We start from the raw sequence: 460,064 nt of genomic DNA, 5'->3' as shown, positions 1-460,064 counted from the left end.
GCGCCGTTTTTTGCCGTTGAAGATGCCGCCACCACGACCGGGACGCATATGCTGATCCGTCTGGCAAATCCCAGTGTTGTCCCCTTTCTGGCCCGCCGCCTGCCACATGGCCGTGGCTACGAACTAAAAATCATGCCGGATATCCGTGACAAATTTTCACTGGAAAGCGAACTCGACACTGCAATTTGCATGAATAAAGTGGTTGAGGAGAGCGTATTGCTGGCCCCGGAGCAGTACATGTGGCTGCATCGTCGTTTCAAAACCCAGCCAGAAGGCCAACCCTCGCGTTATTAATGTGATGTGGGACACAGGGAGTGTCCCTCTGCATCAAAACTGAAATTTGCCTTAATTCATGACATTATCCGTCAGTTTTTTGTTAAAACTGTACCAGACTTAATTGAAGCTGGCGTATTTTCTCAGACCATATATTTATAGAGCTTTCTCAGAATAAAATCAGACAATGGTGATCATTACTTAAGCCCGTGCTGGTTACGATGCGACATCTTATGCGCATGTCGTTGATTTACACCTGAAAGATTAAATAAAATTTATTGATCGCAATATGGTTGTATGGACCTGTTTTTTTCCAATTCCAGGCATATTCCTATTTAATATTACTAAATTCTTTGAAATCGCTAATCAATGCAGGAAAATTAACTTAATTTACAAGGAATTATCCTGGTGGCCGCAACGCTTATTCCGTTTCTAAAAAAGACACACCCTCTTTATACCTTTCTGGAATTTGTTAGTGAATTCGATTCCAGTTAGTTTCGTTAATGACAGTTAGTTCAATAACTGTTCAAAAAAAATAATAAAGATTACACACAGCAAATATACAGCAGGAACTCATAATATGAATAAAGGCATCTATTATTATGTGACGGTCAGTACCGATCAGGACAATTACCATTTACTGCATCGGAAAGAGTGTAAGCGTCTGCCCGAAAAGGAGGATATGGTCTTTATTGGTACGCTCTATAATTTAAATCAGGCCTTATCGATTGCGCGCATTAATTTTAAAAAGGTGAAACCCTGTATTAAATGTTGCATTCGTTATTCTGCGCCAGTTATCCGCGAATCTGTGCGGCCTGTACTGCATTTTCCACAAAAAATGCTCTGACACATTCGGGCGGATGTGGCACCTCATTCGCCCGAATGTTATTCCCTCCTGCGCATGGTGATTTTTCGTCTATTCTTCTCTGGAAGCCCTATTCAACAGGCAAGGAGATTGCGATGAGCATGTATAGCACCTTAGTCGAAGCCATCGAGGCGGCGCGTGAAGAGTTTCTCGCCAGTCAACCTGAGTTGGATGAGGACGATGCCGTCGTCAACCAATTCGCTCTGCAAAAATATGTCATGCAGGATGGCGACATCATGTGGCAGGCTGAGTTTTTCGCTGATGAGGATGGACAAGGTGAATGTCTGCCTGTTCGCAGCGGCGAAGCAGCTCAGGCCATTTTTGATGATGACTATGACGAAATTGAGCTTCGTCAGGAGTGGCAATCTGAAAATACGCTACATGAATGGGATGAGGGAGAGTTTCAGCTCGAACCGCCGATGGATACTGAAGAAGGTGAAGCCGCAGCAGCCGAATGGGACGACGATAACAGTGATTCTGACCGCTGGGCGTAAAGCTTATTCGTAAGGTCCGTGATGGGCATCCACCGGTAATAGCAGCGTGTCCATCACCAATGACAACGGTAAATCGAGGATGGTAAGCATCCGCCATGCGCCGTCACGCACATCCCACTGCACTCCTGGGTAATATTGATTACCGTGCCCCTGCCCCGGCACGGTACGACTGATAATGCTGCCACATCCGCTCAGTAACAGAATGGCTGCACTTACAACGATGAATTTCATGAAACGATTCACAACAAATTCTCACAATGGCCTGGCGCTATTTTAGCCGTCAGTGTGGGTGAATAACCACACCCGACAGCGTAAAGATTGCGTTAGTCGGAACAGTCTTGCTGTCGTAACAGATAAAAAAAGCCGCTATCGTGTTGCGATAGCGGCTTTTTTACTGGGTTACTGACCCGATATCATGACTGCTGAGGCAGTGCCTGCGGGTTTAGCTTCAGCTTTTGATAGCTCTCAACCCACTCATGATATTTATCTCCATCCTCCCACAGGCGCGTATGCACGCGCGCCAGCACCACCGGATCGCTAATCAGCTGTAAACGCTGCTCACGGTTCAGTTTTTCCGGCGAATCGCTCAATGCCTGATCCACACGCCGATCGCGCGAATGATCCAGTATCTTGCTGTGCAGGTGACGTGAAGTCGCCATTGCCGTCGCCAGAGCGTTAAATGCCGGGTTGAACAGCGCATGCATAAAGCCATTCTTCAGCGCACGTTCGCGGTTCAGTTGCAGATAGTTGTCCGTGTCGACCAACTCTTGCGGCGGATCGTACTCTTCCGGGATCAGGAACAGCTTCGCGCGCTTACTCTTCAGACCAATGGTGGCACGGCTCGACATAACTGAGACGAACGGTGACAGAATCAGTGAGAAGACAATCGGCGACAGCCACCACAGGAAGTTCAAATCCAGCACGCCCATGCCGACAGCCCAGACAATCCCGAGCAGCATCTGCGAACCGTGGCGGCGGAATGCTTCACTCCAGGGCGTCGCATCATCGTCACGCTGCGGTGAATTCCACACCACTTCCCAGCCGAGGAATGCGCTGACCACAAACACGGTATGGAACAGCATACGCACCGGTGCCAGCAGAACCGAAAACAGCATTTCCAGCAGCAACGAGAAGAACAAGCGCACTGCCCCACCGTAAGGTTTTGCGCCTTTGAACCAAATCAGCACCACGCTGAGCAGTTTCGGCAGGAACAGTAACACCAGGGTGGTTGAGAATAGCGCAATCGCCAGATCGGGACGCCACTGCGGCCACACCGGGAACAACTGACGTGGTTGCAGGAAGTAGGTGGGTTCCATCAGCGTATGGACCACCTGTAGGGCGGTGGAGAGCGCGAGGAACATAAACCACAACGGCGCTGACAGGTATGACATCACGCCCGTCAGGAACACCGCGCGGTGTACCGGGTGCATCCCTTTTACCAGGAACAGGCGGAAGTTCATCAGGTTACCGTGACACCAGCGACGGTCACGCTTCAGCTCATCCAGCAGGTTAGGCGGCAACTCCTCGTAGGAACCCGGCAGGTCGTATGCAATCCACACGCCCCATCCGGCACGACGCATCAATGCAGCTTCGACAAAGTCATGCGACAGAATCGAACCGGCAAAAGAGCCTTCGCCCGGCAGCGGTGCCAGCGCACAGTGCTCGATAAACGGCTTCACACGAATAATGGCGTTATGACCCCAATAGTGGGATTCGCCCAACTGCCAGAAGTGCAACCCGGCAGTAAACAGCGGACCGTATACGCGGGTAGCAAATTGCTGACAACGTGCGTACAGCGTATCCATGCCTGACGCTTTTGGTGACGACTGGATAATACCGGCATTCGGGTTGGCTTCCATCATGCGTACCAGACCGGTGAGACACTCACCGCTCATCACGCTGTCGGCGTCCAGTACCACCATGTAGCTGTAGTTGCTACCCCAGCGACGGCAGAAGTCATCAATGTTGCCACTTTTACGTTTCACACGGCGACGACGGCGACGATAGAAAATCTTGCCCGCACCACCGACATCGCGCACCAGCTCCATCCAGGCTTTCTGCTCGGCAATCGCGATATCCGCATCGTAGCTGTCACTCAGAATGTAGACGTCAAAGTGTTCTGCGTTCCCGGTGCGTTTGACCGATTCCCAGGTTGCACGTAAGCCCGCGAATACGCGTTCCACATCTTCGTTACAGATCGGCATGATCAGTGCAGTACGATGCTCCGGGTTGAGGGCTTCATCCCCCACCGTGGAGTACGAGATGCTGTACTTATCACGACCAATCAGCAGTTGCAGGAAGCCCATCAATGCGGTCCAGAAACCGGCAGACACCCAACAGAACAGAATGGCGAACAGGAACAGAATGCCGGTTTGCAGAATATACGGCAGGATCAACTCCACCGATTGCAACCAGTTCTGGTTAAACAGTTCCATCGGATCGAGCAGCGTCCAGCCCTGATACGGCAGAATGGTTTTCATGTACCAGGTAGCAACCACGGTCTGAAACAGCGTCAGAATCAGCAGAACATAGCGGCGCATCGAACCAACGTGACGCCACTTATCTTCCGCTTTTTGTTCTTCCGCCGTTTTGTAACGTGGCGTCGATTTATGCCCGCGTAACGAATCCCAGGCACGAGCCAACGGGTTGGTACGCCAGGCTTCCGGGAACATCAGCGAACGCGTAACCTTTGGCATCGCCTTCAGGATAGTACGGCCGAGATAATCTTTACCCAGTTGCTGACCCTCAGCCAGTGAATCTGGCCAGGCCAACTGCACACGGGACGACACCGATTTTAGCGGCGCATCATCCGGGCGCTCGCTGGCGGCATCATCGTGTCCCAGCGACGCATGAATAGCGTGGAACGCCTGCGCATTCTGTAACGAAACGCTCAGACGCGCGCGACCTGCCGCATCGAGCGGCAGGGCTTCCACGTAAGATTGAGGTGTAAAAGTCGAGTTATTCATTGGCAGGTAGCTGATAGCTCCAGGTTTCCGTCAATGTCTTGTCGCCACTAACCAGCGCCGCACGCATCTCGGTCGGCTGCTTGTTATCTTTCACGCGCAAACGTAGCACCAGGCGCCAGCCTTTAGTGACCGGGTTGTAGCGTACGCTCTGCTCCACCACTTCAGCGTTATTACCCACACTGACCTGCGGTGCAACCTGCGTATTTTCCGGCAGTTTGCTCATCGCTCTGCCAACAAAATCGACGGTGAAGGCGATGCTGCCATCCGGCTGACGTACGAGATTTGATTGCTTCACATCTCCGGCGGAACGCAGGGTATCTTTCACCCAGGCAACGTCATCGGAGTGCAGCAGATTTTCGTCACGGGTAAAGTGCAGACGATACTGGAAACTCATCTCTTTGCCCGGCTCAGCCAATTTTTCCGGCGTCCAGAACGCCACAATGTTGTCGTTGGTTTCATCAGCCGTCGGGATTTCCACCAGCTCAACCCGGCCTTTGCCCCAATCGCCTAACGGTTCAACCCAGCCACTCGGGCGCAGATCATAACGATCGTCGAGATCCTGATAATGGCTGAAATCACGCCCACGTTGCAGCAAGCCAAAGCCTTTCGGGCTTTCGATGGTAAAGGTGCTGACCGCCAGATGTTTCGGATTATTCAGCGGACGCCAAATCCACTCACCGTTACCGGCATGGATAGACAGACCGTTGGAGTCGTGCAGCTCCTGACGGAAGTTGCTGACCGGCGACGGCTGGTTAGCCCCGAACAGGAACATACTGGTTAACGGCGCGACACCCAGTTTACCAACGTTGTCACGCAGATAGACTTTCGCCTGCACATCGACAGTAGATTCTTTACCCGGACGTACGATAAAGCGATAGGCACCCGTGGCACGCGGTGAATCGAGCAACGCATAGATCACCAGTTGCTTGTCCTGCGGTTTTGGCCGCTCGATCCAGAACTCTTTAAAGCGTGGGAACTCTTCGCCTGAAGGTAACGCCGTATCGATGGCCAGACCGCGCGCTGACAGACCATAAACCTGGCCTGCACCAATAACGCGGAAGTAGCTGGCTCCGAGGAAGCTGGTGATTTCGTCGTCTTTACCCTTTTCATTAAGCGGATAAAGTACTTTGAATCCGGCAAAACCCAGGTTTTTCACCGAGTCTGCGTCATGCTTGACGTTGCCGAAGTTGAAATAGTCCGGATTGTACTTGATTTCACGCACCGTACTGGCGGTGACTTCGTTAATTTTCACCGGCGTATCGAAGTACATACCCTGGTGATAGAACTCAAGTCTAAATGGCGTGCGCAGTTTGCCCCAGTAGGCTTTATCGTGGTTAAACTGGATCTGCTGATAGTCAGCAAATTTCATTTCACGAAACTGAGAGGGTAAATTGCTCTTCGGCGCTTCGAAGCTTTTGCCTGCCATCGCCTGAGCCTGTTTTGCTACATCATCGAGGTTGAACGCCCAGCTATTATTCGCGTACAACGCCAGCAGAACTGCCGCGCCTAACCAGCGCATCTTCTTCAGTCCGGCCATATTTTTTTCTAAAGTCAGCACATCCCCCCCTTTCGCGTGTGCTTAGATCAAACCCGCATATCTTAAAGGATTATTCTTTTTTCCGACAGCGTATGTAACCGATTGTTCCCCTTATTTGTAAGTGGAAAATGCGCTTTTAGGATAATTAGACGATACAGAATCAGCCTATAGTATACCTCGTTTACAGCCGGTAGAATTTTCGTCCGGCATAATCCGGTTTCAGGGCGAAACCGGCCAGGACACAAAACTATTGGATGCTTATGACTGCAGCAAAATCCGAACGCGAATATTTTCTCGATTCGATTCGAGCTTATTTAATGCTATTGGGCGTACCCTTTCACGTCTCCCTGATTTACTCGACACAAAAATGGGCAGTAAATAGCCAGGATGCCTCGATGTGGCTGACGGTGTTTAATGACTTCATTCACGCATTTCGCATGCAGGTGTTTTTCGTCATTTCCGGCTATTTTTCCTACATGCTATATCTGCGCTATAAGCCACAACGTTGGTTGAAGGTGCGTCTGGAGCGCGTGGGTATCCCGCTGCTGACCGCCGTGCCGTTGATCACCCTGCCGCAGTTTTTTCTGCTAAAAAATCTGACAGATAAAGTCGGAGATTGGGACAGTTTCTCCCTGTATCAAAAGTACAATGCGGTGGCGTGGGATCTGATTTCTCACCTGTGGTTTTTGGTGGTGCTGGTCATTCTCACCAGCCTCGGCATGATCACCTTCCGCTGGCTGCGCTCCCAGCATCGACAGATTGATTACACCCGTGTGGGCTGGGGCAAACTGACGCTGGCGTTACTGGCGTGGTCGCTGGCGTGGTGCGTCTTCCGCCGCGCAATCTTTTATTTCCAGCCCGCATGGTTAATGGATGGCCTGTTCAGCACCGCCGTGATGCAAAGCCTGTTCTTCCTGCCCTTCTTTATGTTGGGAGCATTGAGCTGGAAACATCCGCCACTGAAGGCGTTGTTTGTGCGTTTTAATCCGGTGATGTGTTTTGGTGCCATTGCGGTGTTTGTCGCCTACAGCCTCAATCAACGCTTCAGCAGCGGCGATGGTTGGCTGTATGAAATCGACAACGTGATTTCAACCCTGATGGGCCTGTGCATGCTGAACGTCTGTTTCTGCTTCGGACATAAACTGCTGAACAGCCATTCGCCCCGCATCATGTATCTGGTGAATGCCTCGCTGTTTATTTATCTGGTGCACCATCCGCTCACCCTGCTGTACGGCATTTTTATCACCCCACTGATCAGCAATAACACGCTGGGTTTTTTCCTCGGCCTGCTGATGGTGTTTGGCGTGTCATTTACCCTGTATGAAATCCATCTGCGTATTCCACTGCTGCGCTTTCTGTTCTCCGGCAAACCACAGCGTGCATAACCCACGGGCCAGCTAAGCTGGCCCGCTGCTTTCACAACAACCATTCAATCGGCAAATGCCACACCAGTCGCACCATCAGCCGCTGAAACCAGGTACATTGCGGCTCGTGAATATGCACCACCTCACCGGCCTCACCCGGATATTCCACCCAATTCACCCGGCCCCATCCATCAAGCCGTAACATCCAGGCACGGTCCCGCATCCCCTGAATAAAGCGTTGATGAGTACGCTGCGCCAGGGTGTCGCTCTCAATCACCAGTCCCATTTCGGTGTTAAGCACCGCTGAACGAGGATCGAAATTAAACGATCCAATAAACACTTTACGATTATCCACGGTAAAGGTTTTGGCATGCAGACTGGAACCGGAGTTCCCGGTTAGCCCGCGATCGTGGGGCGCGTCGCTGGCATTGGCCTGTGGTTTCAGTTCGTATAACGCGATGCCGTGACGGAGCAACTTTTTGCGCCAGCGCGCATAACCCGCGTGCACCACGCTGACGTCATTAGCGGCCAGTGAATTAGTCAGAACCGCGATTTTGACCCCACGCCGTTTCAACGCCAGCAGCTGTGCCACACCAGCCCGCGTCGGGACAAAGTAGGCCGAGATAATGTCGAACTGCTGTTGTGGCGTTCCAATCACCTCCAGCATTCGCTGTGGCAGCAAAGAGGAACGCTTCGCTTTGCCCAGCCCTTTGCGCGGATCATCGCTTAACAAGCGCGTCGCAGCCCAGGTCATACTCAGCGTCCCCTCTGCCATCTGACCAACAAATGGGGAGTGATCCAGCCGCGCCAGATAACGCTGTACCGCCTCACTATCTTGCCAGGCTTCCGGCAGTCGCACGGCCTGGTGCTCGCCGCGCACCTCCACCACGCTGCGTAATGGCAACACGGCTTTGCTGCGCCAGTAGCGCTCAAAATCCTGCGCCACTTCCGGTACCACCGGGCCGATGACCATCACGTCGAGATCGGTGAACAACGGCTCATCACCGGTGCCAAAATATTCATCGCCAATATTTCGCCCCCCCACCAGGGTGATGGCACCGTCCACCGTCAGGCTTTTATTATGCATACGGCGATTGAGGCGGGCGAAATCGGTCAGATAGCCCAGCATACGCAAGGTGCGAAACGAGAAAGGATTAAACAATCGCACCGCGATATTGGGATGGCGGTCCAGTTCGGCGAGGGTTTCATCGAGGCCGGGCGTGTTGTTGTCATCCAACAGCAGCCGCACCTTAACGCCGCGTTCCGCTGCATCGAGCAGCGCGCTGAACAGCAGGCGGCCTGACATGTCGTTTTGCCAGATGTAGTACTGCACATCGATGGTGTTTCGGGCCATGCCCATCAACAGATAACGTGCAGCAAACGCATCCAGCCCATCATTGAGAGGATGGACGCCACTCATCCCCGGATGGCGCGCGCAGCGTGCATCCACAATTTCGTTAAGCCAGTTTCGCTGATTTTCCTCAGAATGGCGTGGTACGGCTTCGCTCATACAGGTTCCCTGCAACACATAATCTTCTTATTGTTGGTGGCAGCACAGCGCATCGCAATCAGAGGCTTCCGGTTGCAGCGGCTGGCCTGCGCTTAATTTAGTCTAGACTTAGCGGGACGATCTGCATTCGGCGTTCCCCGTGAGGAGAGGAAAAATGGCGCAACACCCCCTTGATCCCCCATCCCCGCGCTATCAGCCCCGGCTGTTTCGCAGTTTTTTTCAGGGTAGTTTTCCCTGTTCGACTTCCCGTCGTGCCGGAGGGCGGCGACTGGATATGGTGATCAGTAGCGGTCATGACATGCTGCTGGAGAAGGATTATGCCGCGCTGGCGCAGGAAGGGTTGCGCACCGCGCGCGATGGCGCACGCTGGTATCTGATTGAGTCCACGCCCGGCGAATATGACTGGCACTCTTTTCTGCCAATGGTGCACGCCGCGGCGCGCCATGATCTGCAAATCATCTGGGAACTGGCGCATTTTGGCTATCCCGACCATCTCGACATCTGGAGTGCCGCCTTTGTCCAGCATTTTGAACGCTTCGCCCGCGCGATGGCGCAGTTGATGCGTGATGAAGGGGTGCAGCAACCGTTTTTTACGCCGATCAATCAAATCTCCTTCTGGTCGTGGGCTGGCGCCGATGTCGCCTGGCTCGATCCCTATTCCAGTCAGCGCGGCAAAGAGCTGAAGCGTCAGCTGGTACGCGCATCGCTGGCAGCGATGCATGCCATTCGCGAGATCTATCCGCAGGCGCGTTTTGTACTGACCGATCCACTGGTACAGGTTGCCACCGACCCCGCGAATCCCGACAGCAAACCCTATGCCGACGCGCAACATCAGGCGCAATTTGAAGCCTGGGATTGGCTGGCCGGACGCGACGCCCCGGAACTGGGCGGCAGCGAAGATTTCCTCGATATCCTTGGACTGAATTACTACCCGGATAATCACTGGTTTTTCCCCGGTGAACCATTGCCGGTAGATCACCCTGCACGATTGCCCTTACATCGTCTGCTGTGGCAATGCTGGCAGCGTTATCAGCGCCCGATGCTGCTGGCCGAGACCGGTGCCGAAGGCGATGCCCGTGCGTCCTGGTTCCATCAGGTGAGTGAAGAGGCAATGCTGGCGCTGGATGAAGGGGTGGCGCTGGAAGGGATTTCGCTTTATCCGGTGGTGGAGTATCCGGCGTGGGCCGATGACCGGCGTTCGCCCGGTGCGTTATTTGGTTTGGGTGATCCCAACGGCAATCGCACGTTGCATGAGGGTTTAGCGCTGGAGTTGCGCAGTCAGCAAATTAAGTGGCAAAAACGTCAGCAAAGTTAAGATTGTTGCGAGTTGGGATGTTTAGGACCGCAGGTTTGTACATCAAGGGATTGATCGGCAGGATGGCGCACATCGGTGAGCCAGGTCATGGTAAACAGGAACACCACACCAATCAGACAGGCAGAAAGCAGGCCTATTATGGCAATCAGTTTGTCATCTCGGGATTCCATCGACATCTCCTTACAGGCTTCCGATACCCGTTGCAGCAAGCCTTAGCTCATCCATAACGTCATCATCAGGACAAAGATTATAAGGGTAACCGAGGTCACTGCAAGTACCACAATGGCAAACTGCGCATCGTCCAGCGGCTGCCGCAGGGGTTCGTCATGATCGTCAGGTGGCGCAGGTGAACTCATGTTAACTCAGCAAAAAATAAAGGGATCGACCGACTGGATTACCGTTCCGAGTGTAATAGAAAGCCAGCAAAATGAAAACGGGGCGCAATCGCGCCCCGCTGATGGGATTAGAAATCGTAGGTGAGTGAGACTTTGACGGTACGTGGCTCCCCTTGCGTCAGGTAAGTGCCACTGTCGTCGACGTTCGCCCAATATTTCTCGTTGGTGACATTATCCACTCCAACACGCCATACCATGTCGTTTTGGTTGACCTTCATCCGGTAGCGCAGCCCCAGATCCAACGTGGTGTAATCGTCCATTTTCATGGTATTGGCGAGGTCAGCATACTGTGAACCGGTATAGTTCAGCAGAGCGGTTGCCGTCAGGCCATCAACTGGTTTGATATCATATTCAGCGCCCAGTGCCGCAGTGAAACGGGGTACGCCAATCGCGTTTTTACCATTTTCGTTGCTGTCACCGGTTTTGGTCATATCCGGATCGATCCAGGTTGCACTGCCGTTCAGACGCAGACCCAGGAGCGGTTCACCAAATACGTTCAGTTCCACACCACGGTTGCGCTGTTCGCCATTCAGTTTGTAGACGCCGTCGTTCAGCACACCGACCGGTTGCTTGATTTCGAACAGCGCCAGCGTGCCACCAATACGCCCGTAGTCTGCTTTCACTCCAACTTCGTTCTGTTTGGCATGCACAATACCCGTCACGCTGCCGTAGTTAGAGGCAGTGAACGGCGCAGCCGTACCCGGCGTGAGTGATTCAGTATGGTTGGCATACAGCGAGATATTGCTGGTCGCTTTGTACAGTAAGCCATATGCCGGTAACCAGCGGCTGCTGTCAAAGCGTGTTCCGGTATCTTCCACACCATCATAGCCGTAGTTACGCACCACCACTTTCTGATGGCGTGCACCTAAAGTCAGCAGCAGCGAATCATCAAAGAAGCCCAGCGTATCACTCAGCAGATACCCCTGCGAACGTGAACGATAAGTCGTTAGCGGATCGCTGAATTTGGTGCCCCCAGCGAAGACGGTATCCGGTTCCGCCACATCATGCGGATTATAGATGTTGATATCCGCATCGTTACCCGAAGACATGCGATAGGTATTTTTCGCATTCGAGGTCATTGCCGAGTAACCGATGTTGACTTTGTGCGTCACAAAACCGGTGGTGAAATCACCACGGATGCCCACGCTGCCACTCATGGTGTCCTGAATACGGTTAGTATCGAAACGGCCGATAGTGGCGTTGCCAGCGCGATCCAACACTTTCGGCGTGCCGTAGTTACCAATTTCGTGCGTGTGCTGCGCACCCAGCGCACTATAGACAGTCCATTGATCATTGAGATCGTATTCAGCTTTTGCCAGGCCGAATTCAGATTCGATATCACTGAATATCCAGTTCTGGCTGTAGTTGGTGCTATTAGAAGGTACGTCTGGAATAAAGTCGATACCGCCAATATTGATACCGTTGCGGGCATCATGGAAGGTTTTCTTCTGATACCCCACATCCAGCGAGGTACGCAGACGATCGCCACGGTAATCAAGACCCAATGAAGCAGCGGTGGTGCGTTTCTTTTCACCGTCAACACCGGTTTCACCTTCACGGTGAACAGCATTCAGGCGCACGCCGAACTGGTTATTATCACCAAAACGACGGCCAATATCTGCGGTGGTGCCTAATTGCGAATCTGAGGTGTAATCCACACCCACGCGCGTCAGTGGTGTGTCTTCAGCATGTTTTGGTTCCAGGTTGATCATGCCACCGACACCCGTCTCGGCAGATCCGTTCAGCAGCGCGTTAGCCCCTTTGAAAATTTCCACCCGGTCAATCAGTGAGGCATCCATCACCTGACGCGGCACGATGCCTGCCAGACCACCGTAAGTCATGGCATCACCATCCAGGCGAAAACCACGAATACGATAGCTTTCAGCAAAGTTGCCGTAACCCTTCACATTCTGCACGGTGGCATCGTTACGAATCACATCGGCAATGGTTTTTGCCTGCTGATCCTGAATCGCTTTGGAAGTAAAACCGATCACGTTGAACGGCACATCCATGGCATTTTGTTCGCCCAGCATGCCGAGACGGCCACCGTGCGCCACCTGACCATCCAGGTAAGCGGGAACCAGATCGTTACCGCCAGGTTTGAAATCAGTCTGCGGTGTCGCTGTCACCGTCAGTGTCTGCTGTTCTTTTTTTGCCGCATCTGCGGTGGTGTTGGTGGTAGCAGCCATCACTGGCAAACAACCGGCACTGACCATTACAGCCAGCAGTGTCGGTTTCAGTCCGGGATTGAAAGGCGTAGTGCGCATGGATATCCCCTGATACAAATTTAATTGATAATCATTTTTATTGCGGTTTGCGATTATGCTGAGGACTGCGCCGAATGCAAGAAAAATCCAGGCATTTTCTTAACGAATTCCAGACAGGGCATGACAGAAAATTGATGTTGAAACGTAGCGGCGCGATTTATCGCGCGCCTTTGACTTTAATGCTACAGACAAATAACGCGCGATAAATCGCACCGCTATGGGAATGGTGGCGTTACATCCCTCGCCAACGGCGGAACACCAGAGACGTATTAATGCCGCCAAAAGCAAAGTTATTTGACTGGATATAATCCGTTTCGAGCTGACGAACTTCGCCCATGATGTAATCCAGCTTTCCGCATTCCGCGGCGGGCTGTGTCAGGTTCAGCGTCGGCACAAACCAGCCTTCACGCATCATCTCAATACTCATCCAGGCTTCCAGTGCCCCACATGCCCCCAGCGTATGGCCGAAGTAGCTTTTCAGGGAGGAAATCGGCGTATTTTCGCCAAACACCGCAGCGGTGGCCTGACTTTCGGCAATATCACCGCGATCGGTAGCGGTGCCGTGGGCATTAATGTAGCCAATTTGCTCCGGGGTCACTCCCGCCATTTGCAAGGCACGCTCGATGCAAATTTGCATGGTTTCCCGCTGCGGCTGTGTGATATGCGCCGCATCGCAGTTGGTATAAAACCCGACCAGTTCGGCATAGATCGTCGCCCCGCGCGCCTGCGCATGTTCCAGCGACTCAAGAATCAGGGTGCCGGCCCCTTCACCAATCACCAGCCCATCGCGCTGCTGATCGAACGGGGCTGGCGTCAGTCCAGGCGTCGCGTTTTGCTGGCTGGTGGCAAATAAGGTGTCAAACACCGCCGCTTCCGAAGGGCAGAGTTCTTCGGCTCCCCCGGCGACCATCACCGTCTGATAGCCGTGACGAATCGCTTCCCAGGCATAGCCGATGGCCTGGCTGCCCGAGGTACAGGCGCTGGATGTCGGGATGACACGACCACGCAAGCCAAAAAACAACCCGGCGTTCACCGCCGTGGTGTGCGGCATCATCTGCACGTAAGTGGTACCGGTAATATTGTTGGTGTGTTTTTCGGTCAGCATGGTGGCGAACTCACTCACCGGCCCGGTACTGCCGGTCGAGGAGCCGTAGGCGATACCGGTTTCCCCGCTGGTCAGTACCGGATGATCAATCAACCCCGCCTGCTCCAGCGCCAGTTCCGTGGCGCGGGTCGCCAGCAGCGACACCCGCCCCATGGCACGAATGCGTTTGCGGGTGTAGTGATCCGGGAGCGTAAAATCGTCCACTGGCGCGCCCAGTTGCGTATGCAGACCATCGTAGATCTGCCATTCCGGCATGTTACGCACCGCGTTTTTACCCTGTTTCAGGCGCTCAGCCACCGCAGACCAACTTTCACCAAACGCCGTGACACCGCCCATTCCGGTGACTACCACACGTTGCATCACAGCATACCCCCATTGATTGAAATCACCTGACGCGTGACATAACCCGCGATATCCGACATCAGATAGCTGGCCAGGCCTGCCACCTCCTCGGCTCCCCCCATACGTTTCATCGGGATCAGCTTCAGTGCTTCGTCGATGACCTGCGGTTCCAAATCGGTCATACCGGTATCAATCAATCCCGGCGCGATACAGTTGACGGTAATTTTACGTTTAGCCAGTTCAATGGCCAGCGCCTTGCTGGCACCGATAATGCCAGCTTTGGCAGCGCTGTAGTTCACCTGCCCGCGATTGCCCATGATGCCCGAGACTGACGATAAGGTGACAATCCGCCCCCCCTGGCGCAGGCCGATCATCGGCATCACACAAGGCTGAATCACGTTATAAAAACTATCGAGATTGGTGTGGATCACGCTGTCCCATTCTTCATCGCTCAATGCCGGGAAAGCCGCATCACGGGTAATACCGGCATTGCTCACCACGCCATACCAGGCACCAAAGCGGGCGATATCCTGCTCCAGCGCTGCGCGCGTTGCCTCCCGCTGCCCGACATCAAATTGTATGGTGCGACCGCTACCGCCCGCCGCGATAATCTGCTCCAGCGTTTGCGTTGCGCCGGCGGCGTCACGGTGATAATGCACCGTCACATGGAAACCATCCTGCGCCAGCCGCAGGGCAATGGCACGCCCGATTCCTTTACTTGCGCCGGTTACTAAAACGCTACGTGTCATGGCTGATGTCCTTGTAATAGTCGTTGTAATTCATCGTCATCGGGTTGATAAGTGTTAAGGCGGCCAGTCGCCAGACACTCAGACTGATGACTAATTTTCCCTTCAAAACTGCCAAGCCGGTCATCACGCATCAGCAAATGCATCTCCACCTGCAAATGCGCTCCGGCTGGAAAAGTGGCTGCTATCGGGCGATACCCCCGCCCGCCGAGCAACATGCCGGGGCGGATCTGAGTTTCCCCCTGCTGCCGGGCATGAAAACCCGACCAGACGCCCACGGTCTGCGCCATGATCTCCACACCGAACCAGGCGGGCAGCTCCCCTTGCGGCGTCAGAAACGGTGCCAGTACGCCCTGCCCGTCAATGGTCACTGCGCAGATGACATGGTCAGCACTGACTGCGATAACACGATCCAGCAGCAACATCGGCGCACGGTGCGGTAAATATTCACTTACCGGCAGAAAATCAACCATCGACGCGTCCTGTAATCAGGCAGGTATTGTTCCCGCCAAAAGCAAATGAATTAGACGCGATAACCGGACGCCCCAGCGGCACTGGTGCGGTAATCAGGCCACAATCCGCTAAGGTGGTGTCACGTTCCGCGTGAGAAAAATCCTGTGGAGGCAGCGGTAAATGTTGCTCCAGCAGCAGCAACGACAACGCGGCTTCGGTGGCACCGGCTGCGCCTAGCGTATGTCCCGTGAGGTGTTTGGTGGAGCTACAGGGTACGCGATCACCAAACAGCCGCTGCACCACGGCGGCTTCCACCTGATCGTTCAACGGTGTCGCGGTGCCGTGCAAATTGATATAACCAACCTGCTCTGGTGCTAAACCTGCCTGCTGCAACGCCATTGTCATTGCCCGTTCTGCTCCCACACCTTCCGGGTGCGGTGCCGACATATGCCAGGCATCCGACGACTCGCCAACACCCAGCAGCGCCAGGGGCTGAGGCTCGCGCGTTAACAACAACAACGCTGCCGCTTCACCAATCGAGATCCCGTCACGATCGCGGCTGAAGGGCGCACAATGGTGTTCAGAAAGTGATTCCAGACTGGCAAAGCCGTTGATCGGCATACGGCTGAGCGAATCCGCCCCGCCCACCAACGCCACATCCGCCAGGCCTGCCGCAATCAGGCGCTCGCCGCTAATAATGGCGCGCGCGCTGGAAGAACAGGCCGTGGATAGGGTATAAGCCGGGCCATCCAGTTGCAGATAATGCGCCAGGAAGCGTGAAGGATCGCCCAACTCCTGCATCCGGTAGTCATAGCCGCTTAAGCCGGCACTAACCTGACGATCCCCCTCATCAACCCCCGAGGTGCTGGTGCCAAGGATCACTGCCACACGATCGCGACCGTACTGCGCTACCGCTGCCTCCACCGCCGGGCGAATCTGCGCCAGCGCAGCCAGCAGCAGTTGGTTGTTACGGGTGTTATGCGCGGCCAGTTCGGTGGGGATGGTGGGAAGCTCGCCCAGAACTTCGCCAACCCAACAGCGTTTCCCCGCCAGCAACCAGCTCTCGCGCGGCTGCATCCCCGGTGCTTCGCCCTGTTGCAATTGGGCAGCGATCTGCTCGAGGCTGTTGCCAAGTGCATTAACCATGCCGTAAGCCGAGATGTAAATCATGATGCGTCCAGGTGTTGAATCTGAATTTGATAACCAAAAGCGCGCTGATCAATGCTGATCGGCTCACGTTGCGTGCCACGTTGCATATAACGGATCAACGTCACCACCGTACCGGATGGATCACGCAGCTCGCGCCGATCGCCAATATCCTGCAACTGCCAGCCTTGAGGTAATTGTGGCTGCCAGGCGCTGATCGGCCAGTGGCTCAGCATAATATCTGCCAACACCTGGCTGGCGGGCGGCATCTCCGGCAGCGCCATCATCTGTTGGGTATGAATGCCGGTCGCATCATACGTGACGCGGAACAGACGAATGCCGAGCGACGATAACCCGGCAAGGCTGATATGTTGCTCATCCGCCGCCAACAGCACCAGCAACGATTGCGTTTTCCCTTTAACGTGACCGGTTAACAGCTGCTGCTGTTCGAAAGCCGGTGTAATCCCCGGAGCCGGTAACGTGACGCGTACCCCCGGTTTGAGCCACGCCGTTGGCCGATGAGTGGGCTCTGTCTGACGGGCGCAGCCACCCAGCAGCAGTGCGATCAGCAGAAAAATCAGGCCCTTGTTCATGATTGCTTCCTTTTCCGGGGGGCCAGCGCCAGTGGCGCCAGTAAGAATGCGCAGAAGATGCCACTGCACAGCACCACGCCAAAGCTACTGATGGCGCTGGTACTGCTGAACACCAACATGCCCAGCGTCAGCAACGTCGTCATCATTGCCAGCGTCACTGCCAGCATTGAAGTCAGCGGTGTGCCGCGCGGGTTACTGAAGAACAGCGTGTAATTGATGCCGATACCCAGCACCAGAATCAGAGCCAGCAAGGCAAAAAGATTGAGACTGGCCCCAATCCAGCCAAGCGTCGCCAGTGCCGCCGCCAGCGAAAGCCAGGAGGGTAACGCGCTACGCAAGCCAGCTTTCAACCCCAGCCGTATCACATAACTCAGGGTGATCAATAGCAACGCTAACGCCAACAGTCCGCTCAATAATGTGCGCCAGAAACCAAACAGCTGGTCATAGCTGGCTTTGCGATCAACCCAGCTGACACCAGGTTGTTGCGCCGCCAGTTGTGCCAGTGCCGCACTGTCACGCACACCATTCACCGGCACCAGCACGCTGCTGCGTCCATCCGGCAGCGACAGCCACAATAAACGCCAGCCTTCACTCAACGGACTTGCCAGCCAGTTTTCCGGCGTCACTGGCATGGCGTGCAGATCGGCTTCTGCCAGCGTCACGCCCGCTTGCTTCAGCCGTGCCGTAATGGTGGGGGCTGCTTGTGCCAGCAAGGTCAAATCCTGCTGCTGTCGTGCCAGCGAGTTAAGTGGCAGGATACGATACCCTTCCAGCCATCGATGCTGCCGGGCCTGCTGTAACGCAGGAGCCAGCTCGCTCACCCGTTGCAGCGTTTGCTGCGGGTTATCCCCCCACACCACAAACCAGGTTTGATCGGCCTGCTGCCCGGTAAGCTGCGCCAGTTGCCGATCCTGGGCCAGTAGCTGCTGTGGTGCGCTTTGCAGATGGGCAATATCATCATCCACCCGCAGTTGCAGGATACCGAGCAGTGCATACATGGCGACCAGTGCCGGTAATCCCCACATCAGCACCTGCTGGCGTCGCCAGGCTGCGAGCCAGCGGGCCAGCCACACCATGCCGGGGATCGGGCGCACCGGCAGCCCCCGCACCAGCCAGGGGTAGAAGCAGATCACCGTCAGACAGGAAGCACTCAGGCCACTGGCGGCGAATACCGCCAACTGGCGCAGTCCGGGAAAGGGAGCCAGCAGCATCAGCAGCCAGGCGATGGCGGTGGTGGCCAGCGCCAGCAGCAGGGTGGCACGCACCTTCTGCAAACTTTGCCAGGGCGATGCCTCATTGCCGTGCACCATGCGCTCGGTCAGGTAGTACAGGGTGTAATCCGCCGAAATGCCAACAATACTCAGGCTCATCACCAGCGTGGTGAGATGCAACTCGCCAAAACACAGCAAGGTCGCTACCGTCCCCGCCATCGCGCCAATCGCCACCGACAATGCGCACAACGCGAGCGGTCGCAGCGATCGGAACACCAGCCAGATCAGCAGCAACAATCCCGCCAGCGTCGCACTCCCCAACGTCTCGACATCATGCTGCGCGCGCTGGCTGGCATCATCGCTAAATAACACCGTGCCCCGCGTCAACAGCCGGGCATCCGGCCAGCGCGTTTTCAGTTGCTGCTCCAGTTGGTTCAGCGCCGTCACCAGTTGATGACTTTGCCGGATACTGAAGGCATTGCTGTCCAGCTCGCCGTGCAAAAAATACCAGCGCCGCTGCTGTGGGTCATTCACCGTCAACCAGCCATTGTGCAGCACCATTTTGCTGGCATTTTGCTGTAAGGCCAGCTGCGCCCCACGCACCAGCAGTAGCGGATCGTGCTGTAACTCCTGGCTGCTCACGCCGGCGAAAGCGGAAAACAGTTGTGCCAAAATCCAGTCTGCCTGGTCTGCCCCGCCGCTTTGCAGCCGCGCACGCGTGGCGTCGTCAATCAGACCATTGCGATTCTGCCAGGCGAAGGAACCCCAGCGCTGCATTTGCTTATCGTCCATTGCGCCACTGACTTGCTTCAGTTCCGGTAAAGCCTTGAGCTGCGCCTGCCACCAGGCCGCCACGGCATCACCGTCATCGGCGTTACTGCTCACCAGCCAGACCAGCTGACGATCCAGACGTTGCATAAAAGCCTGCTGAATCTCGGCAGGAGCCTGGCCGAGATTCTGCTGCGGCAACAGCGCCAGCACGCTGCTGTTTAGCTGGCTACGCGGTAACAGGCAGGCCAATGCGATAGCCAGCGCCATGCAGACCGTCAACCACACCAGCGCCAGATTTTTTTCACGGTGTCGGAGCAAAACGCGCGCGCTCCTCATCGGTCAGATGGCCGGGTTCGGTCCGGGTATCGCTCAGGGTGATATCGGTTTTATCTCCCTGCTTATCGTCCAGCTGGATGCGGTTAAGATACGCGTCCCCCTGCAACTCGATACGGTTGAAAATTTTATTCAGTGGTGCCGCTTTCGGCGTCAGTCCCAGTTGCCAGTTTTCATTGCCCTTATCCTGAAAATCGAGGGTGAAATTCTCTTTCAACACTTTTTCATCAGCCTGGAACAGGGCGCGTAGCAGATGATTAAACTGGAACATTTGTGGGTTGCTTTCAGCCGTGATCACCTGTGGTGGTTGACCGCTCATGCTTTGCACCATGCGTTTATCATCCAGAATCAGCGTCATCGGGAAAGGCGTATTCTGTTGCCACCACAGCCCTTGCTGTTGGGCAATCAGCAGCTGTCCGCGTGAGACCAACGGCTGCGCCATTCCGGCGATGGTGCGTACCTGCACGAAGTTGGCACGAATAACCGGCTGACTGGCAAAACGTTGTTGCAGTTGCTCAAGGGTCACCGCATGCGCGGCGACGTTCCACAACAACAGCAACGTCAGCAAAAATCGTTTCACGGTTGTACCCCCAGACGTTCAAACAATATGGCGGGCGAGACAAAACACATTTCCTGCGTGGCCTGATCCACCGCCACCTGAATGGTGTGGGCTTTGGTGGTCAGTTGTCCGGCGGCATTGTGGATGTGGTAATCAATCCGCAAACGGTTTTCATATTCCACGATGGTCGCGCTGACCCGAATGCGCTCTTCGCAGCGCAGTGGCTGACGGTATTTCACCCGCGTATCTACCACTGGCCAGACGTAACCACTGGCGGCCATCTCGTGGTAGCTGTAATTCACGCTGCGCAACAACGCCTCGCGTGCCGCTTCAAAAAAGCGGAAATAATGGCCGTGCCATACCACTCCCATTGGGTCGCAGTCGTTAAACGAAACCACAATTTCCACCTCGGCACGGTGGTTCGGCTCACTCATCGCGACTCTCCTCTCCCGGTAAGCTCCAGAAATCATAAAAATTAAACCAGTCCAGCGGAGCCAGAAAGGCGTGATGCTCCAGACGTTGCGCATAGCGATCCACCGCCTGCTGCAATGCCTGCTGACGAGTGGCACGGGGCAGCGATAAAGGGGAGGCAAAGTTTTCGCAATACACCCGTAATTTGCCGTGCTGCTGCAAGGCAAACATCAGCAAAACCGGACAACGTAGCGCGGCTGCCAGTAAAAACGGTCCCTGTGGAAACGGTGCTGGCTGGCCGAGAAATTCACTCCAGATCACGCGTCGCTCACCGCCACGCTGGCGATTGACCGCTGTGCGATCGCCAACAATCGCCACCCACTCCCCGGCGTCCAGTTTTTGTTGCAGCAGGATCGCTGTATCCGGACCCATATCGGTGACCGGCATCAGATTAACCCCTGCCTGCGGCGCGATACTTTCCAGCACTTCGCGAAAGCGTTGCGCGTTATCGGTAAACACCAATGCGTTGATCACCAGGCCGCTGACCTGCTTCGCCATGGCGCGGCACGCTTCGATATCGCCCAGATGTGAAGCCAGGATCAGATGCCCTTTGCCATCGGCGGCACGAATGACCTCTTCCGCCCCTGGTGCGAAATCAATATCACGTCCCCACTGCACATCACCGCGCCAGCTCGCCACCTTATCCAGCATGCTGTAACCGAAGCGCAGAAAATGGCGGTAACTATTGAGGGGTGCAGGCAACCTGAGATGTTGCTGTTGCGCACAGCGCTGAATCTTTGCCAGCCACTGCTGTGACGCCGCGCGCGCATGACGTCCGCTGAGCCAGTACACCGCAACCACCGGCCACAGCAGCAGCACAAAAGGTCCCCGCCCGGCATGTTGATACAACCACAACATAAACCGCAGCCCCCATTGACCCCGACGTTCCGGGGTTGCCGACCAATGGCGGTCACTGCCCCGCTGACGGAGCAACTGTGGGATGCGCGGCAGCATGCCGAAGAATAAACGGGTGTGCATCCACGAGATGCGCAGATTGTCGTGCAACGCATCAAAATGCGACACACCGGTTACCGGATAGGTCACGCGCGTGGACAGAAAGCGGCTCGGCGTACCCTGCCAGTAAAGGCGCACCATGATTTCGGTATCAAAATCCATCCGCTGCCCAATCGGCTGGCGATCGCATAACGCCAGCGATGGCACCAGCGGATAGACGCGGAAGCCACACATGCTGTCTTTTAACGAAAACGAGAGCGTCTCTATCCAGACCCAAAAATGGGTGATGTAGCGGCCATATAAACGTGACTTAGGAATCGAGGCATCATACAGCGGCTGACCGGAAATCAGGCTGTGCGGATAGCGCCGTGCCTCCTCCAGCATACGAGGCGTGTCTTCCACCTGATGTTGACCGTCCGCATCCAGTTGTAATGCATGGCTGTATCCTCTGGCTGCGGCAACGCGCATTCCGGCGATCACCGCGGCACCCTTACCTTGATTGGCTGACAACCGATGGACATGCAGATCGGGCGCGTTGAGATCATCAATTAGCTGGCGGGTTTGAGCATTGCTGCCATCATCCACGATGATAATTGGCAAATTAAACGGTGCCAGACGTTGCAACACCGACGCCAGCATCGCGCCGTGGTTATAGCAGGGGATCAGCACACAGGGAGAAAAAGGTTCACTCAGCACAGGCGAATCTTCCCACTGCTGGCGATAGGTTGGGCGCCGTCAGACAGTAACCGATATTGAAAACTGAGCAGGGATTTCTCTGCCAGCCAGTTGAGCTGGAGTTCCAGTTCAGCGTCCGGTGGCACTGGCTGCTGAAACTTGATGTTCTCAATCGACGAGAAGGCTTTGCCTGGCACCAGACGCGTCAGCCCGTAATAGAGCACCCAATCGAGTTGCGCCACACCGGGTAAAATAGGGAGCGTCGGAAAATGGCCCTGAAACCATAGCAGGTCGCCAGGTACACGCAATCGCAGCGTCAGGGCTGTCTCCTGTTGCTGCACATCAAGTTCAATCGGCAACATGAAAAAGCTCCTCAATTTGCGGCCAGGCGCGCTTACTTTGCGCGGTAACCGGGATGGTCGTCACCACACGCCAGTAGCGAGGCATCGCCACCGGCTCCAGCCAGGGTTGCAGCGCCTGTCTCCAACGCTGTTTGCAGTGTGACAGCGCAGCGGGTTCAGGAAGCTGTGCGATTGCCAGCACCACGCCAATCGCCTGGCGACCATGACGCTGAATCGCCAGCGCTGCCGCATCGTTCACACCCGGCAAATCCAACAGACGTCGTTCGATTTCGCTCAGTGAGACGCGCTTATCTTCGATTTTTACCACCCGATCCTGGCGGCCAGCCAGTTGAAATCGCCCCTCCGACTGCGGCAGGATACGGTCGTCCAGCGCACAACCTGCGGGTGTTTCCAGCAACGGGGAGAAAACACGCCAGTGCGCATTTTCCTGACGACATAGTTCTACTGCCGGGAAACATTGCCACGGCGTCTGCTCAGCACTGAGATAACGCCAGGCAATCACGCCGGTTTCAGTGCTGCCATAAATTTCATCGACGCTACAACCCAACCATTGCTGCGTGCGCTGTGCATCGGGCCAGGGTAACGCCCCGCCGGCGGAAACGATTAACGCACAGCGCGGCAGATGCAGTGACGCGTCCAGTCGACGTAAAAATGCCGGGCTGCTGATAAACGCATAACGGCGTGTAGGGGTCTGATCAGCGAGCTGTTCACTGTAAAACAACTGCTGCGCGGCAAAGGGTAAACCCAGTGCCATTGGCAACACGATTCGGAAACTCAGGCCATAGAGATGCTGATGGCTGACGGAGGCAATGACATGGCTGTGTTGCAGGCGCTCTCCCCACAACGTGGCCAGCCATTGCGCTTCAAGGTCCAGAGCGCGAACGGATTTCACCACCGGACGTGGCGTTCCTGTTGAGCCAGAAGTAAACAACACCAGGGTTGCGTCAGCTGCAATCGCAGTCAGCTCCCCTTCCGCCTGCGCGCCATCCCAAAGCAGATGCGGCAACGAAATGGTCAGCGGCATATCGCTGATCACCCCATCGATATTGGCCGCCATCTCTTCCAGTTGTGCTGCCCGGCAATGACCCGGGATCACCGGGGTTTTTCCCAGATGCCATAACGCCAGCAGGGCGACGGTGAAGTGATAACTGTTGTCGAAGCACAACGCCCAATGTTGTCCCGGCTGCGTCTTGATACGTGCAGATAACGCAATCACCTGTTGGCGCAGCGTGGATAAGCGATATTCCTGCTGGCCTTGCCAGGCCACCAGGCGATCCTCTGCGTTGAGCCAGTTGGCGATGGGCTGTACGTTCATGCCTGTTTCCTCATCCGCTGACGCAGCAGCCATTCGCCGCCCATCAGCATTCCCATCAGCAGATAACTGATGCATCCATTCCAGAGTGTCCATAGCGCGAGATCCGCCCGCAGGCAGGTCATTAACGCCACGCTGCCGTTAAAAACAAAAAAAAGGCACCACATCTGAGTCACATGTCGGGTGTAGCGCACAGCACGAGGCGGTAGCTGCGGTTCACGTAACCGGGCGATGCGTTCCACCAGCGGCATGCCTCGCCATAATGACGTGCCAAACAGCAGCAACATCAGGGCATTGACTACCACCGGATACCACAGCAACAGATGTTGCTGGCGCAGCACCAGGCTGGCAAGACACAGCAGGCTTCCCACCAGCGCCAGCAGCAACCCACCTCGCGCCAGGGCACCGTGAGACTTACGTAAGCTCCAGCCGCGCAGCACAAACAGCACCGCAAGCACCAACAACAAGGCGCGCCAGTGCGGATACGTCAGCGCCAGCCAGACCAGCAACGGCCATGCGAGCAGGGCGATGCCATTCAGCAGACGCAGTGCCGCACGCATTTTGTTCTCAGGCTTCACGCATCAAATGGTCAACGGCATCCACCACATCCTGCACGGTACGCACCGAGCGGAAAATTTCCGGTTTGATCTTGCGACCAGTACGTTTTTGCAGGTGCACCACCATATCGACGGCATCAATGCTGTCGAGTTCGAGGTCCTCATACAGACGCGCATCCGGACGAATGTCGTCAGCATCAATTTCAAACAATGAGGTCAGCAGCGCCGCAACTTCCTGGTAAATCTCGTCTTTATTCATCATATTTACCGCTCTCAGGCTTGCTGTTGTTCAATAAACGCAGCCAGCGTGGCCACGGAAAAAAAGTGCGCGCGCAACGTTTCACTTTCAGCGGAGAGCTGAACGCTAAAACGATTCTTTACCGCCAGTCCCAGCTCCAGAGCATCGATGGAGTCCAGCCCCAATCCCTCGCCGAACAGGGGGGCATCGGTGTCAATATCATCAACGCTGATATCTTCCAGATTCAGCGTGTCGATAATCATTTGTTTTATTTCGTTGTTCAGTGATTGCATAACTTACTTTATCTCGTCAGGGACCAGTGCCTGTTGCAGGTGGCGCGTCAGGCGACGCGCTGCCAGCGGCTGCGCATCTTCATTGGCTTCGCTAAAGCTCTGGCTATCAATACGCGATTGTACGCGTACAGTAAAAAGGGGTTTAACCGGCGGAATCTGATACCAGCGACTTTGTTTATCCAGCATACGCTGGGTGCAGCTGATATGAACCACGCGCAGATCGCATCCGGCGCGGACCGCTATATTCGCCGCGCCGCGTTGCAGTTTCAGGGGTTCGCCATAACGGGTGCGGGTACCTTCAGGAAAAATCAGAATGGTATCGCCGCGCGCCAGGCGTTGCTGACTATCCGGCAACAGCGTTTCTGCTTCGCTGTTGATCAGGTAATCGGCAGCACGAATAACGCCGCGTAAAAAGAAGCTGTGCTGCAACTCGGCTTTGACCAGGCAATCCATCTCCGGTAACACCGAGGCAATCATCACGTAGTCGATGAGTGAGGGGTGATTGGCCACAATCAGGCAGCCGCGATCCTGTTGCAGTAACTCCGCCCCTTCAATGCGGTAGTCGTATACCCCAACCCATCGGCAGAAGCGTAAAAAACAGCGGAAACTGCACGCGATGCTGCGACGCGCAAGCTGCCGCCGTCGCGTCGCGTCGCGTTGCACCAGCAGTAGCACATTGAACCAGATCAGGGACAGCAGTAAGCCTCCCACACTGAACAAGGTAAAACTTACGGCGGTCATCACCAGCCGCCAGTAATAATTGAAGCCTGAACGTTGCAGTGACAATGTGTTATCAGCCATGTTCACGCTCCCACTGCCAGCGATGGCGTTCACCCTGAATGCTAAACGCTACCTGCTGGCTTAACAGACCATGCAGGCACAGCAGGCTCTGTGGCAGAGTATCGGCCTGGTCAGTGTGTCCGGGTTGGGCCTGACAGCGCCACATGGTACCCGTTCCCAGCAACAACGCGACCGCATAAGGTGCATTGAATGGCATCTGCGCCAGCCAGGGACGATAATAGTCCGGGACCTGCCCGTCAAAATCCACCAGCAAAACCTGCTGATAACCCGCCTGATGTAAGGCGGCCACTTCAATCAGCCCTTGCTGGAAACTGTCCATGCCTGCCGCAACGGACGTCGCAACCAATGGCTGACGTGCGGCAATGGTCAAACTGCCAACCGCCGAGTTGTGAACCGACATGGCGAAATCGGTAGGCGATAGCGCTTGCTGATGTGCCAGCGCCGTGAGGATGCGCAGATTACGCTCCAGCTCCCCATGACGGCTGGTAAAGACCACCGCATCGACCTGCTGACGGGACAACAACGCCAATCCACACTCCACCGCCGCACGGCTGCCATTGCTCAGGCGACGGGCAGTCATCATCGGCAGAAATTGTGATTTTGCGAGAGGTTGCGTGGCATCAATCAATGGGGGCTGTTGCGCCCACTGGTACCAGTCGCTGACCAGGTCAAGCCCGGGCGCCATAGCGTGCCAGTCAATTAGCGTGTAAGCGAGTTTCATACCTGCATTCTTTCATGAGCTATAGGGACGGTGAAATTGTCACTGTGTGGCATCCCTTCCTTGCCTGACTCCCGTCATCCGGCAAATCTCTGCCAACATCAGTTGGGCCAACGGCCCAGCTGATCATATGTCGGCAGTATACTGATTAACTTTATCTACGTATGGTCGAGGCGACTATTTTGCAGCCTGTGCCGCAAGGCGCAGTTGGATATCCTGGTCAAGGTTGTGAACCCAGCGGTTGTAATTACGGTGAATCTGACCACCACTGGCCAACAGGTTCTGGCTGCCTACATATTGAATGCTGTAGCTCTGAGGGGTGTAAGTCACGCGAATGTCAGCTGAGTGACCGCGCTGTGCCAGGCGGCCATTGATCACGCCAGGTCCGGCAGGTGTCATTACCCACTGGCGACTGATGCCCGCCTCAATAATGGCGCTTTTCATTTGGCTATCGCTGTAATGCTGGCTCAGCGACTGGTTGATATTATCGATTGGCTGGGTGCGTGATACGCATCCGGTTAACAGCACTGCCGCAATAACCAAAGCACTACCCAATGTTTTCTTCATCATTTCCTTTTTTTCCCTTGTCATGGCAACCCACTAAAGCGGCCGCGCGTGTAAAAAAACCTACACTCTTCCGTAAAGACAGCGTGAAATGGCGCGGATAATACCATTTATTGTAAAGACAAGTAAAAAAAAGCATGAATGACTCAAAGACCCGAAGCAAGCCTTTAAAAGTCAGATAAATCGCTGATGGTGCAGACATCCCTGCCAGAAAATGCAGTTATCGGGCAATGATTAACCTTTCCATCCTCCTCCCAATGCCCGATAAAGTTCGATTTGCGCCAATAAGAGGGTGTTTTTCACACTGACGACGCTGAGTTGGGTGTTGAACAGGGTACGCTGGGCGTCCAGTTCATCAAGGTAGGAGGCGTAACCATTTTGATAGCGGTTACGGGCGATGCGCAGCGCTTCGCTGACGTAGTTTTGCTGTTTCTCCAGTTCCGTCAACTGTTCCTGATTGCGACGAATCGCATCCAGTGCGGTATCCACTTCGGCAAAGGCATTTCTCACCACTTTTTCATAGCCATACAGCGCCTGATTGCGTGTCGCCATCGCCACATCAACTTGTGCCGTCAGGGCTTCGCGGTTGAGAATCGGTGCCAGCACGCTGCCGCCAATGCTCCACAGACGGAATGGATTCGCCAGCAATTCATGCAGATGATAACTTTCCAGGCCACCGCTGGCCGTGAGATTCAGGGTGGGCAGCAATTGCGCTTGCGCCGAAGCGAGCGAGGCATCGGAAGCCAATAACTGACGCTGCGCCTGAACGATATCCGGACGGCGGTTGAGCAGTTGCGACGGTAACAGGTTCGGCAGCGTCTGCGGCATCACCTGGTTGAAATGATCGGCGCGGGCAATCTCTCGCGGGTTCATCCCTACCAGTACGCTGAGGGCATTTTCCTGCTGGGTAATTTGGTGCTGCAACTGCGGCACCTGCGCTTTGGCCGTTTGATACTCTGACGACGCCTGCATCCACTCCAGCCGTGACGAGTAGCCGGTTTCAAACTGACGCTGCGCCAGCCTGAGCGAATTGGCGCGTGAGGTCAGCGTATCCTCGGTGACGCGCAACTGTTCATCCAGGGCACACAGGCTGAGATAACCCGATGCTACCGAACTGGCAACGGTTAATTCCGCCGCTGAAGCCGCCGCACGTTGGGCTTCCAGTGAAGCCTCAGCCGCGCTGATGCTATTGCTGCGGCTGCCCCACAAATCCACCTCGTAATTGGCCTGTAATGATGCCTGAAACACCGCATTCTCATAAGGCAAACCGGTAGCCGCAGAGATGGCGCGCTGATGCGTGGCGCCTGCCCCTACCGTCAGACTCGGGTAGTCATCGCCCTGTGCGGCGCGCAGTTGCGCACGATATTGATCGACACGGGCACGGGCGGTGAGAATATCGCTGTTGTGCTGCAACGCCTGACTGACCAGGCGGTTGAGGTTGTCATCACCAAAGGCACGCCACCACTGCGCTTCTGGTGCAGCGCCCGACCCCACCTGCTGACGCCAGCTTTCCGGAATCGGCAAGGAGGTCGGCGCTTTGTCCACTTCGGTGGCACAACCGCTCAGCCATAAGGCGGCGAGCGTTGTCAGCAGCAACCGACTCATAGTTTGTCCTCGCGCGGCTCTGCCGCCGTGTCGATATCCACCTCAACCGACATCCCGGGACGCAGTTGCTGTAAATCACCATGTACCTTGATTCGCACCGGAATGCGCTGCGCAATTTTGACGAAATTGCCGGTGGCGTTATCCGGCGAAATCGCGCTGAACTCAGAGCCTGCAGCAGGAGAGATGAACTCCACCGTGCCGTCGTAACGCTTGCCATCCAGCGCATCCACACGAATGGTCACCGGCAACCCTGGCCGGATACGTGCCAGCTGCGTCTCTTTCAGGTTGGCGATCACCCATTTATTGTCCGGCACGACTGACGTCAGGCGCGTGCCTGCCGTGACATAGGTGCCTTTGCGCACCGACAACTGGCCGAGTTGGCCATTATCCGGGGCAATGATGCGAGTATTGGCGAGATCGATCTCCGCCAGCTCCAGCGCCGCCTGTGCATTGGCGACATCCCCCTCGAGCGAAGCGCGATTCACAATCACCGTTTGCAGATTCTGCTGCGCAACCGCCAATTGCGCCTCGGCCTGACGCACCTGCGCCTGCGCCTGGGCATCCGCTGCGCGTGCCGCATCGCGCTCCCGTACCGATAAGGAGCCGTCGGCGGTAAGATTTTCCACACGTTTCAGGTCAAAACCACTTTTCAACGCCTGCGCTTTGGCATTGTCCAGAGACGCCTGGTTACTGACGATGGTGGCTTGCGCGCTTTTTCGCTGCTGCTGATTGTTATTCAATGCCGCTTGTTTCATCGCCAGTTGCGCCTGTGCCTGATGCACCCGCTGGCGATAGATACGATCATCAATGGTCATCAGCAACTGCCCTTTTTCCACCGGCTGCAAATCCACCACGTTGACTGACGTCAGATAACCGCTGACTTGCGGGCTGATAAACGTCACCTGCCCCCGGACGTAAGCGTTCTCCGTTGACTGGATGGTGCTGGTGAATGGCCACAACTGCCAGGCATACAGGATCACCAACACCCCAACCAGCACGATGCCGCTGCCTGCGGCAATTGAGAGGATACGTCGACGGTTGATGCGCTCACGCTCTGCGGCCTGAAGATCGTCCTGTTGACTCATGATGTCTCCGTTCGGTTAGCTGCTAATGCCTGCTGGCGCTGTTCCGCCAGATTGCGCCGTGCCTGACGCCAGTTGAGATAACGCAGGCGCGTCAGACGCCATAACACCCACATCAGGGTCATCAGCGCCAGGCCCGCTGTCAGGTAATAGGTATCGTTGTAAGCCAGGATATTGGCCTGCAAAGTAGAAACGGTTTGCAGCTGACTGCCGCTTTGCGCACTGAGTAGCGAGCCATCAGGGAACTGACCGCTGAATAGCGCGCTGTACTGGCTTAAACGCTCAGTCACGTTGGGATTGAGTTGCGACAGTTGATCACCGAGCAGGCTGGAGTGATATTTTTCGCGCCACGTCTGGAAAGTGCCGAGGATCGCCGCACCAATCAGCCCCCCCAGGTTCTGGCTCATACCGAACAACACCACAAAGCTCACCAGGTTTTTCGGCTGCGTCACCACGCTGCCGATGCCAAACAGCATGGCAGGCGTCATAAAGAAAACGCTGCTGAAGCCCAATAAAAATTGGCTGAAATACATGTTATCGCCGCGTGTCAGCGGGCTGGATTGCGCGTCCATCAGTGAAGCGATGATCATCACCACCAGCGAGAAGACAATTGGCCAGCTGAGATGGCTGGGCCTGATGGTCAGCGCACTCAGCGCCATGCCAGCCATCACGCCACAGATAATTGCCAGTGCCATACCGCGCATCTGGTCATTAAGCAAACCCAGTTGCTGCAAGAAACCCACCGCACCCGTGTTTTGCTCCGCCAGTACGATGCGCATCATAATCATCACAATTCCCAGCCGGATCATCATGCCGTTACTGAGCCAGCGGGTGTTAATCAGCGGATTTTGCCGGTTATGCTCCAGCACCACGGCGGTGACAATCAACACCAACGCAATGGCCAGCGCGATGCCCAGCCACGGCGTGGTAAACCACCATTCAATGCGTCCCAGCGACAGCACCGCGCAGATCAGCGCCATGCCAGGCGCCAGCAAAATAAAGGTGAGAAAATCGAGTTTTTCGAAAGCTTTAATACGATCACCCGGCGGCAGTTTCACTACCAGCACGCACCCCAGCGCGATCATTGCCAGACCCAGTTCAAACAGATACAACCCCCGCCATTCATCCAGCTGCAACAGCTCAGTGGAGAACAACCGCGCCAGCGGAATTGCCAGCTGCGAGGCAGTCAGACCGATGACCAGCGCTTTCAGGCGGTGCTTCGCGGGCCACGCCTGGATTTGGTAGTAGATACCCAATGAACTGAGCGCCGCGCCAACCATGCCATGAGCGGTACGTACGATTATCGCCGAGCTGAGATCGTTAGCCAGCAGATGGAAGAACGCCACCAGCACGTACAGCACCAGAAAGGCCTCGGTAAACAGTCGCAGGCCAAACTGTTGACGAAACTTCACTAGCAACAAATTGATGGAAATATTGCCCATCACATAAACCGCCGGTAGCCAGGCGATTTCGTTGGAGTACGCACCGAAGGTGCCTTGCAGATTGGTGAGATTCGCCGTGACCAGCGCATTGCTGAGTGCGCCGGTGAGGGAGATCAGCATACCTATCAGACCGAAGGCAATGCGTTTCGCCGGTGAATGGAGAGGCGTAGAGGGTGACCCCGGTAGCATCGGCTTTTCATGCGGTAACCATTCACGCTGGGCATAGGGGTTACGCTTTGCCATAGCTACAAGGTTCCCAGCCGCGCCAGAAGTTGTTGCAACACCTGTTCGGTTATTGCCAGCGCCTGGGGATCAATATCCGCCAGCAACTGAGCGCGCAGCGCATCTGCCTGGGTTTTCACTTCTGCATAAGCGACGCCGCCCTGCTCCGTCAGCACCAGCAGGCGCTTACGCCGGTCCTCTGGTGGCTGAACTCGCGCCAGCAATTGTTGCTTCACCAGCCGATCCACTAACGGCACTACGCTGGCTTCTTCCAGACCAAGCAGCAGCGCCAGCGCTTTTTGTGTTGGCGGTTCACTGGCGGTCGCCACGGTGGCAATCGCCATCCAGCTACTCATGCTCATGCCACTCTCTTTCAGACGGCGATCAACAGCCAGTCGCCACGCATGAGCGGTGAGATGTAACAGACGGGAGAAGGGTTGGGGATATTGGCTCAAAGAGTAGCAACCTAATGGTTAGATATCTAACTAAATTTTCCACTATTATACGCAGACCCGGTTGCGAATGAAAAGTGCCCTAAATTAGTGTCCATACGCGCCGATAATTGTAGTGCAAATCTGTCACCAGCAAGGAATCTGTACAGCTTCCTTGTATAAGTTCCATCACACAAAAGTCGCTATATCTGGTTGTAAGTTAATTAATAGCACAAAATGATCAGGTTTTTACTTGTACACATTCAATCTCATTGTATAAGTTTATCCCCCATAGACCTTTTAACGGTCTGGTAACGAATGATGCATATTGCATCGCCTCTGCAAGTGTTAGTGGATTTCCACCTGCAGAGGTGTTTTTTTGTCAGTTTGGTGAATTGGGGTCTTTCACGCCTGTCCGCGCGAAAGTTTTATCATCAGCAGGTTTACATCTTAGGGCTGTACACATGCAAAACACCGTAACCAGCAACGACCAGGATATAACCGAATTTTTAAAACCTGCGGCTTATAACGCAGAGGTCTTTGCTCAAATCATTGGCGAAATCCTGCAAACAGGTATGCCGGTGACCAATAAAGCCATTATCTCCGTACTGATCACCCGACTGGAGCAGGAAAGTGATGTGGCACAACTGAATATTTATCGTCAGTTGTTGGAGAAAGTGGTGAATAAAACACCTGACGATTTAGCCATTTAAGCTCGTAACCGCGCGATTCATCGCGCGGGTTTTGCGAGACTGCGCGACAAATCGCGCCGCTTCGCGTTGATAGTCTGGTATCCCGCCACATTGACCGGTAACATCCCTTCCCTTATCTGTTTCGCATCTGGTTACTGCCTTACCCTCGCGGTAAGCGCAACATAATAAAAGAGCCTGCAAAATTTATGAGCCAACCAACTGAAGACCTCACGGTGAGCCGTGTCTTACGCTCGCCTGTTTTACTCACCCGGGAATGTCTGGCTGGCGTGATTACCGCACTGGCCCTGATCCCTGAAGTGATCTCCTTTTCGGTGATCGCCGGAGTGGACCCTAAAGTCAGCCTTGTTGCGTCCGTGGTGCTGTGCCTGACCCTTTCCCTGCTGGGCGGCCGCCCTGCGATGGTGACAGCAGCGGCAGGATCGGTGGCGCTGGTGATTGGCCCGATGGTACATGCGCACGGCGTAGAATATATTCTGCCAGCGGTGATATTGGGTGGCGTGATCCAGATTCTGTTTGGTCTCGCCGGGATGGCACGCATGATGCGTTATATCCCGCGTTCGGTGATGATCGGTTTCGTCAACGCGCTGGGGATTTTGATCTTTTTTGCCCAGGTACCGCATGTATGGGGGCAGTCCGGCCTGGTGTGGGTGTTATTTGCGGTGACGCTGGCGATTGTGCTGCTGCTGCCTAAAGTGCTGAAAAGCGTCCCTTCGCCGTTGATAGCGATTGTGGTAGTGACCGTAATTGCGCTGCTGATGGGCTATCGGGTACCAAACGTGGGTGATGAAGGCCCGATGAGCGCCGGATTACCGGGCTTTACCCAGTTGCTGGTGCCACTGAATGTGCAAACGTTGCAAATTGTCTGGCCCACCGCGTTAAGTATTGCCTTTGTCGGCCTGATGGAATCGCTGCTGACGGCGAAACTGGTGGATGACATCACCGATACCCCATCCAGTAAACGCCGTGAATCATGGGGTCTTGGCATTGCTAATATTCTTGCCGGATTTTATGGTGGCATCGCCGGGTGCGCCATGATTGGTCAAACCATTGTGAACGTAGAGCTGGGTAAAGCGCGCACCCGAGTCTCGACGGTAGCCGCTGGCGTGGTGCTGTTACTGTTGGTGACCGGCCTGAGTAAGTTAATGGCGCAGATTCCAATGGTGGTGCTGGCGGGCATTATGATGGTCGTCGCGGTGAAAACCCTCAACTGGCATAGCCTGCAACCCGCCACGCTAAAACGTATGCCGTGGTCGGAAACGCTGGTGATGCTGCTGACCGTCGCCGTTACCGTGTGGACCGGTAATCTGGCGATCGGGGTGTTAATGGGTGTAATCCTCGCCATGATGCTGTTCGCGCGCCGCATTGCCCATGTGATCCAGGCCGAACGTCAACTCAGTGAGGACGAAGAACAGGTTCATTATACCGTGCGCGGACCGCTATTTTTTGCCAGCAGCAATGACCTGTTTGAACATTTTGATTACGCCCACGATCCGGCATTGGTGACGATTGATTTGACCCATGCACAGATTTGGGATGCTTCCAGCGTTGCGGCGTTAGATGCGATTGAGTACCGCTATCAGCGTCATGGTGCGAAGGTGACCTTTATCGGGTTGGATCATCGCAGCAGCGATTTTCATCGGCGTCTGACAGGTACGCTGGGATAAGAAGCAAAAAAGCCAGGCGTGTCACCACGCCTGGCCGTTTTTCCTTTCTTTAATGATTACAGGATGTTGACGTGAATCCTGTCTTCAATCAGTACTTCCGCCATACCGCTGCTCTGGTACTCCGTATAAACCTTACCATCGACGGTCACGGTGCCGTTGCTGTGCCAGTTCTCAATGCCACCGGTCAACTGCACCAGACCATTCTCACCGCTGACAATCAGCGCATCACCATCAGCGCCTTCCCAGCTATCCAGCGTCTGGTTATTCACCTTCAGCGTGTTGTTGCCGTCAGTCATATCGATGCTGTGCGTATCCTTCAGGGACTCCGTCAGGGCCGCCAGATCAACGTTCTGGTGTTCACCATCCAGCAACAGCGGGACACCGCCATCGTCATGGTTTTGCTCATCAGCCGGCAAGCTGTAGCTGCGAGAACTCGGAGCGGCATCCTCAGCCGGGGCTGAATGGGTGTTGTAAACCACGTACACCTGGCCGTTGTACTGCGGGTTAGTCGCTTCACCTTCAGTGTTGGTGGCGCCCGTTCCCAACTGCGAAGGAGCACCTACCAACATATCCGGTGCACCATCGTTGTTCATATCAACGACTTCAACCGACCAACCAAACCTCTGATTATCAACACTTCCGTAGTGGACCTCGCCCCAACCGTTATTCAGGATGACCTGTATATCAATCTCACCCGTCGCATCCGTACCCAACGAAGCCAGGTATTGCATATAGTCCGCTTGATGACCGCCGTAGACGATATAGACGGCACCGACACATTTACCATCCTTCATTGCCAACGGATCGCTGATGATAAGATCCTGAGTACCATCGCGATTCATGTCATAACCGCCAATGACATTCAGACCAAAGCCTTCTCCTTTATCACCTCGGCCAGCCTGGACTTTACTGACAATGGCATAACCTACATCGGTGTTAAACTTCGGATTATCAGCATTGACACCGAACGTCATGTCATCAGTGATTTTGTCACTATGGAGTATCCATACCTTACCGTTAGACCCACCCTGGGAATCACCAGCAGACGCAATGGCAATATCCGTGTGCTCACCACTACCGAAATGACCGAGCATGGCAATGTTATGACTAATCGGCTTGTACTCATCGCTACCAAAGTCTCCGAGTACATCATTCGCGATGAGGTTCAAATACCCCGCACCAATGTTATCAATAACAATTAAATCTTCGTCGGCCACATCACCGATGCTGAAGTCATTCGGCAAACCGGTATCTGGAATCTTATAGAAATACCAGGAACCCCGGTAAGATGCACCGGCATGAGCAGATGCCGTATCCATAAAGGCAACATAGTTAGAACCATTGCCAAAAACATCCCCCATGTACACGATATCCGTACCAAAGTTATAGCTTTGGGTTGAACCGACTGTGCCATTCGTATTTTCATGGCCGATTTTACCAATCACCATACCAGCTGGAAGCGTCTCGCTCGGAACCCAGGCAGCATTGTCCGTCGTGTCATTCGGATCTCGGATCAGATGCATGTTTGTCCAGTTGCCATCCGGGTTGGTGCCATTCGGATTAAAGGTGACAGTAGTGATGTTACCTGTCTGCTCACGAGCCCCATGAATGTCACCGATCAGGAACGTTAACGTTCCGTCCTCATTCTCCATGGAATTGACATTGAAACCGAACCAGCTGTCAAGGCCATTGGCAAGGGTCATCATGAACCCATACTGACTCTTTCCATTCTCTGCGTTAGAAATCAGACTGAGATCGAAATTATTATCAGTAAGTGACGATTCCTTCACAAAGTAGACAGTGTCCATTACGTGCATGTAAATCGCCACCCAGCCGCCGTCCAGCGCTTTCATGCCATAACCCTGGAAGCTGTTCACATCAGGTTGGCCATCCCCCTTAGCATCACCATTATTCGAAATAATCGTTCCCATGCCTGGGTTCGCGGCGAATAACTTCTCGATACTGGTGCTGCCATCTAACAGGGAAGAAAATTCTTTTTTGACGGCGTAAATGATCCCCTGGTTGGTTGGCTGACCGGCTGCGTTTGTGCCGCCATTTGGTGCACTGATGTAAATATATTCACCGCTAACCACCATGGCATAGCCGAACATATCCCCTTCACCGCCCCCTGCGTCGGAGTAGAGCACCGCGGGAATCGTCCAGCCTCCGTCCTCAGTACCATTCAGATAGCCCGGTTGTGATTCGTTGTTAGCGGCATCAACCACCACTGCCGAGATATTATGCGCGCCAGATCCGAGTGCTTCGTCGTCCGGTACGGTATATTCCCAGCTACCATCCGCATTAACCGGAATACCTGTGGCAATCACAAGGCCATTGTGATCGTAAATGGTGATGGTCATATTGGCGAAATCGGTATCTTCTGTACCTAACTCAACCTGACCTTTAAAGGTTGGTGTCGATTCAGCCGCTTCCGCATCAGTCTCAATCGTGGTTTTATTGGTGTTAAGGGTATCCACCGTAAAGTCAGGCACCGGCGTCGAAGTTGACGCGTTACCCGCTTGATCCACGACCTGAACTGTCATTTCGTTGTACAGCCCATCGGTTAACACCGTTGGCAGTTGGATACGCCAGTTGCCATCCGCCTCAGTGACGACAGAAGCAATCGCTTTACCATCTTTGTCGTAAATGTAGACCGTGCAACCTGCTTCAGCCTTGCCGCTCAATGTTGGCGTGTTGTCGTTAGTCAGACCACCCGCTACAACATCCGTATCGGTTTGGTCATTGGTCACTTTGACATCAGTGGCCGGTTCTGGGTTGGTGTTATCCTGGTCATAGTTCACCGGAGCGGTAGTGGTCCCCTCATTGCTTGCCGCATCGGTGATGGTGGCAGTGATGGAGTGATCCTTTTCAGCCAGTTCCTTCCCTGCCGGTACCGTGAACTCCCAGGTGCCGTCGTCGTTCGCCACAACTGAACCCAGCACGGTTTCACCGTCTTTTATGATGACAATAGCGCCCTTCTCAGGAGGCGTGAGCTGACCTTTGAAGGTCGGCGTGTTGTCTTTAGTCGGGTGCTCGGCGTCAATCACATTGCCATCATTGTCTTCGATGGTCAGCGTGGTGGTGCTGGTCGGTGGTACGGTGTCCTGAGTGTACTCCAGCGCAGTGGACGGTTGCCCTTCGTTGCTCGCCTTGTCGGTGACAGTGGCGGTAATGGAGTGACCATCGTCTTGCAGCTCCTCACCTTCCGGCACCGTGAACTCCCAGCTACCGTCTGCATTTATCGTTGCCGTGCCCAGTACTTTGTCACCGTCTTTGATGACCACGTAATCGTCTGCCTGGGCACCCGTCACCTGACCTTTGAAAGTCGGTGTGCTGTCTTTGGTCGGGTTCTCAGCGTTGATCACATTACCATCGTTGTCTTCGGCCGCAATGGTGGTGGTAGCGGTTGGCGGGACGGTGTCCTGAGTGTAATCCAGCGCAGCGGACGGTTGCCCTTCGTTACCCGCTTTGTCGGTGACAGTGGCGGTAATGGAGTGACCATCGTCTTGCAACGCCTCACCTTCCGGTACCGTGAACTCCCAGCTACCGTCTGCATTTATCGTCGCCGTTCCCAGGACTTTGTCGCCGTCTTTGATGACCACGTAATCGTCTGCCTGGGCACCCGTCACCTGACCTTTGAAAGTCGGTGTGCTGTCTTTGGTCGGGCTCTCGGCGTTGATCACCTTGCCATCGTCGTCTTCAGCCGCAATGGTGGTGGTACCGGTTGGCGGTACGGTGTCCTGAGTATATTCCAGCGCAGCAGATGGTTGTCCTTCGTTCCCATCCTTATCGGTGACAGTGGCGGTAATAGAATGAGCATCGTCTTGCAGTGTCTCACCTTCCGGCACCGTGAACTCCCAGCTACCGTCTGCATTTATGGTCGCCGTTCCCAGGACTTTGTCGCCGTCTTTGATGACCACGTAATCGTCTGCCTGGGCACCCGTCACCTGACCTTTGAAAGTCGGTGTACTGTCTTTAGTCGGGTTCTCGGTGTTAATCACCTTGCCATCGTCGTCTTCAGCAGTAATGGTGGTGGTACCGGTCGGCTCTTCAGTGCCACCGCCAGACGAACCGCCACCACCAACGTTCATCGGCAAATCTGTCGATGGGCTGCTGTTACCTGCGGGATCTTTCTCGGTAACGACCAGGCCGATGTTGCCATCGCCCAACGGCTGGTCCGGGGTGAGTTCCCAGTCACCATTTTCGTCAACAACAGCAGAACCAATCAGTTTACCTTCTTTATCGGTAATGATAATGGTGTTGCCCGGCTCACCGCTTCCGCCAATGGTGGGCGTATTGCCTTCGGTGATGTTTTCACCGTCGTTAGGTTTACCATCGATAGTGATATTACCTGGCGCTTCCGGCGGAGTGGTATCGATGTTCAGACCAACATCCTGAGCTTCTCCGGTATTGCCTGCAGCATCCTGCAATTCAGCGGTGATCTGGTGTTGGCCTTCGCCCAACGGTTTCTGCGGGGTAAATGACCAGTTCCCCTCTGCATCGATTTCTGCATAACCCAGCAGCGTACCGCCATCTTTAATAGCTACGCGATCGCCTTTTTCAGCCCCATCGACCTTGCCAGTAATCAGCGGCGTAGTGTCGTTGGTGGAACCATTGGTGATGGCTGTTGGGTGAGCCGGATCGTTATCATTAATAAACTGGATATCGCTCAGCGTCCCGGTTGGTGGGATGGTGTCGACGTTGATTGGCAACTCAGAAGAATTGTTGTTACCAGCGGGGTCGGTCACATCGATGGTAAGATCTTGATTACCATCACCAATTGGTTGATTAGGAGTAATTTCCCAGTGGCCGTCTTCATCTGCCACAGCAGAACCGATAACATTTCCTTCGCCATCAGTGATGGTAATATTGCTGCCCGGTTCGGCGTCACCACCAATGGTTGGCGTGTTGTTTCCGGTGATGTTCTCGCTATCTGCGGGTTTACCATCTACGGTGATATTGCCTGGCGCTTCCGGCGCGGTGGTATCAATGATCAAATCAACCTGCTGAGAGTGACCTGCATTTCCGTCTGCGTCCTGCAATTCAGCAGTAATCTGGTGTGAGCCTTCGCCCAAGTTGGTAATCGGGGTAAATGACCAGTCGCCGTTTTTATCCACTATCGCATAACCCAAGACCGTATCACCGTCCTTTATCGCGACGCGATCGCCCTCTTTTGCACCCGCAACCTTACCGGTAATTGTTGGTGTGCTGTCGTTGGTCATACCATTCGTGATGACTGCCGGATTATTGGGGTCATTGTCATTAATGAACTGAATGTTGCTCAGCGTACCGGTCGGCCCTGTGGTGCCGCCACCGTTGCCACCATCACCGTTGCCACCATTACCGTTGTTACCGCTATTGCTGTTGCCATCGTCTTTGCCACCGCCGGTAGCGGCGATCACACCACCGGCAATTGCTGCCGCTGCCAGACCCGCTGCCGCTGCCGTCCAGCCAGGAGAAAGGCCGAACAGACCTGCCGCACCTTTGTCGTCATCTTCCTGCTTCTCTTCAGCTCCCTCGGCAGTGACCTCCATTGCTGGAGTTGCTTCCTGCACACTGCTTTCGCCGTCGGTCAATGCAGCAACCATTGAGGTGGCACCGATGGAAGACCAGGTGTAGCGATTACCTTGCTCGTCAATACCGTAGATGTCCGCTGGGATTTCCTGAGCGTAATAACCTTCAATAATCACCGCGGCGCGTGCGCCATCTGCGGTAAAAATTTCCAGGTTGTCGCCGTGACGAACAAATTTGAGACTTTGAATTGAGGCGATATCTTCGCCTGCCTGAATTTCAATCTGACCTTGTGGTGGAGACTGAATTGTTAATTGGGTTAAGGGTTCAACCTTAATAACAACGTTATTTTCTTTAATAACGCCGTTCGCTGCTTTGTTCAGCGTTCCGCCTGTTGACGTTGAGGATGTCATAGTCATTTCCTGGTGTCTTAATTCAATAATTCAATTCATCTCGTGGTGTCACACGTTGAGAAGAAACTCTTTCCATGCATTACCTCCTCCTGGAAGTAAGCACAGAAAATAATAAAGGCACGCTTATCAAAAAGGTATATTTATAAGCAGCTTTATATCTGAAATTATTGTGAGTAAAGTATTTTATCAAAGGTAAATGTTTGCACAAAAAACAAGAATAACATCATGATATTTATAGCTATTAATAATGACAAAACAACTCTAATCAGATGTCACAAATTAATCACAGGCATCAGATTCCTTACCTAACTATCATGCCGGGTCGTTCTTAAAGGACGATGCGATTGATATGGACTTTGTAAAAAAAAGAAAATTAACATTGAATTATAACAATAAAAAATTAAGATAATTCTTATTACGCAAAAGAGAATTCGCGTAATAGGAATAATATATTAGTGATAGGGTTTTTATATTCGCGCCTGACACCAGACCGATTAACGCCCCTGACATGCTGACTAATAAAACCAGGAAATGAATTATTACTATCCAGGATTGGAACTTACCCATTATGAAAGAAAATCTAAGTCCCCCTCCGGCAGAAAAGACGGAGATTGATACTTTACTTCATGCCGTCACATGGTTGGTGAAACACCACGGGAAATCCGCCAGTGAAGACGTGCTCTATGCTGGGCTGCCGCGCGGCGAACGACTCACACCCGATATTGCTGTACGCATGCTGGAGCAGGCCGGAATTCAGGCCGGTTGGGTTGAGCGCGATATTCTGATGCTGTCAGAATCGCTCTACCCACTGATTATCACCAACAAACGCGGTGAATATTGCATCCTCCAGGAAAAGCAGGACAAACAGTATACGCTGCTGTCGCCCGCTGACGGCCAGATACGCCATCTTTCTGCGGAGACGATGGCAGAGGAAGTAGCCGGGTATGCTTTGCTGTCGAAAGTGAAGATCCAGCCGACTGCACGCGGAGAAAAAGATATCCTGCCGGAGATCGACCAAACTGGTCACTGGCTATTTTCCAATCTATGGCGTTACCGCCAGTATTTCTATAGCGCCGCGCTGGCAGCACTGCTCGCCAACATCCTGACCTTGTCCACCACCTTCTTCACCATGAACGTTTATGACCGCGTTGTGCCAACCGGTGCTTACGCCACCTTATGGTCATTAGCGATTGGCGTGCTGATCGCCATTAGCTTTGAGTTCACCGCGAAGCAAATCCGTTCGTGGTTGGTGGATTCCGCCGGGAAAAAAGCGGATTTGGTGGTGGGTTCACTGCTATTTCGCAAGACACTGGCGATCCGTATGGAGTGCAAACCACGGTCGGCCGGTTCTTTTGCTAACCAACTGCGTGAATTTGAGTCAGTGAGGGATTTTCTCTCCTCTGCAACCCTGGCGACATTGTCCGATCTTCCCTTCTGTTTACTGTTTATCGCCATTATGTTTGCCATCGGTGGACCACTGGCGTTTATACCGATGATGGCGATCCCGGTCATTATCATCGCTGCCGTGGCGATCCAGTGGCCACTGTCTCGTTATATGAAAGAGAACATCAGTGAAATTTCGCAGAAACAAGGGCTGGTGATCGAAACTATCGTGGGGCTGGAAACCCTCAAAGCGGCCAAAGGTGAAGGCGTGATGCAAAAACGCTGGAACGACTTCAGCGCGCTGGCTGCCGCCTCTTCAATGAAAACCCGTTACCTCTCAACCCTGACCAGTAACTTTGTCAGTTACGTGCAACAGGTTTGTACCGTGTTGATCGTTCTGTGGGGTGTGTATCTGATTCATGCCGGTGACCTGACTATGGGTTCATTGGTGGGGATGGTGATTCTTTCCGGACGTTCTTTATCGCCGCTGGCGGCTGTGGTCGGGTTAGCCATTCGCTATCAGCAGGCAAAAACCGCCCTGATTTCCCTGAACCAGTTAATGGCGATGCCGACAGAGCGTGACCAGCAGGCGCATTTCTTACCCTCACCACCGCTGAAAGGCGAGATCGCATTGCGTCAGGTGGGCTTCCATTACCCGAAAACCGGGATCCAGGAGCCAGAGAAAATTCTGCACCCGTTGAATCTCAATATCCGCCCCGGCGAACGAGTAGCCATTTTAGGCACCATTGGTAGTGGAAAATCGACGCTGTTAAAACTCCTCGCCCGCCTCTACCTCCCCACCGCAGGAAAGATGACGATGGATGGTCTTGACGTGAACCAGATTGATCCCGCCGACTGGCGTTCCGCCTGTGGCTATGTTTGTCAGGACAATCGCCTGTTCCAGGGAACGCTGCGGGAAAACATCATCATAGGTAATCCCGCCGTGAGCACGGAACGCTTTTTACAAGTCGCAGCACTTGCCGGTATCGACGCTATCGCCCGCCGCCATCCCGCAGGATATGACATGCCGATCGGCGAAATGGGACAAGGACTTTCCGGTGGGCAAAAACAACAAGTTTCGCTTGCCCGATGCTTACTGCTCGATCCGGCCATCATGTTAATGGACGAACCTACCAGCTCCATGGATAGCAACTCAGAAGCGCAGTTTATTGCACGTCTGAGGGAGGTTATTCAACAGAAAACATTGGTCGTTGTGACCCATCGAATCCCGGTGTTGAGCCTGGTCGATCGCATTATCGTGTTGGAAGACGGGAGAATTCTGGCCGACGGACCTAAGGCGCAAATTATGGCCAAACTCTCACAGGCTTCAGTAGCTAAAAATTCATCACGCACCGCACCGCCACGTAAGGAGACGACGAATGCGTAACACTAAAGAGTCGAAAACGCGTCTTCAGGCGGAAGATATGTCCTTCCTGGACGATTTGCAAAACGCCATCATTATGCAGAAGACGCCAAAAAGTATGCTGGTGCTCTGGCTGCTGGTGATTGTGGTCGTAACATCACTGGGGTGGGCGCATTTTGCTGTGGTTGAAGAGGTTACCAAAGGCGAAGCTAAGGTGATCCCTGCCAGCCATGAGCAAACCATTGAGAGTTTTGAGGATGGCACACTACAGGAGCTGTACGTAAAAGAAGGCCAACTGGTCGAAAAAGGACAGCCGCTGCTGAGACTCGACTCAACACGCTCAGAAGCCAACTATCAGGAGGAGTTATCCAAGTCCTACGGTCTTCAGGGTTCCATCGCCCGTGCCCGTGCTGAAGCCTATGACTTGCCACTGGATTTCCCGGACGAGATCAAAGATTTCCATACTATTGTTCAGGACGAAACCAAGGCGTATCAAACCCGACGCAAGCTGCTGGACGATAGCATCAGCTCCCTCTCACATAACCTCGAGCTGTCGGAAAAAGAGGTGAGCCTGTCCGAACCGCTGGCGAAGCGTGGACTGATCTCTGACATGGAAATCCTGCGTTTGCGCCGTCAGGCGAATGATCTCCGGGTGCAAATCGCCGACCGTACCAACAAATATCGTTCTGATGCCAATAGCGAGTTAACGCGACTGGAGTCCGAGTTTGCGCAGGTCGAAGCCCGTCTGGTAGGACGTAAGGACGTCATTAACCATGCGCTGATTACGGCACCGGTTAAAGGGACCATTAACAGTATCAAAACCACCACCATCGACAGCGTTATTTCTCGTGGGGAGCAGATCATGTCGCTGATCCCTTCTGAGGATAATCTGCTGCTGGAAACGCGTATCAAACCCGCTGAAGTGGCATTTCTACGTCCGGGTCTACCCGCCACGGTAAAAATCTCGGCGTATGACTTCGCCATTTATGGTGGGCTCGACGGTGTTATCGAGAGTATCAGCCCCGACACCATTATTGATGAAACCAAAATGCGCTCTGGCCGCGAAGATGCGACTTACTATCGTGTTTATGTCCGCACGCACGGCACGGATTTACATGTAGGAGAGAAAAGTTTTCCCATTATTCCAGGGATGACAGCCAGCGTAGAGATTAAAACAGGTGAAAAAACCATCCTGTCTTACCTGCTCAAGCCGGTTTTAAAAGCGCGCGAAGCTTTCAGGGAGAGATAAAGATATGCGCAATACATTGATTACGCTGGCCCTACTTGCCAGCAGCACCGGGGTGATGGCCTCACAGGATATCGTGCAGTCCGGTGCCTTCGATACCGTGATGAACAAAGACACGCGTACTTTGTTGGCGAAGATGGTTAATCAGGCATTGAGTTACAGCCCGGAAATTCAGGTTGCCGGAGCGGATAAAACGGCGGCCAATTACGACATCGATCAGGTAAAAGGTGCGCGCTGGCCGCAGATTCAGCTGGGCAGCACGGCACCGATGGCCTCTTTTGGCGGTGGCAGTGAAACGAACAATAATCGTCTTAAAGACAGTAGCTTTTCAGTCAATGTCACCACCACAATTTTTGACTGGGGGAAAAATCGCGAAAATATTGGCAGCGCGACGCAGCAATCCCATGCCGCAGCACACCAATATGAATTTGAGAAACAACAGATTGCCTTCAACACCCTGAGTCAGTTGATTGAGTTGAGCCGTTATCAGCAAAATCAAAAAATTACGCAGGGTTACGTCAAGCGTATGCGTGAGCTGGTTAATATGCTGGGTGAAATTACCCAGACTGATGCAGGCCGCTACAGTGAGCTGGTGCAGGCCAGAGCCAAACTGCTCTCCGCTGAAACGTCCCTGGAGCGAATTAACGATCAGCGTCGGCAATCAGAGATCATGTTGCAACGCCTGACTGGCGATGCTGTCACGTTACCTGAAAAACTCGACTGGACAATGCAGCCCATTTCGACCGCCCTGGTAATGAGCCGGGTGAGTAAGCATCCCTCCCTGTTAAAAGCCGAGGCCGAAGCGCAATCTGCTCAGCACTTGACTGCCGCAACCAAAGCGAGCAGCCTGCCGCAGCTCAACTGGGTGGTGTCAAAAAGCACGGCAAAAGATGGCAATGGCAAAGCCGGACAGTGGTACACCGGCCTGAATGTTCAGTGGAATGCCTTTACCGGCGGCTCAGAAAAAGCGGCTGCTCAGGCGTCTGCCGCCCGTGCTTCAGCCAAAAAATCGCAGTATGCCCAGACCAAAATGGATATGGAGTATCAGGTGCATAACCTGACCCAAAGCCGCGATGCCGCCGAAGCACAAAGCCGGGAATATCAGAAGCTGAGTAAAGAAACCGATCAGGTGAGCAAAATTTACTATGAGCAATGGTTACGCCTGGGTAAAAGAACCCTGCTGGATGTGCTGACGGCAGAAAACGATCGCTATAACAACCAGGTTGCAACGGTCAATGCCCAACATGACATATACAGCAATAACGTTAAGTTGGTGGCAACTGCGAGTATGATCTTTGAATGGTTTGATCTTCGCCCTGAAACATAACAAGAGAGAAACATTCGCATCTTGAGGGGGGACTGACTTCTCTCCCCCCTCTGCCTCCGGGGTACATGATTTCGGAGTTTTTAAGTCGTGCACGTAATTGAAAAAAACTTTTCTAAACAAAGAGTAAAACACGAAATCAGCTACAATTAACTCGATGTTCCAGACGCTTTACGGGATCACGCAAGTGCTCAGGATGAGAAGGGAACTTTTAGCCGTTCATGTCCCTGATACCAAGGGGTTAATCATGATTCAATCAGCCAGTGATATTCAGAAACGTAGCGATGAAAAGCGCGGCATCAAACCCAAAACCTATAAGCTTCCTTTGGACACTATTGCGCGGATTGAGTTACTCGCCAGCCAGGGTGGTATGTCCCAGGGAGCGATTATAACGGCAGCCATCGATATCTATGAGCGGTCGCTTAATCAATAACAACAAGCCAGGTATATTGTCGCGGCGAGCGTAATTACGCCGCGACGTTTCAATGCAAACAAACGTTTGCACAGGTTGCGTCCATTAAGTCAGTTCTCTTACCAATCTCTCACCCGCCTCCGTCAGCCTGACTTCATAGTACCGTGTGATATCAGTTGGCAAATAGGCAAACTCAACCAGACCATCGCGCAGCAGTGGTGCCAGACTGCGGCAATTAACTTCCTTTAGCTTGCGAGTTTTGTCATCACGTCTGACTTCCAGCCCTATTGCTTTGTCACCGCGGAGTAAATATTTCGCTCCTTTCAGCATGCGTTGCAGGGCGTTACTTTTCTCCAGTGAAATAATCATTAAGTTCTCCCGGCAAAAGTTGCTAACGGTAGTCACTCATATTTCCCCAACGTTCCCCGCATCTGTGACAGGTGACTAACTCCCCGATACGCCGCGGATCATGACCCGGTTGTGATTTGTGAAGATACTGTTGCGATAGTTTTAACAATATAACCGGTATATATCCGACTAATAAGCCGAAAAATCATTAGGCATTCTCCTGGATCTCCAGGATATCTGTACGTGGGAAGCGATGAAATATTAGCCTGACAGATATTACATGAGGGTTTGGCTTGCGTGGTATTGAGACCGCACAGTCACTCACAGCCAGAACAAAAACAAAAAAACCGCCCTTGGGCGGTCACGACATCACTGCTTATTGCTTTGATTTTATTCGGTTTGAATCGGTATTCAATATGGTGCCCGGGGCGGGACTTGAACCCGCACGACCTTACGATCGAGGGATTTTAAATCGCGCTTTATTAGCATTGAATTCAATGTCTTATGAGAATTTTTCATAATATGAAGGCAAAAGCACCATCAAATAAAACATGGACTTACGAGGTAGGTAGCGTTCTAATTATGAAAGATTAATCCATAAAACTTCCAAGGAGTACCTCCCCATAGGCTTAGCTACATACAACAAGAAAATCTGGCTTTACAGCTTAAAAGGAGAAGACTTAGGGGAGTTCAAAGCTGACTTTCATGAGGGCGTTATTCATGTAACAAGTACCATGAAATTAGAAGGTAAACTGAAAGTTAAACTCAAAGATGGCCGGGAGTTTGATCCTAGCAGGCAACCTGATAGGTACTGCTCTGGACGCGCTGGCATCTAATTATATGCCGATTTTCGACTATGCCACGCGTCAGGGATTTACCGTAATCAGTGAAAAAGTGATGGCGAATCCACCGGGCGAGATGTTCGCCAATGCGGAGATTTCCGGCTGGATCATAGCCACCATGGTGTGGATGTTACCTTATGCAGGTGCAGCGAAAATCGTGGTGATTGTGATGATGACCTGGTTGGTCGCACTGGGCGATTTAGCGCATATCGTGGTTGTTCCGTGAAAGTAATGTATCTGGTGTTTGCGGGGAAATATCACCTGGCATGAATTTTTCTGGCCGTTTGCCGTCCCGACGCAGCTCGGTAACATCACTGGCGGCACGCTGATTTTTGCCTTAATCAGCCACGCTCAGATTCGTAATGACATGAGTGAAGCGGCAAAAGCGAAGGCTCGTGCGGAACAAAAACGCAAGGGATAGTGAGATCACCCTAGATTTGTAGAGATATTGAGCAAACGGCGGCAGCACGGTTAAATCGCTCTGCCGGTACGCTATACAACACGCCGACGTTCCCTTAGTTAAAGGTTTAAAGCGATAGCTTAAGGTAACATATTGATTTATTTTAAATAAATTAAATGCAATCAGGAATAATGTACATGCATATGTACGCAAATTTAAATCGGATTAAAATTCACCCTTTTATATTCCAAAATGAAATAAAAAACCTTCGCAGGACCAAGTGCCGAGATAGTTCATGGAAGTAACTATATGAAATTCTTAGTTTGATTACCCTAAAGTTGTTCAATGACTTGCCGATACGTATAAAAAACATCCGAAAAGATATATGCAAGACCCCATTGAAATTATTATTCTTGACATCATATAACTTCATGATAGTTAAGAAAAATAACAATTAGCACATTGTGGCTCGATAGGGTTTTTACCTTGATTCCTCGCTAAATGTGTTGCTAAACTTCAAAGAAAAAAGAAGTGAAGTAGTAAGTACTGTACACAACCACAGTTTCCGCCACTGTCATCGTTAAAATGAGGAGAATTCATGAAAAACACTTTTCTGAGCGGTTTTGGTGAAGGTTAACATCTCATAACACCACCGACGAGGCCTTCCTATTGGGAGGCCTTTCTATTTTGGGAGAAGGAAATGTCAAAATATTTTACTGGTGTCTTTACGTCCGCATTTGTTATTTTTTCGTTAACAAGAGCCTTGATTGCTTACACCGCAATAAGCCTGCCATTTGATGTAAGGATAATAAATTGGCTAATCGTTATTTTTGCTGATGCAACTATTCTTACCATTCTAAGCTCATTCATTAAAAAGAAATATCCAGACACGGCAGAATTTCTACCTATATTTTCAGGTATATGCTTTACAATAATATTGGCTGCATACGCTGTACTTGTATACATACCTGAATACCAAGCATCACTTTCAGTAATGGTTACCGGCTCATTGGTTGGCATGGGGTGGTGGATTCAATGTATAACTTCAGCCGCAAACACTAGGCGATCACATACTTTAAACACAATAATAAACACAAGAACCAGTGCGGAATACCAGTCGCAACTTAGAAATTGCACTATTATATATAGAGGGATGCGTTATATCCCACAGGAGTTCGCCGAATGGAGATGCAACCCAGACAAGGATGAATATAAAAACGCCCAAATGACCTCGGAGTATAAAGACGCTATTAATGGGTTGTTGTATGTATTGAATTATTTTGAGTTTCTAGCAAAAGGCATTCAATATAAAGACTTAGATGATGTTTTACTGAGAGAGTGCTTTTGTTCCTTCCTTAAAGGGATCGAGAGAAGGGGATTTCATTTGATCTTAGAATCTCAAAAACTGGACCCGCTATCTTTCGATGGGATAATCTATCTGTCGAAAAGATGGAATGGTGAATCGTTTGTTGAAAAACATCGTTCAAACCCTAACACTCCAGAACTAGGCATTCAATATCCATCAAACGAAATTGTACAGAACATTATAGAAGGTAAGCCATTGATCTCTGGTGTTGAGTTTACCCCTGATGAGGCGACGGTTAATAATATTAGCTCACAGCCCTAACCTTAATAACGCAAGAAGTACTGTAATGGGGGTGTCAGGGGTCGGAGGTCCAAACCCTCTCGTACCGACAAAAATCCCAAAAGAAAGCAGCCACTTATGGCTGCTTTTTATTGCCTAAATTTCACAATGGTGAAATGATTGAAAAACTTTCCTTCTCGCATGAGGCAAATCCAAGCTGCGGCCAAAGGTTCCGGGGATGAACTATGCTTAAGTGGCAACATTGAGTTGCATGAAAGGGAATGCCATATATGAGACGTTCGTTAAGTTGGCTGATGATTATCTTTGTGAGCCTGCTTGCTTTGGTGGGATGTTATCACTCTGATCGACCGATTGGCCCTGATGGCCGCCCGAATGTACCAAATGAACAATCAACTCCTGGGGGGCCGATGAGCAAGGGGCCGGTCGGACAACCTCAAGCATAGGAATCTTAATTACACCCTCTTCTGAGAAGGTTTGCTGCATCCTTTGCAATGGCCCTTACGGGCAATTCTTTCGATGCAGCTGCGATACGCTCTAGTTCGTACAAAATATTGGCCCGGTTCAGTGGGATACCTTTCGCACTCAACTCAATCACTGCTGTTCCTATTGCACAACCTATCATCCCTGCTCTCTGAGACTTCAGTTCTTTCATGTATACGTTACGACCATTAATTTGACTTAGTAATAAGCATAGAACGTATCTATGAACTTTTCCCTAGAATGAACTCCTTAAAAATCATATAGATTAATCAATATGAGGATTTCTGTTCCTGCTAAAACAACATTTATTCACTTAGCAAGGACAGGTTGTACCAGTTTCAAAATATTTATGTATAATGCTTGTTCATACATTGTATGGGCAAGCTACACACAGCATGCGTAGCGAACATGAGAGATTTGCAATTTGAATTATTATACCTGCTCTGAGCGGGTATTTTTTTGCGCGTCATTGGCATTCTGCTAAAGTTAAAAGGTGACATGTTGAACCACCATGACACGTTCAATTCAAGTATCGTATCCATGATAAATATTGCCCGCTCCTGCACTCCACCCGCAGCGCGGGCTTTTTTATATTTATCCTCTAAATCGTTGGCCGCTCGTCGCTCCATGCTCTAATAATTCCCCACGTAACCACACCAATCACCGTCACCTCCTCCAGCGGTTCACCCTCGATAGTTTCTCCGTCTTCGCAGATGATAGCGTTCCGGGCAAGCCGCCCAAGTTGCAGTTTGTCCCAGGCTGCAAAATAAATCGTGTCTCCTTGTCTGGGCTTAAGTGATTTGTCCACCACAGCCAAGCCATCAGCGGTATCTACCATAATGGTACTGGCGGGACTGGAAACCATTAACTCGTTCAGGTCGAGTCGGCGCTCGGCATAGTCTTTCGCCGGTGAAGGAAAGCCCATCAGAAGTTACCGTTTGGATTGAACAGGTGGAATATCCGGTCTTCACTGAAGTCCGGCGTGATGTCACGGAAGTAGCTTTGCTGATTCTCAATCCAGTCATTGGCTTCTTTCTTACTCCAGTGCCAGTTATTACGCCCCAGTTCTGCAATGAAGTCGCCCGTAGTAACGGTCTTGCGCCCTTTCACGTCCATTTTAATGCTCTGCCTGAATGCAGCCTGTATGTCCCGGTAACGTGGCATGGTGTTTAACTCCGATTGATTACTGTATATAAACACAGCATTATCCTTGTTGAGGATAGAGCAAGTAAATTATTGGAGCTTCATGGAAAGGGATTGTTGGGAAAGGAAATTTAATCTGAGGATGGTGAGGACGTATGATTAAAGAAGAATCTAATGTCAGGCGGATGCCCGAGTTGGTGGACTTCGGTTCAACATTCAGTGTCAGAGCAAAGCAGATAATCCTGAACACCCAATACCGAGATACGCTTGCTGAGTTCGGTTTCGATGCAAAGGATTTTCCCGATGTAACAATGACATTAACACTTAAGATGGCAAAGGCCCTGATAGCCCATTTACAGGAAGATGTAGATGCTATTGAAGCTGGCCGGGAGAATCCATCCTCCGATATCATGCTTAGTCCAGCTCACCTAATAAAAGCCTGGAGTGCTGTCTTTTTATGAGCCAGCACCTTCCAGAGCAGCAATGCGGTTTTGCAATGAACTTATGGCATCATTCTGACCGGCAATCACCTGTTGCTGCTCCTGAATCGCTAATACCATCTTTACGATAATAGCCATCTGGTCGAGATAGTAAGCATTGGTGTTGTTCGGGTCTTTCTCAATATCATAATCATCCGGGAGTCCGCTTCCACGAACGCACTCAGGGCTTATCTGTACAAGGTCATTAGCAATAAAACCATATTGCGTGTCTGACTCTTCGACAATTCCTCTGGCCTTATACTTAAATGTTGCTGGTCTCCATTGGCTAATTTCTTCAGATGCTTTTGCTTCAGTAATGTACTCAATATCTTTTTTCAGTTCTTTATCAGAAGAAGTATCAAACGCTATGGAGCCAACTCTTGTCCCCCCAATGAATAAGCCCATCCTTGTGTTGCCTGCGTCATTCCAGTACATCGTCCAGGGGTAGTTGTTGCTTACAGTGCCGTTTGTTCCTTGTCTGGATGAAAATCCAGAAGTCGAGTCAAGCATTCCCGATAACTGTAAGACTCCAGAGGCTGAGTTTATAAGCCTGACATTGTAGTCAGCAGAACTGTTTCCGAAATGGAAATCAATGAATGGAGTATTGCCATACAGCTCCATACTTCCAAAGGTAACAGAATCAGTAAATCCCAGGCTGAGATCACTTCGTGCCACTGTTATTGTTCTGGCATCTAACAGCGCCTTCCAGGCTGCTGAGCCTGTTTTAGCTCCGGTTCCACCTTGATCAATACTCAAGGCTGTACTCAGCCCGGATAATGATGTGATGTCGCTGTTTGCCCCTTTTCCAGCCTTACCAGCAAGCGTAGTTGTAATTCCGTTCCAGGCTGGACCAGTAAAACTGGTGCCATCTGGAAGCTTAACCGTAACATTCCCTGTGCCAGTATAAATCTGCTGCCAGTTTGCCTTCTCCTGAATCATCCCTCGCGCAACCATTGCGAAGTCATTCAGGACTTTCTGCGTGATGGCAACTCTAAGTGATGCGGGGACGGCATTCCATGCAAGGGCACTTGTTGTAGGGCCGTCAAATGCCAAAGACAGATTAAGACTGGTATCTGTAGCTATTGACGCAACCACCAGCGTGTAGGGTGCGCCTCCTACAGTGACGTATACGAAATCACCAGCAGATAGCTCTGTGGTGAAGTTGGTTCCCGTACCGTTAACAGCTGTAGAGCCATTGGTTAATGCAAGAGTACCTGCCGACATGATTTTCTCCGTGCAATAAAAAAACCCGGCGCGATGGCCGGGTCTGTTTATGTTTTTAGCTTTGATTAAATAATTCGATCAAAATGATCTTTTTTATTCGCTTAATAAGTTCCAGGTCACATGCTCTGATAATCATCACCTTATCAAAAGCAGGAATTGTGATGAAAAAGTTAATTATTACCGCTGCTATTATTATTCTATCTGGATGCGCGGCTTCAACTCCCCCGATATGTAGCAACAAAGCAAAAATTTCAAACCATGTTTATGACGTTCTTGTTTTCAGGAAAGAAAATGGACGATACCTTGCTGGATATCCCTTTTACACATGGACAGATAAATCACAGTTCGTTGATACAACTGAGTGTGACAAGCTAAACCCCTAATGCCTGATGGTAGTACGTATCGTAGATATTTGTTTCTATATAGGCGGGCGGGCTGCATGCATATTGATAGGGAGCCTGTTGATTATCATAGGCAACCTGGTTGTAAGTATTGCCGCCCTGAGCCTCGTACTTGCTTGTACCGGATATATTAAATCCGGCGCTATAGCAGTTGTACCGTATATATCCTGAATTACCAGTTGTGGGTATCGCAACCACCACTGATACTCCACTTGTTATTGCGACCGGCACATCAGACGTTGTGGTTGATCCAACAGTCAACCTGAGAGGCAGGCAGTTCTGATGCCAGACTATCTGCCCGTTGTCGTACATGAAAAATCCTGCTGTCGGGGTGTTGACCATCATCTTTGAGAATACATAGATGCGGGTCGCAGACATTGCAGCACCAAAATTTCCTCTGAACTGCAAAGCCCAATATCCATTCTGCGTTATTTCAGTCCACCAGACATTGTTAAATCCTGTTGCATCTGTCGAACGATGGAATGCTATGAACGGCATCGATGCAGGCACATTGGTTTGAAGTATTTGCCCCCCTGTTGGTGTCAGGTCAATAACCTGCGCCAGATTGAACGGAGTAAACGGTGGAGCGATTTTAAAAACAGGTGGATTCACACTGTAGTCATTCAGAACAAATCCCGCATAACTGGCGATTGAATTGGCCGTAGCGACCACGACTACCTTCGATACCGTATCGACACCTGACCAGCTCACAGTCTGGTCTGACACCGATGTGCCATACGTAATCTGACTGCTACCATAAGTTGTGCGACCACCTAATATCGCTGCTGTAATTGTGAAGCCCGGCAGGCTATACGTTTTGCTGCCAGCACCTGAGACGGACAGAATATCTATGACAAAGTTGTACGACATCGAGTTAATGGCATCGAATGTCGTTCCGTTGATATATGCTGTGAAACCGGCTGGCATTATCGTGCAGCCCCCATTGAGCAGACAAGTTGACCGCTGGCGTTATACCAGGCTACACCTTTGTTATCGATAATCACACGTCCCTGCCCGGTAACAGTGCCGTTAATTTCCAGAGTTCCTGCTTTGTTCAATCGCCATCCAGTTGTTCCAGCAACATAGTCGGTAGACTGGATATAGCTTGATATTTTGGCGCTATCGATGGTCCCATCCTGAATAAAAGCACTATTCATGAATACCTGACCTCCAATAACGGCAAACGGTGAAAAAGCATTGCCTCCATCGCCGCTCATGATCACAAATTTATTAGCATTAATAGCAACGCGAGTATCTACCTGTGATCCGTTAATGGTTACCGCAACAGACAAGCCCGCATCATAGTTGATGCCACCATAAGCGATTCCCGCCTTTAATGTGTAGATGGCTGAACCACCTGATGCGTCAGCATAGGCTGTCATCTTCTGCTGTATGGCGGCTTGTTGAGTGGCAAATTGCGCGACAACATCCGTCTCAAGCTGTGCAACAGAACTTTGCGCATCAGTCGCCACTTTCTGCGCCTGAATAACGCCGGCACGATTTTCACCGAACTGAGACCATTGCTGATTAACCGTGTCGTAATTCGCGAGAATGCTTTCAGCAAGTGCCTGTGGGTCAGTAATAAGTGGTTCCAGAAGAGCCTGGCCGTCTTCAGACTTAAAGAAGTCTTCAGCAATATCCTCCAGATAATCCGAAGCCTGGTCGTTAGCCATCCCTCGAATCCAGTCGGTATAGCCTGACTCATTGCCTGTTTTGTCCACCAGCTGTGCGCGGTACCAAAACGACTGGCCTGCCTTTAACCCAAGTTGAGAGTATGTCGCCTGCGGATACGGGACATCAGAAAGCAGCAGAGGATCAGATTGGTCATCATTTGGCGTGTACTGAATTTCCGTTTTCAACGTGTCGGACGTATTCTCCGGGAACCCCCACGTCAGCGTAATGCCCCAGTTGATTCCCTGAGCTGCAAACCCAACAGGTTTTGGAGGATTTCCTACTTTGCCGGTTAACGTTTTCTCATCTGAATACCCCCAACCGGAAGAAATCTCAGCGGCGTTAATAGCGCGAACACGGACCAGATAGCGGCCAGTGTAAATGCTCGGAACCTCAAAAGATGTCGTTGAGCTGCGAGCCACGCTAACCCAGTTACCATCATTGCGCCGCCATTGCGCTTCATAACTGATGGCGTTGGGAGTTTCATCCCAGTGAACGCGCATTGTCTCCAGGCTGATGCCCTGATTCACAACTGAATATGATTCGATTGTGATGTTAGCTGGAGCAGACTGGCTACCCGGTGGAATAACGCTGATAGGTCGCTGGTCGATAACCGCCCCTGTATCGATGCGGGCGTATTTATCCGGGTCATGAGCTGCGGCGGTGATAGTAAAGGTACCATCATCGTTTTCAGCCACCGCAGTAACGCGGTATTGCTGCGCATAAAGCTCCGTTGACTCAACAACCCAGACACTTTCCGGTTCTGGTGTCTCTGTGAAAGCCGTGGTGACAGTAACGTTGTTACCGCTCAGACTCTGGATAGTTCTGGCCTGAGATATTCCGCTTGGCAGGTTAACCTGCAAGCGATCGCCAGCATTAGCATCGGGAGTGCGATCAAGCGTGACAACCCGACCATTTACCGAGCTGATGCGACCGCCCGCTACACGCCCGGACAGATATTCATCGGCAACCGCGATGATGTAACCTGGAATGGGTATGTCACCATCAAGGCCAACTGAGAATACAACTACCCGGTCTTTGTTATTGGTCAGAATTCCCCAGCGTCCTTTCCTGTTCGCTTCTGACTGACGGGTACAACCAATTGCTGTGACTTCCAGCTGATTATAAGTTTTGTAGCGCGACACCAGGTCTTTTTCAAATACCGGCTCCATAGCATCGGCATAGCCGTTGTCAGGGTCGGAATAAGAAACCAATGCTGAGGTATAGCGGGTTTTGGTCGTGCTGCTTGAATAAGCAAATTCACCGTCTACGACATTGGCGTTGGTGAAGTTGTAATCCACATCGCGGGGCATATCAGCCAGGGCAACAATCTGATCACCGCCCCAGTAAGTCATGCCACGAAAGATCGCCGCAAAGTCACGCATAACCGTATAAGCATCGTTGCGGGTCTGCACGTAAACGTCACACTTATAGCGCGGCTCAGTGCCACTACCGCCCTTCCCATCAGGGACCATCTGATCGCAGTACTGCGCAACCTGGTACAGAGTCCATTTATCGATGTTAGCAACGGTCAGGCGGTCGCCAAGCCCAAAGCGATCAGAAACCACGATGTCATAAAAAATCCATGCCGGGTTATCCGTCCACGCCCATTTAAACGTTCCCAGCCATGTCCCGCTGTAGCTTCGGGTGTCCGGGTCGTAATTATCCGGCACGCGTATAATGCGGCCTTTTGGCTCACAGGTGATTTGCGGAATGCTGCCACTAAACTGACTGGAGTCGAATTCGATATAAAGAAGCGCAGTGTTCGGATAGCGTAGCTTGGCGTCAATCACCTCGGTATAGCTCTGCAACGTCATTGTGTCGCCAATCTTGGCGCTGTTAGCTTCGGGTGTGATCTTGCGAACGCGAATCGTCCACGTACTGCCTGCCTGCGGCAAATCTATGCGATGACTGCGCTCATAACCGGTGGTGGTTTTACCTGTCACCGCTGTATCCAGTACGGTGACCCATGATCCGCCATCGGTTTGTAGGTCTATGGCATAACTGATGCTGTACCCCACCAAATCGCCGTCATCTTCCTGTTTGAAAAGCGCAGGCCATTTCAGGCGCACACGGATAGCTGATAGCTGAGTATTGGTAAGGGTATGAACCCATGCAGTGCTACTGGTGACATCAGTCCCTACAGAAATCTCATTCTCGGTGCCGGGTATACCCTGGATGTAACTCTGCGCCTGAGTACCGGAACGGAACTCCCATGCAACACCGCTGAAATTCTGAGAACCGTCATCGTTCTCGATAGCGGTACCATCCAGGAAAATCTGTTTAGCTGTCAGATCACCAAAGAACTCTCCTTCACCGAGTGCCAGAACGATTTTAGCTTTTGCTACCGACTGAAGGTCATCTGGCTGTTCAGTAGGCGTGCGGGATTCTGAAGAGCCGCCTTTGCGTCCCTTATAAACGGTAGCTTTAGCCATATTGCGCCCATAAAAAAAGAGCGCCTGGGCGCTCTTAAAAGTGATGAGAATTAAATGCGGTTACTGCTGATCTTCAACGTAGATGCCAGCGGAGATGATTGCGCCACCAATCCGGCGCTGACCATAGAGAAGTGGGACCGGATACCCCTGAGCAGCGGTATTAGTCGGACTACCAAAGGCATAAGAGGCCTGATTATCGGCATCTTGCTTGCTGGCTAAACCTGCTGTTTGTGGTGAAAGCATCTGAATAACACCACCCAGCATCATAACCCCGCCCACTTTCATCATCCCGTACCCAAGAGGAGCGGCAACGGGGAAAAAATAGGAAATTACAGCGCCAACAACTACCAGGACAGCACCCAGTATTGTCTGAAAGGCTCCCGCCCTTTTACTGCCGATTATCATCGGCGCTATGCGGATTTCGCTTTTGCTGTGGTCTGCTTCAAGATCATCAGCAGCCAGGTTTCTCTGCCCGCTGAAAACAGCGTATGTAAGGCCGCGTTTCCGACTATTGTTAAGGAAGCGTTCAAATCCTGGAACCACAACAGAGAGGGCGCGTACAGCTTCGCGGGGTGTTTCAACTGCCAGGTGATGAACGCGGCCAAATGTCGCACCCAATACTCCATACAGGCGTATGGTTCTGATAACTTGTGCCATATTAGCCCCAAGAAAAAACCCGCCGAAGCGGGTTGTTTTTGTAAACCTAAAAGTCATATCCATAGTTATGACACATATCTATCATAACCCTTAGCCCATACCTTGATGCATCAGGCATCATAGGAAAAGATGCTGTTACCTCACCGTTAGGGCGAGACAAAGTCGCAAGGAATGGTTTATAACCTGTGTAACCACCGTAACTATTTTTCGCATTAACCAAGCCACAGTATGTATCTGGTTTGCCGTCCTCATTAACCTTCGGCAATTTAAACATTGCACTATCTGGGTCTTTTAATCTGTCTTTAACGGAATTTTCAATAATTTGTTTCTCAGGGTCTGTTAAATCACGCTTCTTAGTAACGATTACACGTTCTTGCACAGGTTGAGAGACACATCCAGCCAAAGTTGATACCAGTACTAAAGCAGAAAAAACCTTTTTCATTCTTTATAATCCAATAGTAACAAGGTAGGAATTATCCTAATTGCAAATTTTGAATTATAAAAGAATTTTAAGTGTCAATTTGCCGGGAATTATACTTCAGGACTATCTACTGCTGACTTTTATGTCTGACAATTTTCATTGTCCGTTCCAGCCAGTAGCCACCGTAGGGTGTGCGATTGCTGACGCGCCCAAAGAGATGATGCAGCATCATATTCCCGTCAAGCATCACCCCGGCATGATTCCACTTATTGGCCTGGACCTGCATTATGATCACATCACCCGGCTGTGGTGCGCCCTGCACCTCAACAAACCCGGCTGAATGCCAGTTATCCTGATACAGATTTTCCGGATATTGATCTTCCCACCAGGGGTAATCAACACGGAAATCAGGCAACTCTATGCCGTGTTCCTGTCGGAAGTAGCTCATCACCAGCCCCCAGCAGTCAGAATGTCCCAACACAAACGGGCGACCAACTAACGGCAACTCATCACGGGGCTGAATGGTGCGCAGGTCACCTTCGGGCCAGCTCACGATGTGCCACGGCACGCCGCTGGCATCACACATAGCCTCATCAAGTGGGCTTGGCCTTGTCGTTGCATCCGGGTGGCTGTGAGCAATGGCGATCACCGTACCCCACTCTTCCACAGCGGCATAATCTTCCGGTGACAGATGAAACTGTTCCGTTGGTTCGGCTGAGAGGTTGCGACAGGGGAAATAACGTTCAACGCGACTTTTCTGCGCTACCACCCCGCAGCACTCGCGCGGATATTCCGCTTCTGCATGAACAAGTAGTGCATCAATCGTTTTCTGGCGCATGTCAGCTCCGAATCAGCGAGGTGCCGGGGAACCCGCCGAAAGATACCTCTTCATCTTCACCAAAGCGCAATTTACAACCTGTAAGGGTGCCACTGCACTCATCAAGAGACGGGTCATCAACCGGGTTGTTAAATTTGTCGAAGTAGAGCGTGCCGGAATAGTCGCAACCATCTCCTGATCGATATTGACCACGAATGCACCAGGTGCAGAGGGAGTGTAGCTGACGAGTAGGAATCATCAGGCCTTGCAGGTCCATAGGACTACTGAGTGTGAATTCCACCTGTGTTTTGGTTTCAGTACTTTTGCTGTCGATGTAGAACACCTTCAGCTTTTCCTGTGTCGGATCGGCTGATGCGTTTCCGTCAGCAAAGTTAACCGCGTCGAGATACTGCGCCAGCGTGTCGTGAATGGAAACTTTTGCCTGCAACATATCATCATAGGCCAGACAGAGTGCGGTTATTGAACCATCCAGATTGGCGACCGTCAGTTTTGGCTGAGCGCTGCTACCCGTTGTTGACGCTTCAATGCCCGTGATCTGACACGGCCATGCTTTGTATTCCTGGCCCTGCCACCAGACAGATTTGGCTGGCAGCTTGGTTTCATCACCACCAGCAGCAACGATCTCCGCCTCAGTGTGTGGAATGTTATATGCATGGAAGCGCAGAACGTCAGGCAGGTCGAACGCCGAGCCATCCACCTCAAAGAGCCTGACCAAATTGCCGGGCTCCAGCTTCTGATAATCACTGTTCAGACTCATGGTTTAAACGCCTGTTCAAAAGTAGCCGTCAGGTCAAACATGCCAGCGCCCAATGCTACTGGCTTGTATGTGTCACATCGATAAAGACCGATCGGCTCAAGTGGTGGCTGCCACTGAAATGAGCGGGTGCCCTGATGGCTATCAAGAAACTGCTTGATAGCGCCGATCATCAACTCATTGCCAGTAAAGGTAAGGTCCCAGCTTTGTACGCGGTTATTGATGCCGTTCCCCGCCACCTGCGTATATCCATCACCGAACTGTACCTTTCGCGTGCTGAACTTGGCCTCGCCTGCCGCGTTGATTCTGGCGCACCAGGTAAACTCTTCGATTGCCATACTTAACGCCCCTTCATCGCGTTCCAGATATCGCCGCCAGGGCGAATATCACGCATCATGTTTTGCTTGTAGCGCTGATCAACAAAAGTGCCGATTTCCGAGCCAAACTGCTCCCAGCCGGAAGATGATTGCGTGGTCGCATTTCCATTGCTGTCGATGGTGATATAAACCTGCGGTGCACCAGATGTGGCACCTGAACTGTCACCACCAATCGCACGCACGCCAAGGGAGCCATCAGCAGCGCGGGTCAGAGGCATAATAGCTTCCGGACCTGCTTCACCCATCAGACCGGCACCTTTAGCGAATGCAAACATAGTTGGGGAGCTGACGATTGAGCCACTGTACTGGCTGAGGTCGTGGGAGTCGTAAACCCCGCCTTTAGCGTTGAAAGTAAGGTTGCTGAAATCGGTACCGCTGTTGAAGGCGGTGCTGGTACTGCTGGCAGCACTTGCAGTCGAACCACCAAAGTAACCGGTGATGCCTGATACAAGTGAGCCAAATATGCCAGACCCGGCACTCATAGTGCTGACAACAGCCATCTGCAATGCCACCTTCTCGATGATTTGCAGGACTGATATCCCCCATGACTTCCAGCTGACCTTGTTGCCCTCAAGCATCGACGTAACGTTACTGAATACGCCATCAAGAGACGACTTAACGCCATCTGACACCGTTCCTGACACATCGCTGATTTCATCAAACCAGTCTGCGAAACCATCTTTCGCACCCGCGACCCAGTCAGCCTGAAGGGAATCAAGTTGCTTGTAATAATCTTCCTGAATTCGCAGGCGCTCAGTCTGTGCATCACGCAGTGCCTGAGTTTCGCGATCATAAACTGATTTTGTGATATCGCCGGACTGGTATTGAGCTTGCAAATCACGCAGCTGATCGAGGTATTCACGCTCAATGTTCAGACGCTCTTTCATCCGCTCGCGCTCTTTGTCTCCAAGCCCAGCGCCCTGCACGTCTATATTCAGGGATGATTCTGCATTACTGTTCTGCGCCTGAAGGTTAGCCACGAACGCAGCCACCTTGGCATTTTCCTCATTGGCTTTTTTGACGGCGTTAAGGCGGTCAACTTCCTGCGCCAGATATTCAAGCCGCTTTTTCTGTGTTTCGTTAAGCCCCTGTAGTTTGCCGTCAGCGATATCAAATTGAAGTTTTTGCTGCTCGGTCACCACAGTCGTTTTTTTGCCTGTGGTGTCGATAAGCTCAATCTGGCGCATGTAGCTGCGCTCAGTGGCTTTAAAGGCTGATTCTATTTTGGCGGCTGAAGTGTCCGTCTTCGGCTTGGTGGGTTTACCGTTGGTTTCACCCGGCGCAAGACCAAAATCGAGCAGTGAGTCAGCAGTACTGCTGTTGACCGTACTGGGTACGATTAAATTCTGTTTCTGCTTATTAAGTTCGGCAAGGCGACCGGTTAACCCTGCAATTTCATCGGAAACTGCTTTAACACTGTCATCTTTTCCCATGACCCAGCCAAGAAATGTCTGACTGCCGTCATACATGCCATTGCCACGATCTTTGATAGTGCTGTTGAGGTAGTCAATACGCGCCTGAATCTGGTCAGGGTTGTTCATATCGACATTGTTACCGAGAGCGGCCATTCTGTTGCCAGAAGATGCCGCCAACTTCCCGGCACCGGCTGCGGCCTTAATTAACCACCCCGCCAGTTGCGCAACCTGGCTGACAAGATCAGCGATACCCTGTAAAACCTCCGGGTCAGTCAGTACTGTACGGATTTCAGAAAGAGAGTTATTCAACGGACTGAGATCAACATGCGCCAGCCCCGCTGCGATCTCCATCTTCAGGCCTTTTACCTGCGCCTCCATGTCCTGAAACAGGTTATTCACCTTCACCAGGTCATCAATGGATTGCGGGTCTGGCGCTACACCGTAATCCTTGGCTAGCTGAATAAACTGGCTGAGTTTGGCATTGTTGTTATCGAACAATGGCAGCAGTTTAGAAAGGTCATTACCAAGGCTTTCAAGGATGTTTACCTTAGCGGCATTGGTGCTTATTTTCCCCAGAGCCTCACCGATAGCTAACATTTGCTTGTCAGGGGAAACCTTTGAAAGTTTGTCAGCAGACAGACCCAGAGCGTTCAACGCATCAACCGCTTCGCCGGATTTGTTCAGTACCGCATCGCCAATTTTATCGCTCAGGTCCTTAAAGATGTCGGCCATGTTGTCACCGGCGACACCCGCCTTTTCTGCGGCAAACTGCCATGCAAGCAATTCCTGCGTGGACATTTTTAGCGATTTGGCCCACTGATCGGTGGCGTTGACCTGTTCAGCTGTAGATTTCAAAAGAGCGAATCCAGCCGTTCCCGCTGTCAGCGCCGCCGCCTGAGCGGCCGCGCCCACAGCCAGAAGACCTGCGGCGCTGGCTGCTGCATCTTTTTGAACCTGTTTCGCCCAGGTTGCTGAAGCGCGCTGCGCTTTATCCATACCCGAAACAAAGCCGCCCACTTTGGCGACCAGGTCGATCGTCAGTGTGCCCAGTGATTTGGAAGCCATAAACTCTCCGTTGGCGGCGTTACGTCCAGCTGGCTCTGGCCTCCTCTAATGAAATAGGCTCATTTGCCGCTTTGACTTTGGTGAAATGCTTTGTGAAATCAGTCGGGCTGAAGGGTGGCTGTTTGGGGTCTCTGTTGACGTTAGCAATCATGCTTGTCACCAGGCCAGCACCCCATTCAACCCGCATCATTGGGTTCAGGCTTCCATAGCGTTCCCGGTACTTCGCCCAGAGCTGCGACTCTTTGAAGGAGATCGTCTCACGCGCTTCGGCGATGGTCTTGCCGCCGATGCCGTTGAGGACGAGCTCGCACCAGAATTCATCTTCGGCGCTGAGTTCGAAGTCTTTCCCAGGTCGTTTACTTCCTGAATGGCCACCAGCAGTGCCACAGTTAATGAGCCATCCAGCGCACCTCTGTCAGGGTCTGCTTCACCGGTGATATCTGCCGGGGTAAATACTGGCTTGCCGCTTTCATCGCAGATTGATGCAGCGATGCGCCCGGCAACACCGTCCACCTTGCCACCCATTGCCAGAACATCAGACGTAGCCGTGTGATAACCCATCGGACGAACAAACACGGTTGCGGTTAATTCCTTATCACCCTGCTTCCAGGTGATTTCTTTCTCAACCGGGCGCCCGGTAAACGCGCCAGACTCTTTCAGTGACTCAAGTGTTAATTTCATTTCTCACCCGAACGTTTGGGGCCGAAGCCCCGTTGAATTAAGAACCAGCTTCAGCTTTAGGAATCCACGCACCCGCGCCAGAACGCTGGATGGTTGCAGTGGTCTGAACAACCGTATTGGCCTGAAAATCAAAAGGAAAGTCAGCCACATAACCTTTGAAGACATACCAGGTGCGATCATCAGGCAGGTTAAGACCATCAACCGCATCTGTATCACCTGATGCGGCCACGGTTGGGATTGATTCACCGTCTGACCAGCCGATTGCAAAGACCAGATCGGTCTGGTCTGAAGTTTCAGCCAGGTTGCTCAGCATCAGGTGGCTGGCGTTTTTTGGGTCAGCATTCAACGTTGCAGAAGCCTGAGCCGGGGTACGCAAACCCTTTTTATAGGTTCGCGTGCTTTTCTCACTCAGACAGGTGTCTTCAATCTGGTCTGCCGGACTGCTGCCCGGATTGAATGCGGTAATGCATTCGATTTCACTCACCGTGTTATTTGCAAACACATAGAGCTGCGTGCCCTGCGTCAATACAGACATGGTTATCTCCGGACGTAAAAAAACCGGCTCAGGGCCGGTTGGTTAGTTGGTGAGGTGATTAGCGAAGGACTATCCAGTCCACATCAAATGAGTATCGGTAGCGCTTCGTTTCGCTGTCGCGGGTCTGATCACCCCATCGCGTGATGTGTGCGTGAGGTTCAATAGCGTCACGGAGTGCAGCGGCAACAGAAATCGCCTGATCCGGGGTGTCAGCATAAACATCCACCTGCAATGTGAACGCATCGGCATCAGGGCGCTGGCCGAGGTAGTTTTCCGGCTCACCGGTGATGTTCTGCCAGACCGCATACGGGTAAACGACATTGTCATCCTGCATGCCGAATGGATACAGGCGCAGCCGATCACCGCCAATCAGCGCATTAACAGCAGGGCTTGCGGCGCAGACAGGAAAAATTGGCGCTATCATGGCGGTACCCCTTTCTTTTTGGCTCTGGCAATGGCTCTGTCGAGCGCAGTGCCATATCCGCTAATGAACGCGTTAACGACCGCATCAATGCTTGCATCAGCGGCTGGCCTGAGAAATGGATGGGCCTTCATTTTCTCCGTACCAAGCTCCAGAAGTCGCCAGTGAGGAGTTGGAGAGTTTGCCGCCTTATCAGGATGTTTACTCAGCTTTGCCCCATACTGAACGCCTACTCTGAAACCAAGGTCGCCAGTGCTTTTGAACAAGCGCCCATTCCAGCGCATAGTAACGTTATCGGCGATACTGCGCCCTGTTTCCGGGTCATCCAGCCTCTTAGCATTAGACTTAGCGCGATCAACAATGATGTTACCCGCCCTCCTGAGCGCTGAACGCCCCCCTTTTCTCCGAAGGTCATCGCTAACTTCGTCCAGTTTACCCAGCAGGCTATCAAGTCCTGTAAGTGAAAACTCTACGCCATCAGCCATCATTAACGCCCTCTGAGCATGGAAGTGTAAGATATTCTCGACCGCTAACAGGGTCGGGTAACACCCCTTCAATGTTGTATATCTTCCCTCGATAAACGATGCGGTTTTTACCCGAAATGCCATCCCTGTAACGTATGGTAATGCGGGTTGTGATTTGGCTTTGCACTGCCATCGCTGCTACAAATTCCCGCGCGGATGAAGGAACAACTTCCGCCCAGAGTTCAGCAACTTTTTCCCAGCCATTTGTTACGCTGCCTGTCTCAGGGTTCTGGGTTTTCACTGGCTGCTGAAGGGCCACGCGATGGCGAAGTTTTCCGGCCTGCATACTGATTATCCTTTCGGTTTTCCGCTCAGATAAGTTGCCTGCGGCAAGTCTTCTTCAAGCTCATCCGCAATAGACTGGTAAAGAATTGCGGCCAGCGTCTCATTCGATTCAGCCAACCGGTTTATTGCTGCTGTCTGCTCCTGCTGTGCTCTGGTCTGTTCGGCCATCGCTGCCAGCAGATTGTTTACCTGTTGCTCGCTCATAGGCTATTCGTGTCCACTTTTTCAACCACTCGCGCCGGGCCAGGCAACCTTTACATGGCATACAGTTGTCCTCTAAGTACCCGGCTGAAGCCGGTAATTCCTGATGCCGTTAAAGAAAAAATCGGGAACTACTTCAGGTTGATCCCGATTGTCATACCAGAAGTTCACCAGTTGCATGACCCGGAGTTTAATTGACGAGGTGATCACAATCCCCGTGGTGTCATCATCAGGAACCGAGTCATCGTAAAGCCGACGATTCAGAAACTGCTCGGCTTCTTCGCGTGCCGCAGAGACATAAAGTTCAAGGAGCGAATCTTCATCGGTATTGTCACTATCTATCCGGCACTGAATGCGCAGTTCTTCCAGTGAGGGGATCATTGCTTTCTCCGCATTAACTTTCAGGCCGGTTATTTTTTAGCTTTTTTATCCGCAGTTTCTTCCGGCTGCTCTGGCTGCTCTGGCTGCTCTGGCTGCTCTGGCTGCTCTGGCTGCTCTGGCTGCTCTGGCTGCTCATCAGCATCCGGGTTCTGTTCTTCAGCCGCAAGAAAGCCCATCTGCGCGGCCACTTCCAGCGCTCGTTCAGGCAGTTCACCATCCTGGTATTCGCCCGCACTGAAGGTTTTTACCTGACATCCATCCGGGGACCACTTAAGGGGTTTGAGAAGTTTTGGCATCTTTTACTCCAGAAAAAAGGGGCCGAAGCCCCGGAGAGGATTAACCGGCATCGACACCGATTTGCATCAGCTTGATGGCCTGTGAATCAGCCAGCATGCCGCCAGTGCGTTTGGTGGTGTAGAAACCCACAAACGGTTTGTTGGTGTAGGGGTCACGCAGAATGCGCGTGCCGATACGGTCAACGATGGTGTAACCACGCTTGAAGTTGCCAAATGCGATGGCTTTCGCATCAGCTACGATATCAGGCATCTGCTCATTCTCAGCCACGCCATAACCTGCCAGAGAGGACGGCTGGCCCAGCTCAAGCCCCGGACGCCACAGATAGTTGCCCTCCGAATCCTTCAGGATACGAACGGCAAACAGGCTGTTATTGTTCATCATGAACTTCGCGCCGTTACGGTGGACTTTGCGGAGCGTATACACCAGTTTGATGATCGCGTCAGCGGTTACTGCACCGGCAGCACCGGACAGCATATGTTGCAACGTGCCGAACGCGCGGGCTTTGTCATCTTCCAGGCTGGAGGTGTAGGCCAGAAAGCCTTTCGGCTTTTTGTTGCCATCACCGCTGGTGAAGGCGATTTCTTCCTGTTCAGCAAACTCGATCGCCAGCTCGCTGTTAATCCAGTCTTCAACATTGAAGAAGGCGTCATCCAGCATGGTCTGCGTTGCCTGCGGGTTGCCGTAGATTTCACCCATAAACGGTTCAATCTGTCCAAGCTTCGACGCGGCGGTTTCCGGACGAGTGTCGGTTTCCCCCACCCAACCGGAAGCCGTACCACCGAGATTCACCAGCTTTTTATAGTTCGCCCCACCCACGGTGATGGTGGTAGCCTCCTGGCGCATCACCACTTCATCTTTCAGAAGATCAAGGATGGTGCGGTCCAGCTCTTCCGGGACTGCATAGCCACCGTCTTCATCCACGCCGACCTGCAACGCCTTACGCTCCAGATCGCGCAAGCCGTCTTCTTTGCCTTTACGCATGAAGTCGATGAAAGCGGTTTTATGTTCACCCGCCGCTTTACTCTGTGTACCGCCACCGGGACGTTTGACCTGCTTCAGTTCCTCTTCAAGGGCTGATTTCAGCTGATCAAGCTCGGTCAGCTTTCCGTTAAGCGTCTCAACTTCCCCGGCCAACTTCCCCTTTTCCTGCTCAATCGCATCAATGCGCTTGTCATTTTTTGCGCGGAAATCGTCAAATTTCTGCTGAAGTTCCTGCGCGACCAGCTCAACGTCTTTAATTTCTACTGACATGATTCACTCCTGACTAAAAATTGATGTTTTTCAATGCATCCAGTGCGGCATTCACGCCACCAGCATCACGCTGAGACAGTGCGCCATAGCCCCCGGCCATGAATGCTTTGGCCTGGGTGCGGGAAAGTCCGACATCGCGCAGGACTCTTTCAATACTCTTCTGTGACGGGGTTTCACCCCGTGCAAAAGCGCTTTTTACATCACTGATACGCGCCTCATCATTTGACGGGAACGTGACCGGGCTGACCTCCCAGAGGTCGATTTCTTTCAGGAGAAAAACCTCTTTGGTCCGGTCGTATTCCCAGTCTTTAAGCATGTAGCCAATAGAAAGGCCGGTTAAAGAACCGGCCTTCATATGTGCATGTGCGCGTCTGGCGAGAGGGTCATCATCGATTAGAAGTCGCCCTTTTACATACAGGCCAACTTCGTCCTCTTTCATTTCCGTATAAATACCGATTGGCTCATCCATCTGATGTTGCCAGAGCATGGCAGGCATCGAATTTTTTTCCTTCCACATCTGGAGTGAAGCGGCGAAAGCACCAGGCACAACGACATCGTCATAGCTGTCTTTAACGCCAAAAACTGAGCCATACCCCTCAAACTCTCCGCCATCACTGACAGATTTCAGTTTCAGCGGGATATCCATCCGCTGTTTATTCATCGCCATTGCCCGGTTCCTCCTGTTTTGCTGATGAACCGCCATCAGATGGTTTCGTTGTCATGTTCATGGGGGTGAGATAAACATCACCGCCCTGCCGTGGGTTTAAATCTTCCAGCTCACGACAGTCATTCGGTGAATAGATGCCCCAGTTAATGCCCGTCGAATAGGCTTCAAATCGGGATTTCATATCCCCGCGCAACAGCGCACCGGCATTAAATTTGGCGTAAAAGGTTCCCTGTTTACTCTCTCTGACCAGACCGATGTTAATTCGCTGCTCAATTCGGGTGAGATAAGGGACGAGAGAATAATTAATAAAGCCAATACCGAGACTTTCGATATTGCTGAAGGTCGCTCTGTCCGTGTTCTGTACCAGATGCATCGGGACGCGAAATAAACGACAGATTTCTTCAAGCTGAAACTTTCGCGTTTCGAGAAACTGACTGTCCTCGTTATCAAGCCCCATTGATTTCCAGTCGAGGCCCATTTCAAGGATCATCGGCCTGTGTGCGTTGCTTAAGCCCAGATGCCGGTCTTCAAAATCTTTTTTCAACCTGCCATAAGCAGCATCTGTCAGTGTCTGGTCCGTCCTCAATACCCCGGAAGTCACAGCGCCATTACTGAAAAGACGCGCACCATGTTCTTCAGTCGCCAGCCCCAGTGAAATTGCCTCTCTCGCATAGGCTATGGGGTTCAGTCCAACAAGACCGTCGAGCGTCAGCGTTCGGACATGCCAGATATCTTCCTGCCCCAACACATCCGTCGAGCCATCAGGAAAAGTCACCTGATAAACCGGTTGCCACTGGCTGTTTAATTTCGGCGCTACACATCCGGGGTCGATTGGAAGAAGCTCAACGACCTCGCCGAGCGCCTTCACCTTGTATGCGTAGAAATTTCCACGCAGACAGAGGCAGACGATCACCAGCTCCCAGAACTCCTGGGGGGTCATGTAATCATTGGGTTTCATCGAAAGCACTTTAGACAGGCGCTCAGATGCTGCTTTTTGCTTGGCATTGCCGGTTATTTTGTAAAGGTTGCAGGGGAGCATACCAACCGACTCAGCCAGCACCCTGACACAGCCAAAAACAGCCGTCAGCCGCATGGCTTTCTGGCTACTGACCCGTTTGCCGGTATAGGTGTCATAAGACATACCCACAGCCTCAGCCAGTTCAGCAGGGGTTGTTACCGGAGCGTTGTTTTTTCTGAACATGCCGGGAAAAAACATTAATCATCACCCCCACCAGCATTTTTTCGCGGTATTGAAAGGTATTTAGATACCGCCCATGACCAGAACAGGCAAAGAGCGCCAGCAGTAATAAACCCCGCTGGTTCATATATCTGCCAGGCACCGAATGCGATCAGGGCAGCCCCCAGCAATCCGATGACCGGAGCAAGGATAATCAGTACCATAATAGATGCCTCTTATAATGATCGGACGCCGTAGCTTTCCAGACGTTCAGACAGGCTTTCCGGTTGTTCGCCGCCATTAACCAACAGGCGACTTTTCGCGGTAAATAACGCAACCGGGCCATCGATTTTGTTTTCGGGTGTGGATTTATTCGGGAAAATATTGTTGTTTTTGTCAGGTTTAACCGTGACGTTTGACATCATCCACCGCATAACGGGGTTGCCGTCATGGTGGAATTTATTCCCGTATATTTCTGCCTCGACCGACTTCATAGATTCAGAAAGGTTTTTAACCGTCTGGGGGACTTCCACCAGTGGCAACCCTTCTTCCGCCAACGCCAGGCTGAATTGCGTTGCACTCCAGGGGTCGAACGCGATTTCCCGGAGTTGTTCGCCCTTGACCCATGCCTCTATCTCGGCCTTGATATAGGCATGGTCGATCACATCTCCGTCTGTCAGTTCAAGATGTCCTGCGTCAGACCATTTCTGATAAAGCTCCGCAATGTGCTTTGGCGCTGTTATCAGTCGGCCTTCAGGTATCCAGAATTTGTATTTCGAATGTGTGTGACCGTCCGGGGCAATCCAGGTTTTCGCTGCTGCACAGATATCAATTTTGTTCGCAAGATCGATACCGACCCACAATGGCCATCTTTTCAGTTCATCATCCGATGCCAGCCCTTCACATTTTTCCCAGCGGTCCATATCCATCCAGGCACTTTCAGCAGTGACCCAGATATTCAGGTGCTTTGTAAAAAAGTTAGGGCGGGCGGCAATCTGCTCTTTCGCCTTTTTGGCAAGGCGGCGCATGTCATCCCAGCGCTTACAGACTCCTAATCCGGGGTTCGCTTTCGGCCAGTTCGCCTCATCAAAGGGATCATCATCTTCATCAAGTGTGTAAATGACGGCGAAATAGGTGTCATCATCCACCACACCGCGAAGCACCTTTATGGCGTAATCGCGCTGCTCGTAGCAAATCCCCTCTTTATTGGTTCCTGCTGTTGTGATGGCAAACAGCAGAGACTGGAGGCGGGCACCGGTTGCCGTTTCAAGCACGTCCCACACATCACGGGTGCGATGCGCATGTAACTCATCAACGATCCCACAGTGAATGTTGAGGCCGTCAAGATTATTCGCATCACTGGAAAGTGGCTCAAATTTTGATGCCGTTCTCTCCTGGTGAATGTTCAGCTTTACGTGACCAAAGAGACGTCCCAGAGTCCGGGGCGCTTTCTTAATCATGTTTTTGGCGTCATCAAAGACGATTCTCGCCTGGTCACGGGTTGTTGCTGCGGAATAGACCTCCGACCCACCTTCACCATCAGCGCCAGTCATATAAAGACCAATGCCTGATGAAACCGTTGATTTGGCGTTTTTACGCGCCACTTCGTTATAAGCGGTACGAAAACGGCGAACCATAACCGGATCGCCATCATCATCCAGAACCTGTTCGCCGCTCATCTCATCAATCAACGGGATGATGAAACCGAAAAGGTTTATCAGGATGAAGATGTGCCAGGGCATCAGATCGATAGGCTTACCAGCAAGTGCCCCTTTCACATGAGGAACAAAGTTATAAAAGTCGAGAATATGCTGAGCGCGGTCCTCACTGAAGTAGATACCGCGTTCCGGTCCGTGCTCTAAATCATTGAGGAATCTCTGACACGCCAGGCGCACCAGTTCGCCAGCAACGATCTCGCCAGCCAGCACGCTTTCTGCGTACTGAATACCAGCCTGAACAGTTGCCATTCATCATTTGCGCTTTTTGAGAAATTCATCCAGAGGATCGACTTCGGCAGCGCCTTTGGCACCAACCTTCGTGCGGCTGGCAGGCGTCATGCCAAACTCACCAAGCATTGCCCTGATGCGTTTCCACGCATCCGCCTTCATCACTGCGGCAGGGTGAGGCTTGATCATCCTGATCTCTCTTTCCTTGCCTTCATCCGGCTCTTCTTCACTGAAAACTGCATAGGTATATCCCTCGCGGTCCAGTGTGTCGCAGTGATTTCGGTACTCAGTGTAAGCTTCAACCAGCAACTCTAGCGCTCGCGCATCAAGTTGTGTGATCACCCCAATTGCATCCAGTTCGTCAGCGATGCGCTTAAACCAGTACTTACCCTGCTTATCAAAATGCTTGGGAATTGGGGGGACCCCTGAAGGGGGTTTTGGCTCATTTTTATTTAAGGCGCGTTTTGATGGGTTCCCCTTCACCAAAGCCAGGCGTGTCGGGGTTTTCGGTGGTCCTGGCATAATCGAAAACTCCTATTAATGCTTGGTGGGGTAACCCCAAAAAAAAGTTTTCTAACCTGCGGCGGTGTGAAAAAAAGCTAGGCGGCGGTCCTGAGCGCGAAAAGCTCCAGAGATTTAACCCGCCCCTCCCCGCCACAGATACAATTTAGAATCGATATCATTTGAGCCGTTCGCGTGACGTTTTGCCGCGATGGCAGGGCCAGCACAGGCTTTCGAGGTTTGAATCATCATCGGTTCCCCCATGTGCTTTGGCTAAGATGTGATCGACGGTCTTAGCTTCAGCAGCGCGGCCATTCCGCAGGCAGCTCTGACATAGTTGATTATCACGCTTCAGAATGCGAGCGCGTCTGATGTCCCACTGACTGCCATAGCCACGCTCATGGCGGCTCTTGCCCTGCTGATGCTGTTGCCAGCCTTCGTGCCGGTGCTTCTCACAATAACCCGAACGGTCAGTCGTTGTAGCGGGACAGCCGCGCTTGCGGCAGGCACGAGGAATCAGCGCAGGCATTGCAGCCTCCAATAAAAAAACCACCCCGAAGAGTGGTTATTGTTTGTGAAGCAATCCGCCAGGACGTATCTCATTCTTGATTTTCTCAGTGATGAGATCATTCACTGCTCTGTATAGAGAATTGCATTTGGTGGTGTCCTTACTCTCTTCTGAGACTGGATTTATGGGACCACTAACGCTTAACAACACCGGGAAATATTCGGGAATACCATGAACTTCACCGCGACACCCCCAGCTATCATAAAATGCTGTCCCGGCTGCATTGTGCAACTCAAACCCACCATCGACGATGACGATTTGAAGTTGCTGCATGACATCTTTAAGCGGCGTATGTTTCATTTCAGTATTTCCTGCTGGTCAGATGAATGTAACCCTCGGCAATGGTGAGAATACCAGCCGATGATTCATTATGTTTATGCTGAAAAGTGAACTCAGTGAATGCAGTTTTCAGCACAAAATAAAACCGCCACTTGGGCGGTTAGTACGCTGGTATGTATATTTGAGTGGAGATGCACTAATCAGTGAATTGTTGATTTTTAACAAACCGCCTTCTACTGAACTCCGCACTTCTTCTGCGACTTTTTATCCTCCTAACTGCATGCGATATCACTATGCTCCAGGCTGGGTCAGCTCTGCTATTCCGGTACCCCTCTAACGCGTCGAGCAGAAATGACCATTTCTCAATCTGGACTTCCTTATCAGGGCCAATAATTTCTCTGATTGACTGGATTAATCCATCCACATCTGCTTTCACTTCTTTAAGAGCTTTGCCCGATTGATGCTCAGCGGCTAATTTTTTGATTTCAATGGCGAAAAAATTTATATCAATATTCTTCAAAATCAGCTCATAAGCTTTCTGTTGGGTTTAATAAAAAGCATAGCTGATTAATTTGTACTTAGCTGACCGAGCAATCCAGTTATGAGAGTACCCTCAAGTGTTTTCTCCAGCTTCGCAGAATGGCTAACCGTTATCCCTTGCCGGTAGATTCTTCTTAATACACTGAATCAGTTTGCTCTCAACTCATATGACCACACACAATGATCAAAAAAAATTGTACAAAAATTTATTTATTGCATAAGTTTTTCAGGTGTTAATGAGTTCCTTGAACGAATGGTGCTTTGCATCGCCTCTGCAGGTGTTACGGATTTTCACCTTCAGAGGCTATTTTTAGAGCAACTAACAGATACACAGCTAAACTTACTATTCCCACAGCCCGGTATGCTTCTTTAAGCAGCCACTCACTTGAGGCTTAAGATGGAACAGATAATACCAACGGAATCTCAACTCTCCGTTTACTTAGAAAGTATGGATTCACACTTCGTGAGCGAGAAAGCAGTTTTGGTTGAGATTTACCAGGATTTATCATCCCGTAAGGCGGTTGTTGGCAACAAAGACATCATCCATTCCTTACTTGAAATGCTTGAATCTGAAACTGATGTGATAAAGCTCGATGTTTATCGTCAAGCTCTTGAGATGGTCGTCCAACTAACACCGGATGACACCATCAACTGAGTTCCTGTGTACTATAATCAATCTGTAAATAAAAAACGGAATTTCGATCCCTTCCCTCAATTGGTTAGCCCCCTTCTGTCCAGGGGGCTTTTTTTCTTTCAAAATGGTTATATTCATTGAGCTTTTTATCACATGTATGGTTCCTTTTTGACCTGCGATAAAAAACCGCCCCTAAAGGCGGTTATATGGCATCAGGGTTTCGGGACTTCTTCATCTGGAAACTCTTCTTCATCTGGCACATCAGTATCTGGGACCTCAGTACCAGGAACCTGACCATCATCTGGCAGTGGATCAACATTATCGGGATAATCTGGCATAGTAACCTCCACTAAAACCCTTCGTGGGCCTATTCAGTTTAGGTTCTGCCATCCTTTCTCTTTCTTAACTTTCTCGCGTCTGTGAGTTAAGCGTAGAAAAGAAGTTTTAATTCTGTAACGTCTTTAAAAAAATCATGGATGCGCTACGTAAGCGTAGCATAGTAAAATCAAATAAAAACCGCCTATATTTAGGCGGTTAGTTGTTTGGTTATTTACTTGTCTTTCTGCTTGTTAACATCCTTATCTTTTCCTTCCTTTTTGTTACCAGCTGGAAGCTTACCGTGTTCGCTCCCCTTACCATCTTTCGGGTTCTTGCTATCGCGATCAGTCATACTTACCTCGGATACTTTTAATTGGCATTTACTTATAGTGGGCATGGTTAAGTTTAGCTGCCATTAGTTTCGTAACTTTATTATTTTCCCAAGGTGTGACTAAAGCGTAAAGGAAAGTAATGGGGTATTAATTTTATGGAAATAACATAAATACCTGCTAGGGGTAAATCATCATCAGGCGCACTCGTCAGAATGCGCCTTGTGATGATTACGCCAGCTTTTTAGCCAGTGCGATCAGATCATCAATAACCGCATGTGCCTGGGCACCAGCAGCGGCCACCAGCTCTTTCAGTTTTGCCAGGACCACATCGGTGTTGTCAGTTACTGCCGGTTGCTCTGTTTGTACTACTTCATTTTCATCAGGCATTTCGCTTTTCTCTTCTTTGGGTTTGGTGAACAGGCTTTTCAGCCATTCAAGGATTTTCATTTTTGCCCTGCCTCTATCTTGCGGATACCTGCCCGGTCGATGTTGCATTGCTTCACTACCCCATAAAGCAACGCGTTTAGTTCAACGCTGTCGCCATACAAAAGGCCAGGCTTTGGCTCGGGAGCCTCAATCGGGCTTGTCAGTTCCGCTGGCAGGTTTAGCCGGGGCTGACTGATTGTCCGGTACTCCACCACTGGCTGACTTCGCTGCGTCCCGCAACCGCTTAACAGCGCGACTGTCAACAGGAGCAGCAGCGCACTTATCCGCTGCGAGATAGCGATTGATTTCATTCTGTAGTTTCCTGTTTTGCTCTGCGGTAACGGCGCGTTGTTCAGTCACCTCACTCATCACGGCGTTCTGCTGGTTCACTGCTTTCACCAGGTCATTAACGCTTGATGCGAGGTCGTCATTCTTGGAGCGGAGATCGTTAATCTGGCTGTCTTTGCTGTCTGTCAGTTTTTCCAGACGGTCATTAGTTGCTGACAGCTGTGAATTACGGGCGTTAAGCCCCCACAGGCAAACACATACCAGGCCAATGATGATGATGTGCGAATAATTTCGGATGAAGCTGATTACGTTGAGCATAGAATCCCCTTAACTTTGATTAAGCGGGATTTCCTGTCGTCCAGTCCGTTCGTGCCGCCGTTAATGATTCTGGTGATGCGGTCAACATCATCAGAATCAGCAAGCTCATTTAAACCGTGATTCTTCCACCATGCCGCCGCAGATGCTGCCGCCATCTGATAGCCGGTCAGCAAATCAGGATTAGCCACAATGTCAGCGCCAAGCTGTTTAACCAGGTCGGCATAGTTTGCCTTGCCGGTGATCTGAATCAGCCCCCTTCCGCGATATCGATAGCCATCGCCGGAATTAACATCACCATTGCCGTTGCGACTGGCGTAGATGATGTTGGCGATCATCTTCTGATTAGCGGCGTGCATAGCATTTCTGCCATATAGCCGGGCCTGCTCAGCGGTGATGCGCTTGCGGAACATTGCCGTTAGCGCGTTCTCGCTGTAATTCAGACCCTCTTCAACCTTTGTGAAGCCGGTAGACTCATGCCCTGTTTGAGCCAGAAAGTGCGCCTGACGTAACGGGGTGTTGATCTGGAAATCAGTCATTGCCCCGGCAATATGCGGGAACCATGAAGCAGCAGCGCCAAGGGATACACCTGTCGCCATCTGAAATTTATTGGCTGTCAGCATTGCTATCCCCTAATCGCTTATCAATCAACCGGCGCAGCTTTGATGAAAGCCAGTCAACACCGAGGAACCCAAGGAACACAGCCGCAACCTGTGTCGTACCCTCGCTGAAGTTCCAATTAAATACTGAGCCGATCACCTGGAGTGTCGGCTGGAGGAAAAAAGCAAAGACGCTGCACATAGCGGCATCGAGTAATCGCCGGGGCCATGTGTCCTTGCCAATGTAAGTTGCTCTCAGAATCGCCATAACACCCGCCAGACCTGCATAGCCTGATTCGTTTTTGTGGGCAATTAACCAGGCAATCAGGCTGGCCCAAAACCCAACGTCTTTTTCCGGCATGCGCTTCATCTCCACCTCCCGCTTGTTGGGGTGGCTGTCTGTAGTCAGAAAATAAAAAAGCCAGCTCAATGGCTGGCATCTGAAAAGGTGCGGGCGCTACCCCGCTGCATTAACGTGTTATTAATACCCTGCCGCGCATCGGCGTTGATAACCTGGCTCGTCAGCCGCAGGGATAATGCTGTTGTGGATTCGCCACAATATGAAAGGCGCTGGGTATTTGCAGTTACCGGCATGGGTTGGGGTATGGACCCGTCATGCCTTAGCGCCTTTGGTATTGTGTGGAACTGGAGTAGCACAAAACAAAAACGCCCCGAAAACGTTAATTTCCGAGGCGTCTTACAGATATGGTAACTTATCAAATATGCGTTAAATATGCATCAGTTTATTGACTTTTGCAAGCATCATGTCGCGAAATTCTTCGAAAATGCTTCAGATCGCTTTTTCATCACTGATTGAAGTGCGTCTCTGTCCAGCTGATGGCTTAACTCAAGAAGCTTTTCCCAGTGACGCTTATAGTGCTTGTTCCAGTTATCGGGTTTTACACCCGCCATTTCAGCCAGTTTAGCCTGGGTGTATTTTTCTTCTGTTTCCCCGCGAAGCTCATACACCACCACCTGAAAAGATAAATGCTCAAAGTGCCCCAGGAAGCATTTAGCGACCTTCTTGCTTACTCCCGCAGCTTTCATGTATTCCCCAAAAACGTTGGTTATGAAGCTGCATATCTCCAACTGAAAATCATAGTTAAGGTCGTACCCGTAGCAATAGCTAATCCATGCGTGATGCACCGGGCTTAATTCACCAATGGCGCGCCGCCATGATGCAGACATAAAAGTCATTTCATGAATTGGGGGGAATGGTTTTTTGCTGACTCTGGTCTGCGTTGATTTTACAGGGTCAGTATCTGCACATACCGTGCGCTTCTCCAGCTCTACAGTACGCAATCTTTTACGCGTATAGACAGTGGTTCGCGCCATAGTGGATTCGCTAAATGCCTCTAACTGGCCTTTAGTGCTGCCACCGATTTCAGCCAGTGCAACGTTCACACTTTCGCGAATGTACGAATAGTTGATCATGACGCTTTCTCCATACCGTTTTATTTTTTCGCTATTCCAATCACGCCAACTGCAATCGAGTGATCAAGGAATCTGAACAGCAGTTCGATCTGGCTCCCGTATTTGTTTTCAAATTCACCAGGGTTGCGGTGGAGTTCGTCGTGATGCGCCCTGCAAAGCGGTATCACAAACAAATCGTGTGCCTTTGTTCCCATTCCTCCCTGTCCGTGTCCGATGATGTGGTGTGGGTCATCTGCCGGGTTATTACAGCAGGCGCAACGTTGCGCTTTTACCCACCGCGTGTACTTCTCGTTCTCCAGTCGGCGGCGCTTTGGCCGCTTCATGAATGATTCTGGTGAATCAGGGTCGATAGTCAGGTTGATGACGGCTTTAACCACTTCTGCCGCTTCCTGTATCACTTCCCGGGCGGCCCGTTCCGGCTGGATGCGTGATTCCTTCAGTTCACCTGTTGCTGGCTTCTCTGCTGGCATACGCAGCACCCGGCGCGCTGGTGCTTCAGGTATCAGGTCCGTTACGTCATTGAGGCAGGCCCACCAGCACAGCTCTGGTAATGTCATCCGATGGTCCGAACCTAACCCCATCTGGACGCATGCAGACTCAATAATCCAGCGGGCCATGTTGCCAGTTGCGACCTCTTCGAGTTGCACCGGCAAGCCATTCAAACGGGCAGAATTATCATCGTGATAGCACAGGCAAACCGTTCCCGATTCGGTGCGCAAGGTAGTGTAATGCGGATGATGATAGGAATCCTTTTTCTGAAGCTGACATGCATTAATTTTTTGCACCCACGCATCATGCGCTTCCCATCCACCAGCGGCTTTAATCACCCGGTCATCGTTAAAGAATCCTGCCAGTGATTTTTCGTCCAGTAATGGCTGACTGCTGTCGTTGATTAAGCCTGATGGAAGGTGTGACATGTCACGGGGCATCGTACAGACCAAGACACGCTCGCGGAACATCGGCATCAGGTCGCGACCAGGCTTTAACAGAACAATCCCTGTGTTGATGGCAACATCAGGTGTGAGAATTGCCCTCATGCAGCCACCGCCTGATAATCACTGATCGTCACTTCAGCTTTGCCGCCTTTGATGACCGGCCCCCACTCAATGATGATTCGTTTAATCTGGCTGTCGTCTTTCCAGACACCGGCATGCGTCAGGCTGTCGAATAGCGCTTTCTGGTAGTTGTCCAGGTCGCGCCTTAATCGGGTTGGCGGGTACAGGATCACATTCACCTGAACGTCAGTGATCATCGGTTTAGGGCGGCGCTTTAACTGCTTCCAGACCGACGCAATGGACTCGTTACGGAAGGAGCGCCCGGAGGCGCTGATTAATACTCCCTTTGGCGTGTAACGCCAGTAGGTGTTTACTGTTGGAGGAAATGGCAGGGTTAATTTCATTATGAATTATCCTTTAGAACCGTTTCTCCATCCTCAGTAATCCTGACCCTGTAATAACGAGACATATCTGTTGCAATAGAAACAAAATCAATGAGCCCACTACGCATCAATGGGGGAAGACTTCTACAATTTACCTCCTTCCGTATCCTCGTTTTTATATCGCGGCGAACTTCAAGCCCCACCCCCTTATCACCACGCAATATATATTCATATTCCTTACAGTTTTTTATACGATACAAGGTATTGAGCATATTTTTCGATGCGCTCATTTTTTCAATTCCTTGTTCTAAGTACTCAGGACCTGTAATAGTAAAAATGTTTCCATTTATTAATAATGCTAATGATTTCGATAACAATAAGCAAAATCTTATTAATAGAATGTTAAATGATGTGTATGCATTTTGGGGCCTGTAGTTTCGCCACCCACCCTCGTAATGCGCTTCCGCTCTTATCATTCAACCCTCCCGCCTATCAGTTGCACACTGCTGTCACACTGGTTGCCCCAGCAATCCCAGCCCTCAGCGGCAGTACGTGCGAATAATTCAATGCGTGACACGTCACCATAAAGTTGCTCCAGACGGTTGCGCACTTCCCACGGCTTCGCACTGTGTTCGCCCAGGCATGAATACACAACCTGCTTTACCGATGCGCTGGCGCGTTCCAGACCGGTCCCGCGCGTGGCTATCAAGACATCCTCGGTATTGCTGCGGGTGTGATTGCCGCCGTTCATGCGGGTTTCAGCGTTGAGCATGTCCAGCAGGTCGGTAAAGTCGTGAATGGTCTGATCCACCAGCGCGCGGTTAAAACGTTGCTCGGCCAGTTGATTCAGCTTCACCCAGGTGAACCCCTTCATGGTTCGGACGCGATATCCCCATGATTCAGCCAGCTCTCGCGCTTCCTGGTTGTGGGTGCCGGTGTACCACATAGCTAAGACTGAGTTTTCAGCCCCCAGCGCCCACACGGGCAGGCGCTTAAGGTCAGCCATAGACATGGTGTTGTAGTGGTCAGTAGCAGCGCCATTGCTGGCGTTGTTGTTGTATTGCCACGGGGGATCGGCGTAGATGAGTTGGTAAGGCATTATTCGCCCTCCCAGTTCCGCTCATTGGCTGCGCAGTATTCAGCGAGGATGGACCGGACTTCAGCAGTATATTTATCATCGTGATACAGCACTGCTTCACCATCAACAACACCCATGTAGCGGGCATCACACAGCAGCTCAACGAGGCGGCGTGCTTTGGTTGCGCTGAACTGGGGCATGGCAGCGGAACGGGTCAGTTTCTTCTTGCCGCTGGCTTTGGCCTTCTCCAGTTGGGTTTTGGCTACTGTCTCGGCTTTGGCTCCATGCTCCCGGACCATAGCGACTGCGGTCGTCGCCGCAACTTCGCCAGTTTTGACCATTGCGATCAGGCCATCACCCACAGTCACTAACTGGAGGTGATGATCAACATCTGCCAATGAGCGCTTGACCTTCTTCGCAATTTCAGCTGGTTCCCAACCCTGATTGATCATGCGCTGGTATGCGGCAGCACGTTCCAGTGGTTCTAGTGCCCTGCCCTGGCTGCTTGTGACCATGAAGGCGATACGGTCGGCTTCACTGCCTACAAAGTCTTTGCACTCCAGGCGGATGTCATGGCCTGCTGCCTGTGCCAGCTTCGCGCCATGCCAGCGGTGATGGCCGTCGATAATCTTAACGCCGTGCTCTGTTACCTGGACGGTCAGCGGCGGAACGTGTTCACCGGCGATAAACGCATCGCGGAATTCTTCAACGTGCGTCTGGTCAATCTCGCGCACGTTGTAGCCCGGCTCAATGTAGAGTTCATCAACGCCCAACAGGTAAGTTTTGCGGGTGGTGATGTTGGTTTCGGTTTTTGCTTTGTTGTCGTAAATGCGTGCCAGTGTAGTCATTTGGTTGCCAACTCCCATGCCAGGGCGATAGTCAGAACGGTTATCATCAGGACCGCTAAACGGGTTCCACAGTAGAAATCTTCATTGCGCCGCCAGTGGCGCTGTAGGACTGCTTTCATCGGTTCTTGCTCCGTTTCTCCGTGTACTCTGGTTCAGGCTTCGGCCTTGTGAAATTCGCCATCTCAATGCAGTGCTTACGGAGAGCACAGGCTTTTTCCCTCAGTCCGTCTTTGGCTGTGCTGTGCATCGCATCAAGCCAGACCTTTGCTGCCCTGTTCCACCGGCCCCGGTCCTGAAGGGCATACGCCTGATCGCTGAGTCTTGAAAATTTGCTGTCCTCAACCCCGTCGGGTTCTGTTGTGAAGTACCGGCAATACTCATCACGCCAGATATCACCACGGCTAATCATGTCCGGCAGTGCCGTGTAAACCGTCTTGATGGCCCGATCAATCGCTCTGGAGAGCTGAGACGGCGTCTGGCCCGGATAGGCTTTTAGGTGAGTCAGAATCAACGTTTCTGTGTTCATCATGCCCCCCGCCAGCCATCGGGAATGGTGTAATCAACATTCGCGGTTTGGTTAACATCACGCTGCCATTTGCCATTCACGCATGGCGGTCTGCCTGACTTATCCCACTTCGTTGCCGACTGGAGATAGCCAGCGAAGTTTTTCGGGATGAACAGCGTTGCCGGGCGTAGGTACTGCTCCTGCTCAGTGTTTCGCCAGTGCTCATTCTTGTAATCAACAACCAGCTTCAACTCATCGGGTTCGTAGCCCTCGGCAAGACGAGCGCGGATATTTTCCAGTGACGAACGACTGACTTGGAATTTTGAGCCGGTGGTTTGGTTCAGGTGGGTTAAAACCTGTTTAGCAAGGTCGGTAATCACAACATCCCGGTCGGGTTGCGAGGCAACCTGACAAGAGGTGTTTTTATCTGATGGATCAGTAGTTGAATTTACTGACGGATCGTCGCCAGATTCTGGCGGGTGAAAACCTGTGTTTTTGTCGGATTCTGGTGCATCAGTTTCTGACGCATCAAAATCTGATGCACCGGATTTTGACGCGTCAGATTTTGATGTGTCAGATTCTGACGCATCAGATTCTGACAGGTGAAGCGCAGCAGCCTCGCGCAGCTTCTTCACATTCAACTGGTACATGTTGGAGTTATTACGGTTGCCCTTACGGCGCGGCGTGGTGGTAAGCCAGCCTTCGCTTTCCAGCTTTCTCAGAGACGTGCGGACAGTGCTCGGGCCTGCGCCAATTTGACGGGCAATAGTGGCGATAGAAGGCCAGCAAAGCCCCTCATCGCTGGAGAAATCAGCCAGACGCGCCATGATGGCTACACTGGTGATCTTCATTCCCGCTGCGGCGCATCCGTCCCAGACGTATGCAGATAATTTAACGCTCATCCCTGACCCCTATTTCCCTGAAATAACGCTGGAACTGGTCAAGAGGGCTGAAGCACTCGCCATGTTCGTAGTTTTCGCGAAGGTAGATAACCCGGTTTGATTCAGGCTCCCAGCGGATGACTTTGACGGGAACACCGCGCTTGTCGGTAAATCGTCGGTCGAGGATTCGCAATGCTCTGTCTCCGGCTTACGATAAAAATCATTCCACTCGGTCTGAACTACCATCAGGCTCACTTCCTGGTAGTTGCCGGGTCCACCAGCAGCGGGTAATCTCTGTTCAAACACCAGCGCACCAGCTACCAAACGGCAGCGAAATTGCACTGATGGCTTGTTTCTGCTTAAAATGCTCATGCGATTAACTCTCCATACCAGTTGATTTACTCGCGAATCGACGCCCAGGGCTGCAACCTTGGGCGTCAACCTTTCTTAGCCTTGCAACGACTAAATGCCGTAATAATTGAACGAACCTCATCGTCACGAGCGGCAAGGTGTTTACGGTGGTAATGCATAATTTCCCGCGCCTCATCTTCATCAATCACTCCGTCTTCAACTGCCTGCTCAATGATTTGATCTACATGGCCGCGCTGTGCCGCCGTTCTTACTGATTTGTTAAAGAGTTCAACTCTGTCCAGGTCATCAAATTTCGGTATATCCACCAGCATTGCACCGCGGCGGGCGGCGAAATATTCAGCCAGTAAATTCGTGCCGGACAGGTCTTCCATTGCTTCAAGTTCGTGGTGTTCGAAGAAGCGGCACCCGTTTTTTTCATACAGGTTGTTGTTGAATTGAGTCAGCGACATGCCAAGCGCGCCAGCCATTGCTGACCGTCCTCCGTGAATTGCTTTGCACATCGCCTTAACTGTCTCTTTTATGTCCGTCATACCTACCCCTTTTGCGTGAGACGTGTAGTTAATGCCCCGGTTTTTTCTCTGCTACTGTTTCAGTAACAGCAAACCGTTTTGGATAAAGAATCTGCATTTCAGTAATTTGGCCTTTAAAGAAGACCGATAGTCGTTCTGCAACTTCCAGAGAAGCGATCTGAATGCCTCTCTCAATTCGGCTAAGGTTTCCGACATCTAACTGAATTGCATTTGCTACCTGGTACAACGTTAAGCCTTTTGCCTGCCTTACGGCTCGCAATGGCGTTTGCGGATTTTGCATTTTCACCCCCTTAATTGCGTAACTCGCATATTATTTCACAACAGAAATTTGCGCAAGATGATTTGCGTATTGTGCAAATGAAACTTGTAATAGACGCATGAATATAGGAATGAAGATAAGAGAGCTGCGCAAAGCGCGTGGTCTCAAGATTGAAGAACTAGCAGAAGCCGTTGGAATAGACGGTGCTAATATTTCACGTCTTGAGACTGGTAAGCAGAAATCATTTACTGAACAATCGATTAAGAAGATAGCAGATGCACTATCTGTCAATGTAAGTGATCTATTTACTACTGGCCCTAGCGAAATTACTGTATATAATCACAGTAAAGAAAGTGTAAAGCAGGAGGCCGGTATTGTGTATCGCGTGGATGTGTTGGATGTAAGTGCTAGCGCTGGTCCGGGTTCTATAAAGTCGGGAGATGTTATTGATATCATCCGATCCATAGAGTACGAGAATGAGCATGCAAGGTCGTTGTTTAATGGTATGCCAGCAACATCAATTAAGATGATTAATGTCCGTGGCGATAGCATGGCTGGTACAATCGACCCCGGCGATCTGATATTCGTTGATATCTCTGTACATACAGTTGATGGCGATGGAATTTATGTGTTTGGTTTTGATGAAAAAATACACGTAAAAAGGCTCCAGATAATTCCTGACCAAATCTTAGTTCTGTCCGACAACGTCAAGTACAGAGAATGGCACATTGATAGTAAAAATGAACATCGCTTCTATGTTTACGGCAAAGTTATGATGAGCCAAACCCAAGCCTACAAACGCCACGGCTAACCCACTTCCCCCCCTTCAGACATACCGCCTTCATCAGGCGGTATTTTTTTGCCTGCTGTAAATATTTGCACATTGCGCAATTTAAATATTGCGAATATCGCAAGTCGTGTTTATGATGATTTCAACGACAGCAATCGGGGCACTCAAATTGAAGATGGTTAAGAACATGGCGAACACCAGCCTGGCCGACTTACTCACCTTCCTGAGACTGTTCCCCGAGGCTGAGCTGATTTGTGATGGTGATCTGTGTGTAGTGACGGTGGAGTGTTAGGCGCTTTGAGCAAGTAGTTGTTTGGCGGTTTCTCTGGTGATTGCTCTGGTTTAACCGCCCTTTTTTTCACAACGACAAGGGCATTTGCAAAACGGGTGTTTTCGAACGCTTTAGAGACGTGGAGTAAGTGCCCTTGATTTTTGTGGTAATTGAGTTCGTTTATAAATCAAAGAGGAATTTTCATGAAATTAAAGGCTTTGTTTCTCCTCGGTTTGCTGTCATTTGGTAGCCAGGCTGAAACGTTTAATGTCAGTGCTATCAGCAACTGCATTTACCCACCGCTCAGTAATACCCAGATTCAAAAAGGTAACCCTATTCTGTTCAGTCTGAGTCAGGGTATTTACACCTTTTCTTTGTCATCTAACACCATGAACTGCCAGGGCGGCACTGGTTGCCCTATTGATCGTGTGTTTTTGCAAGGTGGTATGGGTAATGCGCGCTGGGGTGCAACAGTCAGCAGCTCACCGACTACCGTCACGGTTACACAGCCTACTGCAACATTCCAGGCTTTCATTAGTGACGATTCGTGTAGCAACAATGTGGGTAGCGCCACTATTCAGGCGACAAAAGTCAATTAAGCAGCAATCTCAGTATTTGAATTAACTCGCCGCAAGGCGGGTTATTCAACAAAGGTAAGTCGCCGTGAAACATTCCGGCACACAACAGGCAAGAGCATTGGCCGAAGGCGGGTATAGCGCCTGAAGCACCCTGACAGTGCTCTTACCGTTGTGGTGAATGCGGCTATGCGCTCGCGGTAAAACTGACAAATCACCTTAGTATCCGGTGCGTCAATACTATCAGTTACCGCCCTGCACTTTGTCAGCTTACACAGGGCACCGGGAGGCACCCGGCACCACACATCCTTTCAGGTATGGAGTAACGGCGGTGAGTGTTGCAGTGCTCACCAGCCAATTTGAATGAATCCCTTTTTGCTTTATTGCCAATACCGGCAAGGGATTCGTGCAACCAAAAAACGGTATGGAGATTTATATGCAAGAGCCATCAAGCGACATCACCGTTGGTGAAGTCACCCTGGAATATAACCACCAGCTACGCGGCTGGGATTGTGGTGGTCGGGTAATCAAAAACCCACTGACCGTACAGCGCATTGCCGAACGTCTTCACACCCGCAATACCAACCTTGAGGGCCAGCAGGATGAACAACGCTAAATCTAATAGAGAGCTGGTGAAGGTCGGTCATGAGTTCGCCAAGTCACTGAGCGCTGAAACACTGGTTAGCGACATAAATCAAACGTTCAGAGACCTGTCTACCCGTCTCGATGTTGCTAACACACTCGCTAACGTCATGGCCGGTGAAGTCCTGCGCCTTAATGCTCTGATTCCTGGCGTGATCAAAGCGCTCCAGTCTGCCGGTGATCATGACAGCCTCATCGCTGACCTTAACGAAGCGATGATCACCCCTACTTCCGACCAGTGGATTAAAGAGTTGAACGCTCAGGCGGTCGGGCAAACGCATAAATACGTCCAGCTCCGGGCAAACCACCAGCGGCCAGGCGTATCGGACTGCCTGAATATCATCTCTCAACTGGAGATGGACCTGTTACGCGATAAGCAAGCAAATATCGGGAGTGCAGCATGAGTACACTGATCCGCTTCATTCGCGATGTGAGCCGCCATGAGATGAGTGTAATCCGTGATGATGGCTTATACCGTCACTTGCGCTTCCAGCGTCCGGGTAGCAGTGCCTATTACTTTGATCTGGTCACTTGGCCGGGTTATCTCGCAGTAACCGGCGATATGGGTACTTGGACGTTCAGCCGTGTCACTGACATGTTCGATTTCTTCACCGATAAGCACTTTGGCACGCGTGAAAGCTTCCTGATCAATCCCGGCTACTGGTCGGAGAAATTCCAGTCTGGTGCTGCCGGCAGCCGCCGGGATGGCCCCTGCTATGAGTTCGACCCGGATGATTTCGATAAGCGTCTTCAGCTCTGGCTTGATAACTATCTGGAAGATTGTACGGATGAGGACGATCGCGAATCAGTGTCCGATAACATCAGGCAGTTGAAAGGCAACGACTTCAGAACTGATTCAGAAGCTTACTACGAGGTGAAAGACTGTTTCTGGCCTAACAGCGTTGATACATACGATCTGATGGAAAACATCGGAAGCTGCCAACGGCACCCGTTCCATTACCTTTGGGCCTGCTATGCAATCGTATGGGGTATTGAGCGTTACCGTAATAACAAGCTGGCTAATCATGCGGTAGATACATTCCTCGCTTTCCAGTCTGTGCGTGACCTCCTTCATTCTAAGAAGGAGAAAAGTCATGCGTGAACGCGGAATGATTTTCAACGCCGACATGGTTCGGGCAGTTCTTAACGGCAGCAAGACGCAGACGCGCCGCATTGTAAGGCATCAGCCATGCCGCTCTGATTTGCTGAAAGATCAGATGGTGTTTCCCAGAAACAAGAAGGACTACGAACGCCTCTACCCTACTGGTCTGCTATACCCGAACGCTGAAGAAGATGTGCTGAAGTTAAATCCATTCGGTGCAGTAGGTGATCGCCTGTGGGTGCGTGAGACATTCCAGGGGCCGCTCTTTGATTATGACAGCATGGATGAGTATCAGAAGGACTCTAGCCGATTCGAAAAACCAGAGTTCTGTGTTTATGCGGCTGATGGGAATCGTGCGCCAGAGTTTTATAACGCCGATGACGAACTCTGCTGCCGCTGGCGTCCATCCATCCACATGCCGCGCTGGGCTTCCCGCATAACGCTGGAGATTACCGGCGTTCGTGTGGAGCGGTTGAATAGTATCAGCGAGCAAGACGCTGCCGCTGAAGGCGTTGGTTCTGCCATTTGGTTTGATGCTAAAGGCGTGCCAGAGGATGAATGGTCATCACTTGGGGAACATGGAGCGGAGAAGGCCTCTCACATTAACTGTTTTGCAAGCCTGTGGGAATCCATCTACGGAGAGGAAAGTTGGCAGGCTAACCCGTGGGTGTGGGTCATTGAGTTTAAGCGCGTGGAGGGTGGAAGCCATGATTAAGGGGGATTTGATCAGTTGCCAGCGTTACATCAATAAGGCAAAGGTCTTAGACAAGGCTTCCCGATTTAAGCGCTTCATTGTGGCTGTATATCCGATTGTGCTGCGCGGAAAGCAATACACCGTCTTGATGGACGGCCATCACAACTATGCTGCTGCGAAACTCGTTGGGGCTAAACCCTATTACCGGCCTGTAGGCAAGAAAGTATTGCGGATTCTTAATGCGATGCCTGAGAAAGAGCGGGAAGCCCACTTCATCAACAACATCACGGACAGCCATTACTATTTTGTTGAAACCGGGGAAGTGGTTGAGGATTTAGTGTTACCGGATACCTCTCATCCCATTGCGGTGCATGTAAATAATCAGTGGGTGCTCGGTCATGGCTAAGTCACCCGCAGAACGCAAAAAGGAACAGCGAGCACGTCAGGCCGCTGCCGGTGATAAGAAACTTGAGCTTGTGCTCGATAATCAGGAACTCGAAATGCTGGCGCAGAATTGCGCCGGTCGTCGCCCTGGTCGTGAACCATATGAGCTGAATGAGTACATCACCACGCTTATTCGTATCGATAACGCCCAACTTAAACGACAGGTGGCAGAACTGAATAAACGCAACTGTGGCCGCTGTGGTGATCAGTTGCCGGTTACTGAATGTTGCTTTAGTGGTGAAAATGCTTGCTGGTTAACTCGCGGCTGGCATGACCTGAAACTTAAAATTATTCCGTGACATGTCACGAAGGGAATTTATGAATAACTTAATGATTGATGTCGAAAGCATGAGCCGCAAATCTGATGCAGCGATCGTATCTATTGGCGCGGCTTTCTTTGAACCTGAAACCGGTAATATCGGCCCTACCTTTTACCGTTGTATCGACCTCAAGTCTGCTGTTGATAATGGCGGTCACATGGAGCCGGAAACCGTTATTTGGTGGCTGGAACAGTCATCTGAAGCTCGGTCAGCCATTATTGCTGATGCAGTTCAAATCAGCCTTGCGTTAAGCCAGTTGAGTGAGTTTATTGCTGATGAATGCGCATTCAAATGGGTCAAGGTTTGGGGCAATGGCTCTAACTTCGATAACGTGATTGTTCGCTCTGCTTTCGATCGTTGTGGCATCGAGTGCCCGTGGCAGTTCTGGAATGACCGTGATGTGCGCACAATCGTTGATATGGGTCGTGCAACCGGCTTTGACCCGAAACGCGATATGCCATTTACCGGAGAAGTACACAACGCATTGGATGATGCAATTCACCAGGCTAAGTATGTTTCAGCAATCTGGCAGCGCCTTATCCCGGCCACCAGCGAAATTTAAACACTCCCTGTTGCAGCAGGTCAGGTATGGAGAGATGGATATGCAGACCAACGATATAATTTCTGATGCTGACATTGAACAAATCACCGGGTACAAAATCCCGTCAAAACAATGCCAGTGCCTAAAGCAAGCCGGGGTTTTCTTCGTGGTTCGTCGCGATGGCCGTCCTCGTACAACCTGGCAGCATTTCAACGATCCTATCACTCACCGTAAGGCAGCAGTGCCGGATGCATTCGAACCTAACTTTGGGGCACTCGACTAATGGCCCGGACCAGAAAAAATAAAGAAGATAGTTGGATGCCGCCCCGGGTTTACCGAGGCAAGTCTGCGTTTGAGTTTCACCCGAAAAATGGTGGAGCAATCAGGCTTTGCAGCTTTGATGCCCCTCAGTCTCAGGTGTGGGCTGCATATGAAGCTCTTCTAAACGAATTGCCAGATGACAGCCTTGTTGCTGCTCTCGCTGATCGTTTCTTCAAGTCAGCCGATTTCTTTGAGCTGGCACCAGAGACACAGAAGGATTACAGAAAATATTCTAAAAGTGTCTTAGCTGTTTTCGGCGCGATGCCTTCTGATGCGGTTAAACCTGAGCACATCCGTAAATACATGGATAAGCGCGGCCTGAAAAGCCGCACCCAGGCTAACAGGGAAAAGGCTTTCATGTCGCGTATTTATCGCTGGGGTTATGAGCGGGGCATAGTTAAGCGCAACCCTACGAAAGGTGTGAAGCAGTTCAAAGAGAAGGCCCGTGATCGCTATGTGACAGATGCTGAATATTCCGCACTGTTTAGTGTTGCACCTGACGTTGTTCAGATTGCTATGGAGTTGGCTTATCTGTGCTGTGCTCGCCAGGGTGATGTTCTCGAAATGAAGAAAAGCCAATTGATTGACGAAGGGATATTAATCAAGCAGAGCAAAACTTCAGTGTCTCAGATTAAGGGCTGGTCTCCGCGGCTTGAGAAAATTATCAAAGATGCTTCATGCCTGCCGTTAAAAACCGGAATGAGTAGCATTTATGTGATCCACCAGCCATCAGGTGCAAAATATACCCGTGATGGCTTTAACAGCCGCTGGCTGAAAGCGAAGAAGGAAGCAAAAGAGAAGTTTCCAGAGATAACCTTCGATTTCACTTTCCACGATCTGAAGGCCAAGGGCATTTCGGATTTGGATGGGAATTTATATGAGAAGCAGGCGATATCGGGGCATAAAAATGTTGAGCAAACTGCTCGCTACAATCGCAAGATTGCAGTTGTCCCTGTGGTCGGTGGTCAAAAATAGAACGGAGAATATTAGGAAAGGATATTAGGAAAGCGAGGTGGAGAAACAAAAAAACCGCCCTTGGGCGGTCACGACATCACTGCTTATTGCTTTGATTTTATTCGGTTTGAATCGGTATTCAATATGGTGCCCGGGGCGGGACTTGAACCCGCACGACCTTACGATCGAGGGATTTTAAATCCCTTGTGTCTACCGATTTCACCACCCGGGCAGGGTGTAAAGTGGAGGCGCGTCCCGGAGTCGAACCGAGGTGGACGGATTTGCAATCCGCTGCATGGCCACTCTGCCAACGCGCCTTTTAATCTGATGTGCATTCCGTTACTGAAACAGAGTGCTAAATCTGGAGCGGGAAACGAGACTCGAACTCGCGACCCCGACCTTGGCAAGGTCGTGCTCTACCAACTGAGCTATTCCCGCATAACCTTATTACTATCAAACTTACTGATTTTATTCAGCTTTTAGCAAACTCGCTGCCGTTCGATGCGATGCATTCTACTGAACTGGCGCAATGAGTCAATAGAATTATCCTCACAGTGCGTCCGTTTGCTGCTTTTTAAATCGCATCGATCATCGTTCGAACAAATCGCCACGCGCTGCGTTCAAATATTGATACATTGACCAGAATGTCAGCACCGCTGCGATATACAACGCGACCACACCAACGCCAATCACCGTGGCATCATGTCGCCACAACAACGCGACCAGAGACAGCATCTGTGCGGTGGTTTTGACTTTGCCGATCCAGGAGACGGCCACGCTGCTGCGCTTGCCAATTTCCGCCATCCACTCACGTAATGCAGAAATAATGATCTCACGGGCAATCATGGTGGCTGCGGGTAAGGTTATCCACCACGAGTGGAAATGCTCCGCCACTAACACCAGCGCGATTGCCACCATAACTTTGTCTGCCACAGGATCGAGAAATGCACCAAAACGTGTGGTTTGCTTCCAACGACGTGCCAGGAAACCATCAAACCAGTCAGTGACCGCAGCGACCACAAAAATAAGCGCGGTGACGAACGGCGCCCAGTGAAATGGCAGATAAAACGCCAGCACAAAGAAAGGAATCAGGACAACTCGAAACAGGGTCAGATATGTCGGAATGTTAAATTGCATATGCCAGTAACTGTCTGGTATGGGTAGAATTTAACGTATGTTCCTACATTGCCCCCCCTGTTTCAATGTTAGTGTTTAAGGGAATAGTAGATTTTTTCTGCCAGGGCAAAAGAAATGCCCGGCACCCTGGCAATCTCTTCGACACTGGCATTCATCAGCGGCTGTAGGCCCCCCATGTACTTAAGCAACTGCTGACGCCGTTTTGGCCCAACACCTTCGATGCTTTCCAGTGCGCTGGTGTTCTTAACTTTGGCTCTTTTTTTACGGTGACCCGAGATCGCATGATTGTGAGCATCATCACGAATATGTTGAATCACATGCAGCGCGGGTGAGTCCGGCGGCAGCGATACCCCCTCTCCTTCGGCTTCGAAAAACAGCGTTTCCAGGCCCGCTTTACGATCGCTGCCTTTTGCCACACCGAGCAGAATCGGACGATCTTTATCCCAGGGCACATCCAGCTCGGCGAACACCTGTTTCGCCTGCGCCAGTTGTCCTTTACCACCATCAATCAGGATCACATCCGGTATTTTCTCTTCTTCTAGCGCCTTACCGTAGCGGCGGCGCAATACCTGATTCATTGCGGCGTAATCGTCGCCCGGCGTAATGCCTTCAATGTTGTAACGCCGATAATCGCTGCGTAACGGGCCGTTGCGATCGAACACGACACAAGAGGCAATGGTTTGCTCACCCATCGTGTGACTGATATCGAAGCATTCCATGCGGTTGATCTGATCCAGTTCCAGGAACGCCGCCAGAGCCGCCAGACGCTGCTGAATCGTTGAATGCTGTGATAAGCGAGTGGTTAGCGCGGTCGCCGCGTTAGTACGCGCCAGTTTGAGATAGCGAGCCCGGTCGCCACGCGGTTTGCTCTGGATATTGACTTTGCGTCCCGCCATTTCACTGAGCGATTCCGCCAGTAATTCGCGATCCGGAAGACTGAAATCCAGCAAAATGTCTGCCGGTAAGGTTCGTGCCTCACTGCCTTGCAAATAGAACTGACCCAGAAACGTTTGCACGACTTCCGCCAGTTCAGTATCAGCCGGGACTTTGGGAAAGTAACTGCGGCTTCCCAGCACTTTACCCTGACGAATAAACAATACGTGCAGACAGGCCATACCCGCATCGTAAGCAACGCCCATCACATCCAGGTCATCTCCCTGATTGGAAACAAATTGCTTCTCCGTGATACGACGTACCGCCAGAATTTGATCACGTAAACGTGCCGCTTCCTCAAAACGCAGCGCCTGACTGGCAGCCTCCATCCTTTTTACCAGTTGATTTAATACCTGGTCATCTTTGCCCGCCAGGAATAGCCGCACATAATCGGTCTGCTGGGCATACTCTTCCTCACTGACCAAACCGGCGACACAGGGGCCGAGGCAACGACCAATCTGATATTGCAGGCAAGGTCGCGAGCGATTGCGGTAGACGCTGTTTTCACACTGACGAATCGGGAACACTTTCTGCAACAGCGCCAGGGTTTCACGCACAGCATAGCCATTGGGAAACGGGCCAAAGTATTCGCCTTTGGCATGTTTCGCCCCACGATGCATCGCCAGTCGCGGATGGCTATCGCCGCTGAGAAAGATGTAAGGATAAGATTTGTCATCACGCAACAGCACGTTGTAACGCGGCTGGTAAAGCTTGATGTAGTTATGCTCCAGCAACAGCGCTTCCGTCTCGGTGTGCGTCACAGTGACATCGATTTGCTGAATGTTACTGACCAGCGCTTCGGTTTTGCGACTCCCCACCTGGGTACGGAAATAGCTGCTAAGGCGTTTTTTGAGGTCTTTGGCTTTACCAACATAGATCACCGTGCCTGTCGCGTCATACATACGATAGACGCCGGGCTGACTGGTCACGGTGCTGAGAAAGGCTTTTGAATTAAAAACGTCACTCACTACTGATTAACGGCTCCGCATTAAACAGGCCATGTCGTATGGCCAGATGCGTTAACTCCACATCGCCACTGATGTTCAGCTTGCTGAACATACGATAACGGTAGCTGTTAACGGTTTTCGGGCTGAGGCTAAGCTGTTCGGAAATCTCCGTCACTTTCTGCCCACGCGTGATCATCAGCATAATCTGCAATTCCCTTTCAGACAAACAGCTGAAGGGCGATTCGGCTTTCTGCGGCTCAATCTGGCTGAGCGCCATCTGCTGAGCAATATCAGAAGCAATATAGCGCTGCCCTGCATGTACTGAACGAATAGCGCTGACAACTTCCTGTGGCGCGGCTCCCTTACTCAGGTAACCCGCAGCACCGGCCTGCATGACTTTCGCTGGCAGCGGATTCTCCGTATGGATGGTCAGCATGATAATGCGGATATCCGGGTTGTAACGCATGATCTTACGCGTAGCTTCCAGACCGCCAATGCCAGGCATGTTCATATCCATCAGCACGACGTCCACCGGATTGTTACGGCACCACTTCACCGCATCCTCACCACAAGCCACTTCCCCGGCAATTACCAATCCCTTCATATCTTCCAGTATGCGACGAATACCAACGCGTACCAGTTCATGGTCATCAACAAGAAGCAAGCTGATCAACGGGACGTACTCCGCAGGTTAGTGATGGGGGAATATATTTCAGGAGGCTTATCTTACCGGGTTTTCCGGTGAAAAAACATCGTCTGGGCAGATAAATCCTGGTTGAAATGACACACATCAAATAGATGTTAAGGACCACGTATTTTTAGTCATCAGCGATATCATGCGAGAATAAAAAAGTAAAATAATGACTAATATCATTATGTTATAATTTATGCGTCGCTTCGCTTTTTCCACGCCCTGCTTTAAATAAATAATCGCTTCCGTCATTATTTATTGACGATAAATACAGCAATTTCTCATTCCATTTCTGACATGAATTTCTGATTTCAGTGCTAATAAATTCTTTTGACAACCCTATGATATACTCTGTTTTTCGTGCACAGGAAGAATGTGTCAAGACCATGCAACACAACCAGGGAGTCAATTATGAGTGATGAAGACTTTGCAACTTCGCAGGAAACGCAGAAGCTGGCGGATGAAGTCGCCTGTCTGAAAATGATGGTGACACTGATTCTGAAAGGGATGGGCCAGGCTGATGCCGGAAAAGTGATCATCAATATGGAACGTTATGTGCAAACGTTAGGGGAAAAACCGCAGGCTGAAGTGTTCAGCAACACCATTCGCCAAATCAAAACCGCCTACCGCCAGTAAGCGGTCTGCCCCGCGCCTGATGCGCGGGGAGATTTAACCGTGCGACTGCCAGTTAACGGAAACGCCTAATGTTGGCAGCACCTCTTCAGGGCTGAAGCGACGTGTACCTCGGTACTTTTCAGCCAGCGCCGGTTGCTGAACCGGAATACGAATGGCGAACAGGTTGTCCTCAGACTGAATCAGACCCGGCGACAACGGTTCATAGACTACCCGATGTTGCTCAAACATTTTCTCCAACATCGGCGTAGCGGAACTGATAAGAAACTCGATCCCGCTCAATTCAGCGAGCTGAACCGAATGCCAGAGGATGTTCAGGGGCAACTCTGCATCCACTTCCAGTCGGGCGGAAAAACGCGACATCTCCCAAACTTTTTCATGACTAAAAGGCAAAACTAACCCCTCGGTCATTTCGGGTTCTTGCCACGGCATTAAACGCGCACAACCACAAATGCCCTGCCGCGCGTTCCAGGCAATCATCCAGGTCACGTCTGAGCGATCGAAACGATCATACTCCTGGCCCGGGGTGCTCAAGCGGGGTGGAATTGACCAGCCTTCACCGCGGGCAAATACGCTGTAGCGATAGGTTCCCAATTCGGCCAGCAGAGAGGACGGCATATCCTTTAACTGGGTTTGAATTATTTTCATCATGCGCCCCTGACATCCCCATGTTTGCAATGATTTTTATGTGCGCCAGCCTGGCAAAGTTCCGGCGCAGGGTAGACAACTGGCTTCAGGCTGGGAACTACTAAAATTAGTAGTTGCCTTTTTGCTATATCAGTCCAATTGCTGCGGCATAACAGGCAATTTGCGTTTTATTGGAAACATTAAAGCGCTTTTGCATATTCTTTTGGTGGAAGTTCACCGTGTGTTCTGAAATCGCTAAAATAAGTGAAATTTCCGCAGAGGTTTTCCCTTCTGCCGTCCATTTCAAAATTTCCAGCTCCCTCTGACTGAAATCATTAGATAAAATCACCATAGCGTTATCGTTGAGGCGTTCCAGGACACGCAGGCTCAGTTCCGCCAGAAAGTGTAGTTTCACTTCCAGCTCAACACGTAAGTGCTGGGTCTTACTCTGTTGCTTAGATGCAATAGATAATATACCAATGGCACGATTTGATGCCATTGCCGAGCAGGAAAATCCACTCAAGAGGCCGTAAGCGTTCGCTTCTGCCCATAAATTACCCGCACCGGTAAACAAATCGCGCGTCCACTCCACCCCACGTCCTGGCTGCTGACAAAGTAGCAGCACCGGATCGACGGCAAAATAGTTCTCACTTTCGTAGTGTTTAACCCAGTTTTCCGGATACGTGCTGAACAAAAAAAGTCGTGGCCGGGTAAAGGGCACCGGATGCTGGATCAGAAAAGCAAAGTGATCAAAACCCAAGTTTTCAACGTGTTTCTGTAAAAGCGGTTTCAATTGCATCACGGCCGTCACCGCCTGAAATTGAATTTCGGTCTCGCCTCGCCAGACGAAATAATTATCGGTCGTCATTATTGCCTCAGCGTCTTGCAACGCTCTTGCGCCTTGTTATTCGGTCCGGTTAACACAAAAATTAAATTAACTAGAGAAAAAATATTGATTGAAAGAGATCCAACCACCCGCCGCAATCTTAAACATCCGGCGCTCAATGTGTTACCACAATGGAATGGATTGAGCTTTCAAATCTTTGTTAACACCATCACAACTTTTAATGCGACGGATGTTTAGAATAGGATTTTTCTGATGTTGTTTCAATCTCCCCATTCATTGAAAATTTTCAATACTGTGATAAGCGTTGAGCATCGTCATTAACTGAAATCGATTGTTTACAGTGTTTTAACCTTAATCTCTCGGTTATTTTATGCCACATTTCCCCATCACTTTATTCTTAATCCCATTTATTTCTGCCATGTGGTGGCTTTTTCACCCCTCGCAGTGATTCCCGTCAGGCACGTTTCCGGCTACTCTTTAGCTGTGAGCGGCGTAGCACGCAACGGTGATTTGCAGGGGAAGACAATGCCGCAGCCGGGCTGACCGCATTGTCGCGCGTATTCGAGAAGCTAAGCGGGACTGACTATGTTGAACCAGTTGGCATTACCTTTCCTTGTTCTGGGTGGCTGCACCGCCCTGATGATTTTAAAAGACCTCTTCCGCCACCCTCACCCGGTCGCGGTGATGAATATCATTTGGCCATTAACCGGGCTATATATGCCTTTCGTTGGTTGGCTGGCCTGGTGGTATCTGGGAAGAAAACCTTCCCGCCAGGTAAAACTTGCCCTGCTGGTTCCTCAAAAATTACATCGCAACGCAGGCTGGCAAACCATCTTTATTTCGACTTCCTTGTCAGCCGCAGCCTGTATATTTGGCAATATAATGACAATCCCGATAATCACCTTACTAAATCAGTTCGCCATTAATCCGGCATTGTGGCTTGAGGCAATTATTTGCGTTGGGATTTCGTTATTGATGGGCTTATTTTTTCAATTTCTGGCAATTCGACAACGTGAAAAACGTTCATTTGGCCGTGCGTTATTATTAGCCCTGAAAACTGAAGTCTTTCCCTTGTTGATTTATCAATTAGGTATCTTTCTCTTTATGGGATTGGCGCTGAAATTTGTGCTAAATCAGCAAATCAATCCACTGTTGGTCGGCTTCTGGTTTATGTTGCAACTGGCCATGATGATTGGCTTTCTGTTTTCCTGGCCGGCTAACCACTTCCTGATTAAACGTGGATTGAATCCCGCGGTGTAAACTCAGCGACAATAGCCGCTTCCGCGCATGCCGAAATGAAAATGGCTGGCATGTGCGGCATTGTAATCAGGGCCAAGCGCAGTACCGAAGTTGGCACAACCGTTCTGCCATAACGCATGCAATGCGGCCGAGGCGTCCTCCGGCTGTTGCCAGTGATTCTTCACCCGTAACCAACGTCCGTTCGCCAGTTGAAATCCCGTAATATCCCAGGCATCTGCCGTCGCATGCTCGCTTAAACGTCCCTCCTGACGATGATAAATATTGCGACAGGCATAACTGCCAACATGCGCAATACGCTGCAATGGACTGTTGATCCCTGCCTGTTGTAACTCTGCCTGGCTTTGCAATACATACATCGTACTTGCCACTGCCAGTGGGCAGCTGGCGAGAAAACTGCTGCTGAGCATCACCGCACCAAAACTGTTAACACGCAGTGGCTGCGTCAGCGGGCATGCCCCTTGCCGTGTGGGTTCCTCACTGAACTGCACCTTGCCACTCCGCTGCGCATGGCGCATCACATCCAGACAAGCAGCAGGATCACCTGCCAGTCGTTTGATTTTGTAACGCGTCAACCAACCCGGTGGATCGGTCACGGCTAGCGGGGTAAAGGGATTCCAGCCCGGCGGCAGATGCTGTTGCAACCACGGCAGACTCCACCAGCCAGCAAGCACCAACAGAATAATCATTAGCAATATGCGCATAACACCCCTCTGGTCATACCGCGAGTATCACAAAGGTAGCTGCTCATGGCAGGAGGAATGGAGGATACGCACTGAAACTGCTGACTTTTTACCCATACTGACGGAAGATTGTACTGTGTAAATATTTACTGACAGAGCAAAGCGCGTAAAAGGTCACAGTTGTTAAAAAACAATTACCGAAAGTTGCTGCTGTTCCACTATCTTATGCCATCTCACAACGTGCAACAGCACGTTATCTAACAGCCAGCAGAGCTGACACGACATCAAGACAGGAAAGAAATCTTTATGGTTGACCAATCTAAAGAGGCGCTGCTTAGCGCTGAACAGCCCGACAAGCTGCAACGAAATCTGCACAATCGCCATATTCAGTTGATCGCCATTGGCGGAGCCATCGGTACCGGATTATTTATGGGCTCCGGTAAAACCATCAGCCTCGCCGGCCCCTCGATCATTTTCGTCTATATGATCATCGGATTTATGCTGTTCTTTGTGATGCGTGCAATGGGTGAGCTACTGCTCTCCAACCTGGAATATAAATCCTTCAGTGATTTTGCCGCCGACCTGCTTGGCCCCTGGGCCGGGTATTTCACCGGCTGGACCTACTGGTTCTGTTGGGTGGTTACCGGCATCGCCGATGTGGTCGCCATCAGTGCCTATTTTCAGCTCTGGTTCCCTGACTTCTCGATCTGGATGAGCGCCCTGCTCTGCGTCTTCGTTTTTCTGACGCTGAATATCGCCACCGTGAAACTGTTTGGTGAAATGGAGTTCTGGTTCGCCATCATCAAAATTGTCGCTATCGTTGCGTTGATCATCACCGGTGTGGTGCTGGTCGCCATGCACTATCCCTCCCCCGGTGGCGGCACTGCCTCACTGAGCAATATCTGGGATCATGGCGGCATGTTTCCAAAAGGCTTGAGCGGCTTCTTTGCCGGTTTCCAGATTGCGGTTTTTGCCTTTGTCGGCATCGAACTGGTAGGTACGGCTGCGGCGGAAACCCATGATCCCCACAAAGTATTGCCCCGCGCCATCAATGCGATTCCGCTGCGCGTGATTATGTTTTACGTGTTGGCGCTGATGGTGATTATGGCGGTAACACCGTGGAACCAGGTACTGGCCGACCGCAGCCCGTTCGTCGAAATGTTTGTTCTGATCGGCCTGCCTGCCGCCGCCAGCATCGTCAACTTTGTGGTGCTGACGTCTGCTGCCTCCTCCGCTAACAGCGGCATCTTCTCCACCAGCCGGATGCTGTTTGGCCTGGCAGAACAGGGGGTTGCGCATAAGGCATTTGGACGTTTATCCGCTCGCGCCGTACCGACCACCGGCCTGTTCTTTTCCTGCCTGTGCCTGCTCGGTGGCGTCGCGTTGATTTATCTGATTCCGGATGTGATGACGGTGTTCACACTGGTGACTACGGTGTCTGCGATTCTGTTTATGTTTGTCTGGACCATCATTCTGTGTAGCTATCTGGCTTACCGTAAACAACATCCACAACGTCACGCTGAATCTGCCTTTAAAATGCCGCTGGGCAAATTCATGTGTTGGGTGTGTATGGCATTCTTCGCCTTTGTACTGGTGTTGCTGACCCTCCAGGAGGATACCCGTCAGGCGTTGATGGTAACGCCGTTGTGGTTTGTCATTCTGACCATGGGCTGGTTACTGCGTCGTCGTAAAGCCTGATATCCCTGAAAAAATTAAGGCCCGATCATCGGGCCTTAATTTTAATCATCTTTCCTGCAACGTCCTCGTTGCCCTCTCCGGTTTAACGCACGCGGATACCTTCTATGATCATGCGCTGCACGTTATCGACGGTCTGCTCAAAGAACGCGGGATCATTCAGCGTCTGCCCGGTGATAGCCTCAACCTGCGAGGCGAAATCGGCGTAATGCTGGGTGGTTGCCCACAGCAGAAAAAACAGATGCTGTGGCCGTACGCCCGCCAACCGTCCTTCCGCGATCCACTGTTCAATGATCGCCGCCTTTTCATCCACCAGCGTTTTCAAATCGCCCGCCAGTTCACCTTTCAGCAGAGGAGCACCTTGTAACATCTCCAGGCAGAACAGGCGTGACGCCTGAGGGTGATCGCGTGAGACTTCCAGTTTCAGACGGATATAGCGGCGGATCGCGGTCAGAGGCTCCTGATCGTGGCGCAATGCGCGCAACGGAGCCAGCCAGACATCCAGAATCTCTTTCAGTACCGCAATATAGAGGGCTTCTTTCGAGGGATAGTAATAAAGCAGATTGGTTTTTGACACATCGGCACGCTCGGCCACTTTATCGAGACTGGTGCCATGAATACCGTATTGCGAAAAGAAGGTCAGCGCCGCTTCAAGAATCGCCGCCCGTTTTGCCGCAACCGCGCGTGACCGACGCGTGGGCTTTTTTTCATCGCTTTTCACACTGTTACCTCATCCATCCTGCGTAGAGGCATCATAACAAAGGCCTCCGCTCCTGCCTAATAATGACCCTGCACCTTTTTTGACCACTCACGCATGAAAAATGTGCAGATTGTTTTGACCAGATGGTCCAAAACGGACCACCCAATCCAATTTATCTTAAGCGTTATTTTTAACACATTGTTATCTATGGCATTTGAAAATGTGGCACAGGCTTTGCAAATTTGTGAACGAGCGCCGCCGGCAAGGAGCAAGCAGGACGCAACGCAGCGCGTGAAACAACCCCCGTTCTTTGCTGAGAGGTTTCACATGAAAATTGGCGTCTTTATCCCGATTGGTAACAATGGCTGGTTAATCTCCACCCATGCCCCCCAGTACAAGCCGACTTTTGAGCTGAACAAAGCGATTGTGCAGAAAGCGGAGCACTACCATTTCGACTTCGCGCTTTCGATGATCAAACTGCGCGGCTTCGGCGGTAAAACCGAGTTCTGGGACCATAACCTCGAATCCTTCACCCTGATGGCCGGACTGGCGGCGGTGACTTCGCGTATTGAAATCTATGCCACCGCCGCCACCCTGACGTTGCCACCGGCGATTGTGGCGCGCATGGCCTCGACCATCGACTCAATCTCCAATGGCCGCTTTGGCGTCAACCTCGTGACCGGCTGGCAAAAGCCAGAGTATGAGCAAATGGGCCTGTGGCCCGGTGATGACTACTTCGCCAGTCGCTACCAATACCTCACCGAATACGTCACCGTGCTGAGAGATTTATGGGGCAATGGCCAGAGTGATTTTAAAGGTGAGTTTTTCACCATGAATGACTGCCGCCTCAGCCCGCAGCCGCAAAAACCGATGAAGGTGATTTGCGCGGGACAAAGCGATGCCGGGATGGCGTTTTCTGCCCAGCATGCTGACTACAACTTCTGCTTCGGCAAAGGTGTTAACACGCCAACTGCCTTCGCACCGACGGCCGCACGCATGAAACAGGCTGCCGACCAGGCAGGTCGCGATGTCGGTTCCTATGTACTGTTTATGATCATCGCCGCAGAAACGGATGAAGCCGCACGCGCCAAATGGGAGCACTACAAAGCCGGGGCAGATGAAGAGGCCCTCGCCTGGCTGACCACGCAAAGCCAGCAGGACACGAAATCCGGCAGCGACACCAACGTGCGTCAGATGGCCGATCCCACCTCTGCGGTGAATATCAATATGGGCACGCTGGTCGGTTCTTATGCCAACGTGGCACGAATGTTGGATGAAGTTGCAGAGGTAGAAGGAACTCAGGGTGTGCTGCTGACTTTTGACGATTTCCTGCAAGGGATCGAAGAGTTTGGTCAATTTATTCAGCCCTTGATGCAGTGCCGTCATGCTTTGATTGAATCGCAGAAGGAGGTTGCCTGATGAATACCGTTGTTTGCGCCCATACCTCGACTTTACCGCAGGTCACCTTGCCAGCCCGCCCGGAAGCGATCGCCTTCCCCCCTGCGCAGAGCGCGTTGATTGTGGTGGATATGCAGAACGCCTATGCCACCGAAGGCGGCTACCTCGATTTGGCGGGTTTTGATGTCTCCGCCACTAAACCGGTGATCGCCAAAATTCACCAGGCGGTGACCGCTGCCCGAGCAGCAGGCATCCAGATCATCTGGTTTCAGAATGGCTGGGATAACCAATATGTCGAAGCGGGCGATGCCGGCTCACCCAACTTTCACAAATCCAATGCGTTAAAAACCATGCGTAAACGCCCTGAATTGCAGGGCACGTTGTTGGCGAAAGGCGGCTGGGATTATGCACTGGTGGATGAACTGGTGCCGCAACCCGGTGATATCGTGCTGCCTAAACCGCGCTACAGCGGCTTTTTCAATACCCCACTCGACAGCATGCTGCGCAGCCGTGGCATTCGCCATCTGGTGTTTACCGGCATCGCCACCAATGTCTGCGTGGAATCGACGCTGCGAGATGGCTTCTTCCTGGAATATTTTGGCGTCGTGCTGGAGGACGCCACCTATCAGGCTGGCCCGCCCTTCGCCCAGCAGGCAGCCATCTTTAATATCGAAACGTTTTTCGGTTGGGTCAGTGATACCGAGACGTTCTGTGAAGCATTAAAAGCCTGATATCCCAATAATTTTCACCTGCAAAAACAACGATAAGGAAGACTTCGCCATGCCAAAAAGTGTCATTATTCCGCCCGGAACCTCCACGCCAATTGCCCCGTTTGTCCCTGGTACGCTCGCCGATGGTGTGGTGTATGTCTCCGGCACCCTGCCATTTGATGCGCAAAATAACGTCGTCCACGTCGGTGATGCCGCGGCCCAGGCGCGCCACGTCCTTGAGACCATCAAAAAAGTGATTGAAACCGCAGGGGGTACTATGGACGACGTTACCTTCAACTCGATTTTCCTCACCGACTGGAGTAACTACGCCGCGATTAATCAGGTGTATGCCGAATATTTCCCCGGTGATAAACCGGCGCGCTACTGCATTCAATGTGGCCTGGTGAAACCTGATGCGCTGATCGAGATCGCCACCGTGGCGCACATCGGCAAACAGGAGGCGTGATGCATCTGGAAATTCAGGGATTGCAGACAGCAGATGCACCAACCCTGGTGCTCTCTTCTGGTCTTGGTGGCGTTGCAGGTTTCTGGCGGCCCCAACTTGCGGCACTGGAGCAGCATTATCGCGTTGTCACCTACGATCAACGCGGCACCGGTCGCAGTGCTGATACCTTACCGGAAGGCTACAACATGGCGATGATGGCTGCCGAATTGGCCGAAGCGCTGGAACAACAGGGTATCGAGCGCTTTGATCTGATCGGTCACGCGCTTGGCGGTTTGATTGGTCTGCAACTGGCGTTGGATTATCCGCAACGCGTTGGACGCGTGGTGGTCATTAACGGCTGGTTATCGCTGAATGCCCACACCCGCCGTTGCTTCCAGGTTCGCCAGGATCTGCTGCTGAATGTTGGTGTGGAAGCCTTTGTCCGCGCCCAGCCGTTGTTTCTCTATCCGGCGGAGTGGATGGCGCGCAACCAGGCTCGTCTGGAGCAAGAGGACACGCATCATGTGCAACATTTTCAGGGCATGGAAAACCTGTTACGCCGTCTGCATGCACTGAAAAGTGCCGATTTTCGTTCTCATGCAGCAAACATCACCCAGCCGGTGTTAGCCATCTACAGCCAGGATGACCTGCTGGTACCGTGGAGCTGCTCACCCGAATTGGCCGCCGCCTTGCCGAATGCCAGTCTGATCGAAATGGCCTGGGGAGGACATGCCATGAGCGTCACCGATGCTGAAAACTTCAATGCGTTATTGCTGCAATGGCTAACCCGTAAGGAGGCCAAAGATGAGTACGCATGAACTCTCCCCTGATTTACCGTTGGTCGAGCGCCAGGTGTTTCGTGATGCGATGTCACGCCTCGGTGCCGCCGTCAATATCATTACCACCGACGGCCCCGCCGGACGTGCCGGTTTCACCGCCTCCGCGGTGTGCAGCGTTACCGACACGCCGCCAACGCTGTTGGTTTGCCTCAATCGTTCCGCTTCGGTCTGGCCGGTGTTCCGCGATAACGGTTATCTGTGCGTTAACACGCTGGCCGCCGGGCACGAAGATCTCTCCACCCTGTTTGGCGGCAAAACATCAATGGCGGATCGCTTTCTCGCCGCCCGCTGGCATACGCTCAGCAGCGGTTCACCGCTGCTGGATGGCGCGCTGGTATCGTTTGATTGCAAAGTCTCCCAGGTGGTGAGCGTAGGAACGCACGACATTTTGTTTTGTGAGGTCATGGCGTTGGTGCGCAATGATGAGCCGCACGGCCTGGCCTGGTTCGACCGTGGATATCAGCATCTTTTACGGCAGGAAGCCCGCTAACACCGCCCTGTGCGGCCCGGTTCCACAGACACTCTGGAGAAGACGATGGCGAGTTCCTGGTTTCCCCGCTGGCAGAAAAAGTCAGCCTTAACTGAAAATGGGTTGATTGCACCGGACGAAACACTGCCGCTCGGGCAGACGTTAATTCTGGGCCTGCAACATGCTGTGGCGATGTTTGGTGCAACGGTGCTGATGCCGTTGTTAATGGGGCTGGATCCAAACCTGGCTATTCTGGTTTCCGGTATCGGCACCCTGCTGTTCTTTGTGGTCACCGGCGGGCGCGTACCCAGCTATCTTGGTTCCAGCGCCGCTTTTGTTGGGGTAATTATCGCCATCACCGGTTTCAACGGTCAGGGACTGAACCCCAACCTGGCGCTGGCGCTCGGTGGCGTGATCGCCTGTGGTGCGCTGTACACGCTGATCGGTTTTGTGGTGATGAAGGCGGGTACGGGCTGGATTGAACGGCTGATGCCGCCGGTGGTGACGGGCGCAGTGGTTATGGCAATCGGCCTGAACCTCGCACCGATTGCGGTACACAGCGTATCATCATCCATGTTCGATAGCTGGATGGCGGTGATGACGGTGCTGTGCATCGGTCTGGTGGCGGTATTTACCCGCGGCATGGTGCAACGTTTGCTGATTCTGGTCGGGTTGATTGTCGCCTGGGCAATCTACGCGCTGCTCACCAATGGTCTCGGGCTGGGCAAACCGGTCGATTTTAGCGGGGTAGCCAATGCCGCCTGGTTTGGCTTGCCGCATACCACCTCACCGGTTTTCGATATGCAGGCGATTGTCATGATAGCGCCAGTGGCGATCATTCTGGTGGCGGAAAACCTCGGACATATCAAGGCGGTAGCAGGTATGACCGGACGCAATCTCGATCCCTGGATGGGACGCGCCTTTGTCGGTGATGGCCTCGCCACCATGCTTTCCGGATCGATCGGCGGCAGCGGCGTCACCACCTATGCGGAAAATATCGGCGTGATGGCCGTTACCAAAGTCTATTCAACGCTGGCGTTTGTCGCGGCGGCCCTGATTGCGCTGGTACTGGGTTTCTCACCGAAATTTGGCGCGCTAATCCATACCATTCCCGGCCCGGTGATTGGCGGTGCATCGATTGTGGTGTTTGGTTTGATTGCCGTGGCTGGCGCCCGTATCTGGGTGCAAAACCATGTGGATTTCAGCCAGAACAGCAACCTGATTATGGTGGCGACCACGCTGGTGCTGGGTGCCGGGGATTTCGCGCTGAAAATTGGCAACTTCACCCTCGGGGGCATCGGCACCGCCACCTTTGGCGCGATCATTCTCAACGCCATTCTGCGCCGTCGTGGAACCGGTGTGGGTGAGAACCAGACGGCACGGCAAAACAGTTAAGGTTCCTGTATCTCCTGCGGTGCCACATCCGGCACCGCTTTTTTGCGCCGGATACGCAACTCACTGACGATCACCCCGCAGACAATCAACGCACCGCCGAGTAGCGCTGCCGCAGGCAGGCGTTCGCCCGCAATGCGCCCCACCACCCCTGCCCATACCGGTTCACCGGCATAAATCACGGTGGCTCGTGTCGGCGAGACGCTACGCTGTGCCCAGTTCATGGTGACCTGAATCAATGCGCTGGCCGCCCCCAGACCCAGCGCACTCAACAGCAGCGGTATGCTCAGGGTTGGCAGCGACTCCCCGTTCGGAATCATAAAGATAAAGGCACACGCCGAGGCCACCGCCAGTTGGATCAGGGTGACACGACGCACGTCAACCCGCCCGGCAAAGCGACTGATCAGGATGATTTCCGCTGCAATCGCCAGGGTGCTAAGCAATGTCGCCATTTCACCCGCGTTCAGCGCCAGTTCTCCATTCTGTGGACCGGCCACCAGCAGCAAGCCGATAAACGCCAGCAGGATGCCCAGCCAGGCCATCATCCCTGGAGGACGGCGTAAAAACAGCCACTGCAACAAGGGAACCACCGGCACATATAACGCCGTCAGGAACGCAGACTGGCTGCTGGAAATGGTTTGCATACCCCAGGTTTGTAAGCCATAGCCGCCCGCAATCGCCAGGCCAATCAACGCGCCAGCTTTACACTCCAGCCAGGTGGTTTGTCGGAGGTAGCGACGGAAGAAAAAAGCCAGCAGCAACGCCGCGGTGGCAAAGCGCAAACCGACAAAGAAGAACGGACCGGAGTGCGCCATCGCGCGGTGCACCACCAAAAAGGTGCCACCCCAGACCATCGTAATGAAGATCAGAACAAGTTCCTGACGCGACAGGCGCAGGAAAAGGCGAGAAGCAGGAACAGACATAAAGCACCATCGTGAGGATTCGGGCGCCATTTTCGCAGAGTCGGAAGGAATTGCAATGATTGTCACCGCCGGGCGTACCCGGCGGCGGAGGGCGTTATGTCGCAGCCGGGTTATTTTTTATTGCGGCTGCGTCCCCCTTTTTCACCTGCTTCGGAAGCGCGCTGCGGGTCATTTCTGAAATTCCCGCCGCTATTTTTACCGCCTTTACGGCCTGCTTCCGCGGCTCTTTCGCGATCTTCGGCGAAATTACCTGATCCTCCACGATGTTGTGCCATCATTTCCTCCGATAGAGTTTTCTCATCAGTGGTCAGGACTTTTCACATGCACGGGGTGAAAAGCAAGGTGGCACGCTTTCCGTACCACCCGTACAAAGAATAGCCAATAGCGTTACGTTTATGGTGAATATTTATACTTTGAAACACATATTCCTCTCATTTTTTAACCTAAGTTGGCATTTTACGCCATTCAACAAACGCTTAGCGGAGGATTAAGCGAAGCCGTAGTTTTCCCTCGCAAATTGCTGAGCAGCAGGTCACGCAGGCTCTTCTATACTTCAGATCGTGTGTTCAAACCCACAGGAAGGAAGAAGATGGCGAAAATTCTGGTGCTTTATTACTCCATGTATGGACATATTGAAACTATGGCGCAGGCAGTTGCGGAGGGTGCGCGTCGGGTTAGCGGCGCAGAGGTCACCATCCTGCGCGTACCGGAAACCATGGATGCCGAGCGCTTTGCGCAGGTCGGCGGAAAAGTACATCAGGCCGCGCCTGAAGCAACCCCCGAAGATTTACCGCAATATGATGCCATTATTCTCGGCACGCCCACGCGCTTCGGGAATATGGCGGGGCAAATGCGTAACTTTCTCGACCGTACCGGCGGATTGTGGGCGTCAGGGGCGCTGTACGGCAAGATCGCCAGCGTCTTTGCCTCTACCGGCACCGGCGGCGGTCAGGAGCAAACCATCACCTCAGTCTGGACCACCCTCGCCCACCACGGCATGGTGATTGTCCCCATCGGCTATGGCACCAAAGAACTTTTCGATATCTCCCATGTGCGCGGCGGCACGCCTTACGGTGCCACCACCATTGCAGGGGGCGACGGATCGCGCCAGCCTTCTGCGGAGGAGCTCGATATCGCCCGTTTTCAGGGCGAACATGTCGCCGGTCTGGCGGTAAAACTGAAAGGATAAATTCACAACAGGAGACCTTTATGGCAACAGAACAGTCTAAAGCTCACCATGTGGGCGAATGGGCCACCTTGCGCCACACCTCGACCGAAATCGCCGAAGCGATATTTGAGGTCGCTAACTATGACGAGCGTCTGGCAGAAGAAATCTGGCGTCAGCAGGGCAGCGATGAAGTGCTATTTCGCGCCTTTGATAAGACCGATCAAGACGTTCTGACGTGGGACGATAAGACGGTCGAGCGTAAAAACATTTGAATCTCAGGCGGGCCAGTCCCGCCTTTGTCATTTTAATTGACCAAGGAGCGTTGTATGTCTTCCTATCAAAGTATCAATCCAGCCAATAACCAACTGCTGAAAACCTGGCCCTCGCATGACGACGCCTGGATGCAGCAGGCACTGGAAACCGCCGATCGTCTTTACCATTCCGACTGGTGCAAAGGAGATATGCAACCGCGATTACAGGTACTAACTCGTCTGGCGCAGCTGATTGATGCCAACGTTGAGCAACTGGCGACCATTGCCAGCCAGGAGATGGGTAAGCTGATTGGTCAGAGTCGGGGTGAAGTAAAAATTTGTGCGCAAATCGCCCGCTATTACGCAGAACACGCCGCCACCCTGCTCCAGCCGCGAGCCTATCCCAGCGACGTGGGGGATGCGTGGCTGGAATACCATCCTATCGGCGTGATCGTGGCAGTAGAACCGTGGAATTTCCCTTATTACCAGTTGATGCGCGTACTGGCACCGAATCTGGCACTCGGTAACCCGGTGCTGGCTAAACACGCCCCCATCGTGCCGCACTGCGCGGATGCGTTCGAAAAACTGGTAATGGAGGCGGGCGCTCCCCAGGGGGCATGGACCAATTTGTTCATATCCAATGAACAGGTTGCCGAGTTGATCGCTGATCATCGGGTACAGGGGATTGCGCTCACCGGTTCAGAGCGCGCGGGCAGTGCCGTCGCGCAACAGGCGGGAAAATATCTGAAGAAATCGACGCTGGAACTGGGCGGTAACGATGTGTTTGTGGTGCTGGATGATGCCGACCTCGATGAGGCGGTGCGCCAGGGCGCGCAGGCCCGTCTGAGCAACTGCGGTCAGGTGTGTACTGCCGCGAAACGTTTTATCGTGCATGAAAAGGTGGCCGGGCAGTTTATGGCGAAGTTCAGCGCCGCATTGCAATCCGCAGTCGCGGGTGATCCGCTGGATGAGAAAACCACGCTTGGTCCCCTATCATCGCGTGATGCGCGCGAGCGGCTGATTAAGCAGGTTGAGGATGCAGTACAGCATGGCGCGCGCGTGGAGTGCGGCGGACGACCGATTGACGGCGTGGGATGTTACTTTCAGCCAACCATTCTCACCGGTCTGACACCTGACAACCCGGCCTATTATCAGGAATTTTTTGGCCCGGTAGCCCAAGTCTATGTAGTGGCGAGCGACAGTGCTGCCGTCGCGCTGGCAAACGACTCGCACTATGGTCTGGGCGGCTCGGTGTGGACACGGGATATCGCACGCGGACGTAAAATGGCGTCGCAAATTGAAACCGGCATGGTATTTATCAATTCACAAAGCGACACGGCCGCAGAATTGCCGTTCGGTGGGGTAAAACGTTCAGGCTATGGACGTGAGCTGTCCGACCTCGGGCTGAAAGAGTTTGCCAATCAGAAACTGGTGGTGGTGGCAAGTTGAGGGCATAAAAAACCCCGCTGCGGGAGCGGGGTGTTGGTTTTATCGCATTGTTAGTTACTGGCCGGTGCTGTAGCTGCGTTGCTCTTGTCCGTTTTGGCCGGGACATCAGCTTTCGCCTTTTCTGCCGCCGCTGCATCGGCTTTCGCTTTCTCTTCCGCCGCTTTCTGCGCAGTGGCTTTCTCGGCTTTCGCCTTTGCTTCAGCCGCTTTGTCAGCTTTCACTTTGTCTTCTGCTGCTTTCGCATCAGCCGCTTTCTGCGCAGCGGCTTTGTCTGCTGCCGCTTTATCCGCTGCTGCCTGATCGGCCGCCGCCTGATCCGCTTGTACCTGCGCATCATCGTTAGTCGTAGCCGGTTCCGGTTGCGCTGGCTGAGCAGCAGGCTCAGGTGCGGCTGGCTGCAACGGCGTGCCCTGCAAAGCATTGTTCAGCACACTGGCGAACTGATCCCAGCTGCAATAACCGTTGGCATCAGCATCACAACCCGCCAGTTGCAGCGTGACACGTTTCGGTGGATTCTTCAGGCTCAGTACGTCGGCATTGCGCAACTGATCGCTGGTCTGATAAACGTATTCGACCTTCAGCAAATCTTTGTTGTTTTTCGCATCGTGCCAGCGCTCAAACACCACCTGGCCTCCAATCGGTGTTTTCTCATCATTGCCCGGCAGTTCATAGGGTTTGACCTGTAGCGCACTGAGTAGCGAAGCGATATTCGAATCATGCCCCACCATCAGCGTTACTTTTGGCGCGTTGGCTTTGTCCTGATCGATCAACTGGCTTCGGATGTAATCCACCAGTGGAGCTGCCACTTCACGCGCCACTTCAGGTGAGGCGAATAACGCATCCTGGTAACCGTTTTTAATGGCTGCCAGCGCTTTCCACTGTTCAGGGGTTTTGATTTGGCCCCAGGCCACCTGGTCCAGCGGGAAGCCTTCATAGTATTGCAGCGTGAAGGCATCAACCAACGAGTTGCCCACTTTCAGCGGACCACTGACGTTCGGTTCTTTACCGTTATCGGCGCTAAAGGTGTTCTGCCCGCTGCTCAAATCACACTGTTTCTTGCCGTTGCAGGCCGGTGCCGATTTGTAATCGACAATTTTTTCCAACTGCTGGTATGCCGGTTTCAACGCCAGCTTCTCGTTGGCTGCGGTCATCGCCGCCAGCGCTTTCTTGTTGAAATCATCGCTACCATCGGTCACGACCGGGTTAAACACCGGGTCCATGGTGCCCATCGCGTCCTGATGCGTCACCGCGATATCACATCCTGGGAAGGCACCATTAACAAAGAATTGGGCGGTCGCCACGGTACGTTGCAGGCTGTTAGCGTAGACAAAGACATTGTTGCTGTCCGGGCAGGTGCCGTTTTCAACCAGACCCTGCTGTGCCAGCCACTGACGGGTGTAATTACCCATGTAGACTTCCAGCACACCACCTTTAGTGGTGAGCTGCCCACCAGGTACATCCCATTGTGGCCAGCTTTTCTTGGTTGATTGCTCCAGAACGCTGCCATTGTTCGCCAGCGGGGCGCGCAGATTGTGACGGCTCAGCATCAGTACCTGCTGGAGCTGCATGTCCCCTTCTGCAGCCTGCGCTGCCATGCACATCGGTAACGCAGCGATGACTGACAACGCGCAAAGACTCAGTTTCTTGATCATTGTGCCTATTCCATAATTCATCAGTGAAACACTCTGGCATTCAAACGATTAGCTCGGCCACAGAGCGAAATGCCCCACAGTGTAACCCAGCTTGCCTGGGAAAATCGCCAGATGTTTGCAAAAACCGTGAATGGACTATAGCAGACATGGGGGCTGCCGGTGGACTGAGGCAGCAGATTGAAAAGCAACGGGATGTTTTTCGGAATCTCTGAAGCAGAAAAGCAAAAAGCCCGCATCGCTGCGGGCTTCTTTAATTTGGCGGAGGAAGAGAGATTCGAACTCTCGGATGGTTTCCCATCGGCGGTTTTCAAGACCGCTGCCTTAAGCCACTCGGCCATCCCTCCGGATAAAACAGTTACCTAACTCTGAGTGAGTTAAGTGGCGGAGGAGGAGAGATTCGAACTCTCGGATGGTTTCCCATCGGCGGTTTTCAAGACCGCTGCCTTAAGCCGCTCGGCCACCCCTCCGCAATGACGCGCACTATAAACATCCCCCTGAAAGATGTAAAGCCTGGAGTGATTCATTCGCCTGAAAAACAGCCAAAAACTATTTAATCGGCGTCATAATCGCCATTCCGCTCAGGGAAACAGCAATTTATCGCGTAAAGAAGGGTAAAACGCCTTTTCTGCCCCGGTAGCGCTGCGTATTCTTCTTGGCATATTTAGTGTTCTTTCAATTAAAGGAGCGCATGATGGATAGAATTATTGCCTCGTCGCAGCGGCAGTCGCTAATCAGCACACATAAAGTGCTGCGTAATACTTACTTCTTACTTGGCCTGACGTTGGCGTTTTCCGCGCTGACCGCCACGCTGAGCACCGTCTTTGCCCTGCCCTCTCCGGGGCTGATTCTGATGCTGGTCGGCTTTTATGGTTTGATGTTTCTGACCTATCGCCTGGCGAACAGCCCAACCGGTATTCTGGCCGCTTTTGCCTTTACCGGCTTCCTCGGCTACTGCCTTGGCCCAATCCTTAACTCGTTCCTGTCGGCAGGAATGGGCGACGTGATTGGTATGGCGCTGGGAGGAACTGCGCTGGTGTTCTTCTGCTGCTCAGCTTATGTGTTGACTACCCGTCGCGATATGTCTTTCCTCGGCGGCATGATGATGGCTGGCTTTGTGGTGCTGCTGGTCGCGGTTGTGGCTAATATTTTCCTGCAATTACCGGCTCTGCACCTGGCCATCAGTGCATTGTTTATTCTGTTCTCTGCCGGAGCCATCTTGTGGGAGACCAGTAACATCATCCACGGCGGCGAAACGAACTACATCCGTGCCACCGTCAGCCTGTATGTCTCGCTGTATAACATCTTTGTCAGCCTGCTCAGTTTGCTGGGCTTTGCCAGCCGCGACTAATCTCAGGCCGGCCGTAAATGAAAACCCCGCTTCGGCGGGGTTTTGCTTTTTCTGGCTACGCCGCCCTACAATATGCGCAAACTGAATCTGAGGAGTCACCGTGATTTTTGCCGGTAAAGAGATTGCCACCGATACGGAAGGCTATCTGAAAAACAGCGCCGACTGGAGCGAACCCCTGGCGGAAGCCATTGCCGCTACCGAAGCCATCACCTTAAGTGAGGCGCACTGGGAAGTGGTCCATTTTGTCCGGGCGTTTTATCTGGAGTTTAATACCTCGCCAGCGATCCGTATGTTGGTCAAAGCGATGGCGCAGAAATATGGCGAGGAGAAAGGCAACAGCCGTTATCTGTTTCGTTTGTTCCCGGAAGGCCCGGCTAAACAGGCAACGAAAATTGCCGGATTACCAAAACCAGCGAAGTGTTTGTAATCACCCGGTGGTAAAGCGGCTGGGGGCTTCTGTCGGTTGATGTGGTTCCACCAGCACTTTTTCCACGCGCGCGCTGCGCGGGCCACCGGCCTTTAACCACGTAATCAATGCGTTCACCTGGGGTTCCTCCCCCCATGCCAGTACCTCTACGCTGCCATCGTTCAGGTTACGTGCATAACCTTTTACATCCAACTCTCTGGCCTGTGCCTGGGTGCTATAACGAAAACCAACCCCCTGTACCAGACCATGAACCCAGATTTTGAAGCAGGTTGTGGCCATTTTCCTCTCCCCTCACTGTTCATTGCATTTTGCCGCCATCCACCGGAAAATGACGCCTCATTTTTTCAGGTAAGCATAGCAAACTATGACTGTTCGATTGATTCTCACTAAGGGACGTGAAAAATCCCTGCTCCGCCGTCATCCCTGGGTTTTTTCTGGTGCTGTTGCCCGTATGGAAGGCAAAGCCCAATCAGGGGAAACCATTGATGTCTGCGACAGCAATGGCAAATGGCTGGCTCGTGCCGCTTATTCTCCGCAATCACAAATTCGGGCGCGCGTCTGGAGCTGGCAACAGGATGAGTCAATCGACATTGCCTTCTTTGTTCGCCGTCTCACCCAAGCGCAGCAATGGCGTGCCTGGCTGGCGCAACGTGACGGGCTGGATAGCTACCGCCTGATTGCAGGTGAGTCTGATGGTATGCCTGGCGTCACCATTGACCGTTTCGGCAATTTCCTGGTGCTTCAATTGCTGTCTGCCGGTGCTGAATATCAGCGCCCGGCGCTCATCTCCGCCCTGCAACAATGTTTCCCGCAGTGTGCGATTTACGATCGTTCCGATGTGGCGGTACGTAAAAAAGAAGGTCTGGAGCTGACACAGGGTCCGGTCACTGGCGAGTTGCCACCGCCACTGCTGCCGATTACTGAACATGGCATGAAGTTGTTGGTGGATATCCAGGGCGGCCACAAAACCGGTTATTACCTTGACCAACGTGACAGCCGCTTTGCTACGCGCCGCTATGCCGAAAATGCCCGCGTGCTGAACTGTTTCTCCTATACCGGCGGCTTTGCCGTCTCGGCACTGATGGGCGGTTGCCGTGAGGTAATCAGCGTAGATACCTCTCAGGACGCGCTGGATGTTGCCAAACAGAATGTGGAACTTAACGGTCTGGATGTATCCCGTGCACAATTCTTACGTGATGACGTGTTCAAATTGCTGCGTCGCTACCGTGACAGCGGTGAAAAGTTTGATGTTATCGTGATGGATCCACCGAAATTTGTTGAGAACAAGAATCAGCTGGCGGGTGCCTGCCGTGGTTATAAAGATATCAATATGCTGGCGATGCAGCTGTTGAATCCCAACGGGATTCTGATGACGTTCTCCTGCTCCGGCCTGATGGCAACCGATCTGTTCCAGAAGATTATCGCCGATGCCGCTGTCGATGCGGGGCGTGATGTACAATTTGTAGAACAGTTCCGTCAGGCAGCCGATCATCCCGTGATTGCCAGCTATCCTGAAGGGCTTTATCTGAAAGGTTTCGCTTGCCGCGTACTGTGACTTGAAAATTCTGCCCCTGCCTCCATATCTGACGCAGGGCAGTATTTTGGGAGGTCACTATGATTGCCAGTAAGTTTGGAATTGGACAGCAGGTCCGGCATCGTCTCTCCGGGGTGCTTGGCGTAATTGTGGATGTTGATCCGGAGTATTCGCTGGAAGAACCTAAGCTCGAAGAAGTCGGGGCTGCCGAGAAGTTACGCGCTGCACCCTGGTATCATGTGGTGATGGAAGATGAGGACGGTGAACAGGTCCACACTTACGTTGCCGAAATTCAGCTGTCCGGTGAAACATCTTTCGAACATCCAGAACAACCCTCGATGGATGAGCTGGCTGCGTCAATCCGACAGCAGCTTCAGGCACCACGCCTGCGTCATTGATCAAAAACGGCGACCCTCGGTCGCCGTTTGTTTTAGTGCACCGGCTGCGATAGCCCGAGCCGTGGTATCTCAATCTTCGGGCATCGATCCATGACCACCGTCAACCCAGCATCCTGCGCCAGTACCGCCGCCTGTTCATTGATCACGCCCAGTTGTAGCCACAACGTTTTCGCGCCGATGGCGATGGCTTCCTGCGCGACCCCCCATGCCGCTTCGGCATTACGAAACACATCCACCATATCCACCGGACCCGGGATGTCAGCGAGAGTCGCGTAGGCAGTTTGTCCCAACAGTTGTTGCCCGGCCAGCTTCGGACTCACCGGCACCACCTCATAACCCTGATCGAGCAAAAACTTCATCACGCCATAGCTGGGACGATCGGGACGATCGCTGGCGCCAACCAGCGCAATACGTTTGGTGCGCGTCAAAACATCACGAATGGTTTGATCGTTCATGCCTCTCTCCTTTTTCACTCGCCTGAGTGTAGATGGCATCAGGTTACACCACGCAACCCCCGTGTCAGAAAACTTTGCGCGGCAGCACGAATAAATATGTTAAAATGTAAATTTACTGCCATAATGTAATAATTTGCTACACATCACTGATTTGCGCCCAGCTTACGGGAGTTGAAATGAAGCTGTTTTTGGCTGCGACGAGTCTGATTATCTTGCTCGTCTCAGCATCCTGCCATGCCATAACCTTGAAACTTGATCCGGAGATCGATCTTCTGGTGCTGGATGGGCGCAAAATTTCGGGTTCTCTGCTGAAAGGAGCCGATGGTCTGGAGCTGGATCGCGGTCAACATCAATTCCTGTTTCGGGTTGATAAAGCACCGGCCTCTGCCTCAAACAATGGCCCACATTATCAATCTGTCCCGATGATTGTGACCTTTACCGCCAGTGGCAAAACCGTGGCTATCCGCCTGCCTGCCCTGGACAGCCGCCGCGAACGCCATGCATTCGATAAATCTCTCAATTTTCAGCTAATTGATGAGCAGGGCAAAGAGATTGCCAGCATCCGTGACCACCTGCCCATGCCGTCGGGAGGCGATCTTGAGCAGGCCATGTTGAATTATAATCGCAATGGTCAGGCCGCATCCGTCCCCCGTTTTGCCGTGCAAACCAGCAGTACGCCAGATGTCCAGTTGAACGCCGATTTCGCCTGGCAGGAAGCCAGCGATCTGCCCTCACTACAACGATGGTTTGAACGTTTCGATGCGGCCACCCGTCTGCGTTTTCTTAGTTGGATGAAAACCTTACGCGCAAGTTGATAGGAACGAAACGCCAGGGGTAAACTCGAGCATCACTTAACCTAGCCCGAGAAGAGTCAGGAAGCCCTATGGAGCAGACCGTTCGTACCCTCAATATTCAGAAACACATTGCCCTCGTCGCCCACGATCATTGCAAAGCCTCGCTGTTGGACTGGGTCCAGAAGAACCAAAGCGCACTACAGTCGCATGTATTATATGCCACCGGCACCACTGGTAATCTGATCAATCGCCACACCGGCCTTGAGGTGAACGCAATGCTGAGCGGCCCAATGGGCGGCGACCAGCAGGTAGGCGCATTGATTTCCGAAGGGAAAATTGATGTGCTGTTCTTCTTCTGGGATCCGCTCAATGCCGTGCCGCACGACCCGGATGTCAAAGCACTGCTGCGTCTGGCAACGGTATGGAACATTCCGGTTGCCACCAACCGCTCCACCGCAGATTTCCTGATCCAGTCACCGCTGTTTGCCAGCGAAGTCGAGATTCAGATCCCTGATTATCCGCGTTACCTGGCTGAACGCCTGAAGTCGTAATGCCTCAGGCCTTCCTGCTCTGCGGTACGCCTAAATCGCGGAAATGATCGACAAACACGGAAGGCCGTTCCTTATCGAACAATAACCAAACTTGCTGACGTGCACGCGTCAGCGCCACATACGCCAGGCGGCGTTCTTCCGCGTCCGGGAACGCTTCTGGTTGCGGTAACAATCCCTGTTCCATGATCGACTCGCGAGCGGCAGCCGGGAAACCATCACGGCCTTCATGCAGGCCCAGCACAATAACAAAATCCGCCTGCTGCCCCTTGCTGGCATGGATGGTCATGAAATCCAGATGCAGCTTCGGCCAACGGGTTTTGGCTTTATCCAGCACCTCAGGCCGCAGGTGATGGTAGCGTGCCAGCAGCAGCACCCGCTCATCGGGTTTCACATAACCACTCAATTTATCGAGTAACGCTTCTAGTTGTTCCTGCGCCAGCAATATCACCGATTTTTTATTGCCTTTAGTCAGGCTATTCAGTGGCTTGTTCAGCTGATGTGGATTTTGTTGCACGAATCGGTTGGCGATCTCACCGATGCGATCATTGAATCGGTAGGTGGTATCCAACACACAGCGATCACCTTCGCCGAAATAGTGATGGAAGGCGGTAGTCAGACTCATCTCTGCACCGCTAAAACGATAGATGGCTTGCCAATCGTCACCGACAGCAAACAGTGAGGTTCGCTTATTTTGTTGGCGCAGTGCCGTCAGCAAGGCGGCACGCTGCGGTGAGATATCCTGAAACTCATCCACCAGAATATGCTTCCACGGACTGATAAAGCGTCCCTTATCCAGAATAGCGATTGCCTGATGAATCAGGCCGGAAAAATCGACCGCGCCCTCGTCTTTTAACGCACTTTTCCAGGCTTTCAGGATCGGTGCCATCAACTTAACGCGTTTGCTAAATTGATCGCGTTGCTCCTCAGGTACATCGGCGATCATAGCGGCCTGTGCACCGCCATGCATACGCATCAACCCCAGCCAGCGCTCCAGACGGGATGCCAAACGCTGTGCCAGTTTATCATCCTGCCAAAATGGCCCTTCGGCAACGTCCCACTCCAGTTCTTCCTGCAACCACTGACGCCAACCACTGGCCTGCGCCTTTTTGCTGCTGCATTGTTCACGCCAGCTCTCAATTAACAACTGACGACGGGCTTTGCTGTCGCTTTCCAGTTTGCTGATGACAGGCTGTTTATTGCTGCCTTCACGAATAATGTGCAGCGCCAGCGCGTGAAAAGTGCGCGCCTGAATCGCGCTTTCACCCAGCCGCGACTGGATGCGATCGTTCATCTCGTCTGCCGCCTGACGCCCAAATGCCAGCAGCAGAATCTGCTCCGGCTGCGCCAGTTTACGCTGCAACAACCAGCCAGCACGCGCCACCAGCACCGACGTTTTTCCACTTCCCGCCCCGGCTAGCACCAGTAACGCGTCTTCACCATTCACCACCGCCTCACACTGCGAAGGATTGAGCGGCGTCGTTTCAACCGTGGAGAAAAAGGTCTGGTACTCCTGCAAGATTTTTGCTGTCCACTCACGGTTGCGCTGGCGAATCGCCGTTTCACCCTGATTCAGCCATTGCTGACAGAACTGCCACAATTCGCGACAATTCTCGAACTTGTCCAGCCGTGATAGCGGTAACGGTAAGGCAGAAAACTGCCGGGCAATGTTTTCTTTTACCGTCTGGAGTTCGCTTCGCTTTAGCCAACGGTCCTGGCTGGTAAACGCGAAAATCTCCTGCTGTAACCCGGTCAGCACCCCGACACAAACCTCGCTCATCTCCTGGCTCCATTGCTGCCAGGCTTGTTGCAGGTAATGAAAAAAGCGCTGCGTTTCCTGCCATTCCGTACCGTGCAACCGCACCACTTTCTCGTCTGGCAGCAAAAATTCCAGCTCGCCCCACACCAACCCACGCTTACAGGCGATATCCAATAATTGATTGAAAGGGATCAGGTATTCGTGACGATCGCCGCTGACTTCCACTCCGGCTTCCAGCAGACGTACGCGATTATAAGGGTGCTGAGCCAGACGTTTACCCATTGATGTTGCTTTCAGTTCCATGTCCGCACCGTGTTCAGCAAGAGGATTATCGCGCAGTTTACCTGTCAGACCCTTGACGCTCCAGCCTTAAAACAGGCTAAACTGGGCAACACATATTGCGGATTGCAAAAGGAAAATCGTGTTATGCGCACCTTGCTCAACATTCTCAACTTTGTGCTGGGTGGCGTTTTCACCACCCTGAGCTGGTTACTGGCTACGCTGGTCAGCATTGTTCTCATCTTCACATTGCCATTGACGCGTTCCTGCTGGGAGATCACTAAACTCTCGCTGCTGCCATTTGGCAATGAAGCGGTTCATGTCGATGTACTGCGACCAGACAGTAAAAATCAGGTGATGAACGCCGGAGGCACTTTTCTTAACCTCTTCTGGCTGGTGTTTTTCGGCTGGTGGCTGTGCCTGATGCACATCTCTGCGGGTATCGTGCAGTGCCTGACTATCATCGGGATTCCTGTTGGCATTGCTAATTTCAAGATTGCCGCCATTGCCCTGTGGCCCGTGGGACGACGCGTTGTTTCAGTTGAAGAAGCGCAGGCGGCACGGGAAGCCAACGCTCGTCGCCGTTACTGAGACTATGCCATGATGCCTGAAGCCTTACCCGGCTGGCGCCGTTATCTGTTTAACAGCAGCTTGCGCTATTTGTTGCGCATTTTTTTCGCCCTTGCCGGTTGTGCCGCCGTTCCGTGGTGGTTACAGCAAATTGAGTGGACGATCCCCCTCACCCTCGGCGTGGTTGCCGCTGCATTGGCCGATCTTGACGATCGCCTGGCAGGCCGCCTGCGCAATCTATTGATTACGCTGATCTGCTTTTGTATCGCATCGGTATCCGTCGAATTACTGTTTCCCCACCCCTGGGCATTCGTCCTCGGCCTGGCGCTCTCAACCTGGGGATTTATTCTGTTGGGTGCCCTGGGGCAGCGTTATGCCACTATCGCCTTTGGTGCATTGCTTATCGCGGTGTATACCATGCTCGGCGTAGGTTTGTTTCCACAGTGGTGGATGCAACCAACGCTGCTACTGGTGGGGGCCTTGTGGTACAACCTGCTGACCCTGGTGGGGCATGTGATGTTTCCGGTGCGTCCGGTTCAGGAGCAGTTGGCGGCCAGCTTTTCTCAGTTAGCGCGTTATCTGGATGCCAAAGCCAACTTGTTCGATCCCGATGGCGGTGAGCAGGATGATGCCAACCTGATTGCCACCGCAATGGTTAATAGCCAGTTAGTCGCCCAACTTAATCTGACGAAAAGCACTATCCAAAGCCGGTTACGCGGCGACCGGGGTTCACGCAGCACTCGCCGCAGCCTGCATTACTATTTTGTGGCGCAGGATATTCATGAGCGGGCCAGTTCCTCCCACCTGCAATATCATCAACTGCGCGATGACTGGCGCTATAACGAGGTGCTTTTTCGCTTCCAGCGACTGCTGAATATGCAGGCACAGGCATGCCGACAGTTAGCGGAGGCCATTTTTTTGCGTCAGCCCTGGCATCATGACACCCATGTCGAACGCGCCTTTGAGCGGCTGGAAACCGCACTGGAACGCTTGCAACAAAATGCCCCGGACGACGCCCATATTCGTGCGTTATTCTGGCTGCTGCGTAATTTGCGCGCCATAGATGCCCAACTGACATCGATCGAATCGGAACAAAAACTGGCACAACCTGCCCCATCCAGCGACGATAATCTTTCCAATGATGGGCCAGGCGGTTGGGCGGATATTCGGCTGCGCATTAGCCGGCATCTCACGCCAACCTCCGCCCTGTTCCGCCATGCCGTAAGAATGTCGTTGGTGTTGTGTATCGGCTACGGATTTATCCAGATCACCGGTGTACATCGCGGCTATTGGATTTTGCTTACCAGCCTGTTTGTCTGTCAGCCGAATTATAATGCCACCCGACGGCGACTGGCGTTGCGTATTGGCGGGACGCTGGCAGGGATTGCCATCGGTTTACCGGTGCTCTGGCTGGTGCCTTCCATCGAAGGACAGCTGGTATTGATTGTGCTCAGTGGTGTGCTGTTCTTCGCGTTTCGCCAGATACAATATGCTCAGGCAACGCTCTTCATTACCCTGCTGGTGCTCCTCTGCTTCAATCTGTTGGGAGAGGGCTTTGAAGTCGCCCTGCCGCGTGTGGTGGATACGTTGCTGGGGTGCGGCTTAGCCTGGCTTGCTGTCGCTTTCGTCTGGCCAGACTGGCGCTTCCGCCAGTTGCCTGCGGTAGCCGAGCGTACGCTCAATGCTAACTGCCGATACCTTGATGCCATTATGGAGCAATATCATCAGGGCAAGGATAATCGTCTGGCTTATCGTGTTGCGCGGCGAGATGCGCACAATGCCGATGCCGAACTGGCCTCGGTGGTGTCAAATATGAGCAATGAAGCCCGTCATCAGCAATCATTACGTGAAAACGCCTTTCGGTTACTTTGTCTGAATCACTCCTTTCTCAGCTATATATCCGCGCTGGGCGCTCATCGGGTCAGGTTAAATGACACCCGACTATTAACGTTGCTGGATGATGCGGTGTGCTTTGTTGATGATGTTTTGCAAATTGAACGCGTCAGCGATGCTGAGGCAACGCAGATGCAGCAGACCCTGCTGCATCGACTGGCGGAAATGAAATCCAGCCCGGAGACGCAAGCTCCGTTAGTTTTGCAGCAGTTGGGATTATTAATCGCGCTGTTACCTGAAATTGCGCGCCTACGCCGCACCCTCGCAGCAGATTGAACCGCTGTTAGCGGAGCGTTTTTTGATACCACGCGCATAACTCCTCCCGGACCTCACGAGGCAATGCCGCCTCGTGATGGCCCGAAATCGCTCCCTCGAGAGCCAGCAGCGTCTTCAGGCCGATATGCTTATTGATGGTGCGAAGTTTCAGCCAACTTTTCTTGGCACCTGTTTCACACAGATGTTTGACCGAGCAGATGCCGACCTTATGTAGCATCATTTCCATACGCAGGCTGAGATTGGGCAAATCCTTCAGCCGCAGTGAGACATAACGGGTTTGCAACTCCTCACGCGCAGCGTGTAGCGCCCCAGAGGATAGCCGCATTAACTGTTCCGGTTCCTGCCAAAGACGCTTGTCGACTTTGTAATAACTCAGTGTCACCGGTATACCGCGTTTACTGTATATCAGCGGCTCCATCGGGCATTGCGTCGCATAGGTCGTCACCGCTTCACAGGCACGTAGATAAAGCGCATCTTCATTGATAAACGCAAAGACAACCTTTTCCACTGAGAGCGTATAACCACCAAACTGCGTGCGGGATTCAATTTCGCCTAGCGCGGCTAATTGTGCTTTCGATTGTTCGACGATTGGGTGAGATTTTTTCATCCTGATACCTTCCTGAATTCCTTTTACCAGAACTGTCCTAATAAATACTTCATGTATTCATCAGGTTAGAAGATATTGAAAACGTTCCAGCTGTTCAATGAATAAATGCATTCGAGGTGAAAATTTGTCCGATTTTGCGAGACGTTTTCAGAAATTGAGGTTGATCTTTATCCAGGAACTCATTACTGTATATTCATACAGTTCATTACTGAGTGATTAAATTATGCGTACTCAATTCTCTGGCACCGCTGATCGTTCTCACCGTTTTGCGACTTCAGACGTAGCGCAACCTTCTTTGGGTGGCATTACAGAACTTCGCTACAGCGAGCAACCTGGCATGATGCAATTACTGCTGCTGCCGGTGCTAAAACAATTGAGCTTACAATCACGCTGGCAGCTGTGGTTAACGCCTGCACATAAGCTGAATCGCCATTGGATGCAACAATCTGGTTTGCCGCTGGAAAAGAGCATGCACATCACTGAATCTGAACGCTACAGTACGGTTGAAAGCATGGTTAAAGCTCTGCGCACCGGTAACTATAGCGTCGTGCTGGCGTGGATCCCTTATGAGCTGAATGATGATGAACGTCGTGAACTCAAACAGGCTGCTGCTGAAGGGGAAGCTTTGGGTTTGGTGATGCGTCCTCAGGGACACGATGGGGTTTTGTGCAGACAACCATCTGCGTCAAAAATTCCCTCAGATTTGTTTCATTAAGTAAAATTAGGATTTTTCTCACGCTGTTTTTTGCGGAAGTTGACGCTAAGCCACTGATTCTTGTCCCGCCAGCTTAGACAATGGCTTAGCCGATTTTTTCATTTCTGATCACGAAGATTATGCCGTGTCAATTGTTAAAATGTGTGTATAAATCCCTGTTTTTTTATCGCCTGGCGTCACATCATACTTGTAACTTTCCAATCTCGTTGTAGACTTTACCTCGCCAGGGTGCTCAATAACCTCCGTTTTTTCGGTAGAGTCATAAGCGAGCGTTTTGACCCGGCGAAGGATTAAACCAAGAGCAAACTATTTTTGCTCATTGCCTATTTGGATGATAACGAGGCGCAAAATGAAAAAGACAGCTATCGCAATTGCAGTGGCACTGGCTGGCTTCGCTACCGTAGCGCAGGCCGCTCCTAAAGATGACACCTGGTATACCGGTGCTAAACTGGGCTGGTCTCAGTATCACGATACTGGTTACTACGGTAACGGTTATGAGAACAACAACGGTCCGACTCACGAAAGTCAACTGGGCGCAGGTGCATTCCTGGGCTACCAGGCTAACCCGTACCTGGGCTTCGAGCTGGGCTACGACTGGCTGGGCCGTATGCCGAACAAAGGCAGCGTGACTAACGGCGCGTTCAAAGCACAAGGCGTTCAGCTGGCTGCTAAACTGAGCTACCCGATCACTGACGACCTGGACGTGTACACCCGTCTGGGCGGCATGGTATGGCGTGCTGACTCAACTCAGACCAACCCGACTACTGGCCGCATCAGCGACCACGACACCGGCGTTTCTCCGCTGGCTGCTGTTGGTGTTGAATACGCACTGACCAAAAACTGGGCTACTCGTCTGGACTACCAGTGGGTTAACAACATCGGCGACGCAGGCACCGTTGGCGCACGCCCTGACAACAGCATGCTGAGCGTCGGTGTTTCTTACCGTTTCGGTCAGGACGAAGCTGCTGCACCGGTTGTTGCTCCGACTCCGGCCCCAGCTCCGGTTGTTGAAACCAAGCGTTTCACCCTGAAGTCTGACGTTCTGTTCAACTTCAACAAAGCAACCCTGAAGCCGGAAGGTCAGCAGGCTCTGGATCAGCTGTACAGCCAGCTGAGCTCACTGGACCCGAAAGACGGTTCAGTCGTGGTTCTGGGCTTCACCGACCGTATCGGTTCAGAGCAGTACAACCAGAAACTGTCTGAGAAACGTGCTCAGTCTGTTGTCGACTACCTGGTATCTAAAGGTATCCCGTCCAACAAAATCTCTGCACGTGGCATGGGCAAATCTAACCCGGTTACTGGCAACACCTGTGACAGCGTGAAAGGCCGCAACGCCCTGATCGACTGCCTGGCGCCGGACCGTCGCGTTGAAATCGACGTGAAAGGTATCAAAGACGTGGTAACTCAGCCGCAGGCTTAAGTTTTCGCGTAATAAAAACCCCGCTTCGGCGGGGTTTTTTTATACCTGGCAGACGGCAACCAATAGATTACTCGCTACCTGCATCACCTTTACCCAGAATAGCCTGTAAGTCCTGCTTCAGTGTCGACATCTGGCTGGCATACTTCTCTTTGCGTTCCGCATCTTCAATCAACTGCACAATCGTTTCAGAAAGCGTGCTGCTGCGACGCTGCGCCAGTCCTGCCAGCCGTTGCCACACCAGATATTCCAAATCGATTGATTTCTTCCTGGTATGCTGGTGCTCCGCATTAAAGTGGCGCTTACGACGAGCACGGATCGTCTGCTTAAGACGGTTTTCCAAATCCGGATGAATATGCTGGTCAATCCATGCGTTGACTTCGACAGGGCTATTCTCCATCGTCAACAGCAGGTCTACCGCGGCCTGAGCAGCACTCAGCTCCAGATGACGGGTGATCAGCTCACCTTCCCGATGCTTTTTCACCAGGTATTTCCACTTCCATCCACTTTCAAGATTTTCGAGCTGCTGGTATTTCATCGGAATCTCATCGTGATCACGTAACAAACTAAGAATAACAGCTTTTTTCCTGGATGCAGCAAGGAAAAACATGTTGCGGTCATCACAATTCGGGCCGGAACTCCGCAGTGCTTAACCTGGTTGATTCCTGTATAATCGCGCTTTTCCCGAATTCGACGAATGGAATATTTTGACCAGCTCTCAACTTACGTGGCAAGCCCTGCAGCCGGATAGCACCCGCTACCAATCCATTTTCTCCAATGTTTCACTGGAAGATAGCGATAGTCTAGCCGCGGTCCAGCCGCGTCTGCTGAATGCCCTGGCGCATTTACATCATCAACAACAGGGTTTTCCACTGCTGCTGTTACGCAGTCAGGAAAATAACGACTACCTCGCCTGGATTGCCTCGGCTGCACAGCGCTTTCAGCCTGATGAAACCGCCCTGTTTGGTGGTGATTATCTGGTGATGGGTGACAATGTCAGCCTGTTGCCAGCGACAGAAAACCGCCCTTTCACCAGCCAGGGTGGCGTGCACTATGCAGACTGGATCGAATTTGAACAACTGTTTGGCTGCGTCCGTCAATATAAAGATCGGGTCCAGCTCGAGCCAGGCTTAATTCATCGCGCCAATGGCGGCACCCTGATCCTCAGCGTCAATACATTGCTGGCTCAGCCGCTGATGTGGTTACGACTGAAAAAATGTATCGAGCAGGGCCGTTTTGAATGGTATTCATCAGATGAACGTCAGCCATTACCGGTCACGATTCCAGCGTTACCGTTTCAGCTGCGCCTGATCCTGTGCGGCGAACGTGATGCATTGGCTGATTTTCAGGCTTTGGACGCCGAAGCGCACGAAATGGCGCTTTACAGCGAGTTTGAAGAAAGCTTGCAGTTGGTCGATGAAGACGATATGACCGCCTGGTGTCAGTGGACACTCACCCAGGCCGGTCTGGCCGGTTTACCGAATCCTGAAACAGATTTCTGGCCTGTGCTAATCAATGAGGCGGTACGGAACACTGGCGATCAGGACACCTTACCGCTGTGCCCACGCTGGTTGCGCCGCCAGATGCAGGAAGCCGCGCTGCACGGCGACGTCCTTAATGCCGAAGCCCTAAAGGATGCACTGGAGGCGCGGCAGTGGCGCGAAAGTTTCCTTGCCGATCGCATGCGTGATGAAATTCTGCTAAACCAGATCATGATCGAAACGGAAGGAGAAGTGGTTGGTCAGATCAATGGCCTGTCTGTTATTGAGTTTCCAGGCCATCCACGTCCCTGGGGCGAACCGTCGCGTATTACTTGCGTAGTGCATCCGGGTGATGGCGAGTTCACTGACGTCGAACGCAAAGCGGAACTGGGCGGCAATATCCATGCGAAAGGCATGATGATTATGCAGGCTTACCTGATTGCCGAGCTGGAGCTGGAGCAGCAACTCCCCTTCTCTGCTTCACTGGTGTTTGAACAATCCTATTCTGAAGTCGATGGTGACAGCGCATCACTGGCCGAGCTTTGCGCGCTAATCAGTGCACTGGCTAATCAACCGCTCAATCAGCAAATCGCCGTCACCGGTTCGGTTGATCAGTTTGGCAATGTACAGCCAGTGGGTGGCCTCAATGAAAAAATTGAGGGCTTCTTCAGTATTTGTCACGAACGTGGTCTTACCGGCCAGCAGGGCGTCATTTTGCCCGCCAGTAATGTCCGCCATCTGAGTCTCAACGCTGCGGTGATTGAAGCGGTCCAGCAGGGCCAGTTCCATATCTGGGCGATTGAGAGCGTCGATGAGGCATTACCACTGCTAACCGGTGTGGTGTGGCAAAGTGAAAGCGGGGACTCCCTGCTGAGCACTATCCAGGAACGTATCGCGCAGCTGAATCAGCAGGAGACGCGTCAGCGTCCGTGGCCCTTACGTTGGCTTAACTGGTTCAACCACAGCTGATAGCATTGCCCGGCGTACAACTGTTCGCTAATATTCGGGCTTCACTAAATAAGGCTTATTGAGAACATGGTAGATAAACGCGAATCCTATAGCAAAGAAGACCTGGTTGCCTCAGGTCGCGGAGAACTGTTTGGCGAAAACGGACCGCCGCTTCCATCAGGCAATATGTTGATGATGGACCGCGTGGTCAAAATGACTGAAGACGGCGGCAAATACGACAAAGGCTTTGTCGAAGCCGAGCTGGATATCCGTCCTGACCTGTGGTTCTTTGATTGCCACTTCATCGGCGACCCCGTTATGCCGGGTTGTCTGGGCCTGGATGCCATGTGGCAGCTGGTTGGCTTCTATCTGGGTTGGTTGGGTGCCGAAGGCAAAGGCCGCGCGTTGGGCGTGGGCGAAGTGAAATTCACCGGTCAGGTGCTGCCAACAGCGAAGAAAGTGACGTATAAAATTCACTTCAAACGTGTCATCAACCGCAAACTGGTGATGGGCGTTGCTGATGGCGAGGTATTTGTCGACGGTAATCTGATTTACTCGGCAACTGACCTGAAAGTGGGTCTGTTCAAAGACACCACCGCTTTCTAATCTCCCTATACCCGAAATGACTCGAGGTATCTCAGGTTATGACGGGTATAAATGACAACCTCCGCATTACGCGGAGGTTTGTTCCTTATTGATAGACATCCGGCAGTGCTAAGCCACCGCCGACCTGTCCTCCATGGCTTGTCGCCAACCTCCCAACCAGTGAGACCGTGCGTCGATCATTTGATACGGGCAAATCTCTTTTGAGCGTCCCGTAATACCGGCCTGATAGCCTCGTGAATGTGCTCGTTCCAGGCGGTCTCGTTTCTGTCTCTTCATACCTCGTTTCCCTCATTTCAGGTCTGGTGGAATCTGGTGGAAAGATAGAGTGGCGGAAAAATGTTCAACCACTCTAACGTTCTAACGCCATGCGCCGAAAAGATCAATGCGCAAATTTCACGCCAATGTCATAAATATGACCTGAAACCGACATCACAGAATGAGGTAAATTTTCGGAAAAATCTCTTATCTGGCTGATTAGACAATAAAAAAGTCCCTGATATTTTTGCCACTCGTTAATGACAAATCAAGGACTTAGATAAGCTTCGAACAATTCTTAATTTAACGCGATCGCATTATTCGCTATCTGCTGAGCAACTTGTTGCCAACCAAGCGCCAGGGTACGCACCAGGGCATCGTAACCGTCTTCAGTCTGTGGCAGCGTCAGATTAAAGCCATGTTTGATAAGACGCCCTTCATGTTGCAGCACCCACTCCCCACTCACAATGGCTTTACCGTCAAAGCGCCCCTGAAAACCGGTCACATTGACGGTCAGGGTATCGTGCGTCTCAGCCAACGGCGAGCCTGATACCAGGCGGCCCGGCAACGCACGGCTCAGATTATTCACCAGCGTTTGCTGCAATTGCTGGTCAAGCGGACTGGCCCAAAGATTATTAGCGGCAATGACGTATTTCACGTCGCTGGTCTGGTACACCAAACCATTGCCTGCCAGATAATCCGGCACGCTGACCTGCTGAACCCAAAGCATCGGCTGCTTACTGCTGGCATCGCTGCTGACAGGTGCCATAGCGGCACCTGTCGGGAGTTGATAGTACATCGTTTCAACGGTGCTGCTGCAACCCGCCAGCAGCAGCATCGCCCCAATCATCAACCCTTTTTTCACTGTTTCGCCCTCTTTGGCTGTGGGTCCTCACCCGGCTTGGCTTCAAACACCAGCGCGTTGCTTTTGCTGTTCAGTGTCTTCAACACCGGCTGCAATTCACGCAGCGTCTTATCGAGTTGCTGCATACCGCCCACCAGCTTGTTATAAGCAGGCGATCCCGGTTGCAACCCTTTCATGCTGCGGTTCAGCTCACGCAATGTCTGCTGCATATCAGCCGGTAACGTCTTCATCGCCGGGCTGGCAGTGATCTGATTCAGGTTATTCAGCGTTTTTTGCAACTGCTGCAACGTTTTCTGACTCTCTTTCAGCGTACCGGTTGCCTCATTAATCATCGGATTCAACGGTAGATTGTTAATCTTATCCAATGCCGCCATCAGTTTTTGTTGAATCTGACTGAGGCCGCCGCTGACCGTCGGAATCACTTCGAAACCGGCAACTTTATTCGGCCCTTTATACGCCGCCACGTTGTCATAGAAGTCCAGATCAACGTAGAGTGCGCCGGAAAGCAGATTCCCTGTTTTCAACGTGGCACGCAGGCCGCGCTTTTTACCATCTTGCAGATGTTGCTCAAGGTTAAAATCTCCGCCCAGACGGGTAATGAAGCGATCAGGCTCAATACGAATCAATACCGGCACACGATAATCATTGTCCAGCGCCTGATCCAGGCCCGGGATCATGTAAGGTGCTTTCGCCACCGTGCCAAGCCGGATACCGCGAAACTCCACCGGTGCTCCCGCCTGTAGACCTCGAATGGAGTCAGAGAAGAACATCAGGAAATCGATATGCTTGGTATACAACGAATCCTGAATACTGCGTTGATCGTCAAACAGATGGTATTCCGCCTTGTTCTGCGCCACTTCGCCCAGCTCCCAGCCAGTTGGCACATCAAAGCTCACACCGCCACTGAACAGCGTGGTCAATGATCCCATCTCGACACGCATACCTGAGGAAGACATATCCACGGCGATACCGCTGTCCTTCCAGAAACGCACATTGGTGGTCACCAGTCGGTCATAAGGCGCTGAGATAAACAGCTGATACGTCATCATACGTTTGTCGGTATCAAAACTGCTGGTTTCTACCGATCCCACCCGGTAGCCACGGAACAACACCGGATCACCCGGATTCAATTGCCCCGCTTTGTTACTATCAAGCGTGACGCGAATACCTTTGGCATCGGGCGGTGCCAGCGGCGGCGCGTCCAGCAGTTGGTAACTCGTCGGCTTGTCGCCCTTGGTGCCCGGCTGCAATTCGATGTAAGCACCAGACAGCAAGGTACCGAGGCCAGTAATTCCTTCACGGCCAATCTGCGGTTTGACCACCCAAAACACGCTATCGCTATGAAGCAGTTTATCCATACCGGAATTCAGGCGCGCGGTGATTTCTACATGATGCAAATCGTCAGTCAACACCGCACTTTCCACCACGCCGACATCCACACTACGGCTTTTAATCGTGGTTTTACCTGCTTCAATACCTTCGGCATTTTCGGTGATCAGCGTGACTTGCGGCCCCTGATGGCTGAAGTGATAAAAAAGAATCCATCCGCCGATCAACAGCGTAACGATGGGTACAATCCAGACCGGCGACCAGCGTTTAATCTGGTCGACGTTAGCAATGCCCTGATGATTGTCCGTCAAGACGCGGCTCCTTACGTTCGGTTTTCCGTACACGATCCCAGGTCAGGCGCGGATCAAAAGCCAACGCTGCAAACATGGTGAGAATCACCACCAGCGCAAACAGTAGCGCGCCTGGCGCCGGGTAAACACTCATCAGCCGCCCCATCCGAACCAATGCGGAAAGGACAGCAATCACAAACACATCAATCATTGACCAGCGGCCAACAAACTCCACCACCTCATAAACCAGATGCATCTTTTCGCTATCATGCTGACCGCGTCCACTGGCATCCCAGCATAACCAACCAATCGCCAACATTTTCAACGACGGCACCATGATGCTGGCAATAAAAATCACCAGCGCCACCGGCCAGGAGCCATCACTCCATAGCAAAATCACCCCTGCCATAATGTTAGAGGGATATTGCGTGCCTAACGTCTCCGTCACCATGATCGGCATAATATTCGAAGGGAGGTAAAGCAGCAGTGAAGTCACCAGCAACGCCAGCGTCCATTGCAGGCTGTGCGGTCGGCGCGCATGCACCACCACACCACAGCGGCTACAGTGATTCTGCGCAACAGGCAAAATGGCGGTGCAGCACGAACAACGTTTCATCCCATGTTGTAAACCACTGATGCCTGCTTTCGGTGCGTGTGGCAGCGCTGGCAAGGGTGCGATCTGCTGCCACACCCAGCGGCGATCCACCACCTGAAACGCACGCAGTTGCAACACGCAAAACAGGCACCAGGCCCAGAAACTGATCCCCAGACCCAGTTCACCGTAAGCCATCAGTTTGACAAAGCTGACCAGCACCCCGGCCATGAAGATTTCCGCCATGCCCCAGTTACGCAACTGGAACAAAATGCGTGCCAGCACCAGCCGCAGGTGGTGAGGCATTCTGATGCGGTTGACCAACAGGATAATGGTCACCATACAGAATGCGGGAATGCCCTGCACAAATAGCAGGAACAGGGTGGCGAGGCTGCTGTAATCCTCACGCACCATCACATTGGGGATTTCCGGCAGCGAGATTTCACTACTCAAACCGGCGACATGCATGTTGACGAAAGGGAACAGATTCGCCAGCACCAGCATAAACAGCGCGGCAAATGCATAGCCGGTCGGCCGCTTTTGCGGTTCGTGCCAGTTTGCTGTCAGCGTAGTATGGCAGCGCGGGCAACGCGCCCGGCTGCCGATCGGCACAGCAGGCAATTTAACCGTTAAATCGCATTGTGGGCATAGCACCCACGATTGCGGATTATCCGCTGCACACATACCGGTTTCCTTCTGTATTAAGCGCCGTTTTTCAGTGCTTCCAGCTCTTCCCAGCGTTCAAACGCTGTTTCCAGTTCCTGCTCGGTCTGCGCCAGCGCATCAAGCACCGGCTGCGTTTTATCGTGCGGCTGACTGAAGAAATCCGGATGACTCATTTGCGCCTGCAACTCGCCAATACGCGTTTCGAGCTGTTCCAGTTTTTGCGGCAGCTGCTCCAGCTCACGCGTCAGGTTGTAACTTAACTTGGTTGCGTTACGTTTACCGGCATCACTTTTTTCCGCAGGTTTTGCTGTGACGGAAGATTTCGCCACCGGCGCGGTCTTCAGCTGCTTATACGCGGCACGCTGCTGCTGCGCATCATGATAACCGCCGACAAAGGTCCCAATCTCGCCGTTACCTTCGAAAATCCAGCATTCAGTGACGGTGTTATCGACAAACTGACGATCGTGGCTCACCAGCAGCACGGTACCCTGATAGCCATCAATCAACTCTTCCAGCAGCTCCAGCGTTTCCACATCGAGGTCGTTGGTCGGTTCATCGAGAATCATCAGGTTACTGGGTTTGAGGAACAAGCGTGCCAGCAGCAGACGATTACGTTCACCGCCGGAAAGCGCACGCACCGGCGTCATGGCGCGTTTCGGATGGAACAAAAAGTCCTGCAAATAACCCAGTACATGGCGCGGCTTACCGTTCACCATTACTTCCTGCTTGCCTTCCGCCAGGTTATCCATCACGGTGCGATCAGGATCAAGTTCTGCACGATGCTGGTCAAAGTACGCCACTTCCAGCTTCGTTCCGGAGTGCACGCGACCACTATCCGCCTTCAGTTGTTGCAACATCAGACGTAACAGCGTGGTTTTGCCACAGCCGTTGGGGCCAATCAGCGCAATTTTGTCACCACGCTGCACCTGTGATGAGAAATCCTGCACCAGCACCTTGCCATCTACAGCGTAGTTGACATTCTCCAGCTCAAACACAATCTTGCCGGAGCGTGAGGCTTCACCCACCTGCATATTGGCTTTGCCCATCACTTCACGACGCTCAGAACGTTCACGGCGCAACGCTTTCAGGGCACGAACACGACCTTCGTTACGGGTACGACGCGCCTTGATGCCCTGACGGATCCACACCTCTTCCTGCGCCAGCTTGCGGTCAAATTCGGCGTTTTGCATCTCTTCCACGCGCAGCGCTTCTTCTTTACCCAGCAGATACTGGTCGTAGTCGCCCGGCCAGGAGACCAGCTTGCCGCGATCCAAATCGACAATGCGCGTCGCCATATTGCGGATAAATGAACGGTCGTGCGAAATAAACACGATGCTGCCAGTGAAGGTTTTCAGGAAGGTTTCCAGCCAGTCGATGGTTTCGATATCGAGGTGGTTGGTGGGCTCATCCAGCATCAGCACGCGTGGATTGCTGACCAGCGCACGTCCCAGCGCCGCTTTACGTAACCAGCCACCGGACAATGACGACAGTTCGGTATCCGCCTGTAAACCGATTTTTTCCAGCACATCATTGATGCGGCTTTCCAGCTGCCACAGGTTGTGGTGATCCAGGATGCCCTGCAAACGCGCCATTTCATTGAGGTTTTTCTCGCTGGGATCCTCCATCACCACATGGGAGATAGCGTGGTACGCCTTCAGGTGTTCCGCCTGTTCTTCCACCCCTTCGGCGACGAAATCATACACCGAGCCAGTGATGTTGCGCGGCGGATCCTGTTGCAGACGTGCCACCACCAGGTCGGTTTCATAAATGATGCGACCATCATCAAGCGGCTGTTCACCGTTGATGATTTTCATCAGCGTGGATTTACCGGCCCCGTTGCGCCCCACCAGACAGACGCGCTCACCCTCTTCAATGTGCAGCTCGGTGTTATCCAGCAACGGCGCATCGCTGAAGGAGAGATAAGCGCCGTGGATACTGATCAATGACATAAAACTTATTCCTTACCGGCGTGGCTGACCAGCCAGCAGTTGTGAATGTGATTACGGGCAAAATCCTGCGACTGGGTCTTCTGGGTGATTTCCTGCGCCTGCAAGCCCAGACGCTGCAAACCATCAAGATCCATTTTGAAGCCGCGTTTATTGTTGGAAAACATAATGGTACCGCCACGACGCAGCAGACGCTTCAGGTTTTGCATCAGCATCAGGTGATCGCGCTGCACGTCAAAATCGTCTTCCATACGCTTCGAGTTGGAGAAGGTCGGCGGGTCGATGAAGATCAAGTCAAACTGTTCGTTGCTGTCACGCAACCAGCTCAGACAATCGGCCTGCATCAGGCGATGCTGGCGGCCCGTCAGCCCGTTGAGGCGCAAGTTGCGCTCAGCCCATTCCAGATAGGTACGCGACATATCCACCGTGGTGGTGGATTTCGCCCCACCCAGACCAGCATGGACACTGGCGCTGCCGGTGTACGAGAACAGGTTCAGGAAATCTTTGCCCTGGCTCATTTTACCCAGCATCTGACGCGCGATGCGGTGATCGAGGAACAGGCCGGTATCGAGATAATCGGTGAGGTTAACCAGGAAACGGGCATCAAATTCCTGCACTTCAAAGAAGTTGCCCTTCTCCGCCAGCTTCTGATACTGGTTTTTGCCTTTCTGACGCTCACGGGTTTTCAGCACCAGACGGTTCGCCGGGATCTCCAGCACGCTAAGCGTGGCGCTGATCACGTCGAACAGGCGTTGACGCGCCTTGTTGGCATCCACGGTTTTCGGCGCTGCGTATTCCTGAATCACCACCCAATCGGCATAGCGATCCACCGCCACGTTATATTCCGGCAGATCGGCATCGTAAAGACGATAACAATCGATGTTCGACTGGCGCGCCCACTTCTCCAGTTTTTTCAGGTTCTTGCGCAGGCGGTTAGCGTAATCTTCCGCGATCTGCGCGGTACCTTCACCACTGCTGGCCGCCAGCTGATAATTTTTCTGCACGCACTCAAGCGGGCCGTTTTTCGCTTTAAATTGACGGTCGGCACGCAGCGACAGGCAGCTCAGCAGCTCGGGTGAGGCGCTGAATAACGACAGGTTCCAGCCACCAAACTTCTGCTTCATGATGCGGCCTAACTGGCTGTGCAACGCAATCAGAGCCGGTTCGCTCTCCAGACGCTCACCATACGGTGGGTTACTCAACACCGTACCGGTCACCTCCGGCGGTAACGGATTGCTCAGCTTCAGGACATCCTGTTGCGCAAAGGTGAAGAGATCGGCCACACCGGCACGACGCGCGTTGGCGCGCGCCCACTCCAGCACACGACCATCATTGTCATAACCAAAGAAACGCGCACGGGTCGCTGCCGTACCCGTGCGTGCGCGCTGTTGTGCTTCGCTACGCAACTCCTGCCACAGCGGTTGATTATGTTTTTTCCAGTCAGTAAAGCCCCAGCGCGAACGCAACAGGCCAGGCGCGCGATCGCAGGCAAGCAACGCTGCTTCAATCAACAGGGTGCCGGAACCACACATTGGATCGACCAGTGGCGTATCCTTTTGCCAACCTGAACGCATCACAATCGCCGCCGCCAGATTCTCTTTTAACGGTGCCTGTCCGGTTTGCTGGCGATAACCACGCTGATGTAGCGCATCACCGCTCAGATCCAGCGCAATGCTGACGCGATCTTTATTCAGCCAGGCATTAATACGAATGCCGGGCTGTTCACGATCCACATTCGGGCGCGGCAGATTCTGTCGCGTAAAGCTGTCAACAATGGCGTCTTTGATACGCAGCGCACCAAACTGGCTGTTGCGGATCACCTCGTTGGTGCCACTAAAGTGGATGGCGAAGCTGGTGTTGCTGTCGAAGATGTCACACCACGGAATACTCTGGGCGCCGACATACAGATCGAGATCGCTCCAGACGCCGAATTCTCCCAGCGGCAGTAAAATACGCGAAGCCAGACGGCTCCACAGCAGGCTTTGGTACATCACGCGGTCATCGGCCTCAAAATGCACCCCGCCCTGCACCACCTGCAAATCCTGCGCACCCAGCGCGTCCAGCTCAGTTTTCAACAGCTCTTCGAGCCCACGCGCCGTACTGGCAAACAGAGAATTCATATCGTCACTTATACCCTTGATAAAATTGTTGCGCATTATAGCGAATCAGCGTCCTATGTCCTAAAGTTAGCTTCTTTTTGTCCTGCATGACGGCTTTCAGGGAGTGGTGATGATTACGTTGTCCCGTCTATATATCCATCCGGTTAAATCGATGCGCGGTCTTCAGTTGTCGCATGCCCAGGTGCTGGATAGCGGCCTGGGATTTGATCGCATCTTTATGGTCACCGAAACCGATGGCACCTTTATCACAGCTCGCCAATACCCGGAGATGGTGCGCTTCACCCCGGCGCTATTGCCGGACGGCCTGTTTTTACAGGCACCCGATGGCAGCCAGGCGCTGATTCGCTTCACCGATTTTGCCGCCGATGATGCGCCCACCGAAGTATGGGGTAATCACTTTACTTCTCGTGTTGCCCCGGATGCGATCAACCAATGGCTGAGCGGCTTTTTTCCACGCCCGGTGCAGCTACGCTGGACCGGTTCCCAACCGACCCGGCGCGTTAAACGCTTTGACCAGGTGCCACTCAGCTTCGCCGATGGTTTTCCTTATCTGCTGGTAAACATGGCGTCATTGCAGGATCTGCAACAACGCTGCCCCGCCAGCGTGCGCGTGGAACAGTTCCGCCCTAACCTGGTGATCAGCGGCGCGCAGGCATGGGAAGAAGATAGCTGGAAGACCCTGAAAATTGGCGATATCACCTTTGAGATGCCGAAGCCCTGTAGTCGCTGTGTCTTCACCACGGTGGGAACAGAAAGTGGCCAGAAACATCCGCAGGGTGAACCACTGGCAACCCTGCAACGTTTCCGCAGCGCGCAGGATGGCAGTGGCGACATCGATTTCGGTCTGAATTTAATTGCGCTGAACAGCGGTGTGATCCGGGTGGGTGATCCCGTCACCATTGTGGAGAAGCAACTGGCTCGCGCCTATGGTGCTGGTCAGGTCGTGGAGACACTGGCAACCACCGCCAGCCCGACCAGCCCTGTCACCATTGGTTATCAGGGCAGTGCCTTTACCGGCGACAATCAGCAAGTCTTACTGGAGCAGCTGGAGATGCAGGGCTTTCGTATCCCCTACTCCTGCCGTGCCGGGATATGCGGCAGCTGCAAAATGACACTGGTATCGGGGGAAGTGAAAGCATTGAAGAAAAGTGCCGTACGTCAGGATGGCACCATTCTGAGTTGTAGTTGTATTCCCGCTGGCGATATTGAACTGGCGTAACGCGTTATACCGCCCTGGCAAACGGGGCGGATGATTCCTGCTGACAAGGTTGCAGGCGATCGTTCATCACTTTAATCGCATCACCCAACACCATACCTTTACCCGCCACGGTTAGCGCATGTTGTGCCAGCAAACACAGCGCCGCATTCTCACCACTCTCCACCACCAGCAATTGTGCCTGCTCACCGCTATCGGCCAATGTCACCGCCACCATATCACCCGCAGCAGGCTGCCAGCTGTGAGCATGGCTGGTAAAGTGCCAACTTTTTGGCATCAGCGGTTTTAGAAAACGGCTAGCAACCAGCGCATTTAATACCAGCTCGGCACGTTGATCGCCTTTTAATCCGCTCAGACGACAACGTTCTTCAAAGGTAAAATAAAGCGCGGCATCATCCACGCAAAAACCGCTTTCATTAAAGGCATCTGGCGTCAGCATTTTGCGTGAGAAGCGCGAGCGAAATAACATGCCATCAGCCAGATCAAGCATCATCCGGTCATGCTCCGCGTCAAAATACCAACGCCAGTTGTCATCGGGTTTGATTTTCATGATGTGCCCTGTGGTTTATCGCTGCGCAAAATTGCGGTTCACAGCAAAGAAAAATAACGCTAAGGAAAAGCTGAAAAATGCACCAGCAGAACAAAATATAAACGAGCCAGAGGGATAAATAAACCCCCTGGCGCGGGAATGTGGGAAATGTCTTAGAGGTGGGTCACGATATCTTTAATTAAACCAGGTCCTTTATAAATGAATCCGGAGTATATCTGGACCAGCGTGGCACCGGCGGCGATTTTTTCACGCGCGGCCACCAGCGAATCAATACCACCCACCCCAATAATAGGCAGACGGCCTTGCAGTTCCTGCGACAGGCGGCGAATGATTTCGGTGCTGCGTGTTTGTACCGGACGGCCACTTAAACCACCGGCTTCTTCACTGTATTTCAGCCCGGCCACCAGTGAGCGGTCCAGCGTGGTATTGGTGGCAATCACACCATCAATTTCATGACGCACTAAACTGTCTGCCACCTGGATCAATTCCTCTTCAGAAAGATCCGGCGCGATCTTCACCGCGACGGGGACATATTTAAGGTGCCGTTCCTGCAACTCTTTTTGCTTTAATTTGATCGCTGACAGCAGATCATCCAGCGCTTCACCATATTGCAGTGTGCGTAATCCTGGCGTATTAGGTGACGAAATATTGATGGCAATATAACCGGCATGGGCATACACCTTTTCCATGCAGATCAGGTAATCGTCTTTACCTTGTTCAACTGGCGTATCTTTATTTTTACCAATATTGATACCAAGGATTCCTTTAAAACGCGCCTTTTTAACGTTCTCAACCAGGTGATCGACACCCAGATTATTAAATCCCATGCGGTTAATTATGCCTTCCGCTTCCACCAGGCGGAACATACGCGGTTTGTCATTACCGGGTTGCGCGCGGGGTGTCACGGTGCCCACTTCGACAAAGCCAAAGCCCATAGCACCAAAGGCATCAATACATTCGGCATTTTTATCAAGACCGGCTGCCAGCCCCAAAGCATTAGGAAAGGTCAGCCCCATGCAGTTCACCGGACGCGCAGGTAACGACTGGCGGATAAACCCTTCCAGCGGGGTGCCGCTGATAAAACGCAATTGTTGAAAGGTAAGTTCGTGCGCACGCTCTGGATCGAGCTTAAACAGCGCCGGCCGGATGATAGGATATAACATGCACTCTCCTGAATGGCGGAAGCTTCGTGAAAGTCGGGGTGCACGGGAAAATGTGCGCCAGAATGGTAAAGGCCTCTGGCACAAAAGTAAATTGCAGCGCGAGGAAACGCAGGTCAGATTGACCTGCATCATCATTCACTTGCGGTATCTTTAATCGCTGTGCGGGTAGACGGTGAATTATGCAGGTATTCGCGCAAAATACCGTGCCGCGCCATCACCCAGAAAATCCCCACGCAGACGAGGAATTCAGCAATCACCATCGACCAGGCTGCACCAATCGCCCCATATTTCCAGGCAAGAAACGCACAAACCGGGATATTAATAATTCCCGGTCCCAACATCACCAGCATACGCTGACGAGCCAGACCGTGGGGGATCAACACCTGCAACCCCGCCGGATAAGCAATGTTGCCAAACAGGAAACACAGCACAAACACGCGCAGCACGTCAGCCGAGGCCACAAACTCCTGACCCAGTAGAATGCGCACCACGTCATCGGCGAAGAACCAGGTAAAGATCACAATACCGAGGCTGAGCAGGAACGAGATCAGCAAACTTTTGCGCGTCGCCGCAATCGCCGCCGCTTTATCGCGGGCAAACAGATAACTGACCCGGGGGAAAAATGCATTGCCAATCTGCTCCGGCACCGAATTTGCTGCCTTACGCAGACGATCAGCCCCGTTATAGATACCAATCGCATAATGCGAGGTGAATGCCGCCAGGATCACCACGTTGACGCTGTTAAACAGGTTGGCACCCGCGATAGCAATAAAAACGTGCACGCTATCTTTCAGGCGTTGCTTGATTTCGCTGGGTTCGAAACGATAGCGACCAATCACCTTCATCATCAATACAAATCGAAGGGTAATCAATGCGCTGATCATTGACACCACACCCGGGATCAACGCTGCCAGCCAGGTATCGTCCGGGGTTTTCACCAACAGGAAGGTCAGTGGGATGGCGCAGAAGTTACCAAAGGTGGCGATCACCGCTGTTTTACCCAGTTTTTCGAACCCCTGCATCAACCAACCAAAGGAGAACAGTGAACCGAGCAGCGTGGTGCAATTCGCCAACACTACCCAGAACAGATAATGCCAGCCTGGATTGAGCCAGGTCGTCAGCAGCAGCACGCCACTGGTGGACAGCATTAACAGTAATTTGGCGTTGAAGGTTGACCAGAAGATTTGCGTCACCCGCGTTTTATCTTCACGATGGTGGGCAATATCCTTGGTGGTATAAACGTTAAAACCCCAGTCTGAAATGGTGCTGCAATACATCACGCAGGCAATCGCCAGCGCCAGTACCCCCATTTGGTTGACGCCCAAAATACGCGCCAGATAGGGCAAGGTGACTAATGGGAAGAGAAAGGACGCTCCCCGATAGGCCAGTAAAGATAAAATATTAATCACTAAACTCTTATCGAGTGTTTTCGCCATGACGCAACAACCTTAATGCTCAGACCTGCAATGACTTTCGCACTTATTTCTGGTGCAATCAAACCACCGGAACACTTTTCGGAATAAGGCTGATTTTCTTCATCTCCTTTACCACTTTGTAATTCTGAAGACGAATAAACAGCTCAGGTTGATTCAATAAAAGCCACTCTTTAAACCCGGTAGCTTTGATTTCCCGGCCGAGAAAACGGATAGCATTAATCACGTAATGCGGCACCGGAGTACGGTTATATAACGAGAGATAAATCATCAAGCGGAAGGAATGTAACAAATATTCTTTTTGTAGCCGATCGCGCCAGGTATTTTTTTCCAGCGTGGTCATTAAATCGTGATACGCCTGCATAAAGGCATGGTAGCGTTGCAGAAAATAATCGCTATTTTTGCTGCCGTTGGTTAATGAACCCACGCGTACGCGTTGTTGATAATAGCTTTTCTCGCTCACCCATGCCTGACGGCTTTTCAGGAAAGCGCCAAGACTGAAACAGTGATCTTCATGCACCCGTTGTTCAAAGCGTAGCTGATGATTATCGACAACCGTGCGTTTCAGGATGTAGTTCCAGGCAGCCGAGGTATAGGTACCATTACGTAATAAAGAGGAAAGGACCTGCTGCGCCGGTTGCAAGCCAGCCAGGTCATGCTTCACTTTAGAGGCACAACGCTGCGGCTGTTCGTGGTCAAAGGTGGTCGAGCTGAAGCAGAACAGCTCCACATCGGGATGCCTCTGCGCCACCTGTTGCAACTCCTGCACCAGGCCCAGTGCCACACGGTCATCCGGGTCGCAGAAGAACAGAAACTCCCCTTGTGCCAGCTCAATCCCTTTGTCGCGCGCCAGTCCGGCGCCACCGTTAGGGACAGTAACAATCTGGATCTGAGGTTGACTGGCATAATGTTGATTGAGGAGTGCCAGGGTACCATCGGTTGAACCGTCATTCACAATAATGATTTCATTGGGCGTGGATATTTGCGCTAACAGAGAATCCACACATTCAACAATATATTTCTCTACGTTATAAGTAGGAATGATAACGGACAGTTGTTTCTCTGACATAAGCACTCTCTTTTTGAACTTTGTAAAAAGAAAAATAGCAACCACATCCCTGTACGCCACAACGCACAGAATGCATTATCACAAGAGTCATTTAGGGCTAGCTTAATCAGTGGCCGCAGGTTTTGACAGTTCCGTTTCTCAACCAGACCCAGGGCTAATCAGAAATAATGTTTATCAGCCATGATGTATTTATTTATTATTTTTGCACCGTTGAGTTGTGGTTTATTTTTCTCACCCGGATGACATTTTTCCATTTGTAATTTAGAACAAAAAATTATTTAAAATCGCCTTGTTTGTTATTGGTATCGATTTTGACAGAGTTGATTAAATTGATACCGGGAGATACAACCAGACATAACTGATGCCCTCGCGGTTAACCGCATCATCGTTGTTTTTACGAGAAGTTGCCGTGTCTCCGGAAATATAGCGGCGTGGTAACCTGGTATGGTGCTGACATCACTTATAATGGGTAGCGATACATTTGTTATCCTTTTGCACACTAATAAATCGACTCAACGGCATGTCATTGCTTAAAGAGAGTGAATCATTTCAATTTTGTGACTCAGCAGTTTTCGGAATTGTCGTATCGATTCCCCACCACCTGATATTGATGCCCACCGTTTATTTGCAGATTCCGGCTTATCATTGCCGGATAAATCATTTAAGCCCTGCCCCCCGCTCTGTCAGGATTACCACATCAGTTCTCAATATCAGATAATCAATAACTTTCAGTTATAAGGAGTGACTATGCGGGTTATTACGCTGGCAGGCAGCCCACGATTTCCGTCCCGTTCCACGGCGTTACTAAGCCTGTGCCAGCAGGCGCTGGAAGCTCGCGGCGTAGAAGTCATTCCCTGGAATATTCACAACTTCCAACCGGAAGATTTGTTGTATGCGCGTTTTGATTCCCCGGCCTTGCAGGCCCTGAAAGAGGATCTGGCGCAGGCAGATGGTGTGATTGTCGCCACCCCCATTTATAAAGCTTCATTTTCTGGCGCCCTGAAAACGCTGCTGGACCTGTTACCGGAGCGCGCCCTGGAACATAAAGTTGTGCTGCCACTGGCAAGCGGCGGCAGCGTGGCACATATGCTGGCAGTGGATTACGCCTTGAAACCGGTACTCAATGCGCTGAAAGCGCAGGAAGTCCTGCACGGTGTGTTCGCCGATGACAGCCAGATTCAACACTATGACCGCCAGCCGGAACTGGATCAGTTGCTGGCCGCGCGCATTGATGAAGCACTGGATACCTTCTGGCATGCGCTGCATCGCCGCCACCAACCCTTTGCTAAAGCTGTATAAAGGAAGATGTATGAAAAGGATGCTATCCGGTCTGCTGCTCGCAACCTTTACCGCGCTGCTGAGCCTGAGTACCTGTGCCGCTGACGCACCCGCGCAGTTTCGTATTGGCTATCAAAAAGGGTCAGTCAGCATGGTGCTGGCTAAATCGCATCGGCTGCTGGAGCAACGTTTCCCGCATACGCAGATTCAGTGGATTGAGTTCCCCGCCGGACCACAGATGTTGGAAGCGTTGAATGTCGGCAGTATCGACCTCGGCAGCACCGGCGATATCCCGCCCATTTTTGCCCAGGCTGCGGGGGCGGATTTGCTGTATGTCGGCTCGGAACCTCCTAAACCAAAGGCAGAAGTGATTCTGGTTCCCAAAGATAGCCCGATTCACAGCGTGGCCGAGTTGAAAGGCCACAAAGTGGCATTTCAGAAAGGCTCCAGTTCCCACAACCTGTTATTACGCGCACTGGCGCAGGCCGGTCTGAGCTTTAAAGATATTCAACCCACTTACCTGACGCCTGCCGATGCTCGCGCCGCTTTTCAGCAGGGTGATGTGGATGCCTGGGCGATCTGGGATCCCTACTACTCCGCCGCCTTGTTACAGGGCAATGTGCGGGTGTTGGCCGATGGCAGCAAACTGAATCAAACCGGTTCCTTCTATCTCGCCACCCGTAAATTCACCGCCGCCAATGGCAACTTTGTGCAGCAGGTGTTGCAAACCTTCAGTGAGGCCGATGCGTTAACGCGTAGTCAGCGTGACCAGAGCATCGACCTGTTGGCGCAGGCGATGGGTCTGCCCAAGCCGGTGATAGCAAGCTATCTCGACCATCGACCACCCACCACCATTACGCCGGTCAGCGCCCATACCGCGCAGGCCCAACAGCAAACAGCCGACCTGTTCTATGCCAACCATTTGATGCCGGTAAAAGTGACGATCGCCGATCGCATCTGGCAACCACTGTCGGCTCAGCCTTAAGGAGTGAATAATGAGCGTATCCGTATTCTGGTTTCTCCCGACCCACGGTGATGGCCACTATCTTGGCACCGATCAAGGTGCGCGCCCGGTAGACCATGCCTACCTGCAACAAGTGGCGCAGGCCGCCGATCGGCTCGGTTTTGGTGGCGTGCTGATCCCAACCGGTCGCTCCTGTGAAGATGCCTGGCTGGTGGCGGCATCGCTGATTCCGGTGACACAACGTCTGCGTTTTCTGGTCGCGCTACGCCCCGGCGTGATTTCCCCAACGCAGGCCGCGCGCCAGGCCGCCACGCTCGATCGCCTGTCGAATGGCCGCGCGCTGTTTAACCTGGTAACCGGGGGTGACCCGGAAGAACTGGCGGGGGATGGCGTGTTCCTCGATCACCGCGAACGCTATGCTGAATCGGCTGAATTCACCCGTATCTGGCGGCGCGTGCTGGAAGGGGAAACCGTTGATTATGAAGGAAAACACGTCAAGGTGCGCGGTGCGCGGCTGATGTTTAAACCGGTGCAGCAGCCCCGTCCCCCGTTGTGGTTCGGTGGATCCTCTGATGCAGCTCAGGACTTAGCGGCCGAGCAGGTCGATGTTTATCTCACCTGGGGTGAACCGCCCGCCCAGGTTAAGGAGAAGATCGCCCAGGTTCGCGCGAAAGCAGAAGCCCAGGGGCGCAAGGTACGTTTTGGCATCCGTTTACATGTGATTGTACGTGAAACCAATGAAGAGGCATGGCGTGCCGCAGACCGGCTGATCGCCCATCTGGATGATGCCACCATCGCCAAAGCGCAGGCTGCGTTAGCCCGTACCGATTCCGTCGGTCAGCAGCGCATGGCCGCGTTGCACGGTGGACGCCGTGACAAACTGGAGATCAGCCCTAATTTGTGGGCCGGTGTCGGTCTGGTACGCGGTGGTGCTGGTACAGCCTTAGTCGGCGATGGACCGACCATCGCGGCACGTATGCAGGAATACACCGACCTCGGTATCGAAACCTTTATTCTTTCCGGCTATCCCCATCTGGAAGAGGCGTATCGCGTCGGCGAGTTGCTGTTCCCGCATCTTGACCTGGCCGTGCCGCAGATCCCGCAGCCGTCGACGATTAAAGCGCGTGGTGAGGCTGTCGCCCATGACTTCGCGCCGCAAAAAGTGTCGCAGAGTTGAGGAGGCAATCATGACAAAGAAACACCTGAGTAATGCCTTGCTGCCCTGGGCGCTGCCGGTCCTGTTAGTCGCGGTATGGCAACTGGCTTCCCAAACCGGGCTGTTATCGACGCGCATTCTGCCGTCGCCGGAGAATATCCTGATCACCTTCTGGAATCTCTCGGCCAGCGGCGAATTGTGGCAGCACCTCGCCATCAGCGGCTGGCGCGCCGCGATTGGTTTCAGTATCGGCGGCTCGATCGGGCTGATACTGGGCCTGATTACCGGCACCTCACGTCTGGGTGAGCGCCTGCTCGATACCTCGGTGCAGATGCTGCGAAATGTGCCGCATCTGGCGCTGATTCCGCTGGTGATCCTGTGGTTCGGCATTGATGAGGCGGCGAAAATTTTCCTCGTCGCGCTCGGCACGCTGTTTCCGATCTATCTCAACACCTACCACGGCATCCGCAATATTGATCGGGGACTGGTGGAGATGGCGCGCAGTTATGGCCTTTCCGGCTGGAGCCTGTTTATTCAGGTGATTCTACCCGGTGCCCTCCCCTCTATTATGGTGGGGGTACGTTTTGCCCTGGGCCTGATGTGGCTGACATTGATCGTTGCCGAAACCATTTCTGCCAACTCGGGCATTGGTTATCTGGCGATGAACGCGCGTGAATTTCTGCAAACCGACGTGGTGGTGGTCGCCATCATTCTTTATGCCCTGCTCGGCAAACTGGCCGATGTCGCGGCCCAACTGCTGGAGCGCGTCTGGCTACGCTGGCATCCGGCTTATCAACTGAAGGAGGCTAACGCATGAGTACTGCAACCCTCACTCCGGCGCGGCTTAACAGCGGAACACCGGTGGGCGTTAACGGCGTAGTCAAACGCTATGGTAACCGCACCATCCTGAACCATATTGATCTGCATATTCCCGCCGGACAATTCGTCGCGGTGGTGGGCCGCAGCGGATGCGGCAAAAGCACCCTGCTGCGCCTGTTGGCCGGACTGGAATCCACCACGCAAGGCGAATTACTGGCCGGCAATGCCCCGCTGGCGTCGGCACGCGATGATACGCGTTTGATGTTTCAGGATGCGCGTCTGCTGCCGTGGAAAAAGGTGATTGATAACGTCGGGCTTGGGCTAAAAGGTCGAGCCTGGCGGGACAATGCGCTGGAAGCGCTGGCAGCCGTGGGCCTGGCGGAGCGTGCCAACGAATGGCCCGCCGCGCTGTCCGGCGGGCAGAAACAGCGTGTCGCACTGGCGCGTGCGTTGATCCACCGTCCCGGTCTGCTGCTGCTGGATGAACCGCTCGGTGCGCTGGACGCCTTAACGCGTATTGAGATGCAGGGATTAATTGAATCGCTGTGGCAACAGCATAACTTTACCGTGTTGCTGGTGACGCACGACGTCAGCGAAGCGGTGGCGATGGCAGATCGGGTATTGCTGATTGAAGAAGGACAAATCGGGTTGGATTTAACGGTTGATCTGCCGCGTCCACGCCGTCGCGGTTCTGCCCGACTGGCCGAACTGGAAGCGGAAGTGCTGGATCGGGTGATGAAGCGTAGCACCAGCGAACAGCCGCTACGCTTTGCACAACAGCGATAATCGCCCCGTAGCGGCGCAATAAATTGCGCCGCTACGGTTAATTACGCATTCAACGCTTTGGTGATCTTCTCATACAGGTCGCCAGACAGCTTATCCAATCCTTTCAACGTCTCCAGCGCCTGACGCATCAACGCCTGGCGCCCGGCATCGTAACGCTTCAGACGAATCAGCGGCTCGATCATGCGCGCAGCAACCTGCGGGTTCCGCGTGTTGAGATCGGTCAGCATCTCCACCAGGAATTGATAACCGCTGCCATCTTTGGCATGGAAGGCCGACGGATTAGCCGAGGCAAAAGCGCCAATCAACGAACGAATGCGGTTGGGGTTACCCATGGTGAAAGAGCGATGATGCAGCAGTTCACGCACCTTGCTCAGCACGTCAGACGCCGGACTGGTGGCCTGTAGCACAAACCATTTGTCCATCACCAGACCATCCTGATGCCAACGCTCGTCATAGGCCGCCATTAAGCTATCGCGACACGGCAGTTGTGCAGCAACCGCCGCCGACATTGCCGCCAGCGCATCAGTCATGTTGGTGGCGTGCTGATATTGCGCCTGTACCAGCTTGTCAGCCTGTTCGACGTCAGCAAAGGCCAGGTAGCTCAGGCAGACGTTCTTCAGCGCGCGTTTACCGATTTCCGCATGCTCAACCTGGTACTCATGGCTCTGATTGGCACGATAAACCGCCAGGAACTCATCACTCAGTTCTTTCGCCAGGGTGCGCACCAGCGCCTCACGCACTTCAGCAATGGCCTGCGGGTCAATCACCTCAAACAACTCAGCGATTTCATTCTCCGAAGGCAGCGTCAGAATCAGCGCCATCAGCGCCGGATCGCCCTGCTCATCCAGCAACACCGCACGGAAGGCATCAGCCACATGCAGCGGCAGCGACAGCGGTTGTCCCTGTTGATGACGCGCGACATTCAGGCGGATATAGGTTGCCAGCAGGCTTTGCGCTGCATCCCAGCGGGAAAAGTCGTTACGGGCATGACGCATCAGGAACGTCAGTTGTGCATCGCTCCATTTATAGTCGAGCTTCACCGGCGCAGAGAATTCACGCAGCAATGAGGGCACTGGCTGGAAATAAACCTTATCGAATACGAAACTCTGGAACTCTTCGGTGACGTTCAGCACATGGTGCACCGGATGACCATTGTGTTGCAGCGGGATCACCTTGCCTTCACCGTCATACAGTTCAATATCCAGCGGGATATGTAACGGCAGCTTCTCTTTCTGCTCGGCGGTCGGTGGCGTGTGCTGGGTAACGTGCAGCGTATATTGCTCCAGCTCCGGGTTGTAATCATCGCGCACCGTCAGCACCGGCGTACCGGACTGGCTGTACCAGCGACGGAACTGTGACAGGTCAACATTAGACGCATCTTCCATCGCCTGCACGAAATCGTCGCAGGTCGCCGCGCTACCATCATGGCGCTCAAAATAGAGCTGCATCCCTTTCTGGAAATTCTCTTCGCCCAGCAGGGTGTGCATCATGCGAATCACTTCTGAACCCTTTTCATACACCGTCAGGGTGTAGAAGTTGTTCATCTCAATGACCTGATCCGGGCGAATCGGGTGTGCCATCGGGCTGGCATCTTCAGCGAACTGCGCGCCGCGCATCACGCGCACATTATCGATGCGATTCACCGCGCGGGAACCGAGATCTGAGCTGAACTCCTGATCGCGGAACACTGTCAGCCCCTCTTTCAGGCTGAGCTGGAACCAGTCACGGCAGGTGACGCGGTTGCCGGTCCAGTTGTGGAAATATTCGTGACCAATCACCGCTTCAATACCGAGGTAATCTTTGTCGGTGGCGGTTTCCGCTTTCGCCAGCACGTATTTAGAGTTAAAGACATTCAGCCCTTTATTCTCCATCGCGCCCATATTGAAGAAATCCACCGCGACGATCATAAAGATATCGAGGTCATATTCGAGGTCAAAACGCTCCTCATCCCACTTCATGCTGTTTTTCAGCGAGGTCATTGCCCAGTCGGCACGGTCAAGGTTGCCGCGATCGACAAAGATCTCCAGCGCCACATCACGGCCTGAGCGGGTGGTAAAGCTGTCGCGCAGCACATCAAAATCACCAGCGACCAGCGCAAACAGATAACAGGGTTTCGGGAACGGGTCCTGCCATTTGACCCAGTGGCGACCATCTTCATGACGACCACTCTCCAGCTTGTTGCCATTGGAGAGCAGGTACGGATAGCGCGCGGCATCGGCGATAATGGTGGTGGTAAAACGCGCCAGCACATCCGGGCGGTCCAGATACCAGGTGATATGGCGGAAACCTTCGGCTTCACATTGCGTGCACAGCGCCTCACCTGACTTATACAAACCTTCCAGCGCGGTGTTTTGGTCCGGGTGGATATCATTGATGATGGTCAGGGTGAAGGTGTCTGGCACCTGGCTCAACACCAGCGCGCCCTCTTCTTCGCGATAATGCGTCCACGGGGTGCCGTCCACCGCCAGTGATACCAGGGTCAAATCTTCCCCATCCAGACGCAGCTCTGCCTGGCTGTTGCCTAAACGCTTCACCTGGCTGATCGCGGTGACGCGCGTGGTGGCCGCATCAAGGTCAAACGTCAAATCGATATCAGTGATGGTGAAATCGGGTGCACGGTAGTCGTGACGATATTTTATTTGCGGCTGTTGCGTCATAAATCCTTCTCGCATCGTTAAAAGGTATACCCGTCAAAGTCTAAGCGGGTTGGGCCTCACTTGCCACGCACAATGCGTGCCTTAGCAGAAAATGCTACAATTTATTAACAATGGCACAAATGACCATCGACCTGCCCCCTGCAAATATGGTGTGATCGCGGTCTATTACTGTTTTATACTCCTGCGTCTTTATGACTTTGTTGAACACCGGGCTATGCTCCGCGGAAGAGGATGCTGAAACGCACCATGACAGGACACGCTTCCCCGATTTTGACCACGCTGCTTGATACCGATGCCTACAAGCTTCATATGCAGCAGGCCGTATATCATCGTTACTACGATGTCCCGGTCACGGCGGAATTTCGCTGCCGCGGCACCGAGTTACTCGGCGTCTACACGGATGAACTCCGCACCCATATTGATGCGATGCATTCTCTCGCCCTGAGTGAAGAGGAATATCGTTATCTTTCTGCCCTTCCCTTTTTTGACGCTGACTATCTCAGCTGGCTGCGCGGTTTCCGCTTCGATCCCAGCCAGGTCGTGGTGCGTAATGATCACGGTAAGCTGGCGATCCAGATTAGCGGTCCATGGCGTGAGGTGATTCTGTGGGAAGTGCCATTGCTGGCACTGATTAGTGAGCTGGTGCACCGTCACCGTACCCCGCAGACCGGTGTCGCGCAGGCAGTCGATCACCTGCAACAAAAGTTGACGGACTTTCGCCAGCAGGTCAGCGACCTGGATATGTCCCGCTTCCATTTGATGGACTTCGGTACGCGTCGCCGCTATTCCCAGCCAGTGCAGGAAGCCATCGTCAGCACCCTGAAGCAGGATTTCCCGTGGCTGGTGGGTACCAGCAACTATGATCTGGCGCGTCGTCTGCAACTTAACCCGGTCGGCACCCAGGCGCATGAGTGGTTCCAGGCACATCAGCAGATCAGCCCGGTGTTGGCCAATAGCCAGCGTGCTGCGCTGCAATCTTGGCTGGATGAGTACGACGAGCAGCTCGGCATCGCACTGACCGATTGCATCACTATGGATGCCTTCCTGCGCGATTTCGGTCCCGGCTTTGCCAACCGCTATCAGGGATTGCGCCATGATTCCGGCGATCCGGTGGAATGGGGGGAGAAAGCCATCGCCCACTATCAGCGACTGGATATCGATCCGAAAAGCAAAACGCTGGTGTTCTCCGACAATCTCGATCTGGACAAAGCGCTGGCGCTGTATCGCCACTTTGGTCAGCGCGCCAATGTGGTGTTTGGTATCGGCACGCGCCTGACCTGCGATATTCCGGGCGTAACCCCCCTGAATATCGTGATCAAACTGGTGAGCTGCAACGGCAAGCCGGTGGCTAAACTTTCCGACAGCCCCGGTAAAACTATCTGCCAGGATAAAGCCTTCGTTCGCGCTCTGCGTAAAGCCTTCGACCTGCCGCTGGTGAAAAGAGCCAGCTAACCACCCGACAGCAGGGTACCTGTACCCTGCTGTGCTGCAACAAATCTCCCCGTATCCCGGCAATTTTGCTTGTTTCCTGATGGCTCGTAAGTAACATAGCAAAACCCCGGTATGGGGAATGTATAAATTGACTTCATCCTAATATATAGAGAGATATTTATGAGCGTAGTGCCTGTAGCGGATGTACTGCACGGCCGTGTCGCGGTTGACAGTGAAGTCACCGTACGTGGTTGGGTGCGTACCCGAAGAGATTCCAAAGCCGGTCTTTCCTTTATCGCCGTTTATGACGGTTCCTGCTTTAATCCCGTTCAGGCTGTCGTCAATAATTCTCTGAATAATTATCAGGACGAAGTGCTGCGTCTGACCACGGGCTGCTCGGTGATTGTGACCGGCAAAGTGGTGGAATCGCCGGGTGAAGGTCAGGCGTTTGAACTGCAAGCCACTCAGGTTGAAGTAGTGGGCTGGGTGGACGATCCGGACACCTATCCGATGGCTGCCAAACGTCACAGCATCGAATACCTGCGTGAAGTGGCGCACCTGCGCCCGCGCACTAACCTGATTGGCGCGGTGGCACGTACTCGTCACACCCTGGCGCAGGCGTTGCATCGCTTCTTCCATGAAAACGGTTATTTCTGGGTTTCCACCCCGCTGATCACCGCTTCCGATACCGAAGGCGCTGGCGAAATGTTCCGTGTCTCTACGCTGGATATGGAAAACCTGCCGCGTGACCCGCAGGGCAAAGTCGATTACGACAAAGACTTCTTTGGTAAAGAAGCCTTCCTGACGGTGTCCGGCCAGTTGAACGGCGAAACTTATGCCTGTGCGCTGTCCAAAATCTACACCTTCGGCCCAACCTTCCGTGCTGAAAACTCCAACACCAGCCGTCACCTGGCTGAATTCTGGATGCTGGAACCGGAAGTGGCCTTCGCCACACTTGATGATGCTGCGGCCCTGGCGGAAGCCATGCTGAAGTATGTATTCAAGGCAGTGTTGGAAGAGCGTGCTGACGATCTGGCGTTCTTTGCGGAGCGCGTAGACAAAGATGCGATTTCTCGCCTGGAACGTTTTGTTAGTGCAGATTTCGCCCAGGTGGACTACACCGATGCCATCGAGATTTTGCTGAAAAGCGGCCAGAGCTTCGAAAACCCGGTCTCATGGGGCGTCGATCTGTCGTCAGAACACGAGCGTTACCTCGCTGAGAAACACTTCAAAGCCCCAGTGGTGGTGAAAAACTATCCGAAGGATATCAAAGCGTTCTACATGCGTATGAATGACGATGGTAAAACCGTGGCAGCGATGGATGTCCTGGCGCCTGGCATCGGTGAAATCATCGGTGGTTCGCAGCGTGAAGAACGTCTGGATGTCCTGGATGCACGCCTGGCTGAGATGGGTCTGAACAAAGAAGATTACTGGTGGTACCGTGACTTACGTCGTTACGGCACCGTGCCACACTCTGGCTTCGGCTTAGGTTTCGAACGATTAATCGCGTATGTCACTGGTGTACAAAATGTAAGGGATGTTATCCCCTTCCCACGTACGCCGCGCAACGCCAATTTCTAAAATTCGCGATTAATTATAAGTAATTCATATATATAACGAGGTCGGCTATGCCGGCCTTTTTTTATTTTTGTAAATTTAGAGTTCTCTCACAAAGTTCCCGAAAATTTACATCTTGCAATACAATTTTTCTTTTTGATACCTAATTGCGAGATTAGTAGCATTTTCGGGGTAGAATTACCAACCCCGGGATGGAAAGATGCGTGCAGACACAGGAGACACCAAACTTCTTTCAAGGTTCCCGTAAAGGTTTCTTGACGGCAGTGGCAGGTGTCCAAATAACTCCAATGAGGGTAATAAAAAATGATGAAGCGCAACATTCTTGCAGTGGTTATCCCTGCTCTGTTAGCTGCTGGTGCAGCAAACGCAGCAGAAATCTACAACAAAGATGGCAACAAATTAGACCTGTACGGTAAAGTTGATGGTCTGCATTACTTCTCTGACGACTCTGGCAACGATGGCGACCAGTCTTACGTGCGCTTCGGCTTCAAAGGTGAAACTCAGATCACCGACCAGCTGACCGGTTACGGCCAGTGGGAATACAACATCCAGGCTAACAACTCTGAAGGCGGCGACGACGCACAAGCAGGCAACAAAACCCGTCTGGGCTTTGCTGGTCTGAAATTCGCAGACGCAGGTTCTTTCGACTACGGTCGTAACTACGGCGTTGTTTACGACGCAATCGGCTGGACCGACATGCTGCCGGAATACGGCGGTGACTCAGGTTACTCTGACAACTTCATGGCGGGCCGTTCTACCGGTCTGGCTACCTACCGCAACACCAACTTCTTCGGTCTGGTTGATGGTCTGAACTTTGCTCTGCAATATCAGGGCAAAAACGAACGTTCTGACGATCCGCGTCGTGCAAATGGCGACGGCTGGGGTACTTCAATCTCCTATACCTCTCCGATCGGTGTTGGCATCGTAGGTGCTTATGCTTCAAGCGACCGCACCACTGAGCAGAACCAGATGACCTTTGGTAATGGTGACAAAGCTCAGCAGTGGGCAACTGCTCTGAAATATGACGCGAACAACGTGTACCTGGCAGCAATGTACAGCGAAACCCGTAACGCAACCTACATCAGCCAGAGCGATGCTGCTGGTAATACTCTGGGAACTGGTTTCGCTAACAAATCTCAGGTTATCGAATTCGTTGCTCAGTACCAGTTCGACTTCGGCCTGCGTCCGTCTGTTGCCTACGTACAGTCTAAAGGCAAAGACATCGAAGGTATCGGCGATGCTGACCTGTACAAATATGTTGAAGTGGGCGCAACCTACTACTTCAACAAAAACATGTCTACCTATGTTGATTACAAAATCAACCAACTGGACGACAACAACCCGCTGGGCCTGGCTACCGACGACGTAGTTGCAGTGGGTCTGGTTTACCAGTTCTAATCTACCGATTAGTACCGTGTAATACCTTAAAAACGGAGCCTTCTGGCTCCGTTTTGCTTTTCAGTGATCCACTTCGCAATAAGCGGTATTAATCGCAGCCGCAGCATTATTTCTTTTTCGTCTCAACGGTTGGCAACGGTGCCGACTGACGCTAACCTGATAGCTCATTTCGCTAAAGTTCACGCAACTGGACCTGACTCATGTTTGAATCGATCTCTGCCGCACCCGCCGATCCTATCCTTGGTTTGGCCGACCTGTTTCGCGCCGACGACCGCCCGAATAAAATCAACCTTGGCATTGGTGTTTATAAAGATGAAACCGGAAAAACGCCGGTGCTCACCAGTGTGAAAAAAGCTGAGCAATACTTGCTGGAAAATGAGACCACCAAGAATTACCTCAGCATTGATGGCCTGGCTGATTTTGCTCGTTGCACGCAGGAACTGCTGTTTGGTAAAGAGAGCGCGCTGATTGCCGCTGGGCGTGCCTGCACCGCTCAAACGCCGGGTGGTACAGGCGCACTGCGCGTTGCTGCCGATTTCCTCGCCAATCAGACCAGCGTGAAACGTGTCTGGGTGAGCAATCCAAGCTGGCCGAACCACAAAAACGTCTTCAACGCTGCGGGTCTTGAGGTCTGCGATTATCAGTATTACGATGCCGCCAACCATACGTTGGATTTTGACGGCATGGTTGCGTCACTGCGTGAGGCGAAAGCCGGTGATGTGGTGCTGTTCCACGGTTGCTGTCACAACCCAACCGGTATTGATCCGACCACCGAGCAATGGCAACAACTGGCCGCTCTGTCTCAGGCAAATGGCTGGCTGCCGCTGTTTGATTTCGCCTATCAGGGCTTTGCCCGTGGTCTGGATGAAGATGCAGAAGGCCTGCGCATTTTTGCCGCTTCGCATCAGGAGTTGATTGTTGCCAGCTCATACTCAAAAAACTTCGGTTTGTATAACGAACGTGTGGGTGCCCTGACGGTGGTTGCCGCCAATAGCGATGTGGCAAAAACTGCGTTCAGCCAGGTGAAGTACAGCATTCGCGCTAACTACTCTAACCCACCGGCCCACGGTGCGGCGGTGGTGGCGACCATTCTGGGTAATGATGCACTGCGTACCATTTGGGAGCAGGAACTGACCGATATGCGCCAGCGTATTCAGCGTATGCGTCAGCTGTTCGTTAACACGCTGGCCTCAAGCGGCGCAGAGCAGGATTTCAGCTTTATCATCAAGCAGAACGGCATGTTCTCGTTCAGCGGCCTGACCAAAGATCAGGTGGTGCGTCTGCGTGAAGAGTTTGGGGTTTACGCGGTGAATTCAGGACGTGTTAACGTCGCGGGAATGACGCCAGACAATATGTCGGCGCTGTGCGAAGCGATTGTGGCAGTGCTGTAAGGATTAACCCGTAGCGGCGCGATTTATCACGCATTGCGAAAAAGACGCGTGATAAATTACGCCGCTACGGTTTATGCAGTTTTATTGCAGAAATGGATTACTGATACGTTCGCGGCCCAGCGTGGAAATCGGGCCATGTCCTGGTACAAAAGTCACATCATCGCCCAGCGGCAGCAGTTTGGTTTTGATAGCCGCGATTAAATCGCTGTGGCTGCCCTGCGGAAAATCGGTTCGACCGACACCACCGTTAAAAATCACATCACCTGAGATCAACAGACGACCGGCGCGGTCAAAGAACACGATATGGCCTGGAGTATGTCCCGGACAGTGCAGCACTTCCAGTGTCACTTCACCGACCTGCACCGTTTCACCCTCTTCCAGCCAGCGGTCTGGCGTTAACGGTGCACATTCCGGCAGACCAAACATGCGACTCTGAGTCGGCAATGCCTCCAGCCAGAAAGCATCCAGTAACTGTGGTCCGACAATCGGCGCCTGAAAATGTGCTGCCAGTTCAGCCGCAGCACCCACATGATCGAGATGCCCATGCGTCAGCAGAATCTGCGTCGGCGTGATACCACGCTCTGAAAGTACGGCGATAATGGTTGCAGCATCGCCGCCCGGATCCACCAGCGCAGCCTGCTGAGTATCGTCACCCCAAATGACAGAACAATTCTGAGAAAATGCGGTGACCGGAATGATGAGGTAGTTCATAGCGCTCCATGACCGACACACGCAGCGCTGTCGGTTTTTACGACCAGTGCCTTACAGGACCGGTGTCAATGTGAACAAAGTTGCTGCGCGGGTAATATCCTACACCACCTGCACGCAGAGATAACGCCGCTTTGCGAACATTGCTCAGGGAAATGCCTTCGATATGGAAGTCCATCGCCTGACCTTTGGTGTGATAACTGTGTTTCGCCACGCCAGGACCGGACTCACGCAACATATTGTTGGTAGCAATGGTGCGATAGCCTGAAACCAGTTGAATCGGTTTACGTGTTCCCAGCGCGGCCTGGAGGCGATAAATCTGATCAAACAAATGTGGATCGATGGTTTTGATCTGATTGGCGCGATAATCACGGAAGAAGTGATTTAAACGAGCTAACTCATCCTTGTCATAACTCTTGCCGTTAAAAAACTCTGTTTTGAGGGTTTCACCGGTGTGAAGGTTATTAAGCGTCAAAATACGCGGCCGGGAGGTGGACATCGAGGCCAGTGCGGAGCCAGGAAGAAGTGCCAGACCTGCCGTTGCGCCTCCGATCAGGAGCAATTTGCGACGCTGAGAATCAAAATTAGCCATGAAACGGGGTTACCTGAGATTAAAGCGATAAAAAAATGTGTAAAAAGCACACAAGGCGGAACATTAACGTTAGCCTCAGACTCAGTCAACCCAGAATAAGGGAAAGAAAATGCAGAACCGGCGCAAAATCGCAATTTTGCTGCCGGTTGTATGAAAGTTAACCAGAAAGGAGATGAATTAAATCAATCACTAGAGTAGCAATTGACCAGCTTTGGTCAGCACCTGACTCCCCGAACGGGCCGGATTATCATAATTGTAAATATCTGTACGATATTGCGGTTGACCATCTTCCGCCACCCAGGCCGTCAGATAATAGAGGTTAACCGGGATACGATGACGAATCGGGATGTAGCGCGTGCTACCCTCTTTCAGGGTGTCAGAGATACGGCTGTCATTCCACCCCGCATCCTGAAGCAACAAATCCGCCAGTTCAGACGCCTTATTCACCCGGACACAGCCAGAGCTGAGCGCACGAATATCACGCTGAAACAGGTTGTGGTTCGGCGTATCGTGCAGATAAATCGCATCCGAGCTGGGCATATTGAATTTATAACGCCCCAGCGAATTCATTGCACCAGGAGCCTGACGGATACGGTAAGGGAAGCTGGCGGCTGAAACCATATTCCAGTCGAGCGTGGAGGGATCGATGACTTGCGCATCAGCGCTCCAGCCTGACAACAGGGTATAACCGTGTTTATACAGATAACCCGGGTCCTGTTTGACCTTCGGCACAATGTCCTGGCGCACCAGCGAAGTCGGCACATTCCACGGCGGATTGAGCACCACATTATTCAATGCGCTGCGCATCAGCGGCGTTTTGCGATCCGGACGTCCGACGATCACGCGTGACGACAGGATGGTGGCACCATTGTTGTAGTAGGTCAGTGAATAGTTAGGGATATTGACCATGATACCGTTATGCATATCATCCGGCAGCAAACGCAGCCGTTGGATATTGAGTGCCAGCAAAGCGGCGCGCATTTGCGGCGAGACATTCAACCATTCGCGAGTGCGCGGACCAATCGCGCCATCATCGGCCAGGCCTTGCCAATGCTGAAAGCGTTTTACGCCGTCCACCAGCGCAGCATCATAGACATTGTTGGCCGCTTGCACAGGATTCGCTGCGACATTGCCCGGCGCTTGTGGTGCCTGAGCGGAGAGATCATTCACGCTGGCTGCCGAGGGGCTGACCGCAACGGGCTGCGCACTCTGACTGACCGGCACCGGTGCCACAGGCACAGCATCGTCTGCGGGCGTCGGTGTCGCGCTATGCCCGGTCAACATGCCGGTACGTTGTAAAATCTCACGCAGGGCAGGCACATCATTACTGATTTGGCCGGGCCGCAGCGTACCGCTATCACGTAATTGCGGCCACGGGCGGTTGTCGGTCAACAGGGTTTTCAGCGCTGCGTGCATGGGAGCGTATTGCGGATGTTGCGGCTCAAGCGAGATGACAAAGGCATGGCTTCCGCCACCATTTACCGCGTTTTGCCACTGGTTAATCGCCGCAATGGTGGGCATCGCCATCTTGTACGGCACGTTGCTGTATAACCAGGTTTCGCCCTGCGTCGGCACGCCGGAGACAAATTGCAGATAGCCCAACATGGCATCACTCAGCACGATATCGCGCGCCAGCCCTTTTATCGCTGGGTTGGTCAGTAACCCTACCCAGCGCGTAAACTGCGGCTGTACCCCGGATAATGCCACTTCCGCCAGTTGCTGCTGAAACGCCTGCACCGCCGTGCGGTCCTGCCACAACGGCGCCATATTACGGGCGGCATAAATACCTGCCAGCCCGGGAAGATAGAACGGTTGTTCGCTGGGGCTGAAAACCTGCTGAATCTGACGCTGGCTATCCGCGACCGACAGAGTATGGTGCGTCGTACCCGGTAACGCTGCGATAATTGCCGCATGGCTGGCCGCCAGTGGCGACAATACCAGTGACAAACTGAGTGCTATGACAGCACGATTAAATCTGCTCTTATTATTCAGCAACATCCCTGGCCCCCTTCTCGCCTAAGACACAGCCGACTCGCTATGCTGTGTACTACCTTATACATATTTTTGAGTATACAAATAAAAACGGCATTTGCCTCTGGTAGCAAATGCCGTTTACACATTAACTGTAGCGATGAATTTTAACCACAATTCCCGCTACGAATTTTCTGTTTCCAGGTCCGGCGCGTTATTTTCTCGCTTCACCGGTGCCGGATCCGCTGAGAAGCCACGCAGGCCCACCACATGAACGTGTTCGGTGTTGTTAAATACCTTACGCACCAGTTTATAAGTGGTCCCTTTTTCCGGACTGATATTTTCCGGGGCGGCAATCACCAACTGCATTTCCAGACGCTCGCACAACTCAAACAAAGTGGCGATGGAACGCGCATCAAGACGCGCGGCTTCATCGAGGAACAGCAGACGGCATGGGGAAATATCTTTGCCACGCAAACGGCGTGACTCCTCTTCCCAGCTCTGCACCACCATCACCAGAATCGACATACCGGTACCGATCGCTTCACCGGTTGAGAGCGCACCACTTTCCGCGCGTAGCCAGCCATCGGAGCCACGGTTAACCTCAACCTCCATCTCCAGGTAGTTGCGGTAATCGAGCAGCTCTTCACCAATGGTCTGTGGCGTACGCTGGCCCATATCGATTTGTGGATTCAGGCGCTGATACAACTTCGCCAGCGCTTCAGAGAAGGTCAGGCGATTGCTGTTAAACAGATCCTGATGCTGTTCGTGTTCCTCTGACAGCGTTTCCAGCAGCATTGAGTGCGTTTCACGCACGTTCACGTTCAGCCGCACGCTGCGCACCTGACCAAAGCTGACCGCTTGCAAGCCCTGGTTAAGCTGACGAATACGGTTCTGCTCACGCTGAATGGTTTTACGAATGATGTTGGCGACGCTGCGCGAACTGATCGCCAGCGTCTGCTCGCGCGCCGTCAGCTCCTCCGTCAGGCGGTTCAGCTCAATCTCCATCTGTTCAATCGCTTCCACCGGATCATCGGTACGAATGATGTCCTGACGAATACGTTCACGCAGATGCTGGTAGACCGCGATAAAGAACTGAATTTTACGCTCCGGACGTTTCGGATCTTCCGACATCCGCAATACATCGCGGAGATGTTCGTTATCCGCCACCGCCAGACGCAGGGCGCCCAACGCCTTATCCGACATTGAACGCAATTCATCGCCGCTCAGATAAGCCAGTTCACGACGATGCAGGCGTCGCTCGACACCATTTTCTTTCACCAGGCGCAGCACCGCGCACCAGCCCGCTTTCGCCGTGACAACCTGCTCGCGTATCTGGTGATAATCACGCTCCAGCTTGCGCAATTTCTTCTGTAGGCTGTCCATTTCTGCTTCGCAGAAAGTGAGCTGTTTTTCCAACTGGTTACGGCGCGCACGGTTATGGCTTAACGCGGTATAGAGTTCATCGCGGCGGGCGCGTGCACGCTCCTCGGCGCTGGCATCGGCATGCACACCGATGTCCTGCATCTCCTGCTGCAACTCTTTCAACATGTCGCGTTTAGCGTCATACGAACTTTTCAGGGAAGCCAGCACCTGGGAATATTGCGTCAACTGAGCCTGATGTTCACGCAGACGTTCGCGGGCGCGACTGCGCTCACCCTCTGCCTGCTCAAGACGCTGACGTAACTTCTCGTTGAGGTCGCTGTTACCGGTCAGCATGCCAGCCGAGTCTTCGTAGCTGAAATGTGCGCGACGCTGAACCACTTCGGTAAGCGCAAACGCCTGCTGACGCGCCTCACGCTGCAACTGCTGCGCCTGCTGATAATCACGCTCCAGCTGATCATGCTGCTGCGGATCGCTCTGTAGCACCGGCAACAACGGCTCCAGTTTGCCGAGTTTGTTACTGTGCTGATGCAGGAAACGCGCCGCTTCCTGTGCTTCTTCGACGCGCTCACGGATCTCTTCACAGCGATCCGCCAGCGTATCATCCAGCAGCAGCGTCACGCGCGGCAGCAGGCGGTTCAGTTGGGCCACGCCCTCTTTCGCCTGTTCGTACTGCATGCGCTGCTGTTGGTTATCGTTTTCATGCTGACTCAGCGCGCGTTCCAGTTCGCCGCGACGGCTGTTGAGCTGGCGAATCAAGGCTTCCGGGTCTTCGTCAAACGCTACCGCTAAATGACTGCCGATAAAGCGGCTGAATGACTGATGCAGGCGCTGGGTTTTCTGCACATCAAAGGAGAGCGTTGCATAACGTTCCGCCAGTTGATCGCGTTCGTTGTTTAACAGCTCCAGCTGATTCTCACGCGCGGCACGGCCAAATAGCGGCACCTTCGGGAAGCGGGAGTAGCGCCACTGACGCTCGGCCACCTTCACCACTACCGCGTTTTCCAGCTCATCAACGCCGAAAACGCTGTCATCAAATGACTGCGGATCCCCTTCAATCAGATACAGATCTTCCGGGCAATCTTCCAGGCCATTCAGCAGCTCACGCACCAGTGAGAGATCCGGCACCACAATCGCATGGCGCGATGGACCATAGAGCGCGGAGAAGTACGGCGCATCGTCCAGCGTGACATCATCATAAATTTCAGACAGCAATACGCCGCCAAAACGCTCAGCAAGCTGTGTCAGACGTGCATCTTCTGCACCACCCGGCTGGCTGAGACGTTCGATTTGCTTCTCAACGTCACGTTTACGTGTCGCCACCTCATCACGTTCGACGGTGGTTTCGCGCTCGCGCTCCAGCAACTGCTGCATAAATTCGGTGATTTGCTGGCTGCTTGTCAGCTGCTGTCCGGTTTGCTCGCTCAGCTGCGTCAGGATCTCCTGCGCAGCCAGCCAGTGCGGCGCGCGCGCGGTCAGCGCGGTGATACGCTCACGCAGTTGCTCCAGCTCCTGGCGCATCAGCATACGGCGTTCACCGGCATCGGCAACGCTGCTGCTCAGCTGCTCAATCTGCGCTTCCAGCTCACGCTGTAAGCCTTCCAGCGCATCGGCATCATATTGCTGCCCCTGACGCTTACAGAAATCTGCCAGCAGACGCTCGGCTTCGTTCTGCTCGCGCAGACGCTGTTCCAGCTCGTTCAGACGCAGACGCAGCGAGGAGAGTTGTTCGGCATGATGGCGCTGATTGGCCGCATCACGCAGCAATTCACGCCCGACCTGCCAGGCATCCTGACGGTTAACGTCACCTGCAATGCTGATAACCAGCGCCAGTGCCTGTTCAAATTGGCTGTGCGCCGCTTCAGCAACGCTGAGTTTCTGTTCCAGACGCAACAGTTTTTCGGTCGCTTCTTCTTCGCGAGCCTGAAAAGTTTCCTGCCACTCCGCAGCGTTATCGATGGACAGATCCGGCAATTGACACTGCGCACGGGCTTTATCCAGTGCCTGCAATGCCTGTTGATACTGAATGGCGCGGGTTTGCTGCACATCCAGCGCCTGCTGGAAGTCGGCCAGTTGGCTTTTCAGCTCATCCACTTCCACTTCTGCCGCTTCGGCGCGTGCTTCATTTTCTTCATGCACTTCACGCGCTTCAGCCACCACCTCGTTCTGCTCTTCGAGACGGTAAGTCAGCTCTTCCAGATCGGCATCGTAACGCTCGATCTTCTCCTGCTGACGCATCGCCGTCTGCACCAGATTCAGGTGATCGCTGGCTGCCTGATAATCGGTTTCCAGATCGTTTTCCGCGCCGCTGTGCTCAGACAGCTCTCGCGCCATTTCGATGTGGCGATACTGTTCCGACGCCAGTTGGTTACGGCTGGTAAACAGCTCATTACGCAGTTGCAATGCGCCATCCAGGTGGATGCGGCGTTCATTGGCGTGACGCATGTAATCCGCCGAAACGTAGCTGGTCGCTTCGGAGATCAAATGCTTAAACAAATCGCGGTCTGACTGGGTAACGCGAATCGCTTCCAGCGTCATGCGGTTTTCACGCAGTGCCGCTTCCATATCCTGGAAGGCTTTACGCACGCCGCTGTTTTCCGGCAGCAGGTAATCACGTAACGATCGGGTAATGGCGCTGGAGATACCGCCGTATAACGACGCTTCAATCAGACGATAGAATTTGCTGCGATCGCCCGCGGTACGCAGGCGGCGCGGCACCACGCCAAGTTCGAACAACGTGGCATGATAATCCGTTACCGAGCTGTACTGGCGGAACTGCACGCCTTCCTGCGCCTCGACACGATCTTTCACTTCGGTCAGCGGCAACACACGCGCCTGGCGACTGCCGAGGATCTCAGTCAGGATATCGGTAGGTTGTGTATCGGTGGGCAGGCCGTGAATGCTGAACGGCTTGATATCCACCTTCTTATCACGCCCGGCGACCTGTTGCAGACGCACGCCCACCACTACGCGCTGATGACGTGAGTTGACCACATCCAGCACCGCATAGCAGACGCCCGCACGCAATTTACCGTGCAAACCTTTGTCGCGCGAACCGGAGGTCGCCCCGGCTTCGGTGGTGTTACGGAAATGCAGCAGCGTCAGATCCGGAATCAACGCCGTGACAAAGGCCGCCATAGTGGTGGATTTACCCGCACCGTTGCCGCCTGACAGCGTGGTCACCAATTCATCAAGATCAAAGGTACGGGCAAAGAAGCCGTTCCAGTTGATCAGCGTTAGCGAACGAAATTTACCGCGTTCAATCATGCCTGTTCATCCTCCGCGTTATCACTCGCTTCACTCTCGACGTCGTTGTCATTGTCGCTTTCTTCGGTGGCCGGAGCAGTTGTAATCAGCATGGCTTCACCATCGCGAATCAGACGCAGCTGCGCTTCGCGGGCATCATCACCGCTGCGCACATCCGCCCCGAACCGGAACACCGATTCGGTGATACGGAATTTGCTGCTGTCATTGCCCATAAACCACACCATGCCGAGACGACGCAGGCGGTTCAGTGAAGCACGCATCTTCTCCTGCAACTTGGCACGATCGAGGTCAGAACCGGTGGAGCGCTGGTTCACCAGCTTGAGCAGTTTGCTCTCATCCGCCAGCGACAGCAGCTCATCGTACAGCTCCTGCTGGGTGAAAATGCCTTCGTTGGCAAGACGTTCCGGGCTGAGATAGAGGTAACACAGGATTTTGCCGACCATCATATCCAGCTCGGACAGTACCGAGCGCGGGATCAGCGTGGTTGAACGCGGGCGCAAATAGAAAAAACCTTCCGGCGCGCGGATCAGTTCCACGTTGTAACGCGCATAAAACTCTTCCAGATACTCCTGGTAATCCATCAGGAAAGCATGATTATCCAGCTCTTCGATGCCAATATGGCGTCCTGCGCGTAACTGGCTATCGAGCGCAGGAAAAAGGGGATTTGCCAGTGCCAGCGCCAGTTTGACTGGCATCACTTGTTCAATATTTGTCGATGACATGTGCCTGCACCTTGGCTCCGTATTCATTAATGGTCTGCCATTCCGCAGGCAGACCGGCTAAATCAGCCTCGGCGACGCCAAGACGAACCGCCTGATCGATGACAATGCGCGCCAGATCAAAATGACGCGCGCGCGGATATTGCGCCAGATAGTCACGCATCACCGTCGCGAGGTTAAGGGGTTTGTGTTCCTGCTTATACACCTGTAAGGCTTCTTCAATCATCGCCGCCAGCTGCTCACGAATCTCGTTAAACTCTTCGTACTCCAGCTCCGCCGGCAGCTCGCCCATCACCTCGTCGTTACGCAGCGTCATCTCTTCGTCGCGCATATCAAACAGGCGGTCGGCATTGGCGTAAGTCAGCGCCCAGGGTTGGTCGAAATAGTTTTGTACCGACAAACGTAAACGCTGGGCGAACACGCGGTTCTTGTCCATGTCGATGGCGGTACGAATGAATTTGTGAACATGGCGGTCATAACCGATCCACAGGTCAATAGCCTGCTGGCCCCAGCTGATAATGCGGTCCAGCTTGTTTTGCAGATCAAACACCAGCTTGTCGACAAAACCGAGATCCGGGCTGCTCAGGGTAGCGTCCTGGATACGCAGCAGATTGGCCTGCAACTTATCGCCCGCCGCCTCCAGCGTATCCTGCAACTCACGCAGGGTGCCGGAGGTTTCTGACAGCAGCATTTCACAACTGGAGATCGCCGCGCGCCAGTCTTTGTTCAGCAGATCGGCGATATCGGTCTTCACCGCCTGCTGCTGTTCATCCATCAGGCGTTGCGTCATGTCGATACTGTCGAAGATCTCCGCCACCGAATATTTCAGCGGCGCAAACACGTTGCGATGCCAGTGAAATTCATCACCGTCTTCTTCCGCAGCATCCGCCGCACGTTTCAGCTCTTGCGCCACGATCGACAACTGCATCGACAGACGCAGGGTGGAAAACTCACGCTGGCGAATATAGTAGTCAGTGATACCGATAGCCAACGGTGTCAGGCGGTAAATCGCATGGCCTTCCGTCAGTTCGCTGGTAAAACGGTTGAGCAGACGCTGCCGCACCATATCGTTGATGGCGTTATTGGCACGCACCTGAACGGTTTCGTGGGTTTGTTCGAACGCTTTACTGACATGACGAAATGCGTCAATCAACTCGCCTTCACTCATCTCACCGTCCATCCGCTCACCGTTCAGGGTGGCGATAGCCAGCAAAAACGCCAGACGTTCAACCGGCAGCGCAAGCGAAAAATCGTTCTTGCGCGCCCATGCCACCAGTTCGGGCACCGTCTGGGAAAAATCGCTCATAGTTGGTCCTTCTACCTGGGTTTGCGCGCGGTCACATGGATATAACGCCCTAAACTTAAAAAGGGCTCCTGGCGACAGTAGCGCCGTTCCATCTCAATAATGGACTCAACGTCTTTCACGGCGGCAGACTGTTCTTTCATGTAGTCACAAAAGACACGAATGCCAGCGCGCTGTTCAATCTCAAATCCACAATCTGTCAGCCAGCGATACACCTCTTCGGGATCGCGTGGGTAATCGGGCGACAGCGTGCGCTTCTTGCGCTTGGACATATTGGCCTGTAGATAGCCGAAATTGCCAAGGGTCAGCAGGCGCATGGTTAAGGCATGGCGATTAAAAAACATCAGCGACAACACGCCACCGGGCTTCAGGGTGTGCCATAACGCCTGCAATACCACCTCGGGTTGCGCGACCCATTCCAGCACAGCGTGAAACAATACCAGATCAACTGGCTTATCCAAATGTTCGCCGACCTGTTGCGCGCTAATTTGTTTGAATTGCATGTTGTGGCTCACACCCTCGGCAAGGGCATGCGCTTCCGCCAGCTTCAACATCTCCGCAGACAGATCACACAACAACACCTGATGGCCGCGCGCCGCCAGACCGCTGGAGATTTGCCCTACTCCGCCACCGGCATCCAGCACCGACAGCGGCCCGGCGGGCAGCGTCGGCAACAACGTATCCAGCTCATCCCACAGGATCGCCTGACGCACCATGCCTTTTTTGGTGCCATATATGTTCTTTGAAAATCTCTCCGCGAGATCGTCAAAGTTACGATCCTGCATGCTGGTCGCTCCGTTCTGCTGCCTTCAACTTGTGCTATTTTGTCACAGGCGCAATAAGAATGAACCTTTCATCCCGTGGTTAGTGTCTGGCTGCTGTTTTTTCGGCCAAAAGGAGCAATTTTCGATGTTTTTCACGTTAAAAAAAGTGATCGGGGGAATGTTACTGCCCTTGCCACTGCTGCTGTCGTTGATGGCAGCCGGACTTTTATTGCTCTGGTTCAGCCGCTGGCAGAAAAGCGGCAAAATCCTGATATCAATCAGTTGGCTGTTGCTGCTGTTACTCAGCCTGCAACCGGTAGCCGATCGCCTGTTGCTGCCACTGGAAAAGGCCTATCCGACCTGGAACCGTTCTGTCAGCGTCGATTATATCGTGGTGTTGGGTGGCGGATACACCTTTAATCCGGAATGGGCACCCAGTTCGAACCTGATTGGGAATAGTCTGCCTCGGGTGGCTGAAGGGGTGCGTCAATGGCGACGTTATCCGCAGGCGAAGATGATTTTTACCGGCGCGGCAGCAGGGAATAACCCCATGAGCAATGGCCGCGTGGCGGCGATGGTGGCGGAGAGCCTCGGCGTCCCCGACAGCGCAATTATCGTGCTGGACCAGCCTAAAGATACCCGGGAAGAAGCGCAGGCCGTAAAAATCGCCGTGGGGCAACATCCCTTCCTGCTGGTGACATCCGCCAATCATCTGCCGCGGGCGATGCAGTTCTTCCAGCGTGCCGGACTTAATCCACTGGCCGCCCCGGCCAATCAACTGGCCATCACCTCGCCATTAAACGGCTGGGAGCGCGCGATCCCTTCACCGTTGTGGCTCAGCCATAGCGAGCGAGCAATTTATGAAACCCTGGGGCAGGCGTGGCAGTCGCTACGCGGTGATGACCTCACCTCATCCCAGCCAGGGGAGTAACTGTTCACGCGCGTTATCAAAGCGTGGACGGTCGAACTGGCCGGTGCTGACCAGGGTATCAATACAATCCCAGAGTTGATACAGCCAGCGCCGCCAGAGAAATCCTTCTGCGACCGGTGCACGCTGCAAATAGTGCTGCAACAGCGAGGCTTCTGCCCCGTTGTCACCCAGCCGCATCAGTTCAAATTCGCGTGGCGCCCACAACACATTGCCGGGTTGTGTCATTGCCACCAGTTGATCACTGCGCACATCCTTCATGATGCTCGCCAGCCGCACATTGCCGTGGATCAGCACGCAGGGATCGTCAAACCCCTGAAATAATCGGGTCAGTTGCTGACGGCTACGAAACAGAATTTGCCGATCGTCGAGGGTGAAATCGGGGGGCGACAGGTAGCCTAACGTTGACCACAACACCTCGACCCGCTGCTGATACCAGGCAGGCCAGTTGTTTTCCTGAATGCTGTCGATGCTGCCGACCAGTCCATGACTGTCAATGCGATGCCACGCCAGTAAGCCTTCAACCACCTGCTCGCAAAGCTGCTCCCAACGTGCAGCCGTTCGCGCGGGCGCTTCGGCAGACACACCATTGAGACGTGCCATCAGCAACATTTCGTGTACCGGTTTCTGCTGGCTGAGTACCAGGCCAAACACCGCCGGTACTGCAATTAATCCATCGCGGCCCAGCATCGCCAGCTTTTTGGCTTCCAACGCTGCGCGCCCCTGATGACGGAAATATTTCGCGACAACCGGCATCGGTTTATCGGCGGCGTCATATAACGCGTAAAGCCGCGATTGGGATTGTTCACTGATGGTTTCAAGACGGCCGACGCTTTCACCAAGCACCAGCGTGAGTTCTGAGCGAAGCTGTTCCATGCGTCATCCTCCTGAGAAAGTGACTTAAATATCCTGGAGGTCACGGTAGCGCAGAGCGATGCGCCAGATCAAAGAACAGCAGGGCCAGCCGCAAAAGCTGGCCGCTGCGGGATTAAGCCTGCATGGCAGCGCGAACGCGCAACAGGTCTTCCGGGGTGTCAACACCAACGCTGGGCACCGTTTCTGCTACGGCGACATGGATCTTCTCGCCATACCACAAGACACGCAACTGCTCGAGCAACTCAATCTGCTCCAGCGGGCAGGGTTGCCACGAGATATAACGACGGACAAAGCCAGCGCGATAAGCATAGATACCAATATGACGCAGCAGCGTATCGCCAGCCTGCTCGCGCGATTTCGCGTAACGCTCGCGATCCCACGGAATGGTGGCGCGCGAGAAGTAAAGTGCATAACCCTGCGCATCAGTAACCACTTTTACCGCATTTGGGTTGAACGCTTCTTCCGCATCACGGATGGGCACCGCAAGGGTCGCCATACCTGCATCAGCCTCAGCCAGGTTTGCCGCCACCTGGCGCACAATCGCTGGCGGGATCATCGGCTCGTCACCCTGCACATTGACAATGATGGTGTCATCCGGGAACTGATATTTTTCAATCACTTCCGCCAGGCGCTCGGTACCGGAATGATGGTCAGCACGCGTCATGCAGACTTCACCACCTGCCGCTTCTACCGCCGCCGCAACATCAGGATGATCCGTGGCAACAATCACCCGATCGGCACCGGATTCACGCGCACGTTCCATCACATGCACCACCATCGGTTTGCCAAGAATATCCACCAATGGCTTGCCCGGCAGACGCGTCGAAGCGTAGCGCGCCGGAATAATGGCGACGAAACTCATGGATGGATCTCTTCAACAGACAAGGTTCGCGCTTCGTTTTCCAGTAACACCGGAATACCATCGCGCACCGGGAATGCCAGCCCATCGGGTTTGCAGATTAACTCCTGCTGTTCTTTGTTGTAGTACAGTTTTCCATTGCAAACCGGGCAGGCCACAATTTCAAGCAAACGGTGATCCATAATCTCCTCCATACCGGATCGATTCGTCAGGTAATAAGCATACCATAGCGTAGCGCGAGACAACGTGCCGGAATCCACTACGCAGTTATTGTCCAGCGATCTGACCAGGCTGCACGCAATGCCGATGGTGCCTGCTCAATCAACACTTCACTTGCCCCCTGCCATTGGGCAAATCGCGTGATGGCACGCTGAACGTCATTGACAAAGCTGGCCGTCACACGCACCCCCTCCTCCAGCCAGAAAGCGCGGATCACCAATTGCTGCGCCTGGCGATCCATCTTCGCATCGAGCCGACCTTTCAGTACGCCACGATGCAAAACCGGCAGCACAAAGTAGCCGAACTTACGCTTCTCCGCTGGCGTATAGCATTCGATGCGGTAGTCAAAATTGAACAGTTCCAGCGCCCGACGTCGATCCCATACCACCGGGTCAAAGGGAGAAAGCAGTGCGGTATGGGTGGCTGCCGACGATTTTTCCAGTTGCGGGAGTAACTCATGATGCAGCCACATCTCGCCCAGTTGCTCAACCTGCACCGGAATAATCTCGCCTCGCTCCTGCGCGGCCTCAAGCCAGGGTTTCAATGCAACCCGCTTCAGCCGATAGTAATCAGCCAACCAGGTGGGGCGGAAAATACCCAGACTACGCGCGCTGTGGTTGAGCATACTGACCACCGCGTCCTCTTCACTGAGCGCGTGTTGCTCATCATCCCAGTCCGGCATCACCCGTTGCTGTAGGTCATACACTCGATGGAAATTGCGGCGTTCTACCACCATCAACTCCCCTGCACTAAACAAGTTTTCCAGATGGCGTTTATGCGGCTTCCACGCCCACCAGCCCGGTTTACTGTGCTTTTCCGTGGCAAAATCAGCGGCACGCACCGGACCGTTAGCGTTGATATGCTCCAGCAGGTCGGCAATCTCCTGCTGATGCTCTTCAACCCACTGCGCGTTATATTTCCAGCCAAGGCGCGAAGGATCGAGCATGCGATGGCGCAGCAACGGGTAGTCTTCACGCGGGATAAAACAGGCTTCATGCGCCCAGTACTCAAATAACTCGCCCGATGCCAGCGACTCATCCAGCCAGGTTATCGGGTAGTCACCAAGACGGCTGAATAACACCAGATAGGGGCTGCGCGCCACCACATTGATGGTGTCAATTTGCAGCAATGACATCTGACGGATAGTGGCATGAATATCAGCGAAACGGGCCCGCCGCCCGGCAGGCCGAAGCAGCCCCTGAGCGGAAAGATGGAGATTGCGAGCGGTCTGTAAAGAGAGGGAATCAGCGCGGGTCATTACTCAGTTTCCCTGTCAGTTTTAGCGCGATTTTGCGTCGCGGGCGTTGAGACAAAGTTGCGTGATGTCATCTAACAGCACAGGCAAGGACGCCCCTGCAAGATGCGCATCGACGGGTAAATACCACCAGTTTTCACGCGCAAACGCGCGGCATTTCACTGCATCTTTTTCCGTCATCAGCAGACACTGCCCTTGTTGCGTCAGGCTGCTTAATTCGGCTTCGCTATAAGCGTGATGGTCAGCAAAAGCGATTTCCGCAACAGGCTGTAACCCTTGCTGCTTCAGGGTAGTGAAGAAACGAGGCGGATGCCCAATACCGGCCATGGCGATCACCGGTGGCAACTGTGCCAGGCTGGCGCTTTGCCCGGTAACGAGATTTATCGCCTGGCCTGGTTGTAATGTCATAGCGATTTCACGACCACTGGCTTCACCACCGTTCACGATAATGGCATCAACCTGATCAAGACGGGAAGCACGTTCGCGCATTGGCCCGGCGGGCAACCACCAGCCATTGCCGAAACGACGTACGCCATCCACCACGACCCACTCGCGGTCACGTTGCAGAGCGTAATGCTGCAATCCATCATCGGTGATAATCACATCCAGCTGCTGCCGGGACAATAAGGCCTCGACGGCAACACGACGTTGCGGGGCCACCGCGACCGGCGCACCGGTACGTTGAGCTATCAACACCGGCTCATCACCTGCCAACTCGGTGGACGTTTCGGCATCGACTAACAGTGGATAACGCTCAGCTTTACCACCATAGCCGCGCGACACTACCCCAGGACGCAGACCTCGTTGTTGCAACGCCTGCACCAGCCAGATAACCACAGGCGTTTTGCCGTTACCGCCAGCAGTGAGATTACCCACCACAATCACCGGACAGGGCGCACGCCAGCTTTTACGCCAGCCACGCTGGAAACTGAGGCGAATCAGCCAGCTGACTGCCCCATACAGCAGGCTGAGCGGCCATAACAGCAGCCACAGCGGCGAACGCCCACTCCAGATGCGTTCAATCATTGGCCAAACTGCAATTTGTGAAGTTGTGCATAAGCTCCTTTTTCGGCCAGCAGAACCTCATGCGTACCACGCTCAACAATACGACCATCTTCAACCACCACGATTTCATCCGCTTTTTCGATGGTTGAAAGACGGTGCGCAATCACTACCGAGGTGCGGTTTTTCTGCAATTCATCCAACGCCGACTGAATCGCACGTTCAGACTCGGTATCCAGAGCAGAAGTCGCTTCATCAAGGATCAGGATTGGGCAATCACGCAATAAAGCACGGGCAATGGCGATACGCTGACGTTGGCCGCCGGAGAGCAGCACACCATTTTCGCCGATGACGGTATCAAGCCCGTTATCCATTTTTTTGATGAAATCCATCGCATGTGCCATAGTCGCAGCCCGCTCAACCTCTTCGCGGCTGTACTGTTCATTGCGTGCATAAGCGATGTTATTCGCGATGGTGTCGTTGAACAGATGCACATTCTGCGACACTAACGCCACTTGGTTACGTAACGAACCCAGGGTGTATTCGCGTAAATCGTGTCCGTCCAGCAGGATTTCACCCTGTTGAATATCGTAAAAGCGGGTCAGCAGACTCGCCATGGTAGATTTACCTGAACCTGAACGACCCACCAGTGCCACGGTTTTTCCGGCCGGTAAGCTCAGATTGATATCGCGCAACGCCGGAGTATCACGGCCAGGGTAAGTGAAGGTTACATGACGGAATTCCACATCACCTTTAGCGCGTTCCAGCTGACGCGTACCGCTGTCATTCTCCTGCTCGCTATCCAGAATGCTGAACAGCGTCTGACAAGCCGCCATACCACGCTGGAACTGCGCATTAACGTTAGTCAGCGACTTAAGCGGGCGCATCAGGGCGATCATCGAGGAGAACACCACCGTGATGGTACCGGCGGTCAATGTATCCATTACGCTTGGGAAGCTGGCAGCATACAGCACAAAAGCCAGCGCCAGAGAAGCGATCAGCTGAATAACCGGGTCAGAGATAGACGAGGCAGAAACCAGTTTCATGCCCTGTTGACGCATCTGATTGCTGACGCGTGCAAATCGCTGGGACTCTACTTCCTGGCCGCCAAAAATCAGCACCTCTTTGTGCCCTTTCAGCATTTGCTCGGCGCTGGTTGTCACCTGTCCCATGGTGTTCTGCATGGTTTTGCTGATATTACGGAAGCGTTTTGAAACGTTGCGAATCGCAAAGGAAACGATCGGTGCCAGAACAATCAGGATCAATGACAGCTGCCAGCTGTAGTAAAACATCATGATGAACAGGCCGATGATCGATGCACCTTCACGCACCACCGTAACCAGCGCGCTGGAAGACGATGAAGCGACCTGCTCGGAGTCATAAGTGATACGAGACAGCAACGTACCTGTCGACTGCTGGTCAAAGAAGGCCACCGGCATACCCATCATGTGACTGAACAGGCGACGACGCATATTCATCACTACGTTGCCGGAAACCCACGAAATGCAATAGCTAGAAATATAACTGGTTATTCCGCGCATCAGCATCAAACCGATTACCGCCAGCGGCATCCACAACAGCACGGATTTGTCAGCTTTACCGAAGCCGTCATCCAGTAAAGGTTTCAACAGGGAGAGCATTAAGGTGTCGCCTGCCGCATTGAGTATCAGCGCCACAGCAGACACGAATAAGCCAGCTTTGTGGGGCGCAATCATCGGCCAGAGTCGGCGAAATGTCTGCCACGTTGAGAGATCTTTGTCTTGTTGCATTATTTAGTCACGCTGTTTGAAATAGCCGCTCATTCTACCTGGATTCACGTTTGACGCCAAACCACTGATGATACCAGCGGGGCATTATTTGCTCTCTTAACCCCTTTATTTGCCAATGACCTGCACGGATCCCTATCTGTATCTGGCCGGATTGGGCGGTGTCATGCCAATGATAACCCTGCTGCTGATAGGTGCTAATCACCGTCTTCGCTGGCATCCGCCAGGCGTTATAACGTGCCACAGAGGCAATCGCGACCTCCCCGGAGACATTACGCAACAACAACGCGCTGGAAGAGGTTCGACTACCATGATGAGGCACCTGTAAAATGGTTGAGGCCAGTGCCTGCTTTTGCTGCGCGACCAGCATCCTTTCAGCCTCCCGCTCAATATCCCCCGTCAACAGCAAACTCACTTTGCCATCATCGATCCGTACCACACAGGAGTCGTTATTTTCGCCTCTGGAGGAGCCACGAGGCGGCCAGAGTACACTAAAACGAAGTTTCCCCCAGTGCCACTCCTCCCCTTGATAACAGGCGAGATGGTTGGGTTCAGCCAATGCGCTACGTACCGGTGTGCCAGGGTGAGCGGCGATAATTGATGCCAGCCCACCACGATGGTCCAGATGCTTATGGCTCAAAATTATTGACTGTAAGACTCTGTTTTTACGCTGCAACCAGGGAAGGATGACCCGGCTCCCTGCATCACCGTATGTCCAGCGAGGGCCTGTATCGTATAACACTGCCTCATCCCCCTGAGAAATGACGATCGCCAGGCCATGCCCAACATCGATCATATCGATTTGCCAGTCATCTCGTGGCTCACTGACGCGCCACAGCAGCAAAGTGATGGCAATACTGCAACATTGCAGAGGGGCGCGAAAAACAATGCCACTACGCCAGGCAAACATCCCGCCCCACAGCAACAGCATCGCTGGCAATGCATCATTCCATGGCAACCAACCCGCGGGAAGCCATGCCAGCCCAGACATCACTTGGTGGACCGACTGATCCGCCAGCCACCATAATCCACTGGCAAACGAAGTCACAGGCATCACCATCGCCAGCAATATCAGCGGCACCGTGATAAATGAGATTATCGGTACTGCCAGCAGATTAGCCAGCAACGCACTGAGGCTAATGCCCTGAAACAGCCATATTTGCAGTGGCGCCATCAGCAACATCATCCCCAATTGCAAATGCAGCAATTGCAAACCCCACCAGCGACGCCCGTTACGAAACCTTGCAGGTAATGCAAACCATTGATACCAGATTAGCAGCGCCGCTACAGCCAGGGCTGATAACCAAAAACTCTCTGACAAAACAGTGAGCGGATCCAGCGCCAGCAACAAGCCAACACATAATGTCCAGACCTGCCAGCCACTCAGTTGCCAGCCCGCAATGCGTAGGCCTATCCATAGCGTCAGGGCGAGCAAGGCACGCTGTGCCGGTGGATGGCTGCCAGATATCCAGCAATAAATCGCGGCAGTGCACCCACTGGCTATCAAAGGAAACAGATAATTAATCCGTCTGGCGGGGAGCATCCATTGCAGCATCCGCATAAATAGCCAACCAACACTGGCTGCCAGTGCGATATGCATACCCGAAATTGCCATCAGATGCGCTGTTCCCGTTTCGCGTAGAATGCGACGCTGATCTTCTGTCATCGATTCCCGCATACCAAAAGCCAGCGCCTGGACAATTGCCGGGGCTTGCATCACCGCAAATGCCGGAAGGTGATAATTGATCAGTCGGGCGCGCCAGCTACACGTTGGATTCAACACCAGGCGTGTTGCAATAACGCCCTGCAAAGGTTTGTGTTGTGCCAGAGCAAAACGCTGTGCATCAAACTCGCCCTCGTTGAGGCGCGCATGCACGGCACGTAAACGTAATTGCATACGCCAGCGCTGTCCGCTGCAAAAGGGTTCCCCTTCCCCGCTGTGGTTTAGCGTGGCAAAGAGCGGTGGAAACTGATATCGCCCATTGATTTGCAGCAGTTGAACCATCAGTTGTTTATTGTCCTGACGCACATCCGTTACCCGTACGATAGCGTCTACCGGTGCCTGCGTCAGTTGGTCAATAGTGCTGACCATTTGCCGGGCCTCAGCCAATGCCCAGGTCATCAGGAGTAAAGTCACGCCGACGAGGCGTAACCAGGGAAGAGGTTGCAGACTCAGTAACAGTGCGCTGCCCCCCATCGCCCACAGGATGTCATTACCGGGTAAGTCAGGTATCAATCCTAATGGCAATGCAGCAAGCATCATCAATCGCGCCAGCACTATCCATGTTATCTGCATCTTTCTTCTCCGTGAAAGGAGAACAGAGTGTGCCAGAGGTGATCGCGTTATTCGCGCCAGGCGTTAACGATTCTGGAGGCAGCTCCAGAGATAATCAGGCTTTTGCAGTGGTATTACATTAATTCTGGAGCTCGATTGTCATCAGGCAAAAAAAAAACGACACCAGATGGTGTCGTTTTCACTGTTCGGTAACGGCTTAGCCGTAAATATTCGCACGGTCACGCAATTCTTTGCCCGGTTTGAAGTGGGGAACGTATTTACCTTCCAGATCCACTTTGTCACCCGTTTTCGGGTTACGTCCGGTACGCGGTGCGCGGTAGTGCAAAGAAAAGCTGCCGAATCCCCGGATTTCAATGCGCTCGCCTTGTGCCAACGTTGTGGCCATATGCTCGAGCATCTCTTTAACCGCATCCTCAACGACTTTCGCCGGAATATGAGTCTGCTGGCCAGCAAGTCTTTCAATCAGTTCTGACTTGGTCATGTAACCTCCGGTTAATCCCTGTTTGGAAAGGTATGACAGCTTTTACCGAAACCGGGCAGCTTACGCCGCCCGGTGCTTCGGGTCGATTACTCGCCTTTAGCCGCTTTGAACGCTTCAGCCATAGCGTTAGAGAAGTTGCCTTCTTCCTGTTTGGTGTTAACAGTGTTGATAGCTTCTTTCTCGTCAGCCTGGTCTTTCGCACGTACAGACAGACTTACAACGCGGTTCTTACGGTCAACGCCAGTGAATTTAGCTTCAACGTCGTCACCAACACTCAGAACCAGAGTTGCGTCTTCGATACGGTCCAGTGAAGCTTCAGAAGCGCGCAGGTAACCCTCTACGCCATCAGCTAATTCTACTGTAGCACCTTTCGCGTCAACTGCAGTGACTTTACCAGTCACGATAGCGCCTTTCTTGTTCAGGGTGATGTAGTTGTTGAACGGATCTTCAGCCAACTGTTTCACACCCAGAGAGATGCGCTCACGCTCTGCATCAACCTGCAGTACAACGGCAGCGATTTCGTCGCCTTTTTTGTACTCACGAACGGCTTCTTCGCCAGTCGCGTTCCAGGAGATGTCAGACAGGTGAACCAGACCGTCGATGCCACCGTCCAGGCCGATGAAGATACCGAAGTCAGTGATTGACTTGATTTTACCTTCAACGCGATCGCCTTTGTTGTGGGTCTCTGCGAACTGCTGCCATGGGTTAGATTTGCACTGCTTCAGACCCAGGGAGATACGACGACGTTCTTCGTCGATGTCCAGAACCATAACTTCAACCACGTCGCCCACGTTAACAACTTTAGACGGGTGGATGTTTTTGTTGGTCCAGTCCATTTCAGAAACGTGTACCAGACCTTCAACGCCTTCTTCGATTTCTACGAAACAGCCGTAATCAGTCAGGTTGGTTACACGACCGGTCAGCTTGGTGCCTTCCGGATAGCGTTTAGCGATAGCTACCCACGGATCTTCGCCCAGCTGTTTCAGGCCCAGAGATACACGGGTACGCTCGCGGTCGAACTTCAGCACTTTAACAGTGATTTCGTCGCCCACGTTGACGATTTCGCTCGGATGCTTAACGCGTTTCCAGGCCATGTCAGTGATGTGCAGCAGGCCGTCAACGCCGCCCAGGTCCACGAATGCGCCGTAGTCAGTGAGGTTTTTAACGATACCTTTGACTTCCATGCCTTCCTGCAGGTTTTCCAGCAGCTGATCACGTTCAGCGCTGTTTTCAGATTCGATAACTGCGCGGCGAGAAACAACCACGTTGTTACGTTTCTGATCAAGCTTGATTACTTTGAATTCAAGCTCTTTGCCTTCCAGGTGCAGGGTGTCGCGAACTGGACGCACGTCTACCAGTGAACCCGGCAGGAACGCACGAATACCATTCAGCTCAACTGTGAAGCCACCTTTAACTTTGCCGTTGATAACACCGGTAACAGTTTCAGCATCTTCGTAAGCTTTTTCCAGCGTGATCCAAGCTTCATGACGTTTAGCTTTTTCACGGGACAGCAGGGTTTCACCGAAGCCGTCTTCTACTGCGTCCAGAGCAACGTCAACTTCGTCGCCCACCTGGATTTCCAGTTCGCCAGCTGCGTTCTTGAACTGCTCTGCAGGGATTGCAGATTCAGATTTCAGACCCGCATCAACCAGAACTACGTCTTTGTCGATAGCAACAACGACGCCACGAACGATGGAACCCGGACGGGTTTCGATTTCTTTCAGGGACTCTTCAAAGAGTTGAGCAAAAGATTCAGTCATATTGATAATCTTCAGGATTCTTCAATTTAACGTCCACCTGACGTCATTGTCGGATGGGGTTGTTTCACATGCCCGGCACCGGATCCGTGGTACAGGGTTACAGCAATTCGGTTACCGAAAATATTAAATGCCCAGCTTCTGGCGGGCATAATCAAGTGCCATTTCAATGACTTGCTCAATTGACATGCTGGTTGAATCCAGCACCAGAGCATCGGCAGCAGGCACCAAAGGGGCGATTGCGCGGTTACGGTCGCGGTCGTCGCGTTCCTTTATCTCGGCTAAAAGGCGATCAAAGTTAACACTAAAGCCCTTCTCCTGCAACTGTAGCATACGGCGATGAGCACGCTCTTCTGAACTGGCATCAAGGAAGATTTTTACCGGTGCATCGGGGAAAACGACTGTCCCCATGTCACGACCATCAGCAATTAAACCCGGCTCCTCACGGAAAGCCCGCTGACGACGTAACAGCGCTTCACGTACCCGTGGGAAGGCGGCAACGCGTGACGCGGTGTTGCTCACTTCCTGAGTACGGATTTCACCGGTCACGTCTTCACCTTCCAGAATGACCTGCATCTCACCATCAACGGAAAGAAAACGCACGTCGAGGTGAGCCGCCATCGGAACTAAGGCCTCTTCAGACTCGATATCCACCTGATGATGGATCGCAGCCAAAGCCAGGACGCGATATATCGCGCCCGAATCCAGCAAGTGCCACTGCAATGACTCCGCCATCGCTTTACACAAGGTTCCCTTCCCTGCACCACTAGGCCCATCGATGGTAATAACCGGGGCGATTGCCGTCATTGTTTTCTCCTGTTGCTGAATGCGTATTTTCAGCCGGCATGGCTGTGCGGATTGCGCAGCATTATACGCTGACCGCGTCAGGTTCGTTACCCCTTAGCGCAGACAGCGTTATAAATTTGGGCAGAATCGGAGGAATTTCCGGTACTAAGGCCAGGAGAAAGTAAAGTCACCCGGTAGGGAAAGCCACCGGGTGTCAGTATCAGGACGTGTGGCTGATTTTCGCCAACTGCTGAAAATAGTCAGGGAAGGTTTTTGCGGTACAACCTGGATCAAGGATTGTCACAGGCGTATCTGACAGAGCGACCAGCGAGAAACACATTGCCATGCGGTGGTCGTTGTAGGTGCCGATATCGGCATGCTGCAACTGCGCAGGCGGGGTGATACGAATGAAATCGTGCCCTTCTTCAACTTCAGCACCGACTTTACGCAGTTCAGTCGCCATCGCGGCCAGACGGTCAGTCTCTTTAACGCGCCAGTTATAGATGTTGCGCATCAGGGTGGTACCGTTAGCAAACAATGCCGTGGTCGCAATGGTCATCGCGGCATCAGGAATATGGTTCATATCCATATCGATTGCGTTCAGAGAACCGCGAGTACAGGCAATGTAATCCTCACCCCATTCAACGGTGGCACCCATTTTTTCCAGCACATCTGCAAAACGGATATCACCCTGCACGCTGTTACGTCCAATACCCGTAACACGAACGGTCCCGCCTTTAATTGCCGCAGCAGCGAGGAAATAGGAAGCTGAAGAGGCATCACCTTCGACCAGATAATCGCCCGGTGATTGGTACTGCTGCTGCCCTTTAACGACAAAGCGTTGGTAATTCTGGTTATCAACTTCAACACCGAAACAACGCATCAGATGCAATGTGATATCAATGTAGGGTTTTGATACCAGATCACCTTTGATCGTGATGGTGGTGTCCTGCTCTGCTAAAGGCGCCGTCATTAATAACGCCGTCAAAAACTGGCTGGAAACACTACCGTCGACACTCACTTCACCGCCGTTAAAACCCCCTTTGAGCAGTAACGGTGGATAGTCGGTCTGCTCCAGATAATCGATTTTAGCTCCGCCCTGACGCAGTGCATCAACCAGGTGACCAATCGGGCGCTCTTTCATCCGCGGCTCACCGGTCAGCACGATAGATTGCTGGCCAAGGCACAATGCGGCAGCCAGTGGACGCATCGCTGTACCGGCATTACCCAGAAAAAGTTCCAGCGGTTGATCTGCGTGCAGTGGACCAGCATTACCGGTCACCTCACAAACAGTGCGATCCGCAGAGAGCGTATAGCTCACACCCAGCGCTTTCAGCGCGTTAAGCATATGCTTAACATCATCACTATCCAGCAGGTTGGTCAGGCGTGTGGTACCTTTTGCCAGCGCTGCCAGCAGCAGTGCACGGTTAGATACGCTCTTGGAACCCGGTAGGTTTACCGTGCCATCAACACGAGCAATGGGTTGTAGTGTCAGGGAGTCCTGCATGTGAAACTCAATCTCCAGAAAAGAAGAAACCCCGTCTGAAAACAACGGGGTCTGGTACCAGTCAAACTGGCATATATGAATAATTAACCGTGGCGACGCTCAAAATCGACCATGAAATCGGTCAGGGCTTTTACACCTTCCAGCGGCATCGCATTGTAAATCGAGGCACGCATACCACCAACCACGCGATGACCTTTCAGCGCATGCAGGCCAGCTTTGAGCGATTCTTCGAGGAATACTTTGTCCAGCGCAGCATCTGCCAACTGGAAAGGCACGTTCATACGTGAACGGTTTTCCGCCGCAACATCGTTACGGTAGAAGTCGCTGCGATCAATCACACCGTAAAGTAGATCAGCTTTAGCCTGATTCTGCTTGTCCATATCGGCCACACCGCCTTTCTCTTTCAGCCATTTGAAGACCAGGCCAGAGAGATACCAGGCAAATGTCGGTGGGGTGTTGAACATGGAATCGTTCTCCGCCAGCACCTTGTAATCGAGAATGGACGGCACATAGCTGTGTGCTTTGCCCAGCAAATCTTCACGTACGATAACCAACGTCAGGCCTGCCGGACCGATATTTTTCTGCGCACCCGCATAGATCACACCATAACGGCTGACATCAATCGGGCGTGACAGGATGGTTGATGAATAGTCGGCCACCACCACTTTGTCGCCAAAGTCTGGCTGTTCATCAATCGCGATACCATCGATAGTTTCATTTGGGCAAAAATGCACATAGGCCGCATCATTGCTCAGTTGCCATTCGCGCATCGGCAGAATCGCACGCTTACCATCACGGGTGGTTTTTACATCAATGGTATTTGGCGAGCAGTATTTTTCCGCTTCTTTGATTGCACTGTGCGCCCAATAGCCGCCATCAATGTAGTCAGCAGATTTAGCAGCACCCAGCAGGTTACCAGGGATAGCCGCAAACTGCGCACGCGCACCGCCATGACAGAATAAAACTTTGTAGTTGGCGGGGATTTTCAGCAGATCGCGAAAGTCTTTCTCAGCCTCTTCCGCCACCTGAATAAATTCTTTACTACGGTGACTGATTTCCATCACCGAGGTGCCTAACCCGTGCCAGTTTGTCAATTCTTGTTCTGCACGACGGAGCACTTCAACCGGCAGCATCGCTGGACCGGAGCTAAAATTATAAACCTGCGTCATTTCCCCTCACCACTGTCATATCGAACGGTTATGAATACCCTACCGGTTTTATCATTGCCTCTGGATGGCTGCAATCATTTATCCAACCGCGATCACATTTCCAGAGCCAGCTCCACCGCAGCTTATGTCATAAATGTAATCGACAATGGAATTTTGTGAGGTTTATCTGCGAAGTAAAATCAGAATGCCGCCAGGCGGATAAAAACCCGTAACATAAGCGAGAGAGAAACTTAGCCAACCGAATAGCGAATTGCGTGCAAAACCCGTATTATTGCGCGCTTTACGCCCACCCCATTGACTTAGAGAGCGCCATCATGACGCAAACTTTTATTCCAGGTAAAGACGCTGCACTGGAAGACTCCATTTCACGCTTCCAGCAAAAATTGCAGGATTTGGGTTTTAACATTGAAGAAGCCTCCTGGCTGAACCCTGTCCCTCATGTGTGGTCAGTCCATATTCGCGATCGTGACTGCCCGCTGTGCTTTACCAACGGTAAAGGTGCCAGCAAAAAGGCCGCGCTGGCTTCTGCGCTGGGCGAATACTTTGAGCGCCTCTCAACCAACTACTTCTTTGCTGACTTCTGGCTGGGTGAGTCCATCGCCAACGGCGAGTTTGTCCACTATCCCAACGAGAAGTGGTTCCCCTTACCTGAAGATGGCAGCCTGCCAGCAGGGATCCTCGATACTCGCCTGCGTAAATTCTATGATCCTGAAGATAGCCTGAGCGCGAGTGATCTGATCGACCTGCAATCCGGCAATGCTGAGCGTGGCATTTGCGGCCTGCCCTTTACACGTCAGTCAGACCAGCAGACCGTCTATATTCCGATGAATATTATCGGCAACCTGTATGTGTCCAACGGAATGTCAGCAGGTAACACCGCTAACGAAGCGCGTGTACAGGGACTGTCCGAGGTGTTCGAGCGCCATATTAAAAACCGCATCATTGCTGAATCCATCAGCCTGCCAGAAATTCCTGAAGCCGTTATGCAGCGCTATCCTGGCGTGGTTGAGGCCATCGCACGTCTGGAAGCTGAAGGCTTCCCGATTTTTGCCTATGACGCCTCCCTCGGCGGTAAATACCCGGTGATCTGTGTGGTGCTGTTCAACCCGGCGAACGGCACCTGTTTCGCTTCATTTGGTGCACATCCTGATTTTGGTGTGGCGCTGGAGCGTACCGTTACCGAGCTGCTGCAAGGTCGTGGCCTGAAAGATCTCGACGTGTTCACGCCGCCAACCTTCGATGATGAAGAAGTTGCCGAGCATGCCAACCTGGAAACCCACTTTATTGATTCAAGCGGTCTGATTTCCTGGGATATGTTCAAAGACGATGCCGACTATCCGTTTGTTGACTGGAGCTTTGCTGGCAGCACACACGAAGAGTTTGACACGCTGATGGCTATTTTCCGCGCTGAAGATAAAGAAGTGTACATCGCCGATTACGAGCATTTGAGCGTGTATGCCTGCCGCATCATTGTACCGGGCATGTCTGATATTTACCCGGCGGAAGACTTGCTGCTGGCAAACAACAACATGGGCGCACCGCTGCGTGAAACCCTGCTGGCCCTGCCGGCGAGCCAATGGGAGCCGGAAGCCTATCTGGATCTGATCACCCAACTGGATGAAGAAGGTCACGATGACTTCACCCGTGTCCGCGAATTGCTGGGTCTGGCATCGGGTAAAGACAATGGCTGGTTTACGCTGCGTATTGGCGAGCTGAAAGCCATGCTGGCACTGGCTGGTGGTGACCTCGATCAGGCACTGATCTGGACTGAATGGACGATGGAATTTAACCAGTCAATCTTCAGTGCTGAGCGTGCTAACTACTACCGCTGCCTGCAAACCCTGCTGCTGCTGGCTATGGAAGAGGAACGCGATCCGGTTCAATACCACCGCGCCTTTATCCGTATGTACGGTGAAGCAGCCGTTGACGCGGCATCAGCCGCTATCAGCGGTGAAGCGCCGTTCTACGGCCTGCAAGCCGTGGATTTAGATTTGAAAGCCTTCCCGGCTCATCAGTCGTTGCTGGCAGCTTATGAAAAGTTACAGGCGGCCAAACGTCGTTATTGGTTAGCGAAATAAATAGCCTTATTTTGCTGTAAAAGGGCAGATAATGCCCCAAAAGGCGCTGAATAACTTCAGCGCCTTTTTTTATTCTCAAAGGCTTTACCTTTCTCAGGAAAATTTCAGATAACATTTTAGACTCAAGCAATAATATTCGTTAACAATTCAACTTTTCCATCGTTGCGTTTCTCAACAATATTCGCAAATATTAAAAAAAATTTATTTGATAATATTCAATTGGTTAATGCGATTTCGCTTGTCCAAAAGCCCCTGACACCCCCACCCCACCGGCCAAATATGATCCATATCAAATCCTGTCCTATACTCCTTTGTTAGTATTAATCCCAGATAATTCCTGGAGAGCGTTAGTGTGAAAACTGACAACCCGTTTAATTCATTATTACCGGCGGCAATGGCAAAGGTTGCTGAAGATGCCGGGGTTTATAAAGCCACTAAACACCCCTTAACCACCTTCTTTCTTGCCATAACCGCTGGCGTATTCATTTCTATCGCTTTTGTGTTCTATATCACCGCCACCACCGGTAGCGGCGCGATGCCTTACGGCATGGCAAAACTGATTGGCGGCATCTGCTTCTCTCTGGGATTAATGCTGGTGGTGGTGTGCGGTGCTGACCTTTTCACCTCCACCGTGCTGATTGTGGTGGCTAAAGCCAGCGGTCGCATCACCTGGGCACAGCTGGGGCGTAACTGGTTAAATGTTTATATCGGTAACCTGATTGGCGCACTGTTTTTTGTCGCGCTAATTTGGCTCTCTGGCGAACATATGGTGGCAAATGGCGCGTGGGGCTTAAACGTTCTGCAAACTGCTGACCATAAAATGCATCATAGCTTTATTGAAGCCGTTAGCCTTGGCACCCTTGCCAACCTGATGGTGTGCCTGGCGGTATGGATGAGTTACTCCGGCCGCAGCCTGCTCGACAAAATGGTGGCGATGATTCTGCCTGTCGCTATGTTTGTTGCCAGCGGCTTTGAGCACAGTATCGCTAACATGTTTTTGATTCCGATGGCGATCATGATTCGCGACTTCGCCAGCCCGGAGTTCTGGCAAATGGCCGGAGCCAGTGCCTCACAATTCCAGGCGCTCAGTGTCGGTAACTTTATTGTCGACAACCTTATTCCTGTCACCATCGGCAACATCATTGGTGGTGGCCTGTTAGTCGGATTGACCTACTGGGTTATCTACCTGCGCGGTGATGACCCGGTACATTAATTAAGTATTGAGTACGGGCACGCCTGATCGCGTGCCAAACGTGAAAGTTTCCCTAAATAAAGGCAGGTATATCATGACCGAACTGAATGAAAAATTGGCGGCAGCCTGGGAAGGATTTAACGCGGGCGAATGGCAGAACGGTGTCAACGTACGCGATTTCATCCAGAAAAATTACACCCCTTATGAAGGCGACGAGTCATTCCTCGCGGGTGCCACCCCGGCAACCACTAAACTGTGGGATAACGTGCTGGAAGGCATCAAGATTGAAAACCGTACTCACGCTCCGGTTGACTTCGATACCGATCTTGCTTCAACCATCACTTCACACGATGCCGGTTACATCAACAAGTCACTGGAAAAAATCGTTGGTCTGCAAACTGAAGCCCCGTTGAAACGCGCCATCATCCCGTTTGGCGGTATCAAAATGGTGGAAGGCTCCTGTAAGGTTTATGGCCGTGAGCTGGATGCCTCACTGAAAAAAGTTTTCACTGATTACCGTAAAACCCATAACCAGGGCGTGTTTGATGTCTATACCCCTGACATCCTGCGTTGCCGTAAATCTGGTGTACTGACCGGTCTGCCAGATGCTTATGGTCGTGGTCGTATCATTGGTGACTATCGTCGCGTTGCGCTGTATGGCATCGACTACCTGATGAAAGACAAAGTTGCGCAGTTCAATTCACTGCAAAGCGACATGGAAAACGGCGTCAATCTGGAAGCCACCATCCGTCTGCGTGAAGAGATTTCTGAACAGCACCGTGCGCTGGGCCAGATCAAAGAGATGGCGGCTAAATATGGTCACGATATCTCTCTGCCTGCCACCACGGCGCAGGAAGCGGTGCAGTGGACTTACTACGGCTACCTGGCTGCGGTTAAATCACAGAATGGTGCGGCGATGTCGTTTGGTCGCGTGTCTACCTTCCTAGATGTTTACATCGAACGTGATATCAAAGCAGGCAAGCTGAATGAAGCCGAAGCGCAAGAACTGATTGACCACCTGGTCATGAAACTGCGTATGGTGCGCTTCCTGCGTACGCCGGAATATGATGAGCTGTTCTCTGGCGACCCGATCTGGGCAACTGAGTCCCTGGCAGGTATGGGCGTCGACGGTCGTACTCTGGTCACCAAAAGCACCTTCCGTTTCCTGAACACGCTGTACACCATGGGTCCATCACCGGAACCAAACATGACCATCCTGTGGTCAGAAAAACTGCCGATTAACTTTAAAAAATATGCGGCAAAAGTCTCCATCGATACTTCATCACTGCAATATGAAAACGATGACCTGATGCGTCCTGACTTCAACAACGATGACTATGCCATCGCCTGTTGTGTTAGCCCGATGGTGATCGGTAAACAAATGCAGTTCTTCGGTGCCCGCGCTAACCTGGCGAAAACCCTGCTGTACGCAATCAACGGCGGCGTTGACGAAAAACTGAAAATGCAGGTTGGCCCGAAAGAAGCGCCGATCACTGATGACGTACTGAACTTCGAAACCGTCATGGCGCGTATGGACCACTTCATGGACTGGCTGGCAAAACAGTATGTCACCGCCCTGAACGTTATCCACTACATGCATGATAAATACAGCTATGAAGCGTCGCTGATGGCTCTGCATGACCGTGACGTTTACCGTACTATGGCTTGTGGTATCGCCGGTCTGTCTGTAGCTGCTGACTCACTCTCGGCTATCAAGTACGCCAAAGTGAAACCGGTGCGCGATGCGGATGGCCTGGCGATTGATTTCGAGATCGAAGGTGAATACCCGCAGTTTGGTAACAATGACGCTCGCGTCGATGATATGGCCTGTGACCTGGTTGAACGTTTCATGAAAAAAATTCAGAAACTGGCGACCTATCGCAATGCTGTTCCGACTCAGTCAGTGCTGACCATTACCTCTAACGTGGTTTATGGTAAGAAAACCGGTAATACCCCGGATGGCCGTCGCGCAGGTGCACCGTTCGGACCGGGTGCTAACCCGATGCACGGACGTGACCAGAAAGGTGCGGTTGCCTCACTGACCTCGGTCGCTAAACTGCCGTTCGCCTACGCCAAAGATGGTATCTCTTATACCTTCTCTATCGTACCGAACGCGCTGGGTAAAGATGATAACGTACGTAAAACCAACCTCGCGGGCCTGATGGATGGCTACTTCCACCATGAAGCCAACAATATCGAGGGCGGTCAGCATCTGAACGTTAACGTGATGAACCGTGAAATGCTGTTGGATGCGATGGATCACCCGGAAAAATATCCGCAGTTGACCATCCGTGTTTCCGGTTACGCCGTGCGTTTTAACTCGCTGACTAAAGAGCAGCAACAGGATGTGATTACCCGTACTTTCACCAAGTCCCTGTAATTCGTCCCGCTAAAAAAAGGCTCCTGCGGGAGCCTTTTCTCCAGGTCGTTTTGCCAGAAGGCTAACCGAGGCTTTCTGGCAAAACTGACTTAAACCTCAGAGCACGACACAGATTGTGCCGCCTGATACCAGGCCAAATTGGAGAACTCATCGCAATGTCAACCATCGGTCGTATTCACTCCTTCGAATCCTGCGGCACTGTTGACGGCCCGGGTATCCGCTTTATCACCTTCTTCCAGGGCTGCCTGATGCGCTGCCTCTATTGTCACAACCGTGATACCTGGGATACCCACGGCGGCAAAGAGGTGACGGTAGAAGATTTAATGAAAGATGTACTGTCGTACCGCCATTTTATGAATGCCTCTGGCGGTGGTGTGACAGCTTCCGGCGGCGAAGCGATTCTCCAGGCTGAGTTCGTACGCGACTGGTTCCGCGCCTGCCGCGCCGAGGGTATCCATACTTGCCTCGATACCAATGGTTTTGTGCGACGTTACGATCCGGTTATTGATGAACTGCTTGAAGTCACTGACCTGGTGATGCTCGATCTCAAACAAATCAATGATGATATCCACCAGATTCTGGTCGGTGTCTCGAACCACCGTACCATGGACTTTGCCCGCTATTTGCAGAAGAAAGGTGTTCGCACCTGGATTCGCTATGTCGTGGTGCCCGGCTATTCCGACGATGATGATTCGGTACATCGCCTGGGTGAATTCACCCAGGACATGGACAACATCGAGAAGATTGAATTATTGCCTTACCACGAATTAGGTAAGCATAAATGGATTGCGATGGGTGAAGAGTACAAGCTGGAAGGTGTGAAGCCACCTACGAAAGAAACGATGGAACGGGTGAAGAACATTCTGGCTGGATATGGTCATCAGGTAATGTATTAACCCTGCCGGGCCAACACACCTCCATAGCGGCGCGATTTATCGCGCGGGTACGGAGGTGTGCAGACACGCTCTACGCGTGCGCCACAGGTGTGGCGTGATGGTCGGCTTTGCGCAGCAGCATCACCAGATAAACCAGCGCCACACCCGCAATCATCACAAACAACAGACGATCTGAGTAGCTCTGCATCAACATCGCCGTGGTGCCCGGTCCAACCAGACTGCCCAGGGTGTAGCTGAACAGCAGTGCCTGATTCATCGCCACCAGTTCGTGATGTGCCACCGCTTCACATGCCCAGGACATCGCCACCGGATAGAGCGTAAACCCAGCCAGTCCCAGTACGAATAAGGCCGGGGCCATTGCCGCATCACTCAACATCGCAATCGCTCCGAGGATGATGACAAACACCTGGACACGCAGCACCAACAAACGGCCAAAGCGATCGGCCAGACGCCCCACCGGCCACTGCCCAACGATACCGGAACTGACCAGCAGCGCCATCCAGTAACCTACCGTGGCATCGCTCATACCCTGATGCGCCAGATAAAGCGGCATTAAGCCATACAGTGAACCCAACAGAATCCCGGAGATAATGCAGCCGTTAATACCCAGACGGGAACTGCGACGGCGCATCATCGGCCAGATACGTCCTGGTGACGCATCTTCGCTGGCATGTCCGGCATTCACGCGAACAAACACCACTGGTAACACCGCACAGAGCACCAGGGCCGTTACCCACGGAATAACATGCAACAATTCGGTTGAAACACGGCTGACCAACAGTTGCCCGGCCACGGTGCCGAGATAATAAATAATCATGTAAGCAGCAAGTAACTGGCCGCGATTGCGCACGGTGCCGCTACAAAGCAAAGCGCTTTCCACCACTACCCACATCAGTGCGCAACCGACACCGGCGATAAAACGCAGCAGTGTCCAGCTGTAAAATCCACCCAGCAGCGCCATCCCCACGGTTGCCACGGCAAACAGGATCGTCGCCAGATAGTAGCAACGATTAAAACCGTAGTGGGTAATCAACCAGCCTGCCAGCAAAGTGCCTGCAAGGTTACCGGTATAATATGATGAACTGACCATACCCACCTGCCAGGTTGGCAGTTGATCATGCGTCAGCCATAACGGCACCAGCGTATTAAGCACAGCGATAGACACCGTCAGGAGCAGCAAACCGCAAAGCAGCAGCAGGACGGGGCGCGACCAGGTTGACATAGGGAAAAAACCAAAGGAATAGAGAGAATTGCGCGCAGTTTGCCAGTTGCTATTTTAAAGTCAATGTGCAAAAAAACACCGCCGCATTTTTTGCTGCTAGCCAATTTAATTTTTTTATCTTCAGTTAGTTAGAGTACGAAAGAACTTTCTTTACCGTCTCGCTATCTCTATGAATTTGTGGATTTTTAGACGATCAGGCTTCTCAGATGACGATAACGTTTATTTCTGATTAATTCCGGGTAAAGATTAAATCAGTTTTTTATTTGGGAAATAAAAAACCCGGCATTGCCGGGTTTTTAAAAACAGCGGGAGATTAACCTATAAATTCAATACCGCCCATATACGGACGCAGAACTTCAGGCACTTCAATACGACCATCTGCCTGCTGATAGTTTTCCAGCACGGCAACCAGCGTACGGCCAACCGCCAGGCCAGAACCATTTAGCGTATGGACCAGACGTGGTTTCTTCTCAGTCTTGCTACGGCAGCGTGCCTGCATGCGACGCGCCTGGAAATCCCACATGTTGGAGCAAGAGGAGATTTCACGGTAGGTATTTTGCGCCGGTAACCAGACCTCAAGGTCATAGGTCTTGGTTGAGCCAAAGCCCATATCGCCGGTGCACAGCAGCACTTTACGGTACGGCAGGTTAAGCAGTTGCAGCACCTTCTCCGCGTGACTAACCAACTCTTCCAGTGCCTGCATGGAGGTTTCCGGTGCGACAATCTGCACCATCTCCACTTTGTCGAACTGATGCATACGGATTAAACCGCGCGTATCACGACCGTAAGAGCCCGCTTCTGAACGGAAGCATGGTGTGTGTGCCGTGAGTTTGATCGGCAGGTTTTCTTCTTCGACGATCTCATCGCGCACCAGGTTAGTCAGCGGCACTTCTGCGGTCGGAATCAGCGCATAGTTGCTGGTGCCCGCTTCTTCATCCAGCGGCTTGGTGTGGAAAAGATCTTCACCAAATTTAGGCAACTGGCCGGTACCATACAGCGTGTCATGGTTCACCAGATAAGGCACGTAGGTTTCAAGATAACCGTGTTGCTGGCTGTGCAGGTCAATCATGAACTGGCTCAGGGCGCGATGCAGGCGAGCAATTTGCCCCTGCATTACCACAAAACGGGAACCGGTCAGTTTTACCGCAGAAGCGAAATCTAAACCTTTCGCCTGCTCACCCAATTCAACATGGTCTTTCACCTGGAAATCGAACTGACGAGGTTCACCCCAGCGCGCAACTTCGAGGTTTTCCGTGTCATCTTTACCCAGCGGAACTTCATCGGCGGGCAGATTGGGCAGTGCCAGAGCAAAATCACGAATTTCGTTCTGCAGGGCATCCAGTTCTGCTTTCGCGGCATCCAGGCGTTCGCCCAGCGCGTTCACTTCCAGACGCAGCGGCTCGATATCTTCCCCACGGGCTTTAGCCTGACCGATGGATTTGGATCGGGAGTTACGCTCAGCCTGCAGATTTTCGGTTTCTACCTGCAATACTTTACGACGCTCTTCATGGGAGCGCAGCGTTTCCACATCCAGTTTAAATCCCCGGCGTGCCAGTTTTTCTGCGACTGCGTCTGGCTCGTTACGCAGCAGATTGGGATCGAGCATGCTTATCCTGTGTAATTAAGGTTGATTGAACGAATGAAGTGATGCATCCCTCTGGAATGCATTGAATTCCTGGATCACCTTACCGTAACGCCTTTAGGAGCGGTAGCGTTTTATCGGGCTATTTTGATCCTGTTCAGCCAGCCAGGCGAGTTTTTCGCCAATTTTCCCTTCAAGACCACGATTGGTGGGATGATAGTAGCGTGTTTGTGCCATTTCTGGCGGAAAGTAGACTTCACCGGCGGCAAATGCATTCGGCTCGTCATGCGCGTAACGATACTCCTTGCCCAGCCCCATCTCTTTCATCAATTTGGTCGGCGCGTTGCGCAGATGTTCGGGGACGTCATAATCCGGAAATTCGCGTGCGTCACGCATTGCCGCTTTGAAAGCGGTGTAAACGGCATTACTTTTCGGCGCACTGGCGAGATACACAATCGCCTGAGCAATGGCGCGTTCCCCTTCGGCTGGCCCGACGCGTGTAAAGCAATCCCAGGCCGCAATAGCCACCTGCATACCACGCGGGTCGGCATTGCCAACGTCTTCCGAGGCGATGGCCAACAGACGACGCGCCACATACAGTGGATCGCCACCGGCAGTGATAATACGCGCATACCAGTAAAGGGCGGCATCCGGTGCCGACCCCCTTACCGACTTATGCAAGGCTGAAATCAGGTCATAGAAGCGATCGCCTTTGTTATCAAAACGCGCGGCGCGCTCCCCGGAAACCTCATTCAGCAACTGCGGCGTCAACTCACGCTGGCCAGCGCCGTTGGTTTCCGCCATATCTGCCATCATTTCCAGCGTATTCAGCGCGCGGCGAGCGTCACCGTTCACCAACTCAGCAATCATGCGGCGCGTATTATCAGGCAATAAAATGTCGCTATTACCGTAACCGCGCGCGCTGTCCTGCATCGCCTGCTGTAAAACCTGCTCAATATCCGCAGTGGTTAATGATTTCAGCAGGTAGACGCGCGCCCGTGACAACAACGCTGAATTCAGTTCAAACGAGGGGTTTTCGGTGGTAGCACCTATAAAGGTGATGGTGCCATCCTCAATATGCGGCAAAAACGCATCTTGCTGGCTTTTGTTAAAGCGGTGCACCTCATCAACAAATAAAATGGTGCGACGCCCAACCTGGCGATTTTGCCGGGCGCGTTCAATCGCTTCACGGATCTCTTTCACGCCGGATGTCACAGCGGAGATGCGCTCAACATCGGCTTTGCCATAATGGGCGATGATCTCGGCCAGGGTGGTTTTCCCTGTCCCTGGCGGCCCCCACAAAATCATCGAATGCAGATGCCCCGCCTCAATCGCGCGGGGCAACGGTTTACCTGCTGCCAGCAGATGTTGCTGACCGATGTATTGTGCCAGCGTCACTGGCCGCATACGTGCGGCCAGTGGCTGAAACTCATTGCTGGAGGAGAAATCCAGGGAAAGATTACTCACCGTGACCTCACTGACGTTGATCGTCTACCGTTACCCCTTTCGGCGGCGTAAAGGTGAATTTATCCGGGCTAATTGCCCCATTGGTCTGACTTTTCAGCTGATAGCTGCTGCGTTGTCCATCCTGTTCAATCGCACTGAATTGATTGATGGTGCCAGATGGCGTGACAGTGATGGTGAACTGCTTGAGATTGCCGTCGCTACTTTTCGGCGTCAGCTCAAAATTATCGCCCTGCTGTTTGATGTTGTACTGCTTCCAGTCGCTCGGCTGGTTACGGGCGATCAACATAAACGGGGTGTTGCTGGTGGCATTTTTCAGCCAACTGGCGCTAACCTGCTCGACAAACGGATTGTAAAACCACAGGGTTTTACCATCGGAAATGATCACGCTTTCGTCCGGTGCCGTCATATGCCAGTTAAACAAGCTGGGACGTTTTACCCACAACTCACCTTCACCATCTTGCACGTTCGCTCCGCTACCGTCGGTCACTTTCTGGCTAAAGCTGGCATGGAAGCTATTCACTTTATTCAGACGCTGCTGCAAATCGCTGGAAGCATCAGCCAGCACGGAAGCGGAAAGAAAAGAGGCCAGCAGACCGCAGGCAATCACGCGTAATTTCATCTGATTCGATTCCTTATTCATTGTTTCCCGACACTTACTGCATTAAACGTAGTTGCCGCACTGTCTCTTCGACAGGAGAAAAAGCCGAAAGCTCCCGTTGATATGGGGATCGACTGCCAGATAAACAATGGGCCAGTATATACTGGCCCGGGATTAACTGTTGGAGAGTAAGCAGTTACATCTCATGCGGCGGTGGCGACAGCACCTCACGGTTACCATTATGTCCAGGTTCAGACACAATCCCCTGCGCTTCCATCTGTTCAATGATGCGCGCGGCGCGGTTATAACCGATACGGAACTGGCGTTGCACACCAGAAATCGATGCACGACGCTTATCCACCACAAAAGCCACCGCCTGGTCGAACAGCGGATCCAGCTCTTCATCGCCTTCCAGACCGGCGGCACCGCCTTCGTTCTCCTCGCCTGCCGTGATGCTATCGATATACTGTGGGCGACCACGCGCTTTCCAGTCCTGCACCACCGCATGAACCTCCTGATCGCGAACAAATGCGCCATGTACACGCATTGGCATCGACGAGTTGGGCGGCATATACAACATATCACCCATGCCGAGCAGCGATTCCGCACCGCCCTGGTCCAGGATGGTACGCGAGTCGATTTTACTCGATACCGTAAAGGCGATACGTGTCGGGATGTTAGCTTTGATTAACCCGGTAATCACATCCACTGACGGACGCTGGGTCGCCAGCACCAGATGGATACCTGCCGCACGCGCCTTCTGCGCCAGACGGGCAATCAGTTCTTCCACTTTCTTGCCTACCGCCATCATCAGGTCGGCAAATTCATCTACCATCACCACGATGTAAGGCAGTTTTTCCAGCACTGGTGGCGTGGTGTCCATACTGTCACCAGGCTTCCAGAATGGATCAGGAATCGGACGGCCCATCGCCTCAGCCTGTTCCACTTTTTCGTTGTAACCGGCAAGGTTACGCACGCCAAGCGCAGACATCAGCTTATAACGACGCTCCATCTCACCCACACTCCAGCGCAGCGCATTCGCCGCATCTTTCATGTCGGTCACCACTTCTGTCAGCAGGTGTGGAATGCCTTCATACACCGAAAGCTCCAGCATTTTCGGGTCGATCATGATAAAGCGCACTTCTTCCGGCGTGGCTTTGTACAGCATGCTGATGATCATGGCGTTCACGCCGACCGATTTACCCGAGCCGGTAGTACCCGCCACCAGTAAGTGCGGCATTTTTGCCAGGTCGGCTACCACCGGCTGACCGGCAATATCTTTACCCAGCACCACTGCAAGTGGGGAAGGATTGTCGCGGAATTTGGCGCAATCCAGCACTTCACGCAGGTAGACCGTCTGACGATGCTTGTTTGGCAGTTCCAGACCAACATAAGGTTTGCCCGGAATTACCTCTACCACACGTACCGCCACCGCCGACAACGAGCGGGCCAGGTCACGCGACAGGTTGGAAATCCGCGCGGCTTTGACGCCAGGCGCGAGGTCCAACTCAAAGCGGGTGATGACCGGTCCCGGCGAGATACCGACGACCTCCGCCTTCACGCGGTAGTCAGCAAGGCGCGCTTCTACCAATCGCGCCGTTTGCTCCAGCGCGAACATATCTACTGGCTCTTCTTCCGAGGGTGGTGGCGTCAGCAGATCCAGCGTTGGCAAAGGCGTGGATGGACGCTCCAGCGGCTGTTCATGGCGCACCAGGAAGGGATGGAACAGGCTATCGTGTACCGATTTAGCCGGTTTCTCTTCCTCAACCGGTTCCGCTTCTTCAGCGGCTGACCACGGGCTGCTCTCTTCATTGAAGGAGGGCATCACCTCCGGCTGCGGCGCAACCGGCTGCTGCCACTGCGCAGGCGCAGGAGCTTCAGGTTCTGGCGTGGCCGCAATAGTGAATAACGGTTCACTCGGGCTGTCATCCACCAGATCTTTCATCGGTGAGAAATCAAAGGCCGACGATGTGTCGAGATTAAATACCGGCCCTTCATCCGCTTCAGCTTCTCTTTCTGCACGGTAACGCTGTTGCTGCTGCTCAGCAAACTGACGCGCCAGTTGTGCCTGCTGCAACGCATCTTCGTCTTCCGCATCCGTGTGCCAACTTTCGCCATAACGCTGCTGCTGTTGAGACTGAAAAGCGTCACGCAATTGCGCTTCCTGTAACGCCGCAGCATCTTCAGCCGCGACAGGATCCAGCGCGGCGGTAGCCTGCTGTTCTGACTCTTTAGCTTTCTCTTCAGCCATCCGCTGTGACGGAAGCTTGATGCCATAAGAAGCCAGCTCACGGCGCGTGGGTAATTTCACTGGGTTCGGACGAGGCAGCTCCGGGCCAATACCCTGTTTAACCTGCGGATTGTAATCACGCTCCGGCACCACATCGAAAGCTGGCGTATAAGGCGCACTGGAAGCAGCAACTTTTGCCGCTCCGGCGGCCAGCGCCACACTGGCGGTGGTATTGAGCGCGGAGGGTGCCTGCGCAGCATCCTGCCAGTTCCCCATCCTCGGGCCATCGTCCTCATCGACCGGTGAGAACGGCGAGGTTTCCGCCGGCACTTCAAAACGGTACAACGGCGGCGCGGCGGGAGTTTCAGCCACCACCGGTGTTGTCAGAGCAGGAGGAACCGTAGCCGCAGGCTGGACCGATTGCACCACCGGCTGCGGCGCAGCGGGCACAACCGCTGGCGACGTTGTCGGTTGTACTACGGGTTCCTGGCGAGCCGCTTCACTGCTCACCGCAATCGCTGCTGCCGTAGCGGCACTGGCTTTCGCCAACAGGGGATCATCCCCGGCAGCATCAAGCGGTGCCTCATTCACCTTACGCGGTTTTGCCAGCAGCACATCATCGTCATCAGATGTAGCCGCACGCAACGCGGGTACAGCCTCATCGACCGGCTGCTGCTCGTCCTCGTATTCATCTTCTTCCTGCCAGGGTTCATCCTGGCGGGAGCGATTGCTGGCAAATGTCAGCACGCCCATCACGACACCGCCGATTCTTTCGGCAATCGTTAACCATGACCAACCGGTGTAGAGGGTAATCCCCGCCGCCCAGACGCACAGCAGCGTTAAAGTGCCACCTGCGGAGCTGAACCAGGGTGCCATCGCGTTGCTGATCAGGCTGCCGATCACACCACCGGAGGCGAAATACCAGATGTCGTCAGCGTTAAGCGCCGCAAGACCACAGGTGGTTACCACCAGCGCCAGCACGCCAATCAGGCGCAGCCCCACCGCAAAGTAATCGATGTAGTCGTGACGATCGCGCTGACGGAAAGTAATCCAGCACAAGCCAATAATGACCGGAGGAATGGCATAGGCCATCACGCCGAAGATAAATAGCAAGGTGTCGGCTAGCCATGCACCGACGCTGCCACCCAGATTGTGGATAGGCTCGTGCCAGGCCGTTTGCGACCAACTGGGATCGGAAGGGTTAAAACTGACCAAAGAAACCATCAGATAGATGGCAAACAGGGCCACAAGGATAAGCAACGCTTCAAGCAGCCGACGTCCGCTGCTCAGCGGTTGTAATGAAACGTCTTTGTCTTCTGTATATTCCTGGCTCAAGAGAACTCTCCAGGTGCCTGTAAATTAAGAAGGCAACAGCGTCGGGCTGGCCCGACGCTGGTCCTGTATGAATTCACAGGAGTGTACCGAAATCCTGCACGCTTTGCACCTGCCCTGCGTTAACGGGTTTTGATCACCAGGCGATTGCTCTGTTTGACCTCTTCCATTACCACATAGGTGCGGGTGTCGTTTACGCCCGGCAGGCGTAGCAAGGTCTCACCCAACAGCTTGCGATATGCTGACATATCCGGCACACGGGTTTTCAGCAGATAGTCAAAGTCACCGGAAACGAGGTGACACTCTTGAGTTTCCTCAAGTTTTTGCACGGCGGCGTTAAATTGCTCAAACACATCTGGCGCGCCACGATTCAGAGTAATCTCAACAAATACCAGCAGCGAAGCATCGAGATAGTGCGGGTTGAGCTGTGCGGTATAGCCAAGAATGAAACCCTGACGTTCCAGGCGACGAACACGCTCAAGGCATGGCGTCGGCGATAATCCAACACGTTTCGAAAGCTCGACATTGGAAATACGACCGTCTTTCTGCAATTCATTCAGAATGTTTCTGTCGATACGATCCAGATCTTTTCCGGGGCGCTTCTTATTGTCTACCATTATTATTGTCTCTCTTAATTCCTTCCCTTAACCTGCCACACCCTGAAAACATTCATTGCTCAGGGCCTTACTCGAAGTGAAGACGATAAGCCTGAGCAGTAATGCGACCATCCGTATGACGCATGTTGTCTGTCCACATCATGCGTCATTACCAATGTCAGACTGTTTAAATCTGGCGAAACAAACCAAAACAGGTATGAAATTCTGTTTTGTATCGCTAAATCTTCTTTGCTTCTGACAATGTTTTCGCAAATGCGCAGGCGATTGTCAAAGTAAAACATCCAAATTCAGTACAAGATGCCAGACAGAGTGCTGGGTTCCTGTTTTCTAATGAGATTTTTTATACAGCTGCACCACTAATTACCGAGCATTGCCCCCTTTTGGCGCAATCCGCGTGCAGAATTCCTTCTCATCGTCTACGCCGCTCGCAGCGATTGTTAACAAAATTGCTGAAGACTTTTTTTGCGGCGGCAATTTCCCTACAATCGCTAGCTATGTTGTCAGAAAAAAAACTGAGGAACACATGAGTACGGCCAAACACAGTAAGCTGCTCATTCTGGGCTCCGGCCCTGCCGGTTACACCGCTGCAGTCTATGCCGCGCGCGCCAACCTTAATCCGGTATTGATTACCGGTCTGGAAAAAGGCGGTCAGCTCACCACCACCACCGAAGTGGAGAACTGGCCAGGCGACCCGCACGATCTGACAGGTCCATCGCTGATGGAACGCATGCACGAACATGCCGAAAAGTTTAATACCGAAATCATTTTCGACCATATTCACACGGTCGATTTGCAGAACCGTCCTTTCCGCCTGACCGGTGACAGCGGCGAGTACACCGCCGATGCGCTGATCATCGCGACCGGTGCTTCCGCCCGTTATCTCGGCTTGCCGTCAGAAGAAGCGTTTAAAGGTAAAGGCGTATCGGCCTGTGCAACCTGCGACGGTTTTTTCTATCGCAATCAGAAAGTCGCGGTCATCGGTGGCGGCAACACCGCCGTGGAAGAAGCGCTGTACCTGGCGAATATCGCTGCTGAGGTGCATCTGATTCACCGTCGTGACAGCTTCCGTGCCGAAAAAATCCTTATCGACCGCCTGATGGAAAAGGTACGCAACGGCAATATCGTGTTGCATACCGACCGTACGCTGGACGAAGTCGTGGGAGATCAGATGGGCGTTACCGGTCTGAAACTGTTGTCGACCAAAGGTGACGCTGCTGAATCGTTGGAAGTGGCCGGCCTGTTTGTCGCTATCGGCCACAGCCCCAACACCGCCATCTTTGAAGGCCAGTTAGCCCTGGAGAATGGTTACATCAAAGTTCAGTCTGGTCTGCATGGCAATGCGACCCAGACCAGCATCCCTGGCGTGTTTGCCGCAGGCGATGTGATGGACCATATCTATCGCCAGGCAATCACCTCAGCAGGCACCGGCTGTATGGCGGCGCTGGATGCAGAGCGTTACCTGGATGGTTTGGTTAAAAACGATAAGTAACTTGTTAATAACCTGATCATATTTGCTGAAGGCGACCTGTTTTGGTCGCCTTTTTTATTACCTGCGTGCTACAGTTCATGCGCCTGACGTTGTTGGGGTTTTTGCTTCGCAACGACTTCTCTTCTGAGTAATTGAACGGCTTCGTATGAACAAATCGCGGCAACAGGAACTTCTCCGCTGGCTCCGCCAGCAACGTCATCACGGTGCGCGTAGTTTGCGTCTGGTTTCTCTATTGGGATTTGCCAGCGCCCTGGTGATTATCGCCCAGGCCTGGCTGCTCGCCACGCTACTTCAAGCCCTGATCATCGCCCATCAACCTCGCACGGAACTGTTGGGCCAGTTTGCCCTGTTGCTGCTGTGTTTTGTGCTGCGTGCCGCGCTGAATTATGGCCGCGAAATGGCAGGCCAGCGCGCCGGAATGGCGATTCGCCGCGCCTTGCGTCAGCAGGTTCTGGACCGTCTGAATACGTTGGGTCCGGCATGGATTCAGGGCAAGCCCGCCGGTAGCTGGGCCACCCTGCTGCTGGAGCAAATTGAGGAGATGCAGGAATATTACGCGCGCTATCTGCCACAGATGTCGCTGGCGGTGTTTATTCCCTGCGCCATTCTGGTGGCGATCTTCCCGATTAACTGGGCGGCTGGCCTGATTTTACTGGTTACAGCACCCTTGATTCCGCTGTTTATGGCAATGGTCGGTATGGGCGCGGCCGATGCCAACCGCCGCAATTTCCTTGCTCTGGCGCGTCTGAGCGGTGATTTCTACGATCGTCTGCGTGGCCGTGAAACATTGCGCCTGTTTGATCGCGCCAGTGCAGAACAACAGGCCATCACCCGCAGCACCACCGATTTTCGTCAGCGCACTATGGAAGTTCTGCGTCTGGCCTTCCTCTCTTCGGCGGTGCTGGAGTTTTTTGCCTCCCTGGCAATTGCCGTGGTCGCGGTGTACTTCGGCTTTTCCTATCTTGGAGAGCTGAATTTTGGTCATTACCACGGCGGCGTTACGCTGTTTGCCGGTTTCCTGGCCTTAATCCTCGCGCCCGAATTCTTCCAGCCGCTACGCGATTTAGGCACTTTTTATCATGCTAAAGCCCAGGCGGTGGGCGGTGCCGATGCACTGGATCGTTTCCTGCAAGAAAGCCCGGAAGTGCAATCTGACGAATCAGGCGAGCCGTTCACCTTCTCCGCCCCGCTTCAACTAACAGCCCAGGATCTGGTGGTAATGACGGCCAAAGGAGAGTCACTGTCCCAGCCGTTGAGCTTTAACCTGAGCGCAGGTAAACGGGTCGCGCTGGTAGGGCAAAGCGGTGCCGGTAAAACCGCGCTGATGAATGTCCTGCTCGGCTTTCTCCCCTATCAGGGATCCCTGAAAATTAATGGTCGCGAGTTGCGTGATATGCCACGTTCAGACTGGCAACACCATCTCGCCTGGGTCGGCCAAAACCCGCACCTTCCGGCTGCCACCTTGCGCGACAATGTGCTGATGGGACGTACCGTGAGTGAGGCTGAACTGGAAAACGCCCTCAATCAAGCCGGGGTCACTGAATTTCTGCCGCGTTTACCTCAGGGGCTGGATACAACGCTCGGCGATGGCGCAACCGGCTTATCCGTCGGCCAGGCACAGCGCATTGCCGTTGCGCGTGCCCTGCTGAAACCGGCACAACTGCTGCTGCTCGATGAGCCCGGTTCTGGCCTGGATAGCCAAAGCGAGCAGCGCGTGATGAGCGCCCTGAAACAGGCCGCTATGCGGCAAACCACCCTGATGATTACACACCAACTCAGCGATCTCGCCAGTTGGGATGAGATCTGGGTGATGCAAAACGGCCAACTGGTGCAACAGGGTGACTGGCAGCAGTTGCATCAGCAGGAAGGTCCGTTGCGTGAGATGGTGCAACACCGCCAGAGGGAGATTGCCTGATGCATAGCCTGATGCCTTTTTTACGTCTGTGGCGACGCCATCCGTGGCGTCTTGGTCTGGGGATCGTGCTGGCCATCGCCACGCTGTTAGCCAGCATCGGCCTGCTGACACTCTCCGGCTGGTTCCTCGCCGCCTCTTCGGTGGCAGGCGTGGCCGGTTTGTACAGCTTCAACTACATGTTGCCCGCCGCTGGCGTGCGTGGTGCAGCCATTATTCGTACTGCCGCCCGCTATTTTGAGCGTCTGGTCAGCCACGACGCGACCTTCCGCGTATTGCAGCATTTGCGTGTCTTTACTTTCAGTAAATTAATTGCGCTGGCACCGCAACAACTGGCGCAATTCCGTCAGGGTGATTTGCTCAACCGTTTTGTCAGCGATGTCGATACGCTTGACCACCTTTATCTGCGTGTGATCTCCCCGCTGATTGGCGCGGCGGCGGTGATTCTCGCCGTGACGCTGGGATTATCCTGGCTGGATGTGCCACTGGCGCTGCTGCTGGGTGGCATCATGTTAGCAACCTTATTGCTGATGCCACCGCTGTTTTGGCGCGTTGGCGCAGCGGCAGGTCAGCGTATTGCACGCCATCAGGCCAACTGGCGGTTACAGCTGACGCTGTGGCTTACTGGTCTGGCCGAGTTGCAAATTTATGGCACGGCTGTACGCTGGCGCGCGCAACTGGATCAGGAAGAAACCGACTGGCAGCAGGCACAACGTAAACAACACCGTTTACAGGCGCTGGCGCAAAGTTTGTTGCTACTTATCACCGGTGTGACGGTCACGCTGTTGCTGTGGATCTCTGCGGCAGGCGTCGGTAACGATAGCGCGCCTGGCGCGTTGATTGCGTTGTTCGTCTTCTGCGGATTGGCGGCCTTTGAAGCACTGGCACCGGTCGCAGGTGCGTTCCTGCCTCTGGCGCAGGTCACCAGCGCGGCGCAGCGGGTACAGGAGATTATCGATCAGCCTCCGGCTATTCGTTTCCCGAGCGCCAAAATCCACTCCACACCCGGCATCAGCCTGACACTGGATAATATTCAGTTCAGCTATCCACAACGCTCTGAAGCGGTTTTGAATCATTTTTCCCTGCATTTGCAGCCAGGCGAACATCTGGCGCTGCTTGGGCCAACCGGTTGTGGCAAATCCAGCCTGCTGGCATTGATTACCCGTGGTTGGGAAGCGCAACAGGGCAGCATCACGCTGAACGGCCAGCCTCTCGCCAACTGGGATGAAGCCTCGTTGCGTCAGCGCATTAGCGTGGTAACACAACGGGTGCATCTGTTTAGCCAGACCCTGCGTGACAATTTGTTGTTGGCAGCACCGACGGCAAGCGATGAACAACTCATCGAAGCCCTGCATCAGGTCGGCCTCGGCCATCTGGCGGATCACAGCGAAGGTTTGAATGCCTGGATGGGGGAAGGTGGTCGCCCTCTTTCCGGTGGCGAACTGCGTCGTCTGGCGATTGCGCGCGCGGTGCTGCATGGTGGCGATTTATGGTTGCTGGATGAACCAACCGAAGGTCTGGATGCTACCACTGAGCAACAAATCCTGACGCTATTGCAGCAGGTCAGCCACGGCAAAACCCTGATTATGGTGACGCATCGTCTTAGCGGCCTGACGCACATGGATCGTATTTGTGTGATGGACCAGGGACAAATCATTGAATCGGGTACCCATGACGAATTAATCTCAAAAGCAGGACGCTACTGGCGTTTCCATCAACGGTTTGCGCTATAGTCTTAGCGAACTGCCGTAAGGGTGATTAACGCAATGAGATTGGTTCAACTGTCACGCGATTCGCTGCATTTCCCGCCTCCGGAAATGGCGCTACGCGAGCCAAATGGCTTGCTGGCGATGGGGGGTGATCTCTCCCCTGCTCGTCTGATGAATGCGTACCAGCGTGGTATTTTTCCGTGGTTTTCGCCCGGCGACCCGATTCTCTGGTGGTCGCCCGATCCGCGCGCGGTGATGTTGCCGGAATCATTCCACCTCAGCCGCAGTATGGCGCGTTTTCACCGTCAATCTCCCTATCGGGTCACCATGAACCAGGCGTTCGCGCAGGTACTGGAAGGCTGCGCCAGTAATCGTCAGGAAGGCACCTGGATCACCTTCGAGGTCAAACGCGCCTGGCTACGGTTGTATGAACTGGGCCATGCGCATTCGGTTGAAGTGTGGCATGAACAACGTCTGGTCGGGGGGTTGTACGGGCTGGCACTGGGACAGATTTTTTGTGGCGAGTCGATGTTCAGTCGCCAGGAAAATGCCTCCAAAACCGCGTTGTGGGTTTTCAGTCAGCATTTTCTGCAACATCATGGCCGACTGATTGATTGCCAGGTACTGAATCCCCATACCGCCTCGCTAGGTGCCGTAGAGATTCCGCGCGTGGATTATTTGCAGTATGTACAAACCCTGGCATGGCAGCCTGTTTTAGCGGGTTGCTGGCAAACACAAACCCTTTTTTGAGCGCTGGCGCAGATGTTTTGCACACAATACGCAGTGAAAGTGATATAATAGTCGAGTTTGGTATGTCGTCCGCGCTTCGCTGTGGCGAGCCGGAATTGCCAGGCTGGGAAAGTGACTGTTTTCCCGAAGCTGTTTCAGTTGCGCATCAGAGGCCAATTGCTACAGATTCTTAGCCCGCTAATCCCCCGCAGACGTCAAAAACACCCGAATTTATCCGTAATGCACGCGCAATTGGCGCGACGCACGGCGAAGTGTTGGCAAAATCACCAACGTTTCTTTACATAAATCATGGAATTCGGCATTATCTTGCCGGTTCAACAGTTTGGTAGTTCACCCAGAGGATTCGATGGCCAAAGAAGACAATATTGAAATGCAAGGTACCGTATTGGATACGTTACCTAACACCATGTTCCGCGTAGAGCTTGAAAACGGGCACGTGGTTACCGCTCATATCTCCGGTAAAATGCGCAAAAACTACATCCGCATCCTGACGGGCGACAAAGTGACTGTCGAGTTGACCCCGTACGACCTGAGCAAAGGCCGCATTGTCTTCCGTAGTCGCTGATTTGTTGTTCACGTCACGCGTTTTCTGAACGCGAAAAAAGGCCGGATTTGCATCCGGCCTTTTTCATGCGCAATCCGTAGCGGCGCGATAAATCGCGCCACTACGAGTCAATGCAGGCATATAAAAAGCCCCCCTGATGCAATGCACCAGAGGGGCTTTTGACCTGTAAGGCTTTTAATTAATGCACGGTACCTTCGGTTTTGCGTTTTTCCGCACTCAGGAAGTGATACGTCAGCTGGTTTTTCTCTTTATCCAGCGCGACGGAGACTGAGCCACCATCTACCAGTGAACCGAACAACAGTTCGTTGGCGAGCGGTTTTTTCAGGTTTTCCTGCACGGTACGCGCCATTGGACGTGCACCCATTGCTTTGTCGTAACCTTTTTCAGCCAGCCAGTCACGCGCATCATCGCTAACTTCCAGCGACACGCCTTTCGCATCCAGCTGAGCCTGAAGCTCAACAATAAATTTATCCACCACCTGATGAATCACCTCAGTCGACAGGTGACGGAACCAGATAATGTTGTCGAGACGGTTACGGAACTCCGGCGTAAAGATCTTTTTGATCTCTTCCATCGCGTCAGTGCTGTTGTCCTGCTGAATCAGACCAATCGATTTACGCTCGGTTTCACGAACCCCGGCGTTGGTGGTCATCACCAGCACCACGTTACGGAAATCGGCTTTGCGACCGTTGTTATCCGTCAACATGCCGTTGTCCATCACCTGCAACAACAGGTTGAACACATCCGGATGCGCTTTCTCGATTTCATCCAGCAACACCACGGCGTGTGGATGTTTGATCACCGCATCGGTAAGCAAGCCACCCTGGTCAAAACCGACATAGCCCGGAGGCGCACCAATCAGACGGCTGACGGTATGACGCTCCATATATTCCGACATATCGAAACGCAGCAGCTCAATGCCCAGCGCTTTCGCCAGCTGCACCGTCACCTCGGTTTTACCTACCCCGGTCGGACCGGCAAACAGGAAGGAACCCACCGGTTTACGTTCCTGGCCAAGACCCGCACGGCTCATCTTGATGGCTTCAGTCAGTGCCTCGATGGCATTATCCTGACCAAATACCAGCATTTTCAGACGATCGCCGAGGTTTTTCAGCGTATCGCGATCGGTTGCCGAGACGCTTTGTTCCGGAATACGCGCAATACGCGCAACCACCGTCTCAATATCCGAGACATTGACTGTTTTTTTACGTTTGCTGGCTGGCACCAGGCGCGCACGCGCACCCGCTTCATCGATCACGTCGATTGCCTTATCAGGCAGATGACGATCGTTGATGTATTTCACCGCCAGCTCCACCGCCGCACGGACCGCTTTGGCGGTATAGCGAACATCGTGGTGCGCTTCGTATTTCGGTTTCAGACCGTTAAGGATTTGCACCGTTTCTTCAACCGACGGTTCAGTGATGTCGATTTTCTGGAAACGACGCGCCAACGCCCGATCTTTCTCAAAAATGTTACTGAATTCCTGATAGGTGGTTGAACCCATCACGCGAATTTTACCGCTGGAAAGCAACGGCTTGATCAGGTTCGCTGCATCCACCTGACCACCCGATGCTGCTCCCGCACCAATGATGGTGTGGATTTCATCGATGAACAGAATGCTGCTGTTGTCCTGCTCCAGCTGCTTCAGCAGCGCTTTGAAACGTTTTTCAAAGTCACCACGATACTTGGTGCCCGCCAGCAGCGAACCGATGTCCAGTGAATAGATGGTGCAATCTTTCATCACTTCCGGCACATCACCCTGCACAATCCGCCAGGCAAGGCCTTCCGCAATCGCGGTTTTACCGACACCGGATTCCCCCACCAGTAGCGGGTTGTTTTTACGGCGACGGCACAATACCTGAATAGCCCGTTCCAGCTCTTTCTCGCGGCCGATCAGCGGGTCTATCCCACCGACTCGAGCAAGCTGATTAAGATTGGTGGTGAAGTTTTCCATACGTTCCTCCCCGCCTGCTTGCTCTTCATTAACCGGATTTTCCGCATTCTGTGCCTGGCCAGGCTCGTCTTTACGCGTACCGTGGGAGATAAAGTTCACCACATCGAGGCGGCTCACTTCGTGTTTACGCAGCAGATAAGCCGCTTGCGACTCCTGCTCGCTGAAAATGGCGACCAGCACATTGGCACCCGATACTTCGCTGCGCCCGGATGACTGGACATGGAAAACCGCACGTTGCAGCACGCGCTGGAAGCTGAGCGTCGGTTGCGTATCGCGCTCTTCTTCACTGGCAGGCAACACCGGTGTGGTTTGTTCGATGAAGGCTTCGAGTTCCTGTCGCAGAGCCACGATATCCACCGTACAGGCTTCCAGTGCCTCTCTGGCCGACGGGTTGCTGAGCAGAGCCAGCAACAGATGCTCGACGGTCATAAACTCATGACGGTGCTCACGCGCTCTGGCGAAAGCCATGTTTAAACTGAGTTCCAGTTCTTGATTGAGCATTAGGCACCTCCCCCAATTATCGCTCTGACGACCTTTCCCCTATATGGAGACGGTTTCAGGCTTTTTCCAGCGTACACAGCAACGGATGTTCATTATCTCGTGCGTAATTGTTCACCTGGGCAACTTTGGTTTCCGCCACTTCCGCAGTAAATACACCACAGATCGCCTTTCCCTGGTAGTGAACTTTCAACATCAGCTGCGTTGCACGTTCAACATCATAAGAAAAGAACTTTTGCAGAACGTCAATAACAAATTCCATAGGTGTATAATCGTCATTATTCAGAATGACTTTATACATTGAAGGCGGCTTTAACCCTTCGCGTACTTTGTCTTCGGCCAGATGTTCAAAATTAAGCCAGTCGTTTGTGTTTGCCATAATGTTCCGTCGAAATTCTGCGTTACGGTTGTGCGCATTTCTGCGCTCACACCTAAAGTTTAACATGTCTGTCAAGCCATTTTCCCATTACTAAAAAATGGTCCTGAAAGCACATGCGCGACCTGTATCACAAAATTTGCAATAGCGTTAACTGCCTCAAATTTTGATGAATTTCCCCCTGCGCGCCCGGGTCGTTTGCTTGACGATAAGGACCGTTTCTCTACATTCTACTTACACAAGCTGAGTGAGTTTTGAACAAGCTCGACTCACAGCTTCAATGACCTCACCTACTTATCAAAATGTCTTGCGAGGGAAGTAAAAGCATGGAGACGGGTACTGTTAAATGGTTCAACAACGCCAAAGGCTTCGGCTTTATCTGTCCGATTGGCGGCGGCGACGATATCTTCGCACACTACTCCACGATCCAGATGGAGGGATACAGAACGCTGAAAGCCGGCCAGCAGGTTCAGTTTGATGTCCATGAAGGGCCAAAAGGCAATCACGCCAGCCTGATTGTGCCGGTGGAGACATCGGTGCCGGTATAAACCTGCGCCACTTCATCCATTCTGACCACTCCCGAAAAAAAATGCCAGCCAGTGATGCTGGCATTTTTCTTTTGAGAATTTTACGTCCTCTTCCGACAAGATTTCGCCGTGAAATCAATCGGCCTTGCCATGTGCCAACCAAATTACCCGTGAAAACAAGTTATCCAGCAGGGACGGAATCGACGCCGGTCCACGTTCGGCAGCAGCCATTGCGACAGCAATCGCCAGCTCCGGCTTAGAACTATGATGAATCGCTTTAGTGATAATACGCCGGGCGTTCATCGGGACGTTTAACGGCAGGTGCGCTGTTTGATGATAAATGTCACTAAACCCATGCTTGTAAAAGAAGTTCTCGATATCCAGCGCCGGTAGCATCGTCAGGTGATCGGCATCATGTTCATGCGCTTGTAACTGGCTGCGCGTGGTCGCCGCATATTTCTTCCCGGCATCATCGCCGTCGGTCAACACATGCCAGGCTATCCCCATACGGCGGGCAAATTTCAGCAATGGTTTCAGGCCGGACTGGGCAAACTCAATCACCTTCACCCCTTCCGCGGCAAAGTGATAACCGCTCTGGCGTGCCAGTTCATTAATAATCCACACCTCCGTCTCTCCCTCCACCAGCAGCCAGCAGCGCGCAAACAGGGCGGATGGGCGATTGACGCGAATATGGAAACCAATCCGACGACTCTCCTCGGCGCTCAGCCCCTCAGGGCCGATGCGCCAGGCCGCAACCCGTGTCGGTTCACGTACCAGACGACAAACACTCTCCAGCGGTACCTGAGACAACAATTCACCTGAATTGGTGGTAGCGATTTTTTGCACTGGCATCAGATCCAGCAGGTTCCACGCCACCGCCAACATAATGGGATGGAGGCGGGTTTCCGGGTCCTCAACCAGTAACATGGGGCGAGCGCCGACCGGTAGCGCAGCGTTGCCGTGCGCCTGGATCAACAGCGAAAACATGCGTAACAGAATGACCTGGCGGCTACGCAATTCAGTACCCGCAATCAGATGATTGAGCTTATCCAGAGAACGCCAACCCTCCCCCCCGTTTCGGGCTTCCGGCGATACCCTGGCCATGTTGCCCCCCGGATGCTGGACCAAAAAGTAATGCTCCAGCAATTGCTGCATCGTATGCAGCCCCTGGCGCAGCAGTTCATCGCTCAGCATTTGTGGTCGCGAAACCAGATCACGCGTCAGTTTATCAACTTCCAGCGCCAACTCGCTCAGGGTACTGGCACGTTGCACCGGATCAGTCTCCACCTGACGTGCCCGACGGCTAAAGCGGGCATCGCGCACGCGCAACACCGGGTAAAAGTGTCTTAAGTGGACCAACGCCTGCGCCGTCCCGTCCAGCGGTAATACATCGCCGCGCGCATCAATAAAGCGATGGGTGGTTTTCACCTGATGCTCCTGCCGCTTACCGCGTGCGCTGAAGCAGAGGTAACGTCCGTCACCATCACGTTGCCAAAACGGCTCCAGTACCGGCTCTTCATCGTGGCTTTCGCCGCGAAAACGGAATACCAGCTGTAACTGGTGAGTGCGCGCCTCAAGATCGCCTGGCGGGAAGTGGAAGTCGTTTTCGGTGAAGAGATAGGATTCGGTAGCGGGAGCCAGCAACAGCGTCAACGCATCCAGCAGACTCGATTTCCCCCAGGCATTTTCGCCAATCAACAGATTGGTCGCAGTCAACGACAATGAGAGTCGGTTTATCCCGCGAAAACCATATATATCGATATGTTCCAGAATCATCGCAGCATCCATCCTGTTCTTTGCCTGAGCATGGTCTGCCTTGTGGCGTTGGTCAAGCCGTCTCACCGGGAAAAGGTTTACACTTCAGATATTTTTCGTTAGCGTGACGCCTCATTTTTTCAGGGACGAATCACATGATGTATACCGGATTGATCATTATCCTGCTGCCACTGATCCTCGGCTGGTTGTTGCCACAGCAAAGCCCACGTCTGTTGAAAATCGCCAACCGCTCGTTGGGACACATTGTTTACCTGATCCTGTTTTTTATGGGCATCAGCCTGGCGTTTCTCGACAATCTTGGTAGCAATCTGCTGACGATCTTCCATACCGCGCTCATCAGCATGTTGTGTATCCTTGCCTGCTCGCTGGGCGCGCTGTGGTTACTGGAAAAACGTTATCCGTGGCAGCATAACCATCGCCCGCAAACATTGCCCTCACGCTGGCATATGGCGCTGGAATCGGTGAAATTGTGTGCCACTGTTGCCGCGGGATTTCTGCTGGGATTGACCCATGCGTCCCCTCTGCGTCACGCTGCCACCGCCAGCGAATACGCGTTGATCCTGATGCTTTTCCTGGTCGGCATTCAGTTGCGCGGCAGCGGCATGACATTACGGCAGATTATGTTGAATCGCCGTGGCCTGTTGGTGGCGGGGGTATCGCTGGTCAGCGCCCTGTGTGGCGGTGCTCTGGCTGCTACGTTACTGGGTTTGCCGCTAAAAACCGGGTTGGCACTGGCGAGCGGATTTGGCTGGTACTCCCTCTCCGGCATTCTGATGACCGAAGCCTTCGGCCCGGTGATGGGCAGTGCAGCGTTCTTCAATGACCTGCTACGCGAATTATTCGCCATCATGCTAATTCCCCTGCTGGTCACACGCCATCGCTGCACGGCGTTGGGGTTGAGCGGTGCCACCTCAATGGATTTCACCCTCCCCATCTTGCAGCGCGCAGGGGGGATGGAGATTGTCCCGGCGGCCATTGTGCACGGCTTTATCATGAGCCTGCTGGCGCCGATTCTGATCGCCCTGTTCTCCGCCTGACCCGATTACGCGCAGCGCATTTTTTCACGGCTGCGCGGTTATCCCATCGTCTACGCTTCAGACTGACCTCATTTTCCCGGAAAGGAGTGTTTGATGAAGCAAACTGTTGCAGCGCTGCTGGCGAAAACCTTGGAAAACGCAGGTGTGAAACGCATCTGGGGCGTAACTGGCGATTCATTGAATGGGCTAAATGACAGCCTCAACCGCATGGGCACCATCCAGTGGATGCCCACCCGACATGAGGAAGTCGCTGCTTTTGCCGCCGGTGCCGAAGCGCAAATCAGTGGGCAACTGGCGGTGTGTGCCGGTTCCTGCGGGCCGGGCAATCTTCACCTGATCAATGGCCTGTTTGATTGCCATCGCAATCATGTCCCGGTGCTGGCCATTGCCGCGCACATCCCATCCAGTGAAATCGGCAGTGGCTATTTTCAGGAAACCCACCCCCAGGAGTTGTTCCGCGAATGCAGCCACTATTGCGAGCTGGTGTCCAACCCGGAGCAGCTGCCGCAGGTGCTGGGCATCGCGATGCGTAAAGCCATCCTCAATCGTGGCGTTTCGGTGGTGGTATTACCCGGTGATGTGGCACTGAAAGCAGCCCCAGAAGGCGCACGCGCCGATTGGTATCCGCCACAATTGCCGCAGGTGGTGCCGTCCGCCAGTGAAATCGCCCGACTGGCGTTGACGCTGAATGGCGCAAAAAATATTACCCTGCTGTGCGGCAGCGGTTGCGCCGGTGCGCATGCTGAAGTGGTAAAGCTGGCGGAGACGCTGAAAGCACCGGTGGTACACGCGATGCGTGGCAAAGAACATATCGAGTACGACAATCCTTTTGATGTTGGCATGACCGGTCTGATCGGTTTTTCTTCCGGTTTTCACGCCATGATGAACGCCGACACGTTGGTGCTGCTGGGTACGCAATTCCCCTACCGTCCCTTCTACCCGGCAGAAGCCAACATTATTCAGATTGATATCAATCCCGCCAGTCTCGGCGCGCATAGCCATGTGGATATGGCGTTGGTGGGCGATATCAAAGCCACCCTGCTGGCATTGCAGCCACAGCTCACCAGCAAAAGCGATCGTCAGCACCTTGACAACGCATTGGAACACTATGCCGATGCCCGCAAAGGGCTGGACGAGCTGGCAACCGCCAATGATAAACAGGCAATCCATCCTCAATATCTGGCGCAGCAAATCAGCCATTTTGCCGCTGATGATGCCATCTTTACCTGCGATGTCGGCACCCCCACGGTTTGGGCTGCACGTTATCTGAAAATGAACGGTAAGCGGCGGCTGCTCGGCTCGTTTAATCACGGTTCGATGGCTAACGCGATGCCCCAGGCATTAGGCGCACAGGCGCTCAACCGCGACCGTCAGGTGGTGGCGCTGTGTGGCGATGGCGGATTCAGCATGCTTATGGGCGATTTTATTTCCGTGGCACAACTGAAGCTGCCGGTAAAGCTGGTGATCTTCAACAATAGCGTGCTGGGGTTTGTGGCGATGGAGATGAAAGCCGGAGGCTATCTCACTGATGGCACCGAACTGGAAAATCCTGACTTTGCGGCCATCGCCACCGCCTGTGGCATCAAAGGGATTCGGGTAGAGCAAGCCTCGGCGCTCGACAGCGCGCTGGAGGAAGCATTCGCCCATGATGGTCCGGTGCTGCTGGATGTGATTACCGCCAAAGAAGAGTTGGCTATCCCACCACAAATCAAACTGGAACAGGCCAAAGGCTTCAGTTTGTATATGCTGCGCGCGATTCTGAATGGTCGTGGCGATGAAGTTGTGGAGCTGGCGAAAACCAACTGGCTGAGGTAAAACGGTTTCAGCAAACCAAAAAATCGTATGCGGGCGCTCAGCCCGCTTTTTCTTTCAGGAGAGCGACGTGATCGATTTACGCAGTGATACCGTAACCCGCCCGAGTTCCGCCATGTTGGACGCCATGATGGCGGCTGAAACCGGCGATGATGTTTATCGTGACGATCCTACCGTCAATGCACTGGAAGCCGAAGCTGCATGTCTGAGCGGCAAAGAAGCCGCGTTATTTTTTCCTACCGGTACACAAGCGAATCTCGTGGCGCTATTGAGCCACTGCCAGCGCGGTGAAGAGTATATCGTTGGACAGCAGGCGCATAACTACAAATACGAAGCCGGTGGTGCGGCAGTGCTGGGCAGCATTCAGCCTCAACCGATTCTGGCGGCTGAAGACGGTACCTTGCCGCTGGCCGATGTCGCCGCCGCTATTAAGCCGGACGATATCCACTTTGCCCGCACCCGGCTGCTTAGCCTGGAAAACACCCATCACGGCAAAGTGCTACCACTCGCGTATCTGGAGCAAGCGTGGCAATTCACCCGTGAACATAAGCTGGCGTTGCATATTGACGGCGCGCGTATCTTCAACGCGGTGGTGGCGCAAAACACCACGCTGGAAAAGATAGCCCGTTACTGCGACACCCTGACCATCTGCCTGTCCAAAGGGCTTGGCACCCCAGTGGGATCGCTGCTGTGCGGTGATGCTGCGTATATTGAACAGGCTCGCCGCTGGCGCAAAATGACCGGCGGCGGGATGCGTCAGGCCGGAATTCTGGCGGCCGCAGGCCTGTATGCGCTGCAACATAACGTGGCGCGTTTGCAGGACGACCATGACAACGCGGCCTGGCTGGGCGAGCAGTTGCAAGCGCTGGGCGTGACGGTGGTAAGCCAGCAAACCAATATGTTATTTGTACAGGTCCCACCGCAGCAGGTTGAAGGGTTAAAAGCGTGGCTGAAGGCGCATGACGTGTTGATTAGCGTCGGCCCGGTAACGCGTATTGTTACCCATCTGGATGTCAGCCGTGACGATCTGGCACAACTGGTCTCTCACTGGCAGGCCTTCCTGCAACAGGCATAACCTCAGGCAGCACCATATTTCGCCAGTAACGCGCGGACAATTGCCAGCGTCTCTGCATCCGCCAGGCCACGGTAATCCCGTGGCCTGAAATGCATCTGAAATGCCGCAATCACCTTACGCTGCATCGCAGGCGTGGTGGCAGCCGTGACGTCATAACCGTAGCGCTGTAACACATCCAATAATGCTTGTTGATCAACCAACGCATCGGCGGCCTGATCGCCAAGGTAACGCTGTACCGTGGCTGTATCGGGCCAGGCCCCAATCCCCTGCTGCGCCAGTTGCTGCCACGGAAACAGTGGACCAGGATCCTGTTTGCGCTGCGGCGCGATATCGCTGTGCCCCACCACATTTTCCGGCGAAATACCGTAACGCTTGGTGATGTCTTTGACTAAGGCTTCCAGCGCCGCGATTTGTGCCGGGCTGAACGGCTGCCAACGCAATCCGACCAGCGTGCGTTGATAGCCGCTGTTTACCAGTTCAATGCCAATCGAGGTGTCGTTGATACGCGTCGCGCCGCGCCAGAAACTCGGTCCGGCGTGCCAGGCCAATTGACTTTCGGGCACCAGTTGCCAGATCACCCCTTTTCCTCTGCGCTGTTCGGGTTGCGCCGGAATCAGGTAATGCGCGCTGACTTCACGATCGGTCAAGGTCGCCAGCGAGGAGGGAAGATCTTCGGCGGTGTAGTGGATCACCACCACCTTAATACGTGGCCGCGCGCCTTGCGCCGGGTGGGAGGTATCAACCCAATAGCCGTGGCGTGCTTCAATCGCCGACTGACACCCGCTCAGGATCAGCATCGCCAGCAGCAACCCACCACGCATCAGCCACATCAACATTCTCTCCCCCGTCTGGCACCGAAACCAACGCTATACTTTATGCTAATTATGCCGCTTTGCCAGTGAACAATAAGGAAATCGAGATGAGAAACAATGCTTTTGCGCTAGTTGTTCCCGTAGCGGTGCTGCTCAGCGCCTGTACCACCGTTGAGCCCGTGATAAAGGATAATGGTCCACGTATGGCGTCGTGTGTCGAAGGCGGCCCGGATAGCGTGGCGCAGCAATTCTACGATTTACGTGTCAGCCAACCAACCCAGGGCCTGCCGGATAATGCGCTGCTAGCGAAATATCGTCCCTACCTGAGCGACCGGTTGTATCAGAAGCTGGTGCAGTCAAACGGGTTGAGCAATAAACCTGCCGACTGGCGCAGTGGTGACCTGTTCTCCAGCCTGGCGCAAGGCCCCACCTCTGCTGAGGTAGCCAGCGCCTCCTCCATCCCCAACCGGGATGCCCGCAATATCCCGCTGCGTGTTGACCTGACGCGGGGCGATAAGAAGTGGCAGGACGAAGTACTGATGATCCACGAAGGCAGTTGTTGGGTAGTGGATGATGTGCGTTACGTTGGCAACTGGCCGCATCCGGGTGGTGGCTCGCTGAGCCAGTTGCTGGAGGAGCGTTAATTACCTGAATCACGCCGCGACCATATCCACCCTGAGCGTAGCGGCGCGATTTATCGCGCTTTTTGTCTGCCATACCGCGATGTCGAGATATTGTGCTACGCTTTTTACCTTTAACTGCTGTTTAATAAATTTTAACCCACCTCAATTGCATAACTATTCTGGTGACGTTAAGATTCGCGGCATCAATTGCTATTCATTTATTGCGCATGAGTATTCAACTAACCGGCATTAACTGTTTTTACGGTGCCCATCAGGCGCTGTTCGATATCAACCTGGCCTGCCCACAGGGCGAGACGCTGGTGTTGCTCGGTCCGAGCGGCGCGGGGAAAAGTTCACTCCTGCGCGTGCTGAATCTGCTGGAGCAGCCGCGTTCTGGCAGTTTGCAGATCGCCGGTAATCATTTCGACTTCAGTAAGACTCCGTCTGACAGCGCGATTCGTGAATTGCGTCAGAACGTGGGTATGGTGTTCCAACAATACAACTTGTGGCCGCATCTGACGGTGCTGCAAAACCTGATCGAAGCGCCCTGCCGCGTGCTGGGTTTAAGCAAGGATCAGGCCCGTGCGCGCGCCGAAAAACTGCTGGATCGTCTGCGTCTGACCCCTTATGCCGAGCGTTTTCCCTTGCACCTTTCCGGTGGCCAGCAACAACGCGTGGCGATTGCACGCGCGCTGATGATGGAACCCCAGGTGTTATTGTTCGATGAGCCGACCGCCGCACTCGACCCGGAAATCACCGCGCAGATCGTCAGCATTATCAATGAGCTGGCGCAGACCAGGATTACCCAGGTGATCGTCACCCATGAAGTGGAATTCGCACGTAAGACCGCCAGTCGTGTGGTGTACATGGAAAATGGCCACATTGTGGAACAGGGCGACGCCAGCCACTTTATACAGCCGCAAACCGACGCGTTTGCTCACTATCTTTCGCACTAAGTCAGGATGTCTCTAATGAAAAAAGTCGTACTTGCTGCACTGCTTGCTGGTTTGAGTCTGAGCGCTTCCGCTGCGCAGACCCTGCGTTTCGCGACCGAGGCCTCTTATCCTCCGTTTGAATTCGTCGATTCTGACAATAAAATTCAGGGCTTTGATGTCGATTTGGCCAATGCCTTGTGTAAAGAGATTGATGCCACCTGTACCTTCACCAATCAGGCCTTTGACAGCCTGATCCCGAGCCTGAAATTCCGCCGTTTCGACGCGGTGATGGCTGGTATGGACATCACGCCAGAGCGTGAAAAGCAGGTGCTGTTCACTAAACCTTACTACGACAACTCGGCGCTGTTTATCGCGCAGAAAGGCAAAGTGGCGGACGTCGCGGCGCTGAAAGGCAAGCGTGTCGGCGTGCAGAACGGCACTACCCATCAGAAATACCTGTCTGATAAGCACAGCGACATCACCGTGGTACCGTATGACAGCTACCAGAACGCCATCCTCGACCTGAAAAATGGCCGCATCGATGCCGTCTTCGGTGACACTGCGGTGGTCAACGAGTGGCTGAAGCAAAACCCGAACCTGGCCGCGCTGGGTGATAAAGTGACCGACAAAGCCTACTTCGGCACCGGTCTTGGCATCGCGGTGCGCATGGGTAACACCGAGTTGCAGGAAAAATTCAACGCCGCGCTGGATAAAGTCAAAGCCGACGGTACTTACAAAACCATCTACAACAAATGGTTTCAGCAGTAATTTCTGATGAATGAAATGATTCCACTCGCAAGCGCCGCCGGTATGACCGTCGGCCTTGCCGTTTGTGCATTGATCGCCGGCCTTGTGCTGGCGATGATTTTTGCTGGCTGGGAATCGGTGCGCTGGCAGCCGTTGGCCTGGGTTGGCACCGGTTTGGTGACGCTGATTCGCGGTCTGCCGGAAATCCTCGTGGTGCTGTTTATCTACTTCGGTGCCTCGCAATTGTTGCTGACACTGTCGGATGGCTTCCATATCAACCTTGGCCTGTTCAGCATTCCGGTGCAGGTACAGATTGAAAACTTCGATGTCAGCCCATTCCTGTGCGGCGTGATTGCGCTGGCGATGCTTTACTCGGCTTACGCATCACAAACCCTGCGCGGCGCGTTAAAAGCGGTGCCAGTGGGTCAGTGGGAATCCGGTCAGGCGCTGGGGATGAAGAAGTCAGCGATTTTCTTCCGCCTGATCATGCCGCAGATGTGGCGTCACGCATTACCCGGCCTGGGTAACCAGTGGCTGGTGCTGCTGAAGGATACCGCGCTGGTGTCGCTGATTAGCGTTAACGATCTGATGTTGCAGACCAAAAGCATCGCTACCCGTACGCAGGAGCCCTTTACCTGGTATCTGGTGGCCGCTGCCATCTATCTGATTATCACGCTGTTCAGTCAGGCGGTGCTGCGCCGTATTGAATCGCGCACCACGCGTTTTGAGCGGGGAGCCTGATATGCTGCAATATTTACCCGAACTGCTGAAAGGTCTGCATACCAGCCTGACGTTGACCGTCGCTTCACTGATCGCCGCGCTGGTGTTGTCGCTGCTGTTCACCGTGGTGCTGGCGCTGAAAGTGCCGGTGCTGAATGCCCTCGTTAAAGGCTACATCACGGTGTTCACCGGTACGCCGCTGCTGGTGCAGATCTTCCTGATTTACTACGGCCCCGGCCAGTTCCCCAGCATCCAGAACACTCCCTGGCTGTGGCATTTGCTGTCGCAGCCGTGGCTGTGCGCCCTGCTGGCGCTGTCGCTCAACAGCGCAGCCTACACTACGCAATTGTTTTACGGCGCGGTACGTGCCATTCCTTCCGGTCAGTGGCAATCCTGTGCTGCCCTCGGGATGAATCGTAAAGACACGCTGCGAATTCTGCTGCCGTATGCGTTTAAACGTGCGCTGTCGTCTTACTCCAATGAGGTGGTGCTGGTGTTCAAAAGTACCTCTCTGGCCTACACCATCACGCTGATGGAGGTAATGGGCCACGGTCAATTGCTGTATGGCCGCACCTATGATGTCACGGTGTTCGCCGCCGCCGGTTTAGTGTATCTGTGCGTCAATGGTTTGCTGACATTGATGATGCGCCTGATTGAACGACGCGCGCTGGCATTTGAGCGTAGAAATTAATATCCAGGCGGGTTTTCCCGCCTTTTTTCATTATTTATACAACATTCTTGCATAATGATGCATTCGATGGCATCTTGTAACGCGTTCGCCTCCGGGCGTAAATGATCTACAGGAGCCTCAAAAATGAAAAAATGGATCGTTGCTGCTGCACTGGCAACTCTGGCAATGAATGCCTTTGCGGCGGAGAAAATCCGCTTCGCCTCTTCCGCGACTTATCCTCCATTTGAATCTCTGGACCGTGAAAATCAAATCGTTGGCTTTGATATCGATCTGGCAAAAGCGTTATGCCAACAAATGAAGGCCGAATGTACCTTCACCAACAACGCATTTGACAGCTTGATCCCCTCTCTGAAATTCCGCCGCTATGACGCCATCATCTCCGGTATGGATATCACCGCCGATCGCAGCAAACAGGTGGATTTCACCCAACCCTATTATGCCAACTCAGCTGTCGTCATTGCGCGTAAAGGCCAGTTCAGTGATTTCGCCCAGTTGAAGGGCAAACGGATTGGTATGGAAAACGGCACCACCCATCAGAAGTACCTGCTGGAGCAGCATCCGGAAGTGGTCGCGGTGGCGTATGACAGTTACCAGAACGCCATTCTCGACCTGAAAAATGGCCGTCTGGATGGCGTATTCGGTGATACCGCCGTGGTAAATCAGTGGCTGAAAACTAATGCTGATCTGGCCCCGGTTGGCGCGCATGTGACGGATGCCAGTTATTTTGGCACCGGGCTGGGCATTGCGGTACGTAAAGGTAATACCGAACTACGCGATCAGCTGAATGGCGCGCTGGCGGCAATCAAAGCCAACGGTACGTATCAGCAACTCAATCAGAAGTGGTTCCCCGAATAATAGCTATGGGGTCGGCGCGGTGTGATGCCTGACAGGTTCTGCACTGTCCTCGGTTCAGGATGAGCACGGCGTCGCCCCACCCTTCAGCATTTAGTCAGTAACGTCAGCACTTCGAAATGGGCGGTGTGGGGAAACATATCGAACAGCTGCACGCGGCTGACGCTATAGGCACTCAGACGCGCGATATCCTGCGCCATGCTATGCGGATTGCAGCTGGAATAGAGAATGTATTCCGGTGCCATCTGGCTAAGGTAGGCGCATAACTCAGCCCCAATGCCACGGCGTGGCGGATTGACCAGCACCAACTCCGGTACCTGATCCCGCGAGGTGGCGAACTGGGTGGAATCCAGCGCGGCAAAACTGACTTTCTCCAGTCCCAGTTGCTGAGCTGACTGGCGAGCACAGGCGATAGCTTCCGCGTTGATCTCAATCCCGGTTAACTGCATCTCTGCGCTGGCACAGTGCAGACCAAAACCGCCTACGCCACAAAACAGATCCCACATGCTGCTCACCGCCAACTGCGCCACCCAGTCGCGTGCGGTAGCATACAAACTGGCTGCCACCCGTGGGTTGGTCTGGAAGAAACTTTGTGGGCGAATATACAGCGGTACGTGATTAAACTTCTCGGCCAGCGCCTGATCAGGCGTCAGCGCAATCTCTTCCTCGCCTTCGAGGATCGCCATATGCACCGGCTGAATATTGGCAGAGATCACCGTCAGCTGTGGCAGTTGCTGTTGCAGCCACGGCAGCGCGGCGCGTAACTGTTCCAGTTTGCTGGTAGAGCGCAGCACGAAACGCAGCATCATGCCGCCCTGGGTGCTCTCCGTCAGCAACAGGAACTTCAACTCACCACGTTTGCGCGCCACGTTATACGGTGTTAAACCGGCACGGGCGATAAAGGGTTTGAGTACGGCAAACACCGGAGCAAAACTGGCGGGATAGAGTGGGCAGGCGCACAGATCAACCGGCTCGCCATCACGCGACATCATGCCAAACACCGGACGCTCGACACTGCCGCTCACCACCATCTTGGCTTTATTACGGAACCCCTGTTCAACCGAAGTGACCGGCGCGCACCACTCCCCTACCGCCTGCTGCGCCAGCAGTTGCTCCAGCAGCGACTGTTTCGCAGAAATCTGCTGCGGGTAAGGTTTTTCCAGCCACTGGCAGGAACGGCAGCGGTCGGCATCATAAAGCGCGCAATGCATGGTGGGGCCTGTATTCTGAATCGGGAGAAAAAAACGGGGGGCGATTGTATCACCGACGCCGGAAAAAAGCGCGGCTGCTGGCCGGGACAAACAACAGTAGCAGAACCATCACATCCGGCAGTTTCTGCGACAGAGTATGGTGAATGATCTGCGCGTTAGTTTCGCCATCGATACTGAAGATCTCCGGGTAAATCCAGCCCATCGACGCCATCAGCATATATCCCAGCACGATAATCTGGGTCGCCACATAACCCCAGCGTCCTCGGTTACTGCCGCGCATCAGGGTGAAAGCACAGCGCAGCTCAAACAAAAAGATCAGCTGGCTGGCAATGAAAATGACGGTGGAATCCCAGGCCTGAGCGCTACGGTGGACAAAATTGACTAACTCTTCGTAACCCAGTTCATTCGCCAGCATCACCACGCTGATGCAGCGTGTCGCAATAATGGCGATACCGGCAACCAACACCGGCGCAGGCGTGAACAAAGGCACTTTTTTCAGGGTTTCCGACATCGACCGACTCCATAACAAAAGGCTGGCTGCGCCATCATGTTGATCAGGTTTGCACGAATCAGTAGCGGCGCGATTTATCGCGCTGTCGCAGGTGTAAAACCCCGCGCGATAAATCGCGCCGCTACGAGATGTATCCTACCTGAGCAACATTACGTCAGCTCCAGCCTCTCCTATAGTGGCAAATGTTACGGATTTCAGCCACGTCTTGCTTTCTGAATATCGCGCAAACGTTGCTTTTCTTCGTGCGCCATAAAGCGCCAGGCGATAAAACCGACCAGACCGACGACAAACAGAATCAGCGATGCCAGGGCGTTGATCTCCGGGTTCACGCCACGACGCACGGTGGCAAAGATCGCCATTGGCAAGGTGGTCGCACCCGGACCGGTCACAAAGCTGGCAATCACCAGGTCATCGAGCGACAGGGTAAACGCCAGCAGCCAGCCCGTAATGATGGCCGGGGCGATCATGGGTACGGTAATCACGAAGAACACCTTAAGGGGCGTTGCGCCGAGATCCATTGCCGCTTCTTCAATCGAACGGTCCAACTCACGCAGGCGCGAGTTGATTACCACCGCCACATAAGCGGTACAGAAGGTGACGTGTGCCAACCAGATAGTCAGCATGCCACGATCGCTCGGCCAGCCAAGGGTATTGCCCATCGCCACAAACAGCAGCAACAGCGACAACCCGGTGATCACGTCCGGCATCACCAGCGGCGCGGTAAGCATAAACGCAAAGCCGTTGTGCCCTTTAAAACGGCCAAAACGCACGATAATCACCGCTGCGATAGTGCCCAACACCACCGCCATACTGGCAGACATCGCGGCGATGCTCAGGCTGAGCAGCACCGCATCGATCATCGCATCGTCCTGGAACAGCACATGGTACCAGTGGAACGAGAAGCTCTCCCACACCGTTACCAGTTGTGAACTGTTAAACGAATAGGCCACCAGCAGCAGCATCGGTGCATACAGGAACAGAAAGCCGAGCACCAGAATCGTGGTACGCCAGGGGGAGCGGATAGCCGGTAACTGATTCATCCCTTCTCTCCCATTTCACGGTTTTGATGTTTGTGGAACCAGACAATCGGCAGGATCAGAATCAACAGAATGATCACCGCCAGCGCTGACGCCACCGGCCAGTCACGGTTGTTGAAGAACTCCTGCCACAGGATACGTCCAATCATGATGCTGTCCGGGCCGCCCAACAATTCAGGGATGACGTACTCACCCACCGCCGGGATAAACACCAGCATCGAACCGGCGATAATCCCACCTTTGGTCAGCGGCACAATGACACTGAAAAAGGTCTTCAACGGACGCGCACCCAGATCCAGTGAGGCTTCCACCAGCGAATAATCAATACGCGTCAGCGCGGTATAAATGGGCAGCACCATAAACGGCAGATAGCAGTAGACAATACCGATATACACTGCGGTGTTGGTGTAGAGGATCACCAGCGGATGATCGATAACGCCCAGCCACATCAGGAAACGGTTGAGGATACCGTTATTGTTCAGCAGCCCCATCCAGGCATACACACGTACCAGGAACGACGTCCATGACGGCAGGATCACCAGCAACAGTAGGATGGTACGCATGGAAGGCTTACTGTGCGCCACCGCCCACGCCAGTGGATAACCAATCACCAGGCAGATAATGGTGGAGATAGCCGCCACTTTCAGCGATTGCAGATAGGCATCGGCGTATAACGGATCATCCGTCAGTTGCAGATAGTTACCGAGATTAAGCACCAGATTGAGCTGATCATCAGCCCAGGTGACCAAATCGGTATAAGGCGGGATCGCGCGCGCGATATCGGCAAAACTGATTTTCAGCACAATCAGGAACGGCAGCAGGAAAAACAGCACCAGCCACAGGTACGGCAGTGCGATCACCAGCTTACGGCCATGTTGCATTTTGATGCGCGTGGCCCAGCGCTGTAGCGGGGTGCCCGGCTGTTCAGCCTGCGTGGCACCGGGTTGAGAAATCTGGCTCATTCCGCCTCCTTAAACCGTCAAAACCACACAGCTGTCTGCATCCCAGCACAGGCGCACTTCATCGCCCCAGGTGGGCGCGCCTTTGCGGTAACGATGGGCGTTCTGCAACTGGGCGCTAATCATCTGACCGCTCTGCAAACGCACATGGTAGATCGACAAATCGCCAAGATAGGCGATGTGTACCACTTCCCCCACCGCGAAGTTACAACCATCGGCAGGCACTTCGTCGCACAGCATCACTTTTTCCGGGCGCAGCGCCACATGCACCGGAACGTTATCGACGATGGAGACATCCGTCTCCACTTTCAGCGGATGCACCAGACCCGGGCTTTCCAGCACCAGACCATCTTCACGGCGCTCACGCAGCAATCCTTCAAACACATTTACCGAGCCGATAAATTCGGCGCTGAAGCGGTTGGTTGGGTGTTCGTAAATCTCTTCTGGCTCACCGATCTGGGCGAATTTACCACGGTTCATAATGGCGATACGTCCCGCCATGGTCATCGCTTCTTCCTGGTCGTGGGTCACCATGACGCAGGTCACGCCGACGCGCTCCAGAATATCCACCACTTCCAGTTGCATACGGTCGCGCAGCTTTTTATCCAGCGCCCCCATCGGTTCATCCAGCAGCAGCAGCTTCGGACGCTTAGCCAGACTACGTGCCAGCGCCACACGCTGACGTTGACCGCCAGAAAGTTGATGCGGTTTACGTTTGGCGTACTCCTGCATGTGCACCAGCGCCAGCATTTCTTCAACGCGGCTGGCGATTTCGCCTTTCGGCAGTTTGTCCTGCTTGAGGCCAAACGCGATATTTTGCTCCACCGTCATGTGCGGGAACAACGCATAGGACTGGAACATCATGTTGATCGGCCGCTGATACGGCGGCACATGGGAGAGATCCTGCCCATCCAACACAATCTGACCGCTACTCGGCACCTCGAATCCTGCCAGCATACGCAGCAGGGTCGATTTGCCGCAGCCCGAAGGACCGAGCAGAGCAAAAATTTCACCTTTGTAAATGGTCAGGCTGACATCATCCACGGCGTGCTGGCCGTCAAAGGATTTGGTCAGGTTGCGGATTTCCAGCAGCGGCGTTAATGCCTTTGCGGTTTTGTTATGGGGGCGGGGAATCGCGTCGCTCACTAACTTATCTCCAACGCTTAGCGACTGTTAACATCAGCCGCTAAAAATGGCACAACAGAGGCCATCACCGCGCCTCTGTTGTCGTCCTAATACAAGTGAATCCGTTCAGAACGAATTACTTACCACTTTTAACTTTAGTCCATGCACGGGTACGTACACGATCCAGTTTCGGATCCTGGACTTTCAACACGAACAGCTTGGACATAATCTCGGCTGGCGGGAAGATGCCTGGATTGTTACGTACATCGGCATTGATCAGCGGCAGTGACGCCTTGTTGCCGTTGGCATAGTTCATCTTGTTAGAGATGTCGGCGATCACTTTCGGATCCATGATGTAGTTCAGCCACTGATAGGCTTCGTCGAGATTCTTGGCATCTTTCGGAATCGCCATCATGTCGAAGAACGCCAGTGCGCCCTGCTTCGGAACGCTGTAGGCCAGGTTCACGCCATTTTTCGCCTGAGCAGCACGGTCCTTCGCTTGCAGGATGTCACCCGACCAACCGATCGCCACACAAATGTTGCCGTTCGCCAGGTCGTTGATGTACTGCGACGAGTGGAAATAACGAATGCTCGGACGCAGTTTCAGCAGCAGATCGGTCGCTGCACCGGAGTAATCTTTCGGGTCAGAGCTGTTCGGATCTTTACCGAGGTAGTTCAGCACGGTGGCAAAAATCTCTTCCGGCGCATCGAGGAAGGAAACACCACAGCTTTTCAGTTTTTCCAGGTTTTCCGGTTTCAACACCAGATCCCAGCTATCAACCGGCGCGTCTTTACCCAGAATAGCTTTCACTTTATCGACGTTATAGCCGATACCGGTGGTGCCCCACAGGTAAGGAATCGCGTATTTGTTGCCTGGATCGTGCTGAGCCACTTTCGCCATCAGATCCGGGTCGAGATTTTTGTAGTTCGGCAGTTTGCTCTTATCCAGCTCCTGGAACACACCAGATTGCAGCTGTCGCGCGAGGAAGCTCGACGACGGCACGACCACGTCGTAACCGGTGCTACCGGCCATCAGTTTGCCTTCCAGTACTTCATTGGAATCAAACACGTCATAGACGACTTTAATGCCCGTCTCTTTTTCGAAATTCGGAACCGTGTCCGCCGAAATATAATCAGACCAGTTATAAACGTGCAGCGTTTTATCTGCGGCCAGTGAACCAGCTGACGCTGTCATCAGTACACCAGCAACCACACCTGACAACCATTTTTTACGTTGGTTGAACATGTTTTCCTTCCTCCTGAGCGGGTCATCACAACGCTGCATACACGCGATCCGGACGTTGCGTTTTCTGTTTATTTACAGGCACACAATGAATCAATATTCAGCGGGAGTTTAATAGTAAAAACCTATACCTGCGCTGAGGTTGCACGTCTCAAGCAGCCCCGCAAGAATAGCCGCCCCGCCTCACCTGTACCAGATCCCAGCGTAAAAAACGCCTTTTTGCGATAAGTTATGCATGTTTCTGCTATGGGGTTCGGCATGCGCGGCATAAAGCACGACAAATATCTGGCGATTTAGGGCAAAATGCAGAATAAAAAGTGGTGGGGATAAAATGAAAACTGCCGCAAAAAGCGGCAGTTAATCAGACAGGAAAATCAGTGCAGCATCGCACGGCCGAGTGAGCTGGGTTGTCGCTCCTCTTCCTCGCCCATCATCAGCAAATTATTGGCGAAGGCTTCCATAATCACCATAGAAACCTGCTCCTCGCTTTGCTTCATAAAGTGCGAGAACTGACCAAAGGTTAATCCGGCGGTGGTACTGAGCGACTGGCAGACAATCAGCTTCGGCAGATTATCATCCTGAATGTCGATAAAGGCTTTCACCGTCAGGGAGCTGGCATTGATTTGCGACAGATCGCCCACCAGCGGAATCAACGCCGTCGGTTTGACTTCAGCCAGCGCTGAGAACAGGATTACACCATCCACAAGGTCGATTTTTGCATCAAACACCCCGTCAAAATTCTGCATATGCGGCAGATGCAAAGCCTGGCAGGCATCGCATTCGAACCAGGTGATATTTTGTTGATCCAGCCAGCGACGCAGCACGTCGATGTCAGGAACGACCAGTGAATCCATCGTCATGTCCCGTGGGGTGAAGAAATAAGCGCCTTAGCTTACGGAAAAAATGAAATCGATGCCACGAAAAACGCTGAAAAGCGCGTCTCAGCCACCAGTTTTAAGACGGAAACCGGGCAGCGCGTGCTGTTCAATCCAGTCTATCATCATGGCAGCGATGTTCATCCCGGTGGTGCATTCAATGCCCTCAAGACCAGGAGACGCATTCACCTCCATCACCAGTGGCCCTCGGTTGGCACGTAAAATGTCAACACCAGCCACTTCCAGCCCCAGGGTGCTGGCCGCCTTGACCGCAATCTCACGTTCCTGATCGGTGATGCGCACCGGGTAAGCCTTGCCGCCGCGATGCAGATTGGAACGAAAATCGCCCTCTTTGGCGGCGCGTTCAATCGCCGCGACCACCTCATCGCCAATCACCAGGCAGCGAATATCCCGCCCCTGCGCTTCTTTGATGAACTCCTGCACCAGAATATGCGCGTTAAGACCACGAAACGCATCGATCACGCTCTCCGCCGCCTGACGGGTTTCCGCCAGCACCACGCCAATGCCCTGCGTCCCTTCCACCAGCTTCACCACCAAAGGCGCGCCGCCCACCATGGTGATCAGATCATCGGTATCATCCGGTGACGAAGCAAAGCCAGTGACCGGCATATCGATCCCTTCGCGCGCCAGCAGTTGCAGCGAACGCAGTTTGTCACGCGCCCGGGTAATCGCCACCGACTCATTCAATGGATAGCTGCCGCACAACTCAAACTGGCGCAGCACCGCCGTGCCGTAAAAGGTAATGGCGGATCCGATGCGCGGGATCACCGCATCAAAATGCCCGAGCGGTTCACCGCGATAATGCACCGCAGGCGACGCCGGGTTGATATTCATATAACAGGAAAGCGGATCGATAATTTGCACCTGATGACCACGCGCTTCCGCTGCTTCACGCAGACGCTTACACGAATAAAGCTGTCCATCACGGGAGAGAATGGCCATTTTCATCGCAGAATTCCTTGTGCTTAACGGGTTGCCCAGCCCTGCTGGTGCAGGTAATCCAGCATAAACGGACGCGTTTCTTTTATGATCAGGCGTTGAATCAGCTCGCTCCAGGTTTCCGCACGTTGATTGCTGTCACGCTGTTGATAATAGATGCTGGTGCGGCTGTCGTATTCCGCCAGCACCGCCGCATCGAAAGGTTGATAGGTGTTTTCATGCACCAGCATCGCCTGCGGGATACGGGGTTTGATATCCGGCACCGCGGCAGGATGGCCGATGCAGAAACCAAATAATGGCAGCACAAACTTGGGCAGGCCGAGCAGCGTGGTGACATCCGCGATGTTGTTGCGGATACCGCCGATAAACACACCACCCAGACCGAGCGATTCCGCTGCTATCATCGCATTCTGCGCCATCAGCGCGGTATCCACGCAACCCAGCAATAACTGCTCGGCTCGCCCCAGTTGCGCTTCGGGGCAAATTTGCAGATGACGATTAAAATCGGCGCAGAACACCCAAAACTCCGCAGCGGCACTCACCCACGGCTGCCCGCCAGTCAGTGTCACCAGTTGCTCACGCTTCTGCCGATCGGTGATACGAATAATCGAGGAACACTGCAAAAAACTGGAGGTTGAAGCCGCTTGTGCCGCTGCAATAATGGCGTCGCGCTGCGCCTGATCAATATCCTGATCGGTAAAAGCACGAATGGAACGGTGGCTGCACAGTAAATCAATGGTCGGCGTCATAATCCTCTCCGGTTACTTCTTTTTGTCATGTTGATTGAACAACTGGGGGGCCATCGCTTTGGCGGTACGCCACATCATCAACCAGGCGGCAGGCAGCATCAGCACGATGCCGACAATGAACAACACCGTCGCCAGCGTCTTTTCACTGATAGCGGCAGGCGTCGCGATCCAGTCATTAATTAACGCCAGTGCGCCAATCACGGCGATCACGCCGATGGCTTCCAGTAACAGCACCGGCTTTGGTAATCGGGCCAGGTTGCTCATGAGATGACTCTCCCACAGTTCAATCCGTTAAGCCGTCTGTTATAGCACAATTGCCTGGTGGTAATCCGGTGGCTTAATGTGACCCTTTTCCATCGAAGGATGGCATTGTGCCGACTCACTGCCAGCAAGGGGAATTTTTATACTGACAGCTCAATATTGTCGGAGAAATAAAACATGAAACTGACCCAGGTTCGTAACGCAACCTTAAAACTCGAGTATGCCGGTGTGCGCTTCCTGATCGATCCCATGTTCGCTGATAAAGACGCATGGCCCGGCTTCCCGGGTTCGGCCCGCGCCCATCTGCGTAACCCGCTGGTTCCGTTGCCGTTGAGCATCGATGAGCTACTTGATGTCGATATCATTATTGTCACCCATACCCATCAGGATCACTGGGATGAGGCCGCGCAGCAGCGGATTTCCAAAGACCGCCTCATCTACACCCAAAATGAACAGGATGCCACCCTACTGCGTTCACAGGGCTTTAGCCAGGTGCAGGCACTGGCCGCGGAAAACAATATTGCGGGTATCATTATCAGTAAAACCGATGGGCAGCACGGTAGCGATGAGGCTTATGCGATCCCCGCCGTGGCGGAACGTCTCGGCGATGCCTGCGGCCTGGTTTTCCGTCATGAAAACGAACAAACGCTGTATATTGCGGGTGATACCGTCTGGGTAAAACCCTATGTCGATAGCCTGAACACCTTTACACCGGAAGTCATTGTATTGAATATCGGTTGCGCTACGCTGGACGGTCTCGGCGCGATCATCATGGGCAAAGAGGATGCGTTGCGCACCCATCAGCGACTGCCTACCGCCATGATTGTGGCCTCCCATATGGAAGCGGTGAATCATTGTCTGCTGAGTCGCAAGGAACTGCGTGAATTTGCTGCCGGGCAGGGACTTGAACATCAGATCCTGGTGCCAGACGATGGTGAAACCCTGAGCTTTTAATCTGGAGTGGGAACGATGCCTGCATTGCGTGTGGTGGTGGTGGCCAGTCGGGGATTTAGCCCGTTCCACTTTTCTGTACCGTTGATGGTATTTGGTAAAGCCATGCCTCAGGAAGGTTTGTTTAAAGTGGATATTGCCGCTGAGCAGCCTGGGGTGATCGCCTCTGAAAACGGCCTCTCCATCCATGTCGGGCAAGGCCTGGAGTCCCTTGCCAATGCTGATATCGTGATTGTCCCGTTTTGAACGCGTGGTGCCCGATTCCACACGAGACAGTCAGATCAACGAGCTGATCGATTTTTTGCGCCACAACCTTGATAAGCCGCATGATATCGCTGCACTGGCACGCTTTGTCAGCATGAGCAGACGCACGCTGACTCGCCATTTCTCAAGAGCCACCGGCATGACGCCCGGCGAGTGGCTGCATATGGAGCGATTGCGACGCAGCCAGGAATTGCTGGAAACCACCGATCACAGCATTGAGACTGTCGCCTCACTGGCGGGTTATCAGTCGCCCATTTCATTTCGCCAGCGCTTTAAAGCGCGTTTTAACGTCAGCCCCAGCGAATGGCGGCGTACTTTTCGTGGGCCAGATGCGCAGTTTTAAAGACCCTGCGCATCACAACAACAGGCAATTCCTTCTTTCTTTCACCCTTCTTAGCGGGCATCATGTCTGCCATTATTCACGCTGTGATGTGACTTTCATCACAAAACAGCAGCGGAAGGAGAGAAGCAATGTTTGCAGTGATTTTTGGTCGTCCCGGCTGTCCTTACTGCGTACGCGCCCAGGAACTGGCCGCCAAACTGACCACCGAACGTGACGATTTTAATTATCAGTACGTCGACATTCAGGTGGAAGGCATCACCAAAGCCGATCTGGAAGCCCGTGCGGGTAAACCGGTCACTACGGTGCCGCAGATTTTCCTCGACCAGCAGCATATCGGTGGCTATACCGATTTCGCCGCATGGACGAAAGAGAATCTGGATTTCGCGGTATAACAGATCTTAGCGGTGCGATTTATCGCGCGGGTTTTGCCAGCAGAAAACCGCGCGATAAATCGCGCCGCTACACCTGCCTCATGAACGCATCGCCAGCATGATGCGCAGCAAACGTACCAATAGCGCGCCACAGCCCGCCCAAAACAGCGCACTCAATCCCCAGATGACCATCCAGCCGCTATGGCTCAGATTCAGCACCAGCAACACCCACAGCGTACCCAGCACTGTCCCCGCCAGTGCCACCCACAGCGTACTTTTTAACGGACTTTCCGGCTGCATCAGCGCCACCACAATGCCCGGCAGCAGAAACAGCAGCAACTCTGGCTGACCACCTATCGACCTTTCACCCGGTGAGACCCAAAAATGATGGGCAAAAATAAACACCAGCGTATATAGCGTTACGCCCAGCACCGATGCAGGCCAGCGATTATTACGCTGCAACATAACCAACCTCAACTTCAGTGTTAACAATATTGAAACTTTTAACTGCCCTGGCACACGAGTGGAAATAAAAAGAAACAGCTGAATGCGGAAGGAATGAAAACTGCCGATAGCTGAGGGTGTTAATTATGATTAGAATGACGCCGCTTCAAAATTCGGTCCCTGCCCTCTCGGCAAAACGGGCACCTGCGGTCGCCACAAGATAGCGAAAAACGACCTTTTCATCAACATGTTACAGGTAAATAAGAAGTTAAAGCGTGAATATTAACGTCGCAGATTTGTTAAGCGGAAATGACGTCCTGTTATTATTTGTGGTTTTAGCCCTCGGCCTCTGTCTGGGTAAATTACGCCTTGGCTCTGTCCAGCTCGGAAATTCCATTGGCGTATTAGTAGTATCGCTTATTTTAGGTGAACAACATTTCGCCATAAATACCGCTGCATTGAGCCTCGGATTTATGCTGTTTATTTTTTGTGTCGGCGTCGAAGCGGGACCCAACTTTTTTTCGATCTTTTTCCGTGACGGTAAAAACTATTTTATTCTCGCCATCGTGATGGTGGGCAGCGCCCTGCTGCTGGCGCTGCTGTTGGGTAAAGTGTTCGGCTGGGATATTGGCCTGACCGCTGGCATGCTGGCAGGAGCCATGACCTCCACACCGGTGCTGGTGGGTGCCGGGGACACGCTCCGGCATAGTATCAGTGACAATCAGCAACTGAACCTGATGCAGGATCATCTCAGTCTCGGCTATGCCATTACCTACCTGGTCGGTCTGGTCAGCCTGATCTTCGGCGCACGCTACCTGCCACGTCTGCAACATCAGGACCTGCCGACCTGCGCCCAGCAAATTGCCCGTGAGCGCGGTCTGGATGCTGACAGTCAGCGTAAAGTTTTCCTTCCGGTGATCCGCGCCTACCGCGTTGGGCCAGAGTTGGTGGCATGGAGTGGCGGCAAAAATCTGCGTGAACTGGGCATTCATCGTCAGACCGGCTGTTATATCGAGCGTCTGCGCCGCAACGGTATCCTTGCCAGCCCGGATGGGGATGCTCAGTTGCAACTTGGCGATGAGATTTCGCTGGTGGGTTATCCCGATGCCCATGCCCGTCTCGATCCCAGCTTCCGTAACGGCAAAGAAGTGTTCGACCGTGACCTGCTGGATATGCGCATCGTGACCGAAGAGATTGTGGTGAAGAACCATAATGCGGTGAATAAACGTCTCAATCATCTGAAGCTGACCGATCATGGCTGTTTCCTCAACCGCGTTATCCGCAGCCAGATTGAAATGCCGATCGATGACAGCATCATGCTGAACAAAGGTGATGTGTTGCAGGTCAGCGGTGAGGCTAAGCGCGTGAAAAGTCTTGCCGATCGCATCGGCTTTATCGCCATCCATAGTCAGATGACCGATCTGCTGGCATTTTGCGCCTTCTTTATTATTGGTTTGATGATCGGCATGATCACTTTCCAGTTCAGCAATTTCAGTTTTGGTATCGGTAACGCGGCCGGGCTCCTGTTTTCCGGAATCATGTTGGGCTTTCTGCGTGCCAACCATCCGACCTTTGGTTACATCCCTCAGGGCGCGTTGACGATGGTAAAAGAGTTCGGCCTGATGGTGTTTATGGCGGGCGTTGGCCTTAGCGCAGGCAGCGGCCTGCAACACGGGCTGGGCAGTGAAGGTGCGCTGATGTTACTGAGTGGCCTGCTGGTCAGTCTGGTGCCGGTGGTGATTTGTTACCTGTTTGGTGCTTATGTACTGCGAATGAACCGCGCACTGCTGTTCGGGGCGATTATGGGGGCACGCACCTGCGCCCCGGCGATGGAGATTATCAGCGACACCGCACGCAGCAATATTCCGGCGCTGGGCTATGCCGGAACCTATGCGATTGCCAACGTGCTGCTGACGCTGGCCGGTACGCTAATCGTCATTATTTGGCCAATTTTGCCCTTATAAAAATTTTTCGACTGAGTCCAGAACTTTTTTTCCGGGGTGCAGTCTGAATTAATGCCACTGCTTTTCTTTGAAATCCCCAAGTTGAGGAGCCCGCCAGTCACTGACTGACGGGTTTTTTTATGCCCGTCGTAAGTGGCTTAAGGTTCTCTTAAGCGCGAATTGCGACCCTGTACACCTGGTTTCACTATCCGCAAACATTCATGTCGCTGTCATCAAAACTAAACAATTCAACAACCCGTATCAGGATTCAGAACCCGGCTATTTACCCGCTGTCACGTCGCTTTTACGCTATCAACTTTATTTTGCTGGCATTTTTAGCATCGGTTTTCCTGTTGTGGTCACGCCATGAAAGCCTTGATATCGCCATCAGTCAGTTTTGGTTTGATCCGCTAACCCAGCGTTTCCCGTGGCAACACAACCGCTGGCTGGATCTGATCAACCATCGCTTGCTGAAGGATGCAATCATCATTGGCGGTGTCGTGATGCTGTTGCGTGGCATTCAGATACGTGATGGCAGGCGGGTTCTGGTCGCGTTGCTGCTGGGCTTGGGACCCTTGGTGATCGGCATTCTGAAGGCACACAGCGCGCACTCCTGTCCCTGGGATCTGGCGATGTTCGGTGGTAAAGCCGCGAACTTTACCCTGCTGAGCGCAGTGCCTGAGAACAGCGGTCCCGGTCAATGCTTCCCGGGTGGTCATGCGTCGAGCGGGTTTGCGGTAATGGGGTTATTTTTCCTGTGGTGGCCAGAGAAGCCACTCCGTGCCCTGCTGGCGTTGCTGGCCGGTATTGCCCTCGGATTATTGATGGGATACGGCCAGGTAATGCGTGGCGCGCACTTCTTCTCCCACAATCTGTGGGCGGGATGGTGGGTATGGCTGACCCAGATGCTGATTTTTGCTGGCGTTTCTTTTTGGGTAAACAAGACGAGGAACAGAAGAGCGTAATGGAAGAGATCAACCGCACGCTGTTTTTATGGATTAACGCCACGCCGAATTCACCGGAATGGTTACTGAGCCTGGCCACTTTTATCGCACGCGACTTGATCGCCATTGTCCCGCTGCTGATCGTGATGCTGTGGCTATGGGGACCGCGTGAACAGGTGGCCTCACAGCGCACCCTGGTATTAAAAACCGGTATGGCGCTGATTTATGCCCTGAGTATCTCCTGGTGCATCAGTCAGTTGTTGCCGCATCCGCGCCCGTTTGTGATCGGACTGGGCCATCAGTTTCTGTCGCATGCCGCCGATGACTCCTACCCCAGCGATCATGGCACCACCATTTTCACTTTCGCGCTGGCGTTCATTTGCTGGCACCGTTTATGGTCGGGTGTGATTTTGTTGCTCACCGGCATCGCCATCGCCTGGTCACGCGTTTATCTTGGCGTGCACTGGCCGTTGGATATGCTGGGAGGATTTCTGGTGGGCATACTCGGCTGCCTGGCATCGCATCTCGCATGGCAGCTCTACGGTTCGCGTATGTTAGCGCTGACACATCAGATCTACCGCGCGCTGTTCGCGCTGCCGATTCGTAAGGGATGGATTCGCGGATAAGGAGTCCCGTCGCGGTGTGATAAATCGCACCGCGACGGGATGACGGTTAGTTAAACCATTTACCAAACAAGCTATCGAATTTCATCACAATGAAATCCCAGATACGGCTGATAAAGCCCCCTTCCTGCACATCTTCCATCACCACCAACGGACGTTGATCAACCGTTTTGCCATCCAGTTGAAAATCGATGGTACCCACCACCTGATTTTTCTTCAGCGGCGCTTCCAGTTGTGGCGACGTCAGGGTGTAACTGGCTTTAAGGTTTTTCATTTGCCCTTTTGGCACGGTAATGGAAGCATCTTTTTCCACACCGAGATTCACCTCCTGGCGATCGCCAAACCAGACACGCTGTTGAGCAAAGGGTTTATCCACTTTAATCGGTGTCACCGTGTCAAAAAAGCGGAAGCCCCAGGTAAGAAGTTTTTCACTTTCACGGAAGCGAATCGCATCGGTTTCAGCCCCAAGGACCACGGAAATCAGACGCATATCGCCATCAGTCGCTGACGAAACCAGATTGTTGCCCGCGCCCGAGGTATGGCCGGTTTTAATACCGTCAACGTTAAGATTGCTGCTCCACAGCAAACGGTTACGATTCCTCTGCTTAATATGATTAAAGGTGAATTCTTTCTCTTTATTCAACGCATACTCTTCCGGTACATCGCGGATCAGCCGCTGACCGATAATCGCCATATCGCGCGCAGTACTGTACTGCCCATCCGCATCGAGGCCGTGCACCGTCATAAAATGGGTGTTTTGCAGGCCGAAGGATTTCGCGTAGTTGTTCATCAGGCCAATAAACGAATCCTGGCTCCCCGCGACGTAGTCGGCCATCGCGATACAGGCATCGTTACCAGACTGGATGACAATCCCCTTGTTCAGCTCAGAAACCGGGATGCGGTCACCGGGTTTAAGGAACATCAGCGACGATCCTTTCAGCTTCGGGTTACCCGTAGCCCAGGCATCCTGACCGATTGTCACCATGTCGTCGTTGTGAATTTTGCCTGATTTCAACGCCTGACCAATGACATAGCTGGTCATCATTTTGGTTAAACTGGCGGGATCAAGACGCTGATCGGCGTTCGATTCGGTGAGCACCTTGCCGCTGTTGTAATCCATTAACACCCAGGCTTTAGCATCAATCTGTGGCGCTGCGGGTGCCTCTTCAGCCGAGACTACCACCGGCGTGAGGAACAATAATAAAGAAGTTGCAGCCAGAGGCCGCAGGACAGAAATGATTGAGATTTTTCTCATAATGCAACCAGAAATTCCTTGTTAAACAGTGATTTTTATGCATTGCGCGCACATGGCAAAACGCTACCCTTTAGCAACAGCAAATAAAACCGTCTGACCGTAAAGTTTTTTAGAAATTATTACAGTAACCCTGGCACCATCACCGTTGCGCTGCCACCTTTGTTCTGTCGCCATCTGTGAAAAATTGCGAGAAATTCCGATTTTTCGCAGATCAGTTAAGCCAGTCACAAATTTCCGCTAACCTGATTTCAGTCAGCCTGAGGAGAATCATGATGGACTTAGCCGTGTTCGATCTCGACGAAACCCTGATTTGTGAAGACAGCACCAGCCTGTGGCTGCGCTGGTTGGTTTCACAGGGTTTTGCCCCCGCCGAACTGATTAGCGCCGAACAGTCGCTAATGACCCAATATCACGCCGGAACGCTCTCAATTGAAGAATATATGAACACCACACTTGCCCCCCTGGCCGGAATGGCAACCATGACGGTATCTGGCTGGGTGCGGCGTTTTATCCACCGCGATATCCTGCCGCGTGTCTTTCCCGCCGCACGCGAACGCATCAACTGGCATCAACAACGTGGCGACACCGTAATGATTATCACCGCCAGCGGTGAACACCTGGCTGTACCGATTGCCGAGCGCCTTGGCGTGCATGGTGCGCTGGCCATTGGTGTGGAGATTGTCGATGACCGCTACAGCGGCCTGACCTACGGCACCATGACCTACAAAGAGGGCAAAGTGGCGCGATTGAGCGACTGGAAAGCGTTGCAACAGGAGAGACGTTTTGAGCGCACCTGGGCCTACAGTGACTCGATGAACGACCTGCCGTTGTTGGCCCACGCCGATCATGCCTGGGTCATTAACCCGGATCAGCTGCTGCATCAGGAAGCGCAGCAGCGTGGCTGGGAAGTGTGTAACTGGGTACGCTAACTACCCGCGTGGGGCACTGGCGTTCGCGGCCAGCCCCACTTTCAATAATTTACCGTTACGCTCGTCGGTCAGCACATACAGGAAACCGTCCGGCCCCTGACGAACATCGCGAATACGTTCTCCCCGTTCCGTCAGCAGGCGCTGCTCCTCTACCACCTTCTCGCCATTGACCATCAGGCGAATCAGACTTTTTTCCTTCAGCGCGCCGATAAACAACGAGTTTTTCCACTGCGGGAAACGTGCGCTGTTATAAAACGCCATCCCGCTGATGGCCGGGGAAACCTTCCAGTAAAATACCGGCTGCTCCATGCCCGCAACTTCGCCGCCCCTGGATTCCGGCACTTTCTGCCCGCTGTAATCAATGCCCCAGGTCGCCAACGGCCAGCCATAATTTTTGCCTTTTTCCGGGATATTGACTTCATCGCCTCCGCGAGGTCCGTGCTCACTTTCCCACATCTGCTGCGTCCACGGATTCAACGCCAGCCCCTGTGGATTACGCATGCCATATGACCAGATTTCACCACGCGCCCCCTGATGATGCACAAAGGGGTTGTCTGCCGGGATCTTACCGTCAGCCGTAAGGCGCACGATCTTGCCGGAGAGCTTGTCCAGATCCTGTGCGCTGCTGCTGGCAAAATTGTCACCGAAGGCAATCCATAAAAATCCTGCCTTGTCGAACGCCAGCCGTGTGCCCAAATTGGCCCCGCTGGAGAGTTTTGGCGTTTGCTCCAGCACCACCCGGAAGTCGTTCAACTGACGATTGTCATCACTCAGGCGACCATAGCCGACTACGCCACCCGCACGCCCCGCCGCGTCAGCCGTGGTATAGCTGAGCCATACACGGCGGCTTTGTGCGAAATCCGGTGCCAGCACCACATCCAGCAACCCACCCTGCCGTTGCACCCACACTTTTGGCATGCCGCTAATTGGCGCGGATAAGCCTTTGTCAGGCTGCCAACTGCGTAACTGACCCGAACGTTCAGTGATAAGCAAGGTGTGATTGTCGGGCAGAAATGCCACCGACCAGGGGTGATCCAGATGGTCCTGCAAAACCTGAACCTGAACATCCGCTGCCAGCGCTGGCAGGGAACCACTCAACACGCTGCCAAACAGCAACGCGGCACGCATCAATCGCATGGGTGTCTCCTTTTTAACCGTCTGACGTTAAGGGTAGTCAGCCGGTAAAAAAGGATGTGCAGGATTTACAAAACATTAAGCCCGGTGGCCCGGGCATGGACATTTCAGGGCGCGCTGAAAGAAACCGCATCACGGACCATTTCATCAATGCCTGGACGCAGATCATTCAGGGTGATGGGCGAGCTATTGTTAGGGAGCGTCTTACCGAAGGCCTTACGCACCACTTTAATCAACGGTTTGCCGGTTTGCGCATCGCTGGCTTCAACTTCGAGGTACAGCGTACTGTTCTGGGTACGATGTCCGGTCGCGGCCATAGTTCCGGCGATCACCGCCGCAACGGGGACCACTTCATAGAATTGCACCCCCTCATTTTCGCTACCCACGGCGGTGATTGCCGCCCTCACCACCATCGTATTCGGTCCCTTCTGGGTCACGAGATTTTTATGCACCGCGATGCCGTCTTTCAGTTTTTGGTCGGCATATTGTCGTATCGCGTCCAGCGTCTGCTGGCTGATACGCTGCGTCGGATGCGCCGCCGGGTAATAAACTATTGGGGTATAAATGACGTTGGGATACTTCGCCGCATGATAATCGGGCGATATCCAGCGCATCGTCGGTTTGCCACTCGCCGATTCCGCCATTTTTAACTGGCTGTAATCACCGAGAAAGCCTGAATATTGTTTGGTATCAGCAACATGGGAGGTACACCCTGCGGTGAGGAAAGCCAGCGTCACCAGGGGAACAACGAGATGTGATCGCATACGAAAGCCCTTATGAGGAGAAATGGCTTTTCAAGCTTAGTTTGAGCAGTAACGAGCAGTAAGAAAAATTGAAGAAATGTGAATAGCAACCGCCTGGGTTACTGACGCAACACAGGCGGTCTGGGGCTTATTCGAAGCAGGTTTCCGGGTTATCGGACAGGGAAACAAACTCATCGCCGCCTTTAGTCAGCGCCATGATTTTGCCGCTCTCAATATCATAAACCCACCCGTGCAGACGCAGCGAACCTTTACGCAGCGCTACCGCGACAGAAGGATGTGTTTTGATATTGTGGAGCTGGGCGATAACGTTCTCTTTCACCATCTCAGTAAGCTTGGTTTCCGGCGTGTCGTACTTTTTGTTCTCTACGACGGCGCGCGCAGCATCTGCATAACGCAGCCAGTGTTCCACCGCAGGCATGGTATCCATGCAGGAGCACTCGGCAATGGCTTTCATCGCGCCACAGTTGGAGTGGCCGCAAATGATGATTTCGCTCACGCCCAGTGCCACCACGGCATATTCGATGGTGGCGGATACACCGCCTGGCTCAGGTCCGAATGATGGCACAATATTGCCCGCATTACGGATAACGAACAGTTGACCCGGCTCCTGCTGTGTCACCAGTTCCGGCACCAGACGGCTGTCTGAGCAGGAGATGAACAGGGCTTTAGGATTTTGGTTGGACGCCAGGCTTTTGAAAAGATCCTTCCTTTCAGGAAACACATTCTGTTGAAAACTCAGAAAACCTTTGATGATCTCTTTCATTTCTCTGCTCTCACATTATCCACTTCTGCCCTGGCAGTGAGCAATTTCACCGTCAGCGCTGCATAATTTTTTCTTGTATCGATAATAGCTTACAGGCACCAACCGGGCATTTAAGCAAAATCACCCGGTGAAGACAACCCTGAGCATGTTGCGGCTTTAAAACAGACTATACAATTTCCCCGCGGACACCTGTACAATCGCCCCCCTATCCACACTAATTATGATGAATTTTTATTCTTATGAGCCATGTCACCAATCCTCCACGCGTGGGCTTTGTCTCACTCGGCTGCCCAAAAAACCTCGTTGACTCGGAACGTATCCTGACGGAACTGCGTACCGAAGGTTATGACGTGGTACCACGCTATGATGACGCGGAGATCGTCATTGTTAACACCTGTGGATTTATCGACAGCGCCGTGCAGGAATCCCTGGAAGCGATTGGTGAAGCGTTGAACGAGAACGGGAAAGTGATCGTCACCGGCTGCCTTGGTGCCAAAGTGGATCAAATCCGCGAAGTGCACCCGAAGGTGTTGGAAATCACCGGTCCCCACAGCTACGAGCAGGTGCTGTCACACGTTCATCACTATGTGCCGAAGCCAGAGCACAACCCGTTCCTCAGCCTGGTGCCGCAGCAGGGTGTGAAGCTGACGCCGCGCCACTATGCCTACCTGAAGATTTCGGAAGGCTGCAACCATCGCTGTACCTTCTGCATCATCCCGTCAATGCGTGGCGATCTTGATAGCCGCCCGATTGGCGAGGTACTGGACGAAGCCAAACGTCTGGTGGAAGCCGGTGTGAAAGAGCTGCTGGTCATTTCTCAGGACACCTCCGCCTACGGCGTCGATGTCAAGCATCGTACCGGATTCTGGAACGGTTCCCCGGTGAAGACCAGCATGGTCAGCCTGTGTGAACAACTGGCAAAACTTGGCGTCTGGGTGCGCCTGCACTACGTCTACCCTTACCCACATGTGGATGATGTCATTCCGCTGATGGCCGAAGGTAAGATCCTGCCGTACCTCGACATTCCGCTGCAACACGCCAGCCCGCGTATTCTGAAGCTGATGAAGCGTCCGGGTGCGGTAGAACGTACGCTGGAGCGTATTAAGCGCTGGCGGGAAATTTGCCCGGAACTGACGCTGCGTTCCACCTTTATCGTCGGCTTCCCGGGAGAAACCGAGGAAGATTTCCAGATGCTGCTCGACTTCCTGAAAGAAGCGCGTCTGGATCGTGTCGGCTGCTTCCAGTACAGCCCGGTTGAAGGCGCGACCGCCAACCAGCTGCCGGATCAGGTGCCGGAAGAGGTGAAGCAGGAACGTTTCGAACGCTTTATGCAGCTGCAACAGCAGATCTCGGCTGAACGTCTGCAAGAGAAAATTGGCCGCGAAATTCTGGTGATCATCGATGAAGTCGATGAAGAAGGAGCGGTCGGTCGCAGCATGGCCGATGCGCCAGAAATCGATGGTGCGGTCTACCTGAACGGCGATCGTCAGGTGAAAGTCGGTGACGTGGTACGCGTCAAAGTGGAACACGCCGACGAATACGATCTTTGGGGTTCACGCGTTTAATCCCTCCTCCCCCATGCCAGTCATGGGGGATATCATTTTCCGCCGAAATTATTTTTCCCCGACAGTAAAGCGCCTTTCTTTTACACCGATAACCTCTGTACACGCCCCTTTTGCCCAGAGAGTTCAGGATGCTTAAAAGAATGAAAGTCGTGACCGCCATTATTGTGATTCTGGTGGTCTTTACAGCCATGCAAGTCGTTTCCGGCTCGCTGTTTCTGACCTCGCTCATGGCGGGTCAGCGTAACTTCACCACCAGCGATCAATTATCCCACCAGCAGCGCGAACTGGCCGATGGCTGGCAAACGCTGGTAAAAACCCGCGTCACCATTAACCGCGTCGCCATACGTATCCTGAAAAAGCAGACCGATGCAGCCTCACTGGCGGCGATTGACAAATTGATCACGGCGGCGGGCGTCTCGCTGAATGAAGCGCAGCAGCACTTTGCCCAGTACAAAAGTCTGCCACGCATCAAAGGCCAGAGTGATGCTGCCGCCGCCCTTGTTGAGGCAAAATTCACCGCCATGACGGATTTGCTGCAACAATCCGCCACCTTTCTGAAAGCCAATGATTACCCTTCGTATGGCAATCTTGATGCCCAGCAAGCGCAGGATGACCTCGAAGAGGCTTACAAGCAGTGGCGTGCGCAGAACGTCGAGTTGCTGGCACAAGGCAGCGCGGAAAACGAAAGCGCCTGGCAACGTGTGCTGGCTATGGTTGCAGTGATGGCCGTGGTGGTGGTGCTGATGCTGGCAGCAGTCTGGGTGTTGGTACGCCGTATTCTGCTCACCCCCATGAAGCAACTGCAAAAACAGATGGAACGATTTGCTGAAGGGGATCTTTCCGGCAGTCTGCACGTAGAAGGCCGCAGTGAAATGGCGGCGCTGGCTGCCAGCCTGAATCATATGCAACAGGCGCTACTCAGTACCGTCAGCAATGTCCGTGACAGCGCTGATGCGATCTTCAGCAGCGTCAGTGAAATCGCTACCGGTAATAACGATCTCTCCTCACGTACCGAACAACAGGCCGCATCACTGGAGGAGACCGCCGCCAGTATGGAGCAGCTCACCGCCACCGTGAAACAAAACGCCGATAACGCGCGCCAGGCCACGCAGTTGGCAAGAACCGCTTCCGATACCGCCGATAAGGGTGGCAACGTGGTGGCTGGCGTGGTGAAAACCATGCACGATATCGCCGACAGTTCGAAAAAGATCGCGGATATTACCAGCGTGATTGATGGCATTGCCTTCCAGACCAATATCCTCGCCCTTAACGCGGCAGTCGAAGCGGCTCGCGCCGGAGAACAGGGACGCGGTTTTGCGGTGGTGGCAGGTGAAGTACGTAATCTGGCCCAACGCAGTGCACAGGCAGCGAAAGAGATCAAGCTGTTGATTGAGAACTCGGTTCAGCGTGTCAATCTCGGCTCACAACAGGTTGGCAGCGCGGGCGACACTATGCAGGAAATCGTCAGCGCCGTCACCCGCGTGACCGATATTATGGGGGAGATTGCCTCCGCATCGGATGAGCAGAGCCGTGGTATCGACCAGATCGGCCAGGCGGTGAACGAGATGGATCGCGTTACGCAACAGAACGCCACCCTGGTGCAGGAATCGGCGAATGCGTCGGCATCGCTGGAACAACAGGCCAGCCGTTTGTCTGCGGCGGTAGCGCGTTTTAACACCGGCACACGTCAGGCGGTGGCGGCGCTGGTGCGTCCGTCAGCGCCAACTGTAGCTCCGCGCGCGTTGAAGGCGCCTGCAGCCTCCGGCAATGACAATTGGGAAACGTTTTAAGGTAAAACGGCGCGATAGATCGCGCCGTTGCTCACCTGGTTCAGGTTTTCAATTTCGGATCCAATGCATCACGCAGCCCATCGCCCAGCAAATTAAACGCCAGCACCGTCAGAAAAATGGCGAGGCTGGGGAAAATCGCCACATGGGGGGCAATCACCATATCGGCGCGTGCTTCATTGAGCATCGCGCCCCACTCTGGCGTGGGCGGCTGCGCACCGAGGCCAAGAAACGACAGGCTGGCGGCCGTGATAATCGAGGTGCCGATACGCATGGTGAAGTAGACCACAATCGATGAAACCGTACCCGGCAGGATATGCCGCATAATGATGGTCCAGTCCGATGCGCCAATGCTCCGCGCCGATTCGATGTAAGTCTGATGTTTCAGCACCAGGGTGTTACCCCGCACCAAACGCGCAAACGCCGGGATACTGAAAATCGCCACCGCGACAATCACGTTACTCATGCCGCTGCCCATAATCGCCACCACGGCAATCGCCAGCAGAATGCCCGGAAAGGCAAACAACACGTCGCAGACGCGCATGGTGATACGATCCCACCAACCTTCGTAGTAGCCTGCCAGCAAACCTAATAAGGTGCCGATCACCGTCCCTATCGCTACCGAAAAGAAACCGGCAATTAAGGAAATGCGCGTGCCGACCAACACACGGCTAAAAATATCGCGTCCGAGCGAGTCAACCCCAAACCAGTGCATCAGCGACGGGCCTTCATTCAGGCGGTCATAATCAAAATAGTTTTCGGCATCAAAGGGCGCGATCCAGGGGGCGATAAAGGCCACCACGATCAGCAACAACACAAACGCCCCCGCCAGCAGCGCCACATGCTGGCGACGAAAGCGTCGCCAGAACTCGCGCCAGGGGGTGCGCACCCGGTTTTCCGTCATCGTCGGCATGATTTTCAGTGCCGCCTCGCGTCGCCAGTTTTTCATTGCGACTCCTTACCTGTAGCGAATAGCCGGGTTGATCGCCGCGTACAACATATCGACAATCAGGTTAATCAGAATGAACTCCAGCGAGAACAGCAGCACCTCGGCCTGAATCACCGGGTAATCACGCATCTCCACCGAATCCACCAGCAGACGGCCCAGACCGGGCCAGTTAAACACCACTTCAACTACGATCGAACCGCCGAGCAAAAAGCCAAATTGCAGCCCCATCATGGTGACCACTGGAATCATGGCATTGCGTAGCCCGTGTTTGACCACCACCAGCGTTTCCCGCACCCCTTTGGCCCGCGCGGTGCGCATATAATCCTCCTGCATCACCTCCACGAACGATGCACGGGTAAAGCGTGCCATCACCGCCGCAACCGCCGCGCCGAGGGTGATGGAGGGCAGAATGTAATGCTGCCAGCTGTCGGCACCCACGGTCGGCAACCAGCCTAAATCCACGGAAAAAATTTGCATCAGTAGCATACCGAGGGCAAACGCCGGAAAAGAGATCCCCGACACCGCCAGCGTCATACCCAGTCGATCCGGCCAGCGGTTACGCCATACCGCAGAGACGATGCCAATCACCATGCCAAACAGCACCGCCCAGATCATGCTGCTTAATGTCAGCCACAGTGTCGGAAAAAAACGCGTGGCGATCTCTTCGGAAACCGGACGTTTCGACACCATCGACTGACCAAAATCCCCCTGCACCGCATTCCAGATGAAATGCCAGAACTGCTGGATCAATGGCTGATCCAGGCCCAATTCCTGACGCACCAGCGCGACTACCTGCGCATCGGCATCGGACCCGGCAATCAAGCGTGCCGGATCGCCCGGCAACAGATGTACAAACAGGAACACCAACACCGCCACAATCAGCAGCGTGGGAATCAGTCCCAGTAATCGTTTGAGAAAATAATTCAGCATGCGAAGTCCTGCACGGTGAGGGGCAGCCACGCGGGCTGCCCCTCAGGGTTACTTCAGGTCGGCCTCATCAAAATTAAATGAGGTATCAGGCATGACGTAAAAACCGCTCAGGTTTTTGTTACTGGCAGACAGCAGTTGCTCCACCACCAGCGGGATCCACGGATGGTCGTTCCAGATGCGATCCTGTGCATCTTTATACAGTTTGGCTTTCTGGTCGCGATCGGTGGTTTTCAGCGCATCGGCCAGATCTTTATCAACCTGGGGATTGCTGTAAAACGCGGTATTGAAGATCGCTGGCGGCCATGAGCTGGTGGCAAACAGCGGCGTCAGCGCCCAGTCGGCTTCACCGGTCGAGGCTGACCAGCCGGTATAGAACATGCGCACGCCGCTCTCTTTCTGGCCTTTGCTTTCCACTTCCGCCGCACGCTGGCCGGCATCCATCGCCAACACCTTCACTTTAACTCCAACCTGCGCCAACTGTTGCTGGGTGAACTGCAACACTTTCTGCGCGGTGCTGTGGTTATGTGATGACCACAACGTGGTTTCAAAACCATTCGGGTAACCCGCCTCTTTCAGCAGTTCACGCGCTTTGGCCGGATTGTAAGCAATGGCGGGATACTTCTGCGCAAAATCGATGGCTGGCGGCACAATGCCCGTGGCAGGCGTGGCATATCCGGCAAACGCCACTTTCGCCAACGCCTGGCGGTTGATGGCATACTCCAGCGCCTCACGCACCTTCGGATTGTCGAACGGCTTTTGTGTCACGTTCAGGCTGATATAGCGCTGCATAATCGACGGGGTCGTGACCACATCGAGCTTGCTGTTTTTCTCCAGCAATTTGGCCTGTTCAAACGGCACCGGGAAAGCAAAAGTGGCTTCGCCGGTCTGCAACATCGCCGCGCGGGTGTTGTTATCCACCACCGGACGCCAGGTAATGCTGTCGAGCTTTGGATAGCCCTTTTTCCAGTAGCCATCCCACTTCTTCACTTTGACGAAGTCAGTCTGGTTCCAGGTGACAAATTCAAACGGCCCGGTTCCCACCGGATGGAAACCAATATCCTTGCCATATTTTTTCAGCGCCGCTGGGGAGATCATCACCGCCGCCGGATGAGCCAGGTTATTGATAAATGCCGAGAACGGCTGCTTCAGGGTGATTTTGACCGTCAACGGATCGACCACCTCAGTGCTGGCGACGTATTTAAACAGGTTGTAACGCTTGAGGTGATTATCCGGGTTGCTGGCGCGATCGAGGTTGACCTTCACCGCCTCCGCATTGAAGTCGGTGCCATCCTGAAACTTCACATTGGGACGCAGTTTGATGGTGTAAGTCAGGCCATCGCTGCTGGTTTGATAGCTTTCAGCCAACACGTTGGTCAGCTTCATATCTTTGTCGAAGCCGAACAATCCCTGATAGAAGGACTTCGCCACCGCCTGCGACAAGGTGTCGTTAGCATCGTAAGGATCGAGGGTGGTAAATGTTGAAGCCACGGCAATCACCGCATCTTTCGCCGCCCAGGCCGGTAGCGCCAACGCCGAACTTAACAACCCGGCAGTGATAACCCCTTTACGCATAATATGGTGCATCGTTATCGTTCTCCTGTAGTCCCTGTCTTTGCGCACACCAGCCGGTGACGCGGATGAGTTGCTGCTGTTCAGGTGCCGCTGATGGCATGGCGGGCGACAAAATGCCCTGGTGCCACCTCAATCAATGGCGCGACTTCCGGCTCATCGCCCAACGGATGTATCGGGCTGGGGATTTCGTCAACCAGCAACGCCCGTTCACGACGCCGGTGCGTCGGATCGGCCACCGGCACTGCCGCCATCAGTTTTTTGGTATAGGGATGGCGCGGTTGCTCAAACACCGCCTGACGTGGCCCCATCTCCACGATCTGTCCAAGATACATCACCGCCACACGATGGCTGATGCGTTCCACTACCGCCATATCGTGCGAGATAAACAGAAACGCGATGCCAAATTCGCGCTGCAAATCGAGCATCAGATTGATGATTTGCGCCTGAATCGACACATCCAGCGCCGAGACCGACTCATCAGCAATCACCACTTTGGGGTTCAGCGCCAGCGCGCGCGCAATGCAGATACGCTGACGCTGACCACCGGAAAATTCATGCGGGTAACGTTGGGCATGTTCCGGCAACAACCCGACACGCTCCAGCAGCCAGGCGACACGTTGCTCGGCCTGGCGGCGGTTCATCGTCTGATGCACCAACAGCGGCTCCATGATGGAGAAACCCACCGTCAAACGCGGGTCGAGCGAGGCGTAAGGGTCCTGAAAGATAAACTGAATATCACGACGCAAGGCCGCCAGTGCCCGTCCCTCGAGCGCATCAATGCGTTGCCCGTCAAAAGTAATGGTGCCGCCCTGACTGGCGACTAAGCGTAGCAGAGAACGACCGGTGGTCGACTTACCGCAGCCGGACTCCCCCACCAGGGCGAGCGTTTCACCGGCATAAAGATCAAAACTGACCTTCTCCACCGCGTGGACGCGACGTTTTACCCGATTGAGCAAACCACTGCGAATATCGAAACGCGTAACCAGATCGCGTACCTGTAGCACCGGCGGGCGGTCAACACGCACCGTATCCTGCGGCGTCTGGGCTTCTTCGCGACCATCACGGTGGATAAGCGGAAATTTTGCCGGAAGCGGTTGTCCATTCATCGCCCCCAGTTTAGGCACGGCGGAGAGCAGTGCCCGGGTGTAGGGTTGCTGTGGCTGATTAAACAGTTGCTGCACTGGCGCACGTTCAACCACATCGCCGCGATACATTACCTGCACCCGGTCGGCCATTTCCGCCACCACGCCCATATCGTGGGTGATAAAAATCACCCCCATCTGCATCTCTTTTTGCAGCACGCGGATCAATTGCAGGATTTGTGCCTGAATGGTGACATCCAGCGCGGTCGTGGGTTCGTCGGCGATCAGCAGCGCGGGTTTACAGGAGAGCGCCATAGCGATCATTACGCGCTGACGCATGCCTCCGGAAAGTTGATGCGGATAGCGCGACAAGACATTTTGCGCTTCGGGGATGCGCACCAGATCGAGCATATGGCGCGCTTCAGCCAACGCCTGTTGATGGCTTTTGCCCTGATGCAGACGGATCGATTCGGCGATCTGCTCACCGACGGTGAACACCGGATTCAGCGAGGTCATCGGCTCCTGGAAGATCATCGCCATATCTGCACCGCGTACGCGCCGCATCTGGCTGGCAGGAGCCCGCATCACATCCAGCAACTCGCCATTACGCCGTCGCAGGGTGATTTCACCGCTGACTTCCCCACCCGCCTGCTGGATCAGCCGCATCAACGCCAGCGAAGTGACCGATTTACCCGAACCGGACTCCCCCACCAGCGCCAGGGTTTCACCACGATGCAGATCAAGCGAGAGCTGGCGCACCGCTTCGGTAATACGTCCTTCATGCTGGAAACGTACGTTCAGATCCCGTACCGCCAGAACCTGGTCTGGCGTTAATTGCCGTTGCCGATCCGTCATGCCTGCTCCTTTAGCTATCGCGGTAAATGGCTACCTCAACTTCGCCGCCCACATAAGCGAATCCGCGGTACATTCCTTCACTGTTAAACGGCAGCGCCACATTGCCATCACGGTCAACGGCAATCAGCCCACCGCTGCCATCCAGTTCCTGGACTTTATCGTGAATCACACTGGCGCTGGCCTGTTGCAGCGTGCGACCGGCATAACGCATTTGTGCCGCCACGTCGTAAGCGGCGAGAGTGCGGATAAACACCTCGCCAGTGCCGGTACAGGAAACCGCGACCGAATCGTTGTTGGCGTAGCACCCGGCACCGACCAACGGTGAATCGCCCACGCGTCCCGCCTGCTTGTTGGTCATGCCGCCGGTTGAGGTGGCAGCGGCCAGATTGCCATGTAAATCCAGTGCCACTGCACCGACCGTACCAAATTTACGATCGGGATCGAGTGGGTCATCACTGTGGCTTTGCGCGGCACCGTCATGATCCAGCACCGCCTGATCGCTGCCGAGCGCGCGTTGCAGCTGCTCCCAGCGTTCAGGGGTGGAGAAAAAGTCTGCCTCAACCATCTCCAGCCCCTGCTGGGTGGCAAAGGCTTCCGCACCGGCACCGATAAACAGCACATGCGGGCTGACCTCCAGCACTGTGCGCGCCGCCAGTACCGGGTTACGGATATGGTTAACCCCGGCGACCGCGCCCACTTCCAGCGTACGGCCATCCATAATGCTGGCGTCCAGTTCATGCGTACCCTGATGGGTAAACACCGCCCCTTTACCGGCGTTAAACAACGGACACTCCTCCAGCAAGCGCACGGCCTCGGTCACCGCGTCCATCGCGCTGCCGCCATCGGCCAGAATTTGCTGACCCGCGGCAACAATCGCCGCCAGTTGCTGACGATAATATTGCTCTTTTTCGGCGCTCATCGCCGCGCGAGTGATAGCACCCGCGCCGCCGTGAATGGCGATAACTGCTTTAGTCATACCCGTTACCCTGTCAAGGAATCAGAACCAAAAACACTGATTTAGAATGGTTTTCATTATTTTTTGGCAACTTTCGAATATAGAAAGGCCATCTCGCCTTGTAAAGCAGAAACTGTGCTGCCGGGTCATAACCTTTTATTGTGGTTTATGCCTTTAAGTTTGACAAAAGCGTGAGCAGTGCCCGGTTTAGCAGGGGCGAAACACTATACTCACAGCAAAGATCATGCCGGAGCAAGCCATGAACAGTTATAACCATGCCCTGGTGCTGGTTCAGGGAAATCAGGATGGCGCATTGCTGTTGAACCACGCCGTGACGCTGGCTGAAGAACTGGCGATGACAGTCACCCTCGCCCATATCAGCGCTGATTACCGGGAAATGAATTATGTGTCGGACAGCCTGATGAACAATGTGGTGTCGGAGGATGTAATTCGGGCGAAGGCGCTGATGAGCAAGCTCTCCGCCAGCGTAAGTCTGCCGGTTAAATGTCATGAGCTGGTTACGTTGCGCCGCTTTAAAGACGTCGAAAAATGCATTGCCGAAAAACATATCGATTTAGTGATTGTCGGACACCATAACCGCTTTATGGGTGTCCTCACCTCCAATTCCATGGAATACATCAACCGGTTAAACATTGATGTGCTGATAAAACATTTGCCGTAATAATGCGGCGGCAGGCATTTGCCTGCCATAATAGGCAGCATCTGACATAACCAGGCTGATATGGACATGGAACCTTTTACTGCGGGCTTAATCTCCCTCGAAGACGCTCAGCAAAAAATGCTGGCGCAACTCACCCCGATTACCGATTCATTACAGGTATCGTTATTCGAAGCCGCCGGGCGTATCACCGCCCAGCCGGTGTTATCACCGCTGGATGTCCCCCCCTTCGATAATGCCGCGATGGACGGTTATGCGGTACGCCTCGCCGATGTTGCACCGGATCGCGTGTTGCCTGTCGCGGGCAAAGCCTTTGCCGGTGGACCTTTCAACGGCGAATGGCCGCTGGGAACGGTTATCCGCATCATGACCGGCGCGCCGGTCCCCGCAGGCTGTGAAGCGGTGGTGATGCAGGAAGAAACCGAACAACGTGACGGTGGGATTGTCATCACCGCACCGGTCAACGCCGGGCAGCATATCCGCCGCAGTGGTGAAGATATTCAGGCGGGCAAACAGGTACTGGACGCCGGTGTGCGTCTCGGTGCCGCTGAGCTGCCGCTATTGGCCTCTTTGGGCATCGCCCAGGTCAGCGTGCTACGTAAATTGCGGGTGGCGATTTTCTCCACCGGCGATGAATTACAGGCGGTGGGACAACCACTGGCAGCAGGACAGATCTACGATACCAATCGCTTCACCGTGTCGTTGATGCTAAACCGCCTTGGTTGCGAAGTGATCGACCTTGGCGTGATTGGCGACGATCCTGTGGCATTGCGTCAGGCATTCAGTGAAGCAGATCGCCAGGCCGATGTGGTGATCAGCACGGGCGGTGTATCGGTCGGTGAAGCCGACTTTACCAAAGCCATGCTGGAGGAGTTGGGGGCCATCACCTTCTGGAAACTGGCGATCAAGCCCGGTAAACCTTTTGCCTTTGGTCGACTCGCCAACAGTTGGTTCTGCGGCCTGCCGGGCAACCCGGTATCGGCGGCAGTGACCTTCTATCAACTGGTTCAGCCGTTGCTCGGTAACCTCACCGGCCAGCAAGCACCGTTGATACCGGCACGATTGCGCGCCAAAGCCACCCAGCGTCTGAAAAAATCACCGGGACGCCTCGATTTCCAACGCGGTATCTTCAGCCGTGGCGCAGACGGGATGCTGGAAGTTCGCAGCACCGGGCCGCAGGGTTCACATGTGTTCAGTTCCTTTGCGCTGGCAAACTGTTTTATCGTGCTGGAGCGTGAACGCGGTAACGTGGAAGCCGGTGAATGGGTCGACGTTGAACCCTTCAACAGCCTGCTGGAGGGATAAATGCACGCGGAGTTAAGCGATGAAGAGATGCTGCGCTACAACCGGCAAATCGTGTTGCGTGGCTTCGATTTTGACGGGCAGGAAAAACTAAAAGCCGCGCGTGTTCTGGTCGTTGGGCTTGGCGGGCTGGGTTGTGCCGCCGCACCTTATCTGGCCGCAGCGGGCGTGGGGCAACTGACCTTGCTGGATTTCGATACCGTCGCGCTCAGTAACCTGCAACGGCAAATTCTGCATCGTGACAGTACGATTGGTATGGCGAAAGTGGATTCTGCTGCACAGCAGCTGGCAGCGATCAATCCCCATTGCCAGTTAGAAACCCTCAATGCGCAGCTTGAGGATACGGCACTGGGCACCCTGATTGCCCGTCATGATGCGGTACTGGATTGCACGGATAACGTCCATACGCGTGAACAGATCAACCGCTGGTGCTGGCAACACAAGGTACCGTTGATTTCTGCTGCCGCGATTCGCATGGAAGGCCAGCTCAGCGTATTTACCTGGCAGCCGGATACGCCCTGTTATCGTTGCATCAGCCGTTTGTTTGGCGAGCAGGCGCTGAGCTGCGTTGAAGCCGGTGTGATGGCTCCGTTAGTTGGGGTTATGGGGGCCATGCAGGCGATGGAAACCCTTAAAGTTTTGACGGCCTTTGGCACTCCAGCCAGCTCACGGTTGCTGATGTACGATGCCTTGAGCGCCGAGTTTCGCACGATGAAAGTGGCGCAGGATGCGCATTGTGAGGTGTGCGGGGGGAAATAAAAAACCGTACCAGCTCATTGCGGCGCGATAAATCGCGCCGCTACGCTGCTTTTACACAATCCCCTGGCTACGCAGATAATCTTCGTAGTTGCCGGTGAAGTCCACCACGCGATCGCCTTTGATTTCCAGCACACGGGTTGCCAGCGAGCTGACAAACTCACGGTCATGCGAGACGAAAATCAGCGTGCCTTCGTACATCTCCAGCGCCATGTTCAGCGATTCGATGGATTCCATATCGAGGTGGTTGGTCGGTTCGTCCATAATCAGGATGTTCGGTTTCTGCATCATCAGCTTACCAAACAACATACGGCCCTTCTCACCACCGGACAGAACTTTAGCTGGCTTCTTGATATCGTCCTGGCTGAACAGCAGACGACCAAGAATGCTACGCACTGCCTGCTCGTCGTCCCCTTCCTGTTTCCACTGGCTCATCCAGTCGAACACCGTCAGGTCGTCGGCAAAATCTGTCGCGTGATCCTGCGCGTAATAACCAATGCGCGCATTCTCGGACCATTTAACCGTACCATTTTCCGGTGTCAGCTCGCCTACCAGCGTTTTCAGCAAGGTGGTTTTACCAATACCGTTGGCACCCAACACCGCCATTTTTTCTCCGACTTCCAACAGCAAGTTCAGATTTTTAAATAACGGGCCGTTATCGAAACCTTTGGTGATGGCTTCAACTTCCAGCGCATTGCGGAACAGTTTCTTATCCTGTTCAAAACGAATAAAGGGGTTCTGACGGCTGGAGGCTTTCACTTCATCCAGTTTGATTTTCTCAATCTGTTTAGCACGCGAGGTTGCCTGACGCGATTTTGAGGCGTTAGCGCTAAAACGGCTGACAAAAGATTGCAGGTCGGCAATTTGCGCTTTCTTTTTCGCATTATCTGCTAATAACCGCTCACGCGCCTGGGTGGCTGCGGTCATATATTCGTCATAGTTACCCGGATAAACGCGCAGCTCGCCGTAATCCAAATCCGCCATATGCGTGCAAACCATATTCAGGAAATGACGGTCATGCGAAATGATGATCATGGTGCTGTTACGTTCGTTCAGTACCTGCTCCAGCCAGCGAATGGTGTCAATATCCAGGTTGTTGGTCGGTTCATCGAGTAACAGAATATCCGGGTTGGCAAATAATGCCTGCGCCAGCAACACACGTAATTTCCAGCCGGGCGCAATTTCGCTCATCGGTCCGTAATGTTGTTCTACCGGGATACCTACACCCAGTAATAATTCCCCTGCGCGGGATTCAGCACTGTAACCATCCATTTCACCGTATTGGACTTCGAGGTCAGCAACTTTATAGCCTTCCTCTTCGCTCATTTCCGGCAAGGCATATATGCGGTCACGTTCCTGCTTGACGGCCCATAATTCATGGTGCCCCATAATCACGGTATCGAGCACGCTATATTGCTCAAACGCAAACTGGTCCTGACGCAACTTACCGATACGTTCATTCGGGTCGAGGGAAACATTTCCCGCGCTTGGCACCAGGTCACCGCCCAGTATTTTCATGAAGGTCGATTTACCGCTGCCGTTTGCACCGATTAAACCGTAACGATTACCGCCGCCAAATTTAACGGAGATATTCTCAAACAGCGGCTTACTGCCGAACTGCATGGTGATATTGCTGGAAACTAACACGGCATTGACCTTTGTTACGCAGTGGAGGAAAAAACAGCGGGCATTATGCCAGAAGCAGGCACCGGGATGCCACCATTGTGCGGGCCAGGTACGACAACCCATTGTTTATTACCCCATAAAAAAAGCCGAAGGTGATGTCACCTTCGGCTCCCGCTTACAAGGATTGTGCAGATTATTTGATCAGGAAGCTGTCGAGGCTTTTGCCAGCATCCAGTGCTTTTTTAATCGCAGCAGGAGTACGACCCTGACCCGTCCATGACTTCTCTTCACCGTTTTCATCAGTGTAAGAATATTTTGCCGGACGCGGCGCACGCTTGGCGCGTTTTTTACCGGTTTCCAGCGCACCCAGTAATTCGTTCGGATCAATACCGTCAGCCAGCAACATTTCGCGGTATTTAGATAGCTTCTCTTCTTTTTCGCGATTCTGCGCTTCTTCCGCTTCTACTTCTTCACGACGCTCGGTGACGACCACGGTTAATTTTTCCAGAATCTCTTCCAGGTCAGTCAGTGGCAGATCGCGTGCCTGTGCACGTAATGTGCGAATGTTGTTCAGAACTTTAAAGAATACGTCACTCATCACAATGTCCTTGCTTAAGGGGGTTTAAATAAACTGTAGTGGCAAGATTACCCAATTCAAATAAAAAAATAAATTAATTTTACATCGCGGATAATTCTTAAGGGATAACGATAATGATCACGCAGTTGATTAAACCAGGCGGGCCACTTTATTTACCCCAAATTAACACCGACAACTTGTACCCTCAGCGAAATCCTGCATCGATTTTCAGAGGATATTGTCTCTGCGGCAGAAGTGAGCACAAAGGTAAACAAAGATTAATGGACTGATGAAAACATGTTTTTAGCTATGCAATCCTTATTTATAGCATAACCAGGTTAAGTCACATTTTTACGCAAACAAACATAAAAAAGACCGGTATTTCACCGGCCTGTATCACATTTTCATCGGCATGTTCAGCGACTTTTCTTTATGGCTTTCGTCGTGCCGGTTGTTGTTGCTCATCATGACAAACAGCCGGACAAATAATGTTCTGGCCATTGGCGTGTAAAGTCAGAGAGGTCACGGAATTTACGCTCAGGAAAATAAAGAATACGCGGGAGTCAACATCGTGAGCCGCAACTGTACCCGCTGCGGCCCTGACAGATTATTTGACTTCAGTTGCCGGACCAAATACCGCGTAGTCAGGCAGATTGACCGTCTGATACGGTTCCCAGCCACCACCGAGCGCTTTATACAACGCCACCAGGTCTAAAGCCGTTTGCATCCGCGCCTGAGTGGATTGCGCCTGCGCCTGCGCCAGCTGACGTTGTGCATCCAGCACGTCGAGGAAGGTGGAGATCCCCTGGCGATAGCTGTCAGTCGCGAGATCAAAAGCCCGTTGTAGCGCCCCGGTGGTTTCATCCAGCGCCGTCACCTGCTGTTGGTCAGCACGATAACTGACCAGCGCGTTTTCCACGTCCTGTAACGCCGTGAGTACCGTCTGACGATACTCAAGCGCCGCATTGGCCTGCTGCGCGCGCGCCAGTTTCACGCTGGACACCAGTTGCCCGCCCTGAAAGATCGGGATCGAGAGTGACGGGCCAATGCTATAAAAGTGGCTGCTCCAGTTGTCCAGATAGCTGGCGTCGGTGTTACGCACGCCAAGCTGTCCGGTCAGTGACAAGCTGGGGAACAGCTCTGCCACCGACACACCAATATTGGCGGTTTGCGCGTGCAGCGTGGCTTCCGCCTGACGAATGTCCGGTCGACGTCGTGCCAGCGTGGAAGGAATACCCACTGATACCAGTTTCGGTAACGCAGGCAGCGGTTTTACGCTCGCCAGTTCACTGTCCAGCGCGCCAGGGGTTTTCCCCAACAGCACCGCCAGCCCATTCATCGCCTGGCGCTCCTGCGCCTGGTATTGCGGCAACTGCGCGTTAAGGGATGACAACTGCGCACGGGCGTTCTCAACATCAGTCAGCGGTGCCATACCGTTGCGCTGCTGGCTCTGGGTCAATTCTGAGGTTTGTTGCGCGACGGTAATCTGCTCCTGCAAAGTTTGCAGCACCGCCTGCGCACCGCGCAGTTGCAGATACGCTCGCGCCACTTCAGCTTGCAGCGAAACCAGTGCATCGTTACGCTGCTCAATCGCCGCCTGCTGCTGCGCATTGGCCATCTCGATCTGACGTCGCACTTTGCCCCACAGATCCAGTTCCCAACTGGCATCGAAGCTTCCCTGATACAAATTCACCGAATGCGTCAAACCATTGAGCTGATCCGCCACATCGCTATCGACCTGATTATATACACCGTTCGATTCCAGCAACCCCTTTAACCCAAGCTGCTGACGGGTCATTTTGGCCGAACCGCTCAGCGTCGGAAACAGCCCGCCACTCGCCTGCGCCAGCTGCTCACGCGCCCCGGCAATGCGCAGCACCGCCTGTTGCAGCGTCAGGTTATCGGCTATCGCACGGGTGATCAGACTGTCGAGCAACGGATCGTTAAAACTTTTCCACCATAGCGGGTTGGTCGCCGCTGACAACGGTTTTGACGCTTCCTGCGAGGGGAGATCACGGTAGCTGGCAGGCGTTTGTGCATGGGGTGGCTGATAATCTGGCCCCACCGCACACCCGGCCAACAATAGCGCGAGCGAGATGGCACTCAGTGACGGCGCGCTGCGCACGAACTTGTTCATTTTAATGGGCTCCTGCACTGCCTTCACTCTTAATCGGCGAAAGCAACCAGCAAAAAGGAATCAACAGTACTGCCACAATGCTCAGCCCCATAAAGACATCGATATAGGCAAGGATGCGTGACTGGGCGATCATCTCCTGGTAAAGCTGACCGCTGGCAATTTGCAGCGGATCGCCCACCGCCGTAGTGTAATCACGGATCGCCTGCGCCCAGTGCTGCAACGTGAGGTTAAATGGCTCATTGAGCGGCGTCATGTTGTGCACCATATTGGCCGACTGCGTCTGCATTCGCTCGGTGATCGCCGCCGTTGACAGCGAGATACCGATTGATCCCGCCACGTTACGGAACATGGTAAATAACGCAGCTGCATCAGCGTTTAAGCGCTGCGGTACGGTGATAAACGCAATGGTGGTCAGTGGCACAAACAGGAAGCCAAGGCCAATCGACTGGGCACTGCGCATCAATACCAGGGTGGTGAAATCGACATTCGGCGTCAGGCGGGTGGAATAGCAGAACGCCAGCGCCAGGCAACTGAAACCAAAGGCGATGATGTAACGTGTCTGCACAATGGGCATCAGCTTCAGCACCAGCGGGATGGTCAGCACAATCAGCACCGCGCCGGGCGACAGCACCAGGCCAGACCAGGTGGCGGTATAACCCAGATCCTGCTGCGCCAACTGCGGCAACACCACCGAACTGCCGTACAGAATCATCGCCATACCCGCCATCAGCAACCCGGCAACCCAGAAGTTGCGATCCTTCATCACCGTCAGATCCACCACCGGCTTACGCACGTAGAGCAGCCAATAAACGGCACCGACAATCCCCACCACCGCCAACCCGGCAAACAGGCGAATAAAGTGGGAGGCGAACCAGTCGGCATCTTCACCACGGTCCAGCATCACCTGCAAACATCCCAGCCCGAGGGTGATCAGCCCGATACCGATGTAATCAATCTTCAGGCGACCTTTTTCCCATTTGCTTTCCCACGGTGGATCTTCCAGCAACTGGTAAATTGCCAGCACCGTCAGAATCCCGACCGGGATGTTGATAAAGAATACCCAGCGCCAGCTGTAGTTGTCGGTGATCCAACCGCCCAACGTGGGACCAATCACCGGTGCCACAATAATCGCAATCGAGGAGAGGCCAAATGCCTTGCCGCGATCTTCCGGTTTGAAATAGTCGAGCAGCACCGATTGCTGCGTGGGTTGCAGACCACCGCCGAAAAATCCCTGCATCACGCGAAACAGAATGATTTGCCACAGCTCCGTCGCAATGCCGCACAGAAATGAACAGACGGTGAACATCACGATACAAATCAGGAAAAACTGTTTGCGACCAAACAGGCGGGTAAAGAAGGCAGAAATAGGCAGGACGATGCCGTTCGCCACCAGGTATGACGTCAGCACCCAGGTGGATTCGTCATAACTGGAGGAGAGCGATCCGGCGATATGTGGCAGCGCGACGTTCACGATGGTGGTGTCAAGGATCTCCATAAACACCGCCAACGTTACCGTGATCGCCACCAGCCAGGGATTGCTGGCGGGTTTCCAGCTCTGGCTCGCACTCATTCCACAGTCACCTTCGGTTCAACTGACAATCCCAGCGGCAATGGATGGTTGGCATCAAGACCTTTATCGATGACAATTTTCACCGGCACACGCTGGACGATTTTCACATAGTTACCGGTTGCATTCTCTGCCGGGAAGGTGGAGAAGCGCGAACCGGTCCCCATCTGGATACTGTCCACATGCCCTTCCAGCTTGAGGCTCGGCCAGGCATCAACACTGATTTCCACTTTATCGCCCGGATTCATCCGCTCCAGTTGCGACTCTTTAAAGTTGGCGGTAATCCAGATATCGGGCGAAACCAGCGAGAACAACGCAGTTCCCGCCTGCACCAGTGAACCGATATGGACATTACGTTTGGTGACGAAGCCCTCGTATGGCGCACGTACCTGGGTGTAAGACAGATTCAGTTCGGCGGTATTCAGTTGCGCCTGCGCCTGCTCAACCTGCTGTTGACGCGCTTCGACATTGGTTTCCTGGGCACGAAGCTGCAATTGCACCTGCGATGCCACCTCAACCTGCGCCTTCGCGCTAAGCAACTGTGCTTCGGCGGAGCGTAATTGCACCGTCGCGCTATCAATATTGCGCTGTGAGGTGGCGCGCGGATCGACCGCATGTTGCCGGCGATAATCGGCCTGGGCATTAAGCAAATTCGCCTGTGCTTTCGCTTGATCGGCTAATGCCTGGTCGCGCTGTGCCGGATATTGTACGCGGGACAACGCCAGTTGCGCCTGCGCCTGATGCAGCTGCGCTTGCGCCAGCCCGAGTTGGGCTTTCGCCTGATCGCGTTGTGCCACGTTATCACGCGGATCGATCTCAACCAGCAAATCGCCTTTCTTCACCCGCTGGTTATCTCGTACCAACAGATTCACCACATAACCTGCGGCTTTCGGTGCGATGGTGACGGCATTGCCTTCGGTAAAGGCATCATCGGTGGTTTCAATGTTGCGATTGCTAAACCAGAACCAGAAAATCACCAGCAGCATGATCACGGCAACAATTACCAGGATAACCAACGGCTTTTTACCTGGTCGTTTACGTTCCGGCTCATTATTATTTGATGAATTGAGTTTCGATTCTTCTGGCTGATGTGGGTTTTGTGCCGCGTGTACAGACGGCTGATTTTTGTTATCACTCATAAATTGTCATCTTAATCCTGGCCCCGATCCCCGGGCGTAAGCGGTCAAGTTAACCTTAGATAACAAATTGACAAATTCCAGTGTTTCTTTACAAAACAGTGAAAGCACGCATTTTCAGCTCAAAGGCGCGATAACATACTGAAAAGGCGGTGACTAACCGCCTCAGGTGAAGAGAATTCGCTGGTTTAGGTTTAGCGCAGCCATTGCAACAGCAGCCAGCCACTGAGCATCGACCACGCCAGCATCGGCAGTGAAAAGAGGTGGAAGCGCCACCAGACGCGGCGATCCTGTGCCATCCGCAACGCAATCAGGTTGGCCAGCGACCCCGGCAGCAAACCAAATCCACCGATATTGACTGCCCAGGCCAGAACATCGGAGGGCGGCACCTTTTGCAATAACAGGATAGTTGAGGGCACATTACTGATGATTTGCGACAGACCAATCGCCAGCATATACAACCTGCCCTCGCCTAACTGGCCAATGGCGGCGAAATGCGGCTGTAACAGCGACAGATGCATCAGTAAAAAGACGTCGATAAACATCGCTACAAATACCAGCAGCAAACTCCAGTCGATGCTGATCAGTACTTGACGGGCCAGCAGTAAAAACCCCCCCGCAACCAACAGCAGCGCCCACCCCGTTAGCTTCAGTTCAAGCGCCATCACAAACAGCAGGTACAACACCACGCTGAGGATAAACAGCGGTTTTTGCCACTGATGTTCCTGCCCGGCGTCATGTTTCTGGATGGCACGCGGCGAAAAGCTCCACCAGGTCAACGCCATCAGCGTCAACATCAGCCAGGCCGCAATTGGCAGCATTTGCAGAATAAAGGCGGCGACGCTCAGCGATCCGTGGCTCCACAACAGGATATTTTGTGGGTTCCCCACTGGCGTAAGCAGCGATCCGGCATTGACCGCCAGCGCTTCGAAGATGATCAGGCGCGAAATCGGCAGGCGGGAAAACTTACGCAGCGTCAGGGTCAGCGGCACCAGAATGAACAGCGCAACATCATTGGTGAGAAAGGTAGAAAGCAGCGCAGCGGCACAGACCATAAACAACGCCAGCGCCCGTTCATGTTGAAATCGCTGGATCAGCCGCGCGCCCAGTACATCAAAATAGCCGCTGTTTTCCAGGCCTTTGGTCAACATCAACAACCCGGTGAGCGTCATGATGGTGTGCCAGTCCACGGCACCCGGCAACTGCTGCCAGCGGAAATCCGCAAATGGCAGCAATATCACACCCAACAGCAACAACAAATGCAAAATGCGATCACGCATGAAAGAACGAAGCACGATGGGCATGATGGCGAAAAGCCTTAACAGTTAGCGACTTTCATAAAACTTCTTAAACACGGCGAGGGTTTCATCACTGACGTGATGTTCAATACCTTCCGAATCACGACGCGCCGTTTCGGGACTGATGCCCAGCGCCAGCAGAAAAGTTTCTACAATGTGATGGCGCGCACGGCTCTCTTCCGCCAGTTTCTCCCCTTCACGCGTCAGGAAGACCCCGCGATAGGGCACCTGCTCAACCAGTCCGGTGCTGCCGAGGCGCTTCAACATTTTCGCTACGGTCGGTTGGGAAACACCGAGCCGCGCAGCCATATCTACCTGGCGCGCCTCACCAAATTCACGAATCAAATCAGAGATTAACTCAACGTAGTCATCAATTAATTCACGACGATGTGCTTCGCGCACCTGGCGAAATCCTTCGACATGCTCCTCTATATCTTTAAGCGGCCCCTGCGGCGGGGTAATGGCGCTCTTGGCACGACGACTCATTCAGCTTCCTCTTTATTATTTGCCATACCAGAACTGCGGTACGGGCTAGCTGCGCTCATTGTAAACCAGGCACAAATAAGCACAAAATTTTCCTAAATAGCCTTGGCTAAAGGGTATAGCCGGTGCTATATTCGCTGATAATGTAAGCAGCAATGCTCACAAAGGAGGCAAACGATGCATGACCCTTATTTGCTGTTGCTCCTTTTCCTGTTGTTTATCGCAGGTCTGTGCTTACTGTTACGTCGTCAATAATCGGGAGGTGAATATGACCACCATGAAAAGCTGCCTTGACTGTGGCAAATGCTTCCAGGCGGAAAAAAGCGCGCCAGCTTTCGAGCTGAAATCGCTGCTGTGCCTGTTGAGCCGCTCACCGTTCGCGCTGCGTCTGATGTTGATCGAAAAGCTCACCGGCAAAAAACTTGCCGAGCGCCCCTGCCCGAATCTGATCTGGCGCGGCTAAGCGCATCCCCTGACTAATTTTGATTGCGGCGCTATTGATTGCGCTGCTTTTGTTTGTCTGCGAAAAAGACATAAAAAAACGGCCCCATCGGGGCCGTTTCGTTTGCAACTCTGGTCTAAGCAAAAACTTAGAAGCTGTAGCCTACGCCAGCAATCCAGGTGCCTACGTCGACGCTGCGGATGCGGCTCTGCTCGTAGCCCACGTCCAGTGCAACGTTCTGAATCGGGTTGAACTGCAAACCTGCACCGTAAGAGAAACCTACGTCGCTGGTGTCAGATTTCTGACGGTCAGCACCGTTAGACTGGTATTTACCGTAGCCCAGACCTACAACACCGTAGATGCTTGCCCAGTCGTTCAGACGGTAAGCCGGACCACCAGTGATGCCGTAGTACTGGCCTTTGTTGTACACGCCAGCGTCAGTGCGATCTTTCTCGGTGTAGGTGAAAGAACCGATCCAACCCAGCGGGTTAGTACCGTCTTCGTAACGGTATTTCAGGTTGAAACCGTTAGCTTTGTTGGCAACACCCTGGTAATCGCTCTGAGCGTAACCACCGGTAACGGTGCTCTGCGCCATGGCAGAACCTGCTGCGACTGCCAGTACACAAGCCAGTGCTGAAAGACATGCAATTTTTTTCATAACCACCTCAAATGTGATAAAACTTCTCTCCTGACAACGCCTAAAAATATAACAAAAAATAGCGCGAAACTCTGCCGTTAATTTGTTGTCTAACAGATTGTTTGGTGTAACAGAAAGTTAATGAAGTTTCCTATGTCATTCATTTTTCTTATAAAAAGCGTCATCAAACTGCAATGAACTTTCTTCCCGTCATTTACACCTTTAAGTAAATTCCTAATCCTGGCTGACATTTCTTTACGGAAATGGACCTGAAATTGGCTGTTTTTTCAGCTGCCGTTGCGATTATTTTTGCCGAAAGTGCGCCTCCTTATTTGCGCGCAATTCCTTTACACTGCTGGCTGTTACTTTGATGTTAATAACAACAGGGATTGATTCCAGCATGTCTGCACCTCTGACTGCCAAAAAACTGACGCCGGTGGTTTTCCCAATCGCCGTGCTGCTGATTGCCATGCTGTCGCTACAAGGCGGCGCATCATTGGCGAAATCGTTGTTCCCCACCGTCGGTGCGCCCGGCATCACCGCCCTGCGTCTTGGGTTGGGTACCCTTATCCTCTGCGCCATCTTTAAACCCTGGCGTCTGCGTTTTACCCGTGAACAACGTATGCCACTGCTGATGTATGGCCTGGCGCTCGGTTGCATGAATTATTCCTTCTATCTCTCCATCCGTACCGTGCCGCTGGGTGTCGCGGTTGGACTGGAGTTTACCGGGCCGCTGACGCTGGCGTTGCTGGGTTCCCGACGTCCACTGGACTTTCTCTGGGTGCTGCTGGCAGTAATCGGTTTATGGTTTCTGCTGCCGATTGGTGAAGGAATGAGCCATATCGACCCGCTGGGTGCATTGCTGGCCGTCACGGCTGGTGCCTGCTGGGCGATCTACATTCTGGCGGGTCAGCGCGCGGGGGCTGAACACGGCCCGGCGACGGTAGCGATGGGTTCCTTAATCGCCTCCGTTATTTTTGTCCCTCTCGGTCTGACCTTTGCGCATAGCGGTATCTGGCACTGGGAAATTTTGCCGCTAGCCCTGCTGATTGCCTTACTCTCCAGTGCCATTCCTTATTCGCTGGAGATGATGGCGCTCACCCGCTTACCCGCGCGCATCTTTGGCACGTTGATGAGCCTGGAACCCGCCATGGCCGCGCTCTCCGGCATGTTATTCCTTGGTGAATTACTGACGTTAAAACAATGGTTTGCCCTGCTGGCGATCATTATCGCCTCAGCCGGTTCCACGCTAACGATGAAACCGAAAAGCCCACAAATTAACGAAGTAGATTTAAATCCCCCACAATAAATATCGATATATTCAGCCAGTTCTCTGACTGGCTGAATATATAAACCATTCTCATTATCAATTTTTATTTCTTGCCGGCCTGTTTTGTTATTATTTTGCAACATTCATGAAAGACAATTAACAGATATATTTTATCTGCATGATAAAACAAGCTTTTGTAATTAACTTACCCTCACAGCATTTAATCCCCCAGCGATGATCAATGGGTGTTTACCTATTCCTGATATTGACTGAATCAATCCTGCAAGCCAGGGAAGTGCTGCTATACTTATCCCCGTGCTTGATTAGGACAACCCATCAACAAGAGGAATTTAATGATGAGTACCGCAAAACTGGTTAAAACAAAATCTTCCGATCTGATTTACACCCGTAACGACGTGGCTGATAGCGAGAAGAAAGCCACCATTGAGGTGCTCAACCGTCTGGTAGTCGAGTTTATTGACCTGTCGTTGATCACCAAACAGGCGCACTGGAACATGCGCGGCGCTAACTTTATTGCGGTGCATGAAATGCTGGACGGCTTCCGTACCGCGATTACTGATCATCAGGACACTATTGCTGAACGTGTGGTACAGCTGGGCGGCGTTGCGCTGGGCACCACTCAGGTGGTCAACGATAAAACGCCACTGAAAAGCTACCCGCTAAATATCCACAGCGTGCAGGATCATCTGAAAGCGCTGGCCGACCGTTATGCCATCGTGGCAAACGATGTCCGTAAAGCCATCAGTGAAGTGAGCGATGAAGATAGCGCGGATATTTTCACCGCCGCATCACGCGATCTCGATAAGTTCTTGTGGTTTATCGAATCTAATATCGAATAATCAGTAAATTCTTAATCAGGCGGGTTTAACCCGCCTTTTTTATGCCTGTGTAACATCCTGGTGCTTTTTTTGACACCGTTAACAATTTCTTCATCCCTGCTTTTCCTGCCCTGCGCTCTGGGGCACACTGTGCCCTGCACCACAAAGGCACCGCGCACCATTTTGGTGCTTCATAATGGTGCATTTCGTTTTCTGTAAGCAAAATCGTGTCAGCAACGTTATGCAACCTGCTGATTTCGCGACAAATGAAAAGTTGGCATAGTTTTTTCATATGATCAGCCGCAAATCAGGCCAGCAGGTCTGGAAGGTAATAAGGAAAAATGATGAAGTCACTGATTAAAGTCTCCGTGGCAGCCCTGGCGCTGGCCTTCTCTCTTTCATCCACCGCAGCAGATAAAAAACTGGTTGTCGCCACTGACACCGCTTTCGTTCCGTTCGAATTTAAGCAGGGTGACCAATATGTCGGTTTTGATATCGACCTGTGGGCCGCTATCGCTAAAGAACTGAAACTGGACTACACCCTGAAGCCAATGGATTTCAGCGGCATCATCCCGGCACTGCAAACCCGCAACGTCGATGTGGCGCTGGCAGGTATCACCATTACCGATGAACGTAAAAAAGCCATCGATTTCTCTGACGGCTACTACAAAAGCGGTCTGCTGGTGATGGTGCGTAGCAACGAAAACAACATCAAAAGCATCGATGATCTGAACGGCAAAGTGGTGGCAGTGAAAAGCGGCACCGGTTCTGTTGATTACGCCAAAGCGCACATCAAATCGAAAGATCTGCGTCAGTTCCCGAACATCGACAACGCATACATGGAGTTAGGCACCAACCGTGCTGACGCCGTGCTGCACGATACCCCGAACATCCTGTACTTCATCCACACCGCGGGTAAAGGTCGCTTCAAAGCGGTTGGTGAGTCAATCTCAGCTCAGCAGTACGGTATCGCGTTCCCGAAAGGCAGCGACGACCTGCGTGAAAAAGTGAACGGCGCGCTGAAAACCCTGCGTGACAACGGCACTTACAACACCATCTATAAAAAATGGTTCGGCAGCGAGCCTAAATAATTCGCATCTTGTTCTATTTTTATCTTTGCAGCAGGGCTGATTCAGCCCTGCTTTTTCCATCGCAACAAATTCTGGAGTTCCACCATGGAGTTTGACTGGAGCGTCATTTGGCCTGCCCTGCCGATTTTGCTGGAAGGCGCCAAAATGACCCTGATTATTTCGGTCCTCGGCCTGGTCGGCGGTTTGATTATCGGCCTGGTGGCCGGTTTCGCCCGCGCTTACGGCGGCTGGATCGCTAACAACATCGCACTGGTTTTCATTGAATTGATTCGCGGCACGCCAATTGTGGTGCAGGTGATGTTTATTTACTTCGCCCTGCCGATGGCCTTCCCGGACCTGCGGATTGATCCGTTCACCGCTGCGGTGGTGACCATTATGATCAACTCGGGTGCCTACATCGCGGAAATCACGCGCGGTGCGGTGCTGTCAATCAACAAAGGCTTCCGTGAAGCCGGTCTGGCATTGGGTCTGTCTCGTCGCGAAACGCTGCGCTACGTGATCATGCCGCTGGCGCTGCGTCGTATGCTGCCGCCGCTGGGTAACCAGTGGATTGTCAGCATCAAGGACACCTCGCTGTTTATCGTGATTGGTGTGGCAGAACTGACCCGCCAGGGCCAGGAAATCATCGCCGGTAACTTCCGCGCGCTGGAGATCTGGAGCGCCGTTGCCATCATCTATCTGGTTATTACGCTGGTGTTGAGCTTTGTGCTGCGCCGTATTGAGAAAAGGGTGAAAATCCTGTGATTGAATTTAAAAACGTCTCTAAAAACTTCGGCCAGACCCAGGTTCTGCACGACATCAACCTGAAAATTAATCAGGGTGAAGTGGTGGTGATTATCGGCCCATCCGGTTCCGGTAAATCAACGCTGCTGCGCTGCATTAACAAGCTGGAAGAGATCACCACCGGCGATCTGATTGTCGATGGCATGAAGGTGAACGACCCGAAAGTCGACGAACGCCTGATCCGTCAGGAAGCAGGCATGGTGTTTCAGCAGTTCCATCTGTTTCCGCAGATGAGCGCCCTGGATAACGTGGCCTTCGGTCCGATCCGCGTGCGCGGTGCGAAGAAAGAAGATGCGCAGAAGCTGGCGCGTGAGCTGCTGGGTAAAGTGGGCCTTGCCGAACGCGCGCACCATTTCCCGTCTGAACTTTCCGGTGGTCAGCAACAACGCGTCGCCATTGCGCGCGCACTTGCGGTAAAGCCGAAAATGATGTTGTTCGATGAGCCAACCTCTGCCCTCGACCCTGAACTGCGCCATGAAGTGCTGAAAGTGATGCAGGATCTGGCTGAAGAAGGCATGACGATGGTCATCGTGACGCACGAAGTGGGTTTCGCACAGAAAGTCGCCTCGCGCCTGATCTTTATCGATAAAGGCACCATCGCCGAAGATGGCGACCCGGACGCGTTGATCACCAACCCGCCGAGCGATCGTCTGCGCGAGTTTTTGCAGCACGTATCTTAATCCGCTGTTGTGCCGTAACGGTGCGGTTTATCGCGCGCCGTTACGGCATCCCCCTTTCGGACTCATCTCCCTCCCCCACTGTCTATACTTTCCCCTTGTGCGAAGCTGAAGGAGAAAGCCATGTCGTTTGCCCGCCCACAATGGCGTCGTGCCATCTGTTGGAGCCTCAGTCTTATCTGCCTGCTGCTGATCCCGACCACTCAGGCGGTCACGCTGCCACAGGCGGCAGTTGCCGCACAGCAATCCTCTCCCCCCGCCAGCAGTGACAGCACCCCAACCCTGGAAGAGAAAAAAGCCGCCTATGCCGCACTGGCTAACATACTGGAAAATAACGACTCACGTCAGGAGTTAATTGATCAGTTACGCCAGGCAGCCAGTACCCCTTCCACCAGCGCAGCGCCGGTACTCGAACCGCCAAAAGCGACAGATGAAGATCCTACCGTGCTGGAGAGCGTCACCAGCGTGACCCGAGAATATGGTGGCGAGGTGGCGTCACAATTTGCCCAGCTGCATAACAACATCGCCAATGCCCCGCACAAACCTTTCAACCAGCAAACCTTCTTTAATGCCCTGAAACATTTTGTGGTGCTGGCAGTGGCGGTGTTTGCCTTTTACTGGCTGGTACGCCGCCTGATGTCACCGTTTTGGCATCGCATGGGACAATGGGGTCGTGATAAAAACCGCGATCACAACAACTGGCTGCATCTGCCCGCGACCATCACGCTGGCGTTCATTATCGATTTGCTGCTGCTGGCGTTAACGCTGTTTATTGGTCAGATCATCAGCGACAACTACCACGGTGATAACCGCACCATTGCTTACCAACAAGGGTTGTTTCTCAATGCCTTTGCGTTAATTGAGTTCTTCAAAGCGGTGCTGCGCTTAATCTTTTGCCCCAACTACCCAACGTTACGTTTTTTCCATTTGCCAGACGATCGCGCTCGTTACTGGAATACCCGTCTGAGCTGGTTAAGTGGCATCATCGGCTACGGTTTGCTGGTGGTGGTACCTGTCGTGTCTAATCAGGTGAATATGCAGGTCGCGGCACTGGTTAATGTCCTGGTGATGGGCATTATGACCGTCTGGGCGCTGTGGCTGATTTTTCGCAACAAGCGTCGCATCCACGATGCCCTCGCGCGCCTTGCCGATCGCAGCCTGAGTTTTTTTGCGCTGTTTATCCGCGCCTACGCTATGGTATGGCACTGGCTGGCAAGCGCTTACTTTATCGCCCTGTTTCTGCTTTCCATTTTTAATCCCGGTGACAGCCTGAAGTTTATGATGTCAGCCACGGTGCGCAGCCTGGCGATTATTGGTATCGCCGCGCTGATTTCCGGCATGTTAACGCGCTGGATTGGTAAAACGCTCACGCTCTCCCCAGAGTTGCGCCGTAACTACCCGGAGTTACAAAAGCGCGTCAACGACTGGGTAAAAGCACTGCTCAAACTGGCGCGGGTGATCACCGTGCTGGCGACCCTGTTGTTGCTGCTGAATGCGTGGAACCTGTTTGACCTCTGGCACTGGCTGACCTTTGGCACCGGACAGAAGATGGTCGACGTACTGATCCGCATCGTGATGATTGTGTTGCTGTCGGCGATTGGCTGGACGCTGCTGGCGAGCCTGATTGAGAGCCGTCTGGCATCGGATTCCCACGGTCGTCCAATGCCAAGCGCCCGTACCCGCACGCTGCTGACGCTATTCCGCAACGCGCTGGCAGTGGTGATCAGCACCATCACCATTATGATTTTGTTGTCTGAAGTTGGGGTGAATATCGCCCCATTGCTGGCGGGCGCAGGCGCGCTGGGGCTGGCGGTATCGTTTGGTTCGCAAACGCTGGTGAAAGACATCATCACCGGCGTGTTTATCCAGTTTGAGAACGGGATGAATACCGGCGACCTGGTGACTATCGGCACCATCACCGGCACGGTGGAACGGATGTCGATTCGCTCCGTCGGAGTACGCCAGGATACCGGTGCGTTAAATATTATTCCCTGGTCCTCGATCACCACCTTCGCCAACTTTGTGCGCGGCATCGGCTCGTTCGTCGCCAACTATGATGTTGACCGCAGCGAAGACACGGAGAAAGTGAATGCCACCTTACAAGCGGCGGTGCAAGAATTGCTGGAAAATCCGGAAATTCGCGGCATGGTGATTGGTGAACCCAGCTTTGCCGGGCTGGTCGGGCTGACCAACCAATCCTTCACCGTGCGTGTCTCCTTCACCACCCAACCGCTGAAGCAGTGGTCGGTGCGGTTTGCGCTGGATGATAAGGTGAAAAAACACTTCGATGCTGCGGGCATCAAAGCGCCGCATCAGACGGTGGAGGTGATGCAAACCGGCAGCGATGTCGCATCCGCCGCCAGTTTTCAGGCATTGCCGCCGGGCGCGTGAATTTAGCGTTTCAGTCGCTGAGCGCGCGAGGCTGGCGGCAGGAAGGTCCAGGCGATAAACCGGCTCTGCTTCTGTCCCTGCGCCATCTCGATAATACGTACCTCGTACGCATCAAGATCGCGCAGTTGGTCGCGCAGCGCGGGCAGATTCTCCTTGCGCGACACCAGCGAAGTGAACCACACAATACGGTCAGCAAAAGCAACGCTTTCGGCAATCATCTGACCGACAAACTTGCGCTCGCCGCCGTCGCACCACAACTCGTTATGCTGACCACCAAAGTTGAGCGGCGTGCTTTTCTTCAAGCCAAGGTTACGCACTTTACGCTGGCTGCCCGCCGCAGCGTCTTCTGCCGAAGCATGGAACGGCGGATTACACAGGACCGCCTGATAGCGTTCATTTTTGTGCACCACTCCGGCGAAAATCGCCTCGGGTTGCTTCTGACGGCGCAGGCGAATGCCACGCTGTAACCCCGGATTGCTGGCAACAATCTGGTTGGCGGCGGTGATCGCTTCTGCCGTGATATCGGTGCCGGTAAAGCGCCAGCCGTACTCGGCATGACCAATCAACGGATAGATGCAGTTGGCACCGCAACCAATATCCATCACGTCCACATCGCGCGGGATCACCCCGCCGTTATCAGTCGCCAGCAAATCGGCCAGCGCATGAATATAATCCGCCCGGCCCGGTACCGGCGGCGTCAGATAGCCTTCCGCCAACTGCCAGTTGAGGTTATAAAACAGCTTCAGCAGCGCCTGATTAAGTAACATCACCGCCTGCGGATCGGCAAAATCCACCGACAGCTCGCCGTAGCCGTTCGGGCGCACCTTGTCTGCCAGTGGCGGATGCGCCGCCGTTAACGCGGCAAAATCATAACGGCCCTGATGGCGATTGCGCGGATGGAAGGGCGAAGTGGCGGCTGGTTTGTTCATAGGTTCTCCGATCGATAACGCGGCGTAAGATACTCCGTGTTGGGAAAAAAAGAAAATCTCTGCCCATTTGCGTTACGCTGTTAAATTCCGTAGCGGCGCAATTTATTGCGCGTTTTTCCCTATTTCAGCCACGCCAGGAGATGTTATGACGCGTCAGCGCTATACCTACCAACCCCGTGCCGGTCACGGCTTACCGCACGATCCCCTCAACGCCATCATCGGCCCACGTCCCATTGGTTGGATCAGTTCGCAAAGTGCCAACGGGGTGCGCAACCTTGCCCCTTACAGTTTTTTTAACTGCTTCAACTACCATCCGCCCATCATTGGTTTTGCCAGCAGCGGCTGGAAAGACAGCGTGCGTAATATCAGCGAGAGCAACGAATTTGTCTGGAACCTGGCAACGCGTCCACTGGCCGAAGCGATGAACGAAAGCTCCGCATCAATTCCCCCTGAGCAGGATGAGTTTGCGCTGGCTGGCTTAACGCCAACCCCCGCTTCGCATGTCAACGTCAGCATGGTGGCGGAAAGCCCGGTTAACTTTGAGTGTCGGCTGACGCAGTGCATCCGTTTACAGGATGTGCAGGGTGCGGAGCTGGACAGTTGGCTGGTACTGGGTGAAGTGGTGGCGATTCATATTGATGAACAACTGCTGGAAAACGGCATCTATCAAACGGCGAAAGCGCAACCCATCCTGCGTGCCGGTGGCCCCTCGGCCTACTACGGCATCAGTGAAGCGTTGCGCTTTGATCTGGTGCGACCGGACGCCCGCCGCGCTTAACCCTGGTGGGTTTTGAGGACCTGCACAGCACGCGCCATTTCCGGTGCCAGCCAGCGATCCTCCTGCCAGTTGGCAACCACCGCACGCAGGCGACGCAACGCCTGCGCCGTGCCGCTTGCCAGCTGGTCTTCACCGTGGAAATCCAGTGCCTGCGCCGCCAGCAGATATTCGATAGCGAGAATCTGCCAGACATTCCCCACCAGTTTCAGCAGCTTTAGCGCCGCGCCGGTGCCAAGACTCAGGTGATCCTCTTGCAAACCGGAAGTCACAAAGTTATCCAGCACCGCCGGTTGCGCCAGTTGACGGTTCTCCGCGCACAGCGCAGCCGCAACATATTGCGCGATCATCATGCCGGAATTCACCCCCGGTTGCGCCACCAGGAACGCCGGTAACCCGCTCACCAGCGGATTCACCAGACGGTCAAGCCGACGCTCCGCAATGCTCCCCAGCTCCGCCAGGGCAATTGCCAGCAAATCACAGGCCATCGCCACGGATTCACCGTGTGGATTGGCCTGCGACACCACGCGCCAGTTCTCCGGCGTGCCAAGCACCAGCGGGTTGTCAGTGCAGGCGTTCAGTTCAATATTGACCTGACGGGCAGCATGATCAAACTGATCGCGACTCGCTCCGTGGACCTGCGGCATAGATCGCAGACTGAGCGCATCCTGAGTGCGTACCCCGACACTGGCCGCCAGCAAGGGGCTGTCGCTCAGTAACTGACGCAGCCGCTCGGCGCTCAGTTGCATGCCCGGACTGGCCTTCAGCGCGATGATTTCCTCGTCGAAAGCCGCCAGTTGCCCACGCAGCGCTTCAAAACTCATTGCCCCGGTGACATCCGCGCAGTCCAGCAGGCGTGCCGCATCGTCCAGCGCCAGACACGCCATGCCGGTCATACAGGGCGTGCCGTTAACCAGACTCAACCCCTCTTTCGCACCCGGGCGGAACGGTGTTAAACCGGCCAGCGCCAACGCCTGTTCGGCAGGCATGACTTGTTGCTGATACGTCACCTCCCCCACACCAATCAGCGCCAGACCGATATGCGCCATATGCGTGAGATAACCGACCGACCCCTGTGACGGCACCTGCGGGATAATATGTTGATTCAGCAACGCCAGCAGTTGCTGCACCAGCGCCACCGAGACACCGGATTTACCGTGGCTGTAGTTCGCGATAGCGGCACACATAATCGCTCGCACGTCATCCGCAGGCAGCAGCGGCCCGACACCACAGGCGTGACTCAGCAGCGTATTGCGCGACAGCTGCCCCAGTTGTTCTTCCGGCAAAGTGATGTTGCACAACGCCCCCAACCCGGTGTTGATGCCATAGGCGATATGGCCGCTGGCGACAATCTCGTCCACGATGGCACGCCCGTCGGCAATGCGCTGCCAGGCGCTGGTGCTCAGGGTTAACTCCGTGCCGTGACGCGCCACTGCGACCACATCCTGCCAGCTTAACGGGCTGTCGCCCCAGGTTACCGTGCCACTCATGCCGGTTGCTCCGTACGTTGATGGCTGGAAATAAATTGTTTAAACCGCTGCGAACCCTGATCACCGAACAGCGCTTCCGGCGCGCCTTCACAATCGATGGTGCCCTGATGCATAAACACCACGCGGTTCGATACGTTGCGCGCAAAGCCCATCTCATGCGTGACCACCAGCATGGTGCGCCCCTCTTCCGCCAGGCTACGCATCACCTTCAGCACTTCACCGACCAGTTCCGGGTCCAGCGCCGAGGTGGGTTCATCAAACAACATCACTTCCGGGTCCATCGCCAGCGCACGGGCAATCGCCACGCGTTGCTGCTGACCACCCGATAACTGCGCCGGATAAAAATCTTTGCGATTGAGCAGACCAACGCGATCCAGCAGTTGCTCGGCCTGGGCGATGCAGCTTTTTTTGTCGCGCTTCAGCACGTAATGCGGCCCTTCAATCACGTTTTGCAGCACCGTCATGTGTGACCAGAGATTGAAGCTCTGGAACACCATGCCGAGCCGTGAACGCAGACGCTCAATTTGTTTCGGATTGGCCGCCAACTGATGACCACGGGCGTGGCGCTTCATCTCAATGGTTTCGCCACCCACGCTGACCACACCGGCATCCGGCGTCTCCAGCAAGTTGATGCAGCGCAACAAGGTGCTTTTGCCCGATCCGCTGGCACCGAGAATGGAGATCACATCGCCTTTGCGCGCCTGTAAATTAATGCCTTTCAGCACTTCCATCGCGCCGAAGGATTTATGGATGTCGGTGGCCGACAGGGTAATCGGGGGTAAATGGTGCATATCACTCTCCGGCAATCGGTTTAACGGCGGGCAACGGCTTTTTTTCAACGCGATGCACCGGGGTCAGACGGCGCTCAAGCAGCGCGTAAAGCTGGACGATAATAAAATTAAGAATCAAATAGATAGCCGCCGCACACAGGAACACCTCCATAGTGCGGTAGGTACGCTGAATGATCTGCTGTGCCACACCGGTCACGTCCCAGACGGTGACCAGACTGGCAAGGGCGGTGGATTTCACCAGCAAAATCGCCTCGGTGGAGTAAGCCGGTAGCGCGTAACGCAACATAATCGGCGCGATAATGCGCCGCAGCAGCAGGCCACGCGACATGCCGCACGCCAGCCCCGCCTCTACCTGACCTGGTGGCACCGCCAACAGCGCGCCACGCAGGATCTCGGCAGTATAGGCGGCGGTACACAGCGACAACGCCAGCACGGCACAGGTAAAGGGTTCGCGCAGAAACGGCCAGACAAAGCTGTGACGGATCACGCCGAACTGACCAAGACCGTAGTAGATCAAAAACAGTTGAATCAACAGCGGTGAGCCACGAAACACCAGAATATAGCCGCGCGCAAAGCCACTCAGCACCCGCCAGCGGCTCATGCGCAGCGTCAGAATGCCCAACGCCAGCACCCCACCACACAGAAAGGCGCTGATAAACAGGCCGAGCGTGACCGGCAGCGCGGCGCTCAGTTTCAGAAAGGTGTCACTCAGAAAGGCAAAGTCGATCATACTGCTGCTCCTTAATGCTGCGCCGCAGTGCGACTTTGCCAGGCGCGGCCAAGGCGTAATTCCGCCCGGCGAAACGCATGGTTGGAAAGCAGAGTCAGCACCAGATAACAGGCACCGCCCACTAAATAAAAGGTGAAGTAATCACGGGTTGAACCGGCGGCGATCTGGCTGGCGCGCATCAATTCAACGATGCCGGTTACCGACACCAGCGCCGAATCTTTCAGGCTCATCTGCCAGACATTTGACATGCCGGGCAACGCATAGCGCACCACTTGTGGCAGCAAAATGCGTTGGGCAATGCGCCATCGCGGCATACCGATGGCGACGGCAGCTTCAATCTCACCTTTCGCCAGCGCCAGCCGCGCTGCCCGGTAGACTTCACCCTGATAAGAACCCGAGATAAGCCCGATCGCCAGAGCACCAATCAGAAACGGCGGCGCTTCGATAAAACCATCCGCACCGAACATCTGACCGATCAGGGTGATCAATCCGGAACCACCGAAGTAGAACAGGTAGATCACCAACAATTCCGGGATACCACGAAACACCGTGGAATAGGCTTCGCCCAGCCAGCGCAGCCAGCGTTGCGTGGAGAGTTTCGCCGCTGCGATGCCGGATCCCACCAGCGCGCCAATCAGCAACGCCGCCAGCGACAGCAGCAAGGTGGTTAGGGCAGCGCTCAGGATCAGACGGCCCCAGCCGTCAGCACCAAAACTCAACAGGCTCATCATGGTTGACCTCACTTACGGGGTTACGTCAGTTTTAAACCACTTCTCACTCAGGGTTTTCACGGTGCCATCGGCCAGCGCCGCATGGATGGCGGCATCCAGTTTGGCTTTCAGATCGCTGTCAGCCATGCGCACGCCCATCGCTTCGCCTTCACCCCAAATCGGGCCACCCAGTTGCGGGCCGCTGAAGGTCAGGTTGCTGTTCTCTTTACGCGCCAGCATCGACTGCGCAAAGGTGACATCGTCGAACACCGCGTCGATACGACCGGCCTGAAGATCAAGGATGGCATCCGCCGAGGTGGTGTATTCGCGTACGTCAGCGACATCTTTGAAGTATTTATCGATAAACGGGGTGTAGACGGTGCCGGAGGCAATGCCGATGGTTTTACCTTTCAACGCAGCTTTCAGGGGTGCAATCGCCGGCTCGATCTCTTTGGCATCGTCGTGCAGCTTGATGATTTTGCTGTCTGGCGGCAGCAGAGAATCTTTTACGGTGATAAAGGTGGCTGGCGTAGAGGCATACGGCGTGGTGAAGCTGACCACTTTTTTGCGATCCGGGGTGATAACAATCGCATCCATGATCACATCATATTTTCCGGCGTTCAGTCCGGCGATCATCCCGTCCCAGTTCTGCACCACCAGCTTGCACTGAACCCCCATGCGTTTGCACAGATCGGTCATCAGCTCAGGTTCAAAGCCACCCAGTTTGCCGCCCGGCAGGGTCAGGTTCCAGGGTTCATAGCTGCCTTCGGTAGCAATGGTGATCGATTTCCACTCTTTGGCCTGCGCGGCAACACCGCTCAGCAGCAGGCTGGAAAACAGGGTCGTGAGGCAAAAACGGCGAAATGTGGTGCGGTGCGTCATGCGGCTTCTCCTGGTCGATAATCGGTAGGTGCTGTCTTTGCGTTTTTTCGCAAATGACATTTCATGTATATACAAGTTAGCCTGCGCCAGATCATTGTCGGCTTGAGTTTTTTGTGAGCCAGATGCAATAAATCGTGTGAATGGCGATGCGGTCTGTACTTGTACATACAACCTAGCAAACGTTGTGCCAGCTCGTGATGCCAGGTGGAATCAGGGGATATGAAGCAACGGAACGGTGAGTTGCACTATGAAGTGGCAAGGCTCGCACCACACTGGCGCAAGGTTTCATTCACAGGCACGTTCCGTAACCGCGCGATAAATCGCGCCGCTACGGTAACGTGCAAACATTTATAGCGGCACACTTTATCGTGGGGGGTTTACGCTTTACCCTGCTGCAAAAACGCCTGCAACAAAGGCTTCAACACCTTCTGCAACTGGGCGGCGCGTACCTGCTGCCACGCGAAAGGCGGGGTTTCATCCATATAATTGATCTGCGCCAGCTCCAGCTGTACCGCCTGCACGCCCTGCTCTGGCTGCCCATAAGCACGGGTGATATAGCCGCCCTTAAAGCGTCCGTTGATCACCCAACTGTAATCCGTTTGCGCGCTGCACACGTCCTGAATCGCTGTCGTCACCGCTGATGAACAACTGGCGCCGTCATTGGTCCCGATATTCAAATCCGGCAGACGCCCCTCAAACAGACGGGGGATCACCGAAGCAATTGAGTGCGCATCAAACAGCAACGCGTAGTCGTGCTGCGCCTTGATACGGGCCAGTTCCTGCTGAATCTGCTGATGGTACGGATGCCAGATATTATCCAGATACCCCTGACGTTGCTCCGCCGTCGGCGTTTTGCCTGGCGCAAAGGTTGGCGTGCCATCAAACAACGTTTCCGGGTACAACCCGGTGGTGGCAGTGCTGTACAACGGTTGATTGTCCGGCGGACGGTTGAGATCGATAACAAAACGCGAGTAGTGGCCAATCAGCACGCTGGCTCCCATATCGCGCACAAAATCATACAGCAGCGGGATATGCCAGTCAGTATCCGGCAAACCACGAGCGGCGTCGCTTAATCCGGCATCGACTTCTGGCGTCAGTTGCGTCCCGGCATGCGGAATGCTGACCAGCAGCGGCAGCTTCCCTTCAGTAAAATGAAACGGTGTCATTGCGCTTCTCCACGATAGATAACCTGGCACGGCAATTCGCCGCCCAACCAGTAAACCAGCTCCGCCGGACGCGCCAACGGCCAGTGGACGAAGTTCGCCACTTTGCCTGACTCCAGCGAACCATGCGTCTGCTGTAAACCCAGTGCCTGTGCGCCCCACAGGGTCACACCTGCCAACGCCTCTTCCGGCGTCATGCCGAACAGCGTGCAACCCATATTCAGCATCAGACGTAGCGATAATGCCGGTGACGTACCCGGATTGGCATCGCTGGCCAGCGCCATCGGCACCCCATACTGACGGAACAGCGCTACCGGCGGCTTCTGCGTTTCGCGCAGCAGGTAAAACGCGCCCGGCAGCAGCACCGCGACGGTGCCATGTTGCGCCATCGCCTGCACATCACTTTCGGTGGCATATTCGAGGTGGTCTGCCGACAATGCGCCGTAACCTGCGGCCAGCGCCGCACCACCCAGTGAGGAGAGCTGCTCGGCATGCAGTTTCACCGGCATCCCCAGCGCCCTGGCTTTATCGAACACCGCGCTGACCTGCTGTGGCGAGAAGGCCAGATGTTCACAGAACGCGTCCACCGCATCCGCCAACCCTTCCGCCTGCACTTGCGGCAACAGTCGCTCGCAAATAATCTCCACCCAGCCCTGCGGGTTGTCTTTAAACTCGGGCGGAAAGCTATGCGCCGCCAGACAGGTCGCCAGCACATCGGCAGGCACGCTTTGCGCCAGCTCGCGAATGGCACGCAGCATCGTCAGTTCACTGGCTTCATCCAGCCCGTAACCGGACTTGATCTCAACTGTGGTCACCCCCTCCGCCAGCAGGCGCTCCAGCCGCCAGCGCGCCGAGGCCACCAGTTCCTGCTGAGTCGCCGCACGCGTCGCACGTACCGTGGAGAGGATACCGCCGCCCTGCGCGGCGATCTCAGCATAGCTGACACCGTTCAGGCGCTGCTCAAATTCCGCGCTGCGGTCGCCGCCAAATACCAGATGGGTGTGACAATCCACCAAACCCGGCGTGATGATGCCCCCCTCAAACTGGTGCTGCTCACGCGCGTTAAATGCCGGTAGCTCACTGCGCGGGCCTACCCACACCAGTTTTCCCTGATCCACCGCCAGCGCGCCGTCGGCAATCAGGTTGTAGCGGCCCTCACGCATGGTCACAATATCTGCGCCCAGCCACAGGCTGTCGATCTGCTTCGCTTCTGCCATCCCCCGTGTCCCCTTCGCCTTTGGCGATTTACACTGCTCATCAAAGTATGTATATGTATATACAACCAACCGCCGTGTAGGATCAACCATGACGACTTTTTTTGCCCCCAGGGCATTGCTGGCCGATGGCTGGCATGAGCAAGTGCTGATTTCTGTTAATTCTTCCGGAGTGATTACCGATCTCACCCCCAATAGCGAACCGGGTAACGCCTCGCGCCTCGCGGGATCAGTGATCCCGGCCATTGCCAACCTGCATTCGCATGCGTTTCAACGCGCGATGGCCGGTCTGGCGGAAGTGGCTGGCGATCCGCAGGACAGTTTCTGGACCTGGCGCGATCTGATGTACCGCATGGTGCAGCGCCTCTCGCCAGAACAGGTCGGCGATATCGCCGCGTTGCTGTATATCGAAATGCTGAAAGGCGGCTACAGCCAGGTGGCGGAGTTCCACTACCTGCACCATGACGCTCAGGGCAAAGCCTATCCCAATGATGATATGCTGCAACAACTGATGGCCGCGGCGGCGACCGCCGGGATTGGCCAGACGCTGCTGCCGGTGCTCTACAGCTACAGCGGTTTTGGTTCGCAACCGGCCAGCGACGGGCAGCGCCGCTTTATTCAGCAGACCGACGCGTATCTGCACCAGCAGCAACGGCTGGCAACCTGGGTCGCTGACAAACCGCTGTTTAATCACGGCCTGTGCTTCCATTCGCTGCGCGCGGTGAATGAAGCGCAGATGCGCGAGGTCCTGGCCGCCAGCCCGGATCACTTGCCGGTGCATATCCATGTGGCGGAGCAGGAAAAAGAAGTGAACGACAGTCTGGCGTGGAGCGGCGAACGTCCGGTGGCCTGGCTGTTGAATCGCTTTAAGGTCGATCAACGCTGGTGTCTGATTCATGCCACCCATCTCGATGATGACGAAATCGCGCGTCTGGCAGCCAGCGGCGCGGTGGCGGGCTTGTGTCCGACCACGGAGGCTAACCTCGGTGACGGCATCTTCCCGGCGGTGGAGTACATCGCCCGTGGTGGTCGTTGGGGGATTGGCTCCGACAGCCATGTGTCGCTCAGCACGCTCGAAGAATTGCGCTGGCTGGAGTACGGCCAACGGCTACGCGATCGTCGTCGTAACCGTATCACCACCACCGATCAGGCTTCCGTTGGCGATCTGCTGTGGCAACAGGCGGCGCAAGGCGGCGCACAGGCCTGCGGTATCAAGAGCGGTGAGCTGGCGGTCGGTAAACGTGCCGACTGGCTGGTGCTGCATCAGGATGCCTGGCTCGGCAGCGTTGAAAACGCCTCGCTGCTCAATCGTTGGTTGTTTGCCGGACAGCGCGAGCAAATTCGTGATGTATTTGTCGCGGGCAAGGCGGTGATTGAACAAGGCCAGCACCCGGCGCAGGAAGCCTGTGCGGCACGTTTTTCCGCAGCGATGAGGGCGTTACGATGAGAACCCGTTTCGCTTACGACACCTTACCGGTCAGCCGCTGGCGCAACGGCGGCGGCGAAACTCGTGAGATTATCAGTTATCCGCCCGGTGTGGCGGATTTTGCCTGGCGCGCCAGCATTGCCACTATCGCCGCTGATGGTCCCTTTTCCCCCTTCCCCGGTATCGATCGGGTGATCACCCTGCTGCACGGTGACAGCGTGTTGCTGACCAGCGCGCAGGGCGAGCAACAACTTCAGCCGCATCAACCCTGGCCGTTCCCGGGTGAATGGGCGATCGATGCCCGTATCGGCGCGAGCGCCTGTCAGGATTTCAACATCATGACACGCCGCGACAGTTGGCAGGCACAGGTGACGGTGCAGCAGCAGGCAGTGCGGGCCACGCATGGTGTGGCCTGGGTGCTGTCTGGTCTCTGGCAAAGCGCCGAAGGTGAGGTGCTGGAGGTGAATCAGGGGATGTGGTGGCTGGATGAAGAGACGCAGCTGGCACCGTATTCTGCCGATGCCAGCCTGCTGTTTACCGCACTCAGCCGTGTCCTCTGAAACGGCCCAGTAACTTGTAACGCGAGCCGGGGTACAGCAGGCGCGCGTAGGTAACAATTTTGGTATCGCTCCAGGTCTGACGACGGATCAGCAAACAGGGTTCGTGCTCATCCAGCGCCAGATGCTTACGCTGGCGCAGATCCGGCAACACCGCTTCAACGATATGCTCGCCGGCGGTTAACGGCGCGACGCGCATCAAGTAGGTGTAAGGCGTTAACTGATGATAATCCTGGCTGAGATAATCCGGTGCCACCAGCGGGTTGACCAGACGATCTTCCAGTTGCACCGGCATATCGTTTTCGTAATGCACGATCAACGAGTGGTACAACGTCTGTCCGGTGGATAAACCCAGCACCGCCGCTTGCTCCGGGTCGGCCTTCATCTGCCCGAGCGACAAAATTTTGCAGCTGTGGCGATGGCCGCGCTGGGCGATTTCATCGGCGATGTTGTGCACTTCCAGCATCGCGGTGTAGCCCTTCATCTCGGCGACAAAGGTGCCCACGCCCTGCATGCGCACCAGAAAACCCTCGCTGGTCAGTTCGCGCAACGCCCGGTTGATGGTCATACGGCTGACGCCCAGCTCGTTCACCAACTCGCTTTCCGACGGTACACGTTGATTGGCCTTCCAGTGACCTTCACGGATCTGGCTGATGATCGCCTGTTTAACGCGCTGGTAAATCGGCGCAGGCTCATCACCCATGGCCGCGGCCAATTGTGCTATTGCCGTTTGCTCAACCATATCCTGTTCCTTTTCCTGATAGTGCCCAGAGTTTACTGTCTCAGGCGGTAAATGTATATACATCCCGCAGTGCAACCAGCCCACTGCTTGTGCAGCATTTGCCTTATTACAGTGCAAAGCGCCACGCGACCTGGATATCAATCCGCATCACTACGCTGTTCACAGAATGTGATCAATCTGGCACAGCGCTTGCTACTTGTATAGACAAGAATAGACACTTATGCTTCACTCGCATTATTCATGGCATCGCCGACAAAACTTCCACAAGCCAGTGTTGTCCGTGATTGCCGCTTTACTTGTATAGACAGGAGTAGACTATGTCAGGTTCGGTTCAGAATATTCGCCTCGTTCCCGGTGAAGTGGACCTCGCCACACTGCGCGCAATTTACCAAGGTGGCGTCGCATTAACGCTGGCTGATGAAGCGCGGGCCGCGATCGATCGCGCCAGTGCCACGGTAGATGCCATCGTCGCCTCGGGCAACGTGGTGTACGGCATCAACACCGGCTTTGGCAAACTGGCACAGACGCAAATCCCGGCGGATCGTCTTGCCGAACTACAACGTAACCTGGTGCTGTCGCACAGCGTCGGCCTGGGTGAACTGCTGCCTGATAATGTTACCCGTCTGGTGGTTGCCACCAAGATCATCAGCCTGGCACGCGGCCATTCCGGCGTCCGCATCGCCCTGATCGAAGCGCTGCTGGCGCTGTTTAATGCCGGTGTGATGCCGTGTATCCCGGAAAAAGGTTCAGTGGGTGCCTCAGGTGACCTGGCCCCGCTGGCGCACCTGTCGCTGATGCTGCTGGGTGAAGGTCAGGTGCGTGTTGATGGCGTGCTGATCCCGGCGACCGAAGGTCTGGCGCGTGTCGGCCTGACGCCGTTTGTGCTGGGTCCGAAAGAAGGACTGGCGCTGCTGAACGGTACCCAGGTTTCCACCGCGCTGGCATTGCGTGGCCTGTTTGAAGGGGAAAACCTGTTTGCCGCCGGATTGATGGCCGGTGCGCTGTCGCTGGAAGCTATCAAAGGTTCGATCAAACCTTTCGATGCCCGTATCCACCAGGCTCGCGGTCAGCAGGGACAAATCAGTGTCGCCGCCGCCGTAAGCGCACTGCTGGAAGGCAGTGAAATTCTCAGCTCACACGCCAATTGTGGCCGGGTTCAGGACCCCTACTCCATTCGCTGCGTCCCGCAGGTTATGGGGGCATGCCTGGATAACCTGAGCCACGCCGCGCGCGTCTTGCAGATTGAAGCCAACGCCGCCTCGGATAACCCATTGGTGTTCAGCGACAGCGGCGATGTGATTTCCGGCGGTAACTTCCATGCCGAACCGGTGGCATTTGCCGCTGATATCATCGCGCTGGCAGTGGCCGAAGTAGGCGCGATTTCCGAACGTCGCCTGGCATTGCTGCTGGATACCGGTTTATCCGGCCTGCCGCCGTTCCTGGTGCGCGATGGCGGCGTCAACTCGGGCTTTATGATCGCCCAGGTGACCGCAGCGGCGCTGGCATCGGAAAACAAATCGCTGGCCCATCCGGGTAGCGTTGACAGCCTGCCGACCTCCGCCAATCAGGAAGACCATGTTTCGATGGCGACCTATGCTGCGCGCCGTCTCGGCAGCATGTGCTTCAACACCGCCGCCGTAGTGGGGATTGAAGCGATGGCTGCCGCGCAGGGCATTGATTTCCATCGCCCTCTGCAAAGTTCCACCCTTATCGAGCAGGAGATGAGCCGTATTCGCGCGCAAGTCGCCTTCCTCGATCAGGACCGTTTACTGGCGCCGGATATTGACACCATGCGCCTGTGGGCCAGCAGCAATGCCTGGCCGGAAGCCCTTTCTGCGCTGCTGCCGAGCATGCGCACCACCAATGTTGAATAAAGGAACTGATGATGAGCGAAACTCTGACCCAGGCAGTTGCCCGTGAAATCCGTGCCCCACAGGGGAGTGAACTGCACTGCGCCAACTGGCTGATTGAAGCGGCTTACCGCATGATCCAGAACAACCTTGATCCTGATGTGGCGGAACGCCCGGAAGATCTGGTGGTGTACGGTGGCATCGGTAAAGCAGCACGCAACTGGGAATGCTTTGAGCAGATTCTGCGTTCGCTGCGCGCGTTACAGCCGGAAGAAACCTTGCTGATCCAGTCGGGTAAACCGGTTGGCGTGTTCCGTACCCATGCTGACGCGCCGCGCGTGCTGCTGGCTAACTCCAACCTGGTACCGCACTGGGCCACCTGGGATCATTTCCATGAGCTGGATAAAGCCGGCCTGATGATGTATGGCCAGATGACCGCCGGTTCGTGGATCTACATCGGTGCTCAGGGCATCGTGCAGGGCACCTACGAAACCTTCGTCGAAGCGGGCCGTCAGCATTACGATAACGACCTGAGCGGCCGCTGGATCCTGACCGCCGGTCTGGGTGGCATGGGCGGCGCACAACCGCTGGCAGGCGTGCTGGCCGGTGCCTGTGTGCTGGCAATTGAATGCCAGGAATCGCGCATCGATTTCCGTCTGCGTACCCGTTATGTCGACCACAAAGCCTATACCCTCGATGAAGCGTTGCAGCTGATCGACGAAGCCACCAAAGCGAAAAAAGCCATTTCGGTTGGCCTGCTGGGCAATGCGGCGGAAATCTTACCAGAGCTGGTAAAACGCGCCAAAGCGGGCGGCATGAAACCGGATATCGTGACCGACCAGACCTCCGCGCACGATCCGGTCAACGGCTACCTGCCGATTGGCTGGGATGTGGATCGCTGGCAGGCCGAGCGTGCCAGCAATCCGAAAGCAGTAGAAAAAGCGGCGCGCGCCTCAATGGCAACCCATGTCCAGGCGATGCTCGACTTCTGCCATATGGGTATCCCGACCGTCGATTACGGCAACAATATCCGTCAGGTTGCGCTGGATGAAGGGGTGAAAAACGCCTTTGATTTTCCTGGCTTTGTTCCGGCCTATATCCGTCCATTGTTCTGCGAAGGCAAAGGCCCGTTCCGCTGGGTGGCGCTGTCGGGCGATCCGGAAGATATCTATAAAACCGACGCCAAACTGAAAGAACTGTTCCCACACCACAAAACGTTGCACCGCTGGCTGGATATGGCGCAGGAGCGCATCGCGTTCCAGGGTTTACCGGCACGTATCTGCTGGCTGGGACTGGGTGAGCGCCATAAAGCTGCGCTGGCGTTCAACGAGATGGTGCGCAATGGCGAGCTGAAAGCACCGATTGTGATTGGCCGTGACCACCTCGATTGTGGCTCCGTTGCCTCACCGAACCGTGAAACGGAAGCGATGAAAGATGGCTCGGATGCAGTGTCCGACTGGCCACTGCTCAACGCCCTGCTGAACACCGCAGGCGGCGCGACCTGGGTCAGCCTGCATCACGGCGGCGGCGTCGGTATGGGCTTCTCACAACATGCCGGGGTGGTGATTGTCTGCGACGGCAGCGCCGAAGCCGATGTGCGTCTGGCCCGCGTGTTGTGGAACGATCCGGCCACTGGCGTCATGCGTCATGCGGATGCGGGTTACGAGCAGGCACAGGCTTGTGCGAAAGAGCATGGGCTAAATCTGCCGATGATGAAATAACCTGGCTGGCGGGCGTCAGGCCCGCCATTTTTTTTCCTGTCTTTGCGCAATTTATCACCCCACAAGACTCGGCAAAATTTGCGTGGTTCAGGCATTGAGCTGCTGTAATTCTTTCTCGCTCAGACCGGTAAATTTCATGATGGTTTTAACGTCGATGTTATCCCGCAGCATACGCTGCGCCACCTGCAATTTCCCCTCCTGAAGCCCCTTCTGAAGTCCCTGCTGGTGAGACTCCTGCCGCCACTGTTGTTCAATCGTCATAATCTGTTCCTTAAGTTGCGGTTTGGCTTGCATCAGTATCTCAACGACCTTATCCCGGTCATCGGTATCCCCATGTCGCAGCAGATAGAAGATCACGTCGATGGAGAGATTATCATTGTAATCCACCGACAGTAACGTGGCTATCGAGTCAAAGCCTACTTATTCCATTTGGATATAGTCTATAGCCAAATTATCCCGTTTCGCGATAGACGCTCTCCGCGCTTGCCACTACAGTGGGAACATAATTTCTTGCGGTACCTGCCCACGGACGTACTGCTGATAATGGAGAATCCTGCCCTATGACCCTGCCTGCCACTTTGCTGGAAAACGCCCTGCGCTGGCGTCGCCAGCTCCATCAACATCCTGAACTGGGTTACCAGGAACAACGTACCAGCGAACTGGTGGCGCAGGTGTTGAAGGATGCCGGTTTGCAGGTGTTTCGAGGGCTGGCAGGCACCGGGGTGATTGGTACGCTGGAAAATGGCCCCGGACCGGTGATTGGCCTGCGCGCCGATATGGATGCGCTGCCGATCACCGAAAAAGGCCATCCAGAGTGGAAATCCAGCCAGCCGGGCGTGATGCACGCCTGTGGTCATGATGGTCACACCGCCGTGTTACTGGCGACAGCCTGTCACCTGGCGGCCACGCGTCAGTTCAGCGGCACGGTGCATTTTATCTTTCAGCCCGCCGAAGAGAACCTCGGTGGTGCCCGAAAAATGGTGGAAGAAGGCCTGTTCCAGCGCTTCCCGATGGATGCCGTCTACGCGATGCATAACTGGCCTGGCCTGCCGGTTGGTTCGCTGGCGGTCAATGCCGGTGCCATGATGGCATCGCTCGATTCGTTTGAAATCACTCTGCACGGCAAGAGCTGCCATGCGGCAATGCCGGAAAGTGGTGCCGATCCCATCGTCGTGGCCGCAGAATTGATTCTGGCGCTGCAAACCATTCCGTCACGCCGCCTGTCACCGCTGGCATCGGCGGTGGTCAGCGTGACGCAAATCCACGGCGGCGAAGCGATTAACGTCATTCCCGAGCAAATCGTGTTACGCGGCACGGTACGTTGTCTGCAAACCGATGTGCGTAACCGGGTACGTGGCCTGATTGAGGATTTTGTCAGTACGCTGCCGCGCCCGTTTGGCGTCAGCGGCGAGATTCACTGGTATCCAGGTTATCCGGTCACCGCTAACCATGAACAACCGGCTGAACAGGTGCGTCAGGCGGCGGTAAGTTTACTCGGTGAGCAACAGGTGCACTGGCAGGTGAATCCGTCGATGGCGTCGGAAGATTTCGCCTGTATGCTGGAAGCCTGCCCCGGTGCCTACTTCTGGCTGGGTGCCGATGGTGCGACACCCTCTGCACCGCTGCACAACGCCTGTTACGACTTCAATGATGAACTGCTGCCCATCGGCATCACCTTCTGGCAGCAGTTGGTGGAGAGTACGCTGGCGAAAGCCTGACCTTCAGATACCGGCCTGGTTGAGGCGCTGTTCAGCGTCAGCCAGGCTGGCGCTTTCCCCACTGGCGACCAGGCAGCAGGCCAGTTGCAAACGCAGCGCCTGCGGAACCGCACGTTCCCCCGCCAGCACCGCACGGATCCAGGTGGCGGTATCCAGCGCACTTTTTGACTCCGGCAACGCGACCTCCCATTCCGGTTGACGCGCAACCCACTCTTCAGCCTCGGCATTTGCCCCCTGAATATAGCTGATGGCCGGGCAGCGCTGCGGATTGGCATAGACTTCGCCTTCAGTCCCGTTCAGCAGCAACGCGGGCGCATCGATATCCTGAAAGAATTTACCGACACGCGGCACATATTCCGGGTGCGATACGCTGGCAAGACGCAGCGCAGCCCGCTCGGCAAACGGCGTTGCCAGTTTCGCCAGGGTGTGCGCGCTATTGCGCACCCCCATACGCCAGCGCAGCGATAGCTGTTTCGCCATCGGCGGACACAGATGATCGATGGTGATAAACGCCAGCTCGCCGTTATCCAACAGCGCCTGCGCTTGTTGCGCACTGGTGGCCGGGTTGATATCCAGCGCCGCCAGCACCGCTTCACTGGTCACTCGCGTTGGGTCATCACTGACGCCGTGCATCAACACCGGAAAGCCGAGTTTGACCAACAGCAACGCCAGCAACGGCGTCAGGTTGCCCTGACGGCGCGCGCCGTTATAGCTGGGAATGACGATCGGCATCGGACGGCCAACAGGTGTTTGCAGGCGCGTCATCTGCTGCTGCATCGCCTGATAAAAGCCACGCATCTCCGCCTCACCTTCTCCCTTGATGCGTAGCGCGATCAGCACACCGCCCAGTTCAAGATCCGGCACTTCTCCGGCCAGTATCGCGCTATACAACGCCACGGCGGTGTCGAAATCGATATCGCGCGCGTGATTTTTCCCGCGCCCGATTTCTTTGATAATTTTATTCAGTTCCATCAGGAGTTTCCGCTTCCAGAGTGCGCCGCATCTCGGCGGCCAAAGAGGTGTTGTGCTGTTGTGCTAAACCGTCGGCCACCTGCTGGCGATCCGTCAGACTGCGGTTTTGATTGAGTTTCCACTTGCCTTCGCGCTGGGTCACGCGAATCTCCACCCCGACAATCGCTTTGATCATACTGTCGATATAAGTGGCCGGGGCATCGCTCACCGCCCACGGCTGCGGCATCCCCTGTTCCTGCTGCGCGGTAAGCCGCTCGACCTGCGCCCGCAGCCAGTCAGCATTATCATGGCGGATCAGTGGACCACGGCAGTGAAGCGTCAGGTAGTTCCAGGTCGGCACCGCTTTGCCGCTGCGCGCTTTTTCTTCATACCACGCCGGGGTGATATAACCCTGTTCCCCCTGGAACACCACCAGCACCGGTATGCCATCCTCCAGCGCTTTCAGATGAGGATTGGCGCGGGACAAATGCCCCTGCAACACCCACTCCCCCTGAGCATCGACCTGCAATAAAAACGGCAACGGCGTTGCCTGCGGGCCATCGTTCCCGTTGGAGATCAACAGCCCCAGCGGATGGCGCAGCACCAGCTGGCGCTGCGCTTCAGCATCCGGCTGGTTAAACGCCCGTGGCGTATACAACATGCTCAACTCCTTCTGCTTGCGCGCCTTCTGCGTGGCGCTGCACTGGATGTGGCCTCGGGCATCGGCGGTTGTTCAATCGGGAACACCGGCAATGCGGCCAGCAGACGGCTGCCATACGGCTTGCTGATCAGACGTCGATCGTAAATAACGATCTCGCCAAAGCATTGGTGACTGCGAATCAGACGGCCTACCTGCTGGATCAAGGTAAATGAGGCGCTGGGTAAACTCTGCACTTCAAACGGGTAGCGTCTGAGGCTCTTCAGCCACTCCCCTTCGGTCAAAATTACCGGACTGTCCACCGGGGGAAAAGCAATTTTATGGATATGTACCTGCGACAGCAGATCGCCTTTCAAATCCAGCCCTTCGGCAAAGGATTGCAGGCCAACCAGAATGCTGGTTTTGCCCTGCTCCACGCGCTGGCGATGCAGCTCCACCAGCCGATAACGTGGCTGGTCGCCCTGCACCAACATCGACAGGCGTAAGTCGGTGACGTGGGTGAGAAACTGCTGCATGGCACGACCACTGGCGAATAACACCAGCACCCCTTTATGTTTCTCTTCCGCCATTTGCGCGCGGAAAAAGCGCGCCATCTCGGCGATATGTTCTGCCTCACTGCTCATCAGCGGTTCATACTGCATCTGAGGGATCACCAGCTTGCCCTGGTCGATATGCTGGAAAGGCGAGTCAAGCGCCACAAAGCGGTCACCCGCCTTCTCATTCAGCCCTGACATTTCCTGTAGCCGGTTAAAGCTATTCAGCGAGCGTAGCGTGGCGGAGGTCACCACCACATGGGGGATTTTACGCCACAGCAGTTTCTCCAGCTGATCGCTAACGCGTATCCCGGCACAGTGAAACAGCAGATGCGCCTGGCCGTCGCGCAATTCACGCGTCACCCATTTGGACACCGGTGCATTTGAGGCTTTCTCCATAGCCGCCAGTCGCCACAGCTTGCTGATGGATTCAAACCAGCCAAAGTGGCGATTGAGCTGCAAAATCGCTTTATGCAGCCGCATGATGTCGGCTTTACCGGTTTGATCGCCCAGCTCATTCAATAACCCTTCCGCCAGACCACGCAGCGCATCGCTGAGTTTGAACAAACGGGCGCACAGCGTCAGCAGTTCTTCCGGCAGTTCCCCCAGCACAAAACGAAACTCACCCGGCTGGTTATGGTCGGGCAGCAGCGGATTCAGGGCGTTGCATAACGTCTGCAACAGCTCGCGCATCTCATCGCAATGGCCTTTCAGCCGCTCCGGATTGGTCAGCGGTGGCGGGGATTTGGGGCGGAACTGCGCCATGATGGTTTCCACCAGGCGCACAAACAGATCCAGTTGCAGGCTGCTCCAGCCAGGGGTGATCTCTGCGCTCATCTCCAGCGCATCACGCGCGACTTCCGGCAAATGGTGGCCTTCATCCAGCACCAGCATCAGGTGTTTCGCGGGCGGCAGCACCGACTCGTTTTCCATCGCCGCCATCACCAGCGCATGGTTCGCCACCACCACATCCGCCTGCTCGATCTCACGTCGCGCCACAAAGAACGGGCATTCACGATACCAGCGACAATGATGGCCCAGGCAGTTGGCTTTGTCGGTGGAGAGTCGCTGCCACAGGCTGTCATTGATCGCGACATCCGTGTGATCGCGCAGCCCATCCCACTGGGAACGACTGAGCTGCTTTTCCAGTCCGGCGCATAACTTTTGCTCCTCTTTGGAGCCGGTTACCGCCTCTTCATCAAGATACAGCAGCAAATCCCCTTGCTGATCTTCGCTGGCCGCCAGCGCGGCGAGGTTGCGCGGGCAAACGTAGCGCCCACGCCCGAATGCAGCGGTAAAGGTCAGGTCGGGAATGATTTTTTTCAGCAGCGGCAGGTCTTTGCTGAAGATTTGATCCTGCAACGCCACGTTGGCGGTGCTGATCACCAGTCGCTTCTCCTCGGCACGACTGACGGCAATGCCGGGGATCAGATATGACAGGGTTTTACCCACCCCGGTGGGCGCTTCAATCGCCAGGTGACGGCCTTCGTCACCGGCCAGGCTTTTCGCCACTTCGGCGATCATCTGGCGCTGTGGCGCACGCGGAATAAAGTCAGGAACCTGCTGTTGCAGCGCCTTATACCATTGCGCAATCTGGCTTTTTATCGCTGCTGTCAGGGCCATTGTCTTAACTGTTTTCGGGAAAATGGCCTGTATTTTTACACAGTATCGCCACAGCGTCAGCTTTCGCTGCTATTTTTTCGCGCTGGATTCAGAATATCTCGCATCGCACGGATCAACGTTTCGCGCGCCCGGCCACGGCGAAAAGCAAAGGAGAACGGCGCGCGGAAGTGGAAATCTTGCGGCAGCAGACGGCAGAGCGCACCCTGTTGTTCCCAGCTACGTGCGTAATGCTCCGGCAGATAACCAATAAACCGCCCGCTAAGGATCAGCGTCAACTGCGCTTCGATACTCTCCACCGATGCATTCGTCTGACGGAAACCACGTTTGTTCAGTTCCTGCTGGTTCCAGTAGCGTCGCGTCACCATCCCGGTTTGCTGCACGGTGCGTACATCCGGCGTCCCCTGCGCCAGCGCATGCTGCGGGCTGCAATACAACCAATGCTGTTCGTCGTACAGCGGAATCGTCACCAGATTGCTGGCGCGCAGCGGGAAGTGACCAATCGCCAGGTCGAGGCGATCTTCCAGTAGCTGTTGTTGCAGTTCATTGGGATCGCGCACGCTGAGGTTGAAAAATACCGCCGGAAAACGCTGATTAAAGCGGGCGATAGCGGCAGGTAAATCCAGCGTGCTGTCGGTGACAGTGGCATCCACCACCCCGAGGGAAAAGGCACCGCCCTGCGCGCTTTTCAGCGTCTCCACCTGCGCCTGCCAGTCTGCCAGCGTGGTCAGCATCTGTTGGCTGTAACGATAAAACTCTTCCCCTTTGCTGGTCAGGGTAAAGCCACCGCGCCCACGCTGACACAGAATAAACCCCAGTTGGGTTTCCAGTTCGCTCATATAGGCGCTGATCGCCGGCGTGGTCATGTTCAGCGCCTGCTGGGCGCGTGAATAGCCCTGGTTTTCCACCACGCTGGCGAACACCTGGAGCAGTTTAAGATTGGGTAACGGTTGCATAATATTGTGACGTAGCGGCGCGATTTATCGCGCCGCTACGTCAGTGCCTCCCTTTTCCTTCAGTGATTGCTGGTTAAAGTTAAGTAATCTCTGAAGTGATTATCTGCTGTCAAGGATTTTTCCCGCTCGCGCATCGGGTCATGATGTCAACCTGTTCAGTTAAGGAGCCGGTCATGACCCATTTTCCCCAACCGCAGGGCGGCAATGAAATGCCGCGTTTCGCCGGACGCGGCACCATGATGCGTTTACCGGCCAGTGAGTCCCCCGCCGATCTGGATGTGGCGTTTATCGGTATCCCGCTGGATATCGGCACTTCGCAACGCAGCGGTACCCGTTACGGGCCACGCGCCATCCGCGCCGATTCGGTGATGATCCGTCCTTACAATATGGCAACCGGTGCCGCCCCTTTTGACTCGCTGCGCGTGGGCGATCTTGGCGATGTGCCGATCAATACTTACAGCCTGCTGAAGTCGGTCGATATCATTGAAGACTTTTACAGCGCGCTAAACCCGTGGCCGCTGATTCCGCTGACGCTGGGCGGCGACCACACCCTGACGCTGCCGATTCTGCGCGCGCTGGCAAAAAAACACGGTCCGATGGGGCTAATTCATGTTGATGCCCATACCGACACCAATGACGAGATGTTTGGTGAGAAGATTGCCCACGGCACCACCTTCCGTCGCGCGGTGGAAGAGGGTTTGCTGGATTGCCAACGCGTGGTACAGATTGGTCAACGTGCGCAAGGTTATGCAGCGGATGATTTTCAGTGGGGTGTCGATCAGGGTTTCCATCTGATCCCTGCCGAGCAGTGCTGGCATCGTTCGCTGACACCGTTAATGGCGGAGGTGCGTGAACGTATCGGTAGCGGCCCGGTTTATCTTTCTTACGATATCGACAGTTTCGATCCCGCCTGGGCGCCCGGCACCGGTACGCCGGAGGTAGGCGGCCTGACCTCAATGCAGGGACTGGAGATCGTGCGCGGTTGCCGTGGGTTAAACCTGGTCGGCGGCGATTTGGTTGAGGTTTCGCCTCCCTATGATTTGAGCGGCATGACCTCCCAACTGGCGGCCAATATCCTTTATGAGATGCTGTGCGTGTTGCCTGGCGTCCGTTATACAGAGAAGAAACAATGACACAAATGAATCTGGTGTTCCCGGCCCGCGTGTTACGCGGCGCGGGGGTGATTAATCAATTGGGTGAAATCTGTGCCAGCCTCGGACAACGCGCGCTGCTGATCGGCGGTCATCAGGCGCTGCAAGCGGTGGAAGCGCAGGTACGCGCCCAATTGCTGGCGGCGGATGTGACGCTGCTGGCGCAGGAGTGGTTTGGTGGCGAGACGTCGATCAACCAGATCAACCGACTGGCAGCCATCGCCATCGAGTTGCAGGCAGAGGTGATTATCGGTGTTGGCGGCGGCAAATCGCTGGATACCTGTAAAGCCGTGGCGGCGCAGCTTGGCTTGCCGGTGGTGACCATCCCCACCATCGCCGCAACCTGTTCGGCGGTGACGCCGCTGAGTATCCGCTACGACGATAACGGTAACTTCTTTGATATCTTCCCACTGCCACAGGCTCCGGCAGCGGTGGTGATCGACAGCACGCTGCTGGCAAAAGCCCCAGCCCGCTGGCTGGCTGCCGGGCTGGGCGATACGCTGGCGAAATGGTATGAGTTCCGTGCCGTCAGCACCCGCCATCCGGCCAAAGAAGGCAACGCGCTGTCATCCCTGGCGCACAGCAAAATTTGTTATGACGTGATTGCCGAACATGGCCCGGCCGCCTATGCCGCTGTGCTGCGCGGTGAGAGCAGCTCCGCACTGGATCAGGTACTGGATGCCATCTTTACCTGGGCGGGTTTAACCTCGCTGATGAGCAACGGAGCACACGCAGCGGCATCTCATGCTATCTACGAAGGCTTTACCTTCTGCGATAAGACGCGCGAGTTTGGTCATGGCCTGCTGGTCGGCTTCGGCAATCTGTGTCTGCTGGCGCTGGAACAGCGCAGCGATGACGAAGTGCTGGCAGAAATGCGTCTGGCACGCGATTGCGGTGTGCCACTGCAACTTCGCGAGATCGCCGATCTGGATTCCGCCGAACTGGCGTTGATTGTACGTGAGTCGGTGCATGCGCCGGATATGGCGAACATGGCGGAAACGGTGACGGAAGAACGTTTGCTGGCGGCAATCGCCCACGTTGAGGAGCTGGCAGCACGGTAACCGCGCGATAAATCGCGCCGCTACGAGAGGTACAAACATGTGTAGCGGCGCGATTCATCGCGCAAAGTTAATGTTGTTTGACTGCCAGCAGCGCCGTAATCTGACTCACATCGCGGATGTCATCCAGCGCCATACACACCGCTTCCAACTGCGCTACCTGCGCTTCTGGCAGCACACGCGCCGCCAGGCTACGGTATTTCTCCAGTAACGCGTCCAGGCTCAGCGGGTTAGCGGGCGCACCAGAGGGCACCGCGACATGCTGCTGCCACTGCTCACCTTGCACCGTCTCCAGCCGCACCCAGGGTTCAGCGTCGCGGTTCTGTTCAGGATCGATCACCAGCTCCACCCGCGCCATCAAGGCTTCTGCATCAGGATGCTGGCGTTTTGCCTCATCATAGCTGGCCAGGTCTGCCGCGCCATACAACGCGCGCGCCGTCAGCGCATAAGGCAAACTCATCTGCGCCGCCGCCAGACTGGCGACATCACGGGTGCCACACATCTCCAGCAGGAAGGGGTTTAGCCCCACCACAATGCGCGCGATATCTGCGGTCGCCAGCGCTTGTTGCTGCAACAGCATACCCAGCGCATCAATTGCCGAATGGGTGCCACGACAGGCGGCATAGGGTTTGATCGAACAGCGCGCCAGCTTCCACACCACGCCGAGATCGGCCACCAGCGCCTCGGGCTGCTGAGTGTCCGGCGCCAGGGTTTGCAGGAAGCCACCCCAGCGCGGCTCGAAGACCGCCGCAGGACCGCTGATGCCACGTTGCGCCAGCAGTGCTGCCTGTACCCCACCTTCCGCCGCACGCGCTGCGTGCAGTTTTTTGGTATGCGAACCGTCGTGAATAAAGCCCCACAATCCCCCACTGAAACTGGCCGCAATACCCAGCGCCGAAGCGCTTTGCGCCGGGGTGAGTTGCAACAGCGAACACACCGCTGCCGCCGCGCCAAACACGCCACAGCTGGCGGTGGAGTGCCAGCCCGCACCGTTATGCGCCGAATAACCGCCGCAAGCCTCCAGCACCCGACGCCCAATGTCATAACCGATCACCATTGCGGTCAGCAGCGCCTGGCCACTCACTGGCTGCGGGGCCAGCGGCAGCACTGCCAGCAACGCCGGGATCACCACCGCACCGGAATGGTCACAGCCCCCGGTATCGTCCAGCTCATACATATGCGCCGCCACGCCATTCAGCCACGCTGCCTGACGGGCATTGACCTGTTGCGCGCTGCCCCACACCTGCGCCTGAGCATAACCGCCCTCGGCCTCGACCAACGTCTGGCACTCACGCCAGATCGGGCTATCGCTACCCGCCAGCGAAGCGCCAAGGGTATCGAGGAAGTGACGTTTAGCCTGCTCCAGCAGCGCCACAGGCAACTGGTCAAAACGGGTTTCAGCAATAAAACTCGCCAGCTGATTAAGCATTGTTCTCTCCGATGATGCGGGTGAAAACTTCAGCCGGATGATCCGCGCCGTTGTCGGGTTGGCTCTGCCAATGCGCTGCCACCTGCTGCGCCGTGGCGATCCATACGTTGTGTTGTTGCAGCGTATCGAGCAGCGATCGCAGCAGACCAATGCGTCCGGCCGTGCCGATGATCTCCGGGTGCAAACGCAGCAGATAACACAGGCCAAAACGATGGAAACCGCGGAAATCCTGGGTCAGGTTGTCGAGGGTTTCGCCATAGGGGGCAATACGCGACTGTCCCGGTGGAATCGCCGGACTGAGGTTAAAGGCAAAATAGGGTTCATCTTCCAGCGTGTAGTGCATCGGCAGTTCCACCAGCCGGGTGCCGGGGTGGAAATAGGGCAGATCGTCTCCGCGCCAGCTGGAGGACCAGCGAATTCCCTGCTCAATCAACGCCTGGGCCAACCCCGGTTTCCACTGCCCTGCCGGGGTACGAAACCCCTGAATCGGTTGGCCGGTTAGCTGCGCCAGTTTGTCGCAACCCCGCGTGATGCTGGCAATTTGTTGTTCCAGGGTCAGCGTGGAGAAATCCTCATGGCGGTCGCCGCTACAGGCGATTTCATGGCCATCGGCGATGATGCGCTGCACCAGCTCCGGCTGCTCCTCCGCCACAATCGCTGGCAGACACCAACTGGCTTTGAGCTGTTTTTCCGACAGCAGACTCAACAGACGATCGACACCGCGCAGCGTGCCATAGCGCCATACCGACAGGGTTTTGTCGCGCCCTGCCACCGCCGGTGCCTGGGTGAGAATGCCATGAATATCGTTAAAATCGATGGTGATAATCGCCGCCGACTGGAAGCCCAGCGGCCAGCGGGAAGATTCAGTCATGCTGCTGCTCCTGCAAGTACCACTGCGCCACCGCATCGCAACGCGCAAACCACACATCATCGCGCGCCGTCATATGTTCAAACAGCTGCTCCAGCAGCAGCAACCGCCCTGGCTGACCGGAGATTTTCGGATGGAACAGGGTGGTCAGGCATAAGCCCTCATCCATCGCGCCATCAAATTCGCGCTGCCAGTTGTCGCGGGTGTGGGCATAGCTGGCAATACGATCGCCGCCTTTCGGGAAGTCCGGCTGGCGCGTATAGGCCAGCGAGGCGTAATCATCCATCTCCCATTTGCCGGGGATTTCCACCAGCGGCGTATGTCCGGCTACCGGGATGCTGTAGGGACGATCGTCGCCGCGCATACTGCTGGAGTAGATCACCCCAGCGTCACGCAGGATCTGCGGCGTTTCTGCATGCCAGTCACCTGACGGCGTGCGAAAGCCACAAGCGGTAATGCCGAGATATTGTTTAAAGATCGCCGCCGATTTTGCCATCACCGCCCGTTGTTCTTCCGGCGAAATCGCCCAGAAAGATTCGTGGCGATAGCCGTGATAAGCCACTTCGTGGCCCTGCTCAATAATCGCCTGGCACTGCTGCGGCCACTGCTCCACCACCCACGCGGGAACAAAGAAGGTGGCGGGCAGTTGAAACGCCCGCAGCAGATCGAGCAAACGCCCGAGCGCGCGGTACGGCCCGTAAGCGCCAAAGGTGAAATACTCCGGCGTCGACCACAGGCTGCCATTCAACATGGCATCGCCGGTGGGACCATCAAGGTCAAACGCCAGCGCCATACAGCCGCGCTTGCCCTGTGGCCAGCGCACTGCGCCCGGTTGTTGCATCAGCCGTCTCCTGTTAGCCCTGGTTTACCGTGGCTTTTGCCACACCGTTGTCGCCCAGACCCCATTTGCTGAGGATTTTCTGGTAAGTGCCGTCGGCAATCATTGCATCCAGCGCGCCCTGCACGGCGGAGGTCAGATCCGATGCATCTTTACCGATCGCCATGCCGGTGTACTGGAAGGAGAAGGCTTTATCGAGCGGCTTAAAGGTGCCCTTTTCCAGGTTCATGATGTACGGCAGGGTTTCGCTGCCCTGTACCGCGCCATCCAGACGACGTTGACGCAACTGAGTGCGGGCATCCGCCGTCCCTTCCGCCCCGACCACAATGATGGCGGGCTTACCGGCGGCTTCGCAGTGGGCTTTGCTCCAGTTAGCAATTTCCTGCGGGAAGGTGGTGCGACGGCTGGTGCCTACGCGCTTGCCGCACAAATCCATCGCGCTGTTGATGTCGCTGCGCGCGGATAAGGTGTAGAACTGCGGGCCGGTTTTGAAGTAGTCGATAAAGTTAACCACCTTCTGCCGTTCTTTGGTGTCGGTCATACCGGACATCACCATATCAACGCGTTTGGTCACCACGGCGTTGACCATCTGTTCGAACGCGATCTCCTGCCAGTTGATCTTCACGCCCAGCTTCTGACCAATCGCCATGCCGAGATCGTAATCGACGCCGGTCAACTGGTTGCTGGCCGGATCTTTAAAATCCATCGGCGGATAGTTCGGCATGATCGCCACGGTCAAACCTTTTTCTTTGATCGACGCTGGCACAGCGATATCGGCCCAGGCCGACGATTGCAGCAACAGCGCGGCACTTACGGCGCTCAGTAACAGTTTTTTCATTCAAATCACCCCGGTCAGTTAAAGAAGAATCGCGTTGATAAAGTTTTTCATCCGTGGGTTTTGCGGGTTCAACAGAATGTCTTCCGGTGCGCCCTGCTCGATAATGCGTCCCTCGTCCATAAACACCACCTGGTTCGCCACTTCACGGGCAAAGCCCATTTCATGGGTAACGACCAGCATGGTGGTGCCTTCTTTTGCCAGTTGACGCATCACCGCCAGCACTTCGCCGACCATTTCCGGATCGAGTGCCGAGGTGGGTTCATCAAACAGCATTAATTTCGGTTTCATCGCCAGCGCACGGGCAATCGCCACGCGCTGCTGTTGGCCGCCGGACAGCGACTGTGGATAGTCGTGGGCTTTGTGCGCCAGTCCGACGCGATCCAGCAGCGCCATCGCCTCTTCGCTGGCTTCACGTTTCGGACGCAGCAGCACGCGGCACGGTCCTTCGATGATGTTTTCCAGCGCGGTTTTATGCGGGAACAGATTGAAGCGCTGAAAGACCATGCCGGTTTGCAGGCGCTGGCGGGCGATCTGCTTATCACTTAACGGGTAAAGTTTGTTGCCGTTGATACGGTAGCCTGCCAGTTCGTTATCGACCCAGATCCCCCCCTGGTCGATTTTCTCCAGTTGGTTGATACAGCGCAGAAAGGTGCTTTTACCGGAGCCTGATGGCCCGAGAATGCACATCACCTCACCGTAATTCACCTCAAGGCTGACATCCTTCAAGGCGTGGAACTGGTCGAAATATTTGTTCACCTTGACGGCGCGCACGATGTTTCTCATCTCTCTCACTCCTTAGTGACGACGGCGATGGCCGCGTGAGAAGTAGCGTTCCAGCTGGCTCTGACCAAACGACAGCACCGTCACCACAATCAGGTACCAGATACCGGCCACAAACAGCAGTTCCATCACGCGCGCGTTGGCGAAGTAGATGTTCTGGGTGTTGTAGAGCAGTTCCGAGTACTGGATCATGCTCGCCAGACTGGTGGTCTTGATCATGCTGATAAATTCGTTGCCTACCGGCGGCAGGATGACGCGCATCGCCTGCGGCAAAATAATGCGCTGCAACGCCTGCAAACGCGGCATACCGATGGCTTTCGCCGCCTCATACTGACCGGTATCCACCGACAGCAGACCGGCACGTACCACTTCGGAGGTGTACGCCCCCTGGTTGATGCTCAGGCCGAGCAGTGCCGCGAGGAACGGTGTCATGACGGTGACGGTTTGTACGCTGAACACGCCGGGAATGCTGATGGTGGGAAACACCAACGCCAGGTTGAACCACAACAGCAGTTGCAGAATCAGCGGCGTGCCACGGAAGATCCAGGCATAACCAACCGCGATGTAGTGCAGCACCGGGTTGGGCGACATGTACATGATGGCGGTGATCACCCCGAACAACACGCCGAAGCCCATCGCCAGCACGGACATAATCAGGGTGTTGACCACCCCGTCGAGAATCGCTTTGGCGGTAAAGAACTGGCCGACAAACGACCATTCGATATTGCCGTGCGCAAAGGCGTTAACCAGCAATGCCAGCAGGATCAGGATGACCGCCGAGGCGGTGATACGGCCATAATAACGGCGCGGCACCACCTGATAACGATCGAGATCGTAATGCGGTTGGCTACTGACGTTGTTGGTTGCGGTGGTGGTCGATTGCGACATCAGCGTCTCCTCAGGCGCGCGGGCCAGCGTAGTCGTCAGCCCACTGTTGCTGGGCCTGCATCAGGGTTTGCAGACGCGCCAGTTGCTCGCGTACCCGCACCGGTGCCGTACCGCCGTAACCGTTACGGACTGCCAGCGCGGATTCGAGCGTCAGTGCGCCACGGACTTCGGCGGTCAGACGGCTATCGACCGCCTGTAACTGCGCATCACTCAGATCGGACAGGCCACAACCTTGCTGCTCGCACAGCTGTACCAGTTGACCGGTGATTTCGTGTGCTTCACGGAACGGCACGCCGCGCATCGCCAGCCAGTCGGCCACTTCCGTCGCCAGGGTGAAACCATCCGGGGCCTGCTCACGCATCACCTCGGTGTTGAATTTCAGCGTCGCCATCATGCCGGCCATCGCAGGCAGCACCAGCAACAGGGTATCGACGGCGTCAATCACGTTGCGTTTGTCGTCGCTCAGGTCGCGGTTGTAAGACAGCGGCATCGCTTTCATGGTGGTGAGCAGCGCCGTCAGGTTGCCGACCAGGCGGCCCGAACGGCCACGCGTCAACTCGGCGATATCCGGGTTCTTCTTCTGCGGCATGATCGAGCTACCGGTGGCGTAACTGTCGTGCAGCTCAACCCAGCGGAACTGACGCGAGGCCCACATGCACACCTCTTCACACAGGCGCGACAGGTTGATGCCAATCATGCTGGTGACAAACAGGAATTCGGCGGCGTAGTCACGGCTGGCAACCGCATCAATTGAGTTCTCGCACGGCGCGAGATAGGCCAGGTCGGCGGCGGCTAATTCTGGCTGACGCGCAATGGCGGAACCGGCCATTGCAGCCGCGCCGAGCGGGCAGCGCGCACTACGGCGATCCCAGTCCTGCATACGTTCGATATCGCGGGCGAAGGATTGCGCATGCGCCAGCAACTGATGACCAAACACAATCGGCTGCGCCTGTTGCAGATGGGTAAAGCCCGGTGCCACGCTTTCGGTGTGCTGTGCCGCCTGCTCGACCAGCGCCTGTTGCAGCCCGAGCAGCGCGGTGACCACCTTACGGCCGTTATCGCGCAGGTAGAGGCGCAGGTCGTTGACGGTTTGATCGTTACGTGAACGACCGGCTCGTAACTTGCCGCCCAGCGGCCCTAAGCGTTCAGTCAGCGCGCGCTCGACAAAGGTATGCACATCTTCATCCGCCGCGATGGGATGCAACTGACCGGCGCGGAACTCAGCATCCAACTCATCAATTGCCGCCAGCATGGTGCTCAGTTCCGCGTCGCTCAGCAGTTCGCCACGCGCCAGTTCACGGGCGTGGGCACGGCAGCCAGCAAAATCGTAAGGAGCCAGGGCAAAGTAGTAATCCGGGCTACGCGACAGCGCGGTTAAACTGGCCGCCGGTGCGGCTTTAAAACGCGCACCCCATAACAGTTCTGCTTTCTCAGACATGCAATTTCCCCTTACCAATAATCAATAGCGAGATAAATTAGGCACCAGCGATAATAAAAACTTATTTTATTGCTACGCTGGTAAACGCGGCTCATTTCAGGTTCACTACACTTTCACCGCAATAATTCCGGAGTTGAATAGCAAAGATGGAAAGTAAAGTTTCCCAGTCTGGAAACAATGCAATCAATCGCAGCGACAATGCGGTGCTGGCATTAAGTAATATCGATTTAAAATTGCTGCGCGTATTTAAATGCGTGGTAGAAGCCGGTGGATTAACTGCCGCCAGCCACGAGCTGAATATTGGTCTGGCAGCAATCAGTAAACAGGTTTCCGATCTGGAAATTCGCCTCGGCATGACGCTGTGCAGTCGTGGGCGCGAAGGCTTTGAACTGACGCAGTACGGTATCAACGTCTATCAGGCGACGCTGGAGTTGTTCGTCTCGCTTAATTTGTTCCGCGAGCGGCTGCACAACAGCCGCAACGAGCTGCTGGGCGACATCGCGATTTGCGTGGTAGATAACACCATCTCCGACCCGCACTCCCCGGTCACCAGCGCGGTGCAACAGCTGCACCAAAATGCACCAAAGGTGCAAATCCGTCTGCAAACGGCACAATTAGATGATATTGAACGCGGTATTAGCGAAGGGCGTTTTCATTGCGGCATTGCGCCGGTTTATGAAATGAAAAGTGATTTCGATTACTTCCCGTTATATAAAGAATATTCGAAATTATATTGCTCTGCTGGTCATCCACTTTATTCCGGCAGCGCCGACCATAAAATATCGCTGGCATTATTACGCGAACAAAAAGTCATAAATCATTTATATGTTACGCCGCGCGATGCACGACGACTTATTCCATTACAGGACAGCGGCGTACAGGCTGTTCAGGTTGAATCCGTCGCCATGCTGATTCTGACCGGGCATTTTATTGGCTATTTACCCGAACACTACGCGGCGGCGTTTATTGCACGCGGCCAGTTGTGTGAATTGGGGGATGAATCGATTCGTATGGAGAATCCGTTCTGCCTGATGATGAAGAAGGGCCGCAAAATAAATCCGATTATTAAGCTGTTTATGCAGGCGCTGGCGATCCCGGAGGCGGAAGCGGCGCACTGATTTGGTGCAATGGATGAGGTGCGCGCGGTTGCCCTCACCCCGCCCCTCTCCCGCAAGACGGGAGAGGGAGATGTGCAGTATGCCAATCCGTGCACGATCAGTCCCCTCTCCCGCTGGCGGGAGAGGGTTAGGGTGAGGGAAACACTAAGCTTTTCCCCAGACACTGCGCCGCCGTATTACCCACATAATGTCCAAAGGGTGCAATCGGCTGATACGCCTGGCGGGCATAAAACCTTAACGCGCATTGATTCACCTTGCGAGTCTCCAGCCACATCGCCTGATAGCCTTGCGCCCGCGCCTGCTGCTCCAGATACTGCAAAATCGCTGCGCCAATGCCCTGCCCGGCGTTTAACGCATACATGCGTTTCAGCTCCGCCACCCCAGGTTGCAGCGGGCGAAACGCGCCACAGCCCACCGGCCTGCGTTGCTCATCACGCGCGATCACGAAACAGCTGCCCGGCTGCTGCATTGCGTCGGGATCAAAGGTGGCACGCCCGCTGCTGCCGGTCAACTGTGCCAGGGTAGCTGACAGACGATCCAGCAACCATTCAGCGTCCGGCTGCTGAATCGACTCCGGCGTCACCACGATCATGCAGGCAGCCGCAAGGTTTTAAACATCACCGTTGTGGCGTCCAGCACCCCGGCGGTGGATTCGGCATAGTGGGGAATGGAGCCGGCAATTTTCCAGTCGAGCGACAGGTAGAGATCGGTCGCCACATCGCCGCTGCGCGTGTCCAGCACCAGCAAGGTTTTGCCGTTCTCCGCCGCCAACTGTTCCGCCTGCTGCATCAACCGACGTCCAATCCCCATGCGACGCGCGCGCGGGTGCACCAGCAGCTTACTGATCTCTGCGCGGTGGCGACCGTTCGGCATGGCGCTGTACCCCACCATGACCGTCGCCACGATCTTTCCGTGCAGGCGTGCCACCAGCAGTTGATTGTCGCCGCTGGCAAGGCTGAAGATTTTGTCCTGCCAGAAACGTTCCATCACCGCACGATCGTTAGCATCGATAAACCCGACGCTGGCCCCCTCCGCCACACATCCCTGCAACACATCACATAACGCCCCCACCAGAGGCTGCGCCTGGCTGGCGCTAAGCTGTTCGATCTCAATCATGGTTTGCACACCACCAGAATGTAACGTGCACCACCCTGCGGGTGCGCGGTAAAGGAGGATTTGCCGGTCAGATGGAAGCGCAGGCAATCACCCGCCTGCAAAGTCCAGCTTTGCGCATCCATGCTGATGGTCAGCTCGCCGGACTGTAACCAGATATGCTGCTCCAGCCCCTGAATCGGCGGCGCGTCATAATCAATACGCGAACCGGGTTGTAACACCCCTTCCACCATTTCTGCTCTAAAATGAGTGGCAGGCGGCGAAACGTTGCGGCGCTGAAAGCCGCTCAGTTCATCGACCCACACCGGCTGCTGTTCGGGTTTAAGTAACAACAGCGCGTCGTCTTCGACCTCACTCAGCAGGCGCGACATGGTGAGGCCATAGGCGACACAAAGTCGATTGAGTAATGCTGCCGTTGGACTGGTCTCAGCGCGCTCAATGCGCGACAATGTGGCCCGACTGATGCCGGTGGCCATCGCCAGTTCATCCAGTGACCAGCCGCGTTGCAGGCGCAATTCAGCCAAACGAGCGGCCAGCCGATCTTCGGTATCCGGTTCAGACATCATCACCTCTCAATTACGGGAAATAATCTCATAATTGAGATAAAACCTGAAAACACACTCTCCGTCAAGTTGTACACGGAAAAATATGTTGTACAACTTAATCACCGCGGTTAAGGTGTGGCGATGCAGGTCAGTATATTGAGGAAGATATGGCCTTATACAGTATCGGCGACGTTGCCGAACGCTGTGGAATCAATCCGGTAACACTTCGCGCATGGCAGCGACGTTACGGTCTGTTAAAGCCCCAGCGCACCGAAGGTGGTCACCGTCAGTTTGACGACGAAGATGTTCAGCGCATTGAAGAGATCAAGCGCTGGATAGAAAGCGGCGTGCCCGTTGGCAAGGTCAAGGCCCTGCTGGAAGGGGAAAGCGTCAATGTGCACGACGGCTGGAATACGTTGCAGGAAGAACTGATGAGCATATTGCGCCATGTCAGACCTTCAAAGTTGCGTGCCAAGATCGCCACGGTCGGACGTGAGCATCCGGTGGATGCGCTGATTGATCATGTGATTGTGCCGGTTCGCCAGCGTCTCGGATTAGATCAAAACACCGCACGCGCCATGTGCAGCCTGCTTGATGGCGCGTTAATAGATTACGTGGCGTTTTGCCTGACCGGATCGCGTAAAAAAGCCGGCAAAGATGCGCTGATGATTGGCTGGGGCGTTGACGATCGCACCCGCATCTGGCTGGAAGCCTGGCGTCTCTCGCAACAGGGATGGCGTATGGATGTGTTGGCGGAACCGCTGGAACTGCCGCGCCCGGAGTTATTCCCCGGTCAGAATCTGTTTGTCTGGACCGGCAAAAAGCTCACCCGTCGTCAGCATGAACAACTGGAGCACTGGCAGGCCCAGGGCTTTAACGTTCACCTCCACGACCCCAACGCGTAAAAACGCACACATCGGCCTTTGCCTCGGCTGATGTGCGCGTTATCATGCCGCCCTCAATGACATTTCTCAGGTTTTGACATGAACTGGCAAAAAATCTTCATCTCTACCCTGTTTGCCGTGATGGCACTGGGCGGCATGGGCGGCCTGATGCTGGTAGGCTACAGCCTTATTCTGCACGCCAACTAAGCCAGCGCTGCACGCGTTCAAGCAGACGATCGCACACCAACGCCAGCAGCGCCACCAGCAGTGCCCCCTGAATGACATAGGCGGTGTTAAAGCCGCTCAGGCCAATAATTACCGGCGATCCCAGACTCTCCGCGCCGACGGTTGAGGCGATTGCTGCGGTGCCGATATTGATCATCACCGAGGTGCGCACCCCGGCCATAATGACCGGTGCCGCCAGCGCCAGTTCGATCTGCCATAAACGCCGCCACGGCCCCATGCCCAGACCGGTGGCAATCTCGCGATTGCTGGCCGGTACGCTATCAAGACCAGCCAGCGTACCCTGCAAAATCGGCAGCAAACCATACAGAAACAACGCCATCACCGCCGGGGTCGCGCCGAACCCCATTACCGGCACCGCAATCGCCAGCACTGCTACCGGCGGAAAGGTCTGCCCGGCGGCGGCGAGGGTTTCCAACAGCGGCCGAAACGCCCTGCCCTTACGCCGGGTGGCAAACACCGCACAACTCACCCCAACGACAATCGCCAGCGCGCTGGCGCTGACCACCAGCCACAGATGCGCCAGCGCCAGCCGCCAAAAACTATCCTGTTGATATAAAGGCCGTTCCAGTTGTGGAAACCAGTGGGCAAACAGCGGCGCGCTGTGCGGCAGTCCCCACAGCAGCAGCAGAAACAACGCCAGCAGCCAGTACAGCGGATCTTTCAGCCAGCTCATCAACTCGCCTCGCGCTGACGCAACAAATCGCTGAAGTGCAGCACGCCGAGCGGTTGCTGGTGTTGATCCACCACCGGCAGCTTGTCAGTGCGCCGGGCGATAAACTGCGACAATGCCTCACGCAGGGTTAACCCGGCAGCGATCGGTTCGGCCTCCAGCCACTCACCGCGGCGGACCGCGCTCCCTGCCCGTCCCAGAGCCAGCAAGCGTACGCCGAGTTCGCTGTGACCAAAAAATTCACGCGCAAAATCGCTGGCGGGTTGCGTCAGCAATTCAATCGGTTTGCCCTGCTGAACAATTTCGCCGCCATCCATTAACACCAACTGGTCGGCCAGGGTCAGCGCCTCATCGATATCATGGGTCACCAACACGATGGTGCGCCCGGACAGGCGGTGAATGCGCAGCATCTCCTGTTGTAGCGCCTGACGGTTGACCGGATCGAGCGCGCCAAAGGGTTCGTCCATCAGCAGCAACTCAGGGTCCGCCGCCAGCGCCCGCGCCACGCCCACACGCTGCTGTTGACCGCCGGAAAGCTGATGCGGATAGCGTGTCGCCAACTCGCTGTCCAGATTGAGCAGCGTCAATAGCTCCGCCACGCGCTCACGAATACGCGCCGGTGACCAGCCCAGTAGCGATGGCACGGTGGCAATATTTTTCGCGACGTTCCAGTGCGGAAATAGCCCGATGGACTGAATCGCATAACCAATGCGGCGACGCAAGGCACGGGCATCCATCCGTTCAATGGCTTCTCCGGCAAAGCGGATCTCCCCGCTGTCATGCTCCACCAGCCGATTAATCATTTTCAGGGTGGTGGATTTACCGGAACCCGAAGTGCCAATCAGCACCGTGAAACTGCCTTTCTCAATACGCAGCGACAAATTGCGCACCGCTGCTTTGCCGTTGAAAACTTTATTTACCTGATGAAATTCAATCATATTGTCTCTCCAGCAGCGCAGCCAGTAGGCGCAGCAGCGCATCGGCGATCACCGCCAGCGCCACCACCGGGATCACCCCGAGCAGCACCAGATCCAGTGCACTACTTAATAATCCCTGAAACAAAATGGCCCCGAATCCACCGGCACCAATCAACGCCGCCACCACCGCCAGCCCCAGCGTCTGAACCACCACCACGCGCAAACCGGAGAGCCACACCGGAAGCGCCAGCGGCAGTTCGGCAAAACAGAACTGCTGCCAACGGCTCATCCCCATGCCGCGCGCGGTTTCCCGTACCTCCGCAGGCACCTGCTGCAAACCGGCCACCACACTGCGCACCAGCGGCAGCAACGCGTACAACACCAGCGCTATCAGCGCCGGAGCCATACCGATGCCCGCAATCCCCCAACTCGCCAGCAACGGAAACGTTGCTGCCAGCCCGGCCAGGGGGGCAATTAACAGGCCAAACAACGCTACCGAAGGGACGGTCTGGATCAGGTTTAATACGCTGAAAGCGGTTTGCTGCCAGCGCGTACGCCGGGCAATAACAATGCCGAGCGGCAGACCGATCAGTATGGCTGGCAACAAGGTCCCGCCGAGCAGTGTCAGATGCTGGATGAACGCGGCATCAAATACCGTGCTGCGATTGGCATACTCTTTTAACAGGGAAAGCTGGTTAAGATGGCCGCTCAGTAACAGGGCGAGCGGGAGCAACCACATTTGCAGGTTGAGTAAGATGCGCCACGTTGTCTGGCGATGGCGCTGACGAATCGCCTCTGCCGCCAGCAGCAACGTCAGCGCCGCAGCACTCCAGAAACCGCTGCCAAACGCGGTACGCGCCAGCCGACTGCCGCTTTGCGCCAGCATTGTCGCCTGATGCCCACTCAGCCAGACCAGCAGCACAAACAGGCATTCGCAGCCGAGCAACAGCAGCACCGCGCTGCGCCGGGTTGGCAAGAAGACCAACAGCCACAACGCCAGCAACGGCAGCAGCAGATATCCGCCCAAGGGTATCTGCCACAGCATCAGCGGCTGACCTGAAACCAGCCGGTTCGCCGCATAGGTCAGCATTGGCAGCGCGGCAAGCGCCACGCTGATCAACACCACCAGTACCAGCAAAACCGGCTGCGGTCGCCCGAATAATCGCGCCACCCGTTACAGCAACTTATTCTGCTGTAACCACTGCTGCGCCACCTGGCTGGCATCCTGGCCATCCACCGCGATCTGCGCATTGAGTTGTTGCAGCGTCTTCTCATCAAGTTTGCTGAACACCGGCTGCAACCACTTGCCAATGTCAGGATACTGCTTCAGCACCACGTCGCGGATCACCGGTGTCGGTGCGTAAATCGGTTGTACGCCTTTGGGATCGGTTAAGGTTTGTAGCCCAAGCGCCGCCACCGGGCCGTCGGTGCCGTAAGCCATCGCCGCATTCACCCCGGAAGTCTGCTGGGCGGCGGCTTTGATGGTGACCGCCGTATCACCGCCCGCCAGCGACAGCAGTTGTGATTGATCGAGTTTGAAATCGTAAGCTTTTTCAAACGCCGGTAACGCATCGCTGCGTTCGATAAATTCTGCCGAGGCCGCCAGTTTGAAGGTGCCGCCTTTTTTCAGGTACTGGCTGAGATCCGCCAGCGAGGTGAGATTATTTTTCTCGGCGATATCGCTGCGTACCGCGATGGTCCAGGTATTGTTGGCTGGCGCTGGGGTGAGCCACACCAGATGGTTTTTCTCCGCGTCCAGGGTCTTCACTTTCTCATAACCCTGCTGTGCATTCTTCCACGCCGGGTCTTTCTCATCATTGAAGAAAAACGCCCCGTTGCCGGTGTATTCAGGATAGATATCCAGCGCGCCGGCGGTGATGGCACCGCGCACCACCTGCGTGGTACCGAGCTGAATTTTATTCACCGTCGGCACTCCATGTTTATTCAGCACTTGCAGGATGATATTGCCGAGCAGCGAACCTTCGGTATCAATCTTCGACCCCACCCGCACCGGGTCGGCGGCCTGTGCTGCGGTGGCGCTCATTGCTAATGCGATCAGTCCCAGTAAACCCTGCTTAATCATGGCGTTCGCCCTCAGTATTGTTATCGTGTGGTGAGTTACAAGCGTAGCCTGGCGAACCGGGATGGGCGCGGTCAAGCAGCGGTTAGGGTTTCACTTCGGTCAATTTCTGCTAGCCATTTCAAATCAGTTATAACCATTTCATTGCTCATATAACCAAATAGAATTTTTCAGCCGCCAACTGAGGATTATTCTCATAGGCCCAAATTTACAAAAATACAGACAACAACATCATGTCCGACTTAACTTCTCCCGCCCATGTGGCGCTGGCAGGGAATCAACCTCAGGGTGAGACACAATGGATCCGCAGTGCGTCCGATGTATCAAACCTGATTAATAACAGCGAGCAGTCGCGCAGTAACGCACGCATCGTCATCGCTATCGCACTGGGCGGGGTGTTTCTCGATGCCTATGACCTGGGTGCGCTGGCGTTTGGTATCAAAGATGTGGCCCGCGAGTTCCAGCTGACACCGACCGGCACCGGTATGGTGGCAGCGGCGATCACCTTTGGCGCTATCGTCGGCGCGCTGATTGGCGGCTATCTGACGGATAAAATTGGCCGCTACCGGGTGTTTATGGCCGATATGTTCTTCTTTGTGGTGGCTGCGCTGGCCTGTGCCTTTGCCCCCAACGAATATGTGCTTGGCGGTGCGCGCTTTGTGATGGGGTTGGGCGTCGGGATCGATCTACCAGTGGCAATGGCCTTCCTTGCCGAGTTTTCCAAACTGCGCGGTCAGGGTAATAAAGCCGCCAGCGTGGCGATGTGGTGCCCCACCTGGTACGCGGCCATCAGTATCTCCTACCTGCTGGTGCTACTGCTGTATGCGGTGTTGCCGGAAAGCCATACCGACTGGTTGTGGCGCTTGATTCTCGGCTTTGGTGCGGTCCCGGCGATCGTGATTATCGCCATCCGCAGCCGTTATATGAGCGAGTCTCCGGTGTGGGCCGCTAACCAGGGCAACCTGCACGGCGCGGCAGAGATTTTGCGCCGTTCGTACAATATCAATGCCCGGGTGGCAGACGATGCCGATCTGAGCCAACAACCCCGCGTACGTAAAGCCAGCTGGCGTAACTATGGCGCGCTGTTGCAGGGTGTTTATCGCCGCCGCACCATTCTGGCGACCGTCACCTCCATCGCCTCTTCCTTTGCGTATAACGCCGTGGCTTTTGGTCTGCCGGTGATTATCTCCAGCTTCTTTGCACAGTCGATGCTGACCACCATTCTGGTGTCGCTGGCGCTCAACCTGCTGTTTGCTTTTGTTGGCGGTTTGCTGGCGGTACGGCTGGTGCCTCGTCTCGGTGCGTGGAAAATGTCGGTGACCGGCTACGCCTGTCAGTGCGTGGCGCTGCTGGGGCTGGCGCTGATTGGCCGTCCTGAAGGGGGCGAACAGGCGGCGGTGGCGATTGCCATGCTGGCGTTGTTCCTGTTCGGTCAGGGCTTCGGTCCCGGTTCACATACCATGACCTTTGCGTCGCTGAGCTATCCGACCTCGCTGCGCGGCGTGGGCGTTGGTTTTAACCAGACGCTGATGCGTGGCAGTTCTACCGTGTCGCTGTTTGTGTTCCCGCTGCTGGTCGCCGCGTTCGGCACCGGAGTGTTCTGGGTGATTTTCCTCGCACCGCTGGCTGGTCTGCTGGCGCTGCTGGCGATTCGCTGGGAGCCATCGGGTTACGATGTCGATGCCGAGGATTTTAACGTCAGATAATAATCATCCGTGGCGGCGCGATTATGCAGTGAGCTGAAACGCATCCAACGTGGCAGGAATGCGGGCAAAGGTGAACAGAAACCACGGCGTGAACTGTTCCGGGTGCTGCGCAATCTCCTGCTGAATCTGCGCCACCGACCGATAGCACCAGGCATCGGCCTCTTCCGGATTCAGTTCCGGTTGTTCATCGCTGATGGCAAAAAACACATGACCGTATTCATGTTCCGTCAGGCCATTGCTGAGCGGCAGGTTGTAGCTCAGCTCGAATACCGGCGTCAGCGTCAGCGACAGCCCCATCTCTTCACGCAGGCGACGTTCAGCGGCAGACTGGGTGGATTCCTGCGGATAAGGATGACCACAACAGGTGTTACTCCACAAACCGCCGCAGTGGTATTTACCACTGGCACGACGTTGCAGCAGCAGTTCATGCCGCGAGTTAAACACGTAAACCGTTACCGCACGGTGCAGTAATCCCTTTTCATGAACTTCCAGCTTTTCCATCTTGCCAGTGGGACGATCGAGGTGGTCGACGAGGATAACTTCTATGGCGGACATGACAACTCCTTCAGAAAAATCTCAACCATTGTACACAATCACCGCGCCGGGGGCCGGAAAAATTGCGTACATTCCGTGCGTTTGCGTAACGGAAAATTAATTTTAGCAGCTGGATTATGAAGCAGCATAAAAAACGGGGAATAGTTAATAAGAAAGGAGAAACGGTGGCACACCCGGCACCACCGTGGAAAAGCGCTTAAAGTTTAAAGCTTTGCACCACCAACTCCAGCTGAACACTCTGCTCCTCCATCGCGCGCGCGGCAGCAGAAACCTGTTCCACCAGCGCGGCATTCTGTTGGGTGCTGCCGTCAAGCTGGGTGATAGCCACGTTCACCTGATCGATGCCGAGGCTTTGCTCACGGCTGGCAGACATAATCTCCCCCATCAGCGTGGTGACGCTGCTGACGCCGTGCATTAATTCATCCATAGTTTGTCCGGCTTGCTCCACCAACTGGCTGCCAGCATCAATATTGGTGACCGACTCCTCAATCAGCTTCTTGATCTCTCGCGCCGAGTTGGCCGAGCGCTGGGCGAGGTTACGCACTTCCGACGCCACCACCGCAAAACCGCGCCCCTGCTCGCCCGCGCGCGCGGCTTCTACCGCCGCGTTCAAGGCCAGGATATTGGTCTGGAAAGCAATGCTGTCGATGACGCTGATGATATCCACCACTTTGCGCGATGAATGATGGATTTCGCCCATAGTGCTGACCACCTGACGCACCACCTCGGTGCCACGCGCCGCCACCTGCGAAGCGCCATCAGCCAGTTGATTGGCATGGGTGGCGTTATCCGCGTTCTGACGCACCGTACCGGTCAGTTGCTCCATAGAAGCCGCCGTTTCAACAATCGAGCTGGCCTGTGATTCGGTACGCGCCGACAGATCAGCGTTGCCGCTGGCGATCTCCCGCGAGGCAGCGGTAATCGCCAGCGCGCTGTCACCCACCTGACGCATCAGCCCCTGAAGGTAAGCAATAAACTGGTTGAAGCTCTGCGCCACGGCGTTAAATTCCGGGCTGTTGCTGGCAGGCAGACGCTGGGTCAAATCCGCACCGCCGGTTGATAACGCTTCAATGTTACGGTTGAGCTGGCTTAAACGCTTCATCATGGCACGGACAAAGCCGAGCAAGACCAGCAGCAGGATCACCGCCAGCGGGATCTGCACCAGGCCCAATCGGGTCAGCATGCTATGGGTTTGCGCATTCAACAGGCTGGAGGGCACGTCGCTGGCGAGATACCACGGACTGCCGGGAATGGCTTGCAGGAACAGCGTATGCTCGCCATCTTCCGCATCATAGCTCGCCTGCGTCGGCTGACTGCCCGCCTGCGCCAGCAACGTTTTCAGCGTTGGAGCCAGCGGTAGTTGGGTATCGGACAGGTTTTCCAGTTTCGCCGCAGCATCAACCAGCGCGGCGTTACCGACCACTTTGCCATCGGCTTCGACGATCAAGACGCGACCATGAATCGCCTCTCCCATCTGTTTCGCCAGTTGGTTGAAGAATCCCAGGGTCACGTCGATGGTCGCCACACCCCAGGCAGTACCATTACGGTAAATCGCCATCGCGCAGTTGGTACGCGGTTGCGGGCTGGCCGCATCCTGATAGGCCTTCGCCCAGGCGCACTGGCCTTTCGCGGCCGCCATACCGTCTTTGTACCAGGGTTGCTCCCAGTATTTGTCGGCAGCGTCAGAGTTCCAGTAAGTATTCACCTGTAACTGGTTGCTGGCGTTGCGCGCAAAGAATGAACTGTCTTTCTCTTTAGCCGGATCGCGACGGTTCGGCAGAGGCCAGATACCGCCGCCGAATACGTTGCTGTCCTGATATTGGTTAACCAGCGCAGGCAGCAAGGTATCGATGCTGGCGCTATCCATTACCCCGGCAGCTTCGGTAATAGCACGCTGCTGCGCCTGAACGCGGTTCATCTGTTCGACGATACGTCCGGCCAGGCCATCGACTTCGTAACGCACCAGGCGGCTCTCATTGTTGCTGAGTTGGGGTGCAATAAACTGATTGATCACCAGCACGGTGACCAGCATCAGCACGGCGAAAAATGCGATGAGGGTCGCGGTGAAACGGGATTGTGTGGTTTTTAACATGAGAGTGCCCTTACCCTGGAGTGGCGAGATGCCTGATCCGGGTTAACGGCGTGTTAAGAAGGAACTTGAGGTGCGCACGATCACAAAGCAATAAAATAATTGATGAAGGTGATGATGTAGCGGCGCGATGTGTTTGGCGCGTATAGCAAAACCTGCGCGATAAATCGCGCCGCTACGATTCAGGCAACCGGAGGCTCCACCACTTCTTGCCTTGGACGAAAAATATGGTTGTTGCCATCAGCCAGCAGACGCTGCAACAACTGCTGTCCACCGCGTTCATCGGCCTGCGCAAACTGGCGTTCCGCCTCGGTGATTGGCGTTGACCACAGCAAATTCACCCGGTCGCCCCCACGCTTTGGCAGCCGGAACTGCGCCGCTTCCGGGGCCAGGCCATTCGCCAGCAGGAAACTTTCAAACCCCACCGGTGCCACTTCTGACGCCAGCGTATGCCCCTCACCCAGCCAGGTAAGGCGCGCCCACGGCAGATGGGCAAACTCCGCCAGTGCGCTGGCCATCTGCACTGCATTGGCTTCGTTCATCACTTCGCCATCCACTGCCATCGCCAGTTCGATGCGGCGATACTGCGGGGCCAGCTCATCAAACAGATAATCGACCTGCGGCATCGGTCGGATCCCCATGCCGAGGGTGAGGAAGTACCACACGCCCTGATGCCAGTGCTGCGAAATCGCCATCGGCGGCCAGTTGCCCTGGTCGATGGCGTAATACTTCACCGATTCACCGAACTGCGCCTGGTAGCACTGCATCAACTCACGCTGCACCACTTCCCATAAATGTCCGTCATGCCAGTCACGCCAGAAATGGCGTTGCTGTTCGGCACGCGCATAATAGTCATTGGTAGAGGCCGATCCGAGCGGTGCCGTCAGGCGATTCTTTTTGATACACCCGGCCGAGAAGCTCACCTGTTTGTCCTGGTACAGGCTCCAGCCAGGGATCACCGCCAGCAACTGACCGTAGTACCACAACGCCGCACCATCATCGCTCGGCTCCCAGAGTATCTGTAACCCGGCCGGATCGAGCGGCGGTTCCGCTTCCAGCGTGCGGCAAAATTCGGCACTGAGCAGCGGCGCGATACCCTGTTCCAGTGCATCGCGATCTTCACGCGCCGGTGCGGGCAGCAGGTTGCGTAACCAGCAACCGCGAACCGCATACTGGCTGCGGAACAGGTCGTTTGGCCAGATATAAAAATAGGCCGTGCGCGCGTCCTGCTCGACGATGGCCGTAAGTGTATTTTGCTGATTCGGCACCTCAGCAATCAGAGGTTGGTGTGTCATAACGCCTCGATAATGCCTGGAGGGATCCATTTTCCCCGAGAATAGAGCAGGATCGACACTCGTGCCATGTGGCACAAGGGTAAAACTCTCAAAGTGCGCAGGAGAAAGATGAGGATTACTGAAGTTTCATGCCGTATGCGTCGGCAAGCTTCAAATAAATTCGCGATTCTTTTGCCGTTGCGCGTGCTATTGTCGCGCCATTCGCATCGAAGGAGTTGACGCAATGGTGCTGCAAAATGTGGATTTTAACCTGCGAGATGTGGTGATTTTCGCCCTGCTGGTGTGGCTGTTTATTCGCTACAGCTGGGTGATGTCGGCACTGACGTTGCTGGTGGCGGGCATCGCCCTGCTGATTCTGTTACCGGTTGATATTTATTACTGCCTGTTACCTTTGGCGCTGATGGGGCTTGGGCTTGGCATGCTGATCCACCATTACCAGTTACGGCAGCTGACGCTGCGTCGGGAAGCCAAAACACCGCGCACCTACACCAAGGCCAGGGACGAATTACACCTGTAACCCTTATCGGCCCATGCGTTTCATCGCCCGGGCATAAGCACCACGCTGAATTGACCAGCGCAACAAACCAGCAATCAGATGTATTTGCCCATCCACCAACCGTTGCTGCAACGGATTGATGGGCAAGGCTGTCAGTTGTTGCGCCCAGTCTGGCAACAAGCCAATCCCTGCTTTCATCATGATATGCATCACCGGTTTCGCCTGCCAGCTGGGAGCCGGGGCGTTCATCAACAGCTGTGTGACCTCCCGGGTACGTGCATCGCAAACCAGCTGTGGACGCATTGCCTGCAAATAGTTTTCCACCGCCGCAACGCTTTTCGGCACCTGCTCTGCCCCAAGCGATTCCGCGATCAGCGCCGCTTCCTGATAGTAGCGATCCTGATCCATCAGGCTCAGGTGAGGATTTTTATAGCGCAGATGTGCCGCGAGAAAACGACTGGTTTCCGCCACATGCACCCAGGTCAGCAGATGCGGATCGCTGGCCGCATAGGGTTGCCCTGCATTGTCGACGCCGGTGACACGCAGATGGATGCGTTTAACCCGCTCGATCAAGGTGTGTGCATCCTGCTGATTGCCGAAGGTGGTGACCGCGATAAATTGGCTGGTACGCCGTAGCCGTCCCAGCATGTCATCACGAAAGTTGGAGTGATCCCATACGCCCGCCAGCGCCGCCGGATGCAGCATCTGCAACAACAAGGCGCTGATACCGCCACACATCATGGCGGCGAAATCGCCATGTACACGCCAGATGACGCTGTCAGGGCCAAACAGCCCAGGATCGCCAGGGGGTTGCGAGATGTCGAATTCATTGAGTGACAGGCCATTCAGGCGGAAGACTTGTTGTTCGATGCGTTTGCGGATGTTCATGATTTTCGGGTAATTGCCCGGTCAACCTCAAGGCTGACCGGGTTGCTAACATTTCTGCGAATTGTAGCGGCACGTTATATCGTGCCATTAGGCATCTGCTGCCATTGCTACGTTTGCACGATAAATCGCGCCGCTGCGTTGGGTTTAGAGATAATCAAATGATGCGTCCTGAGTGCGCACCGAATCCAGCCCAATCATCACATTGATCTTACCCGGCTCGGCCACATGCTGCATTTTCTGATTCCAGAATTTGAGCGCATCGACGTCAATCTCAAAGCTCACCGTCTGGGACTCGCCCGCTTTCAGCATGATGCGCTTAAAGCCGCGCAGCTCCTGCACCGGGCGGCTGATGCTGGCAACCGGATCGTTCAGGTACATCTGCACCACCGTTGCGCCATCGCGCTTGCCGGTGTTGGTGACCTTGACGCTGGCTGCCACCGTGCCATTACGGGGCATAAATTTCGCAGACATCTTCACCGGCGAAACGCTAAAGGTGGTGTAGCTCTGACCATAACCAAACGGATAAAGCGGTCCGTTGATGGCATCGTAGTAGTGCGACGTGTACTTGTTCGGCTTCTCGAAGTTGTACGGACGACCGGTTGGCAAATGGTTGTAGTAAATCGGGATCTGCCCTACCGAACGTGGGAAGGATACCGGCAGCTTGCCTGACGGGTTGTAGTCGCCAAACAGCACATCCGCGATAGCGTTACCACCTTCGGTACCGCTGAACCAGGTTTCCAGCATCGCATCTGCGATCTGATCTTCATGCACCACATTCAGTGGGCGACCATTCATCAGCACAATCACCAACGGTTTGCCGGTGGCTTTCAGCGCCGTCAGCAACTTCTGTTGGCTTTCCGGGATGGTCAGTTCGCTGCGACTGGAGGCCTCATGCGCCATTCCCTGCGCTTCTCCCACCGCCGCCACGATGACATCGGCTTTCTTCGCATTGGCAACGGCTTCATCAATCATCTGCTGCGGTGAACGTGCATCAACAGTGACTGCCTGTTCATACAAATTGAGGAATTTCTGGATGCCTTGGTTATCGGTGATATTCGCGCCTTTGGTGTACAGCAGCGTGCCCTTACCGGCCATCGCCGCGCGCATCCCCTGATACAGGGTGATGGACTGCTTCGCCACCCCGGCGGCTGACCAACTGCCCATAATGTCGCGTTGGCTATCGGCCAGAGGGCCAACCAGCGCCACGGTGGCGTTCTTTTTCAGCGGTAAGGTTTCGCGCCAGTTTTTCAGCAGCACGATGCTCTTACGCGCCACATCACGCGCTTCGGCGCGATGCAGACGGCTCTCCGCGTTGGTGTCCTGCGGATCGCTGCCTTTTGGCCCCAGATGACTGTAAGGATCGTTAAACAGCCCCATATCATATTTGACGTTCAACACATGGCGCGCAGCATCATCAATTTCCGCCATGCTCACCGCACCGCTTTTCACCAGCCCCGGCAGATATTTGCTGTAGTACTCGTCGCTCATACTCATATCGATGCCGGATTTCAGCGCAATACGCACCGCATCGCGGGGATCGCTGGCGACCCCGTGTTTCATCAGCTCTTTAATCGCACCGTGATCGCTGATGGTGATGCCTTTGAATTTCCACTCATCACGCAACAGATCTTTCAACAGCCAGCTATCGGCGGTGGCCGGTGTGCCGTTTATCGAGTTGAGCGCCACCATCACGCCACCGCTGCCAGCATCCAACGAGGCTTTGTACGGCGGCATATAATCCTGGAACATTCGCTGTGGGCTCATATCGACGGTGTTGTAATCACGTCCCCCTTCCACCGCACCGTACAACGCAAAATGCTTCACGCTGGTCATGATGGAGTAACGATCCGCCGGACTTTTGCCCTGCATCGCTTTCACCAGGGTGCTGCCCATTTGTGAGGTGAGGAAGGTATCTTCACCAAAGCCTTCCGACACACGTCCCCAGCGCGGTTCGCGGCTGACGTCCACCATCGGCGCCCAGGTCATGTTCAAACCGTCGTCTGCCGCTTCATAAGCGGAAACGCGCCCCACTTCGGCAACCGCGTCCAGATCCCAACTGGCCGCCATGCCGAGTGGGATCGGAAACACGGTACGCTGGCCGTGCACCACGTCATAAGCAAAGAACAAAGGAATTTTCAGGCGGCTGAGTTGCATCACCTGATCCTGCATGGCGCGGATGTCCGGGCGCGTCACGGTATTAAAAATTGCCCCAACCTGTCCGTGTTGAATCATGTCACGGATGGCTTCCTTTGGGTTATCCGGCCCGACGCTGATCAGACGCAGCTGACCAATTTTCTCATCCAGCGTCATCTTGCTAAGCAGTTGGTTTACAAAGGCATCACGCGCTTGTTCGGTCATTGGATGGTTGCCAAACATCTCATCCGCCAGCGCGGGTTGCATGGCAAGGGATACAGCGAGGCTTACAGAGCAAATCCATTTCATCAGGTCGGGTTCTCTTAAGTGACTGCACAATATAAAAATAACCGGCAAAGTGTGCCATAAGTTGAGGATAGCAGGTAGCCGACGATGTCACATCGCAGCCGCTTCGTGCAACGCGTGCTACAGTTGTTTCGCTACCGTTTATGACAAGGATAAGCCAATGAAAAACGCCTCCTCTGACTCTGCCCTGTTGGGTGAACTGCGCCGCCTCGTCGGTCCTGCGCAACTGCTGACGGATGCCGAACACACCGCCCGTTATCGTAAAGGCTTTCGCTCCGGTGAAGGCGAAGCGCTGGCGGTGGTGTTTCCCGGCTCGCTGCTCGAATTGTGGCGCGTGTTGCAGGCGCTGGTCACTGCCGATGCCATCATTCTGATGCAGGCTGCCAACACCGGGCTGACGGAAGGCTCCACCCCACAGGGGAATGATTATGATCGCCCGGTGGTGATCATCAGCACGCTACGGCTGGATAAACTGCAACTGATTGATGGCGGCAAACAGATTCTGGCGTTCCCTGGCAGCACGCTTTACCAGTTAGAAAAAGCCCTCAAACCGTTGGGACGTGAACCCCATTCGGTGATCGGTTCGTCCTGTATTGGCGCATCGGTGATGGGCGGTATTTGCAACAACTCTGGCGGGTCGCTGATTAAGCGTGGCCCGGCCTATAGCGAGATGGCGCTCTACGCGCAAATTGATGCGGATGGCAAGCTGCGGCTGGTCAACCACCTTGGTATCGAACTGGGCCATTCGCCGGAAGAGATACTGGGACGACTGGATGATGATCGCTGGCAACAAAGCGATGTGATCTGGGATGATCGTCATGCCTCAGATCATGAATACGCCGAGCGTGTACGCGATATCCACGCCGCGACCCCGGCGCGTTTCAATGCCGATGCCCGCCGCCTGTTCGAAGCCTCCGGTTGTGCCGGTAAGCTGGCGGTGTTTGCCGTGCGCCTGGATACCTTTGTCAGTGAACCGCAGCAGCAGGTTTTTTATATCGGCAGCAACGATCCGGCGGAATTGGCTGAGATCCGCCGACATATTCTGGCGAACTTTACCCACTTACCGGTGGCGGGTGAGTATATGCATCGTGCTATTTTTGATATCGCCGAGGTGTATGGCAAAGATACCTTCCTGATGATCGACCGGCTGGGCACCGACAAAATGCCGTTGTTTTTCACTCTTAAGGGCAGGATCGATGCCTGGCTGGCGAAGCGCAAATGGGTCAAACCACATTTAACCGATCGCCTGTTGCAGCGGCTGAGCGGATGGTTCCCGGCCCATCTGCCGAAACGCCTGAAGCAGTACCGCGACAAATATGAACATCATCTGATGCTGAAAATGTCCGGTGACGGTGTGGCGGAAGCGCAGGAGTATCTGCACGCCTTTTTCCGCGAAGGTGGCGGTGAGTTTTTTGCCTGTGACGCCAAAGAGGGTGCTCACGCGTTTTTGCACCGTTTTGCAGCTGCCGGGGCCGCCGTGCGTTATCACGCCATTCATGCTGATGAAGTCGAGGATATTCTGGCGCTGGATATCGCGCTGCGCCGCAACGACAACGACTGGTTTGAACGGCTACCGCCGGAATTCGACCAGGATCTGAGCCATCGGCTCTACTACGGTCACTTTTTCTGCCATGTATTCCATCAGGACTACATCGTGAAGAAAGGGGTGGATGTTCATGCGCTGAAAGAGAAAATGCTGGCGATTCTCAGCCAACGTGGCGCGGAGTACCCGGCAGAGCACAATGTTGGCCATTTGTACGCCGCGAAGCCGCAACTTCAGGCGTTTTATCGTCGGTTAGATCCCACCAACAGTTTTAATCCGGGAATTGGCAAAACCAGTAAGCAGAAAGGATGGGCGGTGAAGGTTTAATGATACGTAGCGGCGCGATTAATCGCGCCGCTACGTTAGTGCGATCTTTATGGTAATTGCTGGCTGTCGTCCGTCAGCCCCTGCTGGGCGCGACGTTCGATAATCATGGTCTGCGGCGTCGACAACACGATGCCTTCTTTACGCAACCGCGTCAGGATATCAAACAGCAAATCGCTTTTGGCGCTTGAAATCTGGCGCTGACTGGCAACGTTGCCGGTCACGCTGAGAACAATGCCAGCCGGTGTCAGATCCTTGAATGAGACGGACGGCGCAGGCATTTCGAGGATACGTTCGTTCTCCTCATACACTTCCAGCAGGATCTCGCGCACGCGTACCGGATCGATATTGAGTGGGAAGGTCAGCAAAATCGTCACCACCCCTTGCGCATTGCCCATAGTCGCGTTTCGCACGTTCTGCGAGATCAGCTGCGAGTTCGGCACAATTACGGTGGATTTATCGCTGAGCTGGATCTCCGTGGCGCGCACGTTGATACGGCGGATATCCCCTTCGATGCCGCTGATGCTCACCAGATCGCCAACTTTAACCGGACGCTCGGTGAGCAGGATCAGACCGGAGATAAAGTTCTTTACGATCTCCTGTAAACCAAAACCGATACCAACCGACAGGGCGCTGACGATCCACGCCAGTTTGTTCCACTGCAAGCCCATGATCGACAGCGTCAGCAGGATAATCAGCACGTAACCAATGTTGCTGAACAGCGTCACCAGCGACACGCGCATCCCCGCGTCCATAGTGGTTTTCGGCAGGAACTCTTTATCCAGCCAGCGGCGCACCGAGCGCAGCACATAAATCCCCACCACCAGGCAGATAATGGCGTTGACCATATGCGCCGGAACAATATTCAGCGACTCCAGCCCTTTGCCGCCCCAGAATTCAATCACCTTCTGGATCAGGCCAATCGGTGTGGTGGAGGCAAAAGTGCCGTTCAGCAGCGCCAGGGCAACGATACCGATCAACAAGGTTTTGCCCAGCGCACCTAACAACGTGGCAGCCTGTTGCAGGTGGCGCTCATCAATATTCAGTGAACTCTGGATGCGTCTCCCGCTGCGGGTTTGTATTGAGAACAGGCTTTCACAACCGTCCGTCACCAGCTGGCTGAGGAAATAGAACGAACCGAACAGAATGCCACACCAAATCACTTCATAACTGAGGAAGCGCGCCAGCGAGATGTAACCGATCACCAACGAAATCAGGATGGCAAGCGCCGTCAGCGTCAGGCCCATTTGGATCAGACCGACCAACGTTGAACGCGCTTCCGGTGGATTGCCCTTCTGCGCCATTCGGCGACGCACCCGGTTGGTGCGCATGCTGATCGCCAACCCAGTGCTACCAATCAGAAGTGCCGTCAGGCCGTTCGCCATAATGGTGGTATTCAGGCTGGTGCCGACGCTGTAGTTAAAGGACTCCACCGTCTGGAAGATAAACACCAGCGCGGCGGTGATCGGCGGAAAAGGCTTCAACGCCAGCGCCACTTCATTGGAAATGGCCGGCAGACGCCAGCTCGGGCGACGGGTGGAGAGGAACGCGCGTCCCAGGCCCGCAATCAGGCCGCAGTAAACGCTAAGTTGCACCAGGCGCAGGATAAAGTCCTGCACATCGGACGACACCTCATCACGGCGGGCAAAGGCCAGCGCAAAGAAATTGAAGGTCAGGACCACGGCTGCGAGGGTGGTGAGGGCAATCGCCGAAGCGAGGAAGCTGCGGCGCAGTCGTCCTTCCGGCATTTTGTGAATGCTTACCCAGGCGAGAAACTCCTCACCGTAGCGGCGGCCCAGCGTCATCACCAGCATCGCGGCGATCAACCAGCCAATGGTGCCAAAGCGCCAGCCCGGTTCCCATGACAGCGCGGCGGTGTCCTGCAATTCACTCAGGAAGTCACTGATCTTCTCGCCATCGAGATCCTGGGTGCTGGCCAGCGGTGCCCAGAAGCGTGGGCCAAGGATACTGCCGGCATTCAGCGCCAACTGGCTTTTCAACTGATCGCGACGCAGGTTGACGATTTGCGACGACAGCGTCAGCGCGCCGTTTTTAATCCCTTCTGCTTGCTTGATTTGATCGTCCAGCTTGGTTTTCTGGTTCTCCAGCGAGCTACGCTTGCGCGCCACTTCCAGCGTTTCGGTCATGCCGCTGTCAGGTTTGGGTGCCGGTCCGAGCACTGCCAACTGTGCATCCAGCTGCTGGCGCTGCGGCACTAACGCCTGGCCGAGGGTATCGGCATTGCCCGACAGTTCCAGCGCCATTTCATTCAGCTGGCTCAGCTTGCTTTCATTATTTTCTCCCGACACCTGACTTTTAATCTTGTCGAGAATCTTCTGCATTTTCGGCAGTTCCACCGATGCATTGACTTTGGGTGCCGCATCTTCGCCCTGCGGAGCCGAAGCATTATTGTCTGCCGCCTGGCTGAATGCCGGGGCCAGCAGCGCCAACATCAGCAAAAAAGGAGCAAAAAGAGTTCGAAACGTAAACATAAGAGTGAGATTCCAGCGCATTAACCGTCCACAGACGCGTCTTAGTGACCCTAAGTGGCGGCTAGTGTAGGCCTTTGGCAACGGCGAAACTATAGGAATGAGGGTGTAAAACATTGGTGCTAACGATAAGGCTTTTTGCAGATGCCGCCCCGCTGGCCGCATCTGCAACATCAATATTATTCGACGTTCTGTCCCTGAGCGCCGGTGCTCGCTGTTTGCGAGGCTTTCTGCTTTTTGTACGCCAGTGCCGCCGCCGGGACCGGCGCCGCTTTGCCGGTTTCCAGCCAGTCACGCAGACGGTTAGCATCCGCAAAGTGGGTGTATTTACCGAACGCATCCAGCACCACCAGCGCCACCGGACGGTTGTTAATCACCGTGCGCATCACCAGGCAGTGACCAGCCTCATCGGTGTAACCGGTCTTGGTCAGCTGGATACGCCAGTCGTTTTTGTATACCAGATGGTTGGTGTTACGGAACGGTAAGGCGTAGTTCGGATGTTTAAACACCGCCGTGTCTTCTTTGGTGGTGCTTAACTCACCAATCAACGGATACTGACGGGTGGCTTTCACCAGCTTGATCAGGTCTTCCGCGTTGGAGACGTTATGAATCGACAGCCCGGTCGGCTCCACATAATGGGTGTGGGTCATGCCCAGCGCCCGCGCCTTGGCGTTCATGGCGCGAATAAAGGCGTCATAACCGCCCGGATAGTGATGGGCCAGGCTGGCAGCCGCGCGGTTTTCCGAAGACATCAGCGCCAGCAGCAACATATTCCGGCGACTGATTTCACTGTTGAGCTTCACGCGGGAGAACACGCCGCGCATTTCCGGGGTATGGCTGATATCCACCGACAGCATTTCATCCAGTGGCAGCTTCGCATCCAGCACCACCATCGCCGTCATCAGCTTGGTGAGCGAGGCGATCGGGCGCACTCGATCGGGATGGCTGGAGAACAGCACTTTGCCATTATCCAGGTCGACAATCATCGCACTGCCGGACGCAATTTGTGGCTGAGCGACAGGAGCCAGATTGGACAGTGCAGCAGCAGGCGCTGCCTGAACAGGTGTAGTCACTGCCGGTGCGCCGATCATCAGCGCCAGCGACAGTAAAGAAATACGCATTTTTACAGACATCGTGTCAAAAAAATCCGGTAAGGAGTTTTGTGCTGTGCTATCGCACAGGCCGCGCGCATCAAGCCAGACGGGATGCGGGCTGGCGACAGCATGATACGTGGTTCTCTACGAAATATCCTGGAGAGATTGTTTCCGGGCGTTAAAAACCCAAGGCAGGCAGATGCACGGAAATAATTCGCGCCACAATGTGTGGCGCGAATAAGTCCATCAGAACCGGTTGCAACTAGAACAACTTCGGTCCATAGCCCCACAGAATCACCGTCAGCGCCAGCAACACCTCAAACACCAGCACACCAATCGCCAGCGTCGAGCCGGAAAAGCGCAGACTCTCTTCTTTATCGATATTGAGGAACACCGGAATACCGACAAACAGCAGATAACCGGTGTAGACCAGTGCCAGCGTACCCACCAGCAGGCACAGCCACACCAGAGGATAGAGCGCGACCAATCCGCTAATAAACAGCGGCGTCGCCACATAACCGGCAAACACGGTACAACGTTGAATGCTGGGACGCTGCGGATAGTTACGCGCCATCCAGTGAATAACGCGGCCCATCACGGCCACGCCACCTAAGATGATGAGATAAAACAGAATGCCTAGCCCGATACCGGTCAGCATGTTGAGTTGGACAAATTGCCCTTCGCCCAGATTCCAGCCCAACTGTGTGGTGCCGATAAAGGCGCAGATCACCGGGATCGCCGCCATCAGCAGAACATGGTGGGTGTAATGGTGCGAAACGCTCTCGTTTTCCTGCTTGATATCGCGCATTTCTTGGTTAGGATGCGCGAGAAGTCCCCAGACATGATTCATAAAATCACTCCTCTGATGCGACGGGCTGCCCCGAAACGCAACGCCTCGCAGCGCGGGCAGCTTCACTTCAAGTATAATCGGCGCGGCGGTTTTTGCGGCAAGCGGCACAAAAAATCGCCGTCAGGTGTAAACTGTTACCAGGTTTGCTTACAACAGGGAGGAGGATTTTGCATCTTGATATCAACGGATTAATTAGCCAGTACGGCTACCTGGCACTGCTGATTGGCTGTATCGCCGAAGGGGAAACCTTCACCCTGTTGGGGGGCGTGGCGGCGCACGAGGGATTGCTGCACTTCGGCGGCGTGGTGCTGGCAGCGATGGCGGGCGGGATTATTGGCGATCAGTTGCTGTTCTGGCTGGGACGGCGTTTCGGCACCCGCATTCTGCGCCGTTTTCGCAAGCATCAGGATACCATCCGCAAGGCAAACCACCTGATCCAACGCCATCCCAGCCTGTTTGTGATTGGCGTTCGTTTCATGTACGGCTTTCGCATCGTCGGGCCAATTATCATCGGCACCAGTCGCCTGAAACCCCTGCGTTTTTTCCTGCTGAATGTGATTGGTGCCGCGCTCTGGGCGCTGATCTTTGTCACCCTGGGGTATTTTGCCGGTGAGATCGTTGCCCCCTGGCTGCACCAGCTTGATCAACATTTAAAACATTTGCTGTGGCTGGTGGCGGCGGTGGGATTTGCCATCCTGCTACGTTTTATTATCCGTCGCTGGAACCGCCGCCGCGCCAATTAGTCGTGGTGATATCCCTTAAACTGCGGATTTGCCAGCATAAACCCACCATCGACAATAAAGGATTGCCCGGTGGTGTAGGTCGCCCATTCTGAGCACAACCAGGCCACCAGGCTGGCGACCTCACGCGTATCGCCCGGTCGCCCGATGGGGATTTCCGGCATCCGCGTGCTGCGCGCATCCTCGTTACGCAGATTATTCATCGGCGTGGCAATCGCTCCCGGCGCCACGGCATTGACCAGGATTTGATGCGGTAACAGGCTGAGCGCCATCGATTTGGTTAACCCACCTAACGCATGTTTTGCCGCGGTATAGGCCGCCGCATCGGGCAGCGGCGTATGTTCATGCACCGAGGTGATATTGATGATTCGCCCGCCGTTGCCTTGATCCACCATGTGGCGTGCGGCGATCTGGCCGCAAACGAAAGCACCGTCCACATCGACATTAAACACCTTGCGCCAGTCCTCAAAGCTGAGTTCGAGAAAATCCGCTTTGGTCATCACGCCGGCATTGTTGACCAGTACATCAATTCTCCCCAATGACGCAATCAACTGCGCCAACTGTTGACCTCCAGCCTGCGGGTCGGAGAGATCCAGTTGCCGCACCTGCGCCTGCTGGCCCCGGCTCTCCACCAGGCGCGCCGTTTCGTGCGCCCCCTCCTCGTCTGAACGCCAGGTGATGCCGAGGGTATATCCCGCCTCTGCCAGCATCAGCGCACAACTGCGCCCGATACCCGAGTCGGACGCGGTGACCACCGCCACTTTCTGTTTGACCAGCGCCATAACCTTCTCCTGTGTGTAGGGTGTCTCCACAGTATAGAAGTTATCGTTCTGTGCCCCGCCGCAGTCGCACATACCGTTTCGGCTATAGTTAACAACGGACTGGCGTAACGGAGGCAGGATGAGCGCAATCAAACGCAAGATTGAGGATCACGGGGTGATTGGCGATTTACGCACCTGCGCGCTGATCGCCAGTGACGGTACCATCGATTATCTGTGCTGGCCCGAGCTCGACAGCCCCTCGGTGTTTAGCGCCCTGCTCGACAGCGACGAAGCCGGGCTGTTCTCACTGGCCCCGCAATGGAAGAATGCGCGCCAGCAGCAACTTTACCTGCCTGATACCAATATTCTGCAAACCCGCTGGCTGGGCGAAGAAGGGGTCGCGGAAATCACCGATTACATGCCGATTTGCGATGAAAGCGGCAAGCTGCCACGCCTGGTACGCCGGGTGAAGATGGTGCGCGGTTCTGCGCGTTTTAACCTGCTCTGCGCCCCTCGCCATGATTATGCGCGCGCCGAGACGTACACCGAAGCGCGGCCTGGCGGCATCGCCTTTCATGCCGAGGGCCAGCCCTCGTTACGTCTCAGCGCCAGCGTGGTGATGACGCGGGAAAATCATAGCGCCACCGCCAATTTCACTTTGCAGGCGGGCGAGCATGCCGAATTTGTGTTTGGCAGCGACGACGATCCCCATCTGGACACACTGGCGACTGAACGCTGTTTTCGCGACACCCTGCACTACTGGCGGCGCTGGAGCCGACACAGTTCTTACCGTGGCCGCTGGCAGGAGATGGTGACGCGATCGGCGCTGGCACTGAAACTGCTGACCTCCCATCAGCACGGCTCGATTGCCGCCGCCGCCACTTTTGGCCTGCCGGAGGAGTTGGGCGGGGAGCGCAACTGGGACTATCGCGCCTCGTGGATTCGTGACGCCTCGTTCAGCATGTATGCGCTGATGCGCCTCGGTTATGTGGAAGAAGCGAAAAGTTTTACCCATTGGGTGGGACGCTGTGTTGAGCACAGCCACGATGACACGCCGCATTTGCAGGTGATGTATCGTCTGGATAGCGGCACCGAGCTGCATGAAACCGAACTGCTTAACCTTTCCGGCTACGCCAATTCCCGCCCGGTGCGCATTGGCAATGACGCCTGGCGGCAGACGCAACTGGATATTTACGGTGAGCTGATGGACGCCATCTATCTTGCCAACAAATATGGCGAGGCGATCTCCCAACGCGGCTGGAAGCACGTTGCCAACATGATCGATTACGTATGCGATAACTGGCAGCAGCCCGATGCCGGAATTTGGGAGATGCGTGGCGAGCCGCAACACTTTCTCCATTCGCGCCTGATGTGCTGGGTGGCGCTGGATCGCGCCCTGCGCCTCGGCCTGAAACGTTCATTACCGATGCCCTATGAACGCTGGGATCGCATGCGTAGCGCCATCCGCGATGATATCTGGCAAAACTTCTGGAACCCGGAGCTGGGGCACTTTACCGCGACACGCAATGGACGCTTTCTCGATGCCTCGATGCTGTTGATGCCGCTGGTGCGTTTTGTCGGTGCCACCGATCCAGACTGGCTGGCGACGCTGGACGCGATCAAAACCCATCTGGTGAGTGACGGCCTGGTACGTCGCTACAACATCAACGAAACCCCTGCCGATGCGCTGAAAGGCGGTGAAGGATCATTTGCTGCCTGTTCGTTCTGGTATGTTGAGTGCCTGGCACGCGCCGGTCGGGTGCATGAGGCGCACTTCGAATTTGAAAAATTGTTGAGTTACGCCAATCCGCTGGGGCTGTATGCCGAAGAATTTACCCCGCATGGTCATGCGTTGGGTAATATGCCCCAGGCGCTGACCCATCTGGCGTTAATCAGTACGGCGTTCTTTCTGAACCGCAAGCTGAGTGGTGAAGTCACCCTGTGGCAACCCTGAAATCAGGCCCGTGGCAATCTGAATAAACGGCTTATTACAGCTATTTACGTAAAGTATGTTCAACCTGTTAAAATCGTGATTCCCATCACCGCTTCAATGCACATATAATGCGCAGCGGGTCACTAAGACCAAGATGGATTCGACACACTGACAAGCCTGAAATACGGCTATAACGACTTGTAAAAACATGAAAAAGAGCATTCGCGCGTTCGCTTCACTCGCCCTCGTACTGGCGGCGTTCAGCCAGTCGGCCTTTGCGGTGGTTTATCCGCTACCGCCCGCTAACAGTCGTCTGATTGGCGAAAATATTCAGGTTACCGTACCTGAAGACAGCAAACTTCCGCTGGAAGCCTTTGCCGCTCAGTTCCAGATGGGCCTCAGCAACATGCTGGAAGCCAATCCGGGCGTTGACGTCTATCTGCCGAAAGCAGGCACCAACCTGGTGATCCCACAGCAGCTGATTCTGCCTGACGCTCCGCGTGAAGGCATTGTGATCAACAGCGCTGAAATGCGTCTTTACTACTACCCGAAAGGCACCAAAACCGTAGTGGTGCTGCCGATTGGTATCGGCGAGCTGGGTAAAGATACCCCGATCAACTGGACCACCAGCGTTCAGCGTAAGAAAGATGGCCCGACCTGGACCCCGACCAAAGCGATGCACGCTGAATACGCGGCACGCGGCGAATCCATCCCGGAAGTATTCCCGGCTGGCCCGGATAACCCGATGGGCCTGTACGCACTGTACATTGGTCGTCTGTATGCCATTCACGGCACCAACGCCAACTTCGGTATCGGTCTGCGCGTAAGTCATGGTTGCGTGCGTCTGCGTGCTGACGACATCAAATGGTTGTTCAAAAACGTGCCGGTTGGTACGCGCGTCCAGTTTATCGATCAGCCGGTGAAAGCCACTGTCGAGCCGGACGGTTCACGTTACGTGGAAGTTCACAACCCGCTGTCCACCACCGAAGAGCAATTCAACTCACGCGAAATCGTACCGATTACGCTGACGGCGGCGGTGACCAAAGTGATTGCGGATGCCAGCACCAACCAGGATGCGGTCAACAACGCTATCCAGGCGCGTACGGGTATGCCAACCAAAATCAATGGCCCGGCGGGTGAAGCTATGCCTGCGCCAATCCCGGTACAGGAAACCCCGAACGCAATGCCGAAAGAAGAGCCGATGACCCCACAGGGTGCCAGCATCCCGGCTCCGGCAGCAGCCAACAGCACCACGGCGAATAACAACTCGTAATCCCTGCGTGGATCATGAGAAAAAGCCAGCCCTCGGGCTGGCTTTTTGTTGCCTGACATAAAACATCGCGCGATAAATCGCGCAACCTGTTAGCTCCGGGGCCGCCGCAGCGCCAGCCAGCCCGCCACCAGGGTAAACGCCAGCACCAGCAATACCAGCAATAAAAAGCCGTGCGGGTTGCTCGCCAACGGAATGCCGCCCACGTTCATACCAAAAAATCCCGCCACGATGTTGATCGGCAATGCCAGCACGGTGATCACCGTGAGTAAAAACAGCGTGCGGTTGCTCTGCTCCATCAGGCGGGCGGCGATCTCTTCCTGCAATAACCGAATCCGCTCCATCAGGCTGGCGAGATCATTTAGCGCCACGCTGAACTCTTCGGTAAAAATTCGTAGCTCACTCAGCGGTTCCCGCTTCAGCCAGCCGGGTGGACGGTTCAACAGGCGAAATAATGCCGCCGGTTCGGGTGCCAGCAGACGCTGGATGCGCAATAACATACGCCGCAGACGCCCCAGTTCGCTGCGATTGGCTTTGATCGCCTGGCTCAGCAGGCGCTCTTCAATCGCGTCCACCGCCGCGCTGGAACGCCGTACCACCTGTTCCAGTTGCGCTTCCTGCTCGCCCAGCAGCCACAGCAGCAGCGCATCGGGTTGCGCAAACGACAAGCGCCCCAGTTGCTGATGCATACGCTCAATCATCCCGACCGGCCGGTAGCGCGCACTGACAATGATTTGCGGGCGGCACCACATCCACAGCGTCGCATTCTGCGCACTGTGCTCCTCGCGACTGAAGGTGACATCATTCAGCACCGCCAACAGCGCGTCGTTTTGTTGTGCCAGGCGGGTGCGCGGTGAAGCGGAGTGAATCTCATCGAAGAAATCACTGTCGACATCAAAATGGACCTGCACCCAACGTTCGGCGCGGGCATGATTCAGGTTGATATGCAGCCAGAGGAAATGCGCTTCCGGCAAGGTCTGGCGGGCCAGTTGGGACGCTTCGCGCGCACTGAGCCGCTGAGGAGGAGAATCGGGCGAGAACAGATAACCATGAATCAGCCCAGCCACTTCGTTATTGAAGTCGGGCAGCGTGGTAAGCGGCAGAACAGGCTGGAGCATAGCAATCAGGAGATCCGGCAGCGGTCAGACACTCAGCCTGCGTCAGCAAGATGACAGAGAGATGACAGGCCACCGGCAATATCATCATTCTGTCATACAAAACCGGTATCACACTGCGGGTAACGGATGCTATCCGGCATCATCATCCACCACCGGGGTGTGCCATGAGCGAAAATAGTTTACCTGCGTCAGTGTCGTCATCGATCGGCGGACGTCCTGATTTACACCCGCGCGGCGGCCGCTTTTCCCGTGCACTCTTTCTGCTGCTGGTGCTGGCCGGGTTGGCCTTCACTGCTCTCAACCTGTTTAACGATGTCGCCGATACCGGCGCGCCCGTCACCAGCTATACCCCCTTTCTTCTGCTGGGGTTGGCCTTGCTGATTGCCCTCGGTTTTGAATTCGTTAATGGCTTCCACGATACCGCCAACGCGGTCGCCACAGTAATCTATACCCACTCACTGACGCCCGGCGTGGCGGTGGTGTGGTCCGGCATTTGTAACTTTCTCGGCGTACTGCTCTCGAGCGGCGTGGTGGCGTTTGGCATTATCTCGCTGCTGCCGGTGGAGTTGATTCTCCAGGCAGGCAGCGGCAATGGCTTTGCCATGGTGTATGCCCTGCTGTTCTCGGCAATCATCTGGAACCTGGGTACCTGGTATTTTGGCCTGCCGTCATCATCGTCCCATACGTTGATCGGTTCGATTATCGGTGTCGGAGTGGCGAACGCCCTGCTGCATGGCCGCAGCGGCACCAGCGGCGTGGACTGGGATCAGGCGCTTAAAGTCGGCTATTCGCTGCTGCTGTCGCCGATGGTCGGTTTTATCTGTGCCGCCTTGTTGCTATTGGCGATGAAAGCCTTGATCCGCAACCGTCAGTTGTATGAAGCGCCGAAAAACGACCAGCCACCGCCGGTGTGGATCCGGGGTCTGCTGATCCTGACCTGTACCGGGGTCTCCTTTGCGCATGGTTCCAATGACGGTCAGAAAGGAATGGGGCTGATTATGCTGATTCTCGTCGGCACCATGCCGATTGCCTATGCCCTCAACCGCTCACTGCCGCCAGACCAGATTCCACGCGTCGCCGCGTTAACGCAGATCACGGAACAGCAGTTGCTGACGTTACGTTCGTCTACCTCAGAGATCGCGGCACCACGCGAGGTGTTAACCGAGTTTGTGCGCACCGGCCAGCCTCGCCCCCAGGTACTGCCCGCGCTGGGGATGATGCTCGGCGCTATCGGCGATCAGATTCGCCGCTACGGTTCTATGGAGAACATTCCGGCGCAGTCAGTCACCAATACCCGTAATGATATGTATCTCGCTTCGGAATCGATTAAGCATCTGCAAAGCGCTAAAGTGGCGCTGCCGGAAGAGACGGAACGCAACCTGGTGGCGCTGAAACGCGAGCTGGACAGCGCCACCCGTTTTATCCCGATGTGGGTAAAAGTGGTGGTCGCCATCGCGCTGGGCCTCGGCACCCTGGTCGGCTGGCGGCGTATTGTGGTGACGGTGGGAGAACGCATCGGTAAAACCCATCTGAATTATGCCCAGGGGGCCAGCGCCGAGTTGGTGGCGATGGCAACCATCGGCGCCGCCGACGGCTTTGGTCTGCCGGTGTCCACCACCCATGTCCTCTCTTCCGGGGTCGCCGGATCGATGGCCGCCAACCGTTCCGGTTTGCAGCTCGCGACCTTACGTAATCTGGCCGTCGCCTGGGTGTTGACGCTGCCGGTATCCGTGCTTCTTGCCGGGCTGCTTTACGCCCTGTTTATCCATCTTTAACGGTGATTCGCCATGTCTGCGCACCCGTGCCGGATAGCAGAGAAGTATTAACCTGCGGTCGGCACGGCCGAACGACGGCCGCGCTGTTGTTGCAGGCGCAGCGTAATCAGGAACGCGCCCAACACCATCAGCGCGGCCGCCAGATACACCGACTGCATCCCCCAGTGACTGATCAGCAATCCCGCCACCGGGCCAGTCAAGCCCAGCCCCAAATCCAGAAAGGCTGAATAGGTGCCAAGCGCCGATCCCTGATCCTGCTGCTGCACCTGCTTCACCGCTTCCACGCCGAGCGCCGGGAAAATCAACGAGAAACCTGCACCGGTCAGGAACGCCCCAACATCAACCAGCCAGGCACTGTCGGCCTGCCAGATCAGCACCAGCCCGGCGCACTCCAGCACGAAGGACACCAGCGAAACTTTCAGGCCGCCGAAACGCGTGATGTAGCGACCAAAGCCGAGGCGCACAATGACAAAACCGAGGCTGAATACCGTCAATGCGAAGGCCGCGCCGGTCCAGTCACGGCTGGCAAAATAAAGTGTGATAAAGGTGGAGATCACCCCGAAACCGATGGTGCCAAAGCCAAGCGCCAGACCAAACAACCAGACGCGGCTGACCACGCGATGAAACGGGATGCGCACCCCCGCCGTAACGCTGACCGGCGGCTTTTGATACGCCAGCACAAATCCCACAAGCCCCATCAACGCCACCAGCCCGGCAAAGCCACTGATGCCGAACCACTGATTCAGCAACACGCCGAGCGGTGCGCCAATCGCCATCGCGAAATAGGTTGCCACACCGTTCCATGAGATGACGCGCGCGGTTTGCAGCGGTCCGACAATATTCATGCCCCACAGGGTAGAACCGGTGCTGCTGAAACTCTCACCGACACCAAGAAAGACGCGCCCCAACGCCAGCAACAGCAGGCTGAGAAGCGGTATGTCACGGCAAAGTGCAGCGACAATCGACAACACGCCGCTCATGCCACAGCAGATCAGGCCGAGCATCACCACGCGTTTGGGACCAAAGCGATCTGCCAGACGACCGGAGTGTGGACGGCTCATTAAGGTAGCGAAATATTGAACGCTGATAATCAGACCCGCCACAAACGAGCTAAAACCGAGCTGGTTATGCACGAATCCCGGCAGCACCGCCAACGGCAGACCTACGGAGAGATAGCAAAAAAAGGTGAAAATCAGGACGGAAACAATGCGTTTATTTAACTGAGCATTACTCAGTACAGCGGCGTCAGACATGTGCGGTGGCGTTGCGTAACTGGGTGAAGTTGAAGCACTACTATACCCTTAGCCTGCTAACGGGTCGCGGATTTTTTTATGTCTGGTTAATGCAACGTTGGGCGTGGCGTTCAATTGCCGCCGCGATGTCAGCCGAGACTTTTAAGGTGCGGATTTCACTGAAGAGCCCATCCGCCTGGTGATATGCCTTGCGCAGATAACCCAGCCACTGCTTGATTCGCGCCACATGATACAAACCGGTATCACCCTGCTTTTCCAGCCGGGTGTACTTCTGCAACAACGCGACCACATCGGTCCACGCCATCGGAGCTTCGTTGTACTTCACTACGCGACTCAGATTGGGCACATTGAGCGCGCCGCGTCCCAGCATCACCGCATCGCAACCGGTGATACGCAGGCAATCCTGCGCATCCTGCCAGTTCCAGATTTCGCCATTGGCAATCACCGGAATCCGCAGCCGCTGACGGATTTCACCAATCGCCTGCCAGTTAATGCTTTCGGCGCGGTAGCCTTCTTCTTTGGTGCGACCGTGCACCACCAGCTCGCTGGCCCCCGCCTGCTGCACCGCATCGGCAATCTCAAAACGCCGTTCGCTGGAATCCCAGCCGAGACGCACTTTGACCGTGACGGGCAGGTGATCCGGTACCGCTTCCCGCATCGCTTTCGCGCCGCGATAAATCAGCTCAGGATCTTTCAGCAACGTCGCCCCGCCGCCGCTGCCGTTAACCAGCTTCGACGGGCAACCGCAGTTGAGGTCAACACCCCAGGAGCCAAGCTCCACCGCGCGCGCGGCGTTTTCCGCCAGCCACTCGGGATATTGCCCCAACAATTGCAGCCGCACACGCGTCCCGGACGGCGTGCGGCTTTGATGTTGCAGTTCCGGGCAGAGACGATGGAAAGATTTTACCGGCAGCAGTTGATCGACCACGCGCAAAAACTCGGTGATGCACAGATCGTAATCATTCACTTCGGAGAGCAACTCGCGCACCAGCGAATCGAGCACGCCCTCCATCGGCGCCAGTAAAACCCGCATCGCCTTAGTGATTACCGCTTTTGCTGGCCGCCGGACGGCGTGAGCGCGCCGGTTTGCCATCCTGACCCTGACGGCGCGGCGCACGGTTTTCGCCCTGTGGACGTGGCGCACGGCCTTCCCCCTGAGGACGCGGATTACCGCCCGCTGCCGGACCACGGCCACGACCACCGCGCTGCTGTTGCTGCTGGCGGCCATTCTGGATCGGCTCCGCTTTGATGCTCGGATCCGGATCGAAACCCGGCAGCGCAATGCGCGGAATTTCACGCTTCAGCAGACGTTCGATATCACGCAACAGCTTGTGCTCGTCAACGCACACCAGCGACAGTGCAGCACCGGTCGCGGCGGCACGACCGGTACGGCCGATACGGTGTACATAATCTTCCGCCACGTTCGGCAGTTCATAGTTCACCACATGCGGCAGCTCTTCGATATCAAGACCACGCGCAGCGATGTCGGTCGCCACCAGCACACGAATGCCGCCGGTTTTGAAATCAGCCAGCGCACGGGTACGCGCCCCCTGGCTTTTATTGCCGTGGATTGCCGCAGCGGTGATGCCATCTTTATTCAGCTGTTCAGCCAGATGGTTGGCGCCGTGTTTAGTACGGGTAAACACCAGCACCTGCTGCCAGTTGTCGCGACCGATCATCAGCGACAGCAGTTCACGTTTACGTTTTTTATCAACGAAATGCACCTGCTGCGAAACCTGCTCAGACGCGGTGTTGCGGCGAGCCACTTCCACCTGCTCCGGGTTATTCAACAGCTTTTCCGCCAGCGACTTGATCTCGTCGGAGAAGGTGGCGGAGAACAGCAGGTTCTGACGTTTGGCAGGCAGTTTCGCCAGCACACGGCGGATATCGTGGATAAAGCCCATATCCAGCATGCGGTCTGCTTCATCCAGCACCAGGATTTCCACATGGGACAGATCGACGGCATTCTGATGCGCCAGGTCGAGCAGACGGCCCGGTGTTGCCACCAGCACATCTACGCCGCCGCGCAGTTTCATCATTTGCGGATTAATGCTGACGCCACCAAATACCACCAGCGAACGCAGGTTAAGGTATTGGCTGTAATCACGTACGTTTTCACCGACCTGAGCGGCCAGTTCACGGGTTGGCGTGAGGATCAGCGCACGCACCGGGCGACGTCCGCGCGCGGGTGCATCTTTTGCTGACAGACGCTGCAACAAGGGCAGCGTAAAACCGGCGGTTTTGCCGGTGCCGGTCTGGGCGCTCGCCAGCAGGTCACGACCAGCCAACACCACGGGAATAGCCTGACGCTGGATTGGCGTCGGTTCACGATAGCCCTGTTCCGCTACCGCACGCAAAATATCGGCATTCAAGCCGAGAGAGTCAAAAGACATGCAGGTGTATTACTCCGAACCGCCCTGACCGCAGTTTGCGATGTAGTTTTCAGGGGGGATATGACGCAAGCCTAAAGCCTACGTGTGAAAAGGGCACAAACTACCATGCGTAAGCGCGGCAGTGTAGCAGCTTTCAGCCAGCATTGCGCGATAATCGACTGTAAAAAAAACAGCGCGATAAATCGCGCCGCTACCATCAGTTAACTGCGTTTCTTCTGCACGCGCTGCGCAGGTTCTTTCGCCAGCAGGGAAACCAGCGCCGGTCCCACCAGCATGACCACACCAAGGCAGCCCAGCAGCAGGTTGTTATGGATGATGCGTGACACCAGGAACAGCGTCAACATTGCCGCTCCAAAGTAGTAGGTGGTGGTCACTTCTTCCAGAGAGTCGCCTAGCATACGCAAACGGGCACTACGCTGTGTGACCAGCATGGTGATAAACACCACAACGTAGGCCGCCACCAGGGTACTGCTCACTTCAACCAGCGCCTTATGTTTCCAGCCCCAGACCAGCGCGGCAATCACCAGCAGGTGCATCGCAATATGAACGCAGGTTTGTCCGGTAACAATCTGAACACGATTAGACCATTTCATTCTCTTCTCCTGGCAGACCCAACAGATCGCCCAAGTGTATCTGGCCGCGGCCAGACAGATTTCCTCAATGTAAGGCAAATTTCGGATAACACCCTAATTTTCTGCTCCCTTCGCCTTCCATTTGTGACAAAGACTACACTTTATCCGGTTGATGATGAAAAGGAGCGCGTCGCAGTATGACACAAAATGCACAAGGATTTTCGATAAAAGTCCTGACCATCAATACCCACAAAGGGTTCACCAGCTTCAACCGCCGCTTTATCCTGCCGGAATTGCGCGATGCTGCACGGGCGACTTCGGCCGATATTGTCTTCCTGCAAGAGGTGATGGGCACCCACGCCATCCACGCCTTACACATTGAAAACTGGCCGGAAACTTCACATTACGAGTTTATCGCCGACACCATGTGGCACGATTATGCCTATGGCCGCAACGCGGTGTACCCTGAAGGACATCACGGGAACGCGATATTGTCACGTTTTCCGATCGTAGAGTATGAAAATCGCGATATTTCTGTTGCCGGAGGTGAAAAGCGCGGCATGTTGCACTGCAAAATCAGCCTGCCGGGGCAAAGGCAGCCGCTGCATGTGATTTGCGTGCATCTCGGTCTACGCGAGCCGCATCGTCGCGCTCAGTTGCGCATGATGTGCGAGATGATCGCCACGCTACCCCCCGATGCGCCGCTGGTGGTAGCAGGTGATTTTAATGACTGGCAGGTTCGGGCCAACAAATACCTTAAACGCCATGCCGGACTGGATGAAGTGTTCAGCATAAAGAATGGTCGCCCGGCGCGCACCTTCCCGGCACGTTTTCCGTTGCTGCGCCTGGACCGCATCTATATCCGCAATGCCACCATCAGCCAGCCGTGGGCGCTGCCGGTAAAACCCTGGTCGCATTTGTCAGACCATGCGCCACTGGCAGTCGAGGTGGTGTTATGAATTTTAGCTGGCGTGACGGTAACCAACTCCACCTGCTGGAAAATGGCGAGGCCTTCTTTCCACGCGTCTTTGGTGCCATCCAGCGCGCCGAACGCACCTTGCTACTGGAAACCTTTATCCTGTTTGAGGATCAGGTTGGTAATGCGTTGCATCGCGAATTGTTGGCGGCGGCGCAGCGTGGCGTCAGGGTTGAAGTGATGGTGGACGGCTATGGCTCACCGGACCTGTCAGACAGCTACGTCAATAGCCTGACCGCTGCGGGCGTGCGTTTTATCTATTTTGATCCGCGCCCGCTGGTGCTGGGGATGCGCACCAACCTGTTCCGGCGCCTGCACCGCAAGATCGTGGTCATTGATGAGGTCATCGCCTTTGTGGGTGGCATCAATTTCTCTGCCGAACATAACACCGACTTTGGGCCAGAGGCCAAACAGGACTACGCCGTTGAGGTCAAAGGTCCGGTGGTGTTGGATATTGCGCGCTACGTGCAACAAGCCATCGGCAGCGAACAGGTGACCCGCCGCTGGTGGGGCCATCGCTCGCATCGTCCGGCGCTGAATGCCCTGCCGGGTGATGCGCAGGTGTTGTTCGTCTTTCGCGACAACGACGGCCATCGTGATGATATCGAACAGCACTACCTCGACATGCTGCGCAAAGCCAAACAGGATGTGATCATCGCCAACGCCTACTTCTTCCCCGGTTATCGTCTGCTGCGTGCGATGCGCCATGCCGCGCGTCGTGGCGTGCGGGTACGGTTGATCGTCCAGGGCGAGCCGGATATGCCGATTGTCAAAGTGGGCGCTGAGATGCTGTACAACTATCTGGTCGATGGCGGTGTCGAGGTGTACGAATATTGCCGTCGTCCATTGCATGGCAAGATCGCGGTGCAGGATCAGCAGTGGTCAACCGTCGGTTCCAGTAATCTCGACCCGCTCAGCTTGTCACTCAATCTGGAAGCCAACCTGATGGTGCATGACCGCGCCTTTAACCAAACGCTGCGGGAAAACCTTGAGCAGTTGCTACGCGAGGATTGCGAACGGGTTGAGGGCGATAAGCTGCCACCGCGCACCTGGTGGCACCTGACCAAAAGCGTGCTGGTCTTCCACTTCTTACGTCACTTCCCGGCGATTGCCGGATGGTTACCCGCCCATACGCCCCGGCTGGCGCAGGTTGTTCCCCCGGTACAACCGGAAATGGAAACCCAGGATCGCGTTGAGGCCGAAAACAAAGGAGCCAGACCCTGATGAGTAAAAAACATTCGCGCTGGCAGCGCGTGAAGAAAATCCTTACCGGGTTATTTTTTATCGCCGTGCTGGTGCTGCTGGTGGTGTACGCCCGCCAGGTAAACTGGGATGACGTTTATCAGGTGATCGTCAACTACAACCGCACGCTGGTGTTCAGCGCGGTGGCGCTGGTTGTTATCAGCTACCTGACCTATGGCCTGTATGATTTGATTGGCCGCGCTTACTGCGGCCATAAACTGGCTAAACGTCAGGTGATGCTGGTGTCGTTTATCTGTTATGCCTTCAATCTGACGCTCAGTACCTGGGTCGGGGGCGTAGCTATGCGCTATCGCCTTTATTCGCGACTGGGTTTACCCGGCGGCACCATCACCCGCATTTTCTCGCTGAGCATCGCCACCAACTGGCTGGGCTACATTTTGCTGGCTGGCGTGGTTTTTGTGGCGGGTATGGTTCCCCTTCCCGCGGGTTGGTTTATCGGCGAAAACACCCTGCGACTGATCGGCGGCGCGTTGCTGATGTTGGTCGCGATCTATCTGTGGGCCTGCGCCTTTGCCAAACGACGTCACTGGACGATAAAGGGCCAGCACCTGCAACTCCCCTCGCTGCGCATGGCGCTGTTTCAATTCGCGGTGTCCTGCGCCAACTGGATGGTGATGGGAGCGATTATCTGGTTGCTGCTGGCACAACAGGTGGATTATCCGCAGGTGCTGGGGGTGTTGCTGATCAGCAGTATCGCCGGGGTGATTATTCATATCCCCGCCGGGATCGGCGTGTTGGAAGCAGTATTTCTGGCGCTACTGAGTGGTCAGGGTACGTCACACGGCACCATTATTGCCGCGCTGCTGGCCTATCGTGTGCTGTATTTTATTTTGCCGCTGCTGCTGGCGCTGGTGTTGTACCTGTGGCTGGAGAGCCGCGCCCGGCATTTACGGCAGAAGAATGAACGGAAGATGGCAAAACCGACACCGTCAGAAAACGGTACATCATCGTAGCGGCACGATTTATCGTGCCGCTACGATGGGGGTTAACGGCGGTTACCGAAAATACGCAGCAGCATCAGGAACAGGTTGATAAAGTCGAGATACAGCGTCAGCGCACCCATAATGGAAAGACGACGCAGATTCTCTTTGTCATTCACATCCACCGTCTCGCCAATGGCTTTCAGTTTCTGGGTGTCATATGCCGTCAGGCCAACAAACACCACTACGCCGATATAGGTAATCGCCCACATCAACGCCGGGCTTTTCAGCCAGAAGTTCACCAGCGACGCCAGCAAAATTCCAATCAACGCCATAAACAGCAGGCTACCGAAACGGCTGAGATCGCGTTTGGTGGTATAGCCATAAAAACTCATAGCACCAAACATCCCGGCGGTGACAAAGAAGGTGCTGGCGATTGACGAATAGGTGTAGACCAGAAAAATACTGGCGAGCGTCAGGCCGGTCAGCGCCGAATAGAGCATAAATAACGCCGTCGCCAGCGCGCCACTCAGACGATGCACCATTCCGGACAGCACAAACACCACCGCCAGCTGAGCGATGATCAGACCGAAGAAGGTGATGCGGTTAGCAAACACCAACTCCATAACCGCAGGCGTGCGCGCCGCGAACCAGGAGACGAACGCGGTCAGCAGCAAACCACAGGTCATCCAGCCATACACCTGCGCCATATAGGTTTGCAGCCCGGCGGAGGCCTGCTGCACGATTGAATCGTTACGTGGATATCGGTCCATGATGCACCTCTCAATGGATTCATGTTGCGGCGCGATTTATCGCGCGGGTTTAGTTGTTAAACAAACTCTGTAAGTTTGGAGCCTATAACTTGCCGCGTCAACGGCGCGTCAAACACTGTTGATAACGGCCATCCACGCGCTGGGCAAACCATGCGGTGGTCAGGTTACGGGTGATTTTCGGGCTTTCCAGCTTAATACCCGGCAACATTTCGCGCGGCAGACGTTTACCCGCCATTTTATCCGCCAGCGTGAACACCTGTTTCCATAATACGCTAGTGCTGAACTCAGGCTTTTCGCCCTTGTCCAGATCGCGACGGATTTCGCGTTGGCTCATGTCCAGCTGCTTACTCAGGCTGCGCACCGCGAGTTCTGTCGCCCCGGCGGCATCGCTGCCATATTGAATCAGATCGCCATCGAGCGCCAGTTTGATCCCGCTGGCACGCGCCACAGCCGCCTGAAAAGCGGCATTGCGACTGGCATACCAACCGGCGTTAAAGTCAGCGAAGCGATACAGCGGCTGTGAGTAATCCGCCGGGTATCCCAGCAAATGCATGATGCCAAAATACATACCACCGTGTCGGGTAAAGACTTCACGACGAATCGAACCCTCCACCGGCCACGGATAGCCTTTGGCGTGCGCTTCGGCGAAAGCGATGCTGACCTGCATCGGACCGCCGGTATGAATCGGGTTAAGGTTGCCAAACAGTTTTTGTCCCAGCGGCACCATATCGATGAAGTCATCAAAAATGGCGCTCAGCTCTTTCTCGCTGCGCACTTTGTCGAGGCGCGCCGCGTAGCTTTCACCGGTGGGAGAGTTGATCTGCAACGCCGTGCGTACCGCGAAGGCCGGGATAAAAAGCTTGCCCGCACGCCGGTTGATCTCAGCCCAGGCGATTTTTGGCAGGCCCGGCACCACCGCATCGGCGCTGAAGTTCGATTCCTGATCGGCCACCGCGATCACCGCGCACAGGTTGCTGACGCTGGGATTGATTTGCTGAGTACGGAAGGCGGTATAAATATCATCAGCCCAGTCCGCTTTCTGCGTAACGTGGCTGGGCAATAACTGACGGATTTGTGCTTTCACATCCCCAGGTTGGCGAACCGGTGCCTCGGGTTGCTTTTTGCTGCTGGTACATCCCGCCAGCACCAGTACCGCCAACAGCGCTGCACGCTTGAGTATTACAGTCGCTTCCATCGGGTTCCTTTACGTTATTTCCAGCGTTCTGCCGCCTGATGGTCGCTATCGCGCGCATCCACCCAGCGATCGCCCTGTGCCGTCGCCTCACGTTTCCAGAACGGCGCACGGGTTTTCAGGTAATCCATAATAAATTCCGCTGCGGCAAACGCGCTGCTGCGATGCGCGCTGCTGACGCCGACAAATACAATTTCCTCACCAGGAAACAGTTCACCAATACGGTGGATCACCGAAACCTGTTGCAGCGCCCAGCGTTGACGTGCTTCGTCGACAATTTCCGTCAGCGCTTTTTCCGTCATGCCGGGGTAATGTTCCAGCGTCAAGGCCGCTACGCTGTCACCAAGATTATGATTACGCACCTTCCCGGTGAAGGTCACCACGGCGCCATCGCTGTCATGGGCAGACAACCAGGCATACTCCTCGGCCACGCTAAAGGCTGCGCTGCCGACGCGAATACGGGTTTCCATCATCAACCCCCGGTCACAGGCGGGAAAAAGGCCACTTCATCACCGGCGCGCAACGGATGACTCATCGGTACCAGGGTTTGATTGACCGCCGCCAGCAATTTCCCGGATTCCAGCGCCAACGCCCAACGATCATTTTTCGTCGCCAGCGCACTGCGCAGGGCCGCCACATCGGCATATTCCGGCGATAACTCCAGCGCGCTGGTGCCGGTCAGTTCACGCACCTGAGCAAAAAACAGCACCTTAATCATGGGACACCGCCTGAAAATCACCGGATTTGCCGCCGCTTTTGCTCAGCAAACGTACCTGGTCGATAACGATGTCTTTTTGCACCGCTTTGCACATGTCATAGATCGTCAGCGCCGCCACTGAAGCCGCCGTCAGGGCTTCCATCTCGACGCCGGTTTTGCCGGTCAGGCGGCAGCGTGAAGTGACGCGTACCCGGCTATGCTCGGGTTCAGCAACCAGCGTCACCTCAACTTTGCTCAGCATCAGAGGATGACACAGCGGGATCAGTTCCCAGGTGCGTTTTGCCGCCTGAATCCCCGCGATGCGGGCAGTGGCAAAGACATCACCTTTGTGATGGCTGCCATCGATGATCATTTGCAGCGTTGCCGGTTGCATCAGCACCAGCGCTTCTGCCTGGGCTTCGCGTACCGTTTCGGTTTTGCCGGAGACATCAACCATATGGGCTTCACCGGCGGCATTGATATGGGTTAACGAGGACATACTTACAACTTCTTCAAATGTGAGACAAAATTACATGGGCGAGTGCGTGCATCCAGTTGATCGGCAATGATGCGTTCCCACGCGCTGCGGCAGGCATTACCGGATCCGGGTACGGCAAAAATCAGCGTCTCATTCGCCATACCCGCGACTGCACGCGACTGCAACGTGGCACTGCCGATCTCTTCGTACGAGATCATGCGGAACAGCTCGCCAAATCCCTCAATCTCCCGGTCAAACAGCGGCAGCAGCGCTTCAGGCGTGCTGTTTTTGCTGTTAAAACCGGTACCACCATTGATGATCACCACCTGGACATCTTCACTGGCTATCCAGCGCGATACCGTGGCGCGGATGCGATAACGGTTATCCGCGACAATCGCGTGATCCACCACCTGATGTCCGGCTTCGCTCAGTGCTTCACGCAGGTAATCACCAGAGGTGTCATTGGCGGCATCACGGTTGTCAGACACCGTCATCACCGCCACATTAAGGGCAACAAAGTCGCCGGAAAGTTTGCTCATGGCCATAACTCCTTTGTCAGCCACCAATGAAGGAAAGATTTTGGGTAATACCGGTGTTGCCCTGATGCAGAAAATGCGTCTGCTTTTTCTGCCCGAGGCTTAAGGCGATACGCGCCTGTAACTCATCCTGCTGTTGATCGGAAGCCAGCAGATCGCGCAACGGAATGCCCCCCTCGCCAAACAGGCACAGATGCAGGTTGCCGATCGCCGAAACACGCAGGCGATTGCAGCTGGCACAGAAATCTTTTTCATAAGGCATAATCAGACCGACTTCGCCGAGATAGTCCGGATGGCGAAACACCTGCGCCGGACCGTCGCTGCGCCCGCGCGGCTGACGTTGCCAGCCTTGCATCAGCAGTTGATCGCGGATCACCTCGCCGGAAATGTGCTGGCGACGGAACAGATCGCTGCCCTCGCCGGTTTCCATCAGCTCGATAAAACGTAACTGAATCGGACGTGTGCGGATCCACTGTAAAAAGGTATCGAGACTGTGGCTGTTGATATCACGCATCAGCACGCTGTTGACTTTGACCTTGCTGAAACCCGCCTCAAACGCGGCATCAATCCCGGCCATGACCTGATGAAATTTGTCCTGACCGGTGATGGCATGAAACTGGCGGGCATCAAGGCTATCGACGCTGACATTGATTGAGGTCAGCCCGGCAGCACGCCAGTCACGCACATCACGCGCCAGCCGATAGCCGTTGGTGGTCACCGCGATTTGGCGGATGGCAGCATTTTCCCGCACCGCAGCGATAATTTCGGTGAAATCACGACGTAAAGAGGGCTCACCACCGGTCAGACGCACTTTTTCAGTGCCCGCGGCCGCAAAGGCACGCGTCACGCGGCGGATCTCATCCAGCGAGAGAAAACTTTTATTGCGCGTACCCTGCGGTTTGTAGCCATCGGGCAGGCAATAGGTACAACGGAAGTTACACACGTCCGTGACCGACAGGCGCAGATAATAAAAGCTGCGCGCATATGCATCAGTAAATTGTGACACCTGAACACCTTTCCAAATACGGGAGATGCAGGCATTTCTTTCTGCACCCTGGCAGCTCGGGGCTGCGGCCTGAACACCCTATCCGGAGGACTTAGGCAATCAGGCTTTGAGTGTATGTTGTCCATTCGAACAACAGGGTTGCCCGAATGTTAGCGCGATTTGTTGTTCGCTTCCATCGCGGATTTTCGCTATATATATTGATACATAACGTTTTTTCACCGCATTTTCGCGACAGGATACGTTAAAATAACCGACAGATTTTGATACATATCAGTTTAACTGATGCTCAACGGGTGAGCGTCAGTGATAAGGAGCAACATGAATCGTACCCTGGCAGATTTGGATCGCGTGGTGGCGCTGGGCGGTGGACACGGCCTTGGTCGCGTGATGTCCTCGCTGGCTCCGCTCGGCTCACGCCTGACCGGTATTGTGACCACCACCGACAACGGTGGGTCCACCGGACGCATCCGCCGTTCAGAAGGCGGCATCGCCTGGGGCGATATGCGCAATTGTATCAACCAGTTGATCACGGAACCGAGCGTCGGTTCCGCCATGTTCGAATATCGCTTCACCGGCAACGGCGAACTGGCTGGCCACAATCTTGGCAACCTGATCCTGAAAGCGCTCGACCATCTCAGCGTGCGGCCACTGGAAGCGATCAATATCATTCGTAATCTGCTGAAAGTGGATGCGTTCTTGATTCCGATGTCAGAGCAGCCCGTGGATTTGGTGGCGCAGGATAGCGAAGGCAATATGGTTTACGGCGAAACCGCCGTCGATGAGATGCAACAAGCACCGCAGCAATTGATGCTACATCCGAATGTGGTGCCCACCCGGGAAGCACTGGACGCGATTGCTGAAGCCGATTTGATTCTGATCGGTCCCGGCAGTTTTTATACCAGCCTGATGCCAATTCTGCTGATGGAAGAGATGGCGCGTGCGCTGCGTCGTACCCCCGCCACTATGGTGTTTATCGGTAATCTTGGGCGCGAACTCAGTCCGGCAGCCGCTCGCCTGACCGTCGCGGATAAGCTGGTAATTATGGAAAAAGCGATAGGCAAACGGGTGATTGATGCGGTGGTGGTCAGCCCGGCAGCGGATATTCGCGGTGTGGAAGGACGCTTAATTGTCCGTGAACCGCTGGAAGCGGCGGATATCAAATATCGCCATGACCGCCAGTTGTTACGCCTGGCGCTGGAGCATGCCATCCAGGCATTTTGAAACAAGGCGTGATAAACACGCCGCCACGACTCACCCGCGCTGAGAGTCGTAGCGGCGCGATTTATCGTGCATTAGGACGCAGCGATAAACAGCTCGCGCAGTTCGTGCAACTGATCACGCACCCGCGCCGCTTCTTCAAACTCCAGATTCTGCGCGTGTTGTTGCATCTGTCCTTCCAACTCGTGAATCTTCTTCTGCATCGCCTGCGGGGTGAGCGCCAGATAGCTGGCTTCGGCTTCAGCGGCGCTGCGCGTGGCGGTTTTGCCCTTGCCACGGGTTTTGACCACGTTTTTGCCCAGCTCCAGAATATCGGTGATTTTTTTGTTCAGTCCCTGCGGTACGATGCCGTTGGCTTCGTTATACCGCTCCTGCTTCTCACGACGTCGCTCGGTCTCCTCGATGGCGCGTGCCATTGAGTTGGTGATCTTGTCTGCGTAAAGAATCGCTTTACCGTTAATGTTACGTGCAGCGCGGCCAATGGTCTGAATCAGAGAACGCTCCGAACGCAGGAAGCCCTCTTTATCGGCATCGAGAATCGCCACCAGCGACACTTCCGGCATATCCAGCCCTTCACGCAACAGGTTAATCCCCACCAGCACATCAAATTCCCCCAGACGCAGGTCGCGGATGATCTCCATACGCTCCACCGTATCGATGTCTGAGTGCAGATAACGCACCTTCTCGCCGTGCTCCTCCAGATATTCGGTGAGATCTTCCGCCATGCGTTTAGTCAGGGTGGTCACCAGCACACGTTCGTTGACCTCGACGCGTTTGCGGATCTCCGACAGCAGGTCATCCACCTGGGTGGTCACCGGACGTACTTCGAGGATCGGATCGAGCAGCCCTGTCGGACGCACCACCTGATCAATCACCTCACCACCGGATTTCTCCAGCTCGTAATTACCCGGCGTTGCCGAAACATAAATGGTTTGCGGTGCCAGCGCTTCAAACTCTTCGAAGCGGAGCGGGCGGTTGTCCAGCGCCGACGGCAGGCGGAACCCATACTCCACCAGCGTCTCTTTACGTGCGCGGTCACCACGATACATCCCGCCAATCTGCGGGATAGTCACATGGGACTCATCCACCACCAGCAGACCATCTGCCGGTAAGTAGTCGAACAGCGTCGGAGGCGGCTCGCCTGGCCCACGTCCGGACAGGTAGCGTGAATAGTTCTCGATACCCGAGCAGTAGCCGAGTTCGTTCATCATTTCGAGGTCAAACTGGGTACGCTGGGTAATGCGCTGCTCTTCCAGCAGCTTATTATTCTCCAGCAGGACCTGACGGCGCACCACCAGCTCCTTTTTGATCTCTTCCATTGATTGCAGGATGCGTTCGCGCGGCGTGACATAGTGGGTTTTCGGGTAGACGGTAAAACGCGGCACCACCGAAACCACCTGACCGGTCAGCGGGTCAAACAATGACAACCGCTCCACTTCTTCATCAAACAGCTCCACACGCAGCGCAATCTCATCGGACTCCGCCGGGAAGATATCGATCACTTCACCGCGCACGCGGAAGGTGCCGCGCTGGAACACCTGATCATTACGGGTATATTGCAGCTCGGCCAGACGACGCAGAATGCTGCGCTGATCGATGATCATGCCACGCGTCAGGTGCAGCATCATTTTCAGGTAGAGATCAGGGTCACCCAGACCGTAGATGGCCGACACCGACGCCACCACGATAACGTCACGTCGCTCCAGCAACGCCTTGGTGGCAGACAGACGCATCTGCTCGATGTGCTCATTCACCGAGGCATCCTTTTCGATAAAGGTATCGGAGCTGGGCACATAGGCTTCAGGCTGATAGTAGTCGTAGTAGGAGACGAAGAACTCCACCGCGTTGTCCGGGAAGAACTCCTTCATCTCTCCATAGAGCTGTGCCGCAAGGGTCTTGTTAGGCGCCAGCACCATAGTTGGCCGGTTGAGATCGGCGATCACATTGGCGATGGTAAAGGTTTTACCCGAACCGGTTACCCCCAACAGCGTCTGGTGTGCCAGACCGTCTTCCAGCCCCTCTTCCAGACGACGAATCGCCTCAGGCTGATCCCCTGAGGGTTTAAATTCGGAGTTGAGTTTGAAGGCTTTACTCATGATTTTTTCGTTCCTGCAGGAGATATCGGCGGGCAGGCTGCTAATTCTACTCCGCTATGACGAATTTGCCAGAAAAAAATACTGGATATATTTACAGATATCCTGCACGATAACAGGGAGCAGCAACGACTCGCTTCAGTGCAATTTATGCGGCATCTGGCAAAACCTTGTTGCGCAAGGTTATCCCCAGACGGGTGATGCTTTTAACATTTGTCAATAGAGCGTCATAAAATTGCAGTTGTATGACCAACAAGAAAAATCTCAGGCTTGATTTTAAATAACATATTGATTTATTTATAAATCAGTAAAAAGCCCAGTTTCTCAGCATAATGTATCCAGGCCGCGTATTTCCTCGCTTGCGCTCTGTTTTCAGTCTCTAATGCACAAGGTTATCCACAGGAATAGTGGATAACTGACGGCAGCCCCGCCGCCATCGCCTGTGCATAATTTTCTAAGCCTATTCCTGGCGTGCGAAAAAAAAATTTTTTATGTTTATTTTTCCCACAGCCCGCGTGGCATTAACTATTCTTTTTCCGTGCTGACGTCACTGAAAGCCCGAAATTCTCAGTAAATAAGGCCACTTATTCCTGAGCGATCTGCCTTATTACTGCACAGATGCACCAGAAACGTTAAGCATTCAGCACCGCTAAAGTGCAGCCGTTTTATCACTCCCAGCAATTGTTAAGCATCGCTCAACTTTAATTCCTGATTTTGCCTCGCTGCTGCTGCTTTTTTTCATGGTATCAGCAAACTGGCCTGGGAATTGCAGGTTTCTCCATAAGCATACGCATCAACTCACTGATGGTGAGAGTGGCAATGATGAATCGTGTTTGACTGTTTGCCAGACGACACAGAGCGGGAGCATTCAGGCTAATTATCTGGAAGGAGAATGTCAGATGCTAAGTTTACGTTCGGTGAATCAGTTTTACGGTCAAAACCATATCCTGTGGGATGTGGACCTCGATCTGCCCCCTGGCACCTGCACGGGCGTGCTGGGTAGCCCTGGGATGGGTAAAACCACCCTGGTCAACTGCATTATGGGACGGTTGCCGATCAATAGCGGGTCGATGACCTGGCAGGAAGATGGCTCCCCCCCTGAAGATTTATTGCTGCAACCGGCGGAGCAACGTGCGCGCATGGGTATCGGCTACGTACCGCAAGGTCGCCATATTTTCTCGCAAATGAGCGTGGAAGATAACCTGCTGATTGCGCTGATGGCGGCGCATGACGACCGCAGTCGCGCCATTCCGGAAATGGTGTTCGATTTGTTCCCGGCGCTCTATTCATTACGCCACCAGCGCAGCGGAGAACTGCCGATGGATCAGCAGCAGCAGTTGGCATTAGCGCGCGCGCTGGTGTTACAGCCGAAATTGCTGATCCTTGATGAACCTACCGAAGGCATGTCGCCGTGGCTGGAGGAGGAGATGGGAAATCTGATTCGCCGCCTGAACCGCGATTACGGCCTGACCATTCTGCTGCTGGAGCAACACGTCTCCTTTATCCGCCGCGTGGCTGACTATTTTCTGCTGCTGCATCGTGGTCGCAACGTGGCGCAGGGAAAAGTGGCCCAGTTGGACGATGTCACCATCAATAAATGGCTGACGGTAACCTGACATGAGCTGCCCGTAGCGGCGCGATTTATCGCGCAGTTTTTTCCAGCCACGCTCGGAATTGCGCGATAAATCGCGCCGCTACGCTTCAGGGTAATGTCAGATAACGGCCACAGTCATCCTGCTGCGCGTCATCCGTAAGATACGGGATTTCGCCCAGACACGGCGCATCAAGACGCTGACGCAATGTTGCCAGATATTCCTGATGCCGCTTACCCGGCGGTTGAATGGTATTGGCGATCCAGCCTGCAAGGCGCAGGCCACTCGCATGCACGGCGGCGGCAGTTAGCATCGCATGGTTGATACAACCCAGTTTGATACCCACCACCAGGATCACCGGCAACTGCTCAGCCACCACCCAATCAGCATAGGTTTGCGTTGCCGACAACGGAGTAAACCATCCGCCCGCGCCTTCCACCAATACCCATTCTGCCTGTTGCTCCAGCTCCCGTAGCCCGGCAGACAGTCCGGCAAAATCGATTGGCCTGCCCTCTTCGGCACTGACGATATGCGGTGACGTGGGTTCAAGAAAAGCCAGCGGATTGACCTGCTCATAACGCAACGCCAGCGAGCTGTAGCGTTGCAGCGCCAGCGCATCGCTGTTGCGGATGCCTTCGGCAGTTTGCTCACAACCCGAGGCCACCGGCTTGTAACCTGCGGTGACCCATCCGGCAGCTCCTGCCGCCTGTAGCAACGCGCCACTGGCTACCGTCTTGCCGACTTCGGTGTCGGTACCTGTAATAAACCAGCGTTTCATGCCGTTAAGACTCCATACATCAGATGATAACTCAGGCGATAACCCGCCTCGTCCTGTTGCCAGCACTGCTCCAGCCGGGCCAGCTGACTCCGCGTCAGTAATCCGCCCTGGCGTCCATCGTGCAGATGGGTTGCGCCAATGCCTTTCAGCGAACGCATCGCATTGAGCGCGCTGGGAAAATGTAAGGTGATGGTTTGCAGCGTGCTGTGCAGCGCCATGCCATCGGTCGCGGCGGCGATTTGCGCCGCGCTGAGAAAACGGTTGGCGTGTTGACGTCCATCCAACTGCGCCCACGCCTGATGAACCTCATTGAGCGAACCGGCCAGCAAAGTGGAAAATAGCACGCTGCCGCCGGGGCGAGTCACGCGCAGAAATTGCTGCAAAGCAGTGCGCAGATCGCTACTCCATTGCACCGCGAGGTTGCTCCACACGCCATCAACGCAGGCATCCGGCAGCGGCAAAGCATCAATATCGCCCTGCACATAATGGTGTGCCGAGTGTTGCCGGGCCGCGCTATTCAGCATGGTTGGTGACAGATCAAGCGCAGTCAGGGTACGTCCACGATCGCGCCAGTAGCGGCTGTACCAACCGGTACCACATCCAGCATCCAGCAGGTGCGGGCCAAATCCGGCCGGTGCCAGCGCCAGCAGGGCATCACCACTCTGGCGTTGCAACTCGGCATGCTGCTCATAATGTTGCGCCGCCCGACCAAACGCCTGAGCAATCGCCTGTTTATTGATGTGCAGCGTCATACAGCGCCTCCAGCAGACGATCGATATCGTCAAAACCATGTGCGGCGGTCAGGGTGATGCGAAGGCGTGCTGTGCCCGGTGGCACCGTCGGGGGACGAATGGCGCTGACCCAGCAGCCCGCCGCCTTCAACCGCTGTGATAACGCCAGCGCAGCGCTGTTCTCACCGACCACCAACGGCTGGATGGCGCTGGCCGATGGCATCAACTGCCAGGGGAGATCTGCCGCTCCAGCGCGAAAACGCGCGATATTGGCGTGCAACTGCGCACGCAATTCATCGCCCTGCTGAATTTGCTGTAACGCCGCCAGTAGCGCGAAGCACTGCGCGGGCGGCATGGCGGTCGAGTAGATCAAATGGCGGGCAAACTGTTCCACATAATCGGCGGTCGCGTCATCGCACAACAAGGCGGCACCGCTGACGCCAAAGCCTTTGCCGAAGGTGACGATCAGTAATTCTGGCTTCACCTGCTGCTGCCAGCAGCTACCACGACCTTGCTCACCGGTCACGCCAATACCATGTGCATCATCGACCAGCAGCCAGCCGTTGGCGCGTTGCGTTTCAGCAGCCAGCTGCGCCAGCGGTGCGCTGTCGCCATCCATGCTGAAGACGCCTTCGGTGACCACCAGGGTGTTACCCTCCACCGGCGTTGCCAACAGCTTTGCCAGGCTGGTGGGCTGATTGTGGGCAAAACGGCGCAGCGTGGCCGGGCTGTGGCTGGCAGCATCCAGTAACGAGGCGTGCGCCAGCTTGTCGGCCACAATCCGATCCGGCTTTTCCGCCAGCAGATGGATCACCGCCTGATTGGCGGCGAAACCCGAGATAAACAGCAGCGCACGGCGATAACCCAGCCAGTCGGCCAGTTGTTCTTCCAGTTGCGCATGATAACGGCTGAAACCGGTCACATGTCCCGATGCACCCGCGCCAGCCCCGGCCTCCGCGGCCCCCTGTTGCCAGGCGGCAATCACTGCCGGATGCTGACTCAGGCCAAGATAATCGTTGCTGGAAAAGTGGCGATAGCGTTGCCCGGCGACGGTCAGCTCGCGCACGTTGTTATGTTCCACGCGGATACGCTGACGCCAGCCATCGGCGGCACGCCGCGCCGCCAGCGCCTGTTCGATACGTTGCGACCAGCTCATTACACCGCCGCGTTGTAAAACTGCGCGGTATCGGCATGCAACAGCTGTTCACTCAACTGATATTGCTGTTCGTTATCACCGGCGGTGGTGGCGGTATGCTCCGGGTTGAGTCCCAGTTTACGGAACAGAATCAAATCCTTGTCTTCTTCCGGGTTCGGCGTGGTCAGCAGCTTGCAGCCGTAGAAAATCGAGTTTGCCCCGGCCATAAAACACATCGCCTGGGTCTGTTCGCTCATCTGCTCACGACCGGCAGAAAGGCGGACATGAGAAGACGGCATCATGATACGGGCCACCGCAATGGTTCGGATAAAATCGAACGGCTCGACATCGTCGTTATCCGCCAGCGGCGTGCCTTTAACTTTCACCAGCATGTTGATCGGCACGCTTTCCGGCGGTGTCGGCAGGTTCGCCAGTTGCACCAGCAGACCGGCACGATCTTTTACCGTTTCGCCCAGGCCGACGATACCGCCCGAACACACCTTAATGCCCGCACCACGCACTTTGTCGAGCGTATCCAGGCGTTCCTGGTAGCTGCGCGTGGTGATGATGTTGCCGTAGAATTCCGGCGAGGTATCGAGGTTATGGTTGTAAAAATCCAGACCGGCATGCGCCAGGCGCTGCGCCTGGGTGTCGTTGAGGGTGCCGAGGGTCATACAGGTTTCCATCCCCATCGCTTTCACGCCCTGCACCATCTGCTCCAGGTAAGGCATGTCACGATCGTGTGGGTTTTTCCACGCCGCCCCCATACAGAAACGGCTCGAACCGGCGGCTTTGGCTTTGCGCGCCGATTCCAGCACCGCTTCCACCTCCATCAGACGTTCCGATTCCAGCCCGGTTTTGTAGCGCGCGCTCTGCGGGCAATATTTACAATCTTCCGGGCAGGCGCCGGTTTTGATCGACAGCAGGGTACTGACCTGCACCTGACGCGGGTCGAAATGTTGGCGATGTACCTGCTGCGCCTCAAACATCAGCTCAAGGAAAGGTTTATCGAATAGTGCCTGGGCTTGTGCCAGTGTCCAGCGATGTGCCATTGCTTCACTCCAGAAAAGGGTTCATCCTGACGATTAACGTGGTTATACTTGTAAACTATATTTTTTATTTTTGGTTTACAATACCCATGTTCACTCAGGACGATCTCAATTTCGACCGCCAGCATATCTGGCATCCCTACACCTCAATGCGTGATCCCCTGCCCTGCTACCCGGTCGTCGCGGCGCATGGCTGCCAGTTGCAACTGGCGGATGGACGTGAATTAGTGGATGGCATGTCGTCATGGTGGGCGGCGATCCACGGTTATAACCATCCACGTCTTAATCAGGCATTGCAGGACCAACTGGCGCAGATGTCGCATGTGATGTTTGGTGGCATCACCCACCCGGCAGCGGTGGAGCTGTGCCGTCAGTTGGTGGCGATGACGCCAGCCCCCCTGGAATGTGTGTTCCTCGCCGATTCGGGGTCGATCGCCGTCGAAGTGGCGATGAAAATGGCGCTGCAATACTGGTTGGGACGGGGGGAAACCCGACAAAAATTTCTCACCCTGAAACGCGGTTATCACGGCGACACATTCGCCGCGATGTCGGTGTGCGATCCGCAAAACTCGATGCACAGCTTGTGGCGCGGTTATCTGCCGGAACACCTGTTCGCGGCCGCACCGGAGCGAGGGTTTGATGATGCGTGGGATGACGCTGATTTCGCCGATTTTGCCCGTCTGGCGGAGCAACATCACCGGCAGATTGCCGCAGTGATCCTGGAGCCCATTGTGCAGGGCGCAGGGGGGATGCGTTTTTATCATCCGCGTTATCTGCAACGGGTGCGTGAGCTGTGCGATCGCTACGGTTTGTTGCTAATTGCCGACGAGATTGCCACCGGCTTTGGCCGCAGCGGCAAGTTGTTCGCCTGCGAACATGCCGGGATCGTGCCGGATATTTTGTGTCTGGGCAAAGCCCTGACGGGTGGCACCATGACGCTCTCCGCCACCCTTACTACTCGCGCAGTGGCCGATACCATCAGCAACAGCGCCGCCGGCTGCTTTATGCATGGCCCAACCTTTATGGGTAATCCGCTGGCGTGCGCGGTCGCGGTGGAAAGCCTGAAGATGGTGAACGAAGGTCACTGGTCGGCGCAGGTGGCACAGATTGAGCAGCAGCTACGCGCGGCATTGCTGCCGTTAGCTGACCATCCGGCCGTGGCGGATGCACGCGTTCTGGGGGCGATTGGTGTGATTGAGACTCGTCGGGCAGTGGATATGGCGGCACTGCAACAGTTCTTTGTCGAGCGCGGGGTGTGGATCCGTCCGTTTGGGCGGTTGATCTACCTGATGCCACCCTATGTGATCACGGCGGCAGAGCTGGCGAAGTTGACCGACGCCGTACGCGATGCGCTGGATTTTTCGCACCATTTTCAGAGGTGACAAATAGCGCGATAAATCGCGCCGCTACCATTTACCCCGTAACGGCGCGATTTATCGCGCAAGGTTTTAGCGATTTATCGCGTAATGACTTAACCCAGTGGGTGAATCACCACCCACATTGGGCCTTGTCCGACGGCATAACGCGCCAGCGGCGTCAGCAGACCGCGATCGTCGCTGATTTTGTAGACCTCGATATGGTGCGATTTCTGCCCGGCTGCCACCAGATATTTCCCGCTGTTGTCGATATTAAAACCACGCGGTTGCGTCTCTGTCGGCTGGAAGCCCTCGATGTTCAACAAGCCGCCATCTTCGCTGACGCTGAATACGGTAATGGTGCTGCTGGTGCGATCGCAGGCATACAGGAAACGGCCATCCGGCGTCAGATGGATATCCGCTGCCCAGCGGGTGCCGCTGAAATCCGCAGGCATCATATTCAGGCTCTGCACACGCTCCACTTCGCCGTGTGCATTGCTTAACGCCCAGACATCTACGCTGCTGTCCAGTTCGTTGACGCAATAGCTATAGTTGCCGTTCGGGTGAAACGCCATATGACGCGGGCCAGCGCCTTCAACCGTGGTGACCTGGGCTTGCGCGGCGGGTGTCAGGTTGCCATCGTTGCCTAACTGGAACAAACAAATACGATCCTGCTTTAGCGCCGGCACAAACAGCGTCTGATTTTTCACATCAATATTGGCGGAGTGACAACCTTCCAGCCCGCCGATCACCTGGCTCGGAGCCTGCGGCAGACCATCGCTACCAATTGGGCTGATGCTGACACAGGCATCATTGTAAGAACCGCAGAACAGGAAGTTACCCTGGCGATCGGTAGAAATGTGCGTCGGGCTGCCCGGCAGCGGTGCCTCTCCGGCTTCGCTCAGGGTGCCATCCGCGGCAATACGGTATGCCAGCACGCGAAAATTCGGACGCACGCCAACATAGAGGAAATCTTTCTTCGGGCTGACCACCATCGGCTGCACCTGACCAGCCACATCCGTCACCTGTAATAACGTCAGCGCGCCATCTTCCTGTAACTGCCAGGCGTGGATCTGCTGGCTCTCGGGGCTGGCGGTATACACGACTTGTTTCATGCGTTCTCCTTGTTCGGCTTGCTGAAAGGGTATCACTCTAGCGCGTTTCATTTTGCCGCGCAGGAATCATTTGTGCCCTGCTTTTTGTCTCAAAGGCGTTACCCGGTGTAGACTGATTGCTTTGTAACCCAGACGGAAAGAGTAATGAGCTACCGCGTAATCGCCCTTGATCTTGACGGCACCCTGTTGACCCCGCGTAAAACCATTCTGCCTGAATCCCTTGAAGCCCTGGCCCGCGCGCAGCAGGCAGGCGTCAAAGTGCTGATTGTTACCGGTCGCCACCATTGTGCCATCCATCCTTTTTATCAGGCACTGCAACTGGATACACCCGCTATCTGCTGTAACGGCACTTATTTGAATAACTGCAACATTATTACAGCAAATCAGGCAACACTCCACTGATCAATGAGTTATCGTATCAGCATCGTGATTTTGATGAAGCCAGTAAGCGGTGTAATATCAAAAAAACTTTCAACTAAATGACAGCGAAACATGGCATGAACTATCAAGTAATAGCCCTTGATCTGGACGGCACTTTGTTGACTCCAGAAAAAAAAATTCTCCCTGAATCTCTAATTGCCCTACAAAATGCTCGTAAGTCTGGTGCAAAAGTTGTAATCGTTACTGGGCGACATTTCGTTGCTATTCATCCCTTCTATCAGGCACTTGAGTTAGATACACCCGCAATATGTTGTAATGGTGCGTTACTGTACGATTACCATGAAAAGAAGGTTCTTGCATCTGATCCATTGCAACCAGAACAAGCTACACAATTGATTGACCTACTTGATCATTACGACATTCATGGATTGATGTATGCCGACGACGCCATGATTTATCAGGAACCAACTGGACATATCATCCGTACTGAAAATTGGGCGAAATCATTACCAGAATCACAGCGACCTGAATTCCGCAAGGTGAATTCACTACGTGAAGCCGCTCATGATGTAGAGGGGATTTGGAAATTCGCCCTCACTGATACTGATATAGTGAAATTAAAGAAATTTGGTGAAGTCGTTGAAAGTGAGCTTGGTCTTGCCTGTGAATGGTCATGGCATGATCAAGTTGATATTGCTCAAAACGGAAACAGCAAAGGAAAACGGCTGGCACAATGGGTTGAATCTCAGGGAATATCTATGAACCAAGTTATCGCTTTTGGGGATAACTTTAACGATCTGAGTATGCTTAAAAGTGCCGGGCTTGGTGTGGCAATGGGTAATTCTGCTGATGAGATTAAAGCCTGTGCTGATATAGTAATTGGTAATAATACTGAACCAACTATTGCTGATTTCATTAAAAATCACTTTAGAATTTAAATAAAAACCTGCATAATTTAATATGCAGGTATTTTTATTATGGTGTGATATTAAAAATCGACATTTCAATGTCAACCTTGTTTAAATCTTCACTCATCGAGAATTTTTTTCATATATTCCTTACTGACAATTAGTATTTGCTCTTTGTTATTCTTGTAAGCATTACCGAGCACCTCATAATTATCAGCCCCAGTACCAATTTCTGTAACCGTAACAACAAAACTGAGTGGACTATTAACTCGTGGTGAGTTTAAATATGGTGTAATTACATTGATATTCGTCTTATCACTTACATCAGAAAGCTTAACATTCTTCTTGTACGAGTATTCCTGCCCCAATGACAGGCCTGTTATTCTTAATGTGCTATTACTTATCTCTGACATAACAGAATCTTTTTTCTCTAAACCTAAAACTTTAACATCCGCTTGTAGTGAAATAGATTTACTTTTTGAATCAGTTACGGCTAGTGATTTAACTATCTTCACATACGGTATACTCAGTTGAGAAACATTATATTTCACATGATTATCCAATCTAAATCCAATCGTTGAATAGATACTACCATCTTCTTGACTTACTCTATTAACAAGGACACAAAGAGACCAATCCATTTCATTTACATCTGTATTAGGATAGTAATTCCCCGTTACGTTATAACTTCTTGTAAATGAAGATTTTTTATTATCTATCCAACCAGTGATTTCATTATCAACTAAATTATAAGCTACTGTTACTACTCCAGAGAGGAGAACTGTTGATACAGACCGCGTTACCATGCCGTCTTTTGATCTATGTTCAGTTTCTCGTTTTTTGATTGGAAGCTTTTCACAATGTTCACTTTCGTTATACGGTACATACCAAGTCTGAATGACAAAATTTTGCTTTGTCGTAATACCACTATCTATTTTATCCTCTTTAAATGTTAGTGCCTTCCATGTTGTACAACCAGTTAATGATAACGCTAATGATAAGCAACATAATGATTTAAAGCCTAACAAACTGCTATTCATAACAGCCTCCAGACTCTCTGAGAAGAAATTAAATAAAACATCAAATGAAACGAAATGTAAATAACACAAACAAGATAACCATCATTAAATTTTCACATACACTAGAATTAGGAATAACCTCATATCTCATTAAGTTTTTTAATTTTTAATAATGCCCGTTCGTCTAATAACTTTCAGTACTCAACGGTAACTACTTCACACACAATGTTAGTACCATGCCATTGTTCTCGGTAAATCGAGGTATCGATACCGCATCCCGCTTCAAAATGTAGTCCTGTCTGCTCTGTGAATTTCTGATACTTCGTTGATTCTTGTCGTTCGTAGCACCTTGCCCCGCTATAGATAAAACCTGCTGAACCCTGTGGGACAATCCACACGCCATATGGTGCCAGTGATGCACCGTGGGTAATCACCTTGTATTCGAACTCAGCCCCTCTGTAAGAGCCGCTAATAGCCTCTGAGGTATTGATCTTACCGAATGGTGGATTGCCATAAACAATGTCGTATGACGTTTCTGAGGCGTATGTAAGGGCATCACCACCGATCCATTCAGCCTCTGGAAGTACTCTCATACCTACCTGAACATAATCGGGGTTAAGTTCGACGCAAGTGATATGTTGTGGTTTACATCTTGTGTACTGACAGAAACTAAGTGCCCCAATACCAGCACATAGTTCAAGACACCTTCCAGTACTGCCAGAATCAATAGTAAAATCCCATGCTAACCATTCTGGTGTAAAGAATGCTCCAGTACTTCCAATGCCGTCGCCTTGATAGTTCCAAAGGATGAATTCTCTTTCTTCAAATGTTAGTACTTTGTCGGAGTGAACTAAGTCCATTACCTGATTGTGTAGTTTTGATTGTTGTTTTGTTAGTAGTGCCATAAAATACCCATGTACAGTTTTTGTACTGGTATTTAGGGAATAAAAATGAAAAAAATGATTATGATTATTTTCCCATTGGCTTTAATGGGATGTGCTCAAGTTCAATACAACGATGGCGAAAAAGTTAGCATTCAATCTGATGCTTGGTATGGATTAGATAGCCTACAAAAGACAGCTAATGCAGCCTGTGCTCAGTACGGCAAGAACAAAGCAACTTACAAGCATAGTGCAAACATGAACCCGCACTTACCGGCAGGGCAAGGTGTTCAAAACACTATCTGGAAGTGTGAGTAATAATTTACTCACACTTTTTCAGAAAGTTATTTCTTGGGTATAAAGTAACTCAGGATTTCCACTTTATCATTTCTTATAAGTTCAACAGCACTTTTTAGTGTGCTTTTATAAAGCATTACAACCTCAATTTCTTCAAGTAACTCATCAATCTTCTTTTCATTATTGATTTTCAATGTTGTATAATTTTGAGTTAAAAAAATATCGACCGCAACATTAACATCAATAGAAACACTACGCATGAAATTAACTAAATTTCCACATAAATAATATGAGAACTCGCTCGTGTAATATGATGAATCTAAAATTGAAGAATGAACTTCTGAATAATTAGGATTCACCTGCCAACCTAAATGATGTATCTTTTTATCCCTGGCTAAGAAAGACCTGTGTACATCATAATACTTATTGCATTCATCTAAGAAATCGTTACTATTATAATATAGTTCATGTGCATTAATTTCATTAATCAACCCATTCTGCTTAATTGTTTTTAATACAAATACTATTCTATTAAGAGTTGCAGGAGATGCATTGAAATTTAAAAGCTTAGGGAAATCATCTAGAAAAACCTCAGTGCCGACTTCTATTAACTTTTCTACAGTTGCATCACTTTTCCAATTTTTAGCAAATATCACGCCTGTTACAGCCGCCCCTGCCATAACTACGTTAGCTAATGCACTAATCCAATCTGTCATACCGTTTTCTTTATGCGAATGACTGATTAGGAAAAACACTAGAAGTACTAAACTAATAAACCCATACATCCAATACTTTTGTTTCTTTACCTTTGGTGATAACTTAACAAACCATCTGAAACCAGATTTAAGATCAGAATAAATCTCTTTAATTAGATCCATAACATCCCTCCCAAAACTTCATTAAACTACTGAAATCTTGGGAAATCAACTACCATCTAATGCCATCATATGGCTTAGGCATGAAGTACTTGTTGAACTGAGGATATAGTACTCTTTCGCTATCAACGCATAGTTCAGACAATCGAGTGATTCATTACGTTTATAGCCTTTTTTCAGTACCCAATAGAGGTTGTCACCCTTACGTTTAAGTTCTTCACTGGTTAATTGTTCAAAATAGTCATCTGGAAGATCATTAGTGAAGTGTAATTGAGTAGGCATCTCTTCCCATTCTTCACTGACTGCCCCGTTAAGTAGACGCCGTATAGTGTTTTTTCCCTCATTAACGTTAAGCATCAGTAAATCATGACCACCCACACGACTTGCCTTGAACAAATCACCACTTGCTGAAGAACTACCCTTAATCGCATATACGTTTCTACGGGTTGATGCATAGCGATATATAGTTGCCGTGGCATTACCGTTACTGGAGTCTATGAACGATCCAAGTACTTTTACCGCACGGCCTGAGACAGTACGCAATGGTGCCGCGAGGAATTGATCAAGTTCTGTGTATGCCTTTGCTCCAGGTTTCGTACAATCGGGGGCAAAAAATGACCGATGGTCCAGTACATAGATTCTCTTTTCACTGAATCCAATAGTGGTAACTTCAAGACGGTCTAACTGTTGGTCAATGCCATGTGTCACGGCAAGTACATCATCAGGGATTGTTCGGATGTTGTAAGTACTGTTACGTAGATTCTCCAGTACAACCAAATCAATGTCCGAATTCATCTCATCATCCCAGGGCAAACCTAGGGCATTGTTGTAAAAACTCATGAGATCGAATTCGAAATGTGCCTGTGCGAATTCAGCAACAAGTTTCTTTATGGTTGTTATCGGACTATAGAGACGACTGATTTGGAACCCGGCAATGTCTTTCACATCGGGATTTGTTGCAATCCATCTGCCCTGTTTAACCATGCGTATACGTTGTGCTTCACTGATTTCGCTGTCGCATTTAGGGCAATGCAACATTGCCGTATCTTCATCAGGTAATGCACGACGACCGCCATTGATCTGACGCCATTTAAATCTGACATTTTCCCATTCAAGGGTATGTTTATGTTGGCAATGGGGGCATGGAACAAAGAAGCGGCGTTGATCACTCAGTAAGTACTCATTACATATCAAGTCATCTTTCAGTTTTGGAGTACTTGCCACCATGACAAGGCCATCTGTGAAAGTACTGGCACGTTGTTCAGCTAATCGTAATGGGTTTCCTTCTTCACCATCTGCTTCAACGTTTGATACTTCATCGAGGAATAGCCTCTTGATTGTCTTCCCACGTAAGGTACTTGCGGCGTTTAAGTTCAGCCAGTACAGGAATGATCCATCAATCATTTGTGTCAGATCTGCGTTGTTCGCAAAGTTCTTATTATTCTTGTCAGTAACTATCCCAGAGAGAATATCTGAACGGGAAATCACATTATCAAACTTCCCCGTCTTCATCAGTTTCACTTCTTTTCCTGTACTGGAGGCAAAAGCCATATTGGAATTATCATTTGCCATAAAGTACATTGCGGCATTAAGCATTACGGTTGTTTTTAGTAATTGTGCTGAAGACTGAAGTACAACTTTGCGGGTTTTGGGATTGGTAATTATATCGAGTGGTTCTTTCTGGAATTCAAAGAGACTTAACCTTTGTCCACCCATTGGACCATCTGGAAATGTTAGATTAGCTTCACACCAATCACTCGGTTTCATCCTCTTCGGAGGAAGAATCTTCTGCACTGCCCGATTCAGTATCTTCGTTAACTTGTCCTTGTTCATTTTCTTCCTCTGGCATCTCGTATTCCTGAGAGCCAATTTCATTCAGTGCTTCATCTATGAAGCCTGCTAATTTCTGTTTTAGTTGTAGTGCGTCCTCTGATTCAAAGAGTTCTAAGTAATGCTTCTGTGGGATTGTGCGAAGGTAGTTTTTTAGCTGGCTGAAGTACTCACTGAGGCTAGATTCTAAGTAGGCAGTATCAACCACCAACCCAAGCTGTTTATCAAGTTCAAGTTCTGCCTGGCTTGCTTCTGCGGTCATACGGCGAAGGCGTTCACGGTCTATCTGTTCGCGTAGATCTGTATCTCTTAAAGGTTTCAGTACTTCATCAACTACCCATGCACGGATCTGTTCTTCAGGCCATGACATATCAAGCCCTTTTGGTATCCAGGATTGGCGTATTGTAGATTCATCGTAACCGTACTGCTTTGCGAGTGAGCGGATTGAGATTGTGGTACTCATAGTTGTTCCTTTTAGGTTAGCTATGAGTATTTATGAGGGGCGGGATAAGTTTAAATTTAGATAAATTTTTAAAAGACCGAGCTGCGAAACTGCCCGATAAACACGTAACTGAGGAGAACCTAAACATAAATCAATCAATTCACTTTACAGCGACTTAAGTGTTTTGTTAATCTGATTAACAGCTTACCATTTGCTTAGCAAGTAGAGTGATTATATGGACCATAAAAACTTCATTGCACCTATTCTTCTTGATTATCAAACAAACTTCGAAAATTTTCAAGAAATGGGGGCTTCTATACAAGCTTTACTTGGAACCTTATTACGCAAGGCTGCAATTGAACCTCATACCATATCTCATAGAGTAAAAACTCATGAGAGTTTGAAAAACAAAATTGAAAAGAAACAGAAATATAAAAAATTAAATGACATCACTGACATCTTAGGTTTTAGAATTGTAACTTACTATACTGCTGACATTCTAGAAATTGAAAAAATAATCATTAAACAATTTAAAATTGATAAAAAGAACTCCATTGATAAAACCAAATCAATGGGGGCGGATCGCTTTGGATATATGTCCTTGCATTATATTGTATCATTTAATAAGTCACGTAGCTCTTTACCAGAATACGCTAATTTCAAAACTTTTAAATTTGAAATACAAATCAGGACAATACTACAACATGCGTGGGCTGAAATAGAACACAAGCTTGGCTATAAATCCAACAAATCGATGCCAATTGAAATAAAGCGAATGTTCTCGATATTATCGGGGAATCTTGAGTTAATTGACAAGCAGTTTTTAGATATCAAAAACAACATATTACAGTATGAACAAGATGTATCGGTTGCAGTACAGTCTGAGAATGCAAACTCTATTAAAGAGATTTCACTGAACAGTCTATCTCTTAAACAATTTTTGTTATCAAATAAGCCCTTAAATGAAACATATTCTAAATATTGTGAATTAATGGCAGAGTCAAATCATTACCCTAGATCTATAATAATCGACGAAGCATTTTACGAGTCTTCGCTTAGAATTTTTCAGGCAGTTAATGTTACAACTCTTGAAAAACTTCAAGAACTATCAAAAAAATATAGCAACCCCAGAACGATAAAAATAATCGATTCATGCTACAAGATGCTGAGACCGGAAACATACAACTGCATGTTAATCGAAACGTTTGCTCTGTATTATATGTATATATATGCATACGAAAACAACCTTCATAAAAAAATAATGAAAGAATCTAAATTCATCCCTTTATTTGAATGTTTAGAAATTATCATGAAGGATATAGAAGACTAATCTTTAACTATTATAATTAAACCTTTCCACATACATTATTGTATGCCACCGATAGATTAACCGTCGGTGGTGTTATATTTAAATCTAATCTCTATTTAAGCTATATATCTTATCTTTTCCGATTTATTGATAACCCTTAGTACTGCCACCCTTACCCACACGCTCTACATGTGAAGTGTATGAGTGCAAGTCTGCTATACGAGCTTCATTGATTACACATCCAGTACTGCTCTGTTCGTCAAAGTACACCTTGTTATAGTGGCAATCGGATTGGAACTGCGGCCTGTAATACCGGACGCCGTTACGTATGCCAGCATCGAACAAGACAACTGCCTGTTGGTCAACATAGCCAACATAGGCTTTGTTCATCCATGAATGATGTGAAGTGCATGCTGTGGTAAGAGCAATGATTGCTGCCATGAGTAGTTTTTTCATTTTTATAATTCCTACATTAGTTTTTCTAGGTGCTTCAGACGTACAGGTCTGTACCTGCCGGTGTTGATACCAGGCACGATCAGGTTGTTTGTGTATTTGTTTATTTCATTCAGTACTGAAGGGAAGATTGCTTTTTCTGCGTTTCCCTGTGTGAACTTTCTATCCATTACAAGACAATCAAAACCCCCTTCCATCACAGCCACCATGTTAGATGAGCCACTTCCGAGATTACCGAGCCATACGGAGTATCGATCACACATCGCATTCAGTAGTCGATTCCTGCGACCGTCACTAAGGTTTGGAAAGTCTTCTCTTATGGTTAGTCGGATAAACGGATAGTTATCCAATATGGGGTTGTTAAGGAGTACTGATGCGATACCGAAACCTATTGGTATTGCGAGTACCAAATCATGGCGGTCAAAGTACCAGCACTTTTCCTCTAACCCCTGTAACAACTCTATGAACTCTTCGATGTTATCGAACGATCTTGGGTACTGAACCCCTATTACCTTTCCATCTTCAGAGTGAAGCACTGAACACATTTCATCCATTTTTTGATATCCATGATGAATAGAATGATCAAATATTGATCATTTTTGATATCAATGGAAGACCTCATCATGATTTAACTTATTGATTTTGATCATTTTTAAAATAAGGAAGCTTGCAAAATCACGAAATACTGTTTATACATACAGCATATGAGGATTTTGAGAGACATAGGTTATGGGGAACAAGAATGGGTTTGATCCGTCAATTACGCGTGGCTTACAAATCTGCCATGAGAAAGGAGAAAGGCTAGTTGTCGTACACCCTGGGGGATTCTTAGCAAAGATTGATCAGGGTGCTATTGTTCTGTTTGAGACGAAGGCTGTAGATGGAGAAAGACTCTACTGGTTTGGCAGAACTACGAGTAATGCGTACTGGCTGATACTCAAAACTCCTGTATGCATCTTTGATGTGCTTACGTGGTTAGGCAATGAGAGAGATATGATACTTGCTCATGATGGAGAGTTGGATTTTGTCGATATGGATAAACAGCGTGAATTTCCTTTCTGATAGTTTTTAATAAGAATTTATGATACATAATATTCATAATCAGCTATACAGGATTAATTTAATGGATTTGGGAAATGTATCAGACTTGGTAAGTGCTGGCTGTAATATCGCAATGACAGGGGCCGCTATTTATGCTGCATGGAATGCAAGGGGTTGGTTTTCCCAAAGATCGCACACTAAAGGATTTGATAAAGCAGAAGAAATATTAGCATCCATTGATGAATACGCTCTTAACTCTAAGAAAATCATTGACGACTTACATGCTAATTTTTCACTATTAGAAGAAATACAACAGAGTCGCTCAGTGCCTCCCAAAGACCAATACCTTGCATATAAAGAGAGTGAAGAATGGCATAGGGTCTATATGAAAAACATTCACAATTTGATTGATGAATTATTTCGTTTGGAACGTTGGGCATTAAACGTCTCAAACCCAGGTGAAATATTGGTTGTAACCAATCACCTAACTGATTTGCATACATCTGCCGCACATTTCTATTTTTATTGCGACGCTTGCCTTTACCAATTACACAATGTTGGCTGGTCTGAATTTGACAATCATTTTAAAATCCTCAAATCAAATTATAATGATTGTCTTTTGTCTTTGAATAACTTAGAAAAAGAATATGATAAGTTCAAGGTAAAGAGGTTTGACCATTTTTTTAAATTGAAATGATAGACGACGATGAAATACGAAAGTTAGCAGAACAACAGTTAGTTGTGGTTCATAGCAAAAAAAAACATCATTAACCTATAAAGTTTATGCTTCATGTGTCGATAACTAATATTTGAATTTTGTAGGGTCAGGACATGCTGAAGAATAGTTTTATATGGATTTCCCTTGTTCTAACTTTACTCCTGAGTGGGTGTTCTGCTGTACATCCGGGACACATGACAACCTATAAAAGTGATGTAAGTTATAGTGTATTTTATGAAGGTTCAATGGTTCGTCGTTACGCACCAAGTTACTATCCAATGAGAGTTACAGATGATAAGTCTATAGTTTCATTTGTTGTGGATCTTGGGTACGACTATATCGGATTTCCATTCATATATACTGACAGTAGAATTACTGAGAATACCCGCCCATTTCAAGAATTCTTAGCTTGGTCAAAAAAACCATTTATCAAGCGTCAAGAGACAAAGAAAAAAATGATGGCAGGCACTACTTGGGATGTAGTTTACTATCGTGAAGAAAATGATCTTAAAACACAAGAACCTCTATTTCTATTAGTTCGTCATTTTGGATATTTCTATCCTGACCTAATTTATGCATTCACTGTATCTGACATCGAAAATCTTTTAAAGGATGTTTATTACGTAAAATATTGCAGAGAACATAATTTAGAAGTCTAATGTACTTCACACCTGCACCAAGAAGTTTTGCAGAACATTCCCGATAGTGGTGCAGGTGTGAATTTAGTTAATCATACAGCCATTTCCCAGCTTTAGCACTATCAGTGAACATTCTAACAGTCAGTGGTTTTCTGATTCGTTTTGTTTCATCTTCTATCTGCTGTCTTTTGAACATTCTTGTGAAAAGTGGTGCCTTAACTGCCGGATAATAGACGCTCATATCAATTACTGAGATATCGACGCCGAACTTTTCACCGTACTCTTCTATCGCGTATGGAAATTCATCCCACTCTGCGTAATCCTGTAGAATGGTATCCATCTCGAGATATTCTTTCTTTCCTGTTCTCCACGAGACTGGTATTGATAACTCTCCCCTGAAGAATTCTAAAACTTCATTATCCGTTACCATATTTTATCGTTCCCTCTGGCAATGGAGTTGTACTTTCCAACGGTATGAAACGTTGTTTGAAGTAAGTCATATGAAAGGATCACCCAACCAACTACAGGAATAGCACGACCTACAAATGTGCTTACCTTATGCGTCATAATGATCTTCAGCTTGTACGGTGGATAGCCACCCACGATAGAAGGTAGTTCTTTCCCCCAAGGGAACTTAGCTTTGCCAAAAACCTTACGTGCACCTTTGGATGCATAAGAGGTTCCGGGCGTTGCTCCGGCAAACTTACCTCTTGTAGGTGCGATGTTCAGCCCCGCCACAATCGCCACTATGGCCCCGAAGTCATCTACACCAAGCTGGTCTGCTATCTGTTCACAGAAAATCATAAACAGGAGTTCACTTGCTGTCAGATTTGGCCTTCCTGCGTAGAAGTAAGTCCCATTGAGCGTTTCTGTCGTATCCATAGCTACAATCCTTCGTTTGCCTTTGGAAGACCAATCATAACTTAAGAATTCGAAATGTGACAAATACATGCCAGATAGCAACTTATCGAATCATGGCAAGGCAAGGCAAGGCAAGGCACTGATTATGATGAGTTCCGTGATCTGCAGAGTGAATTACCATTTGACGCTTTAAACTTTTTACAGAACCACATGAAAGTAACAGTTCAATGCTAACCAATTTATTTTGGCTCAACTATTCATAATGCATTGAAGGATTACATTCACCCACTATAAAATGCCTTGTCAAATAGTCGCGACTAACATTATTGAGTTTTTTATCCTTGATGTCTATGACTGAAAAACTTTTTGATAGATCATCATAGCATTTCAATGTAAGAAATCCGTCCTTGAATTCTGAAACTATTACATTACCCTCATTGTCTTCCATAATGCTAAACATGGGGCCAAAATAGTTCCCCATGAAGAAAGATATTATAATCAATCCTAACATGGAACCTAAAGCCGGACGTATTTTCTCTCTTAATGCTACATCTTTGGCTGAAAGTTTTATATAGAAGTGGCACAAAACAAATACAACAGACAACATTAACAAATTTACAAACCCTGATTTTATGTCAAACTCCCCCCTTACTAAGTAATCAATGCCTGATACAAAAATATAGCTAAAAGCAGAAAAAAAGAATGAATCCCAATACGTGCTTTTAGTGACAATAAAAAACCACATAATCCCAGCAAAAAGGAGTAGAAGTATTGACACTCTCATAAGAGTGAATATCAAAGTACTGAAGTCAACTTGAATAAAGGAAATAGGATAACCATAAAAAAAAGATTCTCCCGTCTTGTATGAGAAATACGTTATGTACGATAAAAATGTTAAAGCAGTAAGAATAGGTATTCTATTGAAAATTCCATCCATGATGATTTCCTTCATAAGATTTTCTATTCAGAATACCCATTTACTGAAGAAACTCAATACATTATTCCCACTTCAACCCACTATCACGACACTCATGATCGTACTTCTCTTTCAGTACATCTAATGTGATACGTTCAGGTGAGTCCCAAGCTAGTTCGGGGTACTGCACTTGCTCACCATCAATGAAGTACTTAATCCCTTCCTCAGTGTCCCGAATCTCAAAACGCCCTACTTTAAAACTATCAATTTTCATATTGTTATTCCTCTGAATTTTATGGTATTTATTCTCTTTTGGGTTGAGGGATTAGACAATGTTTCTTAAGGCGTTGAAGGTAGTTAAAGAAGTTGCTATTGGTATTTTGTTAGTACTTTCACTTTGGTTAGTAGTCAATGCTGCTCTAAAAGGTACTACAAATCATTTTGACTTTGGTAGCCTATCTGATTGGGTCAGTAGTCTCAGTACATTTGGTACATTAGTTGTAGCATATATGGCTTATAAGGCTGTACCAGATTGGATTAAAAGAAAAAATGTTGAGGATGGTAGCTCCATCGCTATTAAGTTAATTTGCAAAGATATTAATAATGCAGAGACTGAGATTAACAGAGTAAGTAATTGCCTTAACTCTATGATTAAACTTGTAAAGTCTAGAAATGGCTTCTACGCTAAGCGAAAGAATGACGTAATGATCACCACTTTCCATAAGTCAATGGTAAAGCTTGCTGATTTATCTGACGAAATTAACGCATCGCTTGTGGAACTACATCGGTTTGGTTGGAATCTCAAAGATGAATATAATGAAGATCTCTTAGAGTTCTTAGGAAATAAATGGGATATTGACATGTTCGATGAAAACATCGAGTATTTCTATTATTCGATTGAGTCTCATAAGAGAAATGAAATCGGTGATTTCACAGATTTCACTCTAGAAGAGTCAATAGATGAGTTTAAAAAAGAGACTGCGGAATTAAAACCCCTACTAGAAGAATGGACAAAAGCCATTAAAAAAATTAGCTGTACTTCGGGTACATATGACTCCTTTTTCAACATTAATAAGTAATGCTTTTACATAATTATATTTCGTCTTTAACCAGCTCGGAGATAACGTGTAAGGTGAAGTGCGGTAGTTACTCACGAAGAGTATTAATCGAAATGTGCTGGACCTGACTTGAGCCAGCACAATTGTTAGTCATGGACTAGAAAATTGTGAGTTAGGGGGATTCTCTGTAAGAGTGTTTTAAGACTATATTATTTACACTAAACTCAATTTCTAACCATTGCTCTCTATTATGGTAGGTTTTTATAAACAACAGCGTTTTATTATCAATGATTTTAGAATGATAAAGCCATTGATTACCGTGGTTATAATCATCTGGAACGTTGGGAGGACCAAAAGTCAGCAAAAGATCCTTTTTTGTTGTAACCCCATCGATAACCATACTTTCAACCTGATTTTTTGAATAATTAGAGATCTTCCCAGAAGATGTTTTGTCATAATTCACAACACATCCAGAAAGCAACAGGAAAATAAAAACAGCATAAAAATATTTCATTGTATCCCTACTTTCTAAAATTCACTTTTTTGGCGACATAAATCCCATTAGTCTTGTCATATACAATTTCGTTCAAATATATTACGCAATAGCCAACTTTATCAGTCGTATTGAATCGAACCTCGTAAACTGCCGCTTTCTTTGTCACAAATGAGAATGTCATATTACAGTAATTGTAATTGCCAACCATAAGCTCTATATTCGATGGAACAACGGTTTCATAGTACTGATCGTCGTACTCCTTACCAGTGATTTTTGGTAATCCTATATGCTTCATCTCAACATAATTAGTGGAAATAAGTGTCTGTTTTCGAGGTACTAGATCACCAGAGTTATAATAATGTTCATAGTTAAGAGGTTCCCCTTCTTTCACTTTTTGATATTCAATCAAGTGGTAGCCTTGAGGGTTTCCATAAAACCTTACCTTTGCATTATCTGGATTTGGTTCTGGGGGAGTATATATTTTTTGTGGCGTGACAAGAAGTGAGCATCCTGTAAGTAATATAGTAAACAATAAAGCTAACACTCTCATTATGAATATCTCCATGTTAATTTTAACAGTCACTCGTTTTAATGTTGTTTTTTGTACATTAAGTTTGTATCGGCAATTTATGTAGGAACTTTAATGGTTAAAAAACGAACAACCAAGGTGCAGTTGCTGCAAGTCGCAGCATGTTACTGGATGGTTTTTTTTGTTCATGTTCATCTCACTTTACAAGGCTTGTGTGTACATACAAACAGAGCTAATGATCCAGTACTTTATGTGGTTTTCATCATGAGGGGGGATTTGGACAATTGGTCGGCATGGTGGCTACTTGTCCTAGTCACATTGGCAGTACTTTAGAGAGGCTTAAACAGCCGAACGACCCAAGCAAGCGGAGCAAAGCGAAGTGCGGTAGTTACTCACGGAGACGTCAGGCCAAATCATTTTGTTCAGTACGATTAAGTGACCGAGCAAAGCGAGAAACGAACGCGGCGTTCTTTGGAGTACTTCAGTGCGACAAAAACGCAAGTTATGATCTTATAATTGAGTTTTATAGAGACTGGCGAGCAAAGCGAGTCAGGCTCTCTGAGACTGAAAGATATGTAAGTCAATTGCCTTTAAAGTAAAAAGTGAAAGTTATATTATATTAAGTTACGGTTATTCCTGAAAATGGCCAAAAACGCATAAAAAATGAATAAAATGGCCAAATTATGCATATATTGTGCTTTTTTATGCATAGTTATGCATTAATTAATCACTTCAAAAAATAATAACCGTATTTTTTTACTACCATGTTACGGTTATAGTTACGGTTATCGTATTGTCTGAAGATAGGCGATTATATCCGTAGCTGATGCGTTTTTGTCCAACAATTTCTGTACTGCCTGCTTTTGTTCATCGTTCATCGGCTTTGCTGGAAGTACTTTCTTGAGTCCACACAACAGACCACCACCTTCAATAAAGGCTTCAAGTGCCTTAGCAACTGCGGTACAAGCTTTCTTGTACTTCTCAATAGATGACACACTGTTGGGAAACTTCTTCGATTTGTCCAAGCGGTAGATTGTCAGATGGTGTAGTACCTGTGCTTTCGATAGCTCGTTAGCGTTGCGTATGATGTAGAACACACCTTCAACTGGTAGCTTGTACTTACCAAGTGATGGACAGTTCTGTATAGCTTCATTAATAACAGTTTTGGCTTCAGGGGATAGGCCATTGTAGTTAGTACGTTTCAATGCCTCGTTAAGCTTTGTGTTGTCGTGGATTACCTCCTTTTTAGCCATGATTGCCGCCTGATAAATAGCTTTGTATATAGTTCATAAGTTTACGTCCTTAGTATTGATTGCCCGGTATGGTTCCAACATACCGGGCTTTTTGTTTATAGATATTGTGTATGAGTTTCTTCTGATGGTGGATACAGATAAGTTGGATTGTTCGCACTAATTACCGTTCGTACCTTTCACTTTCTTATGCCAGCCCTCGTACTCAGGTAACTCGTTCGCCTTTAACTTACTGAAAAAGTTCTTATTACAGTTAACCTTGAGCACATTACAAATGCGAGAAAATGGTATGTTACTGCATAGAATATTTTCGTACTGTTCAAAAGTTAAGTTGATAAAGTTTACTCTTTCTTTTTTTCTGACACTCTTGTTTAGACTTTTCCGGTTAATTCTGATCTTCTTCATATCACGCCTCCTTAATCGCATATGAGTTGATCAGATATTGAATTGCCCCACTATTGCTCTTAGCCAATCCCTTATCGATAATACTTTGTAGGGTTTTCTCTTGTGTTTCATTGAGGCGTACACCAACACCTTTTGTTTTATTGTCTTTCATGTGACCTTCCTTTGTTCACAAAATTATGATTTCCACGCACGAAAAAGTACCCCAATGTCACGAGGGGTATTTTTCATGGAGGAGATTATATTTGCCACGTTTAGGCAGTGACCGCCTGCTACTACATTATACCAGATAAGATTTTTTCGTTCCAAAATCCTCACTGATATTTTATTTATCAATTTCTCCTTTCAGATAGCCGAAATGCTTTAGAACCTTGGCAAAGATAATCAGTACTATAAACACTATCCATATGGATACGGACATAACAGTCCAATGCACCAATATATAAGTTGCCAGCACTAGAAATATTGTTGTGATAATGTAGTCGAATAACATAGTGATACCCCTTTGATGATTACTTATAGGGTATTTATGTCTATGCTCCGAAAAATGGCTCAATTAAAACCGGTCAATGTTATGACCGCCACAAGTTTTGCACTTGCGTTTATTGCTTATGTTACTTAGAGGTATACAACTTCATTGGCTGAATCAACTACTTCAGAGTACCCCGATACTGATAGCACTTTTCCTTCATCATCAACCTCTAATGTTGCTGTGAATTGTAAGCCTTCTGGAGTTTCGAAAACATAGTCACCTGAAGCTTCAACGAACTCGTTAGCATCAACTTCATACGATTCTTCAGTTCGTGGATCTTGGATTTCAAACATATTACATTCTCCTGCATTGTTGTTTTGATCATTAGCTAGGACACCTTTTGCGAATTCAACAAACTCGTCAAAGTGTCCTTGAACGTCTTCATGTAGTTCACCACCAACATACACCACCATACGACCATTATTATCAGTAAAGTAGAAGCTATCATCTTCATGGTTGTGTTGAATTGTACCTTTATCAGTGATGTATAGTGACTGAATAGGCAATAGCCCTTCAAATGGGGATACTTGATCAGCATCATCGTTCTCTAAACCCTTATGAATTGTATAGGTCAACTTCCCATTAGAATCCAAAATTTCCTTATCCTGTTGTTCTTTGTTAAAGTCGTTTGAGAAGAATTTGTGCACTTCGCTGATATCAATTTTCATAACATTTTTCCTTGTTTAAGGTAATGGAATATCCGCTACATTTCAGCAGTGAATATAAGTTTAATTTTTTCACCCGTTATTTTGGGCTGCGTTGAATTTATCAGGCGAGGTCGGGGTGCGTCAACCACTATTTAACTCAGCCCTTAAAAAAAATAAAAATAAATATCAACGAAAAACTTGGGTTTATAGATTTTAAATAAGTTAAAATTTTATCTATTAAATATAATAGTATTCAATTCCTCAATAAGTCTTGTAATCCATCCAACGTTTCATAGACTATCTCAACGGCAGAAAGTCTTAGTTTTTTTGTACCGCGAGCTTACCTTATCTCTAGTGCTTGCTGTGCCACACTGTTAGAGGCTTACCTGAGTAGTAATGCATCACCAGTACCAAAATGAAAGCCTTGTAGAATCGCTTCTACAAGGCCAATTTATACTTTCAAAACGTACTTCTATTGTGCCATAAACAGGAAGTTCTGATTATGTCGCATCCAAATAGCTACTGTTTCCGCACCTTCAACTACTTCCAAGTAGTTCAGGAGCAAACTGTAATCGACAATGCTTAGTGGTTCATTGCTAAACTGTATACGTGGTGAACCGTCTAACATGATAATCGTAAACGACGGTGTGCTATAGGCAACTGAATCAGTCAACTTCTCAATCAACAGACCACTTACCATATGTGAACCGTGCTTTTTATCTTCCTTGATGAAAAGAACGTGAGTATGGATATCGTTCTGTACGTACCGAATAGTGATTGTGTAATGCTTTCCAGTACGTCTGAGAATGATCTTGCTTACAACTTTAGCTATCTCGTTCTCTACACGGTTACGTAATGCTACGTTTCTCACATCATAGATCTGGCTTGTATCTATGTTTTTCAGTAACTCTGTATCAACCTGTACTTCCTGGAAGGTTGATGCACGGGCCTGTAAGATCTCCATACGTTCCCTTGCTTCTTCCAGTTCCTGCCGCATATCAAACGAAACTTTCTTACCTGCCGCTTTGAGTTTCTCTATGCCCTGTTCATAATCTTCAATGTGTGCCGCTTCACTCTGTATCTGAATCCGTACTAAATCAGCTTCTGGATTGTGTTCTTTTGCCTGAACGATAGCTGAGTAATCCAAGCCAATGAGATGTTCAACAACGAACCGTTCTACCACATCGTATTGTAGTGGCTTGTTGTCGCAAAGTTTGTCACGCTCAACGAGGCAACGCATATAGCGATATTCTTCAGTAAATGCTTCGGTCTTTTTTGGATTTCTATACGAACGGACTATGTTGTGAAACATGGCTTGACCGCAATAGCAACGTGCAATGCCACTAAAGAGATTGCTCTTTATGGGTTCATCACTGCCCTTAACTTTGCTGGCACGACCTGCATTTGGCCTTCTACTCTTTAACATTTCCTGGACTAATTCGAATTCTTCCTTCGAAATGACTACAGGATAAACGTCCATTTCATACTTTTTCTGTACGACTGGATTATCAGCATCATCAAAGTTGCGAATAATTTCACTAATGAAAATAGAGCCAGTAACACGGCTATTCTTCAGAATCTTATGAACACTCTCACCAGTCCACGCACGATTAAATTTCCAGTCATCACTTTCTTTTTCCAGTACCTGTAAATGCTGTGCAATAGTTGATGTACCCAACCCTGTTTGATAAAGACGAAAGATTTCACGTACAACCGCTGCTTTATGATTGAGTACATACTGTTCATTCTGTACATCAATCCATTGTGGTCTTTTGTTGGTTACGATTGTTCCATTATTGAATGCCTGCTCACGCTTCTTCTTCCAACCAGCACTTATGCGATTGCTCTTGTACTTGGACTCCTCATAAGCACGTTGAGCATTCATCATTACCATAGGTAGCATCATGCTATTCTGGCGATTGATAACTATGCGTGCCATTACATCGTGAATTGATACATTGTGATTTGATAAGTCGGCAAGGTAGCCCATTACGAGAAATGGATTTTGACGACTGAAACGGTCGATTGACTCAACGATCAGTACTGAACCATCCCACATACCAGCACGTACTTGTTCCATCCACTGCCCTAATTCGCCCTGAGAAAAGTTCAGCCCCTTAAAGGCTGAAACGCCCTGGTCACTAAGGATAACTGGTTCCTGTTCTTCCATTTCAGCCAGTACTTCAGACTGTACCAAGTAGTTATGAAGTAGTTCAGCCTGTCGTGCCATACCGGAACCATCAAGCTGCTGGTCTGAACTAACACGATGATAGACAAAGCATTTTTTCATTTTAATAACCGCCAAAATTGCTGTATTAAGATTATACACATTTGTATGATTATCAGGCGAAAAAGGTGCTGGCCTCCGATCCGCTGGAAAAATCTCAGGCGGTGCGGGTGATCGAGATGCTGGATGAACAGCAGATTCACGGCCTGCTGTATGTCGATGACGCGATGCTTTACCAGGAGCCGACCGGCCATGTGACACGTACCCTTAACTGGGCGGAATCGCTGCCTGCGGCACAACGTCCGACTTTCCTCCATGTGCCGAGCCTGGTTCAGGCTGCGCACGATGCACAGTCGATCTGGAAGTTCGCCCTGTCCCATGCCGATACCCACGCGCTGCAACAGTTTGCCGAGCGCACCGAAGCCGAACTGGGGCTGGCGTGTGAATGGTCATGGCACGATCAGGTGGATATCGCCCAGCGCGGCAACAGCAAAGGCAAACGCCTTGCGCAGTGGGTGGAGAGCCAGGGATTAAGCATGAAAGACGTGCTGGCGTTTGGTGATAACTACAACGACCTCAGTATGCTGGAAGAAGTCGGTCTGGGCGTGGCGATGGGCAATGCCGACGACGCGATCAAAGCGCGCGCCGGCAAAGTGATTGGCACCAATCTGGAGCCGGGCATTGCCGAAGTGATTTACCAGGAAATTCTGTAAAATCCGCGCGATAAATCGCGCCGCTACGGATTTCACGATATCAGGGCGTAATCGACACGCTTTTAATCTGGGCATACAGCCACTGATCCGGCCGAATGCCCAGCTCATCCCGTGCCCAGGGCGAAATGCGCGCCCACAGTTCGCTGATGCCAATGCGCAGCTTAACCTCTACCTGATCGTCAATCTCCAGCAATTCAACCACCTGTGCGGGCAGGATGTTACGAATTGAGGTGTTTTGCGGCGGTTGCAATGCCAGCGACACATCGGCTGACGCGATACGAATGCGTAACGCGGTTTTCAGCGGCTGATTGACCCGGCTGACCCAGATATGTTGATCGCCGAGTGACAGCGCGGTCATCGGGTAATCAGGATGCTGCTCCAGCACCTGGACGCGAAGTACGCTGGTGCGATCGCTGGCCGGTAGCCACGGGCGCATCGCCGCACTGCTCCACACCTTCTCCAGCGAACCAAAGGCTTTGACTTTACCGCTATCCAGCACCAGCACGTTATCCGCCAGTTGCAGGATCTCGTCGAGGCTGTGCGACACGTACAACAGCGGAATATCCACCTGTTTCGCCAGCTTTTGCAGGTAAGGCATCAGTTCACGTTTGCGCGGTAAATCCAGCGAGGCCAACGGCTCATCCATCAACAGAATATCCGGTGCCGTGAGCAGCGCGCGGCCAATCGCCACCCGCTGTTTCTCGCCGCCAGATAAAGAAGATGGCGCGCGACGCAGCAAGGCGTCGAGGCCCAATAACGCCACCAGGCTGTCGAATTGCGGTTTCATGGTAGCCGCCATACCGTATTGCAGATTGCCGCGCACGCTGTAATGCGGGAACAGGCGAGCATCCTGAAACACATAACCGATTCGGCGTTTCTCTGGCGGTAAATTCAATCCGGTGGCGGCATCAAACAACAGCCGTTCATCCAGTTTAATCTGCCCCTGCTGCGGCTGAGTTAACCCGCCAATCGCGTTGATCAACGAGGTTTTGCCCGCGCCAGAAACGCCAAAAATTGCGGTGATCCCTTTGCCGGGGATCTCCACGTCCACATCTAACTGGTGGGTGCCCAACTGCTGGGAAAAGTTCAGTGTCAGCATTAAACCCCCAGCCGCTTACGGCCCCAGCGGGCCAGCAGTTCCGACGCCACCAGCGACAGCAACGCCAGCACAATCGCCACCGCACACAGGCGCGCGGCGGCATTTTCCGCCCCCGGTGTTTCAATCAGGGTAAACATCGCTGACGGAATGGTGCGGGTTTCACCAGGTATATTCGACACGAAGGTGATGGTGGCACCAAATTCACCCAGCGAACGGGCAAAGGCCAGCACCGTACCGACAATGATGCCGGGAAAGGTCAGGGGTAAGGTAATGGTAAAGAACACGCGCCAGCGTCCTGCGCCGAGGGTGCGTGCCGCCTGTTCCAGTTTGGTATCTACCGCTTCCAGCGCCAGGCGAATGGCTCGCACCATTAACGGGAAAGCGATCACCGCCGCCGCCACCACCGCGCCACGCCAGCTAAAGGCAAAGCTGAAACCAAACCAGTCATATAACCAGGCACCGATAAAGCCACGCCGCCCGAGGGCAATTAGCAGCAAATAACCGACCACCACCGGCGGTAGCACCAGCGGTAGATGGATAACACTATCGAGCAGGGTTTTGCCCGGAAACTGGCAACGCGCCAGAATCCAGGCCATCAGGATGCCCAACGGCAGGCTACACAACACCGCCACAGTGGAGACTTTCAGGCTGAGAAACACCGCCTGCCATTCGGGATCACTCAATATCATTTCTTCGGCGTAAATCCATACTGTTTAAATACTGCGGCGGCTTCCGGCCCCTGCAAATACTTGAAGAAGGCTTCTACCGGCGCACGCTGATGTTCTTTGACGATCGCCATCGGATATTCGACCGGCTTATGGCTATCTTCCGGGAAACGCCCCACTACCTGCACTTTTTGGCTGGCTACCGCATCGGAACCGTAAACAATGCCGTAAGGCGCTTCATTACGTTCCACCAGCGCCAGCGCAGCACGCACGTTGTTGGCCGGGGCCAGTACCGGCACTAACGTATCCCACGCGCCCAGTTTCTGTAACGCTTCTTTTGCGTAGATCCCGGCAGGAACATGATCCGGGTCGCCCACCGCCAGACGCTGGCCCTTCAGCAGGCTTTTCCAGTCGGTTTGCGCATTGATGGTCACGGCTTTAGCGCTGTCGCTGCGCGGTGCCACCAACACCAAATCGTTACCCAACAGGGTTAAACGCGTGTTATCGATGACGCTTTTTTTCGCCACCGCATCGTCCATCCACTGCTGGTCAGCAGAGATAAACAGATCTGCCGGTGCACCCTGCTCAATCTGGCGCGCCAGTACCGACGACGACGCAAAGGACGACACCACTTCGACACCGGTTTTTTTCTGATACTGCGTGGCGATATCCTGCAACGCGTTGGTCAGTGAGGCCGCTGCAAACACGGTAATTTTCTCAGCAGCCAGTGCCTGTCCGGCCAGTGAAAAAGTCAGAACGGCAGCGGCACCCCAGCGGTAATGTTTTGATAGCATTTTTAGCTCCTTGTTACGTTATATACTGAATACTACAACGCTGGCTTCGATGCTGTCATGAAGTTTATATCGGCAGGATTTGGCGGAAGTTAAGAGCAAAACGCCCGCAAGATGCGGGCGTTGAAAAATCAATGTGAGCTGTTGGCGGGGCGATCGTCGCGGCGGCCAAATTTCGAGATGACGTTGAAGACTTCACCCAAGCCGTAAATTAAACCCAGCATGATAGCCATGACAATTGGCACCATAATGATGGCCACGGCCAGGCTTTTTAGCAGTTCCAGCATGGAAACCTCACGAAAATGATAAAAAAGTGATTGTAACGGCTTGAGAATAAACTGCCATGCCCTTTTCGTGCTTTTACTTTAGCGCATACAATTGGTGCCACTAACTTAAGGAGCTGACATGCAAGCTGAACTCTCTCTCCATATTCGCCTACAGCAGAAGTTGTTTGCCGATCCGCGCCGCATCGAACTTCTGAAGCGGATTAAGGAGACCGGCTCCATCAGCCAGGGAGCAAAACTGGCAGGTATCAGTTACAAAAGCGCCTGGGATGCCATCAACGACATGAACGGGATGGCAGATCAAACCCTGGTGGAACGCGCCACCGGCGGCAAAGGAGGTGGCGGTGCGCAACTGACACGTTACGGTGAGCGCCTGATCCAACTGTTCCAGTTGATGGAGCAGATCCAGCAGAAAGCCTTTGATGTGCTGCAAAACGACACCCTGCCGCTCGATAGCCTGCTGGCGGCGATTGCGCGTTTCTCGCTGCAAACCAGCGCACGCAACCAACTGTACGGCACGGTACTGGCGCGTGATAATCAGCAGGTAGTGCAGCATCTTGAGGTGTTGTTAAGCGATGGCGTAACCCGCTTGCAGGTGGCGCTGACCCAGCGCAGTGCCGAACGTTTGCAACTGGAAAGCGGCAAAGAGGTGCTGGTGCTGATCAAAGCACCGTGGATTCAAGTCAGCCGCACAGCCAGCCACGGGGATAATCAGCTGCCGGTGCAGATAACCACTATCGAACCCGGTGAACAGGTGAGCGAGGTGTTGATGGCGCTACCTGGTGGAGAAACCCTGTGTGCCACGCTGCCGAATAGCGCAGTGACGCAGCAGAATCTGCAACCTGGCGACAACGTCACCGCCAGTTTTAATGCGGAACACGCCATCATCGCCACACTGCTCTGAAATCCCGGCCATGATTTGACTTCACCGGCAGCGGTCGCTACAACTGAGTGACACGATGCATAAAATGGAACAAATCATGGCTTCATTGCAAATTTCGCAAGGCACGTTTCGTCTTAGCGACACCCGAGTACTGTCCCTCAATGATTTAACGCTTAACAGCGGTGAGAGCTGGGCGTTTGTCGGTGCCAACGGTAGCGGCAAATCCTCACTGGCCCGCGCGTTGTCCGGTGAATTGCCGCCGGGCAAAGGCAGCGTCACGCATAGCTTTCAACGTCCGACCCGCTTATCACTCGAACAGCTGCAAAAGCTGGTGACCGAAGAGTGGGAACGCAACAACACCGACATGCTCAGCGAAGGCGAGGATGACACCGGTCGCACGGCTGCGCAGATCATTCAGGATGAAGTCAAAGACGACGCGCGCTGTCAGGCGCTGGCGCAGCAGTTTGGCATCAGCTACCTGCTGGATCGTCGTTTTAAATACCTCTCGACCGGCGAAACGCGTAAAACCCTGCTGTGCCAGGCGCTGATGGCGCAACCGGACCTGCTGATCCTCGATGAACCTTTTGATGGTCTGGATGTGGCGTCCCGTGCCAGCCTGGCGCAAACCCTGAGCGATCTGCATCAGCATGGCTACACCGTGGTTCTGGTGCTGAACCGCTTTGACGATATTCCCGACTTTGTCGATCAGGTAGGCGTACTGGCGGAGTGCACCCTCACCCACGTCGGCCAACGTCAGGCGATTCTGGCTGAAGCGCTGGTTGCCCAACTGGCGCACAGTGAAAAACTGTCCGGTATGGCGCTGCCGGAAGCCGATGCTCCCGATCAAATTCCCCCGCTGGCGGAGGATGCGCCACGGGTGATTCTGCGTAACGGCGTGGTGTCATATAACGACAAGCCGATTATCAACGGCCTGAGCTGGCAGGTAAATCCCGGTGAGCACTGGCAGATTATCGGCCCCAATGGCGCAGGCAAATCCACCCTGCTCAGCCTGGTGACCGGTGACCATCCGCAAGGCTACAGCAACGATTTAACCCTGTTCGGCATTCGTCGCGGCAGCGGAGAAACCATTTGGGACATCAAACAACATATTGGTTACGTCAGCAGCAGCCTGCACCTTGATTACCGTGTCAGCGTCAATGTGCGTACCGTGATCCTCTCCGGCTTCTTTGATTCCATCGGACTGTATCAGGCGGTGTCAGATCGGCAAAAATCGCTGGCGCGTCAGTGGCTGGCGTTACTGGGGATGGATAACGCGCTGGCCGATGCGCCCTTCCATAGCCTCTCCTGGGGCCAGCAGCGGCTGGTGCTGATTGCGCGTGCGTTGGTGAAACATCCGGCGCTGCTGATTCTGGATGAACCGTTGCAGGGTCTGGATCCCATCAACCGTCAACTGGTGCGACGCTTTGTCGATGTGCTGATTGGCGAAGGTCGTACCCAGTTGTTGTTTGTTTCCCACCACGCCGAAGATGCGCCACAGTGCATCACCCATCGCCTGAGCTTTGTCGCACAAGATGGCGGTGGCTATGGGTATCAGCAAGAAAAGCTGCGTTAAAACCCGCGCGATAAATTGCGCCGCTACGGTAGCGGCGTGATTTATCACGCATCACACCATCAATGTAACCGTTACCATTTCATTGCCCACATATTCGGCAAACACGCCTGATAACCCCACAAAATGAGAATCGTCACCTTGTGTAAACGATACCATTTATCCAGACTGGATCACGCTTTCAGTCTGACCTTTATGCTACTTTGAACGCAGTCATTTTTATCTGTTTGTCGTTTACCAGGATCCAACATGGAAAAATTTAACCCGGTCGATCATCCGCATCGCCGTTATAACCCGCTGAGCGATCAGTGGGTATTGGTTTCGCCACATCGCGCCAAGCGTCCGTGGCAGGGCGCACAGGAAACGCCAGCGCTGGAAACATTGCCGGCACACGATCCCGACTGCTTCCTCTGCGCCGGTAATACCCGCATCACCGGTGATAAAAATCCCGATTATAAAAGCACTTACGTCTTCACCAATGACTTTGCCGCGCTGATGACCGACACGCCTGATGCGCCGCAAAGCGACGATATTCTGATGCGTTGCGAAAGCGCGCGTGGTACCAGCCGGGTGATCTGCTTCTCGCCGGATCACAGCAAAACCCTGCCGGAACTGCCGCTCAGCGCGCTGGAAGAGATCGTACGTACCTGGCAGGAACAAACCGCCGATCTCGGTCAGCACTACCCGTGGGTGCAGGTGTTTGAAAACAAAGGTGCAGCGATGGGCTGCTCTAACCCCCATCCGCACGGTCAGGTATGGGCAAACAGCTTTTTGCCGAATGAGGCACAGCGGGAAGACCATCTCCAGCGTCGCTATTACGCCGAAAAAGGCACACCGATGCTGGTGGACTACGCCGCGCGTGAACTGAACGATGGTAGCCGTACCGTAGTAGAAACCGACCACTGGCTGGCGGTGGTGCCCTGGTGGGCCGCGTGGCCGTTCGAAACGCTGCTGCTGCCAAAAGCGCCGGTGAAACGCATCACCGATCTGACCGACGCGCAACGCAAAGATCTGGCGCTGGCGATCAAGCTGCTCACCAGCCGCTACGACAACCTGTTCCAGTGCTCCTTCCCCTACTCAATGGGCTGGCACGGCGCGCCTTTTAACGGTGAAGCCAACGATCACTGGCAACTGCACGCGCATTTCTATCCGCCGCTGCTGCGCTCAGCAACGGTGCGTAAATTTATGGTTGGCTACGAGATGCTGGCCGAAACCCAACGTGATTTAACGGCAGAACAGGCGGCTGAACGCCTGCGTTCTGTTAGCGATGTCCATTTCCGCGAGGCGCAATAAATGTCATTAAAATCCATTACACAACAGACGTTCGTCGAGACATTTGGTTATCAGCCGAGCCACAGCATTCAGGCACCTGGCCGCGTTAACCTGATTGGTGAACACACCGACTATAATGATGGTTTCGTGCTGCCCTGCGCCATTGATTATCAAACCGTGATTGCCTGTGCCAAACGCGATGACCGCCAGGTGCGCGTGGTGGCGGTGGATTACGATAACCAGCAAGACAGTTTCTCACTGGATGCGCCGATTGAGCCGGTAAAAGAACCGATGTGGGCCAATTATGTGCGCGGCGTGGTGAAACATCTGCAAAAACGCGATGCCAGCTTTGGCGGCGTGGATATGGTGATCAGCGGTAACGTGCCGCAGGGCGCGGGCCTGAGTTCTTCGGCGTCGCTGGAAGTGGCGGTGGGCACCGTGTTCCAACAGTTGTATCAACTGCCGCTCGACGGCGCAGCCATCGCCGTGAACGGTCAGGAAGCGGAAAACCAGTTTGTCGGTTGTAACTGCGGCATCATGGATCAGTTGATCTCGGCGCTGGGTAAGCAGGATCACGCCATGCTGCTGGATTGCCGTAGCCTCAGCACCCGCGCCGTTTCGATGCCGGCAGATGTGGCAGTGGTGATCATCAACTCCAACTTCCGCCGGACGCTGGTAGGCAGTGAATACAACACCCGTCGCGAGCAGTGTGAAACCGGTGCACGTTTCTTCAATAAACCCGCGCTGCGCGATGTCACCCTGGCGGAATTCAAAGCGGCTGAAGATCAGCTCGATCCGCTGGTGGCAAAACGTGTCCGTCATGTGATTACCGAGAATGCGCGCACGCTGGAAGCCGCCGACGCGCTGGCAGCGGGCGATCTGACGCGAATGGGTTTTCTGATGGCCGAATCACATGCCTCAATGCGTGATGATTTCGAAATCACCGTACCGCCGATTGACCAGTTGGTGGAGATCGTCAAAGCTGAGATCGGACCGCGCGGCGGTGTGCGAATGACCGGTGGCGGCTTTGGCGGCTGCATCGTGGCCCTGATGCCAACCGATTTGGTGGATCAGGTGAAAGCGGCAGTGGCCGGGCAGTATGAAGCCCAAACCGGTATCAAAGAAACCTTCTACGTGTGTAAAGCCTCTGAAGGAGCTGGCCAATGGTAAATGATGTGCAATCACATGCACCGGATGGACAACCGTGGCGCATTACCGTGTTACGTAATCACAACGGTATGGTGGTGACGTTTATGGACTGGGGCGCGACCTGGCTGTCGGCGCGCGTGCCAATGCGGGATGGCAGCGTGCGTGAAGCGCTGCTCGGTTGCGCCACGCCATCCGACTATCTGCACCAGGATGCGTATCTCGGTGCCACGGTCGGCCGTTATGCCAACCGTATCGCCAACGCCACGCTGAAGCCGCTGAATCTGGCACTGGTGGCCAATCAGGGCGCGCATCAGCTACATGGCGGGCCGCAAGGATTTGATAAACGTCGCTGGCAGATCATCAGCCAGAGCGAAACCGAGGTGCATTATCGCCTCGACTCGCCGGATGGCGATCAGGGATTCCCCGGCAATCTGATTGCTGACCTGCGGTATCAGCTTGATGACGACAATTGCCTGTCGATCAGCTATGTAGCGAGCACCGATAAGCCCTGCCCGGTCAACCTCACCAACCATGCTTACTTCAACCTTGACGCGCATCATGGCGATGCGCGCCAGCATCGCTTACAACTGCTGGCAGACCGTTATCTGCCGGTCGACAGTGAAGGCATCCCCAATGCGCCGCTGAAAGCGGTAGAGGGAACCAGCTTCGATTTTCGTCAGCCGAAAACCGTCGCCGATGACTTCCTCGCCGATGACGATCAGAAAGCGGTAAAAGGTTATGACCATGCGTTTCTGCTGAATACCGCTGGTGACAGCAGCCAGCCCGCCGCCCGACTGTGGTCGGCCGACGGTAAGCTGGAGTTGAGCGTATTTACCGCTGCCCCGGCGCTTCAGTTCTACTCCGGCAACTATCTGGAGGGAACGCGCGCCCGCGAGCAGGGAAGCTATACTGCTTTCCAGGGCATCGCCTTAGAGAGTGAATTTTTACCGGATTCGCCCAACCATACTGAGTGGCCGCAACCGGATTGTTGGTTGCAACCCGGCGACAGCTGGCAGTCGGTGACGCGCTATCGCCTCACCCCGCACTGACCCGCCGGATGAAAAACGCGCACTGCGTCGCTGACAGGCTTACGCAGTGCGATGTTTTCCGCTATGGTATGGCGCTATCAGTGAGCCGCTTCATCAGGTGGCCGCCGCCGGTTTCTATAATACATCAAGCATTAAGGAGTTAAGCTATGGCCGTAACTAAGCTGGTTCTGGTGCGCCACGGCGAAAGCCAGTGGAATCAGGAAAACCGCTTCACCGGATGGTACGATGTGGATCTGTCCGACAAGGGTCGCACCGAAGCCAAAGCAGCCGGTCAGCTGCTGAAGAAAGAAGGTTTCGTATTCGATTTTGCCTACACCTCCGTGCTGAAACGTGCCATCCACACCCTGTGGAATGTACTGGACGAGCTGGACCAGGCCTGGCTGCCGGTGGAAAAATGCTGGCGTCTGAACGAACGTCACTACGGTGCGTTGCAGGGTCTGGACAAAGCAGAAACCGCTGCCAAATATGGCGACGATCAGGTGAAACAGTGGCGTCGCGGCTTCGCGGTTACTCCGCCAGAACTGGATCGCAGCGATGAGCGTTTCCCGGGCCACGACCCGCGTTATGCATCACTGACTGATGCCCAGCTGCCGACCACCGAAAGCCTGGCGCTGACCATCGAACGCGTGATCCCTTACTGGAACGACAGCATTCTGCCGCGCATCAAAAGCGGTGAGAAAGTGATCATTGCGGCACACGGTAACTCGCTGCGTGCGCTGGTGAAATACCTCGACAACCTGAGCGAAGACGAAATCCTCGAACTGAACATCCCAACCGGCGTGCCGCTGGTGTATGAGTTCGACGAGAACTTCAAACCGCTGAAACGTTACTATCTGGGCGATGCCGACGAGATCGCTGCGAAAGCAGCCGCCGTGGCAAACCAGGGTAAAGCGAAATAAGTTTCGCTTGAAACGTAAAAAGGCCAGACGCAACTCTGGCTTTTTTTTTGTAGTAGGTAGTAGCGCGTTGACAGCGGGAAGGTTCCGGCTGACAGCAGCGGTTTGGCTCTGAGCGGGTTCCGCCCGCCAGGCTTTGGGCAGTTTCAGCACTGCCGTGCTGTGCCCTCGCTTATCACTCGGCGCTGCGGATGCCACCCACCCCACCGCCTTTGAGTTTTGTGCTCTCTTAATTGCGCGATAAATCGCGCCGCTAAAAATGACCGCACGTAACGTAGCGGCGCGATTTATCGCGCAGACAGCAATGATGATATTACAGCGAAGCACAAGTCATGCAGCGATGGGTGGGCGCCATCCGTACTCGCTGGACGAGGGAACGCTGCCAGGATGAGCCGAATGGAAGCGGCGAAAGGTGGCGTTGAGCAGGAGCGAATCGACGCCGGTCCGTCGGCAGCGTGAGGGAGTGAAGGTACCGTGAAGCGGCGAGGCAGGCTGGCGCAGGGCCGGGGAATGCAAAGGGGACGGCCAGGTCCCCTTTGCTCGGTCGCCGCACCGGCGAAATGTATCTGCCAGTGCATGTGGCGAACTAAATATGCTCAGTTCAAACCAAACATACTCAGCGTGGCTGAAATTAACCGCGGCGCTGTTTAACCGCCTGAGCCAACTGACGCAATACTTTGTCAGTATCTTCCCAGCCAATACAGGCATCGGTCACGCTTTTGCCGTATACCAGTGGCTCACCGCTGTCGAGGCTCTGGTTACCTTCCACCAGGTTACTCTCCAGCATCACACCGGTAATACCTCGCTCACCGCCGGCAATCTGCTGCGCAACATCTTCCGCCACCACCATCTGGCGCTGGAATTGTTTGCTGCTGTTGGCGTGGCTAAAGTCGATCATCACCTGCGGTGTCAGACCTGCTTTCTCCAGCCCGGTTTTCACCGCTGCCACATGATGGGCGCTGTAGTTCGGCTCTTTGCCACCACGCAGAATGATATGACAATCTTCGTTGCCGCTGGTTTCGACAATCGCTGAATGACCATACTTGGTGACCGACAGGAAGCAGTGCGGCGCGCTGGCAGCACCAATGGCGTCAATCGCCACTTTGATGGTGCCATCGGTGCCGTTTTTGAAACCTACCGGACAGGAAAGACCGGAAGACAGCTCACGGTGCACCTGTGATTCGGTGGTACGCGCACCAATCGCGCCCCAGCTCATCAGATCCGCCACGTATTGCGGGGTGATCATATCAAGGAACTCGCCTGCCGCAGGCAGACCGGTATCGTTGATATCCACCAGCAATTTACGCGCCAGACGCAGGCCGTCGTTGATCTGGAAGCTGCCATCCATATAAGGATCGTTGATCAGCCCTTTCCAACCCACGGTGGTACGAGGTTTCTCAAAGTAGACACGCATTACCACTTCCAGCTCGCCACTCAGCTCATCACGCAACTTCAGCAAACGTTCGGCATATTCTTTTGCCGCCGCAGTGTCATGAATCGAGCAAGGTCCAATAATCACCAGCAGGCGGTCATCTTCGCCATGCAGAATACGGTGAATCGCCTGGCGGGCTTTCGCGACGGTCTGTGCTGCGCTATCGGTCGCGGGGAATTTTTCAAACAACGCAACAGGAGGTAATAATTCTTTGATTTCTTTAATTCTTAAATCGTCGTTCTGGTAATTCATACTTAATCCATTCAATTTCTGGCCCGGCGCGCGCCGGACGCAACCCGTCCACTGTAGCCCGTCAGACTAGCGCTGTAAATTACCCCCGTGGGGAAAGGGCATAAGTAAAATTTGCATTTATGTGGTTTTAAACTAGACTTTTAATAGTAAGCACCATGTATTGAATAAACTTCATTAGTTAAATTCACACATCACATCTTCGATGGAATTATATTCCGTCGGGGTGCTTTGTTTTCGTCAAACTGCACCATCGGGTTTAAGACGGCAACTGTCATTTATTAAAGGAGCATAATGATGAATAAGTTTGCAATTATCTTTCTCACGGCAGCAATGACACTGAGTAGCGGAGCAGCGATGGCGGCTTCGGATAATAATGGGACGACTAATCAGGCTGCGGATGCCGGTGCGGCGGCTGGTGGCGCGAAACAGAATCTGCCACCGAATAAAGTTGATAACAGCAAAATCAACAACACTGATGTGAATAGCGCGGCAACGTCGGGTAGCACTGACAGCAGTAATATGTCTGCCAGCGAAATTCATAAAAATAGCCAGTGTAAAGAAGGGAAATGTCCGGACATGAACAAAAAAGTCCAGACGCAAAAAGGCAGCGGTGAGGTTAATACCAAAACCGACGGTACCAGCCAGTAAGCCTGTCCAATCAGGTCGTCATCTTTAGGGTGACGACCTGTCCATTAACAGACTCGGCCCTTCAACGCGGCAAGCTGGCGATCCAGGGTGAATACTTGCCAGTCAACCTGCTGCGAACTCAGGGTGAATATCGCGGTGGCGAGGGTGTTTTCGTCATCCGGGTCCTGCGGTGATAAACGGTAGATCGGTAGCTCAGAATCATGCTGGTCCGACAAAATCGCTTTTGCCGCATCCTCGTCCAGTTCCGACTGACTGGCCTGCCAGCCTTTTAATCTTGCCTGGCGTGAAGCTGAACTGGCGGTGATAACCTGCTGAACATCGTCCATCACCGGGTGAATAAGGTGATTGGCATGGCCCATCACATTTGTTACCTGCACTACGGAACAGCCCGAACCGGTGGCCTCCACACTGAATACACGACCGTCGCCCATCTGTCCCAGGGTATGGTGAAACGCCCCGGCACGCGTATGCGTGGTCAATTGCAGAACCGCCTCGTCCAACGTGGCAGCATTTAACGCCGCGCGGGCCAGCACCTGACGCGGTAAACCCGCCGGGCGGTGCAGCGCACGGATATTATTCACCGTGTTGACGATGCCCTTCTCGTTAACTGCAAAGGTATGACCGGGAATCGAGCCGGGATAAGCAAAGCTGGTGAACCCCAGCCCGTCATCCGGCGTGATGCTGACCAGCGCGCAATCCTCGCGCAGCTGCGGGAAACCATCCTCGTTATGGGCGATGATAATCTCACCGGTCATGCGACTACCCACCACGGTAGTACAACCGTCCGAAGTGGAACGCACCAGATCGCCACGACAGTTCCAGGCGAGGACCTCGTCAACCGGGACACCCAGCCCCTGCGCCATACCTTCCAGCTCCTGCCAAATCAGCGGATACTGCGCGATCACCGCAGCGCGCATCGCCTGGAGTTGTGCCGATCCCTGCATGGCGATCACCGTTTGCCACAGCCGGGTTTGCGTCAGCTTCTGATGCCAGGCATCACGGCCAAACTCACCTAATTGCTTACCGACGGCAAATGCGGATCCAATGATTGCGATTTTTTTCATGGTGTTATCATTCACTTATATTCAGGAAACGTGCTGCAAAAACTCTTTCAGACGCGGATTGCTGCTGGCGTTGAGCAGAATATCAGGCGGGCCATCTTCCGCAATGGTGCCACCATCAATAAAGATTAGTCGCGATGCTACATCACGCGCAAAACCGATCTCATGGGTGACGATCACCATTGTCATGCCTTCATCCGCCAGCGAGCGCATCACCTTTAACACCTCATGGCGCAGCTCCGGGTCCAGAGCTGACGTCGGTTCGTCAAACAGCATCATTTTCGGCTTCACCGCCAGCGCACGGGCAATCGCGACACGCTGCTGCTGGCCGCCGGACAACTCGGAGGGATAATGATTGGCACGTTCACGCAGCCCGACGCGATCCAGTAGCGCCAGCGCCTGTTCGCGTGCCGCCGCTTTACTCTGCTTACGTACGCGAATCGGACCAAACATCACGTTCTCCAGCGCGGTCAGATGCGGAAACAGGTGAAACTGCTGGAACACCATCCCTGCTTCGCGGCGGATATCACACTCATTGGCGTGGGGATCGGTGATGTGCATGCCTGCCACCAGCAGGGTGCCGGAAGAAATCTCTTCCAGCTTGTTAATACAACGCAGCAGCGTTGATTTGCCCGATCCCGATGGACCGATGATCACCACCACTTCCCCGGCTTCAATTTTTAAATTGATATCGTGCAGCACCTGAGTCGCACCAAAATGCTTGGAGACCGCATTAAATTCAACCATGCTCATAAAATATGGATCCTTTTCTCCAGTTGCTTCAGCAGAAAACTCAGGCACAACGTCACCAGCAGATAAATCAGCGCGACCGCGGTCCAGACTTCCAGTGCGCGGAAGTTGCCCGCAATAATTTCCTGGCCCTGACGCGTTAATTCAGCCACGCCAATGACAATAAATAATGAGGTGTCTTTAATGCTGATAATCCATTGATTCCCCAGCGCCGGAATCATACGACGTAACGCCAGCGGCATGATCACGTACCATAGCGTACGGCGCTGGGAGAGTCCCATCGCCAGACTGGACTCTTTAAAACCTTTATTAATGGATAAGATAGCGCCACGGGTAATTTCCGCAATATAGGCACCAGAGTTAATAATAATGGTGACAATCGCGGCACTCACCGGATCGATACGAATCGGTAACACCATCGGCAATGCGAAGTAAATAAACATCACCTGCACCATAATAGGTGTACCACGGATCAGCTCAACGAAAATTAATGATATCGTTTTCGTGATTCGGCCACCCAGGGCACGGCAGGTTCCCGCCAGCAGGCCAATCACAAACCCACCGAGCAATCCCGTCAGGGAAATAATCAACGTCAATTGTAATCCCTGTAATAACAGCGGCAGGGATTCCCATATATATTTGGTTTCGAAATTCATAGCATGACCAATTCAGCTGAACTCAGGCCGGTTTTCACCGGCCTGACAGGATTATTTAGGTTGTTTATCAAACCACTTTACGTAGATTTTGTTGTAGGTGCCGTCGGCGCGTAATGCTTTCAGCGCCGCATTAACTTTTGGCGTCCAACTGCTGTTTTTCTGCATTGCGAAACCGTACTGCTGCGGCAGAATGCTGTCGGTTTCTCCGGTAGATTTCACTTTGCCATCACCGGCAGTTTTCACGTAATAGAGTACGTTCGGTGAATCGTGCACCACGGCATCCAGGTTACCGGCCTGCAAATCAAGGTAGGCGTTGTCGATATTCGGGAACTCAACGTAATCCGCTTTATATTTGGCTTTCATAAAGCTGGCCGCCGCAGTGCCCTGTTTCAGGCCCACTTTTTTACCCGACAAATCGCTGAATTTGGTGATGGCGTTATCACTGCTTTTAACCGCCATTAATAAATCGGCGTCATAATAACCATCGCTAAAATCCACCACCTGTTTGCGAGCATCGGTGATGGTAATCCCGGCCATTGCCACATCCAGATTGCGTGATTGCAAGCCCGGAATTAAACCACCGAAGTCCATTGGACGTAATTCATAGCTGATATGCATTTTCTGTGCAATGGCATCCCATAAATCGATATCAAAACCGACATATTTATCGCCTTGTTTAAATTCAAACGGAACAAAAGCGGTATCCACACCCACCACCAATTTATCCTGGGCCGTAGCAACAAAACTGGCCGAACAGGCAACGAGTGCCAGCGTGACTTTTAATTTTGAAAAAAATGCAGACATAATAACCCTCAGCGTCAGTGAAACAGCAGGCAGTAGCATTCGCGCAGCACAATAAATATTGGCTACCATTATTCATCAATGTTATTCAGCACGGGGAATAAGGGCGCGATGCCTGCCCTTATTTTCGAGTGAACCACTTATGCGGGGATAATAAAATCCCTGGCGTCGGGTACTGGCGTCTGTGCGCCATTCATTATCATGGAAAGAAAACTGTAATAACCGTTGATACCGATCAGGTCGACCACACCTTTCTCACCCCACAGGGCGATGGCCTGTTGCCAGGTGTCATCATTCACTTTTTTCTGTTGATGCAGCTGCTGGCAGAAGTGATACAGCACCCACTCATCATCCTGTAAATCTTCAGGCAAGCGTTGCTCGTTAATCGCCTGCACCGCGTGGGCGGAGATCCCCTTCTCCCGTGCGATAGGGGCGTGAATCGCCCACTCAACCGGCTGTGACCAGTGGCGCGCCGTAAGCAGAATCGCCAGCTCCGACAGGCGCTGACCCAGCGCACTGCGATAACGCAGATATTCACCCATACGTTGTGCATGCGCCATCAACTCCGGACTGCGTAACAGCGGTTCAAACGGTGGCAGCAAGGCACCGCGCGGTCCGTTGATGATCTCTTCAGCCAACTGACGCTGTTCTTCGCTCCATTGCTGTTCAGCCAGCGGCGGTAAACGATTCATAATTAACGCCCCGCCAGCTTGCGCGTTTCTTCGCTAATTACCTGATGCAGCGTATCCACCACAAAATCCAGTTGTGGGCGGGTGACGATGAACGGTGGTGCGATCAGGATATGATCGCCATATTGACCGTCGAGGGTGCCGCCCATCGGATACACCATTAAACCACGCGCCATACATTGCGCTTTGATTGCCACATGCAGCTTCAGTGCCGGATCGAACGGGGTCTTGCTGGCTTTATCCTGCACCAGTTCCACGCCCGCGAACAAACCGCGCCCGCGCGTGTCTCCGACATGCGGCAACTCACCTAACACCTCACGCAACACCTGTTGCAGATATGCCCCCTGCTGCTGTACCTGTGCCAGCAGGTTGTCGCGCTCAATAACTTGCTGTACCGCCAATGCCGCTGCGGCCGCCGTGGCGTGACAGATGTAAGTATGACCATGCTGGAACAAGCCACTGCCCGCCTGTAATGCCGCGACAATTTTTTCGCTCGCCAGCACCGCACCAATCGGCTGATAACCGCCACCTAAGCCTTTGGCGATGGTGACAATATCCGGTACCACGCCGTCCTGCTCAAAAGCGTGCAAGGTGCCGGTACGTCCCATGCCGCACATCACTTCGTCGGCGATATACAGGATGCCGTACTTGTCGCATAAACGGCGCACACCCTGAAAATAGCCGGGGGTTGGCGGCGTGGCACCGGTAGTCGCACCGACCACCGTTTCCGCGCAGAAACCGATGATTTTCTCCGGCCCGGTGGTCAGAATCGCCTCTTCCAGTTCATTCAACAGACGCTGGGTATACTGCTGCTGGCTTTCATCGTCACGACGATCGCGATACTCATTGCATGCCGACACGCGAACCACATCCATTAACAAAGGGGCAAACTGACGGCGACGCCACTCATTGCCCCCTACCGCTAACGCTCCAAGGGTATTACCGTGATAACTCTGCTTGCGGGCAATAAAGGTGGTGCGCTCAGGCTGACCAATCTCAACAAAATACTGACGTGCCAGTTTTAGCGCCGTCTCAACCGCTTCGGAGCCGCCAGAAACGAAGTAGGCATAGTTCAGATCGCCAGGGGCAGTGCGGGTTAATTGCGCAGCCAACTGTTCAACAGTTTCACTGGTGAAAAAGCTGGTGTGCGCATAAGCCAGTTTATCAATCTGGCGGTGCATGGCGGCCAGCACCTCGGGATGACCATGCCCCAGGCAGGAAACTGCCGCGCCCCCGCAGGCATCGAGAAAACGCTGACCATGAATATCGGTGATGTAAGCCCCCTGCGCGCTCACCGCCACGGCTGGCGTGGTACGAAGGCTGCGGTGAATGATCTGACTCATGCTTTGTTCCTGTTCCTGAAAACGCTTGTGCTCGATATTGATTGCATCTTGCATGATCCATTTGAATCACGTCAATGCAAATATGATACAAATGCATTTCATTTTCTTATGACAGGAACAAATGGATCAGCCGTCAGGATTTGCCAGGGATAACGTAGGCTCCCGAATCAATCAGATAACGTTCCGCGCTCTCAATCTTGCTGACCGCTTCGCGTCCATGACGCGCCACCAGCATCGCCAGCAGGCATTCCGCTAACCCCATACCCGACACCACCGAAGGGAAGAAGGAAGGACTGTCGATAGAGAACAACAGGGTACAATCTGCCGCCTGTGCCAGTGGGGAAACCGGGGAATCGGTAATGGCGATGATACGCGCACCGGCCTCAGTTGCCGCGTGCAGGACATCCAGCGATTCGCGTGAATAAGGCGCGAAGCTGGTCAACAGCACACAATCTTTGCCACTTAACTCGCGGGTAAAGACTTCGATGTTACTCGCCAGACCATCAATCAATGACACCTGACGGTTAAACAGCCGGTAGACATAAAACAGCGACCAGGCGATGGGGAAGCTGGCACGAAAACCGCAGATATAGACGTTTTCCGCCTCATCCAGCAAGGTGACTGCCTGCTGCATTGCCTGTTGGTTTTCTGTCTGGGTAAAGGCCAGATTGGCCTGATGCGCCAGAAAAACCTCTTCATACAGCGCTGGCTGGGTGCCTTTCGCAATCAGTTTTTCCGCTTTGGATACATATGTATCATTGCGCAAACCCAGATCATCAATCATGGCGCTTTTCAGTTCACCCCAGCCTTGATAACCAAGACGCTGCGCCAGCCGCAGCAATGTGGCAGGTTTGACGCCGCCTTCAGCGGCAAAAGCGCGCATCGACAACACCACCAGTTTGTTGGCATGTTGCAGGGAAAATTCGGCGGCACGCTGTAACTCTGGCGAGAGTGAACTGAACTGACTGACAATATTTTCCCGTAGATTCATCGCGTTTCGTCATCATAAAAAGGGTAACGGCACGATGTTAACACTCATATGCCGGGGAGATAATGAATATTCCCCTGCTTTTCCGTTATGCTAAAACAACGAAAACGACAGGACAGGATTATGGCTGCGCTGCTGCTTATTGATGATCACCCGTTAGTTGAAGTCGCGCTGAGTGCTGCCTGCGTCAACTCCCCGATTCCGTTGCAGCTGTACGCCGCCGGTGACGAAGCCCTGGCGCGCCAATTGCTGCAACAACATGCTATCGACCTGGTTATTCTTGATATTGGCTTACCGGACAGCGACGGGCTGGAACTGTTGCGTCGTCTGCGCATACATCATCCCGACTGTCCGGTACTGATCTATTCAGCGGAGCAGAGTCGTCATACCCTGCTGCGCGCCGCCTCGCTGGGTGCTGCTGGTTATGTGGTGAAAAGCCAGAGCATGGCGCAGTTGCTGAGTGCAATTCTCGCGGTGCTGGGCGGGCAACAGGCGTTTCCAGCCTTGCCAGAACGCATCGATTTACCACTGACCGAAAAAGAGCAGCAGATTGTTGCCCTGCTGGCTCGCGGCCTGTCGAATTTGCAGATTGCTGAACAACTGCATATCAGCAACAAAACCGTCAGCACGCATAAGAAGAACATCCTCGAGAAAACCGGGGTGCATTCGGTGGTTGAACTGGCTGAACTGTGGAAAGCACATCAGTGAGACGTCTGCTTTTGTTGCTGGTCTGGCTTTTCAGCATCGTGGCGCAGGCCGATTTACAACCCGCCAGCAGCGTGATGCTGCCGTCAATGATGCCTGCGCCACACAGCACGCCGTGGTCGTCCTCTCCCCTGCGCGTGGCGCTCCCCGCGCAAAATAGCGCGCCCTGGGTGATGCGCATCGGCGATCAGATTTGGGGTGTCGACGCTGACTATCTGAGCGCACTCAGCCAGCTCACCGGCAGCCACTTCGTGTTGCAAACCTATGCCGATCGTGACCAGCAACTGGCCGCGCTGGCGCGCGGTGAGGTTGATTTGGTGCTAAGTACCAACCACGCTTCCTTATCACCCGACATTCGCCTCAGCGATAGCTGGTACACCAGCCCGGTGCGTATCTACCGCAACCGCGAAAATCAACGCGCCGTGATGTTCAATAGCCACAATGCACAACTCACCGTGGCCCAATCCACGCTGGCGCAGCTGCCGGAAAATTTTGTGCGTGCGCATCGCTGGTATGCGTTACCGGGGGATCTTCAGGCGCTGTATGCGCTGCTCAACCAGCAAAGCGACTACCTGGTGGCTGACCAAACCAGCGCCGGATTTCTGCTCAGTCAGTTGCAGCAGGGGCAGATCTACCAAATCACCGCTGACCCGGGTGCCGGAGATCTCACCCTGCGAGCGATGGCTCGCGATCCGGCCCTGATCCAGTGGCTTAATCAGCAACTGCGTCTGCTGCCTGCCGAATTCAGCAACCGGGTTCAGCAGCGCTGGAGTCCCCCACTGCTGCGTTATCAGGATACGCAGACGCTGATGCTTTCTGCGACGGAGCAGCAGTGGCTGACGCAACATCAGCAAATCCCCTATGCCGCTGAGGCTGATAACGCCCCCTGGAGCTATCGTGATGCCAATGGCAACCCACGGGGTTTTGCTATTGATTTACTCAACGCACTCAGCCAGAGCACCGGCCTGCATTTCACCCCGCACTGGGTGGCGAATCCACAACAGGCGACCACCTTGCTCCAGCAGCAACAGGTGATGCTCAGCGTTCTGCCTGCGCTGGACGGCACCACCACGCTGCCGGTATGGCGTGCCATCTGGGGCATTTACACCCTGTCGACGCGCCAGCCCATGAACTGGCAGGCGCTTCAGGGACAACGCGTAGGTATCTTGCGCGACGACCTGGCACAACGCATGCTGCCCGGTGGAATTAACGTCCAGGTTTTTGACGATCGTGCCCAGTTGTGGCAGGCGTTGAATAACAACCAAATCGATGCGCTGGTGGATAATGTGCTGTCGGCACGTTGGCGCATCGCCAGCCATTATGGTGAGCGCATCCATCTGGCGTTTGCCGCCAGTGATATTGCCTGGCCACTGGCCCCGCAAATCAGCGATCAACAACCGGTGTTGCGAGCCTTGCTGGATCGGGCGCTACAGCAAATCCCACCGGAAACCCTCAACCAGATGCGCGATAACTGGTCGGTGCCGCCACAGCCCGGCACCAGCATGGCGATGCGTAATGTGCCGCTACTGGTGTTGATTGCCGCGGGTATCGCGATTCTGGTGCTGTTGGTGCTGCTGATACGCCGCTACCTGCAACAACGGCGCGAACGTCTGCAACGCGAGCAGGCCGAGCGGGCCAATGCCGCGAAAAGTCAGTTTCTTGCCACCGCCAGCCATGAGCTTCGTACACCAATGCAGGCGATTCTGGGCCTGCTGGAGCTGGAACAACAGCAACATCCCAGCGCCCGGCTGGAGCTGATGCACAGCAGTGCACGCTCGCTGATGGCATTGCTGAATGATTTGCAGGATCACGCGCGCATCGAGAGCCACAGTTTTCGCCTGGCACCGCGCCCGTTGAATTTGTCGCACTGGCTGCAACAGCAGCAGCAGTTCTATCATCCGTTAATGCGGGATGCCGGCCCGCAGCTGGTGGTGGAGGCGTTAACTCGTCTGCCCGGCACGGTACTGCTGGACGGCGACCGCCTGCAACAGGTGGTGAATAATCTGGTGGCGAACGCGCTGAAGTTTACCCGTCAGGGTGATATCCGCCTGACGCTGGCGGTCAATGACGCCATCGTGTTGGTGGTGACGGATAGCGGCAGCGGCATCCCGCAAGAGGAGCAGGCGCAGTTATTTGAACCCTGGTATCAGGCACCGTCCGGTAAAGCCCTGGCCGTGCAGGGCAGCGGTCTTGGCTTGTTTATCTGCCGGGAGATTGTGCAGCGCATGGGCGGTAGCCTGACGTTAACGTCAGCACCGGGGACGGGCACCCGCGTTGAGGTCACGCTGCCGCTCACCCTTGTCGACAGTCAGACGGAAAGCGATTCTGCCGCCTGGCCGCACTATCCGCAGCTACGCGTGGCGATTGTCGACGACCATCCCACCAATTTGCTGGTGATGCAGCAGCAACTGGCGCTTTTTGCCATTCATGCCGAGGTGTTTGATGAGGGGCGCGCATTGCTGCGCGCGGATGCCCGTCAGCCCTTTGACCTGCTGTTTATTGACCAGATGATGCCGCGCCCCAACGGCCTCACGCTGTTGCGGATCCTGCGTCGCCGCCAGCGACAACGTGGCGATAATGCGTTGCGGGTGATCTGTTCCGCAGATGCGCAGCTGGTCAAGCTGCCGCTCCAACCCAACGAAGCGCTGCTGGTAAAACCGATCACGCTGAATGATGTTGCCCCCCTGTTGGCGCGCGCCAGCCAGGACCCGCTGATGCCGCTATCCGACAGCCTGCATGTCCTTGCGCAGCACAACGCCAGCATGATTCCGCGCATTTGTCAGACGTTGCAACGCACGATGCTACAGGACCGCGACACCCTGCTGACCGCCAGCACCGCGCAGGATTGGCCAGCACTGGCGCGCGCCGCACATCGGATGAAAGGCAGCTGGCTGTTGCTGGGGATGGACGAGGTTGCGTCCCATTGTCAGCAACTGGCAGAAGCCGCCAAACAGCAACGGCTGGAACCAGAGCAACTCAATTTACTGATATCATTAACGAACAGGTTACTGAAAAAACTGGAAAGTTATGGCACACACCCATTCTCACAACACGCCTGACGGCAACCATACCCGCCTCGCGGCGGCCTTTGGCATTACCGCCTTGTTTATGTTGGTCGAAGCGATTGGCGGTTGGATCTCCGGTTCGCTGGCCCTGCTGGCGGATGCCGGTCATATGCTTACCGATACCGCCGCCCTGTTGATGGCGCTGCTGGCTGTGCAATTTTCCCGACGCAAACCGAATGCGCGTCATACCTTTGGCTTGTTGCGCCTCACCACGCTGGCAGCCTTTGTCAACGCGATTGCCTTGCTGGTGATTACCGTGATGATTGTCTGGGAGGCGTTACGGCGCTTTTATCAACCGCAGCCGGTCGCCGGTGGCCTGATGCTGACCATTGGCGTGGCCGGTTTGCTGGCGAATTTGCTCTCCTTCTGGCTGCTGCATCATGGCAGCGAAGAGAAGAACCTTAACGTGCGTGCAGCCGCTCTGCATGTGCTGGGGGATTTGCTGGGATCGGTTGGTGCTATTGTCGCGGCGGTGATCATTATGTTCACCGGCTGGACGCCGATCGATCCGATTCTGTCGCTGCTGGTGTCGCTGCTGGTGGTACGCAGCGCATGGTCGTTGCTGCGTGAAAGTTTGCACGAACTGCTGGAGGGCGCGCCCGGTCATATCAATGTTGATAAGCTCAAACGCGAACTGACTCTGAATATCGCTGAAGTGCGCAATGTCCATCATGTGCATTTATGGCAAGTGGGCGAGAAACCGGTGCTGACGCTGCATGTACAGGTGATCCCGCCTTATGACCACGACGCGCTGCTGGTGCGCATTCATCGCTACCTGCACCAGCATTATCAGATCGCTCACGCCACGGTGCAGATGGAGTACCAGCCCTGTAGCGGGCCGGATTGTGAATTGTGCTTCGACTCAGGGAGTATGCAGCATGACCCGCATCATCATGCCGGTCATGTGCACCAACATCATTAAGAGGAGAGCGCATGCGAGCCATGTTCGCGTGCGCTTTTGATCCACAAACGGGAACCGTTCAGCGCGATCAGCGTCAGGATGGCGTACTCCAGCGACATGGCATAGACGCCCTGGCGGGCAAAAATCATCACGCTGATGACATTGATCACCACCCACAGCAGCCAATTTTCCACGTATTTACGCGTCATCAGAATCATCGCCACAATCGACAACACCATCATGCTGGAATCCCAGAACGGGAAGGCATCCGGTTGTAATTGCGGCATCACCACCTGCAATCCCAGCCCCTGCATGATGCCTACCGCGCTGCGGGTCAGGAAGGCAAACACCGGGTCAATCCAGAAGGTCATCAGCGCGATGGCAATGACGCATACGGCCCCCCAACCCAGCGCTTTTGGCAGCGGCAGCCAGCGAATTTTCAGCTCCGCTTCCTGCGCTTCATTTTGCCGACTCCAGGCATACCAGCCATAGACATTGGCGACAAAGAAAAACAGTTGCAGCAGCAAACTGGCGTAGAGCTGGATCTGGAAGAAGATCACCGCAAACAGGGTAACGTTGATCAGGCCGAAGAAATAATTGATGATTTTTTCCAGACTGGCCAGCCAGATACACAGCAGGCCAGCCACGGTGCCAACCGCTTCGATCCAGGAAAGATCGTAGCCGCCGACGCCGAGAGGAATATGAACCAGAATGTTTTGCGTGCTAAAGAAATCCATAACGGGCACCTGTCTGAAAGGTGCAGCGCGTCAGGCGTTCCCTTTCACCTTGAGTTTGAGTTCCGCTGCAAAGGATAGCATGCGGTTGAGTGGCAGCAACGCCGCTTCGCGTAATCCATCATCGACATGGATTTCGTGCTCACTGCCGCCCTGTGCTAACCCTTCGGCAATCGCTTTCAACCCGTTCATTGCCATCCACGGGCAATGCGCACAGCTGCGACAGGTGGCCCCTTCTCCGGCAGTCGGTGCTTCCAGCAGCTCCTTTTCCGGTACCGCCTGCTGCATTTTGTAGAAGATGCCGCGGTCAGTGGCGACAATCATCTGCGGATGTGGCAGGCTTTTCGCCGCCTGAATCAGCTGGCTGGTAGAACCGACGGCATCGGCCAGATCGACAATCGCCTGAGGGGATTCCGGGTGGACCAGCACTGCGGCATCAGGATAGAGCGCCTTCATACGTTGCAGCGCCTGGGTTTTGAATTCATCGTGTACGATGCAGGCCCCCTGCCAGCACAGCACATCCGCGCCGGTTTTCTGCGTAACGTAGCGCCCCAGATGACGATCCGGTGCCCAGATGATTTTCTCACCGAGGCTGTCGAGATGTTCAATCAGTTCAACCGCGATGCTGGAGGTCACAACCCAATCGGCGCGGGCTTTAACCGCTGCCGAGGTGTTGGCATACACCACCACGGTACGATCCGGGTGCGCATCGCAAAAGCGGTTGAACTCCTCAATCGGACAGCCCAGATCGAGCGAGCATTCCGCCTGCAAGGTAGGCATCAGCACGGTTTTTTCCGGGCTGAGAATTTTCGCGGTTTCGCCCATAAAACGCACCCCTGCCACCAGTAGAGTGGAGGCCGGATGAGTGCTACCAAAACGCGCCATTTCCAGCGAATCCGCTACGCAGCCACCGGTGGCTTCCGCCAGAGCCTGAATTTCTGGATCGGTGTAATAATGCGCCACCATCACCGCATCGCGTTCTTTTAGTAACCGTTTGATTTCTTCGATATAAAACGATTTTTCATCCTGGCTGAGACGCGCCGGTTTCGGCGGGAAGGGGTAGATCGCGCTTTCAGGATCGAACATCAGGCTCATGACACGGCTCTCGGTTTTCTTAATTTAACAAAATCGCCTTGCATGGCGATTAAGATGGCACAAAATCCGCCATCGTGTTTTATATGCTAAACAAGATAGCGGATCTCACCGAGCGTGTCGTGTTTTTTTTACCCAAAGCAGAGTGGCTGTGACGCGGTTAGCGTTTTGGCATCCCTTCCAGTTCCAGCAGGAAGGCTTTGACCGGCAAGCCACCGGCAAATCCGGTCAGTTTGCCATTGCTGCCAATAACCCGATGGCAAGGTGCCACAATCGACAGTGGATTCTTACCGTTGGCCGCACCGACGGCCCGCACCGCTTTAGGATTACCAATTTGCTCGGCGATCTGGCGATAGCTGCGGGTTTCACCAAAGGGAATGGTGATCAACGCCTGCCAGACTTTTTTCTGAAACTCAGTGCCGACGGTGTCATAGGGCAGGTCAAACTGCTGACGCTGCCCGGCAAAGTATTCGCCTAGCTGGCGTTCGGTTTCACATAAGATCGGATGCTGGTCGTCACGGCTGATCGGCTTGAGCGGCACGCGTTGTGACCCTTCGTTCTCCCACAAAATCGCCGATAGTCCTTTATTGCTGGCAATTAAGGTGAGATCGCCCACAGGGGTAGCGATAATTTTTGCATGATACATAGTGCGCCTCCGGCTTGATATCTGTGGTGCATTATCGCACTTTTGCTGCCATAAACTGGCTGTTTTCGGTCATGCAGATAAACTGGTTAGCTGTCCGAAAGCAGCGAGTTTTCGTCGCCAGGCTGCGCGAGGATGCGGTTTATTTGCTGGAGAAGATGATGTTTGATCCCGATATTGCTTACCAGGCGCTGACATCGCGCGACAGCCGTTTTGACGGCTTGTTTTTTGTTGGTGTGACATCAACCGGCATCTATTGTCGACCGATCTGCCCGGTTAAAGCCCCAATGCAGAAAAATTGCCTGTTCTTTTCCAGCGCTGAAGCGGCAGAGAAGGCCCATTTTCGCCCCTGTCTGCGGTGCCGCCCGGAACTGGCTCCCGGTTTTGCCCCGGTTGATAGTCACCATCGTATCGCCGATCGGCTGATCCGCCGCATTGAAGAAGGCCTGCTGGAAGAGCAGGAAACGCTGGCGGAGATTGCCAGCGAGTTTGGTCTGAGTGAGCGCCAACTGCGCCGCGTAGTGCAACAGGAACTGGGCGTATCACCGATCGAGTTACGGCAAACCCGGCGCATGTTGCTGGCGAAGCAGCTATTGACTGAAACCTCGCTGCCAATCACGGAAATCGCCTATGCCAGCGGTTTTAACAGCCTACGCCGATTCAATGATGTGTTCCAGGCCCGCTATCGTATGACGCCATCCCGCCTGCGCAAACAGGCTTCCCCTGCCCCCGGCACGCCGTTGCAGGAGAGCGCGGAACTCCGCCTGAGTTATCGCCCGCCTTATGACTGGGAGGCGATACTCGATTTTCTGCAACAGCGTGTGATGAAGGAGGTGGAATGGGTGTCAGAGGGCGTCTATCACCGTACCGTGGCGCTGGGCGGTTGTCAGGGTTGGGTACGCGTCAGCCACTATCCTGAGAAACAGGCGCTGAAGGTGCAATTCACCACCAGCCTGACGCCGGTGTTGCCCGCCCTGCTACGCCGCCTGCGCGATTTGTTCGATTTGGATGCCCAACCGCAGCGGATTGCCGACCAGTTAGCCCAGGACCCGTTACTGGCACCGAGTCTGGCAATGTATCCCGGCCTGCGAGTGCCAGGCGCGTTTGATGGTTTTGAGCTGGGAGTGCGGGCGATTCTCGGTCAGCAGGTGACGGTCAAGGCGGCGACGACGTTGAGTAGTCGTGTGGCACAACGTTTTGGCGAGCCCATGATAACGCCGTGGCCTGAGCTGTCGCGCCTCTCTCCCAGCGTAGAAACGCTGGCGGCTGCAACTCAGGATGATATCGCCAGCCTTGGGATTGTCAGCGCACGTTCCCAGGCGATCATCGTACTGGCTCAGTCCTGCGCCTCGGGTGCCTTGCGTTTTAATGGCGCGGTAAATCCGGATGTGGTGCAGCAGCAATTGCTGGCGTTGAAAGGGGTCGGTCCATGGACCGCCAGCTATATCGCGATGCGGGCGCTGCGCTGGCCGGATGCGTTTCCCAAAGAGGATATCGCGATTCGTAACAATCTGGGCGGCGTAAGTGCGAAGGAAGCGGAACAACTGTCGCAGGTGTGGCGTCCGTGGCGCAGTTATGCGGTGCTGCATATCTGGCGTAGCGGTGCGATTGATCGCGCAGAAAAGCATGATTCGTAACGGTCATAAAAGAGCGCGATAAATCGCGCCGCTACGCATCCGAATCCCGGGAAAGCAAAAAGGCGCCTTTAGGGCGCCTTTCTACATATTGGTGGGTCGTGCAGGATTCGAACCTGCGACCAATTGATTAAAAGTCAACTGCTCTACCAACTGAGCTAACGACCCGCTCGATGAGGGCTTACAACCAGAGTGACCAGATGGTGGGTCGTGCAGGATTCGAACCTGCGACCAATTGATTAAAAGTCAACTGCTCTACCAACTGAGCTAACGACCCATCGTGGTTGTGAAGCAAACTGAAGAAAACACTGAACCGATTAGAGGTTGAGATGGTGGGTCGTGCAGGATTCGAACCTGCGACCAATTGATTAAAAGTCAACTGCTCTACCAACTGAGCTAACGACCCATCTTCAGCGCTGCCGATACTTGTTAAGATATGTCCCGGCAACGGCGGCATATATTACTGATTTAGCGGGGTAGCGCAACCCTTATTTTCCACCAAATTACTCAATTGCTTACCTTTCATGCGGCCAGACCAGAAATCACACGAAATCCGGTCTGTGCTGCACAAATTACAACCCGGCGAGACGTTTCTGCGCCAGCTTTGCCGATTCGCTGTTTGGGAATTGTTTGATCACTTGCTGGTAGACCGCTTTAGCTTTCGCCGTGTCGTTCTTCTCCTGCATGATCACCCCAACCTTAAACAACGCTTCTGCGGCTTTCGGCGATTTCGGGTAGTTTTTTACCACAGTGGCAAAATAATAGGCCGCATCGTCCTTTTTGCCCTTGTTGTAAAACAACTGCCCCAGCCAGTAATTGGCATTGGGCTGGTAAGTCGAATCTGGATAACGCTTCACCCATGCCTGCAACGCAGTAATGGCCTGATCGTATTGCTTCTTCTCCAGAATCAGCGCTACAGCGGCATTGTAGTCGCTGTTGGCATCACCGCTTTGTGTCGGCGCTGCGGTTGCTGCGCTGTCACTGCTGCCTGCGGCTGCGGTGGCAGCACCAGCACCACCGGCGGCTGCCGCTGCATCACCACCACCGTTGGCCTGAGCACCATTATTACCGCTGCTCAAACTGTCAATCTGCTGGTAGATCTGCTTCTGGCGTTCAATCACCTGATTAAGCTGATAGGTGTTCTGCTGAATTTGCCCGCGCAGCGAATCGATATCGCTTTGGTTGTCACTCATCTGCTGCTGCAACTGCTGCAAAAGCTGAGCCTGGGCATTGGAGATTCGTTCAAGAGTGGTGACACGGTCTTCGACCGAGCCTGAGCCAACGCTACTGATTGACGCCTGGGCATTAGCGGCCCAGGGGGCCGCTACACCAACCAGTAACGACAGACTCAAGAGATGAAGTCTGAAGTTACTCATCATGTGATTATCTTAGTAAACCAGAACGGCACGACGGTTTTTAGCGTAAGCCGCTTCGTCGTGACCCAGAACTGCCGGCTTCTCTTTACCGTAAGAAACGATAGACATCTGATCAGCTGACACGCCTTTACCCTGCAGGTACATTTTCACTGCGTTAGCACGACGCTCGCCCAGGGCGATGTTGTATTCCGGCGTACCGCGCTCATCCGCATGACCTTCGATGGTCACTTTGTAAGACGGGTTGCTACGCAGAAAAGCAGCGTGCTGATCCAGCATCTGAGCGTACTCAGACTGCACGTCATACTTGTCCAGACCGAAGTAAACGATGTTGTTCTGCTGCAGCTGCTGCATTTGCAGACGTGCCTGCTCGTCAGAAGACATGTTACCGTTCTGGCCAGAACCGTAAGCGCCATCAGCACCCATACCAGTCTGGTCGTTGTTGTTGTTTTTGTGAGAGCTACATGCAGCCACTGCGATAACCGGCAGAGCCAGCATCAAACCCTTCAGCACTTTGTTCAGTTGCATTTCTTTATCCTATTATTTTGTTTGCCATACATATGATCCCCCACCTCAGCAGGGGATTGATGCATCACAGATACGGCGACCAGGCAGGTGATTTTACCTGTCCATCAGTTGCCGGAAGACGCGCTTTGAAACGCCCATCGGTTGAAACCAACTGCAACACGGAACCCATCCCCTGAGTAGAGCTATAGATTACCATCGTGCCGTTAGGAGCCAGACTTGGCGTCTCATCCAGGAACGTGTCCGTTAACGTTTGAACGGCTCCCGTTTCCAGATCCTGTTTGGCGACATGCTGAGCACCACCGGCGCTGCTGATCATCACCATTGTTTTACCGTCGGCAGACACATCCGCATCCTGGTTCTGTGAACCTTCCCAGGTAATACGTTGTGGCGCACCGCCGTTAATGCCAATTTTGTAAATCTGTGGCGCACCGGCCTGATCCGAGGTGTAAGCCAGGGTCTGGCTATCCGGGAACCAGGTGGGTTCGGTGCTATTGTAACGTCCATCGGTAATCTGACGAATCTGACCTGAACCCAGGTCCATCACGTACAGATTCAAGCTACCGGTTTTAGACAGGGCAAATGCCAGTTTAGAACCATCCGGCGAGAAGGCTGGCGCACCGTTGTGGCGCGGGAAAGAAGCAACCTGGCGAATCGCACCGTTTGCCAGCGTCTGCACTACCAGCGCAGATTTACCGCTTTCAAAGGTCACATAAGCCAGTTTGCTGCCGTCCGGCGACCAGGTCGGTGACATCAGCGGTTCCGGCGAACGATGCACCACAAACTGGTTGTAACCATCGTAATCAGAAACGCGAAGTTCATACGGGAACTGACCACCGTTGGTCTGTACCACGTACGCGATACGGGTACGGAAGGCACCTTTGATACCGGTCAGCTTCTCAAACACTTCGTCACTGGCAGTGTGTGCGGCATAACGCAGCCACTGCTTCGTCACTTTGTAAGAGTTCTGCGCCAGTACCGTGCCCGGTGCACCACCGGTATCTACCAGTTGGTAAGCGATCTGGTAGCTGCCATCGGCATTCGGGGTGACCTGACCTACCACGACAGCGTCGATACCCAGTGCGCTCCAGGCGGCAGGCTGAACCTGCTGTGCGCTGGTCGGCTGCTGCGGCAGACGTGAGCGATCCAGCGGATTGAATTTACCGCTGTTACGCAAGTCCGCTGCGACAATGCCACCAATATCTTCTGGTGCAGCGCCCGGACCGGCCCACTGGAAAGGAACCACACCAATAGGACGTGCGGTATTCACGCCCTGCGTAATTTCAATGCGTACTTCCGCGTGCAGCATGGCCGCCCACAGCAGTACAAAAAAACCTAAGGTTACACGAAGTGCCTGCTTCATCTTTTCTCCCTTATCTGAACCTGAGTTCATGATAATTCGCACTGTTCCTGAAAAAACACGGGTACTCATAGAATACGGCAAGCTAACCTTAGTTCAACCTGCCGTATGTTACTGCATTACTGAGGTTTGAAATCCATTGGTGCGTTTTTGAACACCTCATACACCGCCTGTGAAGGTGGCTTCGGTATGCGTGCTTGTTTCGCCGCCGAGACTGCCGCCTGACACAACGCCGGATCGCCACCCTCCGCCTTCACATCAATCAGCAAGCCATCTGGAGCCAGCTTGATGCGCAGGTTACACTCTTTACCTTTGTAGGAATCAGCATCATAGAAACGGCTCTGAATTGCTGCCACAACCTGGCCCATATAGGAGTTAATTTCGGCTCCTGAAGCACCGGCTTTCTTCTGATTACCTTGTCCAGCCGCAGCCCCGCCACCGGAAGCGTTCCCACTTTTCGGTGCATTCTTACCGGATGAAAGACCACCCAGCAGATCATCAACAGCGTTTTCATTCTTCGCCGCTTCGGCAGCTGCTTTCTTCTTCGCGTCAGCTGCTGCTTTGGCTTTCGCCGCAGCATCCGCCTTCGCTTTCGCTGCTGCTTCGGCTTTTTCTTTCGCCTCAGCCGCAGCCTTAGCTTTCGCGTCTTCAGCCGCTTTCTCTTTGGCTTCCTGCGCGGCTTTTGCCTTGGCATCGGCCGCGGCCTGCGCTTTCGCTTCGGCATCCGCTTTGGCTTTCGCCTGAGCCGCTGCTTTCGCTTCCTGCGCCGCTTTCTCTTTCGCCGCTTCGGCTGCTGCCGCCTTCGCCTCTTGCTCAGCCTGTTTCTTCGCTTCAGCTGCTGCCTGCTTCGCTTCAGCAGCGGCTTTCGCCTGAGCTTCTGCCGCCGCTTTTGCCTGTGCATCGGCCTGCGCTTTGGCGTCGGCTTTGGCTTTCGCCGCTGCCGCTTCAGCCGCTTTCTGTTCTTCCTGCGCCTGTTTTGCCGCCGCTTCAGCCGCTTTCTGCTGCTCGGCCTGCTGTTTCGCCTGCTCTTTGGCTTCCTGTTGCGCCTGCAAACGCTCTTTCTCCAGCTCTTTCAGACGCTGTTGTTCGGCGGCCTGCTTCTGTTGTAACTCTTCAGCCTGCTGCTGCGCCTGTTTCTCGCGCTGCTGCTCGGCACGCTTGCTATCGCTTTGTTGATTCTGCTGACGATTGTATTGATCGACCACGGCACCCGGGTCGACCATTACCGCGTCGATATCGCTACCGCCGCCACCGCCGCTGGATTCGATTTTTTCGTTAAACGAGCTCCAAATCAGCAAGGCGATCAACACGATGTGCAGAATCACCGAAATGATTATCGCGCGTTTTAACTTCTCGTTTTGCTCGGTTGCCTTCGACACTCTCGGTTCCCAAAAACGGTTCGCTTTAAATCGGCTGCGTCATCAAACCGACAGATTTCACGCCAGCCTGATGCAGCAGGTTAAGCGCCTTGATGATTTCGTCGTAAGGCACATCTTTCGCACCACCGATCAGAAAAACAGTCTTCGGATTGGCTTCCAGTCGGCGCTGCGCTTCGCTCACCACTTGCTCAGGAGGCAGTTGGTTCATACGATCGTGATCCACCACCAGGCTGTACTGTCCTACCCCGGAAACCTCGACAATCACCGGCGGATTATCATCGCTGGAAACTGTTTTTGAATCAGTCGCATCCGGCAGATCCACTTCCACACTTTGGGTAATGATCGGCGCGGTTGCCATAAAAATCAGCAGCAGCACCAGCAGCACGTCCAGGAGTGGAACGATGTTGATTTCCGACTTAAGGTCGCGGCGTCCGCGACCACGGGTTCTGGCCATCGTTTACCTCGACTTACTTCGTATTGTCGGTGGAGAAAGCCTGACGATGCAGGATAGCCGTGAACTCTTCCATAAAGTTGTCGTAGCCCTGCTCCAGCTTATTCACACGCTGGTTCAGACGGTTGTACGCCATGACCGCCGGAATCGCGGCAAACAGACCGATTGCGGTGGCGATCAGCGCTTCAGCGATACCCGGCGCAACCATTTGCAAGGTAGCCTGCTTCACCGCGCCGAGGGCGATAAAGGCGTGCATAATCCCCCACACCGTACCAAACAGACCGATATAAGGACTGATGGAACCGACGGTGCCAAGGAAAGGAATGTGGTTTTCCAGCGCTTCCAGTTCACGGTTCATCGAGATACGCATGGCACGGCTGGCACCTTCCACCACCGCTTCTGGCGCGTGGCTATTGGCGCGATGCAGGCGCGCGAACTCTTTAAAACCGGAATAGAAAATCTGCTCTGAGCCGTTCAGTTCGTCACGACGTCCCTGGCTCTCCTGATACAGGCGAGACAGCTCGATACCTGACCAGAATTTATCTTCAAACGCTTCGGCTTCGCGCCCGGCAGCATTGAGAATGCGGGTACGCTGAATAATGATTGCCCAGGAGGCAATGGAAAAGCCGATCAAAATCAACATGATAAGTTTGACCAGAAGGCTTGCCTTCAGGAACAAATCAAGAATATTCATGTCAGTCACTGCTTGAACTCCGCGACAATAGACTTGGGAAGCGCAATCGGCTTCATTAGATGTGGGTTGATGCAGGCAATCAGGACTTCTGCTTCATTGAGCACTTTGCCTTCATTATTCACGATACGCTGCGAGAACGTCATGGTGGCTCGCGTCATTGAGGTCACTTCACTCTGGATTTCCAGAAGATCGTCAAGACGTGCTGCCGCAAGATAGTCCACCGTCATACGCCGTACCACAAAACAGATTTGCTGTTCCAGCAACGTCTGTTGATTGAAATGGTGCTGGCGCAACATCTCAGTACGTGCTCGTTCATAAAAAGCGATATAGCTGGCATGGTAAACCACACCACCGGCGTCGGTGTCTTCGTAATAGACCCGAACCGGCCAGCGAAACAGCGTTGTACTCACTCTACATCCCGGTATCATTTTAAACGTTGCTACTATACGCAAGTGAGATCAGCTTGGGAATGGCCCGCTGACGCCGCGAGAAAATAATTATCACACGGTAACAATCGGAAGGATTTTTGGCAGGTTTCTTGACCAGGCGCTGACATAACCTCACACCAGCGCCTGAAATTTCTACAAAAAAAGGACAACATTCGTCCTGATCGTTGACTTAACGGTAAAACCAGATGATTCCCGCCGCCAACACGACCATTGCCGGTAACGGTGTGAACAACGCTTGCCAACGCAAGCGCTGAGGACGGAACCCGGTACCATGAATCACGCCAGTACATACCGCCCAAATCAGCACCAGTCCATGCCAGACCGAGAGTGCGCTGGTCTTCGCCGCGAAGCGCGACGGATCCCAGAACACACACCCCGCCAGCCATAGGGCCAGCAATAGTGAAAGGGCCCGCAACGGGCCCTTATCCATCAGACGATACAGTGTCTGAAACAATCCGCGCATCAGGCTTTATCACCCTTTGCTGCGGCTTCTTCCGCACGCTCCAGCGCCAGTGCCGCGATCACACCGAACGAACAAGCCAGCAGGGTGCCAAGTATCCAGGCAAAATACCACATGCTCTTTCTCCTTAATCAGTACAGGGAGTGCGTATTGCTCTCAATGTGTTCTTTGGTGATGCGACCATACATTTTGTAGTAACACCAGGTGGTGTACAGCAGGATGATCGGCACAAACACGATGGCCGCAAAGGTCATAATTTTCAGCGTCAGCGCACTGGAAGTTGCATCCCACATGGTCAGGCTGGTGCCCGGCACGGTGCTGGATGGCATGATGAACGGGAACATCGCAATGCCTACCGTCATGATCACACCCGCCAGAGTCAGTGAAGAGAAGATAAATGCCCAGGCACCCTTCTCAGCACGCGAACACAGGATGGTCAGCAGCGGCATCAGCACACCCAGTAACGGGAAGATCCACAGGATCGGCGTCTGCTCAAAGTTCACCAACCAGGCTCCGGCTTCACGTACCACATCTTTACCCAGTGGGTTAGACGCGGCATGGTGATCGATAACGCTTTTCACCACATAACCATCAATACCGTATTTCACCCACACGCCAGCGAGAATGAAGCACACCATCATCACTAAGGCGGAGATCTGCGCAACGGAACGTGAACGGACATGCAGTTCGCCAGTGGTACGCATTTGCAGATAAGTTGCGCCCTGCGCCAGGAACATCGCCACACTGATCACGCCAGCCAGCAGGCCAAACGGATTTAACAGCTGGAAGAAGTTGCCGGTATAGAACAGACGCAGGTATTCGTCAGCGTGGAAGGGTACGCCCTGCAACAGGTTACCGAATGCCACGCCAATCACCAACGGCGGTACAAAGCTACCGATAAAGATGCCCCAGTCCCAGGTGCCACGCCAGCGCACATCTTCAATCTTGGAGCGGTAATCAAAACCGACCGGACGGAAGAACAGTGACGACAGCACCAGGATCATCGCGACATAGAAGCCGGAAAATGCGGCGGCGTACACCATCGGCCAGGCAGCGAAAAGCGCGCCACCTGCGGTGATCAGCCACACCTGGTTACCGTCCCAGTGCGGGGCAATGGTGTTGATCATTACGCGACGTTCGGTATCGGTGCGGCCCATAATACGGACCAGCATCCCTACCCCCATGTCGAAACCTTCAGTGACGGCAAACCCAACCAGCAGAATGCCGATCAGCAGCCACCAGATAAATCGCAACACTTCATAATCAAACATGGTAGCTCTCCTTATCCACGCGCCGGTTGAGTCGATGAGCCAATCTGCTCATGGTGGTAGCGGCCCGTTTTCAGGCTACTTGGACCAAGGCGGGCAAATTTGAACATCAAATACATCTCCGCCACCAGGAACAGGGTGTACAGACCGCATATCAGAATCATGGAGAACAGCACGTCACCAGTGGTCAGCGAAGAGTTCGCCACTGCCGTCGGCAACACCTCACCGACCGCCCAAGGTTGACGACCATATTCCGCGACAAACCAACCTGATTCGATGGCGATCCACGGCAGTGGGATGCCGTACAGTGCCGCTTTAAGCAGCCACGGCCACTTGCCGATGCGATTGCGGATCACACTCAGGAACGACAACGCAATGATTGCCAGCAGCAGCACGCCGCACAGCACCATGATACGGAAGGCAAAATAGAGCGGTGCGACGCGAGGGATCGAGTCCGCCGTCGCTTTCTGAATCTGCGCTTCGGTAGCGTTAGCCACGTCCGGGGTATAACGCTTCAGCAGCAAGCCATAACCGAGATCCTGTTTGCTTTGCTCAAAAGCGGTACGCACTGCCGGATCCTTGCTACCTGCACGCAATTCGTTGAGTAACGCATAGGCCTTCATACCGTTACGGATACGCACTTCATGCTGCGCCAGCAACTCTTTCAGGCCGGTAACCGGCGTATCCACCGAACGAGTGGCTATCAAACCGAGCAGATAAGGAATCTGGATAGCGTATCTGTTTTGCTGCGCGTCCTGATCTGGAATACCGAACAAGGTAAAGGAGGCAGGCGCAGGTTGCGTTTCCCATTCCGCTTCGATGGCAGCCAGTTTGGTTTTCTGCACATCACCCATTTCATAGCCGGATTCATCACCCAGTACGATAACGGAGAGCACCGCAGCCATACCGAAGCTGGCGGCAATCGCGAAGGAGCGCTTAGCGAAAGCAATGTCACGCCCTTTCAACAGATACCATGAGCTGATACCGAGAATAAACATCGCCCCTGCGGTGTAACCGGCTGCCACCGTGTGCACGAATTTCACCTGCGCCACCGGGTTGAGCACCAGTTCGGAGAAGCTCACCATCTCCATACGCATGGTTTCGAAGTTGAACTCAGAGGCAATCGGGTTTTGCATCCAGCCGTTCGCCACGAGGATCCACAGCGCTGACATGTTCGAACCCAGCGCCACCAGCCAGGTCACCGTCAGGTGTTGTACCTTACCGAGGCGATCCCAGCCGAAGAAGAACAGGCCGACAAAGGTAGATTCAAGGAAGAACGCCATCAGGCCTTCGATGGCCAGCGGCGCACCAAAGATATCGCCGACGTAATGTGAGTAATAAGACCAGTTGGTACCGAACTGAAACTCCATGGTCAGACCGGTCGCCACGCCCAGGGCAAAGTTGATACCAAACAACTTGCCCCAGAATTTGGTCATATCTTTATAAATTTGTTTCCCCGTCAGGACGTATACGGTTTCCATGATCGCCAACAGAAACGCCATACCCAGCGTTAATGGCACGAACAGGAAATGGTACATCGCCGTCAGAGCAAACTGTAAACGCGACAGCTCGACAATATCTAACATGATGACTCCTTGCTCCTCGCATGAACTCCTTCTGCGGGCGACAACGGTAAAAAGACAGACATTGACGTGCAGAATAAGAGTCAGGAACGACTGATTATTGATTCCAGTTTTGTTTTGTTACCGACAGAACAGAGTAATCTGCTGCCCGAAGTGAGCGAGTAACTGTGATGAAAAAGCCCTGAAAACTCATCGCAACAATCGGTTTTCGACAGTTGAGAGTGCGGTGGCGACAGAATTGATATAACAACGCCTGGCACAAACTCCTGAAAAAACATGGAAATGATTGAATTGATGTAGCGCAATTTATACCGTTTGCGCTGCGCTTTGCCAGCGGTAAAGTTTGTTATATCTCAGCATTTATTGATCTGTGATAACGTACAAAATTTCCAGATATGTATTGTTAGGCAGGTTGTTAATTAGTTGTCATGAGACGATGACGTAATTAAGAAAATAATTACCTTTGCCATAAAAATTTAACGAAGCGGCGGGTAAGACTTTCCTAACTTTCAAACAGAACGCCTTCGAATTTGCCCTTCTTTACCTTTCTGACAAAGTAAGCATAGACGGCAATTTTCACTGCGCAGGATTTTTCCCCACTTTTTCAGTGGCTACGGACATAAAAAAAGCCACCCGCAGGTGGCTTAGATCAAAAACGTAAACTTATTTAGCAGGCAGTACCGCTTTCACCGCATCACCGATGTCAGCCAGGCTGCGCACGGTTTTCACGCCAGCCGCTTCCAGTGCAGCGAATTTCTCATCCGCCGTACCTTTACCACCGGCAATGATTGCACCGGCGTGGCCCATACGTTTACCTTTCGGCGCAGTCACACCGGCGATGTAACCGACAACCGGCTTGGTGACGTGTTCTTTGATATAGGCAGCAGCTTCTTCTTCAGCACTACCGCCGATCTCACCAATCATCACGATCGCTTCGGTCTGCGGGTCTTCCTGGAACATTTTCAGGATGTCGATGAAGTTAGAACCCGGGATCGGGTCACCACCGATGCCGACACAAGTAGACTGACCATAACCGATATCGGTGGTCTGCTTAACCGCTTCATAGGTCAGGGTGCCAGAACGTGACACGATACCTACGCGGCCCGGCAGGTGAATGTGGCCCGGCATGATACCGATTTTACATTCGCCTGGGGTGATCACACCCGGACAGTTCGGGCCGATCATGCGCACACCAGCTTCATCCAGCTTCACTTTCACGGTCAGCATATCCAGCGTCGGGATACCTTCGGTGATGGTGATGATCAGTTTGATACCGGCATCGATCGCTTCCAGGATACCGTCTTTGCAGAACGGAGCCGGAACGTAGATCACGGTGGCGGTTGCGCCTGTTGCTTCTACCGCTTCGCGCACGGTGTTAAACACCGGCAGACCGAGATGGGTGGTGCCGCCTTTGCCCGGCGTCACACCGCCAACCAGCTGAGTACCATAGGCCAGCGCCTGCTCAGAGTGGAAAGTCCCCTGGCCACCGGTGAAACCCTGGCAAATGACTTTGGTGTTTTTGTCGATCAAAATGGACATTATTTACCCTCCGCAGCAGCAACAACACGCTGTGCCGCGTCTGTCAGGCTGGTTGCTGCAATGATGTTCAGACCGCTGTCCGCCAGTTTCTTAGCGCCCAGCTCGGCGTTGTTACCTTCCAGACGTACCACCACCGGTACGTTGACACCCACTTCTGCCACTGCACCGATGATGCCGTCTGCGATCAGGTCGCAACGCACGATGCCGCCGAAGATGTTAACGAATACGGCTTTAACCGCATCGTCAGACAGGATGATTTTGAAGGCTTCGGTTACGCGCTCTTTGGTTGCGCCGCCGCCGACATCAAGGAAGTTTGCAGGCTGACCACCGTGGTGTTTCACGATGTCCATGGTACCCATCGCCAGACCGGCACCGTTGACCATACAGCCAATGTTACCTTCCAGTGCGACGTAGTTCAGTTCCCACTGCGTTGCATGAGCTTCACGCGGATCTTCCTGGCTCGGGTCACGCATTTCACGCAGTTCCGGCTGACGGAACAGGGCGTTGCCATCGGCACCCAGTTTGCCATCGAGGCACACCAGGTCACCCTGCTTGGTAACGACCAGCGGGTTGATCTCTACCAGCGCCAGATCGCGCTCGAGGAACATGGTCGCCAGACCCATAAAGATTTTGGTGAACTGGCTGACTTGCTTACCGGTCAGGCCCAGTTTGAACGCCAGCTCGCGGCCCTGATACGGCTGAGGACCGGCCAACGGATCGAGTGCCATTTTGTGGATCAGGTGCGGGGTCTCTTCCGCCACTTTCTCGATCTCAACACCACCTTCGGTCGAGGCCATAAAGACCACGCGACGGCTGGCACGGTCAACGACCGCACCCAGGTACAGCTCCTGATCGATGTCAGTCGCGGCTTCAACCAGAATCTGGTTTACCGGCTGGCCTTCGGCGTCAGTTTGATAGGTCACCAGACGTTTGCCCAGCCAGTGTTCTGCAAAGGCGCGGATCTCTTCTTTGCTCTTAACCACTTTCACACCGCCCGCTTTACCGCGGCCACCGGCATGAACCTGACATTTCACTACCCACGGGCCTGCGCCAATTTTAGAGGCGGCTTCTTCTGCTTCGCGTGGCGTAGTACAGGCGTAGCCAGTCGGTGCCGGCATACCATACCGTGCAAACAGCTGTTTCGCCTGGTATTCGTGTAAGTTCATGATGTTCTATCCATTCAGGTCTGAAAAGACTAATGAGTGTTGGGCGCGCCCTTAAGAACGCGCCCGGTGAAAATTAGACGTCCAGCAGCAGACGCGCCGGATCTTCCAGCATCTCTTTCACGGCCACCAGATAGCCGACAGACTCGCGGCCATCGATCAGACGGTGATCATAGGAGAGCGCCAGATACATCATTGGCAGCACCACAACCTGACCATTCACTGCCATCGGACGATCTTTGATAGCGTGCATCCCCAGGATCGCACTCTGCGGTGGGTTGATGATCGGCGTGGACATCAGCGAACCGAACACCCCACCGTTGGTGATGGTGAAGTTACCGCCGGTCAGTTCTTCAACGGTCAGCTTGCCGTCACGGCCTTTTACCGCCAGCTCTTTAATTTTCTTCTCGATGTCAGCCATGCTCAGCGCATCAACATCTTTCAGCACTGGCGTCACCAGACCACGCGGGGTTGATACCGCGATGCTGACGTCGAAATAGTTGTGATACACCACGTCTTCGCCATCGATAGACGCGTTCACTTCCGGGAAGCGTTTCAGCGCTTCAACCACGGCTTTGATGTAGAAAGACATAAAGCCCAGACGCACGCCGTGACGCTTCTCGAAGGCATCGCCGTACTGCTTACGCAGATCCATAATCGGCTTCATGTTCACTTCGTTGAAGGTCGTCAGCATCGCGGTGCTGTTCTTCGCTTCCAACAGACGCTCAGCCACGCGCTTACGCAGACGCGTCATCGGTACACGCTTCTCGCTGCGGTTCGCAATCGCCGTCGGCGCAGCAGCGGCAGCAGGCTGCGCAGCCGGTGCGGCTTTAGCTTCCGGTTTCTTCGCCAGATGTTTTTCTACATCTTCACGGGTGATACGACCGCCCACGCCGCTGCCTTTGATCTGGCTGGCGTCAAGGTCGTGCTCCGCGATCAGACGGCGAATTGCCGGGCTGAGCGCGTCATTGCTCTCTTCTTCCAGAGAAGCAGTCTGACGCTGTGCTGGCGTTGACTCCTTGCTCTCCACTTTCGCGGTAGTCTCTTTCCCGCTGCTGTTGCCTTCCTTCAGACGGCCCAGGATCTGACGTGAGGTCACGGTTGCGCCTTCATCTTCCAGTACCGCATCCAGAACACCGTCGGCAGCAGCCGGTACTTCCAGTACCACTTTGTCGGTTTCGATTTCGACAATCACTTCATCGCGACTGACCGCGTCGCCGGGTTTTTTATGCCAGGTGGCTACCGTTGCATCCGCTACGGATTCAGGCAAATCGGGAACGAGAATATCTACACTACTCATTATCTTTCCTTTTTATTAACCAAGGTTCAGCGCGTCGTTAACCAGGTCTTGCTGCTGTTTTTGATGTACAGACATGTAGCCCACGGCCGGTGAAGCCGAAGCCGGACGGCCTGCATAACGCAGTGACGCACCAAACGGAATCACTTCGCGGAAATGATGCTGACTGCAATACCATGCACCCTGATTCAGTGGTTCTTCCTGACACCAGACAAAATCCTGCACATGGGCATAAGCTTTTAATGCTTCCTGTACCGCTTTATGCGGGAACGGGTATAACTGCTCGATACGGATAATCGCGACGTCGTTTTTCTCGTTCTTACGACGTTGCTCCAGCAGGTCGTAATAGACCTTACCAGAACACATCACTACGCGTTTTACCTGTTTCGCATCAAGGGCGTCGATTTCGCCGATAGCCGGCTGGAAGCTGCCGTTCGCCAGTTCGTCGAGTGTGGAAATCGCCAGCGGATGACGCAGCAACGACTTCGGCGACATCACGATCAACGGACGACGCATACCGCGTAACGCCTGACGACGCAGCATATGGTAAACCTGCGCTGGCGTAGACGGTACACACACCTGCATGTTCTGCTCAGCACAGAGTTGCAGATAGCGTTCCAGACGGGCGGAGGAGTGCTCCGGGCCTTGTCCTTCGTAGCCATGCGGCAGCAGCATCACCAGGCCACACATACGGCCCCACTTCTGCTCGCCGGAACTGATGAACTGGTCGATTACCACCTGAGCACCGTTGGCAAAGTCACCGAACTGCGCTTCCCAGATGGTCAGCACGCGCGGCTCTGCGGTGGCATAACCGTATTCAAACGCCAGCACCGCTTCTTCGGACAGGACGGAGTCCCAAACTTTGAACTGGCCCTGACCATGATGGATATGGTGCAACGGCGTGTAGGTTGAACCGTTCGCCTGGTTGTGCACTACCGCATGACGATGGAAGAAGGTGCCACGGCCGGAGTCTTCACCAGACAGACGGACCGGGATGCCTTCATCCACCAGCGTAGCGTAAGCGAGGTTCTCCGCGCCGCCCCAGTCAAAGGCTTTGTTGCCTTCGGCCATCTCTTTACGATCGTTGTAAATCTTGGCGACACGCCCCTGGACTTCAACCGCTTCCGGCACCTGGCTGATACGACGCGCCAGTTCCTGCAAACGTTTCATCTCCACAGTTGCCGGGTAGCTCTCATCCCAGTCGTGGTTGAGATACGGTGACCAGGTGAAAGAATGCAGACTCATCGGACGCCATTCCGGCACCACGCATTCACCGGCATCCAGTGCGTCGCGGTACAGGTTAACCATCTCGGTGGCATCTTCCAGTTTGGCAATGCCATCTGCTTCCAGACGATCGGCGTAGATCTTACGCGGTGTCGGATGCTTTTTGATTTTCTGGTACATCAACGGCTGGGTTGCACTTGGCTCGTCGGCTTCGTTATGGCCATGACGGCGGTAGCACACCAGATCGATAAACACATCACGTTTGAAGGTGTTGCGATAGTCGAGCGCCAGTCGGGTAACAAAGGCAACGGCTTCCGGATCATCCGCGTTAACGTGGAAAATCGGTGCCTGCACCATTTTACCGATATCGGTACAGTACGGCGTAGAACGCGCGTCCAGCGGGTTAGAGGTGGTGAAGCCCACCTGGTTGTTGATCACGATGCGAACGGTACCGCCCACTTCGTAACCACGCGCCTGCGACATGTTCAGGGTTTCCTGCACCACGCCCTGGCCGGTTACCGCAGCATCACCATGAATGGTGATTGGCAGTACTTTATTGCTGCTTGGTTCTGCCAGACGATCCAGACGCGCACGCACTGAACCCATCACCACCGGGCTAACGATTTCGAGGTGAGACGGGTTAAACGCCAGCGCCAGATGCACCAGGCCGCCTTCGGTTTCCACGTCTGACGAGAAGCCCATGTGGTACTTCACGTCACCGGTGCCGAGATGTTCTTTATGCTTACCGGAGAATTCGTCGAACAGATCCTGGGGCTTTTTACCCAGCACGTTGATCAAGACGTTGAGACGGCCACGGTGTGCCATACCCAACACCACTTCACGCGTGCCACTCTTACCGGCATGACGAATCATTTCACGCAGCATTGGAATCAGCGCGTCGCCGCCTTCCAGCGAGAAGCGTTTTGCGCCCGGGAATTTAGCGCCCAGATATTTTTCCAGGCCTTCTGCCGCTGTCAGTTCTTTCAGGAAACCTTTTTTCTCATCCGTGCTGAACGTCGCGTGCCCCACCACCGATTCGATACGCTGTTGAATCCAGCGTTTTTCGTCGGTGTTGGTGATATGCATATACTCGGCACCAATGGAGCCGCAGTAGGTTTGCTTCAGCGCCTCATAGAGATCGGCCAGCTTCATGGTCTCTTTGCCGATAGCAAATGAGCCTACGTTAAAGCTTTCCTGAAAATCGGCGTCGGTCAGGTCGTGATAAACCGGGTCGAGATCCGGTACAGCGTCCTGCTTCCACAAGCCGAGTGGATCAAGGTTAGCGTGCTGGTGTCCGCGGAAGCGGAAGGCGTTGATCAGCTGCAACACCTTAACCTGTTTGGAGTTGGTGGCCGGATCAGTGACTGTGGAAGTGTAACGCGCAGCATCTTTCGCCAGGCGGCGGAAGTAATCACGCGTGGTGGAGTGAAACTGCTCAGGTTTCACGCCAGTGCCAGGCAGCTGTTGGAACATGTCGCGCCACACTGCATCAACAGAGTCAGGATCGGTCAGGAAATCCTCATAGAGTTGCTCTATGTAAGATTGGTTCGCGCCGGCCAGCCAGGAGGAGTCCAGCCAGGGCTTCATCGCGCTGTTCTGCATTGTGATCCCTTAAGCATTAGTATGCTTTTTTTGAGGTTTCATTGTTGCCGCTTTCGCGGCTTGCCGTAGTGAGTTCAGCGATACGAGCCCTTGCGCTATCGGCGTCCGACTCGTAAGGGAACCTTTATAAGCGTGGTGTTGACCGCGCTTATAGAGGCTTCCGTAAACTGCCGGGAACCTGAGGTTCCCGGACAGTGGTGGTGATTACGCCCCGCGTTGCAGCAGCATCGACTTAATATGGCCGATGGCGCGCGTCGGGTTTAGTCCTTTCGGGCACACGCTCACACAGTTCATGATGCTGTGACAGCGGAATACACTGAAAGCATCGTTCAGATTATCCAGACGCGCATCGGTTTCCGTATCGCGGCTGTCAATCAGGAAACGGTAAGCCGCCAGCAGACCGGCCGGACCGATGAATTTATCCGGGTTCCACCAGAACGACGGGCATGAGGTTGAGCAGCAGGCGCAGAGGATACACTCGTACAGGCCATCCAGATGCTCACGCTCAGCCGGGCTTTGTAAATGCTCGCGTGCCGGTGGATTTTCCCCGTTATTCAACAGGTAAGGCTTAATCTTCTCATATTGTGCGTAGAATTGCCCCATATCCACAACCAGATCGCGGATCACCGGCAAACCAGGCAATGGACGGATAACAATTTTCTTCGAACCATTACCCAGCGCAGAGACCGGGGTGATGCACGCCAGACCGTTTTTGCCGTTCATGTTCAGGCCATCGGATCCGCACACGCCTTCACGGCAGGAGCGACGAAACGCCAGCGTCGGATCTTTCTCTTTCAGCTTGATCAGCGCATCCAGCAGCATCATATCGCGACCGTCTTCCGCTTCCAGGCTGTACTCCTGCATACGCGGCGCGTCATCCACTTCCGGGTTGTAACGATAGATTGAAAATTCGAGTCTCATGATGATCTCCGCAATTAGTAAGTACGCGCTTTCGGCGGGAAGGCCGCACGCAGTTTCGGTTGCATGTTCACCTCACGGCGCGTCATGCTTTCCGTTTGCGGAACATAGAGGCTGTGGCACAGCCAGTTTTCATCATCGCGATCCGGGTAGTCGAAGCGGCTATGCGCACCACGGCTTTCGGTACGGAAGTTCGCCGCCACTGCCGTGGCATACGCGGTTTCCAGCAGGTTATCCAGTTCAAGACACTCGATACGCTGAGTATTGAAGTCCGGTGAACGGTCATCCAGACGCGCGGATTTCAGACGCTCACGGATCACTTTTAACTCTTCCAGCCCCTGCGCCATCGCTTCACCTTCACGGAACACCGAGAAGTTGTTCTGCATGCAGCGTTGCAGTGCTTTGCGAATCTCAACCGGGTCTTCGCCAGTGGTGTTGTTTTCCCAGCGGTTGAAACGCGCCATTGCCGCGTCGATCTCTTCCTGGCTGGCATCGCGCAGTTCACCCTGCTCTTCGATACATTCCGCCAGATGCAGACCCGCTGCACGACCAAACACTACCAGGTCAAGCAGGGAGTTACCGCCAAGACGGTTAGCACCGTGTACCGATACGCAGGCGATTTCACCCACCGCGAACAGGCCTGGAATCACTTCATCTTCACCCTGCTCATTGACGCGCAGCGCCTGACCGGTGACTTTGGTCGGCACGCCACCCATCATGTAGTGACAGGTTGGAATGACCGGAATCGGTTCTTTAATCGGATCGACGTGAGCAAAGGTACGCGACAGCTCGAGAATGCCCGGCAGACGTGACTCCAGCACTTCTGCACCCAGATGGTCGAGTTTCAGTTTGATATGCGGACCCCACGGGCCGTCACAACCACGACCTTCACGGATCTCCACCATCATGGAACGAGCGACCACATCACGCCCCGCCAGGTCTTTGGCGTTTGGCGCATAGCGTTCCATAAAGCGTTCGCCGTGTTTGTTCAGCAGATAACCGCCTTCACCACGACAACCTTCGGTTACCAGAACACCGGCTCCGGCAATGCCGGTTGGGTGGAACTGCCACATCTCCATATCCTGCATCGGCACGCCAGCGCGCAGCGCCATGCCAACGCCGTCGCCGGTGTTGATGTGGGCGTTGGTGGTGGACTGATAAATACGTCCCGCACCGCCGGTTGCCAGGATGGTAGCTTTGGCTTTGAAGTAGACGGTTTCACCGGTTTCGATGCAGATAGCGGTACAACCGACAATCGCACCGTCTTCATTTTTCACCAGGTCCAGCGCATACCATTCGGAGAAGATGGTGGTTTTGTTTTTCAGGTTCTGCTGATACAGGGTATGCAGCAGGGCGTGGCCAGTACGGTCAGCGGCCGCAGCGGTACGCGCTGCCTGCTCACCACCGAAGTTTTTTGACTGACCACCAAACGGACGCTGATAGACGCGGCCGTCATCAAGACGGGAGAATGGCAGACCCATATGCTCCAGCTCCAGAATCGCTTCCGGGCCGGTTTTACACATATATTCAATCGCGTCCTGGTCACCGATATAGTCGGAACCTTTGACGGTGTCATACATATGCCATTCCCAGTTATCTTCATGGGAATTACCCAGCGCCACGGTGATACCGCCTTGCGCCGACACGGTATGGGAACGGGTTGGGAACACTTTGGATAACAGGGCGCAACTCAGGCCCGATTGGGAAATTTGCAGAGCGGCGCGCATACCTGCGCCACCCGCGCCGATCACCACGGCATCAAATTCTCTGACTGGCAAACTCATTTACACACCCCACACTACAACGGTTCCATAAATTGCATAGGACAACAGCGCCACCACAACCACCAGCTGCAACACCAGACGGGTCGCCACCGGTTTCACGTAGTCAGTCAGTACCTGCCACATCCCAATCCAACCGTGGACCAGAATCGAGAACAGCGTCAGCAACGTGAACACTTTGGTAAAGGAGGAAGCGAAGAAGCCGCGCCAGACGTCATACGTCAGCGTGCCTGTCATCACCACAAAACCGAGAATGTAGAGAATGTAGAGCGTAATTAAGATTGCAGCAGCACGCAGCAACAGCCAGTCATGAACACCGTTGCGTCCTAATGCAGAAGCATTGCTTACCATACGAGGACTCCAGCCAAAATTGAAAGCACGACAGTGATACCAAAAGCCGCCTGAGCGGAACGGGTGCCCACCTGCAAGGTTTCTTCCATAAAGCCAAAATCAGCCAACATATGACGAATACCGCCCACGACATGGTAAGCCAGCGCAGTCAGAATGCCCCACATGATGAATTTGACGAAGAAGCTATCCATGATGGATGCGGCTTGCAGGAAACCTTCAGGAGAAGAGAGAGAGAGACCCAGTAACCAGAGCAGAATTCCGAGAGCGACAAAGGTGATCACGCCGGAGACGCGGTGGAGAATGGACGATATTGCAGTAACGGGAAACCGGATCGTCGAGAGATCCAAGTTAACAGGTCTTTGTTTTTTCACGGTTTTGCCCACACAGCTCTTTTTTATTTTGCTTCCTCCGGTCCTGGGTTGCACCAGAGACACAGGACGTGTTCAGAGTGCAACCGTCACCAAAGAAGCAACATCCAGTGTTCAGTGACGCGGGGAAAACGCTGGGTGGCTCCTGGTGTCAGGGTGTTCCGGAGACCTGGCGGCAGTATAGGAGGATCACATTCTGATTACAATTCCCCTACAATCTCTTTGGTCACATTTAAGCTGAACAGTGATCCCCCTCACGGATTTCACATTTCATACATTTTTAATTATCTGATTTGACAAAAGTTCAACAATTCGGTTACAAACAAACGCATTAAAGCCCTATGATGCACAAAAGTTATGGGGATACACTTTCCCCTAAGCTGAAGTTATGTAACATTGCCACTCAGAGCATTACAAAGCATCAGGTTATTGGTTACCAAGAAGTTATGTCGTGACAGGATCTTTAACATCCGCGATTTGCAGCATGTCATGCCCGGACGCCACTGCCCCAAACGTAACGTTCACTCTGTACTCTACCTTGCACGACAAACGTGACCGCAGAGTGATACTGTGAAGATTGTGGTTTTTATGAAACATGAAAGCTGTATTGGTGTCTAAGATCCTTACCTACCAAGGCGCTATGGAGACGAAAAATGACAGATAAAAAAGTGACGCTAACCCTACAAGACAATACGGCAGTTGAACTGGACGTGATGCATGGCACGCTGGGACAGGATGTCGTTGATGTCCGCGCTCTCGGCAATAAAGGCCTGTTTACCTTCGACCCCGGTTTCACCTCTACAGCGTCATGCGAATCTAAAATCACCTTTATTGATGGTGATGAAGGTATTTTGTTACATCGCGGTTTTCCGATTGATCAACTGGCAACGCACTCAAACTACCTGGAAGTCTGTTATATCCTGCTGAACGGCGAAGCGCCAACCCAGGAGCAGTTTGAAGAATTCCGCGTTACCGTTACCCGCCACACCATGATCCACGAGCAAATCACCCGTTTGTTCCACGGCTTCCGCCGTGACTCGCATCCGATGGCGGTCATGTGTGGTGTAACGGGTGCGCTGGCCGCGTTTTATCACGACTCGCTGGACGTCAATATTGAACGTCACCGTGAAATCGCCGCGTTCCGTCTGTTGTCCAAAATGCCAACCATGGCGGCGATGTGCTACAAATATTCCATTGGTCAGCCGTTCGTTTATCCGCGCAACGACCTCTCCTATGCGGGTAACTTCCTGCATATGATGTTTGCCACCCCGTGCGAAGAGTACAAGGTAAACCCGGTACTGGAACGCGCCATGGACCGTATTCTGATTCTGCACGCTGACCACGAACAAAACGCCTCCACCTCAACCGTACGTACTGCTGGTTCTTCCGGCGCTAACCCGTTTGCCTGTATCGCGGCGGGTATCGCATCTCTGTGGGGGCCGGCACACGGCGGGGCGAACGAAGCTACGCTGCGTATGCTGGAAGAGATCAGCACCGTGGATCACATCCCGGAATTCGTCCGTCGTGCCAAAGACAAGAACGATTCGTTCCGTCTGATGGGCTTCGGCCATCGTGTGTATAAAAACTACGACCCGCGCGCTACCGTCATGCGTGAAACCTGCCACGAAGTGCTGAATGAGCTGGGTATGAAAGATGACCTGCTGGAAGTGGCGATGGAGCTGGAACATATCGCGCTGAACGACCCGTACTTCATTGAGCGTAAACTCTATCCAAACGTCGATTTCTACTCTGGCATTATTCTGAAAGCGATGGGTATCCCGTCCTCCATGTTTACCGTGATCTTCGCGATGGCGCGTACCGTGGGCTGGATTGCACACTGGAAAGAGATGCACGACGAAGGCATGAAGATTGCCCGTCCACGTCAGCTGTATACCGGTTATACCGAGCGTCCTTTCACGTCGGCGCTGAAGAAATAAGGTTAAGGGCGGATTATCCCGCCCGCTGCATCAAACCGCGCGATAAATCACGTCTCTACAATTTTGGTATCTACCGTAGCGGCGCGATTTATTGCGCATCAGGCCAATCATCATTAGTTCTGACACCCCGGACACCAATAAAATGGTCGGGATGACAGCACGCCCTTCTCTATCACCGTGCCACATCGTCGACACTTTTTCCCCTGCCGATGAAACACCTCAAAACGGAAAGCCGCCTCTTCATGGTATTTCTTCATGCTGCCACGCATCTGATAAGAGTGCCGCGGCACCGCCAGTAGCGCTTCACTCAGCGCCCTGAGCTGCAACGCATTCAGATCCTGAGCACGATGCTGCGCCAGCAACTGCGCATGCCATAAAATCTCCACGCGCAGGTAGTTCCCCAGGCCAGCGAGAAACGCCTGATCGAGCAGTAAGCCACTGAATTGCCGCCGCCGAAAGCGTGGCGACAACAAGCGCTCCTGCACCGCGTCCACCGTCAGGCTGGCATCCAGCACATCCGGTCCTACGCGTTGTAAAAAAGGATGAGCGGCCAGCGTCTCCGCGTTGAGCAGCTCAATATCGGAAGCGCTATATAGCAGGATGGTTTGGTCAGCATTAGCCAGCCGCACCCGCAACTGCCGGGCGGTCTGCGGTTGGGTACCGGTCGGCACCACACGCCAGACGCCATACAGCTGGTTATGGCTGTAGAGGGTCAGACCATTGGAGAAATGAGTCAGTAGCGCCTTGCCCCGGGTTTCAATTGCCGTAACGGTTGCACCCAGTAGCGCCGGTTCGTAAGTTTTCAGCTGCGGAAAGGCAAACCACACATCAGTGAGCGGTTTGCCCGTCATCGCCGCCGCCAGCTGATCCGCCGCACGGCGGATCTCCGGTCCTTCAGGCATGACGGCTCCTGTTAATGGGTCGCGCCCCCCGCGACATGCAAATCTTTATCCACCTTCAGCGTCACGCGGATCGCCATCTCCAGCGCCTGAATGACACTGGCCGCTGCCATGCTCGGCGCACCAGGATGCTTCACCGCTTGTTCCGGCAGATATGGGATATGAATAAAACCACCGCGCGCGCTGCTCTGATGCGTCGCCAGCCAGTGCAGCAAGCGATACATCACATGATTACAGGTAAAGGTCCCGGCAGTTTGCGATACCGAGGCCGGTATCCCCGCCTCGCGCGTTGCCGCAACTATCGCCTTGATCGGCAGCGTCGAAAAATAAGCCGCCGGCCCGTCCACCACCACCGGCTGATCAATCGGCTGCTGCCCCTCATTATCAGGGATACGTGCATCATCAATGTTGATCGCCACCCGCTCCACGCTGATGTCGCTGCGCCCCCCCGCCTGACCGATACAGAGAATGCGATCGGGTTGCAACGCTTCCAGCGCCTGCGTCAGCACGGCACCGCAACGGCTGTACGCCACCGGTAACTGACGTGCCACCACGCGTGCGCCGTCAATCACCTTTCCATCAAAAGATCGTACCGCTTCCCACGAGGGATTGATGCTTTCGCCTTCAAAAGGCTCAAACGCGGTCATTAATACCGTTTTCATTCTTTCCTCACAAAAACATCATGAACCACAGCAGGAAAATATTGACCACCAACAGCATTAAACCGGTCGGGACCTGAGCTTTGATTACCGCATTGCGATCAGGCAGCTCCAGCAGGCGAGCCGGGACAATATTGAAGTTCGCCGCCATTGGGGTCATCAAGGTGCCGCAATAGCCCGAGAACATGCCAATCGCCGCCATCACTGCCGGGTTACCGTGGTGTTGCAGCACCAGAATCGGGATACCGATACCGGCGGTGACAATCGGGAACGCAGCGAAGGCATTACCCATCACCATGGTCAACAGCGCCATACCAATGGCATACACGGCTACCGCGATAAAACGGTTATCGACAGCCAGATACTGCTCGGTCAGGTGTGAAATCGCGTTACCCACCCCGGCGCTGGTGAACAGCAGGCCCAGCGTGGCAAGGATTTGCGGCAGGATAAACGCCCAGCCAACGGCATCCAGCAAACGTCGCGTTTCCTGCATCGACTGCATCGGCTTTTCACGGGTCATTTTCAGTGCCACCAGCCAGCCAATCAGACAACCCATCATCATTGAGAACAGCGTAATCAGGGTGGAATGGTTCCCTGCGCCAAACACCGCCTGTTGCAGACCAGGCAGATTGTTAAACGCCAGCACGCCAACCACCGTCACCACCGGGATCGCCAGCGCCGGGATAAACAGCTGGTTACCCAGACGTTTGGCGCTGGCCTGCTTCTCTTCATCGCTGCGTTGGTGATACCGGCCCAGGCGCACGCCGCCAAAACCGGCAATCAACGCCATCACCACCACGGCAACACCTACGGCGATATGCAGGGTTCGTGGCGTCATCCATTGATAAACCCCATCACTAATCAGGAAGATCATCCCGTATAGCGCCCAAAACAACCCGGTAGTCAGACGCCGAGGATTGGCACGATCCCGCCAGGAAAATACGGCGACAATCAGCAGAATGATGCCTGCCAGCCACATCAGATATTGTTGCTGGAACATCATTCTGCTCCTTTGGCTTGTAACGCCTGTTGATTCAGTGCGCCTAGCTCACGCGCCAACTGGCGGTCAAGACGGATCAAACGGGCGGAGTGGATCAGGAAGGCGCAAATCGCGGTGGGAATGCCCCATACCGCGATATGCAGCGGTTCGGTCTGAATGCCAGCCGACTCCTGCATAAAGTTGTGCATAAAGATGATGGCACCGAAGGCAACGAAAATATCCTCACCAAAAAACAGTCCGACGTTATCCGTGGCGGCCGACATGGCGCGCAGACGATGACGTACTTCCGGCGACACTTCACCATAGCGGTTTTCTGTCGCCCCTTCCGCCATCGGCGCCAGCAGCGGACGCACCATTTGCGGATGACCGCCGAGGCTGGTCAGCCCCAGCGCTGCGGTAATTTCTCGCACAAATAAATAGACAATCAGCAGACGTCCCGCCGTAGCGGTTTTGATCTGCGCGATCCAGGTTTGCGCCCTTTCTTTCAGGCCATGTCGTTCCAGCAGACCGATCACCGCCAGCGGCAACAGCAGAATCAACGGCAGGTTACGGGTGTTCAGGAACCCGGAGCCCAGTTTTTCCAGAATATCGGCCAGCGACATATGGGCCGATAACCCGGTAACAAAACCCGCCACAATCACCACCAGCACCGGATTAAACCGCAGCACAAAACCGAGCACGATAGTACCAATACCCAGCAACGGCCAGAGATTCACCACGCTTTCCATGTTTTCTCCCCTTATCAGAAATAAAAAGCCCGGCGCAGAGCCGGGCAATCGAGCTACGGACGATTTTATAGACTCGCAGGAGATAAAGATCGGATTCCTACGGTCTAACTTTAAATCTTGTCACAGGTGCTCGTGCATCGGTAAATAAAATGCGAAAAACAACGATGTTTAAGATATACCGCTTCAATCCAGTATACAACGCATCCAGAATAGTGTGATTTTTATACACCTGACAACCACGTTTAAAGCAACTCGCTTACATTATGATCCTATAAATATATCACCATATTACGATAATTTTCACTGTCCCATCAGCCGAACATATTCATGATATTTCTCTTTTCCTTAATCAAATCAGAACAGTTCGCTGTGAAGACAATTTTTATTGCATCATCAGCAGTTCTGAAATGAGCCGTTGAGACAGGTTCTTTACCGTTGGGACCATGATAATAAATAATATTGTCAGGGATTTTATCTGGCAGCGAATGAACCAAATCTAATGGGATAAACATCGCTGAAGCCGTTCGGCCATCATTTCTGAGAATACCAAAGCGATTATCGTTATGCACATAAGATGGCATATTATGTGCGACCATTTCGAAAGGAAGATTAACACCGTACACATACTCGATCATTTTAACTAGCGCTCCACTCCCTCCCGGAGAACGGGAAGCAATTTCGCAAAAATAAATCTCTTTTGATGAATCGTCAAAGAAAAATTCAGAATGGAAAGTGGTGTTTTCAGGGGTAGGCATCAATGATAATGTTTCAAGGATAACAGGGCCGAAACGATCGATAATGTCTTTATCGAAAACAATGTTGCTCCCCAATACCTGAGATTCTGATTTAGCATATTCTAAACAGGTGCAATCATATTTAGAAACGCAGTAAAAAACCAGTTCGCCATTACTGACCACGCCATCTACATGATAGACTGGGTAGTCAATAAACTCCTGAATAAGAAATCCCTCCTTGATCAACGTTTTTTGTTCCAGAAGCTCTCTCCCAGTGTTCTTAGTCACTTCAAATGAATCCGTTCCAGCTAATGGCTTGATGATGTATTTTTTATCCGGGTCAATGTCTTTTTCAACATCGAATGCTGTGGTGGATGTCACATTGAAAGTAAAAGGCACTTTAAAGGTTTTAGCATTGATTAAACAATTAATCATCTCGCGTTTATTTCTAAAGCACTCAGCGCTTTTAAGTCCTTGCCCATGAATGTTAAGTTCCTCTCTCAAATAAGCTGCTGGCTCAATGTGCAGCTCACTATCTGCAATAATGCTAAATATATTCCTGTCGCTCAATTCCGGAATGAGCTCAGCCGCGTAAGACTCAATGGTATGAGAAGAAACAATGAGACACTCCCAACCCTGATTTATAAATTCACCTGCAAGATCCCCCGTACAGACAATGATAATCTCGTCTTTGTAATAGGGTAAAAATTCATCAAGGGGGCGAACAGAATCAGGCCATCCGTTTATGAAAACCGATTTAAATGTCATAAATACTCCTGAGTAATGGCAAAACAAGAAATCATTTATATTGACTCATGTACCATGAAATGGTTTTTTTCAAACCATTAGCGACATTATATTTAAGATCGTAACCCAATAGATTTTTAGCCTTACTTATATCTGCCAGAGAATGAAGAACATCACCGACCCGGAAGTCTTTTTTGTATATACCCAGAGTTCCCTTTTTGGTAGCCTCTGGGACTTCTGATATTATAAAGTTCAGCAAGAAATTCAGCGAAGTCCGTTCACCATGTGCAATATTATAAATCTGATTGACAGCGCTTTCAGACTGAGTCAGAGCCGCACGCAGGTTAGCCTGAACAACATTATCAATGTAACAAAAATCACGACTGGTGCTCCCATCACCATTGATAATAATCGCGTCTCCATTTATTACCTGAGATATCCATTTAGGTATAACTGCCGCATATGCGCCATTCACATTCTGCCGGGGGCCGAACACGTTGAAATAGCGTAACCCAATACTGTTTAACCCATAAACTTTATGAAAGATATGCGCATAGAGTTCGTTAACATATTTAGTCACGGCATAAGGACTCAATGGATTACCAATAGAATGTTCAACCTTAGGAACATCTTGAATGTCACCATAAGTGCTACTGCTGGCAGCATAAACAAAGCGTTTAACCTTTGAGTGTTGTAATGCCATCAGCATAGTAAGAAAACCTGTGATATTAACATCATTTGTCTCAAGCGGATTATCAATGCTTCTGGGTACACTTCCCAGCGCAGCCTGATGTAAAACATATTCAACCGGATGACTGACGTCCCACAGCATGGCTTCTGCACAGTCGCTTGAGTTACGAATATCGCCCTTAATGAACCTAAAACGGCCCCATTGCTGCTCAGTAACCAATTCTTTTACATCGTCTAAATTTTTCCGGTTGCCGGTACTGAAATTATCCAAGCCAACAACATATTGATTACACTTAAGCAGTGTCTCTAACAAATTGCTCCCGATAAATCCGGCGCAACCTGTTATCAACCATGTTTGGCTTTCACGCGAAAGAGCGTCAAGAATATCATTGTATTCTCTCATGATTTAGAAACCTTTTTTATTTAATAACTTATGAAAAAATATTCTTGAAATCATTAATATAAGCATCGACCTCACCTAGTTTTTTTATTCTATCAAGCCCCATCCCTTTGAACTCATCATGTCCGACAGCAATGACTATTGCAGAATAGTTTCCAAATTCCGGCAGAGAATTTAAACATTTCAGGTTGAGCGCATGCTCAGCCTCTGAAATATTTACAAGAGGATCATATATATCAACATCCATGCAGTATTCTTTGAAGTGATTAAAAAGATCGACCACCTTAGTATTTCTGATGTCGGGGCAGTTTTCTTTAAACGTTAAACCAAGAATTAACACCTTAGCTTTTAAAATGGATTTCCCGGAAGAAAGAAGGCGTTTAATAGTTACATCAACGATATGCCTAGCCATTCTGTTATTAACTCTTCTTCCAGCTGATATCAGCTCTGGGTAATAACCCACCTCCTGGGACTTATGGATTAAATAGTAAGGATCTACGCCAATGCAATGGCCGCCAACCAGACCGGGTTTGAATGGCATGAAATTCCACTTTGTATTTGCCGCGCTTAAAATCTCTTTGGTATCCAAATCAAGTGTATCAAAGATAAAGCTGAGCTCGTTAACCAAAGCTATATTTACATCTCTTTGTACATTTTCGATGATTTTAGCGGCTTCAGCAACTCTTATGCTGCTGGCTTTAAACGTACCCGCAGAGATAATTTCATTGTAGAGTTCGTCAATTGCTCCAGAGACTTCATGAGTTGAACCACTGGTGATTTTTTTAATATCCGTCAGGCGTCTTGCACTGTCACCGGGATTGATTCTTTCCGGGCTGTATCCGCAAAAGAATGTTTCATTGAAAATCAGGCCTGATTGACTTTGTAAAACGGGCACGCAGATATCCTCTGTACAACCAGGAAATACCGTTGATTCAAATACCACGACAGAGCCTTTTTTCATAACCTTACCAATCATTTCACTGGCAATAATAAGTGGTTCAAGATTAGGCTGATTGCCTGAGTCGATTGGTGTGGGTACAGTAACAATAAAAACATCACAACACCTGGTATCATCAATATCGCTGCTAAATGTAAGATGCGTTGACTGATTTAAATCATTAGCGCTGAGTTCTCTGGTATAATCGATACCACGTTTAAGCTCTTCAATGCGCTTAAAGGATATATCATATCCAATAACCTCTCTGTATTTTCCAAATGCTGCCGCCAAAGGCAATCCAACATAGCCCAATCCAATAACTGCTATCTTTTTATGTCTGATATCCATTATCGCCTCCATTAAGATCCTATTTTGATACATAAAGAGTTGGATGAGAGAGGGTTTTTATTTAAAAAAACCCGGCTTCCGCCAGAAAAACATTACGCTTCATCACTTTCCAGAATATTTTTTACGACTGACTCAATGTAGTCCGTTAGTACAATATCTTTATCGAAGTAAGGGGCAAATTTTCGAGTTTTGATATAAAGTGAATATCCATCAGGACTCAATTTATTGACACCCCGAATATCAGCAGCCTGACAGGCACACATTAACTCGAAAGCAACAACATACTTTGTATTGACTAATACATCACGAACACGACGAGCCGCCACAAGACCAAATGAAACAACATCCTGAAAGTCAGCGGTTGTGGTAAGCGTCTGGATTGAAACCGGTGTCGCCAGCGACCTGTTTTCAGCCGTTAACGATGCTGACATAAACTGTCCCCCCATAAGACCTAATCTGAGACCCGGATTTTCTTTACATAGGAAAGGTGGCAAGCCATTACTGTTAGCGCTGGTCAAAAAACGGTCTATTCGCCTATCGGATAGGTTACATAAAACAATCAGAGATACATTTAATTGGTCCATTGCCATGGATACATACTGACCATGGAAATGACCGTTGTGAAAAACCTCGTTGTCATGTGGCGTAATTAATGGATTATCATTTGATGAATTTAATTCATTTTCAATAACATCGTGAACATACCGGATATTATCAAGTACGGGCCCCAGCACCTGAGGCGTGCAACGAATAGAATAACTGTCTTCAATAGGTTGCGCAGTCTGTTTAACGTTATCTGACATTTCTTCAGATAAAAAGCTTGAGACTTCTGACTCGTCCACGATCATTTCAGAACCTTTAAGTGCATCCCAAAGCATCGTTGCAACATCCTGTTGCCCTTTATGCGGTTTGAGTTGATGCACCCTTGGGTCGAAGGGCTTAGATTTCGCGCAGAGGCTCTCAAACGTAAGAGCACTGATACGAATGTATTTCATAAGCAGTTCTGTCGATTTTGAAATATTGATAGCCGCCATGCCAACCATTGCCGAGGTACCATTTATTAAAGCGAGACCTTCTTTGTAACTCAACGCTAACGGCACTAAGTTCATCGCGGCAAGTGCGTCTTTACCACTGAGCTCACATCCATTGAGTTTCGCTCTCCACTGACCGGTAAGGCATAGAGCAATGGCTGCTAATGGTCCTAAATCACCGCTGGTACCTAGTGAGCCTTTCTCTGGGATACAGGGTATGATCCCGGTATTATAAATATTTATCATACGCTGGAAATTATCAAAGGATAAAGCAGAGTTCCCCCTGGCGAGTGAAATAATACGTGCAAGGAAGGCAGCTCTTGCGGAATGATCATCGAAATAACTGCCTACATTTGTAGCAACAGCATTAACTAAATTATTTTGCAGTTCAGTCGCTTTTTCTATAGGGACAAGTCTGTCAACAAAACCGCCCATGCTCGTATTGACGCCATATATTACTTTTCCGCTGTTCACCATCCCGGTTAATGTTATTCTTGATGCAACAACGCGTTCTTTAACTCTGTCGGTGAAATTCACTTTCATACCCGACTGCGAATAATGAACCAACTCTGCCAGTGATACGTTACGATCTGCATCAAGCATCAATACATCTGAGTCAAATCCAGATGGCCCGAATTCCATGAGCATTTATCCTTATGAGGTTTTGTATACTTCATTTATTTTCAGTGACAAAAATCAGTTCTGCTTCGATATTATCAGCGTTAGCTATCGCTGCACCACGCGTATCACCGCTAGCAATAAAATAGGCCACGTTCCCACAACCATGTTCATAGGGTGGTATGACATCGCCGACTGTCAATTCATCACTCCACCACTTAAAATCATAATACCCTTCTTTAGTTTTAATTTTTTCAACTCCATCAACTTTAATGATCACTCCGGGTACGGGGAAAATGGACCGATTAACCATTCCTTTGCTGAATTTTGGAGCCAGCAGACTTAAATCTATTTCTTCACCCATTGATTGCTGTATGGCAGCTTTCAAAATACAGGTTCCATTACTTAATGGCACCATTTCAGTACCGAACCTAGGACCACCTAAACGTGCCGCTAGTTCGATAACATACACATTGCCAGATGTGGAAATAATAATATCGCCTTTAACAACCCCGTTATAGATACCTAAGGCCAATGCAGCTTTTTCAGTTTGCAACGTCAATGCATCCTGCATAACGCCATCAAGGGAGGTCGGCATAATGTCACCTACTTCCACAAAATTTGGCTCGTATTCTTTATATTTAAAAATCCTGTCTGAAATCGCGGTTAGATGGAGTTTTCCCTTTATCATCAAGCCCTCGGTACTATGTTCAGAGCCAAGAATAAATTCATTAGCAATGATCTTTTCAACGGAACCGAAATGCTTAACATAATTGTAGCCATTTTCAAGCTCTCTCTCATTCTTTATTAGAATAACCCCTTTACTTGAAGAGAGATTCAAAGGTTTTAAAACTATCGGATAATGAATCAGATTAGCGAAGTCTTTCACCTCCTCCAGACATGAACAAACTTTAAACCGGGGAGCAGGTACGCCTTCTTTTTCGAATACTTTTGATCTCAGGTCTTTATCTGTTGCAAGCGTTGCAGAAGCATTTGATATGCTTTGCAGACCAAAATGTGAAGCTATCGCAGCAACTGATTTAGCGGTATCCCAACAGAGGCTTATCACACCATGAAACAGGCAGCCTTTGTCTGCTAATTTTTTTGCGGCGTCCAGTGCACTTGCCACATCTTTAGAATTGGCTTCTATGACTTCATTGCAATGCTCTAATCCCTTATCATTTGTAAATTCAGTTATCATGAAAATACTATAGCCCCAGCCTTTCACATCTTTTAATATTTCACCACTGAGCCCATTCCCGCAAAACAGGATATTTTTATTCAAAACAACCCCCCATTACAAACTGATTTATCATTTGCACTTAAAAAATTGGCAAGTAAAAACATTCCTTTTTTTAACTCATATATTGACACACACTCAACGGCTGAGTGTGCATCTGCTAAAGAACCCGCACCAAAAATAACAGTCGGTATTTCTGCAAAATTAGCATAGTGCCTAGCGTCACAGCTTACCCTCCATCCCGAAGAGAGCACGGACGGGGTATTTTTATTTAATGAAGCCTTAATATTCATTAAATAAGCAATTAACGTATTATCAACTGAGCTCAGATATGCCTGATTTCGTAACCCCACATGAAAGTTAAAATTCACATGAATGCCCGGATAATTATCAATGACCACCTGCAAATGATCTCGTATACGGTTTTCAATTGATTCAATAGAGGATGGCGGAAGAAACCCGGTGTTGAATACTAAAGAGCATTTTTCAGCCACTGTACCTGGCCACTCACCACCATTAATTTTTCCTATATTTATCTGCAAAGGGCGCTTCCAATGATTGAATGATTCATCCCTGCTTGCCTCTTTTAACATCTCCTCTTCAAGACTTTCTAAATGTTTTATGATATCAATAGCACATTTAATTGCAGACACCCCAGTGAGATCACTTCCCATATGCACAGATTTCCCCTGAATCTCTAACGCGGTTGTCAGGCATCCTCTATGACCATTATGTACATCCAGATTTGTAGGTTCAAACACCACCACCAAATCGGCATCAACACCATGGAGAATGGTTGATAGTGTCCCATTCCCCCCCGTTTCTTCATCCGAAACCAGATCTAAAAGTACATTGCATCCTATTTCATCACCTGATTCCTCCAGAAATTTAATCGCACCTAATAATAGAAATACGTTAGATTTAGTATCACAGGCTCCTCGTGCGTAAACCTTATCGCTGTCACAATACGGTTCAAATTGATTGTCAGAAAATTTACTCTGCGGTACAACATCCACATGGCAATTAAATAAAATCTTCCTTTGATTGTTTTTTCCTTTCGAATAGACTGATCTCAAATTTACTCCATGGGGATTAACTGGGTATGTTGCCAGGCTATGCCCTTCCAGCGCTTCATGGTAAGGTTCTCTGAAATATTCAAATCCATATTGCGTTAGTATTTTTCCCAGACACTCATAGGCATCCTTTTCTTTTCCATCAGAAGTGTCAACTCGCAGATATTCAAATAACTGAGCTATAATACTTGAAGAGTTTTCGCTAAACCATTTTTCGAATGCAGATCGACTTAACATATAAAAATCCCTTTATTTAAATATTTCCTATCTAACGGATTGAATTGATTATATTAGGCAGGGTAAGACTTCCTAAACCAGCATTAATGCTTTCATTAAAGATATGATGTACAGATTTTAAAATGTTTGTGTCGTAACCATTTTCAGCACAAAGACACTCGAAGTATCTGAGGTCCTTTTCAGCATTTGATATGGAAAAATCCAAACTCTTTTTACTTCCCTCTAGACTCCATTCGAAAAAACCCTGTAAAAGCCCACTATTTACGCCGCCATGTTTAACCAGATCCCTAAGTGATTCGAGGCCAACATCCAGCTTTTCACAGGCGGCAAATATTTCAGCACTGATGGCAACAACGCCCATTGACAACGCGTTGTTAAGGAGTTTGAGCTTATGGGCACTTCCTATACCGTCAGTGGGAATGATAAATTCAGAATATAAGGTAACAATGTCATGTGCTTTTTTTCGGGGCTTGTTTTCGCCACCCAGTATCGTATTCAGCCGACCTTCTTCCGCTTCCTTTGGGCCTCTGGTGACAGGCGCATCAACATATTCAAATCCTCTGGATAAGAGTTTTTCAGAAATCTCTTTGCTTAACGTCGGGTCGCCTGTTGTTGTATCAATAATGAGACCTTGATAACACTTATCATTTTCTAACCCCTTTACCCCGAATAAAACATCATTTACCTCCGCAGAGGAAGGAAGGGAAAGAATGATAATATTACATTTCTGGGCCATTTTATTGATCGTGTCAACTTCCTTTGCTTTCATGTCTAGTAATTTTTCTATACCTTCACGATTTTTATTACCAAGAAGATATAATTCACACCCTTTGGCAATCAGGCTTAATCCGATCCCATATCCCATTTTACCAATACCAACCAACCCGATAGTTTTATCAGTCATAATCAATTTTCTTCATCCTTGTGAATTAAACCACAGAGTTTATCTGACGCAGTTTTTAGTGTGACTTTATGGATCTTACTGAATAACTTTTGTTCGGATTTTTTATTATACTCAACCATGCTCAATACAATTTTCTGTACAAAAAGCCCCTGTTCCATATTGGCAAGTTCCATACCATCAGGGTAATCAATGCTTTCTACGACCCACTCTATGAATTTACAAATCTTGGATAACCCGTGATGATTTCCCTCCGGAGGAGTACTCGACAAGTCATATATCTTGACAAGTTTTCCCTGCGATCCAGTAATATCGTAGATTTTTAAATAATCGTAATCCCAAAGAGGTTTATCAAATTCCAAAACAGCAATTTCCGTAGCGTCACCTTCTTCATCGGCTAAAATAAACTCCATTTTTCTCGTACGTTCTGAACGTAAATAGCTACTACTGCCAGAAATGATGGGGCCGTTTTCAAAATTTAACGTTACCGTAATGCCATCAGGCCTGGACAAGCCTCCCGTATGGAAATCACTTCGGCTAATCCATGTACTTACATTCTCAACGTTCGCATTACTCGTTATGTTGCTTAAAAACAGGGCAAGATCGAGAGGGTGTGTTATTTCAGAAAAGACGCCAACTGTTGGTCGTGGGTCATTTAACCTGAACTTTGACCACTCAAAATAAACTCTCTTCACTTGCCGACGTTTATTATTAATGTATTCGCGTAGCCGTAAACAGGCATCGCTGTACCTTTCTACAAAATGGACAATGATCAAATCAGGTTGGAAATTATCACGTAAGTATTTTATTTCTGAGGCGGAATTTACTAATGGTTTTTCGCATATTATTTTTCTATAACTGATGCCAGAATCAACTATAAATTTAAAAATCCCAAAATGCGCGTTGTCGTTTGTCGAGATAAAAATGAGATCGAATATATTTTCAAGCAACATGTCCTGATAATTTTCATAAAGCGTGTATTTTCCCCTCTCCAGAGTGAAGAGTTTCTGAGTATTTGAATCCGCGACGCACTTAACCTCTAGTACGTGTTTTCTTACGTTAACAATGTCTATTGCTTGGAAGAAACGCCGACCGGCATTGCCAAACCCAATTATTGCAACATTTAACATATTGCTTTCCTTATAAGCAGACCATTCTTTTTGCTCGCATTAACAAGCAACATTAACGCAGTAAAAAAATGCGTTTCAGTCTAAACATCGTCCTTTGGGATATCTTCTGATTGTTACAATTAATGATTATTTTTGTCAATGTTTAAATATTTTTCTTTATATTACCTCTGATTATTAATACTTACATTTTCAATAAGAAAAATTTATCATATCAACTTCCAATCTATAGACTTTATAAATTAAAATGAATAAAATCATTGTATTACTGAAGATATTCAAATTATTGAATATTTATCATTGACAAACCATCAGTTTAAACAAAGTATTTGTGATTGTGTGTATTCAGCATCTCACCAAAACAATAAAAATATAGCATTCATTAACTAAAGGATTGTAAATGAATCAAGTCCCTGCCCCAGGCAGACTTCCTGCAGATGAATCCTCTTATTGGCGGTCGAACTTATACATATGTATGCTAGGTTCATTCTCAACATTCATGGGAATGACCCTAACTTTCCCGTTTCTGTCTCTTTATATTCAAGCGCTTGGCGTATTGGACTCAGACGATGTTATCCGCTGGTCAGCAATAGCCTATGTGGTTACTTTCGCTGTCGCTATTTTCGCGGCTCCAATATGGGGAAACATTTCAGACCGTTTTGGTAATCAATTTACGCTGCTGCGCGCAAGTCTGGGTATGTCTATCGTGATTTTTTGTATGGGGTTAGTTCAGGATGTCTATCAACTCGTTGGTACGCGGGTTTTACTGGGATTGGTCGGTGGGTATTCTTCAGGAGCCATTATTCTTGTTTCAAAGCAAACCCCTAGGATTCATTCAGCGTGGGCTTTAAGTATGTTGTCATCAAGCGCACTCGCCGGTAATTTACTCGGTCCACTTCTCGGAGGTGTTCTTTCAGAACTAGTTGGACTAAGGTATACCTTCTTTCTTTCCTCATGTATTATTTTTTTTAGCTTCATTCTCACTCGTTTTTTTATTATAGAAATTCATCAGCGGCCACTGACTGGTAGGGCTGCTATAAAAAATGTGTTGCTCGACATAAGGGATATCAAGGCTGTAATTTTATTATTCATTTCAACATTGCTAATTTTATCTTCCTACATGTCGATTGAACCTTTCATCTCGGTCTATATCCTTAACATGGTCGGGGAAAGCGGTAAACCTGCATTAATTGTTGGATTAGCCATTTCCTCAACGGCTCTCGGAAGCATAACTTTTTCTCCTTTCATTGGTCTGTTATCAAAAAAAATAGGTCCATTGAATTTGATAGTGCTCTGCCTTTTCATTACAGGTTGCTTACTTATCCCTCAAGCTTATGTTGCAACTAGTCTGCAATTCATTTCTCTGCGTTTTTTAATGGGCCTGACTCTTGCAGGATTGATACCCACTATCACCATGATTATCAGTGATAATATTTCCCCGCCGTACTCTGGAACGCTTCTCGGCTGGTTAATGTCCGCTCAATATTTGGGACAGATTCTGGGACCGTTAACAGGAGGGATAATAGCAACAAAATTTGATATCGGTGCTGTATTTATCGCTACAGCATTCGTTTTAATCGCTACCGGCATAATTATTTTGTTATTCGTAAAAGTCAGAACACCGTAATGATGGACAGCGATTGGGGAGCGCACAATAAATGGGTCCAGAAAATCGTTCGCCCCCCAATCAAGTAAAACTATGTGCAGGTCACGCTAATTTGCTGGGCCGCAAACGCCGCGCGCAACGCGTGAGCAAATTGCAGCGCGTGAGCCCCATCGCCATGCAGGCACACGGTTTGCGCATTCACCGCCACCCAGTCGCCAGAGATGCTTTGTACTTTACGCTGTTGCACCATCGTCAGCGTGTGGGCAATTGACTGCGCAGTATCTTCAATCAACGCACCCGGCTGACCGCGCGGCACCAACGCGCCACTGGACAGATAGCCGCGATCGGCAAACACTTCTTCGCGCGTTTTCAGCCCATGATGGGCCGCTGCCCGAATCGACTCACTGCCCGCCAGCCCCACCAGGATTAAACCGGCATCAACCGCCTTGACGGCACGAGCAATGGTATCCGCCAGTTGTGGATCGGCTGCCGCCTGGTTGTATAACATGCCGTGCGGTTTGACGTGCACCAGTCGCGCGCCCTCGCTTTCCGCCAGACTTTTCAGTGCGCCAATCTGGTAAATCAACTGCGCATAGACGATATCTGGCGGCAACTGCATGGCGGTGCGGCCAAAATTTTCCCGGTCGGGAAAGCTGGGATGCGCACCAATCGCCACCCCAGCCGCCTGCGCCCAGCGCACCGATTGCAGCATGGTTGCCGCATCCCCCGCATGGAAACCGCAGGCGATGTTGGCGGAGCTGACCAGTTGCAACAGTTCCTGATCGCTGCCGCTCCCTTCGCCAAGATCGGCGTTGAGATCAATTTTCATGTGATAGCCCCCAATTCATCTGATCAAATACACGCTGTTGCTGCTGCTTCGCCTGCATCGCTTCTTCCAGCGTGCAATGGGTGAAATGAATCGGTTCCCCCAGGCGAATCTGGGCTAAATGATAGAGATCGGCTTCGATAATGCAGGCAATTCGCGGATATCCCCCGGTAGTCTGCGCATCGGCCATCAACACAATCGGCTGTCCATTTGGCGGCACCTGCACCACGCCCGGTACCAGACCGTGTGACAACAAATCGCGCGTGGCGTTACGATGCAGCGTGCGCCCCTGCAAGCGATAGCCCATGCGGTTACTTTGTGGACTCAGTTTCCACGCGCTGCGCCAGAACGCTTCCTGCGCTTCACGGGTGAATTCGTTGTATTCCGGTCCGGGCAGCGCGCGGATACGATTGCCCCACAGCAACTGCCGCACCCCGGCTTTCTTGCTGAAGTCACGAGTCGCCTTGCCGAGCGGCAACAGATCACCATCCTGCAACTTACGTCCGGCAAAACCACCAAATCCGGCTTTCAGATCGGTACTGGCGGAGTCCAGCATCTCTGGCACAGCAAAACCGCCGTTAATCGCCAGGTAACTGCGCATGCCGTGCACTGGCATCGACAAACTGAGGACCTGCCCTTTCTTCACCGGCAGACGCCAGCCGGTCCAGACAGCTTTGCCGTCCAGGTTAGCATTGCAGCCTGCTCCCGTCAGAGCGAACCAACCGTCACGCTGGAACTGCGCTTTAAACTGCCCCAGCACAATCTCCAGTACCGCGCTGCCTTCATCGTTACCCACCAACATGTTGGCGGTGCGCATGGCCGGTTGATCGAGTGCGCCACTGACGCTGATGCCAAACTGCCGCCAGCCGTTACGGCCCTGATCCTGCAATGAGGTCATCAATCCGGCACGAAGAATCTTTAGCATACGCCCTCCTTTTGCGGCACGAAGCGCACGCTGTCGCCGGGACGCAACAGCGTTGGCGGTTGCTGTTGGGGATCAAACAGGCTGATGGCGGTTTGTCCCAGCAATTGCCAGCCACCAGGGGTTGCCAGCGGGTAAACGCCGGTTTGGCTGCCGCCGATGCCGACTGAACCGGCAGGCACGATCACGCGAGGCTCGGCGCGACGCGGCGTATGTAAGCGGCTATCGAGGCCGCCCAGATAGGGGAATCCAGGCTGAAAGCCAATAAAATAAACCACATAGTCGGTGCTGCTGTGTAGCTCCACCACCTGGCGTGGTGTCATACCGGCATGCTCGGCGACCACCGATAAATCCGGCCCGGCCTCACCGCCATAAACCACCGGGATCTCCACCAGACGCGATTCCGGTAGCTGCGCTTCACTCTCTTCCCACCAGCGTTGCAGAATCTCGATAGCATCCAATGCATTGCGCTGTGGATCGCGCAGCAACAGCGTCAGATTGTTCATGCCGGGAATCACTTCCGACACCTTTTCATTACCCTGTAGCCGCTGGCACAATCCCCAAATGCGTTGCTGGCTGGCTAAGGAAACCGGTGGTTCCAGTTCCAGCACTACCGCGCGTTCCCCCAGCAGATAACAACGTGCTCGTTGCAAAACCCACCTCCTGATTCACTTTCTTCCGGGCAGCCAACTGATGTTGCTCCCCGCTGTACGCGTGTCGCTTATGCTTTAAAGGCAACCAGTTATGCGAAAGTGTCAGAGGTGTGTCAACCGATTTGCGCCCCCAGCCGTAGCTTAGGGCGCAATAGCTGAAAAATCAGGCAGGATTGTCGATATCGATAAAGGTCACGTCGAGGCCATAGCTTTGTGCCAGCCATTCCCCCAGTGCCTTGATGCCGCCACGTTCGGTAGCATGGTGTCCGGCGGCAAAGAAGTGCAGTCCCTGCTCGCGAGCGCTGTGAATGGTTTGTTCCGACACTTCGCCAGTGATAAACGCATCGACGCCGAATGCCGCCGCGCTGTCAATAAAGCCCTGACCGCCGCCGCTACACCAGGCGATACGTTTGATTTTCTCCGGCGCGTTATCACCGCAATGCAGCGGTGTGCGCCCCAGCGCCTGGGCGATGCGTTGCGCCAGCGTCTCACCGCTCAGCGGCTCCGCCAGCTCGCCCCACGGCACCAGCGGCATCACCTCGCCCTTCACCTCAATATTGAACAACCGCGCCAACTGCGCGTTGTTGCCGAGATGAGGATGGGCGTCAAGTGGCAGATGCCAGCCATACAGGTTGATATCATTGGCCAGTAGCGTGCGCAGGCGCTGGCGCTTCATCCCTTTAATCACCGGCGCTTCGCTTTTCCAGAAATAACCGTGATGCACCATCACCGCATCGGCATTGCGTTTTACCGCTTCGTCGAGCAATGCCTGACAGGCGGTGACACCGGTAATAATGGTTTTCACCTCCGGACGACCTTCCACCTGCAACCCATTGGGGGCGTAGTCACTAAAGGTGCTGCTGTTCAGCTGCTGGTTAACAATGTGTTCTAATTCAACGTGATTCATAATGGCTCCCTGACCTCTCAGGCCGCGCTGCGCGCGCGCTCGAAGGCGTCCAGTGTCTTTTTACGTGCGTCCTTATGTTCCACGATTGGCTCAGGATAATCGAGTGTCTTGTTATTTTTCTGCGCCCAGGCGTGCGGCTGATGGATATGCGCGTCCGGTACTGCCGCCAGTTCCGGTAACCACTGGCGGATAAACTCACCCTGTGGATCGAAACGCTCGCCCTGAGTCGTCGGATTAAAAATGCGAAAATAGGGAGCCGCATCAGTGCCGGTAGAAGCCGCCCACTGCCAGCCTCCGTTATTGGCCGCCAGATCACCGTCGATCAGCTGCTGCATAAAGTAGCGTTCCCCGTCATGCCAGTCGATCAGCAAATCCTTCACCAGAAAACTGGCGACAATCATCCGTAGCCGGTTATGCATCCAACCCAGGGTATTTAGCTGGCGCATCGCCGCATCCACAATCGGATAACCGGTTTTGCCCTGCTGCCAGGCCACCAGATGGTTTTGATTTTTCTGCCAGCGCACGTTACGCGTCCAGGCGACAAACGGCTGATGTTTGCATAGTGCGGGAAATGCCACCATCAAATGGCGATAAAACTCACGCCAGATCAACTCGTTAAGCCAGACAAATGCGTGACCGCCATCCAGCGCGTCCGGGTGGTGTTTGAGGATACGATGCAGGCACTGGCGTGGCGACAACACGCCCGTCGCCAGATACACCGATAGCCTGCTGGTGCCATCCACTGCGGGTTTGTCGCGTTCAGCGGCATACGCCACCACCGGCTGCTGCGCGAAATGGCGCAACTGTTGCAGCGCCGCCTCTTCGCCGACGGGAAACAGCGTGGCGTCGAAATCTTCCAGCGGATAGTCAAACGGCGGAATTTCGTGTTCGACCGCGATGGGGCCCCCGGCACGGGCGCGAGGGGCCATATGACATTCGGGCAGCCCCTGATGCAAACGACGGACAAAGGCTTTGCTGAACGGGGTAAACACCTTAAACATGGTGTGATTGCCGGTCTGCACGCTCCCCGGCGGCAACAGCAGGCTGTCATCAAAGCCCTGGCAAATCACGCCCTGATCATCGAGACGTTTTTCCGCAGCGGCATCGCGCTGACGTTCATTGATTTCGTATTGATAGTTGTAAAATAGCTGATCGACCTGCTGCTGCTGGCAAAAGTCTGCCAGATACTCCAGCGAGGCAGCAAAATCGTCGCATTGCTGGTAATGCAATGGGATGCCCCGTTCCGCCAGCGCCTCCTGCAACAAACACAGGCTTTGATAAATAAACGCCGCCTGTTTCGGTGCCATATGATGTTGCTGCCACTGGCCGGGCGTGGCGATAAACAGTGCCAGCACGCGCGCGCCCGGATCGCGACAGGCAGCATACAGCGCGCTGTTGTCATTGATGCGTAAATCATTGCGCAGCCAGACAAGATGAGTGGTCATAAAGCTCCTGAGATTATTGGCCATAGCGCAGACGCAGCGCTTCCGGGTAAGGGTCGAAATAACGCTGCTGGGTTAGCCACGGATGCGGGAACTCCGCCATGTAGTGTTTCAGCATGGTGATCGGGGCCAGTAACGGCTGTAGCCCACAGCGATAACGGTCAATCAGCAGGGCCAGCTCCTGGCGTTGCGGCGAGGTCAGCTGACGGCGGAAATACCCCTGCACATGCATCAACACATTGGTGTGGTTGCGTCGGGTCGATTTGTGCGCCAGCAAACGCATCAACCGGTTGCGATATTCAAAAGCATAATCATCCAGCGAATCCCACGACTCCATCTTCGCCACAAAACGTCCCAACTCACGGTATTCATCCTGAGAGTGAGACAGCAGCAGCAGTTTGTAGCGACTATGGAACGCCACCAGTTGATGACGCGTCAGGCCATTGCGCCACATCTGATTGAATTCATGCAGGGCGTAAACACGGCCAATGAAGTTTTCCCGGATATCTGCATCGTTGAGACGACCATCCTCTTCCAATGGCAACCACGGCAGTTCACTCTGGAGGAATTCGGTGAAAATGCCGGTACCCGCTTTACGATTGTTGTTGGTTTGCGGTTCATACACCCGCACCCGCTCCAGACCGCAACTGGGTGATTTGGCGCACAGGATGTAGCCACAGAGGTGATGCAACCCTTTCACCCGTTGTGCAGACCACTGCGCCATCTGATCCGTGACCTCATCGCCGCCCGCCTTACTGAAGCACAGATGCACGCGCGCATCGTCCTCTTTCACCAGACGCAGCGCCGGGCGCGGCGTCGGCAAACCAATCGCCATTTCCGGGCATACCGGCTCGAAATGGACAAAGGGGCTGAGTTCGTCTGTCGCAAAGGCAAAACGCTTATGGCCGCCATCAAAGCGAACGCTATCCCCGAGCAGGCAGGCACTGATACCGACAGGAATTTTTTCGCGCATACTTGTACAACCTCCGAAATCTTGTAGAGGTTTTAAGTGTAGCTGAAATGTATGCCGAACACAGCGTCAGCGCGGATGCGCAGTGAGAAATTGGCATAAAAAAACCCGGTGCTTCAGGGAAGACACCGGGTGGAACGGCAGCGGAACAGCGTTACCAGAAAATACCGCCAGCCGCTTCAGATTGCGCCAGCCAAACTGGCTTCGCGCTGGTTTTGCACCACATACGGTGCAGATAGCTGTAAAAGCGTGCGCGATCGGCACGGAACAGCATCACAGGGAGCGCCAGCACCCCCAGCAACACCACCAGCGCGCGGCGCAGCACAACTTTGTAGAACGGATATGCCTGATACATGGTTGCCTCCTGGTGAGTCTGAGAAAATGTGATCTGACACAAATATTACGCCTCGTTGTGTAATTTTACTACTCATCCGACCACTTTTTTGATCTTTTTTTGTCCATTTCATCGCCGCACTGAAATTAAGTTACATGAATGTAAATGTAAGGTTCCCAATGGGTAACAAATTTCAACACGGACGGCGGCGCGATTTATTGCTACAGTGAACCGTTATCCATTTCTGCCGCAGGAGTTCGCGTGACCACCATCTTGATCGTTGAAGATGAAAAGGAGATCCGCCGTTTCGTGCGCCTGGCGCTTGAAGGCGAAGGGCTAAAGATTGTGGAAGCCGAGCAGTTGCAACGCGGCCTGATTGAAGCCGCCACGCGCAAACCCGATTTGGTGATCCTCGACCTCGGTTTGCCCGACGGCGATGGCAATGACTTTATCCGTGAAGTGCGCCAGTGGAGCAGCATGCCGGTGATTGTGTTATCCGCCCGCACGGACGAACAGGATAAAATCGATGCGCTGGATGCCGGTGCCGATGACTATCTCACCAAGCCTTTTGGCATTGGTGAACTGCTGGCACGGGTGCGTGTGGCGTTGCGACGTCATCAGGGCAGCCAGTCCGAACCGGTATTGCGTTTTGGTGACGTGATGGTCGATCTGGCGGCGCGTCGTGTGCTGCGCGCTGGCGAAGAGGTGCATCTGACGCCGACCGAATTCCGTCTGCTCAGTTTGCTGCTGAATAATGCTGGAAAAGTGCTGACACAACGTCAGTTGCTGAACCAGGTCTGGGGGCCAAATGCGGTGGAGCATAGCCATTATCTGCGCATTTATATGGGGCATCTGCGTCAGAAGCTCGAAACCAACCCCACCCAACCCAACCATCTGCTGACAGAAACCGGCATTGGTTATCGGTTTATGCCATAAAAAAAGGCGCATAACGCGCCTTTTTTCATTTCGCTGTGCTTAAGCGTTTTTCAACACTTCGCTCACGATTTCTACCGCTTCTTTCTCGATCAGCTGGCGATGCTCAGCGCCGAGGAAGCTTTCACAGTAGATTTTATAAGCATCTTCGGTGCCGGACGGACGCGCGGCGAACCAGCCGTTCTCCGTCATCACCTTCAGACCACCAATTGATGCGCCGTTACCCGGTGCCGCCGTCAGACGTGCGGTGATCGGATCACCGGCCAGCGTGTCAGCGCTCACCATTTCCGGTGAAAGCTTCGACAATGCCGCTTTCTGCGCGGAAGTCGCAGCTGCCTGCAAACGGTTGTAGCTTGGTGCGCCAAAACGCGCCGCCAGCTCATCATAATGTTGCTGCGGGTTTTTACCGGTGACAGCGGTGATTTCCGCCGCCAGCAGGCACAGAATGATGCCATCTTTATCGGTGGACCAGGCCGTGCCGTCGAAACGCAGGAACGACGCCCCGGCGCTCTCTTCACCACCAAAGCCGAAGCTGCCGTCGAACAGGCCATCAACGAACCATTTGAAGCCCACTGGCACTTCCACCAGCTTGCGGCCAATGTCGTTCACCACGCGGTCAATCATCGCGCTGGACACCAGGGTTTTACCCACGGCGACATCTTTGCCCCACTGTGGACGATGCTGGAACAGGTAGTTGATCGCCACCGCCAGATAGTGGTTCGGGTTCATCAGGCCAGCCGGCGTCACAATGCCGTGGCGGTCGTAATCCGGATCGTTGCCGAAAGCCAGGTCGAATTTGTCACGGTACGCTAACAGGCCAGCCATCGCGCACTCTGACGAGCAGTCCATACGCACCACGCCATCTTTGTCCAGATGCATGAAGCGGAAGGTCTGATCAATAGCATCGTTAACAATGGTGATATCCAGCTTGTAATGCTCTGCGATACGCTGCCAGTAGGCCATACCAGAGCCACCTAGCGGATCAACACCAATTTTCAGGCCCGCTTTCTGAATCGCCGGGAAGTCGATCACCTGCGCCAGCCCCTCAACATAGGGTTGGATCAGATCCTGCTCAACGATATGACCGCTGGCCCACGCCTGACCCAGTGGCAGACGTTTTACATCCTTCAGACCCGCTTTCATCAGCTGGTTAGCACGATCTTCCACCACTTTGGTGACGTTCGTATCGGCCGGGCCACCATTCGGCGGGTTGTATTTGATACCACCATCTTCCGGCGGGTTGTGCGACGGGGTGATGACGATGCCATCAGCCAGTGCGCCACCGCGTTTGTTGTGCTCAAGGATCGCGTTGGAGATAGCAGGCGTCGGTGTGTAGCCGTTGTCCTGCTGCACAATCACGTCGACGCCGTTAGCCGCCAGCACTTCCAGCACCGACAAAATCGCCGGTTCAGACAGCGCATGGGTGTCTTTACCGACATAGCACGGACCGGTGATGCCGTTCTTCTTACGATCTTCCGCGATGGCCTGCGCAATCGCCAGAATATGCATTTCGTTGAAGCTGTGACGACCTGCGCTACCACGGTGACCGGAAGTACCAAATTTCACCGCATGTTCAGGGTTATCCACATCCGGCTTCAGGACGTAGTACTGAGAGGTTAATTGTGCAACGTTAATCAAATCGCTCTGCTGGGCAGGCTGCCCGGCACGGGGGTGATTGGCCATTGGCGCTTCTCCCTGACGCTTCGGTTTAAATGGTGCCGCAAACTTTCTCTGTCAGTTCCTGCGGGAACTGCATGGCTAACATGATGTGTTCCACCATGCTGCATTTGCGACCGGTATTGGTATTGGTGATCACCCAGTACGGTGTGCCGGGCACATGCTTCGGCTTAGTATGGGTGCCATTTTGCAGCAGCGTATGCTCATCACCGGCAAAATAGACGCGGGTGCGTCCTTGCAGTGACGCCGTGGCATCCGCAAAGGCTGCGGGATCAAGACGATAGAGCGTTGACAACACCAGCATAAAGCGATTAACCGCCTTTTTCTGCTCTGCATACTCATCGGAAAGTAACAGTTCACGTACCGCACGAACGCGATCCTGCGGACGGGCTTGCGTTGCGACCGACTGGGCTTCTTTGGCCGCAACGGCGACAACAGCAGAGGTTGCAGGGGCACTCTGACCGGCAGTGAACTTCAGCATGCGGCGCAAAATTTCGGAGGCGCTTTCACCAATGTGCTGGGTGTGGCTGGCAATATAACGGTAGAGTTCTTCGTCAACTTCAATCGTTTTCATCTTTTTCCGTACGATTCTGGCAAATGACAGAACCACGCATTTCTGCAAAGGCCTTAGCAAAATCCTGCCGTGCAAAATGTGAGCGGGCTCTAACATGAGGATTATAAAGTTAAATCCCAGGCGGCCGATAGCGCTGGCATCGTTTCAGGGCAAAAGTCGGAATATGCCCTAATGCCCACCAGGTTGGCTCCTGAGCAGGTGGATTCATGATAACCTAAGCGAAGCTCACAACCGTAAGAACTTTGCCATGATTTTGAATGCTCGTCTGGAAACTGAACAATCTGCCCCTGATGCTCCTCCAATTCTGTTAATTCATGGCCTGTTTGGCAGCCTGGATAACCTTGGCGTGCTGGCGCGAGGCCTGCGCGATGCGCGTCCCACCTTGCAGGTGGATGTACGCAATCACGGTCTGTCCGCGCGTAGCGACGAGATGAACTATGCGGCGATGGCGCAAGATATCGTTGACACTCTTGACGCCCACGGCCTCGATCGTGTTGGCGTAATCGGCCATTCGATGGGTGGCAAAATTGCCATGACGTTAAGCGCCATTGCGCCGGAACGCATTGAAAAGCTGGTGATGATTGATATCGCGCCGGTGGATTATCAGACACGCCGCCATGATGAGATTTTTGCTGCTATCCGTGCCGTGAGCGCCACGGGTGTGACGCGTCGCGGTGAAGCCGCCGAGGTGATGCGCACCCTGTTGACTGAAGAAGGGGTCATTCAGTTCATTCTGAAATCGTTCCAGGATGGCGAATGGCGCTTTAATGTGCCGGTGCTGTGGGATAATTACGCCACCATTTCCGGCTGGAATGAGGTTCCTGCATGGCCACATCCGGCGCTGTTCATTCGCGGGAGCGAATCGCCTTATCTGGACAATCAGCATCGTGATGCATTGCTGCGCCAGTTTCCACAGGCGCATGCGCATGTCATCAGTGGTGCCGGTCACTGGGTCCATGCTGAAAAACCTGAGGCGGTTTTGCGCGCAGTTCGCCGATTTTTTGTACTGTAAAAGCAAAAGCTTGCCGCAAAACGTTAAAGGTTGGCGTCGCAAGGAGTGCTGGAGTATGATGTCGCGCTAAAAATTTGCCGCGGATGATTTTTTCACCGTGGCTGGGCCGATAATGTATAAATTGCGCAGCGCCTTTCCGCCGTTCGCGCCCACTCAGTTTTACAAAAAATGGCAAAAGAACAAACTGACCGCACCACGCTCGATCTCTTCGCTGATGAGCGACGTCCCGGTCGCCCCAAAACCAGTCCGCTAACGCGTGACGAACAGTTGCGCATTAACAAGCGCAACCAGCTAAAACGCGACAAAGTGCGTGGTTTGCGTCGCGTGGAGCTAAAAATGAGCAGTGAAGCGGTTGACGCGCTTAATACTCTGGCAGAGCAGCAGAACATCAGCCGTAGCGAATTGATTGAACAAATGCTGCTGGCGCAACTCAAACTGTCGTAACACACGCAGACCGCACGCAGGAACACAAAGTCTCGGCTTTACAAGTTCCGCCACTTTGCCCGGTCTGCTATCATTCGCTTAACTGTGCATTCAACCCATATATCAGGATTTAAGAGGTTACTTAACTCATGGCAATCGTAGGCATTTTCTTCGGCAGCGATACCGGCAATACTGAAAACATTGCAAAAATGATCCAGAAACAACTGGGTAAAGATGTGGCCGAAGTGCATGACATTGCCAAGAGCACCAAAGAAGATCTCGAAGCATTCGATATCCTGCTGCTGGGCATTCCGACCTGGTACTACGGCGAAGCGCAATGCGACTGGGATGATTTCTTCCCGACTCTGGAAGAAATTGATTTCAATGGCAAATTAGTCGCGCTGTTTGGCTGCGGTGACCAGGAAGATTACGCTGAATACTTCTGTGATGCGATGGGCACCATCCGCGATATCATCGAGCCAAACGGCGCGGTGATTGTGGGACACTGGCCGACCGAAGGCTACCATTTCGAAGCCTCGAAAGGTCTGGCAGATGACAAACACTTCCTCGGTCTGGCGATCGATGAAGATCGGCAGCCTGAACTGACCAACGAACGTGTTGATAAATGGGTGAAACAGATTTTCGATGAGCTGCAACTGAAAGAGATCATTGAAGCCTGATCCCCTGCCCTCCTCAATGTGGGCGCTGGCTCACATTGAGTTAAAGGAATTTCCTATAAAAATAATAGCTACTGTTTTTTAACTTTTTCCCGCAAATCTGTAGAATACCCGTAACGGTCATCCGCTTATTCCTCTGGCATCAGAATGAGGCTGAGTGAAATGGAAACAAAGACCTGCACGATCCCCGCCGGCGTTAGTGACATTTCTCCTTACAGCCACTGGTGATTTTCAGGACATTGCCTTGGTTTTCATTTCACTGCTTGAGTTCTATAATGAGACGCAAATGAGAATGCGCGTGATCGACATTCAAGGCCCTGCGCCGCAAGTGACTAGCTAAGTAACAGGACAATATCCGCATGACTGACAACAACTCCGCATTGAAGAAGGCTGGCCTGAAAGTCACGCTCCCCAGACTGAAAATTCTGGAAGTGCTTCAGGAACCCGAATGCCATCACGTCAGCGCGGAAGATTTGTACAAACGCCTGATCGACATGGGCGAAGAGATTGGTCTGGCAACGGTTTATCGCGTTCTTAACCAGTTTGATGACGCGGGAATCGTGACCCGCCATAACTTCGAGGGTGGTAAATCCGTCTTTGAACTGACGCAACAGCATCACCATGACCACCTGATCTGCCTGGATTGTGGCAAAGTGATCGAATTCAGCGATGAATCCATTGAAACGCGTCAGCGCGAAATCGCCACACGTCACGGTATCAAGCTGACTAACCACAGTCTGTACTTGTACGGCCACTGTGCGTTGGGAGACTGCCGCGAAGACGAGACGCTCCACGACAAGCAGTAAAATGTGCTATGCAGTATAAAAAAACCGGTGCCAGGCACCGGTTTTTTTATGGCTGTATCACTGCACCAGCGTTTCCTGTAAATATCGCCAGCGCGGAATGGAGGTGCTGCAATCCAGCACCGCCAGTGAAATGCGGCTCTGGTTAGTGCCGTTCATCATTTGCAATTCACGATACTGAATCGTCACTTCCTTGCTTTGTTGCGAGATGATGGCATGTTCGCTGGTGGCGATACGCATCCCTTCACGCTGACCACGCAGTTGACGGAACAGCACTTCCGTCGCATTGAAATCCAGTTGCTTGCCCTGCGGTGTCACCATTTTGAAATCCGGGTGAAAGTGCGAAAGGAACAATTCAATGCTGTCGTCGGTGCTATCCGACTGATTAAAAATACGTTCGATAAGTTGATGTAATACCACTACGCTGTGTTTGGCTTCCTGAGCGAGACTTGTCATTTTTTTTCCTTTATAACCCGCGGAGCAACGTCTGAGAGCGCATAGCCTACCTGAAAAAAAGTTTTTAACACTCGTAAATGGATTAATTCTGTTAAAGTCAGATTAGTTGCAAATCCCGATAACAAGCACGTTTCGCAAGCCACAGAATAAAAGATGGCTAAACTCAAATTACAGCCAATAAAAAAGGGCGATTTCTCGCCCTTTTATCAGGATATGGGGAAAACGACAAAAAGGATTAATCGCCGATTTTCGCCCAGGTATCACGCAAACCGACAGTACGGTTGAATACCAGCTTAGAAGGCTGCGAATAAACGCTATCCGCGCAAAAATAACCTTCACGTTCAAATTGATACGGCGCAAGCGCTACTGCATCACGCAGACCCGGCTCAACAAAACCTTGTTTGATTTCCAGCGAGTTCGGGTTGATGGTGGTGAGGAAATCCTCTGCCGCACCTGGGTTCGGTACACTGAACAGACGGTCATACAGACGGAATTCCGCAGGCAGCGCATGGATCGCCGAAACCCAGTGGATCACGCCTTTCACTTTACGGCCATCAGCCGGATCTTTGCTCAGGGTATCGACGTCACAGGTACAATAGATGCAGGTGATATTGCCTTCATCATCTTTCGCTACGCGCTCGGCACGGATCACATAAGCATTACGCAGACGGACCTCTTTACCCAGCACCAGACGTTTGTACTGCTTGTTGGCTTCCTCACGGAAATCAGCGCGATCGATCCACACCTCACGACTGAACGGAACCTCACGCGTGCCCATTTCCGGTTTGTTCGGATGGTTCGGCATGGTGATGATCTCTTCATGACCCGCAGGCAGGTTCTCAATCACCACTTTCAGCGGATCCAGCACCGCCATAGCACGCGGCGCATTCTCGTTGAGATCGTCACGGATACATGACTCCAGCGAGGCCATCTCAACGATGTTGTCCTGTTTCGTCACACCAATACGCAGGCAGAATTCACGAATCGAGGCTGCGCTGTAACCACGACGGCGCAAACCGGACACGGTCAGCATACGCGGGTCATCCCAGCCTTCTACCACCTTTTCACTCACCAGCTGAGTCAGTTTACGCTTTGACATCACCGCGTATTCCAGATTCAGACGTGAGAATTCATACTGACGCGGGTGAACCGGAATGCTGATGTTGTCCAGCACCCAATCGTACAGGCGACGGTTATCCTGGAACTCCAGCGTACACAGCGAATGGGTAATGCCTTCCAGTGCGTCGGAGATGCAGTGGGTAAAATCGTACATCGGGTAGATGCACCATTTGTTACCAGTCTGGTGATGCTCAGCAAATTTAATGCGATACAGCACCGGATCGCGCATCACGATAAAGTTTGATGCCATATCGATTTTGGCACGCAGGCAAGCCTTGCCCTCTTCGAAGCCACCGGCGCGCATTTTTTCAAACAGCGCCAGGTTCTCTTCCGGCGTGCGATCGCGGAACGGGCTGTTTTTACCCGGGGCAGTCAGGGTGCCACGGTATTCGCGAATCTCTTCCGGCGAAAGCTCATCCACATAGGCCAGGCCTTTGTTGATCAGTTCGACCGCATAGTTGTACAGCTGGTCGAAATAGTTCGAGGAGTAACAAACGTCTCCGCTCCATTCAAAGCCCAGCCATTGCACGTCGCGCTTGATGGACTCGACGAATTCCATATCTTCTTTCACCGGGTTGGTGTCGTCGAAGCGCAGATTGCACTGTCCCTGGTAATCTTGTGCGATACCAAAATTCAGACAGATCGATTTCGCATGGCCAATATGCAGGTAACCATTGGGCTCAGGCGGGAAACGGGTATGCACGCTGTTGTGCTTACCGCTCGCCAAATCTTCGTCGATAATCTGACGAATAAAGTTCGTTGGGCGGGCTTCAGCCTCACTCATCTCAAAATCCTCAAATACAATACGGGTGATTTGTCCTGGAAAGTAACGGAGTATGATCCACAAAGCGCAGAAGGGAAACAACCGTTTGTTGGTCGTTTTAAAACAAAAAAGGCAGGAATCGCTTCCTGCCTTTGGGGTTTATCACAAGGGTTTAGCCTTTAACCTCGTACAAACGGGTTTCACCGGCGACCACTGACCCACTTGCCAGCAGATTGAGGCCAGCGAAATCATCGCTGTTGCTGACCACCACCGGGCTGATCATCGAACGGGCATTGGCGTTGAGGAAATCCAGATCCATTTCCAGCACTGGCTGGCCCGCCACCACCGTTGCACCCTCTTCCACCAGACGCGAGAAGCCTTTGCCTTCCAGCGCGACGGTATCCAGACCCATATGCACCACGATCTCAACACCGTTCTCGCTCTCCAGACAGAAAGCATGGTTGGTATTGAAGATTTTCACGATGGTACCGGCAATCGGTGCCACCACGGTTTTACCGGTAGGCTTAATTGCCAGACCATCACCCACCGCCTTGCTGGCGAAGGCTTCATCCGGCACCGCGTCCAGGGCAACCACTTCACCGCTCACCGGAGCCACCAGCGTGGCGATCACGCCTTTGTCGCTGTTCAGCACGGCCTGCGGCTGTGGTGCGGCGGCCTGCGGAGCAGAAGGTGCCGCAGTCGCAGCGGCGACCGGGCCTTTAGTCAGCACAGTTTTCATTGCGCTAGCGATGCTTTCCGCCTGGGTACCGACGATAATCTGCACGCTTTGTTTGTTGAGACGGATAATACCGGATGCACCCAAACGTTTCGCCACGCTGTCGTTCACCTGTGCGGCATCTTTCACGTTCAGACGCAGACGGGTGATACAGGCATCGATGTTGGTCAGGTTTTCTGAACCACCCAGGGCACCAATGTAACGACGCGCCAGCGATTCGGTCTGGCTTTCGCCACTGCCGCTGTGATCAACATTGACGTCATAGCCGTCAGTTTCATCATCAGCAGCCAGTTCACGGCCCGGCGTCATCAGGTTGAATTTCTGGATAGTGAACCGGAACACCACATAGTAGATAGCGAAGAACACCAGACCTTGTGGGATCAGCATCCACCAATGGACCGCCAACGGGTTACGCGTTGACAGCGCCATATCCACCAGGCCGGCGCTGAAACCAAAACCCGCAATCCAGTGCATGCTCGCCGCGATAAATACCGAAAGCCCGGTCAGCAGCGCATGGATGACATACAGCACCGGTGCCACGAACATAAAGGAGAATTCCAGTGGTTCGGTGATACCGGTAAAGAAGGCAGCAAAGGCAGCAGCCAACATGATACCGCCCACTTTGGCACGGTTTTCCGGACGCGCGCAGTGGTAAATCGCCAGCGCCGCACCCGGCAGACCGAACATCATGATCGGGAAGAAGCCCGCCTGATAGCGACCGGTGATCCCCGGAATACCGCTGCCATTAGCGATGGACTGTGCACCACCGAGGAATTTCGGAATATCGTTGATGCCAGCCACGTCAAACCAGAACACGGAGTTCAATGCGTGATGCAGACCCACCGGAATCAGCAGACGGTTGAAGAAGGCATAGATACCTGCGCCAACAGAACCCAGTTTCTGAATGCTCTCGCCAAAGCTGACCAGACCATTAAACACCACCGGCCAGATATACATCAGAATGAACGCGACGAGGATCATCAGGAAGGAGACCAGGATGGGAACCAGACGGCGGCCACTGAAGAATGACAGCGCTTTTGGCAGCTCAACGTGGCTGAAGCGGTTATAGACTTCCGCCGAAATAATCCCCACCAGGATACCGACAAACTGGTTCTCGATTTTGCCGAACGCGGCAGGCACTTGATCCAACGGGATTTTCTGAATCATCGACACGGCGGCCGGTGAACACAGGGTAGTGACCACGAGGAAACCAACGAAGCCAGTCAGCGCCGCAGCACCGTCTTTATCTTTTGACATGCCATAGGCAACACCGATGGCAAACAGCACCGACATATGCTCGATGATCGCGGCACCGGATTTGATCAGCAACGCAGCCAGAGCGTTACCCGCCCCCCAGCTGTCAGGATCGATCCAGTACCCCACCCCCATTAAAATTGCCGCTGCCGGCAGGGTCGCCACCGGCACCATAAGCGCTCGGCCGACCTTTTGCAGATATCCTAAAATACTCACCTTATTCTCCCCCTTTGAGACTGGCGTATTGCCGTAGCGCGGGTTGATTTTATTATCCCGGCACCCGGTAGCTTAGATGACACTTTTCACCACGAGGCGAAGTGTAGAGATAAATTAATTCGCCTCGCAAATTAAAACCACAACAACTGTGACTTTTATCACCAAAAATGACGTTTACACCCCCTAACTGCTAGCCATCATCCCAAACTTATTTTATGATGAAAAATATCAGGACGCACTTTTCCCCGTATGGTTGAGCTTAAACGGATTACGCTTAAGAACGGTCTGTAGAGAAAACGGCGACCCCACTTTTCAATCTTTAACTGAGGTGAAGACATGAGACTGATCCCTTTAGCCACACCTACCCAGGTGGGTAAATGGGCCGCGCGCCATATTGTTAACCGCATTAATGCGTTTAATCCTGGCCCAGATCGTCCCTTCGTGCTAGGTCTGCCCACCGGTGGCACACCACTGGAAGCGTACAAGCACCTGATTGAGATGCATAAAGCGGGCCAGGTTAGTTTCAAACATGTGGTCACGTTTAACATGGATGAATACGTTGGCCTGCCAAAAGAGCATCCGGAAAGTTACCACAGCTTTATGTATCGTAATTTTTTCGATCACGTTGATATCCAACCAGAAAACATCAATCTTCTGAATGGCAATGCGGAAGATATTGACGCAGAATGTCGTCAGTACGAAGAGAAGATCCGCGCTCTGGGCAAAATCCATCTGTTTATGGGTGGCGTGGGCAATGATGGACACATCGCCTTTAACGAACCAGCCTCCTCGCTTGCATCCCGTACCCGTATCAAAACGTTGACACACGAGACCCGCCTCGCCAATTCCCGTTTCTTTAACGGTGATGTGGATCAGGTGCCAAAATATGCCCTGACCGTGGGCGTGGGTACGTTGCTGGATGCCGAAGAAGTGATGATTCTGGTTACCGGTCATGTCAAAGCTCAGGCGTTGCAGGCGGCGGTAGAAGGTAATGTTAACCATATGTGGACCATCAGCTGCCTGCAGCTGCATGCCAAAGGCGTGGTGGTCTGTGACGAACCCGCCACCATGGAACTGAAAGTGAAAACCGTGAAATATTTCCGCGAAATGGAAGCGGAAAATATGAAAGGTGTGTAAGACCACGTTGTAAAAATCCTGCTGCCAGCATGGCGGTGGGCTTAGCCGGGAGAAAGAAACGATGTACGCATTAGTAAACGGCCGGATTTTTACCGGTCATGAAATTCTGGACAATCATGCGGTAGTGATTGCCGATGGCCTGATTGAGCGCGTCTGCCCACGCGATGCGCTCGACGCCACCCTGCCGCAACAGGATGTTGCGGGTGCGTTTATCGCTCCCGGTTTTATCGATTTACAACTTAATGGCTGCGGCGGCGTGCAGTTTAACGATGATATCGATGCACTGACCGTGGAAACGCTGGAAATTATGCAGCGCGCCAATGAGAAATCAGGCTGCACCAGCTACCTGCCAACGCTTATCACCAGCACCGATGCGTTAATGAAACGTGCAATCGAAACCATGCGCGCATATCTGGCTAAACATCAAAACCAGGCGTTGGGTTTACACCTCGAAGGTCCGTGGCTGAATAAAGTCAAAAAAGGCACGCACAACCCGGAATTGATTCGTCTGCCGGATGCACAACTGGTGGATTTTCTTTGCGCTAACGCCGATGTCATCACCAAAGTGACACTCGCCCCGGAGAATGCCGGTAGTGCGGTGATCCGCAAATTAAGCGATGCGGGTATTATTGTTTCAGCGGGCCACTCGAACGCCACTTATGAAGAAGCCAAAAACGGTTTCGCCGCAGGCGTAAGTTTTGCCACCCACCTCTACAATGCGATGCCGACCTTTGCCGGACGTGAACCCGGTTTGATTGGCGCGCTGTTTGATTCGCCTGATGTATACTGCGGCATCATTGCAGATGGTTTACATGTCCACTACGCTAATGTGCGCAATGCGAAGCGTATCAAGGGCGACAAGTTGGTGCTGGTCACTGATGCCACAGCCCCGGCAGGCGCCTCGATTGATAAATTTATTTTTGCAGGAAAAACAATATACTATCGCGATGGCCTTTGCGTGGATGAGAACGGAACGTTAAGTGGTTCTGCTATCACCATGATTGAAACGGTTCAGAACTGTGTAGAACATTGCGGCATTGCACTGGATGAGGCGCTGCGCATGGCTACGCTCTATCCGGCAAAGGCGATGGGAGTGGAAAAACAGTTAGGTACGGTCGAAGCTGGAAAAGTCGCCAACCTGACTGTCTTTACCCGCGATTTTCAAATCATTAAGACGTTCGTCAACGGAGAGAACGTCCTCAGCGAGTAAGCACTGAATGACCACTGGCGGCCAGACTCAAATAGGAAATGTCGATCTTGTCAAGCAACTCAATAGCGCAGCCGTTTATCGGTTGATTGATCAACAAGGGCCTATTTCGCGCATTCAGATAGCCGAAGTAAGCCAGCTTGCGCCCGCCAGCGTCACCAAAATTACCCGCCAGTTGATTGAGCGCGGCCTGATCAAAGAGGTGGAACAACAAGCCTCCACCGGTGGTCGCCGCGCCATCTCCATCATCACGGAAACCCGCCATTTTCACACCATTGGGGTGCGTCTCGGACGCAACGATGCCACGCTGACGCTGTTTGATCTCAGTGGCAAATCCCTGGCACAGGAAGATTACCCGTTGCCGGAACGTACCCAGGAAACGCTGGAAAATGCGTTATTCAACGCCATCACCGCGTTTATGGCCGCCCATCAGCGAAAAATTCATGAACTGATTGCCATTGCCGTGATTCTGCCTGGCCTGGTGGACCCGATTAACGGGGTGATTCGCTATATGCCGCATATTGCCGTCAGCCACTGGCCGCTGGTTTCCAGCCTGCAAAAACGCTTCAATGTCACCAGTTTCGTTGGTCACGATATCCGCAGCCTGGCCCTTGCTGAGCACTACTTCGGTGCAAGCCGTGACTGTGCAGACTCCATTCTGGTGCGCCTGCATCGCGGTACCGGGGCTGGCATTATCGCCAATGGTCACATTTTTCTTGGCAGCAATGGCAATGTGGGCGAAATTGGCCATATTCAGGTCGATCCGCTGGGCGAGCGCTGCCATTGTGGCAACTTCGGCTGTCTGGAAACTATCGCCGCCAATGGGGCGATTGAAAACCGGGTGCGCCATCTGTTGAATCAGGGCTATCCCAGCTCGCTGACTCTCAGCGATTGCCAGATGCCGCAAATCTGTCGCGCAGCCAATCAGGGCGATGCGCTGGCATGCGAAGTGATCGAATATGTCGGTCGCTATCTCGGAAAAGCCATCGCGATTGCCATTAACTTGTTTAATCCGCAGAAAGTGGTGCTGGCCGGTGAAATTACCGAGGCCGATAAAGTGCTGTTTCCGGCGATTGAAGGCTGCATTAATACCCAGGCACTGAATGCGTTTCGTAAAAATCTGCCTGTGGTACGCTCAGAACTGGATCATCGCTCCGCCATCGGCGCTTTTGCGTTGGCAAAACGCGCGATGCTGAATGGCATTCTGCTGCAACATCTGCTGGAAGAGTAATCGATGCCTGCCCCAGGCAGGCCATACCGGATGCAATCTATGACAATTAAAAGCGTAATCTGTGACATCGACGGTGTGTTGATGCACGACAACACCGCCGTTCCTGGTGCCCAGGAGTTCCTGCAACGCATCCTTGAAAAAAAGATGCCGCTGGTGGTGCTGACCAACTATCCCTCACAAACAGCGAAAGATTTGGCAAACCGTTTTGCCTCTTCTGGCATTGAAGTGCCGGATTCGGTGTTCTACACCTCGGCAATGGCTACGGCCGATTTTCTGCGCCGTCAGGAAGGGAAAAAAGCCTATGTGATTGGCGAAGGCGCACTGATTCATGAGCTGTACAAGGCAGGATTCACCATTACCGATATCAATCCGGATTTCGTCATCGTCGGCGAAACGCGCTCCTTTAACTGGGAGATGATGCATAAGGCGGCGTTCTTTGTTGCCAACGGCGCGCGCTTTATCGCTACCAACCCGGATACCCATGCACGTAATTTTGTCCCGGCCTGCGGTGCGTTGTGTGCCGGCATTGAGAAGATCTCCGGGCGCAAACCTTTTTATGTCGGTAAACCCAGCCCCTATATCATGCGTGCTGCGCTGAATAAGATGCAGGCGCACTCCGAAGAAACGGTGATCGTGGGAGATAACCTGCGCACCGATATTCTCGCCGGTTTCCAGGCCGGTCTGGAAACGGTGCTGGTGCTGTCGGGTGTTTCAACACTCAGCGATATTGATGCCATGCCGTTCCGCCCGGACTGGATTTATCCTTCGGTTGCCGATATCGATCTGTTCTGATTCTCTCCATCAACAAAACTTATGGCCCGGCGCACCAAAAAAGTTCGCCGGGTTTCTTTTTTTCGCGCCCTGCCTTGTTCACAAAATAGCCCGAATTGAGATTTCATTAGATGCCATCTAATGAAATGGTTTTTTAATTGAATAAAATTCAATTTATCTGCGAAGACAACATTCTTTTTATCAACCAATCGTGAATTTGCTTGCATTACCACCACCAAATAGCGCATTTTCTTATACATCACGCAGCCGATGCTGCCGGACAAACGTAGAAATAACATCCCCACAGGGTGAGATCAGGAGTCAGTTATGTGTTCGATTTTTGGTGTGCTGGATCTGAAAACCGATCCTGTTGAATTGCGCAAGAAAGCGCTGGAATGTTCCCGTCTGATGCGCCATCGCGGCCCGGACTGGTCAGGCGTCTATGCCGATGACAAAGCCATTCTGGCGCATGAGCGCCTGTCAATTGTTGACGTCAACAACGGCGCACAGCCGCTGTACAACGCCGATCACACCCACGTACTGGCGGTAAACGGTGAAATCTACAACCATCAGGCGCTGCGTGCTGAACTGAGCGATCGCTATCAGTTCCAGACCGGTTCTGACTGTGAAGTGATCCTCGCGCTGTATCAGGAAAAAGGCGTCGATTTCCTCGATGACCTGCAAGGCATGTTTGCCTTTATTCTGTGGGACAGCGTAAAACAACAATATCTGATTGGTCGTGACCATATCGGTATCATCCCGCTGTATATGGGTAACGATGAACACGGCAACTTCTATGTCGCTTCCGAAATGAAAGCGCTGGTGCCGGTGTGCCGCTCCATCAAAGAATTCCCGCCGGGAAGCTACCTCTCCAGCACCGATGGCGAAATCCGTCGTTACTGGCAGCGTGACTGGATGGATTACAAAGCCGTTGAGCACAACGTTACTGATGCCGCTGGTCTGAAAGCCGCGCTGGAAGAGTCAGTCAAAAGCCATCTGATGTCAGACGTCCCCTACGGCGTGCTGCTGTCTGGTGGTCTGGACTCGTCCATTATCTCCGCAGTGACCAAACGTTTTGCGGCAAAACGCGTAGAAGATCATGACAAGAGCGATGCCTGGTGGCCGCAACTGCACTCCTTCGCGGTAGGTCTGGAAGGTTCACCGGACCTGAAAGCGGCGAAATCGGTCGCGGAACATCTCGGCACCGTGCACCATGAAATCCACTTCACCGTGCAGGAAGGTCTGGATGCAATTCGTGATGTGATTTACCACATCGAAACCTACGATGTGACCACTATCCGTGCCTCAACGCCGATGTACCTGATGTCGCGTAAAATCAAAGCGATGGGTATCAAAATGGTGCTGTCTGGCGAAGGTGCTGATGAAGTGTTTGGTGGCTACCTCTACTTCCACAAAGCGCCGAACGCCAAAGAGTTCCACGAGGAGAACGTGCGTAAGCTACTGGCACTGCATATGTATGACTGTGCCCGTGCTAACAAAGCGATGTCAGCCTGGGGTGTGGAAGCGCGTGTGCCGTTCCTCGACAAGAAATTCCTGGATGTCGCGATGCGCATCAACCCGGAAGATAAAATGTGTGGCAGCAACGGCAAGATGGAAAAACACATCCTGCGTGAATGCTTCTCCTCATATCTGCCGGAAAGCGTGGCATGGCGTCAGAAAGAGCAGTTCTCTGACGGTGTAGGTTACAGCTGGATCGACACCCTGAAAGAAGTGGCCGCGAAGCAGGTTAGCGATCAACAACTGGCGACCGCCCACTTCCGCTTCCCGTACAACACGCCGAACTCCAAAGAAGCGTATCTGTACCGTGAGATCTTTGAAGAACTGTTCCCGATCCCGAGTGCCGCTGAATGTGTGCCGGGTGGTCCGTCGGTGGCCTGTTCTTCCGCAAAAGCGATTGAATGGGATGAAGCGTTCAAATCGATGGACGATCCATCAGGTCGTGCGGTAGGCGTGCATCAGTCAGCCTATAAATAAGATTTTTAATATCAAGTAACAGGGGCCAGAAATGGCCCCTTTTTTTATCCGTTGTGTTTGTATTGATCGAAAATTGCCGAATAAATCATCAGCCTGGTTATAAGCCAGACAAACAGGCGCATTAAGGCGAAAAACGGTAAAAAATTTGTTGACGCTACAAAGCTCAATACGCATAATGCGCCCCGCAACGCCGATGAAGGTAGCGCGAAAAAAAGATGGCTACGTAGCTCAGCTGGTTAGAGCACAGCACTCATAATGCTGGGGTCACAGGTTCGATTCCCGTCGTAGCCACCATCTTTTTTTGCGGGAGTGGCGAAATTGGTAGACGCACCAGATTTAGGTTCTGGCGCCGCAAGGTGTGCGAGTTCAAGTCTCGCCTCCCGCACCATTTCCAGTCTTCGGCAGCCGGATGGGGTATCGCCAAGCGGTAAGGCACCGGTTTTTGATACCGGCATTCCCTGGTTCGAATCCAGGTACCCCAGCCAATCCGATGAACTCTCGTGGATATGAGTCGACTATTGGGATATCGCCAAGCGGTAAGGCACCGGTTTTTGATACCGGCATTCCCTGGTTCGAATCCAGGTATCCCAGCCATCGTCGGATGTGATGTAAAGCAGTACAATTTGGCTACGTAGCTCAGCTGGTTAGAGCACAGCACTCATAATGCTGGGGTCACAGGTTCGATTCCCGTCGTAGCCACCATATAAAATTGGGGTGTCGCCAAGCGGTAAGGCAGTGGATTCTGATTCCACCATTCCGGGGTTCGAATCCCTGCACCCCAGCCATACAAAGACAATTTGACCAAACACCTATTGGGGTGTCGCCAAGCGGTAAGGCACCGGATTCTGATTCCGGCATTCCGGGGTTCGAATCCCTGCACCCCAGCCAAATTGCACAATAAAGCCCGCTTTTGCGGGCTTTATTGTTTTCTGGGTTTATGTAAAAACACATCCCCCCCGTAGCGGCGCGATTTATCGCGCTCTTTTGATTTTAAAACCTGCGCGATAAATCGCGCCGCTACGGAATGTGCAAAAATGCCAGATTAAAGCCCCAACGCGTAACGCAGCACCTGACGTTTTAACGCACCGGCGTGCTCAGCAGCGATCAATCCCAGATTACGGGCGAAACGCAGCGGCGGCAGTTTATTGCTAAAAGCGAAGTAAAACAGATCCATTCCGCCCTGCATCAACAAATTATCTCTGCGGCGCTGGCGCTGATAACGCTGCAACACCGCCGCCGATGACCACGACTCCGCCTGACTACGCGCCTGCACCAGCGTGTCCAGCAACGCATCCACATCACGATAGCCAAGATTCACCCCCTGCCCGGCCAACGGATTGATGGTATGCGCCGCATCGCCAACCAACGCCAGCCCGGCGGTGACATAGCGCGTTGCATGACGTCGCACCAGCGGAAAGGATGCCGCCGCCTGCACCTGAAAACGCCCGACGCGCGCCGGAAAATGCGCGTGGATCTCTTTTTCCAGCTGTGGCAACGGCAAACTCTGCAACTGACGAATACGTGCTGGCGCGTCATACCACACCAGCGAAGCATGCCTGCCGAACAGCGGCAAGAACGCGCGCGGCCCTTCCGGCGTAAACTGTTGCCAGGTGGCATCCCCGGCGTCATGTTCACACTCGACGCTAATCAACATGCAAGATTGCGCGTAGTTCCAGCCATGCACACCAATCCCGGCCAATTGGCGCACGCGAGAATTGGCACCATCGGCCCCCACCACCAGTCTGGCATCCAGCGTGGTGCCATTGTCCAGTTGCACATGCCAACCGCCGCTGTGCGGCAGCACATTGTCCAGACTGGCCGGGGCGCATAAGGTCACCCCATCTTCCTGCATCTTTTCCCACAACGCGCGTTGCAGCACGCTGTTCTCAACCATATAACCCAGTTCAGGCAAACCGAGTGATGCCGCATCAAAGGTGACATGGGCCGTTTGCCATTCCCAGGTTTCCAGCTTGCGGTAAGGTGCACAACGCATCGCCTGCACACGCGGCCAGACGTTAAGCTGTTGCAGCAACGCCACCGATGACGCACCAATGGCGGAAATACGAACATCCGGCGCGCACGCCGCATCAAAAGGGGCCGGTTCAGCCCGTTCAACCACCGCCACACGGAATTGCTGCTGCGCCAGGCCGCAGGCCAGGGCCGCACCAACCATCCCGCCGCCAATCACCACCACATCAAAATGTGAATCCTGCATTACCGTTATCCCTCATATCTAACGCAGCGCTCATTGTGCGAATTGTACCGGAAATTCACGTCACGATCAGAAAAGCCCTTACCCTTATACTGGTCACAACAGCAGCAAAGCATTACAATACGCGCCCAGCACTTACCTGCACTGAATTAATGGCTAGTCCAATGACCAAAAAACTGCATATCAAAACCTGGGGCTGTCAGATGAATGAGTATGATTCATCAAAGATGGCTGACCTGCTGAACAGCACCCACGGCTATACCCTGACTGAGGAAGCCGAAGAGGCAGACGTTCTGCTGCTCAACACCTGTTCCATTCGTGAGAAGGCACAGGAAAAGGTTTTCCATCAGTTAGGACGCTGGAAAACGCTGAAAGAGCGTAATCCCGACCTCATCATTGGCGTGGGTGGCTGCGTGGCTTCTCAGGAAGGCGACCATATTCGCCAGCGCGCGCCCTGCGTCGATATCGTGTTTGGTCCACAAACGCTGCATCGCCTGCCGGAGATGATCAACACCGTGCGCGGCAGCAAAAGTCCAATCGTCGATATCAGCTTCCCGGAAATTGAGAAATTTGACCGTCTGCCCGAACCGCGTGCAGAAGGCCCGACAGCGTTTGTTTCCATCATGGAAGGCTGCAACAAATACTGTACTTTCTGCGTGGTGCCTTACACCCGTGGCGAAGAAGTGAGCCGTCCAAGTGACGACATTCTGCTGGAAATCGCCCAGTTGGCGGCCCAGGGTGTGCGCGAAGTTAACCTGCTGGGCCAGAACGTCAACGCGTATCGCGGCGCGACCTTTGACGGTGACTTCTGCACCTTCGCTGAACTGCTGCGTCTGGTGGCGGCGATCGACGGTATTGACCGCATCCGTTTCACCACCAGCCATCCGATTGAGTTCACGGACGATATCATTGAGGTTTACCGTGATACGCCGGAGCTGGTCAGCTTCCTGCATCTGCCGGTACAGAGCGGCGCTGACCGCATTCTGACGCTGATGAAACGCGCGCACACGGCGCTGGAGTACAAAGCGATCATCCGTAAACTGCGCGTGGCGCGTCCGGATATTGAAATCAGCTCCGACTTTATCATCGGCTTCCCCGGTGAAACCCAGCAGGATTTCGAACAGACCATGAAGCTGATTGGCGATATCAATTTCGACATGAGCTTTAGCTTTATCTACTCCGCACGCCCAGGTACGCCAGCGGCCGACCTGCCGGACGATGTGCCGGAAGAGGAGAAGAAGCAACGCCTGTAC

At 53.2% G+C, this 460,064-nt stretch carries 442 protein-coding genes, 15 tRNA genes, 4 pseudogenes and 1 riboswitch (2 of these 462 running past the window's edge); of the genes and pseudogenes, 163 read left to right on the top strand and 298 right to left on the bottom strand.

The genetic code is table 11. From position 1 onward, the window contains the following. The 3 genes from AC6I8N_RS08125 to AC6I8N_RS08115 all read left to right on the top strand — a co-directional run. Positions 1-294, top strand: partial view of a Kdo(2)-lipid IV(A) acyltransferase gene (locus tag AC6I8N_RS08125; RefSeq protein ID WP_497830469.1) — the final stretch only. The gene continues 630 nt to the left of window position 1, outside the view; only the last 294 of its 924 coding nucleotides appear in the window; its start codon lies beyond the left edge, outside the window; the stop codon is at positions 292-294. Positions 295-853: 559 nt separating this feature from the next. Beyond that, on the top strand, positions 854-1,120 hold the full coding sequence (locus AC6I8N_RS08120; protein WP_497830468.1) for a hypothetical protein: 267 nt from the start codon (positions 854-856) through the stop codon (positions 1,118-1,120). A gap of 113 nt (positions 1,121-1,233) precedes the next feature. Further along, the gene (locus AC6I8N_RS08115) at positions 1,234-1,632 is read left to right on the top strand and encodes a MysB family protein (RefSeq protein ID WP_497830467.1); all 399 of its coding nucleotides are present in this window, start codon (positions 1,234-1,236) and stop codon (positions 1,630-1,632) included. Between the two features lie 3 nt (positions 1,633-1,635). Here the strand turns inward: AC6I8N_RS08115 and AC6I8N_RS08110 are convergent, their stop codons facing one another. The 3 genes from AC6I8N_RS08110 to AC6I8N_RS08100 all read right to left on the bottom strand — a co-directional run bounded on the left by AC6I8N_RS08110 (position 1,636) and on the right by AC6I8N_RS08100 (position 6,126). Further along, a complete protein-coding gene (locus AC6I8N_RS08110) occupies positions 1,636-1,863 on the bottom strand; it encodes a YceK/YidQ family lipoprotein (protein WP_021186042.1) in 228 nt (75 codons plus the stop codon). 182 nt (positions 1,864-2,045) lie between these two features. Continuing rightward, positions 2,046-4,598 carry a glucans biosynthesis glucosyltransferase MdoH gene (gene mdoH / locus AC6I8N_RS08105; protein WP_497830466.1) on the bottom strand — a complete coding sequence of 851 codons (2,553 nt, stop codon included), beginning with the start codon at positions 4,596-4,598 and terminating at the stop codon, positions 2,046-2,048. Continuing rightward, positions 4,591-6,126: a glucan biosynthesis protein G gene (locus AC6I8N_RS08100; protein WP_200864688.1), complete on the bottom strand. Its 1,536-nt coding sequence runs from the start codon at positions 6,124-6,126 to the stop codon at positions 4,591-4,593. The genes mdoH and AC6I8N_RS08100 overlap by 8 nt, the downstream gene beginning before the upstream one ends. A gap of 269 nt (positions 6,127-6,395) precedes the next feature. Here AC6I8N_RS08100 and mdoC point away from each other — a divergent pair, with 269 nt between their 5' ends. Continuing rightward, positions 6,396-7,520, top strand: a complete 1,125-nt coding sequence (gene mdoC, locus AC6I8N_RS08095; RefSeq protein WP_497830465.1) for a glucans biosynthesis protein MdoC — start codon at positions 6,396-6,398, stop codon at positions 7,518-7,520. A gap of 31 nt (positions 7,521-7,551) precedes the next feature. Here the strand turns inward: mdoC and AC6I8N_RS08090 are convergent, their stop codons facing one another. Next, positions 7,552-9,009 (bottom strand): phospholipase D family protein, encoded by a 1,458-nt coding sequence (locus AC6I8N_RS08090; protein WP_497830464.1) that lies wholly within the window; start codon positions 9,007-9,009, stop codon positions 7,552-7,554. Positions 9,010-9,163: 154 nt separating this feature from the next. On the opposite strand from AC6I8N_RS08090, the gene AC6I8N_RS08085 reads away from it, so the two are divergent. Beyond that, complete coding sequence (locus AC6I8N_RS08085) at positions 9,164-10,324, top strand: hypothetical protein (protein WP_036627705.1); 1,161 nt, start codon at positions 9,164-9,166, stop codon at positions 10,322-10,324. Here AC6I8N_RS08085 and AC6I8N_RS08080 read toward each other — a convergent pair. The 24 genes from AC6I8N_RS08080 to AC6I8N_RS07965 form a co-directional block, all read right to left on the bottom strand. Next, positions 10,321-10,494 carry a hypothetical protein gene (locus AC6I8N_RS08080; RefSeq protein ID WP_013508613.1) on the bottom strand — a complete coding sequence of 58 codons (174 nt, stop codon included), beginning with the start codon at positions 10,492-10,494 and terminating at the stop codon, positions 10,321-10,323. The two genes, AC6I8N_RS08085 and AC6I8N_RS08080, sit on opposite strands and share 4 nt — an antisense overlap. A gap of 42 nt (positions 10,495-10,536) precedes the next feature. Continuing rightward, the gene (locus tag AC6I8N_RS08075; protein ID WP_013508612.1) at positions 10,537-10,680 is read right to left on the bottom strand and encodes a hypothetical protein; all 144 of its coding nucleotides are present in this window, start codon (positions 10,678-10,680) and stop codon (positions 10,537-10,539) included. Between the two features lie 107 nt (positions 10,681-10,787). Continuing rightward, positions 10,788-12,986, bottom strand: a complete 2,199-nt coding sequence (locus AC6I8N_RS08070) for a TonB-dependent receptor (RefSeq protein WP_208725228.1) — start codon at positions 12,984-12,986, stop codon at positions 10,788-10,790. A gap of 232 nt (positions 12,987-13,218) precedes the next feature. Next, entirely contained in the window at positions 13,219-14,451 is a 1,233-nt protein-coding gene (locus tag AC6I8N_RS08065) for a beta-ketoacyl-ACP synthase (protein ID WP_497830463.1), read from the bottom strand. After that, positions 14,451-15,182 carry a 3-ketoacyl-ACP reductase FabG2 gene (locus AC6I8N_RS08060; protein WP_021186049.1) on the bottom strand — a complete coding sequence of 244 codons (732 nt, stop codon included), beginning with the start codon at positions 15,180-15,182 and terminating at the stop codon, positions 14,451-14,453. Before AC6I8N_RS08060 ends, AC6I8N_RS08065 begins: the two co-directional genes overlap by 1 nt. After that, a complete protein-coding gene (locus AC6I8N_RS08055) occupies positions 15,179-15,652 on the bottom strand; it encodes a hotdog family protein (RefSeq protein ID WP_021186050.1) in 474 nt (157 codons plus the stop codon). Before AC6I8N_RS08055 ends, AC6I8N_RS08060 begins: the two co-directional genes overlap by 4 nt. Beyond that, positions 15,645-16,802: a beta-ketoacyl-[acyl-carrier-protein] synthase family protein gene (locus tag AC6I8N_RS08050; protein WP_497830462.1), complete on the bottom strand. Its 1,158-nt coding sequence runs from the start codon at positions 16,800-16,802 to the stop codon at positions 15,645-15,647. Before AC6I8N_RS08050 ends, AC6I8N_RS08055 begins: the two co-directional genes overlap by 8 nt. Continuing rightward, entirely contained in the window at positions 16,799-17,371 is a 573-nt protein-coding gene (locus AC6I8N_RS08045) for a DUF3261 domain-containing protein (RefSeq protein ID WP_415175119.1), read from the bottom strand. Before AC6I8N_RS08045 ends, AC6I8N_RS08050 begins: the two co-directional genes overlap by 4 nt. Further along, complete coding sequence (locus tag AC6I8N_RS08040; RefSeq protein WP_497830461.1) at positions 17,368-19,689, bottom strand: MMPL family transporter; 2,322 nt, start codon at positions 19,687-19,689, stop codon at positions 17,368-17,370. Before AC6I8N_RS08040 ends, AC6I8N_RS08045 begins: the two co-directional genes overlap by 4 nt. Next, positions 19,655-20,266 carry an outer membrane lipoprotein carrier protein LolA gene (locus AC6I8N_RS08035; protein WP_497830460.1) on the bottom strand — a complete coding sequence of 204 codons (612 nt, stop codon included), beginning with the start codon at positions 20,264-20,266 and terminating at the stop codon, positions 19,655-19,657. Before AC6I8N_RS08035 ends, AC6I8N_RS08040 begins: the two co-directional genes overlap by 35 nt. Further along, positions 20,263-20,679 (bottom strand): acyl-CoA thioesterase, encoded by a 417-nt coding sequence (locus tag AC6I8N_RS08030; RefSeq protein ID WP_415175116.1) that lies wholly within the window; start codon positions 20,677-20,679, stop codon positions 20,263-20,265. Before AC6I8N_RS08030 ends, AC6I8N_RS08035 begins: the two co-directional genes overlap by 4 nt. Next, positions 20,672-22,366 carry a glycosyltransferase family 2 protein gene (locus AC6I8N_RS08025; protein ID WP_497830459.1) on the bottom strand — a complete coding sequence of 565 codons (1,695 nt, stop codon included), beginning with the start codon at positions 22,364-22,366 and terminating at the stop codon, positions 20,672-20,674. The genes AC6I8N_RS08030 and AC6I8N_RS08025 overlap by 8 nt, the downstream gene beginning before the upstream one ends. Continuing rightward, positions 22,360-22,707 (bottom strand): 3-hydroxyacyl-ACP dehydratase FabZ family protein, encoded by a 348-nt coding sequence (locus AC6I8N_RS08020; protein WP_497830458.1) that lies wholly within the window; start codon positions 22,705-22,707, stop codon positions 22,360-22,362. The genes AC6I8N_RS08025 and AC6I8N_RS08020 overlap by 7 nt, the downstream gene beginning before the upstream one ends. After that, positions 22,694-24,022, bottom strand: coding sequence for an AMP-binding protein (locus AC6I8N_RS08015; RefSeq protein ID WP_497830457.1), 1,329 nt, complete (start codon positions 24,020-24,022; stop codon positions 22,694-22,696). Before AC6I8N_RS08015 ends, AC6I8N_RS08020 begins: the two co-directional genes overlap by 14 nt. Further along, positions 24,019-24,579, bottom strand: coding sequence for a COG4648 family protein (locus AC6I8N_RS08010; RefSeq protein WP_497830456.1), 561 nt, complete (start codon positions 24,577-24,579; stop codon positions 24,019-24,021). The genes AC6I8N_RS08015 and AC6I8N_RS08010 overlap by 4 nt, the downstream gene beginning before the upstream one ends. Before the next feature lie 7 nt (positions 24,580-24,586). After that, complete coding sequence (locus tag AC6I8N_RS08005; protein WP_497830455.1) at positions 24,587-24,838, bottom strand: acyl carrier protein; 252 nt, start codon at positions 24,836-24,838, stop codon at positions 24,587-24,589. Positions 24,839-24,849: 11 nt separating this feature from the next. Then, positions 24,850-25,107 carry a phosphopantetheine-binding protein gene (locus AC6I8N_RS08000; protein ID WP_021186061.1) on the bottom strand — a complete coding sequence of 86 codons (258 nt, stop codon included), beginning with the start codon at positions 25,105-25,107 and terminating at the stop codon, positions 24,850-24,852. Between the two features lie 3 nt (positions 25,108-25,110). Continuing rightward, positions 25,111-25,908: a lysophospholipid acyltransferase family protein gene (locus AC6I8N_RS07995; protein ID WP_021186062.1), complete on the bottom strand. Its 798-nt coding sequence runs from the start codon at positions 25,906-25,908 to the stop codon at positions 25,111-25,113. Continuing rightward, entirely contained in the window at positions 25,901-26,629 is a 729-nt protein-coding gene (locus AC6I8N_RS07990; RefSeq protein WP_497830454.1) for a beta-ketoacyl synthase chain length factor, read from the bottom strand. Before AC6I8N_RS07990 ends, AC6I8N_RS07995 begins: the two co-directional genes overlap by 8 nt. Before the next feature lie 174 nt (positions 26,630-26,803). Then, positions 26,804-27,196: a hypothetical protein gene (locus AC6I8N_RS07985; RefSeq protein WP_152521917.1), complete on the bottom strand. Its 393-nt coding sequence runs from the start codon at positions 27,194-27,196 to the stop codon at positions 26,804-26,806. A gap of 228 nt (positions 27,197-27,424) precedes the next feature. Continuing rightward, the gene (locus AC6I8N_RS07980) at positions 27,425-28,795 is read right to left on the bottom strand and encodes an efflux transporter outer membrane subunit (RefSeq protein ID WP_497830453.1); all 1,371 of its coding nucleotides are present in this window, start codon (positions 28,793-28,795) and stop codon (positions 27,425-27,427) included. After that, positions 28,792-29,880: an HlyD family secretion protein gene (locus tag AC6I8N_RS07975; RefSeq protein WP_021186066.1), complete on the bottom strand. Its 1,089-nt coding sequence runs from the start codon at positions 29,878-29,880 to the stop codon at positions 28,792-28,794. The genes AC6I8N_RS07980 and AC6I8N_RS07975 overlap by 4 nt, the downstream gene beginning before the upstream one ends. Continuing rightward, positions 29,877-31,562, bottom strand: a complete 1,686-nt coding sequence (locus tag AC6I8N_RS07970; RefSeq protein WP_497830452.1) for an MFS transporter — start codon at positions 31,560-31,562, stop codon at positions 29,877-29,879. The genes AC6I8N_RS07975 and AC6I8N_RS07970 overlap by 4 nt, the downstream gene beginning before the upstream one ends. 2 nt (positions 31,563-31,564) lie before the next feature. Next, positions 31,565-31,996, bottom strand: coding sequence for a MarR family winged helix-turn-helix transcriptional regulator (locus AC6I8N_RS07965; protein WP_497830451.1), 432 nt, complete (start codon positions 31,994-31,996; stop codon positions 31,565-31,567). A 440-nt stretch (positions 31,997-32,436) separates the two neighbouring features. Between AC6I8N_RS07965 and AC6I8N_RS07960 the strand changes: the two genes are divergently transcribed. Both AC6I8N_RS07960 and AC6I8N_RS07955 read left to right on the top strand, forming a co-directional pair. Further along, on the top strand, positions 32,437-32,685 hold the full coding sequence (locus AC6I8N_RS07960; protein WP_021186069.1) for a biofilm/acid-resistance regulator YmgB/AriR: 249 nt from the start codon (positions 32,437-32,439) through the stop codon (positions 32,683-32,685). Positions 32,686-32,870: 185 nt separating this feature from the next. Continuing rightward, the gene (locus AC6I8N_RS07955; RefSeq protein ID WP_497830450.1) at positions 32,871-34,349 is read left to right on the top strand and encodes a SulP family inorganic anion transporter; all 1,479 of its coding nucleotides are present in this window, start codon (positions 32,871-32,873) and stop codon (positions 34,347-34,349) included. Positions 34,350-34,405: 56 nt separating this feature from the next. On the opposite strand, the gene AC6I8N_RS07950 is transcribed toward AC6I8N_RS07955, so the two are convergent. Next, positions 34,406-40,273 (bottom strand): Ig-like domain-containing protein, encoded by a 5,868-nt coding sequence (locus tag AC6I8N_RS07950; protein ID WP_497830449.1) that lies wholly within the window; start codon positions 40,271-40,273, stop codon positions 34,406-34,408. A gap of 568 nt (positions 40,274-40,841) precedes the next feature. Between AC6I8N_RS07950 and AC6I8N_RS07945 the strand changes: the two genes are divergently transcribed. From AC6I8N_RS07945 to AC6I8N_RS07930, 4 genes are all read left to right on the top strand, one after another. Beyond that, positions 40,842-43,043, top strand: a complete 2,202-nt coding sequence (locus AC6I8N_RS07945; protein ID WP_497830448.1) for a type I secretion system permease/ATPase — start codon at positions 40,842-40,844, stop codon at positions 43,041-43,043. Next, positions 43,036-44,268 carry a beta-barrel domain-containing protein gene (locus tag AC6I8N_RS07940; RefSeq protein WP_497830447.1) on the top strand — a complete coding sequence of 411 codons (1,233 nt, stop codon included), beginning with the start codon at positions 43,036-43,038 and terminating at the stop codon, positions 44,266-44,268. The genes AC6I8N_RS07945 and AC6I8N_RS07940 overlap by 8 nt, the downstream gene beginning before the upstream one ends. A 4-nt stretch (positions 44,269-44,272) precedes the next feature. Continuing rightward, positions 44,273-45,592, top strand: coding sequence for a TolC family protein (locus AC6I8N_RS07935; protein WP_497830446.1), 1,320 nt, complete (start codon positions 44,273-44,275; stop codon positions 45,590-45,592). Between the two features lie 244 nt (positions 45,593-45,836). After that, a complete protein-coding gene (locus tag AC6I8N_RS07930) occupies positions 45,837-46,022 on the top strand; it encodes a ribbon-helix-helix protein, CopG family (protein WP_208725211.1) in 186 nt (61 codons plus the stop codon). Between the two features lie 84 nt (positions 46,023-46,106). Here the strand turns inward: AC6I8N_RS07930 and AC6I8N_RS07925 are convergent, their stop codons facing one another. Beyond that, positions 46,107-46,370: a hypothetical protein gene (locus AC6I8N_RS07925; RefSeq protein ID WP_415175291.1), complete on the bottom strand. Its 264-nt coding sequence runs from the start codon at positions 46,368-46,370 to the stop codon at positions 46,107-46,109. Between the two features lie 762 nt (positions 46,371-47,132). Here AC6I8N_RS07925 and AC6I8N_RS07920 point away from each other — a divergent pair. Beyond that, positions 47,133-47,612: pseudogene (locus tag AC6I8N_RS07920) on the top strand (formate/nitrite transporter family protein); the annotation flags it as partial. Between the two features lie 679 nt (positions 47,613-48,291). Next, positions 48,292-49,218: a DUF4760 domain-containing protein gene (locus AC6I8N_RS07915; RefSeq protein ID WP_497830445.1), complete on the top strand. Its 927-nt coding sequence runs from the start codon at positions 48,292-48,294 to the stop codon at positions 49,216-49,218. A 1,060-nt stretch (positions 49,219-50,278) separates the two neighbouring features. On the opposite strand, the gene AC6I8N_RS07910 is transcribed toward AC6I8N_RS07915, so the two are convergent. Both AC6I8N_RS07910 and AC6I8N_RS07905 read right to left on the bottom strand, forming a co-directional pair. Further along, positions 50,279-50,602 carry a S24/S26 family peptidase gene (locus AC6I8N_RS07910; RefSeq protein WP_497830444.1) on the bottom strand — a complete coding sequence of 108 codons (324 nt, stop codon included), beginning with the start codon at positions 50,600-50,602 and terminating at the stop codon, positions 50,279-50,281. After that, complete coding sequence (locus AC6I8N_RS07905) at positions 50,602-50,793, bottom strand: hypothetical protein (protein WP_497830443.1); 192 nt, start codon at positions 50,791-50,793, stop codon at positions 50,602-50,604. The genes AC6I8N_RS07910 and AC6I8N_RS07905 overlap by 1 nt, the downstream gene beginning before the upstream one ends. A gap of 182 nt (positions 50,794-50,975) precedes the next feature. On the opposite strand from AC6I8N_RS07905, the gene AC6I8N_RS07900 reads away from it, so the two are divergent. Next, positions 50,976-51,281, top strand: a complete 306-nt coding sequence (locus AC6I8N_RS07900) for a hypothetical protein (RefSeq protein ID WP_497830442.1) — start codon at positions 50,976-50,978, stop codon at positions 51,279-51,281. Here AC6I8N_RS07900 and AC6I8N_RS07895 read toward each other — a convergent pair. Continuing rightward, the gene (locus AC6I8N_RS07895; RefSeq protein WP_497830441.1) at positions 51,276-52,523 is read right to left on the bottom strand and encodes a tail fiber domain-containing protein; all 1,248 of its coding nucleotides are present in this window, start codon (positions 52,521-52,523) and stop codon (positions 51,276-51,278) included. The genes AC6I8N_RS07900 and AC6I8N_RS07895 overlap by 6 nt on opposite strands. A gap of 161 nt (positions 52,524-52,684) precedes the next feature. Between AC6I8N_RS07895 and cor the strand changes: the two genes are divergently transcribed. Further along, a complete protein-coding gene (cor, locus tag AC6I8N_RS07890; RefSeq protein ID WP_497830440.1) occupies positions 52,685-52,906 on the top strand; it encodes a phage exclusion lipoprotein Cor in 222 nt (73 codons plus the stop codon). Here the strand turns inward: cor and AC6I8N_RS07885 are convergent. The 26 genes from AC6I8N_RS07885 to AC6I8N_RS07760 all read right to left on the bottom strand — a co-directional run bounded on the left by AC6I8N_RS07885 (position 52,895) and on the right by AC6I8N_RS07760 (position 72,791). Then, entirely contained in the window at positions 52,895-53,851 is a 957-nt protein-coding gene (locus AC6I8N_RS07885) for a hypothetical protein (RefSeq protein ID WP_497830439.1), read from the bottom strand. The two genes, cor and AC6I8N_RS07885, sit on opposite strands and share 12 nt — an antisense overlap. Continuing rightward, positions 53,851-57,030 (bottom strand): TipJ family phage tail tip protein, encoded by a 3,180-nt coding sequence (locus AC6I8N_RS07880; protein ID WP_497830438.1) that lies wholly within the window; start codon positions 57,028-57,030, stop codon positions 53,851-53,853. Before AC6I8N_RS07880 ends, AC6I8N_RS07885 begins: the two co-directional genes overlap by 1 nt. A gap of 60 nt (positions 57,031-57,090) precedes the next feature. Further along, complete coding sequence (locus AC6I8N_RS07875; protein ID WP_497830670.1) at positions 57,091-57,687, bottom strand: tail assembly protein; 597 nt, start codon at positions 57,685-57,687, stop codon at positions 57,091-57,093. 46 nt (positions 57,688-57,733) lie between these two features. Then, the gene (locus AC6I8N_RS07870; RefSeq protein ID WP_497830437.1) at positions 57,734-58,129 is read right to left on the bottom strand and encodes a hypothetical protein; all 396 of its coding nucleotides are present in this window, start codon (positions 58,127-58,129) and stop codon (positions 57,734-57,736) included. 106 nt (positions 58,130-58,235) lie between these two features. Beyond that, the gene (locus AC6I8N_RS07865) at positions 58,236-58,946 is read right to left on the bottom strand and encodes a C40 family peptidase (protein ID WP_497830436.1); all 711 of its coding nucleotides are present in this window, start codon (positions 58,944-58,946) and stop codon (positions 58,236-58,238) included. A 1-nt stretch (position 58,947) separates the two neighbouring features. Next, positions 58,948-59,703 (bottom strand): phage minor tail protein L, encoded by a 756-nt coding sequence (locus AC6I8N_RS07860; RefSeq protein ID WP_497830435.1) that lies wholly within the window; start codon positions 59,701-59,703, stop codon positions 58,948-58,950. Further along, the gene (locus AC6I8N_RS07855; protein ID WP_497830434.1) at positions 59,700-60,038 is read right to left on the bottom strand and encodes a phage tail protein; all 339 of its coding nucleotides are present in this window, start codon (positions 60,036-60,038) and stop codon (positions 59,700-59,702) included. The genes AC6I8N_RS07860 and AC6I8N_RS07855 overlap by 4 nt, the downstream gene beginning before the upstream one ends. Positions 60,039-60,040: 2 nt before the next feature. Continuing rightward, positions 60,041-62,557 carry a phage tail tape measure protein gene (locus AC6I8N_RS07850; protein WP_497830433.1) on the bottom strand — a complete coding sequence of 839 codons (2,517 nt, stop codon included), beginning with the start codon at positions 62,555-62,557 and terminating at the stop codon, positions 60,041-60,043. 19 nt (positions 62,558-62,576) lie between these two features. Further along, the gene (locus AC6I8N_RS07845) at positions 62,577-62,747 is read right to left on the bottom strand and encodes a hypothetical protein (protein WP_497830432.1); all 171 of its coding nucleotides are present in this window, start codon (positions 62,745-62,747) and stop codon (positions 62,577-62,579) included. A 5-nt stretch (positions 62,748-62,752) separates the two neighbouring features. Continuing rightward, positions 62,753-63,238, bottom strand: a complete 486-nt coding sequence (locus tag AC6I8N_RS07840) for a phage tail assembly chaperone family protein, TAC (protein ID WP_497830431.1) — start codon at positions 63,236-63,238, stop codon at positions 62,753-62,755. Between the two features lie 37 nt (positions 63,239-63,275). After that, positions 63,276-63,773, bottom strand: a complete 498-nt coding sequence (locus AC6I8N_RS07835; protein WP_497830430.1) for a phage tail tube protein — start codon at positions 63,771-63,773, stop codon at positions 63,276-63,278. Positions 63,774-63,831: 58 nt separating this feature from the next. Next, positions 63,832-64,197, bottom strand: a complete 366-nt coding sequence (locus AC6I8N_RS07830; RefSeq protein ID WP_497830429.1) for a DUF3168 domain-containing protein — start codon at positions 64,195-64,197, stop codon at positions 63,832-63,834. Further along, positions 64,194-64,679, bottom strand: coding sequence for an HK97-gp10 family putative phage morphogenesis protein (locus tag AC6I8N_RS07825; RefSeq protein WP_497830669.1), 486 nt, complete (start codon positions 64,677-64,679; stop codon positions 64,194-64,196). The genes AC6I8N_RS07830 and AC6I8N_RS07825 overlap by 4 nt, the downstream gene beginning before the upstream one ends. Next, positions 64,672-65,004 carry a phage head closure protein gene (locus AC6I8N_RS07820; protein ID WP_497830428.1) on the bottom strand — a complete coding sequence of 111 codons (333 nt, stop codon included), beginning with the start codon at positions 65,002-65,004 and terminating at the stop codon, positions 64,672-64,674. Before AC6I8N_RS07820 ends, AC6I8N_RS07825 begins: the two co-directional genes overlap by 8 nt. A 5-nt stretch (positions 65,005-65,009) precedes the next feature. Continuing rightward, positions 65,010-65,207 (bottom strand): hypothetical protein, encoded by a 198-nt coding sequence (locus AC6I8N_RS07815; RefSeq protein ID WP_497830427.1) that lies wholly within the window; start codon positions 65,205-65,207, stop codon positions 65,010-65,012. A 72-nt stretch (positions 65,208-65,279) separates the two neighbouring features. Continuing rightward, positions 65,280-65,585 (bottom strand): head-tail connector protein, encoded by a 306-nt coding sequence (locus tag AC6I8N_RS07810; protein WP_497830426.1) that lies wholly within the window; start codon positions 65,583-65,585, stop codon positions 65,280-65,282. A 29-nt stretch (positions 65,586-65,614) separates the two neighbouring features. Further along, positions 65,615-65,881, bottom strand: coding sequence for a hypothetical protein (locus AC6I8N_RS07805; RefSeq protein ID WP_497830425.1), 267 nt, complete (start codon positions 65,879-65,881; stop codon positions 65,615-65,617). 40 nt (positions 65,882-65,921) lie between these two features. Further along, a complete protein-coding gene (locus tag AC6I8N_RS07800) occupies positions 65,922-67,133 on the bottom strand; it encodes a phage major capsid protein (RefSeq protein WP_497830424.1) in 1,212 nt (403 codons plus the stop codon). Positions 67,134-67,146: 13 nt separating this feature from the next. Next, complete coding sequence (locus AC6I8N_RS07795; RefSeq protein ID WP_021182704.1) at positions 67,147-67,800, bottom strand: HK97 family phage prohead protease; 654 nt, start codon at positions 67,798-67,800, stop codon at positions 67,147-67,149. After that, positions 67,787-69,016, bottom strand: coding sequence for a phage portal protein (locus AC6I8N_RS07790; RefSeq protein WP_497830423.1), 1,230 nt, complete (start codon positions 69,014-69,016; stop codon positions 67,787-67,789). Before AC6I8N_RS07790 ends, AC6I8N_RS07795 begins: the two co-directional genes overlap by 14 nt. Further along, positions 69,016-69,201 (bottom strand): hypothetical protein, encoded by a 186-nt coding sequence (locus tag AC6I8N_RS07785; RefSeq protein ID WP_497830422.1) that lies wholly within the window; start codon positions 69,199-69,201, stop codon positions 69,016-69,018. Before AC6I8N_RS07785 ends, AC6I8N_RS07790 begins: the two co-directional genes overlap by 1 nt. Positions 69,202-69,213: 12 nt before the next feature. Further along, positions 69,214-70,944 (bottom strand): terminase large subunit, encoded by a 1,731-nt coding sequence (locus AC6I8N_RS07780; RefSeq protein WP_497830421.1) that lies wholly within the window; start codon positions 70,942-70,944, stop codon positions 69,214-69,216. A gap of 3 nt (positions 70,945-70,947) precedes the next feature. Continuing rightward, positions 70,948-71,445: a phage terminase small subunit P27 family gene (locus AC6I8N_RS07775; RefSeq protein ID WP_497830420.1), complete on the bottom strand. Its 498-nt coding sequence runs from the start codon at positions 71,443-71,445 to the stop codon at positions 70,948-70,950. A 157-nt stretch (positions 71,446-71,602) separates the two neighbouring features. Next, positions 71,603-71,953 (bottom strand): HNH endonuclease, encoded by a 351-nt coding sequence (locus tag AC6I8N_RS07770; RefSeq protein WP_497830419.1) that lies wholly within the window; start codon positions 71,951-71,953, stop codon positions 71,603-71,605. A 36-nt stretch (positions 71,954-71,989) separates the two neighbouring features. Next, the gene (locus AC6I8N_RS07765; protein ID WP_036624685.1) at positions 71,990-72,292 is read right to left on the bottom strand and encodes a hypothetical protein; all 303 of its coding nucleotides are present in this window, start codon (positions 72,290-72,292) and stop codon (positions 71,990-71,992) included. Positions 72,293-72,467: 175 nt separating this feature from the next. Then, positions 72,468-72,791 (bottom strand): hypothetical protein, encoded by a 324-nt coding sequence (locus AC6I8N_RS07760; RefSeq protein WP_036624682.1) that lies wholly within the window; start codon positions 72,789-72,791, stop codon positions 72,468-72,470. Positions 72,792-73,274: 483 nt separating this feature from the next. Here AC6I8N_RS07760 and AC6I8N_RS07755 point away from each other — a divergent pair, with 483 nt between their 5' ends. Beyond that, complete coding sequence (locus tag AC6I8N_RS07755; protein ID WP_497830418.1) at positions 73,275-73,466, top strand: biofilm development regulator YmgB/AriR family protein; 192 nt, start codon at positions 73,275-73,277, stop codon at positions 73,464-73,466. 191 nt (positions 73,467-73,657) lie between these two features. Here AC6I8N_RS07755 and AC6I8N_RS07750 read toward each other — a convergent pair whose 3' ends face one another. The 18 genes from AC6I8N_RS07750 to AC6I8N_RS07665 all read right to left on the bottom strand — a co-directional run bounded on the left by AC6I8N_RS07750 (position 73,658) and on the right by AC6I8N_RS07665 (position 83,029). Further along, a complete protein-coding gene (locus tag AC6I8N_RS07750) occupies positions 73,658-73,783 on the bottom strand; it encodes a hypothetical protein (protein WP_497830417.1) in 126 nt (41 codons plus the stop codon). 540 nt (positions 73,784-74,323) lie between these two features. Then, entirely contained in the window at positions 74,324-74,590 is a 267-nt protein-coding gene (locus AC6I8N_RS07745) for a hypothetical protein (protein ID WP_497830722.1), read from the bottom strand. Beyond that, positions 74,539-74,733, bottom strand: a complete 195-nt coding sequence (gene lysC, locus AC6I8N_RS07740; protein WP_437180274.1) for an Rz1-like lysis system protein LysC — start codon at positions 74,731-74,733, stop codon at positions 74,539-74,541. Before lysC ends, AC6I8N_RS07745 begins: the two co-directional genes overlap by 52 nt. Further along, on the bottom strand, positions 74,669-75,127 hold the full coding sequence (locus AC6I8N_RS07735) for an Rz lytic protein (RefSeq protein WP_497830416.1): 459 nt from the start codon (positions 75,125-75,127) through the stop codon (positions 74,669-74,671). Before AC6I8N_RS07735 ends, lysC begins: the two co-directional genes overlap by 65 nt. Further along, a complete protein-coding gene (locus tag AC6I8N_RS07730; protein ID WP_497830415.1) occupies positions 75,115-75,747 on the bottom strand; it encodes a glycoside hydrolase family 19 protein in 633 nt (210 codons plus the stop codon). The genes AC6I8N_RS07735 and AC6I8N_RS07730 overlap by 13 nt, the downstream gene beginning before the upstream one ends. Beyond that, positions 75,731-76,093, bottom strand: a complete 363-nt coding sequence (locus AC6I8N_RS07725) for a phage holin, lambda family (RefSeq protein WP_497830414.1) — start codon at positions 76,091-76,093, stop codon at positions 75,731-75,733. Before AC6I8N_RS07725 ends, AC6I8N_RS07730 begins: the two co-directional genes overlap by 17 nt. 392 nt (positions 76,094-76,485) lie before the next feature. After that, positions 76,486-77,157: a bacteriophage antitermination protein Q gene (locus AC6I8N_RS07720; protein ID WP_497830413.1), complete on the bottom strand. Its 672-nt coding sequence runs from the start codon at positions 77,155-77,157 to the stop codon at positions 76,486-76,488. Between the two features lie 20 nt (positions 77,158-77,177). Beyond that, positions 77,178-78,194, bottom strand: a complete 1,017-nt coding sequence (locus AC6I8N_RS07715; RefSeq protein ID WP_497830412.1) for a DUF968 domain-containing protein — start codon at positions 78,192-78,194, stop codon at positions 77,178-77,180. Further along, the gene (locus tag AC6I8N_RS07710) at positions 78,191-78,556 is read right to left on the bottom strand and encodes a RusA family crossover junction endodeoxyribonuclease (RefSeq protein WP_497830411.1); all 366 of its coding nucleotides are present in this window, start codon (positions 78,554-78,556) and stop codon (positions 78,191-78,193) included. The genes AC6I8N_RS07715 and AC6I8N_RS07710 overlap by 4 nt, the downstream gene beginning before the upstream one ends. Further along, on the bottom strand, positions 78,556-79,011 hold the full coding sequence (locus tag AC6I8N_RS07705) for a hypothetical protein (RefSeq protein WP_497830410.1): 456 nt from the start codon (positions 79,009-79,011) through the stop codon (positions 78,556-78,558). Before AC6I8N_RS07705 ends, AC6I8N_RS07710 begins: the two co-directional genes overlap by 1 nt. Next, positions 79,008-79,634, bottom strand: a complete 627-nt coding sequence (locus AC6I8N_RS07700) for an MT-A70 family methyltransferase (protein WP_497830409.1) — start codon at positions 79,632-79,634, stop codon at positions 79,008-79,010. The genes AC6I8N_RS07705 and AC6I8N_RS07700 overlap by 4 nt, the downstream gene beginning before the upstream one ends. Then, positions 79,634-80,461: a ParB/RepB/Spo0J family partition protein gene (locus AC6I8N_RS07695; RefSeq protein WP_497830408.1), complete on the bottom strand. Its 828-nt coding sequence runs from the start codon at positions 80,459-80,461 to the stop codon at positions 79,634-79,636. The genes AC6I8N_RS07700 and AC6I8N_RS07695 overlap by 1 nt, the downstream gene beginning before the upstream one ends. Then, positions 80,458-80,580, bottom strand: a complete 123-nt coding sequence (locus tag AC6I8N_RS07690; protein ID WP_497830407.1) for a hypothetical protein — start codon at positions 80,578-80,580, stop codon at positions 80,458-80,460. The genes AC6I8N_RS07695 and AC6I8N_RS07690 overlap by 4 nt, the downstream gene beginning before the upstream one ends. Continuing rightward, entirely contained in the window at positions 80,577-80,990 is a 414-nt protein-coding gene (locus AC6I8N_RS07685) for a MarR family transcriptional regulator (protein ID WP_497830406.1), read from the bottom strand. The genes AC6I8N_RS07690 and AC6I8N_RS07685 overlap by 4 nt, the downstream gene beginning before the upstream one ends. After that, positions 80,987-81,868, bottom strand: a complete 882-nt coding sequence (locus tag AC6I8N_RS07680; RefSeq protein ID WP_497830405.1) for a conserved phage C-terminal domain-containing protein — start codon at positions 81,866-81,868, stop codon at positions 80,987-80,989. Before AC6I8N_RS07680 ends, AC6I8N_RS07685 begins: the two co-directional genes overlap by 4 nt. Further along, on the bottom strand, positions 81,858-82,040 hold the full coding sequence (locus AC6I8N_RS07675) for a DUF4222 domain-containing protein (protein ID WP_071783557.1): 183 nt from the start codon (positions 82,038-82,040) through the stop codon (positions 81,858-81,860). The genes AC6I8N_RS07680 and AC6I8N_RS07675 overlap by 11 nt, the downstream gene beginning before the upstream one ends. 244 nt (positions 82,041-82,284) lie before the next feature. Continuing rightward, positions 82,285-82,749, bottom strand: coding sequence for a YmfL family putative regulatory protein (locus AC6I8N_RS07670; protein ID WP_497830404.1), 465 nt, complete (start codon positions 82,747-82,749; stop codon positions 82,285-82,287). Positions 82,750-82,777: 28 nt separating this feature from the next. Continuing rightward, a complete protein-coding gene (locus AC6I8N_RS07665) occupies positions 82,778-83,029 on the bottom strand; it encodes a helix-turn-helix domain-containing protein (RefSeq protein ID WP_497830403.1) in 252 nt (83 codons plus the stop codon). Between the two features lie 97 nt (positions 83,030-83,126). Here AC6I8N_RS07665 and AC6I8N_RS07660 point away from each other — a divergent pair, with 97 nt between their 5' ends. The 11 genes from AC6I8N_RS07660 to AC6I8N_RS07610 all read left to right on the top strand — a co-directional run bounded on the left by AC6I8N_RS07660 (position 83,127) and on the right by AC6I8N_RS07610 (position 89,683). Continuing rightward, positions 83,127-83,819, top strand: a complete 693-nt coding sequence (locus tag AC6I8N_RS07660) for an XRE family transcriptional regulator (protein ID WP_497830402.1) — start codon at positions 83,127-83,129, stop codon at positions 83,817-83,819. Positions 83,820-84,272: 453 nt separating this feature from the next. After that, entirely contained in the window at positions 84,273-84,668 is a 396-nt protein-coding gene (locus AC6I8N_RS07655) for a hypothetical protein (RefSeq protein WP_497830401.1), read from the top strand. 412 nt (positions 84,669-85,080) lie between these two features. Continuing rightward, entirely contained in the window at positions 85,081-85,260 is a 180-nt protein-coding gene (locus AC6I8N_RS07650) for a DUF1317 family protein (RefSeq protein ID WP_497830400.1), read from the top strand. Further along, positions 85,247-85,690 carry a hypothetical protein gene (locus tag AC6I8N_RS07645; RefSeq protein ID WP_497830399.1) on the top strand — a complete coding sequence of 148 codons (444 nt, stop codon included), beginning with the start codon at positions 85,247-85,249 and terminating at the stop codon, positions 85,688-85,690. The genes AC6I8N_RS07650 and AC6I8N_RS07645 overlap by 14 nt, the downstream gene beginning before the upstream one ends. After that, complete coding sequence (locus tag AC6I8N_RS07640; protein ID WP_497830398.1) at positions 85,687-86,388, top strand: hypothetical protein; 702 nt, start codon at positions 85,687-85,689, stop codon at positions 86,386-86,388. The genes AC6I8N_RS07645 and AC6I8N_RS07640 overlap by 4 nt, the downstream gene beginning before the upstream one ends. Beyond that, positions 86,381-87,103, top strand: a complete 723-nt coding sequence (locus AC6I8N_RS07635) for a hypothetical protein (RefSeq protein WP_497830397.1) — start codon at positions 86,381-86,383, stop codon at positions 87,101-87,103. The genes AC6I8N_RS07640 and AC6I8N_RS07635 overlap by 8 nt, the downstream gene beginning before the upstream one ends. Beyond that, positions 87,096-87,488, top strand: a complete 393-nt coding sequence (locus AC6I8N_RS07630) for a chromosome partitioning protein ParB (protein WP_497830396.1) — start codon at positions 87,096-87,098, stop codon at positions 87,486-87,488. The genes AC6I8N_RS07635 and AC6I8N_RS07630 overlap by 8 nt, the downstream gene beginning before the upstream one ends. Next, a complete protein-coding gene (locus AC6I8N_RS07625) occupies positions 87,481-87,825 on the top strand; it encodes a hypothetical protein (RefSeq protein ID WP_497830395.1) in 345 nt (114 codons plus the stop codon). Before AC6I8N_RS07630 ends, AC6I8N_RS07625 begins: the two co-directional genes overlap by 8 nt. A gap of 19 nt (positions 87,826-87,844) precedes the next feature. Then, positions 87,845-88,408: a 3'-5' exonuclease gene (locus AC6I8N_RS07620; RefSeq protein ID WP_497830394.1), complete on the top strand. Its 564-nt coding sequence runs from the start codon at positions 87,845-87,847 to the stop codon at positions 88,406-88,408. A gap of 34 nt (positions 88,409-88,442) precedes the next feature. Further along, on the top strand, positions 88,443-88,670 hold the full coding sequence (locus AC6I8N_RS07615; protein ID WP_208725164.1) for a DUF4224 domain-containing protein: 228 nt from the start codon (positions 88,443-88,445) through the stop codon (positions 88,668-88,670). After that, positions 88,670-89,683 (top strand): tyrosine-type recombinase/integrase, encoded by a 1,014-nt coding sequence (locus tag AC6I8N_RS07610; RefSeq protein ID WP_208725163.1) that lies wholly within the window; start codon positions 88,670-88,672, stop codon positions 89,681-89,683. The genes AC6I8N_RS07615 and AC6I8N_RS07610 overlap by 1 nt, the downstream gene beginning before the upstream one ends. A 124-nt stretch (positions 89,684-89,807) precedes the next feature. On the opposite strand, the gene AC6I8N_RS07605 is transcribed toward AC6I8N_RS07610, so the two are convergent. From AC6I8N_RS07605 to uvrY, 6 genes are all read right to left on the bottom strand, one after another. After that, positions 89,808-89,894: transfer RNA gene (locus tag AC6I8N_RS07605), tRNA-Leu, on the bottom strand. A gap of 11 nt (positions 89,895-89,905) precedes the next feature. After that, positions 89,906-89,979, bottom strand: a tRNA-Cys gene (locus AC6I8N_RS07600). A 45-nt stretch (positions 89,980-90,024) separates the two neighbouring features. Next, positions 90,025-90,100, bottom strand: a tRNA-Gly gene (locus AC6I8N_RS07595). 150 nt (positions 90,101-90,250) lie between these two features. Next, entirely contained in the window at positions 90,251-90,799 is a 549-nt protein-coding gene (pgsA, locus tag AC6I8N_RS07590; RefSeq protein ID WP_208725162.1) for a CDP-diacylglycerol--glycerol-3-phosphate 3-phosphatidyltransferase, read from the bottom strand. 68 nt (positions 90,800-90,867) lie between these two features. Beyond that, positions 90,868-92,700 carry an excinuclease ABC subunit UvrC gene (gene uvrC / locus AC6I8N_RS07585; RefSeq protein WP_497830393.1) on the bottom strand — a complete coding sequence of 611 codons (1,833 nt, stop codon included), beginning with the start codon at positions 92,698-92,700 and terminating at the stop codon, positions 90,868-90,870. Beyond that, positions 92,693-93,352: a UvrY/SirA/GacA family response regulator transcription factor gene (gene uvrY, locus AC6I8N_RS07580; protein ID WP_013508586.1), complete on the bottom strand. Its 660-nt coding sequence runs from the start codon at positions 93,350-93,352 to the stop codon at positions 92,693-92,695. The genes uvrC and uvrY overlap by 8 nt, the downstream gene beginning before the upstream one ends. 429 nt (positions 93,353-93,781) lie before the next feature. Between uvrY and AC6I8N_RS07575 the strand changes: the two genes are divergently transcribed. Next, entirely contained in the window at positions 93,782-94,006 is a 225-nt protein-coding gene (locus tag AC6I8N_RS07575; protein ID WP_013508585.1) for a DUF2594 family protein, read from the top strand. Between the two features lie 33 nt (positions 94,007-94,039). On the opposite strand, the gene AC6I8N_RS07570 is transcribed toward AC6I8N_RS07575, so the two are convergent. Then, the gene (locus tag AC6I8N_RS07570; protein ID WP_036624636.1) at positions 94,040-94,651 is read right to left on the bottom strand and encodes an acyl-homoserine-lactone synthase; all 612 of its coding nucleotides are present in this window, start codon (positions 94,649-94,651) and stop codon (positions 94,040-94,042) included. Between the two features lie 124 nt (positions 94,652-94,775). Continuing rightward, positions 94,776-95,498 (bottom strand): autoinducer binding domain-containing protein, encoded by a 723-nt coding sequence (locus tag AC6I8N_RS07565; protein WP_021182671.1) that lies wholly within the window; start codon positions 95,496-95,498, stop codon positions 94,776-94,778. Between the two features lie 564 nt (positions 95,499-96,062). Between AC6I8N_RS07565 and AC6I8N_RS07560 the strand changes: the two genes are divergently transcribed. Further along, a complete protein-coding gene (locus AC6I8N_RS07560) occupies positions 96,063-96,737 on the top strand; it encodes a DUF4396 domain-containing protein (RefSeq protein WP_021182670.1) in 675 nt (224 codons plus the stop codon). A gap of 2 nt (positions 96,738-96,739) precedes the next feature. Here AC6I8N_RS07560 and AC6I8N_RS07555 read toward each other — a convergent pair whose 3' ends face one another. After that, positions 96,740-97,438: an extensin-like domain-containing protein gene (locus tag AC6I8N_RS07555; protein ID WP_497830392.1), complete on the bottom strand. Its 699-nt coding sequence runs from the start codon at positions 97,436-97,438 to the stop codon at positions 96,740-96,742. A gap of 285 nt (positions 97,439-97,723) precedes the next feature. Here AC6I8N_RS07555 and cycA point away from each other — a divergent pair, with 285 nt between their 5' ends. Further along, positions 97,724-99,115: a D-serine/D-alanine/glycine transporter gene (gene cycA / locus AC6I8N_RS07550; RefSeq protein WP_021182668.1), complete on the top strand. Its 1,392-nt coding sequence runs from the start codon at positions 97,724-97,726 to the stop codon at positions 99,113-99,115. 82 nt (positions 99,116-99,197) lie between these two features. On the opposite strand, the gene rutR is transcribed toward cycA, so the two are convergent. Beyond that, a complete protein-coding gene (gene rutR, locus AC6I8N_RS07545; RefSeq protein WP_021182667.1) occupies positions 99,198-99,833 on the bottom strand; it encodes an HTH-type transcriptional regulator RutR in 636 nt (211 codons plus the stop codon). Positions 99,834-100,139: 306 nt separating this feature from the next. On the opposite strand from rutR, the gene rutA reads away from it, so the two are divergent. From rutA to rutG, 6 genes are read left to right on the top strand one after another with little or no spacing between them, the layout of a single operon-like run. Further along, positions 100,140-101,231 (top strand): pyrimidine utilization protein A, encoded by a 1,092-nt coding sequence (gene rutA / locus AC6I8N_RS07540; RefSeq protein ID WP_021182666.1) that lies wholly within the window; start codon positions 100,140-100,142, stop codon positions 101,229-101,231. Further along, positions 101,231-101,941, top strand: a complete 711-nt coding sequence (gene rutB, locus AC6I8N_RS07535) for a pyrimidine utilization protein B (RefSeq protein ID WP_021182665.1) — start codon at positions 101,231-101,233, stop codon at positions 101,939-101,941. Before rutA ends, rutB begins: the two co-directional genes overlap by 1 nt. Positions 101,942-101,990: 49 nt before the next feature. After that, positions 101,991-102,386 (top strand): pyrimidine utilization protein C, encoded by a 396-nt coding sequence (gene rutC / locus AC6I8N_RS07530; RefSeq protein WP_021182664.1) that lies wholly within the window; start codon positions 101,991-101,993, stop codon positions 102,384-102,386. Continuing rightward, positions 102,386-103,183: a pyrimidine utilization protein D gene (rutD, locus tag AC6I8N_RS07525; RefSeq protein WP_497830391.1), complete on the top strand. Its 798-nt coding sequence runs from the start codon at positions 102,386-102,388 to the stop codon at positions 103,181-103,183. The genes rutC and rutD overlap by 1 nt, the downstream gene beginning before the upstream one ends. Further along, the gene (rutF, locus tag AC6I8N_RS07520; RefSeq protein WP_497830390.1) at positions 103,170-103,694 is read left to right on the top strand and encodes an NADH-dependent FMN reductase RutF; all 525 of its coding nucleotides are present in this window, start codon (positions 103,170-103,172) and stop codon (positions 103,692-103,694) included. The genes rutD and rutF overlap by 14 nt, the downstream gene beginning before the upstream one ends. Positions 103,695-103,739: 45 nt before the next feature. Continuing rightward, complete coding sequence (gene rutG, locus AC6I8N_RS07515) at positions 103,740-105,068, top strand: pyrimidine utilization transport protein G (protein ID WP_021182661.1); 1,329 nt, start codon at positions 103,740-103,742, stop codon at positions 105,066-105,068. Here the strand turns inward: rutG and AC6I8N_RS07510 are convergent. Both AC6I8N_RS07510 and AC6I8N_RS07505 read right to left on the bottom strand, forming a co-directional pair. After that, positions 105,065-105,988, bottom strand: a complete 924-nt coding sequence (locus AC6I8N_RS07510) for a DMT family transporter (protein ID WP_415175282.1) — start codon at positions 105,986-105,988, stop codon at positions 105,065-105,067. The genes rutG and AC6I8N_RS07510 overlap by 4 nt on opposite strands. A gap of 110 nt (positions 105,989-106,098) precedes the next feature. Then, the gene (locus AC6I8N_RS07505; protein WP_013508570.1) at positions 106,099-106,263 is read right to left on the bottom strand and encodes a con-10 family general stress protein; all 165 of its coding nucleotides are present in this window, start codon (positions 106,261-106,263) and stop codon (positions 106,099-106,101) included. 314 nt (positions 106,264-106,577) lie between these two features. Between AC6I8N_RS07505 and wrbA the strand changes: the two genes are divergently transcribed. From wrbA to AC6I8N_RS07490, 3 genes are read left to right on the top strand one after another with little or no spacing between them, the layout of a single operon-like run. Beyond that, positions 106,578-107,177 (top strand): NAD(P)H:quinone oxidoreductase, encoded by a 600-nt coding sequence (gene wrbA / locus AC6I8N_RS07500; protein WP_208725157.1) that lies wholly within the window; start codon positions 106,578-106,580, stop codon positions 107,175-107,177. 20 nt (positions 107,178-107,197) lie between these two features. Next, a complete protein-coding gene (locus tag AC6I8N_RS07495) occupies positions 107,198-107,428 on the top strand; it encodes a YccJ family protein (protein WP_013508568.1) in 231 nt (76 codons plus the stop codon). A 54-nt stretch (positions 107,429-107,482) separates the two neighbouring features. Beyond that, entirely contained in the window at positions 107,483-108,856 is a 1,374-nt protein-coding gene (locus AC6I8N_RS07490; RefSeq protein ID WP_497830389.1) for an NAD-dependent succinate-semialdehyde dehydrogenase, read from the top strand. 50 nt (positions 108,857-108,906) lie between these two features. Here AC6I8N_RS07490 and agp read toward each other — a convergent pair whose 3' ends face one another. From agp to AC6I8N_RS07475, 3 genes are all read right to left on the bottom strand, one after another. Then, positions 108,907-110,508, bottom strand: coding sequence for a bifunctional glucose-1-phosphatase/inositol phosphatase (gene agp / locus AC6I8N_RS07485; RefSeq protein WP_497830388.1), 1,602 nt, complete (start codon positions 110,506-110,508; stop codon positions 108,907-108,909). Between the two features lie 256 nt (positions 110,509-110,764). Next, positions 110,765-110,852 (bottom strand) — tRNA-Ser (locus AC6I8N_RS07480). Positions 110,853-110,887: 35 nt separating this feature from the next. Continuing rightward, positions 110,888-110,975, bottom strand: a tRNA-Ser gene (locus AC6I8N_RS07475). A 224-nt stretch (positions 110,976-111,199) separates the two neighbouring features. Here AC6I8N_RS07475 and yccA point away from each other — a divergent pair. Both yccA and tusE read left to right on the top strand, forming a co-directional pair. Further along, positions 111,200-111,856, top strand: a complete 657-nt coding sequence (gene yccA / locus AC6I8N_RS07470) for an FtsH protease modulator YccA (protein WP_021182656.1) — start codon at positions 111,200-111,202, stop codon at positions 111,854-111,856. Between the two features lie 100 nt (positions 111,857-111,956). Further along, complete coding sequence (gene tusE / locus AC6I8N_RS07465; RefSeq protein ID WP_497830387.1) at positions 111,957-112,283, top strand: sulfurtransferase TusE; 327 nt, start codon at positions 111,957-111,959, stop codon at positions 112,281-112,283. On the opposite strand, the gene yccX is transcribed toward tusE, so the two are convergent. Beyond that, on the bottom strand, positions 112,284-112,562 hold the full coding sequence (gene yccX, locus AC6I8N_RS07460; RefSeq protein ID WP_208725154.1) for an acylphosphatase: 279 nt from the start codon (positions 112,560-112,562) through the stop codon (positions 112,284-112,286). It lies immediately after the preceding gene. A gap of 85 nt (positions 112,563-112,647) precedes the next feature. On the opposite strand from yccX, the gene rlmI reads away from it, so the two are divergent. Both rlmI and hspQ read left to right on the top strand, forming a co-directional pair. After that, positions 112,648-113,838, top strand: a complete 1,191-nt coding sequence (gene rlmI, locus AC6I8N_RS07455) for a 23S rRNA (cytosine(1962)-C(5))-methyltransferase RlmI (RefSeq protein WP_497830386.1) — start codon at positions 112,648-112,650, stop codon at positions 113,836-113,838. A gap of 59 nt (positions 113,839-113,897) precedes the next feature. Beyond that, positions 113,898-114,215, top strand: a complete 318-nt coding sequence (gene hspQ / locus AC6I8N_RS07450; protein ID WP_021182652.1) for a heat shock protein HspQ — start codon at positions 113,898-113,900, stop codon at positions 114,213-114,215. A 32-nt stretch (positions 114,216-114,247) separates the two neighbouring features. On the opposite strand, the gene AC6I8N_RS07445 is transcribed toward hspQ, so the two are convergent. Then, the gene (locus tag AC6I8N_RS07445) at positions 114,248-114,670 is read right to left on the bottom strand and encodes a CoA-binding protein (RefSeq protein WP_208725153.1); all 423 of its coding nucleotides are present in this window, start codon (positions 114,668-114,670) and stop codon (positions 114,248-114,250) included. Between the two features lie 176 nt (positions 114,671-114,846). On the opposite strand from AC6I8N_RS07445, the gene AC6I8N_RS07440 reads away from it, so the two are divergent. Both AC6I8N_RS07440 and mgsA read left to right on the top strand, forming a co-directional pair. Beyond that, complete coding sequence (locus AC6I8N_RS07440) at positions 114,847-115,485, top strand: YccT family protein (RefSeq protein WP_497830385.1); 639 nt, start codon at positions 114,847-114,849, stop codon at positions 115,483-115,485. 68 nt (positions 115,486-115,553) lie between these two features. Next, positions 115,554-116,015, top strand: a complete 462-nt coding sequence (gene mgsA / locus AC6I8N_RS07435) for a methylglyoxal synthase (protein ID WP_021182649.1) — start codon at positions 115,554-115,556, stop codon at positions 116,013-116,015. 4 nt (positions 116,016-116,019) lie between these two features. Here the strand turns inward: mgsA and helD are convergent, their stop codons facing one another. Next, positions 116,020-118,074 (bottom strand): DNA helicase IV, encoded by a 2,055-nt coding sequence (gene helD / locus AC6I8N_RS07430; RefSeq protein WP_497830384.1) that lies wholly within the window; start codon positions 118,072-118,074, stop codon positions 116,020-116,022. A gap of 123 nt (positions 118,075-118,197) precedes the next feature. Here helD and AC6I8N_RS07425 point away from each other — a divergent pair, with 123 nt between their 5' ends. Further along, a complete protein-coding gene (locus tag AC6I8N_RS07425) occupies positions 118,198-118,641 on the top strand; it encodes a YccF domain-containing protein (RefSeq protein ID WP_497830383.1) in 444 nt (147 codons plus the stop codon). Positions 118,642-118,650: 9 nt separating this feature from the next. After that, on the top strand, positions 118,651-120,789 hold the full coding sequence (gene yccS / locus AC6I8N_RS07420) for a YccS family putative transporter (RefSeq protein WP_208725150.1): 2,139 nt from the start codon (positions 118,651-118,653) through the stop codon (positions 120,787-120,789). 7 nt (positions 120,790-120,796) lie between these two features. Here the strand turns inward: yccS and AC6I8N_RS07415 are convergent, their stop codons facing one another. Further along, the gene (locus tag AC6I8N_RS07415) at positions 120,797-121,396 is read right to left on the bottom strand and encodes a TfoX/Sxy family DNA transformation protein (RefSeq protein ID WP_021182645.1); all 600 of its coding nucleotides are present in this window, start codon (positions 121,394-121,396) and stop codon (positions 120,797-120,799) included. Between the two features lie 223 nt (positions 121,397-121,619). On the opposite strand from AC6I8N_RS07415, the gene sulA reads away from it, so the two are divergent. Further along, a complete protein-coding gene (sulA, locus tag AC6I8N_RS07410; protein ID WP_208725149.1) occupies positions 121,620-122,111 on the top strand; it encodes an SOS-induced cell division inhibitor SulA in 492 nt (163 codons plus the stop codon). Positions 122,112-122,460: 349 nt separating this feature from the next. Continuing rightward, a complete protein-coding gene (gene ompA / locus AC6I8N_RS07405; RefSeq protein WP_208725148.1) occupies positions 122,461-123,531 on the top strand; it encodes a porin OmpA in 1,071 nt (356 codons plus the stop codon). A 67-nt stretch (positions 123,532-123,598) separates the two neighbouring features. On the opposite strand, the gene matP is transcribed toward ompA, so the two are convergent. Next, positions 123,599-124,066 carry a macrodomain Ter protein MatP gene (gene matP, locus AC6I8N_RS07400; RefSeq protein WP_497830382.1) on the bottom strand — a complete coding sequence of 156 codons (468 nt, stop codon included), beginning with the start codon at positions 124,064-124,066 and terminating at the stop codon, positions 123,599-123,601. 53 nt (positions 124,067-124,119) lie between these two features. On the opposite strand from matP, the pseudogene AC6I8N_RS07395 reads away from it, so the two are divergent. Then, positions 124,120-125,978, top strand: a pseudogene (locus tag AC6I8N_RS07395) (AAA family ATPase). A gap of 66 nt (positions 125,979-126,044) precedes the next feature. Beyond that, complete coding sequence (fabA, locus tag AC6I8N_RS07390) at positions 126,045-126,563, top strand: bifunctional 3-hydroxydecanoyl-ACP dehydratase/trans-2-decenoyl-ACP isomerase (protein ID WP_021182640.1); 519 nt, start codon at positions 126,045-126,047, stop codon at positions 126,561-126,563. Between the two features lie 108 nt (positions 126,564-126,671). On the opposite strand, the gene rmf is transcribed toward fabA, so the two are convergent. From rmf to rlmKL, 6 genes are all read right to left on the bottom strand, one after another. Continuing rightward, the gene (rmf, locus tag AC6I8N_RS07385) at positions 126,672-126,839 is read right to left on the bottom strand and encodes a ribosome modulation factor (protein WP_013508548.1); all 168 of its coding nucleotides are present in this window, start codon (positions 126,837-126,839) and stop codon (positions 126,672-126,674) included. A gap of 277 nt (positions 126,840-127,116) precedes the next feature. Then, the gene (gene pqiC, locus AC6I8N_RS07380) at positions 127,117-127,683 is read right to left on the bottom strand and encodes a membrane integrity-associated transporter subunit PqiC (RefSeq protein ID WP_497830381.1); all 567 of its coding nucleotides are present in this window, start codon (positions 127,681-127,683) and stop codon (positions 127,117-127,119) included. After that, entirely contained in the window at positions 127,680-129,323 is a 1,644-nt protein-coding gene (gene pqiB, locus AC6I8N_RS07375; protein ID WP_497830380.1) for an intermembrane transport protein PqiB, read from the bottom strand. Before pqiB ends, pqiC begins: the two co-directional genes overlap by 4 nt. Next, positions 129,295-130,578 carry a membrane integrity-associated transporter subunit PqiA gene (gene pqiA / locus AC6I8N_RS07370; protein WP_208725144.1) on the bottom strand — a complete coding sequence of 428 codons (1,284 nt, stop codon included), beginning with the start codon at positions 130,576-130,578 and terminating at the stop codon, positions 129,295-129,297. The genes pqiB and pqiA overlap by 29 nt, the downstream gene beginning before the upstream one ends. A 17-nt stretch (positions 130,579-130,595) precedes the next feature. Beyond that, a complete protein-coding gene (locus AC6I8N_RS07365; RefSeq protein ID WP_021182636.1) occupies positions 130,596-132,509 on the bottom strand; it encodes an ABC transporter ATP-binding protein in 1,914 nt (637 codons plus the stop codon). 5 nt (positions 132,510-132,514) lie between these two features. After that, complete coding sequence (gene rlmKL / locus AC6I8N_RS07360) at positions 132,515-134,626, bottom strand: bifunctional 23S rRNA (guanine(2069)-N(7))-methyltransferase RlmK/23S rRNA (guanine(2445)-N(2))-methyltransferase RlmL (RefSeq protein WP_497830379.1); 2,112 nt, start codon at positions 134,624-134,626, stop codon at positions 132,515-132,517. Positions 134,627-134,735: 109 nt separating this feature from the next. Here rlmKL and AC6I8N_RS07355 point away from each other — a divergent pair, with 109 nt between their 5' ends. Continuing rightward, complete coding sequence (locus tag AC6I8N_RS07355) at positions 134,736-135,845, top strand: YcbX family protein (RefSeq protein ID WP_497830378.1); 1,110 nt, start codon at positions 134,736-134,738, stop codon at positions 135,843-135,845. Positions 135,846-135,849: 4 nt separating this feature from the next. Here AC6I8N_RS07355 and AC6I8N_RS07350 read toward each other — a convergent pair whose 3' ends face one another. The 4 genes from AC6I8N_RS07350 to AC6I8N_RS07335 all read right to left on the bottom strand — a co-directional run bounded on the left by AC6I8N_RS07350 (position 135,850) and on the right by AC6I8N_RS07335 (position 140,057). After that, positions 135,850-136,392 carry a cell division protein ZapC gene (locus AC6I8N_RS07350; protein WP_021182633.1) on the bottom strand — a complete coding sequence of 181 codons (543 nt, stop codon included), beginning with the start codon at positions 136,390-136,392 and terminating at the stop codon, positions 135,850-135,852. A gap of 152 nt (positions 136,393-136,544) precedes the next feature. Then, entirely contained in the window at positions 136,545-137,555 is a 1,011-nt protein-coding gene (gene pyrD, locus AC6I8N_RS07345; RefSeq protein ID WP_208725140.1) for a quinone-dependent dihydroorotate dehydrogenase, read from the bottom strand. Positions 137,556-137,686: 131 nt separating this feature from the next. Next, positions 137,687-138,991: a flippase gene (locus AC6I8N_RS07340; RefSeq protein ID WP_021182631.1), complete on the bottom strand. Its 1,305-nt coding sequence runs from the start codon at positions 138,989-138,991 to the stop codon at positions 137,687-137,689. Between the two features lie 58 nt (positions 138,992-139,049). Further along, complete coding sequence (locus AC6I8N_RS07335) at positions 139,050-140,057, bottom strand: glycosyltransferase family 2 protein (RefSeq protein ID WP_208725139.1); 1,008 nt, start codon at positions 140,055-140,057, stop codon at positions 139,050-139,052. 747 nt (positions 140,058-140,804) lie between these two features. Here AC6I8N_RS07335 and ssuE point away from each other — a divergent pair. The 5 genes from ssuE to ssuB are packed head-to-tail and all read left to right on the top strand — an operon-like array spanning position 140,805 to position 145,060. Further along, complete coding sequence (ssuE, locus tag AC6I8N_RS07330) at positions 140,805-141,356, top strand: NADPH-dependent FMN reductase (protein WP_021182629.1); 552 nt, start codon at positions 140,805-140,807, stop codon at positions 141,354-141,356. A gap of 10 nt (positions 141,357-141,366) precedes the next feature. Beyond that, positions 141,367-142,320 (top strand): sulfonate ABC transporter substrate-binding protein, encoded by a 954-nt coding sequence (locus AC6I8N_RS07325; protein ID WP_208725137.1) that lies wholly within the window; start codon positions 141,367-141,369, stop codon positions 142,318-142,320. A gap of 10 nt (positions 142,321-142,330) precedes the next feature. Continuing rightward, positions 142,331-143,476, top strand: coding sequence for an FMNH2-dependent alkanesulfonate monooxygenase (gene ssuD / locus AC6I8N_RS07320; RefSeq protein ID WP_497830377.1), 1,146 nt, complete (start codon positions 142,331-142,333; stop codon positions 143,474-143,476). Positions 143,477-143,486: 10 nt separating this feature from the next. Next, positions 143,487-144,272 (top strand): aliphatic sulfonate ABC transporter permease SsuC, encoded by a 786-nt coding sequence (gene ssuC / locus AC6I8N_RS07315; RefSeq protein ID WP_021182626.1) that lies wholly within the window; start codon positions 143,487-143,489, stop codon positions 144,270-144,272. Then, entirely contained in the window at positions 144,269-145,060 is a 792-nt protein-coding gene (ssuB, locus tag AC6I8N_RS07310) for an aliphatic sulfonates ABC transporter ATP-binding protein (RefSeq protein WP_497830376.1), read from the top strand. Before ssuC ends, ssuB begins: the two co-directional genes overlap by 4 nt. A 41-nt stretch (positions 145,061-145,101) precedes the next feature. Here ssuB and pepN read toward each other — a convergent pair whose 3' ends face one another. Beyond that, a complete protein-coding gene (gene pepN / locus AC6I8N_RS07305) occupies positions 145,102-147,717 on the bottom strand; it encodes an aminopeptidase N (protein WP_497830375.1) in 2,616 nt (871 codons plus the stop codon). Positions 147,718-147,948: 231 nt separating this feature from the next. Between pepN and pncB the strand changes: the two genes are divergently transcribed. From pncB to AC6I8N_RS07285, 4 genes are all read left to right on the top strand, one after another. After that, entirely contained in the window at positions 147,949-149,169 is a 1,221-nt protein-coding gene (gene pncB / locus AC6I8N_RS07300) for a nicotinate phosphoribosyltransferase (RefSeq protein ID WP_497830374.1), read from the top strand. 159 nt (positions 149,170-149,328) lie between these two features. Next, positions 149,329-150,729 carry an asparagine--tRNA ligase gene (gene asnS / locus AC6I8N_RS07295; RefSeq protein WP_497830373.1) on the top strand — a complete coding sequence of 467 codons (1,401 nt, stop codon included), beginning with the start codon at positions 149,329-149,331 and terminating at the stop codon, positions 150,727-150,729. A gap of 300 nt (positions 150,730-151,029) precedes the next feature. Continuing rightward, entirely contained in the window at positions 151,030-152,124 is a 1,095-nt protein-coding gene (gene ompF, locus AC6I8N_RS07290) for a porin OmpF (protein ID WP_497830372.1), read from the top strand. Between the two features lie 200 nt (positions 152,125-152,324). Then, positions 152,325-153,515 (top strand): amino acid aminotransferase, encoded by a 1,191-nt coding sequence (locus tag AC6I8N_RS07285; protein ID WP_021182620.1) that lies wholly within the window; start codon positions 152,325-152,327, stop codon positions 153,513-153,515. An 81-nt stretch (positions 153,516-153,596) separates the two neighbouring features. On the opposite strand, the gene AC6I8N_RS07280 is transcribed toward AC6I8N_RS07285, so the two are convergent. From AC6I8N_RS07280 to cmoM, 7 genes are all read right to left on the bottom strand, one after another. Then, positions 153,597-154,226, bottom strand: a complete 630-nt coding sequence (locus AC6I8N_RS07280; RefSeq protein ID WP_021182619.1) for an MBL fold metallo-hydrolase — start codon at positions 154,224-154,226, stop codon at positions 153,597-153,599. 37 nt (positions 154,227-154,263) lie between these two features. Then, the gene (mepK, locus tag AC6I8N_RS07275) at positions 154,264-154,815 is read right to left on the bottom strand and encodes a peptidoglycan L,D-endopeptidase MepK (protein WP_021182618.1); all 552 of its coding nucleotides are present in this window, start codon (positions 154,813-154,815) and stop codon (positions 154,264-154,266) included. 189 nt (positions 154,816-155,004) lie between these two features. Beyond that, entirely contained in the window at positions 155,005-156,813 is a 1,809-nt protein-coding gene (gene ldtD / locus AC6I8N_RS07270; RefSeq protein WP_497830371.1) for a L,D-transpeptidase, read from the bottom strand. A gap of 156 nt (positions 156,814-156,969) precedes the next feature. Beyond that, on the bottom strand, positions 156,970-161,436 hold the full coding sequence (gene mukB / locus AC6I8N_RS07265) for a chromosome partition protein MukB (protein ID WP_497830370.1): 4,467 nt from the start codon (positions 161,434-161,436) through the stop codon (positions 156,970-156,972). Further along, entirely contained in the window at positions 161,433-162,158 is a 726-nt protein-coding gene (gene mukE / locus AC6I8N_RS07260; protein ID WP_497830369.1) for a chromosome partition protein MukE, read from the bottom strand. The genes mukB and mukE overlap by 4 nt, the downstream gene beginning before the upstream one ends. Further along, the gene (gene mukF, locus AC6I8N_RS07255) at positions 162,139-163,461 is read right to left on the bottom strand and encodes a chromosome partition protein MukF (RefSeq protein WP_021182614.1); all 1,323 of its coding nucleotides are present in this window, start codon (positions 163,459-163,461) and stop codon (positions 162,139-162,141) included. The genes mukE and mukF overlap by 20 nt, the downstream gene beginning before the upstream one ends. Positions 163,462-163,472: 11 nt before the next feature. After that, on the bottom strand, positions 163,473-164,243 hold the full coding sequence (gene cmoM / locus AC6I8N_RS07250) for a tRNA uridine 5-oxyacetic acid(34) methyltransferase CmoM (protein WP_021182613.1): 771 nt from the start codon (positions 164,241-164,243) through the stop codon (positions 163,473-163,475). Between the two features lie 124 nt (positions 164,244-164,367). Between cmoM and elyC the strand changes: the two genes are divergently transcribed. Continuing rightward, positions 164,368-165,153, top strand: a complete 786-nt coding sequence (gene elyC, locus AC6I8N_RS07245) for an envelope biogenesis factor ElyC (RefSeq protein WP_497830368.1) — start codon at positions 164,368-164,370, stop codon at positions 165,151-165,153. On the opposite strand, the gene AC6I8N_RS07240 is transcribed toward elyC, so the two are convergent. The 12 genes from AC6I8N_RS07240 to serC all read right to left on the bottom strand — a co-directional run bounded on the left by AC6I8N_RS07240 (position 165,133) and on the right by serC (position 179,123). Next, complete coding sequence (locus tag AC6I8N_RS07240) at positions 165,133-166,026, bottom strand: YcbJ family phosphotransferase (protein WP_497830367.1); 894 nt, start codon at positions 166,024-166,026, stop codon at positions 165,133-165,135. The genes elyC and AC6I8N_RS07240 overlap by 21 nt on opposite strands. A 112-nt stretch (positions 166,027-166,138) precedes the next feature. Then, positions 166,139-166,888, bottom strand: a complete 750-nt coding sequence (gene kdsB / locus AC6I8N_RS07235) for a 3-deoxy-manno-octulosonate cytidylyltransferase (RefSeq protein WP_208725127.1) — start codon at positions 166,886-166,888, stop codon at positions 166,139-166,141. Further along, a complete protein-coding gene (locus tag AC6I8N_RS07230) occupies positions 166,885-167,067 on the bottom strand; it encodes a Trm112 family protein (protein ID WP_013508517.1) in 183 nt (60 codons plus the stop codon). Before AC6I8N_RS07230 ends, kdsB begins: the two co-directional genes overlap by 4 nt. Positions 167,068-167,144: 77 nt before the next feature. Further along, a complete protein-coding gene (locus AC6I8N_RS07225; protein WP_208725126.1) occupies positions 167,145-168,362 on the bottom strand; it encodes a winged helix-turn-helix domain-containing protein in 1,218 nt (405 codons plus the stop codon). Between the two features lie 21 nt (positions 168,363-168,383). Further along, positions 168,384-169,385 (bottom strand): tetraacyldisaccharide 4'-kinase, encoded by a 1,002-nt coding sequence (gene lpxK, locus AC6I8N_RS07220; protein ID WP_497830366.1) that lies wholly within the window; start codon positions 169,383-169,385, stop codon positions 168,384-168,386. After that, positions 169,382-171,130 (bottom strand): lipid A ABC transporter ATP-binding protein/permease MsbA, encoded by a 1,749-nt coding sequence (gene msbA, locus AC6I8N_RS07215; protein WP_021182607.1) that lies wholly within the window; start codon positions 171,128-171,130, stop codon positions 169,382-169,384. The genes lpxK and msbA overlap by 4 nt, the downstream gene beginning before the upstream one ends. A gap of 34 nt (positions 171,131-171,164) precedes the next feature. Then, a complete protein-coding gene (locus AC6I8N_RS07210; protein WP_497830365.1) occupies positions 171,165-173,423 on the bottom strand; it encodes a DNA internalization-related competence protein ComEC/Rec2 in 2,259 nt (752 codons plus the stop codon). A 196-nt stretch (positions 173,424-173,619) separates the two neighbouring features. Beyond that, positions 173,620-173,904 carry an integration host factor subunit beta gene (gene ihfB / locus AC6I8N_RS07205; protein WP_013508512.1) on the bottom strand — a complete coding sequence of 95 codons (285 nt, stop codon included), beginning with the start codon at positions 173,902-173,904 and terminating at the stop codon, positions 173,620-173,622. Positions 173,905-173,990: 86 nt separating this feature from the next. Then, positions 173,991-175,664 carry a 30S ribosomal protein S1 gene (rpsA, locus tag AC6I8N_RS07200; protein WP_021182604.1) on the bottom strand — a complete coding sequence of 558 codons (1,674 nt, stop codon included), beginning with the start codon at positions 175,662-175,664 and terminating at the stop codon, positions 173,991-173,993. A gap of 123 nt (positions 175,665-175,787) precedes the next feature. Then, on the bottom strand, positions 175,788-176,468 hold the full coding sequence (cmk, locus tag AC6I8N_RS07195; RefSeq protein ID WP_021182603.1) for a (d)CMP kinase: 681 nt from the start codon (positions 176,466-176,468) through the stop codon (positions 175,788-175,790). A 199-nt stretch (positions 176,469-176,667) separates the two neighbouring features. Further along, positions 176,668-177,954, bottom strand: coding sequence for a 3-phosphoshikimate 1-carboxyvinyltransferase (gene aroA, locus AC6I8N_RS07190; protein WP_208725123.1), 1,287 nt, complete (start codon positions 177,952-177,954; stop codon positions 176,668-176,670). An 83-nt stretch (positions 177,955-178,037) separates the two neighbouring features. Beyond that, positions 178,038-179,123, bottom strand: a complete 1,086-nt coding sequence (gene serC / locus AC6I8N_RS07185; RefSeq protein ID WP_021182601.1) for a 3-phosphoserine/phosphohydroxythreonine transaminase — start codon at positions 179,121-179,123, stop codon at positions 178,038-178,040. Between the two features lie 314 nt (positions 179,124-179,437). On the opposite strand from serC, the gene ycaO reads away from it, so the two are divergent. The 4 genes from ycaO (at position 179,438) to pflA (ending at position 185,669) form a co-directional block, all read left to right on the top strand. Further along, positions 179,438-181,201, top strand: coding sequence for a 30S ribosomal protein S12 methylthiotransferase accessory factor YcaO (gene ycaO / locus AC6I8N_RS07180; RefSeq protein WP_415174073.1), 1,764 nt, complete (start codon positions 179,438-179,440; stop codon positions 181,199-181,201). Between the two features lie 352 nt (positions 181,202-181,553). Then, positions 181,554-182,414, top strand: coding sequence for a formate transporter FocA (gene focA, locus AC6I8N_RS07175; protein ID WP_021182599.1), 861 nt, complete (start codon positions 181,554-181,556; stop codon positions 182,412-182,414). A 73-nt stretch (positions 182,415-182,487) separates the two neighbouring features. Continuing rightward, positions 182,488-184,773: a formate C-acetyltransferase gene (pflB, locus tag AC6I8N_RS07170; protein ID WP_021182598.1), complete on the top strand. Its 2,286-nt coding sequence runs from the start codon at positions 182,488-182,490 to the stop codon at positions 184,771-184,773. Between the two features lie 155 nt (positions 184,774-184,928). Next, positions 184,929-185,669 carry a pyruvate formate lyase 1-activating protein gene (pflA, locus tag AC6I8N_RS07165; RefSeq protein ID WP_021182597.1) on the top strand — a complete coding sequence of 247 codons (741 nt, stop codon included), beginning with the start codon at positions 184,929-184,931 and terminating at the stop codon, positions 185,667-185,669. Positions 185,670-185,739: 70 nt separating this feature from the next. Here pflA and AC6I8N_RS07160 read toward each other — a convergent pair whose 3' ends face one another. The 6 genes from AC6I8N_RS07160 to lrp all read right to left on the bottom strand — a co-directional run bounded on the left by AC6I8N_RS07160 (position 185,740) and on the right by lrp (position 194,717). Beyond that, positions 185,740-186,891: an MFS transporter gene (locus AC6I8N_RS07160; protein WP_497830364.1), complete on the bottom strand. Its 1,152-nt coding sequence runs from the start codon at positions 186,889-186,891 to the stop codon at positions 185,740-185,742. Between the two features lie 313 nt (positions 186,892-187,204). Beyond that, positions 187,205-188,497 (bottom strand): serine--tRNA ligase, encoded by a 1,293-nt coding sequence (serS, locus tag AC6I8N_RS07155; RefSeq protein ID WP_497830363.1) that lies wholly within the window; start codon positions 188,495-188,497, stop codon positions 187,205-187,207. 93 nt (positions 188,498-188,590) lie between these two features. Next, positions 188,591-189,940 carry a replication-associated recombination protein A gene (locus AC6I8N_RS07150; protein WP_021182594.1) on the bottom strand — a complete coding sequence of 450 codons (1,350 nt, stop codon included), beginning with the start codon at positions 189,938-189,940 and terminating at the stop codon, positions 188,591-188,593. A 7-nt stretch (positions 189,941-189,947) separates the two neighbouring features. Then, positions 189,948-190,559, bottom strand: a complete 612-nt coding sequence (gene lolA, locus AC6I8N_RS07145; protein ID WP_021182593.1) for an outer membrane lipoprotein periplasmic chaperone LolA — start codon at positions 190,557-190,559, stop codon at positions 189,948-189,950. Positions 190,560-190,734: 175 nt separating this feature from the next. Next, positions 190,735-194,103: a DNA translocase FtsK 4TM domain-containing protein gene (locus tag AC6I8N_RS07140; RefSeq protein WP_497830362.1), complete on the bottom strand. Its 3,369-nt coding sequence runs from the start codon at positions 194,101-194,103 to the stop codon at positions 190,735-190,737. Between the two features lie 119 nt (positions 194,104-194,222). Then, a complete protein-coding gene (gene lrp / locus AC6I8N_RS07135; RefSeq protein WP_006118610.1) occupies positions 194,223-194,717 on the bottom strand; it encodes a leucine-responsive transcriptional regulator Lrp in 495 nt (164 codons plus the stop codon). 523 nt (positions 194,718-195,240) lie between these two features. Between lrp and trxB the strand changes: the two genes are divergently transcribed. The 5 genes from trxB (at position 195,241) to infA (ending at position 201,142) form a co-directional block, all read left to right on the top strand. Further along, positions 195,241-196,206: a thioredoxin-disulfide reductase gene (trxB, locus tag AC6I8N_RS07130; RefSeq protein WP_021182591.1), complete on the top strand. Its 966-nt coding sequence runs from the start codon at positions 195,241-195,243 to the stop codon at positions 196,204-196,206. A 145-nt stretch (positions 196,207-196,351) separates the two neighbouring features. Then, positions 196,352-198,121 carry a heme ABC transporter permease/ATP-binding protein CydD gene (cydD, locus tag AC6I8N_RS07125; RefSeq protein WP_497830361.1) on the top strand — a complete coding sequence of 590 codons (1,770 nt, stop codon included), beginning with the start codon at positions 196,352-196,354 and terminating at the stop codon, positions 198,119-198,121. Then, the gene (gene cydC / locus AC6I8N_RS07120; RefSeq protein WP_497830360.1) at positions 198,121-199,851 is read left to right on the top strand and encodes a heme ABC transporter ATP-binding protein/permease CydC; all 1,731 of its coding nucleotides are present in this window, start codon (positions 198,121-198,123) and stop codon (positions 199,849-199,851) included. Before cydD ends, cydC begins: the two co-directional genes overlap by 1 nt. 33 nt (positions 199,852-199,884) lie before the next feature. Beyond that, on the top strand, positions 199,885-200,577 hold the full coding sequence (aat, locus tag AC6I8N_RS07115; RefSeq protein ID WP_021182588.1) for a leucyl/phenylalanyl-tRNA--protein transferase: 693 nt from the start codon (positions 199,885-199,887) through the stop codon (positions 200,575-200,577). A gap of 346 nt (positions 200,578-200,923) precedes the next feature. Beyond that, positions 200,924-201,142, top strand: a complete 219-nt coding sequence (gene infA / locus AC6I8N_RS07110; protein ID WP_002211347.1) for a translation initiation factor IF-1 — start codon at positions 200,924-200,926, stop codon at positions 201,140-201,142. A gap of 178 nt (positions 201,143-201,320) precedes the next feature. Here the strand turns inward: infA and clpA are convergent, their stop codons facing one another. After that, positions 201,321-203,597 (bottom strand): ATP-dependent Clp protease ATP-binding subunit ClpA, encoded by a 2,277-nt coding sequence (gene clpA, locus AC6I8N_RS07105; protein ID WP_021182587.1) that lies wholly within the window; start codon positions 203,595-203,597, stop codon positions 201,321-201,323. 55 nt (positions 203,598-203,652) lie between these two features. Next, positions 203,653-203,973: an ATP-dependent Clp protease adapter ClpS gene (gene clpS, locus AC6I8N_RS07100; RefSeq protein WP_021182586.1), complete on the bottom strand. Its 321-nt coding sequence runs from the start codon at positions 203,971-203,973 to the stop codon at positions 203,653-203,655. Positions 203,974-204,296: 323 nt separating this feature from the next. Between clpS and cspD the strand changes: the two genes are divergently transcribed. After that, positions 204,297-204,518, top strand: a complete 222-nt coding sequence (gene cspD, locus AC6I8N_RS07095; RefSeq protein WP_013508492.1) for a cold shock-like protein CspD — start codon at positions 204,297-204,299, stop codon at positions 204,516-204,518. A gap of 114 nt (positions 204,519-204,632) precedes the next feature. On the opposite strand, the gene AC6I8N_RS07090 is transcribed toward cspD, so the two are convergent. Next, a complete protein-coding gene (locus AC6I8N_RS07090; protein ID WP_497830359.1) occupies positions 204,633-206,273 on the bottom strand; it encodes a DUF2813 domain-containing protein in 1,641 nt (546 codons plus the stop codon). 137 nt (positions 206,274-206,410) lie between these two features. Between AC6I8N_RS07090 and AC6I8N_RS07085 the strand changes: the two genes are divergently transcribed. The 3 genes from AC6I8N_RS07085 to ltaE all read left to right on the top strand — a co-directional run bounded on the left by AC6I8N_RS07085 (position 206,411) and on the right by ltaE (position 210,197). Then, complete coding sequence (locus AC6I8N_RS07085) at positions 206,411-207,310, top strand: LysO family transporter (protein ID WP_415174084.1); 900 nt, start codon at positions 206,411-206,413, stop codon at positions 207,308-207,310. A gap of 93 nt (positions 207,311-207,403) precedes the next feature. Further along, positions 207,404-209,125 carry a ubiquinone-dependent pyruvate dehydrogenase gene (gene poxB / locus AC6I8N_RS07080; protein ID WP_497830358.1) on the top strand — a complete coding sequence of 574 codons (1,722 nt, stop codon included), beginning with the start codon at positions 207,404-207,406 and terminating at the stop codon, positions 209,123-209,125. 67 nt (positions 209,126-209,192) lie between these two features. After that, positions 209,193-210,197, top strand: coding sequence for a low-specificity L-threonine aldolase (gene ltaE / locus AC6I8N_RS07075; RefSeq protein ID WP_497830357.1), 1,005 nt, complete (start codon positions 209,193-209,195; stop codon positions 210,195-210,197). Positions 210,198-210,199: 2 nt separating this feature from the next. Here the strand turns inward: ltaE and AC6I8N_RS07070 are convergent, their stop codons facing one another. Next, the gene (locus AC6I8N_RS07070) at positions 210,200-211,033 is read right to left on the bottom strand and encodes an N-acetylmuramoyl-L-alanine amidase (RefSeq protein WP_497830356.1); all 834 of its coding nucleotides are present in this window, start codon (positions 211,031-211,033) and stop codon (positions 210,200-210,202) included. Positions 211,034-211,116: 83 nt separating this feature from the next. Between AC6I8N_RS07070 and AC6I8N_RS07065 the strand changes: the two genes are divergently transcribed. The 6 genes from AC6I8N_RS07065 (at position 211,117) to artJ (AC6I8N_RS07040) (ending at position 215,580) form a co-directional block, all read left to right on the top strand. Beyond that, the gene (locus tag AC6I8N_RS07065; protein WP_036624578.1) at positions 211,117-211,653 is read left to right on the top strand and encodes a lipoprotein; all 537 of its coding nucleotides are present in this window, start codon (positions 211,117-211,119) and stop codon (positions 211,651-211,653) included. A gap of 206 nt (positions 211,654-211,859) precedes the next feature. Then, entirely contained in the window at positions 211,860-212,588 is a 729-nt protein-coding gene (artP, locus tag AC6I8N_RS07060) for an arginine ABC transporter ATP-binding protein ArtP (RefSeq protein WP_497830355.1), read from the top strand. A 15-nt stretch (positions 212,589-212,603) separates the two neighbouring features. Beyond that, positions 212,604-213,335, top strand: a complete 732-nt coding sequence (gene artJ / locus AC6I8N_RS07055) for an arginine ABC transporter substrate-binding protein (RefSeq protein ID WP_021182578.1) — start codon at positions 212,604-212,606, stop codon at positions 213,333-213,335. A gap of 6 nt (positions 213,336-213,341) precedes the next feature. Continuing rightward, positions 213,342-214,055 carry an arginine ABC transporter permease ArtQ gene (gene artQ / locus AC6I8N_RS07050; protein WP_208725112.1) on the top strand — a complete coding sequence of 238 codons (714 nt, stop codon included), beginning with the start codon at positions 213,342-213,344 and terminating at the stop codon, positions 214,053-214,055. A 1-nt stretch (position 214,056) separates the two neighbouring features. Next, complete coding sequence (gene artM, locus AC6I8N_RS07045) at positions 214,057-214,725, top strand: arginine ABC transporter permease ArtM (RefSeq protein ID WP_497830354.1); 669 nt, start codon at positions 214,057-214,059, stop codon at positions 214,723-214,725. A gap of 123 nt (positions 214,726-214,848) precedes the next feature. Beyond that, positions 214,849-215,580: an arginine ABC transporter substrate-binding protein gene (artJ, locus tag AC6I8N_RS07040; protein WP_208725110.1), complete on the top strand. Its 732-nt coding sequence runs from the start codon at positions 214,849-214,851 to the stop codon at positions 215,578-215,580. A gap of 83 nt (positions 215,581-215,663) precedes the next feature. Here the strand turns inward: artJ (AC6I8N_RS07040) and rlmC are convergent, their stop codons facing one another. From rlmC to AC6I8N_RS06990, 10 genes are all read right to left on the bottom strand, one after another. Then, positions 215,664-216,788, bottom strand: a complete 1,125-nt coding sequence (rlmC, locus tag AC6I8N_RS07035; RefSeq protein ID WP_497830353.1) for a 23S rRNA (uracil(747)-C(5))-methyltransferase RlmC — start codon at positions 216,786-216,788, stop codon at positions 215,664-215,666. A 49-nt stretch (positions 216,789-216,837) separates the two neighbouring features. Further along, a complete protein-coding gene (locus AC6I8N_RS07030; protein WP_036624572.1) occupies positions 216,838-217,299 on the bottom strand; it encodes a YbjO family protein in 462 nt (153 codons plus the stop codon). A 194-nt stretch (positions 217,300-217,493) separates the two neighbouring features. Further along, a complete protein-coding gene (gene potI, locus AC6I8N_RS07025) occupies positions 217,494-218,339 on the bottom strand; it encodes a putrescine ABC transporter permease PotI (protein ID WP_497830352.1) in 846 nt (281 codons plus the stop codon). Continuing rightward, on the bottom strand, positions 218,336-219,298 hold the full coding sequence (gene potH, locus AC6I8N_RS07020) for a putrescine ABC transporter permease PotH (RefSeq protein ID WP_021182571.1): 963 nt from the start codon (positions 219,296-219,298) through the stop codon (positions 218,336-218,338). The genes potI and potH overlap by 4 nt, the downstream gene beginning before the upstream one ends. A 9-nt stretch (positions 219,299-219,307) precedes the next feature. Further along, the gene (gene potG / locus AC6I8N_RS07015; RefSeq protein WP_021182570.1) at positions 219,308-220,441 is read right to left on the bottom strand and encodes a putrescine ABC transporter ATP-binding subunit PotG; all 1,134 of its coding nucleotides are present in this window, start codon (positions 220,439-220,441) and stop codon (positions 219,308-219,310) included. 115 nt (positions 220,442-220,556) lie between these two features. After that, positions 220,557-221,666, bottom strand: a complete 1,110-nt coding sequence (gene potF / locus AC6I8N_RS07010; RefSeq protein WP_021182569.1) for a spermidine/putrescine ABC transporter substrate-binding protein PotF — start codon at positions 221,664-221,666, stop codon at positions 220,557-220,559. Between the two features lie 371 nt (positions 221,667-222,037). Continuing rightward, positions 222,038-222,517, bottom strand: a complete 480-nt coding sequence (locus AC6I8N_RS07005) for a YbjN domain-containing protein (protein ID WP_013508474.1) — start codon at positions 222,515-222,517, stop codon at positions 222,038-222,040. Between the two features lie 87 nt (positions 222,518-222,604). After that, positions 222,605-223,507: a 30S ribosomal protein S6--L-glutamate ligase gene (gene rimK / locus AC6I8N_RS07000; RefSeq protein ID WP_021182568.1), complete on the bottom strand. Its 903-nt coding sequence runs from the start codon at positions 223,505-223,507 to the stop codon at positions 222,605-222,607. Between the two features lie 17 nt (positions 223,508-223,524). Beyond that, positions 223,525-224,247, bottom strand: coding sequence for an oxygen-insensitive NADPH nitroreductase (nfsA, locus tag AC6I8N_RS06995; RefSeq protein ID WP_021182567.1), 723 nt, complete (start codon positions 224,245-224,247; stop codon positions 223,525-223,527). A gap of 12 nt (positions 224,248-224,259) precedes the next feature. Beyond that, entirely contained in the window at positions 224,260-224,511 is a 252-nt protein-coding gene (locus tag AC6I8N_RS06990; RefSeq protein WP_497830351.1) for a DUF1418 family protein, read from the bottom strand. A 174-nt stretch (positions 224,512-224,685) separates the two neighbouring features. Between AC6I8N_RS06990 and AC6I8N_RS06985 the strand changes: the two genes are divergently transcribed. The 3 genes and pseudogenes from AC6I8N_RS06985 (at position 224,686) to AC6I8N_RS06975 (ending at position 226,458) form a co-directional block, all read left to right on the top strand. Next, on the top strand, positions 224,686-225,462 hold the full coding sequence (locus tag AC6I8N_RS06985) for an MBL fold metallo-hydrolase (protein WP_497830350.1): 777 nt from the start codon (positions 224,686-224,688) through the stop codon (positions 225,460-225,462). 15 nt (positions 225,463-225,477) lie between these two features. Then, positions 225,478-226,066 (top strand): annotated as a pseudogene (locus AC6I8N_RS06980) (GlxA family transcriptional regulator). Positions 226,067-226,194: 128 nt separating this feature from the next. Next, on the top strand, positions 226,195-226,458 hold the full coding sequence (locus AC6I8N_RS06975; RefSeq protein ID WP_013508468.1) for a GrxA family glutaredoxin: 264 nt from the start codon (positions 226,195-226,197) through the stop codon (positions 226,456-226,458). Between the two features lie 78 nt (positions 226,459-226,536). On the opposite strand, the gene ybjM is transcribed toward AC6I8N_RS06975, so the two are convergent. Beyond that, the gene (gene ybjM, locus AC6I8N_RS06970) at positions 226,537-226,902 is read right to left on the bottom strand and encodes an inner membrane protein YbjM (protein ID WP_021182563.1); all 366 of its coding nucleotides are present in this window, start codon (positions 226,900-226,902) and stop codon (positions 226,537-226,539) included. A 254-nt stretch (positions 226,903-227,156) separates the two neighbouring features. Here ybjM and AC6I8N_RS06965 point away from each other — a divergent pair, with 254 nt between their 5' ends. From AC6I8N_RS06965 to ybjG, 3 genes are all read left to right on the top strand, one after another. Beyond that, entirely contained in the window at positions 227,157-228,845 is a 1,689-nt protein-coding gene (locus tag AC6I8N_RS06965; protein ID WP_036624566.1) for an aspartate:alanine antiporter, read from the top strand. 200 nt (positions 228,846-229,045) lie between these two features. Then, entirely contained in the window at positions 229,046-229,789 is a 744-nt protein-coding gene (locus AC6I8N_RS06960; protein ID WP_497830349.1) for a phosphatase PAP2 family protein, read from the top strand. Continuing rightward, positions 229,789-230,394, top strand: coding sequence for an undecaprenyl-diphosphate phosphatase (ybjG, locus tag AC6I8N_RS06955; RefSeq protein WP_497830348.1), 606 nt, complete (start codon positions 229,789-229,791; stop codon positions 230,392-230,394). The genes AC6I8N_RS06960 and ybjG overlap by 1 nt, the downstream gene beginning before the upstream one ends. Before the next feature lie 46 nt (positions 230,395-230,440). On the opposite strand, the gene AC6I8N_RS06950 is transcribed toward ybjG, so the two are convergent. After that, positions 230,441-231,646, bottom strand: coding sequence for a serine hydrolase (locus tag AC6I8N_RS06950; RefSeq protein ID WP_497830347.1), 1,206 nt, complete (start codon positions 231,644-231,646; stop codon positions 230,441-230,443). Positions 231,647-231,918: 272 nt separating this feature from the next. Here AC6I8N_RS06950 and AC6I8N_RS06945 point away from each other — a divergent pair, with 272 nt between their 5' ends. Further along, positions 231,919-232,575, top strand: coding sequence for an HAD family hydrolase (locus AC6I8N_RS06945; RefSeq protein WP_208725504.1), 657 nt, complete (start codon positions 231,919-231,921; stop codon positions 232,573-232,575). Here AC6I8N_RS06945 and AC6I8N_RS06940 read toward each other — a convergent pair whose 3' ends face one another. The 3 genes from AC6I8N_RS06940 to AC6I8N_RS06930 form a co-directional block, all read right to left on the bottom strand. Next, positions 232,576-233,712 (bottom strand): PQQ-dependent sugar dehydrogenase, encoded by a 1,137-nt coding sequence (locus AC6I8N_RS06940; RefSeq protein ID WP_497830346.1) that lies wholly within the window; start codon positions 233,710-233,712, stop codon positions 232,576-232,578. Positions 233,713-233,816: 104 nt separating this feature from the next. Beyond that, the gene (locus tag AC6I8N_RS06935) at positions 233,817-234,473 is read right to left on the bottom strand and encodes a DUF3313 domain-containing protein (protein ID WP_021182555.1); all 657 of its coding nucleotides are present in this window, start codon (positions 234,471-234,473) and stop codon (positions 233,817-233,819) included. A 127-nt stretch (positions 234,474-234,600) separates the two neighbouring features. Then, complete coding sequence (locus AC6I8N_RS06930) at positions 234,601-235,236, bottom strand: carbonic anhydrase (protein ID WP_021182554.1); 636 nt, start codon at positions 235,234-235,236, stop codon at positions 234,601-234,603. Between the two features lie 239 nt (positions 235,237-235,475). On the opposite strand from AC6I8N_RS06930, the gene rimO reads away from it, so the two are divergent. Both rimO and AC6I8N_RS06920 read left to right on the top strand, forming a co-directional pair. Continuing rightward, complete coding sequence (gene rimO, locus AC6I8N_RS06925) at positions 235,476-236,801, top strand: 30S ribosomal protein S12 methylthiotransferase RimO (RefSeq protein ID WP_021182553.1); 1,326 nt, start codon at positions 235,476-235,478, stop codon at positions 236,799-236,801. Between the two features lie 128 nt (positions 236,802-236,929). Beyond that, positions 236,930-238,591, top strand: coding sequence for a methyl-accepting chemotaxis protein (locus AC6I8N_RS06920; protein WP_497830345.1), 1,662 nt, complete (start codon positions 236,930-236,932; stop codon positions 238,589-238,591). A 40-nt stretch (positions 238,592-238,631) separates the two neighbouring features. Here AC6I8N_RS06920 and gsiD read toward each other — a convergent pair whose 3' ends face one another. The 5 genes from gsiD to AC6I8N_RS06895 form a co-directional block, all read right to left on the bottom strand. After that, the gene (gene gsiD, locus AC6I8N_RS06915) at positions 238,632-239,537 is read right to left on the bottom strand and encodes a glutathione ABC transporter permease GsiD (protein ID WP_021182551.1); all 906 of its coding nucleotides are present in this window, start codon (positions 239,535-239,537) and stop codon (positions 238,632-238,634) included. A 9-nt stretch (positions 239,538-239,546) separates the two neighbouring features. Beyond that, positions 239,547-240,467 (bottom strand): glutathione ABC transporter permease GsiC, encoded by a 921-nt coding sequence (gene gsiC / locus AC6I8N_RS06910; protein ID WP_021182550.1) that lies wholly within the window; start codon positions 240,465-240,467, stop codon positions 239,547-239,549. A 48-nt stretch (positions 240,468-240,515) separates the two neighbouring features. Beyond that, positions 240,516-242,051, bottom strand: a complete 1,536-nt coding sequence (gene gsiB / locus AC6I8N_RS06905) for a glutathione ABC transporter substrate-binding protein GsiB (protein ID WP_208725104.1) — start codon at positions 242,049-242,051, stop codon at positions 240,516-240,518. Between the two features lie 68 nt (positions 242,052-242,119). Beyond that, positions 242,120-243,976 carry a glutathione ABC transporter ATP-binding protein GsiA gene (gsiA, locus tag AC6I8N_RS06900; RefSeq protein WP_497830344.1) on the bottom strand — a complete coding sequence of 619 codons (1,857 nt, stop codon included), beginning with the start codon at positions 243,974-243,976 and terminating at the stop codon, positions 242,120-242,122. Positions 243,977-243,986: 10 nt separating this feature from the next. After that, positions 243,987-244,952 (bottom strand): isoaspartyl peptidase/L-asparaginase family protein, encoded by a 966-nt coding sequence (locus AC6I8N_RS06895; RefSeq protein WP_497830343.1) that lies wholly within the window; start codon positions 244,950-244,952, stop codon positions 243,987-243,989. 238 nt (positions 244,953-245,190) lie between these two features. Between AC6I8N_RS06895 and AC6I8N_RS06890 the strand changes: the two genes are divergently transcribed. From AC6I8N_RS06890 to moeB, 3 genes are all read left to right on the top strand, one after another. Further along, positions 245,191-245,613, top strand: coding sequence for a universal stress protein (locus AC6I8N_RS06890; protein WP_497830342.1), 423 nt, complete (start codon positions 245,191-245,193; stop codon positions 245,611-245,613). A gap of 66 nt (positions 245,614-245,679) precedes the next feature. Continuing rightward, positions 245,680-246,915, top strand: a complete 1,236-nt coding sequence (gene moeA, locus AC6I8N_RS06885; RefSeq protein WP_497830341.1) for a molybdopterin molybdotransferase MoeA — start codon at positions 245,680-245,682, stop codon at positions 246,913-246,915. Further along, positions 246,916-247,671 (top strand): molybdopterin-synthase adenylyltransferase MoeB, encoded by a 756-nt coding sequence (gene moeB, locus AC6I8N_RS06880; protein ID WP_208725100.1) that lies wholly within the window; start codon positions 246,916-246,918, stop codon positions 247,669-247,671. 51 nt (positions 247,672-247,722) lie between these two features. Here moeB and AC6I8N_RS06875 read toward each other — a convergent pair whose 3' ends face one another. The 7 genes from AC6I8N_RS06875 to mntR all read right to left on the bottom strand — a co-directional run bounded on the left by AC6I8N_RS06875 (position 247,723) and on the right by mntR (position 256,495). Then, on the bottom strand, positions 247,723-249,315 hold the full coding sequence (locus AC6I8N_RS06875; protein WP_021182543.1) for an ABC-F family ATPase: 1,593 nt from the start codon (positions 249,313-249,315) through the stop codon (positions 247,723-247,725). 172 nt (positions 249,316-249,487) lie between these two features. After that, the gene (locus AC6I8N_RS06870; RefSeq protein WP_497830340.1) at positions 249,488-249,892 is read right to left on the bottom strand and encodes an H-NS family histone-like protein; all 405 of its coding nucleotides are present in this window, start codon (positions 249,890-249,892) and stop codon (positions 249,488-249,490) included. A gap of 586 nt (positions 249,893-250,478) precedes the next feature. Then, positions 250,479-252,008 carry an efflux transporter outer membrane subunit gene (locus AC6I8N_RS06865; RefSeq protein ID WP_497830339.1) on the bottom strand — a complete coding sequence of 510 codons (1,530 nt, stop codon included), beginning with the start codon at positions 252,006-252,008 and terminating at the stop codon, positions 250,479-250,481. Between the two features lies 1 nt (position 252,009). Further along, positions 252,010-253,578, bottom strand: coding sequence for a DHA2 family efflux MFS transporter permease subunit (locus tag AC6I8N_RS06860; RefSeq protein WP_208725098.1), 1,569 nt, complete (start codon positions 253,576-253,578; stop codon positions 252,010-252,012). Then, complete coding sequence (locus AC6I8N_RS06855; RefSeq protein WP_497830338.1) at positions 253,575-254,714, bottom strand: HlyD family secretion protein; 1,140 nt, start codon at positions 254,712-254,714, stop codon at positions 253,575-253,577. The genes AC6I8N_RS06860 and AC6I8N_RS06855 overlap by 4 nt, the downstream gene beginning before the upstream one ends. A 191-nt stretch (positions 254,715-254,905) precedes the next feature. Then, positions 254,906-256,015: an SLC13 family permease gene (locus AC6I8N_RS06850; RefSeq protein WP_497830337.1), complete on the bottom strand. Its 1,110-nt coding sequence runs from the start codon at positions 256,013-256,015 to the stop codon at positions 254,906-254,908. A gap of 21 nt (positions 256,016-256,036) precedes the next feature. Continuing rightward, positions 256,037-256,495 (bottom strand): manganese-binding transcriptional regulator MntR, encoded by a 459-nt coding sequence (mntR, locus tag AC6I8N_RS06845; protein ID WP_013508441.1) that lies wholly within the window; start codon positions 256,493-256,495, stop codon positions 256,037-256,039. Between the two features lie 265 nt (positions 256,496-256,760). On the opposite strand from mntR, the gene AC6I8N_RS06840 reads away from it, so the two are divergent. Continuing rightward, entirely contained in the window at positions 256,761-256,955 is a 195-nt protein-coding gene (locus AC6I8N_RS06840; protein WP_021182537.1) for a hypothetical protein, read from the top strand. A gap of 127 nt (positions 256,956-257,082) precedes the next feature. Here AC6I8N_RS06840 and ompX read toward each other — a convergent pair whose 3' ends face one another. Further along, on the bottom strand, positions 257,083-257,592 hold the full coding sequence (gene ompX / locus AC6I8N_RS06835) for an outer membrane protein OmpX (RefSeq protein WP_021182536.1): 510 nt from the start codon (positions 257,590-257,592) through the stop codon (positions 257,083-257,085). A 379-nt stretch (positions 257,593-257,971) separates the two neighbouring features. Between ompX and rhtA the strand changes: the two genes are divergently transcribed. The 6 genes from rhtA to ybiO all read left to right on the top strand — a co-directional run bounded on the left by rhtA (position 257,972) and on the right by ybiO (position 264,622). Next, positions 257,972-258,880 (top strand): threonine/homoserine exporter RhtA, encoded by a 909-nt coding sequence (gene rhtA, locus AC6I8N_RS06830; RefSeq protein WP_497830336.1) that lies wholly within the window; start codon positions 257,972-257,974, stop codon positions 258,878-258,880. A gap of 317 nt (positions 258,881-259,197) precedes the next feature. After that, positions 259,198-259,701 (top strand): DNA starvation/stationary phase protection protein Dps, encoded by a 504-nt coding sequence (gene dps / locus AC6I8N_RS06825; RefSeq protein WP_036624544.1) that lies wholly within the window; start codon positions 259,198-259,200, stop codon positions 259,699-259,701. A gap of 323 nt (positions 259,702-260,024) precedes the next feature. Further along, positions 260,025-260,771, top strand: coding sequence for a glutamine ABC transporter substrate-binding protein GlnH (gene glnH / locus AC6I8N_RS06820; protein ID WP_013508436.1), 747 nt, complete (start codon positions 260,025-260,027; stop codon positions 260,769-260,771). 84 nt (positions 260,772-260,855) lie between these two features. Continuing rightward, on the top strand, positions 260,856-261,515 hold the full coding sequence (gene glnP / locus AC6I8N_RS06815; protein WP_013508435.1) for a glutamine ABC transporter permease GlnP: 660 nt from the start codon (positions 260,856-260,858) through the stop codon (positions 261,513-261,515). Further along, positions 261,512-262,234, top strand: coding sequence for a glutamine ABC transporter ATP-binding protein GlnQ (glnQ, locus tag AC6I8N_RS06810; RefSeq protein WP_013508434.1), 723 nt, complete (start codon positions 261,512-261,514; stop codon positions 262,232-262,234). Before glnP (AC6I8N_RS06815) ends, glnQ (AC6I8N_RS06810) begins: the two co-directional genes overlap by 4 nt. A gap of 120 nt (positions 262,235-262,354) precedes the next feature. Beyond that, positions 262,355-264,622, top strand: coding sequence for a mechanosensitive channel protein (gene ybiO / locus AC6I8N_RS06805; RefSeq protein WP_208725095.1), 2,268 nt, complete (start codon positions 262,355-262,357; stop codon positions 264,620-264,622). A gap of 2 nt (positions 264,623-264,624) precedes the next feature. Here ybiO and rlmF read toward each other — a convergent pair whose 3' ends face one another. Then, positions 264,625-265,551, bottom strand: coding sequence for a 23S rRNA (adenine(1618)-N(6))-methyltransferase RlmF (gene rlmF / locus AC6I8N_RS06800; RefSeq protein ID WP_208725094.1), 927 nt, complete (start codon positions 265,549-265,551; stop codon positions 264,625-264,627). A gap of 145 nt (positions 265,552-265,696) precedes the next feature. On the opposite strand from rlmF, the gene AC6I8N_RS06795 reads away from it, so the two are divergent. Beyond that, positions 265,697-266,329, top strand: coding sequence for a flavin reductase family protein (locus AC6I8N_RS06795; RefSeq protein WP_021182531.1), 633 nt, complete (start codon positions 265,697-265,699; stop codon positions 266,327-266,329). Here the strand turns inward: AC6I8N_RS06795 and AC6I8N_RS06790 are convergent. From AC6I8N_RS06790 to hutI, 7 genes are all read right to left on the bottom strand, one after another. Further along, a complete protein-coding gene (locus AC6I8N_RS06790; RefSeq protein WP_497830335.1) occupies positions 266,326-267,816 on the bottom strand; it encodes an HAL/PAL/TAL family ammonia-lyase in 1,491 nt (496 codons plus the stop codon). The two genes, AC6I8N_RS06795 and AC6I8N_RS06790, sit on opposite strands and share 4 nt — an antisense overlap. Next, entirely contained in the window at positions 267,813-268,607 is a 795-nt protein-coding gene (locus AC6I8N_RS06785) for an ABC transporter ATP-binding protein (protein WP_021182529.1), read from the bottom strand. Before AC6I8N_RS06785 ends, AC6I8N_RS06790 begins: the two co-directional genes overlap by 4 nt. Position 268,608: 1 nt before the next feature. Continuing rightward, positions 268,609-269,337: an ABC transporter permease gene (locus tag AC6I8N_RS06780; protein ID WP_208725091.1), complete on the bottom strand. Its 729-nt coding sequence runs from the start codon at positions 269,335-269,337 to the stop codon at positions 268,609-268,611. An 11-nt stretch (positions 269,338-269,348) separates the two neighbouring features. Beyond that, positions 269,349-270,068, bottom strand: a complete 720-nt coding sequence (locus AC6I8N_RS06775; RefSeq protein ID WP_021182527.1) for an ABC transporter permease — start codon at positions 270,066-270,068, stop codon at positions 269,349-269,351. Between the two features lie 12 nt (positions 270,069-270,080). Further along, positions 270,081-270,929, bottom strand: coding sequence for a transporter substrate-binding domain-containing protein (locus AC6I8N_RS06770; RefSeq protein ID WP_021182526.1), 849 nt, complete (start codon positions 270,927-270,929; stop codon positions 270,081-270,083). 377 nt (positions 270,930-271,306) lie between these two features. Continuing rightward, positions 271,307-272,095: an N-formylglutamate deformylase gene (gene hutG, locus AC6I8N_RS06765; protein WP_497830334.1), complete on the bottom strand. Its 789-nt coding sequence runs from the start codon at positions 272,093-272,095 to the stop codon at positions 271,307-271,309. Beyond that, entirely contained in the window at positions 272,092-273,309 is a 1,218-nt protein-coding gene (gene hutI, locus AC6I8N_RS06760; protein WP_497830333.1) for an imidazolonepropionase, read from the bottom strand. Before hutI ends, hutG begins: the two co-directional genes overlap by 4 nt. A gap of 88 nt (positions 273,310-273,397) precedes the next feature. On the opposite strand from hutI, the gene AC6I8N_RS06755 reads away from it, so the two are divergent. Together AC6I8N_RS06755 and AC6I8N_RS06750 are read left to right on the top strand one after the other, a co-directional pair. Beyond that, entirely contained in the window at positions 273,398-274,753 is a 1,356-nt protein-coding gene (locus AC6I8N_RS06755; RefSeq protein ID WP_497830332.1) for a formimidoylglutamate deiminase, read from the top strand. Beyond that, positions 274,750-275,292, top strand: coding sequence for a HutD/Ves family protein (locus AC6I8N_RS06750; RefSeq protein WP_415173791.1), 543 nt, complete (start codon positions 274,750-274,752; stop codon positions 275,290-275,292). The genes AC6I8N_RS06755 and AC6I8N_RS06750 overlap by 4 nt, the downstream gene beginning before the upstream one ends. Here AC6I8N_RS06750 and hutC read toward each other — a convergent pair. After that, positions 275,276-276,031, bottom strand: coding sequence for a histidine utilization transcriptional repressor HutC (gene hutC, locus AC6I8N_RS06745; protein WP_013508421.1), 756 nt, complete (start codon positions 276,029-276,031; stop codon positions 275,276-275,278). The two genes, AC6I8N_RS06750 and hutC, sit on opposite strands and share 17 nt — an antisense overlap. 317 nt (positions 276,032-276,348) lie before the next feature. Between hutC and hutH the strand changes: the two genes are divergently transcribed. Both hutH and hutU read left to right on the top strand, forming a co-directional pair. Further along, positions 276,349-277,905 (top strand): histidine ammonia-lyase, encoded by a 1,557-nt coding sequence (hutH, locus tag AC6I8N_RS06740; protein ID WP_415173790.1) that lies wholly within the window; start codon positions 276,349-276,351, stop codon positions 277,903-277,905. A gap of 11 nt (positions 277,906-277,916) precedes the next feature. Further along, positions 277,917-279,602, top strand: a complete 1,686-nt coding sequence (hutU, locus tag AC6I8N_RS06735) for a urocanate hydratase (protein WP_021182520.1) — start codon at positions 277,917-277,919, stop codon at positions 279,600-279,602. Between the two features lie 87 nt (positions 279,603-279,689). Here the strand turns inward: hutU and AC6I8N_RS06730 are convergent, their stop codons facing one another. Continuing rightward, positions 279,690-279,989 (bottom strand): Rpn/YhgA-type helix-turn-helix domain-containing protein, encoded by a 300-nt coding sequence (locus AC6I8N_RS06730; protein ID WP_497830331.1) that lies wholly within the window; start codon positions 279,987-279,989, stop codon positions 279,690-279,692. Positions 279,990-280,162: 173 nt separating this feature from the next. On the opposite strand from AC6I8N_RS06730, the gene AC6I8N_RS06725 reads away from it, so the two are divergent. Next, positions 280,163-281,320, top strand: a complete 1,158-nt coding sequence (locus AC6I8N_RS06725; protein ID WP_497830330.1) for a M20 aminoacylase family protein — start codon at positions 280,163-280,165, stop codon at positions 281,318-281,320. Between the two features lie 3 nt (positions 281,321-281,323). Here AC6I8N_RS06725 and ybiB read toward each other — a convergent pair whose 3' ends face one another. The 4 genes from ybiB to AC6I8N_RS06705 are packed head-to-tail and all read right to left on the bottom strand — an operon-like array spanning position 281,324 to position 286,038. Beyond that, the gene (gene ybiB / locus AC6I8N_RS06720; protein ID WP_497830329.1) at positions 281,324-282,292 is read right to left on the bottom strand and encodes a DNA-binding protein YbiB; all 969 of its coding nucleotides are present in this window, start codon (positions 282,290-282,292) and stop codon (positions 281,324-281,326) included. After that, a complete protein-coding gene (locus AC6I8N_RS06715; protein ID WP_497830328.1) occupies positions 282,279-282,932 on the bottom strand; it encodes an FMN-binding negative transcriptional regulator in 654 nt (217 codons plus the stop codon). The genes ybiB and AC6I8N_RS06715 overlap by 14 nt, the downstream gene beginning before the upstream one ends. 2 nt (positions 282,933-282,934) lie before the next feature. Next, entirely contained in the window at positions 282,935-285,085 is a 2,151-nt protein-coding gene (gene dinG / locus AC6I8N_RS06710) for an ATP-dependent DNA helicase DinG (RefSeq protein WP_497830327.1), read from the bottom strand. 56 nt (positions 285,086-285,141) lie between these two features. Continuing rightward, positions 285,142-286,038, bottom strand: coding sequence for a LysR family transcriptional regulator (locus AC6I8N_RS06705; RefSeq protein WP_021182514.1), 897 nt, complete (start codon positions 286,036-286,038; stop codon positions 285,142-285,144). A 173-nt stretch (positions 286,039-286,211) separates the two neighbouring features. On the opposite strand from AC6I8N_RS06705, the gene speB reads away from it, so the two are divergent. Together speB and AC6I8N_RS06695 are read left to right on the top strand one after the other, a co-directional pair. Then, a complete protein-coding gene (speB, locus tag AC6I8N_RS06700; protein WP_021182513.1) occupies positions 286,212-287,171 on the top strand; it encodes an agmatinase in 960 nt (319 codons plus the stop codon). Next, entirely contained in the window at positions 287,168-288,250 is a 1,083-nt protein-coding gene (locus AC6I8N_RS06695) for an iron-containing alcohol dehydrogenase family protein (RefSeq protein WP_497830326.1), read from the top strand. The genes speB and AC6I8N_RS06695 overlap by 4 nt, the downstream gene beginning before the upstream one ends. 67 nt (positions 288,251-288,317) lie before the next feature. Here AC6I8N_RS06695 and AC6I8N_RS06690 read toward each other — a convergent pair whose 3' ends face one another. Genes AC6I8N_RS06690 through argH form a run of 7 tightly spaced genes read right to left on the bottom strand, consistent with a single transcriptional unit; the run spans position 288,318 to position 295,326 of the window. Continuing rightward, on the bottom strand, positions 288,318-289,676 hold the full coding sequence (locus tag AC6I8N_RS06690) for an MmgE/PrpD family protein (protein WP_497830325.1): 1,359 nt from the start codon (positions 289,674-289,676) through the stop codon (positions 288,318-288,320). Continuing rightward, positions 289,669-290,547, bottom strand: coding sequence for a polysaccharide deacetylase family protein (locus tag AC6I8N_RS06685; RefSeq protein WP_497830324.1), 879 nt, complete (start codon positions 290,545-290,547; stop codon positions 289,669-289,671). The genes AC6I8N_RS06690 and AC6I8N_RS06685 overlap by 8 nt, the downstream gene beginning before the upstream one ends. Beyond that, complete coding sequence (locus AC6I8N_RS06680) at positions 290,540-291,385, bottom strand: polysaccharide deacetylase family protein (protein ID WP_497830323.1); 846 nt, start codon at positions 291,383-291,385, stop codon at positions 290,540-290,542. The genes AC6I8N_RS06685 and AC6I8N_RS06680 overlap by 8 nt, the downstream gene beginning before the upstream one ends. A 13-nt stretch (positions 291,386-291,398) precedes the next feature. Beyond that, the gene (locus AC6I8N_RS06675; protein ID WP_497830322.1) at positions 291,399-292,220 is read right to left on the bottom strand and encodes an ABC transporter substrate-binding protein; all 822 of its coding nucleotides are present in this window, start codon (positions 292,218-292,220) and stop codon (positions 291,399-291,401) included. An 18-nt stretch (positions 292,221-292,238) separates the two neighbouring features. After that, the gene (locus tag AC6I8N_RS06670) at positions 292,239-293,003 is read right to left on the bottom strand and encodes an amino acid ABC transporter ATP-binding protein (protein WP_021182507.1); all 765 of its coding nucleotides are present in this window, start codon (positions 293,001-293,003) and stop codon (positions 292,239-292,241) included. Positions 293,004-293,015: 12 nt separating this feature from the next. After that, a complete protein-coding gene (locus AC6I8N_RS06665) occupies positions 293,016-293,888 on the bottom strand; it encodes an amino acid ABC transporter permease (RefSeq protein WP_021182506.1) in 873 nt (290 codons plus the stop codon). Positions 293,889-293,898: 10 nt separating this feature from the next. Beyond that, the gene (gene argH / locus AC6I8N_RS06660; RefSeq protein WP_021182505.1) at positions 293,899-295,326 is read right to left on the bottom strand and encodes an argininosuccinate lyase; all 1,428 of its coding nucleotides are present in this window, start codon (positions 295,324-295,326) and stop codon (positions 293,899-293,901) included. A gap of 146 nt (positions 295,327-295,472) precedes the next feature. Here argH and AC6I8N_RS06655 point away from each other — a divergent pair, with 146 nt between their 5' ends. Beyond that, the gene (locus AC6I8N_RS06655) at positions 295,473-296,444 is read left to right on the top strand and encodes a LysR family transcriptional regulator (protein ID WP_021182504.1); all 972 of its coding nucleotides are present in this window, start codon (positions 295,473-295,475) and stop codon (positions 296,442-296,444) included. A 127-nt stretch (positions 296,445-296,571) separates the two neighbouring features. On the opposite strand, the gene AC6I8N_RS06650 is transcribed toward AC6I8N_RS06655, so the two are convergent. From AC6I8N_RS06650 to AC6I8N_RS06640, 3 genes are read right to left on the bottom strand one after another with little or no spacing between them, the layout of a single operon-like run. Continuing rightward, the gene (locus AC6I8N_RS06650; protein WP_497830321.1) at positions 296,572-297,036 is read right to left on the bottom strand and encodes a GNAT family N-acetyltransferase; all 465 of its coding nucleotides are present in this window, start codon (positions 297,034-297,036) and stop codon (positions 296,572-296,574) included. Beyond that, positions 297,033-297,560, bottom strand: coding sequence for a GNAT family N-acetyltransferase (locus tag AC6I8N_RS06645; protein ID WP_208725071.1), 528 nt, complete (start codon positions 297,558-297,560; stop codon positions 297,033-297,035). The genes AC6I8N_RS06650 and AC6I8N_RS06645 overlap by 4 nt, the downstream gene beginning before the upstream one ends. Continuing rightward, a complete protein-coding gene (locus AC6I8N_RS06640; RefSeq protein WP_021182501.1) occupies positions 297,557-298,120 on the bottom strand; it encodes a helix-turn-helix domain-containing protein in 564 nt (187 codons plus the stop codon). Before AC6I8N_RS06640 ends, AC6I8N_RS06645 begins: the two co-directional genes overlap by 4 nt. Positions 298,121-298,269: 149 nt before the next feature. Here AC6I8N_RS06640 and AC6I8N_RS06635 point away from each other — a divergent pair, with 149 nt between their 5' ends. Further along, positions 298,270-299,007 carry a MerR family transcriptional regulator gene (locus tag AC6I8N_RS06635; RefSeq protein WP_497830320.1) on the top strand — a complete coding sequence of 246 codons (738 nt, stop codon included), beginning with the start codon at positions 298,270-298,272 and terminating at the stop codon, positions 299,005-299,007. Positions 299,008-299,085: 78 nt separating this feature from the next. Then, positions 299,086-299,193: a YohO family small membrane protein gene (locus AC6I8N_RS06630; RefSeq protein ID WP_013508398.1), complete on the top strand. Its 108-nt coding sequence runs from the start codon at positions 299,086-299,088 to the stop codon at positions 299,191-299,193. Here the strand turns inward: AC6I8N_RS06630 and AC6I8N_RS06625 are convergent. Genes AC6I8N_RS06625 through osmF form a run of 4 tightly spaced genes read right to left on the bottom strand, consistent with a single transcriptional unit; the run spans position 299,174 to position 302,902 of the window. Then, positions 299,174-299,905, bottom strand: a complete 732-nt coding sequence (locus AC6I8N_RS06625) for an ABC transporter permease (RefSeq protein ID WP_415173781.1) — start codon at positions 299,903-299,905, stop codon at positions 299,174-299,176. The two genes, AC6I8N_RS06630 and AC6I8N_RS06625, sit on opposite strands and share 20 nt — an antisense overlap. Then, positions 299,905-300,840, bottom strand: coding sequence for an ABC transporter ATP-binding protein (locus AC6I8N_RS06620; RefSeq protein ID WP_497830319.1), 936 nt, complete (start codon positions 300,838-300,840; stop codon positions 299,905-299,907). Before AC6I8N_RS06620 ends, AC6I8N_RS06625 begins: the two co-directional genes overlap by 1 nt. Beyond that, entirely contained in the window at positions 300,833-301,990 is a 1,158-nt protein-coding gene (locus AC6I8N_RS06615; protein WP_497830318.1) for an ABC transporter permease, read from the bottom strand. The genes AC6I8N_RS06620 and AC6I8N_RS06615 overlap by 8 nt, the downstream gene beginning before the upstream one ends. 3 nt (positions 301,991-301,993) lie before the next feature. Beyond that, positions 301,994-302,902, bottom strand: coding sequence for a glycine betaine ABC transporter substrate-binding protein OsmF (gene osmF / locus AC6I8N_RS06610; RefSeq protein WP_208725067.1), 909 nt, complete (start codon positions 302,900-302,902; stop codon positions 301,994-301,996). Between the two features lie 230 nt (positions 302,903-303,132). Between osmF and AC6I8N_RS06605 the strand changes: the two genes are divergently transcribed. Continuing rightward, positions 303,133-304,605 carry an MFS transporter gene (locus AC6I8N_RS06605; protein ID WP_415173777.1) on the top strand — a complete coding sequence of 491 codons (1,473 nt, stop codon included), beginning with the start codon at positions 303,133-303,135 and terminating at the stop codon, positions 304,603-304,605. 21 nt (positions 304,606-304,626) lie between these two features. Here AC6I8N_RS06605 and idi read toward each other — a convergent pair whose 3' ends face one another. The 3 genes from idi to AC6I8N_RS06590 form a co-directional block, all read right to left on the bottom strand. Continuing rightward, the gene (gene idi, locus AC6I8N_RS06600) at positions 304,627-305,160 is read right to left on the bottom strand and encodes an isopentenyl-diphosphate Delta-isomerase (RefSeq protein ID WP_497830317.1); all 534 of its coding nucleotides are present in this window, start codon (positions 305,158-305,160) and stop codon (positions 304,627-304,629) included. A 196-nt stretch (positions 305,161-305,356) separates the two neighbouring features. Further along, a complete protein-coding gene (locus tag AC6I8N_RS06595; RefSeq protein WP_497830316.1) occupies positions 305,357-307,252 on the bottom strand; it encodes a methyl-accepting chemotaxis protein in 1,896 nt (631 codons plus the stop codon). Between the two features lie 179 nt (positions 307,253-307,431). Next, positions 307,432-308,544, bottom strand: coding sequence for a suppressor of fused domain protein (locus AC6I8N_RS06590; RefSeq protein WP_021182483.1), 1,113 nt, complete (start codon positions 308,542-308,544; stop codon positions 307,432-307,434). Positions 308,545-308,767: 223 nt separating this feature from the next. On the opposite strand from AC6I8N_RS06590, the gene AC6I8N_RS06585 reads away from it, so the two are divergent. Beyond that, complete coding sequence (locus AC6I8N_RS06585; protein ID WP_208725061.1) at positions 308,768-309,061, top strand: hypothetical protein; 294 nt, start codon at positions 308,768-308,770, stop codon at positions 309,059-309,061. Between the two features lie 3 nt (positions 309,062-309,064). Here AC6I8N_RS06585 and AC6I8N_RS06580 read toward each other — a convergent pair whose 3' ends face one another. Together AC6I8N_RS06580 and bglX are read right to left on the bottom strand one after the other, a co-directional pair. Beyond that, positions 309,065-309,928 carry an oxygenase MpaB family protein gene (locus AC6I8N_RS06580; protein WP_497830315.1) on the bottom strand — a complete coding sequence of 288 codons (864 nt, stop codon included), beginning with the start codon at positions 309,926-309,928 and terminating at the stop codon, positions 309,065-309,067. A 144-nt stretch (positions 309,929-310,072) separates the two neighbouring features. Further along, on the bottom strand, positions 310,073-312,370 hold the full coding sequence (gene bglX, locus AC6I8N_RS06575; protein WP_497830314.1) for a beta-glucosidase BglX: 2,298 nt from the start codon (positions 312,368-312,370) through the stop codon (positions 310,073-310,075). A gap of 157 nt (positions 312,371-312,527) precedes the next feature. On the opposite strand from bglX, the gene dld reads away from it, so the two are divergent. After that, positions 312,528-314,237 carry a D-lactate dehydrogenase gene (gene dld, locus AC6I8N_RS06570; RefSeq protein WP_497830313.1) on the top strand — a complete coding sequence of 570 codons (1,710 nt, stop codon included), beginning with the start codon at positions 312,528-312,530 and terminating at the stop codon, positions 314,235-314,237. A 47-nt stretch (positions 314,238-314,284) separates the two neighbouring features. On the opposite strand, the gene AC6I8N_RS06565 is transcribed toward dld, so the two are convergent. The 3 genes from AC6I8N_RS06565 to AC6I8N_RS06555 form a co-directional block, all read right to left on the bottom strand. Continuing rightward, positions 314,285-316,726 carry a DUF3772 domain-containing protein gene (locus AC6I8N_RS06565; RefSeq protein WP_497830312.1) on the bottom strand — a complete coding sequence of 814 codons (2,442 nt, stop codon included), beginning with the start codon at positions 316,724-316,726 and terminating at the stop codon, positions 314,285-314,287. A 176-nt stretch (positions 316,727-316,902) separates the two neighbouring features. Beyond that, on the bottom strand, positions 316,903-317,856 hold the full coding sequence (gene pbpG, locus AC6I8N_RS06560; RefSeq protein WP_021182477.1) for a D-alanyl-D-alanine endopeptidase: 954 nt from the start codon (positions 317,854-317,856) through the stop codon (positions 316,903-316,905). Positions 317,857-318,079: 223 nt separating this feature from the next. After that, a complete protein-coding gene (locus AC6I8N_RS06555) occupies positions 318,080-318,667 on the bottom strand; it encodes a Yip1 family protein (protein WP_036624497.1) in 588 nt (195 codons plus the stop codon). A gap of 167 nt (positions 318,668-318,834) precedes the next feature. On the opposite strand from AC6I8N_RS06555, the gene AC6I8N_RS06550 reads away from it, so the two are divergent. Then, the gene (locus AC6I8N_RS06550) at positions 318,835-319,410 is read left to right on the top strand and encodes a DedA family protein (RefSeq protein ID WP_021182475.1); all 576 of its coding nucleotides are present in this window, start codon (positions 318,835-318,837) and stop codon (positions 319,408-319,410) included. On the opposite strand, the gene AC6I8N_RS06545 is transcribed toward AC6I8N_RS06550, so the two are convergent. Then, positions 319,407-320,189 carry an SDR family oxidoreductase gene (locus AC6I8N_RS06545; protein WP_021182474.1) on the bottom strand — a complete coding sequence of 261 codons (783 nt, stop codon included), beginning with the start codon at positions 320,187-320,189 and terminating at the stop codon, positions 319,407-319,409. The two genes, AC6I8N_RS06550 and AC6I8N_RS06545, sit on opposite strands and share 4 nt — an antisense overlap. A 118-nt stretch (positions 320,190-320,307) precedes the next feature. Between AC6I8N_RS06545 and AC6I8N_RS06540 the strand changes: the two genes are divergently transcribed. Beyond that, a complete protein-coding gene (locus tag AC6I8N_RS06540) occupies positions 320,308-322,122 on the top strand; it encodes a glycoside hydrolase family 15 protein (RefSeq protein WP_497830311.1) in 1,815 nt (604 codons plus the stop codon). 187 nt (positions 322,123-322,309) lie between these two features. Beyond that, positions 322,310-323,374 carry a L,D-transpeptidase family protein gene (locus AC6I8N_RS06535; RefSeq protein ID WP_497830310.1) on the top strand — a complete coding sequence of 355 codons (1,065 nt, stop codon included), beginning with the start codon at positions 322,310-322,312 and terminating at the stop codon, positions 323,372-323,374. 89 nt (positions 323,375-323,463) lie between these two features. Here AC6I8N_RS06535 and AC6I8N_RS06530 read toward each other — a convergent pair whose 3' ends face one another. Continuing rightward, positions 323,464-324,489, bottom strand: a complete 1,026-nt coding sequence (locus AC6I8N_RS06530; RefSeq protein ID WP_497830309.1) for a CorA family divalent cation transporter — start codon at positions 324,487-324,489, stop codon at positions 323,464-323,466. Between the two features lie 164 nt (positions 324,490-324,653). Here AC6I8N_RS06530 and AC6I8N_RS06525 point away from each other — a divergent pair, with 164 nt between their 5' ends. After that, positions 324,654-326,264: an inorganic phosphate transporter gene (locus AC6I8N_RS06525; RefSeq protein WP_497830308.1), complete on the top strand. Its 1,611-nt coding sequence runs from the start codon at positions 324,654-324,656 to the stop codon at positions 326,262-326,264. Positions 326,265-326,311: 47 nt separating this feature from the next. On the opposite strand, the gene AC6I8N_RS06520 is transcribed toward AC6I8N_RS06525, so the two are convergent. From AC6I8N_RS06520 to AC6I8N_RS06505, 4 genes are all read right to left on the bottom strand, one after another. Then, positions 326,312-327,517 (bottom strand): MFS transporter, encoded by a 1,206-nt coding sequence (locus AC6I8N_RS06520; RefSeq protein ID WP_021182468.1) that lies wholly within the window; start codon positions 327,515-327,517, stop codon positions 326,312-326,314. Positions 327,518-327,593: 76 nt separating this feature from the next. Continuing rightward, positions 327,594-328,550 carry a tRNA dihydrouridine(16) synthase DusC gene (gene dusC / locus AC6I8N_RS06515; RefSeq protein WP_036624493.1) on the bottom strand — a complete coding sequence of 319 codons (957 nt, stop codon included), beginning with the start codon at positions 328,548-328,550 and terminating at the stop codon, positions 327,594-327,596. A gap of 4 nt (positions 328,551-328,554) precedes the next feature. Continuing rightward, positions 328,555-329,910 carry an ATP-dependent RNA helicase RhlE gene (rhlE, locus tag AC6I8N_RS06510; protein ID WP_021182466.1) on the bottom strand — a complete coding sequence of 452 codons (1,356 nt, stop codon included), beginning with the start codon at positions 329,908-329,910 and terminating at the stop codon, positions 328,555-328,557. Between the two features lie 200 nt (positions 329,911-330,110). Next, complete coding sequence (locus AC6I8N_RS06505) at positions 330,111-330,503, bottom strand: YbhQ family protein (RefSeq protein WP_013508363.1); 393 nt, start codon at positions 330,501-330,503, stop codon at positions 330,111-330,113. 176 nt (positions 330,504-330,679) lie between these two features. Here AC6I8N_RS06505 and AC6I8N_RS06500 point away from each other — a divergent pair, with 176 nt between their 5' ends. Genes AC6I8N_RS06500 through AC6I8N_RS06490 form a run of 3 tightly spaced genes read left to right on the top strand, consistent with a single transcriptional unit; the run spans position 330,680 to position 333,674 of the window. Continuing rightward, a complete protein-coding gene (locus tag AC6I8N_RS06500) occupies positions 330,680-331,441 on the top strand; it encodes an endonuclease/exonuclease/phosphatase family protein (protein ID WP_497830307.1) in 762 nt (253 codons plus the stop codon). Further along, a complete protein-coding gene (gene clsB, locus AC6I8N_RS06495; protein ID WP_021182464.1) occupies positions 331,438-332,682 on the top strand; it encodes a cardiolipin synthase ClsB in 1,245 nt (414 codons plus the stop codon). Before AC6I8N_RS06500 ends, clsB begins: the two co-directional genes overlap by 4 nt. After that, complete coding sequence (locus AC6I8N_RS06490; RefSeq protein WP_497830306.1) at positions 332,682-333,674, top strand: lysylphosphatidylglycerol synthase domain-containing protein; 993 nt, start codon at positions 332,682-332,684, stop codon at positions 333,672-333,674. The genes clsB and AC6I8N_RS06490 overlap by 1 nt, the downstream gene beginning before the upstream one ends. Positions 333,675-333,706: 32 nt before the next feature. On the opposite strand, the gene AC6I8N_RS06485 is transcribed toward AC6I8N_RS06490, so the two are convergent. The 7 genes from AC6I8N_RS06485 to moaA form a co-directional block, all read right to left on the bottom strand. Beyond that, on the bottom strand, positions 333,707-334,414 hold the full coding sequence (locus AC6I8N_RS06485; protein ID WP_013508359.1) for a Bax inhibitor-1/YccA family protein: 708 nt from the start codon (positions 334,412-334,414) through the stop codon (positions 333,707-333,709). A 97-nt stretch (positions 334,415-334,511) separates the two neighbouring features. After that, the gene (locus AC6I8N_RS06480; protein ID WP_497830305.1) at positions 334,512-335,609 is read right to left on the bottom strand and encodes a DUF1615 domain-containing protein; all 1,098 of its coding nucleotides are present in this window, start codon (positions 335,607-335,609) and stop codon (positions 334,512-334,514) included. A 14-nt stretch (positions 335,610-335,623) separates the two neighbouring features. Next, positions 335,624-336,076 carry a molybdopterin synthase catalytic subunit MoaE gene (gene moaE / locus AC6I8N_RS06475; protein ID WP_021182461.1) on the bottom strand — a complete coding sequence of 151 codons (453 nt, stop codon included), beginning with the start codon at positions 336,074-336,076 and terminating at the stop codon, positions 335,624-335,626. Between the two features lie 2 nt (positions 336,077-336,078). Then, positions 336,079-336,324 (bottom strand): molybdopterin synthase sulfur carrier subunit, encoded by a 246-nt coding sequence (moaD, locus tag AC6I8N_RS06470; RefSeq protein WP_021182460.1) that lies wholly within the window; start codon positions 336,322-336,324, stop codon positions 336,079-336,081. After that, positions 336,317-336,802, bottom strand: coding sequence for a cyclic pyranopterin monophosphate synthase MoaC (gene moaC, locus AC6I8N_RS06465; RefSeq protein ID WP_021182459.1), 486 nt, complete (start codon positions 336,800-336,802; stop codon positions 336,317-336,319). Before moaC ends, moaD begins: the two co-directional genes overlap by 8 nt. Before the next feature lie 2 nt (positions 336,803-336,804). Next, a complete protein-coding gene (gene moaB, locus AC6I8N_RS06460; RefSeq protein WP_021182458.1) occupies positions 336,805-337,320 on the bottom strand; it encodes a molybdenum cofactor biosynthesis protein B in 516 nt (171 codons plus the stop codon). Positions 337,321-337,336: 16 nt separating this feature from the next. Continuing rightward, the gene (gene moaA / locus AC6I8N_RS06455; protein ID WP_415173763.1) at positions 337,337-338,323 is read right to left on the bottom strand and encodes a GTP 3',8-cyclase MoaA; all 987 of its coding nucleotides are present in this window, start codon (positions 338,321-338,323) and stop codon (positions 337,337-337,339) included. Beyond that, a riboswitch (molybdenum cofactor riboswitch) is annotated at positions 338,313-338,448 on the bottom strand. It overlaps the preceding gene by 11 nt. A gap of 193 nt (positions 338,449-338,641) precedes the next feature. Between moaA and AC6I8N_RS06450 the strand changes: the two genes are divergently transcribed. Then, on the top strand, positions 338,642-339,544 hold the full coding sequence (locus AC6I8N_RS06450; RefSeq protein ID WP_497830304.1) for a gluconeogenesis factor YvcK family protein: 903 nt from the start codon (positions 338,642-338,644) through the stop codon (positions 339,542-339,544). A 71-nt stretch (positions 339,545-339,615) separates the two neighbouring features. On the opposite strand, the gene uvrB is transcribed toward AC6I8N_RS06450, so the two are convergent. Then, positions 339,616-341,637, bottom strand: a complete 2,022-nt coding sequence (gene uvrB, locus AC6I8N_RS06445) for an excinuclease ABC subunit UvrB (RefSeq protein WP_021182455.1) — start codon at positions 341,635-341,637, stop codon at positions 339,616-339,618. A gap of 896 nt (positions 341,638-342,533) precedes the next feature. Here uvrB and AC6I8N_RS06440 point away from each other — a divergent pair. Further along, a complete protein-coding gene (locus AC6I8N_RS06440) occupies positions 342,534-343,250 on the top strand; it encodes an ABC transporter ATP-binding protein (protein ID WP_013508350.1) in 717 nt (238 codons plus the stop codon). 85 nt (positions 343,251-343,335) lie between these two features. Here AC6I8N_RS06440 and bioD read toward each other — a convergent pair whose 3' ends face one another. From bioD to bioB, 4 genes are read right to left on the bottom strand one after another with little or no spacing between them, the layout of a single operon-like run. After that, positions 343,336-344,004 (bottom strand): dethiobiotin synthase, encoded by a 669-nt coding sequence (bioD, locus tag AC6I8N_RS06435; RefSeq protein WP_021182454.1) that lies wholly within the window; start codon positions 344,002-344,004, stop codon positions 343,336-343,338. Next, positions 344,001-344,756 (bottom strand): malonyl-ACP O-methyltransferase BioC, encoded by a 756-nt coding sequence (gene bioC, locus AC6I8N_RS06430; RefSeq protein ID WP_497830303.1) that lies wholly within the window; start codon positions 344,754-344,756, stop codon positions 344,001-344,003. The genes bioD and bioC overlap by 4 nt, the downstream gene beginning before the upstream one ends. After that, positions 344,737-345,891, bottom strand: coding sequence for an 8-amino-7-oxononanoate synthase (gene bioF, locus AC6I8N_RS06425; protein WP_497830302.1), 1,155 nt, complete (start codon positions 345,889-345,891; stop codon positions 344,737-344,739). Before bioF ends, bioC begins: the two co-directional genes overlap by 20 nt. Continuing rightward, a complete protein-coding gene (gene bioB, locus AC6I8N_RS06420; protein WP_021182451.1) occupies positions 345,891-346,922 on the bottom strand; it encodes a biotin synthase BioB in 1,032 nt (343 codons plus the stop codon). The genes bioF and bioB overlap by 1 nt, the downstream gene beginning before the upstream one ends. An 86-nt stretch (positions 346,923-347,008) precedes the next feature. Between bioB and bioA the strand changes: the two genes are divergently transcribed. Continuing rightward, positions 347,009-348,301 (top strand): adenosylmethionine--8-amino-7-oxononanoate transaminase, encoded by a 1,293-nt coding sequence (gene bioA, locus AC6I8N_RS06415; RefSeq protein ID WP_497830301.1) that lies wholly within the window; start codon positions 347,009-347,011, stop codon positions 348,299-348,301. Between the two features lie 89 nt (positions 348,302-348,390). Here the strand turns inward: bioA and pgl are convergent, their stop codons facing one another. Further along, a complete protein-coding gene (pgl, locus tag AC6I8N_RS06410; RefSeq protein WP_497830300.1) occupies positions 348,391-349,389 on the bottom strand; it encodes a 6-phosphogluconolactonase in 999 nt (332 codons plus the stop codon). Positions 349,390-349,533: 144 nt separating this feature from the next. On the opposite strand from pgl, the gene AC6I8N_RS06405 reads away from it, so the two are divergent. Next, on the top strand, positions 349,534-349,791 hold the full coding sequence (locus AC6I8N_RS06405; RefSeq protein ID WP_497830299.1) for an HAD-IIB family hydrolase: 258 nt from the start codon (positions 349,534-349,536) through the stop codon (positions 349,789-349,791). A gap of 95 nt (positions 349,792-349,886) precedes the next feature. Further along, positions 349,887-350,708: a pyridoxal phosphatase gene (locus AC6I8N_RS06400; protein WP_497830298.1), complete on the top strand. Its 822-nt coding sequence runs from the start codon at positions 349,887-349,889 to the stop codon at positions 350,706-350,708. 89 nt (positions 350,709-350,797) lie between these two features. On the opposite strand, the gene AC6I8N_RS06395 is transcribed toward AC6I8N_RS06400, so the two are convergent. Beyond that, on the bottom strand, positions 350,798-351,718 hold the full coding sequence (locus AC6I8N_RS06395) for a hypothetical protein (RefSeq protein ID WP_497830297.1): 921 nt from the start codon (positions 351,716-351,718) through the stop codon (positions 350,798-350,800). Positions 351,719-351,891: 173 nt separating this feature from the next. Further along, a complete protein-coding gene (locus tag AC6I8N_RS06390) occupies positions 351,892-352,602 on the bottom strand; it encodes a class I SAM-dependent methyltransferase (protein ID WP_497830296.1) in 711 nt (236 codons plus the stop codon). A gap of 45 nt (positions 352,603-352,647) precedes the next feature. Between AC6I8N_RS06390 and AC6I8N_RS06385 the strand changes: the two genes are divergently transcribed. Then, positions 352,648-352,896, top strand: a complete 249-nt coding sequence (locus tag AC6I8N_RS06385; RefSeq protein ID WP_497830295.1) for a hypothetical protein — start codon at positions 352,648-352,650, stop codon at positions 352,894-352,896. Positions 352,897-352,922: 26 nt separating this feature from the next. Here AC6I8N_RS06385 and AC6I8N_RS06380 read toward each other — a convergent pair whose 3' ends face one another. Genes AC6I8N_RS06380 through AC6I8N_RS06370 form a run of 3 tightly spaced genes read right to left on the bottom strand, consistent with a single transcriptional unit; the run spans position 352,923 to position 356,043 of the window. After that, positions 352,923-353,753 carry a hypothetical protein gene (locus AC6I8N_RS06380; RefSeq protein ID WP_497830294.1) on the bottom strand — a complete coding sequence of 277 codons (831 nt, stop codon included), beginning with the start codon at positions 353,751-353,753 and terminating at the stop codon, positions 352,923-352,925. Between the two features lie 45 nt (positions 353,754-353,798). Then, positions 353,799-355,583 carry a terminase gpA endonuclease subunit gene (locus AC6I8N_RS06375; RefSeq protein WP_497830293.1) on the bottom strand — a complete coding sequence of 595 codons (1,785 nt, stop codon included), beginning with the start codon at positions 355,581-355,583 and terminating at the stop codon, positions 353,799-353,801. Further along, positions 355,504-356,043 carry a hypothetical protein gene (locus AC6I8N_RS06370; protein WP_497830292.1) on the bottom strand — a complete coding sequence of 180 codons (540 nt, stop codon included), beginning with the start codon at positions 356,041-356,043 and terminating at the stop codon, positions 355,504-355,506. Before AC6I8N_RS06370 ends, AC6I8N_RS06375 begins: the two co-directional genes overlap by 80 nt. A 214-nt stretch (positions 356,044-356,257) precedes the next feature. Here AC6I8N_RS06370 and AC6I8N_RS06365 point away from each other — a divergent pair, with 214 nt between their 5' ends. After that, the gene (locus tag AC6I8N_RS06365) at positions 356,258-357,352 is read left to right on the top strand and encodes a GTP pyrophosphokinase (protein ID WP_497830291.1); all 1,095 of its coding nucleotides are present in this window, start codon (positions 356,258-356,260) and stop codon (positions 357,350-357,352) included. A gap of 446 nt (positions 357,353-357,798) precedes the next feature. Here AC6I8N_RS06365 and AC6I8N_RS06360 read toward each other — a convergent pair whose 3' ends face one another. Continuing rightward, entirely contained in the window at positions 357,799-358,338 is a 540-nt protein-coding gene (locus AC6I8N_RS06360; protein ID WP_497830290.1) for an EAL domain-containing protein, read from the bottom strand. A gap of 569 nt (positions 358,339-358,907) precedes the next feature. On the opposite strand from AC6I8N_RS06360, the gene AC6I8N_RS06355 reads away from it, so the two are divergent. Both AC6I8N_RS06355 and AC6I8N_RS06350 read left to right on the top strand, forming a co-directional pair. Next, positions 358,908-359,522, top strand: a complete 615-nt coding sequence (locus AC6I8N_RS06355) for a hypothetical protein (protein WP_497830289.1) — start codon at positions 358,908-358,910, stop codon at positions 359,520-359,522. 215 nt (positions 359,523-359,737) lie between these two features. Continuing rightward, the gene (locus tag AC6I8N_RS06350; RefSeq protein ID WP_497830288.1) at positions 359,738-360,202 is read left to right on the top strand and encodes a hypothetical protein; all 465 of its coding nucleotides are present in this window, start codon (positions 359,738-359,740) and stop codon (positions 360,200-360,202) included. A gap of 67 nt (positions 360,203-360,269) precedes the next feature. On the opposite strand, the gene AC6I8N_RS06345 is transcribed toward AC6I8N_RS06350, so the two are convergent. The 4 genes from AC6I8N_RS06345 to AC6I8N_RS06330 form a co-directional block, all read right to left on the bottom strand. Beyond that, entirely contained in the window at positions 360,270-360,611 is a 342-nt protein-coding gene (locus tag AC6I8N_RS06345) for a DUF1493 family protein (protein ID WP_497830287.1), read from the bottom strand. Then, a complete protein-coding gene (locus AC6I8N_RS06340; RefSeq protein WP_497830286.1) occupies positions 360,605-361,063 on the bottom strand; it encodes an STM2901 family protein in 459 nt (152 codons plus the stop codon). The genes AC6I8N_RS06345 and AC6I8N_RS06340 overlap by 7 nt, the downstream gene beginning before the upstream one ends. A 232-nt stretch (positions 361,064-361,295) precedes the next feature. Next, positions 361,296-361,979 (bottom strand): hypothetical protein, encoded by a 684-nt coding sequence (locus tag AC6I8N_RS06335; RefSeq protein ID WP_497830285.1) that lies wholly within the window; start codon positions 361,977-361,979, stop codon positions 361,296-361,298. A 61-nt stretch (positions 361,980-362,040) separates the two neighbouring features. After that, complete coding sequence (locus AC6I8N_RS06330) at positions 362,041-362,232, bottom strand: hypothetical protein (RefSeq protein ID WP_497830284.1); 192 nt, start codon at positions 362,230-362,232, stop codon at positions 362,041-362,043. A gap of 58 nt (positions 362,233-362,290) precedes the next feature. On the opposite strand from AC6I8N_RS06330, the gene AC6I8N_RS06325 reads away from it, so the two are divergent. Then, complete coding sequence (locus AC6I8N_RS06325) at positions 362,291-363,037, top strand: hypothetical protein (RefSeq protein WP_497830283.1); 747 nt, start codon at positions 362,291-362,293, stop codon at positions 363,035-363,037. 151 nt (positions 363,038-363,188) lie between these two features. Here AC6I8N_RS06325 and AC6I8N_RS06320 read toward each other — a convergent pair whose 3' ends face one another. From AC6I8N_RS06320 to AC6I8N_RS06295, 6 genes are all read right to left on the bottom strand, one after another. Next, positions 363,189-363,530, bottom strand: a complete 342-nt coding sequence (locus tag AC6I8N_RS06320) for a hypothetical protein (RefSeq protein ID WP_497830282.1) — start codon at positions 363,528-363,530, stop codon at positions 363,189-363,191. A gap of 7 nt (positions 363,531-363,537) precedes the next feature. Continuing rightward, positions 363,538-364,062: a hypothetical protein gene (locus AC6I8N_RS06315; RefSeq protein WP_497830281.1), complete on the bottom strand. Its 525-nt coding sequence runs from the start codon at positions 364,060-364,062 to the stop codon at positions 363,538-363,540. A 764-nt stretch (positions 364,063-364,826) separates the two neighbouring features. Continuing rightward, on the bottom strand, positions 364,827-365,294 hold the full coding sequence (locus tag AC6I8N_RS06310; protein ID WP_497830280.1) for a hypothetical protein: 468 nt from the start codon (positions 365,292-365,294) through the stop codon (positions 364,827-364,829). A gap of 403 nt (positions 365,295-365,697) precedes the next feature. Then, complete coding sequence (locus AC6I8N_RS06305) at positions 365,698-365,847, bottom strand: hypothetical protein (protein ID WP_497830279.1); 150 nt, start codon at positions 365,845-365,847, stop codon at positions 365,698-365,700. A 464-nt stretch (positions 365,848-366,311) separates the two neighbouring features. Next, a complete protein-coding gene (locus tag AC6I8N_RS06300; RefSeq protein WP_497830278.1) occupies positions 366,312-366,893 on the bottom strand; it encodes a hypothetical protein in 582 nt (193 codons plus the stop codon). Between the two features lie 451 nt (positions 366,894-367,344). Next, positions 367,345-369,162: a recombinase family protein gene (locus AC6I8N_RS06295; protein WP_497830277.1), complete on the bottom strand. Its 1,818-nt coding sequence runs from the start codon at positions 369,160-369,162 to the stop codon at positions 367,345-367,347. Positions 369,163-369,197: 35 nt separating this feature from the next. Between AC6I8N_RS06295 and AC6I8N_RS06290 the strand changes: the two are divergent. Then, positions 369,198-369,812, top strand: a pseudogene (locus tag AC6I8N_RS06290) (pyridoxal phosphatase); the annotation flags it as partial. Between the two features lie 40 nt (positions 369,813-369,852). Here AC6I8N_RS06290 and modC read toward each other — a convergent pair. The 4 genes from modC to AC6I8N_RS06270 all read right to left on the bottom strand — a co-directional run bounded on the left by modC (position 369,853) and on the right by AC6I8N_RS06270 (position 372,654). Next, a complete protein-coding gene (gene modC, locus AC6I8N_RS06285; protein WP_021182447.1) occupies positions 369,853-370,911 on the bottom strand; it encodes a molybdenum ABC transporter ATP-binding protein ModC in 1,059 nt (352 codons plus the stop codon). Next, positions 370,911-371,600 (bottom strand): molybdate ABC transporter permease subunit, encoded by a 690-nt coding sequence (gene modB, locus AC6I8N_RS06280; RefSeq protein WP_021182446.1) that lies wholly within the window; start codon positions 371,598-371,600, stop codon positions 370,911-370,913. The genes modC and modB overlap by 1 nt, the downstream gene beginning before the upstream one ends. Next, entirely contained in the window at positions 371,597-372,370 is a 774-nt protein-coding gene (modA, locus tag AC6I8N_RS06275; protein WP_415173812.1) for a molybdate ABC transporter substrate-binding protein, read from the bottom strand. Before modA ends, modB begins: the two co-directional genes overlap by 4 nt. Before the next feature lie 128 nt (positions 372,371-372,498). Then, positions 372,499-372,654 (bottom strand): AcrZ family multidrug efflux pump-associated protein, encoded by a 156-nt coding sequence (locus tag AC6I8N_RS06270; RefSeq protein WP_497830276.1) that lies wholly within the window; start codon positions 372,652-372,654, stop codon positions 372,499-372,501. A 118-nt stretch (positions 372,655-372,772) separates the two neighbouring features. Here AC6I8N_RS06270 and modE point away from each other — a divergent pair, with 118 nt between their 5' ends. The 6 genes from modE (at position 372,773) to gpmA (ending at position 379,473) form a co-directional block, all read left to right on the top strand. Further along, positions 372,773-373,555 carry a molybdenum-dependent transcriptional regulator gene (gene modE / locus AC6I8N_RS06265; RefSeq protein ID WP_021182443.1) on the top strand — a complete coding sequence of 261 codons (783 nt, stop codon included), beginning with the start codon at positions 372,773-372,775 and terminating at the stop codon, positions 373,553-373,555. Positions 373,556-373,631: 76 nt separating this feature from the next. Beyond that, complete coding sequence (gene modF / locus AC6I8N_RS06260; RefSeq protein WP_036624789.1) at positions 373,632-375,107, top strand: molybdate ABC transporter ATP-binding protein ModF; 1,476 nt, start codon at positions 373,632-373,634, stop codon at positions 375,105-375,107. A 246-nt stretch (positions 375,108-375,353) separates the two neighbouring features. Beyond that, entirely contained in the window at positions 375,354-376,397 is a 1,044-nt protein-coding gene (galT, locus tag AC6I8N_RS06255; protein WP_497830275.1) for a galactose-1-phosphate uridylyltransferase, read from the top strand. Then, positions 376,398-377,546, top strand: a complete 1,149-nt coding sequence (gene galK / locus AC6I8N_RS06250; RefSeq protein WP_497830274.1) for a galactokinase — start codon at positions 376,398-376,400, stop codon at positions 377,544-377,546. Then, on the top strand, positions 377,540-378,574 hold the full coding sequence (gene galM / locus AC6I8N_RS06245) for a galactose-1-epimerase (RefSeq protein WP_021182439.1): 1,035 nt from the start codon (positions 377,540-377,542) through the stop codon (positions 378,572-378,574). The genes galK and galM overlap by 7 nt, the downstream gene beginning before the upstream one ends. Before the next feature lie 146 nt (positions 378,575-378,720). Continuing rightward, positions 378,721-379,473 (top strand): 2,3-diphosphoglycerate-dependent phosphoglycerate mutase, encoded by a 753-nt coding sequence (gpmA, locus tag AC6I8N_RS06240; protein ID WP_013508332.1) that lies wholly within the window; start codon positions 378,721-378,723, stop codon positions 379,471-379,473. A gap of 628 nt (positions 379,474-380,101) precedes the next feature. Here the strand turns inward: gpmA and aroG are convergent. Continuing rightward, positions 380,102-381,154: a 3-deoxy-7-phosphoheptulonate synthase AroG gene (aroG, locus tag AC6I8N_RS06235; RefSeq protein WP_497830273.1), complete on the bottom strand. Its 1,053-nt coding sequence runs from the start codon at positions 381,152-381,154 to the stop codon at positions 380,102-380,104. 291 nt (positions 381,155-381,445) lie between these two features. Here aroG and AC6I8N_RS06230 point away from each other — a divergent pair, with 291 nt between their 5' ends. Beyond that, positions 381,446-381,802: a YbgS-like family protein gene (locus tag AC6I8N_RS06230; protein ID WP_497830272.1), complete on the top strand. Its 357-nt coding sequence runs from the start codon at positions 381,446-381,448 to the stop codon at positions 381,800-381,802. 44 nt (positions 381,803-381,846) lie between these two features. Here the strand turns inward: AC6I8N_RS06230 and AC6I8N_RS06225 are convergent, their stop codons facing one another. From AC6I8N_RS06225 to AC6I8N_RS06195, 7 genes are all read right to left on the bottom strand, one after another. Further along, on the bottom strand, positions 381,847-382,866 hold the full coding sequence (locus AC6I8N_RS06225; RefSeq protein WP_497830271.1) for a C45 family autoproteolytic acyltransferase/hydrolase: 1,020 nt from the start codon (positions 382,864-382,866) through the stop codon (positions 381,847-381,849). Positions 382,867-382,887: 21 nt separating this feature from the next. Beyond that, complete coding sequence (glnQ, locus tag AC6I8N_RS06220; protein ID WP_036624772.1) at positions 382,888-383,610, bottom strand: glutamine ABC transporter ATP-binding protein GlnQ; 723 nt, start codon at positions 383,608-383,610, stop codon at positions 382,888-382,890. A gap of 2 nt (positions 383,611-383,612) precedes the next feature. After that, entirely contained in the window at positions 383,613-384,269 is a 657-nt protein-coding gene (gene glnP, locus AC6I8N_RS06215; protein ID WP_497830270.1) for a glutamine ABC transporter permease GlnP, read from the bottom strand. Between the two features lie 51 nt (positions 384,270-384,320). Next, positions 384,321-385,073: a glutamine ABC transporter substrate-binding protein GlnH gene (gene glnH, locus AC6I8N_RS06210; RefSeq protein ID WP_497830269.1), complete on the bottom strand. Its 753-nt coding sequence runs from the start codon at positions 385,071-385,073 to the stop codon at positions 384,321-384,323. A gap of 137 nt (positions 385,074-385,210) precedes the next feature. Next, positions 385,211-385,762, bottom strand: coding sequence for a carboxymuconolactone decarboxylase family protein (locus tag AC6I8N_RS06205; RefSeq protein WP_497830268.1), 552 nt, complete (start codon positions 385,760-385,762; stop codon positions 385,211-385,213). Between the two features lie 2 nt (positions 385,763-385,764). Continuing rightward, entirely contained in the window at positions 385,765-387,102 is a 1,338-nt protein-coding gene (locus tag AC6I8N_RS06200; protein WP_497830267.1) for an aspartate aminotransferase family protein, read from the bottom strand. A gap of 133 nt (positions 387,103-387,235) precedes the next feature. Continuing rightward, positions 387,236-388,093, bottom strand: a complete 858-nt coding sequence (locus tag AC6I8N_RS06195) for a MurR/RpiR family transcriptional regulator (RefSeq protein ID WP_208725031.1) — start codon at positions 388,091-388,093, stop codon at positions 387,236-387,238. Positions 388,094-388,213: 120 nt separating this feature from the next. On the opposite strand from AC6I8N_RS06195, the gene AC6I8N_RS06190 reads away from it, so the two are divergent. The 3 genes from AC6I8N_RS06190 to zitB are packed head-to-tail and all read left to right on the top strand — an operon-like array spanning position 388,214 to position 392,782. Beyond that, entirely contained in the window at positions 388,214-388,798 is a 585-nt protein-coding gene (locus tag AC6I8N_RS06190) for a response regulator (RefSeq protein WP_497830266.1), read from the top strand. Then, positions 388,795-391,854, top strand: coding sequence for an ATP-binding protein (locus AC6I8N_RS06185; protein ID WP_497830265.1), 3,060 nt, complete (start codon positions 388,795-388,797; stop codon positions 391,852-391,854). Before AC6I8N_RS06190 ends, AC6I8N_RS06185 begins: the two co-directional genes overlap by 4 nt. Then, complete coding sequence (zitB, locus tag AC6I8N_RS06180) at positions 391,823-392,782, top strand: CDF family zinc transporter ZitB (protein ID WP_415173820.1); 960 nt, start codon at positions 391,823-391,825, stop codon at positions 392,780-392,782. Before AC6I8N_RS06185 ends, zitB begins: the two co-directional genes overlap by 32 nt. On the opposite strand, the gene pnuC is transcribed toward zitB, so the two are convergent. From pnuC to AC6I8N_RS06165, 3 genes are all read right to left on the bottom strand, one after another. After that, positions 392,779-393,498, bottom strand: coding sequence for a nicotinamide riboside transporter PnuC (pnuC, locus tag AC6I8N_RS06175; RefSeq protein WP_021182428.1), 720 nt, complete (start codon positions 393,496-393,498; stop codon positions 392,779-392,781). The two genes, zitB and pnuC, sit on opposite strands and share 4 nt — an antisense overlap. 30 nt (positions 393,499-393,528) lie before the next feature. After that, positions 393,529-394,590, bottom strand: a complete 1,062-nt coding sequence (nadA, locus tag AC6I8N_RS06170) for a quinolinate synthase NadA (protein WP_415173821.1) — start codon at positions 394,588-394,590, stop codon at positions 393,529-393,531. Between the two features lie 157 nt (positions 394,591-394,747). Then, positions 394,748-395,233: a methylated-DNA--[protein]-cysteine S-methyltransferase gene (locus AC6I8N_RS06165; RefSeq protein WP_021182426.1), complete on the bottom strand. Its 486-nt coding sequence runs from the start codon at positions 395,231-395,233 to the stop codon at positions 394,748-394,750. A 158-nt stretch (positions 395,234-395,391) separates the two neighbouring features. Between AC6I8N_RS06165 and AC6I8N_RS06160 the strand changes: the two genes are divergently transcribed. Further along, positions 395,392-396,867 (top strand): AlkA N-terminal domain-containing protein, encoded by a 1,476-nt coding sequence (locus AC6I8N_RS06160; protein ID WP_497830668.1) that lies wholly within the window; start codon positions 395,392-395,394, stop codon positions 396,865-396,867. 89 nt (positions 396,868-396,956) lie between these two features. Here AC6I8N_RS06160 and AC6I8N_RS06155 read toward each other — a convergent pair. From AC6I8N_RS06155 to sdhC, 22 genes are all read right to left on the bottom strand, one after another. Further along, positions 396,957-397,032 (bottom strand) — tRNA-Lys (locus tag AC6I8N_RS06155). A gap of 33 nt (positions 397,033-397,065) precedes the next feature. After that, positions 397,066-397,141, bottom strand: a tRNA-Lys gene (locus tag AC6I8N_RS06150). Between the two features lie 53 nt (positions 397,142-397,194). Further along, a tRNA-Lys gene (locus tag AC6I8N_RS06145) sits at positions 397,195-397,270 on the bottom strand. Between the two features lie 166 nt (positions 397,271-397,436). After that, positions 397,437-398,243 (bottom strand): cell division protein CpoB, encoded by an 807-nt coding sequence (gene cpoB / locus AC6I8N_RS06140; protein WP_497830264.1) that lies wholly within the window; start codon positions 398,241-398,243, stop codon positions 397,437-397,439. A 9-nt stretch (positions 398,244-398,252) separates the two neighbouring features. Then, positions 398,253-398,765, bottom strand: coding sequence for a peptidoglycan-associated lipoprotein Pal (pal, locus tag AC6I8N_RS06135; protein ID WP_013508313.1), 513 nt, complete (start codon positions 398,763-398,765; stop codon positions 398,253-398,255). A gap of 64 nt (positions 398,766-398,829) precedes the next feature. Next, positions 398,830-400,125: a Tol-Pal system beta propeller repeat protein TolB gene (gene tolB, locus AC6I8N_RS06130; RefSeq protein ID WP_021182422.1), complete on the bottom strand. Its 1,296-nt coding sequence runs from the start codon at positions 400,123-400,125 to the stop codon at positions 398,830-398,832. A gap of 116 nt (positions 400,126-400,241) precedes the next feature. Then, a complete protein-coding gene (gene tolA / locus AC6I8N_RS06125) occupies positions 400,242-401,501 on the bottom strand; it encodes a cell envelope integrity protein TolA (RefSeq protein WP_497830263.1) in 1,260 nt (419 codons plus the stop codon). A gap of 25 nt (positions 401,502-401,526) precedes the next feature. Then, the gene (gene tolR, locus AC6I8N_RS06120; protein WP_013508310.1) at positions 401,527-401,955 is read right to left on the bottom strand and encodes a colicin uptake protein TolR; all 429 of its coding nucleotides are present in this window, start codon (positions 401,953-401,955) and stop codon (positions 401,527-401,529) included. A gap of 13 nt (positions 401,956-401,968) precedes the next feature. Next, complete coding sequence (tolQ, locus tag AC6I8N_RS06115) at positions 401,969-402,655, bottom strand: Tol-Pal system protein TolQ (RefSeq protein WP_013508309.1); 687 nt, start codon at positions 402,653-402,655, stop codon at positions 401,969-401,971. Beyond that, the gene (gene ybgC / locus AC6I8N_RS06110; RefSeq protein ID WP_369700778.1) at positions 402,652-403,074 is read right to left on the bottom strand and encodes a tol-pal system-associated acyl-CoA thioesterase; all 423 of its coding nucleotides are present in this window, start codon (positions 403,072-403,074) and stop codon (positions 402,652-402,654) included. Before ybgC ends, tolQ begins: the two co-directional genes overlap by 4 nt. Before the next feature lie 190 nt (positions 403,075-403,264). After that, a complete protein-coding gene (gene ybgE / locus AC6I8N_RS06105; protein ID WP_208725026.1) occupies positions 403,265-403,558 on the bottom strand; it encodes a cyd operon protein YbgE in 294 nt (97 codons plus the stop codon). Further along, positions 403,558-403,671 carry a cytochrome bd-I oxidase subunit CydX gene (gene cydX, locus AC6I8N_RS06100; RefSeq protein ID WP_013508306.1) on the bottom strand — a complete coding sequence of 38 codons (114 nt, stop codon included), beginning with the start codon at positions 403,669-403,671 and terminating at the stop codon, positions 403,558-403,560. The genes ybgE and cydX overlap by 1 nt, the downstream gene beginning before the upstream one ends. Positions 403,672-403,686: 15 nt before the next feature. Beyond that, positions 403,687-404,826, bottom strand: coding sequence for a cytochrome d ubiquinol oxidase subunit II (cydB, locus tag AC6I8N_RS06095; protein WP_021182418.1), 1,140 nt, complete (start codon positions 404,824-404,826; stop codon positions 403,687-403,689). Between the two features lie 11 nt (positions 404,827-404,837). Beyond that, on the bottom strand, positions 404,838-406,409 hold the full coding sequence (gene cydA, locus AC6I8N_RS06090) for a cytochrome ubiquinol oxidase subunit I (RefSeq protein WP_021182417.1): 1,572 nt from the start codon (positions 406,407-406,409) through the stop codon (positions 404,838-404,840). Between the two features lie 660 nt (positions 406,410-407,069). Beyond that, positions 407,070-407,945 carry a succinate--CoA ligase subunit alpha gene (gene sucD / locus AC6I8N_RS06085; protein WP_021182416.1) on the bottom strand — a complete coding sequence of 292 codons (876 nt, stop codon included), beginning with the start codon at positions 407,943-407,945 and terminating at the stop codon, positions 407,070-407,072. After that, on the bottom strand, positions 407,945-409,111 hold the full coding sequence (gene sucC, locus AC6I8N_RS06080; RefSeq protein ID WP_013508302.1) for an ADP-forming succinate--CoA ligase subunit beta: 1,167 nt from the start codon (positions 409,109-409,111) through the stop codon (positions 407,945-407,947). Before sucC ends, sucD begins: the two co-directional genes overlap by 1 nt. A 73-nt stretch (positions 409,112-409,184) precedes the next feature. Beyond that, positions 409,185-410,408 carry a 2-oxoglutarate dehydrogenase complex dihydrolipoyllysine-residue succinyltransferase gene (gene odhB / locus AC6I8N_RS06075; protein ID WP_208725025.1) on the bottom strand — a complete coding sequence of 408 codons (1,224 nt, stop codon included), beginning with the start codon at positions 410,406-410,408 and terminating at the stop codon, positions 409,185-409,187. 15 nt (positions 410,409-410,423) lie between these two features. After that, the gene (gene sucA, locus AC6I8N_RS06070; RefSeq protein ID WP_021182413.1) at positions 410,424-413,231 is read right to left on the bottom strand and encodes a 2-oxoglutarate dehydrogenase E1 component; all 2,808 of its coding nucleotides are present in this window, start codon (positions 413,229-413,231) and stop codon (positions 410,424-410,426) included. A gap of 204 nt (positions 413,232-413,435) precedes the next feature. After that, positions 413,436-414,152 (bottom strand): succinate dehydrogenase iron-sulfur subunit, encoded by a 717-nt coding sequence (locus AC6I8N_RS06065; RefSeq protein ID WP_021182412.1) that lies wholly within the window; start codon positions 414,150-414,152, stop codon positions 413,436-413,438. Positions 414,153-414,166: 14 nt separating this feature from the next. Further along, the gene (gene sdhA / locus AC6I8N_RS06060) at positions 414,167-415,933 is read right to left on the bottom strand and encodes a succinate dehydrogenase flavoprotein subunit (protein WP_021182411.1); all 1,767 of its coding nucleotides are present in this window, start codon (positions 415,931-415,933) and stop codon (positions 414,167-414,169) included. Beyond that, on the bottom strand, positions 415,934-416,281 hold the full coding sequence (gene sdhD, locus AC6I8N_RS06055) for a succinate dehydrogenase membrane anchor subunit (protein ID WP_021182410.1): 348 nt from the start codon (positions 416,279-416,281) through the stop codon (positions 415,934-415,936). It abuts the gene before it with no gap. Continuing rightward, positions 416,275-416,664 carry a succinate dehydrogenase cytochrome b556 subunit gene (gene sdhC / locus AC6I8N_RS06050; protein WP_036624441.1) on the bottom strand — a complete coding sequence of 130 codons (390 nt, stop codon included), beginning with the start codon at positions 416,662-416,664 and terminating at the stop codon, positions 416,275-416,277. The genes sdhD and sdhC overlap by 7 nt, the downstream gene beginning before the upstream one ends. Before the next feature lie 638 nt (positions 416,665-417,302). Here sdhC and AC6I8N_RS06045 point away from each other — a divergent pair. Then, positions 417,303-418,586, top strand: coding sequence for a citrate synthase (locus tag AC6I8N_RS06045; RefSeq protein ID WP_021182408.1), 1,284 nt, complete (start codon positions 417,303-417,305; stop codon positions 418,584-418,586). 113 nt (positions 418,587-418,699) lie between these two features. Here the strand turns inward: AC6I8N_RS06045 and nei are convergent, their stop codons facing one another. From nei to AC6I8N_RS05985, 12 genes are all read right to left on the bottom strand, one after another. After that, positions 418,700-419,488 (bottom strand): endonuclease VIII, encoded by a 789-nt coding sequence (nei, locus tag AC6I8N_RS06040; RefSeq protein WP_415175576.1) that lies wholly within the window; start codon positions 419,486-419,488, stop codon positions 418,700-418,702. An 11-nt stretch (positions 419,489-419,499) separates the two neighbouring features. After that, positions 419,500-420,147, bottom strand: a complete 648-nt coding sequence (gene pcp / locus AC6I8N_RS06035; RefSeq protein ID WP_021182405.1) for a pyroglutamyl-peptidase I — start codon at positions 420,145-420,147, stop codon at positions 419,500-419,502. 7 nt (positions 420,148-420,154) lie between these two features. Next, entirely contained in the window at positions 420,155-421,147 is a 993-nt protein-coding gene (locus tag AC6I8N_RS06030) for a DUF979 domain-containing protein (protein WP_415175574.1), read from the bottom strand. Beyond that, a complete protein-coding gene (locus AC6I8N_RS06025) occupies positions 421,144-421,872 on the bottom strand; it encodes a DUF969 domain-containing protein (protein ID WP_208725021.1) in 729 nt (242 codons plus the stop codon). The genes AC6I8N_RS06030 and AC6I8N_RS06025 overlap by 4 nt, the downstream gene beginning before the upstream one ends. Positions 421,873-422,183: 311 nt before the next feature. Then, positions 422,184-423,374, bottom strand: a complete 1,191-nt coding sequence (locus AC6I8N_RS06020) for an ATP-grasp domain-containing protein (RefSeq protein ID WP_497830262.1) — start codon at positions 423,372-423,374, stop codon at positions 422,184-422,186. Positions 423,375-423,405: 31 nt separating this feature from the next. After that, positions 423,406-424,446, bottom strand: a complete 1,041-nt coding sequence (locus AC6I8N_RS06015) for an SDR family oxidoreductase (protein ID WP_497830261.1) — start codon at positions 424,444-424,446, stop codon at positions 423,406-423,408. A gap of 28 nt (positions 424,447-424,474) precedes the next feature. Beyond that, on the bottom strand, positions 424,475-425,728 hold the full coding sequence (locus tag AC6I8N_RS06010) for a nucleotide sugar dehydrogenase (protein ID WP_497830260.1): 1,254 nt from the start codon (positions 425,726-425,728) through the stop codon (positions 424,475-424,477). 92 nt (positions 425,729-425,820) lie between these two features. Beyond that, a complete protein-coding gene (locus tag AC6I8N_RS06005; RefSeq protein WP_497830259.1) occupies positions 425,821-427,401 on the bottom strand; it encodes a phenylalanine aminomutase (D-beta-phenylalanine forming) in 1,581 nt (526 codons plus the stop codon). A gap of 31 nt (positions 427,402-427,432) precedes the next feature. Further along, positions 427,433-428,662: an ATP-grasp domain-containing protein gene (locus AC6I8N_RS06000; protein WP_497830258.1), complete on the bottom strand. Its 1,230-nt coding sequence runs from the start codon at positions 428,660-428,662 to the stop codon at positions 427,433-427,435. Continuing rightward, positions 428,659-429,927 carry a M20 family metallopeptidase gene (locus tag AC6I8N_RS05995; protein WP_497830257.1) on the bottom strand — a complete coding sequence of 423 codons (1,269 nt, stop codon included), beginning with the start codon at positions 429,925-429,927 and terminating at the stop codon, positions 428,659-428,661. Before AC6I8N_RS05995 ends, AC6I8N_RS06000 begins: the two co-directional genes overlap by 4 nt. Before the next feature lie 31 nt (positions 429,928-429,958). Continuing rightward, the gene (locus AC6I8N_RS05990) at positions 429,959-430,831 is read right to left on the bottom strand and encodes an NAD(P)-dependent oxidoreductase (protein WP_497830256.1); all 873 of its coding nucleotides are present in this window, start codon (positions 430,829-430,831) and stop codon (positions 429,959-429,961) included. A gap of 2 nt (positions 430,832-430,833) precedes the next feature. Beyond that, positions 430,834-431,958: a Gfo/Idh/MocA family protein gene (locus AC6I8N_RS05985; protein WP_497830255.1), complete on the bottom strand. Its 1,125-nt coding sequence runs from the start codon at positions 431,956-431,958 to the stop codon at positions 430,834-430,836. Positions 431,959-432,355: 397 nt separating this feature from the next. On the opposite strand from AC6I8N_RS05985, the gene AC6I8N_RS05980 reads away from it, so the two are divergent. Then, on the top strand, positions 432,356-433,582 hold the full coding sequence (locus AC6I8N_RS05980; RefSeq protein WP_497830254.1) for an MFS transporter: 1,227 nt from the start codon (positions 432,356-432,358) through the stop codon (positions 433,580-433,582). Positions 433,583-433,652: 70 nt separating this feature from the next. On the opposite strand, the gene pxpA is transcribed toward AC6I8N_RS05980, so the two are convergent. From pxpA to AC6I8N_RS05945, 7 genes are all read right to left on the bottom strand, one after another. Further along, positions 433,653-434,390, bottom strand: coding sequence for a 5-oxoprolinase subunit PxpA (gene pxpA, locus AC6I8N_RS05975; RefSeq protein WP_497830253.1), 738 nt, complete (start codon positions 434,388-434,390; stop codon positions 433,653-433,655). Further along, positions 434,380-435,312, bottom strand: a complete 933-nt coding sequence (pxpC, locus tag AC6I8N_RS05970; protein ID WP_497830252.1) for a 5-oxoprolinase subunit PxpC — start codon at positions 435,310-435,312, stop codon at positions 434,380-434,382. Before pxpC ends, pxpA begins: the two co-directional genes overlap by 11 nt. Further along, entirely contained in the window at positions 435,306-435,962 is a 657-nt protein-coding gene (pxpB, locus tag AC6I8N_RS05965) for a 5-oxoprolinase subunit PxpB (protein WP_497830251.1), read from the bottom strand. Before pxpB ends, pxpC begins: the two co-directional genes overlap by 7 nt. 163 nt (positions 435,963-436,125) lie before the next feature. Continuing rightward, on the bottom strand, positions 436,126-436,869 hold the full coding sequence (locus AC6I8N_RS05960; protein ID WP_497830250.1) for a type 2 GTP cyclohydrolase I: 744 nt from the start codon (positions 436,867-436,869) through the stop codon (positions 436,126-436,128). A gap of 17 nt (positions 436,870-436,886) precedes the next feature. Continuing rightward, a complete protein-coding gene (phrB, locus tag AC6I8N_RS05955; protein ID WP_497830249.1) occupies positions 436,887-438,314 on the bottom strand; it encodes a deoxyribodipyrimidine photo-lyase in 1,428 nt (475 codons plus the stop codon). Positions 438,315-438,327: 13 nt separating this feature from the next. Continuing rightward, positions 438,328-439,284 carry a YbgA family protein gene (locus AC6I8N_RS05950; RefSeq protein WP_497830248.1) on the bottom strand — a complete coding sequence of 319 codons (957 nt, stop codon included), beginning with the start codon at positions 439,282-439,284 and terminating at the stop codon, positions 438,328-438,330. A 151-nt stretch (positions 439,285-439,435) separates the two neighbouring features. Then, positions 439,436-439,636, bottom strand: coding sequence for a DUF2517 family protein (locus AC6I8N_RS05945; RefSeq protein WP_021182396.1), 201 nt, complete (start codon positions 439,634-439,636; stop codon positions 439,436-439,438). 240 nt (positions 439,637-439,876) lie between these two features. On the opposite strand from AC6I8N_RS05945, the gene kdpE reads away from it, so the two are divergent. Beyond that, positions 439,877-440,551, top strand: a complete 675-nt coding sequence (kdpE, locus tag AC6I8N_RS05940; RefSeq protein ID WP_497830247.1) for a two-component system response regulator KdpE — start codon at positions 439,877-439,879, stop codon at positions 440,549-440,551. A gap of 39 nt (positions 440,552-440,590) precedes the next feature. Here kdpE and pgm read toward each other — a convergent pair whose 3' ends face one another. Beyond that, complete coding sequence (gene pgm, locus AC6I8N_RS05935; RefSeq protein ID WP_497830246.1) at positions 440,591-442,231, bottom strand: phosphoglucomutase (alpha-D-glucose-1,6-bisphosphate-dependent); 1,641 nt, start codon at positions 442,229-442,231, stop codon at positions 440,591-440,593. A gap of 25 nt (positions 442,232-442,256) precedes the next feature. Continuing rightward, positions 442,257-442,799 carry a replication initiation negative regulator SeqA gene (seqA, locus tag AC6I8N_RS05930; protein WP_497830245.1) on the bottom strand — a complete coding sequence of 181 codons (543 nt, stop codon included), beginning with the start codon at positions 442,797-442,799 and terminating at the stop codon, positions 442,257-442,259. Between the two features lie 247 nt (positions 442,800-443,046). Between seqA and ybfF the strand changes: the two genes are divergently transcribed. The 4 genes from ybfF to fur all read left to right on the top strand — a co-directional run bounded on the left by ybfF (position 443,047) and on the right by fur (position 445,717). Beyond that, on the top strand, positions 443,047-443,811 hold the full coding sequence (gene ybfF, locus AC6I8N_RS05925) for an esterase (RefSeq protein WP_497830244.1): 765 nt from the start codon (positions 443,047-443,049) through the stop codon (positions 443,809-443,811). A 168-nt stretch (positions 443,812-443,979) separates the two neighbouring features. After that, on the top strand, positions 443,980-444,255 hold the full coding sequence (gene ybfE / locus AC6I8N_RS05920) for a LexA regulated protein (RefSeq protein ID WP_013508279.1): 276 nt from the start codon (positions 443,980-443,982) through the stop codon (positions 444,253-444,255). 128 nt (positions 444,256-444,383) lie between these two features. Next, a complete protein-coding gene (fldA, locus tag AC6I8N_RS05915; RefSeq protein ID WP_013508278.1) occupies positions 444,384-444,914 on the top strand; it encodes a flavodoxin FldA in 531 nt (176 codons plus the stop codon). A gap of 356 nt (positions 444,915-445,270) precedes the next feature. Further along, positions 445,271-445,717 (top strand): ferric iron uptake transcriptional regulator, encoded by a 447-nt coding sequence (gene fur, locus AC6I8N_RS05910; protein WP_013508277.1) that lies wholly within the window; start codon positions 445,271-445,273, stop codon positions 445,715-445,717. 57 nt (positions 445,718-445,774) lie between these two features. Here fur and AC6I8N_RS05905 read toward each other — a convergent pair whose 3' ends face one another. The 3 genes from AC6I8N_RS05905 to nagE all read right to left on the bottom strand — a co-directional run bounded on the left by AC6I8N_RS05905 (position 445,775) and on the right by nagE (position 450,252). Then, entirely contained in the window at positions 445,775-446,170 is a 396-nt protein-coding gene (locus AC6I8N_RS05905; RefSeq protein WP_021182391.1) for a hypothetical protein, read from the bottom strand. A 235-nt stretch (positions 446,171-446,405) separates the two neighbouring features. After that, positions 446,406-448,073, bottom strand: coding sequence for a glutamine--tRNA ligase (glnS, locus tag AC6I8N_RS05900; protein ID WP_021182390.1), 1,668 nt, complete (start codon positions 448,071-448,073; stop codon positions 446,406-446,408). Between the two features lie 151 nt (positions 448,074-448,224). Next, positions 448,225-450,252: an N-acetylglucosamine-specific PTS transporter subunit IIBC gene (gene nagE, locus AC6I8N_RS05895; RefSeq protein WP_497830667.1), complete on the bottom strand. Its 2,028-nt coding sequence runs from the start codon at positions 450,250-450,252 to the stop codon at positions 448,225-448,227. 342 nt (positions 450,253-450,594) lie between these two features. On the opposite strand from nagE, the gene nagB reads away from it, so the two are divergent. The 12 genes from nagB (at position 450,595) to AC6I8N_RS05835 (ending at position 457,487) form a co-directional block, all read left to right on the top strand. Beyond that, positions 450,595-451,395, top strand: coding sequence for a glucosamine-6-phosphate deaminase (nagB, locus tag AC6I8N_RS05890; RefSeq protein ID WP_021182387.1), 801 nt, complete (start codon positions 450,595-450,597; stop codon positions 451,393-451,395). A 61-nt stretch (positions 451,396-451,456) separates the two neighbouring features. Further along, on the top strand, positions 451,457-452,605 hold the full coding sequence (gene nagA, locus AC6I8N_RS05885; RefSeq protein ID WP_497830243.1) for an N-acetylglucosamine-6-phosphate deacetylase: 1,149 nt from the start codon (positions 451,457-451,459) through the stop codon (positions 452,603-452,605). Positions 452,606-452,612: 7 nt separating this feature from the next. Next, positions 452,613-453,833 carry a DNA-binding transcriptional regulator NagC gene (nagC, locus tag AC6I8N_RS05880; RefSeq protein WP_021182385.1) on the top strand — a complete coding sequence of 407 codons (1,221 nt, stop codon included), beginning with the start codon at positions 452,613-452,615 and terminating at the stop codon, positions 453,831-453,833. 39 nt (positions 453,834-453,872) lie between these two features. Further along, positions 453,873-454,625 (top strand): HAD-IIA family hydrolase, encoded by a 753-nt coding sequence (locus tag AC6I8N_RS05875; protein WP_013508270.1) that lies wholly within the window; start codon positions 453,873-453,875, stop codon positions 454,623-454,625. A 306-nt stretch (positions 454,626-454,931) separates the two neighbouring features. Beyond that, the gene (gene asnB, locus AC6I8N_RS05870; protein WP_021182384.1) at positions 454,932-456,599 is read left to right on the top strand and encodes an asparagine synthase B; all 1,668 of its coding nucleotides are present in this window, start codon (positions 454,932-454,934) and stop codon (positions 456,597-456,599) included. 217 nt (positions 456,600-456,816) lie between these two features. Continuing rightward, positions 456,817-456,893 (top strand) — tRNA-Met (locus tag AC6I8N_RS05865). Between the two features lie 9 nt (positions 456,894-456,902). Next, a tRNA-Leu gene (locus AC6I8N_RS05860) sits at positions 456,903-456,987 on the top strand. A gap of 22 nt (positions 456,988-457,009) precedes the next feature. Continuing rightward, a tRNA-Gln gene (locus tag AC6I8N_RS05855) sits at positions 457,010-457,084 on the top strand. A 34-nt stretch (positions 457,085-457,118) separates the two neighbouring features. Continuing rightward, positions 457,119-457,193: transfer RNA gene (locus tag AC6I8N_RS05850), tRNA-Gln, on the top strand. A 31-nt stretch (positions 457,194-457,224) separates the two neighbouring features. Continuing rightward, positions 457,225-457,301 (top strand) — tRNA-Met (locus AC6I8N_RS05845). An 8-nt stretch (positions 457,302-457,309) separates the two neighbouring features. Further along, positions 457,310-457,384 (top strand) — tRNA-Gln (locus AC6I8N_RS05840). Between the two features lie 28 nt (positions 457,385-457,412). After that, positions 457,413-457,487: transfer RNA gene (locus tag AC6I8N_RS05835), tRNA-Gln, on the top strand. 154 nt (positions 457,488-457,641) lie between these two features. On the opposite strand, the gene ubiF is transcribed toward AC6I8N_RS05835, so the two are convergent. Beyond that, positions 457,642-458,814 carry a 3-demethoxyubiquinol 3-hydroxylase gene (gene ubiF, locus AC6I8N_RS05830; protein ID WP_497830242.1) on the bottom strand — a complete coding sequence of 391 codons (1,173 nt, stop codon included), beginning with the start codon at positions 458,812-458,814 and terminating at the stop codon, positions 457,642-457,644. Between the two features lie 161 nt (positions 458,815-458,975). Here ubiF and miaB point away from each other — a divergent pair, with 161 nt between their 5' ends. Then, positions 458,976-460,064, top strand: partial view of a tRNA (N6-isopentenyl adenosine(37)-C2)-methylthiotransferase MiaB gene (gene miaB, locus AC6I8N_RS05825; protein ID WP_497830241.1) — the 5' portion only. The gene runs 336 nt beyond the window's last position; only the first 1,089 of its 1,425 coding nucleotides appear in the window; its start codon is at positions 458,976-458,978; its stop codon lies beyond the right edge, outside the window.

Source organism: Pantoea sp. X-Soil-TKNS-1279 (assembly GCF_059730565.1).
This window is presented reverse-complemented; position numbering and strand designations above follow the sequence as displayed.

Excerpts from the sequence above, each read along its gene's own strand:
- AC6I8N_RS08120 (WP_497830468.1), top strand. The coding sequence starts at position 854 with ATGAATAAAGGCATCTATTATTATGTGACGGTCAGTACCGATCAGGAC.
- AC6I8N_RS08115 (WP_497830467.1), top strand. The coding sequence starts at position 1,234 with ATGAGCATGTATAGCACCTTAGTCGAAGCCATCGAGGCGGCGCGTGAA.
- AC6I8N_RS08110 (WP_021186042.1), bottom strand. The coding sequence starts at position 1,863 with ATGAAATTCATCGTTGTAAGTGCAGCCATTCTGTTACTGAGCGGATGT.
- mdoH (WP_497830466.1), bottom strand. The coding sequence starts at position 4,598 with ATGAATAACTCGACTTTTACACCTCAATCTTACGTGGAAGCCCTGCCG.
- mdoC (WP_497830465.1), top strand. The coding sequence starts at position 6,396 with ATGACTGCAGCAAAATCCGAACGCGAATATTTTCTCGATTCGATTCGA.
- AC6I8N_RS08090 (WP_497830464.1), bottom strand. The coding sequence starts at position 9,009 with ATGAGCGAAGCCGTACCACGCCATTCTGAGGAAAATCAGCGAAACTGG.
- AC6I8N_RS08085 (WP_036627705.1), top strand. The coding sequence starts at position 9,164 with ATGGCGCAACACCCCCTTGATCCCCCATCCCCGCGCTATCAGCCCCGG.
- AC6I8N_RS08080 (WP_013508613.1), bottom strand. The coding sequence starts at position 10,494 with ATGGAATCCCGAGATGACAAACTGATTGCCATAATAGGCCTGCTTTCT.
- AC6I8N_RS08075 (WP_013508612.1), bottom strand. The coding sequence starts at position 10,680 with ATGAGTTCACCTGCGCCACCTGACGATCATGACGAACCCCTGCGGCAG.
- AC6I8N_RS08070 (WP_208725228.1), bottom strand. The coding sequence starts at position 12,986 with ATGCGCACTACGCCTTTCAATCCCGGACTGAAACCGACACTGCTGGCT.
- AC6I8N_RS08065 (WP_497830463.1), bottom strand. The coding sequence starts at position 14,451 with ATGCAACGTGTGGTAGTCACCGGAATGGGCGGTGTCACGGCGTTTGGT.
- AC6I8N_RS08060 (WP_021186049.1), bottom strand. The coding sequence starts at position 15,182 with ATGACACGTAGCGTTTTAGTAACCGGCGCAAGTAAAGGAATCGGGCGT.
- AC6I8N_RS08055 (WP_021186050.1), bottom strand. The coding sequence starts at position 15,652 with ATGGTTGATTTTCTGCCGGTAAGTGAATATTTACCGCACCGTGCGCCG.
- AC6I8N_RS08050 (WP_497830462.1), bottom strand. The coding sequence starts at position 16,802 with ATGATTTACATCTCGGCTTACGGCATGGTTAATGCACTTGGCAACAGC.
- AC6I8N_RS08045 (WP_415175119.1), bottom strand. The coding sequence starts at position 17,371 with ATGAACAAGGGCCTGATTTTTCTGCTGATCGCACTGCTGCTGGGTGGC.
- AC6I8N_RS08040 (WP_497830461.1), bottom strand. The coding sequence starts at position 19,689 with ATGAGGAGCGCGCGCGTTTTGCTCCGACACCGTGAAAAAAATCTGGCG.
- AC6I8N_RS08030 (WP_415175116.1), bottom strand. The coding sequence starts at position 20,679 with ATGAGTGAGCCGAACCACCGTGCCGAGGTGGAAATTGTGGTTTCGTTT.
- AC6I8N_RS08020 (WP_497830458.1), bottom strand. The coding sequence starts at position 22,707 with ATGTTGCCGATTGAACTTGATGTGCAGCAACAGGAGACAGCCCTGACG.
- AC6I8N_RS08015 (WP_497830457.1), bottom strand. The coding sequence starts at position 24,022 with ATGAACGTACAGCCCATCGCCAACTGGCTCAACGCAGAGGATCGCCTG.
- AC6I8N_RS08010 (WP_497830456.1), bottom strand. The coding sequence starts at position 24,579 with ATGCGTGCGGCACTGCGTCTGCTGAATGGCATCGCCCTGCTCGCATGG.
- AC6I8N_RS08005 (WP_497830455.1), bottom strand. The coding sequence starts at position 24,838 with ATGATGAATAAAGACGAGATTTACCAGGAAGTTGCGGCGCTGCTGACC.
- AC6I8N_RS08000 (WP_021186061.1), bottom strand. The coding sequence starts at position 25,107 with ATGCAATCACTGAACAACGAAATAAAACAAATGATTATCGACACGCTG.
- AC6I8N_RS07995 (WP_021186062.1), bottom strand. The coding sequence starts at position 25,908 with ATGGCTGATAACACATTGTCACTGCAACGTTCAGGCTTCAATTATTAC.
- AC6I8N_RS07990 (WP_497830454.1), bottom strand. The coding sequence starts at position 26,629 with ATGAAACTCGCTTACACGCTAATTGACTGGCACGCTATGGCGCCCGGG.
- AC6I8N_RS07985 (WP_152521917.1), bottom strand. The coding sequence starts at position 27,196 with ATGATGAAGAAAACATTGGGTAGTGCTTTGGTTATTGCGGCAGTGCTG.
- AC6I8N_RS07980 (WP_497830453.1), bottom strand. The coding sequence starts at position 28,795 with ATGAGTCGGTTGCTGCTGACAACGCTCGCCGCCTTATGGCTGAGCGGT.
- AC6I8N_RS07975 (WP_021186066.1), bottom strand. The coding sequence starts at position 29,880 with ATGAGTCAACAGGACGATCTTCAGGCCGCAGAGCGTGAGCGCATCAAC.
- AC6I8N_RS07970 (WP_497830452.1), bottom strand. The coding sequence starts at position 31,562 with ATGGCAAAGCGTAACCCCTATGCCCAGCGTGAATGGTTACCGCATGAA.
- AC6I8N_RS07960 (WP_021186069.1), top strand. The coding sequence starts at position 32,437 with ATGCAAAACACCGTAACCAGCAACGACCAGGATATAACCGAATTTTTA.
- AC6I8N_RS07955 (WP_497830450.1), top strand. The coding sequence starts at position 32,871 with ATGAGCCAACCAACTGAAGACCTCACGGTGAGCCGTGTCTTACGCTCG.
- AC6I8N_RS07950 (WP_497830449.1), bottom strand. The coding sequence starts at position 40,273 with ATGACATCCTCAACGTCAACAGGCGGAACGCTGAACAAAGCAGCGAAC.
- AC6I8N_RS07945 (WP_497830448.1), top strand. The coding sequence starts at position 40,842 with ATGAAAGAAAATCTAAGTCCCCCTCCGGCAGAAAAGACGGAGATTGAT.
- AC6I8N_RS07940 (WP_497830447.1), top strand. The coding sequence starts at position 43,036 with ATGCGTAACACTAAAGAGTCGAAAACGCGTCTTCAGGCGGAAGATATG.
- AC6I8N_RS07935 (WP_497830446.1), top strand. The coding sequence starts at position 44,273 with ATGCGCAATACATTGATTACGCTGGCCCTACTTGCCAGCAGCACCGGG.
- AC6I8N_RS07930 (WP_208725211.1), top strand. The coding sequence starts at position 45,837 with ATGATTCAATCAGCCAGTGATATTCAGAAACGTAGCGATGAAAAGCGC.
- AC6I8N_RS07925 (WP_415175291.1), bottom strand. The coding sequence starts at position 46,370 with ATGATTATTTCACTGGAGAAAAGTAACGCCCTGCAACGCATGCTGAAA.
- AC6I8N_RS07915 (WP_497830445.1), top strand. The coding sequence starts at position 48,292 with ATGTCAAAATATTTTACTGGTGTCTTTACGTCCGCATTTGTTATTTTT.
- AC6I8N_RS07910 (WP_497830444.1), bottom strand. The coding sequence starts at position 50,602 with ATGGGCTTTCCTTCACCGGCGAAAGACTATGCCGAGCGCCGACTCGAC.
- AC6I8N_RS07905 (WP_497830443.1), bottom strand. The coding sequence starts at position 50,793 with ATGGACGTGAAAGGGCGCAAGACCGTTACTACGGGCGACTTCATTGCA.
- AC6I8N_RS07900 (WP_497830442.1), top strand. The coding sequence starts at position 50,976 with ATGATTAAAGAAGAATCTAATGTCAGGCGGATGCCCGAGTTGGTGGAC.
- AC6I8N_RS07895 (WP_497830441.1), bottom strand. The coding sequence starts at position 52,523 with ATGTCGGCAGGTACTCTTGCATTAACCAATGGCTCTACAGCTGTTAAC.
- cor (WP_497830440.1), top strand. The coding sequence starts at position 52,685 with ATGAAAAAGTTAATTATTACCGCTGCTATTATTATTCTATCTGGATGC.
- AC6I8N_RS07885 (WP_497830439.1), bottom strand. The coding sequence starts at position 53,851 with ATGCCAGCCGGTTTCACAGCATATATCAACGGAACGACATTCGATGCC.
- AC6I8N_RS07880 (WP_497830438.1), bottom strand. The coding sequence starts at position 57,030 with ATGGCTAAAGCTACCGTTTATAAGGGACGCAAAGGCGGCTCTTCAGAA.
- AC6I8N_RS07875 (WP_497830670.1), bottom strand. The coding sequence starts at position 57,687 with ATGGCACAAGTTATCAGAACCATACGCCTGTATGGAGTATTGGGTGCG.
- AC6I8N_RS07870 (WP_497830437.1), bottom strand. The coding sequence starts at position 58,129 with ATGAAAAAGGTTTTTTCTGCTTTAGTACTGGTATCAACTTTGGCTGGA.
- AC6I8N_RS07865 (WP_497830436.1), bottom strand. The coding sequence starts at position 58,946 with ATGCGCCAGAAAACGATTGATGCACTACTTGTTCATGCAGAAGCGGAA.
- AC6I8N_RS07860 (WP_497830435.1), bottom strand. The coding sequence starts at position 59,703 with ATGAGTCTGAACAGTGATTATCAGAAGCTGGAGCCCGGCAATTTGGTC.
- AC6I8N_RS07855 (WP_497830434.1), bottom strand. The coding sequence starts at position 60,038 with ATGGCAATCGAAGAGTTTACCTGGTGCGCCAGAATCAACGCGGCAGGC.
- AC6I8N_RS07850 (WP_497830433.1), bottom strand. The coding sequence starts at position 62,557 with ATGGCTTCCAAATCACTGGGCACACTGACGATCGACCTGGTCGCCAAA.
- AC6I8N_RS07845 (WP_497830432.1), bottom strand. The coding sequence starts at position 62,747 with ATGATGCGGGTTGAATGGGGTGCTGGCCTGGTGACAAGCATGATTGCT.
- AC6I8N_RS07840 (WP_497830431.1), bottom strand. The coding sequence starts at position 63,238 with ATGAAATTAACACTTGAGTCACTGAAAGAGTCTGGCGCGTTTACCGGG.
- AC6I8N_RS07835 (WP_497830430.1), bottom strand. The coding sequence starts at position 63,773 with ATGTCTGTATTGACGCAGGGCACGCAGCTCTATGTGTTTGCAAATAAC.
- AC6I8N_RS07830 (WP_497830429.1), bottom strand. The coding sequence starts at position 64,197 with ATGATAGCGCCAATTTTTCCTGTCTGCGCCGCAAGCCCTGCTGTTAAT.
- AC6I8N_RS07825 (WP_497830669.1), bottom strand. The coding sequence starts at position 64,679 with ATGGCTGATGGCGTAGAGTTTTCACTTACAGGACTTGATAGCCTGCTG.
- AC6I8N_RS07820 (WP_497830428.1), bottom strand. The coding sequence starts at position 65,004 with ATGCAGGCCGGAAAACTTCGCCATCGCGTGGCCCTTCAGCAGCCAGTG.
- AC6I8N_RS07815 (WP_497830427.1), bottom strand. The coding sequence starts at position 65,207 with ATGAGCGAGCAACAGGTAAACAATCTGCTGGCAGCGATGGCCGAACAG.
- AC6I8N_RS07810 (WP_497830426.1), bottom strand. The coding sequence starts at position 65,585 with ATGATCCCCTCACTGGAAGAACTGCGCATTCAGTGCCGGATAGATAGT.
- AC6I8N_RS07805 (WP_497830425.1), bottom strand. The coding sequence starts at position 65,881 with ATGCCAAAACTTCTCAAACCCCTTAAGTGGTCCCCGGATGGATGTCAG.
- AC6I8N_RS07800 (WP_497830424.1), bottom strand. The coding sequence starts at position 67,133 with ATGTCAGTAGAAATTAAAGACGTTGAGCTGGTCGCGCAGGAACTTCAG.
- AC6I8N_RS07795 (WP_021182704.1), bottom strand. The coding sequence starts at position 67,800 with ATGGCGATGAATAAACAGCGGATGGATATCCCGCTGAAACTGAAATCT.
- AC6I8N_RS07790 (WP_497830423.1), bottom strand. The coding sequence starts at position 69,016 with ATGTTTTTTCCCGGCATGTTCAGAAAAAACAACGCTCCGGTAACAACC.
- AC6I8N_RS07785 (WP_497830422.1), bottom strand. The coding sequence starts at position 69,201 with ATGGTACTGATTATCCTTGCTCCGGTCATCGGATTGCTGGGGGCTGCC.
- AC6I8N_RS07780 (WP_497830421.1), bottom strand. The coding sequence starts at position 70,944 with ATGGCAACTGTTCAGGCTGGTATTCAGTACGCAGAAAGCGTGCTGGCT.
- AC6I8N_RS07775 (WP_497830420.1), bottom strand. The coding sequence starts at position 71,445 with ATGCCAGGACCACCGAAAACCCCGACACGCCTGGCTTTGGTGAAGGGG.
- AC6I8N_RS07770 (WP_497830419.1), bottom strand. The coding sequence starts at position 71,953 with ATGCCTGCGCTGATTCCTCGTGCCTGCCGCAAGCGCGGCTGTCCCGCT.
- AC6I8N_RS07765 (WP_036624685.1), bottom strand. The coding sequence starts at position 72,292 with ATGAAACATACGCCGCTTAAAGATGTCATGCAGCAACTTCAAATCGTC.
- AC6I8N_RS07750 (WP_497830417.1), bottom strand. The coding sequence starts at position 73,783 with ATGCCAGATTATCCCGATAATGTTGATCCACTGCCAGATGATGGTCAG.
- AC6I8N_RS07745 (WP_497830722.1), bottom strand. The coding sequence starts at position 74,590 with ATGCAACATCGACCGGGCAGGTATCCGCAAGATAGAGGCAGGGCAAAA.
- AC6I8N_RS07735 (WP_497830416.1), bottom strand. The coding sequence starts at position 75,127 with ATGCTCAACGTAATCAGCTTCATCCGAAATTATTCGCACATCATCATC.
- AC6I8N_RS07730 (WP_497830415.1), bottom strand. The coding sequence starts at position 75,747 with ATGCTGACAGCCAATAAATTTCAGATGGCGACAGGTGTATCCCTTGGC.
- AC6I8N_RS07725 (WP_497830414.1), bottom strand. The coding sequence starts at position 76,093 with ATGAAGCGCATGCCGGAAAAAGACGTTGGGTTTTGGGCCAGCCTGATT.
- AC6I8N_RS07720 (WP_497830413.1), bottom strand. The coding sequence starts at position 77,157 with ATGATCAACTATTCGTACATTCGCGAAAGTGTGAACGTTGCACTGGCT.
- AC6I8N_RS07715 (WP_497830412.1), bottom strand. The coding sequence starts at position 78,194 with ATGAGGGCAATTCTCACACCTGATGTTGCCATCAACACAGGGATTGTT.
- AC6I8N_RS07710 (WP_497830411.1), bottom strand. The coding sequence starts at position 78,556 with ATGAAATTAACCCTGCCATTTCCTCCAACAGTAAACACCTACTGGCGT.
- AC6I8N_RS07705 (WP_497830410.1), bottom strand. The coding sequence starts at position 79,011 with ATGATAAGAGCGGAAGCGCATTACGAGGGTGGGTGGCGAAACTACAGG.
- AC6I8N_RS07700 (WP_497830409.1), bottom strand. The coding sequence starts at position 79,634 with ATGCCTTACCAACTCATCTACGCCGATCCCCCGTGGCAATACAACAAC.
- AC6I8N_RS07695 (WP_497830408.1), bottom strand. The coding sequence starts at position 80,461 with ATGACTACACTGGCACGCATTTACGACAACAAAGCAAAAACCGAAACC.
- AC6I8N_RS07690 (WP_497830407.1), bottom strand. The coding sequence starts at position 80,580 with ATGAAAGCAGTCCTACAGCGCCACTGGCGGCGCAATGAAGATTTCTAC.
- AC6I8N_RS07685 (WP_497830406.1), bottom strand. The coding sequence starts at position 80,990 with ATGATGAACACAGAAACGTTGATTCTGACTCACCTAAAAGCCTATCCG.
- AC6I8N_RS07680 (WP_497830405.1), bottom strand. The coding sequence starts at position 81,868 with ATGAGCGTTAAATTATCTGCATACGTCTGGGACGGATGCGCCGCAGCG.
- AC6I8N_RS07670 (WP_497830404.1), bottom strand. The coding sequence starts at position 82,749 with ATGACGGACATAAAAGAGACAGTTAAGGCGATGTGCAAAGCAATTCAC.
- AC6I8N_RS07665 (WP_497830403.1), bottom strand. The coding sequence starts at position 83,029 with ATGCAAAATCCGCAAACGCCATTGCGAGCCGTAAGGCAGGCAAAAGGC.
- AC6I8N_RS07660 (WP_497830402.1), top strand. The coding sequence starts at position 83,127 with ATGAATATAGGAATGAAGATAAGAGAGCTGCGCAAAGCGCGTGGTCTC.
- AC6I8N_RS07655 (WP_497830401.1), top strand. The coding sequence starts at position 84,273 with ATGAAATTAAAGGCTTTGTTTCTCCTCGGTTTGCTGTCATTTGGTAGC.
- AC6I8N_RS07650 (WP_497830400.1), top strand. The coding sequence starts at position 85,081 with ATGCAAGAGCCATCAAGCGACATCACCGTTGGTGAAGTCACCCTGGAA.
- AC6I8N_RS07645 (WP_497830399.1), top strand. The coding sequence starts at position 85,247 with ATGAACAACGCTAAATCTAATAGAGAGCTGGTGAAGGTCGGTCATGAG.
- AC6I8N_RS07640 (WP_497830398.1), top strand. The coding sequence starts at position 85,687 with ATGAGTACACTGATCCGCTTCATTCGCGATGTGAGCCGCCATGAGATG.
- AC6I8N_RS07635 (WP_497830397.1), top strand. The coding sequence starts at position 86,381 with ATGCGTGAACGCGGAATGATTTTCAACGCCGACATGGTTCGGGCAGTT.
- AC6I8N_RS07630 (WP_497830396.1), top strand. The coding sequence starts at position 87,096 with ATGATTAAGGGGGATTTGATCAGTTGCCAGCGTTACATCAATAAGGCA.
- AC6I8N_RS07625 (WP_497830395.1), top strand. The coding sequence starts at position 87,481 with ATGGCTAAGTCACCCGCAGAACGCAAAAAGGAACAGCGAGCACGTCAG.
- AC6I8N_RS07620 (WP_497830394.1), top strand. The coding sequence starts at position 87,845 with ATGAATAACTTAATGATTGATGTCGAAAGCATGAGCCGCAAATCTGAT.
- AC6I8N_RS07615 (WP_208725164.1), top strand. The coding sequence starts at position 88,443 with ATGGATATGCAGACCAACGATATAATTTCTGATGCTGACATTGAACAA.
- AC6I8N_RS07610 (WP_208725163.1), top strand. The coding sequence starts at position 88,670 with ATGGCCCGGACCAGAAAAAATAAAGAAGATAGTTGGATGCCGCCCCGG.
- pgsA (WP_208725162.1), bottom strand. The coding sequence starts at position 90,799 with ATGCAATTTAACATTCCGACATATCTGACCCTGTTTCGAGTTGTCCTG.
- AC6I8N_RS07575 (WP_013508585.1), top strand. The coding sequence starts at position 93,782 with ATGAGTGATGAAGACTTTGCAACTTCGCAGGAAACGCAGAAGCTGGCG.
- AC6I8N_RS07570 (WP_036624636.1), bottom strand. The coding sequence starts at position 94,651 with ATGAAAATAATTCAAACCCAGTTAAAGGATATGCCGTCCTCTCTGCTG.
- AC6I8N_RS07565 (WP_021182671.1), bottom strand. The coding sequence starts at position 95,498 with ATGACGACCGATAATTATTTCGTCTGGCGAGGCGAGACCGAAATTCAA.
- AC6I8N_RS07560 (WP_021182670.1), top strand. The coding sequence starts at position 96,063 with ATGTTGAACCAGTTGGCATTACCTTTCCTTGTTCTGGGTGGCTGCACC.
- AC6I8N_RS07555 (WP_497830392.1), bottom strand. The coding sequence starts at position 97,438 with ATGCGCATATTGCTAATGATTATTCTGTTGGTGCTTGCTGGCTGGTGG.
- cycA (WP_021182668.1), top strand. The coding sequence starts at position 97,724 with ATGGTTGACCAATCTAAAGAGGCGCTGCTTAGCGCTGAACAGCCCGAC.
- rutA (WP_021182666.1), top strand. The coding sequence starts at position 100,140 with ATGAAAATTGGCGTCTTTATCCCGATTGGTAACAATGGCTGGTTAATC.
- rutB (WP_021182665.1), top strand. The coding sequence starts at position 101,231 with ATGAATACCGTTGTTTGCGCCCATACCTCGACTTTACCGCAGGTCACC.
- rutC (WP_021182664.1), top strand. The coding sequence starts at position 101,991 with ATGCCAAAAAGTGTCATTATTCCGCCCGGAACCTCCACGCCAATTGCC.
- rutD (WP_497830391.1), top strand. The coding sequence starts at position 102,386 with ATGCATCTGGAAATTCAGGGATTGCAGACAGCAGATGCACCAACCCTG.
- rutF (WP_497830390.1), top strand. The coding sequence starts at position 103,170 with ATGAGTACGCATGAACTCTCCCCTGATTTACCGTTGGTCGAGCGCCAG.
- rutG (WP_021182661.1), top strand. The coding sequence starts at position 103,740 with ATGGCGAGTTCCTGGTTTCCCCGCTGGCAGAAAAAGTCAGCCTTAACT.
- AC6I8N_RS07510 (WP_415175282.1), bottom strand. The coding sequence starts at position 105,988 with ATGTCTGTTCCTGCTTCTCGCCTTTTCCTGCGCCTGTCGCGTCAGGAA.
- AC6I8N_RS07505 (WP_013508570.1), bottom strand. The coding sequence starts at position 106,263 with ATGGCACAACATCGTGGAGGATCAGGTAATTTCGCCGAAGATCGCGAA.
- wrbA (WP_208725157.1), top strand. The coding sequence starts at position 106,578 with ATGGCGAAAATTCTGGTGCTTTATTACTCCATGTATGGACATATTGAA.
- AC6I8N_RS07495 (WP_013508568.1), top strand. The coding sequence starts at position 107,198 with ATGGCAACAGAACAGTCTAAAGCTCACCATGTGGGCGAATGGGCCACC.
- AC6I8N_RS07490 (WP_497830389.1), top strand. The coding sequence starts at position 107,483 with ATGTCTTCCTATCAAAGTATCAATCCAGCCAATAACCAACTGCTGAAA.
- agp (WP_497830388.1), bottom strand. The coding sequence starts at position 110,508 with ATGATCAAGAAACTGAGTCTTTGCGCGTTGTCAGTCATCGCTGCGTTA.
- yccA (WP_021182656.1), top strand. The coding sequence starts at position 111,200 with ATGGATAGAATTATTGCCTCGTCGCAGCGGCAGTCGCTAATCAGCACA.
- yccX (WP_208725154.1), bottom strand. The coding sequence starts at position 112,562 with ATGGCCACAACCTGCTTCAAAATCTGGGTTCATGGTCTGGTACAGGGG.
- rlmI (WP_497830386.1), top strand. The coding sequence starts at position 112,648 with ATGACTGTTCGATTGATTCTCACTAAGGGACGTGAAAAATCCCTGCTC.
- hspQ (WP_021182652.1), top strand. The coding sequence starts at position 113,898 with ATGATTGCCAGTAAGTTTGGAATTGGACAGCAGGTCCGGCATCGTCTC.
- AC6I8N_RS07445 (WP_208725153.1), bottom strand. The coding sequence starts at position 114,670 with ATGAACGATCAAACCATTCGTGATGTTTTGACGCGCACCAAACGTATT.
- AC6I8N_RS07440 (WP_497830385.1), top strand. The coding sequence starts at position 114,847 with ATGAAGCTGTTTTTGGCTGCGACGAGTCTGATTATCTTGCTCGTCTCA.
- mgsA (WP_021182649.1), top strand. The coding sequence starts at position 115,554 with ATGGAGCAGACCGTTCGTACCCTCAATATTCAGAAACACATTGCCCTC.
- helD (WP_497830384.1), bottom strand. The coding sequence starts at position 118,074 with ATGGAACTGAAAGCAACATCAATGGGTAAACGTCTGGCTCAGCACCCT.
- AC6I8N_RS07425 (WP_497830383.1), top strand. The coding sequence starts at position 118,198 with ATGCGCACCTTGCTCAACATTCTCAACTTTGTGCTGGGTGGCGTTTTC.
- yccS (WP_208725150.1), top strand. The coding sequence starts at position 118,651 with ATGATGCCTGAAGCCTTACCCGGCTGGCGCCGTTATCTGTTTAACAGC.
- AC6I8N_RS07415 (WP_021182645.1), bottom strand. The coding sequence starts at position 121,396 with ATGAAAAAATCTCACCCAATCGTCGAACAATCGAAAGCACAATTAGCC.
- sulA (WP_208725149.1), top strand. The coding sequence starts at position 121,620 with ATGCGTACTCAATTCTCTGGCACCGCTGATCGTTCTCACCGTTTTGCG.
- ompA (WP_208725148.1), top strand. The coding sequence starts at position 122,461 with ATGAAAAAGACAGCTATCGCAATTGCAGTGGCACTGGCTGGCTTCGCT.
- matP (WP_497830382.1), bottom strand. The coding sequence starts at position 124,066 with ATGAAATACCAGCAGCTCGAAAATCTTGAAAGTGGATGGAAGTGGAAA.
- fabA (WP_021182640.1), top strand. The coding sequence starts at position 126,045 with ATGGTAGATAAACGCGAATCCTATAGCAAAGAAGACCTGGTTGCCTCA.
- rmf (WP_013508548.1), bottom strand. The coding sequence starts at position 126,839 with ATGAAGAGACAGAAACGAGACCGCCTGGAACGAGCACATTCACGAGGC.
- pqiA (WP_208725144.1), bottom strand. The coding sequence starts at position 130,578 with ATGTGTGCAGCGGATAATCCGCAATCGTGGGTGCTATGCCCACAATGC.
- AC6I8N_RS07365 (WP_021182636.1), bottom strand. The coding sequence starts at position 132,509 with ATGTCATTGATCAGTATCCACGGCGCTTATCTCTCCTTCAGCGATGCG.
- rlmKL (WP_497830379.1), bottom strand. The coding sequence starts at position 134,626 with ATGAATTCTCTGTTTGCCAGTACGGCGCGTGGGCTCGAAGAGCTGTTG.
- AC6I8N_RS07355 (WP_497830378.1), top strand. The coding sequence starts at position 134,736 with ATGATTACGTTGTCCCGTCTATATATCCATCCGGTTAAATCGATGCGC.
- AC6I8N_RS07350 (WP_021182633.1), bottom strand. The coding sequence starts at position 136,392 with ATGAAAATCAAACCCGATGACAACTGGCGTTGGTATTTTGACGCGGAG.
- pyrD (WP_208725140.1), bottom strand. The coding sequence starts at position 137,555 with ATGTTATATCCTATCATCCGGCCGGCGCTGTTTAAGCTCGATCCAGAG.
- AC6I8N_RS07340 (WP_021182631.1), bottom strand. The coding sequence starts at position 138,991 with ATGGCGAAAACACTCGATAAGAGTTTAGTGATTAATATTTTATCTTTA.
- AC6I8N_RS07335 (WP_208725139.1), bottom strand. The coding sequence starts at position 140,057 with ATGTCAGAGAAACAACTGTCCGTTATCATTCCTACTTATAACGTAGAG.
- ssuE (WP_021182629.1), top strand. The coding sequence starts at position 140,805 with ATGCGGGTTATTACGCTGGCAGGCAGCCCACGATTTCCGTCCCGTTCC.
- AC6I8N_RS07325 (WP_208725137.1), top strand. The coding sequence starts at position 141,367 with ATGAAAAGGATGCTATCCGGTCTGCTGCTCGCAACCTTTACCGCGCTG.
- ssuD (WP_497830377.1), top strand. The coding sequence starts at position 142,331 with ATGAGCGTATCCGTATTCTGGTTTCTCCCGACCCACGGTGATGGCCAC.
- ssuC (WP_021182626.1), top strand. The coding sequence starts at position 143,487 with ATGACAAAGAAACACCTGAGTAATGCCTTGCTGCCCTGGGCGCTGCCG.
- ssuB (WP_497830376.1), top strand. The coding sequence starts at position 144,269 with ATGAGTACTGCAACCCTCACTCCGGCGCGGCTTAACAGCGGAACACCG.
- pepN (WP_497830375.1), bottom strand. The coding sequence starts at position 147,717 with ATGACGCAACAGCCGCAAATAAAATATCGTCACGACTACCGTGCACCC.
- pncB (WP_497830374.1), top strand. The coding sequence starts at position 147,949 with ATGCTGAAACGCACCATGACAGGACACGCTTCCCCGATTTTGACCACG.
- asnS (WP_497830373.1), top strand. The coding sequence starts at position 149,329 with ATGAGCGTAGTGCCTGTAGCGGATGTACTGCACGGCCGTGTCGCGGTT.
- ompF (WP_497830372.1), top strand. The coding sequence starts at position 151,030 with ATGATGAAGCGCAACATTCTTGCAGTGGTTATCCCTGCTCTGTTAGCT.
- AC6I8N_RS07285 (WP_021182620.1), top strand. The coding sequence starts at position 152,325 with ATGTTTGAATCGATCTCTGCCGCACCCGCCGATCCTATCCTTGGTTTG.
- AC6I8N_RS07280 (WP_021182619.1), bottom strand. The coding sequence starts at position 154,226 with ATGAACTACCTCATCATTCCGGTCACCGCATTTTCTCAGAATTGTTCT.
- mepK (WP_021182618.1), bottom strand. The coding sequence starts at position 154,815 with ATGGCTAATTTTGATTCTCAGCGTCGCAAATTGCTCCTGATCGGAGGC.
- ldtD (WP_497830371.1), bottom strand. The coding sequence starts at position 156,813 with ATGTTGCTGAATAATAAGAGCAGATTTAATCGTGCTGTCATAGCACTC.
- mukB (WP_497830370.1), bottom strand. The coding sequence starts at position 161,436 with ATGATTGAACGCGGTAAATTTCGTTCGCTAACGCTGATCAACTGGAAC.
- mukE (WP_497830369.1), bottom strand. The coding sequence starts at position 162,158 with ATGTCATCGACAAATATTGAACAAGTGATGCCAGTCAAACTGGCGCTG.
- mukF (WP_021182614.1), bottom strand. The coding sequence starts at position 163,461 with ATGAGCGATTTTTCCCAGACGGTGCCCGAACTGGTGGCATGGGCGCGC.
- cmoM (WP_021182613.1), bottom strand. The coding sequence starts at position 164,243 with ATGCAGGATCGTAACTTTGACGATCTCGCGGAGAGATTTTCAAAGAAC.
- elyC (WP_497830368.1), top strand. The coding sequence starts at position 164,368 with ATGTTTTTCACGTTAAAAAAAGTGATCGGGGGAATGTTACTGCCCTTG.
- AC6I8N_RS07240 (WP_497830367.1), bottom strand. The coding sequence starts at position 166,026 with ATGGAACAGCTTCGCTCAGAACTCACGCTGGTGCTTGGTGAAAGCGTC.
- kdsB (WP_208725127.1), bottom strand. The coding sequence starts at position 166,888 with ATGAGTTTCGTCGCCATTATTCCGGCGCGCTACGCTTCGACGCGTCTG.
- AC6I8N_RS07230 (WP_013508517.1), bottom strand. The coding sequence starts at position 167,067 with ATGGATCACCGTTTGCTTGAAATTGTGGCCTGCCCGGTTTGCAATGGA.
- AC6I8N_RS07225 (WP_208725126.1), bottom strand. The coding sequence starts at position 168,362 with ATGACCCGCGCTGATTCCCTCTCTTTACAGACCGCTCGCAATCTCCAT.
- lpxK (WP_497830366.1), bottom strand. The coding sequence starts at position 169,385 with ATGATTGAACGCATCTGGAGTGGGCGTTCGCCGCTGTGGCTGCTGTTA.
- msbA (WP_021182607.1), bottom strand. The coding sequence starts at position 171,130 with ATGCAACAAGACAAAGATCTCTCAACGTGGCAGACATTTCGCCGACTC.
- AC6I8N_RS07210 (WP_497830365.1), bottom strand. The coding sequence starts at position 173,423 with ATGCAGATAACATGGATAGTGCTGGCGCGATTGATGATGCTTGCTGCA.
- ihfB (WP_013508512.1), bottom strand. The coding sequence starts at position 173,904 with ATGACCAAGTCAGAACTGATTGAAAGACTTGCTGGCCAGCAGACTCAT.
- rpsA (WP_021182604.1), bottom strand. The coding sequence starts at position 175,664 with ATGACTGAATCTTTTGCTCAACTCTTTGAAGAGTCCCTGAAAGAAATC.
- cmk (WP_021182603.1), bottom strand. The coding sequence starts at position 176,468 with ATGACGGCAATCGCCCCGGTTATTACCATCGATGGGCCTAGTGGTGCA.
- aroA (WP_208725123.1), bottom strand. The coding sequence starts at position 177,954 with ATGCAGGACTCCCTGACACTACAACCCATTGCTCGTGTTGATGGCACG.
- serC (WP_021182601.1), bottom strand. The coding sequence starts at position 179,123 with ATGACGCAGGTTTATAATTTTAGCTCCGGTCCAGCGATGCTGCCGGTT.
- ycaO (WP_415174073.1), top strand. The coding sequence starts at position 179,438 with ATGACGCAAACTTTTATTCCAGGTAAAGACGCTGCACTGGAAGACTCC.
- pflB (WP_021182598.1), top strand. The coding sequence starts at position 182,488 with ATGACCGAACTGAATGAAAAATTGGCGGCAGCCTGGGAAGGATTTAAC.
- pflA (WP_021182597.1), top strand. The coding sequence starts at position 184,929 with ATGTCAACCATCGGTCGTATTCACTCCTTCGAATCCTGCGGCACTGTT.
- AC6I8N_RS07160 (WP_497830364.1), bottom strand. The coding sequence starts at position 186,891 with ATGTCAACCTGGTCGCGCCCCGTCCTGCTGCTGCTTTGCGGTTTGCTG.
- serS (WP_497830363.1), bottom strand. The coding sequence starts at position 188,497 with ATGCTCGATCCCAATCTGCTGCGTAACGAGCCAGACGCAGTCGCAGAA.
- lolA (WP_021182593.1), bottom strand. The coding sequence starts at position 190,559 with ATGAAATTACGCGTGATTGCCTGCGGTCTGCTGGCCTCTTTTCTTTCC.
- lrp (WP_006118610.1), bottom strand. The coding sequence starts at position 194,717 with ATGGTAGACAATAAGAAGCGCCCCGGAAAAGATCTGGATCGTATCGAC.
- trxB (WP_021182591.1), top strand. The coding sequence starts at position 195,241 with ATGAGTACGGCCAAACACAGTAAGCTGCTCATTCTGGGCTCCGGCCCT.
- cydD (WP_497830361.1), top strand. The coding sequence starts at position 196,352 with ATGAACAAATCGCGGCAACAGGAACTTCTCCGCTGGCTCCGCCAGCAA.
- cydC (WP_497830360.1), top strand. The coding sequence starts at position 198,121 with ATGCATAGCCTGATGCCTTTTTTACGTCTGTGGCGACGCCATCCGTGG.
- aat (WP_021182588.1), top strand. The coding sequence starts at position 199,885 with ATGAGATTGGTTCAACTGTCACGCGATTCGCTGCATTTCCCGCCTCCG.
- infA (WP_002211347.1), top strand. The coding sequence starts at position 200,924 with ATGGCCAAAGAAGACAATATTGAAATGCAAGGTACCGTATTGGATACG.
- clpA (WP_021182587.1), bottom strand. The coding sequence starts at position 203,597 with ATGCTCAATCAAGAACTGGAACTCAGTTTAAACATGGCTTTCGCCAGA.
- clpS (WP_021182586.1), bottom strand. The coding sequence starts at position 203,973 with ATGGCAAACACAAACGACTGGCTTAATTTTGAACATCTGGCCGAAGAC.
- cspD (WP_013508492.1), top strand. The coding sequence starts at position 204,297 with ATGGAGACGGGTACTGTTAAATGGTTCAACAACGCCAAAGGCTTCGGC.
- AC6I8N_RS07090 (WP_497830359.1), bottom strand. The coding sequence starts at position 206,273 with ATGATTCTGGAACATATCGATATATATGGTTTTCGCGGGATAAACCGA.
- AC6I8N_RS07085 (WP_415174084.1), top strand. The coding sequence starts at position 206,411 with ATGTATACCGGATTGATCATTATCCTGCTGCCACTGATCCTCGGCTGG.
- poxB (WP_497830358.1), top strand. The coding sequence starts at position 207,404 with ATGAAGCAAACTGTTGCAGCGCTGCTGGCGAAAACCTTGGAAAACGCA.
- AC6I8N_RS07070 (WP_497830356.1), bottom strand. The coding sequence starts at position 211,033 with ATGTTGATGTGGCTGATGCGTGGTGGGTTGCTGCTGGCGATGCTGATC.
- AC6I8N_RS07065 (WP_036624578.1), top strand. The coding sequence starts at position 211,117 with ATGAGAAACAATGCTTTTGCGCTAGTTGTTCCCGTAGCGGTGCTGCTC.
- artP (WP_497830355.1), top strand. The coding sequence starts at position 211,860 with ATGAGTATTCAACTAACCGGCATTAACTGTTTTTACGGTGCCCATCAG.
- artJ (WP_021182578.1), top strand. The coding sequence starts at position 212,604 with ATGAAAAAAGTCGTACTTGCTGCACTGCTTGCTGGTTTGAGTCTGAGC.
- artQ (WP_208725112.1), top strand. The coding sequence starts at position 213,342 with ATGAATGAAATGATTCCACTCGCAAGCGCCGCCGGTATGACCGTCGGC.
- artM (WP_497830354.1), top strand. The coding sequence starts at position 214,057 with ATGCTGCAATATTTACCCGAACTGCTGAAAGGTCTGCATACCAGCCTG.
- artJ (WP_208725110.1), top strand. The coding sequence starts at position 214,849 with ATGAAAAAATGGATCGTTGCTGCTGCACTGGCAACTCTGGCAATGAAT.
- rlmC (WP_497830353.1), bottom strand. The coding sequence starts at position 216,788 with ATGCATTGCGCGCTTTATGATGCCGACCGCTGCCGTTCCTGCCAGTGG.
- AC6I8N_RS07030 (WP_036624572.1), bottom strand. The coding sequence starts at position 217,299 with ATGTCGGAAACCCTGAAAAAAGTGCCTTTGTTCACGCCTGCGCCGGTG.
- potI (WP_497830352.1), bottom strand. The coding sequence starts at position 218,339 with ATGAATCAGTTACCGGCTATCCGCTCCCCCTGGCGTACCACGATTCTG.
- potH (WP_021182571.1), bottom strand. The coding sequence starts at position 219,298 with ATGAGCCAGATTTCTCAACCCGGTGCCACGCAGGCTGAACAGCCGGGC.
- potF (WP_021182569.1), bottom strand. The coding sequence starts at position 221,666 with ATGTTCAACCAACGTAAAAAATGGTTGTCAGGTGTGGTTGCTGGTGTA.
- AC6I8N_RS07005 (WP_013508474.1), bottom strand. The coding sequence starts at position 222,517 with ATGGATTCACTGGTCGTTCCTGACATCGACGTGCTGCGTCGCTGGCTG.
- rimK (WP_021182568.1), bottom strand. The coding sequence starts at position 223,507 with ATGAAAATGGCCATTCTCTCCCGTGATGGACAGCTTTATTCGTGTAAG.
- nfsA (WP_021182567.1), bottom strand. The coding sequence starts at position 224,247 with ATGACGCCGACCATTGATTTACTGTGCAGCCACCGTTCCATTCGTGCT.
- AC6I8N_RS06990 (WP_497830351.1), bottom strand. The coding sequence starts at position 224,511 with ATGAGCAACCTGGCCCGATTACCAAAGCCGGTGCTGTTACTGGAAGCC.
- AC6I8N_RS06985 (WP_497830350.1), top strand. The coding sequence starts at position 224,686 with ATGAAACTGACCCAGGTTCGTAACGCAACCTTAAAACTCGAGTATGCC.
- AC6I8N_RS06975 (WP_013508468.1), top strand. The coding sequence starts at position 226,195 with ATGTTTGCAGTGATTTTTGGTCGTCCCGGCTGTCCTTACTGCGTACGC.
- ybjM (WP_021182563.1), bottom strand. The coding sequence starts at position 226,902 with ATGTTGCAGCGTAATAATCGCTGGCCTGCATCGGTGCTGGGCGTAACG.
- AC6I8N_RS06960 (WP_497830349.1), top strand. The coding sequence starts at position 229,046 with ATGTCGCTGTCATCAAAACTAAACAATTCAACAACCCGTATCAGGATT.
- ybjG (WP_497830348.1), top strand. The coding sequence starts at position 229,789 with ATGGAAGAGATCAACCGCACGCTGTTTTTATGGATTAACGCCACGCCG.
- AC6I8N_RS06950 (WP_497830347.1), bottom strand. The coding sequence starts at position 231,646 with ATGAGAAAAATCTCAATCATTTCTGTCCTGCGGCCTCTGGCTGCAACT.
- AC6I8N_RS06945 (WP_208725504.1), top strand. The coding sequence starts at position 231,919 with ATGGACTTAGCCGTGTTCGATCTCGACGAAACCCTGATTTGTGAAGAC.
- AC6I8N_RS06940 (WP_497830346.1), bottom strand. The coding sequence starts at position 233,712 with ATGCGATTGATGCGTGCCGCGTTGCTGTTTGGCAGCGTGTTGAGTGGT.
- AC6I8N_RS06935 (WP_021182555.1), bottom strand. The coding sequence starts at position 234,473 with ATGCGATCACATCTCGTTGTTCCCCTGGTGACGCTGGCTTTCCTCACC.
- AC6I8N_RS06930 (WP_021182554.1), bottom strand. The coding sequence starts at position 235,236 with ATGAAAGAGATCATCAAAGGTTTTCTGAGTTTTCAACAGAATGTGTTT.
- rimO (WP_021182553.1), top strand. The coding sequence starts at position 235,476 with ATGAGCCATGTCACCAATCCTCCACGCGTGGGCTTTGTCTCACTCGGC.
- AC6I8N_RS06920 (WP_497830345.1), top strand. The coding sequence starts at position 236,930 with ATGCTTAAAAGAATGAAAGTCGTGACCGCCATTATTGTGATTCTGGTG.
- gsiD (WP_021182551.1), bottom strand. The coding sequence starts at position 239,537 with ATGAAAAACTGGCGACGCGAGGCGGCACTGAAAATCATGCCGACGATG.
- gsiC (WP_021182550.1), bottom strand. The coding sequence starts at position 240,467 with ATGCTGAATTATTTTCTCAAACGATTACTGGGACTGATTCCCACGCTG.
- gsiB (WP_208725104.1), bottom strand. The coding sequence starts at position 242,051 with ATGCACCATATTATGCGTAAAGGGGTTATCACTGCCGGGTTGTTAAGT.
- gsiA (WP_497830344.1), bottom strand. The coding sequence starts at position 243,976 with ATGACGGATCGGCAACGGCAATTAACGCCAGACCAGGTTCTGGCGGTA.
- AC6I8N_RS06895 (WP_497830343.1), bottom strand. The coding sequence starts at position 244,952 with ATGACTAAAGCAGTTATCGCCATTCACGGCGGCGCGGGTGCTATCACT.
- AC6I8N_RS06890 (WP_497830342.1), top strand. The coding sequence starts at position 245,191 with ATGAACAGTTATAACCATGCCCTGGTGCTGGTTCAGGGAAATCAGGAT.
- moeA (WP_497830341.1), top strand. The coding sequence starts at position 245,680 with ATGGAACCTTTTACTGCGGGCTTAATCTCCCTCGAAGACGCTCAGCAA.
- moeB (WP_208725100.1), top strand. The coding sequence starts at position 246,916 with ATGCACGCGGAGTTAAGCGATGAAGAGATGCTGCGCTACAACCGGCAA.
- AC6I8N_RS06870 (WP_497830340.1), bottom strand. The coding sequence starts at position 249,892 with ATGAGTGACGTATTCTTTAAAGTTCTGAACAACATTCGCACATTACGT.
- AC6I8N_RS06865 (WP_497830339.1), bottom strand. The coding sequence starts at position 252,008 with ATGAACAAGTTCGTGCGCAGCGCGCCGTCACTGAGTGCCATCTCGCTC.
- AC6I8N_RS06860 (WP_208725098.1), bottom strand. The coding sequence starts at position 253,578 with ATGAGTGCGAGCCAGAGCTGGAAACCCGCCAGCAATCCCTGGCTGGTG.
- AC6I8N_RS06855 (WP_497830338.1), bottom strand. The coding sequence starts at position 254,714 with ATGAGTGATAACAAAAATCAGCCGTCTGTACACGCGGCACAAAACCCA.
- AC6I8N_RS06850 (WP_497830337.1), bottom strand. The coding sequence starts at position 256,015 with ATGCCCATCGTGCTTCGTTCTTTCATGCGTGATCGCATTTTGCATTTG.
- mntR (WP_013508441.1), bottom strand. The coding sequence starts at position 256,495 with ATGAGTCGTCGTGCCAAGAGCGCCATTACCCCGCCGCAGGGGCCGCTT.
- AC6I8N_RS06840 (WP_021182537.1), top strand. The coding sequence starts at position 256,761 with ATGACCACCATGAAAAGCTGCCTTGACTGTGGCAAATGCTTCCAGGCG.
- ompX (WP_021182536.1), bottom strand. The coding sequence starts at position 257,592 with ATGAAAAAAATTGCATGTCTTTCAGCACTGGCTTGTGTACTGGCAGTC.
- rhtA (WP_497830336.1), top strand. The coding sequence starts at position 257,972 with ATGTCTGCACCTCTGACTGCCAAAAAACTGACGCCGGTGGTTTTCCCA.
- dps (WP_036624544.1), top strand. The coding sequence starts at position 259,198 with ATGAGTACCGCAAAACTGGTTAAAACAAAATCTTCCGATCTGATTTAC.
- glnH (WP_013508436.1), top strand. The coding sequence starts at position 260,025 with ATGAAGTCACTGATTAAAGTCTCCGTGGCAGCCCTGGCGCTGGCCTTC.
- glnP (WP_013508435.1), top strand. The coding sequence starts at position 260,856 with ATGGAGTTTGACTGGAGCGTCATTTGGCCTGCCCTGCCGATTTTGCTG.
- ybiO (WP_208725095.1), top strand. The coding sequence starts at position 262,355 with ATGTCGTTTGCCCGCCCACAATGGCGTCGTGCCATCTGTTGGAGCCTC.
- rlmF (WP_208725094.1), bottom strand. The coding sequence starts at position 265,551 with ATGAACAAACCAGCCGCCACTTCGCCCTTCCATCCGCGCAATCGCCAT.
- AC6I8N_RS06795 (WP_021182531.1), top strand. The coding sequence starts at position 265,697 with ATGACGCGTCAGCGCTATACCTACCAACCCCGTGCCGGTCACGGCTTA.
- AC6I8N_RS06790 (WP_497830335.1), bottom strand. The coding sequence starts at position 267,816 with ATGAGTGGCACGGTAACCTGGGGCGACAGCCCGTTAAGCTGGCAGGAT.
- AC6I8N_RS06785 (WP_021182529.1), bottom strand. The coding sequence starts at position 268,607 with ATGCACCATTTACCCCCGATTACCCTGTCGGCCACCGACATCCATAAA.
- AC6I8N_RS06780 (WP_208725091.1), bottom strand. The coding sequence starts at position 269,337 with ATGATCGACTTTGCCTTTCTGAGTGACACCTTTCTGAAACTGAGCGCC.
- AC6I8N_RS06775 (WP_021182527.1), bottom strand. The coding sequence starts at position 270,068 with ATGATGAGCCTGTTGAGTTTTGGTGCTGACGGCTGGGGCCGTCTGATC.
- AC6I8N_RS06770 (WP_021182526.1), bottom strand. The coding sequence starts at position 270,929 with ATGACGCACCGCACCACATTTCGCCGTTTTTGCCTCACGACCCTGTTT.
- hutG (WP_497830334.1), bottom strand. The coding sequence starts at position 272,095 with ATGACACCGTTTCATTTTACTGAAGGGAAGCTGCCGCTGCTGGTCAGC.
- hutI (WP_497830333.1), bottom strand. The coding sequence starts at position 273,309 with ATGGCAGAAGCGAAGCAGATCGACAGCCTGTGGCTGGGCGCAGATATT.
- AC6I8N_RS06755 (WP_497830332.1), top strand. The coding sequence starts at position 273,398 with ATGACGACTTTTTTTGCCCCCAGGGCATTGCTGGCCGATGGCTGGCAT.
- AC6I8N_RS06750 (WP_415173791.1), top strand. The coding sequence starts at position 274,750 with ATGAGAACCCGTTTCGCTTACGACACCTTACCGGTCAGCCGCTGGCGC.
- hutC (WP_013508421.1), bottom strand. The coding sequence starts at position 276,031 with ATGGTTGAGCAAACGGCAATAGCACAATTGGCCGCGGCCATGGGTGAT.
- hutH (WP_415173790.1), top strand. The coding sequence starts at position 276,349 with ATGTCAGGTTCGGTTCAGAATATTCGCCTCGTTCCCGGTGAAGTGGAC.
- hutU (WP_021182520.1), top strand. The coding sequence starts at position 277,917 with ATGAGCGAAACTCTGACCCAGGCAGTTGCCCGTGAAATCCGTGCCCCA.
- AC6I8N_RS06725 (WP_497830330.1), top strand. The coding sequence starts at position 280,163 with ATGACCCTGCCTGCCACTTTGCTGGAAAACGCCCTGCGCTGGCGTCGC.
- ybiB (WP_497830329.1), bottom strand. The coding sequence starts at position 282,292 with ATGGAACTGAATAAAATTATCAAAGAAATCGGGCGCGGGAAAAATCAC.
- AC6I8N_RS06715 (WP_497830328.1), bottom strand. The coding sequence starts at position 282,932 with ATGTTGTATACGCCACGGGCGTTTAACCAGCCGGATGCTGAAGCGCAG.
- dinG (WP_497830327.1), bottom strand. The coding sequence starts at position 285,085 with ATGGCCCTGACAGCAGCGATAAAAAGCCAGATTGCGCAATGGTATAAG.
- AC6I8N_RS06705 (WP_021182514.1), bottom strand. The coding sequence starts at position 286,038 with ATGCAACCGTTACCCAATCTTAAACTGCTCCAGGTGTTCGCCAGCGTG.
- speB (WP_021182513.1), top strand. The coding sequence starts at position 286,212 with ATGACCCATTTTCCCCAACCGCAGGGCGGCAATGAAATGCCGCGTTTC.
- AC6I8N_RS06695 (WP_497830326.1), top strand. The coding sequence starts at position 287,168 with ATGACACAAATGAATCTGGTGTTCCCGGCCCGCGTGTTACGCGGCGCG.
- AC6I8N_RS06690 (WP_497830325.1), bottom strand. The coding sequence starts at position 289,676 with ATGCTTAATCAGCTGGCGAGTTTTATTGCTGAAACCCGTTTTGACCAG.
- AC6I8N_RS06685 (WP_497830324.1), bottom strand. The coding sequence starts at position 290,547 with ATGACTGAATCTTCCCGCTGGCCGCTGGGCTTCCAGTCGGCGGCGATT.
- AC6I8N_RS06680 (WP_497830323.1), bottom strand. The coding sequence starts at position 291,385 with ATGCAACAACCGGGCGCAGTGCGCTGGCCACAGGGCAAGCGCGGCTGT.
- AC6I8N_RS06675 (WP_497830322.1), bottom strand. The coding sequence starts at position 292,220 with ATGAAAAAACTGTTACTGAGCGCCGTAAGTGCCGCGCTGTTGCTGCAA.
- AC6I8N_RS06670 (WP_021182507.1), bottom strand. The coding sequence starts at position 293,003 with ATGAGAAACATCGTGCGCGCCGTCAAGGTGAACAAATATTTCGACCAG.
- AC6I8N_RS06665 (WP_021182506.1), bottom strand. The coding sequence starts at position 293,888 with ATGTCGCAATCGACCACCACCGCAACCAACAACGTCAGTAGCCAACCG.
- argH (WP_021182505.1), bottom strand. The coding sequence starts at position 295,326 with ATGTCTGAGAAAGCAGAACTGTTATGGGGTGCGCGTTTTAAAGCCGCA.
- AC6I8N_RS06655 (WP_021182504.1), top strand. The coding sequence starts at position 295,473 with ATGGAAAGTAAAGTTTCCCAGTCTGGAAACAATGCAATCAATCGCAGC.
- AC6I8N_RS06650 (WP_497830321.1), bottom strand. The coding sequence starts at position 297,036 with ATGATCGTGGTGACGCCGGAGTCGATTCAGCAGCCGGACGCTGAATGG.
- AC6I8N_RS06645 (WP_208725071.1), bottom strand. The coding sequence starts at position 297,560 with ATGATTGAGATCGAACAGCTTAGCGCCAGCCAGGCGCAGCCTCTGGTG.
- AC6I8N_RS06640 (WP_021182501.1), bottom strand. The coding sequence starts at position 298,120 with ATGTCTGAACCGGATACCGAAGATCGGCTGGCCGCTCGTTTGGCTGAA.
- AC6I8N_RS06635 (WP_497830320.1), top strand. The coding sequence starts at position 298,270 with ATGGCCTTATACAGTATCGGCGACGTTGCCGAACGCTGTGGAATCAAT.
- AC6I8N_RS06630 (WP_013508398.1), top strand. The coding sequence starts at position 299,086 with ATGAACTGGCAAAAAATCTTCATCTCTACCCTGTTTGCCGTGATGGCA.
- AC6I8N_RS06625 (WP_415173781.1), bottom strand. The coding sequence starts at position 299,905 with ATGAGCTGGCTGAAAGATCCGCTGTACTGGCTGCTGGCGTTGTTTCTG.
- AC6I8N_RS06620 (WP_497830319.1), bottom strand. The coding sequence starts at position 300,840 with ATGATTGAATTTCATCAGGTAAATAAAGTTTTCAACGGCAAAGCAGCG.
- osmF (WP_208725067.1), bottom strand. The coding sequence starts at position 302,902 with ATGATTAAGCAGGGTTTACTGGGACTGATCGCATTAGCAATGAGCGCC.
- AC6I8N_RS06605 (WP_415173777.1), top strand. The coding sequence starts at position 303,133 with ATGTCCGACTTAACTTCTCCCGCCCATGTGGCGCTGGCAGGGAATCAA.
- idi (WP_497830317.1), bottom strand. The coding sequence starts at position 305,160 with ATGTCCGCCATAGAAGTTATCCTCGTCGACCACCTCGATCGTCCCACT.
- AC6I8N_RS06595 (WP_497830316.1), bottom strand. The coding sequence starts at position 307,252 with ATGTTAAAAACCACACAATCCCGTTTCACCGCGACCCTCATCGCATTT.
- AC6I8N_RS06590 (WP_021182483.1), bottom strand. The coding sequence starts at position 308,544 with ATGACACACCAACCTCTGATTGCTGAGGTGCCGAATCAGCAAAATACA.
- AC6I8N_RS06585 (WP_208725061.1), top strand. The coding sequence starts at position 308,768 with ATGGTGCTGCAAAATGTGGATTTTAACCTGCGAGATGTGGTGATTTTC.
- AC6I8N_RS06580 (WP_497830315.1), bottom strand. The coding sequence starts at position 309,928 with ATGAACATCCGCAAACGCATCGAACAACAAGTCTTCCGCCTGAATGGC.
- bglX (WP_497830314.1), bottom strand. The coding sequence starts at position 312,370 with ATGAAATGGATTTGCTCTGTAAGCCTCGCTGTATCCCTTGCCATGCAA.
- dld (WP_497830313.1), top strand. The coding sequence starts at position 312,528 with ATGAAAAACGCCTCCTCTGACTCTGCCCTGTTGGGTGAACTGCGCCGC.
- AC6I8N_RS06565 (WP_497830312.1), bottom strand. The coding sequence starts at position 316,726 with ATGTTTACGTTTCGAACTCTTTTTGCTCCTTTTTTGCTGATGTTGGCG.
- pbpG (WP_021182477.1), bottom strand. The coding sequence starts at position 317,856 with ATGTCTGTAAAAATGCGTATTTCTTTACTGTCGCTGGCGCTGATGATC.
- AC6I8N_RS06555 (WP_036624497.1), bottom strand. The coding sequence starts at position 318,667 with ATGAATCATGTCTGGGGACTTCTCGCGCATCCTAACCAAGAAATGCGC.
- AC6I8N_RS06545 (WP_021182474.1), bottom strand. The coding sequence starts at position 320,189 with ATGGCGCTGGTCAAACAGAAAGTGGCGGTGGTCACCGCGTCCGACTCG.
- AC6I8N_RS06540 (WP_497830311.1), top strand. The coding sequence starts at position 320,308 with ATGAGCGCAATCAAACGCAAGATTGAGGATCACGGGGTGATTGGCGAT.
- AC6I8N_RS06535 (WP_497830310.1), top strand. The coding sequence starts at position 322,310 with ATGAAAAAGAGCATTCGCGCGTTCGCTTCACTCGCCCTCGTACTGGCG.
- AC6I8N_RS06530 (WP_497830309.1), bottom strand. The coding sequence starts at position 324,489 with ATGCTCCAGCCTGTTCTGCCGCTTACCACGCTGCCCGACTTCAATAAC.
- AC6I8N_RS06525 (WP_497830308.1), top strand. The coding sequence starts at position 324,654 with ATGAGCGAAAATAGTTTACCTGCGTCAGTGTCGTCATCGATCGGCGGA.
- AC6I8N_RS06520 (WP_021182468.1), bottom strand. The coding sequence starts at position 327,517 with ATGTCTGACGCCGCTGTACTGAGTAATGCTCAGTTAAATAAACGCATT.
- dusC (WP_036624493.1), bottom strand. The coding sequence starts at position 328,550 with ATGCGGGTTTTACTGGCGCCGATGGAGGGCGTGCTCGATTCGCTGGTG.
- rhlE (WP_021182466.1), bottom strand. The coding sequence starts at position 329,910 with ATGTCTTTTGACTCTCTCGGCTTGAATGCCGATATTTTGCGTGCGGTA.
- AC6I8N_RS06505 (WP_013508363.1), bottom strand. The coding sequence starts at position 330,503 with ATGAAATGGTCTAATCGTGTTCAGATTGTTACCGGACAAACCTGCGTT.
- AC6I8N_RS06500 (WP_497830307.1), top strand. The coding sequence starts at position 330,680 with ATGACACAAAATGCACAAGGATTTTCGATAAAAGTCCTGACCATCAAT.
- clsB (WP_021182464.1), top strand. The coding sequence starts at position 331,438 with ATGAATTTTAGCTGGCGTGACGGTAACCAACTCCACCTGCTGGAAAAT.
- AC6I8N_RS06490 (WP_497830306.1), top strand. The coding sequence starts at position 332,682 with ATGAGTAAAAAACATTCGCGCTGGCAGCGCGTGAAGAAAATCCTTACC.
- AC6I8N_RS06485 (WP_013508359.1), bottom strand. The coding sequence starts at position 334,414 with ATGGACCGATATCCACGTAACGATTCAATCGTGCAGCAGGCCTCCGCC.
- AC6I8N_RS06480 (WP_497830305.1), bottom strand. The coding sequence starts at position 335,609 with ATGGAAGCGACTGTAATACTCAAGCGTGCAGCGCTGTTGGCGGTACTG.
- moaE (WP_021182461.1), bottom strand. The coding sequence starts at position 336,076 with ATGGAAACCCGTATTCGCGTCGGCAGCGCAGCCTTTAGCGTGGCCGAG.
- moaD (WP_021182460.1), bottom strand. The coding sequence starts at position 336,324 with ATGATTAAGGTGCTGTTTTTTGCTCAGGTGCGTGAACTGACCGGCACC.
- moaC (WP_021182459.1), bottom strand. The coding sequence starts at position 336,802 with ATGTCCTCGTTAACCCATATCAATGCCGCCGGTGAAGCCCATATGGTT.
- moaB (WP_021182458.1), bottom strand. The coding sequence starts at position 337,320 with ATGAGCAAACTTTCCGGCGACTTTGTTGCCCTTAATGTGGCGGTGATG.
- AC6I8N_RS06450 (WP_497830304.1), top strand. The coding sequence starts at position 338,642 with ATGAATCGTACCCTGGCAGATTTGGATCGCGTGGTGGCGCTGGGCGGT.
- uvrB (WP_021182455.1), bottom strand. The coding sequence starts at position 341,637 with ATGAGTAAAGCCTTCAAACTCAACTCCGAATTTAAACCCTCAGGGGAT.
- AC6I8N_RS06440 (WP_013508350.1), top strand. The coding sequence starts at position 342,534 with ATGCTAAGTTTACGTTCGGTGAATCAGTTTTACGGTCAAAACCATATC.
- bioD (WP_021182454.1), bottom strand. The coding sequence starts at position 344,004 with ATGAAACGCTGGTTTATTACAGGTACCGACACCGAAGTCGGCAAGACG.
- bioC (WP_497830303.1), bottom strand. The coding sequence starts at position 344,756 with ATGACGCTGCACATCAATAAACAGGCGATTGCTCAGGCGTTTGGTCGG.
- bioF (WP_497830302.1), bottom strand. The coding sequence starts at position 345,891 with ATGAGCTGGTCGCAACGTATCGAACAGGCGCTGGCGGCGCGGCGTGCC.
- bioB (WP_021182451.1), bottom strand. The coding sequence starts at position 346,922 with ATGGCACATCGCTGGACACTGGCACAAGCCCAGGCACTATTCGATAAA.
- bioA (WP_497830301.1), top strand. The coding sequence starts at position 347,009 with ATGTTCACTCAGGACGATCTCAATTTCGACCGCCAGCATATCTGGCAT.
- pgl (WP_497830300.1), bottom strand. The coding sequence starts at position 349,389 with ATGAAACAAGTCGTGTATACCGCCAGCCCCGAGAGCCAGCAGATCCAC.
- AC6I8N_RS06405 (WP_497830299.1), top strand. The coding sequence starts at position 349,534 with ATGAGCTACCGCGTAATCGCCCTTGATCTTGACGGCACCCTGTTGACC.
- AC6I8N_RS06400 (WP_497830298.1), top strand. The coding sequence starts at position 349,887 with ATGAACTATCAAGTAATAGCCCTTGATCTGGACGGCACTTTGTTGACT.
- AC6I8N_RS06395 (WP_497830297.1), bottom strand. The coding sequence starts at position 351,718 with ATGAATAGCAGTTTGTTAGGCTTTAAATCATTATGTTGCTTATCATTA.
- AC6I8N_RS06390 (WP_497830296.1), bottom strand. The coding sequence starts at position 352,602 with ATGGCACTACTAACAAAACAACAATCAAAACTACACAATCAGGTAATG.
- AC6I8N_RS06385 (WP_497830295.1), top strand. The coding sequence starts at position 352,648 with ATGAAAAAAATGATTATGATTATTTTCCCATTGGCTTTAATGGGATGT.
- AC6I8N_RS06380 (WP_497830294.1), bottom strand. The coding sequence starts at position 353,753 with ATGGATCTAATTAAAGAGATTTATTCTGATCTTAAATCTGGTTTCAGA.
- AC6I8N_RS06375 (WP_497830293.1), bottom strand. The coding sequence starts at position 355,583 with ATGAACAAGGACAAGTTAACGAAGATACTGAATCGGGCAGTGCAGAAG.
- AC6I8N_RS06370 (WP_497830292.1), bottom strand. The coding sequence starts at position 356,043 with ATGAGTACCACAATCTCAATCCGCTCACTCGCAAAGCAGTACGGTTAC.
- AC6I8N_RS06365 (WP_497830291.1), top strand. The coding sequence starts at position 356,258 with ATGGACCATAAAAACTTCATTGCACCTATTCTTCTTGATTATCAAACA.
- AC6I8N_RS06360 (WP_497830290.1), bottom strand. The coding sequence starts at position 358,338 with ATGGATGAAATGTGTTCAGTGCTTCACTCTGAAGATGGAAAGGTAATA.
- AC6I8N_RS06355 (WP_497830289.1), top strand. The coding sequence starts at position 358,908 with ATGGATTTGGGAAATGTATCAGACTTGGTAAGTGCTGGCTGTAATATC.
- AC6I8N_RS06350 (WP_497830288.1), top strand. The coding sequence starts at position 359,738 with ATGACAACCTATAAAAGTGATGTAAGTTATAGTGTATTTTATGAAGGT.
- AC6I8N_RS06345 (WP_497830287.1), bottom strand. The coding sequence starts at position 360,611 with ATGGTAACGGATAATGAAGTTTTAGAATTCTTCAGGGGAGAGTTATCA.
- AC6I8N_RS06340 (WP_497830286.1), bottom strand. The coding sequence starts at position 361,063 with ATGGATACGACAGAAACGCTCAATGGGACTTACTTCTACGCAGGAAGG.
- AC6I8N_RS06335 (WP_497830285.1), bottom strand. The coding sequence starts at position 361,979 with ATGGATGGAATTTTCAATAGAATACCTATTCTTACTGCTTTAACATTT.
- AC6I8N_RS06330 (WP_497830284.1), bottom strand. The coding sequence starts at position 362,232 with ATGAAAATTGATAGTTTTAAAGTAGGGCGTTTTGAGATTCGGGACACT.
- AC6I8N_RS06325 (WP_497830283.1), top strand. The coding sequence starts at position 362,291 with ATGTTTCTTAAGGCGTTGAAGGTAGTTAAAGAAGTTGCTATTGGTATT.
- AC6I8N_RS06320 (WP_497830282.1), bottom strand. The coding sequence starts at position 363,530 with ATGAAATATTTTTATGCTGTTTTTATTTTCCTGTTGCTTTCTGGATGT.
- AC6I8N_RS06315 (WP_497830281.1), bottom strand. The coding sequence starts at position 364,062 with ATGAGAGTGTTAGCTTTATTGTTTACTATATTACTTACAGGATGCTCA.
- AC6I8N_RS06310 (WP_497830280.1), bottom strand. The coding sequence starts at position 365,294 with ATGGCTAAAAAGGAGGTAATCCACGACAACACAAAGCTTAACGAGGCA.
- AC6I8N_RS06305 (WP_497830279.1), bottom strand. The coding sequence starts at position 365,847 with ATGAAAGACAATAAAACAAAAGGTGTTGGTGTACGCCTCAATGAAACA.
- AC6I8N_RS06300 (WP_497830278.1), bottom strand. The coding sequence starts at position 366,893 with ATGAAAATTGATATCAGCGAAGTGCACAAATTCTTCTCAAACGACTTT.
- AC6I8N_RS06295 (WP_497830277.1), bottom strand. The coding sequence starts at position 369,162 with ATGAAAAAATGCTTTGTCTATCATCGTGTTAGTTCAGACCAGCAGCTT.
- modC (WP_021182447.1), bottom strand. The coding sequence starts at position 370,911 with ATGCTGACACTGAACTTTTCCCAGCAGTTGGGCACCCACCAGTTAGAT.
- modB (WP_021182446.1), bottom strand. The coding sequence starts at position 371,600 with ATGATATTGAGTGATCCCGAATGGCAGGCGGTGTTTCTCAGCCTGAAA.
- modA (WP_415173812.1), bottom strand. The coding sequence starts at position 372,370 with ATGCTATCAAAACATTACCGCTGGGGTGCCGCTGCCGTTCTGACTTTT.
- AC6I8N_RS06270 (WP_497830276.1), bottom strand. The coding sequence starts at position 372,654 with ATGCTGGAACTGCTAAAAAGCCTGGCCGTGGCCATCATTATGGTGCCA.
- modE (WP_021182443.1), top strand. The coding sequence starts at position 372,773 with ATGCAAGCTGAACTCTCTCTCCATATTCGCCTACAGCAGAAGTTGTTT.
- modF (WP_036624789.1), top strand. The coding sequence starts at position 373,632 with ATGGCTTCATTGCAAATTTCGCAAGGCACGTTTCGTCTTAGCGACACC.
- galT (WP_497830275.1), top strand. The coding sequence starts at position 375,354 with ATGGAAAAATTTAACCCGGTCGATCATCCGCATCGCCGTTATAACCCG.
- galK (WP_497830274.1), top strand. The coding sequence starts at position 376,398 with ATGTCATTAAAATCCATTACACAACAGACGTTCGTCGAGACATTTGGT.
- galM (WP_021182439.1), top strand. The coding sequence starts at position 377,540 with ATGGTAAATGATGTGCAATCACATGCACCGGATGGACAACCGTGGCGC.
- gpmA (WP_013508332.1), top strand. The coding sequence starts at position 378,721 with ATGGCCGTAACTAAGCTGGTTCTGGTGCGCCACGGCGAAAGCCAGTGG.
- aroG (WP_497830273.1), bottom strand. The coding sequence starts at position 381,154 with ATGAATTACCAGAACGACGATTTAAGAATTAAAGAAATCAAAGAATTA.
- AC6I8N_RS06230 (WP_497830272.1), top strand. The coding sequence starts at position 381,446 with ATGATGAATAAGTTTGCAATTATCTTTCTCACGGCAGCAATGACACTG.
- AC6I8N_RS06225 (WP_497830271.1), bottom strand. The coding sequence starts at position 382,866 with ATGAAAAAAATCGCAATCATTGGATCCGCATTTGCCGTCGGTAAGCAA.
- glnQ (WP_036624772.1), bottom strand. The coding sequence starts at position 383,610 with ATGGTTGAATTTAATGCGGTCTCCAAGCATTTTGGTGCGACTCAGGTG.
- glnP (WP_497830270.1), bottom strand. The coding sequence starts at position 384,269 with ATGAATTTCGAAACCAAATATATATGGGAATCCCTGCCGCTGTTATTA.
- glnH (WP_497830269.1), bottom strand. The coding sequence starts at position 385,073 with ATGTCTGCATTTTTTTCAAAATTAAAAGTCACGCTGGCACTCGTTGCC.
- AC6I8N_RS06205 (WP_497830268.1), bottom strand. The coding sequence starts at position 385,762 with ATGAATCGTTTACCGCCGCTGGCTGAACAGCAATGGAGCGAAGAACAG.
- AC6I8N_RS06200 (WP_497830267.1), bottom strand. The coding sequence starts at position 387,102 with ATGAGTCAGATCATTCACCGCAGCCTTCGTACCACGCCAGCCGTGGCG.
- AC6I8N_RS06195 (WP_208725031.1), bottom strand. The coding sequence starts at position 388,093 with ATGAATCTACGGGAAAATATTGTCAGTCAGTTCAGTTCACTCTCGCCA.
- AC6I8N_RS06190 (WP_497830266.1), top strand. The coding sequence starts at position 388,214 with ATGGCTGCGCTGCTGCTTATTGATGATCACCCGTTAGTTGAAGTCGCG.
- zitB (WP_415173820.1), top strand. The coding sequence starts at position 391,823 with ATGGCACACACCCATTCTCACAACACGCCTGACGGCAACCATACCCGC.
- pnuC (WP_021182428.1), bottom strand. The coding sequence starts at position 393,498 with ATGGATTTCTTTAGCACGCAAAACATTCTGGTTCATATTCCTCTCGGC.
- nadA (WP_415173821.1), bottom strand. The coding sequence starts at position 394,590 with ATGAGCCTGATGTTCGATCCTGAAAGCGCGATCTACCCCTTCCCGCCG.
- AC6I8N_RS06165 (WP_021182426.1), bottom strand. The coding sequence starts at position 395,233 with ATGTATCATGCAAAAATTATCGCTACCCCTGTGGGCGATCTCACCTTA.
- AC6I8N_RS06160 (WP_497830668.1), top strand. The coding sequence starts at position 395,392 with ATGTTTGATCCCGATATTGCTTACCAGGCGCTGACATCGCGCGACAGC.
- cpoB (WP_497830264.1), bottom strand. The coding sequence starts at position 398,243 with ATGATGAGTAACTTCAGACTTCATCTCTTGAGTCTGTCGTTACTGGTT.
- pal (WP_013508313.1), bottom strand. The coding sequence starts at position 398,765 with ATGCAACTGAACAAAGTGCTGAAGGGTTTGATGCTGGCTCTGCCGGTT.
- tolB (WP_021182422.1), bottom strand. The coding sequence starts at position 400,125 with ATGAAGCAGGCACTTCGTGTAACCTTAGGTTTTTTTGTACTGCTGTGG.
- tolR (WP_013508310.1), bottom strand. The coding sequence starts at position 401,955 with ATGGCCAGAACCCGTGGTCGCGGACGCCGCGACCTTAAGTCGGAAATC.
- ybgC (WP_369700778.1), bottom strand. The coding sequence starts at position 403,074 with ATGATACCGGGATGTAGAGTGAGTACAACGCTGTTTCGCTGGCCGGTT.
- ybgE (WP_208725026.1), bottom strand. The coding sequence starts at position 403,558 with ATGCGCGGATTGTTTCAGACACTGTATCGTCTGATGGATAAGGGCCCG.
- cydX (WP_013508306.1), bottom strand. The coding sequence starts at position 403,671 with ATGTGGTATTTTGCCTGGATACTTGGCACCCTGCTGGCTTGTTCGTTC.
- cydB (WP_021182418.1), bottom strand. The coding sequence starts at position 404,826 with ATGTTTGATTATGAAGTGTTGCGATTTATCTGGTGGCTGCTGATCGGC.
- cydA (WP_021182417.1), bottom strand. The coding sequence starts at position 406,409 with ATGTTAGATATTGTCGAGCTGTCGCGTTTACAGTTTGCTCTGACGGCG.
- sucD (WP_021182416.1), bottom strand. The coding sequence starts at position 407,945 with ATGTCCATTTTGATCGACAAAAACACCAAAGTCATTTGCCAGGGTTTC.
- sucC (WP_013508302.1), bottom strand. The coding sequence starts at position 409,111 with ATGAACTTACACGAATACCAGGCGAAACAGCTGTTTGCACGGTATGGT.
- odhB (WP_208725025.1), bottom strand. The coding sequence starts at position 410,408 with ATGAGTAGTGTAGATATTCTCGTTCCCGATTTGCCTGAATCCGTAGCG.
- sucA (WP_021182413.1), bottom strand. The coding sequence starts at position 413,231 with ATGCAGAACAGCGCGATGAAGCCCTGGCTGGACTCCTCCTGGCTGGCC.
- AC6I8N_RS06065 (WP_021182412.1), bottom strand. The coding sequence starts at position 414,152 with ATGAGACTCGAATTTTCAATCTATCGTTACAACCCGGAAGTGGATGAC.
- sdhA (WP_021182411.1), bottom strand. The coding sequence starts at position 415,933 with ATGAGTTTGCCAGTCAGAGAATTTGATGCCGTGGTGATCGGCGCGGGT.
- sdhD (WP_021182410.1), bottom strand. The coding sequence starts at position 416,281 with ATGGTAAGCAATGCTTCTGCATTAGGACGCAACGGTGTTCATGACTGG.
- AC6I8N_RS06045 (WP_021182408.1), top strand. The coding sequence starts at position 417,303 with ATGACAGATAAAAAAGTGACGCTAACCCTACAAGACAATACGGCAGTT.
- nei (WP_415175576.1), bottom strand. The coding sequence starts at position 419,488 with ATGCCTGAAGGACCGGAGATCCGCCGTGCGGCGGATCAGCTGGCGGCG.
- pcp (WP_021182405.1), bottom strand. The coding sequence starts at position 420,147 with ATGAAAACGGTATTAATGACCGCGTTTGAGCCTTTTGAAGGCGAAAGC.
- AC6I8N_RS06030 (WP_415175574.1), bottom strand. The coding sequence starts at position 421,147 with ATGATGTTCCAGCAACAATATCTGATGTGGCTGGCAGGCATCATTCTG.
- AC6I8N_RS06025 (WP_208725021.1), bottom strand. The coding sequence starts at position 421,872 with ATGGAAAGCGTGGTGAATCTCTGGCCGTTGCTGGGTATTGGTACTATC.
- AC6I8N_RS06020 (WP_497830262.1), bottom strand. The coding sequence starts at position 423,374 with ATGACATTTAAATCGGTTTTCATAAACGGATGGCCTGATTCTGTTCGC.
- AC6I8N_RS06015 (WP_497830261.1), bottom strand. The coding sequence starts at position 424,446 with ATGAGAGAATACAATGATATTCTTGACGCTCTTTCGCGTGAAAGCCAA.
- AC6I8N_RS06010 (WP_497830260.1), bottom strand. The coding sequence starts at position 425,728 with ATGGATATCAGACATAAAAAGATAGCAGTTATTGGATTGGGCTATGTT.
- AC6I8N_RS06005 (WP_497830259.1), bottom strand. The coding sequence starts at position 427,401 with ATGGAATTCGGGCCATCTGGATTTGACTCAGATGTATTGATGCTTGAT.
- AC6I8N_RS05995 (WP_497830257.1), bottom strand. The coding sequence starts at position 429,927 with ATGTTAAGTCGATCTGCATTCGAAAAATGGTTTAGCGAAAACTCTTCA.
- AC6I8N_RS05990 (WP_497830256.1), bottom strand. The coding sequence starts at position 430,831 with ATGACTGATAAAACTATCGGGTTGGTTGGTATTGGTAAAATGGGATAT.
- AC6I8N_RS05985 (WP_497830255.1), bottom strand. The coding sequence starts at position 431,958 with ATGTTAAATGTTGCAATAATTGGGTTTGGCAATGCCGGTCGGCGTTTC.
- AC6I8N_RS05980 (WP_497830254.1), top strand. The coding sequence starts at position 432,356 with ATGAATCAAGTCCCTGCCCCAGGCAGACTTCCTGCAGATGAATCCTCT.
- pxpA (WP_497830253.1), bottom strand. The coding sequence starts at position 434,390 with ATGAAAATTGATCTCAACGCCGATCTTGGCGAAGGGAGCGGCAGCGAT.
- pxpC (WP_497830252.1), bottom strand. The coding sequence starts at position 435,312 with ATGCTAAAGATTCTTCGTGCCGGATTGATGACCTCATTGCAGGATCAG.
- AC6I8N_RS05960 (WP_497830250.1), bottom strand. The coding sequence starts at position 436,869 with ATGAATCACGTTGAATTAGAACACATTGTTAACCAGCAGCTGAACAGC.
- phrB (WP_497830249.1), bottom strand. The coding sequence starts at position 438,314 with ATGACCACTCATCTTGTCTGGCTGCGCAATGATTTACGCATCAATGAC.
- AC6I8N_RS05950 (WP_497830248.1), bottom strand. The coding sequence starts at position 439,284 with ATGCGCGAAAAAATTCCTGTCGGTATCAGTGCCTGCCTGCTCGGGGAT.
- AC6I8N_RS05945 (WP_021182396.1), bottom strand. The coding sequence starts at position 439,636 with ATGTATCAGGCATATCCGTTCTACAAAGTTGTGCTGCGCCGCGCGCTG.
- pgm (WP_497830246.1), bottom strand. The coding sequence starts at position 442,231 with ATGGCCAATCACCCCCGTGCCGGGCAGCCTGCCCAGCAGAGCGATTTG.
- seqA (WP_497830245.1), bottom strand. The coding sequence starts at position 442,799 with ATGAAAACGATTGAAGTTGACGAAGAACTCTACCGTTATATTGCCAGC.
- ybfF (WP_497830244.1), top strand. The coding sequence starts at position 443,047 with ATGATTTTGAATGCTCGTCTGGAAACTGAACAATCTGCCCCTGATGCT.
- ybfE (WP_013508279.1), top strand. The coding sequence starts at position 443,980 with ATGGCAAAAGAACAAACTGACCGCACCACGCTCGATCTCTTCGCTGAT.
- fldA (WP_013508278.1), top strand. The coding sequence starts at position 444,384 with ATGGCAATCGTAGGCATTTTCTTCGGCAGCGATACCGGCAATACTGAA.
- fur (WP_013508277.1), top strand. The coding sequence starts at position 445,271 with ATGACTGACAACAACTCCGCATTGAAGAAGGCTGGCCTGAAAGTCACG.
- AC6I8N_RS05905 (WP_021182391.1), bottom strand. The coding sequence starts at position 446,170 with ATGACAAGTCTCGCTCAGGAAGCCAAACACAGCGTAGTGGTATTACAT.
- glnS (WP_021182390.1), bottom strand. The coding sequence starts at position 448,073 with ATGAGTGAGGCTGAAGCCCGCCCAACGAACTTTATTCGTCAGATTATC.
- nagB (WP_021182387.1), top strand. The coding sequence starts at position 450,595 with ATGAGACTGATCCCTTTAGCCACACCTACCCAGGTGGGTAAATGGGCC.
- nagA (WP_497830243.1), top strand. The coding sequence starts at position 451,457 with ATGTACGCATTAGTAAACGGCCGGATTTTTACCGGTCATGAAATTCTG.
- nagC (WP_021182385.1), top strand. The coding sequence starts at position 452,613 with ATGACCACTGGCGGCCAGACTCAAATAGGAAATGTCGATCTTGTCAAG.
- AC6I8N_RS05875 (WP_013508270.1), top strand. The coding sequence starts at position 453,873 with ATGACAATTAAAAGCGTAATCTGTGACATCGACGGTGTGTTGATGCAC.
- asnB (WP_021182384.1), top strand. The coding sequence starts at position 454,932 with ATGTGTTCGATTTTTGGTGTGCTGGATCTGAAAACCGATCCTGTTGAA.
- ubiF (WP_497830242.1), bottom strand. The coding sequence starts at position 458,814 with ATGCAGGATTCACATTTTGATGTGGTGGTGATTGGCGGCGGGATGGTT.